This window comes from Rothia uropygioeca (genome assembly GCF_004136585.1).
GTDB lineage: Bacteria > Actinomycetota > Actinomycetes > Actinomycetales > Micrococcaceae > Rothia.
The window spans coordinates 57,672-519,044 of sequence record NZ_NOIR01000001.1 but is presented as its reverse complement, the minus strand read 5'-3'; the positions used below and the strand labels follow the sequence as shown (position 1 = coordinate 519,044).

Below are 461,373 nucleotides of genomic sequence, written 5' to 3'. Positions count from 1 at the left end.
CGACAACGCGATATCCACGTCGGGGTCGGCTAGTCCAACATGATCCACTTCGGAAACGATAGGCGTGTTCAGCCCACGATTCTGACCCATTCCACTGATGGATGTGAGGTCCTCATAAACCTCAGCTCAATTGGTCGACCAGGGGATAAGGATTCGGGGCAGAGAGCATCCGGAGCCTACGCTTCAATTGGCTGGAGGTTGGCCTCAAAGCTCGACGATGCCCCCCGAAGACGTCTCCGGCAAGCCGGCTCCGCGACTGGTTCTCGGAATGATCAATTCGATCGTGGACTGGTAGCAGCCGGAAGGCGGTGCCGAATGCCGCCTTCCGGCTGAACCTCCATCTCCACCGCCCCGGAGGCCTACTCCTTCTCGACCAGCGTCAGCACGTCGTACGTCGCCACGACCTCGTCGTCCTGGTTGGTCAGGCGGGCGTCCCAGGCGACCTCGCCGTAGTCGTCCGTGACGCGCGGGGTGATCCGCTTGGCCGTGAGGGTCACGCGGAACGAGTCGTCATAGGTGACGGGCGTGATGAACCGCAGGTTCTCCAGGCCGTAATTGGCCAGGACCGGCCCCGGTGCGGGCTCCACGAACAGGCCCGCGGCCCACGAGACCAGCAGATATCCGTGGGCGACGCGGCGCGGGAAGAACGGATTGGCGGTCGCGGCCTCCTCATTGGTGTGCGCGTAGAACGTGTCCCCGGTCGACTCCGCGAATTCCGTGATGTCCTCCAAGTTGACCTTGCGCAGGTCGGAGCGGAACTGGTCGCCGATGCGAAGTTCGGCCAGTGACTTGCGGAACGGATGCGTGCCGGTCCCGTTCTCGACGTCCTCGCGGGTCACGGTCTGCGCCGTCGCACCCCAGTGCCACATGCCGGTCACCCCGGTCAGCAGGTCAGGTGAACCCTGCACGGCCGTGCGTTGCATATAGTGCTTGACGCCACGGACACCGCCGAGCTCTTCGCCGCCACCAGCTCGACCCGGCCCGCCGTGGACGAGTTGAGGCATCGGCGAGCCGTGGCCCGTCGAGGTCTTGGCGTCGTCGCGGTCGAGGAAGAGCACGCGGCCGTGATGAGCACCGATCCCGGCAGCGAATTCGCCCGCGGTCAGGGGATCGTGAGTGCACACCGTGGCAACCAACGAGCCGCCCCCGAGGGCAGCGAGCTCCACGGCTTCCTCGATGTCGCCCGAATACCCCAGAACCGAGGTAACGGGACCGAATGCTTCGACGCTGTGCGCCTCGCGTGTGCGTGCATCGTCGAATTCGAGCACCGTGACGGGGAAGAACGCGCCCTCGGCCGGAACTGTATCCAGTGCGTCCGGTCCGCCCACGCGGACGGATCCGCCGGCGTCGACGAGCCTGCGCACGGCCTTGAGCACTTCTTCGCGCTGCTCAGGGGAGGCCAGCGCGCCGACCGTCGTCGCTTTGTCCCGCGGGTCACCGACGACGCCGCGCTCGGCAATGCGGGCCTCGAGCGCGTCCACGACCGGTCTGCGCATCCTGTCCGGAACGATGACCCGGCGGATCGCGGTGCACTTCTGCCCAGCCTTAGCCGTGATCTCGAGGACCACTGACTTGATGAACGCCGTGAACTCCGGGGAATCCTCGGTGACGTCAGGTCCCAGGATGGCCGCGTTGAGCGAGTCGGTCTCTGCCGTGAACCGGACCCCTCCCTCAATCACGTTCGGATGCTGGCGCAGCGAATTCGCGGTCGCCGCCGATCCCGTGAAGGCCACGTGATCACGCATGTCCAGATGATCCAAAAGATCCCGAGCCGAGCCGGAGATCAACTGGATCGACCCTTCAGGCAGCAATCCCGACTCGACCATGAGTCGCACGCATTTTTCCGAGACGTAAGCGGTCGGTGTGGCGGGCTTGACCACGGTGGGCATCCCGGCGATGAACGCCGGGGCGAATTTCTCGAGCATTCCCCACACCGGGAAGTTGAACGCGTTGATCTGCACGGCAACACCCGGCAGACGGGTGTAGATGTGCTCGCCGAGGAAGCTGCCGTCACCGGAGAGCTGTTCGACAGCGCCGTCGACGATCACATTGGCGTTGGGCAGTTCACGGCGGGCCTTGGACGAGAACGTGAAGAGCGTACCGATGCCACCGTCCGTGTCGATCAGATGGTCCTTGGCGGTTGCACCGGTCAGGTAGGAGACCTCGTACAGCTCATCCTTGCGCTCGTTGAGGTACATCGCGAGTTTTTTGACGATCAGTGCTCGTTCATGGATGGTCAGCTCGCCCAGAGACTTCTGGCCGTTCTCACGTCCGTATCGGATGACCTCGGCAGTATCGATACCGTCGGTGCTGACGCGCACCACGGGATCACCCGTCGCCGCATTGACGACGTCGACGGCTCGCTCCGGCTCGTCCGGGCGCCACCATTGCCCTCGCACGTAACTCGGCAATATCTCGGTGGCCTGGGTGGTTGTAGCCTCGTATCGGGTTTGGGTGGTCACGGGTGGATTCACTCCCTGCAATAAATTAGCCGAACGTTCGGTCAGTAATTAGTGTCAGAATAGCCCACGTCACAGTCGCGTGCCACAACGCGGCCCGGCACAAAGTCATGAGGAGGTCTCATTGGAGAACCAATCAGTCAACGCACAAGGCCAGGCAACCGGAACGGAACCGGATTCAACACGGCTGGTGGGCCGCATCGACCCGGGCGAACTCGACCACAAGCTCAACATCGAATTCGAGGAGCAGACGCCGGAACGAGTAGTGGCGACCATGCCGGTCGAGGGAAACCGCCAGGGACACGGAATCCTGCACGGCGGAGCATCAATCGCCCTCGCAGAATCGACGGGCTCCTGGGCGGCCGTGTTGCACGCCGCCCAATTCGGGAAGATCGCAGTCGGAATTGAGGTCAATGCTACACACCACTCCTCGGCAACCGAAGGCACCGTGCGGGCGGTTGCGACGCCGATCAAGCTGGGGCGCTCAATGACCAGCCACGAAGTCGTGATGACGCACGTCGAGACCGGTCGGCGTCTCTGCACCGTCCGGATCAGCAACTACCTCAAGCCAGCACCGGAAGGATTCTTCGACTGAGGCACGCCCAGACGTACCGGGCGTTGCGTGCATATCGGGCCCTGAGATGATCCGATGCGCACGTTACGTCCCGATATACGGGTCGAGGCGCTACTCGTACGAGTAGAAGCCTTTCCCGGTCTTCTTGCCCAGCTCACCGCGTTCGACCATGTCTCGCATGAGTTGCGGCGGACTGAAACGCGACCCCAGCTTGGACTCCAGGTATTCGGCGATGTCGAGACGCACATCCACACCCACGATGTCGGTCAGCGCCAGGGGGCCGACCGGATGCTTGTATCCCAGGGTCATCGCATGATCGATATCCTCGGGCGAGGCCACCCCCTCCTCGACCATGCGGATCGCCTCCAGGGACAGGGCAATTCCAAGTCGCGAGGACGCGAAACCGGGGGCATCGTGCACGGTCACCGGGGTCTTGTTCAGCCCGGCCACCCACTCCTGGGTATGGCCCTGCAATTCCTCCGAAGTTTTCTTCCCGACGACGACCTCTACGAGCTTGGAAGCCGGGACCGGGTTGAAAAAGTGCAGTCCGCAGAACCGTTCGGGACGCTCCAAGGTTTCGGCCAGCCCGTCCACGGACATCGAGGATGTATTGGTCGCGAGCCACGAATTCTCGCCCACATTCGACTCTGCCCTGCGAAGGGATTCGACCTTGAGATCCCAGATCTCCGGAACGGCCTCGATCACCAGCTGGCGGTCGGCAAAGGCGGAAGCATCGGTCGCGGTCTCCAGTTTCTTGGCCCACTCGTCGGCTTCTCCGCTGATCTTGCCGCGCTCGACGGAAGCCCGGATGTCTTTCTCGATGCGAGCTCGAGCGGCTTGAGCGGCTTCGTCATCGACCTCGACGACGGTCACTGCCGCACCTGAGATCAGGAACGCATGCGCGATCCCGGCCCCCATGCGGCCACCGCCAAGTACTCCTACGCGTTCGGGAACTTGCTGCTTGTCATGCGCGCTCACTTAGCTGCGCTCCTTCCTGCGGTCCAAGAAAGACTGCATACGGTCGAATTTGGCGGGAGATTCGAACAAGACCGCCTGGGCGAGCTCGTCAACGTATGGATGCGCCTCCCGAGGCATATGGAAGACGCCTTTGGCGATCCGGACCGCGAGCGGATCTTGCTTGGCGATTCGATCGGCCAGACCGTCGGCGGCTTCGAGCAGATCCTGCGATTCGTGAATTTCGGTAATGAGGCCCGCCCTGAGGGCCTCTTCGGCACTCAGCGTGCGCCCTGCGAACAGAAGCTCCTTGGCCAGCGGTTCTCCGGCGAGTTCCTTGAGCCGCCACATGGCCCCGGCGGCTGCCACGATGCCGAGGCCGGTCTCCGGCTGGCCGACCTTGATCTCGGGTGTCCCGATGCGAAAATCTGCGGCCCAGGCGAGCTCGGCACCGCCACCCAGGGCGTAGCCGTCGAGGGCCGCGATCACGGGCATCGGAAGGCTCCCCAATCTCTCGAAGAGCCGCGAATTGATTCCACGCAGTGCATCGTCCCGGCGCCGTTCACGCAACTGGGCGATATCGGCACCGGATGCGAAGATGCCTTTTCCGTTCACCTCGGTTCCGGAGAGGATCAGGATTTTCGGTTCGGATTCCAGGTGCGCGCAGACCCGGTGCAACTCGTCGATCATGGTCGCGTCGATCGCGTTGCGAACCTCGGGCCTATTGAGGCGAACGTGGAGTCGGTCTTCGCGCTCCTGGATGTCGATCGCCGTGAATTCACCGGTCAATTCCATGGTCTATGCCCTTTCGAGGAGGAGAGCGGCGCCCTGTCCGACGCCGATGCACATGGTCGCGAGGCCCCTGGAAGCACCCTCGCGCTCCATTCGGCCCAACAGCGTGATGGTGATTCGGGAGCCGGAAGAACCGAGAGGGTGTCCCAACGCAATCGCTCCTCCATCCCTGTTCACGAGGTCCGGATCCAGGCCGAGTCTACGGATCGAGGCGAGCGACTGAGTCGCGAAGGCTTCATTGATTTCTATGGCGCCCAGGTCCTCGACGCCCCAGCCGGAACGATCCAGGACCTTCTGACTCGCCGGGACGGGCCCGATGCCCATGATTTCCGGAGGTACACCGGCCGACGCACCATCCACAATCCGGGCGCGGACCTCCAACCCGTATTTTTTCACGGCTTTCTCGCTAGCGACGATAATCGCCGAGGCACCGTCGTTGAGGGCCGAGGAGTTACCGGCCGTGACCACGGATCCGCCTTTGACGACCGGCTTCAGCTTGGCCAGAACCTCGGTAGTGGTACCCGGGCGCGGGCCCTCGTCGGTCTCGACCAGACTCACCTCGCCCTTACGACCGGTAACTTTGACGGGCACGATTTCGTCCGCGAACCTGCCCGCCCGGATCGCCGCGTTGGACTTCTCCTGGGAGCGCGCCGCGAATTCGTCTGCTTCCTCGCGCGTGATTCCGTCCACGCGAGCAACCTCCTCGGCGGTCTCCGGCATCGAATACGTTGCCTTGCCGTTGCGGGACAAAGGACCGTCCACAAATTTCGAATTCACGAACCGCCAGCCGATTGAAGTATCGAAGACCTCACCGGGCTTGGAGAAAGGTTTGGTCGGCTTTTCCATGACCCAGGGCGCGCGAGACATCGATTCAACGCCGCCGGCGACCACGATCTCCGCGGCACCAGCCTTGATCATTTGGGAGGCGATCGTGATCGCGGACATCCCCGAGGCGCATAGCCGATTCACCGTCATCCCCGGCACCGAGTCCGGGTAACCGGCCAGCAACCAGGCCAAACGGGCCACATTCCGGTTCTCCTCACCCGCCCCGTTGGCGTTGCCCAGGATGACTTCATCGACGTCGGCCGGGTCGATTCCCGCTTCCTCGACGACGGTGCTGATGCACAGTGCCGCGAGATCGTCCGGGCGAACCGAGGAGAGGGAACCGCCGTATCGACCCACCGGAGTGCGGGCTCCACCGACGAGGAAGGCTGCGGGCATTTCGGGCATAAGAACTCCTGGTGGGACAGACTTAGAATTACTGACCATTCGTTCACTAATATCGCATCCGGTGTGACATGCGTCAATTCCACTCCATTCGCATCGTGCGCCAGGGTTACGGACTTTGACGGTCCGCAGTTCATCTCCCGCAATAGTCCCTCGCGAGTTGGAGCCCTTGCAGCACACGGGATTAACTGGAGGGGAAAACCATCCAGAGCGACTGAGAGACCTGGCTCGATGACGTCGCAGCAACCCATCTCCACGGTGATCTTTCGCTCTGCCCGCAGGCGGAGAGATCCTCCGCGGACGAGCACGGTGCTAACGCCAGGATTCGATGGAGTGATTGATTGTGACCTCGGCGCACTCGACGGAACGCGCGCAGGAAGCCGGGACGAAAGCGGCTTCGGTTCGGTTCCACGGCGTCGGAAAGTCATTCCCGGGATCCAGGCGCGGCGCTGCCGGGTCCGAAGTTCTCCGTGACGTGAACTTCACCGCGGAACCGGGGGAAATCGTCGCGGTCGTCGGCCCTTCGGGCTGTGGGAAGTCGACTCTTCTGCGTGCAGCGGCCGGACTCGACGCCGCGAGCGCAGGATCCGTCACGATTGACGGAACGCCAGTGCGCAACATCGATTCCCGGTGCGCCGTGGGATTCCAGGAACCACGGCTGCTACCGTGGCGTTCCATCACGGACAACGTTGCTCTCGGATTGCCGAAGAATGCGAGCAAGAACGGCGGACGCAGACGAGTCGCCGAGCTGATCGACCTTGTGGGTCTGGGAGAGCACGCGAGCCATCGCCCCGGGGAAGTCTCCGGGGGCATGGCGCAACGCGCGTCCTTGGCCAGGGCACTGGCACGCAACCCCAGAGTTCTCCTCCTCGATGAGCCCTTCGGGGCCCTGGATGCCTTGACTCGCCTGAAAATGCAGGATCTGTTGCTGGATGTTCATGGTCAGGACCCCACAACGGTTCTCCTCATAACCCACGATGTGGACGAGGCCCTGTACCTATCCGACCGCGTCGTCGTACTCGGCCGCACGGCACCGGGAGTACCGGCGGGGATTGTCGAAAGCGTTGAGGTCGGTTTGCCGCGCCCTCGTTCCCGGGAGGACGCGCAACTAGTCCGAATGCGCGGCCACCTCTTGGGTCTGCTGGGCGTGGACACCACCGCGCATGAGGCGTTTCGGGAAGTGTGACCCGCTGCGCCAACGAGGCCCGCGCCCATGGTTTCCTCGTTCATCCCCTCCTCGACTTCCTCGCAAGGACCCCAACCTCATGATCAACTTTTCCCGCCGAGACGCGGTGCGGGCCACCGGCCTCGGAGTCGTGGCATTCGCCCTGACGGGGTGCATGTCCGGCGAAGGCGCCGGACGCGGCGTCATCAACGCGGACGCGACCAGCAGCATTACCCTCGATTACGCGACGTACAACCCGTTGTCCCTGATTATTCGCAGGAAGGAATGGCTCGAGAAAGCCGCGGCCAATCTGGGGCAATCGGTCACGTGGCTCAAGTCGGCAGGTTCGAACAAAGCCAATCAGAACCTCATCGGTGCAGCTATAGACGTGGGGTCGACGGCGGGATCGGCCGCTCTTCTGGCGCGAGCGAACGGGGCTCCGCTCAAAACCATTGATCTCTTCTCACAACCGGAATGGTCGGCGCTCGTGCGCACGCCGGAATCGCCGATTCGACGGGTTGAGGATCTGGCAGGCCGGTCCGTCGCGGCGACGCTGGGGACGGACCCCTATTTTCTGTTGGTTCAGGCCCTCAAAGCTGCCGGCATGAGCACGGATGACGTCACGATCGTGAACTTGCAGCATGCCGACGGTCGGGCCGCGCTCGATACCCATCAAGTCGATGCGTGGTCAGGGCTCGACCCGATCATGGCGACCGCAGAAGACGAAGGCGGTGACGTCTTGTTCTACCGGAACCTGGAGTTCAACACGTGGGGCTTCCTCAACGCCCGGGAAGAGTTCCTGCAACAGAATCCGGAGGGTGCCCAGCTCGTCGTCGACGTTTATGCGTACGCCAGAGAGTGGGCACTGAAGAATCCGAGCGAGGCAACACGATTATTCGCCGAAGAAGCAGCAGTTTCCGGTGGGGTCGCTGAGAAAGTCTGGCAACGCACGCATTTGGACATCGATCCTGTGCCGGGCGAAGCTCAGCTCAAAGTACTCCGGAATGTTGCACCCATCCTCGTGGATTCCGGAGACGTCTCGGACCGCAAGGACGTCGACGACGCCGTGGCCAACATCATCGACAAGCACTACGCCGAGGCAGCGGACGCGCGTTGCGCGGCCACACGGATTGAGGGGAAGTAGAGCGTGAAATTCCTTCCGAGAAATCGTTGGGCCGTAGGCGCCCTGGGCTTGGTCCTGCCGTTGATCATGTTGCTGGTGTGGCATCTACTCTCCTCGACCGGTGTTTTCTCACCGATTCAGCTTCCGACGCCATCGGCCGTGGTCGATGCCGGGGTCGAGTTGGTTCAGCGCCACGAGCTGTGGCAACACGTGGGGATCTCGACGCAACGGGTAATCCTGGGGTTCCTCATCGGAAGCGCCCTCGGGCTGGTGATTGGTGCGTTGATCGGTCTCTCACACTGGACGAACGTCTTGGCCGGTCCGACCGTGGGAGCGGTGCGAGCCGTGCCGTCTCTTGCCTGGGTCCCCTTGATGCTGCTCTGGGTCGGCGTGGGCGAGAACTCAAAGGTCATTCTCGTCGCGATCGGCGCGTTCTTTCCCGTCTACACCACAGTCGCCGGTTCGCTGAAACACGTCGACCGCCAGCTGATCGAGGCCGCCCGCTCATTCGGGATCACTGGCCTACGACTTTTCACAACGGTTCAGCTTCCGGCGGTCATGCCGTCCGTGGTCTCCGGTCTCCGACTCGCCCTGGCCCAGGCATGGCTTTTCCTGGTGGCTGCAGAACTCGTAGGAGCTTCGATGGGCCTGGGCTTCCTGCTGACCGATTCGCAGAGCAACGGCCGAACCGACCGCCTGATTCTGGCGATCATTCTCTTGGCAATACTGGGCAAAATCACCGACGCCCTGGTAGGAATCTTTGAACGATGGACCCAACGCCGATGGGGCACCGCCCCGGCAGACGCGTAAAGGATCCGCAACGGATAGGAACGATCATGACTCTTCCGACAAATTTTGTCTTCTCGGACCCCCACAATCCGACTCCGAATCCCGCCACGATCTCCGACGCCGCCCGCGTTGATTTCTGGGAAAAACAGGCAGGACGCCTGTCCTGGGCCGAACCCTGGCACACCGCACACCGGTTCGAGAAGCCGCGGCCCATAGGCACTGACCAGGACGGAGCACCGGAGTTCAGCGTGCCCGAGATCGCCTGGTTCGAAGGCGGCAGACTGAACGCGGCCTATAACTGCGTAGACCGGCACGTCGAGGCGGGACGCGGCCAGCACATTGCCCTGTACTTCGAGGGCGAGCCCGGGGACCGGGAGGTCTACACCTACGCTCGGTTGCAGACGGAAGTCTCCCGTGCCGCGAATGCTCTGCTCGATCTCGGAGTCGAGAAAGGCGATCGCGTTGTGATCTATCTTCCGGTCATTCCGGAGACCGTCATCATCACACTCGCCTGTGCTCGGATCGGGGCCGTGCATTCGCTCGTATTCGGCGGCTTCTCCGCCGAAGCACTCAAATTCCGTGTCGAAGACACCGGTGCCAAGGTTCTGGTGACCACGGACGGTCAGAACCGAAGGGGCAAGGTCGTTCCCGTGAAGCAGAACGCCGACGAGGCCTGCGCGGGAGACAACTCCATCGAACACGTCGTGGTGGTCCGTCGGACCTCGCGTCCTGGCCGCAAGACACCCGCGGGTGTTCCGCTCTCCCCGTCCGACAAAGGCTTCCGTTCCAAGGACGAGCAAGCTGTGCCGTGGACGACGGGACGCGATGTGTGGTGGCACGACCTCATCGAGAGCGCATCCGATGTGCACGAGCCGGAATTCTTCGATGCCGAAACCCCTCTGTTCATCATCTACACCTCCGGAACAACCGGCCGCCCGAAGGGACTTGTCCACACGACGGGCGGCTACCTCACCCAGACGGCATACACTCATGCCCTGTTATTCGATCTCCTCCCCGAAACTCTGGACGAGGACGGAGAAGTCCGTCCGGATGAGCTTTCCGCGGAGAATGACGCGGGCAAAGTCGATTCCACGGTTCACTGGTGCACGGCCGATCTCGCCTGGGTCACGGCCCACACTTACGAGATCTATGGTCCGCTCCTCAACGGGGTATCCGAGGTGATCTACGAGGGGACGCCCAATACCCCGCATTTCGGTCGCCACTTCGAAATCATCGAACGATACGGCGTCACGAATTACTACACCGCCCCGACCCTCATCCGTTCCTTGATGGGCGCTTTTCCGCAAGGCCTTCCCGCGAGCTATAACCTCGCGTCCGTGCGGCTTCTGGGATCAGTCGGTGAGTCCATCAATCCGGAAGCCTGGCGATGGCTGCGCGACAACGTGGGCGCCGGTGAGGTTCCGTTCATCGATACATGGTGGCAGTCCGAGACCGGCGCGACCGTGTGTTCTCCGAGACCTCACGATCCGCAGTTCGCACCTGCCGGTTCGTTCTCGGACGATGCACCGCACACGCGGGTCAAACCAGGTTGCGCAACCCGGGCGGTTCCGGGGATTTCGACGCGGGTTGTGGACGAGTCCGGACAGGACATCGAGCCGTCGACCCAGGGATTCATCGTGGTGGACAAAATCGGTCCCTCGATGGCGCGCACCGTGTGGGGCAACCCTCAGCGGTACTTGGATTCGTACTGGAAACACTACGGCGACCGCGGTTGGTTCCTCGCCGGGGACGGCGCCAAGGTCGACGACGAAGGCGACACCTACATCCTCGGCCGGATCGACGACGTCATCAACATCTCCGGGCACAGACTCTCGACCATCGAAATCGAGTCGGCTCTGGTGACCCACGAAGCCGTCGTCGAAGCAGGTGTCTGCCCCGTCGAGGACGAGCTCACGGGGCACGCCGCCATCGCATTCGTGACCGTCGCCGGCAATCGGCCCCCGAATGAGAGTGAGCTCCGGGAGGCCCTGAGGGACCATGTGACCCGGGAGATCGGCCCCATCGCCAAGCCGAAGGACGTCATCGTGGTCAAGGACATCCCCAAGACCAGGTCGGGCAAGATCACCCGGCGCCTTCTCGGGGAGCTGTACCAGGGGCGGAAATTGGGAGATCGGTCTTCGCTTCAGAATGAGGAAGCGTTGGACCACATCGCCGAGGTGCTTACGCGACGCCAAACAGGCGAAGGGCCGCGCAGGTAGCCATCCCGAGGATCACGCAGATGAGAAGGGGAACTTTGACGATTGCGGCGATGATCCCGGCCGAAGTCCCGATGATGCGCGCCGGCCCGGCGACGTCCTGCCCCTCGAAGACCATGGTGGTCGCGGCGACTGCGCAGATCAGGACCACGGTGGCCCGGTCCATCCAGAGGCGAGCGGGCGTGGGTTCTTCGGTGTCCTCCTCCGTTCCGGACATCGAACCGATTCTCACGCCCACATAGCGCAGGATGTAGGTTCCGATGACCAGACCGGCCAAGGCGATCACAAAGGGAAGGGTGCTCATACTTCGCCTCCTTCGGCACTCGTGCGAGATGGGCGGATGTGGCCTTTGGCCCAGATGAATCCGGCCGCCGGAATCAGGATCACGAGCGACGCGACGGCTCCGAGCCCCAGGGGCAACACAGGAGTAGCCGAGATCGCGAGTATCGCTCCTCCGCCAGCGATGATTGCGACAAGCGGATTCTTGAGGTCCTGAACCACGAGGCAGAACAGAATGATGGGAAAGGCAGCGTCCAGGCCGAGGGCATCGGCGTCGACCACGGAACCGAGCAATTGGCCGAGTGCGGCGCCGCCTACCCATGCGGGAAACAGAAGTATGGCCATGACGACGAAATGCTGCCAACGGGCTTGACGGCCCCTCACCGATCGGGCAAAGGCGACGGTTTCGTCGTTGACCATGTGAGATGCCAGGAGTCGGCGCCAACCTCGGGGCACATACTCCCCCGCGCTGAGACCGAATGCGAAATTGCGGGAGTTGACCAAAAGCCCTCCCAATACCGCGAAGATCGGGGCTCCTCCCGCAGCGATCACGCCGACGAAAGTCAGCTCCGCCGCGCCACTGGTTGCCAAAGCCGCCAAGAGAACGGTTTGCCAGATCGCGAATCCCGAGGATTGCGACAGCGCACCGTAGGAAAGCCCCACCGCACCGAGGGTCAGGAAGATCGCCATCGCATTGCGACGCTGGGTCGGCGCCACGGTATCAGAGAATAACCGCGAGACCGTTCTATAAATCGAACGCATGGTTATTATGGTGCATCCTTGCCTAAACGTTCGTCAAGAAATACGAACGTCCAATATATTGATGATATGAACTTCGACGTCGAACTCCCCGACTCACGCGACACCGATGGGCCCGAGGAACCGGATGCGCAAAAACTGCGCATGGCGCAGGCACTCCAACGAGAGAGAGCCAGGCACGGTCTCAGCCTGAGCGAGGCGGCCAAGCGGGCCGGCGTCAGCAAGTCGACGCTCTCTCAGCTAGAGGCCGGATCGGGGAACCCCAGCGTCGAAACCATGTGGGCGCTGGCCACCTCGTACGGGGTGCAGCTGGCACAACTGCTCGACCCTCCCCGCGGCCGCATCTCCCTCGTGAGACTCCAGAATCTGCCTCAACTCCCCTCCTCGAATGCGAGCTATTCGGCCGCGCTTCTTTCCGCAGGCCAAGTGGGAGTGCGGCGCGATGTCTACCTCATCAGCGCCGAACCCGGCCGGGCCCGGGAATCCAGCCCCCACCCCACGGGAACCGTCGAACATATCGTGCTGGCAGCAGGAAGGGCACGGGCGGTTTGCGACGGAGAGGAAGCCGTGCTCAATCCGGGTGACTTCCTGACGTTCGCGGGCGACGTCGAACACAGTTTCGAGGCACTCGAGCCGGGCACGCGTGCGGTTTACGTCATCGACAGTTGATCGCTGTCCCTTCGCCAGTAATGACGTTCGCTACTGTTTGAGGACGGTGCCACTGCAAGCCGACGTCACCGCCGTGAACGGCCGCTGCTCACGTGCGCAACGACGCCCGCCGCACAATAAGCTCATCAACTGAGCCATGCCCCGGCGAGCAAGTTCGAATCTTCCCGGGGCTGAATTCCCGGACAACACAAAGCCCGCATCCGAAACCGGATACGGGCCTTTGGCGGTTCGGGGAACGAATCTCAGAAATCTTCGGAATCGACGAACTGATTGCCGTCCCAATGGTGTTCCCGCTCTTGGCCGTCTTCTGAATACGTCATGGTCGGTTCCCCAGAGGGGTCGATATGCAACGATGCATTTTTGAAAGGGTTGGTCCCGCTGGGCATCGAATCATAGGAGTTGTATCCCTGATCGGTCGGGGTGAGTACCGTTACCCCGCCGTTGTAGCTGAGGTAAACGTTGCCATATTTGTCCACATTGGATCCGTTTTCGAGATTCCACACATCTGAGTTGGCCTGATCAACCGGTCTGGCGCCGAACCACAGAAGCTTTTGATTCGGATCCTCCACGTAGCCGACGGCCTTGTCATGTTGGTACAGGGCATAAGCGGCATTCCCTGCCGGCGAGCCGTTGTCGTCGGCGCGCTTGTTCCAGTACGGGATCACTGTCATCGGGCCGAACGCAGGATGTTGAACCTCAATGGTTCCGCCTTTTATGCAGGAACTCGCGCAAGGATCATCGATGACTTCCAATTGCCGGTGCTGGCCCGTGGATCCACTCGACGGGCTTGCCTCACCCGATGCGGAGCCCTCCGACGGCTCCGGCGAAGAGGTGTTCGTCTCAGCGGGCAGGCTGGCCACGCTGGAATCACTGGTTGCTCCTGTGCAGCCCGAAAGGATCGGCACGGAGAGAGAAACCAACAGCATGCCGACACCAGCGGTCCTGTATTTCGACGGAGCCACTGTCCCACATCCCTAAATCCATAACCGACCAGTGATAACGCTTATATTGAGAATTTCAAGCAGTTACCGGTAAGTCAACGGGTTTACCCCAGATTCGGCAGGAATCCACTGTCTGAGACGCCCCGGAATGGAATTCTAATAACCGAGTTTTGCGTTCTCCAGAACAGGGATCGATTTTTCTGCTTGCTCGACCACGCCCAGATCCAGTTCGAGGACCTGCAATTCTTCTGCCTCGCCGAACGAGGCAATAACGTGACCGAAAGGGTCTGAGACGATGCTGTGTCCGACACCGGTCGGAGCCTTGGGATTGACGTTGACACCGGAGACCTTCGGGTCGGCCTGATCCACCGCGACGACGATCGTGTTGCTGTCCAGGGCGCGGGCACGAGCCAGGGTTTCCCATTGCTCCACCTTGCCGCTTCCGGCGGCCCATGACGCGGCCACCAAGGAAACCTGTGCGCCCTTGCGAGACAATTCGGCAAACAGCTTGGGGAACCGGATGTCGTAGCACAGGGACAAACCCACCGAGACTCCGCCGATGTTGACCACGAGTAAATCATTTCCAGGTGCCACGTCGTTGGACTCCGTGAAGCCGAACGCGTCGTACAGGTGAATCTTGGCGTAATCGAGTCTCTCGCCCGAAGGCGTGTACACGGCCAGGATGTTTTGTACTTTGCCGTCCTCGGCAGGAGCGAATTCGCCAGTCACCAGGGAGATCTCTTGTTCCGCGGCGAGCCACTGCATTTCGGTCTTCCACATCTCGGCATGTTCGGTCGCTGCCGCGAAGAGGTCACTGCCGAAAGCAGTCATGGTAGCTTCCGGGAAGACGACGAGTTCCGCGCCTTCTTCGCGAGCGCGGCGCGTGCAATCCTGCACCTTGCTCAGGTTTTCGCTGACAATCTCGCTGCTGTTGATCTGCGCGATAGCAATTTTCATGCTGGCTCCTTACGGATAACGTCCTGCCTTCGAGCTTACGGCCAACGCCGACGAGGGGGCGCGCCTGGTGTAAGCAGCAATCTGTTTCTGCACCTGCGCACAGGCGGTGACTGCTCCTTAGTCCAACAAGCTGCGCAGGATGTGCGCGGCGCCGTCGTCGTAAACCGACGAGGTGACCTCGGAGGCGACGTCGATGACTTCCTCCGGCGCCTGTCCCATGGCGACGCCGCGAGCGGCCCATTCGAGCATCTCGATGTCATTCCGGCCGTCGCCCATCGCAATGGTATGGGCAGGGTCGACGCCGAGATTCTTACGGATCTGTTCGAGGGCAGATGCCTTGGAAACTCCGTGAGCCGCAATATCCAGCCAGGGAGTCCAGCCCACCGAGTAGGTCACACCGTGCAGGCCTACTTCGTCGATGATTTCGGCGAAGGAGTCGATGTCCGTTTCGGACGAGAAAACCACCACGCGGACGGCTTCCATGTCGAGGATTTCCTCGAGGGAAACGGTCTGCGCCTCCATGCCGAAGCTCCGGTCCTGGAAATGGGCTGTCGAGAAGAACGACCCATCAGCGGCCTCGAGAGCAAATTTTGCGCCGGGCAGTTTTTCGTGGAGAGCGGCGAGCGCCTTGGCCGGCCTGAAGGTCACGGCGTCGACGATTTTATAACCGTCCACGTGTTGCTTGCCGATTTCGAGTGTCACGCCGCCGTTGGAGCTGACCGCGTAGCCGGACTCGATGTCGGCGAGTTCCACGATCGGCAAGGTCGCACCCTTCGAACGGCCGGTCGAGACCACGATGTGGTGCCCTTCCTGGGCAACGGATCGAACGGCTTCCTTGACGTCTTCTGACATGTGACCGTCGTGGTCCACGAGGGTTCCGTCGACGTCGAGGGCCACCAGGTATTTCACCCCTGCTTCTTTGTGCCAGCGCACCTGCACCGGCGGGTGAATTGTTTCTTGAGTCATTATTTCCATACTTTCATCTGATCCACCCGTTATAACGGGTATGCACCGATTCAGCGAATTCGCGATGAATCGGCGGTTAAGAATTCTCGTTAAATTGGGACGCCGCCCGACCTAGCCCAGGTTTCACCCCTGAGGAGCGACACGACGGGCAAGTTCGGACGGCGGCCGATTGCTGGACTATTTCTGCCCAACCACTGGGATGACCTCGAGCCCGCCCATATAGGGGCGCAGCGCTTCGGGGATGCGGACCGATCCGTCCTTCTGCTGGTGAGTTTCCAAGATCGCGACCAACCAACGCGTTGTAGCCAGCGTGCCATTGAGGGTAGCGACCGTCCGGGTTCCGCCCTTTTTCGTCTTGCCGTTGGCGGAGACCACGTCCGGCTTGCGCTCTCGAATGTTCAGCCGCCGGGCCTGGAACGTCGTGCAATTCGAGGTCGAGGTCAATTCACGGTATGTGCCTTGGGTGGGAATCCACGCCTCGCAATCGAACTTCCTCGCTGCCGAAGAACCCAAATCGCCGGCCGCAGTATCGATCACACGATAGGACAGGCCGCACTTGCCCAGCATTTCCTCTTCCCAGGCCAGCATTTTCTCGTGCATGCCTTCCGCTTCTTCTACGGGGCAGTACACAAACATTTCTGCTTTGTTGAACTGGTGTACGCGAATGATGCCGCGGGTATCCTTGCCGGCGGATCCGGCCTCACGTCTGTAACACGTGGACCACCCGAGATATTTCCGGGGTCCGCCGTCGAAATCGATGATCTCGTCCGCGTGGTAACCGGCGATCGCGACCTCGGATGTTCCCACGAGGTAAAGATCGTCCCGCTCGAGCCGGTAGATCTCGTCGTCGTGCTTGACGTTGAAACCAGTCCCAGCCATAGTCTCGGGACGGACGAGGGTCGGGGTAGTCAGCATCGTGAAGCCGGCCTTGGTGGCTTGGTCCAGTGCCATCCACAGCAAAGCCTGTTCGAGGCGAGCGACCGCACCTTTCAAGAAGTAAAAACGCGCACCGGAGACTTTGGCTCCTCTGGCCATATCGATGCCGTCGAGGAGCTCCCCGATCTCAAGATGATCCCGCGGTTCGAAGCCTTCGGAAGCGAAATCCCGGGGCTCGCCAACCGTTTTCAAGGTGACGAAGTCGTCCTCGCCACCGGTGGGGACGCCGTCGATGATGAGGTTCTCCATGCGGGAGAGGAGTTCGTCCTGAGCTGCCTGGGCTTCGTTCAAGGCATTTTCCGCGGCTTTGACCTTCTGTGAGAGCTCTTTGACCTCGGCCAGCAGGGCATTTTTCTCCTCGCCAGTGGCCTGGGAGACCTTTTTGCCGAAAGACTTCTGTTCCGCTCGCAGTGATTCGAAATCACTAATCGACTGCCGACGATTGGCGTCAGCTTCGAGGATGTGGTCCACGAGCTCGACGTCGGATTGGCGGGCACGCTGAGAAGCCCGAAACAGGTCTGGATTTTCGCGCAGAAGATTAATGTCGATCACGCCCCTTAACCTACCGCAACGCTCGCGAGGTTCCCACGTCGGATACATCGCTGTGGATAACGGTGACCCGAATTGGACACCCGATACGGTAGGCCCATGACGGAATTCGACACCATCCCAACGCCTCCAACCGACTTGACCGCGCCTACGCTTACGGGCACGTCGGTCCAGCTTGAACAGCTTTCCCTCGATCATTGCGAGGATCTTCAGGACGCAACCCGCGACGGCGAACTGTGGAACCTTTGGTACACCTCGGTTCCCCGACCGGAAGGCGTCGAATCAGAGATCCGCCGGCGTCTGGAGCTCCAGCGAAACTGGGCCATGATCCCTTTCGCAGCCCGTCGTCTCGCCGACGGCAAAATCACTGGCATGACAAGCTATTACGATCTTGACTGGAGCGCGCCGAGGGTCGATATCGGATACACCTGGAATGCCGCGTCGACGCAACGGACCGGGATGAACATCGAGTCGAAGAAACTCCTGCTCACCTATGCCTTCGAAACCCTCAAGTGCATCAGCGTGCGCTTCGAAACCCATAAACTGAACCGACAGTCCCGACGAGCGATCGAGGATTTGGGAGCGCAACTGGACGGCGTGCTGCGCAACGATCGGCGTATGGAGGATGGTTCGATCCGGGATACCTGCAGTTATTCGATCGTGCGCGACGAGTGGCCCGCGGTCCGTAATCAGTTGGCTCACCGGATGAATCGCGCTCAGGACCGGTAACCTGGAAATTATGCGACCTTCCGGAAAAGCCCTAGGTGTGGTGGGCTTCCTGAGCCTGGCCGCCGCCGCTGCCGCCAGCGTCGTCACGTCGTGGCGAGGGCGGCCCCCTGTACTGACCCAGCCCGTGCCGTGGCGCCCCCGTCTCGAACCGGGGAGCCCACGTCAGGTCGGTGTCGTGTACAACCCGGTGAAGTCGCTCGCACACTTCTCGTGCGATGCTCTGGCACACGCAACTCGTAAAATCGATTGGCCGGAACCGAAGTTCTACGAGACGACGACGGAAGATCCCGGCCGCGGTATGGCCGAACAGGCAGTGGCCGACGGCTGTGATCTCGTCATTGCTATGGGTGGGGACGGCACGGTCCGCCAGGTGGCTGGCGTCCTGGAGGGCACCACGACGGGGATGGGAATCGTCCCGCTGGGCACTGGCAATCTGCTCGCACGCAACCTGGAAATGAGCATCTCGGATCTGCATTCCTGCATCGATACGGCACTCCATGGCAGGCCCCGACGCATCGACATGATCGGTCTCCGAGCGACGCGGCAGGACGGGATCCATGAAGAGCTGTCGTACCTGGTCATGGGCGGGGCGGGCTTCGACGCCCAAATCATGACGGACACCAAGGACGATCTAAAGTCGAGATTGGGGTGGTTGGCCTACGTCGAGGCCGGTCTGCGCAATTTGGTTTCCGTCAGACGTCCGGTTGCCATCCAGATCGACGACGATGAACCGATCCGCAGGAGGATTCGTGCAGTACTCGTCGCCAATTGCGGGGAAATCACGGCCGGTCTTCATCTGGCCGCGGACTCCACGGCGGACGACGGTCTCCTCGAAGTCATCTTGCTGACCCCTCGCAACCTGGTCGGGTGGGTATCCTTGACCAGACAGGTCGTGACGCGGAAAAGAAACGGCCTTCCGGTCATCGAGCATCTTCACGGGAAGAAAGTCGTACTGGACTTCGGAGGCAGTCCGCAACCGGTAGAGGTCGATGGCGACCTGATCGGAACCTATGGTCGCCTGGTGGCCGAGGTCCGGCCGGCAGTCCTTGCCGTCAACACCTACCCGGAGAACATCACACCGTTCCGCAGTTTGGCGAACCTCAGGAAGACAAGCGCTCTGGGACAGTCCCGTTTGAACTGGCGGCGGTTCGTCAACCCGTCGGTGAGTTAGTCACTTTATTCTGGGCGAGACCGAACAGAAGACGCGGCTTCCGCCTCTTGCCTTCGGGCCGACAGCGCTTCGAGGAAAACATGCCTTTCCCAAAAGATGCCGGAGATGGTCATACCGAGGCCGACAACGAGGAGGGGGACGGAGGCAAGCATCATGATGGGCGAAGCAATCTTGGCTCCGCTGTCCGCGTCCGTATCCTGGCCCAGAGCGAGCGCCCAAATGCCGACCCCGTAAGCTCCCACGAAGATGCCCAGGACAAGCATGATGATGCCAGCCTGCAACCAACCGGTAACTCGCATGTGGTTTCCCCTTCTATTCTTCGACCTTAAGTGTTCAGTATCCACCGGAACGGGTCAAACGCCCACGGATTCCCTCGACAGCAACCCTGCGGGCGGCATCACGTCACCGCGGCACTTCAGAGGTTGTCCACCCACTTGTCTGCCCGGGAAAAAGCCTCGTCGGAATGATGCGAGTCGAGAAGGGGTTCCTTCCGATCGGCGCGAGGATAGGAACCCAGAAACTTCACACCCGGTGATACCCGGTGCAGGCCACGCAGGGCGTTGCGCATTCTCAGGTTTTCCAAGTGACCTTCGGCATCGATGGAGAAGAAGTACGAGCCCAATGACTGCCCCGTCGGCCGTGACTCAATGCGTGAAAGATTCACCCCTCGCACCGCGAACTGTTCCAAAAGGTCCATCAGAGCGCCCGCGCGGTCCTCGGGGAGCGGGATGACCAGGGTGGTCTTGTCCGCCCCGGTGGGCTCAGGGGTCGGCAGACCGTCGTGGGCCGAGGTCACCAGAATGAATCGGGTGATCGCATTGGCGTTGTCACCAATATCTGTTGCGAGCAAGTTCAGTTCCGGATGCTGTTCGGCGACGATCGGGGAGCATACCGCCGCCTCATACCCTGGGTTGTCTTCATCGAGGAATGCGACCGCCGCCGCGGCCGTGGAGCTCGCGGGCACGTAATCCGCATTGGGCAGCGCTTCACCCATCCATTTCCGGACCTGTGCCCAAGCATGGGAATGCGTCGACACCACTCGGACCTCGTCGAGCGTCAGTCCTGGGGCACCGACGAGGATGAAACGGATGGGGACCAGCACCTCCCGAACGATGCGCAGGTCTTCCCCGTCCGCAATGGCATCAAGGGTTGCCGTGACACCGCCCTCTACGGAGTTTTCAATCGGAACCATCGCCGCATCGACCTTGCCCTCGCGGACCATGGCCAGGGCGGCCGGAACGGACGTGGCCGGTATGCGTTCGGCGGTGTCCGAACCAGGGACAGAAAGCAGTGCGGCCTCAGAGAACGTGCCCTCGGGGCCGAGATATGTGTACTTCATGTGTGAACGCCTGACTACCGAACCTGCGGTGTCTGGCCGTTCTCGGAGACCATGGGTTTCTCGGCGTCCTGCCATGCACCCATGCCACCGACCACGTTGAACGCATCGAATCCGTACTGATTAAGGTAGGCAGTCGCGCGCAGCGAACGGCCTCCGCTCCGACAGATGACGTAGACGTCCTCGTCCAGGGGAACCTCGCCATATCGTTCCGGAACTTGGTCCAGCGGAAGATGCTGAGCCCCTTGGATGTGTCCTTCTTCCCATTCATAGTCCTCGCGGACATCGAGGATCTTGGCGCCCTCGGGGATTTCCTCGACCTTCACGTTGGGAACGTTCTCGTCCATGGTTTCTCCTCACTCGAGGCGGCATCCGCCCGTATTCGCTTCTTCCTTATCTAACTTACCGTGCACGTCGGAAGGCTCACGAAGAAATCCACAACCGTCCCAGATCGCGGAAACGCGACCAGTTGTCCCAAGATTCGGGACGATATGCGGCATAAGCTTGCCAAGTTCATGACCACGGGTGTTATGTGTGGGATCAAGCTACATAAAATTTCAAAACAGAGGAATTGGTCATGGAGACAACACCTTGGATGGGACGCGACGAGGGTCCGGGAGCAATCCACACCCGTTGGCACCACATGGTGTACGCCGGGAAGGTGCAGAAGGAAGACGATCCCAAAGGTCTGGCGATCTTCGGTTTCGCCTCCCATGAGGGCACCGTACGCAACCAGGGGCGCCCGGGCGCGGCCAAAGGGCCATTCCACATTCGGCATGCGCTGGCTCAGCTGGCCTTTCATGGAGGACAAATCGTCCACGATCGCGGTGACGTCGCCGTGGACGGACACAACATGGAAGAAGCTCAGGCTGAGGCCGGGGAACAGCTCGGCCGCATCATCCCGGAGCACAGCCTGACAGTCGTCCTGGGCGGCGGACACGAGACCACCTATGCGGCATATCAGGGGCTTGTTGCGTCCGGATCTCTCGACGAGGTGAAAAAGTGGGGCGTCATGAGCCTCGATTCCCATTTCGCGATTCGCAATACCCCCCAGCCCACGGCGGTCACTGCGCTGCGCCAAATCATCACGGAGGAGAAGAAGTCCGAGCGCGAGTTCCACTACAGCGTTCTCGGAGTCAGCGAGGCGGATAACGTACGCGCGCAATTCGAGCACGCCCAGGATCTCAACGTCTCCTATCTGAAGGATGACCAGTGCGCGGAATGCCGCCTGCAGAACGTCCTCGATTTCGTCGACCAGCAGCTGGCAGACCTGGATGTGGTCTATCTCAGTGTTGATCTCGACGTTCTTCCCGGATACCAGGCGCCTGGAGTCAGCGCGCCGTCCGCCCTCGGCGTCCCGATGATCGTCGTCCAAGAAGTGGTCCAACGCGTCGCCGCGAGCGGCAAGATGGCCATGATGGACATCGTCGGTCTCAATCCTGAATACGATCTCGATGAACGCACCGCCCGCGCGGCCGCACGCCTGATCGACGGCTCGACCCGCGCTGCCTTCAATCGGCCCGCCGCAGACGCCGCCGATTCACCCGAGCAACGCGAATTCCTGGCTCAACGCCAGCGTGCGCTCCATGCCCAGGGCTTGTCCTAAGGAATCGAGATATCCGCTCGACGCCGGACGCGCATCAGCCGCAACCGGCGTCGGGCAGACGAGGACCGATCAGCTGCCCATGATTGTAGAGACGTAAGAACCAACCGAGTGTGGACGGCGAGGTGATAAGCCCGCCGTAGCCCCCGCTCAGCTTTTTCGGGATAGGTTTAAGTCATGGCTAACCGCGCAGGAACCCCCGCTCAACCACAAGACCTCGTCGATCTCAAGGAATTGACCGACGCCTACTACTCGGTGGTCCCGGACTCGGGAGACCCCGACCAGCGTGTCTCATTCGGCACGTCAGGCCATCGCGGAAGTTCTTTCAAAGCGTCGTTCAATGAGGCTCATATCGCAGCGATCACCCAGGCGATTGTCGAGTATCGAGCCGGTCAGGGCTACAAGGGTCCTCTCTACATGGGTCGTGACACCCATGCGCTGTCCGGTCCCGCCCAAGAGACTGCTTTGGAAGTTCTGGCAGGCAATGAGGTCCACGTCTTAGTGGATTCCAACGACGGCTACGTTCCCACTCCGTCCCTGTCCCACGCGATACTGACGCACAACGCCAAGCCTTCGGCGGAGCGTGCGGACGGCATCGTCATCACCCCGAGCCACAACCCACCCACAGACGGCGGTTTCAAATACAATCCACCGCACGGTGGGCCTGCGGATTCGGACGCGACCTCGTGGATTGCGGACCGCGCGAACGAGCTCCTCGAGAACGATCTCGCGGGCGTCAAGAGGCTGCCGCTGGCCCGGGCCAAAGCTGCGGACACGACCGGGCGCTTCGATTTCATGACCTCCTACGTCTCGGCACTGCCCGAGGTCATCGACCTCGAAGCGATCCGCGATTCGGGGTTGCGCATCGGTGCCGACCCCATGGGCTCGGCCGCCGTCGAGTACTGGATCACCATCTCGGAGCGATTCGGCCTCAACATGACCGTCGTGAATCCCGAGGTCGATCCCAGATGGTCGTTCATGACCTTGGATTGGGACGAGAAAATCCGCATGGACTGCTCGTCGCCCAATGCCATGGCTTCCCTGATTGCCTCGCGGGACAAGTACGACATAGCGACCGGCAACGACGCCGATTCTGACCGGCACGGAATCGTCACCCCGGATGAAGGGCTGATGAACCCCAATCACTACCTCGCGGTCGCCATCGACTATCTGTACAGCCACCGACCGGACTGGCCGGGGGCCGCAGGGGTCGGCAAGACCCTGGTTTCCTCATCCGTCATCGACAAGGTCGCCGCATCCCTGAACCGCCCCTTGGTCGAAGTTCCCGTGGGCTTCAAATTCTTCGTCGCAGGCCTCATGGACGGTTCTCTGGGCTTCGGCGGCGAGGAATCTGCCGGTGCTTCCTTCCTGAGAAAAGACGGCTCGGTCTGGACAACGGACAAGGACGGGATCATCCTGGCCCTGCTGGCGGCGGAGATGACGGCGGTTACCGGCAAGACCCCGTCTCAGCGTTACGCGGAGCTGACGGAGGATTTCGGTTCGCCCAGCTACGCGCGCATCGACGCGCCCGCGAACAGAGAGCAAAAGGCAAAGCTCAAGAAACTTTCCGCCGCGGACGTCACCGCAACCGAGCTCGCAGGAGAGGCCATCACTGCGACTTTGACCGAGGCACCTGGAAATGGAGAACCGATCGGCGGCCTGAAAGTCGTCACGGAAAACGCGTGGTTCGCTGCCCGCCCATCAGGAACCGAGGACGTCTACAAGATCTACGCGGAATCTTTCAAGGGAGACGAGCATTTGGCCGAGGTCCAAAAGGAAGCCAAGGCCCTGGTCGACGGAGCCCTCAGCTAAGGCGGAGACGGCCGGAAGATGGCCACACACCGCTTTGCTCTCGATCAGATCGGGAAAGCATATAGGCTTTCGCCAACACCGCGACCCATGGGTGAGGTCAAGGCCGTACTTTCCCGCCAATAATTCGTCGCGCGTTCCCATCCGAGCTGCCCCTTACCCCGTCCGCGAGCAGGTACCTTCTGCGGTGACTGCGGGGCGGGGCAGTCGGCAGGACCTGACCCGCGTCGATCATCCTCTTCAGGAGACGGTTGGCTGCGGACTGCGAGAGGCACAGAGCGTCCTGAATACGTTGACTCGTGATCGGCGCGCTTCGCCGGGCCATGAGTTCAATGAGCTGCTGCTCATGTGAATCGGCGTTGAGCGCTATCCGGGTGCGCCCCTGTGCTTCCGTGCGCAGCTGCGAGTGGGGTACGGAACTCGCGGAAGGAACCGGCGCCAAGCGCAGTATCACGGTCACGGAGGTTGGTGTCACGCGGAACTCCGGGGATGGCTTGCCAGCTTGTTCCATCGCAAACGCCATGCGGGCGATACCTGACCCACGATTTTCACAGACCGACGTCCCGGTTCGGGGCATCTCGACTTCTTCGAGCAATTTCGCCAGGGCCGCGTTACGCGACGACGATGTGAAAACACGCCCTAGCTCCTCGACTCGAATCCCGCCGTACAAGCCCCCGGGATTGCGGATTTCCAGACGATCCGAATAGAGCTCCATCTGGACCTGTATTCCGCGAGCATACGGGCTGTAATCCCGATGCATGAGGGCGTTGGTCATGGCTTCTCGGACGGCGACGTCGGGAAAGTCGTAAACATCCCTCCGGCCCGCCCCCGTGATGATCGCCGCTCGATTCGAATTTCGCCGCACAGCCTCTACCGAGGCGGTGATCAACGTCGGAATGGGCCCGTTGAACGACTGGTTGTCCGTGAAAGCGACGCCGCCCGCATCCACCTCCCCGAGCGATGTCCCCGGAACCGCCACGAACGTTACATTGAGCTGGGGAAAGAACTCTTGGGGATATACCCCAAGAGCCAAGAGGCCAGCGAGCGTCGGCCGGGCCCGACGTGTGGATTCGTGCGTGACGTTGAGCCTCTTGAGAGCAATCCGGGGTTCGACCCCACTGAAGGCGGCGGGGGTACGCTCGCAGGCTTTCTCGAGAAGGTTGTCGACGGCTTGGGCATTGAGCGTTTCTTGGTTCCCATTTTCCACGGCTTCCCGGTCGTAGCCGGGTTGCACGCGATTGTCGCGCAATTGCGTGACCTCGTACTCCGAGAGCTTGTGGTCGCCTTCGCCGATCCGTATATACGAGCCCCCGTACGCTCCTTTGCTGGCCACGAAACAGGGCTTGTCGAAGTACGGAAGCTCCTCGACATCGGCTCTGACGACTCTGGCGCCCTCGAATTCCTCAACCGAGAGCTCGACGGCTGGATGCGGCGTGAGCTTCGCCCTGACCGCATTGGACACCGCGTCGTGAACGCGTTGCGCGTCGAAGCCTTTGACGGGGCGGAACGTCTTGTCGGTGAGACCGAAGAGAATGGTTCCGCCGGTTCCGTTCGCGAACGAACTCATTGTCTCCACGGCAGACTTGGGAAAGCCATGGAGGCCGGATTTGACCTCGACCTCGGTCGATTCCGAGCCCGATGCCCTGAGTTCCTTGATGAGCTGTCTAGTGCTCTTCATAGTCATGATGCTAGTCACATAGTCGCTCATCGTCATCCAAAATCTTGATGACTATGAGGCAACGAAATGGCGGCGTACGGGCGCAGACGGCCCCTGATCGCCCCGACTCCCATCGGATCCAACACAGGCTCATACCAAAGCTAAGTATGCGCCGCTTCACACTTTGGGGTTAGAGTTGCGGACGGCATACTTAAAATCCTATCTACGAACGGTGCTATCCGATGTCTAGTCACGTCGCTGAAGGCACGGAGGTAGACCCTCGGAATCCGAGCGGCAAGACCTTCTTCGGCCACCCCCGAATGCTCGCCAATCTCTTCTCTGTTGAGATGTGGGAGCGTTTCTCCTTTTACGGGATGCAAGGCATCCTCGTTTACTACCTGTACTACTCGGCCGCCGATGGCGGCCTCGGCCTCGATCAGGCCGCAGCCACAGGGATCATCGGCGCATACGGCGGCATGGTTTACCTCATGGCCATTCTCGGCGGCTATTTGGGCGACCGGGTCTTCGGCCCCGAACGAACCCTGTTCTATTCCGCAATTGCCATTATGTTCGGGCACCTCGCACTGTCCCTGATCCCCAACTTCGCTGGTGTGATCATCGGCCTCGTGCTGATCGCTGTGGGCTCCGGCTGCCTCAAGACAAATGCGTCCGTCCTTGTTGCCTCCCTCTATGACACGAAGGACATGCGCCGCGAAGCAGGGTTCACGGTCTTCTACATGGGCGTCAATATCGGCGCTCTCGTGGGGCCCCTGTTCACCAATACCGGCTGGGGCATCCTCGGTTTCCACTTCGGGTTCCTGCTCGCCGCGATCGGCATGGCCCTGGGCCTTCTGCAGTACATGTTGACCCGCAAGAACCTCCCAGAAACGGTCCACCACGTCAACAATCCGGCGAACGGCCGTCAAAAGGGCATGTTCGTCGGCGGCCTCCTCGTCGCGGTTCTGATCATCCTGGTTCTGTGCCTCACGGGCCTCATCACACCAGGAAACATCTCCAACTGGGTCATCGGCATCACCTTGCTCGGGGCGATTGTTCTGGGCACGATCCTGATTCGCAGCAACAAGACCAGCGAGACCGAACATTCGAGGGTTCTGGCCTTCGTCCCGCTGTGGATCGGCAACGCGGTGTTCTGGGCCCTGTACCAGCAACAGTTCACGGTCATGGCCGTCTACTCGGACAGTCGTCTCGATTGGCACTTGTTCGGGTTGGAGTTCAAGCCGGGCATGTTCCAGTCGATCAACCCGGTCTTCATCATTCTTTTGGGAACAGTGTTCGCGACCATGTGGACCAAGCTCGGCAATCGCCAGCCCTCCACCGTCACCAAGTTCTCCTTGGGCATGATCGGCGTGGGAATCGCATTCCTGATCTTCCTGCTGCCGGCCGGACATCACATCGTGAGCCTGTGGTGGCTCGTGCTGATTCTGTTCGTCTGCACGGTTGCGGAGCTGACGCTTTCCCCCACCGGGACGTCAGCGACCACGCGCTTCGCCCCTGAGGCGCACAAGTCTCAGATGATGGCGTGGTACTGGACATCGGTCGCGATGGGTACCGCCCTTTCCGGCTGGCTCGCTCAGTTCTACTCGGAACAGGCGGAAGTGCCCTACTTCCTGACGATGGGCCTCATCAGCATCGTAGCCGGCGTGATTCTGTGGCTCGTCCGCAAACCGATCCTCAGGATGATGCGCGGCCTCAAGTAGGTTGCCCTCCGCTCACCAAAGGGTGGGACTCTCATTCGAGAGTCCCACCCTTTGCGCATTCCCGCCCGGTTCATCCGGAAGGGCTCAACAGCGCCTGCCTTCATCATTGCCTGGATACTCCACCCACGACCTCGCTCGTCGGGGCAGACGCCGGCTTCCGAGGCCTTCCGCCCGGCAACGTGATCGAGATGGCAAAAACGATCAGGGCCACCAGGGACAATCCTGCCCCTATCCATAATGCGGAGGCGTACCCCAACCCCAGAGAGATTCCGAGCCCGGAAAGCCAGGCGCCCATGGCATTGCCGATATTGAAAGCCGCAATGTTGGCTCCTGACGCGAGAGTGGGGGCGTCACCGGCATGGGAAAGAATTCGATTCTGCAGCCCTGGCACGATCGCGAAACCGAAGAGACCCATCAGCATCAGGAACAGCACCGCTGTGACCTTGAACTGTGCCGTCAGGGCAAAGAGGGACATAACGATCACCAGGGCAACGAGCACGGTCAGGATCGTCATGTGATTGTTGCGATCCGCCGCACGGCCCCCGTAGAGATTGCCGGCAAAGAGCCCCACCCCGAAAGCAACCAATAGCCACGGAACCCAGGTCGACGGGAATCCGGATACGCCGGTCAAAATGTATGAGATGTAGGTGAAGGCGCCGAACATCCCGCCGAATCCGAGAACCGTGACGAGAAGGGAAAGCAGAACCTGTATGCGCGTAAAGGCATACAGTTCTCGACGAATCCGGACGGATGCGGATTCATTGCGCTCTACCGAGTTTGCCTGAGGACTCATTGACTGCATGGCCGGAACGAGCGCCGCAATGGCAACGAATGCACCGATCCCGATCATCGTGATGACCCAAAATGTGGAACGCCACCCGAAGGCCTGCCCGATCAGGGTCCCTAACGGAACTCCGAGGACATTTGCTGTCGTCAACCCGCCGAACATGAGGGCTATTGCCCCGGACTGCTTGGATGGTGCAACCATAGATGCGGCGACCACGGAGCCGATACCGAAGAATGCACCGTGACAAAGGGCCGCCAGAATTCGACCGGTCAGCATCAGACTGTAGGTTCCGGCCAGGGCAGATATGAGATTGCCGGCAATGAACAGAATCAGCAGCCCCAGAAGAGCAACCTTCCGCGGCACCGCATTCAGGAGCAGAGTCAGCACGATCGCTCCCACAGCAACGGCAAGAGCGTAGCCGGAGATAAGGCCCCCAGCCTTTGCTTCGTTGACGCCGAAGGCCTGAGCGACCTCGGGCAGGAGACCAGCGATCACGAATTCGGTCAGGCCGATGCCAAACCCTCCGATCGCCAACGCCAGGAGGCCTAAGGGGATATTTTTCATGGAATACCTCAAGTCGGGAGCAACGAATATCGCGTTGAGTTGTACGAGCGTTTATAACGCGTATGCAAACAACGGCGTATGCAAAACTAGTTGCAGGCGCCCGATATTGCAACCTCTTGGTATCATGATTTCATGTCCATCAGTAACGATGCCCTCGAAATCCGTGCCCAAGGATGGCTCCGACTCGCAGCGCTTCACCATCTGATCGAGGGTGAGTTGGAGAAGGACCTCGACTCCAAGCACCAGCTGTCGGTGGTCGAGTACAACGTCCTGGAAGCCTTGAGCCGCCAAGACGGATGGCATATGCGCATGTCCCAGCTCAGGCGCGCCGCAGCCCTGTCTCCCAGCGCGACCACACGGCTCGTCAACCGCCTCCAAGACCGCGGACTTCTGACCCGGATCTTGTGCGAAGACGACCGACGCGGCATCTACACCGAACTCACGCCGAGCGGCAGAAAAACCCTCAACGAGGCCAAGCCCACGCACGATGCCGCACTGGAACGCGCCGCCCAAAAGGCCCGCGAAACCCCCGAACTGACGGAACTTGCCGAGGAGATCCTCGGCTAGGCCTATTTCATTTCGCCGAGGCACGGAGCGCGGACAGCCGCTCCTACCCTTACGACTACGTAGAATTGATGAAGCCCGGCGTCGCCAGATGCCTTCGCAAGGGCCCGCAAGTCGACAATCGAACCTCATCCAGGAGTCAGCGTGAGCTCTGCACCCCCATCCGACTCGACTACCCAGAAAATGGGGCTCAGATGGACGCTTCACGGCGACGGAAGACATGTCGCTCCAGGTCAGGTGGTGGCACCGCAGGAACGTCTTGTTTGGGGACGCACCATCAGCATCGGCGCCCAGCACGTCGTCGCGATGTTTGGCGCCACTTTTCTGGTGCCGTTGCTCACCGGTTTTCCGCCGGCAACCACGCTGTTCTTCTCCGGGATCGGCACAATACTGTTCCTGCTCCTCACGGCTGGTCGGGTGCCCTCATACTTGGGCTCGTCCTTTGCGTTCATCGCGCCGATCGGAGCAGCCATGAACCAATACGGCCCTGGCGGCGCGCTCGGCGGCGTCGTCATGTCTGGATTGACCCTCTTTGTCATTGGGCTCATCGTCCAAATCGCGGGCACCGGATGGCTGCAGACCTTGATGCCGCCACTCGTGACGGGATCGATCGTCGCATTGATCGGCTTCAACCTCGCGCCGTCTGCCAAAGAGAATTTCATGAAGGCACCCGTGACCGCCTTGGTGACGCTCGGATCGATCATTCTAATCTCGGTGCTTTTCCGAGGAATCCTTGGTCGCCTGTCGATTCTGCTGGGCGTGCTCATCGGATACATCACGGCAATAGTTCGCGGTGAAGTCGACTTCAGTTCTATTCAGAAGGCTTGGGATTCCGAGGGCCTGTTCGGGCTGCCGCAGTTTCATGCTCCGGAGTTCCATCTGGCCCTCGCTGGCCTATTTGTTCCCGTGGTCCTCGTTCTGGTCGCGGAGAACATCGGCCACGTCAAGTCCGTGGCTTTGATGACCGGAACCAATCTGGACCACTACGCCGGTCGCGCAATCATGGCCGACGGATTGGCAACGACCATCGCGGGCACGGGCGGAGGATCCGGCACCACAACCTATGCCGAAAATATCGGCGTCATGGCCGCCACCAAGGTCTATTCCACCGCAGCCTACTGGGTCGCCGCCATATGTGCCCTGCTGCTCTCCGTGATGCCGGTCTTCGGCGCGGCGGTAGCCACCGTGCCGGAAGGCGTACTCGGGGGCGCAGCGACGGTCTTGTACGGAATGATCGGCATGCTCGGCGTACGCATTTGGGTCCAGAACCGCGTGGATTTCTCCAATCAGGTCAACCTCACGACTGCGGCCGTAGCCCTGATCGTGGGTATTGCGGACTACACGTGGGACATCTTCGGATTGCAGTTCGCGGGAATCGCCCTCGGCACAGGAACCACGCTAGTGGTGTATCACCTCATGGCTTTCATCGCCCGACGTCGCCGGTCTGTCGGAAGCGACCCGTTGGATCCGGACGCTGCAGAAAACCCCTCGCCGCTGGGCTAGTTGTTGGTCAGGAGCACACCCGGAAGTGGATACGGTCCCTTGACAGGGTTCTAATTCCCCGAAGCGAGGGAGCGTCGCGCGATCCGGCGTGCTTCGCCTACTCCCCCAGCACGTGCTTTCGCTGCTCCTCGAAGAACTCGCGATCGGCCGGTTCGGGGCGATCCATACCGTTCATAAGTCGGTGCCACAGCGGGTAGTACGCGGGCAGTTGCGACGCCTCGGTGATACGGTCACGCGCTTCATCCGGCAGCGTCAACTCGGCCGCGTCGAGGTCCTCGGTGAATTGGCCGAAATCGCGTGCCGCAATCGCGACGCCGTCAATCCCCGGGCGGCCCATGATCCAGGCGATGACCACCTGGGGCAAGCTCCATCCCAAGTCGCCAGCGATGTCGTCGAAGAGTTCGATGAGGTCGTATGCACGTTCCCAGTCAGTGACGTGAGGTTCCGGCCAGCCGGCGCCCTGCCTCGTGTCCGACGGGGTTTCCTGTCCGCGGCGAACCTTACCGTTCAAGAGACCCTCGCCCAGAGGCGACCAACCCCACGTACCTACCCCTAGGTCGCGAGCGGCCGGGAGAATCTCGTATTCGATCTCCCGCGCTTCAGGCGTGTAATAGACCTGCTGCTCAATCGGCGGGTTCAGCCCCAAGGCCCTGGCTTCATAGACGGTCTTGGTCAGCTGCCACGCGTTGTAATTGGAGACGCCCCAGTACCTTATTTTGCCGGCACGAATCAGTTCGTTGGCGGTCTCGATGGTCTCCCGTATCGGGGTCTGCCCGTCCCACTGGTGCATGTACAGCAAATCCAGATGGTCGGTCCCGAGCCTCGTCAGACTGTCCTCGACGGCCCGAGTCAGATGGTAGCGGCTCGCGCCGGAATCGTTGGGGCCCTCGCCCATCGGGGTGCGGGCCTTGGACGTCAGGATGATGTCGTCGCGCTTCTTGCCCAGGGCCCGTCCCAGAATTTTCTCCGAATCACCGCCATTGTAAATATTCGCGGTATCGAGGAAATTGACGCCACGACCCAACGCTTCGTCCAGCTGCTTCTTGGCTTCTTCGACGCCCAAACCGGAGATCTTCTCGAATCCTCCACCCTGGCCGTAGGGAATGGTTCCAAGTGCCACGCGGGACACGTACAGGCCGGAATTGCCGAGACGAGTGTATTCCATGGCGTTACTCCTTCACGAGGCGTACATCACAGCCATAGTGTGCACGTGCTCGGAGGAAAAGCGACAGTTTGCAACGGTCGGCGAACAAAGGAGATCTCGACGACGAGGCCGCCCGCACCCGGAAAGATCCCTTGTCGATCATTCAGCTGCCGCGGGGCAGCCCAGCCGGAACACAAGCTCCCGGCGTCAGATACCAGCCACAACGTCCATCGCCACGTCGGCTCGATTCGTGACGATCCCGTCAACCCCAAGGGTCACGAGCCTTTTCATCTCCTCCGGATCATCGATGGTCCAAACGTCCACACGCAGGCCGCAAGCGTGCGCGGCCTCGACAAATCGCGGTTCCGCGACCGGAATCCTGAAAGGGCCGATCTTCTGGGAGACCGGGATCTGCACAACCTCGAACCGGGCGACCCACGGGCTTATCGCTCTGCGCACCCAAGGCCAGAATTTCGCACATACCTTGAGCGGCATAAGGGCACTGACCAGCCGAAACACTGCGATTCCGGTATAACCTGCGCTCGAGGGGACGCCATCTGGGACGTGGCGCAGTGCCCTGCGGCGTCGCGATTCGGAGAAGGATGCGATCAGCACCCGATCCCATGCAGCCGTCCGGCTGACGACCTGGGGCAGGGCGAGCACGGAGGCTTCGTCCTTGATGTCGACATTGAATCGTAGCTCTGGAAATCTCTCAAGGGCCGAGGCCATAGTCGGAATATGTTCCCCCGCGCGCAACCGGATCTTCGCGAGATCCTCTGAGTCCATCGCCGTGACGTAATCACCGATCCCAGCGACTCGTTCGAGGTCCGGATCGTGAATAGCCATGACGACACCATCCGACGTGGTGTTGACGTCCGTTTCGATCCATTGGATCCCCAGGTCGGCGGCGGCGCGAAAAGCGTTCAAGGAATTTTCATCCGTATCCAACGCCAAGCCGCGATGAGCAAGGATCCTGACCGGTTCTCCCCGCAGACGGTCAACCACGTTCGAGCAGCTCCTCGATGACCTGGGCGACACCGTCTTCTTCGAAGGCAGGGCAGGTTCGCCCGACCGTTTGGATCACTTCCGGCCACCCGGAGGCCATCGCGTAGCCCCGGCCGGCCCATTGAAGCATGGTTGTGTCATTGGGCATGTCACCGAATGCGACGACTTCGTCCGCGGCGATCCCCTCGGCCGCGCACCATCGGGCCAGCGTACGGCCCTTCGACAGCCCGGCCTGCCCGATTTCCGCGAGAGGCATATTCGCGACTGCGTGGGTTACGGATACCTGATTCTGGGCCTTGTCCTGGACCGTTTCATATAGTGTCCGCGGATCCATGGATTCGTCACGGACCAGGAATTTGATGATCTGAGAGTCCGCGGTCAACAGCTCGTCCAGAGGCCCGATGGTGCGCTGCCCGGTTTCGAGGAGATTCGTTTGCGGCCACCCCGGCTCGGACACAACCCCTGCCAAAGTCTCGACCGAGTAATGAGCACCTGGCAGCGTCTCGCGCAATGTGGCGTGAAGACCCAGAATCATTTCTGTCGGAACCGTTTCGGCATGCAGGACTTGCCCCTGGGAGACGTCGTAAATCACCGCACCATTGGAACAGATAGCCACCGATTCATATTCGAGCTGCTCTCGAACCGGCTCGATCCAGCGGTGCGGCCGCCCGGTGACGTAGACGATTTCGACACCCGCGGACCGGGCCGCACGCAACGCTTCAAGGGTGCGATCACGGAATCTGAAGTCGGGCCCGAGAACGGTCCCGTCCAGGTCCGTTGCGATCAGTTTGATCACTCGGTGACCTCGTACGTGCCGGTCAAGAACGCCCGACCGATGCCGTGGAAGAAGAGATTGAAATTGACCACGGCGGGGCTCGCGCTCTCGTCGATGTCCAGTTGCTCCGTATCCACAGCAGTCACGCAGAAAATGTAGCGGTGGGCGCCGTGTCCTGGAGGCGGTGCCGCACCCGTGAATTCGCGATTCCCGCCGTCGTTGAGATGTTTGATGGCTCCCTCGATCTCCTCCGAAGCCCAGCCGGTCTTCAACTCGGTCACGTTCGCGGGGATGTTGGACACACACAAGTGCCAGAAACCTGAAGGAGTGGGAGCGTCCGGATCGAAACAGGTCACCACGTAGCTCTTGGTACCTTCCGGGGCTCCCGACCAGGCAAGATGCGGGGCGATGTCCTTTCCGCCTTCAATGCCCATCGCGCCGGAGGCTTGAGCGAGGCCCAAGGGTTGGTTGTCGGTAACGTCGGTCGAGGTCAGATTGAATCCTGGCAGCTGCGGCAGAGCAGCGTACGGTTCACGATCCAGCATTTTCATTCTCCTTCTCTCGCTTCTCGTACTCTTCCAAATCCTTGCGGGTGGGCAAATCCGCACCTTCTCGCGAGACGGTGATCGCGGCCGCACGGGCCGCACTGTTCAGCACGCAGCGCAAGTCATCCGCGCCAAGCTCGTCGAGTTTCGCACGGGTTCCTTTGCCGGATATTCCGCGGTCGATCAAGGCAGACAGCAAAGCCGCCATGAGGGAATCTCCTGCACCCACGGTGTCCGCGACCTCCACGCGAGGCGGAACCACCCGGACTCCCTCCGGACCGGAAGCACGGGTGATACCCCACGGGCCCCACTCGCCTCGCGTCACCACGACGAGCCCGACTCCGGCCTCGAGCCACGCCCGCGCGGTGGCTTCCACGGTTCGATTGGGGTACAGCCACAACAGGTCCTCGTCCGAGGCCTTCACGACGTCCGCGTTGGCGACCACGGACTCGGCCCAGCTTCTGGCTTGGGCGGAGTCAGGAATGATCGTGGGACGGCAGTTGGGGTCGTAGGAGATCAGGGCGTGCGGCGCTGCCAGCCGTACAGCGTCCAGGACCGTTGAAGCACCGGGTTCGAGCATGGCCCCGATTGAGCCGACATGCAAAAGGTCGGTTTCCGCCAGGAGATCTTCGATGCGGTCCCGAGCCGCTTCGAGGTTCCACTCCAGCTGGAAATCATACGAGACCGAACCTTCTTCGCCGAGGCTGGATTCCGCGACCGAGGTCGGCGCGTCGTCTGGTTCGACAGGCAGTTCGACACCGGAGTTCCGAAGGTGTTCGTCGATGACGTTGCCATGTTCGTCCCGGCCATACCTGCCGATGAATCGGGTGCGATGGTCGAGCCGGGACAGACCGACGGCGACATTGAGCGGACTGCCTCCAGGGTGGGTCCTGGGGGCGGCACCTTCTTTCTTCACGATGTCTACGAGGGCCTCGCCGATCACAGTTAACATGGGCCCAGTCTACCGAGACCCGGCACCAAACAACCATGACCGACGTCGAGTGCGGATATGTCGATGCGCCAGTGTGTCCGGTACCACGTTGTTTTCCGGTCCCAAACCCCACATTTCGCAAAAATCGACCCCCCTGATCATCTACGCTAGAGAATGCTCAGCACATGCATGCGTTCAAACATCACGCCCGGGTCAGTGAAGCTCCGGAGCGAGAAAGTGAAGGTCAAACAGTGACCAGCCCTGTCACCCCCACCGAGTGGTCCCGCCGCGAAGAACTTGCCGAAGCCATGATTCCGCTGATTGGGCGGTTGCATCGCGAAAACCGCGTGGTCGTCAATATTCATGGCCGTAGCCTGCTCAACCAATCCGTCACGGACATCATCAAAGCCCACCGTTGGGCTCGTCAGATCGATACGGTCGAGTTGAGCCTTGAAGAGACATTCCCCCTCGTGGAGGCTCTGAGCAAACTCGAGCTCGGCCCCGCGTCGGTCGACTTGGCCCGGCTCAATAAACTCCACAAGACCCAAGGGAACGACACTGACGTGGACGGTTGGCTCCGTGAGCAACTGTCCGACGTCGTCGGTCGGCACGGTCAGGAAGAGCACCACGGTCAGGACATCGTGCTCTACGGCTTCGGGCGAATCGGGCGTCTGCTGGCTCGTATTCTCATCGAAAGAGGCCTGGGCTCGGGCTTGAACCTCCGCGCCGTGGTGGTCCGGAAGAACGGAGAGCAGGACCTCTTCAAGAGAGCCTCGCTCCTGCGCCGCGATTCGGTTCACGGTGCTTTCCGCGGGACCATTCAGGTAGATCCGGACACCAACGTCGTGACCGCCAACGGCGTTCCCATCCAGTTCATCTACTCTTCGGACCCGGCCACCGTGGACTACACGGAATACGGAATCGAGGATGCGCTCGTCATCGACAACACCGGTCGCTGGCGCGACGAAGAGGGGCTGTCTCAGCACCTCAACTCCAAGGGGGCCGCGAAGGTCTTGTTGACGGCTCCCGGCAAGGGAAGTCTGAAGAACGTGGTCTGCGGCGTCAACGATGACATCATCTCCGCCGATGACAAGATCATTTCCGCCGCATCCTGCACCACCAACGCGATCACGCCCGTCCTCAAGGTTCTGGACGACGAGTACGGCGTTTCGCACGGTCACGTAGAGACGGTTCACTCCTTCACCAATGACCAGAACCTCATCGACAACTTCCACAAGGGCGATCGACGTGGCCGCTCGGCTGCGCTAAACATGGTTCTGACAGAGACCGGTGCGGCGAAAGCCGTTGCCAAGGCTCTTCCCCAGTTGCAGGGAAAGCTGACCGGCAACGCGATTCGGGTCCCCACCCCGGATGTTTCGATGGCGATCCTGAACCTTCAGCTCGAGAAGGCACCGGAGTCCAAGAGCTCCCTCAACGCATATCTGCGCGATATGTCCTTGAACTCGACGCTCCGTAAGCAGATCGACTACACCGATTCGCACGAAGTCGTCTCGACAGACTTCGTGGGATCACGCCGAGCCGGAATCGTGGATGGCTTGGCCACCATTGTTTCCGGCAATTCCGTGGTCGTGTACGTGTGGTATGACAACGAGTTCGGCTACTCGTGCCAGGTGATTCGCGTGGTGGAGGAAATGGCCGGGGCTCATCCGGCGAGCTTCCCCAAGGACTGACCGGCACACCTAGCTATGACGCCGTGGGGCCCCTCCTGATTTTGAGGGGATCCCCACGGCGTTCGCTTGTAGACGCTTCGCGCAGGCTTACTCGACCCGGTAGAAACTCTCGAGCGCCTGGCCGAGGGCGGCGAGGTCGCCAACGTGGCACATTTCCCGGGCGGAGTGCATCGAAAGCAGTCCCAGACCGACGTCGGTGGTCCGAATTCCCAGACGGGTGGCCGTGATCGGTCCGATGGTCGATCCACAGGGCACATCGTTGCTGGACACGAACTCCTGGTACTCAACGCCTGCGTCCGCACATGCTCGGGCCCAGATCGCGGCGCCGACGGCATCCGTTGCGTAACGCTGGTTCGCGTTGATTTTGAGGAGCGGTCCGGCTCCCGGTTGCGGCTGGTTGTTCGGATCGTGATGCCCGGGATAGTTGGGATGAACGAGATGTCCGGCATCCGAGGAAAGGCACACGGAATTCGCGAGAGCGCAACGATAGTCTTCAGCACCGCCACCCTGACTTCCGGAGATTCGAACCAAGATGTCTTCCAAGATGGGCCCGGCCGCCCCGGAGCGGGAGGTCGAGCCTATTTCCTCGTGGTCGAAGGCGGCCAGCACCAAAGTCTTGTTCCCGCCGACCTCGCCAGCGGAAGCACGGGTCAGGGCTTCGACGCCCGCATGGACCGAGGAGATGTTGTCGAGACGTCCTGACGCGAGAAATTCGCCATTCGCCCCGAAGACCCGAGGAGGCTGCGTGTCTGCGAGGACGATGTCATAACCCAGAATCGTCTCCGGGTCGATGGCCTCACCGTCGACGGCGTGGGAGGCCACATAGGCGAGCACATCGCCGGGCGCCTCCCCCGCGCCCCAAATGGGTTGGACGTGGGTCTGCCGATCCAGCTTGAGACCGTCATTGGCCCCCCGATCGAGATGAATCGCCAATTGCGGGATTCGGGCAACGGGACCGGTGGTCACGAGCCTCTCGTTGATCAGGCCCTCGTCCCGCGTGGTGAGGCGCCCGGCGAGACACAGTTCGCGATCGAGCCACGAGTTCAGCAAGGCACCGCCGTAGACCTCGACACCGATCTGATGCCATCCGAAACGGTCGATCGAGGATTTGGGTTTGAGCTTGAACGAGGGCGAATCCGTGTGCGCTCCCACGATGCGAAATCCGCTGCTCGACGTCGCAGCTTCCGGTGTGTACCAGGCGATGAGCGCGCCGTCCCGAATGATGTAGCGTCCGCCAGAGGCCGGGGTGAAGTCCGCGGTTTCTGCCTGCTCTTGGAATCCTGCCGCGTCCAGACGACGGGCAGCCTCTCGAACCGCATGATATGACGAGGGCGACGCCGCAACGAATGCCGCGAGATCTTCGGCATTTGCGGCGGGATCGAAAGTGGTCAGCGAGTTGCTGTGTTCGGTCATACTGTCCTCCTGGGGATCATTGGTGTCGAGGCGTCGGCATTTCCTGCACCGGCATTGTGCAGTGCCCAGCCTGGCCATGCCCGCCAGCTCGTGCCGGGGTCACGGCGAGTGGTGAGGTGGCGACGGCGCGATACCCAGAGCACGAGAACCGCGTAGAGTCCGTCCACCACAAGAGTCACGACGGCGTCCATCGGCCCTGGGTCGACCGCACCGAAAGGGTCTGCGAAACCGAAAAGTCCCAGCAGAACCGTGGTCATATTGTTGCTGACGTGCAGACCGATAGAGGCCTCCAAACCGCCCGTGGCGATGCACAGGATTCCGGCGATCACGGCCAGGATTCCGACGCTGAGAAGACCCCAGAGCCCGTATCCGTGGCTGAGAACGAAGAATGGCGCAGGCAGGATCACAGCCCAGATCGGATGTTTGAGCCAACGCCCCACCGCCTGCATGAGAAATCCTCGGAACGCCAATTCCTCGGCAGCACATTGCAGCGGGACCACAAGCAGGATGATGGCCAGAATCCACCAGCCCGTGGCCGGGTCGAAACTTGGGGAAACCGGCCCCGCGCCGGATGCCGCCGAGATCCAGACGCTCAGTCCTTGGAAAACGACAAAGAGAGCAATACCAAGTCCCAAACACGTCGCCAACCACTTCCATCGCAGTTTTCCAGCAACCGAGAACAGGAGCCCCAGCGGTTTGGGACCCATGATGAGCCTCGCCAAAAGGACGCAGGGCGCCATGACTGCAATGCTGAGAAACATGAACAGGAAAAGCACCGGGTGGGAAAACATCCCCTCCGGGTAACCGTTCGGGCCCAATGTGAGCGGTTCAGAACCGGTCACAAAAGGCATCAGGAACATAGGTATGGAAATCACTATCGCGAGGATGAAATAAAGAGGGCCCGATATGCAGAACTCGACCAGTGGTTTCCACCACCTGTGAAAAGGATCGGCTCGCCAGAGCCGGTGATACGGCAATGGCGAAAGAGGCACATCATTGAGACGCGGCGCGCCCGCGGCCCTGTATGCGTGAGCAGCCTCGAGGCTCCCGGCTGCGTCGACCGACCGAGCATCAAGCCCTGCGGGATAGGGCCTCGAGCCCCGCGGCCGGTCATTCGGCACATCAGGTATCTCCGGGTTCGTCGAGGATCGCGAGGTGGATGCGGGTTCTTCCATGTTCTCTACCCTATGCGGTCCCGGCAGAGAAGTGACGCGGGGGTTGAACCGATCGACTGACATCAATTCATGGTCTTTTCGACCCAATGGCGCGCTGCCGTCAAACAATTCCGCGTGATTCAACGAAGGCCCACGTTTCGGCGACCGAATTATCAGCAAACTTTGAAACTTCGTGTCACACTTGAATCGTCAATCACATAATTTTACTAAGGAATCGTCCTCATGGCACTTCGATTCAACCCTCCGCCCCATTGGCCGCAGCCTCCGGAAGGTTGGTCCCCGGATCCAGGATGGCGTCCGGATCCCAGTTGGGGACCGGCCCCGCAAGGATGGTTTTTCTGGACCGATGAGAATGGCAACCCTGTCCCTTCGGCGCACCCCGAAGACCCATCGTTCATCCCTGACGAACCGCAGCAGGCACCACAACCGCACGAGGAGCAGCCGGGCGATGAAGCTCCCGATTCCTGGCAGAACGGCTGGGGCTCCTCGCAGGCCAGCCGCGCAGAGAATTCTCAGACTGAGGGACCGGCCCCCACACGTCAGTATCAACAGCAGCAACCCGACGGTTGGGGGCATCAGGGGCAGGAAAATCCGCCTCCGCAAGGAAGCGGATGGAACGGCAATCCGCGGAATCAGCCTCCTCGCAAAAAAAATTTCTTTGCGACCTCGGCCGGTATTCTCTCGATCATCGGCGCTATTCTTCTCATCCTGGTCATAGGTTTGGTTCTCGCGCTGACAGGGGTATTCGGTAACACGCAGGATTCGGGGGATTCGAAAGCGGCGACATCGAGTTCTGCGTCGGAATCCGGCAATGCCTCCGACAGCGCGAACAGCTCTCCGGAAGCTTCCGCTTCGGGCGACGGGCCGTCGGGAATGCGCCCCGAGCAGGCCAACATTCCGGCCAATGACGCCGACCCCGTCGTCGAGTTCACCGGGGAAGGCTCTCAGAAGGTCAAAACGGACAAGCTCGAGGATGGACAGGTCTACTACGTCGAGTACTGGTACCAGGGTGATTCGAACTTCGCCTTGTGGGGACTCGATGACAAGGGCGAGGACGCCGGGCTGTACGCCAATGACATCGACGAGACCTCCGGTTCCAGCTGGATAGATATGGATGGCCTTTACGGAAATCCCAAGGGATTCAACGTCGATGCCACGGACGGAAAATGGGAGATCAAGGTCTACGACGGCAATGCCATCAAGTCGGAAGGTGACAAGACGATGCAGAGCAACGGAACCGTCGCATTCGTGTACCAAGGACCCAAGAAGTCCGCGACCTTCGAGAACCTGGGCGATGATTCCTTCGAGGTGGAAGCATACGATCTCAAGGGGGATTCGGTATTCCACGAAAACGTCACCAAGGGCAACAAGGCCAATGTGAATTTCCCCGACGCGACCAAAGATGAGGCCAATGTTCTGGTCCAGGTCAAGGTGACGGACACGAAAGCACAATGGAAAATGTCTTTCAAATAGTCGGTGAGTAGGGCCTAAGAATTTCTCTTTTACGATCGGCCGCTCCGGATTGATTCTGGGGGGGCGGCGGCCGATCGCCTGTGGACAAGCGTCGGGAAGGTTTTCGGCTTGATTACCATGGGACGAGTGAAGGCGAAGAAACGACAGGAGCCGCGATGCCAGACCACAACCGCCGGCAGGTGCAGCGTGCAGGTCGCTCCGCGCTTTTGATCGATTGCGGTGGGATCGACGACGTCCTGGCCCTCCACACCGCGCTGACGGAGAATCCATTGCCGGATCAACTCGAATTGGTTCCGGCGGCCACGACCCTCCTTGCTCGCTTTCGTTCGCCCCTGCGCCCTGCCACGGCACGCGAGTTGGCAATCGAGTTGTCCACCATGATCGGCCGCCACGGCAGCTCTTCCCAGGCGCGTGAGGTCGAAATACCCGTCCGCTACGACGGAGAGGATCTGGAGGACGTCGCGGCTCACCTCGGCACTTCCACCGATGAAGTCGTCGCTCGCCATACGGCGACGACGTGGACGGCGGCCTTCTCCGGTTTTTCCCCCGGCTTCGCGTACCTCGTCGGGGTCGGCCGTCAGCCAACAACCGATCTTACGGTCCCTAGGCGGGACAACCCACGGACTAAGGTTCCTGCGGGTTCCGTCGCTCTGGCCGGCGAATTTTCCGCGGTATATCCCAGCGCTTCACCCGGCGGTTGGCAACTGATCGGCACGACGAACGCTCCCGTGTGGGACCTCGATCAGGAGGTTCCCGCCTTGATTACGCCGGGAACCGTGGTCCGATTCTTGCCCGCGCGGGATTCGGTGGAATTACAAGAAAAGAAGTCGGCACCCGGGAGAACCGGCCAGCAGGCGAAAGAAGCTTCAGCGGAGAGGACGGACCCTGTTCAGGACACGGTCGAAGCGCTTCGCATCGACGCCCCAGGACTCGCGACCATGGTTCAAGATCGGGGTCGAGAGGGACATACGGACTGGGGCGTGAGCCCTTCCGGCTGGGCCGACGCCGTAGCCGCCCAATCCGCGAATCGGCTCGTGGGCAACGAACCTGAAGCAAGCGTCCTCGAGAACACCGCCGGGGGCCTGGCAGCAACTGCGCTGATGGATACCGTCCTCGCCGTCACCGGCGCAGAAGCCGAGCTGACCGTCCAGACAGACGGCACCAGTTTCCGGGTTCCTCGGAACCGGCCCTTCGCCTTGCTGTCGGGCCAACGGCTCGCCATCGGCCCGGCCGTGCGTGGGCTGCGGATCTACCTGGCTGTACGCGGAGGAATCCGCGTGGATTCAGTCCTCGGGAGTACTGCCACGGATACCCTGGCCAAGTTGGGGCCCGCCCAGATGGTCAAGAACGCCGTCGTCCGCATTGGGCCCGAGCCCCGGCGTGCCGTCGAGTTGACCGGAGGCGGGGCGGAATTACCCCCTCCCCATGAGGTCACGGACATTCGGGTTTCTCCCGGCCCACGAATCGACTGGTTCACTTCTGAGTCCGTGCGCGAGACCTCACGGACCGTTTGGGCGGTCACCGAAGAAAGCAACCGGGTAGGCGTGCGCCTTGCGAGGCCCGCCGAGGAGCCCGATGAGGATCCGCTTCCCTCTCCGCTGACCCGCACGACAAAGGCCCAAGGTCGCGAATTGCCCAGCGAAGGCATCGTCGCCGGAGCCATCCAAGTGCCGCCCAGCGGAAACCCCGTGGTCTTCATGGCCGACCACCCCGTAACCGGTGGTTATCCGGTGATCGGAGTCGTTGAACCGGAATACTTGCGCCTCCTTGCACAGTCGCCGCCAGGCACACTGATCCGCCTCGTTTTCGACGCCGCCGAAGAGCCCATTCCAAACACCACACACCCCGGAGAAACCACATGCGCAAAGTCCTGATTGCCAACCGTTCGGAAATAGCGGTGCGTGTGATCCACGCGTGCGCAGAACGCGGCATCGGCACCGTTGCCGTCTACGCCGCTTCCGACGCAGAATCCCTCCACGTCCACCTCGCCGACGAGGCCTACGCGCTCGAAGGCAACGCTCCCGCAGAAACCTACCTCAATATCGAAAAACTCGTCGACATAGCGCAACGTTCCGGGGCCACGGATGTCCACCCCGGGTACGGCTTTCTGGCCGAGTCTGCAGATTTCGCGCGAGCCGTGGTCAGCGCGGGCTTGACGTGGATAGGCCCCACTGCCGAAACGATTGAGGCCCTCGGCGACAAGATTCAGGCCCGCTCCATCGCGACGACCGCCGGAGCACCGTTGGCTCCCGGGACAGACGGGCCGTTGGCGAACGCCCACGAAGCTCGGGACTTCGCCGAAGAGCACGGGTTGCCAATCATCATCAAAGCCGCACACGGTGGCGGCGGTCGCGGTATGCGCGTGGTCCGAGACCTCGACCAGGTCGAATCGGCCTTCGAAGCCGCCGCTCGCGAAGCCCACAGCGCATTCGGCCGGAGCGAATGCTTCGTCGAGCGCTTCCTCGAGAAGCCTCGCCACGTCGAGGCGCAGGTAATCGCCGATGCGCACGGAGGAGTCGTCGTGGTGGGAACCCGCGATTGTTCTCTGCAGCGCCGCAACCAGAAACTAGTGGAGGAAGCACCGGCGCCGTTCCTGAGCGACGAACAGCTGAAAAATATCGAGGAGGCATCCGCCGCGATCTTTCGTGAGGCCGGTTACGTCAATGCGGGGACGGTGGAGTTCCTGGTCGGCGCGGACGGACTGATCTCTTTTCTCGAGGTCAATACCCGTATCCAGGTCGAGCACCCCGTTACGGAAGAGACGTTCGGCGTCGACCTCGTAGGCATGCAGCTCGACGTCGCCGCCGGCGAACGCCTTCCTTTTGAGAGCGCCCCAAAAGCACATGGACACTCCATCGAGTTCCGCATTAATGCGGAAGATCCCGGACGGGGTTTCCTCCCTGCCGGCGGCACGATAACAGGGATCACGGTTCCCACGGGCCCCGGAATTCGATGGGATGCAGGTGTCATCACGGGTTCCGAGGTTGCCGGGGATTTCGATTCTCTTTTGGCCAAACTCATCGTGACCGGCTCGACTCGCGATGCCGCCCTGGCTCGAGCCCGTCGTGCCCTGGCCGAATTGATGCTCAGTGGAGTCTCGACCACTCTTCCATTCCACCGTGCCGTCCTCGGGCACGAGGACTTCACATCCTCTCCCTTCAGCGTCTACACGACCTGGATCGAGGACGTTCTGACTCCGCTCCTGGAATCCGACGGCGGCTACTGCGCTCCGCGCTATGCGGACAGGACGCTATTCGGTGGGTCCGTTTCCGACGCCACGGCCTCCGTCACGGCGGGGGTCGAAATCGAAGGCCGGCTGACCAAAGTTCGTTTCCCTGCCGAAGCACTCGCGAAAATCGGCGCTGGACTCGCTGATGGTCTCGGAGGCGTCCAGTTCTCAGGAGCCAGCGTCGTCCAGACGGACGCGCCGGAGTCGAGCGACGTCGAGGTCACCGCAACTCTCAGCGGCTCATTGGTTCGATGGGAGGCGGAAGATTCCGCGACCGTAGAGGAAGGGCAGACGTTGGCGATAGTGGAGGCCATGAAAACGGAGATGCCGATGGAATCTCCGGCGGCCGGTGTCTTTCGCCGGGAGCCCGTGGAACCGGGACAGAAGCTATCGGCCGGAATGATCTTGGGTCGAATCGAAACAGCAAACTGACTACCACCGGGCCACGAGGTGCGGTGGTCAGGGACGCGACGTCGCTCCGCGAAGGCCACTCGCGCGCGTGAATCGTTGGGAAGGAGCTGCCCCTCCGCGGCGATTCAAGAGCGTTGAGCACAAGTGCGGCCCTGGTTGATGCCGCATCGTAGACCCTTGGCCACCGGGAGGTTTAAACGTGCTAACCGTTCCACAAGGTTGAAAGCTGACCCACGGCGCTGGCTCCCAAGTACAAGGTCAACAGCCACACCAGCACGCCCACGACGATCAGCCACTTCGGGTATTTGTAACCGCTCAGCAAATCTCGGCGGAAAATCGCGACGATCAAGATCACGGTGAACCCCAGAGGGAGGATCAGACCGTTGATAGTACCGGCGATGACCAACAACGTTCCTGGTGCCTTGCCCAAGGAGAAGAAAACGACCGTGGAGAGCACGATCATGCCGACCGTCAGCACGTTGCGGACCCAAGTCTTGGTGTTCCGTGTGGTCATGAAGGATACGGATGTATAAGCGGCGCCAATCACCGACGAAATCGATGCGGCCCACAGGATCACGCCGAAGAGACGCAGCCCGATTTCGCCCGCTGCGTGCTGAAATGCCTCCGCCGCGAGGTTGGAACTGGTCAGCGTCACGCCTCCGGCGACAACACCGAGGATCGCGAGGAAAAGAAGGTAGCGCATCACGCCGGTGACCACGATCGAGGTGATGGACGCATTGGAGATGGATTTGACGTCGTCGACTCCGGAGACGCCGGCGTCGATCATGCGGTGTGCGCCGGCGTAGGTGATGTAGCCACCCACGGTTCCGCCGATCAAGGTCGTGATCACGGCCAGATCGACGTTGTCCGGGAAAACGGTCTGGCGCAGGGCATCGCCGATGGGCGGTCCCGACACCACCGCGACATATCCGGTAATCAGGATCATCAGGACCCCGAGCACGACCACGATCTTGTCCAAGGCCACTCCGGCTTTCTTCGACAAGAACACGAGGACCGCCAATACGGCCGTAATGATACCTCCCCAGGTGGAGTCCAGCCCCGTCATCGCGTTGATGCCGAGTCCTCCGCCGGCAACGTTGCCGACGTTGAACACGAAGCCGCCGAAAACCACGAAAACGCCCAGAAGAATGCCCACACCCGGCAGAATTCTGTTGCCGAGTTCGCTGGCCCGCAGACCGCTGACGCCGATCACACGCCACACATTCAGTTGAACGGCGATATCAACGAGAATCGACAGGAAGATCGCGAAAGCGAAGGCGGCACCCATCTTGACCGTGAAGGTCGCCGTCTGCGTGATGAATCCCGGGCCGATCGCCGATGTCGCCATGAGAAACAACGCGCCCAGCAAGATGGAACGCTTCGACTCGGCATGGGGCAGCTTGCTTTTGACGACGGCGTCGCCTGCGGCCGTCTCCGGGCGCCCCTCTTCCGCGTGCCCTGAAGAGTTTGCCCAGGGCAGATCGGGCTTTTCCCGGGAAGGGCTGTTGTCTGTCATGTGAGCCTCTCAAGGGCGGAAACGCTGGACCGAGCTGAACCAGCGACGAAATAGTACCAGAGAGTTCGTTAGCTACAGCACATCGATCCGACCTTGGCACCAGGGCCACGAGAAGCTCCCATGCCAGGAGATTCTACGAGGTTCCTCATGGCAATTTTCGGGTCAAGTGGCCTGCTGCGAGCGGGCCTTTCTCAGAGCGATGCGGTAGGAACGGGCAGCACGAATGGCGTCGATGATCAGGACGAGAATCGCGAGCCAGACGATGGCAAACCCGATCCATCGGCCCGTTGACATCTCCTCCCCGAGGAGCAGGTACCCGGCCAGAAACTGCATGATGGGGGTGAAATACTGCACCATTCCCACATATGACAGGGGCAAACGAGTAGCAGCACCCGCGAAAGTCAGGAGCGGGATCAGGGTGATGAATCCGGTGCCCACGAGCAATGCGGTTTTGAGGAGGCCGATCTGGCCGAAAGCAAGACCACCGCCCACCGTTCCGACCAGCGCCAGCACGATGACCGAGGGAATGAACAACCACGCCGTTTCGAAGGTCAGACCCGTCAACGAGTCGACGCGTCCACCGACGTTCTTCTTGACCAAGCCGTACAGCGCAAAACTGCCCGCGATCAACAGGGACATCCACGGAAGCGACCCGTATTCGACCGTGAGGACAACGATGGCGACCAGACTGATTCCCACCGCGATCCATTGAAGTCTGCGCAATTTCTCATGCAGTACAAATACCCCGAGCACGATCGTCGCGACCGGATTGATGAAGTATCCGAGGGAAGCTTCGAGCACGTGCCCGGTCGTCGTCGCAAAAATATAAACCAGCCAGTTGATGGAAACAATGCCCCCGGCCATGCCCAAGGTCAGGTTCACACGCCGGTCCTTGAAAGCAGCTGCCACGCGCCCCCACGATCGCGTCGCGGTTACCAGCAGTACGCACAGGCACAAGGAGAACACGATGCGCCATCCCAAGATTTCGAAGGCGCCTGTGGGCTTGATCGCGGCGAAGTACAGGGGAAGGAAGCCCCAGAGGCCGTACGAGATGAAAGCGAGAATGAAACCGGTCTTGAGGTCTTTTCGCGGGTTCCGACCCGCCGACTCTTCCGGGACGATGACCTCGGGCAAGGCACCCGTGATCGTCGGTGGCTCCTGCCTGGGCACGGCAGAGTTCACGTCCGAACCCTCCGGAGGGCTATCCGATGCTCTGCCGCTGCCGGAGGAGTCATGCGCTGGGGTCAACGATTGGTCCTTCCCAATGTGTGCCGGAGTGCCGGTTCGATTTCTGCGAATCGGAACGAGTACCCGTGGTTTTCCAGAGCCTGGGGTACCAGAGCGGCGGAACTCAGTGCGAGCTCGCGAGCCCCTTGCTTTCCAAGAAGCAGTCCCGGCGCTTGCTTGGGCGTGGGTACGATGCTCGGGCGCCGAAGAATCGAGGCCAAGGTTTTGGCGAATTCCTTCTGCCGAACCGGATGGGGAGCCGCGGCATTGACCGGGCCGGATACCTCGGGGTCGGCTACCGCGAACGCGTATACCTGAGCGAGGTCTTCCAGGCTGATCCACGGTTGCCACTGTTCTCCCCCCGCCAAGGGGACCGCCGGCGCCCGCTAGGTACAGAGGCAGCTGAGCGGCCAGAAGCCCGCCTGACGAGCTGAGCACCAGACCCGTCCGGACGAGGACGACACGCGTTCCGAAGTCTTCGGCTTTCCGCGCGGCGGCTTCCCATTGGGTGCAGACATCGGCCAAGAAATCCTGCCCTGGACCGTCGGTCTCTGTGACGACGTCGGCCTCATGCCCGTAATACCCGCTCGCCGAGGCGTTGATCAGGACCCTGGGTCCGCCGCTTTCGGCGACCTCCCGCATGGCGGCAACGATGGTCTCGGTGCTCTTGAGACGGGATTCGAGCACCGCACGACGATGCTTCTCGGTGAAAGGTCCGGCAATTCCGGTGCCGGCCAGGTTGATGACGGCATCCAGGCCCACGAGATGTTGAGGGTCCAGGGTTTGCTGTTCCGGGTCCCAAGCAATTTGTCCCTCGCCGATGGTTCCGCTGAAGCCCTGACGGCGTTTGAGGTGGATGACCTCATGTCCCGCGGCGCGCAGAAGAGCCGAAACCTGCGTTCCGACGAGCCCGGATGCACCGGCGATCGCGACTTTGAGCTTTTCGGTGCCCGAGCCCTTGCTCTCACGGTGGTCGTCGAGGTAGGAAGCGAAGTCCAAATCCGCCTGCGTCTGATCCGTACGGAATGCGAAGACGCGCTCGAGCTCTTTGTTGAAAACATGGGCGCTGAATTTGAAACGATTCTCCAGCCCACCCGGCAATTCGTAATTCACGGTGTCGGAGACCATCGTCTGGCCCTGCTCCGCGTCCGTGAATTGGTGCCGATGATTCCAGGACTTGAGCGGACCCCTCTTCATCTCGTCCGTGAAGCCCGCACCCGGCACGTACTCGGTATGTTCCGCCGTCCAGCGTGTTCCTGGCCGGATCGGTATGCTGCCGGGAAGCAGCCCTTCGGCCCATTGAACCCCCATGAGCAATTCGGTTTTCGAACCGACCTCGAGTCCGTGGGTCGGTTCGGTCAGGACCTTGGAGTTCCACGGCGGGGTGAGCCTGACTACCGCTCCCGCCCTGCCGTACCACTCGGTCACGGCGGATCGAGGATGAGTGATGTGCGCATTGTGTTCGAATGTGGTCATAGGTCATCTCTCACTTTCTCCCACGGCTCGATATCGCCGGGGATAACCCTGAACAGGGGGTGGTTCTTGAGGGTCGCATTTCGCAGGTCGGATTCGAGGCGTCCAACGAGTTTGGGGGCACGTATGCGCAATTTGAACATCAGCAGCTCGGCCTCATAGTCAAGTTGGCCCTGTGTCACGGGGATCGTCGGAACCGTACGGGAACCGTCGGAAACCGGGGTATTTCCCGGGGCTCGCTGCAAAACCTCCGGTTCGGCCTCTCCGTCGGAATTTCCTCCGGGGCTCGCCTCGGCACTAGGTTCAGACAGCTCGACCCAGTCCGGCCCGGGCTGGGTAAGTTCGGTTTCCCCGGAAAGCAGCGGTCCCTTGACGATTTTTTCGACGTCGAACGTGTAGCCGCGCGACGTAGCCTCTCTATGGATGCCTCTGAGAAACGCGGACAACGCCGCTCGAGGGTCATCGGCCTGCCGGAAGCGGACGAGCTGGGGGTGTTGCCGGTAACCATGGGTGGCCCCCGCCAGGACTTTTTGGGCCAGCAGCGCTTCCCTCCAGGCGGCCACGAGTCCTTTGGCATCCAAGTAGGACGGGTCGAGGGACCAAAGCCTCACGCAGACCTCCTGTGGCGGTTCGAAGACCGGGACCGAAATTGCCCCGGTGTCGCCTGCCCCACATTACTCGTTCCAAGTCCGGGCGTCGCGCTTGTTTTCGGTGGTTTGACGTTATCCTTCGCGGAACTCCATCTCGATCCGCTCGAGCGACTTGTCCTTGGTCTCCGGGGCCTTGAGACGGACCCATACGAGAGCCAGAATTTGCAGGACGACGAACATCGCGATGGTCGGGCCGAATCCGAGCGCCGCGGAGAGCAACGGGAAGAGCAGGGCCACCAAGAAGTTCACGCTCCACTGGACACCCGTACTGATCCCCATCGCCACGCCTCGAACCGTCAGGGGGAAGATTTCGGACATGTACAACCAGGTCATCGTGCCGATGGCGCACTGGGAGATGCCCACGAAGACTACGATCGAGAACAATATGATCCACCGCTTCGCGGACGCATCGTCGCTCATGAGTATCGATGTCGCTGCCAGAATGGAGAGCATGACGATGGTTCCGGTCAGTCCTGAACTCAACATGAGTTTGCGCCGGACGTGCGGCATGATGACCAGAGCCACCCCGACCCCGACGACCCCGGCAAGACCGATCAGAAGGTTCACCACGAAAGCAGTGTTCCCCACGAAACCGGCGTCCGTCAGAATGGTGACGCCGTAGTACTGGACCACGTTGATCCCGGAAATCTGGTTGATGACCGCCATTCCGACGCCGATGAACAGGATCCTCCGGATCCACGGCGTTGCGAACACATCACCGAGGGTCCCCGACGCGGCCTGCTCGTCCTTTGCGGCAAGTTCTTTGACTTCCTCGAGCTCGTCCGAAGAGAACGTGTGCTCGCGAACTTCGCGAAGCACTTCCAGCATTTCGTCAATCCGCCCGCCACGAGCCAACCATCGGGGAGATTCCGGGACGGCGATCATTCCTGCCCACAGAATGATGGCCGGCACAATGCACATCGCAAGCATCCACCGCCACGTATTGGCTTGCCCGGCATCGGCGACACCCGCGATGCCCGCGTTGAACCCGAAAGCCAGGAGCTGACCGAAGACCACCATGAATTCGTTCTGGGAAATGACCCTCCCTCGCAGATGAGTGGGAGCGAGTTCCGCCAGGTAAACGGGAACGGTGACGGATGCACCGCCGACGGCCAGACCCACGACAACCCGGAAGAGGGACAGGATCCACCAGGCCGGAGCCAGGACCGAGCCAATCGCCCCGAAGGTGAAGAGAGCGGCCACCACGACCACCGTCCGGTGCCTCCCCTGGCGGTCGGAGAAGCGCCCGCCGAAAACGGCACCAAAGATCGCGCCGAATTGGAGGGCAGAGGTCACGAAGCCCTCGTACTTCTCGTCCATACCGAAATCGGCAGCCATGGATGGCAGGGCCCCGTTGATGACACCTGTGTCATAACCGAAAAGCAGCCCACCCACCGTGAGGATCATGGCCGCCACCCGCATTTTCCCTGTCAGCTTCGTCTCCGGTGCATCCGGAGCTTTGATTTCGGGGCGAACCTGCGATTCTGAACTGGGTGCCATGACGGCTTACCCTCCTCATTGAAATACGGCGGTGACTTCTCATCTCTAGCCGAAGCCACTATGTCGTGCCTCATCCACCCCGCCTATATGACAGAACAGACCTGGTCAACGCGGGGTTCTTGGATCATTCGGCCCGAAGAGCACCCGCCATGCTACGCTTAAATCCTATTGTCCTTACAAAGAACAACGGTAGGGAACCAACGACGGAGTTACCCATGACAGCCTCAATCGACGTCACGATCGACCGCTCATCACCCGTGCCGCTGTACCATCAGCTGGTCCACGGCATCGAGACGGCCATCGCCGAGGGCGTTCTTCCACCCGGGACCATGCTCGACAACGAGCTTTCCCTGGCCAAGGATCTTCACCTGTCCCGACCCACGGTGCGCAAGGCCATGGACGAGCTCGTCCGCTCGGGGCTCCTGGTTCGCAAACGAGGCGTTGGAACGCAGGTCGTGGCCTCGGAGATTCGACGCTCCGTCGGATTGACCTCGCTATACGAGGACCTGAGTGATGACCATGCCCAGCCCACCACCGAGGTCCTGGAATTCGAGGAAACCAAAGCCCCGGACGACGTCGCCGAGCGGCTCAACCTCGCGCCGGGAGATCCTGTGTATTACTTCAAGCGCGTGCGCAGCCGTTCAGGCACACCACTGGCGATCATGGAAAATTGGGTACCCCTCAAGATCGCGGACCTCAGCCGCGATGGCCTCGAATCTCGCGGGCTGTACACGCTTCTGCGCCAACAAGGGATCAATTTCAGGCTCGCACAGCAGAAGATCGGCGCTGCGGTGGCCACCAATGAGCAGGCCAAACTGCTTAAGACGAGCACCGGATCAGCCCTGGTAACCATGTCCCGGACCGCAACCGACGATATCGGCAGACGAGCTGAAACCGGTCGGCACGTCTATCGCGCGGATTCATATTCCTTCGAGATGACCCTCTCCGCCTGATCACGAGACTTCACCTGTCCGGAAACACTTCTCCGAAAGGATGCAACGATGACAAACTGGGTTTACCCCGCAGGCAAAGCAACCGATGGCCCTTGGGATGTTTCCCTCGGTGCGTATGATTCCACACAGAAGGTCGACGGCTGGGAGCATACCGGTCTCAAGACCGCGACATTCGCAGGTGAGACCATCTCATTGGATGCCGCTCCGGAAGAACGCATCGTCATCCCGCTGACGGGTGATGTCACCGCAGTGGTCGACGGTCAGAACTATGAACTCTCGGGCCGCGAATCCGTTTTCCACGGCCCCACGGATGTCCTGTACACGGGAGCCAACAAGGCCGTAGAGCTCTCCGGGACGCAGGGCGTTCGCTTTGCCGTCGCATCCGCACCGGCCAAGAATGAGTACCCCACTCGTCTGATCACCAAGGACGAGGCCCCGCTCGAATTGCGCGGTGCCGGCAACTGCTCGCGGGAGGTACGGAATTTCGGGACCCCCGCTTCCCTCGAGGCCGACCGATTCATTGTTTGCGAAGTCCTGACCCCTGCGGGCAACTGGTCATCGTATCCTCCTCATAAGCATGACGAAGAAAAGGAGGGCGTCGAGACCCAACTCGAGGAGATCTACTACTTCGAGACGCGAGTGACTCCGGATGCCCCGAAAGAAGCCACCGACTCGATCGGATATCAGCGCGTCTACGCCTCCGATGACCGTCCCATCGACGTCAATGCCGAGGTTCGCACTGGCGACGTGGTGTTGGTCCCCTACGGCTGGCACGGTCCGGCCATGGCCCCTCCTGGCTACGACCTGTACTACCTGAACGTTATGGCCGGCCCCGGCCCGGTCCGCAAGTGGCTCATCAGCGACGACCCCCATCACGGATGGGTACGTCAGCAGTGGGAAGAGCAGGATATTGACTCGCGCTTGCCTTTCGGCGGCTAAGCCTCCGTGCTGCCCGAATTGACGTGGTTCGCTTGGATCGGGCTGGCCCTGGCGGCCGTATTGGTGGGATTCTCCAAGACCGCGCTCCCGGGGATCAACACCCTCGCGGTAGCAATCTTCGCGGCGGTGCTGCCCGCGAAGCCATCCACGGGAGCACTACTGGTCCTCTTACTCGTCGGTGACGCATTCGCTTTGTGGACCTACCGCCGACACGCCGACTGGCCGACCCTGCTCCGCATGATTCCTGCGGTTCTGATCGGTCTGGCCGTCGGTGGCGTCTTCCTGGCTTTCGCAGGCGACGCCGTGGTGCGCCGCGTGATCGGCGTACTGCTGCTGATGTTGATGGGACTGACCTTGTGGCAGCGTCAGAAAAGGGCAAGGATCACGGACGACCCCGTGCCCGCGTCCTGGGGCGCGGCCACCGGGTACGGATCCCTGGGCGGTTTCACGACCATGGTCGCCAATGCCGGCGGACCCGTCATGTCCATGTATTTCCTCGCGGCCCGCTTCCCCGTCAATGCTTTCTTGGGCACGGCCGCGTGGTTCTTTGCGACCATGAACGTGCTCAAGCTCCCGGTGTCAATCGGCTTGGGTCTCATCACCGAGCACACGCTGATCATGGATCTAATTCTGGTTCCCGGTGTGGTCGTAGGCGCCCTCTTCGGACGATGGGCTGCCCAGAAGATTCGACAGAAGACCTTCGACCTCGCTGTGATCGTGGTGACGATCCTGGGCGCCGCCTACCTCTTAATATAATTCCGCTCGCGGCATGACCTTTGGGCCATGCACCATCGAAAGATAGAGTGAGGTAAGCCTAATCAAACCGAGGATTGGAGTCCTATGCCAGCCCCCAAACGCAAACCCCAAACCGTCCTCGAGGTCCTCGAACGCCGCCAACTCACCCCCAATATGGTCCGGCTCATTCTGGGTGGCTCAGGATTCGCTTCATTCCAGAACAACGGATGCACCGATCAATACGTCAAGTTGGTCTTTGCGAAACCCGAACTGAATCTCACCGCGCCCTTCGACATGATGGAAATGCGGGAGAAGCTTCCCCCGGAGGACGTTCCCGTAACCCGCACGTACACCGTGCGGAGCGTGGACGACGAAGCCGGCACGCTGACCATCGATTTCGTGACCCACGGGACCGAAGGGCTCGCCGCCCCGTGGGCCGCTTCCGCATCCCCGGGGGACCAGTTGCTGTTGATGGGCCCGGGCGGCAAGTACAACCCGGATCCGACGGCCGATTGGTATCTCTTCGCCGGAGATGCGTCTGCGCTTCCCGCTATCGGCGCGGCCATCGAGGCCCTGCCCGAGACGGCCCGGGGCTACGCATTCATCGTTCTCGATCATGAAGAGGACCGGCAGGAGCTGTCCGCTCCCGCCGGTCTGGAAGTCGTTTGGAGCGTCAAGGAAGGAGCCGGAGCCGACCCGAACCGCCTGGCGCAATTGATGACCGAGCGACAGTGGCCCAAGGGCAAGGTTGAAGTCTTCGCCCACGGTGAGCGCGAATCGATCAAACAGGTGCGCCGTCTCCTCAAGGAACGTGAGATCCCGCGCGAGCAGATCTCGATCTCCGGTTACTGGGCCTTCGGCCGTACCGAGGACAAGTTCCAGGCCGAAAAGCGCGAACCGATTGGAAAGATCGAGGACTGAGACTTCATCAGGAGTCCAGGTCGACATCGACCTTCCGACCGGTTTCCGCTGATTTCTGAGCGGCGTCGGCGAGGATCAACGCGGCGCGCCCGTCTTCGTACGTGGGGCTTCGCGATTCCTCGCTCTTGATCCATTTCACGAATTCTTCCACTTCAAGAAGGTACGCCGCGGCGTACCGCTCCAGGAAAAACTCCTGATAAGTGGCCTTGGACTCGACCGACACCGCGTTGGACAGGGTGGCCAGCGACGTGGACGAGTTGAGCGCCCCGCCAGATCCGAAGGGGCACGTCCACGAATACCGCGATCAGGTTCTGGAAGTGGCCCTGTCCTTAACGTCCGGTCCCGATCAGACCGATGCGAATTTTCTGCGTCATCGGATTCCCCCTCTCAGATCAGTTCTTTGATGAACTGGGCGGAGTAACGGGCATCCTCGTGGGCTTTGGCGGCGTCTTCTTCAGTGTCCAGAACAGTATCTTGCTCGAGCACATACCACCCCTTGTAACTGGCCTCCTGAAGACCCTTGACGATTTCTGCGATCTTCGCGTCGCCTTTGCCCAATGCCTGGTACATTCCGCGACGGCATCCTTCTCGGTAGTCGAATTCTCCGTCGGCGACTTGCTTGGCCACAGAAAGATCCACGTCCTTCAAGTGGATGTGGGCTACCCGATGAGGGTGCTCACGAACCAGCTCCAGCGGGTCGCCGCCGGCAAGAGTGTAATGCCCGGTGTCCACGCAGAGGCCAATGGTCGACCCGGCGAGAACCCGATCGGTTTCCTCGGGAGTCTGTATCAGGGTGCCCATGTGCGGATGCAGGGTTGCGGTGACACCCGCAGCAGCGGCTACCTCATTGATGGTGTTGAGGTTGCGGAGGAGAGTCTCCCACTCGGCGTCGCTGAGGTCCGGCCGAGTGTCGTACCCGGCCTCTCCGGAGTTCGCAGACAGGACCATGACGTCGGCCCCTGCCGCCGCGTACGCTTCAAGTTCTTTGTGGATCTGCGGCAACGGATCCCGGTCTTCACGGTGTAGAACCGCAGGGAAGAAGCCCCCGACGGCCGAGAGGCCGTGCTGCCTCAAGACCCTCGCACGGCCTTCGGGATCGTCCGGGAGGAAACCTTCTGGTCCGAATTCCGTGGCCGAGAATCCGAGCCTCGTCATGTCCTGGAGGACCTGCTCGGGTTTGAGCTGAATTCCCCAGTCCGGCACCTCGATAACGCCCCAGGTGATGGGGGCGGCGGCCAATTTCGTCATGATGATTCCTCTTCCTTGAGGTACGTTTCAGTCGTGCGTTCCCAGGATCATCTGATCCCAGTCGATGATCGATCCCGTGACGACGCCGCTGCGTTCCGAAAGAAGGAAGACCACAGCGTCCGCGATTTCGTCGGGTTGGCCCAATTTGCCCATGGGTTGCGATGCGGAAGCCTCCTGAAGCCAAGAGTCCGAAGCATCGTGGAAGGTTTTCTGGATGACTTCTTCGCCCGGAGTCTGCGTCCACCCGATGTTCAGCCCATTGATCCGGATCCTGTCCCACCGGTGGGAGTAAGCGGCATTCTTGGTCGCCGCGGCCAATCCGGCCTTGGAGGCTACGTACGGCGCGAGGTAGGGCTGTCCGCCGTGCATCGACATCGTGAGGATGTTGAGGATGGTTCCCGGTTCCCCGCGGCCCTTCATGTCGGACACCGCGGCCTGCATCGTCATGAACGGTGCGACGAGGTTGACCGCGAGGTGCTGGCTGAGGAGCTCACGGCTCGTGTCCTCCAGCGACCCCCGCGTGGTGACCCCCGCGGCGTTGACCAGGGAATCGATCTGGCCGAACCTTTTGACGGTTTCTGCGACAACGCGCTCGGCCTCCCCAGGAACTTCCAGATCCGCGACGATCCCGAAGGTCTCGGCAGCGAATTCGCCGAGGCCTTTCTCCGCGGCGGCCAGTTTTTGCCCGTTGCGCCCGACGATTGCGACGCCACGCGCCCCTTCCCGAGCCGCGGCCTGCGCTATGGCGAGCCCCAGGCCTTGAGAACCGCCCGTGACAAGAACGACTTTGTCCTTCAAAAGATCTTGCATGACTATTTCCTCCCTTGGCCCTGCGCGCTGGTGTTCGAGACCTGGTCGATTTTCTGCCAGCTGCCGCTTTCGGCTGATTTCTCCGCCGCGGAAACCACGCGGTTGGCCGCCAGACCGTCCTTGATGTCTGCGTGCTGCGAGTCCTGTCCCAGGAAGGCGAGCAGGAATTTCTTGGCCTCGATGGTCTTGAGGTCGTCATATCCCATGGGGGTTCCGGCACCCGGTTGGAAGACCGAGAAGTCGCCGAATTCCGCGCCGGCCATGACCGTGGTGTACCCAACGTGGGGTGCGGTGTTGAGCGCGAGCTGGAGCTCATTCATGCGCTCGAAGTCCCAGCGGAAAGACCCTTCGGTTCCGTAGACCTCGATGCCATAGGAGGCACGCGGCCCGTTGGCCACTCGGGAGGCTTCCAGCGTTCCGATGACGGGCGATGCCGAACCCGAGGAATCGGGTTGGGCGTAACGGACGATCATCGAAGCGTAGTCCTCGTTCTCCACGGGCTTCATCTCGCCGTTCTCGACAATCGCGAAATGGGTTCCGCTGCCCATAGGAAGTTCGGGGCGCTCGGAGTAGACCGTCGAGGTCGCGGCCGTAACCTCTTCAACAGGCCCCACCACATAATGCGTCAGATCGATCAGATGTCCCATAAGGTCCCCGAGGACGCCCGAGCCCGCCAGATCGCGGACGAAACGCCATGACAGGGCCCCTCTGGGGTCCGCAGAGTAGTCGGCGAAGAATGCGCCGCGAATGTTGGTGATTCTCCCCAATTTGCCGTCGGCCACGAGCTGCCGCGCGTACTCGATGGCGGGCGCATTGCGGTAGTTGAACCCCACGGCGCTGACCACGCCGGCTCGATCCGCCGCGTCGGAAATGGCTTGCGTCTCCTCCGCCGATCGTCCGGCGGGCTTTTCGAGCCAGAAAGCCTTTCCTGCGGCCGCGGCGTCCTGGGCAATCTGAGCGTGCAAGAAGTTTGGGGCGCAGATCGAGACGACATCCACGTCAGGGTTGTTGAGGACCTCGTGATAGTCCGTGGTTCCCTTCTCGAAGCCTAAGACGTCTACAGCGTATTCGGCACGGTCCTCGGCGGTATCGGCGGCGATCACCAAGCGAGGTTTGATCCCCAGCTCCGGGTAGAAGACAGGAATGTTGGCATAGGCCCGGGAATGGACTTTGCCCATCCAACCAACGCTGATGAGCCCCACTCCGACGGTTTGCTGTTCTGCCATGATTTCTCCTCATTGAGATCGTCCGACCGGAGCATTGGACCGGTCCATATCGATTCAGCTTATTTTTCAAATTGTTCTAACGTCAATACAAATGATCGGAGGGGCGGCTTCCCTGTGGCTAAACACCGCCCTTCTCAGGTCTACGCCACGGCAGCGGGTTGACCGCCGTCCAGAACGGCACGGACCGCTACGGCTGCATCATGGAAGGTCGCGCTAGCGGCATTCTTGCTCAGCCCCATTACGTGCGGAGTCAGCACCGTATTGGGATGGTGATACAGCGGGTGGTCCTGGGTCGGCTCAGGGTCGAAGGCATCCAGTCCGGCACCGGAGATGCGCCCTTCTTCCAGAGCCTCCAAGAGCGCATCCTCATCCACGATCCCACCGCGACTGACGTTGATCAGCACCGCCCCGGGACGCATGATGTTCAAGGCGTCCCGGTCGAGGAGGTTTCTGGTTTGCTCGACCAACGGAAGATGCAGAGAAACGACGTCGGAACCCTTGAGGAGTTCTTCCACGGTTTCTGCGCGGATCTCGGGATCGACCGGGGCCACGGGGTCGTAGGCCAGGATCTCCATCCCGAAGGCCCGAGCGATGTGGGCCACGCGTTGGCCGATACGCCCGTAGCCCATGATGCCCAGGGTCGCGCCTTCGAGGTCACCCACCGGGACTCCGGATCGCTCGGTCCACCGGCCTTCGCGCACCAACCGGGTCAGTGGGTCCAACGACTTGACTAAGTGCAGGATGTGGGCGAAAGCCCCTTCGGCTACGGCATTGGTATTGGTTCCCGGGGTGATGGCAACCGGAATACCGCGCCTCCGGGCAGCGGGAACGTCGACGTCGTCAACGCCAACTCCCGTTCGAGCGATGACCTTGAGCTCGGGCATGCGCTCGAGTTCAGCCTCGCCGACCGTGACCGCGGCGCGGACTATCGCGCCTTCCACGACAGCGAGATCCTGCGGACCAGGCTCGGCGACAAAATCCACGTCAGCTCCGAGCACGGTCTCGACCTCCTCGAGCGGCACCGGACCCAATCCTATGACGACGTGGCGATTCCGCTGCGTGGATTCAGTCATGGCGTGCTCCTCCCAACCGAGCGGCGACGTCGCGCGCCGCATTTGCCAAGAGGGTCGAGTCCGACCCGACCGGGAGGAAGGTGAAGCCTTGCGCGGCACGCTTTTCCGCCACGTCGGTGTTGGCACTGAGAATCCCTGCGGAAATCCCGGCCTTCCGCGCGGCGTTGAGAACACGGTCCACGGCGTCCTTGAATTCCTCCGATTCGAAATTGCGCGGGGTTCCCAAAGCGTAGGAGAGGTCCAGCGGTCCGATGAACAGCACATCGACTCCGTCCAGCGCGGCTATCTCTTCCACCTCATTGAGGGCGCCGAGAGTTTCGATCTGGACGATGCACAGGGCCTCGCTGTTCGCGGTGTCCAACGCACCCGTATCAAGACCCCACCGGACGGAACGGTTGTACGTAGCAACTCCGCGCATCCCCTGGGGTGGGTATCGGAAGTAACACAACGTTTCCTCGACCTGGATGGCATCGTTGATTCGGGGCAGCATGATCCCTGCGGCACCCGCGTCCAGGGCCCGGCCGATACGAATACGCTCCAGGGATTCGACGCGCACCAGTGTCGCCGTACCGTAGCCGCCCGTGGAGGCGACGACCTGACCGATGTGGGATTCGTCCGATCCCCCGTGTTCGAGGTCCAGCAGAACCCAGTCCAGGCCGGAGGCTGCCATGATTTCCGCCGACGCGGGATGTCCCATTCCACAAAAGGCACCATGCGTCAGCTCGCCCGAGCGGATGCGTCGAGCCAGCTTTCCCTGGTCCAATGGAGTCGACCTCATACGTGCCACCTCTGATCCCGCAGTCCCTCTTCGTACTCGGCCCGCAAGGGCGGGACCCACTCCTGTTCGCTGACTTCAGCCGGTGCCACGTCCCAGAAAACTTCCGATCCGGGCAGGTCTACTAGGGGAACGGTGGGCACAACGATCATGACTGGGCCCTCATGGCTTCTGGTGTCGTCCAGAACGGTACGAACCTCCTGGGCGGAGGTCGCCCGAACCACCTTGGCGCCGAGGCCTTCACCGATGTTCTCGAGCCCCACCTGCAGGTATTCGCCCGAGAGCCGCCCTTGCTCGTCGTGGCCGCGATACCGGAAATCATTTCCGAATTGTTCGCCGAACTTCATCATCTGAAGACGGCGGATCACCTGGAAACCGTGATTTTCCGAAACCACGTAGGTCACTTTGAGACCTTCCTGGGCCGCGGTGAGGATCTCCGTGGGGTTCATGAGGAAAGTACCGTCCCCAATGAATACCGAGACGCGCTTTTCTTCCTCGGGATTCGCCAGCCGCACCCCAATACCTGCAGGAATCTCGTACCCCATGCACGAGAAACCGAATTCGAGGTGTGCATGGCGCCCTTCGGTCGCGTCCCAGACCTTGAGGAGGTCACCGGGAGGGCCGCCCGCCGCAGCGATCACGACGTCGCCGCTCTGGGAGTGCTCCTGCATTAGGCCGATCAGTTGCCCCTGGGTCAGCACGGCATCCGTGTCCGGGATGTTGAGGTCAGCGTGTTCGGGTGCGTTCTTGTTGAACATAGTGTCAGGGTCCAGCGCTGCGGCACGCTGCGGACGCCACTCGTCCTTCTGACTACGGATCTCGCTGGACCAGCCCTGGGAGACCCCGTAGCCCTCGAGGTCGGACAGCAGATCCTCGATGCCTCGCCGCGCGTCGGAGACGGCGGCGACGCCGCCCTGTTTGATGGCATCGATTTCCGCGATGTTGATTGCGGCGAACCGCACGTCGGGGTTCTTGAACATGGTCTGGGAACCCGTGGAGAAATCGGTCAGGCGAGTGCCGATCGAAAGGATCAGGTCGGCCTGGGCCGCTAGCCGGTTGGTGGCCGGATTGCCCTCCAAACCGATGCCCCCGAGGAACCAGTCCGCGTCGTGTTGGACGGCGCCCTTGCCTCCGAAAGTCTCGGCGACGGGAATGCCGGTAGCCTCCCCGAGCTGCTGCAGCTTCTCCTGCGCCAACGAGTAGTGGACCCCGCCGCCGGCAATGATCAAGGGTTTCTCCGCACCGCGGATCGCTTCTACGATCGCCTGAATCTCCTCCGGCTGAGGAACGGTGCGTCGAATGGGCCAGTCTCGCTCGCGGAAGAGCTCGACCGGGAAGTCATACGCCATGGACTGCAGGTCCTGCGAGACGGAGAGCACGACGGCGCCGGTCTCGACCGGGTTCGCGAGAACCCGGAAGGCCTGGGGCAGAGAAGTGATGAGCTGCTCGGGTCGGGTGATCCGGTCGAAGAAGCGGGACACCGGCCGGAATGCGTCATTCACGGTCAGACCCGGATCGCTGGGGTCCTCGAGCTGCTGCAAGACCGGACCCTGACGCCTCGTCGCGTAGGTATCGCCCGGCAGAAGCAACAAGGGCAACCGGTTGACGGTGGCCAAGGCTGAGGCCGTCACTAAGTTCATGGCCCCGGGACCGATCGAGGCCGTCACGGCGAGGGTCTGGCGCCGCTGGGTTGCTTTGGCGAGGCCCGAGCCGATATGCCCGAGGGACTGCTCATTGCGCCCCTGGATGAACGGGATCGAGTCCGCGTACTGGGAGAACGCCTGGCTGAAACCGGACACGTTCCCGTGTCCGAAGATCCCTCCGGCGGCCGGGATGAAACGGCGCCGTTCGCCGTCCATGATCGAATACTGATTGCTGATGAATTTGACGATGGTTTGGGCGACGGTGAGTCGAATCGTCTGGTCCTGATGAGTCATGATGCTTCCTTGCATTCAGCGAGTGGTCTGTCAGTAGGGCAGGGGCGGGTTACTGGTCCCAGGGCTGGCCGTGCAGGATCACGGCCTTTTCTTCGGTCATTTCGGCTACGGCGGCCCGGGGGCCTTCTTTGCCGACTCCGGAAGCCTTCAGCCCTCCGTATGGCATGAGGTCCGCACGCCACAAGGGTGTCCAGTTGATGTGCACGACGCCCGCGTCAATCTCACGCGCGGCACGGACCGCATTGTTGTTGTCACGGGTGAACACACCGGCTGCGAGGCCGTAATCGGTCGAGTTCGCGAGATCCAGTGCTTCGCCGATGTCCTGGGCCACGGAGACGGCCACACCGGGACCGAAGAGTTCTTGCTGAGCGATTGAAGACCGCGGGTCGACGTTGGAGAGGATCGTCGGTTGCACGATCGCGCCGTCCCGCTCGCCGCCCTGAGCCAAAGTCGCGCCTTCGTCGACGGCCAGGCGGAAAGCCTGTTCGACACGCTGGGCCTCTCGCTCATCGATGAGCGTGCCCACGGTTGTCGTGCCGTCCGATGGGTCGCCGGTGCGATGCTCTGCAACCTTGACCTTGAGGGCATCCAGGAAGTCGGTCGCGACATCGCGATGAGCCACAACACGCTGGACCGAAATACATACCTGGCCCGCGTTGATGTAGCCGCCCGCCGCAACGGCGGTGGCCGCGAGATCGATGTCGGCGTCCGGCAGAACAACCACGGGTGCGGAGGACCCCAATTCGAGGGATAGCTTTTTCACGCCGGCCGTAGCAGCTATGTGCTGCCCAACCGCCGTGGACCCGGTGAAACTGATCTTCCGAACCCTGGGGTCCGAGGTGAGCGCGTCGCCAATGGTTTTGCCTGATCCAGTCAAAACGGACAGAACGCCTTCGGGCAGGCCCGCATCCACGAAGCACTCCGCGAGCGCGAGCGCCGTCAACGGGGTTGCTCCGGCAGGCTTGAGGATGACGGCGTTGCCCGCAGCCAGAGCGGGGGCAATCTTGTGATTGACCAGGAGAGCCGGGTAGTTGAAGGGACTGATCGCGGCGACCACTCCCACTGGCTGCCGGATGGTGAATCCGAGCTTCTCCAGGCCGGTGCCTCGGTTGGCGTCCAGTGGCAGGGACTGGCCGTAAAGCTGCGTACCTTCGAATGCGGCGAGACGGATGATGTCCCCGGAGCGCTTGGCTTCGCCAATGGCCTCGCCCAGCGTCTTTCCGTTTTCGGCACTCAGTATGCGGCCGATCTCCTCGGCGCGCTGGTCCGCCAGGTCAGCGGCTTTGAGGAGGATGTCCGAGCGCTCGCATGCCGGGGTCCGACGCCATTTCGCGGCACCGTGTTCCGCCACACGGATGGCCCGTTCGACGTCGCCGGGACCGGCAGACTCCACTTGCCCGAGGACTCGTCCATCGAATGGAGACGTGACGTCCCGAGGACCGGAACCGTTACTCGCTTTCTCCCAGATGCCTCCGATCAGGAGTTCCTTGCCGAGCATGGTGTGTGCCTTTCGGTTGACGAAGACGCCGCGCGGATACGTCATTGCAGCTTTTGGACCGGTCCAAAATTTGATGCCAAGACGCCCTTGCTTATCGAGTTGAGGTTATTGTGGACCGGTCCAACACACTTTAGGGTGACCCAACCCACAGGTCAAGACGTGATTTTTCCGATCCCTGAGGCTTACCCCGTCGTCGACCGTCGGACCACCAATTCCGGCATAAGGGTTACGCCTTCGGTGATGCGACCGGGCTGGACGATCGATTCCGCAATCGTATCCGCTGCCAGGCGCCCGATGTCGCGGTTTCTGGGGTCGACCGAGGTCAACGAGATACGTGACATTGCGGCAATCGATGTGTTGTCGAACCCCGCGATGGCAAGGTCTTCTGGAACCCGCAGTCCCATTGAGTCGGCGGCAGACTGCACACCCAGGGCCACCAAATCGCTGACCGCTACGATCGCCGTCGGCCGGGAGCCAGAAGTCAACATCGCAGTCGCGGCCTCGAAACCTTCTTCTTCCGAGAAGGCCGCCTTCACGGCCCGCTCCGGCAGTCCACGCTCGCGAACGAACCTCAGATACGCGGCGTGGCGGCCCCTCGAGACTCCGCCTCCCTCACCGCCGACAAAACCGATGACCCGGTGCCCCTGTTCGACCAGGTGATCCATGACCAGACGGATACCCGCCTCGTCGTCCGCACGGACGGATGGGTGGTTCGACCCGCGCACTGCCGTGGCACTGGCAAAAACCACCGGCATCCCGACCGGCAAGCGCGCATCTTCGACCGATGTTCCAACAATCACGAGGCCGCGCGGACGGAGGTCACGAAACATATCGAGAACCTGTTCGTTGATCTCCCCGTATCTTTCACCCCGATACGCTGCACCGACATCGGTCGCGCTGGCTACCAAGCCGTATTGGCCGTGCTGATGCAACGCCACCCTAGCGGCCTCTGCAATCTCGGTCAGAACGGGATTTTCCAGATCGACAACCAGGATCCCGACAAAGGGGGATCCCTCCGTCGCGAGTGTCCGGGCCAAAAAATTCGGGCGGTAACCGAGACTTTCGGCGGCGGCTCGGATTCTGTCGAGGCGTTCGGAGCTCACGCGCGACGAGTCCTGGAAAGCCAGGGAGACCAAGGACTTGGAGACTCCCGCTTCGGCCGCCACATCGCGGATCGTCGGGCGATCATTCCGGTCAAAGGTCTTTTCCATGCTCCATATCCTGGCACAGGATCCCCCGCGCGACCGGAGCCAAGGTAGGCACCGCACGCTTTTCCGGCGCTTCGCCGAGGTACCCGCGGCGGGCAGACCGACACACGATGTGCGGCTATCGCCCCAGGAGATTCGGGTAGATTCCGCGCATGACGTTCACGATCTCATCCGCTTGCTCGGGTGAGAGCGCGAAGTCGAGGATGGCGAATTCATACCACGTGATCGTCCCGTAGGATGCACCGAACATGGATTCGAGATCCGGCCTGTTCCCCGCGGACAAGTCCCCGAAGGAGCGCTTGCCGTTGACCGTCAGATGGCTGTTCGCTCCGTCGAAACTCGCGATGAGAACGACATCCCTGTCGCGCGATTCGACGTGAATTAGATTCTTGTCATGCTGCAGAGAATAGGTCGCGGTCTTCTGAATTCGGCACGGTCCGAAGTCCGCGAGTGGCCCTGTCTGTCCGGGACATGAGAAGACGGCGATCATCGTGAAAGTCGAGGTCCGCGAGTGCAGGAATGCATACTCCCCCGATTGGTATGACCCTTTGGTGATCTGGAGTGCGTGGCCGTCCGCGCTTTCGATGACTCGTGCATCCGCGGGCTTCGTCCGGACGGCGGCCGTGCGGCTCAGCCCCATGGCATCGGGAATCCGGTTGGGGTCCTGAGGGTTCACGGTGGATGCTGCCCAGCGGGCCGCAACGGGTACTCCAAGATCCGGCAGAAGGTACTCGGCCAGGTCATTGCTGATTTTCGATTGAGTTCGAATGATGGTGGTCATGATTTTCCTCCTAGTCAGAGACCTGGTCGAGGACCCGCCCGTTGCCCAGAACAAAGTTCCGGCCGGTGGCGCCCCCTCTGATGACCTCGCCAGAGGGTCGCTTTTCGGTCAGTGAATGGTGAGACACCGTGATCATGTTTTCGCGCGCTTCGGCCCCGAAGGCGAGTGCATGCTTCTGCCATCCGTAGAACGACCCAGGGGCCTGTTGCGCGGCCGTATTCGACGAAATGTTCAGAACATTTCTCGACCCTTCGATGAAGGCTCCGACGTGCCCGGAGGCAGTTGTGGCCCTCTGCGGGTTATCGGCTCGGGTTCGGCCGTCATCACCATAAACCTGGAGGTCACTATTCTCTTCGTTGGTCAGCCACGGTTCCAGGTCATCGTCGGCCCGCATGGCCCACGGCGGTACGGTGTTATTCGCGTCCACGGACATCTGGATATTCGCGCCTTCCGTTCCCGGGGTAATCCACAGACCGTGCCCGGAATGGTTCTGGGATGAGGACGACGACACGGTGACGTCGGCCCCATTTCCACGGAATTCCCAGCCATTGGCCCACCGCCGCCGATACGCATTTCCGTCCGGCGCCGGGTGTTTGAGAACCGCGGTTCCGGACATCCACGTTTTGACATTCGAATAGTTCACGGATCCGTGCAGAGAACGGACCCCAGTGAATTCCGCTTGTCCCACGGTGCAGTCCGACCAGGAACAATCAGGCGGCGAAATGAAGCCAACACCAGGCCTGATGGCAACCACATTGTGGAAAACGGTACCTCCATTCCCCCTCCACCCGAAGACGGCCGTGCCGTAGGCATCGTTGATTCTCACGTTGACAACCAGGTTGTAAAGATCGAGGCCTTCGTCGTCCTGGTCGGGCTTGGCTTCTGATCGTATAATCCAAATTCCATGGGGCATGGTTGCGGGGTTCTCGAGAGAGTTCCGGGCCCATTTGGCACCTTTGGACCACACCGTTTGGTTGAACCTATTGCCCTCCAACGTCACATCACGTACCTCTGTGCGGTAGTTCTTGTGGCCGGAAGCGGATGGTGTCACGGCGACGATGGGTCTGTTCGCTCCGTTGGGAAGAACTAGCTTCGTGATTCTCTGACCGGATCCTGCCAGTGAGACTCCTGGAGCGAGGGTCACGCTCGCCAGCGTCGCCCCGGGCGGAAGAACCACCGTGCCTCCGCCGTTCTCGGAGACGGAGACCACCAGACGATTCAATGCCTCTGTATCGTCGGTGCCGCTCTTCGGTTCCCAGGCCATACCCATTAACGGGTTGCGCTCGAGCACGGCGTCGGACTTGACGCCACCGGCAGCAGCCGGGATGAGACCGCCGTTGTACTTGGACGAATACCGGAGAAGCCGAGGTGAAAGCGATCCCGAGGAATCGAGAATGTCCACCCTCCGCACGCCATCGGTCACCGCCAGGAGGCTTTCGCCCGGACCTTCGGGATCGAAACCGAACTTCTCATAGGCTTCCGCGGAGGGATGGCCATCCGGTTTCCGGGCCTCGATCCACGTGGGCTCCCCATTCTTTCCGGCTGCGGCAAAAATGAGATCTTCCCGTGGATTTCCCTTGCCCTGTTTGGGATATCCACGGAGCGACCGCTCTTCCTTCATTGTTAGCTGTCCTTCCTCTTCATCTGGAGATAATTTTCAGAGGTGGTCCCCGGCATCACACCAGGTGCAGGCGTTTGAATTCTTCGAACATGCCTGCGGCGCACGCTTTTGCGCCGGCTTCGCTGAGGTGGCCGCGGTCGTCCATGGTCAGAGAAACAGGAATGACTCCGTTGTCCCCTGTGGCTCGGTCATCGTCCGTCATTCTCAGCTCCGCCAAAGCGAATGATTTCTCCCGGTGGTCGATCAGCCACCGGAAGGGCTCAATGAAGGTGTCCCCGAATTGCCATTTGAGCCGCCCGTTCCACGCATCGAGCTCTGCGCGCTTTGGGGTGCCGATTTTCTCGTGCTGCCAGGCCGGAATCTCCGTCACCACGTACCTCAACTGCTCGGCTGGGTGCTTCTCGATCATGGTCCGAATATTCTTCACCAGGTCATCAACGGATCCGCCGGTGTCCATTTCATTGCGCCCGAGGGCGAAGACGACCGAGAAATTGCGATAGAACCCTTTGGTCCCGATGGACTGCTCGTGGCCGGGGTCCGCTGTGATGTCGACATGGCCAGAAGCATCGACTTCTTCGCCGGATCGGGACCGCGTGAACCAAGTCCTCTGCGAGCCCCGTCGACGAATCATCGTTCCCCGAACACCTTTTATTTCAACCAGGTGTTCCACTGACCCGTGCATCCGAAAAGCTGGTGGAACGAAGTCGCGCAGCTCGACGCTGCCCTTTGAAGGAATCTTGCCGCCATCAAGCCGTGCCATCAGAGGCAGGCACCCTGATCTGATCGCCGCGCTCAGCGAATTGTCCCCAATCATGCTCGCGTCCATGTGCTCGTAGCCGGTGAGTTCCGCACATGCTGGAACCATTCGGGAAAGGTTGGTGAAGGAGTCTCCAAGGTGCACCCACTCCCCGTGGGAGGAGCGGCGTCGGGCACCACCACTCCGAGATGCACTGTTTGCCGGGGGACTCGGCGGCGCGATCCTTTTCAACGGTTCCTGTTCGCACCCCGCCGTGGTGAGCACGGCCGCCCTTACTCCTACCGATCGGAGCAGAGAACGTCGGGAGGTCAGGTGCCCCGAGTCATTGCCCGACGCGTCTATCACTGGCTTGTTGCGCACCATTGCTGTTCTTCTCCTCGGGGTGAAAGTCAGTCGATAACGGGGGCCTCGCCCGCCAAAATCCGAATGTCCTCAGAGGTCAGCGTGGCCCGGATCTGGGCGTCGTTACCGTTCTCTGCCACGTTGGTGCTGTGAAGGGAGGACTTCTGCTGGAGGCCGGGGATGGAAATGTAGGTCAGCCCTTCGGGAGAGACGAATCGGGTTCTGACTCCGGCCCGGATCGCCTCAATGTTGATCCAGATGTCATCCGCACGCGGGCAGGTATTCGTGAATTCCGTACCGTCATGCAAGATGCGTTCCTGAAGCGCCAGGGGAAAGACGGCCCCGCCAGCTCCCGTCATGAAATTCGAGAAGCTTACGCTGTCAGCCGCAGGAGCAGACCACGTCGTATACGGTGCAACCGTGGCTCCCCCGTTGGCGAGGGTCCACTGGTGGCAGCGCAAGGCCACCATTTCTTCGGGATTCCGATGATGGGCTTCGTATAAGCGCCCAAGCCAGCCTGAGGGGTACATGATGTCGTCATCGGCAATGACCGGCGGCATTCCCTTCGCTTCCGTCATCTGGATGTATGGGTAAAACTTCTTGTATGGTCCAAGGTCTTCACATCTGAGTATTTCTAGCCCGCGCCGTTGCAGGCGAAGAAGCTGAGGATAGTTCTTGACGTCGAAGGATTCATCATCGACCCACAGGATCATGCATTGCGGTTTCAACCGGCCCTGGGCAATGGACTCAATCGCGAGCCACACGGTCGAGAGGCGGTGACCGTACGAGGTGATATTCACGGCGACAGGCGCCTCGCCGAGAACGCTGGAAGAAGAAAACCTGTTGAACAGGCGAAGTCTCGCCATGGCCGCCGCCTTCCACGGGATACGCAGTAGCCGAGAAACCTGCGGGTCCAAAGGTGTTTCTGTCATCGTGTGACTCCCATTTTCCGAAGGATTTTTCCCGCGGCCTTCGTCAGCAAGATTGCGTCCTCGCGCGAGACCGCGTAGAACGCCCGCAGACTGAAGTCGAAGTGACGCCGCAGATAATAGATATTCAGGTTTCCTGCCACCGCATTCCCCACGAGAGTGGAGAGCGCGGCCCCCATCCCGCCCAGCGCAGGGGTCAGCCCAAAAAGCACGGCCAGGTTGAATACGGCCCCGATGGCCATGGACCGGCTTCGCAAATCCGGTCTTCCGCGGCCCGAGAGCCCCGCGCCCGCGACCGACCCGGGAGAACCCACAACGGCCGCGGCGAGGAGCACCAGGAGCATCGGGATCGACGCGGAGAACTCCGCCCCGAAGACCGGCCCCACCCAGAGGAACGACGTCGCAGCGATCGGCAACGCGGTCAGGACCGTCAGAATCAAGGTAATCCGCGCCATCGTGGTCAGGCGTCGATCGGCATACTCCGAGGCGGCACCGTCCCCCGTATCCGCGGAATCTGCGGCGAAAACCACGTTGCGGAACGCGTTGGAGAGCACAGACGGGATCTCCCCGATGGTCACGGCAACGGCGTACAGCCCCTGCTGCTCCAGGGTGGTCAACTTGATCATGACCGTCTGGTCGATCCGGCTAAGAATGATGCCGGAGAGAGAACCGAGCCAGATCTTCGACCCGTAGGCCCACATCTCCCCCGCCCGCTGGGGTTCTTCCCGTTCGGGCAGCACCCCGCCGTCTCGAACCCCTCGGAGCACGGGCACGTAGGAGAGGGCACCGAGCACGGGAGACGCCAGTGTCACGAGCACGGCGTTGAGCACCGTCAGATGTCCGGTCCAGAGCAGAACCACCAACGCGACCAGTCGGAGCACCGAGAACAACCCTTGTTCCAAGGCCTGGTACTTCCATTGGCCGGTCGCGGCGGCGTATGCCCTCGGGATGAGAATCAGCATGTTCGGGACCAGCGCCAACGCCGTCAGCCAGAGGAGCATCCGGTATTCTTCCCCATGCCCACTCGCAAGGAACGGGCTCATGGCCCAGACCACCAGGGCGCAAAAGGCTCCAAGAGCCAGGAGGGTCCATAGGGCCAGACGGAGCACCGAACACCGTCGTCGGAAGTACCGCGCCGCAAAAAAGGTCAGGGCCTCCGGCATACCGAATGCTCCCGCGGAAGACGCAACAAGCACGATGGAGGTCACTCCGCCGAGTGCCCCGCGTCCGGCCTCGCCGAGCCCGTGGGACAGAATGGGGGCAATGGCCAGGCCGGCGACGGGCGCCAAGAGGTTGCTCAGCAGAGAATAGAAGAGCCCCGTCCCCATGGGGGTCCGTTTCTGTGCTGAGGTGTTCTCGGGAGCTCGCCCCTTCGAGGGCCCGCGAGCTGATTCGGATTCGGACATGATCGGTGCCTGGGCGACGTCAGAGGCCGCTCTTTGCCTTTCCAGTCTTCCGACCTGAACCCTTCTTCCGAGAACGCTTTCCGCTCCGCGAGGACTCGTTCTCGGCCTCGTAGTAGTAGTTCTTTCCGTAGTAGCTGTAGTAGCCGGCCTCGCTGCCCCGCGTGGGCACCTTGTTCAGCACCGTGCCCAACAACTGTGCGTTGATCTGTTCGAGGTTCTGCAACGACTTTCCGAGCTGATCGCGCGTGGTACCGCCGGCCTCGACGACAACCAGGGCTCCGTCGAATTTGGTGGCAATGATTGCCGAGTCGCTGACCGGGAGCAACGGCGGAGCATCCATGATGACCGTGCCCTTCTCGGCCAGCCGATCGATCATGGTTGAGAAGCGTTCCGAAGCGAGGATCTCCGAGGGATTCGGCGGAATGTGCCCCGCCGCCAGGACGAACAGGTTCGGATACGTGTGCACTTCCTGGATGACGTCGTCCATCTCGGCCCGGCCGATGATGACGTCGGTCAGCCCGACATCCGTGATCAGACCGAACCTCTTGGCAACCGTGGGACGCCGCAGATCCGCATCCACGAGGTAGACCGGGTCCCCGCCCTGGGCGAGGGCAATAGCGAGGTTGTCCGCCACGGTCGACTTCCCGTCCTCGGGAAGGCAGGAGGTCACCACGAACCGCCGGGGAGGCCGGTCCGGATTCATGAATTGCAGATTGGTCCGGATCTCTTTGAAAGACTCCACCACGCTGAAGTCACGCCGATGCGCTTGGGCGCCCAAGGACTCAGGTGGGATCAATCGCGATTCGCTCAGCGAATCGGACAACGGCACGGTGCCCAGCAAGGGGGAATTGCCCATGACCTCTCGAAGAATCTCGACCGAACGGATACTCCGGTCCCGGAAAGCCTGCAGCAGGAGCAGAAGCAGAACCACGACAAGCAGAACCAACGCACCCAGCGCAGCGTTCAACTTCACGTTCGGGGACACGGGCGAGGTCGGCGTCTCGGCCTGCACGTATTCGATGAGTTTCAGAACCGAGTCGGCCAGGTCAGACTGGGACTCCTCCGACCCCTCGGAGTCAGGGGACTTTGTGGGCGCGGCCGAGTTGCCCCCGGTCTCGACCCGTTCGACGTTCGTGGACAGGGCCTCGATCCACGCATCCGCGAGTTCCCGAGCGCTGTCAGGGTCCTGGGACCGAACCGTGACCTGGATCTGCGCCGTGTCCAGCGGGACGGCGACCGAAACCATGCCGAGCGCCTGCTGCGGCGTGAGGTCGAATCCGGTGGACCGGATGGCGTCCTCGGCCACACCGCGGGAGGTCGCGAGACTCTTGTACTGGGTAGCCTTCGACTTGGCAAGGGTGTCCGTGGTCGAGGCCAGACCAATGCTGTTGTTGTTGTCGGTAGTGACAATCCCCGTAGCGTCGGCCGCGTAGACGCGCGGCTGGAGGGCCGAAACGCCGACGCCCATCAACGCACCGACGACCACACCGATCACCAGAAAGTACCAGCGGCGGCGAACAGTGCGCACAAACGCCTGAACCAGCCCCGAACTCTTTTCCGACGCGGTTCCATCGATCAATACTGGGTTCTTCTCGCCCATACCTACTTGTCTCTCCAATACGTTTTGTGGTTCCCGCTCTTCGCAGCGCCTCAGCGGAACATCTTTCGCAGGAACTGGTCGATGGCCACGAAAACCTCTTCCCCGGTTTGGCGGTAGACCGCCACGTCCTGGAGATAGGGGTCGACGATGTCCAGGTCGGCCTCCGCGTCCCGACCGACCTGGGAGCGGCGGGAGGAGGCCTCCGCAACGAACGCGGAGCACTTCTGGACGAGGTTCTCCGCGGAACCGAAGGAATCCACGGGTTCCCACTCGACGAGCTCTGCCAACCGCGCGAATTCCTTAAGCGTGAAGGTCTTTTTCAGCGCCCTTGGAGTCGCGGACAGAACCGCGGATCGCTGCTCGGTGGTCGCGGTCAGCACCAGATCTGCCTCGTTGATTCCGTGCACGGTGAAGGCCCGTGGTCGGTGTGCGGACAGGTCGAATCCACGGGAGGAGGCGATGTCCAGGATCTCTTGGGGCACTTCGATCTCCGGGTTGACCCCCGTTCCCCCGGATTCTGCTCGCACGGGAATGTCTCCTGTGACGTCGTTGAAATATCCCATGGCCAGAGCAGACCGGCAGAGATTTCCGGTGCACACGAAGTAGACCCTGAATCCCAATGGAACGGCTTCCGCCTCCGCCCGCGGTTCCGGGGAGCCAGAGGCGGAAGGCGTGGGCACGGCTGCTGCAGGTTCGGTCGGTGCAGGTTCTACCTGGTTGACCTCAGGGGTCGAAAGACCGTCAGGTTTTTTGTGCCAAGGACTAAACATCGAAATTCTCCGTGATTCTGCGAAAGGACGGATGAGGGACGCTAAGCATGTCCCGGCTTCCCCACCGCCAAAGCGCGGTGCGACGGTATCCGCTCCATGACGGCGTCTCCAGGCGCTGATCTGGCTTTTCGACGCCCGGAAAAGAAGCCCGGGCGAGGGCCTGCATACCCGTAGTCGGTGTAGTGTTTACCAATCGTCGCGAAACCCAGCGCGATCCAGGTCAGGTAGGCGCCCACCTGGTTCGAGGTGAATCCGCTGTTGGTCAGGTTATTGGCGATCATGTCCAGCGCGCCGAGCACCATGACCACGCCGGCCGCATTCCGCATATTCCTCACGGCCAGGAAGATCTGGAGCACCAGCAGCACCGCCGCGGTGATGAGGCCATAGTCGGCACCCACGATCAGATACGCGTTCTCAAGGGAGGAACCCAGGACCCCCGATCCACGGAAGTCGCGGTTGCCCGGGTATCCCGTGAACGTGAAGAGGTGCCAGTGGCTTTCGGCCCACACGTAAGCTTGCTTCCGAAGTTCGGAGGACCCACCGTCATCCTCGATCTTCGTGGTCAAGGCCTGGCCGACCTCGGTTCCCAACATCCAGACAAAGGTTCCGACCATAAGGACGAGCCCCACGAGCTTCGTCAGGATCCGGTCCTTCCCTGCAAGGATCACCGCCACGGCCGTAATCACGGCGGCGAGCATGGACGCCCGACCGTTGCCGAGCAGGGCGCCGTACAGATACAGGCCGATGAACGCCCATCGAAGGATGGGATTCCGGATGAAGTAGGTCAGGGCAACCATGAAGGCGCAGAGCGCGGTGAAGTCCAGTCCCGTCTCCACGAATCCCTGGCTGCGACCGATCTCGTCAATTCCTTGCAGTTGCCACAGAGCCGACTTGGCGGTCTCCTCGAAGACGATAATGTGTCCGGTGATGTTCTGCTGAATAGCCAGGTACATCTGCACCAGCATCGCCAGGTGCATGGCCCAGGCGACCTTGCGCAAACCCTCGAATCCCGATCTGAAGATAACCATCTTGAACATCAGGTACAGCACGAAGGGCGGAAGATAGACGACCGCGATGTTGATCAGGCTGCCCGTGAACGAGTTAAAGATCGACAGCACGTTGGCCATGATCAGGGCACAAAACAGGAGGAAGACGGCAATCTCGAGGTACGAAGACCGCAAAACCTTCTTCACCCGGGGCCAGTAGAAAATGGTCTGGACGAGTGCCGATGCCATGACCATGTATCCGGCGGGGTGCAGCCCGTTGAACCATTCGCTGGCCTGGTACGCCGGGAGGAACAGGCGTACCAGGATCGGGGCCGAGAGGAGAATCAGGGGCCGGGAGGCGAACAGCAACGCGAAGACGAGGGAGGCTCCCATAAGGAGCAGGGTGAGCATCATTCAGGCAGCCACGCCCTCGTACAGGTGAGCGAGTTGTTGGGCGATGCGCTCCATGGTCGCGTGATCGGCTACGAATGCTCTTCCCGCGGCCCCCATGCGCCGGCGATCCTCGGGGCTGTCTAGCAGACGGTCGATCACGTCGACGAGCTCGTCCGGACCGTATCCGGCGACCAGACCGCCCCCGGAAAACCGGACCTCGTGTGCCAGCCCGCAGTCCTCTATGACGACGACGGGCAGACCGGCGCTCATTGCTTCCAGAACCGTCATCCCGAAGGGCTCATTGCGGGACGGAAGTACGTAGACCGCCGATTCGGCCATGCGATCGAGGGTCTGGTGGGCGGGAAGGGATCCGACCCATCGGATGCGCCCCGCGGCGTCATCGGACCTGAGCCGGGCCCGGACCGCATCGCCTTCGCCCTCATCCGGTCCGACAAGGGTGAAGGTCGCGTCAGGATGCCGAGGCGCCAAGCGCTGGGCTGCTTCGACGAAAACAAGCGGACGCTTGCGCTCCTGGACACGGGCAAGAAACAGGACATCGGGAGACGGGCGCTCAGGCCGGGCTCTGACAGGAGCCATGGGGACGCCGTTGCGGACCACCTCAACAGAATCGGACGTGAGCCGGGAATCAACAGCACAAAGGTCTTCGGTCTCTGCGTTCGTGAGCGCCAGGATCTTTTTCGCTGAATTGAATGCCGGTCGCGTCATGAAGGCGTCCAAGGGCTTGGCCAGCTTCTGGGAACTCGGATCGATCATCCCGTGGGTCTGCAGGACAGTCGGCACCCGGAGGGTTTGGAGGAGTCTCGCGGCGGGCAACGTCACGAGGTCACGCGCCATATGGATGTGGGCGACGTCGAAGGAGCGGCCGTGCTTCGCGAGCCACAGGAACAACTGGGGAGAGGTCACGCCAGCGAAGCTCTCCCGCATCAGGCGCCGGGCCGGGAACAGCTTCACGGGGATACCGCAGTATTCGTCGGGCATGTCGCCCCGGTAGCCTTCCGCGGTGGCAAGAAGGAGAACGTCATGCCCCTGTTCTTTCAGCTCCGAGAGCTGATTGCAGGACACCCGCAGGGGTCCGCCCAGCGAACCATGAGGGTCAACCATCGTAACCACGTGAAGAATTCTCAAATCGTTCCCCCCAGAACCCGATATTCGCTGTCTCGAATGTTCCCCCAAGTCGGGTCAACGAAATATTCGCCGAAAATTTTATAACAGCTCGATATTGTCAACAAAAGATCTAGTCAGCCCAGAGAATCCTGCCCGGTGACCCTTGATCGAACCACATCCCGGGGAGAAAGCGACTCCGCGTCCTCACCCTTTCCGGCCACAATCCTGCCGAGGGGTGCCAGCACTGTGGAGCCCGCGGGCACCGACTTCGCAACCAGCGCCTGAGCCCCGACCAGTGAGTCGTCGCCGATCTCGACACCGCGCAGTACCGTGGCCCTGGCTGCAATCCAGCAACGGTCGCCAACGGTGATCGGCCCATTGTCGAACTCGAAATTCGGGTGATCGAATTGGTGTGATCCAGTACACAAAAAAGTGTCCTGGCTGAGGCACGTGTTTTCGCCAATCGTGACCGGTTCGAGATTCAGAATCCACGTTCCGACACCGACCCATGAATTCTTCTTGATATGCAGTTTCCACGGCCAATGAATGGTCACCCCGTGACGAATGAGAACGTTCTCCTCGATCCTTGCTCCGAAGGCACGCAGTACGGCGGTGCGGATTTTCGGAGGGCACCACCACCGCTGGAGTAACGCGCCCTGCACGGTCAACCACAAGGCCTGAACTGCTTTGGGCCGCCCCTTGTCGTAGCCGTACCCTTGAAAACCCGTCAGGTCCTTCATCGGTCGGCCTCCTGTTGCAGTTTTCGGGCCAGGTGGTCGGCCAGTCGGATGGACAGGGCCACATCCGTGAGCGTCGGACCCGCCATGCCGGCGGTCGGGAAGGTGCCAGTGGTCGCCAGATAGAGGTTCGGGGAAGACCACACGCGCAGATTCGAGTCCACGACCGAACGCGTGGGATCGGACCCCATGCGCACCAGGCCCATCTGATGGGTCGCGTCCACGAGTGTCATCCCGAGCATGTCTTCGAGGGTCGGCGGGGTATACGCTCCCCACCCGGACTCCTTGATCCCTTGGGCCAGGATCTCCAGGGACCGGTGGTAGTTGCGGCGGTCGGCGTCGGAAACCCGGTGGCGGACATCGAGGCGCGGCACCCCAAAGGCATCCTTTTCCGTCGTGGACAGAACCACGCGCTGTTCCGGGTCGGGCGATTGCTCGGCGTCGAACCGGATACGGTAGACGCCTTGTTTCGAGTAGCGCGAGAACATGGGCAGGGTGCGTGGATCGAGAATCCTGTCCCGAACCCACCGCATACCGAAGGCACCGATCGCAGGAAGCCCTCTGAGGACATTGAGCACGTGCCCGCGAGGATCCTCGAGGTTGGCGTACCTGCGGTGCATACCCGTGCCCTTGAACCCACCGGTCATCGTGAGCAGTTTGCGGACCAGCGCGAACGAAGACAGGAGCGGGTCGCCGTGGTCGGGAGTCCGGGGATCCTGGTACCACACGGCAAACCCCATGTTGAGAAGACCCTGTTCGCGCCGAACCTGCTCCTCGAGCTGCAGCAGGCGGCGGACCCACACACCGTCGTGACTCTTGGTCGGGGTCACCGAGTGTCCGACGGCCTTGGGATCCCTGACCCGGAGCTCACCGACTTCGGCAATCGGGTGGATCATGTAATGACGGCCGATCTGGTCGTGATCGTCCCGAATCCCAGAGTTCAGGAGAATGCGGGCGGTCTCCAGGCCACCCGCGGCGATGACCACGTGCGTGCCCCTCGCAGTGAAATGCCGGCCCGGTTGCGTCTGGCCCTCGACACGATCAATGACGCCGGTTTCAGGATCCTGCACCACGTGGGTCACGTTCGCGTGGTGCATGACGCGAATGTTCGGGTAGGAGGCAAGATCCTTGCTGAGGGCTCCGGCGAAGCGAATGGGCGGCGACCACCGCCACACGGCCTTCGAGTTGATGGTCTTCGAAGGGCCGATCAGGTCCTCGGGGTCCCCGGGGATGGCCTGCGCCCCGGTCCATTCGAAGGATCGCAGATCGAGGGCCTGGGCCGCGCGGCGGTAGTAGGGAAGCATCTGATCCCGGGTGACCGGCCATGCCTCGGTCGAGAAATCTTCGTGGCGCCGCTCCTCGAAATCCAGCTGGTCGAACGGGTAGGTTCGACCGCCCCATTGCATCGATGCTCCACCGAGCCTCTTGGTTCGCGCCTTCTCCAACGGTTCGACGGCTTGGGACGATGCCTCGCCCTTGAGGGTGTCGTCCGCCTCGGCGGATCCGCGCACGTCACCGCCTTCGAGCATCAGAATGTCGACGCCGGTCGGTGCCAGCTCCCGAGCCACGGTCGCTCCGGCGGGACCGGTGCCGACCACCAGGACCGTGGCGGACAGACGGGCTCCCGCGGGCAGGTCCCGTGCGTCCGTCAGCTGATTCTTCGACATTGTTGTTTTCACAGCGTCTCCTCCAGGTGTCTCATGTCTTCCTCCAGCGCTCCCCGCATGATGGCGCCCACGTTGTCCCTGACGTGCCGCGGGTTGCTCATACCGAGCAGAACCGCATCCACGCCGTCCATCCCGTGAACTCCTTCGGCCAGCGCGGCGACAATTCGCGAGCCGTCCATGCCGGCCGCTGCGGCTCGGCGCATGAGCGTTCCGTCACCGAGTACCGCGATCCCGACGGTTGTGACCCGCTCCTGTTCCGGGTGGGACCGCACTGCTTCGAGGGTTGAAGTGTCGCCGAGGTTGACCGGGATCTGGAGCCAGGTAGCACCCGGTGCCTCCAGCAGTGCCCGAGCGGCATCGGCATCCCGCACGGATGCTCCCCATGCCCGGACCATCCCGGACTGCTTCATGCGATTCAGTTCACGGACGACGTCGTCGCGCCGTAGATCTGCAGCACGGGGTTCGTGCAGAAGCAGGACATCCAGTGCGTCCCTGCCCTGTCGCTTCAGACACCGATGGGCCGCCGCGCGCAGGTATTTCGGGGAGAAACAGGTGTCCGCACGACCGGCAGCTCGCAAGCCGCGGAGATCCGGACGGTGTTCCCCGCCGAAGGCCGCGGAGGCCAGACCGATGGGGGTCTTGAGGAGACCGACCTTGGTCATGACCACCGTGCTCGGCCGGGTCCTCACCACGCGTCCGACGATCCTCTCGCTGATCCCCCGTGCGTAGACATCCGCCGTGTCCACCAAACCGATACCCAGGTCGAGTGCCTGGCTCAAGGCGGCCGTGCCCTCCGAGATTCCACGCTTCTGCCAGAAAGCGCCGAGCCGTGCGGTTCCCACGCCGAGAGGCGTACTCTCGAATTCGCCCAGTCGTCCATACTCCAAAAGGTCAGTGCGCATGGCACTCCTCACCAACGGCCTGTTCGACGGCCGCTCCCCAGGCGTTGTAAATGTGTTCAGGTGCCATGCTCGTTCCAAGTACGTCATATCCGGCCCGTCCGATATCGCGTGCTCGTTCGGGATAATCCAGGAGGTCCTCGACTGCGTCGGCCAGGCCGGTCGCCGTGTCCGCGATCAACGCGCTGACGCCGTTCCGCACTGGGATGCCCGCCACGCCCATCGTGGTCGCCACTACGGGTAGGCCGATGCTCAGCGCATCGAGGACCTTGGTCTTGACCCCTGTCCCTGCCTGGATCGGCGAGATGAGCATACGGCTCACCGACATCTCGGTCGGAAGGTCCTCCACATACCCCAAGAACTCGAAGGGTGCGCCGGCGAACTCCTGAATCTGTTCCCGGCTCGCCTTTCCGATGACGCGAATCTGCACCCGCCGGCCCCGCCTCTCCAATTCGGGCACCAGCTCGTCCCTGATGTAGCGCAATGCCGCAATATTGGGTCCGTAATGCAGGACTCCCAGGAACGTCAGGGTTCCGGCAGCAGCCTGATCAGGCGAGCAGAGTCGCCCTTGCTCCACCGCCATGGGGATCCCCAGCACTTCTCGTCCCACCCTGAGCGACAGACGCTGCGCTTCGTCATGGCTGGTCAATGCCACAACGCTGGCTTCACGAGCAATCGCGTCCTCACGCCTGCGAGCCAGTTTCGCTTCAACACCGAGCAGGCACTTGGCCACGGCCTCGACCCCGGGACGCGCGAGGCGAGGAATCCGATCCCCGAAATACCCCAGGACGGAATCGTTGTTGTCGCGGAAGGTTTTGGAGGAATATCGCTCGGAGAGGAGGTCGTCCAGGTGCATGACCACGGGCAGCCCCACGGTTCGTGCCAGATCCCACGCCCTCAGACCGTCCCCGACGACGACATCGCTGTTCAGCTCTCGGGCGATCTCCCGAACCTTGTGAATCAGTGCCCGGCCACTGAACAACGCCTCATTGAGGGACCGGCCCCTGAGAAGAGCGCAAGGCACGAGCGCGGCGAGTGCGCCGAGGCGCGGGGGATGAACCCTACGGACCTCGCATCCCAGCCATGCGGCGGGTCCATCCTCGTGAGTGATGGCGAGGACGTCGACGTGGTGCCCGTGCCGTTGCAGACCGCGGACGGCGGATTCGAGAACCGCGATGCGCCCCGTCCGAACCCCGGTGACATCCCGGACGGCCAGGAGAAGGATTCTGCGTGGCTCAGCCCTATCTGCCACGGCGCGCCTTCCGAGCCGTACGCTCCACGGCGTCATAGAAATTGTCCACGAAAGCGGCGACACTGTACTTCTGCACGTGCGCCGGAACACGAGCCCTGATCGATGCGCGGTATTCATCGTCGGTCATCAACCGCTCGAGCTCATCCGTCAGGGAATCGACATCGTTGGGGCGGAATCGTGCCCCCGCGTCCCCAATGGCTTCTGGCAGACCGCCGTGGTCGGCAACGAGAGTGACGCATCCGGATGCCGCATTCTCGAGCGCGACCGTCCCAAAGGGCTCGGGAAATCTCGAAGGCACAACGGCAATCTCGTGGCGGTTGAGTTCTTCGCAGATTTCCGCACCCTTCATGGCACCAAGGAGAGTGACGTCCTCGCGGAGTCCTAGCTCGCTGACCAGAGTCTCGATCTCCGCTCGGTAGTCACCGTCTCCAATAACGCTGAGCCGGGGAGAAAGTCCCTTGTCTTTGAGGTTCTTGACGGCTTGGAGCAAGAGATCGACCCCCTTGTCCCCGCTCAGCCTTCCCAAGTAGACGAGCGAAGACGGATCCCTGGGATCCGTATTGGTGACACGGAAGATGTCTTCCCGGAAACTGTTGTAGATGACCTCGACGTCGCCGCGAACGTGGCCGGCAAGCGCGTTAGAATTCGACACCAACGTGTCGGCCCTCTCCACGAGCCGATACTTGAGCCAGTACTTGATCGTGTTCAGTGGTCCGAATTTCTCACCGGGGAGTGTTATCCAGGTACGCAGAACCACGAGCCACGGCTTCCGAAGGAACAGCTGGGGCCAGTAGAACTGCATGCACGGGTTGTTGTGGAACACGACGTCCGCTCCGGCGACGGCTTTCCACAGCTGCAACGGAGTGGGCGCACGCAACACGGTGAACGGAAAATCTTTGTGCGGCTCGGTCTCGCGAGTATGCGTGACGACAACGACCTCGGCCTGATGGCGCTCGACGAACCCCCTGGCCAGAAGCTCTGCCGTCACTTCGACCCCGCCGAAGTCCGGATGAAATCGATGGACCATGATGACCACACGCATGGCTATTCTCCCTCCTCGAGCCGCGCAGTTTCGCCGATCTCAGTAGGCAACCCAGCGCCCTGACGGACTTTCCTCCGAAAACCGGCCCAGGAGAGCCTCTCCGAATGATCGAAGACGAGGTCCCGATAGGATCTCCGAGGCTCATAGGTGTCCGCTATCCGTTGAAGTCCCTCAACCAGGGAGTCGACGGATCCGGGCTCGACCACAACCCCAAGATTCTCCGGAAGTTCCATGTCCACTAGTCCGGTATTGAAGCTGGCGAGCAAGCGGCACCCTTGGGACAAAGCCTCACTCAGCACCAGACCGAATCCTTCGGCAATCGACGGGAGCAACAAAGTGTCGGCCGTCCGCATCCGGGCAAGCACTTCCTGTTTGGAATGGCGCCCGACGAAGTTGATATTGGGAACGCCCCGCGCAAAGTCCTCGATCTCCGGATCATGGCGCGATGTGACCAGAGTCAGGGTCGCATTCTTCAGAGCTGCCCTGCGCCACGCCTCGACCAGGATATGAAGCCCTTTGCGAGCGATGCCCTGACCCACGAAAAGCATGGAACAGGTGGGGCCGGCTGCGGCATCCTCCGGGATACGCTCCGGTCGAGGCCCGCCGTAGGGGGCAACCGTAATGTTTTCGGGGTCCAGCCCCTGGGCGATTAGCCCTCTCTTGGTGAAAGACGATGCGCAGACGGCGCTGTCCGCCAGATTTACCTCTGCAACGTGTTGCTCCTGCATCCCCGGGTCCAGCTCTTCTGCCTCGCGCAGCCAGGGGCGCACACCTTGAAGATCATCGACCGTGGAGAGAGTGTCGACGATGAACTGAGGGGAGACCTGATACTGGAACAGAATACGGCGGCCCGTGGAGGGGCCTTGGAATGCTTGGAGTGCCGAGCCGGAGTACAACAAAAGATCCGCCTCGGGCTTCTGCGCGGCCACCCGGGCAATCGTCGCACCCAGACGGGACTCGACCGCGACCGTCGGGAAGTCGACCGACCTCTTGATCCGCCGCTTGACCTCGTACGGCAGCTGAGCAGCGAAGGCACCCCAGGACTGCCGAACCCGGGACGCATCGATGAGCGGGGTGCGGCGATGGCTCAGCGTAGGCACGGAGAATCCGCGGCCCTCGTAGTAGTCGGTGACGAAAGTCTCCAGCGCGGACACTTCGGCAAGCGCGGCCGGAACCTGATACGAATCACGGTCCCGGTTATGCCCGACAATAAAATTCAAGGCCCCCACCTCAAAAAGTATTAACGTCACGGTCACATGGTGACAACAGATTTCCCACCTGCGGCAACACGACGGGAAATCAAATTCCAGGACAATCTTACATACAGCGAGGGCCGCACGAAGGGGCATAGTGACTATGCAGACGGTACCGCGCTTTGACTCCAGGATCCTCAAAGAGAAGCAAAATGGTGCGCTGACTATGTAAAACAAAGATGGTTTCCACAAACTTCGCAGGAACGAATCGAAGTCACACAATGTGTTTTACTTCACCCCAAAGGGGCACCCGATGGAAGGCCCCGCGCGAATCGAAAAACTCCCCCACGATCGAGGGAAGAGGGCGGACGCGACGCCCCCGTTTTTGCCCCCCCCCCGCTGAAAGCGGGAATTCTCGCCATGGTCCCCTCAGCGATCCCGAGGGTTGCCCCTGCCGGAGAGAGCACTCGTGCTACGAACTTCTGACCCATGTCGCGCAGAACGCTGAAGAACGAGTCGTCGCCAGCCAGAGAGGTCAACTCATCCATGACGGCCCTCAAAACTATGCGCCCGACCCCTTGACCTGTGATCTGGAACTCAGAATACTTGTCCTGACAAACTGTCATTAGGCTTAAGGGGAATCCATGAGCGATCAGAAGCTCTCAGTCGCGGTCATCGGTGCAGGAATGGCTGGTCGCGCGCACGCCTACGGATATCGGCAGGCGGGCTCCGTCTTCGACGCCCAGTTCCCGGACATCCACCTTGCGGCGGTGGCAGACATGAACGTCGAGTTGGGCCAGGACACCGCGCGTCGCTATGGATTCGACAAGACCTATTCGGACTGGACCGAGGTCGCCGAGGACCCGGAGATCGACGCCGTGAGCGTCGTCGTCGGGAACGCATTACACCTTCGCATTGCGAAAGGGCTGCTGGAGGCCGGTAAGCACGTGCTCTGCGAGAAACCTCTTGCCGGAACACTCGAAGATGCCGAAGCGATGGTCGAGCTGGAGAAAGAATACGGACAGAAGACCGACCGCTTCGGTCGTCCGCTCGTCACCTCGGTCGGGTACACGGTCCGCCGAATGCCCGCACTGAACGCCGTCAAGCAGAAAGTCGACTCGGGCGAATTCGGCCCGGTCACCAACTTCATCTCCACTTACCTGTGCGATTACTCGTGTGACGAAAAGGCTCCCATGTCGTGGCGCTACAAGGGCGGCCCCGGATCGGGCGCCTTGGGCGATCTCGGATCGCACGTGATCGACACGGGCGAGTACATCAACGGTCCCGTGACGTCCGTCCGTGGCGCCTTCATGAACACGATCTACAAACAGAGGCACCTTCCGCTGGGTGCAGTGGTCGGCCACGGCCACGTAGAGGTCTCGGACGAGGTCGAACCGGTCGAAAACGAAGACTTCCTGACCTTCACCTGCACCTTCGCCAACGGCGCGATAGGCACGTACACCATCTCCCGCGTCGCCTTCGGAACACCGAATTTGCAGACCTACCACGTGGTCGGCCCGCAAGCTCAGGCCTCCTTCGATATCACCAAGCCCGCAGAGTTCATGTATGACGACGCCCAGGCCAGCCCCGACACCCGTGGGCAGCGCCGCGTGATCCTGAACTCTGACACACCCTTGTACGCGAACTCTTGCGCAATGGACGCTCCCGGAGTTGGCTGGAATTACAACGACAACTTCGCGATCCAGGCCCGTGCGTTCCTCGAGCAGGTCTCCGGGACGTCGAGCCGGCTGGCGCCGTGCGGCTCCTTCGCCGAGGGCCTCCACACGTTGCAGATCATCCAGGCCATCGCGGAGTCAGCAGACAAATCCGGCGCGGAAGTGAAGGTCCACTGATATGAGAATCGCAGTGATGGGGGGCCGGGACGATCGGCCAGATGCACGCGGCCAATCTGATGACCACGGAAGGTGTTACCGAAGTCGAGCTGGTGGGACGAGATGCTGCTCGCGTTTCCGAGCACGCGGAGAAGGTGACGGAGCGCGCCAGGGCCGCAGGTGCGGGGGTACGTCTGACCACGACCACCGATGCGGACTCGGCCCTCAACGCTGCTGACGGCGTCGTCATCACCACGCCCGGCTCGACTCATCCGCAATTGGTGGCACATGCCGTGCGGATGGGCCTGCCCGTCTTCGTCGAGAAACCGCTGGCGACTTCGGCACAGGAATACGCCGACCTGCTGGAAGGCATCACGGCGGCCGGTGCGGATGACAAAGTCATGGTGGGTTTCCACCGCCGGCACAGCAAGGAGTACAGAGCCCTCAAGGGCCTGTTGGACGCCGGGCAGGCCGGAAAACTGCGCGCGGTCTTCAGCGTCGATCATGACAAGTACGCAGCCGACCCCGAAGGCCTCGCGGGCTCCGGGGGAATCTTCGCGGACATGATGGCCCACGGATTCGACCTCGTGCCATGGCTCGTGGGCGAACAGGCGACCACCGTGTACGCGACAGGCTCCGCGGTCGCACACGAGTCGTACCGGGATCACGATCAATTCGACACAGCAACCGTCCAGCTTTCGTTCTCGTCCGGCCTCACGGCGACGATTTCCGTGATGCGCGGGCATGCAGTCGGACAAGACGTCAGGGCAGTCGTTCACGGAACCGAGAATTCCTACTCCGTCGGTGAGGTCGACAGGGTGGCGATGACGCGGATCGATACCGACGGGCAGATTCATCCTCCGGAGCACACTTTCGAGGGTTATCAGGACAGATTCTCGTCCGCATTCGTCATGGAGATGCAAGATTTCGTGGCCCTGGTTGCCGGGGAAGGCCTCAACGACAGCCCGCCGTCTTCCGGCGTGCCCGGCATAGAACTTCTCGACGCCGCTCAGCGTTCGCTCCACAGCGGGCGCCCGGAAAAGGTCAAGCCCTTGCGGTAGGGCACCCCTGACTTTTTCCGCCCACCTGATCGTCTTTCCTGGGGCCTGGTCCCACCCCTTGACGTGGTGTGAGTATGGAGGAACGCAAAGGAGGGCATGATGAACACCGACACCAAAGAAATCTATCGCGAGTGGATCGACCGCCTCTGGAACGGGCCCGATTCCGCAGAGCAGCTGAGCGAGGCCGCCAAGCAACTCGTGACCGATGAATTCGTTGGCCATTGGCCCGGGAGGGACGTGCACGGGCCTGAAGGGTTGGCCCAACTCATCGCGGAGACCAAGGCCATGTTCTCCGAACTCAGCTTCAAGATCGAGGTCGCTCCCCTAGCCGATGCGGATATGGTGGCCGCCCGCTGGATCGGGACCGGAACCACGACGGACTGCTCACCTTCACGCTTTTTCGGTAACGACATTCTTCGAATTCGTGATGGCCGCTTCTGCGAGTACTGGGTCGCATCGGCCGAGGGCTGAGCGGACCGCGACCAACCACCGTGATTCCGAAAACTCGTAACTCCACGCGCCTTCATCGCACTCCGCCAAGCTTTTTCTCTGGGCCCCCTCACGGCAATGTTCGCTATGCCGTAGTTATTAACACTGGCATAGCGTATATTTAAGATTCGCCTGCCTTTTACCACGAGATGCTCCACGCCTAACGCCGGCGGGCACATGATCTGGTGGCTGCTGATAGGGCAGGTCGTAGCCGAGAGCAAGGAGGTCCATCGTGTCCTGGAGCAGACCGAAGCCAACCCCGAGAGCACCAACGCCCTGCCCTAGAGCTGACAGGAACCCTGGCTTTGTCTCCGGTCCCTCCCCAACGCCATCAACTGAGGCGAAGACACCCGCTGCTCCGGCCGAGACTTCTGAAGTTCTGTATTCAACCAACTTCTGACGAGCGAAAGGCACCCAGTGACCAAGAACATCTCCGTCCTCATCGGCAGCCTGCGCCGCGGCTCGTTCGCACGCAAGATTGCCCGCGAGGCCATGACGTACTTCCCCGCAGGCTACGACGCGCAGATCGTCGAGATCCGCGACCTGCCCCTCTATGACTTCGACTATGACGACCCCGAGGCCCCCGAGAAGCCCACCCCAGCTGAGTACACACGCTTTCGCGAAACCATCAAAGCTTCCGATGGCGTCTTGTTCGTCACCGCGGAGAACAATCGCACCATCCCCGCCTGCCTGAAGAACGCCATCGATATCGGCTCCAAACCCAACGGCGACGTCGCCTGGAAGGCCCTGCCCGCCGGGATCATCAGCCACTCCGTCGGCCGCATGGGCGGCTACAGTTCCCAGAAGAACCTCCGCCTGGCCCTGTCCTACTTCGATATGCCGATCCCCGGCCAACCCGAAGTCTTCCTCGGGCAGTCACCGACACTCTTCAACGACGAAGGGAAGATCGCTTCCGAGCGAACGGTTGAGTTCCTCCGGGACTACGTGGACCGCCTCGTCCAACTCGTGGAGGCGCACAAATAGGTCCGCGAAGGCCCGCACGAGCCCCCCCCCCCGAGGTAACACCTCTACGCTCCCGCGGCCCAACCCTGCCCGAGGTGGCACTTCTGTGCAGATTCGACCGTGAATCACGCACAAAACCGCCACCTCGACCCTCAAGTCTGGGCCACGGAAAAAACCGGAAAACCTCCGAAGACACTCACCGTGACGGCCAGACGAAAACCATAGCGACACCCCAGCAAACGTGACCCGTGTTACGTTGTATATACAACCGCTTCGTAGCTATGAAGGGTCGCACATGACTGAAAAAACAAGGGCGGAGACGCAAACCGCCGCCATGACCCCGGTCGGCACGCCGGGGGCACGGAAAGATGCCGTCAAACTGATCGTGTTCTCACTGATCGGGATCGTGGTGTTCTTCGTGCCCATCACGATGAAGGGTAAGTCCTCGATACCGCTGGATCATCTGGTCACGCTGGTCCGTGAATACGCCGGGCCCGTCGTCCCCTGGCTGATGCTCGCCTTGATCCTTGTCGGGTCCGCTCGGCCGTTCGTGACGGGGTCCTGGAAACAGACGCCCACGAAGATCGTGTTCTCGGTCCTTAACGTTGTGGGGCTGTTCGCGGCAATCCTGATGGTTACCAGGCCACCGGCATGGCTGGCAGATCCTGATATCGGCCCGTTCCTCTGGAAGACTCTGGTGCAGTCGGTAGGGCTGATCGTTCCGATCGGTGCGATCTTTCTGGGGTTCCTGATCGGGTTCGGCCTGATGGAATTCGTGGGCGTATTCGTCCGCCCCATCATGCGTCCGATCTGGCGCACACCGGGCCGCTCCGCGGTCGACGCCGTTGCGAGCTTCGTGGGCTCCTACTCGCTGGGCCTGCTCATCACCAACCGCGTATACAAGGCCGGTGGGTACACAACACGAGAAGCCGCGATCGTCGCCGTGGGTTTCTCGACGGTCTCCGTGACTTTTATGGTGGTTGTGGCCAACGCCCTGGACCTCATGGACTACTGGCTCATGTACTTCTTCGTCTCTCTCGTGGTGACGTTCTTGGTCACGGCAATTACCGTCCGCATCCCGCCGCTTTCCCGCGTTCCGGACAAGTATTATCCCGGCTCCACTCCTACCCCGGAAGAGGCGGTCACCCACAACCGTTTCGGGGTCGCCTGGAGCCAAGCCTTGGGGACCCTGCGCTCGACCCCAGGCGTGTTCCGGGTGATCTGGGCTAACTTCAAAGACGGAGTCATGATGGCCTCATCCATCCTGCCTTCGATCATGTCGGTAGGACTGATTGGGTTGCTTCTGGCAAAGCACACCCCGATTTTCGACTGGCTCGCCTGGATCTTCTACCCCGTGGCCTGGCTTGTGCGGTTGCCCGAACCGTTGATGGCAGGCAAGGCAGTAGGCCTGGGTCTGGTGGAGATGTTCCTACCCTCCGCAGAGATCAGCCCCGACGAGAGCTTGATCCTGCGATTTGTGATCGCCGTGGTCTCGGTTTCCGGCATTATTTTCCTGTCCGCGATGGTCCCCTCCATCCTGGCCACGGAGATTCCCTTGAAATTCTGGACATTGATCGTGATCTGGTTCGAACGCGTGGTGCTTTCACTGCTCATCACGACCCCGATCGCGTACCTGCTCCTCTGACGCCCTGAAGCATGAGCGGCGAGCCTTCGCTCCCGCGAAGGTTGGCCGAAATGGGTTAAAGTCAGGGCCCCTTCGACTCCGCTGCGGAGTCGAAGGGGCCATGGACTTCCCGTGAACTACCCACCTGTCCTAAGCGGTGGGTTGGGCGAGACTCGAATCGTCCGCATTGTCCGTTGCCAGGTCGGGGAATGCGGCCATGACGCCAGGCTGGACCAGCCGTCCGCTCGCGGTATTGACCCCCTTGGCGATCGCCGCATCGGAAACGATCGCGTACTCAGCGCCGTTACTGGCGATCTTTTTGATGAATGGCATCGTCGCGTTGGTCAACGCCTTGGTCGCGGTCTCGGGGACCGTTCCCGGCATATTCGCGACGCAGTAATGCCGGATCCCGTCCACTTCGAAGATCGGGTCCTGGTACGTCGTCGGGTGCGAAGTCTCGAATGCGCCGCCCTGGTCGATGGCGACGTCAATGAGGAGCGCATCTTCCTTGAGAAGTTTCAAATCGTTTCTCCTGACGACCTTGGGTGCGGCGCGACCGGGAACCAGCACGGCCCCAATCACGACGTCGGCATGGGCCAATTCCTCCTCAACGGTCACCGGATTCGACATCAGCACGCGAGCCCGCCTGTCCAGGATGTTCTCCAATTCCCGAATTCGTTGGGGAGACATATCGAGCACCGTGACTTCCGCCTGCATGCCGAGTGCGAGCAGTGCCGCGTTGGCGCCGACCGCACCTCCACCAATAATGACGACCCTGCCCGGGGCCACGCCTGGGGCGCCGCCGAGCAGCTTCCCGGGGCCGTTGCCGTCACGGGTGAGGTGTTTGGCCGCGGCATGGACAGCCAGGCGTCCGGCGATCTCGCTCATGGGAGTCAGCAGAGGCAGCCCTGTCTCGTCCTGGACCGTCTCGTACGCGATAGCGAGGGTACCGGCGTCGAGAAGAGCCTCGGTCAAGGCGCGGTCCGCGGCCAAGTGCAGATAGGTGAAGAGGGTAAGGTCCGCACGCAGGAAGCGGTACTCGGACTCGATGGGCTCTTTAACCTTGATCAGCAGTTCCGCCTGCGCCCAGGCCTCCTCCTGATCCACCAGCTGGGCACCGGCCTCGTCATAGGCCGTGTCCTGGAATCCTGCGGAGACCCCAGCGTTGGACTCCACGTAGACCGTATGGCCGTTCCGGACCAGTTCGGCAACGTTGGCCGGGGTCAGGCCGACCCGTTCTTCCTGTGGCTTGATCTCCTTGACGACCGAAATGCGCATGGTTTCTCCTCCTGAAAGTTCTGAGCGCGTCCTAGCGGGACGCGATGTTGTAGAAACGAATGTTTTGGTATTCCTCGAGTCCCGCGGCCCCGCCCTCACGGCCGAGACCGGATTGCTTGACACCGCCGAATGGCGCGGCCGCATTGGAAGGGACCCCCTGGTTGATGCCGACCAAACCGGTTTCCAGACGGTCCGAGACCCTGAACGCTCGGTCGAGGTTCTCCGTGAAGACGTACCCGGACAGCCCGAATTCGGTGTCGTTGGCCCTCTCGATTGCGTCGTCCTCGGTGTCAAAACGCTGGATTGCCGCGATGGGTCCGAAGATTTCCGTGGTGGCGACCTCAGCTGTCGGCGGGACCCGGTCCAGGACCGTGGGCTCGAAGTAGTGCCCAGGTCCTTCCGGGGCTTTGCCCCCGCACAGCAGGTCGGCTCCCTTTTCGACTGCGCCATCGACCAGTCGCCCCATCTCGGTCACCGCATCGCCATTGATAAGGGGACCGAGGCCGACGCCGTCGGCCAGCCCATGACCCATCGAGACGGCCTCCATCTTTTCCCGGAAAGCCGCCACGAATTCCTCGGCAATACCGTTCTGGACGTAGAACCGGTTCGCCGCGATGCACGACTGACCGCCGTTGCGCAGTTTGGCCGCCGCGGCTCCCTCGGCGGCACGTTCGACGTCGGCGTCGTCGAAAACGATCAACGGAGCGTTCCCGCCGAGCTCCATGGACGTGCGCAGGACCCGTTCCGAAGCCAGGCCCAAGAGGGTCCGGCCGACCTCAGTGGACCCGGTGAAAGACACCTTTCGGGTGTGCTGGTCTCGAAGTGATGTTTCGCTGAAAGTTCGCGAACTAGATGTCGTCACAACCTGGACGAGGTCTTCCGGGACACCTGCTTCACGCGCCAGCTGAACCGCGAAATATGCCGTCAATGGCGTCGCTGTGGCCGGTTTGATGACTGCAGGGCACCCGGCGGCCAGGGCCGGTGCGATCTTCCGGGTCGCCATCGCGAGCGGGAAGTTCCACGGTGTGATCAGAACGGCAAGTCCGACCGGGCTCCGACGCGTGATAATACGGGATCCTCCATCCGGCGCGTCCTGGTAGTTCCCTCCCGAACGCACCGCTTGCTCCGCATACCACCGGACGAAGTCGTTGCCGTACTTCACCTCGCCCCTGGCCTCAGGGAGAGTCTTCCCCATCTCTCTGGTGATCAGCAAAGCTAGCTGTTCCGCATTATCGGTCAACAGCTCCCACCAACGGTGCAGAATATTCGACCGCTCACGCGGTGTGGTCTGCGCCCAGTCCAAGCCGGCTCGGTGGGCACTGCGCAGGGTCTCCGTAATACGGGACTGGTCTGCATCCGGGACATGGGCAATCGTCTTTTCGGTCCCCGGGTCCTTCACCTCTATTCCGGTCTCGGGCAGACCGAGCCCGCGGACGACGTCGTCCGCACGCTGGAGGCCGCCCTGGCAGGGGGAAGCGATGGTCGCCGTACCCGTTGTGGTTGATGTGTTCACGATGCTGCCTCTTCTCCGATAGCCTCATCCATTGCGGCGAGGAAGGCGTTCAGTTCCTGTTCGGTCACGATGAACGGCGGGCTGACCTGGAGAGTATTGCCTCGAAGCGGCCGGGAGATGAAGCCCTTGTCGATCATTCGATCGCAGACCTTGTCCACGGCGACCGACTCCCGCAGAGTGACGCCGCCGAGCAAACCCGCATAGCGAACCTCCACGACGTCATCGTTGCGCGCCGCAAGATCTTCCAGGGCGGCATCGAACGCGGGCTCAAATTCCCTGACCCGCTCAACCAGGTTCTCGTCTTGAAGGATCTCGAGGTGTTTGATCGCAACGGCCGCGGCGGTCGCGTGACCCGCGTACGTGGAACCGTGGCGGAAGATTGGAGTGTCAGGCGAGTCCTCGTAGAACGGCTCCCAAATACGGGGGCTCACGAAGATCCCACCGAGCGGGGCGTATCCCGAGGTGACGCCTTTGGCAAAGGTCACCAAGTCCGGTTGCAGCCCGTATCGCTCAGAAGCGAACATCGTGCCGACTCGGCCGAAACCGGTGATGACCTCGTCCAGAATCAGAAGAATGTCATTGTCCCGGCACAGCTCCTGGATGGTCTCCAGGTAGCCTTCCGTGGGAGGGTTGACGCCGCCCGTGCCCTGGACGGGCTCGGTCACGATGGCCGCGATGTTCTCCGGCCCGATCTCCTCGACCGTCCGGCGGACCTGCTCAGGGTCGTTGAACGAGATGCGTGCCGTTTCCGGTACCAAGGACTCGGTACCGTAACCCTCACGGTTGAATTCGAGCCCGGCGATACTGGTGCCGTAGGCGTGGAGGCCGTGATAGGCGAACTCGCGACTGAGGATGACCTGCTTCGTCGGCCGACCCTCGCGCTGCCAATGCCTACGGGCCAGTTTGCAGGCAACGTCGATCGCGTCCGAACCGCCGCTGTTCAAAATGATCTTGGGATCGGGAATGGGCGAGACTTCCGCGAGCTTCTCGGACAGGGCCTCGGCCTTGTCATTCGTGAAGCGGGCAAACGTGTGGTAGGTCTCCAACTGCATCATCTGGTCGTACGCGGCTTGGGCGAGCTCGGGCCGTGAATGGCCGATGTTGGCGTGCCACAGGCCCGCCGTCCCGTCGAAGAGCCGCTGACCGTCTCGGGTGACAACATAGGAGCCTTCGCCGCGCTCGATCACGAGTTGGCGTCCCACGACCTGCGGGGCCTGTGCCTGAGCCGGCCAGAGGGCGGGCCCATCGACGGGAGTCCTGCCCGAGTTGGCGGATGCGTTGTTTTCAACAGTGGTAGTCATGATGGTGATCCTTTCTGAATCAACACGGAGTTATTGCGAGATGTAACCGCCCTCGACCGGGATCGTGGTCCCGGTGATGTATGCGGCGCCCGGACTCGCCAGGTAGGAGACCGCGGCTGCGACGTCCGACGGATCGGCGATCCTTCCGAGCGGGATTTTTCCTGCGACGTCCCGCTCGGTAGCTTCCGGATCTTCCTGGTTCGACAGCCACGTCTCGTACAAAGGCGTTTTGGCCATTCCAGGCGCAACGGCATTGACCCGAATATTCAATGGGGCGAGTTCGACGGCCGCTGCCGTCGTCAAAGACTGAATCGCGCCTTTCCCGGCTCCGTAGAGGCTCATCGTCGGCACACCGATCAGGGCAAGACGCGAAGTGATGTTGATGATCGCACCTCCCTCCCCCTGGTCCCGCATGACGCGTCCGGCGGCCTGAAGCGCTGCGATGGTTCCGAAGACGTTGGTCTCGAAATTTGCCCGAAGCTCTTCCTCAGGAACGTCCAGGATCGGACCGACCAGGTCCAGCCCCGCATTGTTGACTAGGACGTCCAGACGGCCGCCACTGTCCACGGTCTCAGTAACCAGACGTTGAATATCCGCAGAATCGGTAAGATCCGCACGAATCCAATGCGCCTCGGGTCCCAATTCAGATGCCACCGCCTGGCCGCGTTCCTCGTTGCGGCCGGAGAGAATCACACGGAAACCGTCCCCGACGAGCCGGCGAGCGATCTCCACGCCGATCCCCGAATTGGCGCCGGTGACCAGAGCCACTGGTTGCTGTGAAGTCAACGTTTACCTTCTTTCGAATCAGAGTTTGATGTAGCGGATTCCCCGACTGCCGGGATCGACCCCGTCTTGGCGCCGATCAGTTCCTCGCCGCGGGCGACGCGCAATTCGTCGTCGGTGCCTGGAACAACGTTTCCACGCAGTGAACGTCCTGCGGTTTCCCTGAAGGTGAGCACTGAGATGAAACCGATGACGCCCGCTATCGCCAGATACCAGCCGGGGATCAGCGCGTTTCCCGTTTTGTTGATGAGCAATTCGTTGAACATGCCCGCTGTGCCCCCGAAGATCGCGGTCGAGATGTTGTATCCGACTGCGAATCCGGAATAGCGGACCTTGGTTGGGAACAGCGCCGGGAGAGTCGCGGAAATCGTGGAGATCAGCATGACCAGGAACAGGCCCAGGATCCCGATTCCGAGGAGTTGAGTGAAGAACGAATCCACCTGGATCAGCATCACGGCGGGAACGGAGAAGAGGACGAATCCGAGGGATGCTGTGATCAGGATAGGTCTCCGCCCGATCTTGTCGCTCAACGCACCGAACGGGACGATCACCGCGATCATGACCAACTGGATGATGACCAAGGAGAAGTTGGCTTCGGCGGTTCCGTGACCGAGCGTCGCCGACAGGTAACTGGGCATGTAGGTCAGCACCAGATAGAACGCGACGTTCAGCAGCGTGACGAAACCGATGAGCTTGAGCACCTGAAGCGGATAGGTCTTCAGCAGATTGCCCAAGGCCTTGATGGCCGAGGGGTGGTCAATTTCTTCCTCGACGTCCTCGGTGAATGTTTCAGGGTCATGCAAGTGACGCCGCATCCAGAGGGCGAGTATGCCCATCAGGATGGTCAGAACGAAGGGAAGTCTCCACCAGCCTGCCAGCATTCCGTCTTCACCGACAATGAGGGTGAGGACCGTACACAGAATCGCCGCGCCGCTGTAGCCGACGAGTGTCCCGAATTCGAGAAAGCACCCGTAAATGCCGCGGCGATTGTCCGGCGCGTGTTCGGCCATGAAGACCGCGGCACCCGCGTACTCTCCGCCAGCGGAAAAGCCTTGGATCGCGCGGAGAAGGATCAGTAGCACGGGGGCCAGGAAACCGATGTGGTCATAGGTCGGCAACAAACCGATGCACGCCGTCGAAGTGCTGATCAACGCGATCGTCAGAACCAAAACCTTCTGGCGCCCGAACCGGTCCCCCAAGGGCCCGAAGATGAAACCGCCCAATGGTCTAACGAGGAACGACACGGCGAATGTGCCCAAGGCCATGACACGGGCCAGGGCGCTTCCGTCCTCGTCGAAGGTGAAGAATAGCTCCGAAATGTAGACGAGAAGGTAGCCGTAGATGCCGTAGTCGAACCACTCGATGGCGTTACCGATGGCCGATCCTGCGACGGACTTGCGAGCGGTCTTCTTCTCGTCGACCGTCATATCTATCTCGGAGGTGATCGGTGGTGGTTCGTAGACGGGTGTCTGGGACATGGCATCCTCCCGAAGGTGCGCGAGTGGTGGGTCCACCCGGTTCGATGGTTTTCGGTCAAGGGGTCGTGGAATTCGAGTGCTGAAGAGCGATCAACGCATAGGTTCTCGAAGCGGTCAAAAGTTCAGAGATCTCGACGCTTTCGTCGGGTTGATGGGCCTGGCAGTTGACGTCGCCCGGGCCCAGAACAACCGTGGGCACGCTATGGGCCTGAGAGATGAATCCCCCTTCGCAAGCGGCGGTCCAGACGCCGGTGTCACCGGTCCCCCCAGCCCGTTGGACCGCGTCCTGGCACGCGGTAACGAAGCCGTCGGTGGGCTCAGTCTTGAATCCGGGCATGATCATCTCCACGGATCCGGTCACCGAAAGTCTGTCCGTCCCGGCGCGGTTCCGGCTGCGAATCGCTCTGCTCGCCCCGGCCAGCAATTCGGAGAGAATCCTCGTGGCTTCTTCTCCTGGCAGAGTTCGGCGATCCAGGGCAAGCTCGCAGTGGTCAGCGACGATCGAGGTTCCGTGTCCGCCGCGAACAGCTCCGATGTTCCAGCAGGCCCGGCCCAGATCAGGATCCGGTTGCGCACGAAGCTTCGCATCATCTTCCTCGACGGTCCGAATCACGTCACCCGCCGCAAGAATTGCACTGGCGCCGTCATCGGGATTTCCTGCGTGGGCACTGGCCCCGGTGATTTCGAGGCGCAAGTTGGTCGCCCCACGGCAGGCCGTGATGATGTGCATCCCGGTCGGCTCGGCGACGACGCACCCCGCATACTCCCCGGCAGGTTCCGTCGCGACATAGTGCTGAGCTCCGGAGGCATCACATTCTTCGTCCACGGTCACGAGCAGCGTCATCGGTATTTCAGGGGCTTCCGCGTGAACCGCGGCCATGGCCACGACCACGGCGGCCAGGCCACCTTTCATGTCTGCGGCGCCCCGCCCCACCAGGCGACCGCCCCAGCGGCGCGGCTCGAAAGGTTCCCCCGTCCAGCCGGATCCGGCCGGGACCACATCGCTGTGGCCGAGGAAGAGCAGCCCGCCCGCGTCGGTGCCGTCTCCGCCGATTCGGGCGATGAGGTTTGAACGGCCAGGAGCGACTTCGTCGACTTCGATCCTCGCGCCTATCGCCACCAGGGCTCCGGAAAGAGCGACGACGGTCGCCTCTTCCGTTCCCCCAGGGTTCTCGCCTCCGGCTCGGATCAGCTCTTCCGCGAGCGCAACGATGCTCTCCTCATCGATCCTCCCGGTCACCCGCTCGAACTGCTGCATGGCAGTGGTAAAGACGTCGGTTTGAATCATGAGAGCGTTCCTCGCCGCTCCGCCGCGAATTCGTCCAGGGCTGCCCCGAGCCGTTCGACGCCCTCCTGAATCCTTTCGGGAGAAGAGGTCGCGAAGCACAGGCGCAGTGAGTGGCGTTGGCTGCCGGAGTCCGTGAATGCCGGTCCCGGTATGTATGCGACTCCGTGGCGCAAGGCCGAGGGGAACAGCTCCTCAGTATCTATACCGGAGTACTTTCCCTGCAGATCGATCCACAAGAAGAACCCGCCGTCGGGATCCGTGGATCGGATGTCGTCCCCGAATCTGTCTCCCAGGGCCCGGGTCATAGCCTGTTTGCGTTCCCGGTACACGGATCGCAGCCAGGAGATGTGCTCGTCCAGCTTCCCTTCGGCCAGGTAGTCCGAGACCACTTTCTGCATCGGAACGCTGGTGCACGTATCCATGGCCGGTTTCGCGTTGACGGCGATATCTCGCAGTGAAGGGTCCAGATCCATCCACCCGACACGCAGCCCCGGCGCGAGGATCTTGGAAAAAGTCCGGACCTGGATGACCCGTGGGTTGCCGGGACTCAGGTCGAGGAATCCCGGAACTTCTTCGCCTTCGAACCGGAGCGCACCGTACGGATCGTCGTCGACGATGTATGCGTCCCATTCTTCGGCCAGTTCCAGGAGCAGTTCTCGGCGCTGGCGGGTCATCGTGGTCCCGCTGGGGTTCTGGAAGTTCGGGATCGTGTAGATGGCTTTGGGGCGTCGTCCTGACGCTTCGACCAGATCGGGCAACGCCTCAACCACGAGCCCGTTCTCGTCCATGGGGGCTTCGATGATAGAGGCCTGATAACTCAGGGCAGTTCCGATTCCATTGGTGTACGTGGGGCATTCGACGATGACGTCGTCGCCCGGGTCCACGATCATTTTGAATGCAATATCGAGCCCTTGCATTCCGCCCGTGGTCACGAGAATCCGGTCCGGGCTCGTCTCGATGCCGTGCTCGGCTTGGTATCGAACGATCTGATCGACCAAATCGGCTTCGCCCTCGCTCGCACCGTAACCGAATCGGCCTTCTGCCTCGGAACCAAGAATCCGTCCGAAGTCCTCGGTCGGGATCAGTTCGTCGTTGGGAGCCCCCATCGCGAAGCGAACGATGTCGTGGGTCTGGCTCGCCAGCAAGGCCGTTGACGCGTCGATCACGGAGCCCTTCAACTGGCTGGCTCTGCCGGCGAGGCGGGTTGTGGGGATTGTTGGGGTGGTCATAAGTACCTCCGTGAATCGAGAGAAATGAGACCGCGCGGTATGTTGCTGAAGGTCTCGCAACCGTTTTCCGTGACTCTGATGGACTCGGAGACTTCGTAGCCCATGCCGGTCAGCCACATCCCGGCAATGAGGTGAAAGGTCATGTTCGTGTGCAGAACCGTGCTGTCTCCTTCTCGGATACTGACGGTTCTCTCTCCCCAGTCCGGCGGGTACCCGACACCTATCGAGTAGCCCAATCGGGAATTCTTTGAGTAGCCGTTGCGCCGCAGGACTGCGGTAAAGGCTTCGGCCACATCGTTGCTGGTGGTGCCTTCGCGGACGACGTCGAGCGCGGCCTGGAGAGCCTCGACCGTGACGTCGCCCAAGCGGGCGAGCTCAGGCTCGGGATCGCCGATGATCGCCGTCCGCGCCAGGGGTGCGTGGTATCGCCGGTGGGCTCCGGCCAATTCGATCGAGATGGGCACTCCCGCCGGGGTGGGTGTATCGGCCCATGTCAGGTGCGGTGTATCCGCGCCCGCACCGGTAGGGAACATCGGGACGATCGAGGCGTAGTCGCCGTCCACGGTTCCGTCCCCCCGGGCCTGAGCCGCCATCACGTCCGCGGCCACCTGGTTCTGCGGTCGGTCGAGTCTCAACCCGTCGAATGCCGCGTTCATAGAGATCTCGCAGATCCGACCCGCTTTGCGCATGTAGTCGATTTCGGTTTCGGACTTGGTGACGCGGACCCAGTTCACAAGGTTGTGGTCTTCCTGGAGATCCCATTCCGGCAGGCCTGCGGCCAAGGCGCGGTAAGTCCGAACGGTGAAGAAGGCGGCGTCGCCCTCGTATCCCACGCGGAGCGGCCGCGCGTACCCCAGATCCCGGATAGATAGGGCAATCCAGTCCCCGGGGTGGATCTCTGCCTGATGGATATACGTTTCCGGGTAACCTAGAATCCGGTCGCGAGGCACTTGAGAGATCGTTCGGTGCGCCCCGTTCGCATCCATTTCTCGGGCGATGAAATAGAGATCCCCATCGACGGGAAAGAACAGGAGCTGCGGCGTGTAGAAGGACCAGGCGTCGTACCCGGTCAGATAGTAGATATTGGCCGGATCGGCGATCAGAAGGGCATCGAAGCCCTTTTCGACGGCCAGATCGCGGACCCGTTGACGGCGGGATTCAAATTCTTGAACGGAAAACGGGGCTTCCCTGGTGCCGTCGATGTTCTGCCGGGACAATTCCCCTCCTCTCGGACTCTGTGAGCCACATCTCGGTTCTTGTAGTTATCGATGCTATGTGGGGCTCAGGGACGGAAGAAGAGGGAACAACTTGCTCATATAGTTAAGTTGTAGTTAAAGATCGCACCTTTCAAGATAAGGAACGGCCATGTTGAACGTCCACCGCTTGATTTTGCTGCGTGAGTTGGATTCGCGAGGAAGCTTGGCTTCGGTGGCTCGAGCGCACGAGATCAGCCCCGCCGCGGTATCCCAGCAGCTCGCCCTGTTGGAAAAAGAGGTCGGCATGGACCTCACTGAGCGAGTCGGTCGTCGAATGCTCCTGACGCCAATGGGCAAGAAGCTGGCACGACGAGCGGATCAGGTTGTAGGAGTCCTCGAGAGCGCAGAAGCCGAGGTGGACGCCGCCCGGAGCGAGGTCCACGGCACGGTACGCCTTGCCTCCTTCGGCTCTTTCGCGGTCTCGTACTTCGCGGAGATCCTCCATCGCATGAAGAGCTCGTATCCGGAGGTCACTGTGGAATTCGCACTCCTCGAACCCGCTGCGGCAATATCCAGTTTGATCGGTCGGCGTATTGACGTGGCCATTACGGACGAATTCTCGGGTCGCCCGCAACCAGTGGACACCGAGATGAAATCGGTCCACTTATTTCGGGATTACATCGTCGCCTACGCCCCGTGGCCCGTATCCACTGTGCAGGAGCTGGCGGAGGTGCCGTGGGTATTCGAGACCGGCGGATCAACGGCCGCCGAGTGGGCGCTCAGCACATGCCGACGGGCAGGATTCGAACCGCGCGTCAGCTACGAGTCCTCCGATCTGCGCTTTCACCACGATCTGGTCCAGGCAGGTATGGCCGCAGCATTTTTACCGGATATGGTCTTCGACAATGGCATCAATCCCATAGCGCGGCCGAGCCACGCGATCGAGTGGCCTGCCGCGGCATCGCCCCAGCTGTATCGCGACGTGCATGCTCTGACCCGGCGGGGTGCCCAACTCAGGCCCGCGACAAAGGCCCTTCTCGACTACACGATCCAAGTGACCGCTCCCTAGAGTCATCCTTGTTTCCCCTGGAACTTCGGGAGATTGAGCAGCCCCAGCAACGTGACCGCGCCGATCACGGCAAAGAACAGAAAACCCGTGGGCGCGAGCCCGAAGCCGGGGATCAAGAGGCCTGCCGCCACGGAGGGCACCGAGATGGACAGATACGCGACCACGAAATAACTGGTTGTCACCTCGGTTCGGCGTTCGGCACGGGTTGCTTTGGTCACGGCGCGCATTCCGGTCATGAAGAGTAGCCCTTGGCCCGAGCCGCTCAGCAGAGCGGCAATCACCAGAAGAAACAAAGATCCGAGCCACAAGGCCAGGATGCTGAAGGCCATGCCTACGGCCAGGAACAACGACCCGACGAGGATGAGGGACCGATCTTCGAGCCCTTTCAGACAGATCTGGGCCACCGCCGATGTCAGGAACACCAACCCTATGATGATTCCGACCGCCGCCGGCGCCTTCACATGCAGGACGCCGGTCAATACGTTGGGCACCACGGAAGAGTAGATTCCCATCGTGGCGAACCCGACGACGGCCGCCACGGAAGCGGCGCCGAATTGCCGCCGCGCTTCCGAAGGTATGCCCGGTGTCTGGAGCCGGAATCCTTTGTGACTGCGGTCCACGGGGTCCCTCACCTTTACCAGGGCCAAACCGGCGATGACCAGCATGATTGCGTGGACCATGTACGGCGATCGCAGAGACCAACCCTCCGGCAGGATGGCCAGGGCCACCTGGGAAACAACCCCGGCCATGAGGACTCCGAGGCCCAACCCTCCCATATTCGCGGCAGTCGCCACGGCTCCCCCGAGCCGTGCGCGGCCCTTGGGCGCATTCTCCATCACACTCACGGTGCCGGTCGAAGTCAGAAGCCCTGCGGCGAAACCCGAGAAGACTCGTCCGGTGAAGAGCATCCACTCGGCGATGCCGGTCCAGAACAAGACCGCAGAAATGACGGAGAGGACCAATCCGGCCATGAGAACCGGTCTTCGTCCCGTCGCTTCGGACAACCGGCCGAAGAGGATCAGGCCCAGGATCACGCCGGCCGCGTATATGGCGAACAACTCGGTGGTGATCATTCCTCCGAAGCCGAATACCTCCTGATACTGCGGGTACAGAGGCGTGGGCATCGTGGTGCCGATCATGACCGTTGTGAAAATGTAGGCCGCGGCGGCAAGCGACCAGCCGGAAGCGGATGAATTTTTCACATTTTCGCTCATGCTTACATCCTGCTCCGGTACGTCATTGGGGTGAAATTCTCGTTCGCCGCCGTCACATGACGACGATGGCCCGTCCGGTGATTTCACCCCGATCGAGCGCCTGGTAGGCCTCGTCGACGTCCGCCAGATCGTATCGGCGAGTCACGGCCTCTTTGAGCCGGTAACCTCCTTCCGCCGCGAGATTCGCGACAGCGGGCAGGTCGACTCGGGTGACTGCGCCGAAAGATCCCGTCACTGTCTGGCCCCGGCGAACCAAGGGGCTGATCTCGACCTCGCCGTAGACACCTCCTGGCGCAATTCCGATCGCAACCATACGCCCGCCTTCTCGGAGGAGGGACGCGGCTTGGGTAAAGGTTTCTGGGCGGCCAAGGGCCTCGAACGCAATGTGTACCCCTTTGCCGTCAGTCATGGCCAGGACCGCTCCCTTGGGATCCCGCTTGGTCGAGTTGATGACCTCATCCGCCCCGAGACGACGAGCGGATTCGAGTTTTTCGTCCGTCACATCGACGGCAATGACCTTGGACGCACCCTCGTGCTTTGCAACCTGAATGAGGCTGGACCCGACTCCGCCTACCGCAACAACGGCAACCGTTTCCCCTTCGACCAGACCAGACTTGCGCACGGCCCCGTACGCCGTGAACGCGGCACAGCCTAGGATGGCACTTTCTTCGGGCGAAACGTTCGCGGGACGCAGCGTGAGCGCGGAGATCGGGACCACCGAGTACTCGGCCATGCCTGCCATCGAATACATCGACAATCGGCGGCCATCGGCGGTGGCCAGCCGTGAGGTGCCGTCGAACAGATTCCCTTTAAGCCGGTTCTCGCCGAAGAACTTCTCGCACAGGTCGTCGCGGCCCCGGAGGCATTGTTCGCATTCGGTGCACGGCATGATGAAGGCGCCGATCACCGGTGCGCCCACCTCGATCTGGCCGGAGTCCTCGGTGCCTTCACCGATGCTGACCACTTCGCCACTGATTTCGTGCCCGACCACGCCCGGACCCGGAAAGGCAACCTCGCCCTTGAGCACGTGCAGGTCCGTATGGCACACGCCGCATGAGGTGATTCTGACGAGAGCTTCGTCTTTCTTGGGCACCGGGACGGGTATGTCCTCGATGTGGAGCCGAGGGCTATCTCCTTCCCATATCGCGGCACGCATGATTTCAGGAATGGTGATTTGGGTCATGTTCCGATACTGCGTCCCTGGTGGTCCGATTGCAAAATGTGCGAGGTCATAGAAGACATCGGCCCCTTTCGTCCCGGAAATCCGGGACGAAAGGGGCCGATCGTCTCAGGCGGTCGTCGCCGCGACCAACCTACTTCTTGCGTCCAACGGTGAAAATGGCGCCGGTGGTCACGTCCTCCTCCACGGACTCGAGGCTACGGCCTCGGGTTTCCGGAAGGAACTTGACCATCACGACGATCGCAATCGCGTTGATGACCGCGAATCCGAAGAACGAACCCGTCAGGCCGACCGCTTCCAAAGCAACCGGGAAGAAGTAGCTCACCAGGGCGTTGGCGATCCACATGCAGAAGACCGAGAATCCCATGCCCACCGCACGCATGTGCAACGGGAAGATTTCCGAGAGCAGAACCCACGTCGCAACATTCAGGAACGTCTGCATCGATCCGACGAAGCAGACGACCAAAATCAGAATGATGAACGGGCGTGCCGCGGAGTCTTCGGGAACAGCAAACGAAGCGATACCGATCAACAGGTGGAAAAGGGTCACGAGCGTGTACCCGGTGATGATGGTGGTGCGTCGATTGATCTTCTCCATCATCCACAGCGCAATGAAAGCGCCGATGACCGCAATGATGCCGGGGGCAATATTCGCTATGAGGGCGGCGTTGACGGCGAAGCCTGACTGCTCAAGAACGATCGACCCGTAGTACATGATCGAGTTGATACCGGTTAGCTGCTGGAATACCGCGATCGCGATTCCCACGAGCAGGATACGGAGCAACCACTTGTTCTTGAAGACGGATTTGAGACCGGTCTCGTGCTCACGCGACTCGAGTTCGTTGACCTGCTTGACGTCGTCGATCTCGGCGACGGCACGCTCTTCCGAGCGAATCGTCTTCAGAACCGTCAGGGCCTCGTCATAACGACCCTTGGAAATCAGCCAACGGGGCGACTCGGGCATGCGGAGCATGCCGAAGAACAGACAGATGGCAGGGACGGCACAGACTGCGAGCATAATGCGCCAGACGTGGTCCATGTGGCCGAGCGTATTGCCCAGAATCGCGTTCACGACGAAAGCGGCGAGCTGACCGACAACGATCATCATTTCGTTGCGCCCGGAGAGGGACCCGCGAATTTCGTAGGGCGCAAGCTCTGCCAGGAACACCGGGACGACGGTCGAGGCACCGCCCACGGCCATACCGAGAAGGAAGCGCCCGATCAGAAGGACAATGAATTCGGGGGCGAAAACGCACACCATGGTGCCGATGAAGAACAATACGGCAAGCATGATGATGGTCTTCCGGCGCCCCCAGGCGTCAGAGAGTTTGCCGATGCTCACTGCGCCGACGGCGGCGCCGACGAGCAAGGAACTCGTGACGAGCCCCTGCGTATCAGCTTTGAGCCCGAGTTCGGCCGACATTGGCTCGAGGGCTCCGTTGATGACACCGGTGTCATAACCGAACAGCAGGCCGCCGAAAGTCGCGACCAGGGCAACCATGCCCAGGCGTCGCTTGTGCGCCCCTTCGGTCAGTGGAGGAAGGGGTTTGGAGGGTCTCTCCGTTGTCGGGCCGCTCATGATGACTCCTTTGATAACAGCCGAGAAGCTACGTTGCCTCTCAGAGCGAATGAATGGTTGGTAATGAGAGTGAAGGGCCTTCAGCCCTGGCGCGCCGCTTCAACCATTTCCTTGATGGTATCCAGTTGATAGCGGGAGACTTTGGTGGCGTCCTCGTTTTCGGCGAAGACGCTTGACACCAGGACGGTGTCCTCGGAGTCGAGAAATCCGATTTCGTTGAGTCCACCGAAGAATTCGCCCCAGTTCACGTCGCCGTCCCCGATTTTGAGGTGCTGGTGGACTCGTGCGGGACTCCCGGGCGGGTTGGTGATGTAACGCAGACCGTTGGAACGATGGTGGTCCATGGAGTCGGCGACGTGGGCGACGCGAATACGGTCGCCCGCGGCGCGCATGATGTCCATCGGCTCGTCTTCCATGTGGAAGGTATGGCAAGCAACGTAGACCATGCCCAGGTTCTTGGAGTTAGCGCCACGAATAACGCGCCACGCGTCAAGACCGCGCTCAACGAAGTCGTCCGGATGCGGGTCGATGGCCACATGGAGATCTTCTCGCTCGATGATCGGCAGCAGTTCCTCCATAGAGCGGTAGAACGCGCGCTCGGACTCCTCCGCGAGTTCCGGTCGGCCCTGGAACTCCGTATTGAGCTGTTGAACACCCAAGTCGACGGCGATTTGGATGATGCGCTTCCAGTTCCGGACAGCGGCCTCACGAGCATCGGGATCCGGGGAGGACCAGCGCATGACGGGCAGGACCGAAGCGATCTCAACGCCGGCGTCCTTGCAGGCCTGGCGCAATTTGCCGACCAGGTCGTCGTCGGCCTTCGGGTGACCGAAGAACGGGATGAAATCAGGATGAGGGGTCATCTGCAGGTAGTCGTACCCGAGATCCTTGACCAGACGGGGGAACTCGAGCAGTGAGTGGGTCTGATGGAACGGTGTGGGATCGAGGGCAAGCTTCACTGTTTCTCCTCATTGAGCCTTGTCGTGTGCGACGCATCGACACTGTGATTCGCGTCGCAATGAAAAATTGGTCCGAAAATGGGGCTTGCCTCGGTTGCCCGCACAAGCCCCCATTTCTCGGGATCGACCCTGATTTGTCCTATCATATGCACAATCAGAGACTATTCAATACCTCAATCACCAAAATTTGAGGTTATTCGTATCTTTAGGGGTGAAATTACCGGTAGAGGTCCGGCTTCTCGTTAAGCTCCACGTTCACCGAGGTTCCCGGGGCCGCGATCGCAGTGAGGCCGGCCTCGCAACACGCGGCAGCCGCATATCCGTCCCATGCATCGGGTCCCGCAATGACGCCCGTCAGACAACCATCGATCCATTCCTGGATTTCGGTGTCGTAGGCATCCACGAAACGCTCCTCGAAGCCCGGAGTCACCTGATCTATACCCTCGTGGAGATGGTTCTTCTCGAAAGAAGCCCTCGTGGTCACGGCATACCCGTACGTGGCGGTGACATGGGTGTTCACCGAGACGCGAATTCCGGCCTCGGTCTCCATGAGAATTTGGGCCGGATCCACGAGCCCCTCCTTGGCAAGGGAAGAGTTCTTGCAGGTTCGGACCTCGACTGACGAAATCTCCTCGCCGGTCAGGTAACGAACGATATCGAATTCGTGGACCACGGTGTCGTCAATCAGATTGCGCCCGGTGTAGTCCTCGGGAACCTCGGGGTTGATATGTTCGCAGTCCAGGGCGAGCAGTTCACCATGCTCTCCTGACTTCACGGCCGACCGGATGTTCCGGTAGCCCTGATCGAACCGGCGCATGAAACCCACTTGAATGAGTCGCTTGCCGACGGCTTGCTCTGCCTCGACCACACGCCACGCCGAATCGGAGTCCGGGGTGAGGGGCTTCTCGCAGAAGACGGGGAACCCTTTGGTCAGAGCGGGAAGCAAAACCTGTTCGTGCAGGAAACCCGGGGTTGCGACCATGACGGCGTCCACCAGGCCGGAGTCAAGAGCCTCGGTGAAATCCGTGAACACCTTGGCTTCTTGGATTCCCTCGATAGCTGCCTGAGCCCTGGATTCGTCGATATCGACGACGGCGGCGACGCGCACATTCTTCATTCGGTCCCGGAGGCGGGTGATGTGGTCGGAGCCCATTCGGCCTGCGCCGACGACGGCGACGCGCAGTTGTTCAGTCATGATGACAATTCCTTTCGGAGAATTCCAGAGTTCGTGGGCCTGGTTCAGGCGACGACGGTGCGTGCACCGCAGCTCAGTAGGTACTTACAGGTACGCGACGCAATCGGAAGGGGAACCTCGAAGTTCGCAACGGGGTACATGTCCTGTTCGACGATTCCGTACAGCGGACGATCCAGCTTCTCGGCCGCTTCGATGACCTCGCGGAGATCGGGAAGCCCGTATGGAGGTTCGCACATGACACCCGCGGCGGTCGCGTCTTTGAAAGTCATGTCCTCGGCGCGCACCTTCGCCAAAGTGTCCGGGTGGACCTGCTTGAGGTGCAGATAGCCGATCCGTTCAGGGTACTTCTCGATGAGCTCGACGGACGACGCACCGCCGTATTCGGCATGGCCGGTATCCAGGCACAGGGTCACGAGCTTGGGATCGGTCATGGCCAGGAACTTCTCGATCTGGTCCATGGTCTCCACATGAGAATCTGCATGTGAATGGAATTGCTGGTAGAGGCCGAATTCCCTCTGGAGCCGCTGACCCAGTTTGTCGTGCCCCGCAGCCAGGTCCTCCCATTGCTGGTCGGTCAGCGTGCGGTCTTCGAGAGCCTTCCCGGTTTTGTCATCCCTCCACAGTGCGGGGATCACGACGACGTGGTGGGCACCCATTGCGGCCGTGAGCTCGGCAACCTGACGTGCAGGCTCCCAGGCGGCGTCCCACTGGTCTGCACCCCGGTGGAATGCCGTGAACACGGTCCCGGCGCTGATGCTGAGATCCCGTTCCTTGAGCTCCTTGGCGAGCGTCTCCGGGTCCGCAGGAAGGTAACCGTACGGGCCCAGCTCAATCCATTTGTATCCCGCCTCCGCCACCTCATCGAGGAAACGTTGCCACGGCGTCTGTTGCTCGTCTTCTGGGAACCAGACACCCCAAGAATCTGGGGCAGTTCCAATGATGAGGTTGTTCTCAGGGGTAGGGACGGTCATCGCGGAATCTCGCTTTCGTCATTGAAAGATAAAAAGTCTGGGAAGCCCGGGCGCCGCGCCGTCCTTGAGATTGACTACGGCGCCCGAGCGGTACGGTGCGCTCGAGGAACTGCACCGGTTTAACCGGGACGTTCCCGGTTCGGATGGTCAGCTGTCGGAGGTCGACGGCATCGCGAACGACGCTCCAGAAACCGACTTGGGCTCAGGCCAACGCTGGGTCACGACCTTGCCGCGGGTGTAGAACTTGATGCCATCCGGTCCATAAATGTGCAGGTCGCCGAACAGTGAATTCTTCCAGCCTCCGAAGGAATGCCAAGCAACCGGTACGGGCAACGGCACATTGATACCGATCATGCCTACACGGACCTTGCGCTGGAACGTACGCGCCACGGCACCGTTGGAGGTGAACACCGCAGTTCCGTTGCCGTAGGGGTTCGAGTTGATGATCTCGATGGCCTCTTCCAAGGATTCGGCACGGATGACCACGAGGACGGGTCCGAAGATCTCCTCCTCGTAAGCGCTCATTTCCTTGTTGACCTTGTCCAAGATGGTCGGGCCGACGAAGAAGCCCTCTTCGTGGTCCTTGACGACCAGGTCGCGACCGTCCAGCACCACGGCTGCGCCGGATTCCTGCGCTTCCCCGACGATGCGGGTGATGCGGTCCTTGGAAGCCGGGGTGATCACGGGACCCATATCGGCCTCCGGATCAGTGCCTTCGGTGACTTTGATCCCGGACGCCAGATCCTTGACGCGGGAGACGACCTCATCTGCGGCATCGCCCACGGCAACGGCCACTGAAATGGCCATGCAGCGCTCACCGGCAGAGCCGAAAGCGGCCGCGTTGAGGTGCTCCGCCGCCATGGTCATGTCGGCATCCGGCATAATCACGGCGTGGTTCTTCGCCCCGCCCAACGCTTGGACGCGCTTGCCGTGTTGAGTGCCCGTCTCGTAGACGTACTTGGCGATCGGGGTCGATCCCACGAACGAGATGCCGTCGACGTCGGGATGGGTCAGCAGTCCGTCGACCATTTCCTTGTCACCGTGTAGCACGTTGAACACACCGTCCGGAAGCCCTGCGTCCTTCCAGAGCTTGGCCAGCAGCAATGAAGCGGAAGGGTCCCGTTCCGAGGGCTTGAGGATGAATGCATTGCCGGTAGCAATGGCCACGGGAGCCATCCACAACGGCACCATGACCGGGAAATTGAAGGGAGTAATACCGGCGACAACGCCCAGCGGCTGGCGGAAAGAGAACACGTCGATTCCGGTGGATACCTGTTCGGAGTACTCGCCCTTGAGATGCTCGGAGATGCCGCATGCGAATTCGACGACCTCGAGGCCGCGAGCCACTTCGCCCTTGGCATCCGAGAGAACCTTGCCGTGTTCGGCGGTGATGATCTGGGCCAACTCGTCCACATGTGCGTGAATGAGTTCGCGGAATTTGAAGAGGATCGCGGACTTCTTGGCAATGGACATGTCTGCCCAGGTTTCGCTGGCCTTCTTCGCGGCGGCGACCGCCGCCTCCAGGTCTTCTTTCGCACCGAGGTGGAGGTTTCCGGTCACGGCGCCGGTGGCCGGGTTGTAGACGTCCTGGCGTCGCTCGCCCGAACCGTCTGTTTCACTTCCATTGATGAAGTGCTTGATCTCTGTAGTCAACTTCTTCTCCTCACGAGAGTTAGAGCCAAATTCTTGCACTCGGCGGGGGTTAGGAAATCCTCTGATCAGCCCAGGAGAGGCTTTTGCGTGGATTTCTTGTTTTCGTACACCTTGTAAGCGTCCTGTGTGGATGACAGCTCGGAAACTGAAGCAACCGGAACATCCCACCAAGACTCGGAATCCGGAGCATCGATCATCGGGTCCGAATCCACGTGAATCAGGATCGGGCCGGAACCTTCAGGGGCCGCCTTCGCCTGCTGGACGGCTGCGCCCAGATCTTGTCCGACGTTCTCGCCAGATTCGACCCGAATGACCTTCACGCCCAACGACTCGGCGTTGGTTGCCAAGTCGATAGGCAAGGTCTCGCCCGAGTCGAAGGACTGACTTTCGTCGTCGTGGTACCGGTATTTAGTGCCGAATCGCTGCGATCCGAGAGACTCCGAGAGCGCTCCGATTGAGGCGTATCCGTGGTTCTGGATCAGGACCACGATCAACTTGATGCCTTCGGCAACTGCGGTCACGAGCTCGGTATGCATCATGAGGTAAGAACCGTCGCCTACCATCACGACGACGTCGCGGCCGTCCCCTTCGTGCAGGCTCGCGCGTTTGACGCCCAACCCGCCGGCGATTTCGTAGCCCATGCAGGAGAACGCGTATTCGACGTGATAGCCGTACGGGTCCTTGACGCGCCACAATTTGTGCAAGTCGCCCGGCAAGGATCCCGCCGCACAGATCACGACGTCGCGGTCGTCCATCGCATCGTTGACGGTACCGATGATTTCGTTCTGCGAAGGCAGCGGCCGGTATCTCTCGGCGAACGCCGAATCCGCGATCTCGTCCCATCGCTTCTTCTCTTCGGTGACCCGCTCAGACAATTCGTCCGAGACGTGGAAGCCGGAGACGGCTTGGTTCATCTTCAGAAGGGCTTTGCGGGCATCCGCGACGACTGGAACCTGAGTTCCGTGCTTATAGGCATCGAAGGATGCGACATTGATGTTGACGAAGGAAACGTCGGCGTTCTGGAAAGCGGTGCGGGAAGCCGTTGTGAAGTCCTCATACCGCGTGCCAATACCGATGATCAGGTCAGCCTCGGCGACCAGAGCATTGGACGCGGTCGACCCGGTCGAGCCCACCGCACCCAGGCACAGGGGATGATCCCAGTCCATCACGCCGACCGCGGCCTGCGTGTAGGCAACCGGGATTCCCGTGGCTTCCGCGAACGTGCGGAGTTCATCTACAGCGAATGCGTAATGAACGCCGCCGCCTGCGATGATGACCGGGTTCTTGGCCGAGCGGATCTTGTCCATCGCTGCACGAATGTCCTCGTCCTCAGCGTCCGGACGGCGAATACGCCATTCGCGCTGGGCCAGGAACTCTTCGGGCACGTCGATGCGCTCGGCCTGGACGTCTTGCGGCAGTGCGATGGTCACGGCACCGGTTTCGACGGGGTCCGTCAGCACTCGCATCCCGTTGAGGAGCGCGGAGAACAGCTGCTCCGGACGCCACACACGATCGAAGTACCGGGAGACCGGACGAAGGGTGTCGTTGACGGTGATGTCGTACGCATCCGGGCGTTCGAGCTGCTGAAGGACCGGATCGGTTGCCCGTGTAGCGAAGACGTCCGAGGGAAACAGAAGCACCGGCAACCGGTTCGTCGTCGCGAGAGCCGCACCCGTCACGAGGTTCGTGGAGCCCGGGCCGATCGATGTTGTCGAACCGTAGGTCGCACGACGACGAGTGTGGCGTGCGTACCCGGTGGCCTGATGAACCATCGCTTGTTCATTGCGACCCTGGTAATAGGGCATGATGCTGGGATCCTGGCCCTGGAACTGACGCAGCGCCTGCCCAACCCCGGCGACGTTTCCGTGCCCGAAGATGCCGAACATACCGGGAATCGTTCGCTCGCGGTATTCCTCGTTGCCGACGCGGTCTACGGTGTACTGCTGTCCCAGGAAGCGAACGAGCGCCTGCCCGACGGTCATTGTCTGAGTAGTCATGATGTCCTCTCTTGCTCCGCGCTATTTCCGCTTGTCCTGCAGGAGTGAGGCCGCGGTTGCGACGGCACCGGCGACGTCGCCGTCCTCCGGATACAAAAGCGTGCGTCCTACGGTCAGTCCCTGGACCCCCGGCAGCGCCAGCGCGTCCTGCCAGGTCGCAAATATTTCATCGGGGGCGGATGTGGGGTCGCCGCCAAGAAGCACGGTGGGCAACGTAGTCGAAGCCATGACCCGTTCCATGTCCTTGACGACCGGCAGCTTCATCCACGTATAGGCGCTCGATGCACCCAATGCGGAGGCGATGCCGACGGATTTGACCACGGCTTCCGTACTGAGATCGTTGACGATCCCACCGTTACTTGTGGTCGAGATGAACGGTTCGACCATGGCGTAAAGACCGTTCTCGGCCAGTTCGTTCACTGCCTCGGCGCAGGCCTGGAGCGTTGCCGTGGTGTTCCGGTCCTCGTAATGAATGCGCGTGAGCATCTTGCCGCCGTCCGCGCCGAGCTTCTTGAGGGCCTCGGCGTTATGGCCAGTGAAGCGATCGTCGATCTCGTTAGTCAGCCCGGAGAGGCCGCCTCGGTTCATCGAGCCGAAGACGAGCTTTCCGTCTAATGCCCCCAGAAGGAGCAGATCGTCCAAGACGTCAGGAGAAGCCAGGACGCCGTCGACCGCGGGGTTCTGCAGAGCAACCCGCAAACGATCCAGGAGATCGCGACGGTCGGCCATGGCTTGGGGGTTTTCCCTCACCTTGAGCGCCCCGCGGGCTGGGTGGTCTGCAGCCACGATGAAATTCTGCTTGCCGTAGACGATGCCGGCGTGACGGGTGCGAGCATCGGCGGCGCGCTGTACGGCATCGGGATCTTCGAGGCGGATCCGAGTCAGCCTCTCGTACCGCGTGGGGTCGGTCGAACCGATCTCCGGTTCCGGGAAGAGAAGCGAGGAACTTTCCGCGTGCTTTTGCGCGTTGCTCATGCTGCGAAGCCCCTTCCGCGCTCGTTCAGCAGTCCCAGGACCTCGGCTGTGGTCGGCATGTCTTCCGAGCAGGCGATACGCGATGCGACGATGGCGCCGGCGGCGTTCGCGAAGTCCAGCACGTGCTGAAGCTCCCACCCGGAAAGGATTCCATGGCAGAAGGCTCCGCCGAAGGAGTCACCGGCCCCGAGACCGTTCTTGGTTTCAACGGCAACGGGTTCGGAGACCACCGTCTGATCTGCGGTCTTCGCCATGACCCCCTTGGATCCCATTTTGACGACGGCGATCTTGACGCCGGCGTCGAGCAGACGGTCGGCCTGCACTTCAGGCGATCCGTCGCCCACGGCCACGGCGCACTCTTCACGGTTTCCGATCGCGATGGTCACGTACTTCAAGTTCTCTTGAACTTGTCGGGTCGCGTCGTCGATCGAGTCCCAAAACATCGGGCGGTAGTCCAGGTCCAGGATCGTGTGCTGGTCTTCCCCAAGCTCCTCACGGGGACGAGCCTGATGTGCATGGAGCTGAGCCGATCGGCTCGGTTCCTGGCAGAGACCGGTCACAGTGGACCAGAAGATTCGCGCGTCCTTGACGGCCTGGGTATCGATGTCCTCGGACTTGATCTGCAGGTCCGGGGCGGTCGGGAAACGACCGTAGAAATACAGGGGGAAGTCCTCGGGCGGCATGATCGCGCAGAAAGTTGCTGGCGTCTGGAGACCTTCCACGGGTGCCACGTGGGCGTCGTCGACGCCGTAACGCTTCAGTTCACGGTGAAGGTACTCGCCGAAGGGGTCGTCGCCGGTCCGGGTGATCACGGCAGGTTTGCGTCCGTGCTTGGCCGCCGCGACCGCAACGTTCGAGGGTGAGCCTCCCAAGTACTTGCCGAATGAGGTCACGTCCCCCAGGCCCACTCCGATGTCATTGGGGTAGATATCCACACTGATTCTTCCCATGGTGAGCAGGTCATAGCTCATGAGCTGGCCGGTCCTTCCCGTGGTTCGTCTTCTGCGAGAGCGCCCTGCCCGCAGCCGGACTGGCTGCCTCGCCTGGCGATGCGCCTCGGACCACCGGAGTGATCCGCCTTACTCCCTATAGAGTGCCCCATCGGACTTTGTCCTGTCAATGTTTTGTACAGACAAACTACGTCATGATGTGTACTCTGGCGTGACGGGAGTTACTTCCACACCCTTTGGTGTCCATCACCCGCTCCCGTCCGACCGCAAAGGAGCTTGCCATGAAGCTGGGCGTGTACAACGCAATCCTCCACGATCTCCCCCTCGACGAAGCACTCGACGAAGTGGCCAATCTCGGTCTGGACGGAATGGAAGTAAACTCGGGAGGCTTCCTCCCACCCGCTCATCTGCCGATCGACACAATTATCGACAGCGATACTGCCGCCCGTGACTACTTGAAACAGTTCGAGGATCGCGGCCTGGAGATTTTGGGTCTGAACTGTAACGGGAATCCGCTCAATCCTGATCCCGCTATCGGTCCGGACGACGCCGATGACATCCGACGCTCAGTCCGGGCGGCGGCAGCCCTAGGCCAGAAGCGGGTCGTCACGATGTCCGGCCTGCCAGGATCGGACCCGGGCGGCCGCTACCCTGCTTGGAACGTCAACACCTGGGGTTCCCACGCGCTGGATTCCCTTGAATGGCAGTGGGACCGAGCGAGCGAGTTCTGGACCGAAATCGACCAGCTCGCCAGGGAGAATGACGTCAAGGTCGCCCTGGAGCTCCACCCTCAGAACCTCGTATTCAATCCACCAACAGCACGGCGTCTGGTGGATCGGATCGGGGCCACCAACATCGGCGTCGAGCTCGACGCATCGCACCTGTTCTGGCAGCAGATGGATCCGGTCGCATGCGTTCGCTGGCTGGGCCCCTTGGTTTTCCATGCCGCGGCCAAGGACATCCGCGTCAATCGTGAGAACGCCGAGATTTACGGGGTACTGGACGAGCGCTTCCGCCGCCTGGGGCCGGACGAGAAGCGCACGCATATGGGTGGCGACGAATACGCGAATGAATGGCCGCAGGATTCGGCATGGGATTTCGTGGCGGTCGGCATCGGACACGACGCCGACTACTGGGCCGAGTTCCTTCGCGCACTGGCAGAAGTCGAGAAAATCACGGGTGAGGAGATGTGCGTGAATATTGAGCACGAGGACACGTCGATGGGCGCGATCGAAGGACTTCGGCTAGCCACCAAGACCCTTTTCGACGCCGCGGACCAAGCGGGAGTCCGCTAGCGCCCCTGGTCAGGAGATGGACACAGCCCCGCCCGCCCAGGCTGAGGCCTGGAGCGGGGACCGTGTCTTGCAGTCACCAGGCAACCGGACCATTGATGTCGGTGAAGGTACCGGTCGGCCCGTCGGCTGCGATCGTGGCCATGGCTACGGCCTGGCGCGCACCGTCCTGTGGGGTTCCTGTGCCGTGGTGATTGTTCAAATCCGTGGCAATGAACCCTGGGCACACGGCGTTGACCAGAATCCCGTCGTCCTGCAGATCACGCGCGTACATGATCGTTACCGCGGTCAGAGCCGTCTTGGACGGCACATACCCCAGTGCAATCGGGTCGGGATTCGAGAAGTCGGAGATGGCCGTCAACGATCCAGCACTGCTGGATACGTTGACGATCCGCGGCGTTTTCGAGTCCTGAAGGAGGGGCAGGAAGGCACCGGTGACGGTGATGACGCCGAACACGTTCGTTTCGAAGACGTAGCGGATGTGATCGACGTCCGCGGTTCTAGGTACCTGACCGGAAAAGTCGGCCCCGGGTTGGTTGCTGATCCCAGCGTTGTTGATCAGCGCATCGAGGTGACCGTGCTGTTCTTTCACCGTCTTCGCCGCCGCTGCCACCGAGGCTGGGTCGGTCACGTCGAGGGCGACGGCGGTGACATCGCCTCCGCGTTCCCGGAGTTCGGCCGCAGCTTCACGACCGCGCTCACGGTCGCGTGCTCCAATGATCACGGTGTGCCCCAGATCTGCGAGCTGGCTCGCGATTTCACGGCCGATTCCTTTGTTTCCGCCCGTCACCAGAGCGATCATGGGGGTACTCATCAGGTTTCCTGCTTTCCGCGGGGGATCTCGTCACTATGAGGGTGCCAACACTAGTCCGGCTATCCGACGACCGTCTATAGACAGAGCCGTCAGCCCGCAGTATCCGTCTTGCGTCGAGGCGTTCAGTCGTCCGCGCGCGGTGCCGCCGTGCTTCCGCGTTCGATGAGGTACGGCGCTTCACGACGAGATTTCCTCGTACTCGCGGGATTGTCCAAGAGCTCGACCATCGCGTCCACGGCGCGCTCCGAGAGCTTGGACGGGACGTACCCCACGGTGATCAGGTCGATGAACGCGAGGCGCGCGACGCTACTGTCATCGAGTCCCGCTACGGATACCTCCGAGGGAACACCCACACCCGCCCGTGCAAGCGTTGCGAGAATACCGGCGGCACAGCGATCATTTCCGCCCAGGATCGCCGTCGGCAAAACGGTGCGCGACAGGATCGAGCGCGCCGCCTGCACCCCACCGGATTCGGTGAAATCCGCCAAGGGTCGGCAGGCAGTCGTCGAGGCCGCGAAGGCGTCTCTCTAGAAAAGCGCGATCTTGTCCGGTGCCGGGAAGATCTCGTCAAGCTTGGCCAAGTCCTGGTCGCTCGGAACCCATGAGGCGGAAGCAGCGTTGGTGCGGACCTGTTCCGGCGATGTCGCTCCGGCAATCACCGAGGAAACCTGCGGACGCGAAGCCAACCAGGAGAAAGCAACCTCCAGCGGTCTGAGGTCCCGCTCTTCGGCGAAGGCTATAAAACGCTCGATCTGTTCCCAATTGGTCGATTCCAGCAAGCCCGGTTTGGAATGGGACAGTCGTGACCCGTCCGGCGCCTTGCCGTTCCGGTATTTGCCCGTCAGGAGCCCATTGGCCAAGGGGAAATACGGCAGTACACCGATTCCGAACCTCTCGGCAGCGGGGAGGACTTCAAGTTCGGCGCGGCGGTCGAGCAAGTTGTAGTGGTTCTCAGCCGCAACATACCGGGTCCCGTTGACTCCGCGCGCCAAATGGTCGGCGTCGGCGATCTGCCACCCGGTGTGATTGGAGGTGCCGATATAACGTACTTTGCCTGCTCGAACGACGTCATCCAGGGCCGCAAGGGTTTCTTCCGGCGGGGTGATGCCGTCCGGTGTGTGGTAGAAGTACAGGTCGATGTGATCGCGGCCCAAGCGTTCCAGGGAAGCGTCCAGAGCCCGGTTGATGTAACGGCGAGCACCACGAGCGCCGTGATCCGCGCCGTTTGTCCCTTGCATGTCCATACCGAATTTCGACACCACCACGACATCATCCGCGGCGCTGCCCAGCCCGCTCAGTGCTCGGCCGAACATCCGCTCAGAGGTTCCGGGCTCCTTGCCGTAGACGTCCGCGACGTCGAACAGAGTGATGCCCGAGTCCACCGCGGTCTTGATGACCGCGTCCGTGCCTTCTTGGGTTTCAGTCGGTGTGCCAACACGACCGAGATTGTTACACCCCAATCCGACGCTGGAGACGACAAGTCCCGAATTGCCCAATGAACGATATTCCGGCGTAGAAGTCATGGTTCAACCCTAGCCGTGAGCGCCCAAGGCCATAACCCTGACGGCAGGAAGAAACGGTCGGTTCTGGAAAATTCCTTCCGAATGAGGCTCGTGAAGCAACTGGGGAAGCACCAAATCAGGACGGTTCCAGGACCGGGACGGTGCGTCTGCGGAACCTCGGCGCCTCTGCGGATGACCGGGAGAGCGCCCCCGCTGGCCCATACCTGGCCTCCCCAACCGGAATTTCACCCTCAGCTCAATGCATTAGACTCACCAGTAGCGGCGTCGCTTCTCCCTCCACTTGGGATAGAAGAGACGCCTCTACCTTTTGAGGCGGCTGAATCGGACCACGTCGTGGCCGACCCCTGTTTTCGAGAACGCGGTCGGCGTCGAGCCCCAGGCACCCCAACCCCATCCATCGAGAGAGTATCTACGGATTTTCACGAATGACTTCTGAGAACACCGCGGCTCCCAGCCGCCCCAACCATCCCCGAAACGGTTTCGACCGCTTCTTCAAGATCACGCAACGCGGTTCGACCGTTGGCACCGAAATTCGGGGCGGTCTGGCCACATTCTTCGCGATGAGCTACATCGTGGTCCTGAATCCACTGGTCCTCGGTATCATTGCCGATGCCAATGGTTCGGAACTCGGCCTGGCCCGCGTGGCAGCGGCAACCGCTCTGATCTCGGGCGTCATGACCATCCTGATGGGGGTGATCGCCAACCACCCATTCGCCATGTCGGCAGGCCTCGGCATCAACGCATTTTTGGCCGCCACCATCGCGACCACGCCCGATCTCACGTGGCCCGACCTCATGGGTCTTGTGGTGTGGGCCGGCATCATCATGTTTCTACTGGTCCTCACCGGTTTCCGAACAGCGGTTTTCAACGCTGTTCCGCAGTCCCTCAAGACCGCCATCGTCGTGGGTATCGGTCTGTTCATTTCGCTCATCGGCTTCGTCAATGCGGGTTTCATTCGACGCATGCCCGACTCCGCCGGCACCACGGTTCCGGTTTCATTCGGCGTCAACGGCGATCTCATCGGTTGGCCGATTCTCGTGTTCATCGTGGGCCTCTTCCTCACGATTGCCCTGATGATCCGCAATGTGCGCGGTGCAATACTGATCGGCGTCATCATCTCGACCATCCTGTCCGTCATCCTTGAGGCCGTGGCACCAGCAGGGTCTTCCACAGATCGACCGACGGGATGGTCGCTCGTGTCCCCCGAGATTCCCCACCAATGGGTGGGACTGCCCGACCTGTCCCTGATCGGCAACTTCGACATGTTCGGCGCGTTCCAGACCCTCGGTGGGATGGCAGCATCCCTGATGGTCTTCGCGATCTTGCTTTCTGTCTTCTTCGACGCGATGGGCACGTCCGTCGGTCTCGCGACCGAGGCCCACAACATCAGCGAAGACGGAAAGATCCCTGACATCAACCGGGTTCTCGCCGTGGACGCAGTCGGTTCCATCGCAGGTGGGGCCGGGTCGGCGTCCTCGTCCCAAATCTTCGTGGAGTCCGCGACCGGCATCGGCGAGGGCGCCCGCACCGGCTTTTCTGTGGTCATTACCGGAATCATGTTCTTGCTGGCGATGTTCGTGTCACCATTGGTCAACATCGTGCCGTTCGAGGCCGTCGCCCCGGCTCTCGTCGTGGTCGGATTCCTGATGGTCCGCCAAGCGGTCCATGTGAAGTGGGACGACTGGGGCCTCGGCATCCCGGCGTTCTTGACCATTGCCATGATGCCGTTCACCTACTCCATTGCGGACGGTATCGGCGCCGGCTTCGTCTCCTACACTTTTATCCGCGTGGTTCAAGGCCGGGCCAAGGATGTTCACCCGCTCATGTACCTGGTTTCCGTGGCTTTCATCGCCTACTTCGGGATGGGCGTGATCCAGGGCTGGACGAGCTGACCTGCCTCACGTCGGTCCTCAGGCGGCCCGCCTCGACGCCGGACCGGTAACCAAACCCTCGTGAAAGCACCGCCCCATCGAAGACCGTGCGTTGAAGCTCGACGATACTTCGGCGAACTGCGCAATCTCTGCCTCGGGACCGGGACCCTTGTTGCTCAACGTGTAATGCAGCAACTTCTCGACACCCCACGCAAGCCAGGACAGATTCACCCATGAGTTGAATTGGCCCGTAATGATCAATCAGCCCACTTCATAGCGTGCCGGTACCCTGGTTCGTATGGCATTGATTTCCGACGATCAGCGATGCCCCTGCGGAACAGGGGAGGTTTTCGGCGCATGTTGCGGCCTGCTCATCACGGGCCGCAACACCGCCCCCACCGCCGAGGCCCTGATGAGGTCCCGATTTACGGCTTTCGCAATTTCCGAGGACGCCTATCTCCTGTCCACATGGCACCCGAGCACCCGGCCGGCGTCCCTGGAGATGGACGAATCGATCCGATGGCAGCGCCTGGACATTCTCCAAACCGCCGGCGGCCCGTTCGATGACACCGCCCGCGTCGCATTCGCGGCCCACTATCGCTCCCAACCCGGGACTCCCGCAGACAAGCGCGTCAAAGGCACCCAGAGGGAAGACAGCCGCTTTGTCCGCGAGAGCGGCCGGTGGTTCTACGTGGATGGAGACCCGCTCCCCGCCGAATAGCGGCCCCCGTCCCGCCAGAGCCCAGAACACAATCTCGGATTCGGTTCCAGCCAAGCCCCTCAGGCCACTCCCTCCGGGCCGGCACCACCCGTCGCAGGCTCGAACCGCACCGACAGCGCCGCGATGTACGAGTTGACTTGCCGAGAAATCTCAACGGCACTCACCCTGGTGCACGGGTCCGTCGAGTAAATCCAGTGACCCATCGTGACCACGATGCCGCCTGCAATGAAGAGCGCTCGCTGACGGGCCTCGGCATCCAGGTCCTCGTATGTCGTGTCGAATACTGACTCGGCTATTCGTTGGGCCACCCAGTGGACGAAGGCCCTCCGTGCTTTGCCGAAGACTTCGTCCCCGCCGAGTATCGGTTCGTAGAACCCCGGCACCTCCCGGAGATCCTCGAAGAACGAAACAAGCTCGCTGTCCCGGGGCACCCCGGCACCTTTGTGCCACATCTCGAGGTGGGCGATGTCTACGAGTCGATCGTGCAGAAGCTCCGCATAGACGTCGTCCACCGTCGTGAAATGCTGATAGAACGTCGGCCGGGAAACCCCTGCCTTCTTGCACAGCTCGGAGACCGAGACTTTCCAATCCCATTGCGGTGAGGCCGCGTCGAGAAGTGCTTGCTTGAAGGCTCGACGCGTATGGAGGATACGGGGATCGGCAACTTCTGCGTTGCTCTCGCTCGTCATGGTGCTGCCCTCATATTTTTCGAAGTGTTGACCTATCTTACACCTGATGCCCAGGTTTACGGGTGTAAAGTGTCCCCCATGTCAGTTCAGCCTCAGCGGTTAACCGCCCAGAAGATCCCGACGAAATTCGTCCTTCTGGCCATGCTCTTCCCCTTGTTCATGGCCCTTGCATACCCCGGCTCATACGTTTCTGCTTTCCACAATCCGCATCCCAGGGACATGAAGATCGAAGTCATTGGGACCTCGCAACAGGCTTCGCAGATCAGCCAAGAAATTACGAGCCAGGCGGATGACGCCACTGACGTCAAAACAGTTCCTGATGTGCAGACCGCCAAGGACGATGTCACGAATTTGAACACTCGTGCCGCCTACGATCCGAGCAACGGCAATGTATACGTCGCCTCCGCGGGCGGCCGCCAAGCGACCCAAGCCGCTGAAGGGATCTTCTCCCAAGTCGCCCAGCAGTCCCAGACCAATCTCAAGGTCCAGGATCTGAGGGCCCCCACCGAGAACGACTCCACCGGAACCTCGTTCCTCTACCTGATCATCGGTGCCGCGATCGCCGGTTACATGACCGCCTCCATGATCAGCGCCTTCGGCGCCCGCCTTCGACTCCGAACCAAGCTCTCGGTTCACGCGGTCATGGCGATCATGGCCGGTGTCATCGAAACCGCGATTTCCTTCGAGATCTTCGGGTCGTTCGACGGCCACATCATGCCCGTGGCCCTCATCGTCGCGGGAACGTTCTTCACGGCGTCGATTGTCCAGCTGGGCTTCGTCGAATTACTCGGGACCGCCGCTGCTTTGATCGGATTGGTGATATTCGTGATCCTGGGAATTCCGGCGACCGGCGTCGCCGTCTCCTTCGACATGATGCCTGGGTTCTTCCGCGTCATGCATCAGCTGTTGCCCACCGGTGCGAGCTCGGAGCTGATGAGACGCTGCCTGTATTTCGACGGTCACGGCATCGGGCCTCAGATCCTGGTACTCGCGGTATGGCTGGTCGTGGGCGCCGGTCTGCTCTGGATGGCCTCCCTCCGCTCTCACCCCGCTTCCGCCATTGGCTCCGAGGAGCCGCGCCGGCCGCGTCGTGCCCCGGATGAACCGCTCCTGACCGCTTATGAGGACGACGCCGTCCCGCCCGAAGGCGACGCCAAGTACGCCTCCCAGCCCACTCGATAGGAATAGAGACTTCTCATGACTGAAAACCGTTCCTCATCGGAGACGCCGCAGCCGGAAGAATCCGGTTCCACATCTGCTCGTCACCGGTCCAGCGCTCACCGGAAAGCGACCCGCAAAGAGACTCTCATGTCGGCACCGCCGGCCTCCGGGATCGGCGTGCACACCGATCCCACCAAGCCACCGCGCAAGGTCAATCAGGCGTTGACCACCAAGCGCATGGTAACCATCGGTATGCTGTTTCCGCTTTTCATCATGGTCATGATGCCTTTGGTCATGACCGGCATGACTCACCACCTCACGCCTCATCATATGAAAGTGGCTGTCATCGGTTCGGAAGAGCAGATGAAGCAAACCGCAGAAGATCTGGACAAGCAGACCGCGAGCTCATTCGACGTTTCCCGAGTGGGCTCCGTGGACCAGGCCGAGAACGACATTAGGGACCACACGCTACGGGCCGCCTACAACCCCGCGAGCGGGGATATGTACTTCGCCGGAGCCAACGGGCCACAGGTCAAGTCGGCAGTAACCAACCTGTTCTCATCAACGGCTCAACAGTCCAAGACGAACCTCACGTCGCACGATATTCAGCCCGCGTCATCGGACGACAATCTGGCGAACATCGCCGTCTACTTGGCGCTAGGAGCGGTGCTGGGCGGATTCATGGCAGGAATGATCCTGGGCATGGTCCCGGTCTCCACCACCCTCCGAGTAATTCTGGGACTGGTCATGCCCGCAATCGTGGCTTTTGGCGAGATCTTCTACGGCTGGGGAATGTTCGGCATCTTCGATTCGTCCGCCGTCGCCCCGTGGTTCATGTTCTACCTGTTGGGGCTCTCGTGTCTGGCGGTGACCACCGGCGGAATGCTTGTCATCGGGCCCGCGATGATGCCGCTGTCGATGTTGCTCATGCCGTTCCTCGGTATGGCCGCGTCCGGCATCAACGGTCCACTGGATATGATCAACGGCTTCTACGGCGGCGTGCACCCGTGGCTGTTCTCGGCTCAGGGGATCGCGGCTGTCCGCGACGCGGTGTACTTCCCCGACGTCTCGCTCGCACAGCCCGTCTGGGTCATGATCGCCTGGACCGTTGGCGGGATCTTGCTTGCAGTTCTGGGCACCTTGCGGCAAAAGCGTCGGCACCTGTTTGCACAGATGAACGAGGTGCAGGAAGCGACCTCACTGATCCCGGCCGTCGCGGTCGCGCCTTAGAACAAAAGAGGGTGGCACCGCCCGGTTCACTTCGGCGACCGGGCGGCGGGCTCACTCCCGGTCGCGCTTCGCGGCAAAACCGGAGGCGAACCGTCTGGTCCACGCCTCGTCTTTGAAGTGCGCAGGAACCGCGCCGCCCAGGAGCTCTCGGGCGAGTCCCGCGGCATCGGGATCCAAGGCATCGGGAAATGGCGTATCCGAAGCCAGGAGAATGATGTTACCGTAACGGCGCCCCTTGAGCATGGGCGGGTCGGCGATGCATGCGACGTGGGCAAATACCTCGGACAGTCCCGCAATTTCCGATCGTGCCCCCGCAAGCTCCCGCGTATCCCCGCAATTGGCCAGGTACAGTCCACCCGGCGAGAGCGAACGGTGCACGTGCTCGAAGAACTCTACAGTCGTGAGTGGAGAAGGCGTCTTCGCGCCGGCAAATACATCCCGAAGGACGACGTCACGCGAACCCTCCACAAACGACTCGGTGACTTCCCGGGCTTCGCCGACTCGTATCTTGACCGTAGGGGCCCGCGGGATATCGAACCACTCGCGCACGGAAGCGGCCAGCTTTCCATCCAATTCGACGACGGTGTGACGGCTCTGCGGGTATACCGATGCGAAATAGCGGGCCATGGAACAGGCACCGCCACCCAGGTGGGTCATGCGGAGCTTGGACGGCTCGAGATGCCGGTCGATGAAATGGTTCGCCGCAGAAGCGATCCAACGCATGTACTCGAAAGCGAGCTCTTGAGGCTCCCCCACGACCACGTGACTCGACTGCACACCGTTGATCTTGAGCATCCAGGCGTTGGGGTGAAAAGTGTCCCGTTCGAGTTCCGCCGTACCCGTGTCTATGGGGTGCTCCCCCTCAACGGGGCCGCTCACGCTCCCCTGAAGGGAGGCCACAGTCTTCTGCGTCTTGTTCTTTCTGCCCACGTCACCAGCCTACCCGCGCCCGAAAACGGTGCCCTGCGGCATCCTCAAGTTGGCTTGGGTGGCCCGCTTCCATGGAGGAAGCGGACCACAAACGTCAACTAGACCGCCTGATACTTACATCGGACCTGTCGTCAAAGTTACCGAATTTGGTGGCCGATAAGCAGTGTCCAGTGGACCGTCTCCACTCCTTCTGGTGGCAAGCCAGAATTACCGTCGATGGTTTGTGCGAACCCGCCGCATTCCTCCCCTGCTCTGAGGTGACGGCGGGCACCCGTTGAACTCAGCGCGTACACAGAATCACGCCAGGCTGGTTATTTCCCACGACCTTCGTGGAATGCGCGTGCATTGTCCGCATACCAGTCCAAAACGGTCTCGTCCTCGGCGCTGGCCCGGTTCAGATTGGTTGTCTCTGCCCCCTGATACAGCTTCTTGACTGGTATTTCCAGAAGTTTGCCGGTGCGAGTTCTCGGCACAGCGGGAGCTTCGATGATCGCATCCGGGACGTACCGGGGAGACAGCTGGCTGCGGATCGCCTGGATGACCCGCTGCTTGAGATCATCGGTGATCCTCTTGCCCGGCCGCGGAACGACGAACAGCGGCATGTAGTAGTCTCCTCCGGCCAGCTCAGCACCGATGACCATGGAAGCCTCCACACCATCCACCTGATCCACCACATCGGTGATGTCGGCAGAGCCCATCCGAATGCCGCCGCGGTTGATGGTTGAGTCCGAACGCCCATGGATGATCATGCGTCCGTCCTCGAACTGGGTGGTCCAGTCACCCTGACGCCAGGTTCCTGGGAACAGGTGGAAGTACGCGTCTTTGTAGCGCGTCCCGTCCTCATCGTTCCAGAAGTAGAGTGGCATGCTCGGCATGGGAGTGGTCAGGACCAGCTCGCCGACCTGGTTCCAAATACGCTTGCCTTCGGGACTCCAGGATTGAGCGTCCACGCCCAGGTATGAGCCCATGATCTCGCCTCGATACACGTCCATGAATGGATTGCTTCCGACGAAAGCGCTGGTCACATCCGTACCGCCAGAATCCGACCCCAACCGGACATCAGCGCTGATGGCCTCATAGACCCACTCCCACGTGGGATCCGGCAGTGGAGATCCCGTGACCAGAATGCCGCGAAGCGCAGAGAAGTCGTACCGAATTTTTGGATAGGTACCTCCACGATGCGCCATGGTGAGAACGCCCGCGCCTGTGCCGAAGAAAGTAATCCCGTGGCGGGCGACTAGTTCGAGGGACTTGTCCGGACCATTGTGCCCGGGTGAGCCATCATATGTCAGGATCGTTGCCCCCATCATCAGGTTGCCCATATGCAGATTCCACATCATCCATGTGGTTGCGACCGCAATATAGGCTCGGTCGCCAGGATGAACGTCGGCGTGGAGCCCGATTGCCTTGAGGAACTCCAAGATCACCCCACCATGGGAATGGACTATGCCCTTGGGCTTGCCCGTGGTTCCTGAGGAATACAGGATCCAGAGCGGATGCTCGAACGGAACCTGCTCATATCGGGGCTCAGCCGAGACCTGGGTGATCTGCGAGAAGCGAAGCGCATCCTCCGCGATATTTCCGACGTCCTCGGGATTGCACTGATCGACCACGATGAACTGTTCAACGGTCGGTAGCACCTCGCGGAGCTGATCGACCGTTCCAGTCATGTCCCGCATTTTGCCCGCGTAGTCATAACCGTCCACAGTGAACAAGACCTTCGGCGCGATCTGTGCAAACCGGTCGGCGACACCGGTTGGACCAAAGTCTGTGTTCACCACGGACCATACGGCACCGACGGCAGCCGTGGCCATCAGCGCGACGACGGTTTGTGGAATATTTGGCAGCACCGCGGCCACGCGATCTCCCGGCTTGACACCGAGATCCCGGAGCTTGTGCGCGAGGGAAGCGACTTGGGCCTCGAGTTCGCCCCAGGTGAGTTCGATGGACTCCGCCGTCTCATGATCACCGATGACGGCGACCTCATCCGGGCTGGTCTTCGCCGTCCGCAATGAGTTCTCGGCGTAGTTGAGTCTGGCACCGGGGAACCACCGGGCCCCGGGCATCTCGCGAGTGGTCAGGACTTCTTCCGCCGTTTGGGTGGCTACAACACCGAAGTAGTCCCAGATGTCCTGCCAGAATTCCTCCAGATTGTCGACGGACCACCGGTGCAGTGACACATAATCAGGGACCTTGATACTGTGCTTCTTCTCCGCCCAGCGGGCGAAGTCGTACATACGGGATTTTTCAACCTGTTCACGGCTCGGCCCCCACAGGAAGACGTGCTCGCGCGGAGTCTGTTCGGTAGCTGTTTGGGTCATCTTCAATCCTTATTCCTTCCAAATCACCTGGGTTCGGTCAGTCTTGAAATGGCCCCTGAATACTGTGCTCAGCGGCCAGACGTTTGACCGCTTCACGATCACGTCGGTCTAGCGCATCAACCAGGTTTGAGTGAAGCTTGTATCGATCGCGTATATAACAGGCCAGCGGTCGGGTTTTGTCGGATTCCACCGCGACGGTATGGCTGCGGATCATATCCAAGAGGCTCACGTAGATTGAGCGCAAAGGCTTGTTCGGCGTCACGCGGGCGATCGCCTCGTGCAGCGACCAGTTTGCACGCAGGAAGTCCAGGTAGTCCCCGGTTTCCATGGTCGTTTCCATCTCCTCAAGAGAGCGGCGCATCCGCGCGATATCGGCTGCCGAGCTATGTTCCAATGCATCTTCGATCAACAGCGGATCCAGCGCGTCACGAATGCGCACGGCATAACCGACATCTGAGGCATCCGCATCAAGCCGCAAAAGCGAGTTCCCGAGACGAGCAAGTGGGCTCGGCGCTACCGAAAACAGCCCTCCACCTGGCCCAGTCCTGGTCGAAACCAGGCCACGAGATTCCAACAACCGCACAGCCTCGTTGAATGTGCCTTTCGATACACCAATCCGCTCTCGGAGCTCTTTCTTGGTCCCCAGGTGGGCTCCCGGCGAAGCGGCTTCTGCCCAACGGCCCAGAACGAGCGCAGCCTGCTCGGCACGGCTCAGCGACGCTTCCGCTCCGGTCAACATCTGTGTCATGAATCTTCTGAACCCCTCTCATGCTCATGGCTTTGCCCCTCATGAGGTGCACTTCCCTCAAAGATTCTTTCACTTCGTGCTTGACAGGTGATCTACCTTACGTCCAGTCTATACCTATTGAGCATGACTAATAAGGCTCAATACAGATCAATCGATGGAGATGGATCATGAACGCTGAAACCCGAGCACCTCAGCACACGGACGTGACGGTTGTGGGCGCCGGCCCGGTGGGGCTCGGGCTTGCGCGGCTCCTTGGCCTTCAAGGCCACTCCGTGGTGGTGATCGAGCGACAAAATGCCCCGTACCCTCTACCCAGAGCGGTCGTTTTCGACGACGAGATCGGGCGAATTTTCCAGAACATGGGCTTGGCCGAGCAAGTGCGCAAAATCTCCGCGCCGGTCCCCGACCACTACGAGTGGCGGAACCGCGATGGTAGGACCCTGCTCTCAATGGACTGGTCGGGGACCGGCAACTGTGGTTGGCCGGTCGAGAGCTTCTTCGCCCAGCCCGAGCTCGAAAGAGTCCTTGCCGAGAGCCTCGAGGAAATGGACACGGTCACGGTTCTCCGGGGGACCGAGCTGGTCTCCCTGGAAGACCAAGGAGACTCCCTCACAGCGGAATGCATCGGCCCCAACGGCGACTTCGAGATCGAGGCGCAATTCCTAATAGGTTGCGATGGCTCCAAGAGCACGGTCCGTGAGGCACTCGGGATCCAGATGAAAGACCTGGGTTTCCGTTACGACTGGCTGATCGTAGATACCTTGCCTCAGGACGATCTCGAGTGGTCGCCGCAGAACTGGCAACTCTGCGACCCCCGACGGCCTACAACGCTTGTTTCCGGCGGCGTAGGGCGTCGCCGTTGGGAGTTCATGCGACTGCCAGGAGAGGATCCTGCCGAGCTCAATACCGAAGAGCGCGCGTGGGAACTGCTCCGCGGCTGGGACAGGACTGCCGAAAACACCGAGATCGAGCGACGGGCCCTCTACACGTTCACGGCCTGCTGGGGTCAAACCTGGAATCGCGGCCGCGCCGCGATCGCAGGTGACGCTGCCCACCAGATGCCGCCTTTCGCCGGCCAGGGCATGTGCTCGGGACTCCGCGATGTCGCAAACCTTGCCTGGAAGCTCGACCTCACACTGACAGGATCCGCAGGGCCAGCCATCCTGGATACCTACACCAGCGAGCGTAGCCTACACATCCGCTACGCGATCGCTATGTCGGTGGCTCTTGGCCAGGTTATCTGCGTCTTGGACGAGGATCAGGCCGAAGACCGAGACCAGCGGATGCTCGCCGGCGGCGGCGATCCCGCCAAGGTCCTACCGCTGACGGAGTCCCCAGTCCTCGGGGACGGAATTACCGACCGAGCGGCGGCCAGCGCTTCAAACAAGGGAACTCTCGCCCCACAGTTCGCGGTGGCCGATGGTCTGCTCGATGAAGTGACCGGGCCCGGGGCCGTACTCCTGACCAAAAACCACCGCTCAGATATACGTCCCCGGTCGTTTTCGATCGAAGAACTAGGCGATCCTACCGGTGCATGGACCAGGTGGTTCGACGAGATCGACGCGGATGCCGTGATGATCCGCCCTGACCACTACATTTTCGGCGTAGCCGATGCCAGCAGAGCAGCGGCCCTTTATGACCGCTATACCGCCGCCTTCACCTCAACCATGGTCCCGACCACTATCTAAGGAGATCACCATGACTAATAACCGACAGTACAACCGCCCGACCACCGCACCGAAGTTCCACCACACAACTTTCACGACCCTTCACTTAGACGAGATGGTCGAGTTCTACGAGAAAGTCGCCGGGCTGCAACCGGTCTACTACGGGGAAGATGCTGCGTGGCTGTCCAATGACGAAGCCAACCATCGCATCGCGCTTCTGGCCTTTCCCGACCTCAAGAAGCCCGAGGACAAGGGACATACGACCGGACTTCACCACACCGCATTCGAATACCCGGATTTCGATTCCTGGATTCTGAACTATAAGCGTCTCAAGCGTCTGGGCATCCACCCGTTCGTCGCGCTGGACCACGGCATGACCATGTCGGCCTACTACCTCGATCCCGAGAGCAACGGTGTGGAGATTCAGGTGGACGCTTTCGGTGATTGGCAGAAATCTCGGACCTGGATGTATTTCTCAACGGAGTTCGGAGAGAACCCGATCGGCGAGCACATCGACATGGAGAAGATCCTCGCTGCTTATGAAGAGGGCCAAAGCATGGAGGAAATTCACCGCAGGGCACGCAATCAGGAGTTCCTGCCCGCTGAGATCCCGGATATCCATCTGCCCGAGGCTTGGTAAACCACTTTCATCCCACCTAAGGAGACTCATGAAAATCGCTAACCTGTCCAACCGTGTCGTGCTGATCGATTCGAAGGGGCGCGCCGTCGACGTTGAAAGGGCCAGTTCCGGAAAGTTCGGACCCGCCGCTCAGGATATCTACACCCACTGGTCCGAATTCTCCGCCTGGGCGGGCCGAACCGACATTTCCTCCATTACAGCTACGGACTACGAGGCCACCGAACTCGGATCACCCACGCCGGAGCCGCGCCAAATCTTCGCAATTGGCCTCAATTACAGTGAGCACGCGAACGAGTCGGGATTCCAAGAGCCCGATAAGCTGCCGCCGATATTTACCAAGTACGTCTCTGCGATGACCGGTCCAGTCAGCTCGGTCGAGTTACCGAGGGATGGCAACACGGACTGGGAAGTCGAGCTGACCGTGGTGATCGGCAAGGAAGCTCACCTGGTGTCCAAGGACCAGGCGTGGGACTATGTGGCCGGCCTCACCGCGGCCCAGGACCTATCAGAAAGAATCACCCAGACTAACGGCCCGGCTCCGCAGTTCGGTTTCGGCAAGTCCTTCCCGGGCTTCCTACCTGTAGGCCCGTACGTGGTCACCCCTGATGAGTTCCCCGACCGAGATGCGATCAGCCTCTCCTGCGAGATCGATGGGGAAACGATGCAGGCCGGCAACACACGGGATCTGATCTTTAGCGTCGCGCAGTTAATCGAGGGAATCTCTCAAGTCGTAACGCTCTACCCTGGCGATTTGATCCTCACCGGAACGCCTGCGGGAATCGGCAACGGACGGAACCCACCGCGCTTCCTCCAAGCCGGTGAAGTGTTGACCTCACGTATTGAAGGAATCGGCGAGCTGCAGCAGTCCTTCACAGGCCCGGTGGCGTAAACATCGAACTGCAGCGTTAGCCCCCCCCGACTAGTCGACCTCCGAGGACGCAATGTGAACACCCCCGACCTCTCCTGGATCTTTGACTTGGAGCCGGCCTGCAAAGCCGGGGAGCTGTCAACTGTGAGCTCCGGCTGGCGGGTCAAAAAGGCGAGCGCCGCACTGGGCAGCGGTCCGGTGACCTGGGCAGTCGAGCTCGGCAGGAGTATGGCCGCAACGATAGCCAGCGAGGTCCCTGGCCATCGATCGGACAACGGCTCGGATATCCTTCGGATGGGCAACGAATCGGTCATACTTCAAGCGCTGCTCGAATTTTCCGGAGTTCCCAGCGGCACCCTCGTAACTGACGACGCACTCGGTGGTGTCCAAGATTTCGTCCAGAGGCAACTGACGATGGAAGACATGCTGAGGGGTATCCGATTTGGGCATTCGTTACTGACCGAAGCCCTTCTGGACGAATGCATACGACGAAGTGATCCTGATTTGGCCCGTCAGCAAATGCGCTTCATCTCAGGGCGCATGTTCGAGCTTTTCGATGACTTCGCCCTGCGCATGGAACAGGAATATCACCAGCAAGAGGCACAGTGGGCCCAGAGCCAAACTGCCAGACAAATTCGAACGATCGAATCCATCGTCCAAGGCCACAGCATCGACGAGTTGGCCGCGGCCCGAATCCTCCGCTACGACCTGAAGCGAACACATGTGGGTCTGGTTGCGTGGAGCACCGAGCGGAACATGGACGCGGAAGATGGCAGTGCCGTCAAAGCCCTCAGGAGGGCCTTGAGTGATGTAGGCGTCGGACAAAGTCTAGTGATCCCCGCACACCTGGGCGTGGCCTGGGCCTGGACCTCAGGCGGGTGCACCACTACTGAACTAGCTGGGCGCCTCCGAGCTTTGCGCCTTCCTTCCGATCTACGGATCTGCATCGGCTCGGCTGGCATGGGCATCCAGGGATTCCGCACCTCCCACGACGACGCCGAGGCGGCTTTTGCTCTAGCTTCCACAACGTCGACGCCCGGTCACGTGATCGAGCACTCTGACGTCGATACTGCCGGACTACTCCTGGAGAATCGCGTTCGCGCCAGGAGATTCGCTGTTAGTGAGCTCGGCAGGCTATCCACCGAGCAAGCAACGGTAGCAGATCTGCGGAAAACTCTGGCCGTCTATCTGGAAACGGGCGGAAGCCCGCAAACCGCATCGGAGAGGCTATCGGTATCCCGAAATACCGTGACTTACCGCGTCCACAAAGCCGAAGAGCTTCTGGGCCGAGATGTGTCCGTTCGCCGCTTTCAGCTACAGGCCGCCCTGGAAATCCTCGCGCGACTCAGCAGTTGAGACCTTCAGAGTTCTCCCCACCAGGTTAATGATTCTGTCGGTAGGTGACGGCCCGATCCGGCGTTGAGCGGAGCGATTCTGCTCTTGCAATAGACAAGGGGCTGTTCGCGGCAAGACGTCGCATCATAGTCCTGGACCCTGCCCAAGAAGCCCAGGTGGTCGCCCGCGGTTACAACACTATCGAGCCGGCAGTCCATCCAGAGCACTGCCCTTCTCAAACGCGGCATGCCGGAGAGCGACTCGCAGAGCTCGATGTCGTCGAAGCGATCCGGAGCTGAGGAAGCGAACCGATAGCACTGAGCCTCGGCTCCTCTCCCGAGCACGTTAACGCCGAACCATCCGGAAGCTTCGATTACGCTAGCAGTTCTAGAGCCCCGCTGGGCAAAAAAGATGATCATCGGTGGATCATAAGAGGCGCAGGTCAGCGAACCCACTGTCATGCCAAAGGGGTCGTGCCGATCGAGTGCCGTAACCACGGATGCTCCGGTGGGGAGGTGGCCTGCGGCCCGTCGGAACCTGGTCGCCGCGTCCGGTCCGGTCAATGGCGTTACCCGTGCGGTCGTCATGATGAGTTCCTCCTGCCTGAGACGCCGGGCCCTTCGCCCAGCGCAGATTCCTTCGGGGTATTGCTGGTTACCATTCAACGCCGGCCCAACCCTCCACCCCAGGGCTGCGGGCCCAAAAATCCCACTTTTCTCGTGCGGCTCGCCCAAAGCTCATTCTGGAAAACCAGGAGCACAAAGGAGGAGGAAAGTCTGTGCCGAGAGCACAAGACAGCTGTGATCCCGGTTGCCACACTGAATGAAAACGTGTTCCAGATCACTGGACGCGGTCTCGATGATGAGAGGAAGCGATCGCAATGACGACCACAACCCGGACACCCGACACCACGAACTTGGCCGGTGTCGAAGAGCTCAAGAAACGCGTCATAGACATCCAGGGTGTGATCAGCAAGCACGCCCGGGAGAGTGAGGAGAACCGCCGCATTGCTCAGCCAGTAATTGACGCTCTGGATGAAGCCGAAGCATTCAAGCTCACGATCCCTAGACGCTACGGCGGGCTCGAACTGTCCATTCGCAACTTCGTAGACATCAATGCGTTGATCGCAGAGGCGGATACTTCCACCGCTTGGGTCACCACTTTGATCAATGTTTGTTGCTGGGTAGGGGGACGGTATTCGCAGCAAGCGCAGGACGAGATCTGGGGAGAGAACCCCGATGCCAAGGTGTGCGGCGTACTTGCGCCCAACGGCACCAGCAAGCGTGTAGACGGCGGTTACGTCATCAACGGCAACTGGGGCTTCGCCTCGGGTAGTCAGCACGCGGATTGGACGCTTCTCGGTATACCAATGGTCGATGAAACGGGCGCGCAGGTCGACCAGGGGGTCGCTATCGTTCCGATAGGCGAGTTGGGCTATAAGGATACTTGGTTCGTGGCAGGAATGTCCGGAACAGGCAGCAACACCCTGATCGCGGAGGATGTATTCGTCCCGGACCATCGAGTACTCTCGGTAAGTGAGGCACTGAAAGGCGAAACGGCTACGGAGTACAAAGACGAGGCCTTGTACCGCACTTCTTTCGCCTCGGTGCTTGCGCTAGTTCTGGCCGGTCCACTTGTCGGCGCAGCCCGCCAAGGCCTGAATCTGGTCCTCGCCTCCATGGCCAAGGGCAAGGGCATTTCCTACACTTTCTTCGACCATGCGGTGGATGCAGGTTCCACGCAGATTGGCATCGCCGAAGCGGCAAGTCTGATCGACACAGCTGAGCTCCACATCCAGCGCTCCGCTAATAATTTGGACGAGCATGCGAGAGCGGGCACTCAACCGTCCATGCTCGAGCGCTCCCGCGTGCGCATGGATACCGGCTATGCTGCTGAAAAGACACGTGAAGCTATGGACAAGCTACTGTCAATCCAAGGCGCTGGCAGCTTCGCGACCGCCAACCCGCTCCAGCGCACGTGGCGTGACCTGAACACGGCATCCCGCCACGCGATCATTGGACCGGGCATCGCCACGGAAATTTACGGTCGTGCGCTTTTGGGAATCAAAGAGCCGGTCAGTCCACTGGTCTAAGAACTCTGCGACGATGCCCCGCGGCGACCTGGCGCGCCCAGGTACGCCCCGCGGGGCCTCTTACCCATACAGCCAGAGCCCCTGACCCAACACTCCGGCGTCACACTGCTTGTTACTCGGAAGACAGGCCTTAGCCGCTGGAAGGTTCCTTTCCGAGCCCTTTTGCCCCTGCCCTGAGCAACGAACCCGGCAAAAGACAGCGATTGACCGGGGGCCGCGACTCCGTGGTCGCTACCAGTGCTGTTGAAGGGCCGAGTGAGGATCCTCGGCAGCGGCCAACCCCTGTGAGTTTGTCACAGGTCACGGCCTCCTCCAGTGGGTGGGGAGACTACCCCAGTCCGCCGGGAGGAGGCAGGCCGCATGCTCGAAAAACACTCACACCGGCGCCTGCAACCCTAATAGGTTTACAGTCGTGAACCGAATAGACGCTCCGCATTCGCGGTAGCCAGCTTTCGCCATGACGAGACCCCGCGGGGGGCGTCGGCCGCGTCAATACTCTCCAGCTGTGCGTCCACACCAGCCGCGGGCGTCCAGCAAGAATCACTGCCGTAAAGAATGTGATCGGAACCGGCCACCTTTTCGAGGACCGGCACGGCAGTTGGGAATGGCGTGCCCGCCATATCAAACCAAAACCTGTTCATGGCATCCTGCCATGCGGTAGTCCCGGTGCCTAACATCCGCTGGAAAAGCGCGATACGGTCTGAAAGAGCAGGCAACACGGCTCCAGCGTGCGGGACGATCACCTTCATGTCCGGATAGCGGTCCAAGACCCCGGAGAAGACCAAATCGACGATACTGCGAGTGTTGTCGAACATGAACTCGAGCATCGGCCGCGGTCTGCCCAACGCTGACTGCTCCCAGCCGACAGGAGAGGTCGGATGCACAAACACTGCGGCCTTCCGAGCGTCAAGCTCTGCCCACAACGGCTCCATTGCAGGGTGTCCGAGATATTGACCGTGAGCGTTCGATTCAAGCGCTACACCGACGGCCCCGAGATTGTCGAGTGAGCGGCGCGTCTCGCGAATGGCCGCATCCATATTGGGAACAGGGACTGATGCGAAGAACCTGAAGCGGTCAGGATAGTGCCGGACGTGACGCGCGGCAGCGTCATTCACGGATTGAGCTAGCGAAGCCGCATCGTCGTCGTCACCGAAGTGCACTCCGGGTGACGAGATCGAAAGCACTGCTTTGCGAATCCTTCGACGATTCATATCCGCAAGCTGTTGGTCAATGGTCCATGATGGCCAGCCAGGCATCCCGTCCGGATACACATGCCCGGCGTCCTGCGCTGCGGCAACGTAGTCCTCCGTGAGGAAATGCGCGTGGACATCTATGAGCTCGGTTTTGTCCGGCATACTGACCATCCTTCTTGCCCGGCAAGACTCAGACATTAATTGACTTTAGTGAACAAAATTGTACACTATTTCTCATGACAACAAGAATTCGAAATGTGCGCCTTGCCTTCGCCGCCAGCGAAAACAGCAACCATCCAGTTGATGTGGTCTTCGATGCGGCTATCACCTCAATTCGCCCTGCGTCAGACAATGCGATGACAGACGGAGACGTCGACGGGACTGGGAAGTTCCTCTTGCCTGGCCTCATCGACACTCATGTGCACCTTGGCTCAAGCAACGCCTTGCAGAACGCTGCGCGGGCCGGTGTCACCACACTGGTCGACCTCGGCACCCACCCTGACTCACTGATAATCGAGCAACGGGAGACCATAGGCGCCCCCGCGATCGTCAGCGCCGGCTCCGCGGCCTCTGCGCCAGGCAGTACCCAAATCACACGTATGGGTTTTCCCTCCGCGAGCGGAGTCACCGGTGCGACGGATGCGGATCGATACCTCGACTGGCGCGTTCAAAATGGATCCGACCTCATCAAGATCATCATTGAAGACCCCGACGCGACCGACGTGCCCGCTCTAGACAACGCAACCCTCGCCGCCTTGGTCCAAGGAGCACATAAGCGGGGTCTGATGACCGTGGCACACGTTGTGACGGCTTCCGCATTCGACCGCGGCCTTGATGCCGGCGTCGACATCCTTACCCACGCGCCGCTCGACCGAGACCTGGCGGACACGACGCTGAAGCAGATGCTGAGGCAGGGGACGATCTCATCCCCGACACTGGTCATGATGCGCGCCATGGCACAGGTTCAACTCGGCGACCGAGCCGATGAAGCATTTCAACATTCCGTCGACAGCGTTCACGCAATGCATGCGGCTGGAGTTCCGATCGTCGCTGGAACGGACGCGAATGAAACGCCGATCGCCCCTGTAGAGCATGGTCCTTCCCTCCACGACGAGATCGCTTATCTGCAAAAATGCGGGCTGACTCCATCCGAGGCACTCACCGCTGCGACGAGTGCAGCTGCGGACGCGTTCGGGCTATCCGATCGGGGCAGGATCGACATTGCCAAACGAGCCGACCTCGTCCTCGTCGACAGCGACCCCACCATTGAGCCCCGGATCCTGCGTCATCCTGCAGCTGTGTGGATCGCCGGCGTGGCCGTAGAGACGAACTGAACAGTACAATAAAACTCCTCACTGCGGGAACGCAGCAGGTCCGCCCTGCGAGCGCATGGGATGGTGATCGGAAACATTCCGGTTAACTTGCGCTCGGCGGAAGCATTTGACTGGAGTCACACCTCCAGCGCCCAGCCCCAATCCGCAATCAGCTAACGGATCTCGGAAGAGTACGGCTGCAATATTATGGACACAAAGGCATCGACACGTGAGCGTAGCCCAGATCATGTTCTCCGGGAGCGAGTTCTTGATCGCCATCGAGGAAACACGAACGAGCCTGAAAGGTACCTACATATCAGCAAAGGGCGAGGTCGCATTGCTTACTAACATGCCGAACAAATCCTGTGTCTGGAAATCAACCCCTGAGCCACACGTCATCCTGCCGCTGTGGCGTAGTTACGACCAATACCAGGTAGCGGCAACTCTCCGCACCACCGTTCCTTGGAGCGTGCGATAGTGAGCGCACGTGCCCGCCGACGAGGCAGCGAGCTCGAACACGCAGTCTTCGAGGCCACACTGGCCGAACTCGCCGAACACGGCATGGCAGGCCTGACGTTCGACCGCATTGCGGCCCGTGCGGGAGCAGGCAAAGCCTCCCTGTATCGGCGGTGGACCAGCCCTGAGCAACTTGTCATGGCAGCGCTGACCCGCGCCGAAGACCAAGCAAGGCGAAGCGAACATCCTAGCGGTACCCGCCTTGACGCTGTCGGCAATCTCCGCTCAGAGCTAATTACTTTCCTGGGGGATCTGGCGACTGGACTCACCACCCCTCTTGGTCGAGCACTAACACCACTACTGCTCGAGCGCGACCGTCGGCCCGAGCTCTGGAACCAGATCACCGTCCTTTTGGTCAATCCACGTCAGCGGCTTGTCTCCGAAGCACTCACACGCGCAGCCGCCGACGGGCAGATTGATGCCAGCGCGGTGACCCCTGCACGAATCAGCGCCGGGCCTGCAATCGTGCTCGCCAGTCACCTCACCACGGGACCCGTTACGTCCGCCGAAGTGACCGATATCGTCGACGAAGTGATTCTCCCTGCCCTCGGATGGATCAGCCGGTGAGACAGCAGATCGTCTGATCAGGCTCTAACTACGGGCGTTATCATCCTCTGACCACTTCTTCGAAGGTACGGCCGCGGAATTGACAAGTTCTTGGTCATCAGTGTTGCTCCTAGCATTCAGTGCTCTTCCGTCTCCTTGGAATCCGTCAGGGTACGCACCCCAATGAAGGACATGACGAGCACAATGCCCGCCAGAATCCAGAAGGAGATCTGCTGGGAGTGCACGAATCCGTTGACGGTCGCGGCATCCCACGCGCCGTGCGGCAGAGTCTTCCCGACGACAGTCGCCATGACCGTTCCGACGACCGCCACGCCCACGGCGTTACCGAGTTCTTGAGCGGTGTCGTTCATCGCGGAACCGATTGAGGTGTGGGTTTCAGGAAGGGCACCCAAGAGGGCGACCGCGCCCGTCGTCATGATGGTTCGCATACCCATGGTCATGACGAGCATCCCGATCGCGCACCAGACATAACTGTGGGAAACCGCATACACCCACAACAGCAGACTCCCCAGAACCAGCACCGAGCCGATCATTGAGGTTCTGCGGTGGCCGAGTTTGACCACCATTCTGTCGACGAAAGGCCCGGCCAGCAGCATTCCGGCGACGAACGGCAGGTTCGCCAACCCGGCCTTGAAAGCGGACCAACCCCATGCGAATTGATACAGCTGGGTCGAACCGAACATCACACCGACCATCGCAATCATCACGGCGGTCTGGATGATGGCCGATCCGCGAACCGTCGGAATCGATAGCAAGGTCAGGTCGAGCATCGGATCTTTGGCCGTTTTCTCTCGCCAGATGAAAGCCACCAGACACACGATCCCTGCAACCAGGATGCCCAGAGTCTTCGGAGAGGACCAACCGTATTCGGTTCCTGCGGTGAACGAATAGAGGATCAAACCGAGAGCTCCGACGGAGAACAGCGCTCCGGGAACGTCGGTTCCGCCGACTCGACGGTCCTCCAGCTTGTCCCTCTCAACACCGAGTCGAACCCCCAGCCACGCGATCAGGGCCATCGGGGCGTTGAGGACGAGGAGCGACTGCCACGGCCAGCTTTCCACGGCGAGTCCGGCCAGTGTCGGCCCAATCGCGAAGCCGATCATGGACACGACCATGATCACACCGATCGCCTTGGTCCGCAGATCTTCTCGGTCGAAGAGGCGGAAAACCAAGGACATGGTCAGCGGGGCCATGAGTGCGGCGAACGCCCCGGACAGGGCACGGACGGCGATCAGCTCTGCCGGGGTCTGCACGAGCAGGACCGCCAGACCTGCCAGACCGAAGAGCGCGAGCCCGGTCAACAAGGTGCGACGCCGCCCGAGCTTGTCACCGAGGGTGCCGCCCACCATGAGCAGCCCTCCGAAAGTGAGGGAGTAGGCTCCGACGATCCACTGAAGGTCCGTCGGACTCGCGTGAAGGTCTCGCCCAACCGTAGGCAAGGCGACGTTGAGGATCGAGTTGTCGACCATCTCCACGAGCATCGCCAGACAAAGGCCGAGGAGTGCGGGCCACGCCGCGCGCAAGCTCTGAGGCTTGTTGGAGGCTTGTGGTGGAGCCTCCATCGTCGAAATTTCTTGGGCAGACATAGGGAAACCTTTCTATCGGATCGAACTGTGTTCGATGAATAGAACACCGTTCGATAAGTCGAACCGTGTTCGAGAATAGAACGTTGTTTGATTCCGCGCAAGAGCCTGCGTAGATTTTTGGGTATGACATCGTCCAGACCCGGGCCGAACAGGCAGAGCCTCACCGCCGCAGAGCGGGCGCAGCAGCGCGAAGTACGCCTCAATGCGCGGCGCAATGCTCAGCGCCAGGCACGCAAGAACGACCGGGTGGCGAATCAGAGATCACGATCCGGCAACGGCCGGGGGACGGCCCGTCAACGAGCTTCTCTTTCTCTCGACTCGATCCTTGAAACAGCCATCGCAACCCTTGATCGTGAGGGCGCCGAAAAGCTGACCCTCCGCGGCCTGGCGGCCGACCTGAACAGTGGGGTCGCCAGCCTGTACTGGTACGCGAGCGGCAAGGAAGAGCTCATGGCGTTAGCGGCTGACGAGTTGCTCGGCAGAGCCCTGCGGGAAAATGAGATCCTGGATTCCTCCGGGACCCCCACGCCCGCCGGCTTTGCGGATTTCTCGACTCCAGCGCCTGACCCTCGTACGAGCGAACAAACCGTCGACGCCCTCATGAGGCTTCGTCGTCTAATCCTGTGCCTCTTCGCACAGATGCTTGGACACCCGTGGCTCGCCGCTCAGCTCATCAAGGCAGGACCCGATGAGCACAATTCCTTCATGTACTGGGAAACGGTAGGGCAACAACTCTTGCGCATGGAGCTGTCCCGTTCCCAGCAATTTCACGCCTCTCTGGCCGTGATCAATTACGCCTCTGGCATGGGCGCAGAGATCGCCGAGGGGGCTAAGGAAATAGCTGACTTGGAGAGCAGGGAAGAAGGCTTCATCGACCAAATCCGCGAATGGGAAGCCTCGGATCCCGAAGAGTTCCCGTTTGTTCACGCGATTCTCGGGGAATTCGGCAAGATGGACGACCGTTCCCAATTCATCGCAGGGCTGGATCTGCTCCTGAGCGGGCTAGAGCGCCAAACCTGGGGGTGAGCGCTCGTCCAAAGGTGCGCATGATCGTCGTCAGACCTGCCCAAAGACAGCCCTCACGGATGTCTTTGTCCCGCAATGCTGTCCGGCCTAAGCCATTCCCCGGACCATGCGGCCCGTCGTCGACGGCGCCCACGACCCCTCTGTTTCGAAAGCCTCGCCCAGCTCCTGGAACCCGTGACGACGATAGAAACGGGCAGCGGCCTCGTTGCCGTTGATGAGCCACAGCAACGCCGGGTCCTCCGAGGGCAAAACCTCCTGCAGCAATTCTTTTCCTAGACCGTCGTTCTGGGCCTCGGGAAGGATGTACAGGTTAATGAGTTTGCGCAGCCGCTGGCCCGCTGGGGCTTCGAGCCGGTGGGCGCCGATCTCGCGTTCCCAGTCCTCGAGCGGACCCGCGTCGGTGGCCAAGGCTATGCCGACGGGTCGAAACCACATGTCCGGGTCCGCACCCACGGAACAGCAACCGTAATCATTGCTCTCACCGAATTGGGGGTTCGCCCAGGCGATGAAAGCCCGGGCACCCGGCTGTGAAAGATACTCAAGGTCCTCGGAAGCGATCTCACCAGCCTGAGCACGCATCCTAGGCCCGAAGTCGGGCCCGATGATTTCCCGGTACGACTTTTCCAGAGCACTCAGGTGCACCTGCGTGTAGGTCGAAGCATCTTCGACGCCAGCGGGAGAAATGACATATTTTCCGTCACAGACGAAGGTCATTCATTTCCTTCGATTGCTTGCTCGAGCCTTTCGAGCTTGCCCGTCAATTCGCCTTCGTACCCTGGTCGAATATCCGCCTTGAGCACGAGGGACACGCGCGTTCCATACTCGCCGACGGCTTCGGTCGCGCGTTTGATGACGTCCATGCATTCGTCCCAGTCGCCTTCGATGGTGGTGAACATCGAATCGGTGCGGTGGGGCAAACCGGATTCGCGGACGATGCGGACTGCCGCCGCAACGGCTTCATGGACCGAAGCGTCGGGGGACTCGCCGCCGGACGGGGCAACTGAGAATGCGAACAACATGGTTCCAGAATGCCACCGACCATGCTCAATGGCCTAGAGAATTCCGCCAACCGTTGAATCTTCCACATGAGACGTACCACGTACCGCCGTGACGACGCCGCGCCTAAAATCGATATCGTCAGCGCGCCGAGCAGGCGAGCCCTCCAGCGAAGGATGAATCATGACCACCGGAATTTTTCTCGATGCAATGACCCCGCGGGCGGGTAAGACTCTGATCGCCTTGGGCCTGACCGATTCCTTGATTCGCAGGGCGGACTCTGTCGGCTATTTCCGGCCGGTCTTCGAGACCGACTCGGTCGAGACCGACCCTCGGATCAGGCTCATGCGCCAGACCTTCGATCTCGACGGTTCTTCGGCACGCGGCGGCGTTTCGCTGGCGCGATGCCGCGAGCTTCTCGCCGCCGGAGATCTCAACGAGCTGGTCAACACGTCCTTGTCAATCTACTCGGAGATGAGTCAACAATTCGACGTCGTCATTGTGGACGGCACCGATCTGCTGGCTCACAATGCGGCAACCGCAGAATTCGACATGAATGCCAGACTCGCCAACAACATGGGTTGCTCCGTCCTGGCAGTGATCTCCGGGGCCGAAGCAGACAGCGTCGAAGACATCGTCAACTCCGTGGAAGTTACACGCGCCGAGCTGCACGCGGCCAAAACGGATCTGCTGGGCATCATTGTCAACAGGGTTGATCCGGAGATGGCCTCCGAGGTCGAGGCCCATGTTCCCGCGGGGCGCCGCGGGGGCCACGTTTACGTTGTTCCGGAGACTCCAGCAATTTCGCACCCCACGGTCGACGAGGTTGTCAACGAACTCGACCTCGAAGCCGAGGGGGTCGGGGCATCCCTGGATCGCGACATCCAAGCGGTCAAAGTCGCGGCGATGACGGTCGGCAATTTCCTCGAACAGATGGCGGACGGAGACTTCGTCATCACGCCGTCGGACCGCTCCGACGTCGTGATGGCGACTTTGGCCTCTGCGCTCTCCCCGACGTTCCCGGTTCCTTCGGGTGTGCTCCTCTCGGGGGATCTGCATATCAATACCGCGACCCAAGCGTTGATCAAGGCTGCTCCCTTTCCGATCCTGCGTACCTCGGTGGATACTTTCTCCGCGGCACAGGCCGTGGGAGCGGTTCACGGCCAATTGCGGGCAGGTGCACCCCGAAAGATCGCAGCGGCCATGGGCGAATGGTCGAAGTCCGTGGATGAGAAGGAACTGCTCGGGCGCCTTGACCTACCTCGCCCCGCCACCATGACCCCATTGCGCTTCCTGCACGAACTGATCGAAACGGCCCGCTCGAATCGGCGCCGCATCGTTCTGACCGAGGGGGAAGACGTCCGAATCCTGCGTGCTGCCGAGATCATTGTCCGGCGCGACTTCTGCGATCTGACCATTCTGGGAAGCGAGTCGACGGTGCGCGAACTGGCCCAGGCCGAAGGCATCGATCTCAGTTTCGCCTCCAGCGGATCCCCCAGCCGGGGCGAAGTCAGATTGATTGACCCCACCGATTCCCCGTTGCGGGAGGAATACGCCGCCGAATACGCCAGGCTCCGGGCGCACAAGGGCGTAGAACTCGAGCAGGCCAAGGAACGCATGCTGGACGGTTCTTACTTCGGAACCATGATGGTTCAACTCGGTCATGTGGACGGGATGGTTTCGGGCGCTGCGCACACCACGGCCAATACCATCCGCCCGGCCCTGGAATTCGTGAAAACCAAAAAGGGAGTCAACATCGTTTCCTCGGTGTTCTTCATGCTCCTCGAGGATCGCGCGCTGGTGTACGGGGACTGCGCGGTGAACCCCAATCCCAATGCCGAGCAGCTCGCCGACATCGCCAAGGCGAGCGCGCGGACCGCAAGGCAGTTCGGCGTCGAACCACGGGTTGCCATGCTTTCCTATTCAACCGGAGGGTCCGGCTCGGGCGAGGACGTCGACCGCGTTCGTGAAGCAACCGAGTTGGTGCGCTCAACACACCCGGATTTCGAGGTCGAGGGACCGATCCAGTATGACGCCGCAACCAATGCTTCAGTTGCGGAGTCGAAGCTCCCGGGCTCTCAGGTTGCCGGTCGGGCCACAGTTTTTGTGTTCCCGGATCTCAACACGGGCAACAACACCTACAAGGCGGTTCAACAGTCCTCGGGCGCCGTGGCAGTCGGCCCGGTCCTCCAGGGGCTTCGCAAACCGGTCAATGACCTTTCTCGCGGCTGCACGGTCGACGACATCGTGAACACTGTGGCCATCACGGCGATTCAGGCGCAGTCGGAGTAGCCCGCACCCAACCAGTGTTCTGCCTCTGTTCTCTCTGCCGGGCATCAGGTTCATTGATTGTCCTAGCGGTTCCGGGCGTCCGACCTTAGACTTCACTCAAGCACCGTGAAGGAGTTCGAGCGCTATGAGTGTCCCGCATCCTGAATACATCGATTTTCCTGGAATGAGAACAGTGGTTGTTCGGTTCCGCGAACTGCCCATGCGTGAAATGCCCACTGCCATGGACGAGGCATTCTCAACCTTGGGGCAGGCGGTTCAACAGGGCCTGTTCAGCCCAGCCGGTCCCGCATTCTCCCGCTACGAGTCCGTTCCCGACCAAACCGCTACGTTCGAGACCGGATTCCCAGTGGACGAACCTTTGAGCGAAACGGTCACCGTCGGCGATGTGAAGATCATTCCGTCTGAGTTGCCGGCCTGCCGCTTGGCCACAGCGAGGCATCGTGGCCCCTATGACGGGCTCCCGGAATCGTGGCAGTCCTTCATGGAAAGGCTCGAAGCGGACGGCAAAACCCCACTCATGCCTTTCTGGGAGGCTTACGAGACCAAGCCGGGCCCCGACGTCGCCCCCGAAACGCTCGTTACTGGGCTGGCGATACCCGTCAAAGACAAGTAGCCGAGCACCCACCTGTTCCGAGCGCAACCCAACGCCAGAGAGGGTCGCCAACCCGGCCGAAACGCCACCGCCGTTGTCGCCCCCCCCCCGCGAGCCTGCGGACCGCATACGCCATGGGCATACACCCCTTCCGCATCCGTCGAGAACGGGAGTAGCGTTTGAAGAGATGGGTGTTGGTTACGCCGAACAGCGTGACAGATGAGACCCGGAACCAGGGCGCACAGAGCGCTCCGGCGACACAACCCTTCTTCAGGAGGTGCAATATGAGTCGCACGAACAAGGCAGAGGACTCTCCGGAAGAAAAAATCGGGATGAGCCCGGAAGAAGAAAAGGCCTATCAAGAGGAATCGGGTTCTCAGGGAGAACCCGGCGACGGCGCAGTCGGTGACATGACCGATTCTCAGGGACGAGCGCCCGCTACGGATAACTAACTCCCGTCCCCTTCACATAGCTATCAGACGAACCACATTCGAGTCCTGAATTCAAGGACCCTCACAGAGGAGTAGCAATGACTGAAACCATTAAGGCCCCGCAGCCCGCAGGCGACACCAAAACCCGCCGCGAGAACGCGGAAAAGGGATTCGTTGCCCCCAAAGAATTGCGTGATGACCTGCAGAAGGTTCTCGTTGACCTGATCGCCCTGCACATGGTCGGGAAACAGGCCCACTGGAACATCGTCGGACCGAACTTCCGCGATCTGCACCTGAATCTGGACGAAGTCGTCGACATCGCCCGCGAGGCCTCCGACGACGTCGCCGAACGCATGCGCGCCCTGCACGCTACGCCGGATGGTCGGCCTGCCGTTGTCGCCGTGGACACCACTCTGCCGGAGATGCCTCAGGGAGAAGTGCTGACCACCGATGCGATCGACGTGGTCGTCCGCTCCCTCGAAGCAACCACGGGCACCATGCGAGAAGTACACGACGCCGTGGACGAGGCCGATCCCACGTCGGCCGATATTCTGCACGGAATCCTCGAGAAACTCGAGCAACAGGCCTGGTTCATCAGCGCAGAAACGCGTACTCCGGCCAAAGCCAAGTAATCTGGCCCATTTCTGAGCATCTCAGCCCGGGAAGTCATCGTTATCGGCCTAGCCGAAACACATGATTTCCCGGGCTTTGTACGTTCGGGTGGCAGTGCTTCCGTCACCCGGGTGTGTTAGACCAGAACCACTACGAATTTCGAACATCGCCACCGCACCAAGGGCTTGTCCAAGCATTCGCGTCATCAGAACGATGCGTATGCCGCTCCAGGCGTAGAATTTCTATAGTTTCCCTATACATCAATCACTCGACACAGGAGATGCGGAAGGTGTACAACCCCCAACGCTTTAAGGACTACTTCGAAAGCGCCTTCACCTATGAAGCCGGCTTCCGACGCAATGTTCGACGGTACGGATCCGACCCAGCGATCATCGACCCGGAAACCAACCGACAGTGGACCTACGCCGAACTCGACGCCGACGTCGCGCGGGCCGCCTCCGCCCTGATCGAGGCCGGGGTAGGCCGCGGCGATGCCGTTGTTTATCAGCTTCCCAACTGCCCCGAATTCGCAATTCTCTATCTTGCAACGCAACGTATCGCCGCGGTCAGCGTGCCGATCAATTACCGTTTGTCGGCAGGGGAAACCTCGCACATTCTCGACGACAGCTCCCCCAAGGTTTTCGTATTCACCGACAAATACCGTGAGACGGCCGACCAGGCCGTCGAACTCGCACAAGGCAACCCGATCGAGTGGGTCCTTGTCGACGAGACACGGGACGGAGCCGTCGAGTTCTGGGACGCTGTGAATTCGGCCCCGGACCACAACCCGCGCGTGCCGGAAGACTTTTCCACGTATGAAGAGGCCACCCGTCTCTACACCTCAGGGACCACGGGGATGCCCAAGGGCGTGCCGCTCCCCTCGCTCGTTGACGTGATGTCCGCCCACGACGTCATCATGCATTTCCCCTTGTCACCAAACGATCGCACGCTCAACACCACACCCTGGTTCCACCGGGGTGGCTTGTATTCCGGTGGCCCGAACCCTGTCTTCTACTCCGGCGGCTCGGTGGTCCCCATGCGCGTATTCGACGCGGACAAGGCGCTGGATCTCACGGAAGAACTGGGAATCAGCTTCCTCATCGGAGCGCCGGTGACCCTCGGCATGCTCGCGGCTGCCCAGGAACGTCACCCGCGAGACCTTTCGACACTTCGAGGCATCGTGACGATGGGCGCTCCCCTCTCCCGTGCGGATGCCATCAGATACCAGGAGGTCCTGACCCCCCGGATCTTCAACGGGTACGGGACGACCGAGACCTTCTGGAATACCTTCCTGCGCCCCGAAGACCTGCCGGACCATGCGGGTACCGCTGGTCGGGCCAGCACGGACGACGACGTCGCTGTCGTCAAAATCTTCGAAGACCGAGTCGCGACCCCTGAAGAAACGGCGGCAACCGACAACACCGAAATCGGTGAGGTCATCATGCGCTCCCCCAAGTCCGGATTCTCCTATTTCAACAATCCGCACCGCGACGAGGAAAAATTCCACTACGGCTGGCTCTACCCAGGCGATTTGGCGACGTGGGACGATCAGGGATTCGTGACCGTCGTCGGACGCAAGGACGACATGATCATCTCGGGTGGAGAGAACATCCACCCGGTCCAGGTCGAGGAAGCCCTCGAGGAGCACCCCGGCGTGAATGCCGCGGTGGTCGTGGGCGTGGCAGACAAGCATTGGGGCCAACGAATTGTCGCCTACATCCTCCCCGAAGGCGATGGCGTCACTGCGGAAGAGCTCGACGCGCTGTGCAGGAACAACCAGCGCTTGGCCGATTTCAAACGCCCTCGCGCTTACCGGTTCGTAGATGAGCTGCCGCTGACGCCAACCGGCAAGAAGATGCACTTCAAGGTCGCGGAACTCGCAGCCGAGGACGACGCCGCCGAGAGGCTCATCACGCCCCAGAAGTGATCCGGAGCTCGAAGCCCAGAAACGCGTCGTGACGGTGAGATACTGGAGCGTGCACCGTCACGACGCGAAGGGAACCCAATGCTCGTCCTCGTCATCAATTCCGGATCTTCGTCGATCAAGTATCAGGTGCGAGAGGTCTCCACGTCTGAGGAGAACATCGCTCCCTACACTTCATCTATGCCGGCCATCAACGAACGCATCACCCTGGAGCGGGCGACACTGGGCGCGGAGGGTGATGAGGTTCTGACGAAAGGCCTCATCGAGAACATCGGCGAAGGCGGGGGGATCGGCGATCACTCCCAGGCATTGGACGTGATGGCTGAACGCCTGGACCGTGAGCTGAACGGTCGCGAGATCGACGCCGTGGGCCACCGCGTCGTCCACGGCGGCGAACGCTTCTCCGCGCCGGTGATCGTCAACAACGAGATCATCCGCGCCATCGAACGCCTCGCGCCGCTTGCACCGCTCCACAATCCGGCCGCGGCCCTGGGCTTGCGCGCCATCCAGAAGAAGTGGCCGAGTTTGCCGCAGGTGGTCGTGTTCGACACCGCGTTCCATCGTTCCCTCCCGGAAAAGGCGTGGCGCTACGCCATTCCGGACGCTTTCTACCGCTTGCACGGCATCCGCCGCTACGGCTTCCACGGAACCAGCCACGACTACGTGACCGGCAAAGCCGCCGAATTCCTCGGAGTGGCTCGTGAGGAATTCAACGCGGTCATTGCACACTTGGGAAATGGCGCCTCGGTCACCGCCATCAGGGGCGGCACATCGATCGACACCTCAATGGGGTACACGCCGTTGGCTGGCCTGGTCATGGGCACCCGCTCGGGCGACGTCGATCCCTCGGTGCTCACGGGAATCCTGACGCGCAACAAAGACGTCGACGCCGAGCGTTTGGACGAAATCCTCAACAAAGAATCGGGCCTTGTGGCCATCGGCGGCACCAATGACATGCGCGAGCTCGCCGAACGTGCCGGCTCCGGTGATCGGAACGCGCAGTTGGCCATGGACATGGCCGCGTATCGCTTGGCGAAGTACATCGGCGGTTATCACGTTGCTGTCGGAGGGATGCGCAGCCTTGTCTTCACCGCTGGCATCGGGGAGAATTCGGCGGTATTCCGCAAACTCGTGGTTGAGGAGCTCGCTGCTCTGGGCATCACGTTGGACGAAGAAGCCAACGAGGCCCGATCCGGTGAGATCCGGGTGATCTCCGCGAAGGACTCGACGATCACGGTTTTGGTCGTCCCTACCGACGAGGAACGCGCCATCGCCGAGGCGACAGCAGGCTTGGTCACGGCCCGGGCCGACCACCGGTAGCCCCTGTTCACGGGCAGCGAGGGCATTGACCCGTCTGTGTCAGCGATACTGCGACGTCCTCGCTCCGTGACGCAGAGCCTGACGGAGATGCGGTGTCCGGGCGTACCACCCTCCCTGAGTCGACCCTGGGAGCATCCCTTTCCGACGCCGGAGCCTCGGACACAGCTTTCCTGTTCGCGCGCCGAAGCACGACGGCTCCCGCTGCGAACCCCGCCACCAGCACCAGCTGGACGATGGAGACGATGCCGAAGGCCTGGGTGGACGTGAACAGAGACTGAAACCATGCGTAGGCCGCGCCGATCGTGGCGACACCGGCCGCAATCCCTGTCTGTTGCATCGTTGAAATCAATCCGCCCGTCAGTCCGCCGACGCGCTCCGGGACTTCCGCCATCACAGTGGATACCAAGGGACCGAATTGCAGGGCCTGACCGACTCCCAGGACGACGGCAGGAACCTGGAACCACCATTCCCAGGCGGTGTCGGAGACCAGGGACACCAACCCCACGCCGATCAGACCGATCCCCTGGAGAGCCGCGCCGAGCAGCATGGTGCCAGGCCCACCCAGCCGGGCGGTGATGCGGTGATACTGCAACGAAGCCATGAGGAAGGCCAGGCAGAACGGAACGAGCACCGTCCCGGACATCCAGGCGGGATCGCCCCGACCGGATTGGGTGAGTACCGCGTAATTGAACGTCCATGCCCCGTACCCGCCGAAGAACACCATCGCCATGCCCCCGCCGATCACGAGGGGCCGAGCACGAAGCACCTCCGGAGGCAACAGAGGATGTCCTCCACCGCGGGCGGCCGCTCTCTGCTGCACAATCAGCCCGATAAGTGCCACGAACGCAAGGACCATCAAGGCCACGCACCAGGTGGACCACCCCGCCTTCGGACCCAATGAGAGTGCGACGATCAAGCCGCCGAGTGTGGTCAGTAACAGAATGGCCCCGGCCGGGTCGGTCCTCAGTCGCGGATTTCCGCCGTCGAAGGGCAAACGGAATGCGTTCAGTCCGGCGAGAACACAGAGTACGGCGAACACGGCGAATGCCAACCGCCACCCGAGCTCAGGCCCACCCGCGGATACCAGGAACCCGCCGATGACCTGACCGGCCACGGTGCCCACCCCGGCAGCGGCGGTGTACATCCCGACCGCCCGAGTCCGAGCCGCTCCGGAGACGGTGGCCTGGATGATCGAGAGGATTTGCGGCATCATCCCGGCGGCGGCAAATCCTTGCGCCACCCGTGCCGTGATGGCAGAACCGGGATTCCATGCGCAGGCCACGGCGACGGAACACACGGCGAGTCCCAGCATGCCAATGATGAACAGGCGACGCCGGCCGAATTTGTCCCCCAACCGGCCGCAGTAAATGATCCCGGAGGCGAACGCGGCGGCGAAGATGCCGACCATGAGCGCGCTCTGACCGTCATCGGCGCCGAGCGATTCCTTCATCTGGGGAGCGGCGATCGAGCCCAAGGAAAAGACGAAAGTGGAAAGAAGGGCCGCCAGGTGCAGCGGCCAGAGGATTGGTTTGTTCATGCCTCTACCGTGCGGCGGGCAAGGAGGAAATGGCAGTGCCGGGCGATGCTGGTAGTGCCACTACCAGGATGAGGGGTTTCTTCCTAGTTCACGGGCTTGCAAGAATGTTCTCATGACAAGGACGAACCCCGGGGAGCTGAGCAACCACGAGTTGGGCGCATTCCTGCGCAGTCGTCGAGATCGGCTGACGCCTCGGGACGTGGGCCTGCCGTGCGGGCCGCGACGGCGTGTGCCGGGACTGCGTCGTGAGGAGGTGGCGGTTCTGGCCCACGTCGGCACCACCTGGTACACGTGGCTCGAGCAGGGACGCGAAGTCCATGCGTCCGTGGATGTCCTGACCGCTATAGCGGACGCACTGTTGCTCGAACCCGAGGAGCGCGCGCACTTATTCAGGCTGGGCGGCTACCCGGCGCAGGCCCAGCGCCCGGGCACAAGCATCATCGACGACAGGCTCCGCGCAATGCTGAACAAAGCAATGCCGTACCCGGCCATGGTTCACGATGAACTCTATCGGTGGCGCGTCTACAATCCCGCCTTCCGCTTTCTGATCGACGACGCCGACGAGGCGGCGGATCGATCCTGCGTCCATCAGCTCCTGGAGAACCGAGCATGGCAGAACGCGTTCCGAAATGATCCTGAACAACTTCGGATTTTCGTGGCCAAACTGCGCGCGTCATTCGGCGAGTCACCCGAGCACCCGGATTGGTCCGAGCATCTGAACAGGCTCCGGACCCACGAGGAATTCCGCAGGCTCTGGGATTCCGGTGACGTGGTCCGCGAGGCCAATCACATCAAGACCGTGGACAATCCCTGGGTGGGAACCTTGCGCCTGAGCAATCTGACGCTCGTGGTGCAGGAGGACCGCAGGCTCGCCCTCTCGATCCACCAGCCCGAGGACTCGACGACTGCCGCCCGTCTGGAACACCTGCAGGAGTTGATCCACACGGGTCAGATCGAACGGGCTCAGGGGCACCGCGTGCCACCCGGACCCGACGAGGACGTCGTGCGTCGGTTGCCCCTGCGCTCGGTCGGGTGAGACTGCCAGGCCTGGCGGATGGGCCACCCTCCTGGTAAATCTGAACGATATGCACGTGTGCAGCACAGACCCCGAAAAACCTCAAGCCTCATGAAATATCCAAGAAAGGTTGACCATGTCGTTCTCTCTTCCCCAGGAACAGTCCACCCGATCCATCGGCCGAAAGGCCGTCTCGAGCGGCGTGAGTCGTCGAACCGTACTGGCGGGCGCCGCCGCCGCGGTCCCTGCGGCGCTGATCGCGACCGCCGCCGGCGCCTCGGCGCCGGGCAAGGGAGAAGCGCCGGACAGCAGGCAACGGCCCGACATGGCATCCAAGATCCGTGAGCTCGAGCACGAACTCGACGGGGAGATCGGCGTCTATGCATTCGATACGTCGACCGGCGCCTGCTTCGGCTACCGGGACCAACAGCGGTTTCTCTTCTGCTCGGTGAGCAAGGTTCTCGTGGCAGCCACGGTACTGAACCGCGCTTCCCAGGATCCGACGTTGCTCGAGCGGCGAGTCAGCATCACTCGGGAGGACATCTTGGCCTACGCGCCGGTGACCAGCCAACATCTGGAGGACGGAATGACCGTCGAGGAACTCTGTGCGGCCGCTCTGACGGTCAGCGACAACACGGCGTCGAACCTACTGATGGAGCAGTGCGGCGGCCCCGAGGCCGTGACCGCTTTCGTCCGGTCCACGGGCGATGTCACGACCAGACTCGACCGGATCGAGCCCGACCTCAACGAGGCCTCCGGTGTCCTCGACACGACGACTCCTGCCGCGTTCTCCGAGACCTTGAACCGACTGACCCTCGGCGACGCACTGACTGCCTCCGGGCGGGACAAACTCGTCGGGTGGATGAAAGAATCGACAACCGGCGCCGAACAGATCCGTGCGGGCCTCCCGGAGGGAACACTCACCGGCGACAAGACGGGGTCGGGCACCCACGGCGAGTCCAACGACGTCGCCGTCATCTGGCCACAGCAGGGGGCGCCAGTCATCATGTCGGTCTTCACCAAGTCACACCGTACGGATGACACCGTCGGCCAGAAGGCCGCCATCGCCGGAACCGCCGAGGCCGTGTTCGAGGGCCTCATCGGCTGAGGACGAAGTGCAACCTCAATCTGTTGTGCCGCCGGTCCCACTTCCGGCCATTGCACCGAGACTTCGGACGCGAAGACACTACTTCTCTGAACACACCCCACGCCGAGTGTGACGTGGGCTATACAAATCGACCCACAGAGTTTATATTTGGCCTAAATAAATTCTCATCGGGGCGAGGCGCCCCACGTCAGGAGTTCTGATGGCGAGTGTCAGCTTCGCAAATGTCACATGCAGGTATCCGGGCGCGATCAGGGATTCAGTCTCACACCTGGACCTCGAGATCCGCGACGGCGAGTTCTTGGTCCTCGTCGGTCCGTCCGGATGCGGGAAGTCCACGGTCCTGAGGATGCTGGCGGGCCTGGAGGAGGTTACCGACGGCCGCATTTGGATCGGCGACCGGGACGCCACCGCACTACACCCGAAGGACCGGGACATTGCCATGGTCTTCCAGAACTACGCGCTCTACCCGCACTTGACTGTCCGCGAAAACATCGGATTCCCGCTCAAGATCGCAAAATGCCCTAAGGACAAGCGAGACCGGCGGATCAAGGAAGCAGCCCGCCTGCTCAACCTCACCGACTACCTGGACCGCAAACCCAAGGCGCTGTCCGGCGGCCAACGCCAGCGCGTAGCCATGGGTCGAGCGATCGTCAGATCGCCCGAGATTTTCCTGATGGACGAACCACTGTCCAACCTCGACGCGAAACTCCGCGTCCAGACGCGCAGCCAAATTTCGGAGCTAACCGATCACCTAGGGGTCACCACAGTCTATGTAACGCACGACCAGACCGAGGCAATGACTATGGGAGACCGCGTCGCCGTTCTGAAGGACGGCCAGCTCCAGCAGGTCGACACTCCCGCCAACCTCTACGACCATCCCGCCAATGAGTTCGTGGCCGGGTTTATCGGTTCGCCGTCCATGAACGTTCTTTCGGGGACCGTCGAGCCCTGCGGCGTACGGCTCGAGAACGCAACCGTCGAATTCCCCGACGACATGCGCGCACGCACCTCGAACCCAACTGTTCACTTGGGGATCAGACCCGAGGACCTCGAGGTCGTCGAACAGTCCCGGGGCTTCGAGGCCCACGTGGAACTCGTGGAGGAGCTAGGCGCCGACGCCTACGTCCACGTCTCGCTCCCGCGCCGTTCCCCTGTCACCATTGTTTCACCGAACACAGAACGGCCGGCCCACATCATCGTCAGGACCTCCGGACGCAGCCCACTCAAACGCTTCGACCGCGTCTGGCTGGCCCCAACCGGTCACGGGCATTTCTTCGACGCCGAGACCGGTCACAACCTCGCCCACGATGATGTCGCGACCGACGCGGGCAATGAAAAGGATGCTCGGGTCGCGACCGACACGGGATCCACCGCCGCTTGAGCGGCTTGGCCTGACACGATCTCGCCCGAACCGGTCCTATAAGTCCGCGGGCCCGCCGCAGACCACAGGTCAGAGTCCCCTGAGCGCCCGCTCCTGTACACTCTCGATGGCTGCAAAGACGGCGCCGTCGCGCACGGCGTCGGCCCCGGAGGCCGAAGCCGAGACCGTGAGCCACGGTGCATACAGGTACCGTTGTACCGACCGCTGAATGGACGCCGTCAGGCCGCTCAGCGCCGGGGCCATGCCACCGGAAATCACCACCCCGTCCAGCCCGAGGGGGCCCGCGAGCAGAGCGCACACACGAGCGATCTGGTCCGCCACCTTCTCGACGATCCCTCGAGCGACATCGTCACCCTGATCCGCCATGGCGAATACGTGCTCGGCGCGAACGCTTTCCTCCGACCACATCGACAGACTCGTGGTCGGGCCGGTCCCGGCCGCCGCTCGCTGGATGGCCTTCACGGCAAGGGTCTGTGCACTGTGCCCAGCACCGTCCGGCGTCCCGACGCCGTCCACCAGGTGCAGAATCTCCAGCTCGCCCGCATTGCCGCGCCGCTGCCGCAGGAGTTGGGAGTTCAGCACGATCCCTGCGCCGTACCTCTGCCCGACCAACAGAGCTGCGAAAGAGGAATCTCGCAGCCCCGGATCACGGTGCAGCTCATTGAATGCCGCCAAGTTGGCGTCGTTTTCGACGCTGGCGAGCCATCCCCTGTCATCCATCAGTCGATTGAGTCCAGGATTCATCGTGCGCCAATACTCGTTCGGCCCTTCGGGAGAGAGTCCGTCGAGGTCCACCGGTGCGGGGACGCCGAAGACTACGGAATCCACGTCGGAGGGCGAGAGGCCGGCGTCGTCGAGGGCCTGGTCGACGGTCCTGACGATGGCGCACCGACGCTGTTCAGGGGTGCCCCATCCGTGCCCCATCGAGATCTGCGCCGTCCCCAGGGCCGTTCCCGCCAGGTCGGCCACGGCCGCTTTGAGACGATGCTGCCCAGCATCGACTCCCACCACAATCTTCTTCCGGGCATTGAAGACGTATCTCAGAGACGGGCGCCCCTTCTTGTACGCGCCTGCGTCCCTGGAGTTCTCGACTTCCAGAAGCCACCCCTCCGCGACCAGGTCCTTGCACAGCGCCAACACGGTAGCCCGAGTCAGGCCGATGCTCTGCATCAGGTCGCTGGCGGTCACGGGTTCGCCTTCCCACATCGTGGACAGCACTGTTCCCGCGTTCATCGACCGCACCACCTGGGATGAGCCCGCCCTGATTGGTCGCTGATTCATCACCCGACCTCCTTCCTTCGGACCCCCGCGTGAGACTTTGCCTTTGTGGGTCTGATTTATTCCAGATTATTGCCTCCCCTTTATTTAGTGTCTATATTTAGTCCCACGAGTAAATGTGTTTCAGAACACTGGAGGCCCATGTGAACGGCGAGGAAACCACGAGTGCGCACACGCTGAGTCGGCGAGCCCTGTTGGGCGCATCCCTAGGAGCTCTCGGCCTCGGTCTCTCAGGATGCGGTTGGACGACTCGCGCCGCCGAGGTAAGGCTCTACCAGTCGAAACCCGAAGCAATCCCGTATTTCAGGAAACTTGTGGCCCGCTTCAACGATAGTCAGGACGGCGCCCTCAAGGCTGTACACGATACGGCCTCGAATCTCTCCTCGGGATTCGCTCGGGCCGCTCCCCCGGACCTCGGCCTGTTGAACTACAACTACGAGATGGCCCGATTCCAGGAACGTGGCGAGCTGTCGGACCTGTCGGACATAGCCAGCGAAGCCAGGATCGCCCCACGCTTCCAGGACCTGGTCGACCAGTACCCCACGTATCCGGGTCGTACCAGCGCCATCCCGTACTCCGTAACCTCGGCCGCGACTCTCTACAACAAGGAGATCTTCGACAAACACGGCCTGGACATTCCTAGGACCCACTCCGAGTTCCTCGACGTCTGTGACACTCTCCAAGAAGCCGGCGAGACCCCCATCTGCTTGACCTCTGCCGCGGCCTGGACCATCGCCCAAGGCATCGTCGATTACAGTATCGGCGGCTCGATCGACGTCGCGCACTTCTTCGAAAGGCTCCGCAATCAGGGCGACCAGGTGACCCCGGAATCGGAGTTCTCTTTCAGCCAGGTTTTCCGCGAGCCACTGAAAAAGGCCCTGACCATCACGAGCAAATACGCGAACAAGAACGCCGACGGGCTCAAATACGGAGACGGAAATGTCGCCTTCGCCCGCGGCAAGGCCGCGATGTACTTCCAAGGCCCCTGGGCGCTGCCAGACATCCTGAAGCTGAACCCCGAGGCCAATCTCGGCGTATTTCCCCTGCCGATGACAGAGAACGCGGAAGACCTCAAGGTCAGAATCAACCTCGACCTTGCCCTCTGGATTCCGGAAAAGGCCAAGAATCCCGAGGCCGCCCGGAAGCTTCTTCGATACCTCATAACCCCGGAGGTGGCCGACGACTACAACGAAAAGAATCTGGGCTACTCCGTGCGGGATGGTGCACCGGCTGCAACCGACCCGCGCCTCGTGGACATGCAGAGTTACGTGGACAGGGCGGCCTTCTACCAAGGGGTCTCCACTGCCGTACCCAAGACGATCCCCTTCGAGAGTTACATGCAGGGCCTATTTACCGGCGATGACCTGGATGAGACTCTCAGGACCCTCGACGGCGACTGGCAACGCCTCGCACGCCGCCAGACGCCGTAGTTTGCTCAGGCGCCCGCCCCACAGGAGGGCACCCAGACCCAAGGACGAAGTCATGACAACCGATACCGCACCAACCCGGACCGATCAACGCCCGAACCGCAGGCTGGCTCCGCTCAGGAGGCGACGCCGCATCGAACCGGTCTTCTACCTTTTCCTGCTGCCCGCTCTGGTTCTGTTCTCCCTGTGCATTACCCTTCCTGCACTGATGGGGATCTTCTACAGCTTCACCGATTCGGTCGGCTTCGGCGGGTTCCACATGGTCGGATTCAAGAACTACGCGGTACTGTTCTCCGATCCCAGTATGCTCAGGGTCTATGGGTTCACGATCGGCATCGCGCTGGCCACGGTCGTCCTCGTCAACGTCGTCGCACTGTTCCTGGCCATCGGGCTGACCAGCAACATCAAGTTCCGTACCCTCTTGCGGACGGTATTCGTGCTTCCCATGGTGGTCTCGGCCATCATCATCGCCTTCGTCTTCCAGTTCATCTTCTCCACCACGCTTCCGGCCTTCGCCGAGAGCATCGGTTTCGGCCCGCTCACGGATTCGATCCTGGCCGATCCTCACCTCGCCTGGATAGCGATCGTGCTGGTTACGGCCTGGCAGGCCACACCCCAGGCGATGCTCATCTACATCGCGGCGCTCGTGACGATTCCCGACGACGTGTACGAAGCGTCTTCATTGGACGGCGCGAGCTCCTGGCAGCAACTGACCCGCATCACCGTGCCCATGATTTCCGGATACGTGCTGATCAACGTGATTCTGGGCTTCAAGAACTTCCTGAGTTCCTACGACATCATCGTGGGTCTGACCGATGGCGGCCCTGGAACTGCAACCCGATCAGTGGCTATGTCGATCTTCAAGGGGTTCGAGACGGGCGATTATGCCTACCAAATGGCCAATTCTGTGGTCTTCTTCCTGATCACCCTGGCAATTGCCCTTTTGCACATGAGGATCTCCCGAGGAAAGGCGAACATCTGATGTCCGCAACCATGATGACTCCGCCCGAGACGGACTTCCCCGAAACCGCATCGTCGGTCCGACCGATGGAAAGAACCACGTCACCGCGGCGTCGCGCGAGCCGCAATGCCAAGGCGTGGGTGCGCACCGCGATCCTGGCCGTGTGTTCGCTGGCGGTACTGCTGCCGTTCTTCGTCGGCATTTCCATGGCCTTCAAGACCACGGACCAGGCCGTCGAGGGACAAGCCTTCGACCTGCCGCGGCCGTGGTCGATGGAGGGGTTCCGCGAAGCGTGGGAACTGACGAATTTTCCCACGGTCTTCACCGTGTCGTTGACGATCACGGCGGTGAGCGTCGTCGGATCGGTGCTGCTCAGTGCGATGGCCTCCTACGCGATCGCACGAAATTGGCACCGTCCGTTCTTCAGATTCTCCTGCTATTACTTGCTGGCCGCGATGTTTCTGCCGTTCCCGGTCCTGGCCCTATCCCAGGTCAAGCTCAGCGGGTACGTCGGACTGGCGAATCCGGCCGGCGTGATCTTGTTGCACATCATGTTCCAGCTATCCTTCAACGTCATGCTGTTCACGGCGTTCATCCGCGGCCTGCCGGAAGAACTCGAGGAGAGCGCCCGGGTGGACGGGGCCTCGGCTTCCCGAATCTTCTGGACCCTGATCTTCCCTCTCATGGGGCCAATGACGGCTACCGTCGCGATCTTCACGCTCCTGGCCTCCTGGAACGACTTCATGATGCCGTCCATGATTATCGCGAACCCGGACATGCAGACCCTCCCCGTGGTCCAGAAGATGTTCCAGGAGCAATTCAGCAACAGCTACAACATCGCCTTCGCCTCGTACCTGCTGGCGATCGGGCCTTCGATCATCGCCTACGTTTTCTGTCAGCGGTGGGTCATGTCCGGCCTGACCCAGGGCGCTCTCAAGTAACCACTGTTTTTCGTTTCCCCCCCCCCTCACGAAAGGACATCCGTTGACTGCATCAACGACCGAACAGCACCTCGCCACGGACTTCTCCCTCCAGGGTACGGACTGGTGGCGACAGGCCACGGTCTACCAGATCTACCCGCGATCCTTCGCCGACCAGGATGGCAACGGGATCGGCGACCTCCGCGGGATCACCTCGCGGGTGCCGTATCTAAAAGACTTGGGCATCGATGCCGTGTGGCTCAGCCCCTTCTACCCGTCGGAGCTGGCCGATGGGGGCTACGACGTCGCCGACTACCGCGGCGTCGACCCCAAAATCGGTTCGTTGCAGGACTTCGACGAGATGTCCGCGGCTCTGCACGAGGCCGGTCTCAGACTCATCGTCGACATCGTGCCGAATCACACCTCCGACCGGCACGAATGGTTCCAGGAGGCACTGGCCTCCGGTCGGGGTTCTGCGGCCCGCGACCGGTACGTGTTCCGTGAGGGATCGGGACCGGACGGCAACGAACCGCCGACGGATTGGGTGTCGATCTTCGGCGGTCCCGCGTGGACCCAGGTCGCGGACGGCCAGTGGTACCTACACAACTTCGCCCCAGAGCAGCCGGACCTGAATTGGAAGAATGAGGAGGTCAAGGAGGACTTCCGCAGGACCCTCCGCTTCTGGTCCGAACGGGGTGTGGATGGCTTCCGGATCGACGTCGCCCACGGACTCGCAAAGGATCTCTCGGAACCTCTGCCGACCCAGGCGCAACTCGATGCCATGCCTCATGACGGCAACCATCCACTGTGGGACCGAGACGAAGTCCACGAGATCTACGCCGACTGGAGGAAAGTCTTCGACGAATTCGATCCGCCGAGGACCGCCGTCGCCGAGGCCTGGGTCGAGTCCGACCGCAGGCCCCAGTACGCGAGTCCCTCCGGACTGGGGCAAGCCTTCAACTTCGATCTCCTGTCCGCAACCTTCGAGGCGGATAGTTTCCGCCAGATCGTGTCCTTCAACCTGGCCCTCGCCGAGGAGTCCGGGTCATCGAGCACGTGGGTCCTGTCCAATCACGACGTCGTCCGCCACGCGACGCGCTACGGGTTGCCGACGCGCGCCGGAAGCACGAACAAGGAGGTCGGCAATGAGTGGTTGCTCTCCGGTGGGCCCGAGAACCAGCTCGACAGGGAAACCGGGATCCTCCGGGCGCGAGCCGCAACGCTGTTCGAGTTGGCCCTTCCCGGAAGCGCATACCTCTTCCAGGGCGAGGAGCTGGGTCTCCACGAAGTCGCCGACATCCCGGAGAGCGAGCGTCAGGATCCGACATACTTCAGAAACCGTGGGGTCGAGATCGGGCGCGACGGATGTCGGGTGCCCCTGCCCTGGTCCTCGAGCGGGACGAGTCTCGGATTCGGTGAGGCCGGTTCCCATCTGTCCCAGCCGGCCTGGTTCAGCCAGTATGCCGTGGACACCGAGGACGCGGATCCGGAGTCTACGCTCAACCTGTACCGGCGGGCCCTGGCCCTCAGACGGGAGTGGCTGACCGCCGAATCGCTCACGTGGGTCGAGCACACCGACCCTGATGTTCTGGTCTTCCGCCGCCCCAACGGGTGGGTGTGTGCAACGAACTTCGGGGATTCGCCGGCCGAGCTTCCTGAGGGTGAGATTATGCTGACCAGCTCACCACTCGAAGACGGCAAGTTGGCTGGAAACTCGAGCGTCTGGTTGCGGGGGTAGCCGCGGAGAGATGACGAAGCCCGCGCATGCCTGGCGCATGCGCGGGCTTCTTTGTGGTGTTTTCAGATGTTAATTCGCTGCGGCGGCAGGCTGGAGCCGGTCCAGGTCCGCCCAAGGAGTACGTGCTGCCACATGCGTTCGCAAGGGTCTCAGAGACCTCGCCATATTGGCGCCGACAGCCGCACAGACCACGCCGTCCTTACCGTAGACCGCGGTGAACTTACCGTCGTCGAGGTTCCCGTCAACGACTTCGAATGAGTCGGCGTCACGCGGAAACCCATAGACCTGAACTTTCACGTCGTATTGGTCCGACCAGACGTACGGCACAGAACGAGCAATAGGTGGCTGACCGAGAATGGACCGCGCAACATTCATACCCTGCTCGGTCGCGTTAGTCCGGTGCTCAAGGCACACAGAACGCCCCATTTCAGGGTGCCACCACGCCGCGACGTCCCCAGCTGCCCAGACCCCGGGAGCCACCTGTCCTCGCTCATCGCATTCCACAGTACGATCCGCGGGAATTCCGCTTCCTTCAAGCCATTCGACGTTCGGGTGGGATCCTATGGTCATCAAGACGTTTTTCCCGGGCAAATGTCGCCCGTCCTCCAGCAGAATTCCGTCGACGGAGCCATCGGGGGTCAAAGAAACTCGCTCTGCCCGCCCTTGCTCTATCCGCACCCCGTGCTGGTGATGACGTGCGGCCAGCACAGTAGCGACCTCCGACCCCAGCGCTCCGGCCAGCGGAGCGTCCTCTGAGCTCAGGAGGGTGACTTCGCATCCGAGAGTTGCCACCGCGGCAGCCGTTTCAGCACCGAGGAAACCTCCACCGACGACCACCAATTCCGGATTGTCGGTCAGTGCCTGACGAAGCTCAATGGCGTCCCCAACGGTTCGCAGGACATGAGCCCCGTCGAGATGCTCAGTGAGCGGCAACCACCGCGGCCGGACACCGGTGGCGATGACCAGCTCATCGTATGAAATGGCGGTGCCGTCATCGAGGAACAAGCGCCGTTGATGAGTATCCAAACCGGAAGCGCGGCACCCCGACATCCAGCCTGCGGACAATTCGCTCAGGGACTCTTCAGAACGAAGATTCAACTGCTCCTGGTTCCACTCGCCGGTCAAGAACCGCTTGGACAACGGGGGCCGGTCGTAGGGCAGAGCAGTCTCGTCTCCGACCATCGTGATCTGCCCGTCGTACCCACCGCGACGGAGAGTTTCCAAGACGCCGAGACCTGTGGCCCCGGTACCGACCACGACGATATGCCGAAGGGTCATTCGTGAACCTCGATCGCCGCCGCGGGGCACAGAGCAGCTGCATTTCGTACGTTCTCGTGCTCCCCCGCGTCCGGCTCCTCCTGCAGCAAGACCACGATGCCGTCTTCGTCCCTCTGGTCGAACACTTCCGGAGCCGCGAGGACGCACTGTCCGGCCGCGCAGCACTTTTGTTCGTCAATTGTGATTTTCATGTGTGTGTTCCTTTTCAATTGCGTTCGTTGTTCTCTCAGTCCGGCCGATGAATGGGCCGGTTACCAAGTAACAGGTAGCGAGCGGACACCGTAGTTCGTGCCGAAAGCGTCCATGGGCACTTCCTGCGCGTCCACGGCGAGTTTCAGGTTGGGGAAGCGTTCAATCAGCTTCGGCAACACCGTTTTGAGTTCTGCGCGCGCCACGTTCTGACCCAGGCATTGGTGGACCCCATAGCCAAATGCCAGGTGCCGGGTTGTTTTGCGGTCGAAGTCAGGCACATCCGGGTCGGAAAAGACTCGGGGATCGCGATTCGCCACCGGCATGGCGACGACGACGAGGTCGTCCTTCTTGATCTGTGTTCCGCCGATTTCGACGTCTTCGAGTGCCACACGACCGAGACCGAATTGGACGATGGTCAGGTACCGAAGCAATTCCTCGATGGCTGGCCCGATCTTTTCCGGATTGTCGCGCAGTTCCTCCCACTTTCCGGGGTGGGTCAGCAAGGTCATGATCGACAGCCCCATCATGGCAGCAGTCGTGTCGTGCCCGGCGAAGAGAAGCAGGACGCAAATGCCCGTCAGGTCCTCATCCTTCAGGATGGTGTCCCCGGCTGCGGCAATCCGGATGAGCTCACTGATGAGGCCTGCGGAATCCGGATCCTCCTTCTTGGCTGCGATCAGAGTGGAGATGTAGTTCATCAGCCATTGGGCGCCCGCGTCTCGTTCCTCCCGGGGCTTGCTCATGTCCATCATGTTTTCGGTCGCCCCATGAAAACCGTCGCGGTCTTCGTATGGCACGCCCAGGATTTCGCAAATCACCAAGCAGGGAATCGGGAGGCAAAGTGCTTCCACGAGGTCCACGGGGCCTGTTTCAGAGGCAATCGCGTCGAGGTGTTCGCCGACAATCTGATCGATATAGGGTTGCAGGTTCTTCTGGACTGACTTTGGCGTGAATTTCCCGGTCAGCAACTTGCGGTATGCGCCGTGGTCGGGCTCGTCCATCATGACGAAAAGCGGCGGCAAACCACTGCCGCTGTCATCTGCGCTTTCTCCAGTCTCGCCCTCAGGGGTGTCGTGGCGAGGCCGATGAGCACTCATGCGAGGGTCTGCGAAAACCTGACTTCCCTCATCGAATCGGGTCACCAGCCAACCTTCGGTTCCGTTAGGGAACCGCACCCAGTGAACAGGCTGCTGCTCTTGTAGGGCTTGGTATTCCGGCGGCGGGTCAAGTGGTGAAGCCGCATCTCGTTCGACGGGCATTTGGGTAGTGGTATCAGTCATGTGGATTCCTTTTTCTCGAGTCGTGGTGCTGGTGCGTGATCAGGAGTCTCGCGAGGGAAGAGCATCTTTCCGATGCTCGACGAGGGCCTCGGAGATGCCTTCTTGTAACCGGGTTGCTCTGCCCCAGCCGACATAAAACGCGAGATGCAGTACAACCTCGTCAAGCTGTTCGGAAGTGAGCTCCTGGTTGGCGAGAGCGCCTCGCACTTGGGTTCGAATCAGATCGACGTCCCCCAATGCGGCCGTAGCGCCCAGAACGAGCAGACGACGGTCGCGTATGGACAGTTCCGGGCGATTCCAGATGTCGCCGAATAAGTGGTCTACGGTCTCCTGCATAAAGGCCCCGCCTTGCTCGGGGACACGTTGGCTGAATCCTGATCCGTAGACTTCATCCATCATCTGTCGACCGTCTCGTTCAGTTTCCTCCGGAGGATCGAGGTGGAGAGTCTCCGAAGCCCCGGCAAGGCTCGCCTCGACCAGCGGCAGCCGTAGGCCAGAATCGGCGGCGAGCTGTTGAGCGGCCGAGAGGTCCTTGGTCATCAAGGGAAGTATTTGATGTCCCACGGCGTCGGCATCACCGTTCTGCTGCATCTGGAGCAATAACAGCAAAGTGTGGCCGTCCGGATCCGCGGTCTGGATAACCTGGATGAGTGTCTGTGGGTCTACCCCGGCGGATTCGGCCAGCGAGGCCGCCTCACTGACCGTGCGCCAGCTGCCGTAGGTGACTATGTTGCGGGCGATTTTGGTCGCCATTCCCGCGCCCAGCGGGCCGCAATGGACCACGGCTTTGGCAAAGTCATCCAGTACCGGACGGACACGATCAACCTCTGAGGTGTCACCGCCTACCATGACGACCATCCCGTTCTCGGCCGCTTTGTCCCCTGGCGTGACGCCGCAATCGAGAAGCGTCACGCCGTGTTCGGCACACAGGTCTGAAAGCTGTCTGACACTGGCCAGGCTGACGGTGCTCAGCAGAACGACTGTGAGACCGTCGTGGGCGGCTGCCAGCACCCCTTGTTCTCCATTGAGAACATCCAAGGCCTGCTCTGCGCTGACGACGGCAACCATCACGACGTCGCTTCGGGCCGCCACATCTGCAGGCGACGAGGCCAACTCAGGACTGCCTGGAAGGTCCGCCGCCTGTGGGCGAATGTCGTAGACCAGTGGGGTACGCCCGCTCCGGGCAAGACTCGTGGCAACTCCCCCTCCGATCATCCCGAGCCCGACTACCCCCGCGCGGAGTCCGGGTTCATCCCGTGTTGATTCGTTCATGAGCCATCCTTTTGTTGCGTGTCTCGCTCCGTCGCGCTAGCGCAAAGGACGAAGAGGGAACCAGAAATTTTCTAACCTAACTTAGTTAAGTTAAGACTGTAGACCCTTGTCCTGTGTCGTCAAAATGATGGGAACGAGGGTCTAGGATCCCTCGAGTAGGGCACGGATTCGCAGTGATGCCTGGCTTTCGCCTTGTCCAGCCCGGTCAACGAACCCAGGTTCTTGAGGAGCGACCATCGAGTCCAGAAGCCCGTCGGCGGTGCCGAGGACTATAGGTTCCAGGGATTCCTCGTAAAAAAGACTATGAGCGAGGGAGAGACTGCCGTGCATCCCTGACCATAGGGTTTGAACTACCTGATCAACCGGCTGGGACAATAGATACCCCGCCTGGTTGCATCTTTCCACTGCGGTCCGCAGACTTCCCGAAACGACTTTGGCCGGATGGTGCCGGACCCGTGAGCTATCAACCTGGGGCTGACGTGTTTCGTACAGTAGCCGGTAATAGCCGGGGTACTCCAGGCCGTATCGGCAGTATGCATGCATTTGGGCACGCAGCCTAGCCAGCGGCTCTTCCGCAGCTTTCTGGTCGGCGACGTGCATGCAGGATGCCAGCTGATCGTACTTCTCGGACAATGCTGCCCACACCAAGTCGGTCTTGTCATTGAAGTGAAGATAGATGCTCGGAGCAGAAACTCCCGCTTCCGCAGCCACAGCTCGCATGGTCAAACGCTCGATGCTGCCCCATTTGTCGAGCAACCTGCTGACGGCCTGGAGAATCTCACCCCGCAACTGACCGCCGTCGCCCCGCCGACGTCGCTCCCGACCCTCTGCCATATTCGCACCTCCCAGACACCTTTCAGCTTACGCAACTTTTTCACGTCTGGGATCAGGCCGTCTCGACGTCTTCGCGGAGCAATTCACCGAAAGTCTCGAACCCGCACGCGCGTGCGACTGGCTCCTGAAACCCGTGCCCTTCGGGGTGCGCACGGTGAGAAGAACCTGGGCTTCTGAGCGGTGACGCTCGCCATCACCGGCCCCTGGTCATTGCCGAATCGAGCAAGAGGGGCAGTGGATGAGGTTGAACAACCGCACCCACCGCCCCTCCCGAACGGTCCCTCCCCGGCTTTCGAACTACGGACAACGAATCGTTGCCGCATCGTCGGGGGGAGCCTGTGAACCGATTACGACTTGCCGTAGATCCGCGATCCCTCGTCGACGCCCTCAAAGCGGAACGGGGACTGGGTCTGCCTCTCGGTCTTGTAATTGTCGAGCGGCCGGACCATGGTCCCCGGGTGCAGGGCTCGGTACTGGTTGTAGTCGACGGGCTCGCGTGCGTCCAGGATCGCCTGATGCTCCTCGGCGCGGAGGTGATCGCGGTAATCGGGCTGGATTACACCCACGAAGAACTCGGAGACCGCGCCGGAACCGTAGGAGAAGAAGCCGACTCGCTGACCGGCAATCTCCTCATCCGAATCCAGCAAAGCCAGGAATCCCAAGAAGATCGAGGCCGTATAGCTGTTGCCGAGTTGCTTGTTGTATCCGAAGGTCGGGGCCAGTGCGGCGGCAGCTTCGGCCTTCTCCAGCGGGGTCCCGGCTTCTTCGGTCAACCGAACGTGCGCCTTGACCGCCATTTTGGTGAAGGGCTGGTGATAGCAGAACCAGTTGATGTCATCGAAGTCGACGCCGCCATGCGCACGGTAGTCATTCCACGCCCCCACCAACGCATCCAAGTACGCCCCCACGGAGAACTTTCCGTCCACGAGGGCGGTGTTGCGATGGTTCGGCCGCCAGAAGTCCTGGACGTCCAGCGTGTACACGCCCTGGGCAGGTTCGATCGCCAAAATATCCGGGTTGGCCTGCACCAGGAACGCGACGGCGGCAGCTCCCTGCGTGGGCTCGCCGGACGTGTCCACGTCGTATCGGGCGACGTCCGACGCGATGACCAGAACCTTTTCCTCGGGGTTCCGGGCCACAATGCCGAGCGCCATCTGGAGCGCGCCGATTCCGCCGTAACAGGCCATCTTGGTTTCGATGGTGCGAACCTCGCGCGGAAGGTTCAACAGCCCGTGCACGTAGACGCCGGCCGACTTGGACTGGTCGATTCCCGACTCGGTCGCAAACAGCAGGGTACGAATCCCATCGGTACCGTTGCGTTCGATGATGCGTTGGGCGGCCGCGGCCCCCATGGTCACGGTGTCCTCGTCCTCGGCGGTCAGACTCATGGTCTCCTGGCCGATTCCGATGTAGTACTTGTTGACGTCGATGTCCTGCTTCTCGGCAAGATGCGCGAGATCGAAGGAGTAGTGACCGGTTGCGAAGGCGATATCTTGGATTCCGCTCGGGACGGCGCCGTGTGCGGCCCCCGCCTGCGGGTTTTCCGTGGTTTCTGTGCTCAACTACTGATTCCTTTCAATCTTCACGTGCGCTGCCATGAGCTCACCGGGATTAGTCTGAGCGGCCATCAGGGAAAGCTCCCCGCACAAGACCGATGCGGCACATAGAACCGCGAGACGGTGGGCATTCGCGCCGGGCTCCCGATCTTCACGGCAACCCAGCTTCTGCAAATTGTCCTCGACAACGGTCAGACCTGCGCCCTTGCCGTTACCGACAGTCCCCACGATCAGGTTGGGGAGGTTGCAGGAGAAGTACAGATCGCCGTCTCGAACTTCGGCGGTCGTCACCCCTTGCGAACCTTCCACAATATTGGCCGCATCCTGCCCCGTGGCAAGGTAAAACGCTAAGAGCATATTGGCATAGTGCGCGTTGGCCGCACGCAGGCCGCCGGCCAGGTTGGTACCGATGAGGTTCTTCCGCACGTTGAGGTCCGCGACCTCTTCGGGCGTGGTCTTGAGATGACGCACAACGACGTCCCGCGGGATCACGATTTCGGTCACGACGTTCTTGCCGCGCCCCAGAATGCCGTTGACCGCCGTGGGCTTCTTGTCCGAGCAGAAGTTCCCGGAGATCGACCCGTACTCGAGCTCGGGGTATTCCTGGAGAATCCAGGGCATGAGGTTGTCGGCCGCGAGGGTGACCATGTTGTGACCGGAAGCATCGCCCGTGGTGAAGTCGAAACGGACGTACAGAAGATTGCCCGCGTACTGGAAGTGCAGGTCGATGAGTTTCGCAAACCGAGATGCCTGGGACACAACGGCCTGGAGGTCACCCCGTCGTGCGTCCAGTTCACGAGCCACGCGATGGGCCGCTCCGGCGTCGGGCGCTTCGAAGTACACCGAGCGGGTCATGCGGTCGTCGACCAAAGTCGCGCGGATCCCGCCTTCGACCAACCGAGAAATCTTGGATCCTCTTTTGACCGAGGGCCACAGGGGCGTTTCGTAGGTTGCAAGGGGAACTTCGACCTCTTCGTTTCCGATCACGTTCCCGGACACACGGATCGGCCCGATCCACTGCGTCGGGATAGGTGTCTGAAACGGCTCGTGCATATTTCCTCCGGTCATCGTCTAAAGCTGCGCCTGTTCGCCAGGAACGCGAGATTCACGCCCCGCAGTCGGGCCGTCTCGGCGAGTTCGCCGCCGATCATCACGTCGGTTTCGCTGAGTTGCCGAGTCGTGGCCGCACCGAACATCGCATACATCTCGATGAGGCGGTCCCGCCAGTCGTTGACCTGCTCTATAAGGCGTTTGGTTCCTGCGGCGTTCGCCTCGACCCCTGACTCCCCCAACACCGTGTGCAAGAAGGTCCCCGCAACTCCTACCGCTCGCGCTCCGAGGGAAAGACCCCGGATCACGTCGTACGGGTTTCGCACTCCGCCCGAAGCCAACAACGCCGGGCGCGGGGTCTCCGCCGGGAGCGTCGTCGCGTCCAGCAACGATGCGGCGGCGGACTGGCCGAAGTCGGCCAGGAAAGCATAATCTTTGCCCGCGCGTCTGTCATTTTCAACCCGTGCAAAGTTGGTTCCACCGTTTCCGGCCGCGTCGGCGATGCTCACGCCCAGTTGCGCGAGGAGGGCGACCGTCTCGCGAGACATTCCGAAGCCGACTTCCTTGACGATCACCGGAACGGGCGTGGACTCGACGACGGACGCAATGTTCTCCGCCCAGGACCCGAAACCGCGCGAACCTTCCGGCATCACGGTCTCCTGAACGGAATTGATGTGGATTTGAAGGGCATTTGCTTCAAGGGCCTCGACGACGCGCCGTGCCTGGTCCGGGGTGGCATCCGCGCTGAGGTTGCCCATCACGAAGCCATGAGGGTTCTTGTCACGGAGCACGCGGAAGGTCGGAAGCACGCTTTCGTCGCGGAGGTAGATACTCATCGAACCGGTCGCCATCGCAATGCCCGTTTCGGCCGCTGCTTCGGCCAGCGCGGCGTTGACCTTACCGGTGGTTTCGGTCCCCCCGGTCATGCCGTTGATGTAAAACGGAAGGGGCCAGCGGATATCGCCTGGCAACGAGGTCGAGATATCGACGTCGCTCGCGTCGATTCCGGCCAGTCCGTGGTGAAGCAGGCGGACCTCGTCCCAGTCCGTCCGCGCGCGCTCCTCACGCTGCTGGGCTGCGGCGAAGTTCAGATGGTCATCCTTGCGGTTACTGATCATGCTGAGTCCCTCGTGTTGGTGGAACGGATGGAATCCGCCAGGATTTTCTGCCCTCGTGACGAGACGCGAAGAGGCAGCGGACGAATATTGGCCTTGATCCAAGCCCTTTCCAACTCGCGGTCGTCACTGCCCGCCGGGCCGATCGCGATTCCGCAGTCTCCGCCGCCTGAGCCTGAGGACTTGGCCGCCCAACCGGATCTCAGCGCGGATTCCACGAGCGCGGTCAATTCAGGAGTTTCGATGACGCTGTCCCGTTGCCTCGCCAATTCTCCCAGAATCGTGCGGGCTTCGGCCACAATTTCGCTCAAATTTTCAATGTTTCCGCTGGTCAAAGCCGTTTCAAGTGCCTCTACCTGCGCATCGGAGCGTCGCAGCAAGTCTGACGGGAGCGCCTTCTTCTTCCGCAAGCGGCCCACGAGTTCCGGGGTGTCCGCCGGCTCACCGGTCCATCCGACCCGCACCGTCAGCGGCGACTCAGCGGGCGATTCGACAGCCGTCGATGACGCGAAGCTCGCGGTGTAGGCGGCCGCGCGGTCGTCACCATCGCGATCCAGCCCGTCCAGACGGTCCAGGCGCAGCCCCGGCCACTCGATGGCGAGGAGGTCCTCGACGTCGCGTTCGCACGAAGCCTCGAACAGCCATTCGCGGTCCGGCGATGCATAGGAGACCCATCCGCCGAGTGAACTCGCTGCGATGTCACCGCCCGAGGTCGTGCGCGTGACCTGCATGGTCGCGATCATGGCAAGGCGGTAGATCTTCTCCGGGCTGAGGTCCAAACCATAGATACACCCGATAGCACCGACCGCAGCCACAGTCACCGCCCCGGAGGAACCAAGCCCGAATTTGGTCCCGGTTGCGGCGTCGTCGAGATGACTGCTGACATGGAGCTCGTAGTGCTTCGCCTCGAGCCCGCGTTCGCGACGAAGTCTCTCGACCGTCTGCAGGGCGGCCACGAGATAACGGTAGAAACCGGCCGTATCCTCATCGAACTCGACCACGTTTCCGGAATGTCTCCACGTCAGGGGCTGGTCGCTGGCGGTCGAGAAGAGAGCCCCGACCTCTTCCGCGGAGCGCGCCTCGACGCTGACGTAACGATCTACCGCAATCAGAATCGCTCGGTGACCGGGCTCGACGACGGCGTACTCGCCCACGACGTAAAGCTTGCCGGGCGCCTCGGACAGGATCATGCATCCTCCACGAGGTGCGCGCCTGGGCCGGAGCGCGCCGGAATGAGTTCTAGATCGGGGAACCGATCCGAAAGTGCCCGATGCGTCTTTTCGAGGTCTTCGTCCCGGCAGAGAACGGCCACGTTGGGCCCGGCGTCCGCGGTCCCGTAGACCTCCAAACCGTCGGCACGAAACTGTGCCACGGCGTCGAACAGCTCGATCGAGGTCGGAGCAAGGTAGCGAATGGGCGGCCGGGCGGCGTTGATCGCGGCGTGCATGCGCAGTGCGTTGGACTCGGTCAGTTCGCCTACTTGCGTGTAGTCGCCGTCAGCGAGCGCGGCCGTCATCGCCGTCAGATCCTGTGCGGTGCCGGATACCCAACCATCGAAGAAGGATGATGTCCGCGCTGTTTCGCGCATCGCGACCCGCGAGGAAATGGACTTCTGCGCAGCTGAGACCACGGCGATGACCATGGCGAGCCGCGGGCCGGGAATCTGTTCCGCATAAGATGCAGCATCGGCCTCGTCGCCGGTTCCTTCGCCGGCGCGCCACACTGCCAGGTCTCCCAAGACGGAGCGGCAAGCCGATCCTGAGCCCCGGCGGGCCAAGCGGGAAAGGGACACGGTGTCGGTGGGCAGCCCGTAGGCCCGACTCGCCGAGGTCGCGAGTGCCGCGAATCCGGAGGCGCTAGAGGCCAGTCCCGCGCCGGTCGGAACGGAATTCCTGGATTCGACACTGGCTCGGGTAGTGCGACCGGACTTCTCCCGAACCAGCTCCAGGAATGTCCGGACACGGGCCAATGGTGTCCCGGAGACTTCCGATCCATTGAGGAAGAACCGGTCCTCTTTCAATGATGGGTCAAGAGTGACCGAGGTCTTCGTCGGAAAAACGTCCAACGTCAATGACAGGCTTCCGGTCCAAGGGAGCACCCGCTCCTCGTCCCGCTTTCCCCAGTATTTGATGAGGGCGAGGTTCGGGTGGGCCACGGCCGTCGCACGGGCAAGGGTCACTGCTCGAACTCCTCTGGGTTCAGGATCCAGGTTTGCAGCGCCCCGGCCTGCCGAAGTTCCTTGGCCAGCTCTTCGCCGTGCTGGAAATCCCGCGCAAGGGCGATGACGCAGCCGCCGCGACCCCCTCCGGTCAGCTTTGCCCCGAGGGCTCCGGCGTCACGAGCGGATCGGACCAGTTGATCCAGATGCGGGCTTGAGACCGATAACTCGCGCAGGGCTTCGTGAACCTCGTTCATACGGCGTCCGAGCGCCTCGCGCTCATCATTCTTGAGATTCTCGCGGGCCGCAACCGTGTGGTCGCGGATCGTTTCGAAGTATCGGGCGACGTCGCCCGGGTTGGTCCGCCGCATTTCAGTGACGGCGCCGACGGCCGAGTGGGTGTCGCCGGGCTGACCCGAATCGGCGACGACGATCGGGGCCCCCAGATTCACCTCAATATTCTCTGCGATGCCGGCCTGGAACCAGATTGGCGAGCGGCTGAGGACGGTATATGCGTCCAACCCCGAGGGGTTTCCGTGGGCCACCCTCTCGCCGGTCTGGACGAGTCCGTGGCGGACGGAACGCGGGAGGTCGTTGCCGGTCAGGTCGAGAATCGCATTTGCGATGCTGGCCGCTCCCGCGGCGCTGGAACCGAGTCCGCGCTCGAGCGGGAAGTCTCCGATGCATGTGATGTGGAGACCTTGCTGGCGATGCCCGATGAGCTCGAGGGTTGCGGTAATGGTCGCTCCCAGCGGGGCGAGCATCGGGGGCGCGCTGGCGAGCGGGCCGTCATAGATGTCAACCGTGAGCCACAGCGGTCCCGGAGACGGGGTTGCGGTGGCCGTCAGGCCGACCTGCGGCAGCGGGAACGCAATTGCGGGATGCCCGTGGACCACCGAGTGCTCCCCGAAAAGAATGACCTTGCCCCACGCCACGGACTGACCGACCGCGGACGACTGAAGGGGGTCGGCCTCTTTCAACTTGTGCAAATCTCTGAACTCCGATGGGCAAGGGTAAATACTTTCCAAGACGGATCAAGCATATTCCGTATACCCCAGGTTTCACGCACCACGCGATTTCGGCTTCAGTTCGCACCAAAGGCACCGCCCAGAAGCGTGGCCCGGAGCTCGCTGCCGTCTTGGCTGGTCTGTCATCCGCGGAGAAGCGACAATCATCGGAGATGACCGGTCCCTACGGCTTCCTCAGGATATCGAACATCACGCATCTGTCAGGTTGGACCCTCCCAGTCCTGTGCTCATTACCATCGGGCGGAGTGGCTGTTATCACCTTCATGTTGCGGCGACGTACGGGCATATTTCGGTTCTTCGCCCCGCTCGGAAGCTTCGACTTGCACCTCGGTTTCGTGCCGCGAGGTTCGCCGTCTCGCCTCCTTACCAACGCCCCATACTGGGATCGAAAGTTGGGTCGTACGTCTGCATATAGCCGGTGTCGTCTCTTTCCAGCATCTCGACCTTCACATACTGCTCGTGCAGACGCGACAGTTTCTCGTGGTCCAGCGAAACGCCGAGTCCGGGACCTGTCGGCACCGAGACGGCTCCGCCTTCAAAAGTGAACGGCGTTCCCGACACGACGTCATCGTCGGGCTTCTTCCAGGGCCAGTGCGTGTCACAGGCGTAATCGATATTGGGTGTCGCACCGGCCACATGCAGCATCGCGGCCAGACTGACTCCCAGATGGGAGTTCGAGTGCATGGAGAGATTCATGCCGAATGTGGACGCTATTCCGGCCAGAAGTTTGGTGTGTTCCAGACCGCCCCAGAAATGTGGGTCGGACAGGATGATGTCGATGGCCTCCCGGCTCACGGATTCCGGGATGTGGTCGAAGGCGACGACGAACATATTCGTCGCGAGCGGCATCGGAACATGGCTCCGGACCTCGGCCATTCCGTCCAGCCCGGGAGCGGGATCTTCGAGATATTCGAGTTTTCCTTCGAGTCGTTTGCCGATTTTGATCGCGGTACCCACGGACCAGGCCGCATTGGGGTCGATCCGAAGGGGCATGTCCGGGAACCTTTCTGCCAATGCCTCCACGGTCTCGGCTTCGTCCTCGGGCCTCAAGACGCCGCCCTTGAGTTTGAGCGCTGTGAAACCGTACTCGGACACCATCTTTTCCGCTTGAGCAACTATTTGGGACGCGTTGAGCGCCTCCCCCCATTGATCCGGCTCCATGCCGGGGTGAGCCGACCACTTGTAGAAGAGATATCCGCTGAACGGGACGCTTTCCCGCGCCAGACCGCCCAGGAGGCTGCTGACGGGAACGCCGAACTGCTGTCCCTGGATGTCCAGGGCGGCGACCTCGAAGGGCGAGTAGACCCGGTCAAGAGTCGAGGACGTTGTGACCATGCCGGCCATGCCGTCGCCGCCGCGGACGGAATCGTCGGCCAGTGCACGCGAAACGGCGCAGCGCATCGCGAGCAGGCTCTCCGCGTCGACCCCGATGAGCGCACGAGCGGCCAGATCAAGTCGTGAGAGGTGAACGGCCGAGCCGTACGACTCACCGATACCCGTGATACCCGACGCCGTTTCGACTTCAATGATGGAACGGAGCGCATATGGCTCGTGAACACCCACCGAGTTCAGGAGGGGCGGGTCCGAAAAGGCAACTGGGGTGATCCTGATGGTTGAAATCGTGGTATCTGCGGCCATGGGCTTCGCCTCCGGATCGGTGTCGAGATGTGTTCGAGGGGCTCTCGGATTGGCAGGGAGGACCCGCCTGAGTCACACGATCAGATTCATGAGCAGCACTCCTCCCAGCCCCAGAACCGAGAGAACGGTCGTGTACGTGGTGCGGGCCTTGAGGGTCTGCACGACCGACAAGTTGAAGTACTCCTTGAACATCCAGAAGCCGGGATCGTTGACGTGACTCACGGCGATCGACCCACAAGCGGTGGCCAGGACCATCAGTTCCGGGGACACTCCGCTCGAAGCAACCAGCGGTGCCGCAATTCCTGCGGCCGTCGTGACGGCAACCGATGCCGAGCCGAGGGCTACTCGTAGGATTACGGCGGTCAACCACACCAGAATGATCGGGTGAACCGGCCAGCCCGAGGTCATGTCCGCAATGTACTGAGCGATGCCCGTGGAGACCAGAACCTCTTTGAATGCACCGCCCGCGGCGATCACCATAATGATCATGGCCATGGCCCGCGCGGACTCGGACATGGAGACGGCCAACTCGGACAACGGCCTCCCGCTCATCGGGCCGAAGACGACGATGGCGACGAGAAGCGAGATCAGCAGGGCGACCGTCGGCGAACCGATGAAGGTCACGAATTGCATCAGGCTCGAGCTTTCCTCCCCGACCATGATGTAGATTTCCGCGCCGGCAATGAGAATCACGGGAAGAAGGGCAACGAGCAACGAGCGGCCCATACTGGGCATCTCTTCGTCCGTGAAGCTCTTTTCCGAGATGAGGCCGCGAGGGATCTCGGGCTGGATCTTCTTCACGAAGGACAAGCGCGGCCACACCATGGCCACCAGCACGCCGGCAGGAACCGCGATGAACAATCCGTAGAGCAGCGCCAAACCCGGAGAGGCCTGATAGATGCTCGCGGCCGCGGTCGGTCCCGGGTGCGGGGGCAAGAAGGAATGCATGGTCGACAACGCAATGGACATCGGGAGCCCGACCCACAGCAAGTTGGTCCGTGTCGCCCTGACGAGCGTGAAAGCGATCGGAACCACGATCACGAAGGCAGCCTCGTAGAACATGGTCACGCCGATCAGCATGGACGTGACCACCATGGCCCACTGCACGCGCTTCTCCCCCAAGAGGTCCACCACGCGCAGGGCAATTCTTTGCGCCGCCCCAGCGTCACCGAGGATTCTGCCTATCATGGCGCCGATTCCGATGACGGCGAGGGTTTCTTCGAGCTGACCACCCATGCCGCTGCCGATGATGTCGGGTATGTCGGCGACCGTGGCGGGTTTGTCGTCGACCGTCAGCACGCCCGACAAAGCACCCCAGCTTGCGACCAATACCGAGACGATCAGCAGCGCCACAAAGCCATTGAGCTTGAACTTGGTCATCAGGATGAGCAACAAAGCCACCGCAACGGCCACGATGAGTAGGGGCATCAAATTCTCCTTCGAATCCCCGCCACCCGGGCGAGAGCCCTGGAGCAGGTCGGATGCGTCAATTCGTGTTCTGGTTCACATTGGGGTCGAGCTTATGAGTTGCGCTTCAATATTGTCTATAACTAGGTTTGCATGAACTAATACCTAAAAGACATGAAACATTCGGAGGCCCATGTTTACCCTCGATCAGCTGAGATGCTTTGTCGCCGTCGCCGAAAACTTGCATTTCGGCCGGGCAGCCGAGGAACTTGCCATGACTCAACCCCCGCTCAGCCGCCAAATCCAGAAATTGGAGAAGAGCGTGGGGGCTCAGTTGATTCTGAGGACACATCGAAGAGTTGAGCTCACGGCGGCGGGTTCTGCTTTCCTCGACCAGGCCCGGTTGATTCTCACATCGGTCACTCGTGCCGGTGAATCGGCCGTTCAGGCCTCCCAAGGGCTTCAGGGGCGCCTGAGCCTGGGGTATACCGCAGCCGCAGGACTCACGACCCTGGGTCCCATCCTGACCCTCATGAAGGAACGCATGCCCGGCGTTGCGATCGATCTGCACCAGATGGTGACATCCCGCCAGCTCGAGGCCCTCGAGGACGGACGGATCAACGCGGGTCTCGGCCGGTTGTCGATGCCGTCGGAAGGCTTCAGAACCGACTCGATCCACACGGAGGGGCTGGTCCTCGCGGCCCCGGATGGCCATGAGCTACTGACCGGGCGGCATCTGCACCGCGAGGACGTCTTAGGGCATCCGCTGATCATGCACTCGGCGGAGGGAGCCCGATATTTCTACGACCTCGTGGTCAGGAACTTCAAGATCGACCACGCGGACGTTTCCCATTCCCTGAGCCAAATCACCACGATGGTCAGTCTGGTGGCCGCCGGACACGGCATCGCCCTCGTTCCGGAATCCGCGACCAAGTTGAATTTCCCGGGTGTCACATACCGCCAATTCGACGATTTGCGGAAGGACATCGTCGAGCTGCAGCTCATCACTTTGGCAGAACGACCCACGCCCACCGCCATACGACTCCGGCAGCTCATGGATTCCCTACCTCCGGACTGGGCGCGGTGATGCGAATCCCCGTGATACTGGAATGGCATTGATATATGCATAATTGCACTTGGACAGGCATGAGACGCAGTTCATAGACTCCGATGAGTTCCAACCATCGACGCACGAAACGTGAAGGAGTCCCCATGGCGCAGTTCTCGCCCCACGAGCTTGCAATCCATCTCAAGGATGGCTTGCTCTCATTCCCCGCGACGGCATTCGGACAGGACGGGGAGCTCGACGAAACCGCTTACCGGCGCCACATCGAGTGGCAGTCCAGCTTCGGCGTCGCAGGCCTTTTCGCGGCCGGCGGCACGGGCGAAGGATTCAGCCTCACTCCCGAGGAGAACGCCAAGGTCACGGATTGGGCGGTTCAATCGACCAGGCCGGAAGTCCCTGTACTCGGCTCGGCGTCCGGATCGACGAAACAAGCGGTCCGTTGCGCCCAGGCCGCCGAAGAGGCCGGCGCCGAAGGCATTCTTCTGTTGCCTCCTTATCTGACCGAATGCGACCAGGACGGTCTGCTCGAACACGCCTCCGCGGTGTGCTCTTCGGTCGACATCGGCGTCATCGTGTACAACCGCGCGAATGCCATTTACTCTGCCGAAACCATTGCCCGTTTAGCCGAAAGGCACCGGAACTTGATCGGGTTCAAGGATGCCGTCGGAAATATCGAGCAGCTCGCGCGGGTCACGGCCCGGAACGGCGACAGGCTCTTCTACCTCGGGGGTCTCCCCACGGCGGAAACTTATGCGCTTCCACTCTTGCAGATGGGCGTCAGCACCTACTCTTCCGCCTTGTTCAATTTCGCGCCGGAATTCGCTCTCGAATTCTACGCCGATGTCCGAAACCTCGATCATTCCTCGGTCCAAGAAAAACTGCGGAACTTCGTTCTGCCGTACCTGGACATCAGGGACCGCGGAAAAGGATATGGAGTCTCGATCATCAAGGCCGGGCTCGAGATCGTCGGCCGCGGATGCGGGCCGGTCCGTCCGCCCTTGCACGACCTCAGACCCCACGATTTCAGCGACCTCGAACATCTGATTCAGACCTCGAACGTCGCGGACGTTCGCACCCCTCAGGAAGGTGAAACACGATGACCAACACCCTCAACGGAAATTCACTGATCAACGGCGAGTGGGTCCCCGGGAGCGAAGGAGAAATCAAAGCTCTCAATCCGGCCACGGAAGAACACCTTGAACCGGTGTTTTCACTGATCGGCGCCGACCAACTCGATGCAGCGGCTCAGGCCGCTCACGAGGCTTTCCCGGGGTACAGCGCCACGGATCCCACGGAGCGAGCCGACTTCTTGGATCTCATCGCCGCCAACCTGGAGGATCGCAGGGAAGCCATCGTCGACCGCGCGAAGCAAGAGACGGGACTCACCGAAGCAAGACTCAACGGTGAGCTGTCCAGGACCTCGAATCAACTTCGGCTCTTCGCGACGGTGGTTCGCTCCGGGTCCTTCCACCGGGTTCGGATCGACCCCGCACTGCCCGAGCGGGAGCCAGCTCCACGGGCGGATATCCGGCAACGCATGGTCCCCCTGGGTCCTGTGGCCGTATTCGGGGCCAGCAACTTCCCGTTGGCCTTTTCAACGGCCGGCGGAGACACTGCTTCGGCGCTGGCCGCCGGTTGCCCCGTGCTCTTCAAAGCACATAACGCGCACCCTGGCACGGCAGAATTGGTAGCCCAGGCGATCCACGAAGCCATCACGGAGCTGGGTCTGCCAGCGGGCACCTTTTCTCTCGTGTACGGCCCCGGCGCAAAGATCGGCCAGCGGCTCGTCGCGGATCCGCGGATCACGGCCGTCGGCTTCACGGGCTCCCGCTCGGGCGGATTGGCCATTGCCCGGACCGCCTTCGAACGCGCTCGCCCCATCCCGGTATATGCGGAAATGAGCTCCATCAATCCCGTGGTTGTCTTGCCGGGTGCACTGGAATCGGCCTCTGATCTGGCCGAGGGATTCGTCGGCTCCGTCACGGGTTCGTCGGGGCAGCTCTGCACCGTGCCCGGTCTGATTTTCGTTCCGGAAGGCCCGGAGGGAGACAAATTCGTCTCTCGGGCGGTCGAACTCGTTGACGCCGCCGTCGGCCAGACCATGTTGACACCCTCGATCGCCAAGTCCTGGGCCGAAGGAGTCGAGCACATGTCGGCTCAGAGCGGCGTCCAGATCGTGGCCCGCGGGCAGGACGGCCAGGGTTCCAACGCCCCCGGACCGGTGCTGTTCGAAACGAATGCGGAAACACTCCTGGTCAACGCCGAGTTGCAGAAGGAAATCTTCGGAGCGGCCTCGTTGATCGTCCGGTACCGGGAACCGGCTCAGCTTCAGGAAGCCGTGGCAAAGGTCGAAGGCCAGTTGACCGTGACGGTCCACGCGACGGAGGCGGATCACGATGACGTCGCCGCTCTGGTGCCTCGGCTGGAGAATTTGGCGGGCCGCATCCTGTACGGAGGGTGGCCAACCGGAGTCGAGGTCGGGCACGCCATGGTGCACGGCGGTCCTTTCCCCGCCACGAGCGATTCCCGCACGACGTCCGTGGGGACCTTGGCCATCGAACGTTTCCTCCGGCCCGTGGCCTACCAGGACTTCCCTCAGGACCTGCTTCCCGCCCCGGCTACGGATGCCAACCCGTGGGATGTCAGCCAGTCGATTGACGGCAAGTGAGCCGCCCGAAAGCGAGGAAATTGCCATGACACCTACTTCCGCACCCGTCGTCCGGCAGGTCGAAGTCATCCCGGTGGCCGGTCACGACTCGATGCTGCTCAACCTCTCCGGAGCCCACGCCCCTTTCTTCACCCGGAACATCGTGGTGATCACGGACAGCGAAGGCCGCACCGGCCTGGGCGAAGTTCCCGGTGGGGAGCCAATCCGGTCCACTATCGAGCAAGCGTCCGAACTCCTGACCGGTCAACCGATCACCCGGTACAAGAGTCTCCTCCGCCAAGTTGCTGCACGCTTCGCGGGCCAGGACGTGGCCGGACGGGGGAATCAGACCTTCGACCAACGCGTCACGATCCACGCCGTCACCGCTCTGGAATCCGCCCTGCTGGACGTGAATGGCCAATTTCTCGGCGTTCCCGTCGCCGAGCTCCTGGGCGACGGTCAGCAGCGGGACAGCGTTCCGATGTTGGGGTATCTCTTCTATGTGGGAGACCCGGACAAGACCGACCTTCCATATCTTCGGGAGCCTACGGCGACCGGTTGGGATAGGTTGCGGCGTGAAGAGGCCGTTTCGCCGGAGTCCGTCGTCGAGCTCGCCAAAGCGGCTCAGCAGAAATACGGATTCAAGGACTTCAAGCTCAAAGGAGGTGCCCTTCCGGGCGACCAAGAGGTCGAGACCATCAAGGCCCTGAGCAAGGAGTTCCCGGAGGCGCGAATCACCCTCGACCCCAATGGTGGTTGGCCGCTTGAGGATGCGATCCGGTACGGACGGGAAATGGCGGGCCACATCGCCTATGCGGAAGACCCGTGCGGGGCCGAGGGCCGTTTTTCGGGTCGAGAGGTCATGGCGGAATTCCGTCGTGCAACGGGACTACGCACCGCGACGAACATGATCGCGACCGATTGGCGAGAGATGGCACATGCGATCCGGGAAGCGTCCGTCGACATCCCTCTCGCGGACCCGCATTTCTGGACCATGTCCGGGTCCACACGCGTTGCACAGCTTTGCCACGATTTCGGACTGACGTGGGGATCTCATTCCAACAACCACTTCGATATTTCACTAGCGATGTTCACCCAGGTCGGCGCTGCCGCACCGGGCGAAATCACGGCCTTGGACACGCACTGGATCTGGCAGGATGGTCAGCACTTGACCACCCGCCCGTTCAAGATTTCCGAAGGACAGATCCGCGTTCCGGATACCCCCGGGCTGGGGGTGGAGATCGACCGCGAGCGACTCGAGGCGGCGCATCAGTTGTACCTCGAACACGGATTGGGCACCCGCGACGACGCTGCCTCGATGCGGTATCTCGTCCCCGGTTGGACCTTCGATGCCAAGCGCCCGGCCCTCGACCGATAGGAACTCATCATGAACTCTTCTCAGGATTCGATCCGGCACGTCGCGCTCTCCAGCGTCAGGTTGCCGCTGGACGTGCCGATTTCCGACGCCAAAGTCTTCACGGGCCGGCAAAAGCCCATGACCGAGGTGATCTTCCTTTTCGCTGAGATCACCTCCGAACAGGGGCTCCAGGGGATCGGCTTCAGCTATTCGAAGCGGGCCGGCGGGCCGGCGCAGTACGCTCACGCGAAAGAGGTCGCTGAAGGACTTCTGGGCGAGGACCCGAGCGATATCGCCAAGATCTACACCAAGTTGCTCTGGGCGGGGGCCTCCGTGGGACGCTCCGGGGTCGCGACCCAGGCCCTGGCCGCGGTCGATATCGCCCTCCACGATCTCAAAGCGAAGAGGGCAGGGCTGCCTCTGGCGAAACTGTTGGGCTCCCACCGGGATGCGGTGCGGACCTACAACACTTCCGGTGGGTTCTTGAACGCCTCGATCGGCGAGGTCAAGGACCGTGCCACTCGTTCCATCGAAGAGGGGATCGGCGGCATCAAGATCAAGGTTGGTCTTCCGGATTCGGCGGAAGACCTGCGCCGGGTTGCCGCGGTGAGAGAGCACATCGGTCCCGATGTGCCGCTGATGGTCGACGCCAACCAGCAATGGGACAGGCCAACGGCCCTGCGCATGGGACGCCGCCTCGAGGAATTCGACCTCACGTGGATCGAGGAACCCTTGGACGCCTACGACGTCGAAGGGCATGCGGAGCTGGCTCGCTCACTGGATACTCCCATTGCGACGGGCGAAATGTTGGCTTCCGTGGCGGAGCACGAGCGCCTCATCGACAACCGCGCGTGCGACATCATCCAACCGGACTGCCCCAGGGTCGGAGGCGTGACGCAATTCCAGAGGCTGCTGACTCTGGCGGACCAGAGAGGCCTGGATTTGGCCCCGCATTTTGCGATGGAGATTCATCTTCATCTGGCTGCGACCTATCCTCGCGAGCCATGGGTCGAACATTTCGATTGGCTCGATCCCCTGTTCAACGAACGATTGGAAACCAGGGACGGAAGGATGATCGTTCCTGATCGTCCCGGTTTGGGGGTCACTTTCAGCGATCAGGCCCGGGCATGGACTACGGATTCCGTCGAATTCGGCGTCAAGTAGCCCGACCCTTTTCACCATTCCGCAACGGCCGCCGTATCCCGACACGGCGGCCGTTGTCTTACGCGGCGAGCGCGTCACAGAAGGACCCAAAAGATCCATCTCTGGCGCGGGAACCTGCGGGGATGGCACTCTGAAAAACCAAGAAATCGCCGCATGTGACCTTTCGCCCGTGGCCCTACGGACCTCGTGCGCTGAGCCGGCCCTAACACCGATGCCATCGTGAGGACCAGCCCTGAAGAACCTCAATAGCACCGCCCTGACCCAACTGACCAAAGTCTCCCGGTACCCGCACCTGATCTCGGGACCGCGCCGTCGCCCCAAATTCGACCGACATCTCGCGTATCTGCTAGTGCTCCAGGCCGGTGCATTGAACGCCATCGGGTTCATGGCCCTGGGCCTTTACACCTCCCACATGAGCGGGATGGTTGCCGATATTGCCCATCACGTCATGCGCGCCGAAATCGGCCTCCTGCTCACGGGCCTACTGGCCGTCGGCTCCTTCACGGCCGGGACCATGGCGTGCACCATTATCTTCACCTGGGCCAAAAGAAGACGGCTGGCTAGCAGGTATGCGAATGTCCTCGTCTTCGAGGCAGTGCTCATCCTGATCGTCGGGATTCTCGCCAGCGATCTGGAGCACTTCAACCAAGAACTCATCATCGTGCCGCCGTTGTGCTTCGCCATGGGTCTGCAAAACGCTCTCATCACCAAAATCCGCGACTTCCCCGTTCGCACCACCCACGTGACGGGAATGATCACCGATCTGGGTGTTGAGGTCGGAACTTGGGTCTACGGACGTTTTTCGCGCAGCGGTCCCCCGGTTCGGCTAGACCCGGAAAAGGCCACGGTTCTGGCCCTTTTGATCATGTTGTTCTTGGTCGGCGGTGGCATCGGAATCGCAGGCTTCTGGCTCTTCGACTTCCGTGCCCTGATCATCGGTGCCCTGGTCGTTCTGCTGCTGTCCCTGCCTCCGAGCATCCGCGATCTCTCCCGGGTTGGGTTGAGGCCCCGCCGTCGGGCACAAGACCAAGCGGTCTGATGCCGACCCCAGAACCATGAAGATCCGACGACGAGGTCTTCGTCATAACGGATGACCTGTTGATCAAGGCACGCCTCATTCCCCGGCCGCACCACGACGTCGCCGCGACCAGACAATTGCAAGGACGATACAGACGGCAATACTGACTATCGAGGCGGCCGCACTCATCAAGGAAACAGCCACGCCCATGGACAGCCAGGACGTCAGAATGCCGACTGCAATCGCCGGCACGCCCGCACCCATGTAGAACACCAGGTACAGCGCCGCGTTCACGCCGCCACGGAACTCGGACGGTGTGATGCCGTCCAGCATCGCTGAGGCACCTCCGTAGGCCAGCCCATGCCCGGCGCCAGCAAATACCGCGGACCCGAGAACGACATCAAGACTCGTTCCGCCGTCGAGAGCCAATACGCCGAGGCTCGCGCCGATCAGACCCAAGCCCATGATCTGCATTCGAATCGGATTGATGCCCACGATCAAAGGTTGGGTTGCCATGGAAAACAACAACATTGCGCCGAGGACCCCGCCCGTCATCGCCGTCGTGGCGTCGGAAACGGCTCGTTCCAAGACTGTGGGAATTGTGGCGAGAAAGATTCCGGCCCCGGTCCAGGCCAAGAACCCGGTCGTCGCCGCCGCCATGAACAGCCGCCGAATCTGACGCGGAACCCGTGGTGCGGTCGGTCGCCACCGGCGCAGGGAAGTCATCCCGACACGTGGCATCCGAAGCACTAGAATCCAGCAACCTGCCAAGAATCCGAAGTGGACGAGATAAGGCAGCGACTCCGGAAGCGGGGCCCATTCGGTCAGGACGCCCGAGAAGAAAGGACCGGCAGCTGTCCCACCCACGAATGCCATGGTGGCAAGAACCGAGGCCCACACTTTGTGCTTGTTCTCACGCCCCGCAGAGCTTTCGATGACGCACGCCGTGGCCGGTCCGGTAACCGCGCCGAGAGCCATACCGTGGAAAGCGCGGCCCAAGAACAGCCAGAAGACGCTCCCGACGTAGAGGAAACAGGCTGAACCTGCCGCCGCCAGCACGATGCTGGCAAGCAGGACCGTGCGTCGCCCCACAACGTCGGATGCCGGGCCGAAGAGCAACAAGGATGGGACGCTGACCAGCGCAGCGCACACGGTCTTGCGCCACGCAGCGGTGATGTTTGCCCAGGAAGAGCGGGCTCGCGCCGAGCTCACTGCGGATCCGGAGCAGGTCACGGGATCTTTCACGATGTGTGGGTTCTCCACGGCTGCAACCCGACTCCTCCCCCAGGCCGCGGCCCAGTTGCGCGGGGATTTTCCGGAAACCACGGTGCGGGTCATCGAGGCCGAACCGGCTCGGTGCTTCGACCTTCTGCTTTCGGCAGACGCGGACCTGGCGTTGTACACGGCGACGTCGATGACACCTTCCTCCTCGGACCCTCGTTTCGATCAGGTTCACCTGGTGGATGACCCCTTGGATCTGGTCGTTCCGCAAGATCACCCGCTGGCTCGGAGAAAATCGGTTGAGCTATCGGACGCTGCCGAGGAGCCGTGGATTGTGGGTCGCCCGGACAGCGCCTATTACCATCTCGTGATCGCAGCATGCATGAACGCGGGCTTCTCACCCAACGTGGCTCATCAGGCCGATGAATGGGAGACCGGCACCGCATTGGTGGCCCACGGTTTCGGGGTCATCCTCGTTCCCAAATTGGCGCGTCTTCATGCGGATTGGCCGGTCACGCGCGTACCCCTCCGCGGGGATCCCGCACCGACCCGCCGCATCTTCAGCGCCACGCGAAGCGGTGCCCGGGGGCACCCTCTGATCACAGCGGCATTGGACGCTCTTCCGGTCTCCCGGCTCCTCTAGTTCGGCGGTCGTCCGGATGGTAGCAGGCGATTACGGGACCCTATGTGTCCATTCCTCGGTTTCGAACTTCTCCTCGACGAGCCGACGACCGGCATCGAGATCTTCCGAAGACAACGTGGCCCACTCGGCGCCTGTGCGCGTCTGGAAAGTCTGCCCCATGGTCTGGATGATTCCTTCGCGGCTCTCGCCGGTCTGGCGGCGCAACGGGTCCACACGTTTCTTGGCACTGCGAATGCCTTTGTCGGAAATCTTCGCTTTGCCGATTCGGAGTACTTCAGTCATCTTGTCGGCATCGATGTCGTAGGACATGGTCACGTGGTGCAGGATCGCACCGCTCACCCGTTTCTGGGCCGCGCCGCCGATCTTTCCGCCCGAGGACGTGATGTCGTTGATGGGCTTGTACCAAGCATTGACGCCCAGTTCCCTGAGGGCTTGAAGGACCCACTGATCGAGAAAGACATAGGATTGCTCATAGCTCAGCCCGGCCACCAGGGAAGCCGGCGCATAGAGCGAGTAGGTCACACAGTTGCCGCCCTCCATGAACATGGCGCCGCCGCCGGATATGCGACGCACGACGTCGATCCCGTGCTTCTCGACGCCTTCCGGATGCAACTCATTCATATACGACTGGAAGGACCCGATGACCGTTGCCCTGTCCTCCCAATCCCAGAAACGAAGAGTCGGGCCCCTTCTCCCCGAGGCCACTTCGTCGAGCAAATACTGGTCCAGAGCGACGTTCAGGCTCGTCGGAAGGGGCCCGGGCCGCAGCATGCTCCACTCGAAGTCGCCGAAGTCCTTCGCTCCGGTAATCGCGCGCCGAACCACCAGGGCGACGTCACCGGTGGAGAATCCGTGAAGATCCAGGTCCTCGCCGAATGGAGCGAGCGCGGCGTCGAGGCGGGCCGTGAGCGTGGCACCGTCGTCGGAAGCAGATGAACCGACCAATGCGGGTGCGAGCTCGAAGAACGCCTCCTCGGGTTCCAAGAAGAAGTCCCCGGAAATCGTGGCGTCAGTAATACGCTCGCCGTCGGTGGTCACATCGGCGACGACGAGCTTGCCGCCGGCAACTTTGTGTTCTGCATGAAAAGTCTGGTCAGCCATGAACTCAGCCTACGCACGCCGCATCCCCACCGCCACAGAGGCGATAGGCCGTAAGATACATCACAGGAATCGACGTCCACCCGATATTGCGAGGCACCCTGTGAGCACATCCAGAAAACCGGCCCAAGGCGATCTTCCAGAGGATCGGACGGAACAATTGGATCTTCATATTCCGCAGACGTCGGATCTTCAGGACCTGCACCGTCTGTATTCGGATCCCCGGGTCTGGAGCCACCTGCCGAGCGGTCGCTTCGCAGACATCGAAACCACGGAAGAAGTCCTCTCCGGGTGGATTTCCGCGTGGGAATCAGGTCTTGGAACGTGGGTGGCCCGCGAAAATGGCACAACGGTCGGCCACGGCGGCTGCGCTCTCCGCCAGAACACTTTCTGGAATCTCGGATACCGGTTCGCTCCGGAAGCCCAAGGGCGGGGATTCGCGACGGAGCTTTCCCTCAGAGCCATAGAAAGGGCACGCAAGTTACGCCCTGATCTGCCGATCGTGGCATATCTGCTCGAACACAACGAGGCCTCAGCGGCCGTCGCCCGGAAGGTTGGACTGACCCTTCAACACCGTGGGCCTGACGCGGGCAATCCGGACCCGACGGCGATTCGGCTGGTTTTCGCAGATCGCACCCTCGACTCGACAGAGCTGGCCGCCACGATGAGATGATCCACCAGGTCTCGCGATCGCTTGCCGGGGCGATGCCTGGAGGTTGGCCCATAGCCTCTTGCCCCATGTTTGAATGTTCGCATGTGCACCGACCTGCCTCTCGTAGAATTCGCATCCCCAGGGCCTTTGCGAGATCAACTCATTGCCGCCATCAGGACCGGCGCAAAAAGCACAACCAGTTCTCTCGTTCGCGAATACGACGTGGGAGGCGAGCCGTTGCCCGTCGCCGGGCAACAAGGCGTCGTCATCGATTCCGAGGGGCACAAGCTGTTCGTCATCGAAACGACCGAGGTCAAAATTGCCCCTTTCCGAGACGTCCCACTGGAACACGCCATCGGCGAGGGCGAGGGATACGAAACGGTTGCCCAATGGCGTGAAGGCCATGCGGCGTACTGGAATTCGGACGAGGTGTCCTCGGTGTTGGGGAAAGACTTCATCATCGACGATTCGACCCCCGTGGTGATGGAACGATTCCACGTTGTCAGGCCATGTGAGACCCACAGACCTACTGATACGTGACGATCCACGGCTTGGGGTCTACCTGGTAAGTCTGTTCCGGCGTGAACGTCGGCGTGTCCTCATCGTAGAAGTTCTTCCAGGACATGTAGATGTTTTGCGGCAGCCCTTCCTGCAACGCTGACCACGTTTGCTCCTTGAGGTCGGGCGTCCCGTGCCCATCCGCATGCAGGGTGATGCCGAGCTCAGGATGGGAAGTATTGAGACTCTCCCGCTGAGTGATCATGGAGCCCGCGAATTGATGAATGACCACGGCCTTCTGCGGCAGGTCTTCCCGGCGGGTCAGATCGGCAACGTAATCCAGCGATTCATTGATCTCCGAAGCGTCTACGGAACCGATTTGCCCCAAAGGCTTCTGACCTGGCTGCAGCCGCCACTCCGGATCGAGACCGACGCCGACGTTCGGATCCTTCAGCAGCTCCTGGTATTCCTTGATTTGGCTCGTGAAGTCTTGTTGTCCGGGCTGAAAATCGAGAATCACGTAGACCCCATTTTTCTTGGCCGCGTCCAGTAACGGTTTGAGTTCGCTGGGAGAAAGCTCATTGGAATAGTCCCCGTCATCCCCGGGGACGGCGTCCGCAACGGAGGCGATGACCTCGAAAGCCGGAATGACCGGTTCCTCGCTGTACGGTTGATACTTCTCAGCAAGGTTCTTGACCCGCTCCACGGACGCGGCAGGATCCTGCTCACCGAGAGCCCCCAGCGCCGGATTTCCGGGAGTTCCGTACAGTGCAACCATACGGCGATCAGGGAATACGGTCTTTCCGCCGCCAATGAGTTCGGGCGGCTTGTCCTTTTCTCCGCCCGCCGGCGATTCCGAAGAACCTTCCGAGGCTCCGGAAGACGAGGATTCGGCGTCGCCCCCGGAAACGGAGGAACACCCTCCGAGGAGGATAGACGACGTGACGAGAAGCGACGCAGAAACGAAGGCAGGCAGAGTAATCCCATTTTTGGACATGATGTGGTTCCCCAGGTGGAGTGCAAAGTGGTTCTGAGCCCAAACTACCGACGAAAACAGAGATGGCAAAACGGGCACCCGGGCAGAAATAACCCAGGACAGCCACCCTCTCAATCCCATCTGACTAGGGAAAACGTTATCGACGAGTGAATTCATTCGCATGAGTGTGACGTAGGAGAAACACTTTAGGGAACCATCGGTTAACTATATTAAAACTTAGATAAGCGCACCACATATACCGGCAGACGGGCGATATTTCAACCTATTAAATCCCGGAGTTGAACTCGAGGAATGACCACACCTTCGCGGCCATCGCACAATAGAGCCACCATGCCATTGACCAACGCAACCTATTACAAATTGATAATTACGAGCGATTCTCCGCAATCAACAAATCTTCGGGCAAACGTTGACGCAGGACGCATTTCATTCGTACCGTCAAAAATGCCCGAAACACCCAAAACAAACGGTAAGGAATTCAAAGATGAATAACTTCAAACGCAGGTTCGTTGCTGGTGCCGCTATCGCTTCATTGGCCACCGGTGCGATGGCCGGAGCCGCAAATGCAACCACAACCGCAGCACCGGAAAGCGCAGGCAACGCCCAGGCCTCGACCCAAGCCCAGCACAAGTTCCAGTACATCAGCCAGGTACAGGGCCAGGCTTCGCAGTACAACGACTGCGGCCCGGCCTCCATCCTGATGGCCCTGCTGCAGAATGACGGAAAATTGCCGAGCAAGTATTCCGACTCGGACCAGAGCGCCGCCATGACCCAGATCCGGGAGGAAGCCGGGCGTGGCAATTCCGAGTTCCTGCAGAGCGATGACGTCGCCACGATTCTCAGTAATCACGGTGTCAAGGGAACGGCACACGTGAACGCCAATGCCACCGACGCAATCGCAAGCATCAAAGACGGCAAACAGGCCATCGTACTGACCCAGACAGGCGTTATTTCCGGTGAGGACGCTGCCCCGGGTTACGGCCACTTCGTCTACGTCTCCGGATACAACAAGGACAAGGGAACCTTCACGGTCAACGACCCGTTGAAGACATCCAAGAAGTCCTACCAGGCCACCGAAACCCAGCTGACCAACATCATCACCCAGGCCGCAGAGGGGAACACCCCCTGGACATACACGGTCTAGATTTGAGCTGAATTCCCCCTCCTCGGCCAAGGGGTGTTGAGCGTCGATGTCCGGTCTTCGGGCATCGACGCTCATTGCTCTCTGCCACCAGAGAGAATTCCACATCCCGCCATGCCCGTTCGTTCTTCCGCATTGCCCCGTCCTCCCAGGTTTTCCTCACTTCGTATCCGCCCATCGACTGACGGCCCTGGGTACAGTTGGAAGTCATACCGTTGCCGCGACGCCTGAAGCACGTCTCGCTGATATGAACCACCGAGAGGACGTTCATGACCCAGAACCCGTTCGGGTCCCAACCGGGCCCTAACTTCGAGAAGGATGCGCATACGTACGGTGCACCCGGCATCCATCCGCCGGAAGCTTCGATCCCCTCCCAACCACTCGCTGACGACGTCAGTAACGGTTGGGTGCCCGAGGACTCACGCCAGAGAGCACACAGTCCTTTTCCCGGACCGTCCTTGTTCTCGCCCCAGTCGCTCCTGGACGAGAGCCTCCGCAAGAAACTTCGGCATCCCGGCGAGATTCCGTGGCTCATCGTGGGGATCTGCTTCACCCTCGCGGCATATACCTTTGCGTTCTGGGTTTTGTTCATCCGCACGTTCATGCCCTTGGTGACGACTCCGACGACGTACGCGGAAGCCGATACGGCGTCGACCTTCGATCAGCTTCTTGCCCTGCTGTGCCTGTTGCCGATCATCATTTTCTTCAGCCGCGGCATGCTGTACGGCCAAATGCGCCTGACGGGCGTGCGCATTACTCCCACGCAATTCCCGGAAGCCTACAAGATGCTCGTCGGCGCGGCGAAAGCCCACGGTCTGCGGCGGGTCCCTGACGCCTATGTGGTCCTCGGCAACGGCACGATCAACGCGTTCGCTTCGGGCCACGGCCATCGGCGCTTCGTCGCGATCTATTCGGACCTTTTCGAGATCGGGGGCCAGGCACGCGATCCCGATGCCCTGCGTTTCATCATCGGTCACGAGGTGGGGCACATCGCCGCAGGCCATACCTCGTATTTCCGGCTCTTGGGCATCTCTGCTTTCCAGAACGTGCCCTTTTTGTCCTCGATTCTTTCCCGCGCGCAGGAGTACACGGCCGATAACTTCGGTTTCCGTTTTTGCCCGCGCGGATCTGAAGGAACCATCCGAACCCTGGCGGCCGGCAAGTACCTGAACAAGGACGTCAATTTCCAAGAGTTCGCGGACCGCGCCGTCTACGAGCGCGGATTGTTTACCTGGCTCGCCAACCTGAATATGTCCCACCCCGCGACGACGTGGCGCGCCCATGCGCTCCGTGACCGGTCCCGCCCGGGAAGGCTCATTTGGCGGCCCCGATTCAACCCGGAGAACAATCCGATCTCTATGGTTCCCGCGGCCGAGCCCGCCGCTTCCTGGCCGGACCCGTTGCAAGGCAACTCCTTCATCGACGGTTATCCGGAGACGCCAGGCAACACCCACTGGGGCGTCAACGTGGTCGAGGACAAGGACATCGCAGATCGGCGCGATCGGCCGATACCCGATCTCCTCGACATTCATTGGGCCGGACCCGGTCGACGTGGTTTCGGAGGCTTCGGAAGTTTTGGAGGACCCAATGGGTCGGGCGGTCCACAAGGCCCACAACCACAGACCCCCTCACCGGTTGAGGGCCCCGGCGGCCCGGGTCCGAAACCGCAGGATACCAACGGCTCTTCGGCTCATGACGGTGGCGACCCGCGTTCCCGTGACGACCGTGGTTACGGTATCGACCCCGGGAACGGCGAGCCCCCATGGCCTCCAAAACCGCCAAAGAATAGCTGACCCGGTATTGCGCCATCCTCTAGCCCCGCCGGGTCACGGCCTCGAGAGACGTTTGGCGTCAGGCGTCGGGGATTAGGCCCCCGACGCCTGACGGTATAAACGCCTCCTGCGTCGATCGACGCTTTCTTGAGAAACGGATTGCATGCTACGCTCTACTCGTTTCTGCCCCCGAGCAAAGGAAATGCATTGGATAGTGCACCTCTCCTCGCAATTCGCTGAGTGAGACCTCGCGTCCGCTCAGCATCATTTCATGCTGAGAGGGATGTTTTATGCCTATCCAACAGAATATTTCCATATCCGGAGTCGACTTCACCTGGCCAGACGGAACCGCCTGTCTGACTGGCATCAACGCAATATACGGTGCAGGGTTCCACGGGCTCATCGGCTCCAACGGCTCCGGAAAATCCACCCTCCTCAGGCTCATCACCGGTGACCTCGAGCCGGCCAGCGGTTCGATCGCCGCGCCGCGCCGGATTTGCGTACTGAGCCAGGACCTGGGTCTCGACACGGCGGCGACGGTCGCAGACTTGTTGGGGATATCCCCAATTCTCAACGCAATCTCCGCGGTAACCGAAGGCGACATAGACCAACGGCACTTCGACCTCATTGGCGACGATTGGGACATCGCCGATCGCGCCCGTGCCGAGATGCACCGTTCCGGGTTGCCGGGAATCGACCTGCGGCGCAACGTGGGGAGCCTCTCCGGCGGACAGGCCGTCAGGACGGCGATTGCCGGAATTCAGGTGGCCAGGCCGGAAGCTCTGATTCTCGACGAACCGACCAACAATCTTGACGCCGACGCCCGCAGTCAGTTGTGGGCTCTCCTGGATCATTTTCGACCCCGGATCCCGATCCTGGTCATCAGCCACGACAGGGCTCTTTTGGAGACCTGCGACTCGATCAGCGAGCTCAGGACCGCAGGCCCTCGGACCGACGCATCAGTCCTCAGACGGTTCGAGGGCGGCCTCTCCACGTGGGAGAGCGCCGTCGCAGGAGAGGAAGCCGCCAAGCACCGCGATATTCGAGATGCCCGCGCCGACGCCTCGCGGGAAAAACGCGACCGTATGAACCACCACATCAAGCAGACGAGAGACGAGCGACGCGGAAAGAAGTTCGCCGAGACCAAACGCAAACCGCCCATCGCGCTGGGCGGTGACAAGGAAAAGTCCGAGAAGTCCTCGGCTCGGGCACGTTCCGTCATGGCGGATCGCGAGCGCGCGGCTCTCGGCAGGCTGGCCGATGCCGAGGATTCGCTGCGGCAGACCGAAGGGGTCTACCTCGACCTGCCAGACACCGCCGTCGGCAATGGCGTCAGGATTGTGGAATTACAACTCACCGAGGACCCGACGGCCGAAGAAACCCAGGACGCACCATTGGGAACCGAGGAGCGTCACGTGATCGTGACGGGTCCGGAACACGTGCGCATCGCAGGTCGCAATGGGTCGGGCAAGAGTAGTCTTTTGCACCGCATCGTCGAAGGTCCAAAGAGCACCTCCTCACGACCAGCTCGTTTGCCTGGCATGGGCCGCGTGTACGAGGTCGAGAACAGGGTGGACCGCGTAGGTTTTTTGCCGCAGCGCATCGAACTCGCACCCGAGAAATCCGTACTCTCGACGGTTGCGGCCACCAACCAACGAGCGAGCGAACAGCAGCTCAGGGATGACCTGGCCCGGTTGCTCTTTCGCAGGGACCGAGTCTTCTCCCCGATCAAGACTCTTTCCGGCGGGGAACGTTTCAGGGTTGCCCTGGCTGGAATCCTCTTGTCCGCGCCGGCCCCGCGGTTGCTGATTCTGGATGAGCCGACCAACAATCTGGACATGGCTACCGTCGACTGGCTCGTCAATGCTCTGGAGGGATTCCGCGGAGCGCTGATCGTAGTGAGCCACGACGAAGACTTCCTGGCACGCATCCGAGTGGACCGAACCATCGACTTGGACGAATGAGGACCACAGGTTCTGGTTCAATCCCACCGAGCCGGTCATGATCCACCGCCTCTGGCCCACGCGCAGACGCGACGTCCCGGCCCGGGACGACGGAATCGGCCTGGCGGGACAGCGGCTAGAGCAGGATCGCGTCTATCGCGGACACCAGCGCAATGTGGGCGAGGGTCTGCGGGAAGTTGCCCGTCATCCGGCCCCGCTTGAGCGAGTATTCGGCCGAGAACAGCCCGACGTCGTTGGCGCGTTCGAGCACGGCATCCAGAATTTCGCGCCCCCGATCGATGTATCCGGACCGAATATGCTGCTCCGCAAGCCACAACGTGGAGGCGAAATGGGGGTTGTCCTGCCCCTCGATTCCGTCCAACCCATCGGAGTTGCGGTAGCGGTAAATCATACCGCCGCCCGCATCGAGTTCACGCTCGATCCGCTCGACGGTTCCGCGCATTTCCGGCGAATCGAAAGAGACGAAGCCGGTGTGAGCGATGTTGAGCAATGACGAGTCGACGTTCGTTCCGCCGTAGTACTGGACGAACGAGTTGAGGTCGCGGTTGAACCCGTGGGCCCAGATCTGCTGGGCGAGCCGGTCCCGGGCGGAGGCCCACTGATCGGCGTCCCCGGACAAACCGTGTGTGCGAACCGCACGGACACCGGCGTCCAACGCCGCCCACAACATGATTTGGGAGTGAGTGTAGACGTGCGTCTCACCGTGCGTTTCCCAGATGCCCTGGTCTTCCTCGCCCACGTGCTCGACGGCGGACCCCAGCAGTGCCTGTTGAAGAGGCCACGAAAGATGGTCTTCCGAGTACCCCAGGCGACGCAATTTTTCGAAGGTCACCATGAGCTGTCCCATGGCGTCTCCCTGCAACTGCATGGCCGCACCGCTGCCGCGCCGCACCGGTTCCGAGTCTTCGTACCCGGGCAGATTGATATGCCGCTCGAAATCATCGCTTTCGCCGGCCAGACCGTACACGTTGTGCAATTTGGTTGGGTCGTTCGCGATGGCGCGCAGAAGCCAGTTGCGTAGCTGGGTCGCTTCGCGATCGTGGTCATGGGCGATCGAGATGCCAACGGACTGGGCGACGTCGCGCAGCCAGCAGAATCGGTGATCCCAATTTCGGGGCCCTCCGATGACCTCGGGCAACGACGTCGTCGGGGCGGCCACCACGCCGCCGGTCTCACGGTTCATGAGAGCGCGAATGACCAGAAGCGACCGCAGGCGGGCTTCGCGGTAGTCGTCGAGCTTCGTATCTTTTTCTTCTGCTTCGGTTTGTCCGCCTGGGACCGCACCCAACGGCATGGCGCCTGAATTCACGTCGACCATCGGCATCGCCGTCGTGGTCGGGACGGGACCGGTGCCGGTGGGGACGGGCTCGCTGGGATCGTTGTACAGGTCGGACCATTCGCTCCATTGATCCACGGTGCGGTGCAGAGATTCGTTGAAGTCCACGGGTGCGGGAGGATTGCGGTGCGAAGCAAAGTAGGTCAGTGAGAAATCACGAACCTGTCCCGCAGAGATGTCGAATTGACCGGCGTGGCATCGGTGAGCGGCTTCGGGAATCGGGTCGCCTCGGTAGACCAGCGCGTCCGGACCGGCCATCGCCACAAGCATCCCATCGGCAGGGTCGGAATAGCCGGTTTGCAGGTCAGGGGCCCCCTCGTACCGAGTCACCCACGGCACGGTCCGCCCGTAGTTGAAGCGCAACGCGAGCTCCTGATGCATCGTCACTTCACCGGTCAGGCCCTCGACACGTCGAATGATCTCGGTGCGATTGCCCAACGGCATGAAATCGGTGACGCGGACCGAACCGGTGCCCGTGGACCAAATGGTGTGCAGAACAAAAGAATTTTCGCCGTAGAACCTCTCGGCCACTCGGGCCGATGAGTCCTCTTCCTGGGAAATCTCAGGGTTTTCCTCGTTTGGGGCCACGGGGAAGACAGCCGCCGCGGGAGCTAGCAGCCAACGCCCGTGGTCTTCGTCCCCCAAGAGCGCCGCGAAGGCGGCTTCGGAGTCGAATCTGGGCGTGCAGAACCAGTCCACGGACCCCTCGCGTGAAACCAGTGCAGCGGTGCTCATATTCGAGAGCAGGGCGTAGTCCTCAATCTTCGAAGCCATGGGTTAACTCTCGCACAAAGATCTCCGGTGGTTGTCTCCTGACCGGTCAAACACCTCAATTCTCACATTCGACCCTCTTGAGGTATACCCCTAGGGGGTATATATTCGAGTGATGAGCGAAACATCGAGCCACCACATCGCGGATCCCACTCGGACGCCACACGGCTACACGCACGACAAGGAGGCCTACCTCAAGCGATTGCGACGCATCGAGGGGCAGGTCCGTGGCATCCAACGGATGATCGAGGAGGACAAGTACTGCATCGATGTCCTCACCCAGATTTCTGCAATCAATAAGGCGCTCCACGCGGTGGCGATCGGACTTCTGGACGAACACCTCAGCCATTGCGTCGTGGGTGCCGTGGAGTCAACCGCCGACGGCGGCGACCCCGAGGCCGTTCAGGAAAAAATAGCCGAGGCCACCGCCGCGGTATCCCGGCTGATCCGCAGCTAGCCATCGGCGGCTCACTCTAGACACTGCATCTCGACGAAAGGAAAAACCTCATGAATACCACCGACATCACGGTCCAGGGCATGACGTGCGAGCACTGCGTCGCCTCCGTGACAGAAGAGCTCCAGGAGATCGGCAACGTCCGCGACGTCCAGGTTTCGCTCAACGCAGGTGGGGACTCCCCTGTCCGGATCACCCACGAGGGGCACCTCGATTCATCCGCGATTCGAGCAGCCGTCACAGAAGCCGGCTACACCCTCATCAGCTGAACACCTCAATTTCTCGTCCAAGGAGGAATCATGGCTACCGCATCTCAGCAGTCGACTGGCGGTTCCGCATCGGATGGCACCCGCGTCGTGGACCTCAGCATTGAGGGGATGACCTGTGCTTCCTGTGTCGGCCGAGTCGAACGCAAACTGGGAAAAATTGAGGGAGTCGAGGCCAGTGTGAATCTCCCGCTCAAGTCGGCGCGGGTGACGGCACCTGAGGACGTTTCTGACGAAACTCTCCTCGAGACGGTTCGTAGCGCAGGGTATACGCCGTCGATCGCCCCCAGCGCCCGTGATTCCTCCAGCACGACCGGGCACTCCGGAGAGCATGAAAGGACGCACAACCACAGCGAGCACGCGGGGCATGACATGGCGATGCCCGCCGAATCCTCCTTGAAGAAGCGAATTTGGGTTTCGGCCGTTTTTACCATCCCGCTGTTCGCGATTTCCATGGTCCCAGTTTTTCAGTTCCCGCACTGGGCTTGGGTGGCTGCGGTCCTCGCCTTACCGGTGGCAACCTGGTCGGCGTGGCCTTTTCATGTGACCGCAGCCCGGGCTGCGCGCCACGGTTCCTCGACCATGGACACCCTGGTCTCGCTCGGCGTGATCATCGCTTACCTCTATTCCCTCGGACGCCTTATCGCAGAGCCGGCAATGACCGCGGGGTCCCATCCCGGCGCCCACCTGGACATGTCTTCGCACCAGGTCTATTTCGAGACCGCCGCGGTAGTTACGTTCTTCCTGCTCATCGGCAGATTCATCGAAACGCGCGCTCAATCCCGCTCGAGCGAAGCCCTGCACAAACTCTTGGACATGGGGGCTCGTGACGTCGAGGTGCTGCGGGACGGCGGCTCACGGTCGGTCCGCGTCCCTGTCGAAGAACTACAGGTGGACGACGAATTCCTGGTTCGCCCTGGCGAAAAAATAGCCACGGACGGAACGGTCATCAGCGGGAACTCCGCAGTCGACGAGTCGATGCTGACCGGGGAGTCCGTACCTGTCGAGGTCTCCGAGGGAAGCACCGTCACGGGTGCGACCCTCAACCAGGGAGGTCGGCTCATTGTCCGGGCCGCCCGTGTCGGCGAGGGCACCACTTTGGCGCAGATGGGGCGGCTCGTCGCCGACGCCCAATCCTCCAAGGCTCCCGTGGCCCGGCTGGCCGACCGAATTTCGGCGGTCTTCGTGCCCATCGTCTTGGCGCTTGCGGCTCTCACATTCATTCTCTGGTGGGTCATCGGTGGAGCATTGGCCCCGGCATTCGTCGCGGGAGTCTCGGTGCTCGTGATCGCGTGCCCCTGTGCGCTCGGACTCGCGACTCCGACCGCTCTCCTGACCGGGACAGGCCGTGGCGCCCAGCTCGGCATTCTGATCAAGTCCGCCCAGGTCCTCGAGGACACACGCCGCGTGGACACGGTTCTGCTCGACAAAACGGGCACCGTAACGAACGGCGAACTCACGCTCGAGTCGACCCGAGTCCTGAACTCTTCTTCCATGAACCTTGACGAACATGAGGTTCTGGCGGTCGCGGGCGGCCTGGAGAACGCTTCCGAGCATCCCATAGCCCGCGCGATTGCAGATGCCGCCCGCGAGGAATTTGGGGACCTGCCGCGCGTCTCAAATTTCCTGAGTTCCCCCGGTGGCGGGGTTCGTGGGCAGGTTGAGCTCGATGGCACTGCACACGACGTCGCGATCGGGCAGCCTTCTTGGCTGCGGGACGTTGGCGTCGAGGTCCCCTCCAGCGATCTCGACGCCATGACCGAATTCCAGGAAGACGGCGCCACTTCGGTCATTCTCGCCGTGGACGGCGCCGTTGTCGGATTGCTGGCCCTCCGCGACAAGCCGAAGGTCGACGCCGCGGACTCCATCGCGGAGCTCAAGGACATGGGGCTGCACCCGATTCTGCTCACGGGCGACGCCGCCCCCGTGGCCCGGGCCGTAGCGGCGGACGTCGGCATCGCCACGTCCGATGTGATCGCGGGTGTCAGCCCGAGCGGCAAGGTGGATCAGGTCGAACGTCTGCAAAACGAGGGGCACGTCGTCGCAATGGTCGGGGACGGGGTCAACGACGCGGCCGCTCTTGCGCGCGCCGACCTCGGCATTGCCATGGGTGCGGGCACCGATGTCGCTCTCGAAGCCTCGGACATCACCCTGGTGCGCGACGAGGTCGGTTCGGTGCCACAGGCCATTCGCCTTTCACAAGCCACGCTCCGGGTCATCACGTCGAGCCTTTTCTGGGCCTTCGGCTACAACGTCGTCGCCATACCCGTGGCCGCCCTCGGCCTTCTCAACCCCATGATCGCCGGTGCCGCGATGGCGTTCTCGTCGGTCTTTGTAATCCTGAACGCGCTGCGATTGCGCCGGTTCGGACGGTAATTCCATTGGCCGTGGGGGCGGCACTCACCTCCTACTCGCTTCTTGCAGCCCGTTTCGGTTCGATAAGGCTTCGGAGAACAGCGTCTTGTGCAGGCAAGAACCCGAAGGGGTCTTCGCGACGTTTTCGTCGCCCGTGAGCGATTTTTCAGATGGTCTTGGAGGTCCAGCCTGTTCTGGGTTCTCGCGAGTGCATTCAGGTGAGCGCTCCGCCCGGTTTCCGAAGACCGTGACCCGGCTCGACGAGATTGCGCGATTTGATCAAGTACTCCGCGGCACGGATCGTGAAGAACCGTTTCCCCACCATGTGACCAGACGCCACAAGCGTTCCAGCGGTCCCTGGGCGAACGCACGTAGCCAGGCCGTCGAATACAGCCATTGGACGATCAGTACTGCGCCGCAACCGGCCAGGCACCACACCCACGAGGCAGGGTCTTCGGATTCGAAGAGACCAGGCACGAGGAATCGTGCCGCCAAAACGATCACTGTCGCGCCGATGTAATTGGTCAGGGCCATCTTTCCGAGGGGTGAGAACGTCGCGATCATGAAGCCACGGACAGGTGTGGTCATGATCGCCAGGACCACGAAGCAGTATGTCAGTGCCCCCAGAAGTCCGAATTGTGCGGCGAAATTGCTGTCGAGGAATCGTGCCTGCTGTGAGGTCATCAGGTAGCCGCAGGCGTCGGCGATCACCAGTATCAGGGTAATCCCCCAGGTCAGTTTCGGATAAGCGGTCATTTTCCGTACCCAGGAGGAACCGCCTAAGGAGAATCCTAGGAGGAACAGGCCCGGGATCACCACGGGACCGCCGCTGAAGACAGTGACGCCCACAGCCGTCAACGCCGTACCGAGCACAAGGCACACCCAGGTGCGTGCCTTCTCGGGTACGAAAGTAGACGGCAACAGGAAGACAAGCCCGGCCACGGCGTAAGGCAGAAGCGCCTCACCAGGCTGGAGGACCTGGTGTATCACGCCGAGCACGGCGAGCATGAGGAACCTCCGGGCCATGGCCCAGCGCGGTGAATCGGTTTTTTCCCGAGCACCCGCCCACATCAGGCCGAATCCGGTACCGAATAGAAGCGAAAAAATAGGGAAGAACCGTTGCTGTACAAAATCATTGAGCCAGTGGCTCGTTTCGTTCGGAAGAGCACCCAGATGCAGAATCTGAGGGGCATTGACGAGAATGATTCCCGCCAGTGCCAACCCGCGCAGAACATCCAGCTCCGGAATGCGACCGGATGCGGAGGATTGCGACGCCGCACGAACAGGGGCCGAGTCGATCTTTATTCCAGGATTCATAATCGAAAAATTATCAGCTGAACAAAACTCGAAGTAGGGGTTTTGTTTGATATCAGTGCTGGCTCACGCGGAACCATGCCTGCCTATGCTGCACGGGGTAGATCGAGCTCTACCTCGCCCCACCTCCGGCGCCGCAACAGACCTCTGTGGGACGGACATGGTCGAATGCGACATTACCGACCTGCGCGAAGAGTGCACTCCATGAAATGTCCACGCAAAGTCCCACTCACAAATCGAAATTCGCATGAAAACAGAAATGAATCCTGGATTGAAGGAAAATTGTGTCCTGAGAATCATCGTCTCCGGTCCAATCCGCATGCCCCGAATCAGCTTCGTCTTCGGTCCCGATCAGGGCATAATCTGCTGGGTGACTACCAGAAATTTGGCGGGTCCCGCCCAATGAACCGGAATTCCGCCCCACAACTGCGCAATTCGCTGACCAACCGGCACGTGACCATGATTGCGCTCGGCGGCGTGATCGGGGCCGGACTTTTCGTCAGTTCGGGGGCGGTGCTCAATACGGTCGGGCCCGCGGCACTGATCAGCTATATCGTCTCCGGGGTCCTGGTCACCCTGATCATGCGTGCCGTCGGCGAAATGGCCGTGATGCTGCCGGAAGCCCGCAGTATCGAAAACTACCCGCGGCTCGGGCTGGGCCGATGGGCAGGGTTTTCGGTCGGGTGGATGTACTGGTACTTCTGGGTCATCGTCGCCGCGGTCGAAGCGGTCGCGGGGGCCGGAATCATCAGCGGGTTCTTCCCGTCCGTGCCGAATTGGGCAGTCTGCCTCGGTCTGATCGTCGCAATGACTCTCCTGAACCTCATCTCGGTTCGGGTCTATGCGGAGACGGAATTCTGGTTGGCTTCGATCAAGATCGTCGCGATCGTTTTTTTCCTCGTCGTCAGCGGCCTCTTTCTGCTTGGCCTCTTCGGACAGTCCCCCGGAACCACTCATCTGACCGAACACGGTGGTTTCTTCCCCCTAGGCTCGGGCGCCGTCGTTGTGGGATCCGTGACGGTGCTGTTTTCCTTCGCAGGCGCAGAGATCGCCACCATTGCCGCAGCCGAGTCCAAAGACCCGGCGAAGTATGCCGCCCGGGCAACGCGCCAAGTCATGTACAGGATTTTGTTCTTTTATCTCTTGTCTATCGCGGCCATCATCTGCGTGGTTCCGTGGAACACGCCGATGTCCGGCTCCGAGGTGCGCAGCCCCTTCGCACTGACGCTGAACGCCGTCGGCATCCCGTATGCAGACGTCATTATGGAGGTTGTGGTTCTCACCGCGGTTCTCAGTTCCCTGAACTCTTGCCTGTACTTGACCTCGCGCGTGCTTTTCTCGCTATCCAAACACGCAGACGCCCCGAAGTTCCTCGTCAGACTGAATTCCCGCAAGGTTCCTGCACGAGCAATCTTCGCCGCGACGATCGTCAGCTACTTATCGGTGATTGCCAACTACTTTTTCCCGGAACAAGTCTTCCTGTTCCTCATCAATTCATCGGGTGCGGTGTGTCTGATCTATTACTTCCTGCTGGTCCTCGCGGAAGTATCAGTGCGACGCCGGCTGGCTGCTCAAGGAATCACACCGGACTTCCGGATGTGGGGGTTTCCGTGGCTGAGCTATCTCACGATGGCGTGGATCGTAGGGGTCCTCGTCTTCATGGCCGTTTATCCGGCCACGCGCTGGCAGCTCGTGCTGTCTGTCCTCAGCTTCGCGATCGTCCTCGGCGCCTACAGGATCGTTCGACGCCGTCCGGTCACGTCAGTGAAAAACCCGGGGTAAGAAGGTTCCCTAGTTGTGCTCTTCCGGGTGGGCGCGCTGACCGTAGTCTGGACCCTGTTCTGAACCGCTCGACTCGGAGTCGTTCGGCGTCGCGTTTCCCTTTTCCCGGGCTTCCCGCTCACGAGCTTCCCGCTCACGGGCGTCTTTACGCGCTCTGGCTTGGGCGTAAAGGTCCGCCGAACGCTTATTGATACCGGTGCCCTGCCCGAGCTCCTCGTCATTCGGCTTCTCAACGATGATCAAGGTCGCACACACAACGAGCGTTCCGACGAATACGCAACCAGCCACGGACAATGCGAGTCGGAATTCGGGTGTGTTGTTCGTCCCGCCCGTGGCGAAAATCAGGATGCACACGAATGCGACGACGGCCAGGACCGCCGCGATGATGAGCGGTCCCTTGATATCGGCCTTGATTCCGCGCTTAGGGCGCTGTGCCACGTGTGTTCCTCCTGGTGTCTTCGCGATGCTTCTCTAGTCTACGTCCCGAAATCTTCTCGCGCGGTCTGGGCACCAGGGTTTCGGAAGCCCGCGGACTAGTCGCCGCTGTTCTGCTGTTCCAAGGCGGCGGCGTCGTGCCGGAACGTCAAAGCGGCAAGGACCATGAAGATTCCGACGATGATGGCTCCCCCGCCCGTCACGCCGAAGGCCGCTTTGGGACCGATCTCCCCGATGAGGAAAAGTGCGGCACCCGTTAGGAATGTCACCAATCCGGCGATCTTCCAGTCCTTGGACATGGCCGAGGTCGCGGAGGTTCGCATGCCTTGAAGCAATTCGGTCACACCGCAGATCGAAAGAATCAACCCGGCGATCAGAACCAGGATCGGGAGGGATTCCGCGAAGGCGACCGTGAGAACGCCGCCCAACAAGTACAGAATCGCGTAGGACTGGATGACCGAGCTGCTGGGTCCGCGCTGGCCGTAGACGTGTTCGTTGAGGCTGCGCTGCATGTAGATCAGTGCGATGCCCTGAGCTATCAGGTAGAGGCCCAAGATCCATCGCACGATCATCAGCGTCGGCTCTTGCCAAAAGACCGTGATCAGGCCGTACACGAGGTAGATGAGCGCGCGTGTGAGCACCGGTCCGAACAGAGCACGAAGCTCACGAACGGTCTGGCGGGTTTCCGGAGCGGACATTCGGCGGTTGGCCTTTCGCAAGTTGGGTTTCGCGACCACGCACGAGCGACGTTTGTGGCGGGATTTCAGCTTAACCGTCCACCGCGGCCACGGGAAATGGACAGTCCCCTAAACACTGTTTTCGAGGGCCTCTCGGAGCAGCACCAGGCCCCTTTCGAATCTGTGTTCGCTGAGTCCCCCAAAACCTACGACCACGCCTGCTCGCCCCCGACCGCCGCTCCAATACGTGCCCAGTCCGGAAACGGCGACGCCCCGGCGCCGGGCCTCTTCAACAACCCTCGATTCCGCTTCCGAGGAGGACAATTGCAGTACGGCGTGCAGCCCCCCGTCCATCGGCAAAACCTGAGCCTTACCGAGGGCTTCTGTCACGTCGAAGACGGAGGCCATCAGGTCCCGTCGGCGACGATAACTTCGGCGCATGCGAGCGGTGTGCCGTTGCAGGCCGCCCTCGGCCATGAATCGGGTCATGGCGTCCTGGAGGATCCCGGAAATCGGCGGCCCGGCGTCGTTCTTGAGACTGACCAGGTCTTCCGCAAGATGGTGAGGCATAAGGAGATAGCCCAGGCCCAGGCCCGGGGTCAGAACCTTGGCGAATGATCCGAGGGTCGCGACGGATTGCTCGGCCCCCGGGCCCGGTTCGTCCAGCGCGGCCAATGCAGGCAAGGGCTCGCCGACATAACGAAGTTCCGAGTCGTAGTCGTCCTCCACGATGATTGCCTGGTTCTCTCTGGCCCAGCGGATGAGTTCGAGACGCCGCGCCACCGGCATGGTAGCGCCCATGGGGTATTGGTGGGACGGAGTCACCAGCACGACGTCGGGACGGTCGCCCCCGGCAGGGAAGCCTGCGGGGTTGAGTCCTTGCTCATCGAGGGGCACGGGCACGATCCGGTGACCGAGAGCGCGGGGAACGCGGTGAAGGGATGGATATCCTGGGTCCTCGACCGCAACGATCAGCGTGCGAGCTTTCCTCTCGTAGAGCGTCGTGAGCAAAACGCGGAGCCCATCGCGGGCACCTGCCGTGACCATCAGATCCTCGGGCCCTCGCACCACGGAACGCATGAGGCGCAGATATTCGCTGAGTTGGTCCCGCAATGCCGGGGACCCCTGGGGCGCGTAACCCAGGGACGGTTCGGCCGCGGCCGCACGCCACGCCGCACGCCACGTCGTATTGGCCAGTGTCGAGGTGTCCGGGGTACCCGGGCGAAGATCGAACGGGCATTTGATCGAAGTCGGATGCCGATCCTTGGTGGGTGCCGCCCCACCCCGGGGACGGCGCGTCTCGAGGTCAGTGCGCCCTCCCCCGCGCGAGGTCTTAGCCCCGTTTCCCGTGAAACTGGACCGCATTACTCCGGGAAGCTCCGGAGTAATGCGTGTATTACCCCGATCGGCTACCACGTACCCCTCGACGGACAGCTGGTCATAGGCAGTGGTAACCGACCCTCGGGAAACGCCGGCTCTGTCGGCGAGCGCGCGTGTCGAGGGAAGCCGGTCGCCTGGCAGAAGGCGCCCGTGGGTCACCATAGCGCGAATCTGCTCGACGATCTGCCCTGGTATCGACCCGGCAGAACGGTCAATCCTCAAGGGAAGCTCCACGTCAGCCCTGTACCGCGCCATGCCATTCACCTCTTTGCTTTCCGGTTGCCATCGCAGCCCCATGCACTCGTTTCCGCGCCGAGGTGGCGGTGTCGGGCGTTGATTCATCCCGCGTCCGCTCCACATTTCCATTTCGACGCACAGGGTCCCCACTGGACCAAAATTTTTCCACGATTCTGGCCCTTACTCTGTACCAGGGGGTCGGAGATGATGGTCTCATGACTGAATCAGCTACTGAAAACTCTGCCCAGACCGGCTCGCCCCTCGTGAAGCGGGGTCTGGCCGACATGTTGAAGGGCGGCGTCATCATGGACGTCGTCACCCCGGAACAAGCCCGCATCGCGGAGGATGCGGGCGCGGTTGCCGTCATGGCTCTGGAACGAGTGCCCGCCGATATTCGGGCTCAGGGTGGAGTCGCCCGTATGTCCGACCCGGATCTGATCGAGCAGATCATTGAGACCGTGTCCATCCCGGTCATGGCCAAGGCTCGCATCGGCCATTTCGTCGAGGCCCAGATCCTCGAGGCGCTCAAGGTCGACTACATCGACGAGTCCGAGGTCCTTTCCCCCGCCGACTACGTGAACCACATCGACAAGCAGAAGTTCACCGTCCCGTTCGTGTGCGGTGCAACCAACCTGGGTGAGGCCCTCCGTCGCATTGCCGAAGGTGCCGCAATGATTCGCTCCAAGGGTGAGGCCGGAACCGGGGACGTCTCCGAAGCAACCAAGCACATCCGGACCATCAAGTCGCAGATCGCCGACCTCCAGGCCGCCTACGCTTCCGCGCCCGATTCTCTGTACGTCAAGGCCAAGGAACTTGCGGCACCGTACGACATCGTTGCGGAAGTCGCACGGACCGGGAAGCTGCCGGTAGTCCTGTTCACCGCCGGCGGCGTCGCAACACCGGCGGATGCCGCGATGATGATGCAGCTCGGTGCCGACGGGGTGTTCGTCGGATCCGGAATCTTCAAGTCCGGCAACCCAGCACAGCGTGCGGCCGCAATCGTCAAGGCAACGGCCTTCTACGAAGACGCCCATGCGGTCGCCGAAGCCTCACGCGGACTCGGCGAAGCCATGGTCGGGATCAACGTGGGTGATCTTGCAGCCCCACACCGCCTGGCCGAACGCGGCTGGTAGGAAGTCCATGAGCAACCCTACTGTTGGGGTCCTCGCGCTTCAGGGTGGGGTGGCCGAGCATGTCCGCATGCTCGGCCAGCTCGGGGCCCAAACCGTGTTGGTCCGGCGCCCGGAAGAGCTGAAGCGGCTTGATGCTTTGGTGCTTCCCGGCGGAGAGTCTTCAACCATTGACCGTCTGACCAGGATTTTCGGACTCCGCGAGCCTCTGATCGAGACGATTCGCGGCGGATTGCCTGTACTGGGCACCTGCGCGGGCCTCATCATGTTGTCGTCTCACATCGACGACCCAGCCCCCGGGCAGCAGTCATTATCGGTGCTCGACGTCGGCGTCTCCCGGAACGCTTTCGGCTCGCAGGTCGCTTCAACGGAGGCCACGCTCGATTGGATGGGATCCGCCTCGCGATCCGTCCGGGCCGCCTTCATCCGAGCGCCGATCGTCACGGCTCTGGGCGAAGGGGTCCGGACGCTGGCCAGACACGAGGACCAGGTGGTTGCGGTGCGTCAAGGAAATATTCTGGGCATTTCTTTCCACCCGGAACTCACCGGGGACTCCACCGTCCACGAGGACCTTCTGGAGATCACACTTTAGCTCTCGAGCCCTTGGCCAGTCGGGGACACCAGAATCTTCACGGCGGTCTCATTGTGGTTGATCAGCGTATCGAAGCCTTTGTCGATCAGGTCATCGAGACCGATCTTGCCGGTGATGAACGGGCGAAGATCCACTAGACCTTCTTCAACGAGCCTGATGGTTGCGGGGTGGTCGTAGGAATACCCTATGGTGCCCCGGAGGTCGATCTCCTTCATCACCAGTTTGTGCAGAGCGACCTTTGGCTCATGCCCCCAGATGGAAACGTTGACGATGACCCCTGCCGGACGAACGGCGTCCAGAAGCATGTCCAGCACGACGTCGACCGAGCTGCACTCGAAGCCGACGTCCGCGCCTTTTCCCCCAGTGAGTCCGCGGATCTCGTCGGCCACGTCGACTTGCCGAGGATCGAAGGCATAGTCGGCTACCCCCGCGTCCAAGGCTTTCTGACGACGCAGTTCCGAGAGTTCGGAGATGACAACAGTCAGTCCTTCCGCCTTGGCCACCGCCGCAGTGAGTACTCCAATGGGACCGGCACCACCGATGACGGCGGTGTCCCCTTTCTTTGCTCCGGATCGTACAAAACCGTGGTGAGCGACGGAAAGGGGCTCGATCAGGGCCGCTTCGTCGAGGTTCACCGAGTCGGCGATGGGGTGTACCCAGTGACGGTTGACGGCGATTTGTTCTCCGAGGCCGCCGCCTCCACCGCCCAAGCCGATAAAGTTCATGTCCGGACTGAGTTGGTAATGATGATCTTCCCAATCTTCCTCACGGATCAGGTAGGGCTCAACGACGACCTTCTGCCCGACTTTGAGGTCGTCAACGCCTTCGCCTAGCGCGGCGACGGTACCGCTCATCTCGTGCCCCAGCGTGATGGGCGCCTCTTCACCAGAAATCGGGTGGGGCTGGCCCTTGGGCGGAACGAAGATCGGCCCGTCCAAGTACTCGTGGAGGTCGGTTCCGCAGATCCCGCACCATGCGACGTTGATGAGAACATCCCCGGCTCCGGCGACCGGCGGTTCGATGTCGTCAATGCGGATGTCGTGGTTCTGGTAATAACGGGCGGCACGCATGATCTCTTCTTCCGTTCGGGGTCGGTACGCTCTCAGTCTAGTGATCGGGGTCACCGCACTGACAGCTGTGGGCCAAGATTTCAAGGGCGGGATCTGGCACCCAGAACCGCCGGGGCGAAGGCAAATATGGGAGTTTCCGAGGCATTTCCGCATGAGTGCATTCGCCGGACCCCGGCGCTGGGGTGGCCCGTGTCAGCGGGCTCGGGACGTCGGCGCTGTTGACCTTTTCAAGGGTCAACCGTGTCACCGGCGAAGCCCACGTCGCGGGAACCGAGAAAAATTTCGCTTGGCAAGGTATCTCGCGACGGGGGTATCCTGGCACCAGACTTGCCCCTGATCGTTCCCGGACCGGTCGGGCATTCGAACCATACACCGGGCGAGGAGAAACCATGACCGTCCATCCGCACATCAAAGGACAGTCCGACGAAACCGCCAGCGCCCCCGGCAAGAACAAAGGGCCTCTCAATAATTCGTATCTCCAGGGCCTTGCAGGTCAGCTCGTCACCGAGTGGAACGTGGAGGGCGGACAGGGACAGGGCGGTTATGGCCCACGCACTCGCCGTCCGTTTTCTCAGAAGGATTATCACCACCCCGCCGCCGGTTACGGCGCCGCACTGTCCGTGACCGAGGTCTTGGCCAAGGAACGTGAACCGGTCCTCGGCGCCCGTTCGGTGTTCACCATGAACCAAACCGACGGCGGTTTCGATTGCCCAGGGTGCGCATGGCCGGACGATCCGAATGTCTCGATGGATATCTGCGAAAACGGCATCAAACACGTCACGTGGGAGATGACGCCGAAGCGGACGACCCGCGAATTCTTTGCCCAGCACTCTGTGACCGAACTCGAGTCCTGGACCGACCATGACCTGGAGAAGGTCGGGCGTTTGACCGAGCCGATGTCCTACGATGCCGAATCCGATCATTACATTCCGATCACGTGGGAGAACGCCTTCGCGATGGTCGGAGACACCCTCCGCGGCCTGGACAGCCCGCACGAAGCCACGTTCTACACCTCAGGCCGGCTAAGCAATGAGGCAACGTTCATGTACCAGCTCTGGGCGCGGGAGTTCGGTACGAACAATCTGCCCGATTGCTCGAACATGTGTCACGAGGCGTCCGGGCGTGCACTGACGGCCTCGCTGGGCACGGGCAAGGGGACCGCCGACCTGAACGACTGGCTCGAGGCGGATCTCCTGTTCGTGATGGGTGTGAATGCTGGCTCCAATGCGCCGCGCATGCTCACGGCACTGGCCCAGGCCGAGCGCAAGGGCACCAAGATCGTTCACATCAATCCGATCATCGAGGGCGCGACCAATGGGACGATCGTGCCGCACGAGATCGATCAGATGATGATGGCCAAGGTCACCCGAACCTCTTCCCTCAACCTCCAGGTCCGACCCGGGGGCGATATGGCACTGATGCGCGGCATCGGCAAGCGCCTGATCGAGTTCACCGCCAACGACCCGGAAGCCATCGATCAAGCATTCCTCGAGAAGTACACCCACGATTTCGAGGCGTACCGCAGACTCGTCGAGCAGACCTCCTGGGAGGAGATCGAAGAGCAGTCGGGTGTTTCCAAGGGCCAGATCATGCAGCTCGCGAACCTGTACCGCGAGTCGGACAAGACGCTGATCTCCTGGTGCCTCGGTGTTTCCCAGCACGAGCACGGGGTGGACACTGTCCGCGAGATCGTCAACCTGCTGATGCTGCGGGGCAACCTGGGTAAGAACGGCGTCGGCCCTTCCCCCGTGCGCGGGCACTCGAACGTCCAGGGAAACCGGACATGCGGCATCGACCATCGCCCGAGCAAAGAGTTCATCGAGAAACTCAACCGTGCTTTCAACCTGGATGCGCCGACCGAGCACGGCCTGGACACGGTCAGCTCGATCGAGGCCATGCATGAGGGATCGGTCAAGGTATTCGTCTCGCTGGGCGGTAACTTCGTTCGCGCGGTTCCAGATCCGGAGTACACCGAGACCGCGATGCGGAAGCTGGATCTGAATGTGCAGGTCAGCACGAAACTGAACCGAAGCCACATTGTCCACGGCAAAAAGTCGTTGATCCTCCCGTGTCTGGGCCGCTCCGAGAAGGATGTCCAGGCCTCGGGTGAACAGTGCGTCTCGGCCGAGGATGCGATGTCGATGGTCCATGCCTCCTTCGGCATGAAGAAGCCCGCGTCTCCGCATCTGCTCTCCGAGATGGCGATTCTGGGCGGCATGGCCCGCGCGACCTTGCCCGAGTCGACAACGCCGTTCGAGAAGTACGTGGACAATTACGACGAGATCCGCGACATGATGACCGAGGTTCTGCCCGGGTTCGAGAATTTCAACGAACGTGTGCGCCAGCCCGCGGGATTCCGTATCTACCAGGCGGCACGCGAACTGGATTTCTCCAAGACCACGAGCGGCAAGGCGAATTTCTCGACCGCCGAATTACCGCAGGTGGATCCGGGCGAAGGGAAACTGGTTTTGCAAACGATGCGCTCCCATGACCAGTGGAACACCACGATCTATTCCAACAATGATCGTTACCGGGGGATCAAGAACATCCGCACCCTGGTGTTCATGAATCCCGACGACATGCGCGCCCGCGGGATCCAGGAGGGGGATTTCGTGTCCATCACGTCCACCTCGAAGCTGGGCATCATGCGCCGACTGAACAAGTACCGGGCCTTCGCGAAGGACATCCCTCAGGGCAGCGCTGCCGGTTACATGCCTGAGATGAACGTCCTGATCGGAATCGAGGACTACAGCACGCAGTCCGAACAGCCCTTAATGAAGAGCATCCGGGTCACGATCGAATTGGAGAAGTAGCCCAGGAATACCGGCCTTCAGATCCTCACCCCGATCCTTGGAACGGCCCGCCAACCCGGCGGGCCGTTTCCACATACTTCAAAAGCGGCCATTCCGTGTCGAATGGCGAGGCATGATGACCAGCGAGGACCACGCCACACATGCACAGGTAATAACAGCGATGCTGGTGCCGACAACAGGCCCCATAGCATCCAGGGCGAGACCGCATCCCCAGGTTCCGGCGGCGATGCCGGAACCGACACCGCTCACAGCCCATGCGTTGGCCTCGTTGAGGACCTTCCGCGGCACTGACCTTTCCGTCAGATGGAAGATCTGCGCCAATGCCATGGGAAAGCCGATACCGGCCAAGAACAAGATGGCCGCATAGGATACCAGCGGCAATTGCGGCGAAAACAGCAAAATAAAAGCGCATCCGAATCCGAAGACGGTCCACCTGAGAGTGGTGACGATCGGCCATTTGAACTTCCATCGACCGATCCACAGACTGCCAGCAAATCCACCCAAACCGTTTATCCCCAACAGCACCCCGGAGACTGCACTCTCATGGCGCAATTCACCAAAGGTATTTACGATCACAGGTAATGCGCCGACAGGAACCCCGATAAGAAACTGGACCGCAACGATCCGTCTCAAAGCCGAGTAGGCCAGTGGCTTCTTGTGAACCTCCTGATCGAGCCGATCCAGAGGTTTCCGCATCACTGGGAAAAGAGCAAAGGCTATGGAACCGGCCACAGTCAAGAAAGCCATGAGCAATACGTTTCCCGACGATCCAAGCACCGCCAAGGACACGACGTTGAGTATCGGGCCCAGGACGAAGAGGAACTGCTGGGCTGCGACGTCGAGACTGAAAGCGGAATTGAGCTGTTTTCCTGGACGCATGATTGCGGTCCAGGTTGAACGGAGACAGGACTCCAGAGGTGGGGTTGCCACCCCCGCCACGGTGGCCGCCACAGTGACGAGGACCGGATGCGCAGGCCCCAGGAAAGTAACGAGACACAACCCTAGGCCACCGCAAAGGGACGTTATCGAAACCACGATGCGCGCGCCATGCCGGTCAACAAGGCGTCCCCAGTACGGCTGTCCCACGGCTCCGCCGAGAATGAAAACGGCAGTAACGACGCCCGCGAGATTGTAAGAACCACCACCGTCCCTGACGAACCTCACCAGGGCCAAGGCCCCCATGGCTTGGGGCAAACGTCCCAGGAACGCCGTGAGGAGAAGATACATTGCTCCGTGCACACGCCACGCGGAATCGGGGCCGACCCCCTCCGTTGGGTGCTTGGCTTTGGTTGTCATCAGTGCATAACCACCCTCGGCGAGACTGGGCCGGACGCCCCAGGCGCCCGGCCCAGTCTCAGGATCTAAATCTTCGGGCCAATCGAGCGACTACACTTTCTGCCATCTCGATTCCCCCAGTTCCGTTTGAATATACGAGGAAAACTGATTACCCGTGTTGGCTCAGTTCGCGGAGGGTCACGGCCGTCTGCAGTGTGGCAGCCGCTACGTCATACCCCTTGTCTTCTTGCGATTCCGCGAGCCCGGCCCTATCCAGTGCCTGCTGTTCGTCATCACACGTCAAAACGCCGAATCCAATGGACTTTCCAGTATCCAACGCAATGCGGCCCAATCCGTCACAAGCCGCCGAACACACGTAGTCGAAGTGGGGGGTTCCCCCTCGAATAACGACACCGAGGGCAACAACCCCATCGTGAGTCCGTGCAAGGGATTGGGATACAACCGGCAATTCGAATGCTCCCGCAACTCGAACCACTGTCGAGGTGTCCAGAAGACCAACCTGTTCCAGGGCTCGCTTGGCACCACCAAGAAGCCCGTCCATTACCTGCTCGTGCCAGGACGCAGCCACCACGGCGATCTTCAAGCCGCTGACATCGAGCTGGGTTACATCAGTTGTTGCAGTTCCAATACTGCTCATAATATTCCTTAGGGTATTGTTGCTATCTTGATTACTGGGCCGGCAACCAGGTTCATTCCTTGCTACGATGCGCCGCCTCAGCTGGCTCCTCATTCAGATTCAATTTGTGATTCATGCGTATTTTTTTGGTCATCATGTACGCAGAGTTCTCTGGGCGCGGGGCCACTTCGTCCGGAACCATGCACTTCACGTGGAACCCGAAACTCGTCAAGGCCTCAACCTTTGCGGGGTTGTTGGTCATAAGACGCAGTTGGCCGATTCCGAGTTTGCTGAGAACCACGGCAGCTTCTTCGTAGTCACGTTCATCCGGCTCGAAGCCCAGGGCAACATTCGCGTCGACGGTATCCAGTCCTTGGTCCTGCAAACGATATGCCTTCAATTTGTTGACAAGACCGATTCCCCTGCCCTCGTGCCCTCGCAGATACACAGCGGTTCCCCCGCACTCGGAGATACGCTCAAGACCCTCGTGCAGCTGTGGGCCGCAGTCGCATCTGTACGATCCGAAGATGTCACCCGTTGCGCATTCAGAATGCAGCCTGACTAGGGGGAATGGATTACTCACATCAACGGGTTGGCCGTCTTCGCGGACTGCGGTGAAGCTCAGTAACTCATGATCGTTGGGGAATAGCCAGCCTCGCACGGAAAACAACCCGAAGGGGGTGGGTATGATTACCGCTTCCGTCGATTCGACGAGGTCATTGTTCTGGATCGACAGTCTGTTCATCGCGCTCGCACACCCTCGGAGCCCAACTCCGTCTTGTCCTCCTTGGCCTCAACCCATTGGATCAGGTCATCTATGGAGATCATTGGGAGGCTATGCCTGTTCGCGAATTCGCGGAGGGCATTGAATCTCATCATCGTCCCATCGTCATGATTGACTTCGGCGATGTAGCCGACTGCCTCGACCCCCGCCCACTTGGACAGCTCTACCGCGGCTTCCGTGTGGCCTGGTCGCTTTCGGACTCCGCCAGCCACCGCTCGCAAAGGAAGGACATGGCCGGGCCGTGTCAGCGAATCCGCCTCAGGTGACGGCACCGCGAGAACGTTGAGCGTCTTTGCTCTGTCGTGACCGCTGATACCGGTAGTCACGCCGTGCGCCGAATCGCAAGTGACGGTGTAGGCAGTTGCCTTCGGGTCCTCATTGTGTTCGACCATGGGAGGCAGACCGAGCTCGTCCGCACGCTCAGCGCTCATGGGAGCACACACCACGCCTGAGGAGTATCGGATCATGAATCCCAGCGTTTCGGGCGTGGCCAAAGCGGCGGCGCCAATCAGGTCACCCTCGTTTTCGCGGTCCTCGTCGTCGACGACCACTGCAAGACCACCACGGGCAATGGCCTGGATTGCGTCCTCTACCGAATCAAGTTCTGATGCTTGACCTGCGGCGTCGTTGACTTTGTCACCATTGGCCGAAACCGTTTGCGGCGACAGATGGCCTATCCTGCCGAATTCACGGGACCGCGCGAGGTACTTGGCTACCGGGTCGGTCTCGAGGTTGACGCTGTCTCCGATCTGAGCATCCCCCAACGTCGTTACTGCAAGCGTGGTGGGGATGGCCCCAACCTCGAACCAGTGGGTTTCGACACTGGGGTCGCTGGTATTGGTGACGGTCAGGGAAACACCATCGACGGCGATGGAACCTTTCTCGGCTACCTGGGGTGCCAGATTTTCCGGGAAAGATACTCGAATCGTGATCCATTCATCGTTATGCCGAGTCATGTCCTCGATACGACCGATGCCATCAACATGTCCCTGAACGATATGCCCATCGAACCGCCCTACTAAAGGTACGCAACGTTCGAGATTCACCTGTTCCCCTGGTTTCAATTCGCCCAAATTGCTGCGCACCAAAGTCTCCCCGACAACGTCGGCCGTGAACACATCGTCTCCACTACCGCCTTTCGTGGCCGTCAGGCAAACTCCATTGACGGCGAGCGATCCTCCTTCGGGAATTTCACCGGCGAAACGTCCCGCTCGAACCGACAAGCGAGCAGATCGGTCCCGACGATCAAAACTCTCTACGACACCTTTGGATTCGACTATTCCAGTAAACAATACAACCTCCATAATGATGATCTAATAATCAGAATTTATAGTGTGTGACAATATCTTCGCCGAGCAATCCGATTCCCTGGTTTGTTCCATCCAGTTCGGAGCCCGCCGCGTCAATGAACAGCGGAATTGCATCTTCCAGCGTGTTCACCATGATCCCGCCCGTGGCCGAAATGCCTTGTCCTGCCAATTTCGGGGCGGAATACCAATAAATTTCATCGACAATTCCCTCGGAAATAAATGATGAAATGACTTTGGGGCCTCCCTCGAGCAAAACGTGGCGGATTCCCCGTTCTGCCAAGGTCTCCAATGCTTGGGTTGGCGACCGCGTCTTCAGCTGAAGTGTCCCCGGCTGTTTGCCGAGTATGGAGGTATCCGGAATCGGAGTCTGACCCAGGACCACCCGAAGGGGCTGACGCTCAGCGAGCGAGTGGTCGGGAAGTCGGGCGGTCAGCTGCGGATCATCGGCCAGCGCCGTTCCGGTTCCGATCACAATGGCATCGACCCGCTGACGCAACTGATGACCGTGCGCCCTGGCCGCCTCCCCCGTGATCCATTTGCTCGTGCCATCCGCCGCGGCAACACAACCATCTATGGTGCTGGCGATTTTCGCGGTGACGAATGGACGACCCTCTTCAACCGCGTTCCACCATCGAGCATTGAGCTCATGGGCCTCTTGGGCGAGACATCCTCCGCGAACCCGAATTCCGGCTGCCTCAAGAGCTGCTCCGCCACCTGCAGCATTCGACGTCGTATCCGATTCTGCGTAAGTCACGGAGCGAATTCCCGAGTTGAGGATTGCATCGGAGCACGGTCCGGTCTTTCCCGTATGGTTGCACGGCTCCAAGGTCACAAACAGATGCGCCCCCCGCATATTCAGGCCGGATTCGTGGGCTCGAGCAAGGAGAGACGCTTCGGCATGAGCAGTTCCGCTTCCCCTGTGATGATCGACCTCAATCACGGCTCCGTCGCCGCCGACGAGAGACGCCCCTACCAGCGGATTGGCCCCGCGTGGCCCCCTTGACGCGGCGGCCAAGGCGGCTCGCATTGCTCGCTCGTCTTCCTGTACAAATCCGTTTTTCATTGAGTCATTGTTCCCTCCGTGTGATACGTAATTGCAAAGCGGGTCAGATTTCTCTTTTCAACCTGGCCTAGAGACAACTGCTGACTGCACTCCGCCTCTCGCGCGGATGTCACTGTTTGAATTATTTATTTCGAATTTTTTCTCCGCACGAAACACGATGGCCATAATTTAAGTGGCGTACACCACACCATCATGTCGGAAACTTTTTATTCAGGATGAGTCTGCCCAGATCTTGAATCTCTCTTGCTGTATTACGTGCAATTTTTGATTTTTCCCGGCGTCAGAAGCTCATCCGCGACCGCCCCAGCCAGTCAACCTATTCTGAAATTCACTCGGACTCCGGATTCTCGCCGACGGAAGAATCGGACGATATGGGACAGATATTTCCTATAAGAAAGTCGGTTTCACGAGGTAAAACTACTCCCGTGAGAACTGAGCGCAGTATCGCGTGATCACCACGGGAGATTTTCAAAGGCCATGTCTACGTGTGTGCAACGTCGTGATTCAGTTGATTCTTTCCCGGGGATGCTGGTGGCCATGGACCCTTATTTCTCGGACGACGGCAGATCCCTCCGGTCAGGGCACATATCCGGACCGGGGGAGGTATACCCCGATGACCGTGGTACAGGAACCGAGCGTGTCCCAGACGTCCCAAGCTGCGCGGCAAGCCCGATCCATCCCGCGGGTCATGACGCTTCCTGGCTCGCGGCCCGTGACCGCGTTGAGGCTCCACGCAGCTTCAGCGAACCGATGAATCCGAGGACGAGGAACACGGTGGCCACGATCAGAGCCCACCGGACCGCGTCGGCGAATCCCGAGGTTAGGGCGTCTACCATAGGCTGGGCGTTTGGACCGAGGTGCCCGGTCTCGGCTTGCTGCCGTAGTTGCGGTATCGTTCCGCCGGCGGATTGGCGCGTGGTCTCCGCAAGTTGTGTCGCACGGTCGTGGCCCAGTCCTGTGCCGTCCAACGAGGCCGGCATCGTGAGGCTCAGGGACACGGACAGTGCCGCACCGGCGAAGGCAGTGCCGAGGGCAGAGCCGATCTGGCGCACCGTGGACTGCGTGGCGGAGGCTTGGCCCGAAACCTCCACGGGTATATCCCGCAGCACGGTTCCGGTCAGTTGCGCCGAAGCGAGACCGAGACCCAGACCGTAGACCACCAGGGGAATCGCCACGATCCACCCCGACGTCGACGGGCCGAGCAACAGCGCGAGGACCAGCACGCCCAGCACCTCCAGTCCCAGGCCGATCAGCACGGTGCCTTCAGCACCGAATCGCGCGGCGAGGTGGCGCGCGGAGGCCCCCGAGAAGAAGGCGCCCACGGCCATTGCCGCAAGGATCAGCCCCGAACCCATGAGACTCAGTCCGAGAGCGTTGGTCAGGTACAGCGGGAGCACGAAGATGATGGCGAACTCGCCCACGGCAACCATGGCCGCTGTGAGGTTTCCCCACGAAAACGTGGAGACCGTGAACAAATCGAGGTTGAGCAGCGCCGAGCGCTGGACCTTGTCACGGTGACGTTCCCACACCCCGAATAAGACGATCGCGACGAGGCCGATCAGCAAGGTCACGGGCACGATCGAGATCGCCGCGGTCTGCGGCCAGACCCACCCGCCGATCGAGAAATCGGTTTGAGGAGTCCACCAACCAAGGTTCGGTCCCTCGATGACCGCGAAAACGAGAGCCCCGAATCCGATGGCGCTGAGCAGGGCGCCGTCGACGTCGGCCCCCTTGCGTCGCTCCGCGTTGCGCGTGTTGGGCACCGTGATGATCGCGGCCGCAGCAATCACGAGCCCGAGCGGAATGTTGATGAGGAAGATCCAGGGCCACGAGGCCCATTGCGTCAACGCGCCGCCGGCAAGGGGACCGACGGCGGCGGCCCCGGACATCACCGCTCCCCACACGCCGAATGCGGGTGCCCGGTACTTGCCTCGGAACACCGCGTTCACGGTGGACAGCGACGACGGCATGATGAATGCCGCCCCCACGGCTTGGATAGCCCGGGCCGCGATGAGTGGTCCAGCGGAGACCGCAAGGGAGGCGTAGAGACTGCCGGCGACAAAGACCAACAGCCCAACGATGAACATCACCTTGCGTCCCCAACGATCCGCTAGCTTACCCGTGGAGAGCAGCAAGGCCGCGAGAAGGACCGCGTAGAGGCTGTTGACCCACTGGGCTTCCGTGAGGTCCAGGTCCAGGTCGGAGATGATCGCTGGCAGGGCAACCCCGACGATCGTGCCGTCCAGGACGATTACTCCCAGCCCGACGGCGAGGACGGCGAGCGCCAACCAGTCCTTGGAGGACGGCTTGGGCACTTCGTCGGTTTCCGGATTCGAAACGGCAACCGGGCTCATGACTAGGCCTGCACGGATTTCGATGAGTCTTTCTGGTCACGGATGACGGCTCGTCGCAGAGCGACGAACAGAACGATCATGCCCGCGGTGATCAGCATATGTCCCAGCCCGGCGATGCCGGAGATCATGGCGTTGGATTCCTGCCCGAGAACGGTGAGCATTCCGTGCCACACCATGGTGCCGGAGGTGACGATAACGCCGGCGTTATACAGCCAGAAGAACCAGGTGAACAATTTGGGGCTGCGGGAAAATCCGAATACCTTTTCCAAGGCCAGCGCCACGAGGAGCACGATGAATCCCAGTGTAAGAACGTGAGTGTGGACGAGACTCAGCTGAGTGAACCCACCTTCCGGGAAATCATGGGATTTGGTGAATTCCCGGTAGAAGAGCCCAGAGAGGACCCCCACCACCATGTAGATGAATGCGGCGTTGAATAGCTTTTTCATAATGCTCCTATGGGCATTGTGTCGGCAAGTGAAGTGGCTCGGTATTGAATCCGAAAACTAGGTTTTTCAATTTCACCAAGTCAGCGCCTAATCGACATCGCCGGAAAGATTGAGTTCGAATCAACCATTCGGATGATGCACTCGCTTCGTCCGACCCATTAGGAACTCGATCGACCTCGTGGTCTGCAGGTTCGCGGGTTCTTCTCCGACCAACCCGCCGGGCGTCATGCGTGCATGAGCGTCTCCACAGGGTCCGTCTTCCCGGCTTTCCACGCGGGGTAGGCGCCCGCGAGCAGCCCCACGGCCAGACCCGCGACGACGCCGCCGAGCACCGTGTCCATCCGGAGGATGGGTCGCCAGTGGTTCACGAGGCTGATGGACGCGACCGCGTCCAGGGCAAGGGCCGTGCCGAGGATCGTACCGACGGCGCTCGTGAGCACGGCTTCGGCGGAGAACTGTGCCGCGATACCCAGGGGTCGCGCCCCCACGGCGAGCCTCAGCCCGATCTCCCGCCGTCGCTCCAGGACGGCGACCAGGAAGGTGTTCATGATACCGATGGTCCCGATCAGCAGGGTCACACCGGAAAGAATCATCAGCAGAGAGCGTTGCTGCTGGTCAACGGCTTGTCGCAGAGTTTCGGGTTCGGGTGGAACGCTCGCGGAGAACAGTCCCGGCTTGCGCGGACTCAGCGCCGTCGGTGCCTCCCGCCCCACTTGGCTCGCCGCACCGGGCGACGTTGCCACGATGATCTTGGTGGCTCCGCCCTCATGACCCTCAAGGGCGATCCCCAACGGCGTGTAGACGGCCCCGTGGTCCTCGGACAAGGAAGGATTTTCCGAGGCCACGCCGATTACGGTCAGCGGTGTGGCCCCAACGTACAAGGTGAGCCCCGGAGTCCACGGGGTTCCGAGCGAGTTCAGGAGGGAACGACCAACGACGGCGACCCGGTCCCTACGGGCGACGTGGCCCTCGTCGAAGCCTCGGCCTTCCTCGATTTTCTGCCCCTGGGCTTCAAAGACTGTCGGGGTCGCGGAGAAGACCTCGGTTTGAACCCGTCCGTCGAACTGATTGTCCTGCTTCGGGACAGTCGTGATGGTCTCCATGCCTTCCGTGGCGGGCCGGACGACGGCGGTCACGTTGACCCCGTTGAGCCGGCTCAAGGAGGCGTACTCCGGCCCCGCCGCCAGCTCCACGGCTTGCTCTCGCGACAGCGGCGTCTTGCTCGTCTGGGTCAGAACGACGTGCTGGGCCTTGAAGACATCGAATGCGTCGGAGATCTGGCCCGCGATGGTCGAGGTGATGCCCGAGGTCAGGACCAGCGTCGCGACGCCGAGCATGACCCCCAAGGTGGTCAGCATGTTTCTTCTGAATCGCAATGACACCGCTTCCGCGGCCTCTTTGAGGCTCGTGAGCAGCCATCTAGACTTTGCGGGGATCGCCGCTTCCTCCGGCGCAGCCCCTCGCCTTTGCACCGGAACCATCTCAAGGACCCGCATCGAGTCCTGATCGGGTGCCGGCGTCGAGCCGATCGCAACGGCCTGATTGGGTTCCCGAGTCGGCGACGTCGTCTCGACCAGCCGACCGTCCTCGAGGGAGAGCACACGGTCGCATTGGGAGGCGACCCACGGATCGTGGGTCACGATCACGGTGGTCTGATGACTTCCGGTCTGTTCGCGGAGGATCTTCAGGACTTCGGCGGAACGGCGCGAATCGAGGGACCCGGTGGGTTCGTCGCAGAGCAGCAATTTCGGGCGGGTGACCAATGCGCGTGCGATCGCGACCCGCTGCTTCTCGCCTCCGGAGAGCACCGCGGGCCGAGCATCGCGGCGATGCGCCATACCCAGCTCGGCGAGCATCCGCTGCGCCGCGGCCCTGCGCTGCCCTTTCCCCACCCCCATGTATTTGAGCGGCAATTCGACGTTGGCTAGCGCGGACTTGTGATCGATCAAATGGAATGACTGGAACACCAGCGCGATCTTTTCCAGACGAGTTCCCGCGCGGTCCCGAGGACCCGTGCCAGTGACCTCCACTCCGTCGAGAACGTATGTCCCCTCTGTCGGAGGCGCGAGAAGGCCGAGGATGTTGAGCAACGTCGACTTGCCGGAACCGGAGGGCCCCACGATCGCGACCATGTCCCCGAATTCGAGCCGGATGTCCACGTTCTCGAGCACGGACGTCCGGGCCTCCCCGTCGCCGAAGACCTGCGTGATCCCTGTGGCCTCGACGCAGGGGCGGGCGTCCGCATTCGGTCTGACCTTCGGAACGACGCCGGCCTCGGCGCTCACCCTTCCCCACCTCGATCGGTGCCGATGCGAATCGTGGTCCCCTCAGAGAGCTCCCCGCTCAGGGGCTCGACCGCGTTCTTCCCGTCGGTGGAGAACAGCACTCGGACCGGCACATCGTGCGTGTCCTGGCCGTCCACCACGGTCACCCGGGTCTCATTGTCTTTGGTCCACAGCCCCGAGCTGGGGACCACGAGTTGCCGAGGCCGCGATTCGTCAAGGATCAGGTGCCCGGTGACCGTCCCGTGGACCTTGTCGATGTCCGGGCCGACGTCGACGAGGATGGCTCGGTCCACGGATCCCTCATCGGCTTTACTTCCTGCCGCCTCCTGGGCCACAGGCTGGGGAGCACCTTGCGCTCCGGCGCCCTCACCGGAAATCGATGTGGGCCTCTGCGCCGCGTTCGGCGCCACACCGGTGCGGCCTTCCCGGCCCGAGTGCCTCGAGCCAGTGTTCTCCACGACCTCCGTGATGGCGTACTCCGTGGTCCCCAGCGATGGCACCGTGACTCGTTTTCCGACCCCGGCTTCCGGGGTCAGCTGGCCGCCGACTCCTGTGCACCGCAGGCGCGCGCCCTCGGCGGACAAGGTTGCGATGGGTCCTCGGGATACGGGCCCGGTCGATCTAGGTTCGTCGATGACTTTTCCGGGGCGTTCGAGATACTGGAATGATGTGGCCGGAATGGCGTCCTTCTTGTCGATGGGCTCGTAGCCGAATTGTTTGTACAGGCGGGCCAGGGCGTCGTAGGTCGCCGCATTGATCAGGTCACGGGCTTCGCCCGAGCGTTTTCCTTGGAGCCCCAAGGCGGAGAGGCTCTCATTGAACTGGTGGGCGTCGGGGCCGCGGTCTCCGTCACGAAGGTCTCTGTACAGGGAGAATCGGCCGATCATCGCGAACGGCGGTTTGCCGTTGACCTCGGCGAGCAACGATCCCTGGTCGATCTCTTCGTGCGGCGCGACCGCGATCTTCGTGTACTGTCCTCCTTCCTCCGAGGGCGGGGCCTGCACCGTGAACGTGGAGCCGTAGCTAGACGTGCATGTCACGGGCACGGTCGTGCGCAATTGGTCCCGCGTGATTGTTGCGGTCAACGTTGAGGGCGGAGGAGCTTCCGCGTCGGCCGCTTTCTGCGCCGAGGTAGTGAAGGACGACGCCGCGATCCAGGTGACCACGACCACGGCCACAAGGATCGCGGAGAACAGAGCGAGACCCTTTCTTTTCATGATCTCCTCCGGACTCACTGCCCCAGGATCGCGAGGACGTTAGACTCAGCGGCCCTTTTCGCGTCGCTGACCTTGGTGATCAGCCCCTGCTTTTCCTTGAGGAACGTGGTCAGGTACGCGTTGAGCTGCTTCCGGAGTTGGTTCTCGAAGTCGACCTTTTCCCGACACTTCGCATCAGCCACGGCGATATCGATACCGGGGTTCTTTATTTTCGCGTGAATAATGTCCGGAGTCTCGAATTCGAGGTTCTCATCGTTTTTCATGCATTCGGACCACTTCTTTTCGAGGCCTCGAGTCTCCTCCGAGTCCATAGCCGCATTGACGTAAGGGAGCGGCAGGTTCCCTGCGGCGCCTTCGAAGACAACACCAGATTCCGCGGAACCGAAAACTTTTTCATAAGCGAAAGCCAGGCAACCATCCTTGGAGATGCCACCAGGCACCCCCTCCACACTCACCGAACCGTTCTCGGGGTCCCCGATAAATACGGAGATCGCCTTCTTTTCCATGTCTGAAGGTAGAGATTCAGGATCTTCCAGCCCGGCGTCAGTCACATATCCCTGAACCCGAGCATCTTCGACGTTGAGTTCCGACGGGCTCGCCAAACTACGCACCGACGGGGTCTTATGTGATCGGGCGACCCACCGCGCCCCATGGTTACTGACACACTGTCCGATTTCTTTCTCGACCGCGTCATGCATCGCCGGGGTCTGACGGAAGAGTTCATCCACTTTTTCGATGGCCTGGGGATCGGGCGACGTCGCGGCAGCGAGGCTTTCGATGGCGAGACTCTCGGAAGACTCGCTCGCATTAGGCTCGCTCTTCGCCCCGCCCTCGGCGGCCCCGCACCCCACAAGGAAAAACACCAGAACAGAGAAAAAAGTAATCTTTTTCATTATTCTCTTTCAGCCCGGCGACGGCGACCGTCAGGCCGCCATCGCCAAAAACTAATACGTCAGACTTGTTTCACGAAATCTGCCATGTCATTAAATCTGATGCTTTTCAAATTGTCCTCATACCAGCCGGGCGGCAGGGTTTGGCCAATAAACTGACGACCCCGACGCCACTCACCAATACCTTCGGAAGCCCTAACGTTCGCGTTGGTCCACGAACTCGCGCGATCGTGAAGGGCTCGACTCAGGTCCGTATACCCGTTGTAACCGTTAATGACCTGCGACGAACCGCCACGGCGAGCATGCTCATAGACGCACACATTGGAGGTGGGGCATCCAAGTACGGTAGCGGAAGCGGGTGGTGCCCCGATCACCAGACTCGATGCCAGACCACAAGCTACTAGCGAGCCAGCCAGAAGTTTCATCGATATTAACGATTTCATGTTTCCCCGTTACGGATGAATCACTAATAATGGCAAGAAGTATCTTAAGTGACTTGGGGCACCCGGGCAAGGGATTCGGCACGAAAAGTCTAGAAATTTTAAGTATAGATATAAAATCTATACTTATTCCCCGTGGCCTGCGGAAATGTCGTCATTTCCGTACATCACCCCCCTGGTTCACCCGCTAGCCAGATGCCCCCGGAGGGTCGCGGCGTCGTAGTCCGTGCGGAAGCGGCCACGTTTCTGGAGTTCCGGAATCACCTGGTCCACGAAGTCCTCGATGCCGCCCGGCAGGGTCGGGGGCATCAGGTTGAAGCCGTCCGCTCCCCCGTGGTCCAGCCAGTGCTCGATCTGATCGGCAAGGGTCTCCGGGGTCCCGACCATGGTGCAGTGTCCGCCACCGGCCGCGAGCCGCCCCAGGAGCTCGCGCACCGTGGGGCGCTCGGCTTCGATGATGCGCAGAATCGTCGCGTACCGCCCTTTGGGTCCGGTGAACTGCTCGAGCGGTTCGAGCTCCGGGACGGGCGCATCGAGCTCCCAGTCGCTGCAGTCGCGCTGCACGAATTTTCCCAGCTGGCGCAGGGAGGCCTCGACGGGCAGGAGCTCGTCCAGCTCCCTTCGCTTCCGTTCGGCTTCCTCGACGGTCGAGCCCACGTAGGTCACGAGCCCAGGCATCACGACGACGTCGTCCGGGTTCCGTCCCGCGGCCGCGGCCCGACGCCGAATGTCGGTGCGGTATTTCTCGCCCTGTTCGAGGTCGTAGGCGACGGCGTAGATGCCTTCCGCGCGACGCGATGCGAGGCTTCGTCCCGGTTCGGAGGCGCCGGCCTGGAACAGCACGGGCCGACCCTGCGGCGGTTCGGGTACGTTGAGCGGGCCAGCGACCGAGAAATGCTCGCCCTCGTGGTCCACCCCGTGGATCATGGTCGAGTCGGCGTAGCGCCCCTCGCGATCGGCCAGAATCGAGGCGCGGGGCCACGAATCCCAGAGCGCCTGGACGGCGTCGACGAACTCTTCAGCCCGGCGATAGCGTTCGTCGTGCCCCGGCAGGGTTGTACCACCGTGGTTGCGGGCCTCGGCATCAAACATGGACGTCACGACATTCCAGCCGATCCTCCCGCCGCTGATGTGGTCGAGGCTCGCCAGAATCCGGGCCGCATGGAAAGGAGTCCAGAATGAGCTGGACACCGTGCTGACCAGGCCGATCTTCGATGTCGCCCGCGCCATGGCGGCCAGGCACGTGAGTGGTTCCAGGAACCACGCCGGAGAGTCCTCGAGGTTGCCGGGGCTCAGCGACTGGCCATCGGCGAAGAACACGGCGTCGAGTTTGCCGCGTTCGGCAGTGCGGGCGAGCTCCTCGTAATAGTCGATCTCGCCGAGCCTCTCGACCGAGGAGCCCGGGGCCCTCCAGGCCGCATTGTGGTGCCCGCAGCCGTAGATGAACAGGTTGATGTGTGCGTGCTTCTTTCCAGCGTTCATCCTTTGACCAGCCCTCCATCGACGATCAGGTTCTGCCCGGTCACCGCGCGGGCCCACGGGGAAGCGAAGAAGAGAATCGCGTCGGCCATTTCGTCCGGGGTGGTCACGGAACGCAGTGGCGTTCCCGCAGCGATCATGTCGAAGACCTCATCCGGAGTTGCGGAGCTCGCATCCGTTTCCCTCAACAGACCACCGGAGACCATATTGACCGTAATTCCTTCCGGGCCGAGATCCTGCGAGAACGTGCGCGTCAAGGAGAGCAGGGCGGCCTTGGCCGCCGTGTAGTCGTGGTACGGGACCACGGGGTTCTGGAACAGGTTCGTGCCGATGTTCACGACGCGCCCGAAGCCCCGTTCGGCCATACCGGGTCGGAGCGCCTGGATCATCGCGAGCGGCCCGTGGAGCGACCCGTCGATCTGTTTCTGGAATTCCTCGGCGGTGATGTCGGCGGCTTTCGACCGGGCCTCGCCGTTGAAGCTGAAGTCCACCAGGGCGTTGTTGACCAGCGTGGTCGGTGCGGTGCCGAAGAATCCGGAGGCTGACGTCGCGAACTCTCGAATGCTCTCCCCGTCCCGAACGTCAAGGGCCGCGCAACGGGCTCGGTCCGGGAATTCGTCGACGATGCGGGCGGCGTCGTCCTTGCTCTGGTGGTACCCAATGACCACCTTTGCCCCTTCGCCGAGGAAAGCGCGGCTGATGCTCTCTCCAAGGCCCCTCGCGCCGCCGGTCACCACCACGATCTGCTCGTCGATGGGCAGAACGCTCGATACGGTGGTGGGATTTTCGGTCATGGTCTTTGCCTCTCCATCGAGGCGAAGGCACCCGAAAGAGCGATTCCCGCAACCGCTGTTGCGGCACGCGGATGTAAGTGCGCTCTGCGGACATTCCCTTCGCCAGTACTAGCTGAATCAGGTTCTACGGGTTTCATCTCAGCCTCCCTTCGGAGGCACCCCGTGTCGCGCGTCTCATGTTAGCACCGCTACTCGAACAGGCCCTGCCCAACCATCTCGTCTCCGTCACGAATGCCCGCGGGCACGGCGAAGAGCGCCGATGCCTGGTGCTGGAGATACTCCGTCAGGGCATCCTGCTCCGTCATTTTCTTGAGAGTCGGGTAGAAACCTTTCCGGGGATCTCGCACGTAGGCGATGAAGAACAGACCCGCATCCAGACGCCCGAGGGAATCGTTGCCGTCCGTATAGTTGTAGCTGCGTCGAAGCATCCGATGACCCCCGTTGTTCTCAGGGGCGACGACGGCCACATGCGAGTCCGTGGGAATCACGGGTTCCCCGTGGTCATCCTGAGCCGTGAAGTCCAGTGCTTCGAACTCGTCCGACGCCCGAGGCGAGGCGATCGACAGTGGCGCACCGTACTGCTTGTCCCGGCCGATCACCTCCTGCTGTTCGGAGAGCCGTACTCGATCCCAGATTTCGAGGTACATGTGAATCTTTCGTGCCACGAAATACGTTCCACCGTTCATCCACTGTGCGTTGGGATCATCCTCGGGCTGAACCCAAACGTTGTCGCCGAAGAGGTCATCGTCGTCTTCCGCTTTGAGGTTGGCCGTACCATCCTTGAATCCGAAGAGATTACGGGGTGTCTGCTGTCCCCTCGACGTCGAGGAACTGCGTCCGTAACCGATCTGACTCCACTTGAGCGTCGCCGAGCCGAAGGCGATGCGGGTCAGGTTTCTGATCGCGTGGACGCAGATCTGAGCGTCATTGGAGCACGTCTGGATCAGGATGTCCCCGTCGCTGGATCCTGCCCGCAGGGCTTCGTTCGCAAATTTCGGAACCCCATCGCTCAGGATCTTGGGCATCTTGTCCTTGAGTCCAAAACGATCATTTCCGTGCTCATCGACGAAGAGCGAACGTCCGAAACCGAAGGTGATGGTCAGTCCGCTCGGCGAGTATCCCCAGGCTTCTCCGGTGTCCTCGGGCGGCATGTGGTGATTGCCCTCAGGAGCGCCGCCAACGAGTTCCCCCGCGCACATATGCTCTGCGGCGACCGTCCACTCGGAAAGCAGTTCTTTGAGTCCTCCGACATCCTGAACAGTCACATTAAAGGCGGCGGTATACATATTGTTTTGCGTGGGAGTCAGAATTCCCTGTTGTTTTTCCCCGCGAAAGGGGTACCTGAGTTCAGCCGGAGTGGCTGCTGCGGCTTCATCGCTACCCATGCGGTGACCGATTGCTCCACCGCCGAAGCCCGCAATGCCCAACAGGCCGGCCGCTCCCGCGGCCCCCACGAGCCGACGACGCGAGAAACCGAGGGTTTTCCCTTGAGTTGCTGCCGCCTCGTCGCCGGCCATGGCATCCGTAGGGTGTGTCTCTGCCCAGTGCGAGTTTTTGGCAGACGACGACGCAGCACGCGGTTCATCACCGAATGATGTGTGAGGTGACATTGATTCTTCCGTGGACTAGTGAAGGATCGTTCCCGCGATCTTGGACAGCGGCTCACCGAGAGCGTTGACCGCGTCGGAGAACTTTCGTTGGAGGTCGGTGTAATCCGAGTCTTTGGGCGCTTCCCCGGCGTCCTTCTGAACGGCAGCGATCTGGGAGTAGTCCTTGAACAGGGTGTTTCCGCCCTCGTCCTTACCGGTCGATTGTTCGTTGATCAGTGACTTCACCGATTCGAATTTTGACTCGATCTTCTCTGCCAGCTTGGGGTATTTGTCTTTCACCAAATCAGCGACATTCCCATAGGCAACCTCAGCTCCTTCGACGTTGGCCTTGAAGTCATAGGTATCCGTGTGCGAGAAAGTCTCTTCTTCACCCACGATCTTGGACGTGGCAACTTCTTCCAGGAGCGAGGAAGCGCCGGTTGCGACGTCGGACAATTCGAGTTTGAACTTGCCCTTGGCGCCGTCGATCTTGCCGTAGACCAGGTCGTAGAGCTTCTGGGTGTTTTCGTTCAGCTCGTCCGCGGCTCGTTTCCGGTCTTCGTCCGTGTCGAACTTGTACCCGGCGGAATCATCTGTGAACAGGTCCGCCTCAATCCGGTGCCAGCCGGTCCAGCCCTTGAGTACCTCCGGGTCCGTGGGTTTCTTGTGCGCATCCGCCGAGAGGTCCTGGACTCGGGCGTCCAACGCAACGTCGAGGTCCCCTCCTTCCTTGATGCCGAAGGATTCGGCGGTCGGCTCGATGCGCTCGTAATGCTGACGAGCCAACGGGTACAGCGTCTTCGCCTTTTGGTCATCGCCTGCGATGTAGGCCTTCGTGAACTCTTGGGTCGCACTCACCAGCTGACCCGTCTGGTCTTTGACGTACGAGGTGTAGTTCGAGATCGCGTGGTCCTCGGCGGCCTGGACATCTTTTGCTACTTCCACGTTCTCGCCTGGGATAACGTCGAGTTGGGCGAGTCCCACGAAGTTGCCGACCATATTCGGCTTGCACCCGGTGTAATACGTTCCTTCCTTGAGCGCCGTTGTCATGTGTGCCGTGGTGCCCGGCCCGATGTTTTCCTTCTCGGAAACGATCTGCAGTTTGTTCTCGGTCAGAACCTCGAATTCATTCGGCGTGGTCCCGTTGTTGGCGATCTCGAAGGCGACTTTGCCGGCCGGGATCTTGGCCGGATCGGTCGTGCACGTGTCGTTGGTGATGTTGGCTTTGACGGTCTGAACGGTTCCCCCGTTTGTGGACTCGTTGGATGAAGCCGACGAATTTGCGGGATTGTCAGTGCATGCCGACAGAGAGATGACCATAGCTATAGCGGCCGGAACAGCAAGAAGGTACCTTGTGTTTTTCATGTTTTCCTCTCGGGTTCGGTGATGGCGCGGACTACGGCGTCCGGCTCGGGGAAGGGATTGAGGGGTCAGTGCGCCTGAACGTGCGGTGCGGCCCGCGTTGCGGCGCGCTTGCCAGAGGAGACTTGGCGCGTGAAGAGAAAGACTGTGGGAACCAAGTAGACGACCCATGCGAGGACTTGCAACACCGTCGGCTGGAGATTGACCTGGAAAACAGCCTGTCCGAGCGTGTAGGTCCAGAAGAGGGGCGATGTGATCGCAGGCAAGCGATTGCTGAGGTCCCAAGCGTGGCTCATGATCCCGGGCAGCACGCCTGCTTCTTGCAGGTCGCCGATTCCGTAAGCGCAGATCCCGGCCGTCACCACTATCAGGAAATAACCGGTCGCGGAGAAGAAGAGGCGCATATTGATCCGACGAGCACCTCGGTAGACGATCCACCCGAGGGCAACCGAAAGTACCAGGCCTGTCAGCACGCCCGTGGTGGTCGCCAGGACGTTGGTTTGGATGGAAGATCGAACCGTTGCCCAGATGAAAAGCGCGGTTTCCACGCCTTCTCGGCCGACCGCCAGCACGGCAAGCCACACCATGCCCCACCCGCCTGAGCCACCCACCAAGGAGCGCTCCACCGAAGATTCAAGATCGTGCTTGAGCTGGCGGGAGTGACGGCCCATCCAGAAGATCATCCAGGTCACGAGGGCAACAGCAACCAGGGAAAGTGTCCCGCCGATGATCTCTTGAACCTGGAACGAAAGTGTCTTAGGCCCCCATGTGAGCAGTGCGCCGATGCCGAGAGGCAACAGAACCGCCACGCCGACGCCCAGCCACATCTTGGGCAGGACATCGCGGCGTCTGGCCTTGATCAGATACGCAACAAGGATCCCAATGATGAGGGAAGCCTCGAACCCCTCCCGGAGAGCGATCAACAAATTGGCAACGAACACACAGCCTCCCAAGACGATCAGCCGCTGGAGGCCCTGTCATGGGCTCGGCGGCTGGGCTCAAGAGAAGTATAACCTCACCACAAACCACGTTAATGCTTTACCGATGATCAAGTAAGCCTTGTTTTTCTCTATGGCTTCCCTGACCTATTCCGCGTCAGGCCCTGATCCATACGTTCGAGCGCGAGCGCCACCCGAGCGTGATTCCACGAAGTCCCATGAAGCCCATCGCATACGCGATCCAGACCCAGACGAAGCCCCTGGGATCGACGTCGCCTCCGCGGTCCGCGCTGAAAGCAAATACTCCCCAGAGCATCGGTGCGTATATCACCAACGAAATGAATGAGGCGAGGGCCAAATATTTCACGTCCTCGGCGCCGATGAGCACGCCGTCGAGAATGAAAACATAGGACGCCAATGGCTGTCCGATCGCAACCACGATCATTGCGGCACCGAAGAGCTGCTGAACGTGCGGGTCGGGGGTGAAGGCCCAGCCGAATCCGTATCCGATGATGGGACAGATCAGGCCGGTGATCACGCCGAAGCCCACGGACCATCGGATCAGGCGGTTCATGAGCCTTCTGACGTGCTCCTTCTCGGAGGGCAGACTCAGGTTCCGACTGCCCATCTCCTTTCCGAGTAAGGCTTGGGCCGCGATAGCGAGCGCGTCGAGCCCAAACGCCATGAACCCGAAGAGGGACATCGTCAGCTGATAGGCCGCCAAGTTGACCGGCCCCTGGTGAGTGACGACCAAAACGGTGAGGAGCATCGCGGCTCGCATCGACGCGGTGCGCAGCATCAGCCATGAACCGACGGAAAGTATCGCACCTACCCGGCTCGGCGACGTCGTCCAGCAGACATCATGGTCTCGGGAGCCTCCGACGATCATGACGAGGTAGACGGCGGCCATGCCCCATTGAACGAGTGAAGTGCCCATGGCGGAGCCTGCGACTCCGAGATGCAACGGGAAGACCAGGATCATATTGAGGATTACGTTGACCGCTGCACCGGTTGCCGCAACGTACAGCGGCGTCTTGGTGTCCTGGAGTCCTCGCAGAATCCCGAGGGCCGCGAGGACGATGAGCATACCCGGCAAACCCGGCATGGACCAGCGCATGTAGGCGACGGCGTGTTCGAGGGTTTCCTTCTGGGCACCCATCATGCCCAGAACGGCGGGGGCAAGAATCCAACCGGCGATGGCCAAGACAAGACCCAAACCGAATGCGACCCATAGGCCATCGCGGCCTTTCTCGTACGCCGCCTTGAGGTTCCTAGCGCCGAAGAATTTGGCAACGGCCGGGGTGGTCGAGTACGAGAGGAAAATCATGAGGCCGATGACCGTCTGAACTACCGTGGAAGCGACCGAAAGGCCCGCCAGCTGGGGCGTGCCGAGGTGGCCGACAATAGCGGTGTCGGCGAGGATGAAAAGCGGTTCCGAGATCAACGCGCCGAAGGCCGGTAGGGCCAGGGCGAGGATCTGCCGGTTGAGACTCTTCGCTGACGCCTCCGATGAGGTGTGTTCAGGTGCGTTATTCACCCGGCCAAGTCTAGGAGGTGAAAGGTTCGTCGAGCCACGGGCGGGCCCCATTACTACCCGAACGCTGTGCCCCAAACCCGTTGACTCCGTTGTTGTCCACAATCTGCTTGATGACCGTTCCGGCGGGCCAGGACTTCTGGTTAGATCGAGTCATGGCCAACACACTCCAGACAGTGCACCCCGCCGACTCCCATGAGCTGATCCGCGTGCACGGAGCTCGGGAGAACAATCTCAAGGACATCAACGTCGAGTTGCCCAAGAGGCGCTTGACCGTATTCACTGGCGTCTCCGGCTCAGGCAAGAGTTCCTTGGTCTTCGGAACCATCGCGGCCGACTCGCAAAGACTCATCAACGAGACTTATAGCGCGTTCGTCCAAGGGTTCTTGCCCACCCAGGCGCGACCGGAAGTGGACTTTCTGGACGGCCTCACCACGGCGATCATCGTGGACCAGGAACGTATCGGGAACAATGCGCGTTCGACCGTCGGGACCGTCACGGATGCCAACGCGCTGCTGCGGACCCTGTTCAGCCGCGTAGCCGAACCCAAGATCGGCGGCCCCAAGGCTTACTCTTTCAACACGCCCTCCGTGACCGCGTCCGGAGCGATGAAGGTCGAGCGAGGCCACCGCAAGGCGGTCAAGACGACATTCTCCGTGACCGGAGGAATGTGCCCCCGCTGTGAAGGCATGGGCTCGGTGACGGATCTGGACCTGGCGGAGGTCTTCGACGAGGCCAAGTCCTTATCCGATGACGCGATCAAAGTCCCCGGATATTCGGGCGGCGGCTGGAACGTCCGGCTGTTCAGCGGTTCGGGCTTCGTTGACCCGGACAAACCCATCAAAAAATTCACAAAGCGTGAGATGCACGATTTCCTGTACAAGGAACCCGTACGCATCAAGGTCGACGGCATCAACATGACCTACGAGGGCCTAATACCTCGCATCCAGAAATCGATGCTTTCCAAGGACAAGGAGTCGATGCAGCCTCACGTCCGAGCGTTCGTGGATCGCGCGGTGACCTACGTGACCTGCCCCGATTGTCACGGCACTCGCCTGACTCAGGGTGCACTGTCTTCCAAGGTCGACGGCAAAAACATTGCCGAGTTGTGCCAAATGCAGATCAGCGATCTGGCCGAGTGGGTCAGAAACCTCGAGATCCCCAGCGTGGGTCCTTTGCTCACGGCGCTACGTCACCTCCTCGATTCATTCGTAGAGATCGGTCTGGGCTATCTGTCCCTGGATCGGTCTTCCGGGACGCTTTCTGGCGGCGAGGCCCAACGGGTCAAGATGATCCGCCACCTGGGCTCCTCGTTGACCGACGTGACCTACGTATTCGATGAGCCGTCTATCGGGCTGCATCCCCACGACATCGAGCGGATGAACCGACTCCTTCTTCAGCTGCGGGACAAAGGCAATACGGTTCTGGTGGTCGAGCACAAACCGGAGATGATCGAGATCGCCGACCACGTGGTGGATCTAGGCCCCGGTGCAGGCAAAGCCGGCGGCGAAGTTTGCTACGAGGGCGACGTCGCCGGCTTGCGTGCTTCCGGTACTGTGACGGGCCAGCATCTTGACGACCGCGTGCATCTCAAAGACTCGGTTCGTCAGGCTTCCGGAAAACTCGAGATTCGCGGTGCCAACCGCAACAACCTGCGGAACGTGGACGTCGACGTCCCTTTGGGGGTCCTGACCGTGGTTACCGGCGTCGCCGGATCCGGGAAGTCCTCGCTGCTCCACGGTTCTTTGCTCAAGGGAACGCGGGGCGCAGAAGAAGGCATCGTTTCCATCGATCAGACTCCCATCAAGGGGTCGCGCCGGAGCAATCCCGCCACGTACACCGGCCTCCTCGAGCCGATTCGCAAGGCATTCGGCAAAACCAACGACGTGAAGCCTGGGCTGTTCAGTTCCAATTCGGAAGGAGCATGCCCAACTTGCAATGGCTCCGGGGTCATATTCACCGACCTGGGGATGATGGCGGGGCTCTCCACCGTGTGCGAGGACTGCGAAGGCAAACGTTTCCAACCCGAGGTCCTGGAATACAAATACGGCGGCAAGGACATCAGCGAAGTTCTGGCCATGTCGGTCGCCCAGGCGGAGAAGTTCTTCGGGCCGGGCGAGAACAAGCTTCCCGCCGCGCACAAGATCCTGAAGCGTTTAGACGACGTCGGACTCGGTTATCTGAGCCTGGGACAGCCCCTGACCACCCTCTCGGGTGGCGAGCGGCAGCGGCTCAAGTTGGCTACCCATATGGGAGAAAAAGGCGGGGTCTATATCCTCGACGAGCCGACCACGGGGCTTCACCTGGCCGACGTGGAACAGCTTCTGGGGCTGCTGGATCAGCTCGTGGAATCGGGCAAGTCGGTGATCGTGATCGAACACCATCAGGCGGTCATGGCACATGCCGACTGGATTGTTGATCTGGGTCCCGGTGCCGGTCACGACGGCGGGCGCGTGGTCTTCGAAGGTTCGCCGGCCGAGCTCGTCAAGTCCCGTTCAACAACGACGGGCCGGTACTTGGCCGACTACGTCCGCGGGGGTTTGCCCTCTTCCGCCGAACAGTAAACACCCCTGGGGAAGGGCCTCAGCCGTGACGTCCGCGGAGTTTCTCCAACTCGCGTCGTTCTTTCTTGGTTGGACGCCCAGCTCCGGGCTCGCGGCGTGGGACCGGGGCGGAAAGCGCCGTAGGACGCGGCGGGGAATGGTCGACGTAGCAGGTGCGGGCCACGGGCGCCCCGACTCGTTTGGTCAGCAACTTGATCACTTCAAAAACTCGCTCCCAGCCTGGCGTCCGAACCTTGACGACGTCGCCCACCCTGAGGGCTTGTGAGGCTTTCACGGGTTGGTCGTTGAGGCGGACGTGTCCTGCACGGCAGGCGGTTGTGGCCGAAGAGCGGGTCTTGTAGAGCCGGACGGCCCAGAGCCATGCATCCAACCGCACACTCTGCGGCCCTTCTTGCGGAGTCTGGTTCTCTGAGCTCATGGTCATCCAGTCTAGTCCGGACGGTGCTGCCCCGGGGCGTTCAGGCGACAACGCTGGTCGGCTCGGCAGGAATGATGCGGGCCACGTTGGGAGGCATTTACCCGATTCAAAGCCCTTTCCCTGCGCCGCGCCCCCACCAGGCGGAGGCCTCGGTTTAAAAAACCACCGGCCGGGAAGTGGAGCTATAGGGAAAACGCTCCACCCCCGGCCGATGGTCCGAGACGGATTCGCGGTCCGCCTCTCATCAATCACTCGCACCTTATGAGGTACTTATTAACCTAACCACCCCGACTGAGCTGCAACCTCACACCAGCTGAGAGCCTCCTGTTAATCAGGTCACGACTTGGACAAGTTCCTGTGTTCGGGCCTCTCCGAACGACCTTAAAGCGAAGCGTCCCGCTCGAGTGCGAGCACGAGCGGGACGTCGGCTTCCGCAAATCCCCCAAACGAGGAGCGCCGATCGACGTCGGCGTCTAGCCTCCATGCGGAAGCAATTTCCGACCCCCATAGCCGGCCGGAAAACCTTGAAGCAGATCCAGTTTGTACAAGATGTTGTATCTGTTGTATGTACCGATAATAACGGATCGGCGCCAAGAATTCAGAGGGATTTGGGTAACAATTTGTGATTTGTGGCACTTTTACTACTCGCCAGTACGGAAGTTGCGCACTCCGCACTCCCATAACGTGCGGTGAAGGCCGTAAAGTGGCTGACATGAACGATTCGACCGTTTCACCGAGCTCCATTTCGGAGTCCCTTGCCGAAATCCGACGCCTCGCCTCCACAGAACCCGATCGCCCGATCGCCGTGGTCACCGGGGCCTCAGGTGGCATCGGCTCACAGGTCGCACGGGATCTTTCGCACGATCACATCGTCGTCGCTATTGGGCGCAACAAAGATCGACTTGAGCAGGTCAAAGCCGACAGCGGCCCCGAGAGCACCATCGTGCCGCTGGTTCTCGACCTCGACGACGTTGAAAACATCGCGGAAACCCTCGGCGGGCTTCCGCGGGTGGATGCATTGATCAACGCTGCCGCCGTCGCTCCCAGGTTCACGCTCGAGGACGCCCGCCCTTCCGACTGGGAAGCGGCCCTTCGCACCAACGTGACCGCACCTGCGGAAGTCACACGCTCAGTTCTCCCTCAGTTGCGCGACTCCAAAGGAACCGTGGTGTTCCTCGGCTCGGGGGCGTCCCGCGCGTCCAACCAGTACAACGTGATTTATTCGGCCACCAAGCACGCGCTGCAAGCGACAGCGGACGGCTTCCGGAAACAAGTCTCCGAGAACGGCATCCGCGTGGCGACCGTCGCGCCCGGGCCGACCGACACGCCCATGGTCCGTTGGGACGACGAATATCCGAAGGCCGAGCCGCCGACATTCATCGACCCCGCGACCGTGGCGCGCTCGATTCGCCACGTCATCGACGCCCCTGACGACACCCAGATCACCGAGGTTTGGGTTAGGCCCCGCATAGAGGCCAAGTGAGGCTGGCTGTGCGGCGAGGCTCACGCCTCCTTCAGCGGATCTTCTGAATCGCAAGGACGTAGATCACCGCGCCGCACGGCAAACTCTTCACACAAGACCCCAATTGCCTGGTAGGGTAGTTAACGTACACGCCGAACAGCGACGCACAACGAGGTCCGTCAGCGACGTCGGCTTCTTCAATTCGAAACACACAGGCCCCCTGATCCATGGCGGGCCAATCATCAAACAAGGCGGCGACATCTACTATCCCGCTTGATCCCCCACCAATTTTTTGAGTTCTTTAAAGCAGTACGCCTGCATTCAGTAGCTCAAGAACCGCGTCGGCAGAATCGATGCGGAGTACATGGTCACCTCAGGTGGCCGACACGAAGGAAAGAATAATAATGGCTACAGGCACCGTAAAATGGTTCAACGTCGAAAAGGGCTACGGCTTCATCGCTCCCGATGACCAGTCCAGCGATCTCTTCGCTCACTACAGCGCCATCGAGGGCTCCGGCTTCCGCGGCCTCGAAGAGGGCCAGGCTGTTGAGTACCAGGCCGAGCAGGGCCCCAAGGGTCTCCAGGCTACGAGCATCCGCGTTCTCTAAACGCGTTGTCCCCGCAATGAGGGGATAGCTGAAAGGGCCGTTGGCGAACATGTGTTCGTCAACGGCTTTTTTGTGCTGCGGCACCCTAGGATTCCGTGTGGAAACCCTCCCCTAAATTTAGCCATTGCATACCTGAAGTTGGTTTGAGGAAAGGCTCCACACGGCTGACAACGCAGGAAATCCGGCTTATTCTCGAAGCTATGAAGATGTCTACAGACCTTGAAAAGAAATTCCAGGACCAAATCACTCTCGAGTTCGAAGCCTCGATCACCTACCGTCAGCTGGCCATCGAGGCCGATGAGCAGGACCTCCCCGGTATTGCCGCGTGGCTTCGCCACCAGGCGGACGAGGAAGTCGTTCACGCCAACAAGTTCATCGAGCACCTCTCGGACCGCGGCAACCACGCCGAGATCGGCCAGATCAGCGCGCCCTCGGTGAAGACCGGGCTGTCCGTGTTGGAGATCTTCGAGGCCGCGCTGGCCCACGAAGAGAAGGTTTCCCAGTCGATTCGCGACCTCTACCGCGAAGCCGACGCCGAGGGCGACTACGATTCTCGTCCTTTGCTCAACTGGTTCGTTGATGAGCAGATCGAAGAAGAGGCCACCGCCTCCGAGATCATCGGCCGCATCAAGCTGACCGACGGCGACGGTTCCGGAATCCTCCGCCTCGACGCAGAACTCGGCAAGCGCCCCGAAGAGGGCACCGAAGACGACTAAGAATCGATCGTCACTTTTACAGCGAAGGGCCCCCGAACCACAACGGTTCGGGGGCCCTTTGTGCCTGCATCTTCTGTGCGGGCACGAGCTGACTCCTCACGAGGCGTCAGAGTATGCGATCAGTCCTTGGAGTTTTTCTTGCCCTTGTCGATGCGCTGTTCCTCGGCCTCTTGGGTCGTTTCGCCTTCTCCGGGCTCTTCTTCGGAGATCTCTTCTTCAGGTCGATGGTTCGGTTCAGTCATGATGCTCTTCCTTTCGATCGGATGTTCCCGTGGCCTTTGGAGCGAGAATTGTCCGCCCGGTAGTCACACGGTGTTTTGCCGCCGCGAGGCAAATTGCCTCTCGCACGGCTTCGGGGTCCTGAGGTGTGCGATGCCAGACGATGCCTGCACTGGGGTCACTGCGATCCTTGGGGGTGATCCTCCACCCCAAGGAAATGAACGTCCTCGTCAGCGACGCGATATCCTCTGCTATGGGCGTACGATCCGGGTCGCGGACCGGGCAGCTGCTTGTTTGAAGCCCCCACCGGTACTTCTCGCAGATCTGCAAAGCCCACTGGGACTCGTCCTGCACGTACTGCGGAGGGATCGTGAGCATAGTAACCGACACCGGCTGGGTATCGTACAAAATGGTGAGCTCCTTTGCCCAGTGCATCAGTAACGATGTCTGACGCGAAATGCCGCGCCAAAACCCCCGGTGTCCGCAACACCCACCTTCCTGCGGGCAAACCGTCCATTGGTGTCGTGATCAGCCATAATCCTTACCTTCTTGTTTTTTACGGCTGTACGCTTCACTGCCCACTCAACCCCGAGTCAGCTCGGAGTTCAAGTACTTTTGCTGTGCCTTGCGGGAGAAATCATCGGCCTAGCTGGTCGTCCAGGTCTCTCAAGTATGCGGAGAACCCTTGGGGTACACGGCCCGTCCTCCGTGCCGAAGTCACGACTCGCATGGAATCGGTGGCCACCCAGCGCGCCCCCGTGTCCTTGAGTCGTGCGACGACGTCAATATCTTCCCCGACCTGTAGGTTGCGGAAGCCGCCGATCCCCTCAAGACAACTCAGGCGAATACCCATATTGGCCCCGTGAATGGCCGAATGTCCTTCGCCCAAGGGGTGCTGTTCGAGCCAGAGTCGGCACGTCGGAGTATGAGGGGGCTCGTCGGGCATGACGCTGCCGATCACGAGGTCCGTCCCCTCATTGGCCAGGGAAATATGCTTGGCGAGCCAATCTTGAGGAACGCGCGAATCGGCGTCGGTGTGCACGGTCCAAACGTTCTCGGAGGGTATTCGCGAAAAGAATTCCGCGAGTCGAAGAGTCCCGGCGGCACGGACGGACCCGACGCTCGCGAAATCTCCTTCAACCAGCGTCAAGACCTCTTCACCAGCACGTCGGGCCGCTTCCGAGGCCACGCGAGCGCTGCCATCCGTGCAACGGTCCAACACGACGACGATATTCGTCGGCACGTTCACCTGCTGAGCGGCAATCCTGATCGAGGCCAAACAATGTTCCAGATAGCCCTCTTCGTTGTGCGCAGGGACGACGACGCCTACGGCCTGAACTGAGCGCCCGTTCACGACATGGCCGTCCTGCTCGACTTGTCCGCGGTCCAGAGTGCGAGCTCGAAATCGGGGTCGGCTATGGTCACCGCCCGCGGAAGGTCAAGCTTTTCGTCGAGGATTCGGTGGACGCCAGCGGCTCGCATCGGCCAGCCCATGATGGGGTGGGTCCAATGGCATGCAAGGACTGTACTCGTTCCGGAGGCAGCGATGAGCTCCCCGAGCCTCGACAACCGCCCCGGGCTGAGAAAATAGCCGATTTCGGAGAGCACCACCAGATCGAAGTGCCGACCGAGCACGGCCTCACCCCATTCTTCGGGAACGGACGCGCGAACCCATTCGATGCGATCGGATACGGTCGCGTCTCGGGCGCGGGCCAGTGCGTCGGCACTCTCGTCGACCGCGAGAACACTGTTGCATCGAGTGAGAAGATCGCGCGCCAAAGTTCCGACGGAGCACCCCAATTCGAGAACCGTTCCGTATTGGGGCCGCGGCAACGCCGCCAGGGTCAAGGCCCTCTTGCGCTGTTCGTACCAGCTGCTCTTGGTCTCCCACGGGTCCTCGGAGAACCGGTGGAGTTCGTCGAAGGGACTCACTTCGCCGCGCTCCGGGGCCAGGAAGAGTTCGAAACCGCGATCAAAATGGGCCAGGACTTCGGCGGACAACAATGCCTCATTGCCTTCTTCGGGGCCGAGCGGTTCGGTTTGGGAACGATGCTTGCTCAGCGCGGCCCGCTTGACCTCACGTACCTCATCGTCGAGGTCGAAACGGACGAGGGGCTGTTGCGCGGCGCAGGCAGCCACATCGGATGGTGTCCCCCAGTGCCACAGCCACAGAGGCGCTTCCAGGTGAGTCGCGTCGGTTCGCCAGGCCGCGATCGAGGCCGCCCGCGCCGCGGCCTCGTGGTCCGTATGCCCGTCCCCACGCCACGTCGAAACGACGAGCGTACGGCTCGCGGAAGGGCCGAGGAGGTCCACAAGCACGTTGACGAGCTCCGTCTGGCTCTTCGCGAGGTGACTGTCCCCCAGATCGAGCAAGTGGACTCTCGCGTGCGGAGCCAGCGTCAACACGGCTTCGCGGATTTCCCCTTCCCGGATACTCCGCAGATCTGCTGGATCATGCGTCGGGGAATTCGGGTGTGATGCTTCGCCGGCCGTCGCGACGACGATGTCAATCTCCATCCCCCGAGCGCTGGCGGTCACAATGAGGCCAGCAGCGGTAAGCGTTTCGTCGTCGGGGTGAGCCGCGACGGCGACAAGCCGGTCAAAAGGCTCGAGGCTCAGTTTCTCTGCGGTTGCCAGCAGTGGCTCGGAACTCCATACGGATTCGGGTGTGCCGGAATCGTCGTGGCGGAACCGGGGCGCCCGTTGCGGGCTCACGCTCGCGCCCAGATGGCCGGGGCACCGTCGAGGATCGCCTGACCGATACCGGCCACGTCCCGTTCGGGCTTATACTGTTGCACATAGACCTGCAGGTCAGAGACCCTTCGGGCGTATTCCTCGTCCTGGGTCAACGGGCCTGGCCCCAGGGTGTGTCCCACTGCCGAGAGCACCGTCTCGCATGCCTTGTGCACCGTGCCACGTACGCGGAGGGCGAGGGGCCATAGGTCCTTCGCCTCGGTACCAAGGGCGTCGTCGCCGTGGACCGCGGCGTGGGCCAGCACGTTCCCCGCGGCTTCGAGTTCCGTCGAGCATTGTCCGAGGTGGTACAGCGCAATTTGGTCGGGCGTACGAGAACGGCACGATGTCTCCAGTTGATGTGCCAGTGCACACGCAGCACCCCACCACACGGCGGCGACACCAATACCTCCGAGTGCGAAACCGGGCCGGGAAAAATACCACTGGTCTGCCCCGACAGGTTCAGCCGGGACGTTCTCGAGCTCGATCGACGAAGTCTGGATTGCGCTCAGCCCTCTGGCGACCCAATGTCCATCCGTGACGACTACGCCGTCGCCTCCCAGGGAGACCGCAAAGAGTCTCCGTTCGGTCTTTGAGGTCCATGCGGTGACGAGCGCGTGAGAAACGTAGTGAGCCAGGGAACACCACGGCTTGCGTCCGGTGATTCTCCATTGGCCGTGCCCCGTTTGCGTCGCTTCTAGCCGGTCGTTGGCAGACTCCGCAGCGTATACGCCCCACGTCGAACCCTGGGGAATCTCGACCCGTGGATCAGCCTCCTGATCCAGGATCGCGAGGGCATCCAGATGAGGCTCAACGGCGCGCGCAACCGTCAGGTCGATCGACCCCAATGCCGCAAGACCTTGCCAGTGAGACAGCGTATTTCCGTTTCCCGGCGACCCCAGTTCCCGCGCTATATCGGGGGCAAGGCGCAAGGCCAGCTCCGGGTCGCCTGCGGCCTTGCGCACCTTCTCCTCGAGCTCATGCGGAAGTCTGGCGCAATACGTCACAGTTTGAAGAGTCATATTCACCTCGGGCGTGGTTCAGTGCTCAGGCTTCGAGCTGTTCAAGAAAAAGATAGCACCGCGAATCCGGGCCTCCACCGTGGATCGCGGGATGGGGATCGAAGGCCCTTCCTCCTCATGCGAGGAGTTCCTCGAACCGTCTTTCTGACCGCCCGCAAAACTCCCCGGGTTCGGAACACCGGACGAAAACTACGTTTTCCCTAGCCAAGTTCAGGTTATCAGCGACTCGCACGTTCTCTGTGGTCAAACCCACGCCGATCGGGAGATCACATCGTTATCGCTCCACCGGCGTCACCACCGAGACTGCGTCGTGGGCCGCCGAATAGCTCAAGAACCCGAGGTGCGCCTCGAAGCGATCCAGGACGTCGTCGATCACTTGCTGCTGGGTCAACCCCATGAGGTCATACCCTTCGGAACCCGTTTGCGTGAAGACTTCGAGTCGGTAGTACACGTCCGTTTCTCGGGACATCCTGCCGCCGAACATGGGCACGGGGGCTTCCACGGCCCCCGTCTGGTACCGGAACGTGCGGTGGTCCGGAATGTCGACCAAGAGCGTACGCTCGTCGACGCCCGTTTCCTCGTTGGGCAACGTATCGAGGGTTGCGACATAACCCTGCTCCACAAATTCCGCGGCCACGGCATCCAGGGCTGGGGCGACGGTCTCGTCCGCGAATTCCTTGATCATTCTCTTGGAAGGGTAGGAACGCATCCGCGCCAGGCGCTGTCTCCACGTCTTCTCCGGTTTGACCCCGCCGTCGGGTGCGAAAGTCGCTCGACTGAGACGCCGCCCTTCCTGCTCGGCACGCTCCATGCGCAGAACCTTGGAGAAGGATGCCATGACAAGATAAGCCACCACGGTCACGGGCAGCGCGAAGATCAGCGTCGCGTACTCCATCGTCGTGACGCCGCCCGCCACCAGCATCGCTATCGTCAACAGGGCTGTGAGAACGGCCCAGAAAATACGCAGCCATTTCGCCCCGTCCTGAGAAGGGTCGGGAATGGTCGAGGAGAAATTCGACATCACCATCGCGCCTGAATTGGCGCTCGTCAGGTAGAACAGAAGACCAGAAAGAGTAGCCAGCCCGATGAGGAAAGCCGCACCCGGGAAACTCTCAATCAGGGCGTACCACCCGGCCTCCGGCGAGTCCATCGCGAGCTGGGCGAATTCATGATCCCCACTCATAACTCGCGACAGGGCACTGTTGCCGAAGATCGTAACGATGAAGAAATCGCACAGCACGGGAGCAGTGATAGCAGCGATAACGAATTCCCGAAGGGTACGCCCGCGGGAGATGCGCGCCAAGAACAGACCCACGAACGGTCCCCACGCGAGCCAAAAGGCCCAGAAGAACAAGGTCCACGTGGACATCCACGCTGACCCGCCGTCTTCGTAGGCCATGGTTTGCATCGTGCGATCCGGCAATGACCAGACGAACCGCCCAATGTTCTCGACCATCGCATTAAGTAGGAAAGCCGTTTTGCCCGTCACGAGGATGTAGATCATCATTGCGGCCGCCGACCACAGGTTCAGCTCCGAAATCAGACGAATACCCTTGTCCACACCCGAGGTGCAGGCGGCGATGGTCATGACCACGGCTACGAGGACCAGAGCAATCTGAAGAGCCAGGCCCTCAGGGAGCCCGAAGAGCCAGGAGAAGCCGACGTTGAGAAGCACGACGCCGATGCCCATCGACGTCGCGACGCCGAATACGGTGCCCACCAAGGCGAAGATGTCGATCACGTCGCCGGTCGCCCCGCGGACGCGTTTTCCGAGCAGAGGGTACAGCACCGCACGAATCGACAAGGGCATGCCCCACCGGTACGCAAAATAGCCCATTGCCATGCCGAGCAAGGAATACATCGCCCACCCTGCGACGCCGTAATGGAACATCGTCCAGACCACGGCCTCGTGCGCGGCCTCGGCGCTCTCCGGGTCGGCATTGATTGGCTGCATGTACTGAGTAACGGGTCCGGTCACGGAGTAGAACAGCATATCGATGCCCACGCCAGCGGCGAAGAGCATCGAGACCCAGGTGAATAACTTGTATTGGGGACGGGAATGATCCGGCCCGAGCCGCACTCCGCCCAGCTTCGAGAAAGCAACCCACAGAACGAAGAGAATCACGCAGGTGACCGTGACGACGTAGAACCACCCGAGGTTCTCCGCGATCCATGCCACGACGTTGCTCATGGTCGATTCCGCGGCATGCGGCACAAGGATGGCCCATACAGAAAATGCGACGACGACTGCCGACGAAATCAGCAGGACTTTCCAGTTGACTTTGGGACCGACGTCCTTGCGCAGCTCGGCGGGGCCGCGGCTCAACTCCGCACTGGAGCTGGGAGGGCGATTCTCCTGGCGTTCCACCACGTCGGCAAGTGACCGTTGCGAGCCGCCGAAGCGCTCGCGCTCGACCCCCGCGGACGTCTGGTTCCTTGGTGAACTGAATTCCTGCGATTCTGACACGCACTCTCCTCGTCTCGACGGCAAACTTCTCGTGCCGGTGGGTCGCACCAGCACATACTGAACCAGGGCACCAATAACGCATTCGCAAACGCCCGGCCGCTACTTGTTGGCTCCTTGAAGACGCAGAGCCACACCGGCGCGGGGGCTCTCAGCGTTAGGGCGGCCTCGTCAGCGGGTGTAGCGCGCCGATTTTTCGCGCGTCGCTGACTCTTCGCTACGCCCAGCGGAATCCATGGGCACCCTATTCAACTTAGTTGGCTGGGATTTTCCTGGCAATTGCGCCGAGCTGATGCGACGGCGAAGTGCGGCGGCAGACCAATATTTGTCACGTAATCCGCAAGAATTACCGGTTCTACTGGAAATCCGGCAATGGACATCTTGACCCTGTTGTTTTTCTGTGAAATCGGAACATAACTCGCCTCTTTTTCACAAAAGCCTTGCGCAGAGCCCAAAAATGCAACAAACCTCGGGGAGTGCCACAGGCCTGACCGCCCACGTCTCCTCCCGTAGGTGCCCCTCGCGCCGGTTGCGCAGGTAATTATTAAGCAAAGAGAGTGTCGCTTCGGTGCGGTGGCGATAATGTGGCACTCGGTGACGCAGCACACGGGTCGCGTTGACACTATTCACGCATTCGCTGTTGCGGCGCTTCTCTCCTGACCGCCTCCAGGACCTCGAGCCCGGACTCCTTCGACCGTCTCTTGCACCTACTTCCCCGAAAGAATTCACCTCATGACCTCAGCCGGACACGCGATCGTTCGATCGCTCGAACATCACAGCATCGACCGGATCTACACCGTGCCCGGAGAGAGCTTTCTCGATGTTCTCGACGGACTCCACGACTCATCCATCGGTACCGTCGTCTGCCGCCACGAAGGCGGAGCGGCCTATATGGCCGAAGCCGAGGGGAAACTTACCGACGTACCCGGCGTCGCGATGGTGACTCGAGGTCCCGGGGCAGCCAACGCACACGTCGGCCTCCACACCGCGTGGCAGGATTCGACCGCAATGGTCTTGTTCGTCGGATTGATCCCTTTCGAGCACAGGGAAAAAGAAGCCTTCCAGGAATTCGACCCCAAGGCTTGGTTCGCGACCGGAGCCAAAAGGGTCATGATTCTGGACCATCCGGACCGCGCGAGCGAGCTCGTGGCCGAGGCGATCTTCGCCGCTCGGTCAGGTCGCCCCGGACCCGTGGTGGTGGGTTTGCCCGAGGACATTATTCAGCGCGAAATCAGCCCCGAGCTGCACCCTCAGATCCCCATCGCGACCGGCGGCATGACGGTCAGCGACTGGAAGGAACTCCACAATGCGCTCCTGGACTCGGAGAAGCCTCTCTTCGTGTTCGGCGGCAACGACTGGACGCAAAAGGCCGCAGCGGACTTCACCTCGTGGTTGGAGGCGCATGAGCTGCCAGCCGGTGCGGAATGGCGCTGTGAGGGCACCGTGCCGTTCTCGTCCCCGAGCTATATAGGCCCTTTGGGGTACGGCAGACCGGACCACTCGCGACAGACCCTGGACGAAGCGGACCTCATCGTGTTCGTCGGAACCGTGCCCGGCGACGTCATCACGGACGGATTCACGTCGCGGCAGGATTGGGACAAGCGAAACTTCCTGGTGACAATCGACCCGGGCCTGCGCGGTCGTTCGGGCCCGGTCACGCACCAAATCGTCGCCAAGCCGGACGTCTTCGTCCGAGACCTGTTGCGGATGGATCTTCCGGTCAAGGACTCCTGGCGCGACTGGCGGGAGAAATTGCGCGGTCAGCAGACCGAGTTCTCGACTCTGCCCGAGGCACGAACCAGTGGTCAGGTCAGCATGGATTCGCTGATGAGTTACCTGGTGCCCCGGCTGCCGGAGGATTGTATGGTCACCTTCGGGGCCGGCGAACACACCAATTGGGCCCATCGCTATTTCCCGACTCACGGTTACGCCCGGATGATTTCGGCCCGTAACGGATCAATGGGCTATTCGGTTCCTTCGGCGGTTGCCGCTTCCTTGCGCCATCCCGAACGTCTGGTCGTCTCAATCGCCGGGGACGGCGAATTCCTGATGAACGGGCAAGAGTTGGCCACGGCCGCTCAATACGGTGCAACACCGCTGGTCATCGTGGCCGACAATCGTGAATACGGGACCATTCGGACGCATCAGGAACGCCAGTACCCGGGTCGGGTCAGCGGAACCCAGCTGCACAATCCCGATTTCGCCGGGCTGGCCCGTGCCTATGGCGGATTCGGCGTGCGGGTCGAGAACAACGAGGAGCTGCCCGGCGCTCTCGACGCCGCATTGCGCACCGTCGAATCGGGACAGTTCGCGGTGATTCACTTGGTCGTACCGCAACGGCAGAAAGCCTACTGACCTGGGGCAGGGAGCGCTCGTCGGAAAGGGATGCCTGCGGTCCGGATGCGCGGGTCAGAGCCCCGCATCCGGACGGCAAGCGCCACAACCCCGAGAAGCTTCCTTCGGATACAAAAACCGGCCCGCCGCCAAGCGTTTCGCCTGGCAACAAGCCGGTTTTACTGGTGCGCGAGGGGGGAGTTGAACCCCCACGCCCTCTCGGGCACACGGACCTGAACCGTGCGCGTCTGCCTATTCCGCCACTCGCGCAAGTGACTCGCCCGCGATCCGAAGGATAACGCGCGAAAAGCAACGCTGACCATCGTACCCAGATCCACGAGTGGCTGTCTAATCGAGGACGAGGTGTCCTTCGCCACGAGCCGCCAGACCCTCGGAAATTGTCCACAGTTCAGAAAACCCGCACTGTGTCGCCATCAAATCCAGGAATTGTCCCAGTGAATTGGTCCGAGACCGACCATTCACGGTCTATTCAGGATAGGTCTCTACTATCCTTGTGTCCGAGGCCGTACGCGGTGGCGGTACCCCGTACCCTAAAGCCAGGGTTGCCGGAGGACCGTAACCGCAGAACCAGGAGGCAACCATGGGACTCATAGAAAATGTTGAGCGGAGTCTCGAAAAGGCTGTGCGAGGGGTTTTCACCGCCGGCTCGAAGAACCGCATCGAACCGGTCGACGTCGCGAGCCGCCTGCGTTCGGAAATGGACAAGAAATCCTACGCAATCGCTGAGGGGCGAACCATCGCCCCGAACGTCTTCACCATCGAATTTTCGGATGCCGACTTCACCCGAGCCCAAGACTGGGGTCATGACCTGGCTGAGGAACTCTGCGACGTCGCCATCCGCCATGCACGGTCACAGGGTTACACATTGCGCGGCGCAGTTCGCGTCACTTTCACGCGCGCTCATACCGAAGAACTTCAAAAAGGCGAATTCCTCGTTCTATCCAGCCAAGAACGCGCCGGGCGTTCGGCATCGCGAGGACGCTCCACCCGAACGGCCCCGAAGACTTCCGCTGCTGCCGCCGGGGAGCGCTACAACGCGAGCCAGACCAATGCCCAGCAAACAGGATCACCCGTCGGGCGTCAGGCGACCAACGTGCCGGCCGAGCCGGAACCGACTTATGCCCCCGGGTACGCGCCGGAGTACGAGGCAGACCCGGCCGACGCGGCCGCTACGGCTGCCCCTGCCGCAACGGCCGCTGCGTCAAGCAGAACCCTGCCCAGCGGCTCATCCCGCATCGCGCCCCGAACTCCCGGCAGGCGGGGCTCTGCGGGCGGCCGCCAGGCCGGTGCGGACCCGAACGCAACGCAAGCCATACCATCTCCGCACAGGTACGAACAGCCCCACCGCGCTGCCCCGAACTACAAGCCTGTCCTGGATATCAACGGTCAACGGTTCTCCATTCAGGCGAGCTCGATCGTACTCGGCCGTTCTTCGGAAGCTGATATAACCATCGAAGATACTGGTGTCTCCCGGCGCCACCTGGAGATTCTCAATCAAGACGGTGTCTTCCTAGCCGTGGACCTAGGCTCGACCAATGGGTCATCGGTGGATGGAACCCGGCTCAACGGTCGACGCGAGCTCGTGGATGGGACTGTCATTACAATGGGTCGGACCAAGATAACTTTCCGCTTGCTCGCCCCGAGGAGTAGTCGATAATGGCCTCAGAGCTGACCGTCACGTTGCTCCGTTTCGGCTTCCTGGCCTTGCTGTGGGTATTCGTCTTCGTGATCCTCGCCGGGCAGCGGCGAGACCTCGGAATAGGGCAGACCCTCCGTTTCACGTCTTTGCCCGGCCGCAAGAAGAACAAGAAAAAAGGCGGCGCCCAAACTGCAATCTCGACCGGTTCCCAAAAGCAACAGACGCCTCAGCGGCCCAGCCAGCTTGCGATCATCGGCGGTCCCGGGTCCGGAAGCATCGCCCGGTTGGGCGACTCTCCGGTGCTCCTCGGGAGGGCGCAGGACTGCACCCTCCCCTTGGACGACGACTACTGCTCCGGGCACCATGCCCGCCTCTTCCCGCAGGGATCCCGCTGGTTCCTCGAGGACCTTGGGTCGACCAACGGGACCTTCGTGAACGATCAACGCCTGACGCGAGCGACGCTCGTCGAACCGGGCGTGCCCTTTACCGTGGGACGCACTGTCATTGAGTTGAGGGCGTAAAACCGATGAATATTGCTTTTCGGTACGCGGCACGCTCAGACACGGGACGCGTACGTAGCAAAAACGACGATTCCGCATATGCGGGCCGATACCTGGCCGTCGTCGCCGACGGCATGGGAGGCCATGTGGGCGGCAACGTCGCATCCGCCTCGACCGTTCTCGACCTGACCCCCCTGGATCACTCAGAATATGACGGCTCAGCGGGCACGATTCTTGCGGATGAAATTCAGACGGCCAACATCATCCTCAACCAATTGGTCGAAATGAATCCTCTGCTGGCCGGCATGGGAACCACGTGCACGGCCCTTCTGGTGGACGGCGACGAACTCGAGCTCGCCCACATCGGTGACTCACGCGCCTACCGATTGCGCGGCAAAAAATTCGAGCAGATGACCACCGACCACACATTCGTCCAGCGTCTGGTCGAAGAAGGCCGGTTGCGCCCCGAGGAAGCAGAGCACCACCCGCACAAGAACGTCATCATGCGTGTTCTCGGGGATACCGACGCATCACCCGAACTTGAACTCAAACGCGTAGACGCGCAAGTTGGCGATCGGTGGCTCTTGTGTTCGGACGGACTCTCCGGCGTGGTCTCGGATCGCATGATCGAATCGATCCTCGGATCGACCAACGATCTACAGGAAATCTGCGAGTCCCTCGTTGAACTGACTCTCGACGGAGGCGCACCGGACAACGTGACCGTCGCCGTGGTCGAGGTCAATGAGGAGGCGAACTTGGCCAACGCCGTCACCAGTCGCCTTGACGCCGTAGGCCGGGACAGCCGGGCCGACGAACATCCCGAGCGCGTTTCCGAGGAACCCCAAGCGGCAGTCGGAACCACGTCGAGTTCCGGACTCATGCCGGCTGATTCATCGTTCGAAAGCTCCTCGCACCGCTCCAACGATCCGGATCAAGAGTGGCCCAAATTCCTGGATATAGAGGACGACTCATCCCTGGCCCCATGGGAAGAAGAATCTCCGGAAACTGGGGCATCGGACGTTGCACCAGAGAATGTCGCAGGCGTTGATGCCGCCTCCTCGACTCGGGACCGTGCCCCAGTGGACGAGGACTCCAACGAGTTGAAGGCTCCATGGCGGCGGCGACTGCCCCGAGAACGTGGCGAAAAGGTCCGCCACACCCTTCGGCACGGCCGGTGGCGCGGTGATTCCTTCTCGGACTCCGTGCTCAATGCGATGATGCAACGGTCCGGAATCGACCTCGAAGAGGCCAGTCAGCAAGAAGAAAGCTCCGCCTCAATCTTGCGTCGAGAGCTGGAGGAACGACCCCACCTGCTGGTAGGAGCGGCCGCCTCCGCCACCCACACCGGCCAGATACCCACGGTGACCGATGCGACCGTTCAGCGCAGGGCGACTCTGGCACGGACCCCGTCGATGGACACCGACGAGGGCGAGGAGATTCCGGACGAACTGCTCGAGGAGATGGACAGCCCCCGACGCCGGAAGCGACGGTGGGGCCTGGCCGCTTTCATCTGGGCATTCATTCTGGTGCTCATCGCGGGTGCTGTTTGGGCCGGGTTGGCGTGGGTCAACAGCCAGTACTACGTCGGTGAGAATAACGGCAAGGTCGCAATTTACCGCGGCGTCGACCAATCACTCGGACCGATACACCTCAACAACCTGGAGAGAGAGACCGACGTGAAGGTCTCCGATCTTCCGGCCTATTCCAAATCGCGCGTCCACGAGGGCATTCACGCATCATCCGTGGCAGATGCCGAGCGCGTGGTGTCGGATCTGGACTTGGGTTCCCAAGGCGGAGGGGAATCCACCTCCCCAGCGCCCCACGGAACAGTATCGAGTGCTCCGCCATCAAGTGATAAATCATCGAATTCCAGCAATGATAGTCAAAAACCCAGCTCAGACGGGCAAGGAGGTGACGACCAGTGACAACCCAGGCTCAACCTGCTCAGGAGCATTCCTATACTCCGGACGAAGAGCAGCACATCCCCAAGCCTCGTCGCTTCTTCGAGCTTTTATTGCTGGCCATCTCGTGGATCATCGCTGTCGGCTCGCTCTGCCTCGTGGATCTGGACAACACGGCCTCCTTCGACCATCGTGTCGTCGCCGCCGCGGCTGTCCTTGTTCTCGGTTCCCTCATCATTCACGTGATTCTCCACCTCAAAGCACGGTACGCGGATCCATTTATCCTCCCGATCGTGGTGGTTCTCAACGGCATTGGCCTGACGATGATCTATCGCATCGATCTCACCACGCCGACGTCCTCGGTCAGTTCCCAGACGGCGTGGACCGCCGTTGCAATGATTGCTTGTGCCGCGGCCCTGTGGTTCCTCACGAATCACAGGGTGCTTTTGCACGTCACGTACATCAGCCTGGCCGCCTCGATCCTATTGCTGCTTCTTCCGCTGGTTCCTGGCCTCGGGACCGAGATCAATGGTGCTCGCATTTGGATCGCGATCGGCGGCAGGACTTTTCAGCCCGGCGAAATCGCAAAGATCACGTTGGCTATATTCTTCGCTGGTTATCTGTCTACCAATCGCGATTTGATCCTGCTCGCGGGCAAGAAGATCGGGAGGATTCGGCTTCCGCGCTTCAAGGACTTCGCCCCGATGTTCGTAGCATGGCTCGTGAGCATCGGCGTCCTCGTCGTTCAGCATGACCTCGGCTCCGCGATCCTGTTCTTCGGTCTGTTCCTGGCGATGCTTTATCTGGCTACGAACCGGTTCACGTGGGTCGCTCTCGGACTGGTGCTGGTCGTCGTCGGCGGCTTCTTCGCGTACAAGACCATCAGCCACGTGACCCTGCGCATAGATTCTTGGGTTCACGCTTTTGATCCTGAGGTCTACAACCAGCAAAGCGGCGGTTCGGGGCAGATCGTCCAGGGGCTCTTCGGCCTCGCATCGGGTGGCCTCTTCGGACGTGGTCTCGGTAACGGCAGACCCGACCTCGTCTCATTCTCGAATTCGGACATGATCATCACGGCCATCGGAGAGGAGCTCGGGCTCTTGGGCCTCGGAGCGATTCTGATGCTGTTCTTGATATTGGTCTCCCGGGGATTCCGCGCGGCGTTGGGGACGCCCGACGCGTTCGGCAAGCTCCTGGCGGCAGGTCTGTCCGCCGCCATGGTCCTGCAACTTTTCGTGGTAGTCGGCGGAGTGACACGCCTGATTCCGCTGACCGGTCTGACGACGCCATTCATGTCCGCGGGAGGCTCGTCCCTCCTCGCAAACTGGTTCATCGTCGGGTTGTTACTCGCAATCTCTCACTCGGCTCGTTCGCCTCGCGTGGTCAATGAGGAGACTGCCGATGCCGAAACCACTGCGGATACAGGTCAGTTGGGGGCTACTGCGGCGATTTCCCGACTCGGCTCGAACTCTCATGAGGAAACTGCTTCTTCCCCACATTCAGCAGGAGGTCACTCGTGAACCAGGCCATCCGAAGAACATGGCTCGCCGCGGCGGGCGTCTTCATTTTGCTCATCGGCTCCCTGACGTACGTTCAATACGTGCATGCCGGTGCGCTGGCGGAAAACCCCTGGAACAGCCGCCAGCTCTACGATCAGTACGGTTCAGCACGCGGGTCCATCCTCGTCGACGGATCCGCGATCGCACAGTCCGTTCCGTCCAACGACAGCTTCGGTTATCAGCGCCAGTATTCACAGACCGACGAGTACGCCGCCCTCACCGGGTACTTCTCGATGGTTTACGGGTCCACCGGCCTCGAATCCGCTATGAGCGATGAGCTCTCCGGAAAATCGGACTCGCAGTTCTACGATCGCATCGCGCAAATCTTCTCCAACCAAGACACTCACGGTGCTTCGGTCGAGCTGACCATCGATCCGACGTTGCAGAAGAAGGCCACGGAGTTGATGGCCGGCCACAAGGGCTCGGTCGTTGCGATGAACCCGAAGACGGGTGAGATCAAAGCCATGGTCTCCACGCCAAGCTACGATCCCAATCAACTCGCGTCACACGACTCGAAATCGGTCATCCAGGCGTACTCCGAACTGAACCAGGACCAGGACCGCCCACTCTACAACCGAGCCATATCCGGCGACCTCTACTCACCGGGTTCCACGTTCAAGATCATGGATGCGGTGGCCGCCTTGGAATCGGGCAAATACAACAAGGATTCGGTTCTGGACAACCCGCAGAACCTGCCTCTTCCAGGCTCCTCTTCGACCTTGCCGAATTATGTCAATGGCAACTGTTCCTCCCAGTCCAAGACGGACTTGCAATGGGCGCTAGCACAATCGTGCAACACTCCCTTCGCACAGATCGCAATGGACCTCGGTGAGGATAAGATTGCCAAGACGGCAAAGAACTTCGGGTACGGCCAGGATCTGGACATCCCGATGAGCGTCACCCCTTCAAACTTCCCCAGTGGCATGTCCAAGAGCGAGCTCGCGTTGTCTTCGATCGGTCAATACGACGTCAAAACCACCCCGTTGCAGGTGGCCATGATGTCTTCCGCAATCGCCAATAACGGCGTCCAGATGAAACCGAACATAGTCAAGACAGTTCGGTCCAACAGTCTGAGCACGCTCTACGATTTTTCGGCGGAGCAATTGCGGGAATCAACCTCGCCCGATGTGGCCCATCAGGTGCGCGACTGGATGGTCAACGACGTCGACGACGGAATCGCGTCCGGCGCGAAGGTCGACGGGACCAAGGTTGCGGGGAAGACCGGAACCGCCGAGACCGGCGTGGACGGAAACAACGAAGCGTGGTTCACCGGTTTCGCACCGGCGGACGACCCGGAACTAGCTGTTGCTATTGTCTATGAAGATGTAGATGCGGTCACAGGAGCCCAGCTCACGAGCCCTGGTGCCAAGCAACTTTTCGAGGCGGTGTTGAATCAGTGAGGCCCTCATCATCGATGACCCTTGGCGGTCGCTACGGCCTGACCGAGCGCATCGCTATCGGCGGTATGGGCGAGGTCTGGAAAGCCAAGGACAAAGTCCTCGGTCGCATCGTCGCCGTCAAGATCTTGAAAGAGGAATACACGGGGGACCCCGGTTTCCTCGAGCGTTTCCGCGCTGAGGCTCGCCATACGGCACTTCTGAACCATCCCGGCGTCGCTAACGTCTTCGACTACGGCGAGGAAGAAGGCTCGGCGTACCTGGTCATGGAGCTCGTGCCCGGCGAGCCTCTGTCGAACATCATCGAGCGCGAGAAGACACTTCCGGCCGATCGAACCCTCAACATCATCGCCCAGACGGCACGGGCATTGGCCGCCGCGCACGCCCAGGGACTGGTGCACCGCGACGTCAAGCCGGGAAACATCATGATCACGCCCGACAACCGCGTGAAGGTGACCGACTTCGGCATTGCCCGTCTGGCGGATCAGGTGCCGCTGACGGCAACCGGCCAGGTAATGGGAACTGCCCAGTACCTTGCGCCCGAGCAGGCCACCGGACAGACCGCAACGGCCTCATCCGACCTCTATTCACTCGGCATCATCGGCTACGAGTGCCTTGCGGGGAAGCGTCCATTCACCGGGGAATCTCAGATCGCAATTGCATTGGCCCAGGTCAATGACCCGCCGCCACCGTTGCCGAAGTCCGTACCGGTGCCCGCGCAGGCCATGATCATGTGTCTGCTGTCCAAGGACCCGGCCCAACGCCCGGCGAATGCGACGACGCTCGCGAGCGCCGTCGACGCTATCCGACGCAATGACCTCAAGGCCGCTGTCAAGGCCGTTCCCGGGCTCTCGACGTACCTGCCGATCAGCACCGACACGAGCCAGACACAGCCCGTCACGACGCCTACCGAGCCCTTGGGCGGGACGGACGCTACCCGCCAGTTCGGTTCGGGGGCCTCGGCCGCCGGATATCAGGCCCACCCCACCACATCGCAGTTGCCTGCCGTGGGCGAACCTCGTTCGTTGAAGTACCAGGGCGATTACTCGGACAACGGCGCGGAGAAATCGTCCAAGGGTGCTGCCGTTTGGAAATGGCTTGTCCCTCTGCTGGTGTTGTTGCTGGCTGTTGGCCTCGGCATCTGGTGGATCGTGCAGTCGGGTTCGGGGACGGACGCCTCCGCATCCCCTGGAGCGAGTGGATCCGTATCTTCGGCGTCTCCCTCCTCGAGTTCCTCGCAACCTTCGGCAAGCTCGAGCTCGGCCAAGATGGTTGATATCGACTCTTCGGCATACAAAGGCAAGAAGTTGGACGACGTCGTTTCCCAGCTGGCGAGCATGGGCCTGACTGTCCGTTCGGAAGGAAAGAATTCCAGCGAGCCCGAGAACAATGTCCTCGAGGTCTCCCCCGAGGGGCAGGTTGCCGCTGGTTCCAATGTGACCGTGGTGTATTCCACCGGGCCCGAGTCGGTTAACCTGCCGAGCAAGATGGTCGGCCAGGATGCCCAGTCCGTCATAGACGAGATCACTCAAATGGGCGTGAACGTGACCCGTCACGATCAGACCTCGAGCGATCAGGCCTCCGGCAAAGTCGTCCGGACCTCTCCCAGTGAGGGAAGCAAGGTGACGGTTGGCTCATATGTTGACGTTTACGTGTCCACTGGATCCGGGAGCAGTTCGAGCCCCGCTCCCGAGAACCCGGCGCCTACGTCATCCGCTCCGTCCCAGCCGAGCTCACCCTCGCCTTCGGCGGCCTCCACAAGACCCGCGACCAACGAGAATCAACAACCGGGTGAATCGTCCGAGGGCGGCACCCAAGGCTCCAACGGATGACTGAGACCCTATGAATCTGCGCGTTCCACGTATTCTCGATAACCGATACGAACTGGGTGGGATCCTGGGTTCAGGCGGCATGGCCACCGTCTATGCGGCCGAAGACAACCGCCTGGGCCGTCAGGTCGCCATCAAAGTTCTGCGCCCTGAGCACGCCGAGAACAGTGTTTTTCGAACCCGTTTTCGCCGCGAGGCCGAGGCCATCGCATCGTTGAACCATCCGACCGTCATCGCGGTTTTTGATACCGGAACGTTCCGTCCGATGACCGAAGAAAATGCGATAGCGGATCCGGATGCCACGGCTCCCATGCCCAAAGTGGAGTTGGAGCACCCCGGTGACGACGACATCGAACCCGACGAAGAGGCAGACGCCGACTCCGTTCCCTACATCGTGATGGAGCGACTGCACGGAGAAACTCTCAAAGACGTCATGGCCGACCGGGGGCAGTTCGCGATCGAAGATGCTCTGAGCTATACCGAGGGCATCCTCGACGCACTGGAGTACAGCCATGAGCGCGGCATCATTCACCGAGACATCAAGCCCGGAAACGTCATGGTGCTCAACCGCACCGAAGAAGACGAGGCTTTGGGTCGGCCAGCCCGGATCAAGGTCATGGACTTCGGTATTGCCCGGGCTATGACCGAAACGGCTCGTCCGTTGACCGAAGCCCAGACGATCATGGGTACCGCCCGTTACATCTCCCCGGAACAAGCCCGGGGCGAAACGGTCGACGCACGCTCCGACCTTTACGCCGTAGGGTGCCTGCTCTACCAGATGCTCGCCGGGAGGCCGCCCTTCGACGGTTCGACGAGCATCGAGGTTGTGGAGCAGCACCTCCGCGAGGCTCCGGAGACGCCCAGTACCTTCAGGTCAGAGATTTCACCCGCCCTGGATGCTTTGGTCCTCCGGGCGCTCGAAAAGAACCGCGTCGACCGGTTTCAATCCGCAGAAGACTTCGCTTTTGCGCTCCAGAATGCCTCCCACGGCATCAGCGTCGGCCATGCAGGGGCCCCGGACGAAGATCCGACGCAGGCCATCGGCGGTGTCACCGGAATCGCAGCGGGTGCCACCGCTGTGGGTGCGGGTGCGGCGGCGTCCCGGGCGGCTGACGGCAAGGCCCACCATGGCGACAACGAAGCGTACGAATCATCACTGAACTCCCCGGAGGCTTCGGACTCAGGAGAGTACAACGCGTATACCACGAATGAGGGCGACCAGCCTCAGATGGAAGACGCGAACGTCTCCGGTTTCTTCCCATCAGCGCAAGACGAGTACTCCGAGGACGAGCTCTACGATTACGAGCGCAACAAGGCCCTCGCTTCCAAGAAACGGCGTCGTAACGCTTGGAAGAACGTGATCCTCGGACTCATCATCTTCCTGCTCGCTGCAACCGCCCTTGGCGCGTGGCTCTACTACCAGAACGAGCTCAACAAGCCCGTCTACGTGAATGTGCCGGCCGTTGCGAACCAGTCGGAGTCGGACGCGGAGGAACATCTGCGCAATGAAGGCCTCAAGGTCAAGGTCGAGGAAGAGTTCTCGGACAATATCCAGCATGGCAATGCGATCAACACGGACCCCGCCGACGGAACCGAGGTCGAAAAGGACTCGACGGTAACCCTTCGAATATCCAAGGGTCCCGCGAATGTACAGCTTCCGGAGGACCTCTCGGGCCAGTCGGAAGCCTATGTGCGCTCCCGTCTCGAGGAACTAGGTCTCAAGGCCGGGCGAGTGGAAACGGCCAACAGTCCGACCGTTCAGGCAGGCCTGGTCGTGGACACCAACCCCAAGTTGGGCGAGCGGGTCAGCGCAGACACCACCGTCAACCTGGTCCTCTCGACCGGCAAGGTCCAGGTTCCCCAGGTCGTCGGGCTCACGCGTGACGAGGCGATTGCGACCTTGACCGGCAAGGACACCCTGCTCTCGACTGAAATCACCAATGAAGAGTCGAGCCAGCCCGCGGGAACAGTTCTGCGCCAGTCCGCACAGGCCGGGACGTCCATTGCCCAAGGCTCCACAGTGACCATCGCTGTCTCCTCCGGACCACGTGCGACGCCCTCTCCTTCGCCCAGCCCATCGAGCAGTCCGAGTGGAAATTCCGGTGACTCGGCCGCGAACGGGGGAAATAACTCCAACGGGAATTCCGGCGGCAACTCCTCACCCAGCAGTAGCCCGTCGCCCTCATCCTCCCCTTCGCCTTCTTCCAGCCCCAGCCCGGGACGGTAAGCGAGACAAAGTGAGCGGGCGGCCTCATGCCCATTGGGCACGAGGCCGCCCGCTCACTTATTTCCTGAGTGTCTCTAAGCCTCAATCAGAGGGGAGAGGTCACGGGCTTTCCTCACCGCCCCGGCGAGACCTAAGGACTCGAGCCAATTGCCGACCATGAGGTAACCGTCCTCGGTCAACACGGACTCCGGATGAAACTGAACCCCGTGCAGCGGCGCAGAACGGTGGCGCACACCCATAATGATCCCCGATTCGGTCCACGCGGTGGCCTCCAGCTCTTCCGGCAGGGTCCCGTCCGCGATCGCCAGGGAGTGGTATCGGGTCGCGGTGAATGGCGTTCGCACGCCGGAAAAAACGGAGAGCGAATTGTGGGTCAGCCGAGAGGTCTTTCCGTGCATCAGCTCGGGAGAGTGAGTCACGGTGCCGCCGAAGGCCTCGGCGATGGCTTGGTGGCCCAGGCACACGCCGAAGAGCGCCTTCTGGTGTTCGGTGGCCCAGTGAATGAGATCGATGCAGACCCCTGCCTCAGCGGGCGCTCCCGGCCCTGGCGAAATCAGCACGCCGTCGTGCTGCTCGGCGAGACGCCTGGCTTCCTCGGTGCTGAGATCATCGTTGCGGATCACGGTGGTCTCCGCGCCGAACTGCTGAACGTACCCGACCAGGGTGAAAACAAAGCTGTCGTAGTTGTCCACCACGAGAATCTTGATAGTCATGAAATTCTCCTACTCGTCCACGGTCACGTCGGGGCTCAATGGGCTGTACTCTTCAAGCCACGGAAACAAGAATTCCATGAGGAGATAAGCAACCGCGACAATCAGAACTATCGCAATGATGATCCGAAGCCACAAGGGGCCCGGGACATGAGCGAAGACCCATCCGTACATCTGTTACTGGTCCTTCCCCACGAGGTCGGCGATGGGCGGGGGCGGCCCCGCCGAATTCGGTTGCCATCCTTCGAAAACTGCGTAGGCGATGATGCGCTCGGTAGACCCGAATCGAGGGTTGCAGCTCGTCAATGTCATGATGCGGTCCTGTGGCTCTTCTCCAGGATATCCGGGGACAGGTGCAATGACATCCGTCTGCGAGGGCAGGACGATCTCGTTATTTCGAAAGACGTAAGTGTAATAGCCCTGAGCAGTGCGAACGTAGATGCGGTCCCCGGTAACTAGCTTGTCGATCTGGTCGAAGACCTTGCCGTTGGTCTGTCGGTGACCCGCTACCGCAAAATTCCCGATGTCTCCCGGCATTGCAGTGGATTCGTAGTGACCGACACCGAGCGTGTCCAGTACGTCGCGGCCCGTACCCTGAATGACCGGGCGCTCATAGGCCTCGCCGAACCGAGGAATATACATGATCCCGATACCCTGACCATGCGCCGGGGCTTCCCCGATAATGGGGTCCTCTGGGCCCTTGCCGGAATCATCGAGGCTTCCGGAGTCCCGGAAATTCTGCTTCATCTGGTCGACGGCGTCGGCCTGCGCTTTGTCGGATTCTAGATTGGTCCACCACAGTTGCCATACGACGAACAAGATCAGAATGAGACCCACAGTGATGAGCAACTCACCCAGGACCTGAATCACACCGTCGACCATGCTGCGGGGCCGTCGGTCAGCCCGTGAAGATGCTCTCCGCGCGGCCAACGGCACCTCCTGACGAAAAAGATACTGCCAATATCATTCGTACGAGCCGTGAATCCACAGGCACATATCGGCAAGAGCTTGGCAGATTGGTTAGACTCGACATTCAGGCGATCGGCCACCGAATACAGGCCGTTCTCGCCCAGAATCATACCTTATGTGGTCACCGCAGAAGTCGGACGCGGAATTCCAGGAGGACCAAGAATGGCCGAGGACAAGAAGACAGGCGGGGGCAACCTCGCCACCGGAACGTCGACCGAAAAGAATCCCCGTCGGGGGCTTTTCGGCTCACGCCGCGCTGGATCTAGCGTTGCGGGCGCTGACTCGAAGGTGACCGCTTCGGAAGGCGGCGGCGCCGTAGGCCAGACGGACCGAACAACCTCCCTCATCGCCGACGAAGACACGAGCAGGACCTCCCCGTCGGATACCAAGGCGAAGCGGGCCCACGAGAGCGCCGAAGACGAGCGCCTGCGCAAAATCGCGGACGAGATGACGTCCAACATTCGTCAATCCTCCCCGACCCCCACGTGGTACATCGCGATCATGCTCGGCTTCATGATCATCGGTCTCCTGTGGATCATGACTTTCTACATCTCCGACCAGGCGCTGCCGATCCCCGATCTCAGTTTCTGGAACATCGCTATCGGCATCGGACTGATGATGGTCGGCTTGATCATGACAACCAGGTGGCGCTAGGTGGCCGAAGCTCGGGACCCTCAGGACCCCCTCAACGGCGAGTCCGGCCAGCATCCCGACTCCGAAGCCGCGGCCGAGGACCAGACTATGGGCCCCTCGGCGGAAAGGTCTGAGGCCCGTCCGACACGGCCCCGCGAGGATCGCCCCGACATCAGGGCCGCGAAGACCGAAACGCGCGTGCGCCGCTGGGCCCTCTTGCTGCTCGTACTGGTCCCGGTGGTCTACTTCGTGGTCCAGAAGCTGATCTCGTAACTGCAACTCGACCGATGCGGGATACGGAGGTCTGACACGGAGCCGATGGCAGTGACCTACGAAGTCATCGCCGTAAAGCCGGCATCGAAGGCCATGAAAAGCGGGATGATCCAGAAGATCGGCACGATAACGGCCAGACTTCTGGGAGCCCCGCCTGCCCGGCGCTGCTCGGGTTCGTCGCGTCTCACACGAGGATCGGACGTCCGACGCGAGGTTCTCACGAGCCTGAGGGTGGAGAGGACGGCTATTGCGAGCACCCCCAAGATCCCGACCGCGGCCAGGAACACGGGCGTCCCAGAGAACACCACGGGCAGGTCCGCTCGGGAGATCAACGCACCGGCCGCCCCCAGGACGATCGCGAGACCGAAAACAACGGTGAAAACCCAAACGTTGTAAATCGCGGTGCTTCCCCAAGCCGTCGTCGCGGTGACGACACCGACAATGGCGACCAGAACCACCCAACAGATCAGAGTCCCCAAGTTGATGACGAGTTCGGTATCCGTGATCCAGTCACGGATCGCATAGGAACCCACCAGGAGCAATAGGACCTGCACGACGACGGGCAAAGCCGTCCGGAGGACATCTCTCTTCTCCGAAGCCTTGGGCTCGAACCCCAGGGATTTCGCGTACTCCGCGGGATCGCCGAATTCCTCCTCCGGAGAGCGATCCATCTCGTCGCACTGGGTGTGCACGGAAGCGAGGCGGTCGGCGATGTCCTCTCCCGTGGCACCGGAGAGCCGGAGAGTCAGAACGAAGTCATCCACCCACATTCGGTGCGCTTGAGTCCAGTCCTTGAGAGTGGTCATGGCGAGCCTCCGTTCGCGGGTCGGAAGGTATTTCCTCCTTTGACCGTAGCGCACGGTGGCCACCGATATTCACGGCACAGGGCCCCTCCGCCTCAATGAGGAGGCAGAGGGGCCCTGGGCCGGAACCTATGGAGTCTGGCGCTGCGCCCTTATGCTTGAGGCGCAATGAAGGAGACGTCGAGCGAGATGTTGACCTTGTCGGAGACCAGGACGCCACCGGTTTCGAGCGCGGCGTTCCAGGTCATGCCGAAATCCTTGCGGGAAATCGCGGTGGAAGCCGAGAACCCTGCGCGGGTGGCACCGAACGGGTCCACGGCAACGCCGCCGAATTCGCCCTTGAATGAAACGGGACGGGTCTCGTCCTTGATGGTGAGGTCACCGTTGAGGGTGAAATCCTCGCCATCGGACTCAATCGAGGTCGAGGTGAAGGTCATGGTCGGGTAGTTCTCTGCATCGAAGAAATCTGCGCCCTTGACGTGACCGTCGCGGTCGGCATTGCCGGAGTCCAAGGAAGCGATATTCGCCGAGGCGGTCACGGATGACTGCTCGCCGATGTTCAGCTCGGCCGAGACTTCCTGGAAAGTGCCGCGCACCTTGGAGATACCGGCGTGACGCACGGTGAACTCGACCTCGGAGTGAGCGGGGTCAAGGGTCCAGATGCCTACGGAGAGTTCGTTGAAGGTGGTCATGGTGAGATCCTTTCGTTGATCTGAGTTCGAGATTTACTTTACGAGTAAACCTTTTCCATCACAACCCCGTGCCCGGTCAATCTATTCCCGGCAAGTGAGGACGCATCCCGAGGCCGACGGCCCAAACCGGATTCGTGAGACTCCGCGCCCCCTCAGCCGCAAGACATGACGGAAATTTGCATTCAATGACGCTCCGGACTCGGATCGGTCTCACACCTGTAACCCCAAGAGATTTCCCTTTACGCTGTTAGGTACACCTAAACCAATGGAGGACATGTGACTACCGCACCCGTGTTTGAGCCCCGAGACGAGTCAGAGCATTACGACGCCGAGCTCGTCGTGCTCGGCGCGGGCGGCACCGGTATAGCAGCAGCACTGGCCGCCGCCGAGCGAGGCGTCAAGGTCGTATTGCTCGAAAAGGGCAACCGCCCTGGCGGCGCAGCAATGTTCGGCGCCACCGGATTCGCCGCCTATGAGTCCGAGGCCCAGAGGGAAGCGGGAGAGACCTTCAGCGTCCAGGACGCATTTCACGCCATCACCGAATACAATCGCCACCGGTGCAACGAGAAGTTGGTGCGCGCGGTCGTCGGCCGTTCCGGGGAGACGGTTTCATGGCTTGCGAGTCACGGTCTCAAAACCACTTTGGCCGAACATGACGACGCGCACTCGGCCCCTGTCCAGGCCCAAACAGGAATTCTGACCGCGCACCGCAACGCACGGACTTACCACCGTTACGCATCCAAATTCGGTGGATTCAAGAAGATGCTGAAGGCCTTTCAAGACATGGACGGTCTTCTGCTGACCGAAACCGCCGCCACGGCGATCGAAACCGGCGCCGAAGGCGAAATCCTGGGCATCCGTGCGGAGAAGACGGACGCGGGCAAGCCCATCTCGACTCCGACCGCCCTCAGCAAGGATGCTTCCGAGGATCTCGAATCGGATGAGAACACGGCCCCGATTCACGTGGACATCAGTGCCAACGCCGTGGTGATCGGAACCGGCGGTTTCGTCGGAAACATGGAGTTGGTGCAACGAGAATTGGGGCCGATCGACGCTTCGACCCTGCACTTCACCGGAGAACGCAAGGCCGTGGGAACCGGCCGGCAGATCGCTGCGGCAGCCGGCGGGGTCTCGGATGCGGAACGCACCCTGGACATCCCGAGCTTCACGGTGCCGGGACGCTTTTCTTCCAGGGCCCTGGCGATGTTGGCCAACTTGCCGCTCCTGTGGGTCAACACTGCAGGGAAACGCTTCATCGACGAAGCCGTGACGTACCGTTTCGGGCAGCGCGGACCCGCCGTTTACCAACAGGGCGGTCACTTCTGGATGATCCTGGATTCTTCCACGGTCGAGAAGCTCTCCGCCGAGGGCCTCGCACTCTCCCCCGGCGAGGACCACAGTGCGCCGCTGCCTCCCGGAACGGTCGGCACTCCCGCGCAACCCCAGCTCGTGGAAGCGCTCGGCGAGGCCGTGGACTGCGGCTCGGCTTACATGGGAACTTCGGTCGAGGAGCTGGCGGGCGCCGTCGGCTTCCAGGCCCAGGAGTTCGCGGACACGGTGGATCGTTACAACCAGGCTGTTCGCGAGGGACACGACGAAGAATTCTTCACTCCCGCTTCTGTGCTCCAGCATCAGGTCAGCGCCGGCCCCTTCTACGCGGTCAAAGTCGTCAACACGGTCCGCGGGACCTTGGGCGGCATCAGCATCGACGAGCGAGCCCGCGTGCTCGACCCGCACAGCGTTCCCATTCCCGGCTTATTTGCTGGGGGCAACGAGACCACGGGATTCTACGGAGGCACGTACCCACAGATTGACGGCCTGACGCTCGCCTTTGCCTTCAACTCCGGACGCATCGCCGGTGAATCCGCCGCGGAATTCCTCGGAAAATAGAGGGTGTGGGGCGGCAACGCCACGGTCGGCTCAGGCATCCTTGATGCGTTGGGGGACCATAATGCAGGCCAGAGAACCAGTACCGCCGTCAGCGGTACGGCCAGCGTGAAACGCTCGCCCCGGAAGAGTACGGCCCGGATGGGAGCGAGAAGCGGAGTCTGGCCCACCTGGCGGAGAGCAACTGAGGCAACGGCACGAATCGGCCGTCGGCGCGATGTACGAGACCCTGGCCCCGAGACTCTGACGTGGATTCCGCACGGCGGACACCTTCCCCGGGTCCAGTTACCCTCCATGACCTCGCCCAGTGCGTCCGCGGAAGGGGCACCGGCGCGCGGCGTCGCGGTGACCCCGGGCGGGAACTATCAACCGACCGAACGCTAGGCGTCCCACATCCGGATCAGCTATGTCACCGCACCGACGGCGGCCGACGTCGCCTCCTCAATCCGCAGGCTGGGCTGACTGAGCGAGATCCTTGAGTGAAGCCGGTTGGTCACTGCCTGAGTCGTTGGCGTGCTGTTGCCCGGATCGCTTCCGTGAGTCTCTGGAGCGCAGGGGAATCGATGGTCCATCGTTGCCAGTAGATCGGGATGTCAATGGGCCGTTCCACGAGCCTGATGAGCTCCCCGGTCCTCAACGCTTCCTCGGCCTGGAGATCCGGCACGGCGCCCCAACCCATTCCCAGGCTGACGGCCCTGTAGTACTGCGTCGACGAGGGGATGTAGACGCGAGGCGCCTGGGTCTGGGGCCTCAGCCCGTGGCTCTCGGCGAGCAGCTGGACCATGTCGTCGAGCATGATGTCCTTACGTTCGAACTGAATCACCGGGGCCTCGCGCAGTTGGTCTTCGGTGAGCCGGGAAGGACTCTTGAAGAAGGCCGGAAAGAAGTAGTTCACGAAATCCGGTGATGCCGCTATGAAGTATCGCGTTGAACCGAGCAACTCGACCGAACATCCCTGAACCGGTTGCGGATCCACGGTCAGTGCCCCCATCACGCCACCGGAACGCAACAGCGCCGAGGAGTGTCTTTCGTCTTCACGGTGAACCTCGCAGTAAAGTCGCTCGTGTCTCGGGATGGACGCCAATGCATCCAGGAGCCAAGTCGCCAGGGAATCCGAATTGGAGGCAATCGCCAGCCGCCGAACTTGGTCTCCTCCGGTGAGTTCACGCTCCGATTCGAGGGTCAGCAATTCGATTTGTTTCGCGAGCCTCAGGACCGCGCGCCCGGGCTCGGTCGGTTCCACAGGGTTGGATCGCCTCAGGAGGATCTGCCCGCAGGCCTCCTCCATGGCCTTGATCCGTTGCGAAATCGCCGAGGCAGAAACCCGGAGGACCGGCGCGGCCTCTTCGAAAGTTTTCTCCTCCACGACGGTCGCGAACGTCCTGAGCTGCTCCGCGGTAAATCTCTTCACGCCATCATCATAAGCTCAGCTTAGGTATACTAAAAAACTTTAGCTGTACTGTTCTGCTTTCTGGTCATAGCTTGGTCTCATGACCATCGATTTCTCCCTGATTCTCCTGGGTGTGGGAACCACCCTCGCTCTGATCACTGCCATCGGTGCCCAGAACGCTTTTATCCTCAAGCAAGGCATTATGGGGCGCCCGATGTTGCCCATCATCGTTTTCTGCATCGTCTCTGATGCCCTGCTGTATACCGCAGGGATCGGCGGAATGGGCTACCTGGTCGAGAGGCTCCCCTGGATCCAGACCGTCCTCCTGTGGGGTGGCGTGATATTCATGGTCAGCTACGGTGCGATGGCCGCCACAAGGGCCATCCGGCCCAGCGGTGAGGCCCTCGTCGTCACCCCGCAGGATGCGGTGGGACCGGGGGCGCACTTCCCGGAGGAAAGCGCCGACGAATCGAGTGAATCGAGCGCCTCCACCCCCGGTGGCGGTGTCAGCCTCAAGACCCGGGGGGCGACGCGCACTCAACGCACGACGACGACCGCATCCCCCGAACCCACGGTCTTCGCCCTGCTCCTGACGTGTGCGGCCATGACTTTCCTCAATCCGCATACGTATCTGGACACCATGGTGCTCATCGGATCGGTCGCCAATCAGCAGGGCGACCCAGGGCGATGGTTATTCTTCGTCGGAGCCGTTGTGGGCTCCACGATCTGGTTCTTCGCCCTGGGATTCGGTGCCCGCCTTCTCCGACCCTTCTTTGCCCGTCCCGGTACATGGCGAATTTTGGACGGCATCATTGCACTGATCATGTTCACCCTCGCAGCCCACCTGATCATCGGATAGGGGATCCGGCAGAGGGAACTCGCTCACGCCTGCGGCCGAATTTGTCCCGCGACCTTTTGCGAGAGGTCACGCGAAGTTCACGTGGGGTTCTTGTGGCCGAGCCTACTGTGAAGCGTCGACAGACCCGATTGCCCATGGCACGGGATTCCCCGCTCAGAGGACGCAGACATGAGAATCGCAATATTTGGGTCAGGGTACGTTGGACTGGTTACCGGCGCGTGCTTGGCCGACGCAGGCCACCACGTCACGTGCATAGACGTGGATCCTCAACGCATCGAGCTGCTTCGATCCGGGACCTGCCCCATCTGGGAACCGGGTCTGGACGGCATGATCCGCACCAACGCAGAACAGGGTCGGCTCGATTTCACGGACGACGCGTCCGAGGGCCTCTTCGAGGCGAAGGTCGCTTTCATCGCAGTGGGAACCCCGCAGAATTCCGACGGCTCCGCGGACCTGCGCTCCATCGACGCCGCCGCCCAAGACATCGGCAATCTCACGGACCACCCGTTGCTGGTAGTCAACAAATCCACGGTTCCGGTTGGCACGGCCGAGAGGATCCAATCACTCATTGACGGGGCCATCGGCGGGCGCGGCGCCCAACACCGGGTTACGGTGTGCTCCAACCCCGAGTTCCTGAAAGAAGGGGCCGCGATCCAGGATTTCAAGCACAGCGAGCGGATCGTCATCGGCACATCCTGCGCTGACGATGAGAGGACGATGCGCGATGTCTACGAGCCCTTCAACCGGCAGCACGAGAAGATTCTGTCCATGGACATCGCTTCGGCGGAAATGACCAAGTACGCAGCCAACGCCATGCTCGCAACCAAAATCAGCTTCATGAACGAGATCGCAGGCATTGCAGAGGCCACCGGAGCCGACGTCGAAAAGATCCGCGTCGGCATCGGTTCGGACTCGCGCATCGGCTATCAATTCCTTTACGCGGGCGCAGGGTACGGTGGTTCATGCTTTCCCAAGGACGTTGCGGCTTTGGCGCACACCGCCCGCACGGTGGGGTGCCAACCCCGGATACTCGAAGCCGTCGATGGCGTCAACACTCATCAGAAGACGTCGATATTCCGCAAGCTGGAGAGCCTTATGCCCTCGATGGATGGTGCGACCGTCGCCGTCTGGGGTCTTTCGTTCAAACCCAAAACGGATGACGTGCGCGAGGCGCCTTCCTTGGTCCTGGTTCGCTCGCTCCTCGATGCCGGCGCGGCTGTTCGCGCCTACGATCCGGTAGCAGTCGGAACATTCCGTGCCGCGCTCGGAACCGACGCAGGCCCAGTGGTCTTCACGGACAACAGTTTCGATGCCCTCGCGGGCGCCGATGCACTCGTCATATGCACGGAATGGGAAGAATTCCGCGTCTTCGATGCCGAACTTCTTGCCTCCAGAATGCGCGGTCGTGTGATCGTGGACGGCCGGAATCTCTACGAGCCCTCCCGCGTCGCCGAGGGGGGGCTTCCGCTACGCATCGATCGGCCGAGGAGTCTCCGAGCCGGCCGAAAACCTCGCCCTTCTCCGAGCCGATCGACCAAAGGCCGTCTCGCGCCCGTGAGGGTCAGACTCTCAGGCGATCCAGCCACGGTCACGCACCTTTTCACACTCCGGTCACATTGGGAGACGGGACGTAAGATTCCGTATTCCCCTGCGCCAGTGGAAGTGCTCGCTCTATCGTGAGGAGAAAGGTAGGCCTAGCGGACATTCGGTATAGTCCGCTGAAAGGATGATCGATGACTGACGCGAGTCCAGAAAACAGGGAATCTATCAGCGAGATCTTCAAGGAGATCTTCGGACACCACCCGGCCGGCGTCGCGATCATCACGAGCACCGACGAGGACGGTCCCGTGGGCCTGACGGCCTCCTCCGTCTCGTCTATCTCGGCGGACCCGGCCATTCTGGGCTTTTCCCTCGCCGCCCGACGCGGTTCAGCGGCGCATATCGCTGACGCCGAAACGTACCTGGTGCACTTACTGGACGCCGAGAATGTCGAGCTCGCCAAGACCTTCGCAACGCACGGCGCACCCCGTTTCGGCGATGTGATGAATTGGGAGACCCTCCCCACCGGCGAGCCGTTGCTGACCGACGTCAGCAGAGTGCTGCGGTGCCGAACCCTGACTCAGGCACAGGCCGGCCCTGCCCTGGTCTTCACGGCCGAAGTCATAGAAGCCGCTCGAAACAATGACCCGGGAACTCCCTTGGTTTATCACCGTCGTGCATTCCATACTCTCGGTGAGCATTCATACATGATTTAGCGCCTATCCAGCATATTTTCAGATCAGAATTTTTGCGTAATATGCGGAAATAATTATTCGTACCCGAAAGTAGCGAGTTAACTTTGGTGGGCTGGGTTGCTGATGTGCACAGTGCGGCAATCCGGTGAGACGCGATCAGACCCCCATAGACCGGTCGCATCATTTAATCACCGGAATTCACTACGGCATCTGATCCCCCAATTTTGATGCCGTTCTGCACGCGGCAACCCAGCACTTCTCACTGTTGAATGAGCCTGCAGGCCCTGAAAGCACTGGCTTCTTCGTGAGCGAAGACCACCGGCTAGGCTGATCCTATGGGCGATATCAAGCAATCCACGGAACAGCACACGCAGGTCAAGAATTCGGCCGACCTTCCTTCTTCGTACGAGTTGATCGACCGCCTCCTCCGGTTCCCGACGATGAGCGAAACCTCGAACCTGGAGTTGATCGAGTTCATCGAGTCCCAATTCCAGCGCCATGGGATCGCCACACATCGCACTTACTCCGATGACGGGCAGCGAGCCAACCTTTTCGCGACGGTCCCGGCCGAGAACGGCGAGACGAGCGGCGGAGTCCTCCTATCGGGCCACACCGACGTCGTGCCCGTAGAGGGGCAGCCGTGGGACACGGATCCCTTCACACCGACGATCAAGGACGGCAAGATCTATGCTCGCGGTGGTGCGGACATGAAGTCGTTCATCGGGGTCGCATTGTGGCTCCTGCCCCAGGTCATCGAGGCCAAACTTGCCGAACCGATCCATTTCGCCTTCACCTACGACGAAGAACTCGGCTGCTTGGGCGCCCCTCGAATGATTGAGGAATTCGGGCAACGGGGCGTCAAGCCGCGGTACGCGATCGTGGGCGAACCGACATTGATGAACATCGTCGTCGCCCACAAGGCTCCGCAACGCGGCCGCTTGACCTTCCGCGGAGTGCCCAAACACTCTTCTCTCGCTCCTTTTGGAATCAACGCCGTCCGCTACGCGGGCGAGTTCATTCACTTCTTCAACGGACTGGTTGACGACCTCCGCGACAACGGGCCCAGGGTCGAGGGTTTCAACATCACGTACACCACCGGCGGCGTCAACTTCGCCCAAGGTGGTTCGGCCTACAACATCGTGGCCGACCAGTGCGTTCTTGAATACGACTTCCGGATTGTCCCCGGAACCGAGCCCGAGGAACTCGCCGAGAGGATCCGCATATTCCTCAGCGAAGAAATCGAACCGGCACTCAAGGACGAGGTGGCCAGGGTTCGGTCCCTCGATGGCGCGGATGAGAAGGCCCTCGGCAAGGTAGGGGTCGACTTCGAGGTTCTGGCACGAGTCCCGGCCCTCAACACATCCACGGACGCACCCATCGTGAAGTTTGCGGAAGAGCTCGGGGCAGTGCTCGACGGCGGCGGCGAGTCGACACACGTCTCCTACGGGACCGAGGGCGGGCAGTACTACGAAGCCGGCATACCGGCCATTGTGTGCGGTCCGGGTTCTATTTCTCAGGCTCATACTGAGAATGAATGGGTTGAACTGTCCCAAATCGAAGCATGTGAACGATTTATGATAGAAATTCTGAACAAATCCAAGGCGTAAACCGACCGGAGCCAACCGTTCAGTGCATGCCGCGCGAGTAGTTTTTATCCAAGAATTATTGGCCGGGGTAGGTGCAAACATCACACGTATTTGAAGGAGATGACATGCCCCGAAAGCGGCGTATGGAACATGAGCAAGCTCGCGAACTCATTCTAGGGACCGCGCTGGCTACCTTTGCTCACAACGGTTTCTACAGCACCACCATGGATGAAATTGCGGAGACCTCGAACCTTTCAAAACCGTTCCTGTACCGGTATTTCAAAAGCAAGGACGACTTGTACCTGGCGGTCGTGGACGACTGCGTCGAGAAGTTCCTGTCCATGATCCATGGCCCCTTGCATGCCGAACTGTCCTCGGAAGAACGCACCGAGAGCTCCATCAAGGTCCTCACGGATTTCGTGATCCGGGAACCGGATCGCTACAAGATTCTGTTCGAGTCGGACATGCTGAATACCTCGGCCGTGGACGAGCGCGTGAGCAGGCTCCGCGAAGGGCTCGTCGACACCTTGACTCAAGTTCTCCTCAAAGAATCCAAGTTCACGGAGGAGGCGGCCTGCCGGCTTTGCGCCGAGGCCATCATCAGCGCCGCGCTGACTTCTTCCAAGGTCATCGCGGGGGCCGAAACCCCCGAGGAACAGAACGAGCTGAGCAAGGTTTTGATTCGCTTCGCATGGGGCGGCATACACCACATGGACGACTGACGAGCTCTCTCAACAGCCGACCCACCCGCGCTGCCCGATGGTCGTGGCCAGATATTCGCCGCACGCCACGGAAACAGCACCGCTGCAACGGAACCACCAGGGAGCACGATCCGTCGGAGCTACGGCACCCAGCCCGAGGCTTGGCGTGATATCAGAGCGAACACCCAGATGGACGTGAACAGAGGGGCTGGGCGCCGCCCGACAGAGACTCGTCCGGCATCCTGAATTCCGGAAGAACGTCGGTGAGATGCAGTTGAGTTCCGTGTTGTCGCGGTCTCGTGCGCCCAACATGTGCCACCCCGGTGAGGTCAGCTATAGCAATGTACTGTGCTTCATCGGTGACTCCGGAGTCACATAGGAGCAGTTTGCTACGCGGATTGTCGACCGTCGTTATGGACACGAAAACCGCCGACGAGTCAGCCGCACATAGAGAAGAGGCCCGTGTTTGGGGGAACCACAACCACAAACACGGGCCTCTTCGACCCCGAGCGTACCTTAAGAAGCTCGAAAACTTCTCAGGCCCTAGGGAGAGGGCTCGGGGCGTTCGGCGTACCGTCCGGTTACCGGACGGTACAAGTTTTATCTACGGTGAACTACTTTATCGCATGAAATCGATCAACGCATCGTTTGCGCCAATGCCTTGTTCCCGCGATTTAAAAACTACACGCTCATGCTCCCACTTGCCCAGAGGTCGGTGGTTCCTCGCCTTGTGCGCCGCCGATGGTCGGGTTTTTCCCGGCGAGAGCAAGAGCCACGGTCGCCATCGTTCTTCTCTTGGACCATTTCGAGGTGTCATTCCCCCGATACTCGTTCCACTCGGAGGCCGGCGATCCCCAGGTCGGCATGTCGGCGTTACTCGTCGATGGATACGTGGTGCGGGACGTGATCCGACCGGTGGGCACGGTGCGTCGGCCAGAGGCGCTGGACCCGGTCCTTCGGTGCATCTCGACGTCCGCTGGCACGAACTGCTGTTTGTCGCCCATTGGGTCGCTGGGTGTCTTCGAAATCATCATTCGTCCTTTCTATCGGCCGGGGAGGCCCCGCCCGGGTTACCGCGATGGCTGGACCAGCCGGTCAACAGCCCGGTACGTCTCGACTCTGGGCGGTCAACTTATGAGCCAGCTGTGACAGGACGAAAGCGTGTCTGTGACATTGAGGTTTTGACGGATTCGACCCACGGATGCACGCTGAAGGCCACTAGTCTGTGAACCATGAGCCATAACCCCGAACCCTCTTCGGCTGCACACATCGCCAAGAATCTACCGGCCCTGGAGCACCCGGACGGAAGCCCCATCCGCGCGCTCGTGGTCGACGACGAGGCGATGCTTGCCGAACTCATCAGCGTCGGCCTCAAGATGATCGGCTGGGACGTCCAGCACGCGGGTGACGGCCCGGCGGCCCTCGACGCGGCACGGAGCTTCCTCCCGGACGTTTTGGTTTTGGACATCATGATGCCCGGCTACGACGGACTCGAGCTGCTCTCCAGGATCAGGCGGGCCCAGCCGGAGGTTCCGTGCCTGTTCCTTACCGCGAAAGACGCCGTGAACGATCGCATCGAGGGCCTGGCGGCGGGCGCCGATGATTACGTGACCAAGCCCTTCTCGATGGAGGAGGTCATGATCCGTCTTCACCGTTTGGTCCAGCGCTCTGGCGTCGCCGCAATCGACGACGCAGAGCTGGTCGTCGGAGACCTCGTCCTGAATCAGGACACTCGGGAGGTGACGCGCGGAGGCGAAGAGATCCAGTTGACCGCGACTCAATTCGAGCTGCTGCGTTACCTCATGGAGAATCCGCGGCGCGTGGTCTCGAAATCCCAGATCTTGGACAACGTGTGGAAATACGACTTCGGCGGCCAGGCCAACATCGTCGAGCTGTATATTTCCTACCTGCGCAAGAAAATAGATCTTGATCGGGAACCCATGATCCACACGGTGCGCGGCGCAGGCTACGTCATCAAACCTGCGGCCCAATGACGGGATCCCACGCTTCCAGCGGTCCGCGGAGGCCCCCTGCTTTCAACCCCGGTTCCTGGCGGTTGCGCACCCGGCTCATTGTGATCCTCATGCTTCTCCTGGGTTTGGCCTGTTTGGTCATCGGGCTCGTCAGCTACGGTGCCATGAACGCGACCCTCACCGGCCAACTGGACTCACAATTGTCCGAGGCCTCGAGCCGCGCGACCAATTTCTCCGGGGCGGGCCCTGATCAGGCGGACGGGGCGCAGCAAGCAGCGCCGAATCCGCTCAACGCGCCCGGCCAGGCGGCGGGCACCCTGAATGCGCGGATCGACGATGGACAATTCGTCGCCGGGGGCTTTCTGGATACGGGTGGATCAGCCGTGAAGCTCACGGAGTCGGACCGGCAGACCTTGAAGAATATCCGGCCGGGGAACGCGTCACAAAAGGTCGATCTTTCCCAGGGCGACTACTTGGTGGTCTCGGAACTGGACCATTCGGGTCAGGTCGTTCTGACCGGCCTGCCCCTCAAAGGGGTCCACCGGACCCTGAGCACGTTGGTAGCCATCATGTTGGGGGTATCCGTCGCCGCTCTGCTCCTCGCGGGTCTGCTCGGGTCCATCGCTGTCCGCCGAACCATGAAGCCCCTCGAACGGGTATCTTCGGTGGCTACGAGTGTCTCGCGGCTTGATCTGGAATCCGGGCAGTTGCCCGCCGCGAGCCGGGTGGCCGCACCGGATGCACATCAGGACACGGAGGTGGGCGCCGTCGGACATGTCTTGAACCGGATGCTCGATAACGTGGGGTCGGCGCTGACGGCCCGCCAGAAGTCCGAGGACAAGATGCGGGCGTTCATTGCGGACGCGTCCCACGAACTGAGGACCCCGCTCGCAGCGATCCGTGGTTATTCCGATCTCCTCAAATGGACTGAGGACTTCACGCCGGAAGGTGAGAAGTCCTTGGGGCGTATCGACTCTCAATCCCAGCGGATGGCCGGATTGGTCGAGGACCTCTTGCTTCTGGCCCGTCTCGACGAGGGCCGGGAGCCGGAACGGGAAAGTGTAGATCTCACGGAACTCGTCATCGAAAACGTTTCCGATCTCCAGGTTGCGGCCCCTGACCACGAATGGGAGCTGAAACTTCCGGAGGATCCCGTGGTAGTACAAGGCGACCCCCGGCAGCTTCAGCGGGTTCTGGTCAACCTTCTCTCCAACGCCCGGAAGCATACCGATCCCGGGACATGGGTCGCCACGCGGCTCGGTACATCGGCCGATCGGCAGGAGGCGGTATTGGCCGTGACCGACAACGGCCCGGGAATCGAACCCGAATTTCAGGAAAAGATTTTCGCCCGCTTCGCACGCGCCGACCAGGCCCGCTCAGGTGAAGTCGGCACGACCGGCTTGGGCCTGGCCATCGTCAAAGCGATCGTCGAAGCCCACAACGGCGGCATTTCACTGACTTCCCGGCCCGGTCACACCGAGTTCGAGGTGAGGTTACCGTTGCTCGCGGCCACCGAGTGATCGACTACTGGAAGACGGACGTGTCCATCCCCGTGATATAGGTGGCCTGCCCTAGGTGCTGAAGGGCGTCTTCGGAAACGCTGACCAAACGAGCGCTCCTGGTCACTGGCGGATCCCAGTTGTCGTCGATGACCGCTCCCAGGTCCTCGTCACTCAAGGTATCGATGTAGTCGAGCTCAGCTTTGACCACGGCATCGAGATGTTCGAAAAGCAGATCCACGTCCTGCACTTGGATGGACCGGGCCCTGTCACCGGACTGGCCGAAACCGAGTTCGTGTGGTTCCAGGTCCAAGCCGAATCGATCGCCAAAGCCCTGGGAAACCCAGACGGTCTCCTGTTGGGAAAGCTCACTGACCTGTTCATCGATCTCCCGCGCGGTGTGCCACAGTAACCAGGCGATCGAGTTGTCGTGGTCGCCGGGGTGAGCGTTGAGCATTTCGGGGCTGACTCTGTCCTTGAGTCGCGCTGCGACTTCGGAAGGACGGCCGGCCAAGTCTTTCAATATTGTGATCGCATCCATAGTCTCGACCATACGCTCCGCCTCGAGACGCCGTAACCCCGTCCCATCTCCGGAGCCCCACGACCTCTCGAACGGCTATTTGCCCAAGTCAGCGCGGTTTGAGTAAGGTTATTGTTGCTCGAGCGGTGTGTTGGCTCAAGAACCGTTCGGGGGTGACCCCGGGCAGCTTTCTTGTACGCTTCACCTGCCCAGGCACCGGGCCGGTACCGGAACTGATGTTCTGGTACCGGCCCCTCATCTGAGCGCTCTTCGCCGTCGACCACCGCTGTCTCGCTGCGCTGCGAGGCCATCGCTTTCTCACGGGCGCTCTTTGCCGCGTGGTGCGGCTTCACGTGCAGACCATCTCTCGTGCGAGAGTTGCCTGGTCACGCACGGCAAAGAAAATCTATTGCGAACATCCGGCCCACTCGTGCGTGGGCACCTCGGCGTATAGGACCACCACTGTGCACACAACGTCAGATTCGACCCCGAAAATCCTTTTGGTCTCCGATCCCGGATTGCCGACCAAAAGAATCGAACATTCACTGTCGAGCATCAAGACCAGATTGGGAGACATCCTCGGGCACCAGACCGAGGTCAACCACATCAAACACCTCATTCCGGTGACTCCCGAGAACGAGGTCACCAGCGAGCTGGATCTTCCGGAGGAAGCCCGCGATGTCGACTACGCCGTCCGCGTGCTGCTCACTGAAATGCCGCTCCGCCACAGCGGACGGCCTGTGGTCGCACAGACGGACTTCTCCCGGGGGATCCTGATCATTTCGTGTCCCACCATGGGCGTCTTGTACCCTAAACGGCGGCTCGTCGACGTCATCGGGCGCGGCGTCGAATCCCTCGTGCAGAACTCCTCATCCGAAGGAAACAACGTTCAGGGCTGGAATGAATGGGGCGGCCAGGATCAGGATCAGATATCCCGGCTCTACTCCCACACGTGGACCGGTGCCCCGCGCACCGTTGCGGGAATGGTCATGTCCAACCAACCGTGGAAGACGGTTCCCCGGCTCTCCAGCGCTCTCACGGCAGCCTCCGCCGCGGGCGCATTCGGCATCTTCTACAGCTCTATCTGGGAAATGGCAGAATCGCTGTCAGGCCTGCGGTTGGCCATCATCACCCTGGTCTCGATCTTGGTGATGACGGCCTGGCTCATCCTGCGCAACCGCTTGTGGGATGCTCCCGTACAAGAACGGCTTGCCCGAGTGGTCGCGTTGTACAACGTTTCGACGGTTGTCACCCTGCTCATTTCCATAGCCAGCCTCTATCTCATGCTATTCGTCCTCATTCTGCTCGGCGGCTTGGTCGTGATCGATCCCGACTTCATGCAAAAGACGCTGGGCATGCCCGCGCACTTGAGCAACTACCTCAATATTGCGTGGCTGAGCGCTTCAATGGGCGTCATCGCCGGCGGCCTGGGCTCCGGATTCGACTCCGAGACAGATCTGCAACGTTTGACCCACGGACAGCGCGAACGCCAACGGGTTTTGAGCAAAGACAAGGACGAGGACTAGTTCCCCTGAGGCCCTCATTGCCCTCTCGGCAAGAGGGAGAGCTTGTCGATGACGGCATACGAAAGCGGGGGCGGACCGTTACCGGTCCGCCCCCGCTTTTGTTGAGTTTATTCGCCGCTATGCGCGGTTCTTGCGGCCGAAGATCAGACCCCAGATGAAGAGCACGATCAACGAGCCGACGAGCGCGAGGAGCCACGTGGTCAACGAGAAGAACCCGTTTCCGTGAACTCCGAAGATCGCTCCGCCGATCCAACCGCCCAAGAGGCCGCCCACGATGCCGAGGATCATCGTGACAATGATTCCTCCGCCCTGGCGCCCCGGCATGATGAGTTTAGCGAGCGCACCGACGATGATTCCGATGACGATCCAGCCAATAAAACCTAGTCCCATGATATTTACCTTTCGCGAGTAATTACGTATGTCCTGGTGTTGGCTCTGATTTCAGGATACCTGCTAAGACCCGGGTTGCCATAGCCAAGTTTTAGAGCTCTTCTTGAAATTTTGGTTCTCGAAACCGAGCCAAGGAGTTTTGCCGAATATCCGAGCGCCTGAATTATTTTTTGAATTTGAAAATACAGCTAATCTACGGTTCAGTAACTTCTGTCAAGCCCTCTGAGATGTGCACAAATCCTTGTAATGTGTGCCCCAGCCACCTTCGCCGCGAATGTACTTCCAAAAGAAACACCGGGTATCGGGCCCAGGCAGAGTTAAATGAGGCCTGCCCGTTTTCAATCGCAGGCCTCACCGTCCGCCCTGCGCAGAGGGCGGCAGCGGACGTGGATCTCCCCCAATGAAATCCGGATTGGCCACCATCACTTGACGGCAGCCAATCCGGACAGCTCCACGACCGAACCTTTTGCGTTACTGCAGCGTGACCTGTCGCTTGGAGCGGGACTGCCGCGAAACCGTGTACACGACTCCCACGCTTCCCAGGGGATTGCCCAACACTCGGGCCACTGAAGGAAGAACCTCTTCTCGGATCTCCCTCGTGACTTCCTTGAGGTCAGCACGCTCGTTCACGGTAACGTCCAGGACGAGTTCGGCATTGGTTCGTTGGCCCTTGAGGCCTGCCTTGGCGTCCGTGACGTACGTGAGATCTTCGATGTGCTCGGCTACGGCCGCGGTGATGACCTTGGGCTCCACAAGCGTGAACCCACGCTTGGGATCCTTCTGGAAACGGAAAGTCGACGATCCCCCACTCCGCGGTATCTGACGGATGAGCCACCAGAGACCGAAGAGCATCAGGATCACACCGACCACGATCAGTGCCGATGCCAGCCATGGGGCGTCGAGGACGGTCGAAGCGTTCTGCAAGGGGCGGCTTGATGACTCCCATTGCTCTCCCGCTCCGGCCAGCAGGCCTCCGGCCGTAACAGCCCAGAGGACCCCGGCCGCGAGAAGGATAAATCCTATGATCGCGAGCCACGTCCGGTTGGTAGATCCAGCGGTTTTCTTCATGACACGTCCTTGCTCTGTGCACTGACCCGCACCTTGGGGAAACGCACAAGGTCAGCAGAAGCCAGTCGTTCCTCGACCGCTGCCCTGACTTCTTCCTCGAGGCTCGTGGTCTCGTGCAGCGGCGTCGTCACGTTGACGAGCACCCGTTTGGCGGTTGCGGAGGATTTGACCCCCGAAACACCGTCGACCTGCGAAGCCGCAGAAGATGCCAAAGTCGCGAGTCCGCGGTTGCTGACGACCGCATCGACGGGACCGCGAGAGTGCCCACTTGCCGCTTGCTGCCTCTTCAGCTGGGCGGCGTTGAAACCGCCCGGCAAGAATGCACACAGCAACAAGATGAGCCCCAGGACCGCGGCAACGATTGCCGCCACCCACCCCCACGGTGAATTCCATGATGCCGATGACGCGGAGTCGGCCGCGCTGCTCAGCTGGGGCCACCATTGACCTGTGGACAGTTTCTGAATACCGGCCCAGATAAAGCCGAGGCCTATGATCAAGGCCAGAAGCAGAACTATCGCGGACGGTATGGCGCGAGAGGGGCGCCGTCGAAGTGACTTCACAGCAATACCCTTTCTTGTCGGCCCTGCTGAGGTACGAGGTACTTGACTCGGATGTCGACTTGGCGGACTTCGACGCCAGCCATGTCGGACACGGTGCGCACGAGAGTCTCACGGACTCGCTCGGTCGTCTCCTCGATGGGAAGCGGATATTCGATACCCAAGTCCACGCTGAGCACTGCGATCGAGCCGGTGAGCTCGACCTTGACCTGCGGGCGGGAATCCAGATCCGCGTGGCCTCCCACGCCGAGGAAACCTCGTTCGCGACCTCCGACCCCGGACAGTTCCGAGGCGCATTGCGCGGCGATTTTCTCTACCACTCGGTCCGCGATAACGAGGCTGCCGCGCTGGGCGGTGGATTCGGAGCCTTCAGGCAGTCCCGATTCCCCGCTTTGCGTCGATTCCAGCCGATGTGCGCTAGCCATCATCGTTACCTCCTGTCAGAGCCGCGGCCCGTCATGGAGCGAAGGTCCAAGCGACCCTCCATGAAGAGTCCGACGGCTGCACCAATGACGGCGAATACCGCTGCAATAAGGAATGCGAAGAATCCGCCGAAGAAGGCGACTACGCCCAGCGCAAGGCCGACGATGAGTCCCAATTGGCTCGGTTTCATGCTGATGTACCTTTCCATAGTGCGAGATCGGGCCCCGAGACTTGTTGCTCGGGGCCCGCGCTCATTACTGGAGTTCGCGGTCGTTCGAGTTATCGTCCTCGTCGTTCTCCTCATTCGGGAGGTGGACGTCAGTGACATCGATGTTGACCTCGATGACCTGCAGGCCGGTGGCCTGCTCAACGGTGCGGATCACGTTGCGGCGAATGCCATTGGCGATCTCGACCACGGAGCTTCCGTATTCGATGACGATGCTCAGGTCGATAGCTGCTTGCTTCTCGCCCTTCTCAACGGACACGCCACCGGAGACGTTGGTCTGCGAACCCGGGATGCGCTCGGAAATGGAGTCGAAAGCACGGCGGGCTGCATTGCCCATCGAGTACACGCCAGGAACCTCACGTGCGGAGATACCGGCAAGCTTCTGCACGACGGTGTCGTTGATGGTGGTGTTGCCCTGTGGTGTCTGGAGAGGGCTGTTGCGCTCGGCGTCACTGCCCTGCTGTGCGTTCTTGACGTTGTTCTCAGTAGCCATGATTTCTACTCCCTTGTTTTGGTCGAAACGGGCTTGTACTAATACTGACGCTCGAGCCGACGATTCGTCACGGAATTTCTCAAAGAATTTTTTGGGGGTGCCTTTTGAGGGCCCTTTCTGCAAGGATGGGCTGTAGTGGATTCCACTCGCCGGAAGGCGAAGAGAATTGAGGGGGCTTATGAGCCAAGGTGAAAACGATTCTTCCGCGCAAATAGCCACACTCGTTCTTCGTGCTCAAGACGGCGACGTCGATTCTTTTGAACGACTGGTGGACAAGTATCAGGCTCCGCTGTTGCGCCTGGCGTTCAGAATGCTCGGAAACAGAGCCGACGCCGAAGATGTGGCTCAAGAATCACTCATGAATGCGTGGCTCAAACTTGAGTACTTGGAAACGCCAGAAGCGTTCTCAACGTGGTTGTACCGTCAAGCGGTGAACCGTTGCAAGGACATCCTGAAGTCGCCCCGGCACGGATTCACGGTCCCGATCGACGAAACGAATGACGGCAACCCGGCGTGGACCGATACGAACGCGTCGGCAGATCCTCAAAGACAGGCAGAGAACCAATCCAGCATGGATACCCTCTCGATCCTGTTGCAGAAACTGCCCCGCGAACAGCGGGAATGCTGGGTGCTTCGGGAGCAGATGGAGCTTTCTTATGCCGAGATCTCTCGAACCCTTGCGCTGCCCGAAGCCACGGTTCGAGGGCGTCTCTCGCGAGCACGCAAGACCTTGGCCAACGAGATGAAGGAATGGCAATGACCGACGACGAGTCCCTTGAATGCGGGCGCACCGTTGAGTCGGTGTGGGAAACCGTAGATTCCGAACCAGATTCCCACCAACGAGACTGCCCCTACTGCGCCGAAGTCCGAGAACGCCTCATTCACCTGAATGAGCTCGCGCGGGAGGCCCAGCAGGCAGACAGCTCCCTCGAGATCGAGGCGCATACCCGAAGTCGGGTCCTCGACTTCGCGCGAACCAATCTCCGGCGCGGTGCTGATATTCCCGTCCACCGGGAACCGACCGCGACCGTGTCCTTCAGCCAGATGCTCATCGCTCGCACCGCCAGGGAAGCCATTGATTCCTTCCCAGGGCTCACGGCGCGCCGATGCGCGGTCAGAAATCTCCAGACGCCTGAGCAAGGGCACCAAACGCTTGCGCTGAGCATCGGCGTGGTCATCACGCCGACCACGAATATCCGAGTTCTCGACGACGCGGTGCGTGAGGCCGTTATCACCGCCGTCTCCCGGAATCTCGGGGCTCGCGTCGAAGAAGTCGATTTCACGGTAGAGGATGTGCACTATGACTAGTCACCGCCCAGAAGCACCCGCCGAGGGAAGCCCTGTCGGATCCTCGCGGGCCGAGCCGAACGATACTGGCACGACCGCATTGATCGCGGACTTAGCAAGAGTCGTCGACGCCGTTCCCGGAGTGACGCGACGGGAACCCAACGTGGGTGACTTTTTGCGAACCCTCTGGAAGAAACCTGTAACGGGGGATCAGGGCAGTCCGGACACCAAAGGAATGCGTCTGGATGTGGAAGAGGAAAAAGCTTCCCTGACCGTCGCGATATGGGTCGGTGGCAGCACCCCGGGTACTGCGTTGGCGATCGCCCAGCAGGTTACGTCACGGATCAACCGGACGATCACCGAACACGGCTTCAAACCGGGAAAGCACCAGGTCAGCGTGCGCGAGGTCGAATAGTTACCCCCCCCGCAGCCCGCACTCGCCGACCTGAGCAACGAAAACGGCCCGAAGAACTCCGCGCGGGGTTCTTCGGGCCGTTCTCGTTGCCAGGATACGGTTCGGGCTCCTCGGCTACTGAAGCTTCCCGGTTACCGTTTGCACGGCATCCAGCAAGTCGCCGGAGGAAACCAGTCGCACAACCGACTCGATTTCCGGGGCAAGGAATCGATCCGGCCCGGGACCTTGCACGCCGGCTTCACGGATCGTCTCGATCACTCGGGCCGTTGCCGGAGCCGGTTCGGGTGTCCGCAATTCGATCCCACGGGCCGCGGTGAGGATCTCGACGGCCAGAACCCGCGTCAATCCATCGATCGCCTTGCGAAGCTTGCGTGCCGCGGACCAGCCCATCGATACGTGGTCCTCCTGCATGGCCGAGGAAGGAATCGAATCAACCGAAGCCGGATTCGCCAGTCGTTTGAGTTCCGAGACGATGGCTGCCTGAGTGTACTGGGCGATCATATGCCCGGAGTCGACGCCGGCGTCATCGGCGAGGAAGGGCGGCAAACCGCGGTTGCGTGCGACATCCAAGAAGCGGTCGGTACGCCGTTCCGAGATGGATGCAGTGTCCGCGACAGCGATCGCGAGGAAATCGAGCACATAGGCAACGGGGGCGCCGTGGAAGTTTCCGTTGGACTCCACACGACCGTCAAGAGTGACCACGGGGTTGTCGACGGCAGAAGCCAACTCGCGCGTCGCGACCGTGCGGGCGTGATCAATGGTGTCTCTCGCTGCCCCGGCAACCTGGGGAGAACACCTCAGCGAATACGCGTCCTGGACGTAGGTGCAGTCTTCCCCCTTGTGACTGAAGACGATTCCGGAATCCGCGAGAATTGAGGTCATGTTGGCGGCCGAAGCCGCCTGCCCCGGATGCGGCCGGAGGGCCTGGAGATCAGGCTGGAAAACCCGATCCGTTCCGAGCTGGCCCTCGACCGACATTGCCGCGGCGAGATCCGCCAACCGCATCAAACGGTCCAAGTCGGAAATCGCGAGAACCAACTGGCCCAGCATTCCGTCGGTGCCATTGATCAGGGCGAGCCCTTCTTTTTCCGCGAGCTCAACGGGCTTCAGCCCAGCAGTGGAAAGGGCTTCCTCCGAGGTCGTCAGTTCACCCTCCCGGGTCCTGACCGGACCTTCACCGATGATCGCGAGCGCGCAGTGGGCCAAAGGCGCCAGGTCTCCGGAGCAGCCCAGGGAACCGTATTCGTGAACCACCGGGGTGATCCCGGCCGAGAGCATATCGGCGTAGGCCTTGGCGACCTCCGGTCGGACACCCGTTCGACCCGTGGCCAATGTGGAGAGGCGCAACAGCATGAGAGCTCGAATGACCTCGCGTTCTACCTCCGGGCCGGAGCCGGCGGCATGTGAACGGATCAGGCTCCTCTGAAGCTGACGGCGCATGTCCTGAGGGATGTGTCGGCTTGCGAGCGCGCCGAACCCGGTCGATACGCCATATACGGGACGTTCGAAATCAGCCAATTCGCGGATTCGGTCGCTCGAATCCTCAATGGCCTCGATCGCCTCGTCGGAAATGCGAACTGTCGCATCGTGCCGAGCTACGTCGATGACGTCTTGGAAACTGACCGGGCCCGTCCCGACGACCACCTCGTGTTGCCCGGCGTCCTGGCTGTTGTCTCGATTCTGACTCATGAATTCTCCTGATTCTGCGAAGTCGTCGCGATACGGTGCACCAGACGCGCGGCAGTGCGCGCGGTGCGGCTATCGACGTCGTACTGGGGGTTGAGTTCGGCCACGTCGCATACCGCGAGCTTTCCGCTCGTGGCGACGAGGTCGCACACCAATTGAACAATGTCGAGCGGCACCCCATACGCGGCGGGCGCGCTGACTCCGGGTGCCGTTGACGCGGGCAAACCGTCGAGATCGATGGTCAGGTAGACCAGATCGACCTCATCGAGGAAGTCGGTGACGAAGGCCCGGACTTTTTCTCGGTCCGCGGCGGAACAGTCCTCGTCCAGCATGTAGGTGACGCCGTACTTTTGTGCGGTGTCGAAGAGCACTTGGGTGTTGCTGGGCTGGCTGATGCCGATCACCGTGTACTGCATCTCGGTCTCGGCTGCCTCTTCGGCCTCGAGCATCTGCCGGAACGGGGTGCCAGAGCTGGGGACGGGATCCGGCCGAAGATCGAAGTGGGCGTCGAGGTTGAGGACGCCGAGTTTCTTGTCTTGTCGAACTGCCGACTGGGCGATGCCTAGGTAGGTTCCGAAGGCTATTTCGTGTCCGCCGCCCAGGACGACGGGGAGATGTCCCGCATCGAGGAGCGCGGACACGGCAGCGCCCAAGCGCGCTTGGCCCTCCTCCATCCGTTCGTCGGTCACGGCTACGGTGCCTGCGTCCCACGCGCGGATACCGGCGTCCCGATCGGAGAGAGCGAGTCCTCCCAAAGCTCCGCGTAGGGCTGCCGGTCCTTCTGCGGCCCCCCGACGCCCCTTGTTCCGTTCGACTCCTTCATCGCTCGAAAAACCCAGGAATACGACGCCGCCCTCGCGGTGATCGGAGTTCTCGGACTCATAAGGACGGACCACCTGGTGCCATCGGAGGTGCTCGCGGCCTGCCCCATCCGTTCTTCCGGTCCATGCGACGGCGGGAACGTCCACGTCGATGTCTCGGTGTTCATTCTTTTCAGTCATGCTTGACCTCCGATGCCGAATACTTGAGCTCGCCCGCCTTCCATACCGAGGAAACCAGCTGGACTCCCGGCCGGTAGGCCAGGTGAAGGTGGTTCGGTGCGTCGAGAGCCATCAGGTCTGCTCTGGCCCCGGGGCGCAGCACGCCGACGTCGTCCCTTCGCAGAGCACGTGCACCACCGGCGGTCGACGCCCACACGGCTTCGTCGGCGGTCATGTGCAGGTCCCGAACGGCTATGGCTATGCAGAACGGCATGCTGGTGGTGTAGCTGGTTCCGGGATTGCAGTCGGCCCCCAGAGCGACGGTGACTCCGGCATCAATCAGGGCGCGTGCATTCGGGTACTCGTTCCGAGTCGAGAAGTCTGCACCTGGAAGAAGGGTAGCGACGGTCTGGCTACCGGCGAGGGCCGCGATGTCTTTCTCGTTGATGTGGACCACATGGTCCACCGACGCCGCGCCGAGTTCAACCGCGAGCTGAACGCCTGGCCCTTGGTGCAATTGGTTCCCATGGACACGCGGAGTGAGTCCATGTTCCATCCCTGCTTTCAGGACGCGACGGGACTGCTCCTCGTCGAATGCGCCTTGTTCGCAGAACACGTCGATCCAGCGGGCCAGCGGAGCACACCGCGGAATGATTTCTTCGCACGCCACCCGGACGTATTCGTCGGTGTTCCCCCCGTATTCCGGTGGGACCACGTGGGCTGCGAGGAGCGTGATTTCGTCGGTGAGCGAGCCGGCTACCTGCAAGCTCCTCAGTTCCGATTCGACGGACTGACCGTAGCCGGATTTGCACTCGACCGTGGTGGTTCCGGACCGCAGGGATTCGTCCAGCAACCGACTCATGTTGCTGCGGAGTTCTTCCTCCGATGCTTCACGAGTGTACTTGACGGTGCCACGAATTCCTCCGGCCGTGTACTTCTGTCCAGCCATCCGCGCGGCGAACTCTTCCGAACGGTCCCCTGAAAAGACCATGTGGGAGTGCGATTCCACGAAGCCCGGCAGGACCGCCCGCCCGTGGAAGTCGTGTTTGGCGTCGGTTGCGGGAGCTTTCCCGGCCGGCCCCACCCAGGAGATGGTGTCGTCCTCGATGACGAGTGCTGCGTCATCGATGAGGCCCAATTTTCCCTGGCCCAGCTCCGGATCATTGGTGACGAGTTCGGTGATTCCTGTCAGCAGGGTCGATCTCATGCATCACCTTCCGTCATCGGCACCCGTACGCCGCGTTCCCGGGCGACGTCGGCCGCGTGGTCGTAACCGGCATCCACGTGACGGATGACGCCCATCCCGGGATCGTTGGTCAGGACGCGCTCAAGCTTCTGTGCCGCCATGTCGCTGCCGTCCGCGATGCAGACCTGGCCCGCGTGTATGGATCGCCCCATACCAACACCACCACCGTGATGAATAGAAACCCACGAAGCACCGGATGAGGTATTGACCAGGGCGTTTAGCAGTGGCCAGTCGGCGACCGCATCCGAACCGTCTTTCATGGACTCCGTCTCACGGTAAGGAGAAGCCACGGAACCGGAGTCGAGGTGGTCGCGTCCGATGGCGATGGGTGCTGACAGCTCACCGTTGGCCACCATCTCGTTGAATTTCAACCCGGCACGGTGGCGTTCTCCGTACCCGAGCCAACAGATGCGGGCCGGGAGGCCCTCGTACGATACTTTCTCCTCGGCCATGGTGATCCAGCGACGAAGATGATCATTGTCAGGGAACAGCTCAAGCAATGCACGGTCCGTGGCTTCGATGTCCTTAGGGTCTCCCGAAAGAGCCGCCCAACGGAACGGCCCCAGCCCTTCTTCGAAAAGCGGACGGATGTAGGCCGGAACGAAGCCGGGGAATTCGAAAGCGCGATCGTAGCCGGCCTTGCGGGCCTCGTCTCGGATAGAGTTTCCGTAGTCGAATACCTCGGCTCCGCGGTCCTTGAACTCGACCATTGCCTGGACCTGGGCGGCCATGGATTCGCGGGACTTCTTGGTGAACAGCTGGGGATCGCGCTGAGCTTCCTGTTTCATTTCTGCGAAGGGCACCTCCACGGGCAGATACGCCAGGGGATCGTGGGCGGAGGTCTGATCGGTCACGATGTCGATGGGGGCGTCACGCCGGAGCATCTCGGGGAAGATCTCAGCCGCGTTGCCCTCAAGACCGATCGACAGGGGTTTCTTGGCGTCTCGGGCCTCGACCGCCAATTCCAGAGCGTGTTCCAGGTTGTCGGCTTTGACGTCCAAGTACCTGTGCTCGATGCGTCGATCGATGCGGGTGACATCGCAATCTACGCAGATTGCCACACCTTCGTTCATGGTCACGGCCAATGGCTGCGCGCCGCCCATTCCGCCCAACCCAGCGGTCAGGGTGATGGTTCCGGCCAGGGTTCCGTCGTAGCGCTTGCGGGCCACGGCACCGAAGGTCTCGAAGGTTCCCTGGAGGATGCCCTGTGTGCCGATGTAGATCCACGATCCGGCCGTCATCTGGCCGTACATCATGAGTCCTTCTGCCTCGAGTTTGCGGAAATCCTCCCAATTAGCCCAGTCGCCCACGAGGTTGGAGTTGGCGATCAGGACGCGGGGCGCCCACTCGTTGGTCCGGAAAACCCCGACCGGCTTGCCTGACTGGACCAACATCGTCTCGTCCGACTTCAAGGTCTTCAAAGTGCGAACGATGGCATCGAAGGATTCCCAGTTCCGGGCGGCTTGTCCCGTCCCTCCGTACACCACGAGTGCATCCGGGTGCTCGGCGACCTCGGGGTCAAGGTTGTTCATGAGCATGCGCAGAGCACCCTCCTGCTGCCAACCTAAGGTGTTGAGCTCGGTTCCTCGTGGTGCGGAAACCGGACGCGGCTGATGCTCCGGTGAAGAAACCTCGTGCATTTCGTTCTCTCCTTCATGGCTAGGATGGAGCATTCCGGGCCCGTGCGCCCCGAATGCCAGTGATCGAAGTGTTCTCGCAAGCCTTATAAAAGCAATGTGGATCACAAAGTCCGATACGTCGTATAATCCTGTATATACAACCTGATGTCAAACAGTCGAGGAGATCTGTGGACACGCAACAGCTCACGAGGTCGTACCTCACTCAAGCCGTCCATAGTGGCCCCGCCTACCGGCGAATCATGCGGGCCATCCTGTCAGGAATCGAATCGGGCGAGTGGACAGCAGGCGAGCAGATCCCCTCCGAAAACGAGCTCGTCGAGGGTCTCGGCCTCTCCCGCATGACCATCAATCGCGCCTACCGCGAACTCGCCACGGAAGGGGTGTTGAAACGCGTTCGCGGAGTCGGAACTTTCATCGCCGACTTCAAGATGCCCACATCCCTGGTCGAAATCCGCAACATCGCCGACGAAATCCATGAACGCGGCCATTCGCATCGGACAAAGGTGCTCTTCGCACGCGAGGAGACAGTGGAAGAAGACGCTCGCTGGCTCACCGCAGAAAGCCTGACCGGTCGAATCTTCCATTCACTGGTGGTTCATTATGACAACGACGTCCCCTTCCAACTCGAAGACCGTTACGTCGCACCCAGCGAAGCGCCTGATTATCTGGGCCAAGATTTCACGACGACGACACCCAACGACTACCTGACCCGCGTCGCCCCGCTGACCCGCGGAAAACACGTCGTGGAGGCAATTCTGGCAACCGACGAGGAGTGTCGTCTGCTGGGCATTCAAACGACCGAACCATGCCTGCTCGTACGACGACATACGTGGTCGCAGAACGGCCTAGTGAGCCTTGCCCGACTCATCCAGCCCGGGTCCCGCGGACGCCTGGAAGGCGAATTCGGACAACCCTAGCCCCCCCGGGACATATCACCGACAGCTCCTCGCTCCTATACGGCAGATCCAAGGGTCACGAAAGGTCCACAGAAGCTACAGTCTGGGATCGCGGGTCTTCTGACGTCGTGGTTCGTCACCGTGCCCGCTTCCTCGAGCTCCACTGCCTTTGTCACCGGAATGAAGAAGCAGGCAAAGGGCAGACCCGTCAACGCCTACCGCCGAGCATCGGGCGGGGTGAGTAACACCGTTTCCCCACCTGCATCTACACCGTTCACGGTAAAGGAGGCTCTACCAAGAAATACACTCAATTCTATCGTTCCGATTCTCGTCCCGTGACAAAATTTTGCTCGAACTTCAAACCACCGGGAATCGAGACAGAGAGCTCCATGAAAAAATTAGTCATTCCGACCGTGCTGTTTTCCATAATTGTTGTTGCGTTGGCGACGGCAGCTCTTTTCTGGGACAAAGAAGCTAGGCACGCTCGAGAGGAATCAGCAAGAACTGCAATTTCAACCTTGACGCATCAGAACAGAGCAGAGGAAATAGACGTTCATGGCAGACCGTACGTCATGTACCAGGCCATGAACCTGAAATCGACGGTATACGTGAAAATGAAACCCGCCGAAGGAGCGTCCAAGGAAACCCTCATTCTCAACAACATTACGGACAATGATCACGACGAGATTGAAGACTTGGTTTCACTCCCGTATCCCGAATCGGACGCGACTCCGATCACCAACGATGACGGATCATTCACGGACCGAGCAAAGGTCGGCGGTGCGGAACGGACCTACAAAGCGGAGTCTTCGGAGCTTGCCCCGGGACAGAACCTGCGGATCACGGATGACACAGGCAGGGTCGTCGCTGAGGCGAAGTTGGATGCAAAGAAACAAGGCCATGTTTCCGCGGTATCGGCCATGGACGACGGCATAACGGCCAGCGTTATCTACGAGAAATAGAAACAGTAAAAGGGCCGGCAATAGGCCATCCCTCTCGGATTAACGCACCCAACCACGGGCCTTGCGGGCGCGGAGAACATCACGTCGAAAAGATATCCGACATATAAGTGCACCGTCACCCGCAAAACCCGTGGTCGTCGCCGTGAGAAATGATCAAGAATAGATCACCAAGCTCTCACATTCGGCCACGGGACTAGAGACCCAGCGCAGTCAAAAGATCGAGGATCGGGCCCGTGATACCGGAAACAGAGTCGAGCAGGAATTCTACGGTGTGGGACAGCATGTGTTTTCCTCTTTCGTTCTTATCGCATTGACCGCCTGTCAAAACGGCCTGAGAACAACTCTGGACGACTCAAGATCGCTCGTGGCTACAGCCGGGTAAACATTCGGTATCCACCATGTTTCAGGCCGGGCGGTACCATTCCGTCCTGTTCTGATGGCTTTCGGCGCCCCGTACATCTTGCTCAGGACAACCAAACTTCCTCCTGACTAGGCGCGCCATGGCAGGGAAAAAGTGTCTTCAGGGTGGTTCGAATGTGTAGTGTGGAGCACACTTCTGGAAGGAGAGCCATGGCCAATTTCCGCGAGCCGAACAAGAAAAAGAAGAAGTCCGCGACCACGGCAGATCAGACGAATCAGCAGCGTCCGACCTCGCCTGGTCCTCGGAGCTCCGCGAGCCCCGGTTCCGACGGCGAAGACAAGCCCCAGCAGTCTCGCCAGGGCCGCCCGTCCCAGACGGCCAAGGAGCAGGCCAACGCTGGCGACACGACGACCAATAAGAGTCCGCATAGCCCCGGCCCCTCAACGGGATCCCCTTCGTCCGACGTCGGTACTCGTCCGGCCAAGGGAAGACCTGCCTCTCCGGGAAGAGGGTCCAGTCAGCGGCCGTCGCAGAGTCGGCCCTCAGGTCCCAAAGGCCCTGGTACGTCTCCGAGCGCCGCGGCCACGGCTGCCGAAGAAACCGAACACGCCGGGGCCGAGCCCCGCAAAACCGCCCCCAAGACGCCAAGTCCGAACCCCAAGACGCAGCCCGAGCGTCCCAAATACCCCGGAAGCCTGGGCAATAAAATCGTGTTGACCGGCCTGATCGTGATCGGGTTTGCACTGCTCATTACCGTCTTGGTGGCCTTGATCGGCTTCCCGATACTCGAGCTCTAGATCATCTGGACCCGCCGTAAGATGTTCCTAAGAGTTGGCGGGGCCACCTCACCCTCAACCACGTTGCCGGGAGGAAGGACAAGCAGACATGCGCATCCTCCGTATCTTCAATAACAATGTGGTACTCGCATCCGGTGATTCCGGTGAGCAAATGGTCATGATCGGCCGGGGGCTCGCCTTCGGCAAGAAGAAGGGCCAACAGCTCGATCCCGACAAGGTGGAACAGACCTTCGTACCGGAAAGCCAGGGCGAAGAGCAGCTCACGGCCATGTTGTCCGAGATACCGGCGGAGGTTTTGGCCCTCGCGACAGAGTTGGAGGCCATAGCCCGTGACGAATTGGGCGCCAGCATTTCGCATTCCTTCATTGTTCCCCTTGCGGATCACATCAATTACGCATTGATCCGCGCCCAGGAGAAGCTCCGTATCGAATACCCCCTCAGCATCGAGGTCGGACAGCTGTATCCCAAGGAAGTCGCCTTCGGCCGTCGGGCAATATCACTGATCAATGAACGTTTTGACGCCGATCTACCCGAAGACGAGGCGACGCCTCTCGCACTGCACCTCGTCAACTCGCAATTTGCCACCGAGGACCTCGTCAAGACCTTCAAAATGACCGAGGTCTTCTCGCAGATCTTCGACGTCATTTCCTCGGCCTACGGGCAGGAGATCAACCAATCCAATATGTCCGTGGCGCGATTCGTGACCCATCTCCGGTATCTCTTCGTTCGTGCCGAGCACGGCAAGAACCCGACGAGCCAGGACCCGGCCTTCCCGGCTATTCACGACGCGGTCCGGGCCAGCTACCCCCGCGCCTACGATTGCGCGTACAAAGTCGTACTGCTCCTGCAAATGCATTTGCACCAGGACATGTCGGAAGACGAACACACGTACCTGACGATGCACATCGCCCGGCTCGCGACGGATCTCTGGGGCGAGAGCTCAACGGTGTCTGCGATTCAGTGAATGCTTATCAAGGCGGCAATCCACCCGGGCACCACTGGGAAACATTCAATATGATGGCAACTTCGGATATGTATTGCTTCCACAACGAAAGAAGATTGTGACTCTTAGCCAGGGCCCCCGAACATCAATCATCATGCCGGTCTACAACACGGCAGAACGTGTTGTCTCGTCGATCCGATCCGTCTTGGAACAGACTGATCCGGATTTCGAGTTGCTGGTCATGATCGACGCTTCGCCCGACGACTCGTCCCGCGTTATCCATGAGTTCTTGCGGAACCACCCGGACGAGCGAGTGCGGGTCTTCGACAACACAACCAATGTCGGGGTGTCCGGGGTACGCAATCAAGCCCTGGACGAAGCGAAAGGGCGTTGGGTCTCTTTCATCGATTCGGATGACAGGTATCGACCCAATTTTCTCTCGACGATGCATTCTTTTGCGGCCTCCGAGGAAGCCGACTTGGTCGTGTGTAGCCACACGCTAGTGAGCACGGACGGCTCGCATCGTGACCGCTCCATTGGCGCCCCGGGGGGCCGATCCGGGAAAGAGGCGGGTCTCGAGCTCTTGAAGGACAACCTCACCCCTTATGTTTGGGACAAACTGATCTCCGTGGAATCCATTGGTGAGATTCGATTCCCGATGGACATTCACCGGGCTGAGGACGCAGTCTTCTGCTTGGGGGCCTATGCGGGGTCCAAGCGAGTCGCCGTGATCGATCCCTCGTTGTACGAATACACCGTGGACGCAAACTCCGCGACATGGGGGAAGGTCGTTTCGGTCGAAGAAAGTGATCGACTCCTGGACCATATGAGCCAGGAAGCTGGATCCCTGCTCGATACGTCCGAAGGCCTACGGGCGTTCAAGATCTCGTGCATCTTGACCTATCTGAATAATGCTCAGCAGGCCATCGGTCTCGACAATGAGCGCGGCCGAGAAATCATATCCCAGTGCCGACGCAGAATTTCGTGGAACCAAATTATTACCGCGCTGCGGATCAAGCCCGTATTCGGTATGGCCGGTGTACTTCTGAAAGCCTCGCCGACGATTTATCGCCGCCTGTACGGAATGTACGTCCGGCGGATGTACGGAATCTAGAACCGGCCCCGAATTCCGAGGGAAAACATCCTCGTCGTCGCACGAATCCAGGATACGGCGCCGACCTCCCACCGGTTTCACCGCGAAACATCACATGTATGGAATAGTTCATTCGAAATATTCTTGACAAATAGGGCGACCTAGAAGAGGATTTCGCGAGAGACAATGTTCACGTTTTGAAGGTGAGCAGCGTCATCCAGGCTCCAATCACCGCTCGCTTTCTCGCACCTTTAGTTAAGGTTACCCATGCGTATATCTCGTACCCTCATCGGAATCTGTCTCGTGGCAGGGACCGTTATATCGGCGACGCCCCCGGCCGTTGCCGCTCCTCCGAGCGGGCCGACCGGCCAGCAGCAGTCGCAGAACAAGGTGTTCGGTGACTCTTCACTCGCCGAGGCCACGGGGCAAGCCCCGGAAACACCGTCCTCCGTCGAACCCGCGACCGACCGCCTGGTGGTGAAATTCAAGGAGAGCACCCCTGCAGAGACTAAATCTCAGGTTCTTCAGAAAGCCGACGCCGCCGCCCCCTCCGACGAGTCCAAGGTCCTGAAGTCCACGACCAACGATTCGGATGTCGTTCAGACATCGGAAAAACTGGATAACGCCGAACAGGCTGAGGTCGTGAAGCAGCTCGAGGCCGATCCCTCCGTGGAATATGCGGAGGCGGACAAAATCGTCAAGAACGCGACGGCGGCTTACCCGACCACGCCCAATGATTCCCTGTACTCGAGCAGACAGTGGAACATGCGAACCATCAACGCGTCTGGGGCCTGGCAATACGCCACGGGCGCCGGGCAGACCATCGGCGTCGTCGACACCGGAATCACAAACCATCCGGATCTCAACTCCAAGGTCACCGGCGGGCACGACTTCGTCTCCCCCGACTACGACAGAGATGGCACCCCCGGGCGCGATTCCGACCCGACCGACCCCGGGGTGCTCAACCCTTCGGAGAATTGGCACGGAACGCATGTTGCGGGCATAGCGGCGGCGTCGACCAATAACGGAATTGGTGTCGCCGGGGTCGCCCCGGATGCTGCCATCGAACCCGTCCGCGCCTTCGGCATCGGGGCGTCCGGGTACGTATCGGACTTTGCCGACGCAATAACCTGGGCTTCAGGCGGTCAGGTAGCCGGGGCCCCGGTGAATCCGCGGCCTTCAACGGTCATCAATTTCTCTGCCGCCTGGAACGACCAGTGCTCGGCAACCATCAAGTCGGCGATCGACGGCGCATATTCCCGAAATGTACCTGTAGTCGTTGCCGCCGGTAATGCTGGCGTCAATGCCAACGACGTGACCCCTGCCAATTGTCTCGGTGCAATGGTTGTTGGCGCGTCGGCTTCTTCCGATGTCATGACCGGATATTCGAATTACGGCCCGATGCTGGACGTCCTGGCCCCCGGCGGAACGACCGGAGCGGACGTCTACTCGACGTACAACACCGGGTACGAGTCTCCGGCCCAGGCCAACTACGGTCCGCTCAACGGGACCTCGATGGCGGCGCCTCACGTGGCGGGCGTCATCGCGCTCATGAAGCAACGGAACCCGAACATCAGCATTGAACAGATCCGAAATATTCTGGTGAGCACCGGCGCCAATGTGAACGGTTACTCCCGCATCGATGCTCGCGCAGCGGTCGCTGCGGTCGCCCCGGTCGACAACGGACCGGTCGTGGTCAACGGGATCAAGAATCTTTACGATTCCCAGGGCGGAGCCTCCAAGTTCGGCACCCCTAGGAATAATGAAAGTGGCGGTCTGGTCAACGGCGGCGTTTTCCAAGAGTTCAGTAAGAACTACACCATCTATTGGACGCCCTTTACTGGTACTCATTCCGTGAATTTCTCGGGAGCAATCGGTGCCAAGTTCAAGGCAGCCGGATATGAAAATGCCTACGGGTACCCGAGTTCGGAAGAAATCAGTGGCAACGGTTATGCGTACCAATGGTTCAAGACGGCCTCGGGACGATCAACCCTCATGATGTGGACGCCGCAAACCGGAGCAAACGCCATCGTGGAGAACAACGCCATCGGCCAGAAATGGATCGCGAACGGACGCGAACGGGGCGCCGGATTCCCGAGCTCGGACGAATTCAGCGCCAACGGTTATGCATACCAATGGTTCAAGACGGCCTCGGGACGATCAACCCTCATGATGTGGACGCCGCAAACCGGAGCAAACGCCATCGTGGAGAACAACGCCATCGGCCAGAAATGGATCGCCGATGGCCGGGAGCAAGGTTCTGGCTTCCCGGTCGGCGACGAGGTGACGTCGGCGCAGAACAATTTTGCCTACCAGACCTTCAAACGCGGAGCCGTGGTGAAGCTCTACATGTGGACCCCGTCTTCGGGAGCGCATACCGTCATCGAGTCCGGTGCAATCGGGAATGCTTGGACTCAGAACGGCCGGGAATCCGGCTGGGGCGTACCCACCACGGATGAATTCCGCGGTTCTGATGCCAAGGTTCATCAGAAGTTCAGCAAAGGGGTCGAAGTGACATGGACGGCCTCAGAAGGAATCCGCGTGCTTCGTTAGAGGTGTCCTAGCCCCGCCCAAGACTTCGATCTCTGAAGACACGTCGCCCGGCCATACCTCGACGGTATGGCCGGGCGACGTGCTTCATCTCGGAGATTCCTCACGGTTCCGGTTCTCACAACTCATATCCGGGAGGTCTTAGGAAGAAACGGAGTCTTCGTTACTTGCTTGAAGAAGATGAATCAGCTCGACGACGAGTTCGGCTCCGATGGCGTCATTGGCCTCGATCTTCTGAATGAACTCTTCGAACATGTCGGCGTGAGCGTCGAAGTCGAAGAGTTTGTCGATCGTCGCGACGCGCAGCTTGAATGCTAGGCCGTCGATGGTTTGCTCGCAGAGGCTGAGCAGAAGCGGGTTACCGCACTCGCTCATCAGGCTCCTCCAGAGCTTGACGGCAGCATCATTGGTGCTCTCGCCGTCGTCGGCCCTCAGATGCGCGACGACGACCTTGGCCTGCTTGATGACCTTTTTCCTCGCGCCATCGTCCAACCTGGGCACGGCAAGACGGACGACACCGCCCATGATGACCCCTAAGGTTTGAAGAGCCGCGAGCGCTTCCTCTTCCCGCGGAACGGCAACCCTCGTGTACCGGTTGGGCGACATCTCGACTAGTCCCACGTGACTCAACTCGTTGAGGGCGTCTCGGACGGGAGTCCTTGAGACGCCGAGCCACTTCTGGATCTCGTCGTCATTGAGTCTTTCGCCGGGCTGAAGCGTGCCGTCGAGAATAGCCTCTCGCAGACGTTGGAACACGGTATCCCGCAGTAGTGTGCGTTTTACTGGTCCGCCCTTCGAGCCCCCCGGAATCGGCATGAATTCCCCCATACTTCTGTTCATGCTGTGATACTTCAGATTATACCGGAGGAAACTCATCCCACCGTCGGTGAAAGCCCGAAGGCGGTCGGGCCAGATAGCTCAGTCGCTCATGAAATGACACCTAAGACAGCTCATGCGTGCTGTCCGGCCTCAACGCCCCTTGCTTGCCCGAGGGCCCAGATGTTGGGACCTCGGGTCAGGCGTGGGGCATGCACCGATCGATGTCAGTCGATCTTCTTCCACAAAGAGAGGGCATTGATCCACGTCGGATCTCCGTGCCCCTGGTAATCCTGGACGGCCTCGAAAACGGATCCGTTGTGCAAGACGCGGTCGCCCTTCTTGTAGGCGGCAGTGGATGACCACTGTTCGGTCTCCGGCGTGCTGTCATCGCGGGTGCGGACAGTGAATACCTCGCTGGACGGCGATTCGTTGCCCGCGGCATCGACAGCGACAACTCGGTAGTCGTAGCTCGTCGAAGCGTTCAGCCCTTCGTCCATGTGCGAGGTCTTGTCCGTGGTTCCGATCGCTGCAAATTCTCCCCCGCTGATGGCGCGCTGGATCTCGTAGTGGTCGATGCCGACGTTGTCATCAGCTTTGCTCCACATCAGATCGACGCTGTTGGCCGTGGTGCCCATCGAATGCACGTGCGAAGGCGCCGAAGGTGCTTCTGTATCCGGGCCAGGGTTGACGTCTTCATTCTTCGTGGTCACGGACAGGGTGCCGGGATCGGAGGCATTGCCCGCAGCGTCGAAGGCTACAACGCGGTAGTCATAGGCCGTCGAGGCGGTCAGGTCCTTATCTTTGAATGAGGTGCCGGCGGTTGAACCGACTTTCTTGAAGTCTCCGCCCTTGGTGCGGCGTTGGATCTCGTAATGGTCGACGTCGACATTATCCGTGGACTCCTTCCACGTGAGCTGGACGCCCGTGGAGGTCACGTTGTTCGCGGTGAGGCTGGATGGGGCGGACGGAGCTTCAGTATCCGGTTTCTCCGGTTCGGCGTCGCCGTTGATGTGGACGTCCACCGTGTTGTAGAACGCATTGGAGGTGTCGGCGACATCCCACACGGCATAGATCACGTGATCGCCAGTGTGATCAGCGGGAAGCTTCATTTGGTGGACTGTGCCCTCGGTGGGCGGCGTTCCATCGTGCTGGACCGTTGCAAGCGGCTGCAGCTCAGAGCGTTTGAGGGGAGAGTTCTGGTCCCAACCGTTCTTGGTGATGTAGTAGTGCCACTTCGACGTCGGGTGCATGGCCGTGTACTCCCAGCCCATACTAATGGTCTGCCCCGCGTTGACTTCGTTTTCCTTCCAACGATCCGGGGACTGCTCGTCCAGGTTCTTGGCGATGTCCGTCCCGGCGGAAGCAAGCTTTCCGTCTGCGGGCCCTCCCGTGGAGGCATCAAGGCTGAACCCCTTGGGCGCCTCAATGGACTGCGGCTCGTACTGGACTGGACCGAGGTTGGTGTTTGACTTCATGGCCGCTCGAGCGGTGACGTCGGACTTCGAGTTGCCGATGTAGCCGTGAGCGTTGGCGGCTGCTGCTCCGCCAAAGGCTAAGGCACCGACCAGCGTGGCGACGGTGCAGAATTTCGCGGACTTTTTCACGGTGTGTTCCTGACTATGAGGTGAGTGGAATGCTGACGCACAGTCAGCAGGCCGATCACGCGGAGGTTACGAGGTCTCGGACAATCGCCTGAAGACCTCCGAACCACCAGGAGCACACGAGGAGTGTCCCGCGGGTCGGCAAAATCCATAGTACCTCAAAATTTAAGGATCCGAAATTTCAGTTTGTCCCCAACGCTGAAAAAACCCGTGATTTCGGGGTAAAATTCATCTTAAATACTAATATTTTGGCTTTCTTGACCGGACGATCAGGACTGGTTGGGTCCCTTTCTCAAGGTCAGAATCTGTTCCGATCTCCCGAAGGGCCCTTGCTCGTCGTGAAGGATCGAGGACGTCAGACCAATTCCGTCCGCACCGAAGGTCACGGAATTGTCGATGCCCAGCCACTCGCCCCTGGGCTCGCGATACATGTGGATTTGCAGGTCGACGTTCGGGAACAACCAGCTCGCGGCGCCGGCCGGAACCCGGGTTGCGATCCCGTTGGTGGCGTCGACGACGCCGAGCAGTCTCACCCAGTCTGGGGAATCAACGCCGTCGACCAAGGGAACCGTGGGGCGAATCCAGGCCTTCCCCCTGCCTGGCCGATGCCCCGGGGCCTGCACTGCCTCGATCGAACGAATGAATCCTCCAGGCCATTCCTCGTAGCCATTCCACCTCGCACATTCTGCTCGCAGGGGGAGGCTCGGATCTTCGGTCGCGGCAATAGCAGAGGTGTCGGAGGTGGTGAGCCTCCACGCCGTGGCTCGAATGGCCACGCGACCGCCGGCGGCCAACTCCGCCTGAACGAGTTCAATGGTCTTGCCGGGGCGAACAGTCGATGTCACGATCTCGAAGTCACCGCCCGGGATGAGGCCGAGAATCTCGAAACTGATGCGGGCAATGCGCATATCTTCTCGCGGCTCATGTCGTGCGAGACAGTGGGCTATGATCCCGGACGCCGGAGCCATGTGCTGCTCGTGCTCGTTCCATGCCCCTTGGGCGTGAATCGAGGAACGGAAGTTTCCATCTCCTCGGTCCTCGTAATAGGCCTCCGCAGTTGCCAATTCGGGAAGTTCCGTCCGACCCGCGCTCTTGTCCATAGTGTCTCCCTCGTCGATTCCCTGACATCCGATATCGTCATCGTGTGTCCGTGCCGATTGCCACGCCTTGGCAGAGGCCTCGGTGTGGAGCTTACCGGCCGACAGAACATCATGTGTTGTATTTCACCTGGTCATCCGAGGGAGCGCACGAAGCCTGAGGATGGGCGGGAGCGCACCGCGGAGCCGTAGAGTGGTGAGAGGCATTTTCGGACCCACCCCACTAAGGAGTCTTCATGGCGCCGAAGCTCATGGCTTTCGACTTGGACGGCACGCTCGTCTTTGACGGAAAAATCGCCCAGAACAGCATCGACGCGATCCACGACTGGCAAGAGGTGGGCAATCTTGCGGTGTGCGCCACGGGAAAATCGATTGCTGCAACCCGGCACGCACTGAACGGCACCGGCCTCCGGTTCGACTACTACGTCTTGTACACGGGTGGTGCGGTCACGGATGCCGACTTCACCGTGCTCATGAGCCACACCTTGCCCAACGAGACGGTGCAACGGATCGTCGAGACTATGACGACGGAAGAGGGCGTTGCCGTCTACGGGACGACGTTAGACTCCCCCGATGACGTGCAATTCCCCTCGACCACCGGCGAGAAATCGAGTTCTATCCTCGCCTATTTCCAGCCCATGAAACTCTCTGAAATTCCAGATCATGAGTTCGTGGGCATCCCCTTGTGGATAGAGAACGACGACGCCGCAATCGAACGAATCCAAGCGTGGATCCGGAACAACTTCCGGGGTCAGGTCGATTGCCACAGAAATCAGGACTTCCTGGATATCGTGCCGCCGGACTGCACCAAAGGCACAGGTCTCAAATGGCTCGACGATGCGCATTTGGGTGATCGGTACGAGACCTTTTCCGTCGGGGATTCGTGGAACGACCTGGCCATGCACGAGTGGGCCCGACACTCGGCCTCATTCGGCTACTCTCCGCAAGAGGTCAAGGACGCCACAGACGTCATCGTCGAGACCACGGCGGAGTACATCCGCACGATTCTCGACCAAAATTCCTGAGATCGTCCAAGGCCCCTGGGGTCGGAACGGTGATTGTATGACGGCCGGTGAAATGTGTTGATGCCAGTCGCAATGCGGTGTCACCTAGGTACACGCCACGACGCATCCTTTGAGGGGTCCCGCAACCGCTCCATAGAGTGATCGAACTTGAATACCTCGATCTCTGGAGCGGACCATGCGTACGTTGATCCTTTTGGGTTTAATCGGACTTGCCGCGCAGCTCGTGGACGGCTCGCTGGGGATGGCCTATGGCGTGACATCCTCGACGTTGCTCCTGACCGCAGGGCTTGCGCCGGCGTCGGTCTCGGCTACCGTCCACCTCGCGGAAATTGGTACGACGCTCGCTTCGGGAGCGTCGCACTGGCGGTTCGGCAATATTGACTGGCGCGTCGTCGGCTTCATGGCCGTTCCGGGTGGAATTGCCGCATTCTTCGGCGCCAACGTTCTCACGGCTTCGGGCGATGGCGCCGAGCCCGTCATGTCAGCCCTCTTGTTGCTTCTCGGGATCTACGTGGTGTGGCGGTTCTTGCGCATACCAAACCGTCGCCCGAGTTTCTCCGGCAAGGTCCCAGGCTTTTTGCTCGTTCCGCTCGCGATGGTCGCAGGGTTCATGGATGCGATCGGCGGAGGCGGTTGGGGCCCCGTGGGAACCCCAACGCTCCTCGCATCCGGCAAAATTCAGCCGCGCAAAGTCATCGGCTCGATCGATGCCTCCGAGTTCGTGGTGAGTCTGGGCGCTTCGGCAGGATTCCTCATGGCCATGGGGCATCAAGGCATCAACCTGCCGTTTGTCCTCGCGCTGTTGATCGGGGGCGTGATCGCCGCGCCCATAGCAGCATGGCTGGTCCGTTTGCTGGCTCCTCGACTCTTGGCCGTTGGTGCGGGCGGACTCATCATCTTCACCAACGCCCGCACCCTGCTGAAGGTCGACGCCGTCAATGCGGTTCTGCCGGGCGCAGCCTACGCGGTCATCCTGCTGACCATCGCGGCCCTGTGGGCCGTCGCCTTGGTATGGGTGGTCCGCAAAGAACTCTCCGACAAACGCGAAGAACCTTCGAACACCAAGGAAAGCGTCGAGGCCTGACAGCCCGGCCGGCGACTGTTGCAGTTTCGCGGAGAGTCTTCATCGTGGTTTCTCATGACCTTGGATCGTCCCTCCATGAACCTGCTGTTGATTCCGATACCGTGACGAGGACCGATCCGGCTGCTTACCATGGGGGCCAATCGGGATCTGTCACGAAAGGGGCGATGAAGATGCGGTGGACCATCGGCAAGCTTGCACACGATTTCCCTTGGTTCCACCGTTGGATCGGCCTGATCGGTAATACGCTCTTCGTTCTCGGGAGTATCTTCTTTCTCTCGCCGGGGCTTATGGATGCAGGGACCTGGATCTTCATCGCCGCATCCGCTGGAATGATGTTCGACAGCATCGGTGAGAAGCTCGTACGCCGCGAGAACGAGACGCGAAACGCGGAGCCGGGAACAATACGCGACACGCCCTGACGTGAGCGGCCGCAGCGGCGTTTGGATTGCGTGCGGCCCGGCTCATTCGGGGAACTCACCGGAGACGAACGCCCCCTTGATGGCCTCGGCGTCGCCACCGAGGAGGCCCAAGGTCGATGCCGTGCGTCCCGCAAGTTCCCAATCGCGGCCGCAGAGAACCTGACTGATGTGTACGAAAGAGTCGGTGAGGGGCATGGCGATGCCTATCTGCGACGCGATCGAACTCCATGTGAGAAGACCGAAGGGAATGTCCTCGACGAAGTAGCGGTGCTCGAGGGAGTCCGGTTCCGGGAAAGCCTGACGCCCGTATCCACCGATCACCCTCTCGACGAAGCTACCCTCATTGACCCCATACGATGTTTCGAGGAAATTCCAGAAGGTTGGCAGCTGCACGCCCAGAGCACGGCCGAATGCAATGCGTTCCTCGTCGAGCTCGTTGATTACCTCTCCGATCCGAGGGGTGACGAGTGTGTGCTGCGGCAGGCGCGCAGCATCCTCGACCGTCTTGAAGTTCAAGATTGCGGGAGGTACGTGGTAGACGGGATTGATATTCGTGAGACCGACAGCAAGGGTGTCCCCGCCGTCGACGTAGCGCCGGCCGAAGAACGGCTCCAGTCGGGCGAGTACAGTGGCCGTCTGGCGATTGGGAATGGCAGACATCGGTACCGCGTTCTTGATGGCACCGACGTATACCTGGGCCGGCCCGCGGAGTCTACAGGTGTACAGGCTGGTCGAGGTCTCGGCGACGATTCCGGGCTCTCGTTCGGCCAACCTTGTCTTCCTCATGAGCTCGAGCGCGCTGCCGAGCACCCCCGGCTGGAAGATGACCAGTTGGTCGGGTTCCAGCACGTCGGCGAGTGATTCGGACAGGTATGGGTGCGCGAATGCGGGTGCGGCCACGACGACCACGTCCACTCCGTCGATCGCGAGCGCGAGGTCCGTCGTCAACAGATCCGGTACCGCCGTACCCTCTATCTCGCCGGAAAGGGTAATGCCTCCGCGCTGCTCAATCGCAGCGTAGTCCCGTTCGAAGCGTGAATAGACACGGACATCGTGGCCGTTCAGTTTCATATGGCCGGCCATCGCCTGGCCGACGTTGCCTGCTCCGATTACTGCAATGCTTCCCATGGGAAATCCTTACGGTGGTGGTGCGAACGGCGATCTGCCGTCCCTGACATGAATGGGGTGATCAGCGGATGGGTACGCCCGGACCGAGGGGGATGCCGAGCAAGTACCACAGGACAAAGAGCACGATCCATACGATCAACACGACGCCCGCGATCGGAATCGTGAACGAGAGCTGGGTTCCGATACCTGCCCCCTTGCGAAATTGCTGGACAAAGCCGAGAGCGAGCACGAAATAGCCGTTGAGCGGTGTGATGCAGTTGGTGACCGAGTCGCCGATCATGAATGCGACCGTCGCGGCTTCCGGGGTCATCCCGACGTACATGACCAGCGGAACAACCACGGGGGCAAGGATCGACCACATTGCCGATCCGCTCGTGATCAGCATGTTGAGGATGCAGATCGAGAAGATGATGGTCAGCAGAATAACCAGGTGCGGCGCCTGGAGCGAGCGGAGCAGGTCTGCGCCATTGACGCTGATGACGGAGCCGATATTCGTCCAAGTGAAGTAGCTCAGGAACTGGGCGACGACGAAGAAGAGCACGAGCACGGGCGCCAGAGAACGCACGCCCTCGGCCATAGCAGGCGGCACGTCGCCCAGCCGGGGGATCGTGCCTGTGATCCTGCCGTAGGTGATACCCATGAGCGCAAAGATGATCGAGATGAATATCGCTATGTACTCGACGACGTACGAGTCGAGTAGCCCACCGTTCTCGCCGCGGAAAGGCGATCCGGGCAGCAGCATCAGGACGATCACGACGACGCAGACCGCGAAGACCACCGCCGTGGCCGCGATGGCGCGCATCTCGGTCTTCGAGAGCTTGATCGTGCCGATCGAGGCCGTGGTGCTGTCCGCAGTATCGGTGTTGAACAATTTGTCGGCTACTTCGAAATCCCCATCCAGCTGAGAAGAGGAGAATTCGGGTCTGCGAGCGAGGACGCGATCCACGACTATGGCAATCGCGGCCGCGAGAACGACCGATGACGTGGCGGTGAAGAAGTAGGTCGCGACCGGAGTCATCACGTAGTCCGGATCGACGATCTGAGCCGCCGCCGTCGACAGAGACGACCGAATGGCATCCTGTGGCGTAACCAATGGGCTCGCATTGAAGCCGACGGCCGTGGCCGCATAAGCGACCATGAGACCCAGGACCGGGCTACGTCCGGCTGCGCGGAAGGCGAGGGCTCCCAGCGGAATCATGACCAAATACGCAGAATCGCTCATGATGTGCGCGGTCATGGAGCTGAAGGCGATCGCGAACGTCAGCAGGCGTTTGGGAAGGCGGCCAACGGTACTTCGAAGAAGCGCGGTCAGGAGCCCACTACGTTCGGCGACACTGACGCCCAGGAGAACGACGACGACCATCGCCAACGGCGGGAACGTCGCATAATTCCTCAACGCATTCTTGATCGCGTACTGGGCGCCTTCCACAGAAAATAGGCTCTTCACGGCAGCCGTGTCTCCCGAGGAGGGAAGCGTGACCTTCACGTCCAAAGAGGCAAGGACGGCACTCACCGCCCCCAAGGCAACGATGAGAATGACGAATAGCCAAAAAGGATGCGGAAGCCTGTTGCCTGCCCTTTCAATGGCGCTCAGAGCACGGTAGAAGCGGTTGAGCGGAACGCTCTCGATCACATCGTCTGACGTCTTCGTCATCCTCATCGCCTTGCCTTGGGGCCTGCACTGCCGAATGAATCGGCCGCGGGTGGAGGTGAACCACCTGAGATCACGGTGACATTCCCGTGATATTTCTGATAGACGCTAGACTAGGGCCCTAAGGAAGTCAATAGTCAACAAAGGCGGAACGGAGGCCGGCATGGAGCGTCAGATGTCGATGGCGGATCGGGCCTATGAGGCGATCAAGCGAGACATTATCCAGTGCAACTTGCGTCCGGGCGCGGTCATCGTGGACGCATGGCTCGCCGAGAAATACGACATGAGCAAGACGCCAATCCGCCAGGCCATCAATCTCCTTGAGCGTGAAGCCTTGGTAGTGGTCATTCCCCGCCGAGGTACTTTCGTCAAGAGCGTGGATTTCACAGAGGCACAGGATACGTACCGTTTACGGGCACTGCTCGAACCAGAGGCTGCAATCCTGGCGTCCCGCCGCGCAACCACCGAGGAACTCGATGATCTCGAGACGTTGAGCGAAGCAACGGTGAGTGCCGGTTCCGACAGCACGGCCAGGAACGAAGCAAACCGGATCTTTCATGTCCGCATCGCAGAGTTGGCCCGCGTACCCGTCCTCTTGCGAACCGTCACCGCCCTCAATGAGGAAATCGAGCGATTCCTGAACCTGCGCAAGGAACTCGGCAAGCCGTATACCGCGGTCAACCACGGGCGGCTCATCGACGCCATACGCAGTGGCGACGAGTCAGAGATAAGGGACGTCGTGACCGCGGGCATCGAAAGGGCTCGGGTGCATATGCTCGAAACCATGTTGGACGGCGGAGCCTTCTCCGCCACACGACCGTCCTGAATGCAAACGAACGCCACCCCGAGGGCCGATACCCGGATGCGAGAGTCTCGCTATCGGGTTCTGGTCGCCTCGAGGCCCGCCTCAAAGGTAGTGGCCTTGAGACCGTGTTCTTCGGCGAGAACCCCCGACCGGAGAATCGCGGGGCGGTTCCAGAGATATGCCTGATTCTTCAATTCCGCCATCATTGGACTGACCAACCCTGCAGTCCTCAGCAACACGTTCGGTACGGGAAGGAGCCTTTTGTACCGCACGCCGGAACGCAGGGAAACCAGCTCGTTGAGATCCTCCAAAGATCCCGTTTCCGGTGAAGGAGTGTGAAGAATTCGGTCGCCGGCGGGAGCGAGTGCCCCTGCGTGCATCGCCGAATAAATCATCGCGGAGGTGAGGTCCGGGATGTACGTCAGCGTGTGCGGGAGGCTCGGATTCCCCAAGGCATAACCCCGCTTGCCCTGAGGACGCGGGACAAGCACGGCCAGATGGGCCACCGACGTCGCAGGCAAGGCGGTCGGCCCCCAGAGATCCGACGCCACAACACTGACGGTACGGGCCCGATGCTGTTCTCGGGCGGTCAACAATAATGCCCTGACCTCGCCCAACGGACTGCGCGGACTCAGCTTGGCCCCTTCCGGCAGATCGACCGACTGGTCTCCGAAGCCGTAGACCGATTCGGGGAAAATCACGGGAATGCCCGCATCTGCCGCAGCGTCCATGACCGCCCGTTCGCGACTCGGCAGGAATTCCTTCCACTTTTTCGCGTCGTAGGCCGTGTGGACGCAGTGGAAGACCGCCGCGACTCCGGCCATCGCCTTCCGGAGCAATCGGCCGTCCAATACGTCCCCGCTGAGGACGTCAGCTCCCTCCACCGGCGAATCCCGACGCCTCAATACAACGACGTCGTGACCGCCCGCAACCAGATCCGAGACCAGTTGCGAACCGATTTGCCCCGCGCCGGTGACGAGAAATTTCATGATGACCACCCTTCCGAGAGCACTGCTCTCTGTTTGATGACACCAGACTATTCTCAAGGCCGACACTAAACAAGAGCGGTGCTCTCGGTTATTGAAAATGGCACACTGAAACCATGAACACCCCACATCAATCCAGGGCAGAGTCCAGAGCCCAGATGGAGTCGGCCATCATCGCAGCAGGTCGAGAACAGCTCGTTTCCCGAGGAGCAGCAAACCTCTCTTTGCGCGAAGTGGCGCGGACAATCGGCGTCGTCTCGTCCGCGGTGTACAGATATGTAGCCAGCCGGGACGAACTGCTCACACTGCTCGTGATCGACTCCTATTCTTCCCTGGCCGACCACGTGGAGGGGAAGATCGAAGCATCGGAAGCGCCCGCACAACAGTTTCGGGCTCTGGCTCTCGGGATGCGTGAATGGGCAGTGGAACACCGTGAACAATGGGCTCTGATCTATGGCTCCCCCGTTCCCGGGTACGCGGCACCGGCCGAGAGGACAACAGGTCCGGGCACGCGAGTGATCGGGATGTTCCTCAGTATCTTTTCAGCAGCCGAACTCCGCTATCCCGAGCCCAGCAGGAAATTCGCGGAGCGTCTCGATTTCGAGCTCGCCGGACTGGGAATCGATGCGTCTGCAACTCACGCCGCATTCGGAATAGAAGCGTGGGGAAGCATCGTGGGATGCATCAGTATGGAAGTTTTTGGGCAATTGGGCCCGGGACTGGACGGCCACGGGACGGAGATCATGGGCCGAATGATCGACTCGCTCACCGAAAAACTCGGTGCCGCCTAAGACCAGGGCACCTTGCTCAGCTGGCGTTGCCCTTGAGCCTGTCCACTACCTCCAGAAGATCTTCGAGGCCTCGCGAACTGACCAACGAAACCCCGAGGGCGGTTTCCGGGGCGGGGGCCAGCACGCCATCGACCGATCCGCCGGCGAGCGCAGCGTTGTAGTACAGGCCATCGCCGATCAGAAGTATCGCGGAGGCAATCACAGGCTCCCCCACCTCTTCCAGAATGATGTTGTACCAGTCCGAGTGGATGCGACTCATCGCTTCACGCGCCTTGGGCTGGGCCTCTTGCCCCAAACTCAAAACCGCGACAAACGTGCGATCAATGGGTGCACCATGGCTCGATTCGTTGCCGAGATAAAAGGCCGAGGAACGCACGTAATATCTGGAGGGGCCCTCCGGGGACGCCCGCATTGCCGCGTTGTCGTCCGCGGCATATTCCAGGAGCCGCTCGATCAACCCGTCGGCGAGGGAATTCTTGTCCTTGAAGTGATAAAGCAGTCCCCCTTTGGAAACCTCGGCACGAGCGGCAACTGCGTCCATCGTCGCCGCGCGCTCCCCCTCGGAAATCAGGATCGATTCATAGGCATCCAGGACACGACTTTTGGCACTCATGATGTCGACCATACTGTCTTGGCACTAAACCGTCCAGACGGTACAGTAATCGTCATCTACTGCCGTGCCGTGAAGGGAAAAGTCATGTCCACCGCCTCAAAGCGCCGTGCCGGGCCTCCGCCGCTGCACGACCGCCGTTGGATCGCGCTCGTCGTCCTGATGCTGCCGGTTCTTCTGGTTGCGGTGGACAACACAGTCTTGGCATTCGCATTACCGCCCATTTCGGCAGCCCTGAACCCAACTGGAACGCAGTTGTTGTGGATCGTCGACGTATATTCTCTGGTTCTGGCGGGTCTTCTGGTTCCGATGGGGAGTTTGGGCGACCGCATAGGTAGGCGTCGTCTCTTGCTGATAGGCAGCACCGGGTTCACTATCATCTCGGTCGCCGCGGCCTTCGCCCCGAGCCCGGGCTGGTTGATCGCAGCACGGGCCGCCATGGGGCTCTTCGGCTCGGTGCTTATGCCGGCCACCCTGTCGCTGATCCGCAATATCTTCGTGGAACCGAATGAACGCCGGAAAGCCATCGCCATTTGGGCGGCAGGATTCTCCGGCGGCGCTGCCCTCGGCCCCATTCTGGGTGGTTTCCTCTTGGAACATTTCTACTGGGGTTCAATCTTCCTCTTGGCCGTACCGATGCTTGTACCGCTCCTCGTCTTCGGTCCGCTTCTGGTTCCCGAGTCCAAGGACCCGAACCCAGGCCGCATCGATATTCCGAGCATTTTCCTGGTCATGGCGACCATGACGCCCCTGGTTTACGGCATCAAGGCGTTCGCGAGCGACGGCTTCGGGATCGACGCCTTGCTGTGCCTCGTCGTGGCGGTGGGTTCGGGCATTTGGTTCGTCCGCCGCCAACTGGGTCGGCACGACCCCATGTTGGACGTCCGCCTCTTCACCAACTCCGTTTTCTCAGGTGCGGTCAGTGCAAACCTGCTGAGCGTGTTTTCCCTCGTCGGATTCTTGTATTTCGTCTCCCAGCATCTACAGCTCATCAGCGGAATGACACCGATGCAGGCCGGCGTCGTCTTGATCCCGGGCCTCGCGGCCACGATCGTCGCGGGACTGGCCGTGGTACCGATAGTTCGTCGTTTCAAGCCGTCGCACGTGGTCGCCGGCGGGCTGACCCTGAATGCCGTGGGGTTCGGAATCATGGCCGTCGCGGGTCCGGCGGGATCGGATTTGGGTCTGATCCTGGCCTTTGTGGTCCTTGGCGCCGGAATCGGGGCCGCGGAAACCATTTCGAACGACCTCATTCTGGCCGCGGTCCCGGCGCACAAAGCCGGTGCGGCCTCCGCGATCTCGGAAACTGCCTACGAAACCGGCGCCGTCCTCGGCACCGCGGTATTGGGGTCGATACTCAATGCCGCCTACCGAACCAACGTCACGGTGCCCTCAGAGGTTCCCGAATCCGCTAGGAGCACCGCGAGGGAAACCCTCGGGGGTGCGACCGAAGTCGCCTCCCAGATCGGGGGCCCCGCAGGGGACGCACTGTTGAGGTCCGCTCGCTCTGCTTTCGACTCAGGTGTGGCGCTGACCTCGGGCATCGGCGTCGTGCTGATGATCGCTGCGGCGATCATCGCCCTGCGGACTCTCCGCGACGCGAAGTCCTAGGAGCACTTCGGGCGACACAAGCGTCAGCGTTTCATCCATTGCCACTCAGATACTCACGTGCTGCGTCTTGTCCCTACTCTTCATTGTCAACGGCGGGTCCTTTGAGGATCTTCTCCGCCATACGGCCCTGAAACGCCTTTCGGACTCATTGAAGTCATGATTTCCCTCGGTCTCATCATGCTGGCGTTGCATTTCTGGATAGACGACATGCTCTGGCGGGCTTTGGTTTCCGCGTGCTCAGTACTTCGCGCTCGTGGCATATTCCGCGCTCATGAACTCCGTATTTGCCGTTCTGAGCAAGCGGGAGAACGGAAAATAGGATGAGTCACCTCGGGTCAAGCCGAACAGGCATCGTCCACTTCTCGAGTTGGGTTTTCGCCGCCGAACGGATGGCGGAGGTGGACACCTCGGCGTCGTATTCGACCTATACGTCCTCTCGACGCCGCATCAGCACGCGGGCCAGAATCACCGCCAGTACCAATACGACGGCAAGGTAGAGCACGCTGCCGGAATCGATATCCTGCCCCTCGATCCAGAACGGAGCCAGTGCTTCCGTGAGGCGATAACCAGGAAGCCACGCGGCGATTTCCCGCAGTATTTGGGGGAATGAGGTGGTTGGGAAGAGGACCCCGGAGAGGAACAAGAACGGGAAGAAAATCACCGAGCAGATCGCCTGGGATCCGCGCGGGGTACCGGCCAATGCGGCGATGCACACGCCAAGGGCAAGAAACAGGGCGACGCCGAGCGCAGCCACTCCCAACGCCGCCAATGGAGCCACCGGGAGCTTGACCTGCCAACCCAACTTCAGCGCAAGATATGAGACCGTCCAACCCAAAAGGACCATAAGCAACAAAACTGCGGCGTAGGCACCCATCATCAGCCCCGGACCACCGGGGCGAAGACTGGAGCCGGCAAGCACACGAGATTCGATCATCGAGGCCAGCCCGACACCCATACCGAAGAGCCCGACAATCATCGTGAATATAACCCCCGCGTTCACGCCCAAGGTGTCCACGACTCGGTATCCGGGAAGCTCGTCCCCGATGATTTCATCCCCGAAAGCGAGTGCCTGCACCATGACGATGACGAACGGGACCACGAGATTGAATACCGAAGCCACCGGTTCTCTCACGAAACCGAGAGATTGATTCCGAAATTGCAAAAGAAACGGCTTCATTGTTTCTCCTCTAGTCCATTCGGGCATCGATAAGTATGCAAGTACACGTCGGAAAGGCGCGGCGACCGCTCACGCACCTCGGCCCCATGCGCGGCATCCAAGGCCTGGATCTCGCGCCGCAAGACGTCGACGTCGGTGTACCCCACCAGGGCAGTCCCTCGATCACGACTCAATATTGAGCGGGCCGAGGCGCCCTCGTCGGGCAGTAGGCCCAGAACGGAGGCCGGCATCGAGACCACACCCACCAACCCAGCGGAATGAATAAGGTTGGTGACCGAACCATCCGCCACGATCCTGCCGTCCCTCATGATGATGACGTTGTCCGCGTAATCCTCGGCTTCGGACAAGTCGTGAGTGGTTGCAAGAAGCGTCGTCGAGGTTCCCTGCATAGCCCTCGACAACGACTCCCACAGGGAAAGACGACTTTCCAGGTCGACACCGCTCGTTGGCTCGTCAAGCACGATCAGGTCCGCATCCCCGAACAGACACCCGGCTACCAAAACGCGTTTCTGCTGACCGCCACTGAGCCTCCCGTATCGCCGTTTCAGGAGATCCTGAATGACGAATTGCTCGGCAATGGTCTCAACCGAGTCAGTTCCCTGACCATAGAGGGCAGCAAGGTAGTCGAAGTGCTCACGCACAGTGACCTGCGGGTGAATTGCGCCACCTTGAAGACACACTCGGATGCGCGGACGAAGGGAGGGGTCGCCCGGGGCTTTGCCGAGCACTGTGATCTTTCCTCTGGTCGGTGTCCTAAGCCCCACGAGGGACTCGACGGTCGTGGTCTTTCCGCAGCCGTTCGGGCCTACCAGAAAGTACGTGCTCCCTGCGGTCACCGACAAATCCACACCGTGCAGAACCTCGCGCCCTTGATACGTTTTGGTGACGCCGGAGAGTTCGATGACGTTATTCATGGTCGTTTCTTCCATCACGGATACGGGAGGGGCAGGACCTGGCCGTCCTCCTGACGGAGGTCGGCGCGAACGTTGGACAACCTGGGGTGCCCCAGCATCGGACGCGACTGGAGAAATGGCGTCGTCAATTCCGGAACGAAAACCTTAACTACGCTCAGGCTCTTCCAGTCAGGATGCGAGTAATCAAGAATGATCGGGTCAATTCCCGATTGGCTGAGTTCGTCGGTCAGGATCTCCAACCGCTCCGCCGTTGATAGCTTGCTTCTGTGCCGTTGCTCGATGTCGAAGAGTTCTTCACCCGCTATTTCCTCGCCTTTGAAATAGTGGTCCAGATGACGGGCGTTTTGCTCCAAACCGTAGAACCCGATCGCTTGGAAAAATAGCGTCATCTCGCTGAGATGACGGTCTTCGTCCCAGTCGAACATCGTGCGCACGCTGCGCCCGACGGAGGAGCCTGGGGCCACGTTGGCTAGGCTCAGGGTGCTACGCGTCTGTCCGAATTCAGCTGCGGCCTTCCTGACGCCAGTGAAAGCGCTGAGGTCGCATCCCCCACCCGCGCAATAGCGCCGTCTGGACAACCAGTTCTGGAGCCCAACGAAGCTGAATGTGCTCGCACTGCACACGTCAGACGGGTGTCGTAGCAAGAAGGCATGCGAGTGATCGTGTTCAAGGCGATCCGCAAATCCGCCCAAGAGGCCCCGAGTCGTTGCATCGAGAGTTACGACATCAGGTGGATTCGAGGTGTACCACGACACGTTGACTGCGTCCCGTTCGATGACCTCGGTGAGGCCGTGATAGATCGCGTCCCTGTAGGAGACGTGACACGACAACCCTCCCGAGACCGGGTACCCCACCAACTCTTCACCGGGGTCGAAAATGTGCACCATGTCGACCAGCTGCGCTGGGACCCAAATGTCTTCGCGAGAGACCAATCGTCTGCCTCGGACCCACTGGACAGGCACTTCTCGAGTGAAAGGGGCATAAAGAAACCCTTCCGTAGCGTACTGCCACTCGCTGAACAGCGAGACCGCCTCAGGGTCCAGGGCCGGAAGTCCCATATCCTCCAGGTCATTCCAGGAGCCAACGATACGGCGGCTCGGCATTTCCGGAGCCGTCGCCACCAGTCCAGCGACCACACGTTCGAGCGATTCTCCAAGCGTCGACAAAGTAACGTCCGCGATGGCAAACCCCTTGCCTCCGCCGAAGAGGGTATCGTTGACGCCCGGTTCCATGGACGGCTGCCCGTACACGTCTTGCAAAAGGCCGTCGATATCTATTAGCTCCGCGTGTCCGGCATATCCACCTCCTGCTGGTTCTCCAGACCCCAAAAACGAACTCGCTCTCAGAATGGGTCCATACTGTGGAGTGACGTGGCGCAACATGTCACGCAAGGATGCCACCGAGTTCCCTTCGACGACTCCCGGGAAAGTCGCACCGGGGTTTTCGGGGATGGCCGTGATCCTCATACTTTCCTTTCGTCTGATAGCTGCGTCCTTCGCTGCACATCCTCTTGAACTTCGTTCATTGAACGCCGACATCCGCCCACGACAATCTCCTGCACATGGTGTCGAGCATTGGAAATTGACCAGGTAGGTGCTTCAACCAACAGAGCGTCGAACCGAGATCCGGGGGTTAGCTTCCCCGCGTTTAGCTCAGGGAATGCACGGTATGCGTTTCCTGTGGCTGCGCAGAGAGCGGTATCCGCACCATAGGCCATTTCAAGCAGACCCATTTCCTCCCACAAGGACCGCCCAGGTATCACCCCGGGCCACCCTGCCGCTGAGGACGCTAAAATTCCTTGCTCGCACGGAAGCATTCCCTCAGGCTCATTCACGGCATCCAATGCAGGGCGTGAACCATACATTCGGTTCAGGACATGTCGAGCCGCGCGCTTAGCAATAAAATTTTGTTCTCCAGCAAAGTTTTCAAGGTAAGGCAGAAAAGCTCGTGCCTCCGTGCAGTCCCCTCGCGCGGCTAGCCCTTCAACCGACCAGAGCTGTCTAGCCAGTAATTGAGGAGCCCACCACGTCCCCCCTCTCCGCTCGATCTCCAGTCCAGGGAGAGTCACTCCGTCACGGTCACGGCTAACTGCACGGGGCACGGTTTCCCCCAATGTAGAGTTGACTTCCCGTTCAAGCGAGATAAAACCCGATCCAGCGCTGACTAACCATTCAGCAACATCGTTGACCTCATTGTCCGATACCTCAATATCGCTACGAGACGCAGCACGGCGACAAATCCTCGGCCCACCGGCCAGATAGTTGATTCCGCCGTGACGTTGGAACCACTGACTGGTTTCCCAGGATGATCCCACATCGACAACCGAAGTTACGCCATAGGCGAGACACAAGGAGACAAAGGCTTCCTCAGGAGATCGAACTGTTGTTCCCGTCACCGGTCCCGCAACGTAGCCTTCCGGTCGAACCCCACAATCTACAAGCCCCGGAAGGACCAACGGAACCGACATCGCACCGGGTGATCTCCCCTGTCGAATGTGGTGAATCCGCTCGTCCCCTATCACTGTGACGTCCTCGTGCCATGCGTCTCCATCAAACAGACGTCTAGCGTGAATCGTTATAGGTTCCGGCACTCTGACCGCCTTGACGCGATGATGGACAGGGTGACATTCAGAGCGAGATGCGCAAGAGCAGCGGCTATCCATCCCCCAAAGAGTGCAGCCCAGACGAGAGCTGAGCCTACTATCAGCTTGATAGCGATTTGCCTGAATCCGTAATACCAGTGTGAGATACCGAAGACTACAGCGACCAGGCCAGCAGCGACACTCTTAGGAAGGCCCCAAATATGCCACATGGAGCCCAGGGCCAAAGAACGAAATATGTACTCTTCAAGAACTGCCACGAGGGCTAGGAGGGCAATCTGGTTCACGCCTTGTCGCGCCCACACAGGAAGGGCACCCTCATATTTTTCAGCAGCTTTCCTTCGGGCAAGGTCGTCACGACGTCCAAAGAATAGCCTCTCAGCCACAAGCTCAATGAGAACACTGACCACAAACGCCGACGCGGCCCCACCTAGGATTCGCACTATGGATGGCTCATGGAGAGAGGGGAAGTGAAATGCACGGCTTTCACCCTGTGCTATCGATCCTACGACGGCGATGACCGCCAGTGTCCCGATCCACCATATGAATCCGGAGCTCTTGAATTTCTCCATCCCCCCGGGCCGGCGACGGGCTACCGGGTATCCGATGAACCCCATCGCAGCGATCTGAATAACTGGTGCGGCAAGCGCAATAATACCAATGAAGTGCTCCGTCATCATGTACGGGATCCAATCGCAATACTTACCAAGGGAACCTGTTCTGGTTCCAAAACAAGAGTCTCGGACAGCAGGGCTACAGGCAATGAACCGAGAATGCAGGCACGGGTCTCCAACGCCGTAGCCACCAACTCAAGATGACCGGCCGCGACACCCGCGTCGGTCAAGCAGAGTTTTGAAGCCATAACACCGTATTTTCGGTCCACCCGTTCCGGGTTGCCGACCAGCACAACTATCGCGGCGGCTTTCTCCAGCCAAGTCATCGAAGGCAACGCGGCCGCGATTTTTTCAGTTACTGCCCCGATAAATGTCTGGACTAACCCCCGCTGATAGTCGTAGTAATAACTGCCTTCTGCGAGACCGTCCACGTTAAGCGCAAGACAGTAACCGTCTACCGAGGCCAGCCCTCCGGCAGAGGCACAATATCGGAGCGGAGCACCACGCCAGTCGTAAGCTATCGTTTCTTCACGTTGCCCCAGAGTCCAGGCCAGTATCGAAGTCATAATATCCAGGGAGAGCGGAGAATCCCCGAAATCTCGCCGCGAAGCCCGCGCCTTCACCACGTCGAAGAATCCGTGGCTCGACTGCATTTTGGGACCGGGTCCTGCAACGGATTCGCCCTCAATGACCCGGCGATAGGTGGGTGGTGTCGGAAACGATGACTTCGGCTCTGAGACCAAACCGGTGACCATATGCAGGATCTTTCCTGTCATGGTCTCGTGGTCAATGTCGTTTTCACGAGCAATGATCTCTAGTGACTCGGCCAGGCGAGCGGACCGGTCAAACGCATCATTCTCATGCATTGACGGTTCCTTCCGTCTTGCACATGCCTGAATCCCGTTGATAAGCCAGACACATCGGGGCCCGCTCCACACCATCGAGGGAAAGGACTGAGCAGAGCGCATCGTCGTAGAACTCAGTGGTCCAATCCCACCAGACGGAGTTTGAGCGCGACAACCGAGTCTTAAGCCATTCCTGAGCAACACCTGCTTCGAGAAGTGCTCGTCGAAAACCTCGCAAACCACCGAAAGCGGCAAGGCGCCCCGGGACACTGGAGACGATCAAAATCGCACCAGTTGTCCCCTCGTCGAAAGTACCGAAAGGCGCCACTCTCTGCGAGAACAGCTGTCCGAGGTCATCTGAGCTCAAGGCACGGTACCGGACGAACTGCTGATTCATGAGGACGTAACAGATCCTGCCAACGACCAGATATATCTCGGTCGACATTCGCCATTCCTCGTAAGGCAAAGGAAATTGTTTAACGGAGAAACCGAGAATCCGTGCCACGTCGTCTTCACTCAGAGCGCCATGCCCTTCCGGACCTCCTGGGCCTGAACCCGCGAAAGGTTTATGCAAGGTATCCGCCAGCCACTGTCCGATCTCCCGAACCGATTCAGCCGGAATCAGTCGCGTTGATCGCACCGGCTGATCAGTGACCTGGGCGTTCTGAAGTAAAGTGTCTCCCAGGCGTGCGACGGGATCCCAATCGTTCATCCTCTCAAGCCATACCGCATCGGGGGTTTTCCGGGCGCAGAGGGAAACCTGTTCATTGAGGACTCTCTCATCTTCATGCATGATAAGTCTCCACTTAGTACAACGGGTTTCGTGCCATGGGTTGCATTGGCATGCAGATCGGACACCGTGGTAGACGCATCACTGAGTGGTTCGAAAGCTCTGACGTGGTTGCTCGACCATGAAGGACCACGCCCCCGCGACTACTCGTACCCCTCAGGGAAAGTTCAAGCAATGCGGGTGCGAGGGTGGCCGCAAACGCCTCTGCTGCGACATGCTTATGCTCGCGGGACGGTGATACCGCATCTGAATTCCCACGCTGTCTTACACGCAACAGAGTCTCGTACTGTTCCCGATCTGCGCTTGAACGAGCCCACTGTCGTTCTGTTTCCCACATACACGCTGTTTTTCCAGGGACAACGTAAGGGCCGACGGTGTAGTCCGACCCATCGATGCTGGCGTAAAACACAGGAAGTCGGTTCCTTATTGCGTCCCGATTGAAGATCATCAACCCAGTACGTGCATAGGACTCACCGATGAACACTATGCCCTGGCGAGGTGCATCAGGGCTGTGCGGGGGAGTGTCGGCGACCGGTTCAATGTCACCCAAACCCACGTCCTCGGGGTTCGTGAGACGCAACGGTATGCCCCACGAACTTGCAACCTGAAGAAATGGGCTCGCATCTATTTCAGCGGCGACGGTTAATTCGGACAGGAGCCTCGGATCCGGCAGCTCACCGTAACGAACGAAGGTTGTCCAAGCTCCGTCGCTCTCCGGCAGAGATTCGTCATCAAGTCGCTCAATAGCGCCACCCGACTCCATCTCGAGAAGCATTGATTTCAGGTCATCGACCCCTATTTCTTCTCGAAGATCCTTGGATAATTCTTCAGCGCTCCGCGCCGAATGGCGCAGTTCTGCAACAATCCGCGCAGTCAATCCTCGTCGCAGAGGATCGTTAATCAACAAACTGAACCCCTCGAGGGCTCCCCCTTTGACAAGAACCTCATGGGGTGACTGGGGTATGTAGGTTGCTGAAGGAATGAGGGAATACCGATGACCCACTTTTTCCTGCTTCTCTCAATGGCCGTGCCGCAAGGCCACCACCGACGAGTTGTCGATGTGACCCTTACGAATGAAAGACAAGACCGAATGCGCCCGCAGTACGCAATGGCAGCGGGCGCACTGGCACTACGCGACAGCTAGGAGTCCACCGGTCAGTTCCGCGGCGTCTAGCGTGGAACATGCCGCTTCTGCGCCACCAACCGCAGAACAACAGCAGCAACTACATGTCCAGCAGTGACAGCACGAGCTACAGCAGGCAGCAGCCGGTATGAGGCTAGAAGCAGAACGGAGGGCATCGGATCCAATGATTGAAACCTGCACAAGCTATCCTTCCCTTAGTATTGGCCGGGTGTTACCTAAGTACTTCAGGTAAGCCGTATGTTAATAGCTGGTTCTTCAAAATCTGTACATTACGCATCGTTACGCTCTGCGGCCGGGCGGCCAGGCTCGCGTTCATCCGCGCGGTAAGCCTGGTCGCCGTTGTCACCTTGCCGCTCAGGGAATGGTCTCGGAGGGGAGCGGCGTCGCCGTCTTCTCCGAGATCTGCGCCGCATTCAACCCGGAAACGCACAGAACCCCGACGGCCGAACTAGGGGCCCGGAAGGAATCGGCGTAGGGCGATCAGCTCAGATGAGGGAAGGCTTCACCCACGAACAGGCATCGTCCACGTTTTGAGTTGGGTTTTCGCCGCCGAACGGATGGCGAAGGCGGACACTTCGGCATCGCACTCGAAGTTCTCGATCTCCACGGCCCCTGCTTTCGCCCGTGCCGCGACCCGGCCGACCAGCCGGCGCCCCGCCAGGATGGGCATCGAAAAATACCTGAACTCCCGCGCCGTAGACGGCTTGTAGGCTTCCAAAAGACAATGCTTTCCGAACACGTCACGCAGCCTCGCCCGCGTCCTGATCAGGGAGTCAAAGGGAGACAACACCGTCACGCCCAGCGACGGCCCGGAAGACTGACCTTCCGTCACCTCAGCAAGCGCTTCCGGGTCAACGAACCAAACACCCTTGGATCCTTCAACCCGTATGCGCTCGTATCCGGCGTCGTCGGCTACGGCCGCAACGTCCACGTCGCCAGGGATGCGGAAATAGTCCCCGACGTCATTGACCGCGGCTCTCCCCAGCCCGCCCCCCCCGGTTGGATCACGGTCACAGAGGCACGGCACTGCTCCCCCGGGCGCCGCCCCCCACCCGATGAAATAGGCTCGTGACAGGCCAACATCCTCCGTAAAACGTTGAACCCGCACCGATCCCGAAAGGAACCCTTGGAGTCACCCGTACGTAAGTACCTGCACCAGCTCTACAAAGAGACGACCGACATGGACGGGGGTGAACTCGCCGATTACATTCCAGAACTGGCCAAAGCCGATCCGGACGTTTTCGCGATCGCCCTCACGACGATCGACGGTCGCACCTATTCCGTGGGCGAGGACGAACGAGAGTTCACCATCCAGTCGATTTCCAAGCCCTTCTCCTACGCCGCCGCGCTCACGGACCGTGGCCTGGAGGCCATCGCCGCCAAGGTCGGCGTGGAGCCCACGGGCGAGGCCTTCAATGAGCTGTCTCTTGAAAAAGGCACGAACCGGCCGAAGAATCCCATGATCAATGCTGGTGCCATCACGATTCACAGTATGCTCGCCGACGCCGGATCCTCGCTCGAGGAACGGGCCGACCACACCGTCGAGTTTTTCTCTCGTCTCGCAGGGCGCAAGCTGGAGATGGATCATTCCGTCTTCCGGTCCGAGCTGGAAACGGCCGACCGGAACTTCGCCCTGGCGCACATGCTCAGGAATTTAGGCGTCTTCGAGGAGCACGCCCACCAAGCGGTCGCCGGATACGTCGCGCAGTGCGCTATCAAGGTCAATGTGCGGGACCTGGCTGTCATGGGCGCCACTCTGGCCAACCGCGGCTTGCACCCCTTCACCGGCGAGCGCGTAGCGAGTCGCGAAGTCGCACGGCAGGTCCTAGCCGTCATGGTCTCCGCCGGAATGTACGACGCCTCCGGAACCTGGTTCTCGGATGTCGGCATCCCTGCCAAATCCGGGGTCTCCGGCGGGATCCTCGGCGTCCTGCCTGGCCAGGTCGGCATCGGAGTCTTCTCCCCACGACTGGATTCCAAGGGGAACAGCGTCCGCGGAGTCAATGTCTTCAATAAACTCTCCCAGGACATGGGCCTCCACTTGCTCGACGCCGGAATTTTCGGTTCGAACACAATCCGTTCGGTCAGCGAAGGCGAGGATGAGACCGTAGTCCGTCTCCAGGGGGTCATCCAGTTCTCGGGGGCCGAGGCCATCCTCCACCGCATGGCAAACTTGGAATGCGATCCGGGGACCATGGTCTTTGACCTGACCAAAGTCACTCGACTGGACGAGATGGCCCGGCGCATGTTCCTCGAGGGCCTGCGGCGCCTCACGGCAGACGGGCACCGCGTCGAACTCATCGACCCCGACGATGTCCTCCCCGACCCGGACTTGGGCGGAAATACCTATCCGATTCAGCGGGAGACGACGTAGCCTCGGGACCGGTCTTTCTGGGACCGCACCGACGACCTTCGAGTAGCCCCTCACGAGAAAGGCTGTTCATGAGCGAGAAAACACGCAAGAAGACCCTCGGGTTCTTCACTCGACTCCTCGAAGACGTGAGCCCGCAAGAGCGGTACACATCCGCCTTGGAGCAGATCGACGCCGCGGAACGTCTGGGATTCCACAGCGCATGGGTTGCCCAACATCATTTCCACGAGAACGAAGGCGGGTTGCCCTCGCCGTTAGTCCTGCTTTCTGCCGCGGCGGAACGGACCGCCCGCATTCACCTGGCTACGGGCGTCATCACACTGCCCATGGAAGATCCCGTTCGGGTCGCGGAAGACGCCGCCGTGGTGGACGCTCTGTCCGGCGGAAGGCTCCAGATCGGCCTGGGCTCGGGCGGAAATCCGCGTTCCTTCCCGGCGTTCGGACGGTCCTTCGAAGACAGAGGCGAGATCTTCGCTTCCCATCTCGAGACTTTGGAAACCTTGTGGCGAGGGGGAGAGATCGACGGCGGAAACAGGCTGTACCCCGCCGCGCCCGGACTTCTCGACCGTTTGTGGCAGGCGAGTTTCGGCTCTTTCGGGGCGGGTATCGCAGGTTCCCGAGGGGACGGGCTCATGCTCTCCCGAACTCAGCCCCGGCCAGGCAGAACGGATGCGCCGCTGAGTGAGATTCAGGTGCCGGTGGTCGAGACGTACCTCGCCGAACTTCCCCAAGGCACGGCTCCTCGCGTCATGGCTTCTCGGACGGCCATCGCGGTGGACAAGGAAAACCGTTCGGATTTGGTCCGCCGAACGGCAGAAAAACTTCGCCGCGGGGAAGCCGATCGCCTGGTGGGGTATGACACCTCGGGCCTTTCCGATGAGGAACTCCTGATTGCCACGGACACTTACCTCGGCACTCCGGATGAGATCGTGGCACGCCTTCGGGACGACGTCGTCGTCCGGGATTACGCAACCCAGGTCGCCTTCCAGGTCCATTCCGCGCCGGCGACTCACAAGGAGACCCTGCGCTCACTCGAGCTGCTGGCAACCGAAGTCGCGCCCGCCCTCGGAATCTGAAGTCCTCGGGACGGGCACGGCGTCACTCACCGGATCGGTTCAAGGCCCGCTCCAGGTCGGAAATCAGGTCCTCGACATCCTCGATGCCTACCGAGAGCCGCACGACGTCGCTCGGTGGGGCCTCCGGCGTGCCCCTCGTGGAGCCGTGGGTCATCGTCACCGGATGGGAGATCAGCGATTCAACACCGCCCAGGCTGACGGACAGACCGAAGACGTCCGTGGACTCCGCGACCTTCCGCGCCGCGGTCTCTCCACCTTTGACGCGGAACGATACGATCCCTCCGAACCCTGACATCTGCCGTTTGGCTACAGCGTGACCCGGGTGATCGGCGAGGCCAGGATAATACACGCGCTCCACGCCTTCATGCTCCCGCAGCCACTCGGCGACCGTCTGGGCGTTCTCGCAATGTTGCCGGATCCGAACCCCCAGGGTCTTGAGACCGCGCGCGGTAAGGAACGCATCTTGGGGACCTGCCACCGCACCCCCAGCGAATTGCTGGAATTGCAGGAGATCGGCCAGGGGTTGATCTTCCCACAGTGCATCGCCGACCACGAGGGCTCCGCCCAGCACGTCCGAGTGACCACCGATGTATTTGGTGGTCGAATGCACCACGACGTCGGCGCCCAGCGTCAGCGGATTCTGCAACGCGGGTGAAGCGAAGGTGTTGTCCACAACCAACAACGCGCCTCCGGCATGGGCTGCTTCCGCCCATTCCTGGATATCCACGATGGTCAGCAATGGGTTCGTCGGCGTCTCCAACCAAACAACCCGTGCTTCCGGATCGCACAGAATCCGGTCCCGCACATCGGTCTGTTGAGGCGACACGAAGGTCGTTTCGACTCCCCATCGGGCATACAACTGGCTGAGGAGTCGGTGCGTTCCTCCGTAGGTCTCCGCCCCGGCCACAACTTTGTTCCCCGGTCGCAAGGTCGCACGCAACAGGGCGTCCTCGGCAGCAATCCCTGAAGCGAAAGCGAAGGCGTGTGTACCGTTTTCGACGGCCGCGAGCTGGACCTCCAAAGCACTCCGAGTGGGGTTTCCCCCTCGCGAGTACTCATATCCGCTCTTGAGCGTCTCCACTCCGTCTTGGGTGAAGGTCGACGTCTGGTAAATGGGAGGAATCACGGCGCCGGTGTGAGGGTCCGGTTCCTGGCCCGCGTGAACGGCTGCCGTTCTGAACCCCGGACGGGTCGAATTCACTCGATCGGTTGCGGGTCCCGGCTTGAACTCGGTGGATTCTTCGACTGCAGTCATACCTGAGCAGCCTCCTTCTCTCGCGTGAGAGCCGTCGCCCGGCTCAGGGTCTGGCTGGATGTGGACAAGGAACCGAGCGCTGCGGAGAGATCATCCCAGAGATCGTCGACCTCTTCACGACCCAGCGCCAGCCGAACGGTCTGTTCGGTGATGTCCCCGGCCTCTCTGAGCTCGGGGGTAAGACGACAATGGGTGGTCCACGCGGGATGCGTTGCCATGGATCGAGCGTCGCCCAGGTTGGCAGCGAGCTTGAACAGCTTCAAATTGTCGAAGAATTCCTCCACCTGCGATGTGTTGCCCGCGATGTCGAAGGACAAGACCGCTCCGGTGCCGCGCGGAAAGTCTCGTTCGGCGATGGCCGCATCCGGCGACCCAGGAAGGCTCGGATGCCGGACACGGCACACGCGAGGATGAGTCGCCAGTCGACGCGCGATCTCCTCGGCCACACGGCAATGGCGCTCAACCCGGATGTCGAGGGTCTCGATGCCTTCAAGGGCTTGTTGCGCATTCCACGGAGCCAGGCTCGGGCCCAAGTCGTTGAGCAATTGTGCGCGAACGAGGTGGAGGAACGCTCCGTGATCGCCGTGCCCCTCGACCAGGGATCTGTTCCCGAATCTCCTCCGCGGAGCCGTAAGCTGCGGCCATCGGATGGCGTCCTCGCTCGGGGTCAGCCGGCCGGTGTCGACGATGATTCCCGCAAGCGCCGTTCCATTTCCGGTCAGGTATTTCGTGACGGAATGGACTACGACGTCGGCACCCAATTTCCCGGGCTGCAGGAGATATGGCGTCGCGAGAGTGTTGTCGACGATCAGGGCGGCGCCCGCGGTATGCGCAATGTCCGCGAGCGCGGGGATATCGGGAAGGTCAGCATGCGGGTTTCCGATGGACTCCACGACGAACGCGCGAGTGCGCGCCGTGACGGCATTTTCCCATTCCTCGGGTCGATGCGGGTTGACCCACGTGACCTCGATGCCCGCCTCGGCGAGAGTGTCGTTGAGCAAATCGGCAGTGCCACCGTAAATTCGGTTGGATGCCACCACATGGCCGGCGGGGATCTCCGGGTGGGGCTCGCCGTCCTCGCTCTGACCTGATCGACCGGCCAGGGCAAGAAGGGTGAGCGTTGTTGCCGCTTGGCCGGAAGCGGTGGCGACGGCACCGACGCCCCCTTCGAGTTCCGCGAGCCGACGCTCGAGCAAACCCACCGTAGGACTGCCGGTGCGTGAGTACGTGAATCCGGGTTCTCTCTGGCCGAAGCATTCACGTGCGTCGCGCAACGTCTCGAATTCGTAAGAGGCCGTCAGGTACAAAGGCGGATGCACAGGTCGGGCAGCCGGCGGATTGGCCGTACCCCCGTGCACTTGCACCGTACCGATTCCGGGTGCCGGGTTGTTATCAGCTGACATCGTGATCCCCTCGAAGGCGGGGCGCCGAGTTCGCCTCGTAACGCCGTGCTTGCCGGGGAGCGGTATGCTCCCGACCGGATCTTCATCTGGGGCACCCCATCACAGCGGAAAGGGTTGCCGACCGGCCAGCCAGAGCTTCACAACCGGTACTCGTGATCCTGATTCAGAAACCTACAGCCTTCCCACCAACCTCGAAAGGACATGACGCACGGTTCAGACAGATCGTCATATGAAGGTAATCCACCTGCCGGGAAACGTCATATGACCTGGCGAGACTCCCGTATGATCAGTGCGGACTCCGTGGAATCCGTTCGCGTGCGGACCGAGTTCAGGTCTAGGCGCTCAGCGCGGGGCCGAACACATCGGTAGCGTAACGAGATCCCGGAACGGCCTTGATCAGGGTCCGCGTCGCCTCCTCGCGCGGATTCTCGAAGACCTGCGCCGCGGGGCCCGACTCGATCACCCGGCCATGAGCCATAACCAGCACGTCGTCGGAGATCTGTCGGATCACCGCCAGATCGTGACTGATGAACACGTAGGAGAGCCCCAGACGATCCTGGAGATCGGCAAGTAGGTCAAGAATCTGGGCTTGAACCGAAACGTCCAGTGCCGAGACCGGTTCGTCCAGAATCACCAGTTCGGGGTCAACAGCGAGTGCCCGAGCTATGGAAACACGTTGGCGTTGCCCTCCGGACAGTTCTACCGGCCGACGACTGGCCAATTCCCGAGGCAGGGCCACGAGATCGAGGAGCTCGTTGATTCGTCGTTCGCGCTGTGCACGTGTGCCGATACGGAATCCCCGCAGGGGCTCCCCGATCGACGCGGCCACGGAATACCGGGGGTCGAGCGATGCGCTGGGGTCCTGGTGAACGAACCGGGCGCGCGTCGAGAGCTCTCGGATGTTGCGCTTCGTGCCATCGAACGGCCGACCGAATATCTCCAACCGGCCGGCGTCATACGATTCCAGACCGAGCAGGATCCGGGCCGTCGTCGATTTTCCGGATCCCGATTCCCCGACGATCCCGAGTGTTCGCCCCGGTTCGAGCTCCAGGTCGAGATCGGCCACAGCCTGGACCTTCCTCGCTCCGGAACCGAAGGTCTTGCTCAGCCCCTGAGCTCGTACCACGCTCGAGCTCTCGCCGCGCGGGGCAGGCCCAGTACGCTTCCGCGGCACATCGTGCAATGCCGGCGATGCCTTGAGCAGGCGCCGGGTGTAATCATGCTGAGGTTCGGCGAAAACGCTGGCTGCCGAGCCTTCCTCGACAACACGGCCCTTTTCCATCACCAGGATTCGATCGGCCCGGTCCCGAGCGATTCCGAGATCGTGGGTGATGAGAAGGAGGCCTGCTCCGGCGTCGGAAACTCGCGCCTCCAGCAAGTCCAGGACGTTCTTCTGCGCGGACACGTCGAGGGCGGAGGTCGGCTCGTCGGCGATCACCAGTTGCGGCCCACGCGCTAGTGCGAGTGCGATCAGGACCCGCTGGCGCTGGCCACCGGATAGTTCGTGCGGATAGCGGGAGCCGTGGACCTCGATCTCGAGGCCGACGTCCTCGAGCGCCTTCGCCATCTGTTCCTTGGCCCGATGACGCGAAAGACCGGCTTCGCGCAAGGATTCCGATAGCTGCGAAGTGATCGTGCGTACGGGGTTCAGTCCCGTCCCCGCGTCCTGAGGAACGTAGCCCAGGAGGTCTCCCCGAACACGCTTCCATTGGTTCTCCGAGGCAGACCGCATATCCGAGCCGTGCAGGGATTGCTCAGCGATATCCACGTGGGCGGAGGAAGTCAGCAGTCCGGCCGCTACTGCGGCCGTGGTTGACTTCCCCGAACCGGATTCACCAACCACCGCAAGGGTTTCACCAACAGGGACAGTCAGCGAAACCCCCTCGACCGCGGGGGCCGCGCCGTCGGAGTACCGGACGGTGAGGTCTCGCAGGCTGAGAGCCACGGGGGAATCCGCCGAATCGGTGGCCTCGACGAGGCGTGGATGCACATTCTCTCGATGGGGCAGGGTCATGATGGTCTCCTGGTCTGCAGGGCGTGAGAGATACGGTTGACGGAAACGACGACGGCGGCGATCACCAGTCCCGGAATGACGGTCAACCACCAGGCGCTCGCGAGGTAATCTCTTCCTTCGGAGACCAGTAGCCCCCACTCCGGATTGGGCGGCTGGGTTCCGAATCCCAAGAAGCTCAAGGCGGAAATCGCGAGAATCGCGGCTCCGAATTCGATTGCGGCCAGTGCAAATACCGGGCCGATCGCGTGCGGAAGGATATGGCGGGCCAGGATCTCCGGCGTGCGGATACCGGACATCGATGCCGCCTCGATGAACAAAGAACTCCTCCATCGAAGGACTTCGCCTCGCATAAGTCGCGCGAAAGACGGTATGGACGCCAGCGCCACGGCCACGGCAATGTTGACGGACCCGGCCCCCAGCGCGGCCACGACCGCGAGGGAAAGCAAGAGCGAAGGCACCGACTGCAGGACATCCACGACGCGCATGAGTATGGTGTCGACGACGCTTCCCGCGGTTCCTGCCAACAACCCGAGAAGGGTCCCGACGAAAAAGGCTATGAGGACCGCGATGGCGGTCGTCCCCAAGGACGCCCCGGCTCCTTGGACGACTCGGGAAAACACGTCCCTCCCGAGGTGATCGGTACCGAACCAGTGCTGCATTCCGGGCGGCGACAAGCGAATATCGGGGTCGCCCAGCAACGGGTTCTCGGTGACGAAGACGCTGGGCAGAACCGCCCATGCGAGTGCGACGAGAACGATGAGTCCGGAAACGATGAGTCCGTACGGCGCACGAACCATCGTGGCGGCGAATCGACGATGACGAGTCGCAGGGTTTCCGGGGCGTCGTACCGAACGCGCGGATCCGGAGGGAAGCTCGCTCGTGCTCATGGTCGCGCCTCCTGAATCGATTGGGTCGTGTTGTCGGTTCCCGGCGGACTTGTAACGGATGTGGCGTCCGCGGCGTCGGGATGGGGACCCTTGTGCGAGTCCAGGCTTTGCGAGCCATCGCGTCCTCGTTTGGGTGGATGCCCCGTGGGACGTGTTCGGGGGTCGACCACCGGGTACAACAGGTCGACCACCAGATTCACCACCACGAACACGAGCGCGGAGAAAGCCACAACCCCCAGTACCACGGGCATGTCCTGGCCGGTGACCGATGTTTCCGCGAGACGACCGATGCCGTTGCGCGTGAAGACGGTCTCGACGATCACGGCACCACCCAGAACATTGCCGAGAACGACTCCCGCGATCGACAAAAGGGACACCCCGGCCGGGGGCAGGGCATGCGAGAGAAGAAGACGAAGCCGGCCCAGACCCGCGGCACGATAAGTCGTCATGAATTGCCTGCTCCACGCCTGAGTGAGCGATCGCAGCAATACCTGAGCGATCATCGCCCCAAGGGGCAAAGACAAAGTCACCGCCGGGAGAATCACACCCGCGATACCCTGCGCGCCGATTGCGGGGATTACGCCCAAGCGGAACGAGAACAGTTGAAGCAGGAGCAGTCCGACCCAGAACGTCGGGAGGGACACCCCCAGACTGGGCAGCCCGGACAACAGATTCCGCAACCAGGGGCTCCGGACCCCCACGGCCGCGAGCGCCAGAACGACTCCGCCTGGGATCGCAATAGCCAAGGTCCACGCCGCGAGCTCGACCGTGACCGGAAGTGCCTGGGCGATGGCCGCAGCAACCGGTTGGCCCGTGGTGTAGGACGTTCCGAGATCGCCTCGTACGGCATTGCCGAGCGCTGACAGATATTGAACGACCAGTGGTTGGTCGAACCCGTATTGATGCCGGAGTTCGTCGATTTCCTCCGGGGACGCCGTCGAAAGATCACCTCCCAGAACCGCAGCCACCGAGTCGCCCGGCAAGGCATACAACAGGAGGAAAGCCAGGGTATAGGCCGCCCACAGCACCAGAATGCCGAATCCCAGGCGGCGGAGGATCATCGCGAGCAAGGGGTTCATCGGTCGCCTCCCTGAGACCCGGAGCCCGCGTTGCCGCCGGCGTCATTCAGCCAGGTGTCATACAGGTCGATGCGCGAGGAAGCATCGTATTTGAAGTCCTTGACCCGGGGCCCTGTCGCGATCACACCGGACAGTTCGACGAGCGGAACCGAGTGGGCATCACGTATCAGGGAGGTAACTGCTTGGTCGACGAGCTTCTTCCGTTGCTTCGGGTCCTGGACTCCGACGCTCTGATCGAGGGCCTGGTCCAGCTGTGCCGGATCCCGCTTGTTCCGGTTGGCTCCGTTCGCGTCAAAGACGGTTCGGAGCACGTCCGGGTCGGAGCGCGTGAGGTTCATGAATTCGACGTCGGCTTCCCCGGACTGCGAGGCGGCCTCGGTGTTGGCCACCGTCGTCTGTTCAAGTTTCATTTCGATACCGGTTTCCCTCAGCTGTTGCTGAACGAGCTCCAGGAACGGTGCGGATTGCCAATATTTGACGGTGAAACTGAGGGTTTTCCCGTCCTTCTCCCGCAGTCCGGTCTTGGAGTTCATCGTCCAACCGGCTTCGTCCAGCAGTTTGGCGGCACCGTCCGGATCGTGCTTGAGCAGTCCGGAGAAATCCTGGTAATCAGGCGTTGATCCTGCGAGCACCGAAGTCGCTGGTTCCTGATAGCGCGAAAGCAACGCACGCAGTTGATCGCGGTTGATCGATTTGGTGACGGCCTGGCGCACTCGTTCGTCGGAGAACAACGGCCGGGATTCGTTCATGATGAAGTTGTAGACCACGCCCGGATTAGGCCGGTCGACGATGGTGAAGTTCGAAGCCTGCAGCAGCTCTTCGTCCTGCGGCTGGACAACGGTGTCGACGTCGATCTGACCGGAGGCCAGGCTCCCGTTCCGGACGGTCGATTCCGGAACGATCGACATGTCTATTGCGTCGAGGTAGGCCGGCCCCCTGTGATTCGCCTGCTTCGGAGCCCATCCGTAGTCGTCGAACCGGTCGAGGCGAATGCTCTGTCGCGGGGTGTAGCTCTTCAGCTGGAAGGGACCGGTCCCCACGACCTCGCCCCCGCACCTTTGGTCCGGCGATTTGCCCAGAGTGGAATCCGAGTAGAAGCCCAGGGTCATCGTGGACGTCGCCTGGAGGAACTGCGCGTTCGGCTTATCGAATTTCACGGTGACCGTTCGCTCGTCCGGAGCCTGTACGTCCGAAAGACCGGTGAGATACGTGGAACCCAGACTTGCTTTGGCTCCCAGATCCTGAATCGCCCGAAGATTGTGTTCCACGGACGTGGAGGTGAAATCCGTTCCGTCCTGGAATTTCACACCATCCCGGAGATGGAACGTGAATTCGGTGGAGTCCGGGTTCACGTCCCACGATTCCGCGAGCCATGGTTCCAGTTCTCCGGATTCGGGGTCCTGATAGGTCAGGGAGTCCGTGACCTGTCTCGTCACGTTGAGTGCGACGTTCTGACCGGCTTGTTGCCCGTCCACGCATCCGGGGTCGGCGTCGAAAGCCAATTTCAGCGTCCCACCGGAGACCGGGTTCTTGGCCTGGCCCCCGCCGGTGGTCTCGGATGAGCCGCAACCGGCCAGTACGAATACCGCGCTGATTCCGACGGCAACGGCTCGTGCCAACCGGGCATTCTTCAGCGGGCGGCGGTGAAATGGCGGCATGGAATTCTTCCTGGGTGTCTGCATCGGGAACATCGCTCGAGCGGCGGTGAACGCAATGACCCTTCGAATGTCCAGTGCTCTCCGACGCCGCTCAACAGATACGACAGTCCAGGGCCTCGAAGCGCGAGGCCAGCGCCCAGCTCTGCGAATTTCTGAAAGCAGTCACGATTCAAATCCCTAGTCGTCTCAGGGGGGTCACCGGATAGGCCGGTGCGCCTGAGCCCAGGCTATCGACCCGCATCGCGAGAGTCAGAGGAAAAGAAAGAAACCTTCATCTGAGGTCAGAAAACGCAGTGTTGAAGGTTGCAGGGGCCGCAGGTTCCGCGGCACTTATGTCCGCTTCTGACTATTCCGTCAGCCTGAGCTCTGGTTCAGGCGCAGTTTCCCCTCGAACGGCCGCCTGGAAGGCTTGTCTGCAAGCAAGGATTGCTGGGTGGCCCGCGCGCCCGGTCCTGATGGAGGTGTAGACCATCCGGTGTGCATCCCCGGGAAGTCCGATCAATCGCGTGCCTGCAAGATATTGGCCGCTGAGAAGCGCCGGAATCAACGCGACCGCGTGGCCGGTGCGAACGAGGTGTGCTTGGATCAACGGGTTTCGGGTGTCGAACCGGACCTTGGGTTCGAATCCGGCACTGCGGCAGATCCCGCGGGCCCACTGCCCCGTCGGCTGGTCCGAGGGATCCATGGCCCACGGAGCGTCTTCGAGGTCCCGCACGGTTCGCGGCATCCTGGCCCACGGGCCCGTTCCGGGGATGACAAGGTTCAATGGGTCCCTGATCATGTTGATCCGGTCGATGCCTTCTCGAACCGGCTCGGCGAGGCCTGGATATTCCTCCCCAATGATCACGTCGAATTCGTGGGACATGAGGCCTTCGTACGCCTCGCCCACTTCCCTCTGGGTGATTTCGACCGTCAGCCGGGGGTGCCGTTCATTGAGAATGTCCAGAGCCGCCGAAGCAACCGTCATCACCGCCGTTTGGAACGAACCGATACGCAGTGTTCCGCGCACCTCGGAGTGAGTTCCGGCGAGCTCGGATTCGGCGAGTTCCATCTGCGCGAGGATTTCATCGGCGTGCCTCACCAGGTTCTCCGCCTCGGCGGTCAGTCGGACCCCGCGCCCCACATGCTCCAGGAGTACGACGCCGGCTTCCCGCTCGAGCAGAGACAACTGCTGGGACACGGCCGAAGGCGTGTACGACATGGACTTCGCAACATGCGCGAGAGTGCCCCTCCGGTGCAATTCGCGAAGCATGCGAAGTCGTTGGAGATTCAGCACTGCCTTCTCTTCCTGAATTTACGGAGGCCGTCGGCCCTGCTGTCGTTCACGGTTCCGAGACCGGCAATGAGTTTATTTATTCTTACCGGTTCTGGTTAGATACATTCGCTAGACTACCCATTCCCTGAGGCCTCATGCTTGTAACGGCCCATTCCGCGAAAAATTCAGCGGTGTGGGCGTCGTGATGAGACTCGAGCCTTCAGGAGGTGACCCGTGAGCACCATGAACAATGGACCCGTAACCGGCGTGACGCCGGCCGTCGTGGCGACCGGTTCCATGCCCACTGTGAATCCAGGACCGGACACTACGCGCGGCATGGCCCCAGGGATTCTGTTCGTCATTGGTTCGTGCACATCCCTCCAGCTCGGGGCTGCGATTGCAACGCAGCTGTTCCCTCGGTTGGGCCCGTGGGGCCTGACATCGCTGCGCATGCTTTTCGCCGCGGTCATCCTGTTGCTCATCACCCGACCACGAATTGCAGGATGGACTGGTAAGCAGTGGCGATCGGTCATGTTTTTCGGGCTCGCCCTGGCTGGGATGAACGGTTTCTTCTACGCAGGGATCGCACGCATTCCTTTGGGAGCAGGAGTTGCGATCGAATTCCTCGGACCTTTGGCCCTGGCCGCCGTCCTCTCGCGCAAGGTCGTCGATTTCCTGTGGGTTCTTCTGGCACTGGCCGGCATGGCCGTACTGGGTATCGAGAGTGTGACGAGCGCGAACGCTGCCCTGGATCCACTTGGCGTCCTGTTCGTTCTCATCGCGGGCGCATTCTGGGCCGTCTACGTTTTGACGAGCGCCCAGGTGGGGCGGACTGTTCCGGGAACGGGCGGCCTCGCCGTTGCGATTGCCGTAGCCGCTGTTGTTCTGGCGCCAGTCGGGGGCCCCTCCGCTGTGCTGGCCTTCGGAGATCTCCCTTTGCTGGCTCTGGCGGCATTGGTGGCGTTGCTGTCTTCGGTCATCCCGTATTCACTCGAGCTCAAGGCTCTTCGTCGTCTCCCGAACGCGACCTTCAGTATCCTCTTGAGCCTGGAACCCGCGTTCGCTGCCCTCTTCGGTTTTCTTCTTCTTCACCAGATCGTGGGACCTCTCCGACTTCTCGCGATTGTCCTGGTCATCCTCGCCTCGATGGGCACCACATTGTCTTCCACGAAAATTCGCATTCCTGGATCCAAACGCCGCCGTGAGAGGAAAGTCGAACGAGTGACCGCGAGCTGACACCACAATTGACCTAGAGGTCTAGCCTCGAGATATGAGGACTTTTGTCTACGACGATGATTGCGGCCCCTGCGTTCCGGCTGCCCGATTCCTGGATGCCCGCACGCGGGACCGTCTCGACGTGGTGCCTTTTTCTCGGGTTCAATCAGAGCTGACGGATGCCGAGGCCGAGAGGTTCCTCGCAGAAGCGGTTTATCTCGAGGGCCCCGACCCCTCGGATAGCGCCTTTCTCCCACAGGGCCGGAAATTCTGGGGCCACGAAGCCGTCGGCAAAGCTATGCTCGCTTCCGCTCATGGAATCGATCGACTGGCGGGGCGCATAATCCTTGCTCCCGGGTTCTCGATTCCGGCTCGTTGGTTCTACGCCTGGTTTTCGGCGAACCGGTGGCGTTTCGGGGGAAATTCGTGCAGCATCGACGGGCACACCACGAGCTCACGGAAACGGCAGTGATCACGAAGCCCGCGGACGAGCCCGAACAATGCTCCTCCATGGGGAGATTTTTTTCTGATGCGCAGGGTCCCGCTTCTGCAGGTAAAGGTCTTGGCGCCGGGCCTCACTCCGTGAACCAGCCATCGTCACGATCATGGTTGTTGCGTCCGTCCACCGAATAATCCGCAGTCACCGGCTTTAGGGGCAGTTTCTTGATTGCCGCGCCCTCATGAGGCGAATACGCAAATCTTCGTCTGTTGCGGCTATGCCCATTGCCATGGCAAGCCCGTACGCGGCGTCGAGAACAGCTCGGTCCGCAGAAGCCGTTGCACCGTAGGCGGCGAACGCCTTGTTGTGATTGACCGCGCCGTGGACTTCGTACCCGATCTGGGGATGAATGCTCGGCAGAACTTGGGAAACATTGCCCATATCCGTTGATGCGATTGCTTTGTCGAGTATCGGGACATCGCGGCCCCGATCCAGAAGCGCAGAAACATAGGCTTGGGATAGATCCGGATCTTGTCTGAGGTCTGCGAAGGTGTTGCCTTGCGGTTCGATGTTGATCTCACAATCGGTAGCAATAGCTCCGGCTCGGAGACACTTCTCGACGCGGTCTTTGATGATCTCGAGATCCTGGCTGAGTGGCGAACGCATTTCGACTGAGATCTGGGCGCACTCGGGGATGATATTGACGGCATCGCCACCCTTTTCGACAATCAAAGAAACGACGGAATCAGGGGGAAGTTGCTGACGGGCTACAGCGATAGCTGTTTGCGCTATATGTACAGCATCCAGGGCATTGACGCCCGACGACGGTGCGCTGGCAGCATGGGCGGCTACACCTCGGTAGGAAACGACCCAGGCGGACAGCGCCATCGACGAGCAACCAGCCGCATCTTGAGCGGATGCATGTGCCATTGCCGCGGCATGCGCATTCTCAAAGAATCCCTGTTCAATGAGGTCGATCTTGCCCCCGTGCGTCTCTTCGGCTGGCGTGCCAAGGACCTGGACGGTGAGGTCCAACTCCTCTGCCAGTCGCGACAAGGCGATGGCCGCGCCCAGAGCTGATGCTGCATTGACGTTGTGCCCACAAGCGTGACCGATGTGAGGAAGCGCGTCGTATTCGATACATAGAGCGACTGTGAAATCACCGGACCCGGACGTAGCACTCAGTGCAGTCGGAGCGTCAGGTTGCCTTCCGTCCACATCGAATCCTGCATCACGCAAAATGACTCTGGTCCGTTCTGCCGCACGGTACTCCTCACCGCTGAGTTCCGGGTCGGCATGCAGAGCATGACTATAAGCAAGCAATGTATCGCGCCAGACTTCGAGAGTATGCGATACCGATTCAGCAAGAGTGCGTCGTTGAGAACGGACTGGTGTATTAGCGTCGCTCATGACATGACCTCCGAGACTGTCCGATGTTGTAGGGGATAGCGAGACCCTGCGACTGCCGCGATGAGAGACGCCAAGCAGAGGGAGAGCCAAATAAGGGTCAACCCGGTCGATGAGATGGTGCCACTACCGGTGACAGTGGCAGAGGAAATCATCTTGATGACAGCCGCTCCTACAGCGATACCTACGGAAAGTGCCAGCTCATTGAGTCCTGCAGCGGCCGCGGTCTGGTCGGCCGGAACACCCTCGACGGATAACGACCGCGTTGCAGCCTGATACACGCCCAGCGCGACGTTGAACAGGCAAAATCCGACGATGTAGACGATAAGGCTATGTACCCCGACCATCATCACCACGAAACTGGAAGCCAGAATCATTCCGGCCAAGGTCAATACACTACGTTCGGACCGTCGATTCATGAGCGGAGCCGATGCAACAGAAGCGACAAAAGAAAGCAGCGAAGTAGCGGCCAACAGAACAGCAATGAGCATAGGAGAGAAGCTAAATCCGTACCCGGCAACAGAATATTCCGAACTGAGAAAAATTCCATTCGTACCGAAGTAGCTGATGGAGGCAAACCCGAAGAAAAAGGTTGCCACCGATACGCTGCGCAGAGAGCGTCTGCGAATTAGCCGCAGGTCAATGAAACGTTGTTTTCTTTCACTGGGCCGTGAATCGAGATAACCCCAGAAGGTTAACAATCCTATTCCGGCCACAAGAAGGGAAAGAGTCCTCCAATCCATCCACCCGAAGTCAGGCCCCAGGGAGAGGCCAGCAATAGTCATTACAAGGCCCAATAGACAGCTACTCATCGACGTTGCGGCGATGGACTCACGCGTTGCCGTTCCTGCGTCCGGGACAAAGAATGAGCAGACAAGGGTAGCCAACGCGAATGGAACCCCTACCCAGAAACCATGCAAAGGGTTGGCCATCCCCAGGACTCCCGCGATAAGGCCTCCGACACCGATCATGATCATGAGTGTCCCGACGAGATAGCTCACCCCAGTGCGAACCACATCGGGGTAAGTACTCCGAAGGATACCCATCATGAGCGGAATAAAACCGACCACTCCGGCAATGAGGATGATGCCGATGATGACGGTAAGCAACGAGGGGATCAAAGCCATGAGTAGAACCCCGACCGCAACCATGAGCGAACTGGCCCGCAGCACGGAACGGTAACCGTAGCTGTCACCAAGCCGTGAGATAAGTGGGGTGAGGACCGCGAAGGAGACATTGGAGAGGAGGAACAGGCCATTCACCTCAGGGGCGTTAACGTCAAATACCGACCCGAGCGCTGGAAGAATGGGATTCAAATAACCCTGAACAACCCCGCTCGTCGATTCGACGATGACCATGAGTGCAAGCACTCCGACAACTCCGCGTTGGGCAGAGGATGTTGCCATCTGTGGGGACCGTTGCGGCTGTACGCAGCTGCGTGGGCCGGCTTCGCGAGGTATTGAGTCCATGTCTGACTACTTTCGAGGGTCAATTTTTGATCGCTCATTGCAGGCTATATCCCAGATCACAGTAGGGTTGAAAATGGCGGGAATCTTCCAAAAATGCACGCTCGATTAAGGAAAACGCCCATGATGGATGAAACCGATCTAGCGATCGTCAGCGCCCTCGAAGTCCAACCACGGGCAGATTTTGAGACCTTGGCAGAGGTGCTCGGTTACTCCCCGGCCACGATTGCGCGACGCTGGGAAGGGCTGACTCAAACAGGAGAAGCGTGGGTCACGGTCTCTCCCGGATACAGGCACCACGAAGAAGGGTGGTCTGCATTTATCAGTATCGAGGCAGATGCGGGAGACCAGGAGGAGCTGGCTGAGCGTCTATGTGCCGAGCCGAGCTTCGCATCCGTGCTTCTGCTATCCGGGGAAGGTCAGTTTCTTCTTGATTGCTTTGCGGCCTCAGCCCATGACCTCATGCATCTGCTCACTCGTGATCTCCCTTCGATGCCGGGAGTGGTTCGCCGCAAGATCGATCCCATCACCAAAATATATCGTTTTGGTAGCCAATGGCGTTCGGGCGTACTTGATGAGCCCGAACAACAAGCTCTTATGCGAACGCATGCGCGGGCTCCAACCGGTCGGCAACCGGACGGTATCGATATAAAGATTCTTGAAGAACTCTCCGCTGACGGCCGGCTCGCTTGGCAAAAGATCGCGGATAGCGTGGGAATATCTGCTCAGACAGCGAAGCGACGCGTTACACAGATGATGAGTACGGGGTCGATGGAGTTCCGATGCGATACCTCAACACGGGAGAACCTAGGGTTACAAGAAGTCATCGTCAACTGGTCGGTCCCTAGCGACGCGGTCGATGCGGTAGGCGCGCACTTAGCTGCTGACCCCATGTGCCGCGTTTCAGCGCAAGTGTTCGGGGCCGCGAATCTTACTGCAACACTGTGGATTCATAGCTACGACCAAGTGCAAGATCATGAGGCAAAAGTGGTAGCCATAGCCCCTCGGGCAACTGTTGCCGATCGTCACGTTGTGTTGCGTTCCTACAAGCGGATGGGTCAAATTCTCAATGAAGACGGAAGCCGCAATAGCACGGTCCCCATTACGTGGTGGTCAACGAAGTAGCTGGCAAGCACACTGCCGTTTCTTCTGACCCCCCCCCCCCCCGGACAAGGCCATGCATGGACTCACACCCACTCAGGCTCGGGCACCAGGAGCGGTGCTCCATTCCCAACCGCAATTGAGATTCCATCTCCGCGTTGAAGGGAGCAAAGAGGCCTTCGTTCTAGTCGGTTTCAGGACCCGCGTCCCGCTGATATACGAAGGTCCGAACCAGTCCATCGAGCAGTTCGAGCAGAACCTGGACAAGGCGGCAACCCATCGATTGCTTGCTATCTCCAATGTCGACCCGGCGGGAGCGTTGTCGGTAACCGGCAACATCTCTGAGCACCGTACCGAAGGGAGCGAATTGGACTACTGGCATGCTGTAGCCACATCGCAACCAGCGCCAGAAGGATTCGACCGCCTGGACGTCCCCGCCGGATTGTGGGTCGTATTCGAGACTCAGGGAACATCCCCCAAGGTTCTCCAATATCTGTAGTCCGACGCGGCCACGGAATGGTTCCCGGCCAACCCGTACCGGTGGGCACAAGGGCCTGAGATGCTCAGCGTCCAGATGAGCGCCGACGGGTCGCAGGTCAGCGGGCAGCTGTGGGTGCCTATAGAACAGGAGTGACGGGATAGTCGCGTAGCCCACAAACGGGCTACGCGAACTCCTCCGCAAACCTCGCTCCGGGAGCTTTTACCCTGCGGCACCCGTCCGTGACCACTTGTTCCGTACTCCGAAGAATTTCTGAGAGGGGGAGTCGAAGAGCCGTAGCGGTACAGGCCTCAGCTCCGGACCGACGTCGCGGCGTGCACACACCTTCCTGCTACGTAGGTGCTCACCACTGATTGCTTCAGCAGCGCAGACGGATCGGGCGCAAAAGGATCCACGTCCAGGACTACGAAGTTCGCCGGGAGTCCGGGGCGCAGCCGTCCCCCTTCGATGCCTGAAGCGTCTGCACTTCCCGCGGTGAGAGCGGTCAGAGCCTGCTCCGGTGTGAAGACGCGCTCCGGGTGGTATGGCGGCAGGGACGGGTCGATCGCGGACCCGCCCGTCAGGGCGATGTACAGGTTCGATAGGGGTTGATGCGGAGCGGTTGGTGCATCTGTTCCCAGCGCCATGGGCACCCCTGCCTCGCGTAACTTCTGCCACGGGAAGCCCGTCTCGGCGCGAGAGTCCCCGAGCACTGCCTTCCAATTCCTCAGCACAGCCGGATCACAGTGCACAGGCTGCATCGAAGCTGTCACACCCAGAGCGGCCATTCGAGAGATGGTCTCGTCCGCGACCGATTCCAGGTGCTCTATCCGATGCCGTCGAGCAGGTGGCCCGTTCACCGCGGCGCAGTGCTCCACTACATCCAGTGCGATCTGACTGGTGCGGTCGCCAATGGCGTGCATTGCCAATTGCAGCCCTTCCGCGTCAGCCTCTTCCGCGACGGGCAGTAACTCTTCAAGACCCCAGATCGGATCGGCGTTGGTACCGTCTGCGTAAGGCCAGCGCATGGGCGCTGTGCAGGCATCGATCACGCCGTCCAGGATGAATTTCACCCCTGAGATGCGCAACCAGCCGTCCTCGCCCGAACCCGCAACATCCTCACGTACTGCCGCAACATGCGACACGGCAGCCAGGTCCTGTTCCAATGACCCCGAAGGCTCCAACAGGTAATGCGCCGAGACCGGGAACGGCAATCGACCGTCCCTGTCGATGATCGCGCGCAGTGCCGACAGTTGGGCGTCGTTCATCGACATGTCCGTAGCACCCGTGACACCGGACCCGAGATATGACGTGAACGCCCGGTCCAGAGAACGGATACGATCTTCCGGCGTGACCACGGAGGCCAGGAAGCTCCAGACATAGCGCGTGCAAGCAGTCTCATAGAGCATGCCGGTCGCGCGCCCGAATTCGTCCCGAGCGATCTCGCCACCGACAGGATCCGGAGTGGAATCGTCGATGCCCATCTCTGCCAGTGCAGCAGAGTTGACCCACGCGGAGTGCAAGTCATTCGCGTCGAGGTAGACCGGCACATCCGGGAGAACGGCGTCGAGCATCGCGGCGGTGGGTCGCTCAGCGCCCACCGCATCGAAAAGCCAGCCGATGCCCAGTACGCGTGACGCCCTGGGATCGGCGGCGCGCGCCGCGACGAGCGCCTGCAGGATCTGCTTCAGACTGGAGCAGTCTCGCAGTTGGACCTTTGCCAATGACTCCCCGAAGCTGTCCAGGTGTGTATGGGCATCGATGATGCCGGGGGCCACAAAACGGCCGTCCAGGTCCACTTCCTCGGCACCTGGACCTGCCACTGCGCGCACGGCGTCCGACGGCCCGACCGCGAGGATCAATCCGTCCCGCACGGCCAGTGCATCGGGGGTTTCCTGATCAGGAGATTTTTCGGGACCCTCTGCGGTGAAGACGGTCGCGTGGTGGTAAATGGTGGTCGTCACGGTGCTCCTGGGGATGTGAGGCGGTTGGTCTGGCACAGTCTGATTCATCGGTGGTGTTTGAGCGGCTGGCCGATGCCGAGCTCGTCGATCATCTGGGTGTCTGGGATGGGCTCGGAGAACTTCAGCGCGGGGACGGGGCGACGAAAACCATGGGTCTTGGCAACCAGGATGCCAAAGCCCACAAGGATCCAGATCCCGCCGATGGCCCAGGTCAACGAATTGAGCGAAACCCAAAGCCACACGCTCAAGCCGAACCCTATGAGCGGGACGAGGCCGAAGCGCAGCAGTTCCAATGCGGTCGCGCGTCGTGGTCGACCGCCGCGGGGGAAGAGATAAGTCCGGATGACACAGAGATTCACGAGGGCGAATGCAGCTATCGCACCGAAGCTGATCATGTACGCGGCTTGGTCCAGGGAGAGAACCAGCGACAACAGAGCGACGACGGAGACGGCTGCGGCGGCGACCACCGGAGTGCCGCGGCGTTTGGAAAGGAAGCCGAGTGGCCTGGGCAGGATGCCGTCCCGGCCCATGGCGTAGAGAATACGGGAGACCGCGACTTGGCCGGCTAGGCCGGAACCGAAACAGCCTGCCACGGTGATGATGAGAAAGACTACGGTGAGAGGTTCTCCGCCTACGTGGCTGAAGAGCACCATGCCTGCGGCATCGAGCAGCTCCTGGGAGGCCTGGGACCAGTCGTCCAGGTGGTATGCGCGGGCGCCGCACCAGGCGACGAGGAGGAAGATCAGCCCGCCGAGAATCGTAGTGAGCATGATGGCACGCGGTATGTCCCTGCGAGCGTTTTTTGCCTCCTCGGAGAGCGTGGATACGGCGTCGAAGCCGAGGAAGGACAGGGCAAGCACGCCGGCGCCGGTGAAGACCGGGTTGTAGTCCGAGCTACTGGGGATGAACGGATCCATCAGAGCCGGTGCGGTCGGGTCCGCCAGGGCAGTCTTGATGGCCAGAACCGCGAAGACCATCACGGCAGCCAGCGAGACCACCACGATGACGGAGTTGAGCTTGCCCACAATGGAGATGCCGAGGACGTTGAATACAAATACGAGGATCAGTGCGACCAGGATGAAGACCCAATGCGGTACCGAGGGGAACTGCGTGCCGATGTACAGCCCAAGTATGAGGAAGTTGATCATCGGTATGAAGAGGTAGTCCAGCATCAGGGTCCAGCCCGCGAGGAAGCCCAGTCCTCCGCCGAAGGACTGCTGGACGTAGGTGTACGCCGAACCCGCGACGGGGTATCGGCGCACCATGGCCGCGTAGGAACTGGCCGTGAAGAGCATGACGATGACGGCGACCAGATAGGAGGCCACAAGGTGGCCCTCCGTGAGTTGATTGACGATGCCATACGTTGTGAACACGGTTCCGACGGCCATGTAGGACAGCCCAAACAAAGTCAGGCTCATGGTGCCGAGGGTGCGCTTCAAGTGGGGAGGCTGCGGCTGTTTCACGGGGCTCCTGATGGGGCGGGTCGCGACGCCAATTGGTCATCGCCGCAAACGAACTAAGTTCGTTTAATTCCCCAACAATATAGCATCACCGTGTTTCACGTCACTGCTTTGTGCTGATGAGTTAGGGACTCACCATCACCAACCCCTGAGGCCTTGACTGCCAATGTGGCAGCGGATTCAAGGCCGCACGCGGCCTGGCCGGCCCCACTCGAATCCCTGGCCGTAGGATTCCATGCACTGTGTTGCATCACGAAACCCTTGGGACACTTTGTCTGAGGCCGTCGAGCCCCAGCGTCCACTGCTTTTCCAGCTACGGACAGGTACTAGCGGTGAAGCTCATTTTGCTGAGGAATATTTGTTGGCTTCCTGCGCCCGTTTTGCTCCAGAATTCGAGGGTCACCGACGTAGTGGGTTGCGTGTACTGAACCAAGCTTCGCGAGTTCGTGTTGTCAGACCTGAGATCACCGCGGTTGCGGTTCGGCCCCAGAGGCGACGTTGGGGTTCCGGAGCCGCTGACGCCGGAAGCATTGGTGATGATGGGAGAACCGGAGACGGCTACCTGGTCCAGGTAATTCGACTGATCGAAGTCCGCGAGAGTGAACTTCAAATTGCTGACGGGGCGATCGAATGTGATGTTTAGGATCTGCCGGGCTGCATAGCCAATCGGCCCCCTCTGGATGAGTTCTATACCGTCGGTTGCGAGGTCACCTGCACCGTTGTATCCCAGTTGGTTCTGCTGCCCGGCCACCGCGAGGTTCTGCACCGCGCTGATGATCTTGCCGCCGGTCGCCGACGCTGTGAACGAGACATTGACCGTTGGTTTTACCGGCCCGGTAGGCGAAGAGGGCGTGATCGTGGGATTGAATTTTCCCGTAGCGGAGGTCGAGCTGGAACGTGTGATGGTGCTGGTGCTGAGCACTGGCTGGTAAGCGACATCCTGGCATATGGATGCGGCATAAGCTGGCACGGTACTCGCGGCAGCGATGACCGGCGCAGACCACGCAGCGCCTCGGACGATAGTTCTCCGGGAGATATTGTTTGCAGGCATGGTTCCCCTGAATGGTTCGTAAGGCTAAAAATAGCGACGGAAAGATAGTACCCTACTGACAAGTACAGATCCGGTAACTTTGATTCATGGGCGAACCTACTGGACCGTCGGGCGGAATCGTCAGGCGAATCTGACGGCGACAATGACAGACTCATATTCGCCCGCGACCGCGGCTGCGTTCCGGTATACGACTCAGAAGGTCTCCGCCAGCAACGGTCGCATCTCGTCTGCGCGGGGAACGGAGAGAACCCAGAGCGCAGGACCATCTGCGGTGGAGCTGTCGTCACCGGAGAACTGTACGTTCCACCGGCCTCGGAGGCTGGAGCAATCCCGAGCATGACCACAGACCTGGTCATACCGGCCTAGGCAACGGTTTTCATCGCTTCGCGGGTTGTTTCCATCCTTGCATAGGGCAAAGTCCCGAAATCAGCTCCTCGAAGAGAGATGATTCAGGAGTCCATTGCCTCCGGAGGAATCATCAACAAACGTGGATCCTGGTCGACCAATACCTGAGGGGAGCGGATATGGGCTCGCACCCTAACCACGGCTCCGGGTTTCTCCGACGCCCAGGGACCTGACCATATTCTTGCTGCCTCAGTTCGAGTAAGTGAAGCCGTCCATGATGATTCTGGCGGTACGGGCGATGCCGGCGGATTTCAGATGATCCTGGTGTGTATGGGCCGTGGTTGTGACAAGACCCTGGGGCTGTTGGATCACAAGATCGCCGCTGGGAGCCCGCGCCACGAATTCATCGAGCAGGGTGCCTCCAAGTGCTGCTGCCGCGCCCAACGCCAGCGCCCCGGTTACGGGAATCGCGTGGTGTAGGACCCCCATGGATGTCGTTCGCGTTTGAACTTCATGCGTCCCGGCAGCTGGGAACAGACACGTTACACGGGGGATCGCAGTGCTTTGGGGCAGGCCCATGAGCTTGCCGGCCTCCCGACGGATGGATTCGAGGCGTTCCAGTAGGGCTGGTTCCTTATTGAGTTCCTCTGGCATCCCGCAGGATTTAAGACCAACATCTGCCGCGCGGATTAGCACCAACGGATTGGTGACATCGACCAGAGACGCTTCGATACCAGCTTCAGGGAGAAACGTCATCGGGCCGCAGGGCAGTACTGATCCCGTCTTTTCGCCTCCCGGTGCCAGAAACCTCAAGTCGATTCGAGGGCCGGGGGTTGGCACGCCGGGAATCGTGAAATCACCGCTCTGGGGCAGGACGCCGCCGTCGAGGTCGTGCTCCAGCTCGAAAATCGAATTGGTGTTCATATTCCAGACTCGCACGACCGCCCGCTGCCCGCTTCGTGCAAGCAGTTGCTGGTCCAGCGCATATGCGCTCACCGCGGCGCTGAGGTTTCCGCAGTTGCCACTCCAGTCAACGCTGGGAGATCGTGGATCCACTTGGGCGAATAAGGTAACCAGGTCGATGCCGTCGGGACATTTGTCAGCTCCGGGTATAGCGGTGATCCTGTCCGGGAGGTCGACGGCCATAATCTTGCTGTTTGACGATGCCCCTCCCCCAAGTCCATCGACTGCCAGTGGATCAGGACTGCCGATCAAGGAAACACATAGGGCCTCCCGCTCGGAGAGCTCCCGGGGTAGGTCACGTATTCTGAGGAATACACCGCGGCTGGTGCCACCGCGCACGATCGATACTGGAATTTTGTTGTTCATGTCTTGCCCGAATTCTCTTTCAAATACTCAGGGCCAGTGGAATAAGGGATAACAACCCGGGGACCACTACCGTCATGCCCAGGGATGTAAAGAGGAAGATCCTAAACACGTCATTCTGTCGATCTTGCTGCGCGTTGGCGACAACCAACGTTCCGGCAATATGAATCGGATTCATGACCATCAGGCCTGAGGGGATGGCAACCGCCGCCACGATCCAGAAAATGTGAGGCGAATCGGAGAAGAATCCATAGGCCAACGGCATGGTAAGGCTCAACACGCCCAGGGCAGAGGATTCCACATTGCACAGCACCGCGGTCAGATAGGCCAGGACAAGCAAGAGGACCGCACCTGAAGCAACCCCGTTCATTGAGTTCTGAATCGAGTCGATCGTCCCCACGGACTCCAGCAGACCCAGGTAGGTCAGAAGCCCGCCGATCAGCAGCGTGGCACCCCAGGGGACGCGACTGAGCATGTCTTTCTGAGCCGGATGAAAAATCAACTGCAAAATTGCGGTAATCGCCATGGCGGTCAGACCCACGTCGGTGCCGAAGGCAATCACGCACAGCACAAACAGGAACAGTCCGATGATCGAGCCCACCGCATAGGGCGTATTGATGGCTTCTGAACTGGATTCGGCTCCTTCGTCAACCTGCGATGCACGCGGTTCAATCAGCGCTTTGCCGCGTTTGGTCATGATGGCGAAAATGATCTGGAGTACCGCCAGAGCGGCAGCCGTCACCACAAGGGCCACAAGCCATAGGGCCCATACAGGGTAATCGGCGCCTGCTTTCGTCGCCAAGTGATGGACGGTCGCGCCCGTGGGATTCAATGGGGACATTCCCAATCCGATGGATCCCATGATCACGCCCAGCGCGTTAATGAGGTAGGTGCCCGGATATTTGACGGAGATGAATGCGATGATCGGTACCAGAATGGCCACCGGGCCAGTACCGAAAATGCCCACTGTAGAAAGGAAACCGCCGAGGAGGAAGCCCACCCACGGAATCAGCGCATGGCGGTCTCCGACAACACGGAAGACACCGTTGATAATCCAGCGAATAGCCCCACTGAGCTCCAAGTGACTGAACATCAGGGATACGCCGATAATCAGAATCACCAGGTCGGCAGGGAAGCTACTGTAAACTTCATCAACCGAAGCGCCAGCGATGATCAGGAGGATGAACGTAGCGCACAACGACAGCGTGCCAATGTTGATTTTCTTCCACACCGCCCCTATCAAGATCAAAACCAACAAAATGAGGGATATGGTCTGCGGCGCGCTCAAAAAATCTCTCTCCAAAAATCAGTGCCAGAGTAGGCGAGGATTGGTCCGATTCAGAAGTCCGCACCTGGAGAAAGCTCAGTTAATTGGCCGCCCGCCGGCGGACACCGACCCCCTGGGGGACACGATGGTTATCGGAATCACAGAGGTCACCGTATCAGCAGGCAACCCCAGCGCAGCAAAGCGTTAAGTCCGCCGCTCCCCTGTTACCCAACGCCGCGTGAGGCATCGTGTACCTAGTCGAGCACACACACGCAAGTCCACGGACAAGTCACCGGCAAGCTCGGAACCTACCCGGGACATGGTGTACATGCACGGCTGTACCGTGGGCCACCGCCGCCTTACGCGCCGCATCAATCAGTAGCTACAACAGGCCTGCGTCTATTTCGGAATGTTCCTCCCGCGGCCCGTTGGAAAAATTCCTGCACCTGCTGGATGGACGGCCCTTGATCGGTGGCCATATTTGCTGGCATTTCGATTTTCGTTGTGTTTCCGCAGTAAGGTCTCAAGGACTTTATCCGTTTCAGCGTTAGCCGTTCATTTGACGCCAACGCAATACCCTCGCCCTCAATCTCGCCGCCGTTATTGCCTTACGAGCTTTGCCATGAGGTGCATTATCCGTTCCTGATTTATCAACCCGCACAGGGCGAGGGGTGACGGGCAACCAGTTCCAACCGATTGCCCGGACAATGCTCTTCGAGCAATTGATACTTCTGATACTTCTCGTCAGGTGTGCGGGGCCCTCACGTTGACTCATATCGGTCGTATTGCCCTGGGGGACGTCTCGATTGCAGGTGCCCAGACACCCTCTGAGACGAGTGGGAAGAGTTCGGTGGCATCGCAGAAGAAGACCCGCGGCACCCGCCGTGCCTGATCGGGCCACCGTCCTGACACGACCTTGATGTCAAACAAGATGTGCGCCCAGGTCGCATCGGCATCCGCTCTACAACCCCGTTTGTCGGGAAAGCACTTATGGAGGAGTAGGTGGGCTGCACCCGATGTGCATATCGCACGAATGTTCAAAATCGTTGAGACCTGCTGAACACGGCCACTAGCTTGAGAAAACCGTTACAGACGGTGGACCAGTCTTTGACAATTGGAGGATAAACGCATCATGGTCACAATGCACTACGAGAAGAAAATCTCGATTGCGCCGGAAACCGACGTACTGGTGGTCGGCAGTGGACCTTCTGGGTTGGCGGCAGCAATAGCCGCGGGAAGATCTGGCAACAGCACCCGAATCGTGGAACAGTACGGCTTTCTAGGCGGGAACCTGACGGCGGGGATGGTGAACCCGTGCATGACATCATTCTCTCTGGACGGCTCTGTCCAACTGGTACGGGGGATCTTCGACGAGTTCATTACGCGACTAGAACAACAGGGTGCGGCTGTGCACCCTTCCAAGACTAAGTCAGGGACGCCATACGCTGGGTTCATGAAGTTCGGCCACGAGGCCGTCACACCATTCGACCCGGAGGCCGCCAAACTCGAGGCCCTGGATATGTGCCAAGAGGCCGGCGTCGACATCGTGCTTCACAGCTTTGTTGTCGACACCGTTGTCGAGCATGAGAACGTCAAGGGAGTCATCGTCGGGAACAAAGACGGCCTGACGTTCTTCCCGGCCAAAATCACCATCGACTGCAGCGGGGACGGTGACGTCGTCGCGCATGGTGGTGGAAAGTTCGACCTCGGACGCACCGAGGACGGACTGACTCAGCCGATGACAGTGTTCTTCCGCATAGCAGATGTAGACGACGAGTCCGTAGAAGAGTACAAACGGCAAAATCCCGATGAGCACTTCCCCTACCAGCACTTGGTGGAACAGGCACAGGCAGAGGGCACCTATGATCTTCCCCGCCGCGGAGTCCAGCTATTCAAAACCATGCAGCCCGGTGTCTGGAGTATCAACACAACGCGAGTCTTGGGCAAGGACGGCACGAAATCGGCAGATCTCACCGCTGCAGAAATCATCACACGCCACCAGATCCCCGAACTCATGCGGTTCTTTCACGACCGGCTTCCCGGCCTGGAACGGGCACGCGTCACCGAGACCGCCGCAACCGTAGGCGTGCGCGAGTCGCGGCGAATCACCGGGCAGTACACGTTGACCCTAAGCGATCTGGTCGACGGGCGACATTTCAACGACGTCATCGCCGTTGCCGGATATCCCGCGGACATCCACAGCCCTTCAAGCACGCAGGGCCCCTTCGACGATGAGTTGCCGGCCACCGCAAATATCTACGAGATCCCCTATAGCTCCCTTGTCCCCATCTCGCTGACTGGTGTGATCGCCGCCGGTCGGTGCATATCGGCAACACACGAGGCTCTGGCGGCTGTGCGCGTCATGCCACCGGCCTTTGCGATCGGCCAGGCCGCCGGCGAGGCCGCCGGATTGGCAATCGACCATGGTGTCAATCCGGTCGAGGTAGACGTCACAGAATTGCAGCGTCGGCTCACTGAGGAGGGCGCTTACCTCGGACCCAGCTACAAGGTGCCGATGGAGGCGTGACATGAAAGTTGACAAGACAGACACCTCACGATCGATGCGCAATCGCGTCGTAGCTGCCAGTGTGATCGGAACTGCGTTGGAGTGGTACGACTTCTTGCTATTAGGAACCGCGGCGGCCGTAGTATTTGGCCACGTATTCTTTCCATCGGGCGATCCGGCCGCCGGGGTGCTCCAGTCGTTGGCGACTTTTGCGGTCGGCTTTTTCGCCCGGCCATTTGGCGGGATAATCTTCAGCCACCTCGGCGACAAGGTCGGGCGCAAGCCCGTGCTTACCGCAACGGTGATCCTCATGGGTGCAGCCTCCACGCTCATGGGCCTCATTCCCTCCTATGCCACAATCGGAGTGGCAGCGCCGATCCTCTTGGTCATCCTCCGCGTCCTTCAGGGTCTGGGCGCCGGAGCCGAGCTCGCCGGCGCCTCCCTGATGGCCGCAGAATATGCACCCAAGTCGCGGCGAGGCTTCTTCACGGCATTGCCGAATGCAGGCAACGGGCTGGGAGCTGCCGGCGCGGCGATCGTACTGACTCCGTTCACCTTTCTACCGCAGGAGGCGTTCCTGGCGTGGGGCTGGCGGGTTCCATTCTTGCTCAGTAGTGTGCTCGTCGTAGTCGGTCTGTACTTCCGAGCCAAGCTCACGGAGACCCCGGCCTACGTGCACAACGTGGAGGAACAGGAATCACAGGCCAGAGCGCCCATTGTAGAAGTGTTCAAGAGGGAACCGAAGACCGTGATTCGGGGATTGCTGTTGAGCATTGGGCCAAACGTGGCCACCTACGTGCCAAGCGTCTATCTGCTGACCTACATCACGGACAACCTAGGGCTCGCCGCCTCCATAGGGACAATCGGACTGCTCATTGCCAATGTCATCAAACTCGCGACAATACCGCTGGCTGGCTATCTGTCCGACAGATTCGGCAGACAAAGAATCTTCATCGCGGGCGCAACCCTGACGATCCTGGCTGCCTTCCCGATGTTCTGGCTACTCGACACCAAAAATACGATCGCGATCTGGTTCGCCATAGTTTTGGTGCTGACCTTTGCTCTGGACCTCATGCTGGGCTCGCAGCAGTCCATGTTGGCGGAGATGTTTCAGACGAACGTCCGGTACACGGGAATGGCGTTCAGTCGCGAAGTCGCATCCGCTGCGATCGGCGGTACGTTGCCCTTTATCTTCGCCTGGCTCAGTAACCTGACATCCGGCACCTGGGCTTTGTCAGTGGTCATGATCGTACTGTGTGTCATAGCAATCGCCGGGGTCGTCGGTACACCCGATCGACGTGACATGGACTTTGTCGACCCCCAGAAGTACAAGGCGGATGGAGCACTTGAGACTAGCTGAACTAGCTCCAACAATGGCTAGTAAGACCCCTGGATGTGGGATTGCTTTTCACCCAGGAACACTCAAAGATCGATGACGAAGTGGGTGGAAACACCACGTGACACTTTCCCAGACCGGTGAAAATTGGGACCCGTATCTCCACGACAAGCGGGCCAAAGCCCTCGAAGTCGCATCGCGGTATTACGCCCAGGGACAAACAATGCAGGCGATAGCGCGGGCTCTTGGTATGTCGCGTTCAACGGTCTCCCGACTGCTCAGCTGGGCTAAAGAGGTCGGACTCATCGAAGTCCGAGTCCGTCCAGGACGATCCAATGACTTGGTCATCGAGAATAGGCTAAAGGACGAATACGGCTTAGAAAGCTGTACGGTGGTTCCCACTGGATCGTCAGACGTGGGCGAAAGCCTTGAGGCGGTTGCTCTGCGCGGTGCGCATCTCGTTCATGAGCTGCTGGAGTCCGACATGGTCATGGCTATTTCTTGGGGCACCATGATCGATTCGGTGAGCAGATGCCTGACCCCCAAATCGACCGTCAATTGCCAAGTCGTTCAACTCAACGGATTCGGCAACTCCATCACCAGCGGGATCCACTACTCCAATCTGATCATGGAAAGGTTCGGTACTGCTTTCAACGCGTACGTCCAACAGTTCCCTGTGCCGCTTTTCTTCGACTCGCCCGTGACGCGTGACGCGCTGTTTTCCGAACGCAGCATTGCACGAATCCGGCGCCTGCAACAGACGGCGGACCTTGTCCTTTTCAACGTCGGCACGCTAGACGACAACCTGCCCAACGGCCCCTATCTGGCCGGCTACTACGTCGGCACGGACGACTCTCGAGAACTCGAATCCGAGCAATGTGTCGGTGAGATCTCGGCAACGTACTTCCGAAAGGACGGATCGTCGCATGACATTGAATTCAACCGCAGAACAAGCGGTCCCGACCTGGAGGGCCTCCGGTCCAGTCGCTACCGCGTATGCGTGACCTGTGGGGCCAGGAAGGTGACAGCCCTGTACGGTGCGTTGAACGGAGGCCTTATAACGCATCTGGTCACCGACGTTACAACGGCGCAGCAACTGATCGACCAAGCGAAGCCCTCAGCGCGGTAGCAGGCCTATTGTCGGTAACGATCTTGTCGATTGGGTTGATGTCGTGAGCGGCGAACCACTCCCGTGCCCTATGTGTAGGACAGACCAAGACCGTGGTGAGGATTGGCCTAGTAGGGCATACGTGCGGTCGGCTAGCGAATCCGATGAGCCGAGCCAAAGCCAAGCACGTTCGCAGTTTTAAAACTCCATCAAATAGAAGCAGAAGAATGATCGGTCAGCCGAGGCCGTGCGGCCCCTCCGTAACGTGCGGCCGTTTTATCAACCAGTGTTGAGCCCCCCTTTCTGCCAATCCACGCAGACAGACCTACCTTGCACTGCTACGATCGTGGTCACCAGAACGAACATCCGCGGGCTAATGCCCTTGCCAGCCCCTTCTGCCGCATCGAGGCGGCCACCGAGAGCTCCTTCTCCAGCTCGATCTTCTGTCGCCCTCCGCCCAGCGTTTGCGCGCCGACGCCGATTTCCACGGGAACAATGGCGCCTGTGCGAGCAGGCTCGATCATCGGCATCACAGATCCTGCTGATACTCCGGGGTGAAACTCAGACGCTTCCTCATCACACTTGTCATCGTTGCACTCGCCTAACAACAGCAGTAGCCACTACCTAAATTCGGTGTCCACTCAACGATGGTAGGGCCAAGCCGAATTCGTTCTTTATGGTGTTTAACGTCTGCGACGTTGCAGGGAAAGCAACGATTGCAGATCGCTGGAGGCCTGCTTGCATTGTGCAATCAGTGTGGAATCGACGACCAGATCGCCTCGCGTGGCAACAGAAATGGCGCCGAGCGGGTCGTCTTTCACCAGCACAGGAACCGCCAGAGCCGAGACCGCTTCATCATATTCCCCATGAGTCGAGCAATACCCGACCCTCGCGATCTTTCGAAACTCTTGCTCGAGCTGTAATGGATCGGTTGTAGTTGTAGCGGTGAACTTGGCCATCGGCCGACCCGTGACAAACCTGGCCCGTGCCTTCTCGGGCAACTGTGCGTAGTAGACCTTAGAAATCGCCCCGGCGTGAGCGGGGAACAACTCTCCTCCCATCGGGTACCCCCGCAGTGCGCCTTCCTTACCGTCGCAAGCGACGAGGGAGCGCATGTGGGCATGATCAGGCACAGCAAACGTCGCTACTAACCCCGTGGTTGCGGCCAGATCGATGATGATGGGTTCAGCGAACCTCTTGAGAGAACTTGCCCGATTCCAGGCCTTGGTGAGCTGGAGTACGGCTGTTCCCAGGTAGTAACGCCTGGTCTGGTCGTCACGACGCAGGAATTGGAGCTCGCACAGTGTGTTAACGGCACGCTGCGCTGTCGATGTGCTGCAACCGAGACGTCTGGCGAGTTCCGAAACCCCCAGACTGTCACGTTCTGCATCGAAGGCCAGCAAGGCATCCAAAGCATGTGCCGCTCCGTGAACACGTTCCACCATGATCTTTTATCCCTCTCTCCGGGAAACTCTGGCATGGCCAGTGTTGCCCAGATCATACTTTTGTTCAAGAACTAAAGAACCGCAGACAAAGGTGGATCCGTGAAGTGGCAACGCGTGAGGGATGAGACCCCAGTAACCCATCGATACGCATATTTCGATACGGCAGCCGCTGCACCGCCTGTCAGAAGTGCCGTACAAGCAATGACCGACTACCTCGCCAAGACGGTGGACTCAGGTCCGTACCTGCCGTCACTGCGAGCAGAGATTTACCGAAAAATCGAAGACATACGGGGCAAAACCGCACGGTTTATCGGCGCAGAACCAGAGGAAATCGCCTTCACCCGCAACGGTACGGAATCGATTTCCTTGATAGGCCGAGGGATTGTGTGGAGGGCAGGCGATGAGCTGATCCTGCCCGATACTGAGATGCTCAGCAACGTTGCCATCTGGCGCCAGTTGGAGTCGGAAATAGGCATTCGAATCGTTACCGTCAGGGCAGATGAACACGGTCTGATCGATCCCACGTCGGTTGCAAACGCCATCTCCGAACGCACCAGGCTTATCAGTTTTGTGTCCCTGTCCAACGTGACTGGAGCTGTGCAACCAGTTGCCCAGATATGTCAGGTGGCCCGAAAAGCTGGAGTTCTCACTCACGTGGATGCGGCGCAATCTTTGGGAATGATCCCCACCGACATCAACCAAATCGGTTGTGATTTCCTCTCGGCGTGCACCAGGAAGGGCCTTCGGTCCGTCGAAGGGTCCGGCATCTTATACGTCAGGCAAGAACATATTTCGAATCTCTCTCCCGTACTGGCTGGCTGGTGGAACGCTTCAATAGGCGAGGACGGCGGAATCGGATTCCCGGACACCGCTCGCCGTTTCGAGGCAGGATCCCCCAACGTGCCTGTCATCCTGGCCCTCGAAAAGGCCATTGACTACGCAGAGAACATCGGTGTCGCGGACATCGAGGCTCACGTGCGGGAACTGACCGAATATGCCGTGACGAAAATTCGATCCATCGACGGGGCATCTGTTTATGGGCCCCCGGATTCCACCCATCGCTTGGGCATCATTCCATTCAACGTTGCTGGAATCGACCCGGCTGAACTGGTAGCCGCCCTCGCGGAACAGGGCATCATCATCGAGTCTGGGCACTTCATGGCCACGCCGATTCTGAAGGCTTATGGGATCGAAACGATGGCGCGAGCATCCTTGCATTACTTCAATTCCCAGACCGAGATCGACCGCATGACCTCGATTATCAAATCATTTCTCGAGAAGGAACGAGGTAGGCACTGATGGTAAATGCAATGTTAATGAGCAGCTCTAAGAAAGACGACTTGGGCTACCTCGAACATGCCTCCAGCCAGCTAAGAACCCTGCTGGGTAGCGGACCAAGAGATGTCCTCTATATTCCGTATGCGGCGATTACCCCGACCTACGACGAATACGAAGCACTTGCTGCCGAACCGTTCTCACGGCTTGGCTACACCATTCGCTCTATTCATCACGAACCGGATCCTCTCCGCGCAGTAGCTGAAGCGGGGGCAATCGCGGTGGCCGGCGGTAATACCTTTGCCTTGCTGAATCGTCTCTATCACGGAGGTCTCGTCGACCCAATCCGTCGCCGAGTAATGGACGAGGGCATCCCATACGTCGGTTGGAGCGCGGGAACAAATGTAGCTACGGCGAGCATCCGAACGTCCAATGACATGCCGATCGTGCAACCGCCCTCCTTCGTGGGCCTGGGCTTAGTTCCCTTCCAGATCAATCCTCATTTCGTATCCGGCAAACCGGCCGGTCACAACGGTGAAAGCCGTGAAGAACGGCTGACCGAGTTCGTAACCCTGAACTGTAATGAGGAAGTCCTGGCCCTATACGAAGGTTGCGCCCTCCACGTCCAGGGGGATACCGGAACTATTCTCGGTGACCGCGACGGGCTTGTGTTCAGCAACAACGTCCAGCCCAGAACGATCGCTGCCGGGGAAATGTTTAGTCTTGGCGAAATCAAGGGGAAGAAATGAGCATTAAAGAAGTTTCAGAAGTCATCAACCTCATCGACAACCCGAGCCTTAGCGGAGCAGAGGCGAAAAAACTCTTGGACTCTGCTAACGCCAAAGGGTGCACCATATCGGTTGATTCCATCCCCTACGATGATCCGAATCTGCCATTCAAGTGCGACTTCATCAAAGTCGTTATTCCGGGAAACAACGGTAAAACCCATGGCGGGAAACAACGAACACTGGGCATCATCGGTCGTTTGGGAGCCCAGCAAGCTCAGCCTGAGCGCATAGGCATGGTCTCCGACTCCGACGGATCCATTGTCGCCTTGGCGCTTGCGCTGAAGCTCCTTCGCATGCACGAGGCCGGAGCCATCCTTCAGGGTGACGTCATTATCACCACTCACGTCGCCACGCATGTGTCGATCAAGGAACACAAGCCGGTAGATTTCATGGGCTCGCCCATCAGCTCCGCGAAAATGAACGATCACGAGGTCGACAAGACCATGGACGCGATCCTTTCCGTGGACACCTCCAAAGGCAACAAAATCATCAATCACCGCGGGATTGCCATCTCTGCGACGGCGAAGCAAGGCTACATTCTGCCGGTCGCCCCCGATCTGGTGAGCATCCTGGAGAACGCGACAGGAGAACCCGCATTCACTTTCCCCGTATCGCTCCAGGACATCACTCCCTATGAGAACGGGTTCTACCACTTCAACTCGATCATGCAGCCACACGTTGCGACAGTTGCCCCGGTCATTGGACTCGCGCTGACAGCCAAGGCCGCAGTTCCCGGAAGCGTGACGGGAGCAAGCTATCCGGACGCGATTCTGGACGCGGTTCGATTCGGACTCGAAACCGCAGTTCAGTTCACGTGGGGCCGTGCTGAGTTCTACGATTCTTCCGAATTTGAAAACCTCCAAACGCAGTACGGGTCGTTGAAGCAATTCCAAACCTCAGGCAAGAAATAGCCCCGGACACAGGAGTGAGCGACGTGGCTGAGAACAAGGTTGCCCCGGAAGGCAACGAAACGCGGCACCCCGGAGCCTTCGAGCCCGTGGTGCTTATACCCACGATTATTCTGAGTGTTCTTGGCGCCATCGTTGGGTTGAACCTGATTACTACACTGGGAATCTCCGCAAATACCAGCATCATCGGCGCAGTGATCGCCATGCTGTTGGGGAGGATTTCCTTCTTCGGGTTATCCAAGCTCCGCAGTGAAAATCGACAGAACCTGGTGCAATCGGCGGTTTCGGCCTCGACGTTCGCGGCAGCAAACGGTCTTTTGGCGCCCATCGCTATTCCATTCGCACTGGGGATGCCTGAGCTCGTTTGGCCCATGTTGCTCGGAGCCTCGATAGGTGTACTGGTAGACGTCTTTGTCCTTTTCAAGGTCTACGGGTCGAAGCTTTTTCCGGCATCCAACGCTTGGCCGCCAGGAACTGCTGCGGCCGAGACCATTAAGGCGGGCTCACGCGGAGGCAGACGCGCGCTTATCCTCGCCGCTGGCACCGCGGTAGGTATCGGAGGGTCATTCCTTTCTCTGCCCATGTCCGCTGCAGGTGTGGCCCTTATCGGCAATATGTGGTCCCTGACGATGTTCGGAATCGGCCTGCTGATTGCCCAGTACGCACCTACCCTGTTCCAAGTGGATCTGACGGCGCTGTACATACCGCACGGGCTGATGATCGGGGCCGGCATCGTCGCTCTGTTTCAGGTGCTGTGGATCATCTTTGGCTCGCGAAGCAAGTCGGCGCAAAAGCGCGAGGCAGAAGTCTCAAAAGCTGCCAAGACGGATCCGTCCATGAAGTACACGGTGAATCCCCAACAGTTAGCTCGAGCTTTTGGGTTTGGGTACTTGGCGTTCGTGGCGGGAGCGGTAATTCTCACCGGCTTCGCAGGCGTCCTAGAAGGACTGCCGTGGTGGGAAATTCTGGGTCTGGTTCTGTTTGCCGGTTTGGCCGCAATCATCCACGAACTGATCGTGGGTTTGGCCGCAATGCACGCGGGCTGGTTCCCGGCTTTTGCGGTTACGCTGATCTTCCTGGTTATTGGCTTGTTGATTCACATTCCAGCCGCGCCCCTGGTCTTGTTGGTGGCCTATTGTTCAGCGACCGGACCGGCCTTTGCTGATATGGGTTATGACTACAAGGCCGGGTGGATCCTGCGGAGAGAACATCGTCCGTACACTGCATTCGAAATGGACGGCCGCAAGCAACAGCTGCAAGCGTCTGTGGTAGCAATCCTGATCTCCATCGGCATCGTCGCAATTTCGTGGGACAACTTGTTGAACAGCGGCGCCATCCCGCCGACCTCCCAAGTCTTCGCCGACACCATCACAGCTGGTGTCAGTGACCCGTCCATTGGCAAGACAATGGCCCTGTGGGCCATACCGGGAGCGATCATTCAGCTCGTGGGCGGCCCTCAGCGACAGCTGGGCGTATTGTTCGCAACGGGTTTGCTGGTGGCCTCGCCAAACGCTGGATGGCTGGTCCTCATCGGGTTGCTTGCGCGAAAGCTCTGGACCAAATGGCGCGGTGAAGAAGGTGAACGAGAGGTCGGTCTGGTTGGCGCTGGACTGATTGCTGGTGACTCGCTGTTCAACCTCGGCAAGATCATTCGGATTTGATGTCTCACTGACGATGCGATGTAGGCTCCGACGTCAAAATTCATGCCGAAATCATCTCGTAGCACCATACCGGTATAGCCATTATTGCTACCGAGAATGCCGCGAATCATGGGGACGCTCAAGATGGTGTCGTCCACGCGATGGGTGCCACCACTAGTTGGTGACAGGATCCGGTGAACCGCGGGTTACCGGTTTACCTGTCCCCTGGTTTGTGCATCGGACCATCAACCGCCGATGGATTGCTAGAAGTTGTGAGCCACCAGTGACCACGACACGACGTCGTTAGTTTCCACGTCATCTCCCTCCAGGAAGAGCCGCGAGATCGACGCCTGAAGGAGCTGGATCGCAGACACAACCGATGAACGGTGGTCACTGTATGAACCGATGGTGCCGGTGAATATTTGCGCAGCTGTCTGAGGCCATTCAGTGCCATAGAGGATCAGTAACCCCTTAAGTTTCGGCCTCGGCGCACTCTTTACCTTCAGCGTTTCAGGCCTCGGTCAGCGCGGCCATCGTGTCCTGCTGCCCCTCTGGAAGCCGAGTCTCCACAATCGCGACACGGCAACGACCTCACGCGTCGCCAAGTTGCACTCGTCAGCCTTCGAACAACACGAAAGCGAACCCACCGAGACCGAAGATAGAGGTAGCGCCCGCGAGGACGGCCAAGGAACATCCACTCTGCTGAAGGGCAGCCTGAGAACCAGTGAGGGACCGATGAACCCCGCGGTATCGATGAATCGTCCCCAACCAGGAGAACGTCAGCAATGCGAGGCTGATAGTGCCCAGCACCACGATCGGTGCTCCAAGGACCGGCATAGCCAAGCGAGTACCGCCGGCAATTACAACGGCCAGCGCCAAGCATGTTCGCTGCCAAGCGAGTAGGGTACGCTCCGGCTGCAGCCCCGGATCGAAGAGCGCATTAGGCTCGTTCACAGAAGGAGCCCTACGAGGATTCCGAGAATGCCGAGGATGACTCCTGAAGTCAGAAGCGCACCCGCCCCCAACCCTGTTAAGGGCCGTCGCTCCCGCAGGGCTCGTTCCGTGCGTGCCCATCGTACGAAAGATAAACACGCAGCAAGTAGACCAAGTAGGACGAGGATCAGCGAAGCGATCTGGCGCAAGTCGGGATGGATCGGCAAGTCCAGAGCCTCCAGGGCGACGCCCGCGGCCACGAGAGCGAGAGAAGTGCGAATCCATGCAAGGAAGGTACGTTCATTGGCTAGGCTGAATCGTGCGTCGGGCTCAGTCCCACGGTTATAAACCTTGCGGGGGAACCGGCTTTGAACCATGCGAACTCCTCCTTGAGCTTGTTCGTCCTAGGCGCGTCGGACACGCTCAGGTCCGACGGACTCGGCCTCGATTTCGACGTTCTTCGGGTCCCAGCGCGCCACCAGCACAGTTACGAAGATGATCAGCGGAACAGCCGCGAGGATGAGCATCGTCTGAGACAGGCCCACCGCGGCTATTACCAGCGGGAACACGTAGAAGCCCACGATGGACCCCAAACGGCTGCAAGCCTCGGCCCATCCGGTGCCCGTGCCACGCAGATCGGTAGGGTACGACAGCGTCGCCATCGTCTTGCCCTGCGATCCCGGGCCGAAGGAGTGGCCGAAAATAAACGCCCCCACGAGAGTCGCAGCAAGGTACGGTGTGGATTCCAACTTGACCAGGCCGACCGCGATCAGCGCGACGACGCAGATCGCGCTGCCGACCAACGTGAGCATGCGCCCGCCGAATCGATGTGTAAGGAACGGCTGGATACCGCCGCCTAAAAGACCGAACAAGTTCAGCAGAATGGTGCCGGTTACGATGGAAATGACGTCCAGCCCGAAGATCAACCCTACGATCACGGGCAGATAAAATCCGACAGCAAAGTATTGGACCGCTTGGAAGCCGCTGACCACCGCGACGACAAGGGATCGGACACGGTATCTGCGCTCGAAGATGCGACTGATACGAGTATCGGCTTCCTTCTCCACTTCACCCTCTTCGACCACGAATTCTGTGGATGGGAAGTTCTTATGGAGGATCTTCACGGCCTCTTCCATGCCCAGGTTGTGGGCCGCCCACATAGGGCTCTCGTCAGCGAAAAGGAAGCGTAGGGCCAAGACAATCAAGGCCGGGACAGCGCCGAATCCCACGGCCCAGCGCCACATGTGTTCCTCCAGACCAAGGAACACCAGTGGCAGTACCAGGGCCGCGGAGGTGATCGTCGCCGCGTACCACATGGGCTGCCAGAGGTTGACGAACTTGCCCTTATCTTTGTTGCGAGTGAACTCCGCAACCAGGCTCAGCGCTGCAGGCATGTCCAGGCCTACCCCTAGGCCCAGCAGGAAGCGCCAAATGATCAACACCTCGATGGAAGGAGACAACGCAGCGCCGATCGCCGCGACCACGAAAAGTATCAGGTCGAGGATCAGCAGCTTATAGCGACCAAGCTTGTCGACGAGGTATCCGCCGAAGATTGCGCCCAGGAGAGCGCCGACCGCCATCGCTGAGGTGGTGGTTCCCACCTGGAACGGGGTGGGGCTAAGCTCCGCCTTCATCGAATCCAAGCCGATCGCGAGAGACGTGAAGTCGTAGGCGTCGATGAAGATAGAGCCCAGGGCGATCAGAGCGATGACCTTTCCTCGGGAGCTGCCGGTGGGGTGGTTGTTGACAAAAGTGATCACATCACGCTTGGTGCGCAGGGCTACTGTGTTCATGATGGCCTCATTCTTGGGAAGGGAGCGGTCAGCGTGCGTTCGAGATCGATTGCTGCTCGGTGAACTCGTCATATCCGGCCATGCCGCCCTCGCGGCCAATTCCGGAGGCGCCGAAGCCACCGAAGGGGACTTCCGGTGTGTTCGGGGCACCATTGTTGATACCGACGATGCCGATCCGCAGGCGCTCGGCGAGATTCTGTGCCGCGGCGAGGTCCCGGCCGCATACATAGCCGGCCAGTCCAACGCCCCACCCGTTGATTTCCTCGACGACAGCGGACTCATCGTCGTAGGTGACCAGTGCGATCACGGGGCCGAAGATCTCCTGCTCATACAGCTCGGTGCCACGGGCGTCCTCAACGAGAGCGGCGGCCATGAATGCACCGTTATCGGGACCCGTCTGGCCGCGCACCACACGTCTTCCGCTCTGCTCAGCCTGTTCTACGAGATCGGTCAGACGCGTGACCGCGTCCTGGTCAATGAGCGGGCCGAAGTCGGCCTCGGCATCGGTCTGGGCCCCAGGCCGTGTGGCCTCGATGCGCGCGGCAAGGACTGTCCGGAAATCTTCGGCCAAAGTCGAGGGCACGAAGACGGTGTTCGCCGCGATGCAGGATTCGCCGTTGTTTCGCAGCTTCGCGATCAGCAGGTGTTCGACGGCGTCGGCCACGTCGGCGTCTTCGCGCACGATAAAGGGGGCTCGACCGCCCAGTTCGAGGCAGACCCGAGTTAAGCTACGCCCCGCACGCTCAGCGATGATTTTTCCAATGGGAGTAGACCCGGTGAAGGTCACCGCAGCCACGCGCGGGTCGTCGATCAACGCATTCGAAATCTCAAGGCCATCACCAATGACCTGGCCGATGACGCCGACAGGGAGGTGACGCTCGCAGATGCGCACCAACGCGTCAGAAGAGACTGGAGTGCGTTCACTGGGCTTGAGGACTGTTGGGCAACCAGCGGCGATCGAGGCCGCGATCTTACGGGCGGGGATTGACAGCGGGAAGTTCCAGGTGCCGATCGCGGCGACGACTCCCACAGGATGGCGGCGCACACGGAAGCGACGAAGCGGCGTGACGCGGCCGGCCTCCTCCTCAGCGATCGCGGGAGCCTCAGCGAACCAGTCGAAGTACTTCGCGGAGAATTCGACCTCGGCGGTGGCTTCGGCAAGGAGCTTGCCCGATTCGGCGGCGATCACGGGCGCAATCTCGGCGGCCTCGGAACGCAGGTCCGCGGCAATGGCGCGCAGAGCAGCGGCGCGGGTCCTGGCCGGGGCGGAGGACCAGTCGGCGAAGGCATCGGCGGCCACGCCCACTGCATGGTCGACGTCTGCGGCGCTGGCCCAGCCGACGCTCCCGAGGGCAGCGCCGGTAGCGGGGTCGATCACGTCATGGGCGATGCCCTCGAGGGTTTGGCAGCCGATGCGGGCTGCGGGGGTGCAAGTAGTACTCATCAAAAACTCCGTTCTTCGGAGTGAACCTGGAATCGGTTCACGGCTTCGGCGTCGATATCACCGACGAGACCGAGCGCGGTGGGAGCGAGGGCATTGCCGTCGCGAAGGGGAAAACCGCCGGTGACGAGGTCGTCACGTAGTGGGTTGGCGCGCACGTCGAGCTCGATCCATCCGGCGTGGGCAACGGCAGTGGCGAGTGTCAGGGAGGCGCGCAGACCGATGGCGCCGGAGTACCAGTGCGGGCTCAGCCCGCAACCAGTGCCGTCGAGTCGCTCGTCCAGTCGTAGTAGGACGGTCAGCCCGCCTGATTTGGCGACGTCGGGCTGAGCCTGGACAACACCCTCAGTGGTAACGAGACGAACTAAATTCTCCAGTCCATACACGTTCTCGCCGCTGGTCAGCGGCATACCGGTGGTCTCGTGCAGCGTGGCGAGATCCCGGGTGTCGTCTCCAGAGACGGGCTCCTCAAGCCATTCGACGCCCTGCTCTTGCAGCCATTTCGTGTTCGCGATGGCCTCCTCAAGGGTCCACGCTTGATTGGCATCCGCGAAGATACGGATCTCCGGGGCCACCTCGCGAACCGCCGCGATGGTGGCGCGGTCAGTCTCCTGGCCGAAGCCAACCTTGGTCTTGACCGCGGTCAGGCCCAGCTCGAGTGCGCGCTCGGTGAGATCATGGACCTTGGTGGGCCCGACGCCGCTGGCATAGACCGGTACGCTATCGCGGAGCAAGCCGAGCGTCTGTGCGGTGGAGGTACCGGCGAGACGACCTCGTAGGTCCCACAGGGCAATGTCGACGCCGCTGATCGCTTGCCAGATTGGGCCGTGCGCACCCCACTGTCGTCCTACTCCACCAAGGGCCGCGACGAGGGAATCCAGCAATGAGCCGGGGTCGAGCGCGTCGCGCCCCAGGGCGAGCGGGGCTACCCCCTCGAACAGGGTCGCCAGACGTTCAGTGGCAGCCCAATCGGGGTAGTTGATCCAGCTCTCGCCGATCCCAACCTCGCCACCCGCGTGGACCTCGATCAGGAAGGTACGTCGGGCGTTTAGCTGAGAGAAGGACATCGGCACGTGTTCCTCGAGGGGGTTTTCAAGGACCCGCGCGACGATGCGTTCGATGGGCAGGCTGCTCATCGACTGGCTCCGGATTGTGAGCGGTAGAGCTCTTGGACGGCTCCCGTGTCGCGATCGGCCAACCCCTGTTCCATGGCTCCGGTGTTCACACGGTCAATGATCTCGGCGAGGTGTGTCGGAGCGCCGACAGAGCGGGCAAGATCGATGGCCAGCTTGTTGTCTTTTGCCAGTAGCTCTAGGGCGAAGGCCGGCTCGAAATCACTCGCGATCATCTTCGGGGCAATCTCGCGGAATAGGTTTGAAACGGTCGCGGCGCCAGAGTCAGCAACGGTGGTGACAAAGACTTCGGGATCGACGCCCGCGGCCTCGCAGATGGTGAGCACTTCTGCGGTGATCGCATTGATCGCGCCGAACATGAGGTTGTTGAGGACCTTCACAGCATGGCCGGCACCGACATCGCCCACGCGAACGACCTGTTTGGCGACCGTGCCCTCGAGCACGGAGCGTACCAGTGCGGTCGCAGCCTCGGGCCCACCAGTCGGAAGCGTCCAGCTGCCAATCTTGTCCGGTCGGCCCAACACCGGGGCATCGACGTAGGTGACGTCGTGCTTGGCGAGGATCTCCGCGGCTTCCTTGGCACTGCCTGGGTCGATCGTCGACATATCGGCAACGACGGCTCCCTTAGCCGTGGACAGTGGCCCGCGCGCAGAGGCAAGAACGTGCTCGGGACGCGGTACGGAGATAACGACGAGCTCCGCCCCCTGCAGGGCCTCTTCGGCGGTTTCGAAGACGGTGATGCCTGAAGCGGAGGCAGCCTCTCGAGCGCCCCTGAAGGGGTCGAAGCCCCGAACCTCATGGCCACCGGCGCCGATCGAGCGGGCGATACGGCCTCCCATGGTCCCTAGTCCGATTACAGCGGTCAATGTCATGGCTTGTGCCTTTCGTCGATGTGGTGATGGTCCGCGAGAGCCGCATCATGGAGGCTCTCGCGCAAACGAGTGATATGTTCGCGAGCGACGTTTTCCGCCACTGCGGGGTCGCCACCTTGGATGGCGTCAATGAGAGTGCGGTGCTCGGCGAGGGCTGCATGCATACCGCCACGACGGGCAACGGTGGTCGTCATGGCCACCCTGATCTGTCCTTGCAGTTGTCGCAGGTTCTCCGAGAGTCGGTGGTTGCCGCTGGCGTCGCGGATGCGACGGTGAAATGCGGCGTCGAGCTTCATGTGCTGTTCCACATCGTCGCTCTCGACGGCATTGTGGTGGGCCTGCCAGTTCCGTTCCAGGTCATCGATCAGTGCAGCATCTGCGGTTCGGGTTGCGAGGCGAGCTGCGAGTCCTTCGAGGACCTCGCGCACGTCATAGATGGCGATGAGTTCGTCAAGGCCGATCTCAACGACGACGGCCCCGCGGTGGGAGATGCTCTCCGCAAGACCTTCGTACTCGATGCGAGCAATGGCCTCCCGCACAGGACTTCGACTGATATCAAGTTGCCGAGATATCTCGGGGATGGACAGCCGGCTCCCTGGTGCCAGACGCCGGCTGAGGATCGCGTCGCGGATTACCTTGTAGGCCTGATCCGTGAGGCCATCGCCTCTACTGATGGAACTGGTATCCAATGTGAGCTGAGTCATTGTTGCCCTCCTTGTTGGCCAAATTACATGCAATATGTAATCTTAGCAACAGGTGGGCTGAGGCACCCAGCACACGCGAGGCAAGATGCAGGCGTCTCCGTCAGAGACATGTCCCCTCACTGGGACACTCGGATGAGGTCACTCGATGAGTTGGGTCGCCGCTGAATACGCAGTTCTTGAATTCATATATAGCCCGACCACGTAAAGGCCCGGTCGTCACACGCCAACGGGCACAGTCGTTGACAGGTTGTTTCGCGACACCCGGGTCTCGAAGACCGAACAAGACCTCGATACCCAAAGGGACAGCCTGTCCCAACTCGGTGTTGCCGAAGCGCAGATGTATGTTGACCACGGGTTAGCCGGGGCCAACGGGTCCCGGGCCCGATCTGTGGGGATCAATGGCCGCAGTCCGCACCGGGGAGGTCCTAGTAGTCGCCAAACTAGATCGGCTCGCTCGGTCGTTACCGTGTGCCCGGGAAATTGCTCCTGAATTGACGCCCCTGGGCGTGACTCCAAATATTGGACGAAGTGTCCATGACCCGGTCGGCCGGTTGCTGTTCCGAGTGCTTAGCATGGGCGCCGATTCCGAGGCCCACCGGCTAAGCACCCGCGAAGGAATGGCCGCAGCCAAGGAAAATGGCCGGTTGGGGGACAAAAAGCCGAAATTTTCTCCGTCTCAGAAGAAACATCTGGTGTCGCTGCCTCGCGGTAGGGAGATTACGATCGCAGACATCGCGGAGCGGTTCGGCGCGTCCCGGTCTACGGTTTGCAGAGCAATTCAACGGGCCAGGGCCAGTAGCCCACGTGGACTGCCTGAAGGCAAGAGACAGCTCGCTCAACCCAGATTCGCATGGAGGAAAATCGCGAATGGTTCAAGGTTCATGACTGGCGACCACTTGCCGGGGGTAAGGGGCCATCACGTTATTCAACGAGGCCGTTAGCGTTTTTTCACGATGCTGATACCCACAGTGTCCCGGCTTGCCCGTTTGTCGTGCCGCGTGACCGCCAAGCTGACAAGAGCCAGAACCAGACCCAGCACGGCGAGTCCTATGCCGATCCAACCGGGCGAGAGGTATCCAAAGCCTGCGGCAATCGAAGCGCCACCCAGCGCGGCACCAAGGGCATTGCCGATGTTGAACGCCGAGTGGTTCACCGCCGCACCGAGGAGCGCAGCCTTGCCCGCGATGCGGATCAAACGCGCCTGGATGGACGGAATCAGAATCGACTGGGTGACGCCGATGAGGAACACCGTAATAAAAAGACCGGGCTTGGACGGGGCGAGCAGTGTGTACAGCACCAGCGAAATGATGAACGCGGTGAAGCCGAAGAGCACTGTCTTGGTGAGATTGCGGTCGCTGGCCCAGCCACCGATCATATTGCCGATCGTCATGCCGATGCCCATGACCGCCAGGACCCAAGGGACCACCGACGAAGAGAGGTCCGCGACCTGAGTCGAGACCTCGGTGATGTACGAGTACACCGCGAAAAATCCACCGAACCCGATGGAGCCCACGGCGATCATGATCCAGATACGTATGTTCTTAAAGGCCCGGAGCTCGGATCCCGCTGTGCGCGTGGGGTCCCCTGCGTAACGCGGAAGCGAAAAGAACGCGAGAACAAGTGCAAGGGCGAAAATCGCCGCGACCATCAAATAGGCCGAACGCCAGCCGAAATTCTGGCCGAGCCAGGTCGCGAGGGGAACGCCCACGACGTTCGCGATCGTGAGTCCGGAAAGGGCCAGGGCAATTCCCTTCCCCTGGTTCCCCGGACCCATGATCCGGGCCGCGAGCAGGGAGGCCACCGCAAAGTACGCACCGTGAGGCAGGGCGGCAATGAACCGGAAGGTCGAGAGCAGCCCGAAGGTCGGGGCGAATGCGGACGCCAATGTCCCGACGATGAACAGGCACAAGAGCAGCAACGCCAGTCGCGTATACGAGGCTTTGGCGCCGAGGGCTGCGATTGTCGGGGCTCCTACGACGACGCCTAGCGCGTACATCGTGATGAGCGTGCCTGCCTTGGCGATCTCGGTTTCGGGGGATTGATCGAATTTCGGCAGGAGGTCCCGCGCAATATCAGGAAGGAGACCCATGGAGGCGAATTCGGTGACCCCGATGCCAAAACCGCCGAGAGCGATGGCCAAAAGGGCAATACTCCGACGAGCGGGTGTGAGAGTGGTCAAGGCTGACCTTCCTGGGTGGAGGGGATTCGCTTCGATGGCAATCGCCCCATTGCGCGCAGACTAGGCTAGTCCGTCCTGTGCCAGGGTGTCGACCGCGAAGCTTTCCGTTGCTATATGTGACCCGTCGAGTGCTCTCGCCGGCCCCTGGATACGCATCACCAGGACATCGATGGGTTGAGCTATAGCCTAGGTTTGCCAAGTCGACTTAACTCAAGTTGGCAACGGCCCCTAAACCTTACTCACGATCGCGCACATTCGCCCGGTTGAGTACCGTGCGGATGTGTACCCTCATCATATTTGTCCATGTATGGAGCAGATTTAGTACATCACGACTCCAGGTCATCCGGACTTTTGTGCCGCAGACATTGACGCACGGTCAGCGGCCTTTATTGAACAGCGTAGAGACATGATTGCTTCCGGTCTTGACGGTCTGACTGAAGCCGAAGCCCGTAAGACGGCTCGTGTCTTCGAAAGCGACGCTGCTGGGCCTGGTCAAACATGCCACTTTCGTTGTACGGGTGTGGTTCGAGGAGGCACGTACCCGCGCCAGCCCAGAACGATGAGACCATGAGCAATCTGTCCAAGGCTCAAGGCAAGACAAAGTCGGAACTAATTCGGACTGGGCCGAAGAAGGTCTGTGCCGGGGTCTCTCGGCCCATGAGCCGTCTCCGAATCTGCTGTATTACGGCCTTCACGAGCATGACGGGAACGGCACCAAGCCTCTCCCCGCCCAACATCTTGAGCTCACCCCGACGTCACGCACTTGCTTTACGGTTCAAATAATTTTCACCGGGAATAAGCGGAACTATTATCATGTTGACCTTGGTGATTCGCCTTTGACAGACCATCAGGAGGTCACCATGCAGCTCGGAATCATGACGATCGGGGATGTCACCCAGGACCCCACCAATGGCACCACACCGACCGAAAATGAACGTATCAAAGCGACCGTCGAGATCGCCAAGAAGGCCGACGATATCGGCCTGGACGTTTTCGCGACGGGTCAGCACCACAACCCACCGTTCGTGGCTCCGGGTAACCCTCCCACGCTCATGGCGTATCTCGCCGCCGTAACCAAGAACATCATTCTGTCGACCTCGACCACCCTCATCACCACGATGGATCCGGTTCGTCTGGCGGAGGACTACTCCTACGTCCAGCACCTGTCCGAAGGCCGCGTGGATCTGATGCTCGGTCGCGGCAATACCGGGCCGGTCTACCCGTGGTTCGGTAAGGACATTCGCCAAGGCGTGAACCTTGCGGTGGAAAACTACAACCTGTTGCATCGCCTCTGGAATGAGGACGTCGTGAACTGGCAAGGCAAGTTCCGTACCCCCTTGCAGTCCTTCACCTCGACGCCGCGGCCGTTGGACGGCGTCGCGCCCTTCGTATGGCACGGTTCCATCCGCACCCCGGAGATCGCCGAACAGGCGGCATATTACGGAGACGGCTTCTTCCACAACAACATCTTCTGGAACAAGGAGCACACCGAGCAGATGATCAATCTGTACCGCGAGCGCTACGAACACTACGGTCACGGAAAGGCCGAGCAGGCGATCGTCGGCTTGGGCGGACAGTTCTTCATGCGGCAGAACAGCCAGGACGCATGGCGGGAATTCCGTCCCTACTTCGACAACGCTCCCGTCTACGGGCACGGCCCCACGCTGGAAGAGTTCACGGACCAAACCCCGTTGACGGTCGGCTCTCCTCAAGAAGTCCTTGAAAAGACCCTTTCGTTCCGGGAGTACGCAGGCAATTACCAACGCCAGCTGTTCCTCGTGGACCACGCGGGCCTGCCCCTCAAGACCGTTTTGGAGCAGCTCGACATGTTCGGCGAGCAGGTCCTGCCCGAGCTTCGGAAGGAGTACGCGGCCTCGCACAACCCCGAGGTGCAGGAAGCTCCGGTTCACCCGCGCGTCGCCAAATCTCGGGAGTTTCAGGAAGGAGCAAACCATGCGTAATCCCAAGATCGTCGTGATCACTGCGGGACTGTCCGAACCGTCCTCGACGGCTCTTCTGGGCGAACGCCTCGCGGATTCCACGCTTGCCCGCCTCGGCGGTACTGGTCTGACCGCTCAGGTCGAGACCATCAGTCTCCGAGGCTTGGCCCACGGTATCGCTGATTACATAACCATGGGCTTTCCTTCGGGCGAAGTCGGCAGAGCGCTGGACACGGTACGTTCCGCGGATGCGATCATAGCGGTAACACCCACCTTCAAGGCCGGATACACCGGGCTGTTCAAATCCTTCTGGGATCTGACGGACGACGACGATCTTGTGGGAACCCCCACGATCGTCGCCGCTACCGGCGGCACAGCTCGTCACTCGCTCATGATCGAGTCTTCCCTGCGCCCGCTGTTCGCGTACCTTCACGCCGACGTCGTACCGACCGGAGTATTCGCGGCAACGGACGATTTTGGGGCAGACTCCTCGCTTCAGCACCGTATCGATCGGGCAGGCCTCGAGCTGGCTGATCGCATCGCCTGGCAGGCCGGGACCAACCGGGCCGAGAGGGCGCCATCCGTGGAGAAGAAGTCCGAGCCGAAAGCGCCGTCGCTCGCCGGCGGTGGGGGGCTTCCTCCGCTCAGGGTCACCCCTTTCGATCAGCTGTTGAACGGCGAGGCGTGATCCCTCGCCGCCTCAACGGAATTCGATGACGGCACCGTCGAGCCGCAACGGACCGGAACGGGGCGGTGCGGTGTCCTATCGCACCGGACCCAAGGCTATGTAGTCTCGAGGTGAAAGCCTCCGGCTTCCACACCCGACCATTCCGCGACGGTCAAGATGGCAAGGATGCGATCTGAGAGCCTCGCCCCTGGTGCGAGTCGTAGCCGTCCGGCCGGTGACGCCTCAACCTACGGAGCAATGAACATGGCCATCCCATCCCTGTCAGGCATCCACCATGTGAAGATCCCCGTCAGCGACATCGATCAGAGCCGACGGTGGTATGAGGCAGTGCTCGGGCTGCAAGTCAATCACAACTTCCAGGACGACGACGGCGTGGTGCGCGGCGTCGCAGGGACTCTGACCTCGCCCGAGGGCGACGCGTTCCTCTCCATCGCCCTCCGGCAGGATCCAAAGGTTGCTGAAGGGATTCACGGCTTCGATCCCCTCTCGCTGTTCGTCCCCCACCATGACGAATTGGCCGCGTGGAAAGAGCATCTCGTTCAACTCGGTTACGGTTCTCCCGAATCGACCCCCAATGGCAACGTGCTGCTCCTCCACGATCCCGACGGCATCGAGATCAGAATCTTCGGCACACAGCCATAGCCATCTCGGTCTCCTCGGGCCATCGAATGTCCGTACGGCTTGGCATGACGTGTGCTCTGCCTGGTGCCCGTTTCTTCCGGGGATCTCTGCACGTCGGCCCCTGGTCTTCGGTGCTTAGGATGATCGGGTGAACGATTGCCTGACTGCGTCCCAGAAGTCCCTGACCGTCCAGGGCCGCGAGCGCACCCTGACGTTGGTCGTGCCGAAAAATCTCCCGTCGGACCCGCCGCTCGTGATTGTTTTCCACGGTTCTCAGCAGAGTTCTCGCGTATTCCGAAAATTCACCGCGGGAACCTTCGACGCCGCCGCGCGCAACGGCGCCGTCCTCGCCTACATCGATGGCTTCGATCGGCACTTCAACGATTCCCGCGTGGGGGCGAACTTCCGATGCCGCGAGCTCGGGATCGACGACGTCGCTTTCACGGCCGCCACGATCAAAAGGCTGAGCAGGACTCACGGAATCGATGAGTCCAGGGTCTTCGTGGTCGGGTATTCGAATGGCGGTCACATGGTTATCCGTTTGATTCACGAAGCCCCGAAACTCCTGGCCGGGGCGGCCACGATTGCGGCGACACAACCGACCCCGGAGAATTTCCTGCTTGCCGGCAGACTCCCCACGTTGCCGAGACCCGTACGCCTTCTCGCAATCCACGGGACCGAGGATCAGCTGGCTCCCTACGATGGTGGGCAAGCATCCCTGTGGGGAAAGCAGTCTCGAGGTGCGGTCCTTTCTGCACCCGATTCCGCCCGATACTTTGCCGAGCGCAATGGCATTCGTACACCACCCACCGAGACCCAATGGCATGAAGACGTCGTCGTCACCGAATGGGCCGGACAAGATCTGGAGCCGGTTCACCTGTGGACGGTGCACGGTATGGGCCATGTGGTCCCGGTCCCCCACGAGCTGCCTGCGAGCCTTGGCCCGGGAACACGAGCATTTACCGCGGCGGACGTGATCACCGATTTCTTCGGCTTGTCCGAGGTATAGCCTGCTCTACCCATGAATCACACCTTCCCCCACTGCCGTGCCCCCCTCTCGCTCATGAAATATGGAGACATAGCGTTCGGCTGATCCAGGAACGGTTTCCTCCCACCCGGCAGAACGAGCCCGTCTCGACCACAGCACCCTTGTTCTCCGGGCGACCGGTCGTTTCCTGGGTCGGCCCACACGTTGCTGGGAAACCTGTAACGTCGCCAGCAGAAAAACGCTACGCGTATCGATGAGAGGAACCATGAACGTTTCGATGTGGCGCAAGCTGGCGAGTCCCTGGTACCTCGTATCCGCCGGTCCCTGGGTCGCCCTCATCGCCATCGTCATCCAGCCGATGATGTTTTTCGTAGCGTTTTTCGCCGTATTTCTCGTCATGGCGCTCATATCCAGCAACGACTATGCGCTGAGCTTCTTTTTCTTCGGGATCCCATTGCTGGGGGTCATTTTTCTGCCCGTAGTAGGCCTGTGGTTCGGTTACATCGAGCGTGGCCGGCTGTGGATGATGGGCTTTCAGAACGTTCCCTCGGCCCACGTCAATCTGCCCCTCAAGCCTTTCTTGGTATGGCTCAAGACCAGATATCGTGAACCCGCCTCTTGGCGCAACGTCCTTGCTCTCGTAGTCACGGGTGTCTTCGGAATCGTCAATACGGTACTGCTCGCACTCGAAACCCTGACTCTGGCAACCATGGGGTTTCTGGGGATCTTGACCGGACAATTCCACAGGACCATTCCGGCCAATGAGCTCCCCGGATTGTTCAAGTTCATCCGTCTGATGACGGACGGGGACGTCACCCCGGATGATTGGTGGAAGTTCCCGCTCGTTGCGCTCGCTTCGCTCGTCGTCTTCGCCTATTTCAACGGACTGCTGGCCGCCATTACAGGCTCGGCGTCGAAGGCACTCCTGAGCCCGCGTCCGGAGGAGATCGAGCGTCAGGTTCAACAGTTGACGTCGTCACGCGCCCGGATCATGGACTCATTCGAGTCCGAGCGGCGCCGTATAGAGCGGGATCTGCACGATGGGGTTCAACAAGAGCTCGTGAACCTCACACTGAGGCTGGGCATGGCCGAATACGAACTCCAAGCCCTGGAGAACCAGGGGATCGACGTCGCCGCCGCACGGCAAGAAGTATCCCGCGCTCAAGAACAGATGGACCATGCTCTCCAAACGTTGCGCAATACGGTCCGGGGAATCTACCCTGCGGTCCTCGAAGACCACGGTCTGCGAGCGGCGCTCGAAGAACTCGCGAACAACTGCATGCTGCCTGTCCACCTGGTCTACACCGCAGCTGACCAGCTCCCCCAGGACATCCAACGCAGCGCGTACTACATCGCGAGCGAGGCAGTGACCAACACCCTCAAACATTCGACCGCCAGCACCATTTGGATCACTGCGTATACAGAGGACAATGTTCTGCATATCGAAATCACCGATAACGGCCAGGGCGGTGCCGACTCTCGTGGCGGAACAGGCGTTTCGGGCCTGAACGAACGTGTTCAAACCATGAACGGCAAGGTCTGGTTGGTTTCGCCCCCTGGCGGGCCCACGACGCTCTTCGGCTCGATACCCTTGGAGGAGAAGCAGACTTCACCTGCATTGTCCGCCGAATAGCCCGATGCACTGTCGGAAACGTACTGAGCACGCACCATCGACATCTGGCATCGACACTTCCATAACCCGATCCGTATTTTCGTTTCTCAGAAAGGGTCCCGTGCGTATCATTCTCGCCGAAGATTCCACCCTCCTCAGAGAGGGCCTCGTGATGGTTCTCAAACGCCTCGGCCATGAGGTCTCCCGTGAGGTCGGGGATGCCCCTGGGCTTCTGGCCGCCGTGGACCAAGCGCAAGGACAGGAAGGGGTCGACGTCGTGGTCACGGACGTGCGTATGCCTCCGACCAATACCTCGGACGGCCTGCAGGCCGCACACACCCTCCGTGAGCGGTATCCCAGGCTCCCCGTCCTGGTTCTCTCCCAGTACATTGCTTCTGCATATGCCCGGGAGTTGTTCTCAGAAGACTCGTCCGGCCTGGGCTACCTCCTCAAGGACCGTGTCGGCAAAATCGAGGACTTCGCGCGGGCCCTGGAAACGGTGGCCGGCGGAGGGACCGTCATCGACCCCGACGTCGTCAAGCACCTCATGGGAAATGCCGCGTCGGACAACAGGTCGGCGGCCTTGGAACGGCTGACCCCGCGAGAACTCGAGATCCTGAAGCTGATGGCGCAGGGCAAGGCGAATTCGGAGATCGAGCAGGAGCTCTACGTTTCTTCCGCGACGGTGGCCAAACACATCGGCAATATTTTCGACAAGCTGGGGTTGGACAGCGACGCCGGGAATCGACGCGTCCGCGCGGTCCTTGCATTCCTGGACCACTAATCCTGGGCGCGTGTGCCACGCCTCCCCCAAGTTACTCCGAAGAACCATTCTCAATACGGCACTCGCAAGGCAGTCTATTAAGTTGAAGCTTTGACAACCGGAAATACTAGTACCCTTTGAATCTGTGACGGATGTTTTCGCCGCCTTGGACCAAGGATCCGGCGAACTGCCGTCGCGGACTAAGTGACCACCAAGGGAGAGAACAAGTGACAGAGCTGCAACAGGAACCAGTTGACGCTGATGCACAGATCAAAGCCGCTTCATGGCGCCAGTTTTTTGAGACGTCGCAGATGCTCACAAATCGTCTCGAACAATTATTGCGCAAAGACACAGCGCTCCGGCTGGCCGATTACGATGTCTGCCAGCTCCTCTACAACGCCCCGGATCACCGATTGCGCCTGGGAGACATCGCGCACATCATGGTTTTCTCACCGTCACGTCTGAGTTACCAGGTGGGGGTCCTGTGCGACAAAGGCGTGCTGCGTCGCATTGAAGACGCTTCCGACGGTCGTGCCGCATTCGCGGAACTGACCAGCCACGGCGTGGACGTTTTCCTCCAAGCGCGCGAAACTCATCGACAGCACGTCAATGAGATCCTTAACGACCTCGTCAGCGTCGAGGAGGCCGAGTCGATCGAGCGGCTTTTCGCTCAAGTTCGCCAGCGGCTCTTACAGGGCTGAGACACCCGGGCGACAAAACTAAGTGAAGACCCGTGGCTCGCGACGCGCATCGCGAGCCACGGGCTTTTCTGTTCAACGCTTGGGCGACGTTGTGGAACCGGATCGTTTGGACTGGCCGGCTTCTTCGGCGCGGCGCAGTTCCTCGCGATTGTGGCTCACCATGGAAGCAACGACATTGAGAGCGATACCGGCAAGCACCAGGATCCAGCCGAGGATTCCCAGGTGGGCCGTGATGAGGATGGCACCCACGAACAGCACGAGCAACGAGGTCAAGTACGCAGGGGTGAGGAAGACGCGATAGTTCATATACCTATTTCATCACGTCCGTCTTGGACTCGCGTATGAGGCATGGTTGCTAGCTCTGTTTTGGTGGCCGGGGCGGTTTTTGGGGCTTGCCCGCCGGTGGAGATGAGAGGCCTGATTGAAGCCCCGGGAGCAGATTTGCCATATCGGGGTTCTGAACGGCGGCCATCTGGTCGAGCTTCCGAAGCACGTGGTCGACGGTGGCCGGGTCCACTCCGCGATCAGAGCGCGCACTGATGATTTCGTCCTGGGCAGCGTTCAGGGCGGTGTCTCTCATTTTGGCGAAGAGCTTACGGCGTTTGTTGCGCTCCGCCAGCTGCGCCTCGTAGAACTCCTGGTTCTCCACTTCCTGGGGGCTCTTCGGGACCATCCGTCGGTACAGGTCCGAGACCATGGACACGAGTTCAGGTGGGGCGTCCTGAGCGTAGCGGCCAACCGCTTCCATCGCCGCGTTCTGCGCCCTCTTCAGAAGTTCGCGCTCTTGTCGATCCTGTTGATCCTCTTGATCGAGACCGAGCATTTTGACGAGGAACGGAAGTGTCAGCCCGGGGAAAACCATGGTGAAGAGCAAGACCATGGTTGCGATCACCAGAACTTCGGACCGGAATCCGAATCCTTCGGCCGGCAGGGACAGCGCGAGGGCCAACGTGACGAGACCTCGCATCCCTGACCATGTCATCACGAGCGCCTCGCCCATGGTCCGTGGCGTCATGGGTCGGCGTGCCTTGGAATGGTTGAAACCGACAATGATGCTCATCCACGCGAGGCGAATGAAGATGACGACGGCCGCGATGATGCATCCGTGGAGAAGCATCTCTCCGATGCGATCTCCTGCATCCTCAACGACTTGCCGAACTTGCAACCCGATCAGCCCGAAGGCGACGCCGGTGATGAGCATCTCGATGACTTCCCAGAACGCCGTTCCGGTCAATCGATCCTCCGGTTCCAGGTCTCCCATCGTGCTGGACATTTGGACGGCAGCAACGACCACGGCAATGACTCCGGAGGCGCGAACCTCTTCGGAGGCGATATATACGGCGAACGGAATAATGAGTGTCAGGCCGGATCGTGCGACATGCGAGTTGAGGTGACGCCGCGCGATTCCGCCCAGCCAGCCGAAGAGCAGACCGATGACCACCGCAGCAAAAGCCGTATACAGGAATTCGAGGACGAGAACAGGTGCAGACAGATGGCTATTGACGGTAATGGCTGCGAGAGCCGCCTGGAACGCCACCAAGGAGACGGCGTCGTTGAAGAGGCCCTCGGTTTGCAAGGTCGAAACGATGCGTCGAGGTATTCCGACGGGTTCCGCGACGGCTTCGACCGCCACGGGGTCCGGAGGGGCTACGGCCGCACCGATCGCGACGGCAGCAGCCACGGTCATTCCGGGGATGAAAACCATGGAGGTCCACATGACCGCCAGGATAGTGATGGCCACGAGGACCACCGATTAGATCACGATCGCTCGCCAGTTGGTCCGGAACATCTGCCAGCTGGCTCTCTGCCCCAGTGCCCACAGAAGTGGAGGCAAGAATATCGGGAGGATGAGCTCAGGCTGAATGGTCACATTCGGCACGCCGGGAATGAAAATCATGGCGGCGGTCGCCAGTGTCAGAAGAACCGGCCAGGGCAGGTTGAATCTGTCGCCGACCCCCACGAGGACGAGGGTCGCCAACAAGATCACAATGACGACGATCAAGAAGTCCACGTTTCGACTTTATCCGACCGAGCCCGGCAGAAATAACATTTTTCGGAGGCGGACTGACCGTCTATTCCGATTCAGGCATTTGGGGCGACCGAAGTACCCACGCCGCGCCGCCTGATCGTGACCGGAACCGGCGCACCTTCTCCGCCGGCGGAACAATGAGGGCTTTGACCACAAGGCGGCGTGCTGACCGGTGTTTCCGGCTCCGCACCGTCTGCGTGGTGAGCTTCCAGATATGCTTCGTGTTCCGCGACGAGGTCTCTGTCCTCGGCGCCCAACACTACAAATCCTGCGTCCTGGATCATGCGCAGATCGTCCAGAGCCGATTGACCTTCGCTGGTGAGGTAGTCGCCCAAGAAGAGCGAGTTGACGACGTGGAGGGCCACGGATTGAAGAGATCTCAGATGCATTTCGCGGCCACCGGCCATGCGAATCTCCGCTTCCGGCGCGGCAAAGCGAACCATCGAAAGGATCCTCAGGCACTTCAGTGGGGTAAGTTCCCAGGTGCCTTCCAAGGGGGTTCCTTCGAAGGGCATGAGGAAGTTGACCGGAATCGACTCGGAGTCCAGGTCAATGAGGGAGAATACCGCCTCGACCAGTTGCTCGGGACTTTCCCCCATCCCGACGATCAGACCCGAGCAAGCTTGGAGTCCGGCGTCGTGCGCTTGTTCAACCGTGGCAACTCGTTCGGAATACGAGTGTGTCGAGCAGATCTCCGCGTAGTGGTCCTCGGAAGTATTCAGATTGTGGTTGTACGCATCCGCGCCGGCACATTTGAGGCGTTCGGCCTGCCCTTCTTTCAGGATTCCGAGACACGCGCAGACCTCGATGTCCGGATTGCTTTTCTTAAGGCCTTCGATCATGCGAGAAACCCGTTCGACGTCCCGGTCCGTGGGGCCTTTTCCGCTGGCGACCATGCACACGCGTGAAGCCCCGCCGATCACGCCCATGCTGGCCTGACGGACGGCTTCCTCCGGTTTGATCCACGTGTACTTCAGGATCTCCGCGGCCGATCCCAAGCGTTGGGAACAATACGAACAATCCTCCGGACACAGGCCGGACTTGAGGTTGACCAGGTAGTTGACCTTGACCGTGTTGCCATAGTTCGCGCGTCGGAGGATGGATGCGGCGTTGACGATCTCGAAGGTTTCGGCGTCACTGGCCGATAAGAGGGTTAGAGCTTCGTCTCGGGTTAGGTGGCGGCCAGCAGCCACCTCGTGAGCGAGTTCCGTGTATGAAATGTGCATGGATGCATTGAAGCCCGTTTTTGAACAGTGTTCAAGTATGTACTCGGCCATGGCTGGTCATATGACGTGCGAAGCAGGGATTGGCTCTCAGCGCACATCTATTCCCATCCATGCCGCGTCGCAATAGGTTTGAGATAAGAACATCACATAGAAGGGTGCAGATCATGGCAGATCTTTCCGGCAAGAAAATCGCTTTCCTCCTGACCAACGGTGTGGAGGAGGTCGAGCTGACTCGTCCGCGCAAGGCTCTCGACGACGCAGGTGCCGAGACCGTCATCGTCTCGCCCGCCGAAGGCAAACTGACGGCGATGAATGGCGACTGGGATCATGGAGATTCCTTCGATGTGGACCTCCCTCTCTCCGAGGCCAAACCAGATGCATTCGACGCTTTGGTCCTGCCCGGTGGCACCATCAACTCGGACACCTTGCGCATTGCCGAGGGCGCAACCGAATTCGTGAGGGCCTTCTTCGACCAGGAGAAGACCGTCGCCGCGATCTGCCACGCTCCGTGGATCCTGGCCCAGGCGGAACTCGCTCGTGGACGTCGGCTCACCTCGTTCGTCTCGACCAAGACCGATCTGATCAACGCCGGTGCGCTTTGGGAAGACTCACAGGTCGTGGTGGACGGAAACCTCATCACGAGTCGCAACCCCGGCGACATCGACGCTTTCAACGCCGCAATTTCCGAGGCACTCTCCTCATAAACCGCGCGGGCAGGGACTCGGGATGGAATCGGTAGACTCTTCCCGTGGCCCTCACCCGTGAACGCATCCTGGAAACAGCCCTGTCGCTCTTGAGCGAGTACGGGCTGGGTGATCTGTCCATGCGCAGGGTAGCTGGTGAACTCGGGGTTGCCCCCGGCGCTTTGTACTATCACGTCAAGAACAAACAGGAATTGCTTACGCAGCTGGCGAGCAAAATGCTCGACCCGGAGCCGTTGTTGTCCCCGGGCGGCGCCGAAGCTTCGCAGCCTGAGGCGATGACCGAGCGGGAGCTGATCGAGGCCGTAGTCGGACAGGCTCGAGCCGTCAGAGATTCCGTTCTGCGTTTTCAAGACGGCGCAGACGTCATCGGAATCGCCCTGGCCGCCGATCCCGATTCCGTTTCTGCGTTCGTGTCGATCCGCAACTGCCTGGAATTCGGCGGTGTGTGCGAGCGACGAGCCGATTGGGGAGCCCGTTCCGTGCTGTACACGGTCCTCGGTTTTGTCTCGACGGCACATAACCGAATCCGGCTTGAATCGCCATCCGCCCCGACCGGCGAGCGCCCCGTTATGGCCTCGGACGACGCCGAAGCATGCGATTTCGGAGTCAGTTCCATCGTTCTGGGCATTGTGGAAGGATCACATACCTCCTAGTCGAGGGGGTAGCCTCCCGCGCTTTACAATAAATGGGGCGCGTTGTGAGCCGAGAGTTCCGCGACCTGTATCGCGGTGCCCGAAATCCGAATCCGCGCCGAATCACACCATCAACGAGAAGAATTCAGGTACAACTCCATGACCGAGGCCTCGATCGTGGCCCAGTGGGCCTCCCTGCCGGACCACACTGCGCAGGTGGAATCATTGCGCGAGGCCTTCATCGACAGGTACGGCTCGGAACCCGATGGCATCTGGTCGGCTCCGGGGCGCCTGAATCTCCTCGGAGAGTACGTCGACTTCAATGGGGGCTCGTGTTTTCCCACGCCCCTTCCCTACCGGACCCTGATCGCAGGACGGCTTCGACGGGATGGAATCCTCCACGCGGAGTCCCGGCAGATGTCGAATCCCGTTGAATTTCCAGTCCCGGAGATCGCTCCCGGAACCATTTCCGGATGGTTCGCATACGTCGGTGGCGTTGCGTGGTCCATGAACCAAGAGGGCGGCCAAGACATCGCCTTGCCGCCGGATTTCGGAGCGGACTTACTCATCGATTCCACGGTTCCGGTCGGCGGCGGACTGTCCTCTTCGGCCGCTCTGGAATGTTCCACGGCCCTCGCTCTGCTGGAACTGTCCTGCCCGCTCCGCACGGAGGCGGCCATGGAGCCGTTGCCGGTCGGCGGCTGCGGCCCCGACAACGACGACCTTCGGGCACGACTTGCCCGGGTGTGCATGCGGGCCGAAAACGAGGTGGCTGGCGCCGTGACCGGCGGCCTCGATCAGACGACGTCGCTCCGGTCTCTTCCCGGGCAGGCAATGGTCGTGGATTTCCGGGATTTCTCGATCGAACCCGTCGACGTGAACGTGACCGAGGCCGGCCTGGCATTCCTGGTAATCGATACCCGCGCGCCCCACGACCTGGCTGATGGGCAGTACTCCAGCCGGAGAGACGTGTGCGAGGAGCTCAGGCAGTTGGCGGGCGTCGACAAACTTCGCGATCTCCTGCCGGAGGAGCTCGGCTTCCCCGAACTCGCGGCCGACGACGCGCGTCGAGCTCGCGAGCTGACCGTCAATGAGACTCTGGATCGCTGCGCGCGCCTATCGGGGGTCCCGGAGCGGATCGGCGCGGAAAAGCTGCATAGTTGGTTGAAGCACGTCTTCACGGACATGATGCTCGTCGAGCGTGCTCGCACTCTTTTCACGGATCGGACTCCGACCTCTCGAGAAACATGGGAGGAACTGGGTCGGCTCTTCACAACCTCCCACACCTCGATGCGTGACGATCTCGGCGCATCGCGGGCAGAGCTCGACATCGCCGTGGAGACGTGCCTGGAACACGGTGCCTTGGGTGCCCGACTCGTGGGCGGCGGATTCGGTGGAGCCGTACTGGCTCTGACGACCCGCGAAGCAGTTGCGGAGACTGCACAGGCCGTAGCCGCTGCCTTCGCAGCACAAGGTTTTGAGGTCCCCGTTTTCCTTCCCTTGGCGCCGGGGCGCCCGGCTAACCGTGATATCTAAAGCGCTCAAAAAGAACAGAATTTAATTAAAATTCATTATTTGTCTACGGGGGCGGAACGCTTTTCTTGCGTTCCGCCCCGTGCCTGACTCACGTGGTTCATTCCCTTAAAACCGCCTCACTGCAGGCCCATGAGGCGGAATTTCCGATGTGCTGGAGCATCGATCGATATCGATAGGTACCAATAAAACACTCGCGAGTACGTTTCACAACAAGGCGCGCACATCGTTATCAAATCTTTATGTCGAAGCCATCGAAGCAGATGCTTGGAAGGCAAGTCTTTGTGAGCTTCGAAACGTTCAGAGGGCGCGGCCGCCCGCAGGGGAATAACGACCCGGCCACTCAAGTTGAGATGAGCACGCCCATCACAATTCCCCCCCGCGAAAGGCGGCTTTGTGGCTTTTTCATACCTATTCCAGCCGTTGACCCTCCGAGGCCTTGACCTCAAGAACCGAGCTTTTGTCGCACCGATGTGCCAGTACAGCGCAGCCGACGACGGCGTTCCCACCGACTGGCATTTGATGCACTTGGGTTCGTTCGCGACCGGCGGCTTCGCCCTCGTCACAGCGGAAGCAACCGGGGTCGTGCCTGAGGGACGAATCTCGCCAGGAGATTTGGGACTGTGGAATGACGACCAGGCCCAACAGTTTGCTCGTATCGCAGACTTCGTCCATGAACATGGCCAAGGCGCCAAGTTCGGCATCCAGCTGGCCCACGCAGGCCGGAAAGCTTCCACGCATCATGCCCTGCCCGGCTACCCCGAAGGTTCACTGGAGAAGAATGAGGGCGGCTGGACGACTCTGGCTCCCACGGATCAGGCGTTCGGCCCCTTCGATGCCCCACAGGCCATGACCGAACAGGACATCCTGGACACGGCTCGAGCTTTCGGCAAGGCAGCGACCCGCGCCGTCGACGCCGGAGTGGACACGGTTCAGATTCACGCCGCTCATGGATACCTGCTTCACGAGTTCCTGCAAAAGGACGTCAACACCCGCGAGGACAAGTGGGGTGGCGATGACCTGGAGAACAGAATGCGGTTCCCGCTCGAGGTTGTCCGCCAGGTTCGTGCCGCGATACCGGAAAACATGCCGTTGATGATCCGGGTTTCTGCGGTCGATTGGAAGGAAGAGGCAGGCTCCGAGGCAGCCCGCCGCGCCAACGACGCGGATCTCGCCGACATCACGGAATTCGTCCGGCAGGCAGGGACACTCGGTGTCGACATGGTGGATGTGTCCAGTGGTGGCAATCTGCCCCAGCCGCATGTTGTTCCCGTACCGGGGTACCAGACCGAATTCGCGGCACATATCCGGCGCGAAACAGGGATCACGACAAGCGCCGTCGGAATCATTACGGACCCGGTTCAGGCCGAGCACACCATTGCGACGGGTCAGGCCGATGCGGTCAGCATTGGCCGCGAAGCATTGCGCGACCCTCGATGGGTTCTCAGGGCCGCTCAGGAATTGCGCCAGGATACGGATTGGCCGGATCAGTTCTATCGAGCCAAGCGATAGATCTCGTTTAGTAAAAAACCAAACTAACTATCTCCGTCCTCAAAATTCCCTGGATGTTTGGTGGAGTTTTGGTAACGACGTTTTGCCAGGGGTGAACAATTCGATCTGATACGCGAAAGCGGTTCACATCACCCCTTGTTTGCCCTAGTCTCGAACACAAGTGGCGGTCCGCACCACTGAAAATAGCAAGGATCGCCGAGACGAAAGGAGCCAACTATGGGTTTCGATATTGGTGACAAGGCGGGCGACGCTCTGAACAAGGGCAAGGACACCGTCAATGACAAGACTGGCAAAGACACCGTCAAGGACGAACATGTCGACAAGGCCAAGGATGCGCTGAACGATAAGTTCGGCAACAACTAATCTGTCGTTGTTCGTTCTTGCTTGTCCCTCGGACATTTCCTAGGGGCACCCCAATGAAAGGAGTCCCATATGGGTATCGAGGATAAGGCCAATAACGCATTTCAGGATGCCTCCGGCAACGCCAAGGAAAAAGTCGGCGAAGCAGTAGGCAATGATGATTTGAAGAATGAAGGCAAGGGCGACCAGCTCGGCGCAGCCGTCAAGGACGGCGCCGAGAAGGTCAAGGATGCCGCCCGCAACATCGGGAACAAGCTCAAGGGCTAATACCCGGCATTCACATTTGCCTGCCTGTGGCGGGCCACCTGTACGGGTGGCCCGCCACAGGTCTTTAAAGCCGGAAAACTCGACATCTCGTTATCCAGTCCGGGCGAATTCACCCTTTTGAGGTGGAGACGACGGCAGGGGTTGCGGACAGTTGTCCGCAACCCCTGTTTTTGGAATGGGGAGTGCTATCGGATATCAGAGTCCGGGAGCGGCGTAGTAACCGTCCACCGTCATCATTCCGCCGCCGTCGACTGCGGTGATCTGCGTTCCCTGTTCCGGGTTGAGCGCGGATACCATCTGCCCGTCACCGAGATAAATGCCTACGTGGGCATAGTTGTTCGTAAAAACGACGTCCCCGGCTTGGGGTGCAGACGTCGGCACGAGCTGGTCCTTCATGCTGTACGTATACGCATCCAGATTGATCCCCGATTGAGCGTAGACGTAGGAGACGAATCCGGAGCAATCCCAGGCCATATAGTCCTGACCGCCCCACACATAGGATCCCCCGACCCCGGCCAGGGCGTCCTGGACGATCTGGGCACGACTACCGGTTACGGCATCGGTGGACGCCACGGGCTGGACATCGGTTGCCTGCGCCGACAATGTGTCAGTCGACTGGGACTGATCCACAGGTGCCAACTGTGCCTGGTCGGCAACCTCGGAGCCGAGATCCTGCTGCGGGGTGGTCTCTGCCGCAGGAACGGTCTCGATCGGTGCGTCGGCAGCATCGTTGGCTGCTTCCGCTCCGTTGTCGAGATCGTCGGCAACCAGATCGTCTTGAACACCCTCATCGACGGGGTCAGATACCGGAGTCGTCTCAGCGGCCGGGACAGCCGCGGGGGCCGGGGCCTGGGCCGTCGTATCAGCTACAGGGGTAGCTGCCGGTTCAGAGGCTTGAACATTAGTCGACGTGTCAGCGCCATCGTCAACGGGCTGCTGAGCCCAGGGCGCTTGAGGAACACTGGCTGCCGGCTGGGCGGCAGGAGCAGGTGTGGGCGCAGGGGCAGGAGCAGGCTGCTGAACCGCGGGGGCGGCGCCGGTCGGCGCAGATGCTTGGGAGTCCACAAAAGTGTGAGCAACCGGGGAGGAAGTTGCAAGTGCCAAGCTGGGTCGAGTCTGAGGTGTGGTCGAGGTTGATGACGGAGTTGCGGATGCGAAAGCGTTCGCTGAAGTCATGGAACCGGCGACGATTCCGACGGTCGCTAACCCGATTCCGGTGTTGCGAAAGAAGTGTGACTGGGTAACTGGGCGAACACGAGTGATTTGTTGAGCCATGGGAAATGGTTTCCTCCTCTTTGCCTACGCGGTTGGTGCAAGATCCATCAAGGAACCCCAGTCAGCAAAACCACTTACCCTCGGAGTCTTGTGAGGAAGAGAACCCCATCCAACACCTCGCCCCTGCCAAAGGTTGTCCTGAGTTCAGGTTCTCTGGGCGGCGGCAGGGTACGGCAAGCCTCCCAGAGAAGCAGATCTATGTATCGATCGGCAGGCTCAATATAGCACAGGGACAATTCCTGGGGTATCCCACGTCACGTGTTGTTTTACTAACGTTAAACAAACCGCGGCAGTAAGCCTGAGTTTTCGAGTTAGATCTATTCTCGGACGCATCCGAAGAGTCATCAGTAAGGCCGATTGCCCTCCTGAATTGAATTTATTGTAATTACGCCTATATGCCATGGGAGCGCACCATCGGAAATGATGAGACAAGCGCTGCGGCGCGGACAAATTGGGGGCACCTTCCGCCAGGCGCCCCGGTCTCCGGCCATAGGGTCTCCATGTGACTGATGGAGGCAACATCGTCGCGTGCATGTGGAACTCGGCGCCTGAAATTACAATGATGCGCGGCAGTAGCCGGCGTCCGCATCCCCACCCCGTGCACAGAGTTATCCACAGGCGTGGATAAGTTAAGGTTCAAAAAGGTTCCTCGAGCCACGAAACGCCCGAAAACTCAGGGAAGACGGACATCCACAGAGTTATTAACACGTGTGGAGTTACAGGCCTGTAGTTATTAACAGCTGTGGGTAACCCTTGTGGATAACTTTTCCGGCGACTGACTTCTTGTAATCACAAGTCTTGTCGGACGTCATCGTCTCTGCCGACGCCGGTGCGATGTCACGTCGAAGATCAGGGCCATAACGGCACCCACAACGAGCCCGCCCACGTGCGCCTGCCAGGCAATTCCGGGAACCACGAACCCGAAGACCAGGTTGATTGCAACTAGAATGAGCAATCCTCGGGTCTCACCACCGCGGAACCTGGTCCACGCAAACAAAGCCCCGAACAGCCCGAAGACCCCTCCGGAAGCACCAACGACCAATGTGTACGGACTGGCAAGAAGGTACACCGCCACGGATCCACCGATGATCGAAAGCAGATAGACCGCAAGGAAACGCCATCGCCCCATTCGCGGCTCGAGCGCTGCACCGAAGATGTACAACGTGTACATGTTCAAACCGATATGCAGCAGATTTCCCGGGGAATGTACGAATCCGCTGGTCAGCATGCGCCAGGGTTCTACGGTGGTGAGTACCGGAGCGTACGCGAACGTATTGAGGACCATCTGTCGAGGGATGACCCACTGCAGAACGAAGACCACGACCGTCACCGCGATCAGAGTCCACGTCACTCCCAGTCCGGACGCGCCCGGGAAGATCGAATTCCTGTTGTGGACAGAAGCACCGCGGCGGCGAGCCTCCTGATTCGCCTCGTGGACACAGTCGACGCATTGAACTCCCACAGGAGCCTGAACCTGGCACGTCGGGCAGACCGGACGGTGACATCGATTGCACGTCACGTACGAAACGGTGTCCGGGTGACGCGGACAAACGGGGCGCTCACCCCCGGAGGCGGCTGCGTCGTCGCGTTGTCCGTATTGGGGCGGTCCTTGATTCATGAAACTGTGTTCCTCGCTTACGTGCTTGTACGGCATAGACAAAACGAGGCCCATCCGCGGTGTCGCGGAAGGGCCTCGATCAATCGGGCACCGAGAGGTCCCCGTGCTGAAGTCGTTGGTTCTAGAGCTGTTCGATCTCGATGTTCTTGATGACAACGTCTTCGACCGGACGATCCATCATTCCGGTTGCGACACCCTCGATCTCGTCCACAACCTTCTTGGAATCGTCGTCGGCAACTTCACCGAAGATCGTGTGCTTGCCCTGAAGCCAGGTGGTCGGAACGGTGGTGATGAAGAACTGGGATCCATTGGTCCCCTTGCCGTTCTGGATACCGGCGTTCGCCATGGCCAGCTTGTAGGGGTCGTTGAAGTCGAGGTCCGGGCTGATCTCGTCATCGAACTGGTACCCGGGGCCACCGATGCCCTGGCCGAGGGGGTCACCACCCTGAATCATGAAATCACGAATGATGCGGTGGAAAATCACTCCGTCGTACAACGGGGTGGTCTTCTTTTCACCCGTCTTGGGGTCGGTCCACTCCTGGGAACCATCGGCCAGACCGACAAAGTTCTTGACGGTCTTGGGGGCTTGATGACCGAACAGGTTAACCACGATGTCACCGTGGTTGGTATGAAGGGTCGCTTTGGCAGTGGGAATCGCAGTCATGACAGTTATTTTCCCATGAGGCGAGCTAGCTCCCAATAGTGTTCCGCCTACAGTGAAAACAACGCGGCGGAACCCCCTGGGGGTGGGGACACTTCACCCTCTATTACATATCCTGAGAGTGGACTAAAACTGACTCGGTAAAACAGCCCGTCTCTCGACGGGTGGCGCTGGCAGAGATTCTGTCTGCGCACCGGATCCACGAGGAGGTAACCCATGGGATGCCAGAAGAAGGCTGAAAAGAAGGCTCAGAAGGCTGCGAAGCAGGCCAGGAAAACGGCCAATGCCCGCTACGCCGAGGGCGTCGACAAGGTCAACGACCTCACCAACAAGCTCCAGCAACGTGCCGACCAGGCCAACGACTGGGCACAGAAGGAGGTCGCGCCTCGTATCCAGGAGCAAATCGATCGTGCGACTCCCGCGGTGGAGAACGCCGTCTCCAATGCCCGCGAGCGCGCCGGAGAGGCTGCCACGGCACTGGCGGGCAAGCTGAACAGCACCGAAGCTCACCCGCAGGTCGAGGCCCTCGCCGCCAAGGTCACGGGTAACAAGAAGTCTCTGAAGAAGGCTCAAAAGGCCGCTGCGAAGCGAGCCGAAGAGTTCGCCAAGCAGCAGAAGAAGGCCAACAAGAAGTCCCACAAGGGTCTCGTGTTCTTCGGTCTGCTCGCTGCGGGAGCGACTGCCGGCGTTGCCGCGTGGCGTGCTTCCCGTCCGGTTGAGGATCCTTGGAAGACACCCGCGGATGCCAACCAGAAGCCCTCCGAGAGCAAGGGCGGCGACCAGTCCTCTTCAACGGCCAAGGCTGACCCGTCCGAGCAGAAAGTCACCAAACCTGCTTCGTCGGCTGCCCCCTCCAACCAGGAGGTCAAGTCGTTGAACGATCCCAAGAACACCAGCCATCCGGGCCCCGGTGCCCCGATGGACAAGCCCGCCACGTCGGTCCAGGGGACCCCGGCAGCGGACAAGGACAAGGAATCCGACGCCAAGAGCGCTGATGATTCCCAGTCCTCGATCCCGCGTCCCGGCGATGCGCCTCAGAACACCGAGGCGGAGAAGCGTGCCGGCAAGCACCAGGCACCCAAGTCCGACCAGGGCGACAAATAAAATCGGAGTCCAGGTTCGCCTGAACTTTTAGACAACGACGCCGCCGCGCTCAACCAGCGTGGCGGCGTCGTTTTTTTGTGACCAAGTGGCTTGGCGGAACTCGGATGTGCTCTCGAGGTCAGAGGTCCCATCCGCCGTGGCGCAGGTGTTCTTCCACCCGGGCAACATCTTCCGGCAACGGCATCTCGTCGGTTATTTTGGTGATTTCGACGCCGATGTCGACGCTTCCGGCAGGCATAACGCCTTCAGCGATGAGCTGCCGACAGATCTCGAGGACTTCTTCGTCTCCCAGCCGCCGCCGTAATACGGCGACGAGGGGAATGTAGTCCTGGCTGGGCAGACCGTCCGGGTAACCGGCGCGGAGCCATCTGATCACGGAGGCAGCGATATTTCGCATGTCGCCCCCTTTCCTAGAGCTCCGTGGCGGGCCCTATTTTTTGGCGAGACCCAAGAAATTGAATCCGGTTAGGTGAAACAGAAAATCTTTGGCGATCCAGAGAATCCCCATGGCGATGGCCGCGAGGATGATGGCGAAGACGATTCCTCCGAGAAGCCGCATCGCTGTGGAAGGAGGCCGCACCTGGATGACGCTTCCGTCTTCCTGATGCTGAGTCTGACCGGCGGAGAGGCGCATTCCAACCGCAAACAGAGCGGGAAGGCCTGCCCCGAGGATCAACCCGGCGATCGTCACGGGGACAAGGTTTGAGATGAGTTGTAGAAAGTTCATGCTCAGACTCCGTGGTTACTTGTGAGAGAAGTGCTTGCGGGCACCACCGCGTGACTCGTGACCAATCATCTCGCCCACTTTGACATGAACCATGGTCCCGGTCAGGGTGCTCTCCGAGTTGATGGCTTCCGTTGCCGCTCCGTCGGCAGCCGGCGTCTCCCCCTGCCATTCGTCGTTGACGTTGTCGTGGGTTACGGGCGACTGACGGGACCGGTGCCACATGTATCCGGACAGGCCAAGGAGCAATGCGAAAATCACGAGCGCGCCCACGAGGTCGTTCGTCATCATCGCCACCATGTGACCGAGGAACCAGGTGACGGCTCCGACGATCGCCGCCGCGGGGATCGTGATAATCCACGCGACGACCATTCGTCCGGCTACTGACCAACGAACTTCGGCACCTTTCCGCCCGAGGCCGGTTCCCAGAATCGAACCGGTCGCCACGTGGGTTGTGGACAAGGCCATACCGAAGTGGGAGGACGTCAGAATGATGGCTGCGGAAGCGCCTTCGGCAGCCATGCCCTGAGGCGAATCGATTTCAACCAAACCTTTGCCCAAAGTCCGGATGATCCGCCAGCCACCCAGGTAAGTTCCCAGGGCAATGGCTGCGGCGCACGTCAGTTTGACCCAGAAGGGAATGTCGGCGTTCGGATCGATGGCCGAGGAAGCCACCAACGCCAGGAAGATCACGCCCATCGTTTTCTGGGCATCATTGGTTCCGTGGGCGAGGGAGACCAGCGACGCTGTTCCCACCTGTCCCCACCGGAAACCACGCTCTTTTTGTTCGTCTCCCACGCTGCGGGTCAGACGGTAGATCAAGGCGGTGCCCACCGTAGAAATAATGCCAGCGACAAGGGGGGCCGCAACGGCCGGGACGATGACTTTCGCGACGATGCTGGTCCACAGGACACCGCTGAGGCCAAGACCAGCGATGGTCGCGCCGATCAGACCACCGAAGAGCGCATGGGATGAGCTGGACGGCAACCCCAAAAGCCAGGTTAAAAGGTTCCAGGTGATACCACCGACGAGCCCCGTGAACACAATGATCATCAGGTCACTGCCGGAGGTCAGTTCGAGGTTCACGACCTCTTTGCCCACCGTTTTGGCGACCTCGATGGATAGGAAAGCACCTACGAGATTCAGAATCGCAGAGAGAGCGACCGCAACCTTCGGCTTGAGAGCGCCCGTCGCGATCGACGTGGCCATGGCGTTGCCGGTGTCGTGGAAGCCATTCGTGAAGTCAAAGACCAATGCCGTGACGATGACAATTGCGAGGATGATGAGTTCAGGTGCCACATAAGAATTATGCCGACGCGTATCTGAAGTCCCGGAGGTGAATACGTGAACAGAAGGTTAACATCGCGGCCGAAAGCTGTGAGATTAACTATGGTGCTGGGTAGGCTGGACAGCTGACGTTTTCTGCTTCAGACTGCGTCCTGCACGTCTTGAATCGTACGACGACGTCGATCCGCGGATACCGGTGACATGTCAGCCCAACGAGTGCTGGTACTTGCCCGGAGTCTGACCCACCAGCGAGTCAAAAGCGTCGATGAACGCGCTCGGATTGGACCATCCGCAGGCCGTCGCCGTGTCCACGACCGAGACCCCTTCCGTCAGCATCAGAAGAGATCTGTGGATCCGCAACTGAGTGCGCCACTGCCGAAAACTCATGCCGGTTTCCCGTTGGAACAAGCGACTCAGGGTTCTTTCGCTCGCGCCCACTCGTCGCCCCAGACTCGCCAAGGCGGCGGGGCTTGCCAGGTCGCGCTCGACGAGGTGGGTCACCGCCAGCAGGCGATCGTCATGCGGTTCGGGAAGGTGAAGGGGCTGTTCGGGTGCGGCACTGACATCGTCGATGATTATTCGCCTCAACCGATCCCGGCTCTCGGTCGATCGCGTGAAAGGTTCCGTCAGTGCAAGAACGGCCTCCCTGGCCAGTGCGGTCAGGGCCAATACCGCCGGTCGTTCGGGAAGAAGGCCGGCCAACTCCGGGGACATGAAAACGATCCTCATGTCGGTAGCCCCGTGTGCGCGGTGCTGATGAGTGAAACCTGCGGGGATCCATACCGCCCGATTCGGTGGTGCGATCCAGGAGCCGTCTTCGGTGACCATCGATAGGACTCCAGTCGAAGGGTAGACGATGTGTCCCCTTCCGTGGACGTGAGCCGGGGTGTGCTCGTCGTGGCCCAGGAGATGGATCTGCTCAGGGCTGAGCATCGTATGGCGGGATTCAGGCATCAGGCGTCAGTTTATCGGTTGCCTGCCGAGGTGCACGAGCGTGGAATGGGTTGAAGCTGCATCACTGCGATGTCTCCGACCGTTGAGCCGGAGTCGTCCATGGAGCTACCCATGAGCACCTCGCCCGAAAGGAACCTATGTCAGTCAGTACTCACCAGGCGGAGGACACCGCTGAGTCCCCGATCCCCGGCGGAGAACCACCGAATTCTTGGGAAGTGGAAGATCCGCCCGAGTCCGCCCGAGGCGCGTGGAGTCTGGTTGTCCTCGGGGTCGGTTTGATTCTCATCGGGTTGAATCTCCGTATCGGAGTCGCCTCGATCGGTCCGGTGCTTGGGGAGATCCGGTCCTCTCTGGGCTTGTCCGCGACGTCGGCGAGTTTACTGACGACGATCCCCGTGTTTGCGTTCGGTGTGTTCGCTTTCCTGACGCCGAGCCTGACACGACGCTTGGGAATGCATCGATTGCTCGGTGTCACGATGATTGCGTTGGCTTTGGGGATTGCGCTGCGCCTGCACCCAAGTTTGGTCAGCCTCTTCCTCGGCACCACGATCATCGGAGCCGCTATCGCAATCGGAAACGTCGCGATGCCACCGGCTATCAAACAGGATTTCTCCCATCGCGCTGGCCTCATGATGGGCCTGTACTCGACGGCTCTGTTCGTCGGGGCTGCAGTGGCTTCGGGCCTCACCGTGCCGATGTTGCCTCTCACAGGCGGTAATTGGCGCCTGGCCTTGGCCTTGTGGGCCGTCCCGGCGCTTCTCGCGGCCCTGATCTGGATTCCTCAGATGCTTCGTTCGCCGGGGCACATGAAGCAGGGCCACGACGTCGCAGATGCCCCTTCCGAACACGGGGAACCAAAGTTCCGGTCAATCCTCACGAGCCCTGTTGCCATCGCGGTCACGGCGCTCATGGGCCTCCAGAGCGTCAGCTACTACACAACCCTCACCTGGGTCCCGACGATGTTTCAGGATGCAGGCATGAATGCCGGATCGGCCGGATGGATGTTGTCTTATTCCGCGTTCCCGGGCATCGTTGCATCTCTGGTGACACCGACGATCGCAAAACGTATACGCCCCAGCTGGTTGCCTGTGGCGGTCGCCGTGTTCCTGACTGGTAGCGCGTATCTCGGAATCGGTCTGGCACCGCTGTCCAGCCCTTACGTTTGGATGACATTGCTCGGGTTGGGCCAAGGTGCTTCCATCAGCTTGTCGCTGACGTACATCGTGTGGCGATCACCGGATACTCACCACACGGGGCATCTTTCGACGATGTCGCAAGGCTTCGGCTACCTCCTGGCGGGCCTGGGGCCGCTGGGAATCGGCGCGGTGCATTCCCTGACCGGAACGTGGACCGTTCCGTTGATTGTTCTGGGCCTGCTCTTGATCGCCCAGTTGCTAGCTGGTGCGATGGCCAGCCGGCCGGTCCACATCGGCCGGTATTAGACCGTCTGCGGTTTACTGCGCAACGTCGGTGCGTGGTTGCTGTTCCGGAGGTTGGCGTTGCGCCTGAGGCCGGAACAGCAACCAGGTCCGCGGCTCCGCCGCGGCGTTGAGACAAAAATGAGGACCCGGCTCAATGCCGGGTCCTCATTCATTCGGTGGAGGCGAGGGGACTCGAACCCCTAACCCTCTGCTTGCAAAGCAGATGCGCTACCAATTGCGCCACGCCCCCGCAGGTCAGTCAACCTTGTCGGTGGAAGTACTCCACGTTCTCTTGGTTTCCTGAGAATCCTTCACACGTTTGGTTACCACGAAAGCTACCGTACCAGCCGCGAGGGCTGCCAGGATCTTCCTCATGGGAACCTCCTCCTTGGAAAGGATTCTGTGGGCGTACCAGGAATTGAACCTGGGACCTCTTCGTTATCAGCGAAGCGCTCTAACCGTCTGAGCTATACGCCCCTTTGGCCTTGGGCCGAGATAAAACACTACATGACTACCCCGCCCGGGCCAAATTCACCTTCGGTGACCTCCCCCACAGGAGAAGACACCATGTCTGTCAGTCGTCGGTGAGGGTCACTCCGATACCGCCCACCAGTCTAGCCGCAATGTTGTACAGGAACGCCGAGATGACACCCAGGAGCGTCATGAGAACAACGTTCACGATCGAAAGGATTGTCGCATAGAGAGCCACCTGGCCCAAGGACAGGTAATCCGTGATCGATACCGCATTGCCCTGACTGGAAAGCATCGATAGGACCGAGTCCACTCCACCGAAGATACCGGTGATGTCGAATACCAGCCACAGAATCACGGTTGCCACCACGACGACGATGCCTACGGCAACGGAGAGAAGAAAAACCAGCTTGGCAATCGACCAAAGATCCACTTTGGCCACTGTCAAGTGGGCACGGCGGACTTTGGAACGCGGCGCTGGCCGAACCAAAGGCCGACCTCCCGAAGACGCCGGTCGTTTCTTTCCGTTGGCGGGTCCGTTGGATGGTGCAGACTTGGTCGCTGTCACCGAGTCACCACGATTGGAGTTGGCGGCTGGCTTGCGGCGATTATCCGCGGGCTTTCGCGCAGAGGAGCTGGCGGACGTGGAGGGTCTTCCTGCCGCGTTACCAGGGTTATTGGTGCTCACTCACTACCTCCGTGTGATGAAGATTCCGACTCGGCCGGGGTATCAGTCTGTTCACTACCGTTGTCCAACGGTACTTCATTTTCGGCGTCGAGCACCTCAACCGTTCCGTCTTCGGCGATCTCTTGGCCCTCGTCAATACCCTTGTCCTGGTTTCGAGCGATGGAAAGAATCCTGTCGTTCTTGCCGGGCTTGGCAAATATTACGCCCATCGTGTCACGACCCTTTGCGGGCACCTCCGACACGAGCGACCGAGCTACCTTGCCCGACTGCATGACTACCAGGACTTCGTCGTCGGCACCAACGATCAGGCCTCCGACCAGGTCGCCACGGTCCTCGACGAGTTTGGCAACCTTGATACCGAGTCCACCACGCCCTTGGACGCGGTATTCCTCGACCTTGGTCCGTTTGGCGTAGCCGCCCTCGGTGACCACGAACACGTACGAATCATCGCTCACGACATTTGCAGCGAGGAGCTCATCACCGTCCCGGAACTTCATGCCGGTCACACCGCTCGTCGCGCGGCCCATGGGGCGAAGCGCTTCGTCGGTCGCGGTGAAACGCAGGGACTGGCCCTTGCGCGAGATGAGCATGAGGTCGTCGTCGGAATGCGCGAGCTGAGCCGAAATCAGCTCGTCCTCGTCCCGCAGATTGATCGCGATGACGCCGGCGGTACGGTTGGTGTCGTAATCGCTCAGACGAGATTTCTTGACCAAGCCGTGTTTTGTTGCCAAGACCAGGTATGGCGCGTCCTCGTACGTCCGGAGAGCCATCACACGGGCGATCGTCTCTCCTGGCTGGAAGGCCAGAAGGTTGGCCACGTGCTGACCCTTGGCGTCGCGACCCGCTTCGATGAGTTCATAGGCCTTCGTGCGGTACACGCGACCGAAGTTCGTGAAGAACAGAATCCAGTTGTGCGTCGTGGTGACGACGAGGTGTTCAACGACGTCGTCGCCGCGCAACTGCGCCCCCCGGATGCCCTTACCGCCGCGATGCTGCGAACGGTATTGGTCGATCCTGGTCCGCTTGACGTAACCACCCCGGGTAATCGTGACGACCATGTCTTCTTCGGGAATGAGATCCTCGATCGACATGTCTCCGTCGTAGCCCATCAGGATCTGGGTCCGTCGGTCATCGCCGTAACGGTTAACAACGTCCCGCATTTCCTCCGAGATCAAGTCGCGCTGACGCTGCTCGGAAGCGATGATTTCCTTGTATCCCTCGATCAGACGCATGAGCTCGTCGTGACGGTCCTGGATTTTTTTGCGTTCCAGGGCCGCGAGACGACGCAACTGCATGTTCAGAATCGCCTGCGCCTGCGCCTCGTCGATGTCCAGGTACTCCATGAGTCCCGTGCGGGCATCATCGGCCGTCGAGGAGTTGCGGATCAGCTGAATGACTTCGTCCAGGGCGTCCAAGGCCTTGAGGAGGCCGCGGAGGATGTGCGCTTCTTCTTCCGCCTGGCGCAGTCGGAACTGCGTGCGGCGGACGATGACGTCCATCTGGTGCTGTACCCAGTGGCGGATGAATGCGTCCAGCGACAGCGTGCGCGGAACGCCGTCAACGATCGCGAGCATGTTCGCCGAGAAATTCTCCTGCAGCTGGGTGTGCTTGTACAGGTTATTGAGAACAACCTTGGCCACGGCGTCACGCTTGAGCACGATGACGAGGCGTTGACCCGTGCGACCGGAGGTTTCATCCCGCAGATCCGCAATTCCGCTGATCTTGCCGTCGCGGATCAGGTCGGCGATCTTGATGGCGAGGTTGTCGGGATTGGCCTGGTAAGGCAATTCCGTGACCACGAGGCAAGTACGCCCGTGAAGCTCCTCGACATTGACGACGGCCCGCATGGTGATCGATCCACGGCCCGTCCGGTAGGCCTCTTCGATCCCCTTGTGCCCGAGGATCTGCGCGCCCGTCGGGAAGTCCGGCCCCTTGACACGCGCAATCAGGGCATTGAGCAGCTCTTCGTCGGATGCCTCGGGATTCTCGAGGTACCACTGAACGCCTTCCGCTACCTCTCGGAGGTTATGCGGTGGGATGTTGGTTGCCATACCAACGGCGATACCGGAGGAACCATTGACCAGGAGGTTGGGGAATCGAGCCGGAAGGACGACCGGTTCTTGATTCTTTCCGTCGTAGTTGTCCTGGAAATCGACGGTGTTCTCTTGGATGTCCCGCACCATTTCCATGGCGAGCGGTGCCATCTTGCACTCGGTGTAACGAGGCGCTGCGGCGCCGTCGTTACCGGGGGAGCCGAAGTTCCCCTGTCCCAGCGCAAGCGGGTAACGCATGATCCAGTTCTGGATCAGACGTACGAGAGTGTCGTAGATCGCGGAGTCGCCGTGCGGGTGGTACTGCCCCATGACTTCACCGACGACGCGGGCACATTTGTTGAAAGAACGATCAGGCCGGTACCCACCGTCGTACATCGCGTAGATGACGCGTCGGTGAACCGGCTTGAGGCCGTCGCGGACGTCAGGCAGTGCACGACCGACGATGACGGCCATGGCGTAATCGAGGTAAGACCGTTGCATCTCGGTCTGGAGGTCGATGTGCTCGATGCGATCCGCGATTTTGGGGGTCGCCTCCGCGTCGCTGTCTACGATCTCACCCTCGATGGGTTCGCCCTCTTGAGGATTCTGATTCGAACCGTTGTCTTCGGTACTCATGTTTCTTGTGTTCCGTCCTGATGAAAGTCTTCAGTCGCTCGATACCGGGCCTTTGATCCGCAATATTCCCTAGTTGAAATATTTGGATTCGGTCAGATATCGAGGAACCGGATGTCCTTGGCGTTCTTCTGAATGAATTCGCGGCGGGACTCGACATCCTCGCCCATGAGCACCGAGAAGACCTGATCGGCCGCGGCGGCGTCGTCCATGGTCACCTGCAACAGAGTCCGGTGTTCGGGATCCATGGTCGTGTCCCAGAGCTCGGTGTAATCCATCTCGCCCAGACCCTTGTAGCGCTGAATGCCGTTGTCCTTGGGCAGTCGCTGATTGTTCGCCAATCCGCGGGCCACAACCTCGTCACGTTCCGCATCCGAGAAGACGTAGTCATCGGGGGCGTTCGACCATTTGATCCGGTACAGCGGAGGCTGCGCAAGGTAAACGTAACCGGCCTCAATCAGCGGGCGCATGAAGCGGAACAACAGCGTCAGTAGAAGTGTGGTGATGTGCTGGCCGTCGACGTCGGCGTCGGCCATGAGGACGATCTTGTGGTACCGAGCCTTCTCGATCTTGAATTCCTCTCCGATGCCCGCGCCGAATGCGGTGATCATCGACTGGACCTCGGCGTTGGACAGTGCCCGGTCCAGGCGCGCGCGCTCGACGTTGAGGATTTTTCCTCGCAACGGAAGAATCGCCTGACGCTCGGGGTCACGCCCCTGAACGGCGGAACCACCCGCGGAGTCACCCTCTACGAGGTAGATTTCTGAGATCTCCGGGTTCTTGGACGAGCAATCCTTGAGCTTTCCCGGCATTCCGCCGGATTCCAGCAGGCCTTTGCGGCGAGTGGTCTCGCGCGCCTTACGAGCGGCCATGCGAGCCTGAGCGGCGGTGATGGACCGACGGACGATGTCCTTCGCTTCATTGGGATTGCGCTCCAGCCAGTCCCCCATTTGGTCCCATACCTCGCGCTGAACGAAGGTCTTGACCTCCGAGTTGCCGAGTTTGGTCTTGGTCTGGCCCTCGAACTGAGGCTCGGCGATCTTGACCGATATCACCGCGGTCAATCCCTCGCGGACATCTTCTCCGGTGAGGTTCTCATCCTTCTCACGGAGGAGTTTGTTGTCTCGCGCGTACCGATTGATCAGAGAGGTCAGTGCCGTACGGAAGCCCTCTTCGTGGGTTCCGCCCTCATGAGTATTGATCGTGTTGGCGTAAGTATGGACCGATTCCTTATAGGACTCGGTCCACTGCATCGCCAATTCGAGCGAGAGCTTTTTCTCGCTGTCCTCAACTTCCAGGGAGATGACGTCCTCGTGGATCACGTTGGTGTGCTGGCTGGCGTTCAGGAATTTGACGTAGTCGAGGAGGCCATCGTCGTACTGGTACACGACGACGCGATACCCCTCGGCCGTGGTGCCCTCTTGATTGATCTTGGGCTCGGCAGATTTTTTTTCCTCGGCGACCTCGTTTTCGAAGTTAGCGGCCTCTCGCTCATCCGTCAGGGTGATGCGGAGCCCCTTGTTGAGGAAAGCCATCTGCTGGAAACGCGCCCGAAGGGTCTCGTAATCGAATTCAACGGATTCGAAGATTTCCGGGTCAGGGTAGAAGACCTGTTGCGTACCGGTCTCGGTGGTTTCTTCCCCGCGGGTCAGAGGCTCATCGATGATGCCACCGTCATGGAAACTCGTGGTCCAGACGTAGCCTTGGTTTCGCACCGTGGTAACCACTCGAGTGGAAAGCGCGTTAACCACGGAAATGCCGACGCCGTGCAGACCGCCCGAAACGGCGTAGCCGCCACCACCGAATTTGCCGCCGGCGTGGAGAACCGTCATCACGACCTCGACGGTCGGCTTGCCCTCCGTGGGGTGCATGTCCACGGGGATTCCGCGCCCGTTGTCCACGACCTTGACGCCGCCGTCGGCCAACAAAGTGATCTCGATATGATCGCAATACCCGGCGAGCGCCTCATCGACGGAGTTGTCTACGACTTCATATACAAGGTGGTGCAATCCGCGTTCACCGGTGGAACCGATGTACATGCCGGGACGTTTGCGCACCGCTTCCAGGCCTTTGAGGACCGTAATGTCGCTCGCGCCATATTCGTGCTTTTCTTCGGCTGCCACTTTGAGGTTTCAGCTCCTAGTTTCCAGGCGCCTCGAAGGGCCCGGTCCGGGGATGGCGGGCCGGTGCGCGAAGTCGATAACATAGTGATGTGATCGGGACGCTGCGCTGGCCACCTTTTTGATCTACTGAACATTCTACCGGACTTCGCCCTTCACAGGGCCCATATCGCTCAGCTCAGAGCATGCTCCGAGAAGGGCTATGGCTTTCACAGGCCCGCGATGGGCCTTTGGCGCGGTTTGCCCCTCGCGCATGTGGGTCCACACTCTCGGAAGGCTGGACCCAAGAGAGGCCGATTGAGGCGGTTGATCCGGCCGGGCACGGCTGATTCCTGGACTCCGCCCCTCCCATCAGGATGTTTGCAGGGTTAAAGTGGCCATCAAGGACGAAGAAAGGCTCGATATGACCGACCAAGAATTGCCTGACCTTGTGGAATGGCTCGAGATGGTTGCCGACGAGCTCGATTTGCCGCGCGACGTCGTGGTTCCGGGACCGATTCTCAAGATGACCAAGGACGTGGCTCACGGAATCGTTCGACCGGGCGCACCCACGAGCTCGTACCTTGTGGGGGTGGCTCTCGGGTTGCGTTTGGCTGCTCAATCCAACTCCGCCGAGGCCGCCGTTCCGGCAGAAGAGCAACTCAAAGAATTGTCCGAGCAGATCAGAGAGCTCGTCGCCCGGACCCAGCGCCAAGCTGGGATCGATCCGGATGCAGGTGAATAGAGTTTCATGAGTCGTAGTGAATCCCGCACCAGGGTCATTCGAGTGGATCAAGACGGCCGCAGAGAAGCGCGTGCCGATATGGTCGCTGCCGAAGAGCCGCTCGAGATCCGCGTCAACGGCCGTCGCCTCGCGGTGACCATGCGTACTCCGACCGAAGATTTCTCTCTCGCCGCGGGTTTTCTGCTGAGCGAAGGTGTGATTACCGACGGCGAGCAGGTCTCGTCGATCAGGTACTGCCGCAAGGACTTCGGCCCGGGTGCCGAAGACGGGGACAACACCGTCGACGTCGTCCTCCAACCTTGGGTCTTGCCCCCTTTCCATTACCAGGAACGCAACGTCGTGATGTCGAGCGCGTGTGGAATGTGCGGTAGAACGAGCATCGATCAGGTGCATCAGAAATCCTTGTTCCCGGTTGACGAGGATCCTCTGCGCTTGTCCGAGGAATTCGTGCTCGAAATGCCGGAAATCCTGCGGGCCAAACAAAAAGTCTTCGACCGCACGGGCGGCCTGCACGCCGCTGGCCTTTTCAACGGTGAGACCGGGGAATTGGTCGCTATTCGAGAGGACGTAGGACGCCACAACGCCGTCGACAAAGTCTTGGGCTGGGCTCTCCTGCATGGGAAACTTCCGCTCAGTCAGCACGTTCTGATGGTTTCGGGAAGAGCCAGCTTCGAGCTGACTCAGAAAGCGGCCATGGCAGGCATACCGATGTTGGCTTCGGTTTCTGCGCCGTCCTCTCTGGCCGTTGACCTCGCCAAGGATGCGGGCATGACCTTGGCCGGTTTCGTCCGGGGCAATCGGTTTGTGCTGTACAGCGGGGATCACCGGGTCCTGCCCGTCTCGGAGCTCGCCTACCCGTAGGTATCTCGTGGCCCTCGGCCGCCAGGGGCCACTCGCCGTCCTTTGCGCCATGTGGGAACGTTCGGGCCGAAAACGCTGATCTTCGTCACGATTCCGGGGCCCAATTCTGATTCAAAGGTATGCATCAGTTGCGGCGTCATGGTGCGCAGAATAGTGGCATAGTTCGTCGAGTCGCACCGAATCACGACCTCCGAGTTCTCATAGTTCTCAGGTGTCGAATGGGCCGCGATGGAAGGCCCCACAATGTCCGACCATCTGGCGAGAACACTGCTGACCGCGACCGGTTCTTTCCATCCACGTGAAGCGATCATGTGGTTGATCACCGACCCCAGACCCTGCGGATCGCGCGAGGATTTCCCGGGACCCGTATATCCTCCCAGCGTCCGGGGGTCCCAGCCTTCTTCGCGCCACCGCCTCTTGGTGGACTGCCCTGGTTCGGCAGAGACGATCTCACCAAAATCGCGTATAACCTTCTTCGCGGCATTACCCGTGAGTCGGCCTTCACCCCGTTCTTTGGCTGCGGTGCGCAGTCGTTGCAATAGCGACGCCGGAGCGTCGATTTGGTTCTGTTCAAGGGACCGACGGGTGGCCTCCTCCGGAACATCGTCCGAACGGGAAGGTGTCATTCTTCGGGGTCACCGCCTTGAGACACGTCCTCCTCGACATGCACGTCTTCGGCAACGACCGCCTGACCAGGGCTGACCCTGACAATACGGCGAGCGGCATCGAGCTCTTTCGGGAGGTCTTGTTCGACAGCGCAGGTCACGAGCACTTGTTCGGCGCCGGATACGATCGTCGCGAGTCGGGCACGACGTGTGGCGTCGAGTTCAGCAAAGACGTCGTCCAGGATCAGAATGGGGCATGCAGATGGATCGTCATGATCCGCTTGATGCATGTACCAGGAGCCAAGCCGCAAGGCCAGAGCGTAGGACCATGTCTCCCCGTGGGAAGCATATCCTCGCGCAGGAATATTTCCGAGCATGAGCGTGATTTCATCGCGATGCGGACCGACAAGGCTCATCCCGCGTTCGATTTCCTCCGGGGCTCGCTCCTCGAGCGCGGATTCGATCATTGCGCCTAATTCAAGCAACGGGATTCGTGCCAAAGACACGATGTCAGACCCGTCCCGGGGGCCTAGAGACGAAGATTCGTAGACGAAACCGAGGTTCTTGCCGCCGTCCGTGAGCTGCTCGTACGCCCGGTCGGCTTGGGGTAACAGTCCCGCAAGGACTTGGAAGCGTGCCTGCATGATGCGTGCCCCGAGGTTGACGAGCTGGCCGTTCCATACATCGAGCGTTGCCTGCTCGTCCTCGCCCAAAGCCCTGCCCGGCCCTCGTTTGCGGAGGGACTTGAGAAGGGCATTTCTTTGACGAAGAACTTTTTCGTAGTCGGCACGGTATCCGCCCAGAACCGGGCGAAGTGAAACGGCAAGATCATCGACAAAACGACGACGACCGGCAGGTTCTGCCTTGATGAGTCCAAGGTCTTCCGGAGAGAACAGAACCGTCTGGCAAATCCCGAGGGCTTCTCGGACGCGAACCGGAGCTGCGCGGTTGATACGAACCCGGTTGGCTTTGCCCGGGGTGATCTCGAGTTCCATGACTGTCTGCTGATGGCCCCGGATCACTCGGGAACGGATGTAGGACCGGTCGGCTCCGACCCTGATGAGCGGAGAATCGTTGCTGACACGGTGCGAGGCCAAATTTGCGCTGTAATCGACAGCCTCGACGATGTTGGTTTTTCCCACACCGTTGGGACCGACCATGACAGTCAGTCCGGTAGTCAATGGCAGATCCAAGAACCCGTAGGTTCTGAAGTCCATGAGCGAGAGGTGATCTATATACACCTCGCGGCTCCTTTATTGGTTCGGTAGGCGCACGGGCATCAACAGGTAGCGGTAGTCCTTACCGTCTTCACCCTCGGGGTCCTCTTGAGCGGATAAAACGGCCGGTTTGGGCGGCGTCGTGAAGGAAAATCGTACGTACTCGCTTCCGAATGCGTGCAGGCCTTCACTCAAGTAGACCGGGTTGAAAGCAACTGTGATGTCGTCGCCGTCGAGTCGGGCATCGAGTATTTCATTGGCTTGGGCGTCTTCTCCCGTACCCGCATCCAACGCAAGCTGACCCTGTGAAAAGGCAAGACGAACGGGTGTGTTTCGTTCGGCCACCAAAGACACGCGACGAACTGCTTCCACCAATTCCGAGGTCTTGACGACGGCATGAATCGGCGTCTGCTCCGGGAAAAGAGAACGGATTTTGGGGTATTCGCCATCGACCAGAAGACTCGTGGTGCGGCGTCCACCCGATTCGAAGCCCACCAATTCGTGAGAATCGGACAACGCAAGGTTCATCTGGCCAGCATTGCCCAGGGTCTTGGCGACCTCGTTCAACGTTTTGGCCTTGATAAGAGCAGCCGTGGAAATCTCCGGGTCAGTGGGTTCCCACGTGAGTTCTCTCATCGCAAGGCGGTATCGATCCGTGGCCAGAAGGGTCATGGTTGAACCTTCGATTTCCACACGTACGCCCGTGAGGATCGGAAGAGTGTCGTCTTTGCTAGCTGCCACGATGGTCTGAGAAATTGCGTGTGCGAAAGCTGCGCCATCGACGGTTCCGGAGATCTCAGGAAGTGCGGGGAGATCCGGGTATTCGGAGACTGGCATGGCTGCCAGGTTGAACTTCGAGGAACGACAGCTCAGATAGACCTTGGAATCGCGGGTTTCCAACTCCACGGGTGCCGAGGGCAGTGAACGGCAGATATCCGCGAGCAGACGACCAGAAACAAGCGTTTCGCCTTCTTCAATGACTTCGGCTGCAATGTTCAGTTTGGCCGAGGTCTCGTAATCGAAGCTCGCGATGGAGACTTCGTTACCCGAAGCCTTAATCAGAAGGCCTGAGAGAACCGGTACGGGCGGACGAGGCGAGAGAGAACGTGCCGTCCATGTGACGGCTTCGGCCAGTACGTCCCGGGCAACTGAGAATTTCACGTGCGCGAAGTCCCTCTCTGGAAGATGGTGGGTCTTTGTATAGAGCCTACCGGAGACGGAGTCTCCATAGGATTCTTGTAATTACGGATTTCGGTGGGCGACTCATCCGGTTCCGCCGGCAGGACTCGGAGCAGAGTTTTGTTATTTGGAATGATCTCTTTAAACGATGGGTAGTGTTAATAACCCGTGTGGATACTGTGGATAAGTGCCTTAAGCGGTGCCGGCACAGGGTTCAGGCTGTAGACAGGATGTGGGTTAAATCGATCACCCTGGTGGACGGGATGTGCAGAGATTTGAGGGCTCGCGAGCCGACTCCACAGGTTCTGCCTCTGCGTCCCCTTAAGGTCCACAGATTTTGGGGTTTATTCCACAAACTTATCCACAGGTGTTAATAAACAGCTCTTGCCGCGTGATCCCGCGGAAGTGTGGATAAAGGTCAGCCTTCGCGCTGCTGCTGTTTGATCCTGTTGGTGAGCTCGGTGACTTGGTTGAAGATCTGACGACGCTCCCCCATGAGCTTTCGAATCTTCCGATCCGCGTGCATCACGGTGGTGTGGTCACGGCCGCCGAATTCCTGTCCGATCTTGGGCAAGGACATGTCAGTCAGCTCCCGAAGCAGATACATCGCGATCTGGCGGGCCGTCACGAGAGTACGGTTACGTGATTTGCTGCGGAGCTCTTCCAAGGAAATTTCGAAATAGTTCGCGGTCTGTCCCAGGATCGCAGAAGAAGTGATTTCGGGGACGCCGTCATCGGTGATCAGATCCTTGAGCACCAACTCGGCCAGAGGCAGATCGACCCGTTGCTTGTTCAGCGACGCGAACGCCGTCACACGGATCAAAGCACCCTCGAGTTCACGGATGTTCGTGGTGATGTTGGATGCGATGTACTCCATGACGTCCCCGGGAGCATCAAGGTTTTCGTTCTGAGCCTTCTTCCGGAGGATCGCAATACGTGTCTCCAGCTCGGGAGGCTGTACGTCAGTGATCAATCCCCATTCGAAACGGGAACGCATGCGCTCTGCGAATCCGGACAGTTGCTTGGGCGGCAGATCGGAGGTGATCACGATCTGCTTCTTGTGGTTGTGCAACGCATTGAAAGTGTGGAAGAACTCTTCCTGCGTGTGCTCTTTGCCCGCCAAGAACTGGATGTCGTCAATGAGAAGCAGATCCACGTTCCGATAGATCTGCTTGAAACTGGACCCCTCGTCATCGCGAATCGAGTTGATGAAATCGTTGGTGAATTCCTCGGAGTTCACGTACCGCACGCGGTGATTCGGGTAAAAGCGTTTGGCATAGTGACCGATTGCGTGGAGCAAGTGTGTCTTGCCCAACCCGGAGTCTCCATATATGAACAACGGGTTATACGCGCTGGCCGGGTTCTCGGCCACGGCTAGCGCCGCCGCATGAGCGAAACGGTTGGACTGCCCGATCACGAAAGTATCGAACATGTACTTGTCGTTGAGGCGTGCTGAGCTGTCCCATTCGATGTCATCCTGAGTCCGGTCATATGAGTCGCGCGGAATATTGCGTTCCTGGCGGGGAGGGTCAACTCGAGGCGCCGGCAATTCGACGTCGTCCCTCTTGATACGAGGGGCGCTGGCTTCGTCCGTGTGCTGGACGTCGACGGGCGAAGTATGGGACGTGGCGTGGCCTCGTTCGGCTTCGAGCTCATTGATCGGCGGAATCGAAACGCCGGATACGGTCACTGAATTCTCGTGGTTGAGAGACGGTTCAGGCTGGGACCGGGAAGCAGGCGAGCTCGTTGTCTGGTTTTCCTGGGGTGCGGACTGTTCTGAGGGTTGGGGTTTCTGATCTTGCGTCTTCGCGGGGGCAGCCGACGTGGACTCGGAGACATCCATCTCAGGGTCGATGACGAATGCTTCGGTGATGTCCTCGCCGAAGGTCTTGGAGATGGCCTCTTTAAACGCCTGATGAATATCTGATTGGAAGATTCCGCGGGTGTATTCGTTGGGGACAGCAACGATCAACGTGGTGCCGAAGAGCCCCTGTGGCTTGGCCAGGGGAAGAAAAGCACGCAAGCGGCGGGCGATGGCGGCATTTGCCTGAAGATCCGTAATGCACGCGTCCCACTGGGACTGGATCTCGTTGTTGCCCTGAATGCTCACTGTTCTCCTTGTATTGAGGGGACGTCCGGCACAGCCTCGGTCCCTTCCGATTCCACTCGAACTTGTCACCGCGAGACGGGCAAATCGGGCTGGAATAAGAAGGTCCGCCGAGGGCTCATCCACGGGTTGTACCCAAGTTCTCCACAACCTTGTACACAGTTGTGGATAATGTGGATAACCGTGGATGGCTCTAGCTAGCTTAGGCCATTCAGGAAGCCTTCTGAGGCCCAAATTCGCGGGAATCTGTAATCACAGCTTTGTAGTTTCCCGGCATACCGCGGGCTGTGGGCCGGCAAAAAAATTTGGGATTATCCACAGCTGTGAATCGTGGCGAGTGCACAGCATGTTGAGAGGGGCGACCTTGGGGGAAGAGAGCCCCTCAAGTGTGTGTCCTTGGTCTAGTTCACCGTTTCTCCACGGAAGTGACTTGACCAGGGTGTTGATCTGCTCGTAGAGTTTGTTAGTCGTCTGCGCGTTGGACTATGCCCATATGCCGGAATCCGCCGTCTTGGGATGATCCGGAATTGGAAATGGATGTCCGACGGCGCAGGAGAACCGAAAGCGCCAATCCTCTGCCTCTTTGCATGAACATCGCCCGCAAGGACCCAGACCAGGGGTAGGCCCGAACAAACAGTCTTGGAGTTACCACAGTGAGCAAGCGGACTTTTCAGCCGAATAACCGCCGTCGTGCCAAGAAGCACGGCTTCCGTCTTCGTATGCGCACCCGCGCCGGTCGCGCCATCTTGGCTAACCGCCGGTCCAAGGGTCGCTCTTCCGTTTCGGCATAGCTGACTCCCCTGTTCAGGGGCGTCAACTGGTGCAGGTCTCCGAGGGGACCAAAATACCAAGCGCCAACCCGGTCTGCGTTGAAGGAGCCTTGACGTGCTGGCACAACAGCACAGGATGAGGACTTCTGTACAGTTCTCAATGACTACACGTTCCGGCGTCCGTAGCGGACGCCGGAACTTAGTTCTATATGTGCTCCTTACACATAACTCCTCCCCCAGCATCAGCGGATTCGTTGTATCGAAGGCCGTAGGCAACGCCGTCATGCGGAATCTCGTCAAGAGAAGACTGCGTGAGCTGGTGGCAGAAACCATCAAATGGAACCCATGCGGCATGAGTATCGTCGTCAGGGCGCTGCCGGCGTCGGCCAACGCGTCCTGGGATGATCTGGTAGGTGACTACCGGAGTGCTTGGAGCAGCATTCAGCGAAAACTTGAGGTGCCGGAATCGGGCTCGGTTCAAGCATGTGAACCAAGGCAAGCCGGTACACCGCAATGACGTGCAATCATGGCAGGGACGTCTCTATCGATCAGGTGGCTTCCGAAGAGCGTCTGTCGAACGCACCGGCGGAATACGTGCGTCCTAACGGGGCCGGTCAAGCGGTCTGGACACTTCCGCAGAATATTGCGATCGCGTTCCTTCGTTTGTATCGACGGATTATCTCGCCTTTGTATGGAGACGTCTGCCGGTATTTTCCGACCTGCTCCGCGTACGGGCTGGAAGCGATCACCGTTCACGGACTCGTCAAAGGAATGACGTTAACCGTGAGACGATTATTGAGGTGTCACCCCTGGGCAACCGGAGGGGTGGACCCCGTGCCTCCCGGGCGGCGGAGCTTCGCGCCGGGTACTGAGCCCAAGATTTTGCTGTTGAACCATCCGCCTGCGGCGGAGAACACGATGCCCCACGAGCCTCGGGGCTAGGAGTCAATTCCTGATGAACCCAATCGACATCATTCTGTGGCCCTTCAAATGGATCGTTTCCGCGGTCCTGTGGGTCTTCCACAGTTTGTTTACTGCCATTGGCATGGACCCGGCCTCCGGTTGGACATGGGTCCTCGCCATTGTGTTCATGACTTTCGTCATGCGTCTGCTGACCGTTCCGCTGTTCATGAAGCAGATCAAGTCCATGCGCGGCATGCAGGAACTGCAGCCCGAAATGGCCAAGATCCAGGCCAAGTACAAGGGCAAGAAGGATCAGCTCTCGCGTCAGGCGATGGCCCAGGAACAGATGGCCCTGTACAAGAGCAGGGGCGCCAATCCGTTGTCCTCGTGCTTCCCGATCATCGTGCAGATGCCTGTCTTCTTCGGCTTGCTACAGGTTCTGCGTGGCGTGCCCCCGGCCTCGGGCAACCATGAAGGCATTCTGGTGCTCTCGGCTGAGATGGTGCATCAATTCAACGATGCGTACATTCTCGGGGCACCCCTCTTCTCGACCCTGACGCATCCCGGTGATGGCAACCACACGTCCACCGTCATTCTCGCGATCATCATGATCGTCGCGATGTCTCTCACCCAGTTCTTCACCCAGCGCCAACTTACTGCCAAGAACATGAGTGCGCAGGCCAAAGAATCACCGATGTACCGGCAACAGCAGATGCTCATGTATCTGTTCCCCGTCATCTTTGCCGTCGGCGGTATCAACTTCCCCCTCGGTGTTCTGGTGTACTGGACCGTCTCGAACTTCTGGGCCATGGGCCAGCAGTGGTGGGTTATCCGCAATAACCCGACTGCCGGTTCACAGGCTGAGAAGGAGCTCAACGAACGTCGCGCCGCCAAAGGACTGCCTCCCGTAGGCAAGAGTCGTGAGGAGCACGAGGCCGAACTCGAGGCCCAGCGTGAGCGTGCCCAGGGTGGCCAGCGACAGCAACCGGTGAGCAAGAACCGCCAAAAGAAGAAAAAGAAGAATTAGCGCGGCCGTGCCGGGCCTGGGAAATCTTCCGGGCCCGGCACGCTGAATTCAGGTCACGTGCGGTGCATAGGGCACCCGAACCGATGACTGCGCCGGATCCACGGTGCGGAGCAGGAGAATTCCATGGTCGAACAGAATGAGGAACGTTCCGACAAGGCAGCGGTTCCGGCTGAGGACGAGCTTCACGATCACAGCGGGCATACGGAAGATCAAGATCAGAATGGCCACGAGCCAAGCTCAGAGGCTGTGAGCGATTCCGCCGCAGGCTCCCCCGAACCCAAAGCGACCGAGGACGAGAGCGAGATCGCCGCCGACTACCTCGAAGAACTGCTGGACATCGCCGATCTGGACGGGGACATCGACATCGAAGTCCGTCAGAACCGTGCGTACCTGTCCGTGGTCACTGAGGAGAACGAGGACGACCTGGAATTGTTGGTCGGTCGCCGGGGCGAGGTTCTGGATGCGTTACAGGAGCTCGTTCGATTATCGGTGCTGGCATCAACGGGTCAACGTTCACGACTGATTCTTGACATCGCAGGATACCGCGACCGCCGCGGAGACGAGCTGGAAACAATGGCCAAGCAAGCTATTTCTTCGGTCAAGGAAACCGGCGATGCCTACCACCTCAAGCCCCTGAGCGCGTATGAACGCAAGATCGTCCACGACCTTGTCGCCGAGAACGGACTTCACTCCGAGTCGGAAGGTGAAGGCTCCAAACGACATATCGTGGTGTCGATGAAGTCCGAGGCTCAGGATGACACCGAGGCCGCAAATTGAATTCTTCGGAGATTCAGCTTTCAAGTTCGGAACGTGAAGCCGCCCAGGCGGTTTTCGGGGAACGCATCGAATTGGCCGAGCGCTATGTCGAGCATTTGGCGACCAGCGGGATCGAGCGAGGTCTGATCGGCCCCCGTGAGATCCCCCGCCTGTGGTCCAGGCACGTGCTCAATTGTGCGGTCGTCGAAGCCCTTATCGGACGCAATTCACGCGTTGCAGACGTGGGCTCTGGTGCAGGCCTCCCCGGCCTTTGTCTGGCCATCGCACGGCCAGATCTGGAAGTTGTGCTCATCGAACCTCTCGAGCGGCGCGTCATCTGGCTGGACGAAGTCATCGAGGACTTGGGCCTGGATAACGTTGATCTGCGGCGTGGCCGGGCGGAACATTTCGTCGGAGAGATCGACGTCGATGTCGTGACTGCACGCGCGGTTTCAGCGCTCGTGGGCCTTCTGGACATGACCGTGCCCCTCCTGAGAGGAACCGGACAGCTCCTGGCGTTGAAAGGCAAGTCTGCGGAAGAGGAAATCCAAAAGGCGCAGAAGAAGCTCAACAAATATGGCGCTCGGTCGACGGAGATCCTGACGGTTGGGGAACCGATCTTGGAGCAGCCAACCACCGTAGTACAGGTCGAACTGTAACGCCCATTGATTTAGGGACTGGTTGAGTATCCACAATGACCGACAGTTCTGCTTTCGGAGAGCCTTTCCGGGTACCCTGGTGTGATGTGGAATCATGCAGCGGATTGTGAAAGGGACAATTGGTGGTAGGAAGACATAGGGCTCCCGACTCCGGGATGCCACCTAATCCGCAAGATCAATCCGAACCGGTTGTTCCCGACCAAGGTCGCCATGTTTCACATGAAACGATGGATTCCATGACGTCGCGGATCAAAATCACGGACCGCCTCAAATCCCCCGTTGCGAGAGAGCTCATGAACGAAAAGAAGCGCTGGAAGCAGCTAGCCAAGCAACCGGTCCCCCGCCCTGACCAGACTCGCGTCCTGACCATCAGTAACCAGAAGGGCGGCGTCGGGAAGACCAGCACGGCAGTGAATCTCGCGGCCGCGATGGCCGATCGTGGATTCGAAACCCTCGTTGTGGACATCGATCCCCAGGGGAACGCATCTACTGCGCTCAACATTGAGCACGGAATTGAAGTCGATTCGACCTATGACGTGCTTATTGAAGGCACAGCCATGGGCGATGTCGTTCAACAATGCCCTGACTACTCGAACCTCTATTGCCTACCGTCCAACATTGATTTGGCTGGTGCGGAAATTGAACTGGTATCTCTCGTGGCTCGAGAACAGCGGCTTGACCGCGCGCTACGTGAATACGGAACATATCGAGAGGAGCAAGGGCTCCCCCGTCTGGATTACGTATTTATCGACTGCCCACCCTCCTTGGGGTTGTTGACGATTAATGCATTCGTCGCGGCCAGGGAGGTCCTCATTCCTATCCAGTGCGAGTACTACGCCTTGGAGGGATTAAGCCAGTTGCTCAAGAACATTGAACTCGTTCAAAAGCATCTGAACCCCACACTGAGTGTGAGTACTATTCTCCTCACAATGTATGATGGACGCACCAATTTGGCCTCTCAGGTGGCTGACGAGGTGCGACAGCATTTCCCCAATGAAGTATTGGATGCCGTCATTCCCCCGTTCCGTCCGAATATCCGAGGCGCCTAGCTACCAGCAGACTGTTCTCACCTACGATCCTCATTCCACAGGTGCGTTATCCTATCTGGAAGCGGCTGTGGAGATTGCCCAACGAGGTAAGAAATAGAAGATAATCAGCAGTGAAGGCCCCGATACCTGGAGGTATCGGGGCCTTCTTTGTGTTGCTCAGGGCCGTTGACATATAGACCACAGAGCTAGTGTATTTACATGGCAGCCGGATATCGTTTCCAGTCGTGTGCATCCGGGTCGTCATAAACAGGTTTCACGTGAAACTACATATTCCTCCGAATGGATTCGGACAGAGTCGCTGTCCCTCTCCCCCGGACTGACGCCCTGTTTCAGTCACCTTGAGGGTACCTAGTCCTTGCTGCATCGTTCCAGCAGAGTCGGCGTGGGCAGGAAATGGGGCCACCTCCTGGATGTGCGTAATCGGACTACGGCGGCAGAGGATTGTCGTCTAACGGAGTCAGCGTTTCACGTGAAACGGTCAAATAAGCCTGGCTGAGCAAAACCTAGGACTTGCGGACAGGCTCACGGGCTGACCGTTTCTTCAGTCTGGCACGCAGGTCAGAAATCGCCATTTCTGCAACAGATACAATTCCCATCGAAGGCAGGCGGATTGACATTCGGATCAGTATGGAAATTATGTATGGTCCCTCCGCCGACGGAGAACTATGACAGAGTTTCACGTGAAACAGTAGTCAAAGTAGCTGTTTGTCGAAGAGCTCGAGTCTTACCCCACAGGACCTTCGTTCATACGATCGCCCCCGTTCAACAAACTGCCGTGCGTCATTGATAGACGTAGGGTCCCGAGGTTCGTAATCAGCAGGGCCTGTTTCACGTGAAACATCCAGTGGGTCAGTCCGCAAAAGGGCAGGTTGAGGAAAGGACCGAGAGGTGTATCCACGGTGCAGTACAGCACCGGCATCCGATGACCTTGAGGCCGCGAGGTAAGTGAGGAGCCTGCAACATCTATTTTTGTGCTCCACAATTATGCGCAATATCAGCCCTGGAGTCCGAGAATCGAGAGACGGGGCTATAGAATGATGTGACTACCAACAGCATCATTAAGGAGCACCGTGGCTGAGCGACGTCGTGGACTAGGTCGTGGACTGGGGTCTTTGATCCCAACGACATCTACAGAAAATTCGAGCGATGCGGTGGATATCGAACAGCCGGGAGAATCTTCTGTTGCTAAATCTGTTTCACGTGAAACATCCGCCCCTGGCGCAAGCCGGGAGGCCAGCGTTTCTGAAGACGCGCCCTTGAAAGGCGAGGACACGAAGAAGACATCAAGCCGACCTCCCCGGAGTGAGCCCAAGAATAAAGACGGGGCTTCGAATGGCGTGAACCAAACGAAGAAGACGGGAACTGGCTCGCCGAAATCCGCCAAAGATGAACCTACAAAGGCGTCTCAAAACGAAGCAAACGGGACGGCAAAGAAGGCGCCAACTAAAAAGACAACGTCTGAGGGGCGCCGGTCCGCCGCCTCGGGGGAATCTGGGGCACCCTCTTCCGGAAAGGGAAAAAATCCCTCCTCTGATGCGAAAGCGAACGGGGAAAAGGAAGGCGGCAACGGTGCACCGAATCGCAAGTCTGGTGGACCTCGGGCCGACATGGGTGCGGCCCTGAGGAAGAGCTCAGGAGGCCGGCGGCCGGTCGATTTCTTTTTTCAACCCTCGGAGAGTAATTCCAGCAGTAGCGAGGCGACTAACGAAGGTTCGAGGACACAGGACAACGATGGTGACGCCCCGTGGACACAATCTGAGGATAAGGTTTCACGTGAAACAAGGAAGCCGCAGACTGCGCCGGGTCTTGTCGAAGACCATGCCCAGCCCAGCCGTGAGGCCAATGAAGCGGACTCAAGCCTGATTCCGGTGCCGGGAGCCTATTTTGGCGAAATTCCAGTCAAGGACATTCATCCAAATAGGAAACAGCCCAGACAGGAGTTTGATGAGGACGAGATGGAAGAGCTCGTCCACTCGATTCGCGAAATTGGCTTGCTACAACCAATCGTCATCCGACCAAGCAACGAAGCGGGCGATGAAAAATACGAATTGGTGATGGGGGAGCGGCGTTGGCGAGCTACACAGCGAGCGGGTCTTGAAAAAATTCCGGCCATCGTGCGCGAGACCCAGGACGTAGATCTACTCCGCGACGCCCTGCTGGAAAACCTACATCGCAGCCAGTTGAACCCCTTGGAAGAGGCGGCAGCTTACCAGCAGCTGCTGAATGAATTCGGCACCACCCAGGATGAATTGGCTGCACGCATTGGTCGATCCCGTCCCCAGATCTCCAACACCATTCGTCTTTTGAGGCTACCTGCACTGGTTCAAAGACGAGTGGCTGCCGGCATCCTGTCCGCCGGACATGCGCGGGCACTATTGTCCCTCAGCGACCCAGCAGCCATGGAAAGGTTGGCCCAACGCATCGTGGCAGAAGGCCTCTCAGTTCGATCGGTGGAGGAGATTATTCAGTCGGGTGGGGCAGAGAAGGGCACCCAAAAGCCTCGAAAAGCCGCTACGCCCAGCCGCCACCATGAACGACTTGATTACATTGCTGACGCATTTTCGGACAAGCTGGATACGAGTGTGAAGATCAACCTTGGTGCTCGGAAGGGCAAGATGACCATCGAATTCGCTTCGGTTGACGACCTCAATCGTATTATCTCAGTGCTTGATCCGGAGATCGAGAGGGACTGAACGAACTCGGACGTCCACGACTCATTGCTTATCTGACGGCGTAATCACAAAAAATGCCCGCTTCGTTTCACGTGAAACGAAGCGGGCATTTACGTAGGTAGATCCTAGGAGAGGAAATCGGCGAATTCCTTCTCCAGTACTCCCTTAGGTTTGGCTCCGACTGAGGTCTTGGCCAGCTCTCCATCTTTGAAGACGTAGATGGCCGGGATGGAAGTAATTCCGTATTTGGCCGCGGTTTCGCCGTTCTCATCGACGTTCAACTTCACGACATCGACTTTTTCGGCATACTCCTCGGCAATTTGGTCCAGTACGGGGCCTACCTGACGGCAGGGCCCGCACCATTCGGCCCAGAAATCGACGATGACAGGGCGGTCGTTCTTGAGGACGTCCTCTTCGAATGTAGCGTCAGTAACGGCCTTGGCGTTGCTCATATCTGATCCTTTCGAGGTGGGTGGAAACTACTCGGACAACCGAGAGAATATGTAGTTACAGGGACTCCAGGTAGTGCTGGGCGTCGATGGCGGCAACGCACCCTGATCCGGCGGCAGTAATGGCCTGCCGGTACGTCGGGTCGATGACGTCGCCGGCGGCAAAGACACCTGGAACGTTGGTTTTGGAAGAACGGCCCTCCACAGCGATGGTGCCCTCGGAAGTCAATTCCAGTTGGCCCTTCACCAAATCCGTTCGCGGGTCGGAGCCGATGGCGACGAACAAGCCGTCTACCTCAAGACGTTGTGTGAGACCAGACTTCAGGTTCTCGACCTGGAGTGCCTCGGTCTTGTGCTCCCCTTCGATTCCGACCACTGCAGAGTCCCAAATAAATGTGATTTTGGGGTTGTTGAGCGCACGTTCCTGCATGATGTCGGAAGCACGGAGAGTGTCCCGCCGGTGAATCACGGTCACGCTCGAGGCGAAGTTGGTGAGGAACAGAGCCTCTTCCAACGCGGAGTCTCCACCGCCGACGACCGCAATCGGTTTTTCTTTGAAGAAGAACCCATCACACGTTGCGCACCAGCTGACACCGTGGCCCGAAAGACGGGCTTCGTCGTCGAGGCCCAATTTGCGGTATTCAGAACCGGTCGAAATGATGATGGCTTTCGCCCGGTGGACAGTGCCGTCCTGGAGAGTGATCTTCTTGACTTCTCCATCCAGCTCGACGGAGTCGACGTCTTCATACTGGATGTCTGCGCCGAACCGTTCCGCCTGCTGTTGCATGTTAGCCATGAGCTCGGGCCCTTGAATACCCTCGATGAACCCAGGGTAGTTCTCCACATCTGTGGTGGTCATGAGGTCACCTCCGGCCGCGACAGAGCTTGCGAAGACGACCGGATCCAGGTTGGCACGCGCAGCGTAGACGGCCGCCGTATATCCGGCAGGCCCGGAACCGATAATCACCACATCATGGACCTTCTCGGAGCCATGACCTTGAGGTTGTGACGTCTCGGCTTCCTGACCTTTGAGATTGATCAGAGGAGCCGCCCCCTGTGAAAAGACGCTGTCGGTCACTTATTTCCTTCCATGCGGGCCAGGCGCTGGCCAATGCGGGAGCCTCACCTCAAAGGACACTGAGGCTCTATGTTGATCTGTTGGATGAAACCTAGGGAGCCCTCAGAATATTCCGCAGGGCTATTGGGCACGGAGAATGACTCACAACCCGACCAACCCATGCCCGGAAAGCCGAACCCGGTCTACTTGACGCTGATTTCGCCCACGTGGAGGCCATAGTTGTAGCCGCCGATGGGGGAGCTGACCTGGGGAAGCTGGGTGACATAGACAATCACATACTGTGCCGACTTCGACTTGGCCTCGTCGGAGAGATCAACCGAGGTAGGACCGTTCTTGAATGAACCTTGGCCGGCCTTGGTGGCGCCATCGAGGCTGGGGGAGTCATTCGTGTAGACCGAGAACTGACCACCGGTACTCTTGGGCGCATCCACCGTTACCTGATTGACCTTGGCCGGTTCTTGCATCTGAGCGGCAAGGCCGATTCCCTTGATCAGCTGACCGAAGTTGGCATTCGAAAAACCATAACTGGTCCAGTACGTTCCCGGATTGCCGTCATTGGCTTGGCTCAAGGTGCCGTCCTGATCAGACATGAAATTCGGGTTATCGGGAATGACACGGGAAAGGTTGGCGACCTGCGGCGTTGCCGAAGAATCCGACGGAGAAGATGACTCACCGGAGGATTCCGAATTGGACTGGCCCTCCGCGGAGCTCACGGTACCGCTGGGGACCGATCCCGAGCTCGAAACGAGAGATCCGAGCTTGTTGAATCCGAAGACGACGAGGACGACCAACAGGATGACGACGATCGCCGCTGTGATCCACAAACCCGCCGAGCTTCTACGACGAGGCTCCTCGTCGTAGTACTCCTCATCCTCGTCGTAATACGGTTCCTCAGGGTCTTCTTCGTCCTCGTAATCCTCGTATTCACCGGCAGGGACGAATTCTTCTTCATCGCTGTAGTGGTACCGGTTGTCGCCGTCGTATGAACTGTCTTCCTCCCGCAACGAAGCCGCGGCGGCAGCGGAAGAACCACCCGCGACGTCGGTTGCCGCGCGATCGAACAGTGTTCCCCCGCGCTGGGAAGGACTGGAGGAACGCCGAGCGGGAGGTTCCTCTCCAAAGGCCTCATAATCGGCGTCAGTCCATTCCGTCACGGGAGCAGCGGAGTCCTCTTCATCCTGAGCAACTTCCTCCTGAGGTGACGTCTCTGTCCCCACCTGTTCGTAATCCGACGAAGGAGCCACGGGAGCGTTGCCACCCCCGAAGATCTCCCCACCGAGTTCTTCATTTTCGGAGGAAACGTCTTCCTGATTCTCCGTGAGCAGCAGATCGAGCAGATCATTCGCCTGAGCGTGAGAGGTAATCAGGTAAGTGACATCATCGGATTGGCCGAGGTCGAGCACCTGAAGGCTGCCCGAGCGGGACCCCGTCGCAATGTCACGGGCATTTTCAATGAGCAGATCACTGTGGCTCGGACTGGCCACAAGGATCGAAACCTTGCGTTCGAGGACCTGGTCTTTGCCATCCAGAACGTGGTCCTGTGCCGCGGTGGTAACAATCTGAGCGGTCACCTTGTACCGGCCACCAAGAACGGTGCCGAGTTGAATCGCCTGCGTCAAAAGTACCCCCGCGCTAATTTGGGTCGAAGTAACAGTTCGATGATACCGGCGTTCAGGCCCTTGTGGTCCGAACTACCTGCCTAGACGTGCCTTCAGAGGTTTGAGAACGCTGTCCAGCTCCCGAACGTGGAAAACTCGTAGGGCCCCGAAGTAGACCACACCCATGATCAAACCGCCGATCAGAATCGTGACAAAAGCCGTGATCTGACTGTGCCAGGCGAAGCCGCCAAAGGCTCCGCCGCCCATCAGGTGAAGAACGACGAAGCCGACGACTCCGGCGACAATCGCAGAAACGGTAACCCGAAGGTGAGTCTTGACGATGCTGGCCAGATCGTAATCGCCGAGCCATCGGCGTAACCCCCGGTGGAAGAGCAACGTTGCCAATATATTCTGCATCGCGTATAGACCGGCCAGACAGAAAACAATGTATTGAGGCGGCAATTTGCCGACCGTGAATCCCAGGATGATCACGATCACCGCAGAAATCGCTTGGTTGATCAATGGTGTCTTGGCGTCTTCGTGCGCGTAGAAGGCGCGTCCCATCATGAAAGCGATGGTCAGGAACGGACCGCCGAGAGCAATCACGGAAATCACCTGGCCGATCACAGCACCTTGGGCGGGATCGCCACCACCGAAGAGCATCCCGATCGGTCCGGCATAAACGATCAGCGCCACGGCGCAGAAGATGGTCGCGACCGAAGCGACCCGAAGGCCGCGTGAAAGGGTTTCCACGAGTGAGGCGTTGTCGTTGTTGTCCGCGTAGCGGGACATTTCGTTGAAGAGCACGGTTGCGATCGACAAGCCGATGACGCCGTGGGGAAGCTGGTACAACATGGTCGACTGATCGAGCACATTGTTGCCCGCGATCGGGTGGCTGAAATCCTGTTGGGACCCCTCAGGCCTGGTGGCAATACGGGCCAAGAAGAGGAAAGAAAGATTCGCAACGACGCCCGTTGCTAGGGTCCAGCTGCCGATACGAGCCGCCGTTCCCAGTCCGATGCCCCGCCAGCCGAGTTTGATACCGAGGCCGAGTTTCAATGCCTTGAGCGGAATAAACAGAATCAGGGCTTGTGCCATGACGCCGATCGTCGCCATTCCCGCAAGCCAAAATGTTTTCTCCCCGCTCCAGTTGGAGGGATCATGATGCGCTGTACCCCAGGATCCGAACAAGCCTATGAACACCAGCAGCGAGGCGATCGCGACCACGTTGTTGAGGACAGGAGCCCACATGTAGGCGCCGAAAGCGCCGCGAGCGTTGAGGATCTGGCCGACTACCGTATACAGGCCGTAGAAGAAGATCTGCGGGAAGCACCACAGGGCGAATGTCGTCCCGAAGTCGATCTTTTCCTGGGACCAGTCGTTGGCCATGATGCTGATGATCGGGCGCGCGCAGAGGACGACGATTGCCGTAATGACAAACAAGCCGATGATGGCCAGGGACAGCAATCGGGAAATGTAGTCGGCGCCGCCGTCCGGCTTCTTGGACGCCTTGATGATCTGGGGAACCAGGACCGCGTTGAATACGCCTGCGGCGACGAGCACGTAGATCAAGTTCGGCAGTGTATTGGCGAGGGCGAAGACGTTACCGGTCGTCGTCGAGGCGCCAATAGCGATGGCCAAGAGCATGGTCTTGACGAAGCCCAGGAGGCGAGAAACCATCGTTCCCGCGGCCATAATGGCGCTAGATCGAGCACCAGTTCGTGCCATATTTGCTAAGCCCTATCGATGAAGTTTGGGATCGGCACCGGCCCGGAACCCAGCCCACACGGTTCTAGATCTGGTGGATGATGTATTCCCGAGCGATATCCGCAATCCTACGTTCGTTCGGAAACGAGAGTTTACGCCCCAAGTCGTCGATGTTGGACCAGGCGACGTCGATGGCCTCGTGATCCGGGTCCTTCTCCGTAGTCAGATACCCGCCCGTAGCTTCCAACAAGAAGTGGTGCACGGTCTTGTGGACGCGGTGCCCGGAAACCGTGAACCAATAATCAATGGAGCCCAAGGGTGCCAGCACATTTCCCGCGATGCCCGTCTCCTCTTCGATCTCTCGACAGGCGGCCTCCTCATTGGTCTCCTGACCCTCGGGATGGCCTTTGGGGAGGCACCATTCCAGACGTCCGCCACGGTTGATGCGGGCAATGATCGCTACGGGTTGCCCAGAGGTCTTCAGATCGACGACTATGCCCCCGGCAGAGACTTCTTCCACCGTGGGCAAGGGGGAAGGCGGGGTGAAAGCCCGCTTCTTCGGTGCCCGGGGTACTGGAAAAGTCATATGTCCACCTTACAGAGTTACTCCTTGACACGTGCTGAGAGCACGAGTGTGTGACCTAGACTCCGGGGTCATGTCCGCGCTTCGACCCCACTGATGCCGCGGTTTTCTGGCACGCTTTAAGGACTATGGTTAACCTCTTTGACAGCTCCTCAATTCACCCCGCAGCTCTGGACCTCGGAAAACTCTTCGAGGATCGGGGTTTTGAGCTGTCCCTGGTGGGTGGCCCCGTGAGGGATCTGTTCCTTGGATCGGCCGCGCTGGACCTGGACTTCACAACCAACGCGACACCGGATGAGACGCTCGACGTCGCCCGAGAATGGGCCGATGCCCACTGGGAGATCGGCAGGGCCTTTGGAACCATCGGGTTGCGCAAAGGTGACGCGATGATCGAGGTGACAACCTACAGGGCCGAGGCATACGACCCCGATTCCCGGAAACCGACGGTGGCATTCGCCAGGAGACTCGAGGACGACCTCTTCCGGCGAGACTTCACCATCAACTCCATGGCCTTGCGACTGCCAAGTCTTGAACTCGTGGACCCGTACGGCGGCATTCAGGACCTTTCGGCCAATATTCTGCGGACGCCGGGTACTCCCGAGGACTCTTTCTCCGATGACCCTCTTCGCATGATGAGAGCCGCGAGATTCGTTTCCCGGCTCGACATCGACCCGGCGCCGGAATTGGTTGCGGCGATGACGGATATGGCTGCTCGCATCGACATCATTTCCGCCGAGCGTGTGCGGGATGAACTGATCAAGTTGATCGTTGGCAAGAACCCGCGGCGCGGAGTCGAACTGCTGGTGAGCACCGGCCTTGCTGACTATGTTCTTCCCGAAGTGCCTGCCCTGCAGCTGGAGACTGACGCCCAACACCACCACAAGGATGTCTACGAACACTCCCTCACAGTGCTGATGCAGGCGAAGGATTTGGAGACTGACGATGACGGCCCGGTTCCGTCACCAGACTTCACTTTGCGTTTCGCCGCGCTCATGCATGACATCGGCAAACCGGGTACCCGGAAGCTCGAAGACAATGGCACGGTCAGTTTCCGACACCACGACGTCGTCGGCTCCAAACTGGTCAAGAAAAGGATGCGCGCTCTGCGTTTCGACAACGAGACGATCAAGAACGTTGCCCGCCTGATCGAACTCCACATGCGCTTTTACGGATACGGGGACGCCGGATGGAGCGATTCCGCAGTTCGACGCTACGTTCGCGATGCGGGCGACCAGCTGGAGAGGCTCCATAGGCTGACCCGCTCCGATGTGACGACCCGGAACAAGAAGAAGGCCCAACGGCTCGGCCGCGCGTACAACGACCTGGAACGGCGGATTTCCGAATTGGCCGAACAGGAAGAACTGGAAGCCATGCGACCGGACCTGGATGGTCAGCAGATCATGGATATTCTGGGCATTGCACCGGGACCTATGGTCGGCAAGGCATATAATTTTCTTCTGAATGTGCGGCTGGATGAGGGGAAGCTCGGTGAGGACGAGGCTGCGCGTCGCCTGAAGAAATGGTGGGCGGAACAGAACCGCGGCGGCCAGGAAATGGCTTAGCGCTCTACAGCTTGATCGCCTGAAACGGCAGAGAGTTTTCTCGGGATGGGGGCGTGTTCGGTCTTTTCGGGGTTTCCTCAGGAGTACAGCCAGCTCTACCCACATTCATACTCTGGTATGAAATCGCCCTCGTTGCTTGAGTTTTCAGGGAACGAGGAGGAATTTGCTTATAGGGTGGGGTGAGACGACGTTAGACCCGGGCTCTCCGGGTTAGGAAGGAGCCACCATGATCGAGGTCTCTGGCCTCTCCAAGCAGTATGGGTCCAAGCGCGCCGTTGACAACGTTTCTTTCACGGTTCAGCCGGGAAAAGTCACAGGGTTCCTCGGGCCGAACGGCGCCGGTAAATCCACAACGATGCGTATGATCCTCGGGCTTGAGAAACCCACAACGGGCAGTGCCCTTGTGGACGGTAAAAAGTACAGTCATTTGTCTTCGCCGCTGACCTCGGTCGGTGCGCTGCTCGAGGCACGTGCAGTCCATCCCCGGCGCAGCGGTGTCAACCATCTCCGTGCTTTGGCCCGCACTCACGGCATTCCGAATTCCCGTGTGGACGAAGTCATCGAAATCACCGGGTTGAGCAGCGCCGCGAAGAAGAAGGTTGGCGGCTATTCACTCGGTATGGGCCAGCGTCTCGGAATTGCCACGGCGATTCTCGGCGATCCCAGCACCGTCATTTTGGACGAACCGGTCAATGGTCTCGACCCCGAGGGTGTCATTTGGGTGCGCCAGATGGCGCGGTTCCTCGCTTCCGAGGGAAAGACCGTCTTCCTGTCCTCCCACTTGATGTCGGAAATGTCCCAGACTGCGGACCACCTGATCGTGATCGGGCAGGGCAAAGTCCTCGCGGACCAGCCGTTGAAGGAATTCCTCAATCAAACCGGCGAGGATCACGTTCTGGTTCGCACCGACAATCCGGAAAGTTTCGCGGAGGCCCTTCGACAGGATCAGGTAGCAGTCCAGAAGCAGGACGACGACGCCCTCCTCGTGAGCGCCAACGGCCGTGAGGTCGCTCAGCGTGCTCAGTCCCAGGGTGTCTTGCTGTGGGAGATCACTCCCCAGAAGGCCAGCCTGGAGCAGGTGTACATGTCCATGACCAGCGATTCGGTCGAGTACCGCTCTTCCGATCCGAATGCGGGTCTTGGCTCGGCGGCGGCCGGTTCGGTCGCAGACTCCGGCTCCGAAAGTGACCGGGCATCGGGCGGTGCACACACCGCGTCCAACCCGACGGTCGCTCCCGCCACCCAGGATGACGGCTACGAACCTGCCCACTCCACCGAACAGGCGACCCCCTGGAATCAGGAGGAGAAGTAAGCAATGAGCTCCACTGTAGAAACACATAATGCGCGGGCCGCTGAGCCCGCGCGCTCAAAAACTCCTAAGTACAAGTTGTCCTTCCTCGGTGTTCTGAGATCAGAGGCGCTCAAATTCCGTACCTTGGTATCCAGCTGGGTGCTGATGATCATTACGGCGCTGATCATGATCGGTTTCGCCGCGCTGACCGCGGTCCAGGCCATGGACTATGCGGACTCGTTGCATGACGCCATGACCAAGGGCAAAGAGATCCCCCAGTACTATCTGCAACTAGGTGACCCGGCCGAATTCGCACGCCAGGCAGTGGATTCGGGATACGTCTTCGGTTACATCATTCTTGCGTCGATGGCCGTGGTCTTCATTGCCTCAGAATTCGGCACGAAGTCGGTCATTTCGACCCTGACTGCGGCGCCCAAACGCGGAATGGTCTATGTGGCCAAGACCGTCCAGATCACACTCATCGCAGCGATCACAGCGATCGTCTCCGGTGTCCTGGCATGGGCGGTGAGCCAGTGGGTGCTCTCGACGTCGGACATGAATATCACGTTCGGTCTCTTCGAGGAACAGACCCTGATGAATATCCTCGGCCTGATCCTCGTGTTCGTGCTGACTGCATGGATGGGCATCGGCATCGGTGCGATTATTCGGAATAACGCGGGAGCAATCGTCATTCTGGTTGTTCTACTGTTCATCCTTCCGCTCCTTCTGATGCCGTTCCAGTGGGAATGGGTTCGGGACTTCCAGAGCTACATTCCGTCTGCGCTGACGGCCAACCTGACCAACCCCCTCGAACCGATGCAGGACCCGAAGTACGTTGCTTCCGGTGCCTGGTACGCGGTCTGGTGCGTCGTCCCGCTGATTCTGGGGTATTTCTCCTTCACCCAGCGCGACCCGAAGTAAACCGAGGTACCGGCGAAAGCGTCGGAATCTCACGAGCAATGGCGATGGGACCAACCCGTCGCCATTGCTGTATCTCTGTACACATGCGGACAGTGAACGACCGATCCAGGTTCAATTTTCAAGCGATACGCTGGTGACGCGACCAAAATCTTTACGGAGGAGGGCTATGAGCCACCCGAGGCCCGAACACCACACGCCGCAATACATGAGCGGAGGGCACAATCCAGGACCGGTCTACGTGGTGAGGAAAAGCGTGATCCTCTCCTACGTCCTGTGGTTTTTCCTGGGGATTTTCGGAATCCACAAGTTCTACCTCCGGGCGCCGTTCATGGGGATCTTCTACCTGATCCTCCACGGCCTGGGCTGGTTGCTGGCCCCGGTCATCGTCGGATACTTCTTCTTCATCCTTTTGGGATTGTTGATGTTCATCGACTTGTTCACGATCCCTTTCAGGGTCGGGATCATCAATGCGAGTGAGACGGCACGGATCAACAACAACCGACGGTTCTAGCCGGACGGGAGCGGCCTTCTCCGAAGCGGTACCGCTTTACGGCGCGGCGTCGTGAATTGGGTCCCACCATGGGTGCCAGGGAACGGCACGTGCTGTAAACTTGGTCAAGCCTGTGCCGACTCGGACAATCCCCGAGCGCGTAGGCAACGCACAAGCGAACCTCCTGCTACGGAAATACCGTAGCCGCCAAAGACCAAAGGAGGTGGGTTCAAACATGCGTGAATACGAACTCATGGCCATCATCAACCCCGAGGTTGACGATCGCGCCGTTGAGCCGACCCTCAACAAGTTCCTTGAAGTTGTCCGCAATGGCAACGGCACCATCGAGAACATCGACATCTGGGGTCGTCGCCGACTGGCCTACGAGATCCAGAAGAAGTCCGAAGGCATCTACGCCGTCGTCAACTTCACTGCTGAGCCCGATGTTGCCAAGGAACTGGACCGCGTTCTGAACTTGAACGAGTCCATCATGCGCACCAAGATCATCCGCCCGGAAGAGCAGAAGATCTCCTAAAGTTTCCACAAATTCGCCGGATTCGGCCCTTCCGGGTCGTCACCGGTGCTTGACTGGAAACAATATTCAATACGACTCAGGAGGTCATGATGGCTGGAGAAACCATCATCACGGTTGTCGGAAACCTCACCGCCGACCCTGAACTGCGGTTCACCCCCTCGGGTGCTGCAGTCGCGAACTTCACGATCGCCTCGACTCCGCGCGTTTTCGATCGTCAGAGCGGCGAGTGGAAGGACCAGGAAGCCCTGTTCCTTCGTTGCTCGATCTGGCGTGAGGCTGCGGAAAATGTTGCCGAATCCCTGACCAAGGGACAACGTGTCATCGCACAGGGTCGACTCAAAGCTCGGTCGTATGAAACCAAGGAGGGCGAACGCCGCACCTCAATGGAGCTGGACGTCGATGACATCGGCCCCTCGCTCCGTTTCGCCACAGCGTCGGTCAATCGCAACCAGCGCTCCGGAGGAGGAAACTTCGGAGGCAGCCAGGGCGGGCCCGGTGGAAATAACTTCAACCAGGGCAACGACGCGGGCGGTAACCAGGGAGGTTTCGGAGGCAACTCCGGAGGCTCCAATGGGTACGGCGGCAATGGATTCAACCAGGGCAATTCGCGAGGCGGCCAGCAGGCGCCCGCAGCGGATCCTTGGGGCCAGAACTCCGGAGGAAATTACGACTGGAGTGCTGGTCAGGACGACGAACCGCCGTTCTAAACCGGAGCGCACCCTCCGCATCATTTATTAACCCATCCCGCGGTGTGAAACCTGCGGGCTCCACAACAATTAAGGAGCACCACGATGGCTAAGGCTGAAATTCGCAAGCCCAAACCAAAGCAGAACCCGCTCAAGGCTGCTGAAGTCACCGAGATCGATTACAAAGACGTCGCTCTCCTGCGCAAGTTCATCTCCGACCGCGGCAAGATCCGTGCGCGTCGCGTCACCGGCGTGACCGTGCAGGAACAGCGCAAAATCGCACAAGCTATCAAGAACGCCCGCGAAGTTGCTCTGTTGCCCTACTCCGGCGCTGGCCGCTAAAGAGAAGGAGAGTAGAAGAACATGGCAAAGATCATTCTGACTCAGGAAGTCAACGGCCTCGGTGCCGCTGGCGACGTTGTTGAGGTCAAGGACGGCTACGCGCGTAACTACCTTCTGCCCCGCGGCTTCGCCGTGGTGTGGAGCAAGGGAGGCGAGCGCCAGATCGAGTCGATCCGTCAGGCTCGTTCCGCACGTGCGCAGCACAACCTCGAGGACGCACAGGCTCAAGCGGAGAAGCTCTCCGCAGCAACCGTGAGCGTTCCGGTCAAGGCTGGTGCAGAGGGTCGCCTCTTCGGCACCGTCAAGCCCGCCGCAATTGCGGACGCGATCGAGGCCGCTGGTCTCGGCTCCGTCGACAAGCGCGCCGTGACCATCGAGAACAACATCAAGAGGACCGGCCGCCACGTTGTGGCCGTTCGTCTTCATGAAGACGTTGTTGCAAGCGTCGAGCTGGACGTCGTCGCGTCCTAGTTCCATGAGCGGGGGTCGCGGGCGCCTGCATTAAAGCGCCGCAAACCCCGCATCATGTGATGCCCGGCATCTCCCCGCGGGGAGATGCCGGGCATCGTTGTATAACCGGTCCGCAAGGGCAAAGCTCGCCCTAAGAATCCCGTGAAAAGATGAGGTTATGGCGCATAGTGAGAATCAGACCGACTGGGACACGATGTGGGACGAGGCGAGCGACGACGCCCGTGCGGAGGGGGCCCGAGGTCGTTTCGCGTGGAACGGCCGAAAGAGGAAACGCTTGGACTGGTTGCCGAGCACCAAGCTGCTGGTCATAGCCACTGCGTTTTGGATCGGCGCGATCCTGTTGATTGTCCTCGGATTCGTTGCCGGTAACACCGGAACCAACTCATTCGTTCTCGGGTTCTTTCTGGTATGCCTGGTCGTTTCCTCGATTGCAGGAGCGTTCGCAAGTTTTCTCTCCCTCTTTGGGCTGTTCAAGTACAGACGCCGCAAGATCCTCAACCTGTTGCTTCTGATCATCTCGATCGTGACCAACCCGCTCATCCTGATCATGGTCGCCACGACCGGGGTCGCCTGAGGACTGGGCGAGAGGAAATAGCCATGACACGTATCGTGATCGCTTGCGACAAGTTCAAAGGATCGGCCACGGCATCCGATATCTCCGGTGCATTAAGCCGCGGGATTGTTGGTGATCTGGGTCCGGGTGTAGACATCGTGCCGGTTCCCGTGGCAGACGGGGGAGACGGAACCATAGATGCCGCATTGTCTATATCCTATAAAAAGCATATATGTTGCGTTTCCGGCCCGTATGGCGTCCCCACGGAGGCTGCATACGCTTTCGACCCCGTCAGCCGGACCGCGGTCCTCGAGGTGGCCGAAGCCTGCGGGCTTCGACTGGTGGATGCTCACGGGGTCGACTCCGGGGCCATTGATGGCACCACCGCCAGGACGGACGGCGTAGGCCAGCTCATCTCAGCCGCTTTGGACCAAGGCGCTCGTAAGATCATTCTGGGGCTGGGCGGAAGTGCCACCTCCGATGGCGGCGCAGGCATGCTGGCCGCTCTGGGCGCACGGTTGCTCACCCGAGAGGGAGCAACCGTTGATCCGAGTGGTGCCGGCCTGGCCGAGATCGCGTCCGTCACGTTGGAGGGCTTGGACGATCGGATAGCAGAGACCGAATTCATCATCGCCTCTGACGTCACCAATCCGCTCTGCGGAGCCGAAGGGGCCGCGGCGGTCTACGGGCCGCAGAAGGGTGTAGGAGAGGACCAGGTTCCGGCCCTGGATGCTGCCCTAGGTCGGTATGCCGAGCTCATCGAGGAAGCGATGGGGGCACAGCCCGGGGCCTTCTCTTCGATTTCGGGAGCAGGAGCTGCAGGCGGTCTTGGTTTCGCCTCGACTGCCGTCCTCGGCGGCGCGATGCAGTCTGGTGCCGATCTGGTCCTTGACCTGGTGGGGTTCGACGACGCTCTCAAGGGTGCGGATCTCGTGATTACTGGGGAGGGACGGTTCGATTCTCAGACCCTCCAAGGAAAGGCGCCCGCCCGAGTATCCGAGCGGGCTCGCGAGGCCGGGGTGAGAACCGTCGCAGTGTGCGGAACATCGGACCTATCCGATCAGCAAGTTCGTTCCGTCGGGATCGAAGAGCTCTTCGCGCTGACCGATGTGGACCCGGATGTCCGGCGCTGCATTGCCGACCCGCTTCCGCTCATGGAGGACCTGGGACGGAAAATAGCCACAAGGCTCTAGGGCGCGAACGGTAGACTACTTGTGGATAACTTGGGTGCAACGGGTTGATTTCGAACCTTCAACCCTCAAGTGAGAGGTGAGGCTAGGGAAGGATGTCGATAGTTATACACAGGCTGTGGGCGTCTATTTCCGCGAGATTCCGGGCTTCGAGTCTTGCTATCTTGAATTACCCACAGGGTTGTCCCCAATACCTCCACAACACGAAGAGCTTTATGCACAAGTTATCCACAGGGCTAAGATTCCTTGGGGGAGAAGAGGGATTTCGAAGCCTCGACCGTATCCATATTTTCTGGCGGATGGGACGGGTTCTCGTCCCGGAACACCTGAGAATCCGGCGAACAACGCCCCAGCACTGCACAGAGATTCCGGAAGCATGAAGACCAACCGAGTACGTAGTCTTGGCCGTCCCGGCCGAGAAGAGGAGACCAACATCGATGTCTGAAGCGGTCCAGGAACAGGATTTCGGGCGCACCCCGCCCCAGGACAATGTCGCTGAGCAGTCTGTGCTCGGTGGCATGATGCTTTCCAAGGACGCCATCGCCGACGTCGTCGAAGTACTACGCGGCGTGGATTTCTATCGCCCGGCGCACGAGTCCATATACGACGCGATTATCGACCTTTACGGCAAGGGGGAGCCCGCCGACGCCATCACGGTCGCTGACGAACTGACCAAGCGCAGTGAATTAAGTCGTGTGGGCGGGGCCGCCTATCTCCACACCCTGATTTCTTCGGTGCCCACCGCCGCAAACGCCGGATTCTATGCCGATATCGTTCGAGAACGGGCTGTACTGCGGCGGCTCGTCGAAGCCGGTACCAAAATCGTCCAATTGGGCTATTCGCAAGATGGCGAGGTCGACGACGTCGTCAACCAGGCCCAGGCCGAGGTCTATCAGGTTGCCGAGAGAAGAACTTCCGAGGACTACGTGATCCTCAAGGACATCATCGGTGAGACGGTCGAAGAGATCGAAGCCAATGGGGACAAGACCGACGGCATGCAGGGCGTGCCGACGGGATTCTACGAGCTGGATGAACTCACACACGGTTTGATGGGCGGCCAGATGATCGTCGTCGCGGCACGACCCGCCGTGGGCAAGTCAACGCTCGCCTTGGACATTGCGCGGTCGGCCTCCATCCACCACAGCATGGCCAGCGTGATTTTCTCTTTGGAGATGTCCCGCAACGAGATTGCAATGCGTCTCTTGTCCGCCGAGGCGTCCTTGAATCTTTCCGACCTGCGACGAGGTTCTCTGGAAGACAGCCAGTGGTCGAAGATTGCCGAGGTCATGGGGCGAATGGACAAGTCCCCGCTGTTCATCGACGATTCGCCGAATATGTCCATGATGGAGATCCGTGCCAAGTGCCGCCGTCTGAAGCAGAAGAACAATCTTCAGTTGGTGGTCCTGGACTACTTGCAGCTCATGTCCTCGGGCAAACGCGTTGAATCCCGTCAGCAGGAGGTCTCGGAGTTCTCGCGTTCGCTGAAACTCCTTGCGAAAGAACTCGAGGTTCCGGTGATTGCGCTGTCGCAGCTTAACCGTGGTTCGGAACAGCGCAATGACAAGAAACCCATGATTTCGGATCTTCGTGAGTCCGGTTCGATCGAGCAGGACGCCGACATGGTCATCCTCCTGCACCGTGAGGACATCTACGACAAAGAGTCACCGCGTGCCGGCGAGGCCGACGTGATCGTGGCGAAGCACCGTAACGGTCCGACCAAGACCATTACCGTCGCCTTCCAGGGCCACTACTCCAGGTTCGCGAATATGGCCAACGATGGGAGCGGGTTCTAGGTAAATGACCTGCACTGTATGACCCAGCCACACGGTTGCATACGACGACCGCGACGCGTCGAATAGACAGATTTCCCAGACTATTGGTCTGGCTCCCAATCGCAGGCTGGAAGCGAGGTGCAGAACGTCGAAGCAACGAAGTTCCCGGGGAGATCGGCCAACTCAGATCGCACCGCCGCAATCGGCACACTCGTCAAGAGGTGTTCTCACGAGCCCACCGGGCGTCGGCACAGAGACATGGTTCTTGTGCCCGGTCGGAAGGTGGATGACGGTGGGCCTCCCCAGTATTTCGGTTCGCTGGCCTTACGATGTGTAACTATCTCAACGAGTTTCAGGTCGCACGGAGGGACAACCCCATGACTAGCCAGGATCCCGGTTCAAAGACCGTGGTGGAAGACATCAACCGGTACAGCAATGACACTCGACGCTGGACCGCCGAGGCCATCAAGGCGGTCCAGGCCGATGCTCAGCGTTCGGCCGACACGCACATGATCCGTGTACCGTTGCCCGAAGAGTGGGGCGTTGACCTGTACCTCAAGGACGAATCCAGCCACCCGACGGGGTCCCTCAAACACAGGCTGGCACGGTCCTTATTCCTGCATGCCCTGTGCAACGGCTGGATCCGCCCAAACAAGCCCGTGGTCGAAGCATCCAGCGGATCGACCGCGGTCTCGGAGGCCCACTTTTCCCGCCTGATCGGCGTCCCCTTCATTGCCGTGATGTCGAAGACGACGAGCGTTCGTAAGGTAGAGCTGATCGAGTCCTACGGTGGAAAATGCCACTTTGTGGACAGCCCGGACCAGGTCTATGCCAGGGCCACGGAGCTGGCCCGCGAGACGGACGGGCACTACATGGATCAATTCACCTACGCCGAGAGGGCCACCGACTGGCGGGGGAACAACAACATCGCCGAATCGATTTTCAACCAGCTACGGCTGGAGCCGCATCCCGAGCCCGCATGGATCGTGGCTACTGCGGGTACCGGCGGTACGTCGGCCACACTGGCCAGGTACGTTCGATACACCGGGCGCTCGACGGGTATCTGTGTGGCGGATCCGGACAACTCGGCCTTCTTCGCAGGATGGCGGGACCAGAACCCGGATGCGACCACGGACAAGGGCTCGCGGATCGAGGGAATCGGTCGTCAACGTGTTGAGGCCAGCTTCATGCCCGCGAGTATCGACCGCATGATGCACATCCCGGACGCCGCCAGTGTTGCGGCGATCCTTCTGCTCGAACGGCTCATCGGCCGCAAGGCGGGTGGCTCAACGGGTACCGGGCTCTATGCCGCCCTGAAGATCGTCTCGGACATGGTGGCCGCGGGGGAGCGCGGCAGCGTCGTCTCCCTCATATGCGATTCCGGCGACCGCTACCTCGACAAGTACTACAACCTCGATTGGCTGAGTGACGCGGGATTCGACGTTGAGGTCCATAGTGCGCGGCTCGAGGAATTCATGCGTACGGGCCGGCTCTAACTCTATTTGGCCTTGGGCGCCCGCGGGGTCAGTCCTGATCGGCCACCGTCTCGTGGGGCGCGGGTAATCGCCCCCATGCAGCCAGTGCGGCTCGAGGCGTGGGAAGTGCGGGCGCCGGTTCGCAGAGCAGTCCCGCAGGATCAGGCGAAGGGTGCCGAGACCTCATCGAGATGCGACACTTCGGCGTCGTCCAGATCGAGAGACGCCGCCGCCATCACGGCCGGAAGTTGGTCGGTATTGCGGGCGGAAGCGATTGGAGCCGTGATTCCCTTTGCGAGCAGGTATGCCAGGGCTACGCTCGTGACCTCGGCGTCGTGATCCGCCGCTACCTCCTCCAGTGCGGATACGACCTCGACTCCGCTGTCGAGGCTCGCGTTCGCAAAATAGTCGTCGATCATGCCTTTGCGGGCTGCGCCTTCGAGGTCGCTCTTGCTGTGATACTTACCGCTGAGGAATCCCGAAGCCAATGCGAAGTACGGGAACACCGCAGTCTCGTACTTGCGAGCGATCGGGGCATACTCCTGTTCGAAGCCCTTGCGCTTGAGCAAGTTGTAGTGAGGCTGAATTGCTACGGGCACGGTCAGTCCCTCAGCCGTCGCGTATTCGAACCAGCGGTTCATTCGTTCAGGGCTGTAATTCGACAGACCGATGTTCTTGGCCTTACCCGACTCCACGATCTCGTGGTATGTCCTGGCCTGGTCCTCGATCGAGACGGATTCGTCGTCGAAGTGCGCGTAGAACAAGTCCACGTAGTCGGTGCGGAGCCGCTTCAACGAGTCATCGATAGCCGCGAAAACTGTTTCACGAGCCTGACCGGAATGCTCAGGGTGGCTGCCTGCCTTGGTCGCGATGACGACGTTGCCCCTGTTGTCCCGAGCCTTCAACCACTCGCCGAGTACCGTCTCTGATTCGCCGCCAGAGTGACCTTCGGCCCATGCGGAGTAGACGTCGGCCGTATCAATGAAATTGCCGCCTGCGGTCACGAAGGCGTCCAGGACATCGAATGACTGCTGCCGGTCCGAAGTCCAGCCGAAGGTGTTGCCACCCAGATTGATGGGGAAGACGGAAAGGTCGGTACGGGGGATGCGCTTGAACTCAGCCATGGATACTCCTTTTAACCAGAAACTAGGTCCTTCACGGGAACAACGATGTGGTGCGCGACAAATATTCCGGAGCCTCCCGGAAACTACGCCTCGTCGAAGAGGATGATTTGGCGGACGGCCTGGCCGTTGGCCAGTGTATCCATGGCTTCGTTGATATCCTCCAGCTTGATCCGGTCGGAAATCAGCTCGTTCACGGGCAGCTCGCCTTTTCTCCACAGCTCCTCGTATTTGGGGATATCGCGGGACGGCACCGCGGATCCGAGGTAACTGCCGACTACGGTGCGCGCTTCCGAAGTTAGCAATAGGGGATGGATGACAGATTCTGCCTCAGGGTGAGGCAACCCCACCGTGACCGTGCGCCCGCCCAACGCCGTGGAGTTGAAAGCGGTCTCGAAAGCTTTGGGATGACCGGCCGCTTCGATCACGAGGTCGGCCTTGATCGACTGTTCCATGATTTCCTCGGGGGTATAGGCGGCATCGACCCCCAGCTGGCGGGCTCGGGTCAATTTGTCCGGATTGGCGTCCACCCCGATGACACTGCCCTTCTTGAGGCCGATAGCGGTCAACAGTGCGGCAATCCCGACACCACCGAGTCCTACGACCATGATCGAGTCGCCGTCCCGAGGTTCGCCCGCATTGATGACGGCGCCTCCGCCGGTCAGGACCGCGCACCCGAGAGGAGCGGCCGCTTCCGGCGGAAGGTCCGAACCGACCTTGACTACGCTCGCCTGATTGACGACGGCATGTGTGGCGAAAGCCGAAACGCCGATGTGATGGAAGACATCGCCGCCCTCGGGATCGTGGAGGCGAATCTGTGGGCCGCCTCCGGGAAGATATCCGGCATTATTCGATTCCAGGCCCCGGCTGCACGGCAACTTGCCGTTGGTTTGGCAGTTCTTGCACTCTCCGCATCGAGGCAGGAACACGGTGACGACATGATCGCCGGGCTCCAGTTCGGTGACTCCTTCGCCGATTTCCTCCACGATCCCCGCGCCCTCGTGACCCAGCAGCATCGGTACGGGTCGGGGGCGGTTTCCGTCCACGACGGACAGATCGGAATGGCAGACGCCCGCTGCGGTCATGCGGAGCAGCACTTCGCCTTCTTGGGGCGGATCCAATTCGAGCTCGCGGATGTGCAGAGGGCGGGACTGGGCGAATGGTCCTTGGGCATCCGACGTCGTGAGTACGGCTCCGCGGATTTTCATGCTGATTCCTCCATTGGCTATGTTGTTCCAGATCACACGCTACTCCCGTGAAACCGAGGTGCTCGGCACACATTGACGGGCCGGGCGAATTGGTAGAGCCCCTTATGGCTCCGATATTCTGCAAGCCCAGTACTCATCAATCACAGAGGTCAGTATGTCGAGTCCCGTCATTCGTTCAGCCGTTCCGGAGGACATCGCGGAAATCCGTCAGCTCATCGTGGAGCTTGCGGTGTACGAAAAAGAGCCGGATGCCGTGAAACTTACCGAGGAAAAGCTGGCGAACGATGTTTTTGCTGAACATCCGGCCGTTTTTGTGTACGTCGCCGAAGCGCCTGCAGGTTCGGGTCATCGAATCGACGGCTTCGCCCTGTGGTTCCTGAACTACTCGACCTGGGAAGGAGTCCACGGAATCTACTTGGAGGATCTCTTCGTTCGTGAAGATTCCCGGGGCTCCGGCGCTGGTAAGGCGCTATTGCGCAGCCTGGCACAGACGGCCATCGATCGAGGATACAAGCGCGTCGAATGGTGTGTCCTGAAATGGAACGAACCGTCGATTGGCTTCTACAAGAGCTTGGGTGCCTTCCCTCAGGACGAATGGGATACGTACAGGTTGACCGGGGACGCGCTGGAGCAGTTCGCCCAGTCGTGACGATCCCCGCGGGTCGTGCGTCTATCCCGCCTGGATGACGACGTTCTCCGCTTCCGTGGCCTCTTTGGTCTTTCCTCCGTGGGTTCGCAGGACCAGATAGATCAGGAGCATCATGACTCCTGAAGTGACCCCGAAAATACCGAAGGCGACGAAGCCCCACTTTTCCAATCCGAGAGCGAAGAGCTGCCCACCCATCCACGGCCCGAACACTGCACCGAATCGACCCATGCCTGTCGTCAGTCCAAGCGCAGTGGCGCGGGACTCCGTCGGGAACACGTGAGAGACGGCCGCATAGATCATGATCTGCGCGCTGAACAAGAAGATTCCGGTGACGAAGACAAGGACGTAAGTGACCAGCATGCTCGACTTGATACCCATGGCGCAGACACCGACCGCAGTGAGGAAAAACCACAGCATCGAGACTCGAACCGGGCCCCACTTGTCCGATATCTTGCCAGCGACGAGCGTACCCACAATTCCACCCGCGTTAATGAGGCACAACAGCACCAGAGAGTTTCCGAGATCGAACCCCAGGGACTCCATGAGCGAAGGCAGCCACGTGCTCATGCCGTAAACCAGAAGAAGTCCGCCGAAAGATCCGAGCCAGAACAAGAGCGTCACGACGGCGTTGCGGCCACGGAACAACTTGGCGAAGTTCTGGCCGAAAGTCCCCCCGCGTTTCTTGATGGTCGTTTTTTCGAGCGGGACGATCAGATCGAAGCGTTCTGCGAGGGCTCGCGCCTTGTCCATGCGGCCCTTGGCGACGAGAAATGTGGGCGATTCGGGCAACATTGCAAGAACCAGGGGGACCAGCACAATCAAAGGGAGGACGCCAACCCAGTAGATCGAACGCCACCCCAATGTGGGCAACATGTACAGGCACAGCAAGGGTGCGACGATTCCGCCGGCTTGGTGCGCGGTCATCACGAGGCCCACGGAGAAATTTCGTACGCGATCGGGGGCAAATTCGGAGACCATCGCGATGGCCGTCGGAAGCAAGCCGCCGAGCCCGAAACCGGCGATCGTGCGCCATACCCCGAATGTCGTGGCGGTCGCGGCAAGGGCACACCCCGCTGAAGAAACCGAAAAGATCGTCGAGCACAGAATGATGCTCCAGCGGCGCCCGATCGTATCCGCAATGACGCCGATGGCTAGGGCGCCAACTAGCATGCCGAAGGTCGCGAAGGAACCGATATTTCCGGCGTGCGCCGCCGTCATGTGGAATCCATCGTCGGCCGTCATGGTCGGGATGGTCGACCCGTACATGAATGTGTCGATGCCGTCGAAGAAGATGGCTACCCAACACAGGGACAGAACTATGGTGAAGGCCCTGTTATTGGTAATCCGCTGTGTGCGCGGTGCAAGGTCGTGAGTCGTCATGAGATCCCCTTCAATACATGAGCCTCCTCCTTGAGGCCCTGGGGATACGAGTCCTCTCACGTGGCTCGCCAGAGGTTCGCATCGAGGATCAGTGAATCAGGACACATACATATTGTCAACAATTTAGTTAACTATGCGAACACCCGTGGGCGAGTTCAGATATCGGTGGCCCTGATGGCCTCCGCGACGCTGTCGAGATGACGACTCATCGCCAGTGAGGCGGCGTCGGGGTCATGGCTGCATATGCCCTCGATGATCGCAAGGTGCTGAGGCAAGGATGTGCTCGGGCGGCCCGGGTGGTTCGAGAGTCTGAATTGGTATCTCACAGCTTGGCCGCGTAGCCGTTTGATGGTCTCGGCGGCGGTCCGCTGCCCACTCATGTCCATGATCAGCGCGTGGAGTTCTTTATTGCACTGAGAATATTCGTTGAGATGTCCCGTCTCGACCGCCTGGGTCATCCGTTCCGCAATGGAGCGCAGTTCGCAGATGTTCTCACTGGTCGCCTTTTCGGCGGCCTTCCTGGCGCACATGGCCTCGATCGCGCCGCGAACCTCGGTGATTTCGACGGCTTCGTTGACTGACACGGCTCGTACTCGGGCCCCTCGATTCTGAACACGCTCGATCAAGCCCTCCACGCTCAGCTCGGACAGGGCGATGCGAACATTGCCGCGTGAAGCACCATATTCTTCGGACAAATCGGCTTCGACAAGCCGCTGGTTGGGAACCAGCTGGCCGGAGATGATCGCCTCTCGTAGCAGGCTGACCAGCTGTGGGGCTGAGGTGGACGGGGTGCGTCCTGTGCTTCCTGGGGCATATTTCGTTTTTGTCACAGCTGAGCTGTCCTCCGGCAAGGCGGCTCTCCTTCTGGTCACACAATCTCTCAGATCGTTCCAGTCTACCGCGTGCATCGCGCAATCGTTTGCAGAATTGTAAACAATAAGGTTTACGATGTACGCTCATGTAATCCACATCGCATCTGCGGGGTAATCCCCATGACAAGGAGGTCAGCTCAGATGCCTGAAACCTTTACCAAAACTCCGGGCTGGCTTGACTGGGAACCCAACCCCAGCAATCCGACCTTCGTGATGCCGCCCGGCGCGGTGGACGCTCATTGTCACGTATTCGGCCCAGCGGCAGAGTTCCCCTATGCACCCGAACGGAAGTACACGCCGTGCGATGCGGGGAAGCGGGACCTTCAACGACTGCGGGAGAAACTCGAGCTTTCGCGGAACGTGATCGTCCAAGCGACCTGCCACGGCCGTGACAACTCGGCGTTGCTCGATGCGCTCGAATTCTTCGGAGACACTGCCCGTGGCGTAGCCACGGTGGGGCCCGAAATCACTCAGCAGAACCTCGCAATGATGCATGAACGCGGAATCCGCGGTGTGAGGTTCAATTTCCTCAAGCGACTGGTCGCCAAGGATCCATCCGATGACCTGGTGACTGTCGCCTCGAAGATCAAAGAATTCGGCTGGCATATCGTGGTGTACTTTGAGCCGGATTCGCTGCCGGATATCGAGTCGCTGCTGGAGAAGATCGACGTACCTCTGGTCATCGACCACATGGGAAGGCCCGAGGTCTCCGCAGGAGACAAGTCTTCCGAATTCGAAAAATTCTTGAGTTTCGTCGACAGAACCGGTTCCTGGGTCAAGGTGAGTTGTCCCGAACGCCTATCCGCGGAGGGGCCTTTCGCCCGAGACGGTGCAGAGCAGATCTACACCGACGTCGTGCCCTTCGCGCGACGAGTCATTGACGAGTTCCCACAGAGAGCCCTGTGGGGGACCGATTGGCCCCATCCCAACCTGAAAACGCACATGCCGGACGACGCCGTGCTCCTCAATTACATTCCTCTGATTGCAGGAACGGGTCGATCCCAGCAAGCCTTGTTGGTCGACAACCCGAGAAACCTCTACTGGGCGGACAATGTCCTCGGAAACGAGGACTGATGCAGACAGCAAATTCGATCCACCGGATCAACCGACTGCCCGTCTCCCGGTTCCACAAGACCATGATCGCTTTGATCGCGGTTGCATACTTTTTCGAGTTCGCCGACATCAATACCTTCGCTGCCACGGCACCTGAGCTCAGACGGGTTTGGGGGCTGTCGGTGCCCCAGGTCGGCTATATAACCTCAATCGCCTTCGTCGGCATGTTCCTGGGATCGCTGGTCGGCGGTTGGTTGGCTGACAAATGGGGACGCAAGTTTGCGTTGATCAGTACTACGGTGTGGTTCTCGGTGTTTTCCCTGTTGACGGCTGCGGCTTGGGACTTCACTTCAATGGCCGTCCTCAGGTTCCTCACCTCGGCCGGATTGTCAGCCATGACGGTCATCGCCGTCATCTACGTCAACGAGGTATTCCCGGCCAAAGTCCGCGGGCGGTACCTGGCATACGCGATGGTCATCGGAATCTGTGGAACGCCAGTGACCACATTTATTGCGAGCTTCGTGGTTCCGTTGAGCGATTCCAGCTGGCGGTTGGTTTATCTGTGGGGTTCACTCGGTGCCATTCTCATTTTCGGCTTCAAGGCTCTCGTGGAATCCCCGACCTGGCTCGAGAGCAAAGGCAAGCTGACAAAAGCAGAAGACGTCCTGCGGCGCATGGAGGAACAGGTAGCGGCAACCGGCGTATCCATACCTGATCCGGCCCCGCCGCAAGAGGAAGTGAGGCGCTCGGAGAACACCCCTCTTCGAACGCTGTTCCGTAAGCGATACATCGGGCCCCTGCTCGTTTTGTCCATCCTGTGGATCACGCAGACCGTTGGGTTCTTCGGCTATTCCAGTTGGGCCCCGACTTTGCTTGCAGACCAAGGATTCCGGGTCGAAAAGTCAATATTCTACGTCGCGCTGACGACTATCGGCGCTCCCCTCGGCTCCCTGCTGGCGGCACTGATCACCGACAAATTCGAGCGCAAATGGTTGCTTGTGATCTTCGGCGTCGTCATCGGTCTGTGCGGGCTGCTGTACGGCTTGACCTTCAACCCAATCATGATCGTCGTCTTCGGATTCCTGGTGAATATGTTCGAACGCGGATACACATCATTTGCGTACGCCTACTCTCCCGAACTCTTCGATACCCGGACTCGTTCGTTGGGAACTGGCATCTCATATGGGATAGGGCGACTCTCGAACGCACTCGGGCCTTTGATCATTGCAGCAATCTACGGGTCCTCGGGGTACTCCTCCGTTTTCTTCTTCATCGCCGGAACATGGATTTTCGGAGCGATTGTTTTGGCCCTGTTCGGCCGAAAGACTCGGGTTCGACCTACTGACCAACCGGAAACGACTAGTGAGGAGTTATCACTGTGACCATTGCCAACGTGTCCAAGCCGGTCTCCGGTTCCCAGACGGTCATCCCCACACTGTTCATGCGTGGTGGCACGTCACGCGGACCGTTCTTCTATGCACCCGATCTCCCTACCGAGCGAGAACTTAGGGACCGGGTACTCGCAGCCGTGATGGGCAGCCCCCATCCCCTTCAAGTGGACGGTATCGGCGGGGGACACCCCCTGACGAGCAAGGTCGGGATCGTGAGCGCCTCTCACGAGGATGGGGTGGACCTCGACTTCACCTTCGCGCAGCTCCAACCAGGCAATACGGGGGTTCAGACCACCGCGAACTGCGGAAATATGCTCTCGGCTGTGGTTCCCTATGCGCTGGAAACTGGCCTCATCACACCCGCGGACGAGACGACGACCGCGGTAGTTCGAACCCTCAATACCGGATTGGTCGCCGAGATCACCGTCCATACCCCACGGACCGAGGACGAAAACCGTCAGAACTTCGAGGTCGCGTACGAAGGCGATACCGCGATCGACGGAGTCGGTGGAACTGCCTCCCCGATCGAGATCATGTTCCGCGACACCGAAGGTTCGGTGGCATCGGCGCTCCTGCCCACGGGGAACGAGCGCGACACCGTCGTTTTGGACTCCGGACAGGAACTCGAGACGACCATGATCGACAACGGCCAACCCATGGTCCTCATCCGTGCAGGCGACGTGGCGCGGTCAGGTTACGAGGACCCGACTGAGCTCAATGAGGACGCCGCCTTGAAAGCCCTCCTTGAAGAGCTGCGATTGAAGAGCGCAGAGCGCATGGGTTTGGGAGACGTGCGGGACAAGAGCTACCCCAAGATGACACTCATCGCGGAACCCCGCAATGGAGGTGCGTTGTCCACGAGGTGCTTCATACCTCACGTGGCTCATGAGTCCATAGGCGTTCTGGCAGCGGTGACCGTTGCGACGGCCGCATGCATGGACGGAAGTGTGGTCAGCGGACTGGCGACACCCGGTGATGGGCTTGAACGCGTTTTATCGATCGAGCATCCCAGCGGCGAATTCCTCGTTGACTTGGAGCTTTCCGAAAACGGCCATGTGCAGCGTGCAGGCATTACCCGGACAGCTCGCCTGCTGATGTCCGGGCACGTATACGTACCCCAGGCTGTGTGGAATCCCGCAGACGGACAATCGCAAACGGAAGAGAGAACATCATGATCATCGATTGCCACGGTCACTACACGACAGCCCCCGCGGCTCTGGGGCAGTGGAGAGAACAACAGATCGCCGCGCTCGACGGCGGTCCGGAGCCCGATCCGGGTGGCCCTTCGATCTCTGACGAAGAGATCCGCGAAAGCATCGAGGGCAACCAACTTCGCCTCATGAACGAGCGGGGAATCGATCTGACGGTCTTCTCGCCCAGGGCCTCCTTCATGGCGCATCACATCGGAGACTTCGAGACCTCCTCCGTCTGGGCGCGCATCTGCAACGACCTCTGCGCGCGAGTCGCAAGACTCTACCCCGAGCGTTTCGCTCCTGCTGCGATGCTGCCCCAATCGCCCGGAGTCGACCCCACAACATGTGTGGAGGAAATCGATCGATGCGTGGAAGAGCACGACATCGTCGCGGTTAACCTCAGCCCGGACCCGTCGGGTGGACATTGGACCTCACCGCCGCTCACGGACGAATCATGGTTCCCGATCTACGAGAAATTGATCGAACACGAACTGCCCGCAATGATTCACGTCTCGACGTCGATCAATCCTGCGTTCCACACCACGGGCGCCCACTACCTCAACGCTGACACCACGGCCGTGATGCAACTGATCCAGGGCGATCTGTTTTCTCGATTCCCCGAACTGAAACTCGTTATTCCTCACGGCGGTGGAGCGGCCCCTTACCACTGGGGTCGTTTCCGAGGGTTGGCGCAATCACTCGAAAAACCGACTGTGAACGAGCACTTGCTGAACAACGTCTTCTTTGACACCTGTGTCTATCACCAGCCCGGTATCGATGAGCTTCTCTCCGTTATCCCGCGTCAGAATGTCCTGTTCGCCTCGGAAATGATCGGAGCCGTACGAGGCGTGGATCCCGAAACGGGTCATTACTTCGACGATACGGCTCGCTACATTGCAGCGGCACCGTTGAACGATGAGGAACGTGCAGACATCTACGAACGCAATGTTCGGAAGGTCTACAAGAGGTTGGACCGCCGCATCGGTCAGAACACCGCAATGGAAGAGAAAGGGAAAGTGCCCCATGTTTGATCTCGGAGTTGTCCACACCGCTATTGAGCGTCCCGACGCGAAGGATGTCGAAGCGCTCAGCGCGTTCGAAGTACCCACGATCCACGAGGCCATGGGGCGCGTGGGACTCCTGCGCCCTTATATTCGGCCCATTTACCCCTCGGCGAAGTTGTGCGGACCGGCAGTGACGGTCCTGCTTCAGCCGGGCGACAACTGGATGCTGCACGTTGCCGCGGAACAGGTGCAGGAAGGGGATATTGTCGTCGCCGGTTGCACGACCGAGAGCGAAGACGGATTCTTCGGTGAGCTGCTGGCGACGTCGATGCGCGCCCAGGGTGCCAAGGGCCTCGTCATCGACGGCGGCTGCCGGGACACCAGAGAACTCGAAGAGATGGACTTCCCGGTCTTTGCCCGAGCGATCCACTCCAAAGGAACCATCAAGGCGACACTCGGCTCCGTCAACGTTCCCGTCGTGTGCGCGAATGCGCTCATTCATCCGGGAGACGTGGTGGCTGCCGACCACGACGGCGTGGTCGTTGTCCCGAAGGACCGTGTGAAACAGGTGGTCCGTGCAGCCCAAGAGCGAGAAGACCGGGAAGAGGCCAAGCGCCAGAAGTTCCGGGAAGGAACACTGGGACTTGACCTCTATTCCATGCGCGAGCCGCTAGAGGCGGCCGGGCTGACGTACCTGGACTGACTGCCGGCAAGAGGAAGGACATCTCATGGCCGAGATGGAGAACTTCGACCTCTCACACGTGGGAGCCGTCGAACTGTTGACACCCAAATTTGAGGAGAGCCTCTGGTTCTTCCGGGATCTGCTGGCGATGCGCGTGATCGCCCGCATCGGTGACTCCGCGTATCTGAGATGTTGGGACGAATACGAGAACTACACGATCAAGCTCACCTCGTCCAGCACGAACGGTGTCGGCAGAACCCTCTACAGGGCAACGAGCCCGGAAGCCCTCGAACGCCGCGTCGCGGCGATCGAAGCCACAGGTTTGGGGCACGGATGGAAGGAGCCTGAGGCCGGGGTGGGGCCTTCTTACGAATTCGAGGATCCGGACGGACACCTCATGGCCATCTACTACGAGACCGAGCATTACGTCCCGGACATCGAGGACCAGCCTGCGCTCAAGAACCAGGCTTCCGCCTTCCCAGGTCGAGGAGTCAACGCACGGCGCCTGGACCACATCAACTATCTCGCCAAGGACGTCAACGCCGCCGGGGAATTCTGGCGCGACGTCATGAAGGCCCGCGAATCAGAACGAGTCCGGCTGGATTCCGGCGGATACGGTGCCTGGTGGTTCAGATTCCATCAGAAGTCCTACGACGTGGTCTATTCCGAAGACTGGACGGGCGAGCGCGGTCGATTCCACCACCTTGCCTTCGCTCCGGATACCCGCGAGGACATCCTGAAAGCCGCGGATATCTTCCTGGAGAACGGTATCTTCATCGAATACGGCCCGTACAAGCACGCCATCAACCAGACGTTCTTCCTGTACGTGTGGGAGCCCGGCGGCAACCGCATCGAATTGGCCAACGCCGGAGCGCGTCTGATTCTCGACCCCGACTGGCCGGTTGTCGAGTGGACGGAAACCGAACGGGCCAAGGGTCAAGCATGGGGTATGAAGACCGTGCCTACTTTCCACACCCACGGAACCCCTGATGTCGAGAATCAGGAACAGATCGACCGCGAAGCGATGGACGGCATCAAGCATGAAGAGGTCAAGGAGGTCTATACGGACTGACCACGGTACGGTGCCGAGGAAGAAAAGCCGTGGCGGGCCTGGCTTGCGCCCTGTTAAGCGGTTCGATGACAGTTGGAAACGCGGCGGGAGTAGCCTGGAACACGACCATATGAGTCGCCGATCACAAAAACCGGCGGCTCATATGGTGTTCCTCCACCGACGAAAGGAATTTCGCCACATCATGTCTTCCTTGTCCGAACAGATCGCCGCCATCATCGCGAGTAACGAAGCGGAGATCATCTCTCTGCGCAGGGAACTGCACCAGATCCCCGAGCCCGGTCTCCACTTGCCGCAGACCAACGCCCGGGTTCGCCAGGAATTCGAGTCGCTGGGAATGGAAATCACGGATGCCCGCCAGGTTTCCGGTTTCACGGCGGTTCTGCGGGGAGGGGCGGGAGCGAAAACGCCGCTCGAGAAACGACCGACCGTGTTGCTGCGCGCCGACATGGATGCTCTTCCCGTAACGGAGGAGACGGGTCTGACCTGGGCTTCGACCAATGGAGCCATGCACGGTTGCGGGCACGATATGCATATGGCCGGCATCATCGGTGCTGCCCGGGCATTGCACGCCGTCCGGCAGGAGCTTGCCGGCGACGTCGTCTTCTTCCTTCAACCCGGCGAAGAAGGCTGGGACGGCGCGCAACATCTGATCGACGAAGGGCTCCTCGAATCGGCAGGGCGCCTGCCGGATCACGCATATGGCTTGCACGTGTGGTCCGCGCAATATGCCCAAGGAACCATCACCTCCAAACAGGGAGCCCTGATGGCTTCCTCGGACACGATCATCGTTCGCGTGCACGGAGTGGGCGGTCACGGCTCCGCACCTCACAAAGCATTGGACCCGGTCCCGGTGGCCGCGGAGATGGTGACTCAGTCCCACGTTCTGGTCACCCGGGAGTTCGATGTTTTCAATCCGGTGGTCGTGACCTGCGGAAGCCTGGTCGGAGGTTCGGCGGCCAACGTGATTCCCGATCACGCAACCGCGAAATTCACGTTGCGAGCCTTCGACACCACAACTCGTGAGCGCCTCATCCAGAATCTCGTCCGGCTCTTCGAGGGCATCGCCTCCGCCCACGGAACCACGTGCGAGATCGAGACCAAGAAGCTGTACCCGGTCACAACCAACCACGACGAAGAGACGGACTTTCTCTCGAAGGTCACCGAGGACGCCTTCCCCGGCCGGTGGTCAGAACTGGCGAAACCGGTCGGCGCCGCGGAGGATTTCTCCAAGATCCTCGAACGCATCCCGGGCGCTTTTGCTTTCGTCGCTGCCGTGGATCCGGACAAAGACCCGGAAACCGCCGCGTTCAATCACTCACCCCACGCAACCTATGACGATTCGGTACTGGACGACTGCTCGCGCTTGCTCGCGGAGTTGGCCATCCGGCGTCTGAACTCCTGAGCACGCGAACCCCGCACGTCAGACACCGCGAAAGGACGACCATGAGTTCTCCGAGCACAGCGACTGCACCCCCTCCGAGTCAGCAGTCGCACGCAAAAACCCTGTTGGGCACCGGAATCGGCAATGCCCTGGAATGGTTCGACTGGAATATTTACGCGAGCTTCGCGGTATATTTCTCGACCCAAGTTTTCAACGACGAAAATCCTCAATCCGCTTTCCTCGAAACCATGGCCGTGTTCGCGGTCGGGTTCGTTGCCCGTCCGTTCGGCGGGTTTCTCTTCGGGTTCTTGGGGGATAGATGGGGGCGAAAGCGCTCGCTGACTCTGGCCGTGGTGAGCGCGTCAGTCGGTTCCCTGATCGTGGCCGTCTGTCCCACCTATGATCAGGTGGGTTGGCTCGCTTCCGCTCTGTTGCTCATCGGCCGTCTCATCCAAGGACTCTCACACGGCGGCGAGTTGCCCGCCGCCCAAACTTACCTTTCAGAACATGCACCGCGCGAAAAGCGCGGACTGTTCGCCAGCTCGATATACGTGACTGGAACCCTAGGTCTGATCTGCGGTCTGGTGCTCGGCCTTATCCTTCAGGGTCTCTTGACCGAAGACCAGATGGGGTCATGGGGGTGGCGCGTGCCTTTCCTTGTCGGCGCGTTGCTCGGCGTCGTCGCCATTTGGATCCGCTCCTCGATGGAGGAGTCTGAGCTATTCACTGAGCATATGGAAGCCGTGAAACAGCACGAGGTCAAGAAGGAGAACATCCTGATTGCGGTGCTGAAGAATTGGCGAACCGGGCTACAGGTGATCCTGATGACCGGTGGGCTGACGATTGCCTACTACGTATGGTCGGTCTCGATGGCTTCCCTGGCCACCACGACCTTCAACTACGACTCGAAAACTGCGTTCACCGCGTCCCTGATCGGAAACGTGGTGTTCATTATTGTTCTGCCGATATGGGGCGCGTTGTCGGACAGGATCGGACGGAAACCGTGCATTCTGATCGCAATGATCGGAAGCATGGTTCTGTGCATTCCGATGATCGCCCTGGCTTCCGGAGGTGAAGCCTGGCAGCTGGTTCTCGCCATCAGTATCCAGCTGATTCTGTTGGCTGGGTTCCTGAGCCATGCGCCTGCGACGTACGCGGAAATGTTCTCCACAGACCAGCGTACGGCCGGGTTCGGCGTACCGTACTCGATTGCGATCGCGGTCTTCGGGGGCACTGCCGGTTACGTGCTCACCTGGTTGGGGGACCCGTACAAGTTCGCGATCTACTCGATGATCTTTCTCCTCATTTCCGCGCTGACGGTGCTGACCCTGCCCGAAACCAAAGGCAAGGACCTGCGGTAAGAGTGTTTGCGGGCGACGTCCTGTCCATACGCCGGTGAGAGCCTGCGGATATTGAAATGTTCTGCGGACCCTATTCGCGCCGGTCGTCGGCGGTGACCCAGACCGGGAACGGATCCGGCATGAACCTCCAGGTCTCTGGGGCGCTCAGCAGCTCGCGGTCATTGAGGGTCGCCTCGTCCAGTGCCCGCGTAAGGGCTGCGGGCCGAAGGTCAATGCCAGTCAGGACGATGTCTTGCCCGAAACTCAGCGGTTCCGTGAGGGTATCGGTGTCACGGGCGAGCGGTTCGATGGACATGACTTCGCCGGTCTGGCTCCAGTGAGCCGTGATTCCTTGGCGCGTTGCGAGACGGCAGAATCCGCATGAGCGGACCACATTCCCGCTCTCCCCTGGCTCGATGTGCTCGTCCAGAACCCGCTTCAGGCGCAGCGGGTGGAACGGACGCGGGTTGCTGTAGCGCATCGACGCGACTCTCGGATCACGATGAGGGGAGGCGTGCTGGCCGTTCAGGTGGGCGACCCAGCCCGGCCGAATATGGATCTCCGATTGCTGATCAGGGAGCGAGTTTTCTCCCTCGGTATCGGTGCCGGCAAGTTCTCGCATCCACTGTTCGTCGCCCTCGAGTACGACGCCGGCGAGCGGGCTCAATTCACCGATGACGGCCTTGATCAGAGAAAGCTCTTCCGGGGGAAGAGTCTGCCAATTCACGATGAGTGCCGTGGAACAATACTCGATGTGCTGCGAAGCGAGGAGTGCTCTGGCGGTCATGGCCGTGAATGCCGTGCCGTGGTGCATCTCGAGATGTTCAACGTGGTCGGAACGATTGAGTTCACTGAAGAAATGAGTCGCGTCGAGAACGCACACCACGCCGCCCAATCGCGTGGGCTCCTCGGGATCGACGAGTGAACCGATGATGTCCTGAATCGGAGCCTGGATCGGGTATTCCACCACGACTTCGCTCGAAAGCGTCCATGGGATCAAAGAAGTGGCTTCCCGGACGGGGTCCATCGCAACACCCAAGCGTTCGGCATGGATGAGCTCCTGCCCAGTCTCGCGGGCGAGGTTTTGCGCATGGAGACGCCGTTCTGGCTCGCACGCCCCGATAACGGCGATCACGGTGACCGTATCCATGTGTTGCTCCTTCTGTCCGGTGGTGCCGAAACGCAATCTTTGGTCCTCCCAGGTTTTCCTACTGTACTCTCTTCATGAGAATCATTTGCACAAAGGAGAAACATGAAAGTCAGGGCATCGTTACGGTCGTTGAAGAATCAGCCGGGAGCGCAGGTCGTCAAGCGCAAGGGGAGGATCTACGTCATCAACAAGCAGAATCCCCGGATGAAGGGCCGCCAAAAATAGGTCCGGCTCCCGTACCCACACGCCGAAAGGGCTCTGGTTCAAACTCAGAACCGGGGCCCTTTCGGCATACGGAGTATGGAGAGCCTCTCCAGTGGTGGGACTCAGCCGACGTGTGTGCGAAGCTCGCCTAAGGCAGACAGCCCTGAATTGCAGATCGGGGCTGAGGATTCCAGGAGGAGCAGCAATGGCCAACACCTTGATCACCGGGGCCTCATCGGGCATCGGCGCGGAACTTGCCGAACGATTCGCTCACCGGGGCGATGACCTCATCTTGGTTGCCCGACGTCGCGACCGTCTTCGAGCGCTCGCGGATGAGATCCAGCATAAGCACGGGGTCGGCGTCGACGTTCTCGATATGGATCTCTCCGAGCCCTATGCCGCCCATGAGCTCTGGGAAAAACTCGAATCTCGTGAGATCGATACCGTGGTCAACAATGCGGGGTTCGGTCTCAACGGCAACATCGCCGACGTCGACGCCGAGGTCCTGGACCAGATGGTCCGGCTGAACTGCCTCGCCGTAGTGGGTCTCACCTCCCGATTCGTGAAGCCAATGGTTGCCCGGGGGCGTGGCACGATCATCAATATCGCGTCGACCGCCTCATACCAGCCGGTTCCTCACTTGGCGGTTTATGCGGCGTCGAAAGCGCTCGTCCTTTCCCTGACCGAAGCGCTGTGGGCCGAGGTGAAGTCCAGCGGCGTTCGCGTCCTGGCCGCATGCCCTGGGCCAACCGAGACGGAATTCTTCGACCACGCGGGCCGGGCGGCTTCCGTCGGACGGATGAGGACCACTCAGCAACTTGCCGATGGCCTCATGTCCGCCCTGGACCGGGACACCCCGAGCTTCATCGATGGACTGACCAACCGAGTGATAGCCAAAGGAGCCTCGTTCCTGCCGAAAAAGCTGGTCCTCAGAATTGCCGGTGCCGCTATCACATAGCGGGCATGGGGCGGACTGATGGAGAATTCCTGGACAATTCTCGGGCGAGAAGAGCAGTCTGGGGGCCATGGACGAAGAACGTGGCGACTGCAGTGCAACGGCCTTGGGCATGTCCGCCGCGGACGCTCAACTCGATCAGGAGAAATCCCCATGAAAACTCTCATCACATCCGTCAGCGTGTTCAATGGCGAAATTCTCCTGGAGGGTCGGCACGACGTTGTTTTCGACCAATCCGGGATTTTGTCCATTGAGCCCGCCGGGTCGATGGACCAGATTTCGTCGGATACCACTGTGGATGGAACCGGGCGTACCCTCGTGCCGGGTTTCATCGACTCCCACGTGCACATCACCGACCCGAATCAGCTCGACGACCTTCTCAAATCCGGAATTACCACGGCAATGGACATGGCCATGTGGCCGTATGAATTCCAGCAGCAGATCCGCCGCGAAGGTCACGGGACCAACATCCTCACCGCGGGTGCGCCTCTCGTGTCTCATCACGGAACGCATGCGCGCATCCCGAATTTCCCCGAAGAATCAATGACGGATGACGCGCACCGGGCACGCGGCCTCGTGAAAGAGCGTGTGGATCAGGGAAGCGACTACATCAAGCTGATTCTCGAGAGTCCGGGAAATGGTGGGTTGGACCTCGACGTCGCTCAGGCAGCCGTCGACGAGGCCCACAGGGCCGGAAAACTCGTGGTCGCCCATGCCATCGCGGTGGGCGCGTATGAGACCGGTGTCAGAATCGGCGTCGATATCCTGACCCATGCGCCTCTCGATCGGGGATTACCCCCGACCCTGATCGCTGAAATGGTGCAGAAGGGCATCGTCTCTTCGCCGACCCTGACCATGATGAAGGGAACCGCAGAATTCTTCGCGGACCAGGGCTCCGATTACAGGCGGGCGGCCGGCGCTGTATCCGATATGCACGAGGCGGGGGCGATCCTTGTGGCGGGGACGGATGCGAACCAAGCGCCAGGTGTGCCCGCGAACGTCGTTCACGGAGTCTCACTTCACGAGGAGTTTCATCTCTTGAACCAGGCCGGGCTCTCTCCCGTGGAAGTACTCCAGAGCGCGACGAGTCTCAACGCCCGCACGTTCCGGCTCGACGACCGAGGCGTCGTCGAACCAGGAAAGCGGGCCGATCTGGTGCTCGTGGCGGGAGATCCGACACACGATGTCATGGCGACCAGAGAAATCCAAGCAGTCTGGCTCGGAGGTCGGAACGTGGAAGGAACGAAGTGACCATGCGGCTTGTAACTGTCGAAGAGCACTACATCGACCCGGACATTGCTCGGGCGACCGGGCCGGAGATCGCCAAAATCAGTCCTGGTTTCCAGGAAGCCTTCGCGAGTGAGGATGGGTTACCCGGTTCCCCTGACCCGGCCGCGCTTGCCGATCTGGGGGACAAACGGCTGGCCGATATGGATGCGTGCGGCGTTGATGTCCAGGTTCTGTCCGGGCTGAACGCACAGCTCCTGCCGCCCGACGTCGCTGCCGAGATGACAAGGACGACGAACGACAACCTGGCCCTCGCCATGAAAGAGCATCCGGACCGTTTCGCCGGGTTCGCATCGATACCGACCTCGACACCTGACCAAGCCGGCGATGAATTGCGCCGAGCGGTCAACGAACTGGGTATGTCGGGGTCACTGGTCTTCGGGCGTACCGAGGGGAGGTTCCTCTCCGATGCCAGATTTCAAGATTTTCTGACGGCTGCGGAACAAACCGGCGCGCCCATATACTTGCACCCCTCACCTGCGCCCGTCGACACGACTCGAGAGAACTACGCTGGCTTCAGCAGTGTTGTCTCGACCCGGCTCCAAACGGCCGCTTGGGGTTGGCATCAGGAAACAGCGGTTCACTTCTTGCACCTCGTTCTCTCGGGAACCCTTGATCGTCATCCTGGGTTGAAGATTGTCCTGGGGCACTGGGGAGAAATGATTCCGTTCTTCCTGGAGCGGCTTGATGAGATGCTTCCCACCCGCGTCACCGGAGTGGAGCGGACCTTTGCTCAGTACATGCGCCAGAATGTCTGGATCACGCCGAGCGGAATGTTCACCCAAGCCAACCTCCAGTACTGCGTGGAAATGATCGGGGCAGATCGAATCATGTTCTCCGTCGATTACCCTTTCGTGAGAATGGATGGTGCACAAGATTTCCTCCACGAGGCGCGGCTGACCGATGCCGAGAAAAAGGCGATTGCTCACGGTACGGCGGAGCGGGTACTGCCGAACCTCGCGAGGTGAATCGGGCGTTGAGTTTCCGCGGCAGAGGGGGCAAGGCCCCAAGGCGAAATGATCGCCTTGGGGCCTTGTCCTGCCGAGAGGGACGGATTCAGGGTCAGACTCCGGCACGTACCAGATCATGGTGATCGACGGCGCTGTGGGGCCGCGACCCGTCGGCCGATTCAGTCGATCCTTCGTCGATCTCCTCCGGTAAAACGGTCGATTCAACCGGTGGTTCACCGAGGTTCTCCTTGGCTGCCTCCCTCGCCCGTTCGCGCTCCAAATTGCCGAAGTCGTGTTCGGTGCGCGGTGGTTTGAGGCTGTCGATGAGGAATACCAAGGCCAGGGAGACCAACCCCCAGATGCCCAGTACTTGCAGATGTTGGCCCACGACGTCGCCGTCGAAGTAGAGGATCGACCGGATCATCTCCACCGCCGCGGGCATCGGCAAGAAGTCGTGGAGGGTTGCGAAGAACTTCGGGATCATGAACTCGGAGATCGCGCCGTTGGACGACGGAACGCCGGCAAACATGAGGGTTCCGATCACGGGAATGATGGCAAACATTCCGATGAGCCTCTCGAAGACCATGGCGAACATGGCGATGCAGAATATCGAGATGATTCCCGATCCCCATAGTTGCGCGAAGTGCCCTTGGACTGCGCCCGTGATCGGCCCCGCGATGAGGGAGACCACGAAGCCCATGAAGGCTGCGTAGACGATGGTCAGCGGGATCATCCTCTTGAGCGGTCGACTCCAGGGGTTCGCGTTCGCTCCGACGATGACGACCATGAACCCGGCAAGGATCCAACCCATGGCGATGTACAAGACGGACACACCGTTCTTGTCACGATCTGGCAAGGGGGCGACGTCGTCGACGTTGAGTTTCATGTCTTGGGCCGAAGCGACCCGGCTGAACGTTTGGTTCACGACTTGGAAGGCACTGTTGTTGGCCGATTGATTGCCGATCAGTTTGAATTCCGGATCTTGCTGCGAAGGCAGCACGAGGGCCGCGACCTCGTCGCGATCCTGTACGAGGGCACGCGCGTCGTCGCTGTCGGTCATCGCCGTGAAGTCGAACATGTCCCCCGTGTTCTGTTTGAGGCTGGATGCGGTCTGCTCCGCCTGTTGGGTAGTCGAGCCGACGACGGCGACCGGCATGTCCTTGGGCGTCGGTGAATGCATGGCTCCGAGCATGAAGGTGATCATCATGGTCACCATGGCGAGAGGGAAGATCGCAAGCGAGACGTAGCGGATGAATTTCGAGTCAGGGCGTCGGCCGCCGTGGATCGACGGGATATTTACGCTGAGAGGCTCGGGATTCGGGTTCTTCTTGTGCTGAAGGTAGTCGTATCCCTTGGTCAGGAGCAGGCCGACGACCGCGCCGATCGCCAACACGAGAAGGTGGCCGGCCACTGAATTGCCCTCGAAGTAGAGCACCGAGCGCAAGGATTCGCCGATGGCCGGCATCGGTAAGAACTCGTGTGTAAACCGGAAGAACCTCGGCATCGTATATACCGGCATCGCCATATTCGACGAGGGCATGCCGAGGACCATGAGGAACAGGATTCCGAAGATCACGCCCATGGCCCCGACGATTCTCGTGATGAACAACTGCACGGATGCGATCGCGAAAACGCCCAACCAAGCTATGCCCAGTATCGCGGCCGTATGTTCCGGAGCGATGATGTCGAGGATCGGGCCGGTCACAAGCCAAACCAAGCCGGCGATCACAGCGGCCCAGGCTCCGAGGATCGGGACCACTCGCCTGAATTTCAACAATTCCGGCGAGTTGGACCTCAGTACGCTGAACGGAAGGTATCCGGCCATCACGATCGCGGTCATGAGGAACATAGCCGCGAGACCGGCGGGGTCGTTATTCGGCAGAGGCGCGAGGTCTTCGGTCTTGAGACTCAGGCCCGCGCTGTCAATGGCGGGAGTGACCAGGCTGGTGGTGAGCGTGGCTTGTTGGGCACCCGCGCCACCGGCCGTGTACAAGGTCGCTTGGTTGCCGTCGACGACGACCGCGGCCGAAGCATCGCGTTCGTAAACCTGCTTGCGTGCGTCGTGGGCGCTGTTCGCGGTTTCGACGTCGAGGGCGTCCGACTCCGAAGAGTCCAGGGCGGACTTGAGGTCTTCGGTTTGCGACGAGGAACCCGCCACGACGACGGGCATGTCCTTGGGCGTAGGGGAATGCATGGTGCCGAGATAGCTCGTGATCATCATGCCCACGAAGATGAGCGGCATGACGAAAATTGCAACGGTGCGCCCGATCAGCTCCGCTTTGGTTCGCTTGGCCTCGGCCGCGGCTTGCTCCTCGGCCGATTCGGGTTCTGATTCCGTGTCCTTGGAATTTCTGATCTTCTGTACCTCTCGATGCTTCGGTGGATACGAGGTGCTCACTTTTCTGCCTCCTGATGGTTCGGAAGTCGAGCGATCTCCGTTGACCACTGAATCTCAACTGACTCAATCTAAGACACTTGACTTACTATTGTGAAATCGGCCCCGATTTGCCATGGTGATGAGGTCGGTTGCGAAGGGGAGTTGAGGGGCATGGCAAGGTACAGCGATCGGGCGAGGCAGTCTCTGCTCGATTCCGCGGAAGAGCTCTTTGCGATTCATGGGATCGACGCGGTTTCGAACCGTCGCATCGTCGAGCACGCCGGGGCCGCCAATCACTCGGCAATTTCCTACCACTTCGGCGGCAGAGACGGTCTGTTGCGTGCCCTTTTGGAGCGACATGCCGAAGCCATGGGGCGACGTCGCAAGGAGCTTCTCGCAGCCCTGGAGCCTTCACCGAGCGTTCATGACATTATCCGTGCGCGCCTGGTGCCACTCTTCGAATTGCTGGACAGTCTTCCCCGGCCGAGTTGGCGCGCTCAATTCCTGTCCCAGGTGCAGTCCGTTCCTTCGGCGGTGGACATTGTGACGAAGGTGGCCAGAGACACCGGCGTCCCTGAGGACGTGAAATTTGTGCAACGGAAAGTCGAGGGCATCTCCGACGGCGTGCTGCAGGGGCGGTCGTACCTCATGGCACATCTTGTGATCCGCGTTTGCGCGGAACAAGAGGAACTCATGAACAAAGGTGAGCACCGAGGGAACTGGATGCAGGTCGGCCGATTTCTGATCGATGCTGCGGCCGGAATGCTTGCGGCCCCGGTCTCGGATCCCGAAGGAGAGCTCGGCGCCGGGACCGTGCCGTTTCTCTGACCGAGGAGGTATTTGATGTGATCAGTTGTGCCTGCGGCCGGTTCCCTCTCGGGCTCGTTTCCGGTTCGGTATTCTGCGATGCCGGGTGACGTAATATAGATCACCTGTGATCGAAGCGACCATCCAGAAAGACGGAGCATGAGCGAGAACTCAACGACAGTGTCATCCGCCAACGGTTCGGGCGAAACTCTTGCCCGAGGGCTCAAGAATCGGCACCTCCAGCTCATCGCAATCGGCGGCGCCATCGGAACCGGCCTGTTCTACGGTTCGGGCAAGCTGACCAATCTTGTCGGCCCCGGTTTGCTCGTGGTCTACGCGCTCATCGGCTTCGTTCTGTTTTTCGTCATGCGTGCCCTCGGCGAGTTGCTGCTGTCGAACCTCAACTACAAGACCTTCGGAGACATCGCCAAAGACAACATCGGGCCGTGGGCGGGGTTCATGGTTTCGTGGAATTACTGGTTTTCCTGGGTCGTCGGCTGCGTCGCGGACTTGGTCGCCATCACCGCGTACGTCCAGTACTTCTGGCCCGACGTTCCCGTGTGGTTGCCTGCTCTGATGACGGCCATCGGACTGATCGTCTTGAATCTCCAACCGGTCAAAGCTTTCGGGGAAACCGAGTTCTGGTTCGCCATCATCAAGATCGTTGCGATTCTGGCGCTGATCTTTGTGGGGATCGTCCTGGTTCTGACCGGCTACGAGAACGGCGACGGAACTCGAGCCGCCGTGTCCAACCTGTGGACGCACGGCGGATTCTTCCCGACGGGCCTCACCGGATTCTTCTTGGGTTTCCAACTGGCCATTTTCTCGTTCATCGGCTTGGAGCTGGTGGGCACCACCGCGGCGGAGACCGAGAACCCGCACCGCAATCTTCCCAGAGCCATCAACTCGATCCTCTTGCGCATCCTGATCTTCTACATCGGATCTCTTGCCGTGATCATGATGGTCACGCCGTGGGATCACATCGATCCCGAGCAGAGCCCTTTCACCACGATGTTCGGCAACGCCGGTTTTGCCGGAGCAGCTCTGGTCGTCAACCTGGTCGTGTTGACCTCAGCGGCGTCGAGCGCCAATTCCGGTGTCTATTCCGCAACCCGCATGGCCTTCGGCCTGTCCAAGGACGGCCATGCTCCCCAGGCGCTGAACTACACGACGCGGCGAGGCGTACCCATGAAGGCGGTCTTCTTCACCACGGTCTTCCTGTTCGCCGCCGTCCCGCTCCTGATGGGTGGTGATGCCCTGACGCAGGCCTTCACGGTTGTCAGTTCGATTTGTTCGGCAGACATCCTGTTCACGTGGGGATCCATTGTGGTCAGTTACATTCTGTACTACCGCAGGCACCCCGATCGGCACGATGCGTCGGGTTTCCGAATGCCTCTGCCCAGACTCGCCCCCTGGGTGGTGCTCGCGTTCTTCGTTTTCATCGCCGTGACTTTGACGCTGAGCGAGGATACCCGCATTGCCGCGATTCTCAGCCCATTCTGGTTCCTGTTGCTCGCGCTGTTGTGGCAGGTGGTCAAGCGCCGCCTGCAGAAGCAACATCGGCCGCTGACCTCGGAGATTCCCCTGGTCTCGCCCCGTCAGATCCGCCAACAGTTCGACGATGCAGGCGAGAAATAGGCGCCGGTTCGGAGGCCACGCTCACGCGGTTGCCCATGGGGCGTCAGTATCGCTCGGCATCGGTCCGAAGCCGACTCGCGTAATCCGACCAATCAAGGTCAGGAAGATTGGAGTTGTTTGGGTTCAGCCCCGTTGACCCGTCCAATTGCTCGCGCAGAATGTCTGCGTGTCCCACGTGACGGGACAGGTCGTTGAGCACATGGACAGCGGCTCGATGAAGTGTGAGTTGCGAGCGTTCCTCAGGCCACCACGGAACCGTGCCGATGGTGTCCAACGGAAGCTCCAAAATGACCGAGTCGGCGAAGTCGCCCACGCGTCGATACAGATCGATGATTCCGGCGACACTCTCGCCTTCTGTGAGGTGCCAGTCTTCCTGTGGGTCCTGCTCCAGAGCCTCCGGTGAGACTATTTCGGAACCGTTCGGCCATGGACGACCGAAAACCTCACCGAAATAGCCGACCTCGACGTTGGCCATGTGCTTGACGATCCCGACAAGGCTCGTGCCCGTGGGCGTGCGCGGCATGCGAGCCTCACGTTCAGTGACCCCTTCGAGCTTCCAGAGCAGGGCCTCGCGATCGCTGCGGAGGTAGAGCAGTATTTCCTCTTTGCTGTCCATGCCCACATTATTCAGCCCCGAGGATGGAAAGAACAGGGTCAGGCCCGGCACGTCAGCGAGACTCAAATGCACCCCTGAACGGGGCAGGAGAAGCACGACCGATAACGTTCCATGACGACGGCACGTGAACCGCTTCGAAGACCCGGCCGACATGGCTAAACTGGGGCCTGACCGCCACCTGCCCCAGAATCCGCCCAGGAGCCAAGGACCGCATGACCCTTCACCGCATCGGACGCCGGGTATTCGACTTCGAACGACAGGTCGCGGTGATGGCGGTGGTGAATCGAACTCCGGATTCCTTCTACGATCACGGCGCAACCTACGAGGTCGATGCGGCTGTGTCCTCGGCATTGCAGGCCGCGGAAACGGGTGCCGATTGGGTAGACATCGGTGGCGTCCCGTTCGGGAGGGGGCCGGTGGTCGACGCAGCTGAGGAGCTTGACCGTATTTTGCCGGTGGTCCACAGTGTTGTGGCCGCGAGCGACGTCGTCGTCTCGGTCGACACATATCGCGCCGACGTGGCAAGGGCTGCCGTCGACGCCGGGGCCTCGGTGATCAACGACACCAGCGGATTTGCCGACCCCGGGATGGCGTCGGCCATTGCGGATACCGGTGCGCACGTCGTCGTGACCCACAGCGCCGGGAAGCCTCGTGAAGAAAAGCCTGCGGCGGCCTACTCCGACGTCGTGCGGGAGGTCCGCGAATTCCTCGCCGAACGCGTGGATCGGGCGGTGGACGCTGGGGTGCCGCGTGAGAAGATCATCATCGATCCGGGGCACGACTTGGATAAAAACACTCTTCATACGCTCGAGATCACCCGGAGGCTGGACGAGCTCGCCTCGCTGGGTCTGCCGTTGCTGGCCGCGGTGTCCAATAAGGACTTCATCGGCGAGAGCCTCGATCGGGCGCAGGGCGAGCGAGTGTCCGGTTCGATCGCAGCAATGATGGCTTGTCTCGAACGCGGAGCCCGGATCGTCCGGATGCACGACGTCGCCGCGGCCGTGGACGCGGCCCGCATGTACGAGGCGATTCGCGGTTGGCGGGCACCCGTGCGCGTCGAGCACAACGCCCGGCCAGAAGGAAATGTATGAGTATAGACCCGGTCTTCCCGACCCCGCTCGAGTCCCTGACCGACGAGCAGATCCTTTCCGTCTACTCACCCGGAAACGGGCATGACGGCGGGTGGTTGCGCATGAACTTCGTCGCCAGCTTGGACGGCGCGGTCGCGGTCAACGGGGTTTCGGGAAGCCTCGGAGGCCCTGGTGATTCCCGCGTCTTCGATCTTCTGCGGTACCTCGCGGACGTGGTGCTGGTGGGTGCGGGAACCGTCCGTACCGAAGGTTATGGTGCGATGGTTCTGCCGGAGGAAGCCACAGCCTGGCGCACGGCTCACGGGCTCCCCGCACAACCCGTATTCGCCCTGGTCAGCGGTTCGGCGGCATTATCGCCGGACTCCGCAGTATTCACCGAAGCACCGGTGCGCCCCGTCGTCTACGTTTCTGCGCAAGCTGACGCAGCCCACCGCTACGCGCTGGCGGAAGTGGCGGACGTCGTCATCGCCTCCGCCGACGGTGGATTCTCTGTGGACCCGAATGCAGTACGGGCTGATCTGGTTGCGCGAGGTCTGCGTCGTATTCACAGTGAAGGCGGACCCGAACTGTTCGGATCCTTTCTTCACGCTGGCGCGGTCGACGAATTGTGCCTGACGATGGCCCCGAAGCTCCTCGCCGGAACGGCCAGGCGAATGGCCACGTCCGCGGAATTCGCGCCGACCCAACTTTCACTGGCGTCGATCCTGCGTTCGGGGGATGAACTGCTGCTGAGATATATACGTGCCGACGGCAATCCGCATCGAATCCCCGGAAGCTGACTCAGCCCTCGCCTCTCATCCACCGACCCGTTGCGGACTCGTCGCACGCCGCGACGTCGGCCGGCGGACCCGCGACGAGTATCTGACCACCTCGCTCACCTGCACCGGGGCCAAGGTCAATGACCCAGTCAGCGCCCGCAACAACTCGCAGGTCATGTTCCGCCACGACGACCGTGTTCCCCTGGTCGACGAGGCGGTTGAGCTCGGCAACCAGAAGGTCCACGTCCGAAGGGTGAAGCCCCGTCGTCGGCTCGTCCAGAAGATAAACGGTGTGACCGCGTGGGGCTCTCTGAAGCTCGGTCGCGAGTTTGATTCTCTGAGCCTCACCGCCGGAAAGCTCCGTAGCCGGTTGACCAAGGGTCAGGTAGCCAAGTCCGATGGCGTCGAGCGCTCGCAGGGATCGGCAGACGTGCTCCTCGTCGGCGAAGAAGTCCAGGGCATCCCGCACGGAAAGGCTCAGGACCTCAGAGACATTCTTGCCGTTCCAGGAAACTTCGAGAGTTTCCGGATTGTATCGAGCACCGTGACATTCGGGGCAGGGTGAGTAGCTGCCCGGCAGGAAGACGAGTTCGACCTCGATCTGCCCTTCGCCTTGGCACGTGGGGCAGCGCCCTTCAGTCACGTTGAAGGAGAATCTTCCGATACCCCATCCGCGAGCTTGTGCGTCCAGGGTTGAGGCGAAGAGCTTGCGGACTCTGTCGAAAAGACCGGTATAGGTTGCCAAGCATGACCGTGGGCTCCGACCGATGGGTTTCTGCGTGATCTGTACCAGACGATCCACTGCGTCGGTGCCGGATACTTTTCCGATGGTGAGGTTCTTGCCGGCCTCCTCGTCCTGCTCAAGGACGCTCGAGCGAACGCTTTTGCGGAGAATCGGTGCGAGAACTTCACCCAGGAGAGTAGATTTGCCGGCGCCGGACACCCCGGTCAGGGCCACAAAGGTGCCCAGTGGGAAGGAGACGGACACGTCCCGCACATTCCGTGCTGTCACGCCGTCCATGCTCAGGTGGCTCGTGGCTGTCCGGACCGCATCGGCGGTTCTGGGGTCGGGCAATGGCTGATACAGATAGGGTGCCGTCTTGGACTCCTTGACCTGAGCGAGGTCGGCCACGGGACCCGAGTGCAAGATGTGCCCTCCATCGACGCCGGCCGCAGGGCCGACGTCGACGGCCCAATCCGCGCGTTCGACCAGACGCATATCGTGTTCGACCAGAAGCACCGAATTGCCGTCCTCGATGAACCGTTCGAAGAGATCCAGAAGCACGCCTTTCTCGCTGGGGTGCAGGCCTGCGGACGGCTCGTCCAGAACGTAGGCGACCCCGAACAACCCCGATCTCAGTTGGGCCGAAAGACGAAGTCGTTGCATTTCACCCGTGGACAGGGTGCGGGCGGGACGGTCAAGACTGAGATGCCCCAACCCCAAGCCGACCATCGTCTCGAGAACCGGCACTACGTTTGGAAGAAGCAGACGCTCCGCCTCCGTCTCGGGAGTTTCATCAAGTTCGGAGACTTTCTGCCAACGTTCTTGGAACAGCTCCAAAATCTCTTTGGCCGAGCGAGAGTTGAGCTCGTAGATCTTCTGGTCGAGGTACTCCACACGCAGGGCATCGGGATTGAGCCGGTGGCCGTGGCAGGTCGGGCACTCGAAGGTGTCCAGGTATTTCAGGGCACGAGCGCGGGTCTTCTCCGATTTGGCCTGGTCCACGGTCTGAAGGAGATAGCGATTCACTGACCGCCAACGGCCCTGGTACGTGCGTTGCGTCTGATCCACGCCGCGTTCCGGATGGACCTCGATCACCGGCTGATCTTCCGTGAATAAGATCCAATCCCGGATCTCTTGGGGGATTTCCCGCCACGGCAGATCCATGTCCACGATGTCGAGAGTGAACAAGATGTCGTGGAAATTCTTGCCGAGCCACGCCCCCGGCCATGCTTGTATCGCGCCGTCGTTGATCGAAAGGTTCGGGTCCGGGACCATCGAACGTTCGGTGGGTTCGTGAAGCACGCCTGCACCATGGCACTGCGGGCACATGCCCTCGGGCGTATTGGGGCTGAACGCCTCGGCCAACAGCCTTCCGCCGTGCAGTGCGGAACCTCGCTGAAGCGATTCGGCAGGATGATTGCCGGCGCGCGAGTAGAGGAGACGAATCCCATTGGACAGGGTCGTGATGGTGCCGACGGTCGACCGAGCACCGCCTGCGCTGTTCCTCTGTTCGAGGGCCACCGTGGGCGGCAGGCCCGTCAGGGATTCGACGCGAGGATCCATGGTGCTCCCGATCAGCCGCCGGGCGAAAGGCGCAATGGACTCCAGGTAGCGCCGCTGTGACTCACCGTGAATGGTCCCGAACGCGAGGGATGACTTTCCGGATCCCGAAACCCCGGTGAACGCAACCAGCGCACCCCGCGGGAATTCTGTACTGACGTGTTGGAGATTATGCAGGTGGGCGTCGTGCACGGCGACGACGCCGTCGGGTCGGCGCTGGTCAGGGTGAATTTCGGGAACGGGCATGTACTCGAGGCTAGCAAGGGGAACCGCTGGGATATGCGGGTACAGGACGAGGGCGGTGGGAACCAGCGGCGTGCGGGCTCGTCATAGCGCTACGTGAAAAATCGCTATGAGGTTGAGTCCCGACAAAACACGTTGGCTTGCCTAAGAACTTTTGAGGAAAAGCTGGTTCCATAATGAGCTCATGAATGCGATTGTGCCGATATCACTGAGCTTTACCCGGTTCGATGTCAGGGAGATGGCTTCGGTAGCACCGATATTCAGGGGGTGTTCGGCCTTGACCGGGATATACATCCTCGAATTCGAAAACGGTCAGAGGTATGTGGGGCAGTCGACGAACGTAGTTACCCGGGTCGGGACACACCGTCGTCGTTACCCCGACTTGCAGTTCTTGCATTTCGCGCCTTGTTCGGCGGAAGAACTTGATGAAGCCGAGAGGCAAGTGATCGCTCAACAAGAGATTCAGTTCGGCTTGCGGAATAAGCTCCTCACTAAACTTCCTCACGGTGAGCATGAAGCCAGTTTCACTGTCCGCGAGGAGGAAACTTTTTTCCTCCCGGAGGAACGAGAGCGACGACGCCGGATTGTAGACAGTGCCGAACCGAAGCGTACCAAGTATTGGGAACTCGGCCGACTTGAAGAATTTGGCGTGATCGTCACCCTGATGGCCGAATATGTCGACCAAACCATCCCGGATGCTCTTGCTACGAGCGGTCTCCTGTGGACGGTTTCAGCCTTGCCCTCGACGAACCGAAGGAAGGGGTATCGGCGACTCCTGACCCTCAACTGCGGGAACATGGAGTCGTTGGTCATCGACGAGGAGCGGAACGAAGGTGGCTCCTTCGTGGGTGGGTTCCTTAATTTACCTGAGGAGCAGTTGGCCTCTGAAAAGATCAAAGAGATCGAGGCCATGGACGGAGTCTTGGCTATCAACCGTCCTTCATACCGACAGAGGCGGGACATCATCGCACCGTATTTTGGTGACCTGGACGCCCTGAGCCAATTGTTATCCGATACTGATGTTCTCGAGGCCGCGTATCGACTCAATGTCGGGTTGATGAGACAAGGTTCGACCATGTACCGGCGGTTCCATAACTCGTACCTGGCTGAAGCGATCGTCAATACACTGGGGGCCTACGGTGGGCTTGAACCCAGAATCGTCGACGGGGCACAGGACGGGCGAACCGGCGGCCACGGCCTCCGCGATGTGTCCTAACGGGTGGCCCGGCCGGTCTTGCGCTTGTGGACGCCCTTCGGCAGATCCATGGTCCGGGCGAATGTCGCCGTCCAAGCCGCTCCGACAATGGTCAGGACGCCTGTAGTGACAAGGGCCAACGGGAGGGTGGCGATGCTCAGAAGGAGTGCCACAATAGCCGGTCCGCCCAACTTGCCCGAGTTGTTGAAGATCGCCCAGATTCCGAGGAACTTTGCGCGACCGACTTTGGGGCTCAGGTCGGCGCCGATCGTCATGTTCACGCCCGCGCCCAGTCCGTTGCCGACGGCCATAACCGCGACGGCCATGATGGTCCACGCCAGAGTGGGCTGAACCGCCATGACGAGGAAACCTGCCCCGAATATGGCGAGGCACAGGATGAGAACCACTGATCGGCCCAAACGATCCTTGATGTAGCCGCCGGGGAACATCAGAATCAGCTCGAGCGCCGCGCCCAAAGCCACCAGCAAGGAAATGCCTGATTCGTGCAGATCAATGTGCACGCCCCAAAGCTGAATCATGGTGGGTTGGGCCGCTCGAGCGATAGCCAGAATCGTGATCGCAACACCGGCGAGCATCACGGCCTTCCACCGGACCTTGAGCTTCTGAGCGGCAGGCTCGTTCGGATCCGCGACTGCGGCGGTCGGCGTCGTCTGAGTGGAGGCTCCCATGGAGTCGAAGCCACGGTTCAGCGCAGGAATACAAAGCACAACGACGGCCAGCACGGCACACGCCGCGCTGAAAATATAGACGGACCACAAGGGAAACCACAGGAGAAGCAGTGCGCTGATCATGGGTCCCACCAAATTCCCGACCCGTTGCGTCCCGCCGAGTGCCGTCATAGCGCGGCCCATGTGCATCGCGGGCATTCGGTCGGCGACGACGGCCTGCCGAGCCAGCCCCCAAATATCCTGGACCGGCGCCAGAAGCATGAGCAACACCACGTACATGACAAGGGCAAAGGGCGTGGGCAGAGAGCCAGCCAAGGACAGAACGAGCAATGCCGTGATCACCACGGCCGCACTGGTCCCCAAGATCATGGCCCTGCGGTCTCCAACCTTGTCGATCAGAATCCCGACCGGGACGGTCAAGAGGAGGCTGGCAGCGCCCATCAAAGAGACGACCGCACTAGCCAAAGCTCCACTAGCCCCCAAACTCAATGCGGAGAGAATGAGGACCGGGACCGTGGAGCCGACTCCGATAGCAAAGAGCAGAGACGGCACGATAACCGGCCAGAAAATAGGGCGGAGCATACAGTCCACCCTACGCGCGGGTTCTCAGGACGTCGCGGAAGCGGGACATGACGGGGGACGACGTAGTCCGCTCGGGCATACGCGAGTGAGTTCGTCAGTGTTACCGAACACAATGGCGGAATTCACATCCATGATTCTTTCGAAACGGAAATAAAAGTCGCGCATACCCAGTTGTTCTCCGGAGTTGCCAAATTTGGGCGACTGCGCAATCTGCTCAGAAAGGAGGGATCATGTCGGCAAGTCGGCTGTTCACTTTAAATCGGAATTCATCCAATACAGGACTCGTCACGCTCTTGCTAGCGGTCGGAACCTTCGCCTTCGGAGCCGGAGAGTTTGCCTCAATGAGCCTCTTGCCCTCGATCTCCTCCGATATGGGGGTCGATGAGGGTTCGGCCGGCCACATCATTACCGCATACGCACTCGGCGTTGTACTCGGTGCCCCGGTGATTTCCGCGGTTGGCGCCAAATGGCCCAGAAAGCCCCTACTCCTTGGACTGCTCCTGCTTCTGACGGTGGGAAATCTGTTCGTCGCGGCTGCGCCGTCCATGGAATGGCTCGTGATCGGCAGGTTCGCTTCCGGTATTCCGCACGGAGCATTCATCGGCCTGGCCATGGTCACGGCGGCCGGTATCAACCTTCCGACCAAGCAGGCCCGCGCGGTAAGCATCGTCCAGATGGGGATCACCGTCGCGACCATCGTCGGTGTCCCGCTGTTCACGCTGGTGGGACAGGTCGGCGGATGGCGACTGAGTTTCGTGCTGATGAGCGTGATCTCCGCGATCGCCCTGGTCATGCTGTGGAACACCGTACCCAACCACGCGGGGAACAAGGCCACGAGCTCGCGGGTCGAGCTGACCGCGCTCACCAACCCCAAGGTATTGCTGACTCTGGTCACCGGTGCGATCGGCTTCGGCGGCATCTTCGCCGTGTACTCGTACTTCAGCTCGGCATTCGAGGGGTCCCACGCCGGACCGGGCTGGGCGATGTCCTTGATCCTGATGCTCTACGGCGTCGGGTCCACGCTTGGCAGTTACGTTGCAGGCTACGTCAACTCCAAGATCCTGTTGCCTGCCGCTATGGGTTTTCAGGTTCTCCTGGGCTTCTCGGCCGTTCTCTACGCCGTGGGTGTGGGCAACGCGTGGGTCACCGGCATCGCGATGGTCCTGATCGGAGCCAGTGGCGGAATGGTCGTCCCACTCCAGACTCGCCTGATGATGGCAGCGGGCGACGCCCAGACCATGGCTGCGGCCATGAACAACGTGGCATTCAACCTGGCCAATGCGCTCGGTCCGCTCCTTGCGGGCTCGGCCATGAAAGCCGGCGGCAGCTGGTCCTCCACGGGCTGGATCGCTGCGGCCCTCGCGCTTGGCGGGCTCGTCCTGCTCGGCGCCAACGTGCTCTCCGACCGCCGCACCCCGGTCACCCGCTACGCCGTCCGCTTCGAACCCACGACCATGACCATTCCTATCACCGGGGTCGTGCCGGTCGCTAAGTGACGTTCGGTTACTGAGCTCTCGACGCCGTAGCCCGAGCGCGAGTAGCTTCAACGTGATCAATCCACGCAGCTTATGAAAGCGGGCACTTCATCATGATCTTCACAGGTCTCATCGTCGGCGCCTTACTCGGCGTCGTCATGCAACGCGGACGCTTCTGCGTGACCGGTATGCTCCGTGACATTTTCCTGCAGCGCTCGTGGCGAACGTTCACGGCGCTCATGGTCGTGATCGCGGTGCACGCGGTGGGCATTGCCGTGCTGACCTCCACAGGCGTGATCTCGCCCGAGTATTCCGGTTTCGCTCCGATCGCCGTGGTCGTCGGGAGTCTTCTGTTCGGTCTGGGGATCATCCTGGCCGGTGGTTGCGCGTCCGGGACGTGGTACCGCTCGGCCGAAGGACTGGTCGGCTCGTGGATCGCGCTCGCGATGTATGCTCTGTCTTCTGCGGCCATGAAAAAGGGTGCACTCGGCGGCTTCGCGGTGTGGATGAAGCAGTGGGATACCGGACTGACCACCATCCCCGAGGCCCTCGGCATCTCTCCGTGGGTTTTCGTGATCTTGGTTTCCGCGGTGACAGTGGTTATGGTGCGCCATTTCCTGCGTAAGGAACGGCGAATCCCCAAGCCCGCAACCCTGGGAAACCGTCCGGCCTGGAAACGTCCACTCCACTTCTACACGGCGGGCGTCCTGGTAGGTCTGATCGGGGTCATCGCGTGGCCGCTGTCCGCGGCTGCGGGCCGCAATGATGGCTTAGGGATTACCACGCCTTCTTCCAACCTGGTCAAGTTCATGGTTACAGGCAATGACTCCAATATTGACTGGGGCGTCATGCTGGTTCTCGGGTTGTTCGTCGGTGCGTTCATCGCGGCCAAAGCGAGCGGAGAATTCCGAATCCGCGTCCCCGACGCCCGGACGGCTACCCGCTCGGTCGCGGGCGGACTGATGATGGGCGTGGGTGCCTCGCTCGCGGGCGGGTGCACCGTGGGCAACGGCATGGTCCAGACCAGCCTGTTCAGCTTCCAAGGGTGGGTATCCTTGGTCTTTATCGCGCTCGGAGTGGGGCTGGGCGCCAAGTTGTGGCTCCGCCCGACGACGTCGCGCCCCACCTCGGGCGGTGGAACCTACACGACCAGCGAAAGCCTCGACAATACTCTGGCGGTGGCCTCGGACGGGCGGACGGTCGAACCCGCACCCGTGGGGACAGGATCGGTGACGTCGGGTGCCGAGGAAGTGACGACCTCCGCTTCGGTGAATACCGCCCCAGCGGCCCCGCCCTCCAGCGTCCAAGGGTTTGGCGGCTTTCCCGCTGCTCTTGGTGCAGTGGGACTCAAAGAAAAAACAGGAGCATCCTCCACATTGCGGGAGCTTGGGGAGGGCTATTACGCCTTGGACTCCCTCGGCGCGGTGTGCCCGTTCCCGCTGATCGACGCCAAGGACGTCATGGCCACTCTGGACCCGGGGGATCACCTGGTCATCGATTTCGATTGCACCCAAGCCACCGAGGCGATTCCGCATTGGGCGGCCGAGGACGGCCACGAAATCACGGACTTCCGGGAGCAGGGGGAAGCCAGCTGGCAGATCACCCTTCGGAAGGGCTGATCGATCCCAACGTGGAACGTGGAGCGGGGAAACGCACCGATTGATGACGCGGAGTGGCTCCGGACCATGGGGACAGGGGCCCGGCCCGTTGTAGAGGAAATAGGCGGGGTGAAGACGACGAGCCACTTCTCAGCCGTGCGCTGACCGATCTCGGAGACCTTGCCCAGCCGGGCGGCTCATCCCAGGCGGTACAGAGCATGAAAGAGGGCCGACGGCAGAACAATGTTCCCCGCCGACCCTCAGTGTGGTTCTAGCTTGTGGGTTCAGACCTCAGAACTCAGCCCATCCAGTCGACGATGACATAAGGCTCGAACTCCGAGGTGTTGAGGATGTGGGAATCCTTCAGGTCGAAGCGACCGTCCTTGGCCTCAACGGTGAAGTGCTCGGTCTGGTCGCCAATCACAATGTCGACGCTGTACATTCCGTCAGGAGCCGGAGCCTCGCCGATGCCGTGGGGGCTGGGGACCTTGAGGTAGTAGACCGTCGGATCGGTCACGGACTTGACCAAAACGGCCTGGTCCAGAGATGCGGGGGCGCTATGCTGCGTTTCCTCGGCCTGCGGCGTGGCTGCGGAGTCCGAGGCGGAGGGCGTTTCCGCTTGGGCCGGACCCATCCCAAGGACTCCCGCGCCGAGAGCTAATGCAACACCAGCGGCGGTCATTGAGGCCTTGCGGGTGATTACCTGAGTGCGGGTCATGGTGATTTCTCCTTTTTCGATGGCGTCCAAAAACCTTGCGGGTTATCAAGACGTTTTCACGCTATCGCAGGTTTTTCGGGGGTACACGAGACCGTTACCAGGGCAGAAAAGCGGTAACGAATTGATAACCCACCTCCCGCAAGGGCAGGGAGGCAGTATTGCGGGCCGGAAGCCGATGGCACACGTCCGGGCGTAATGGGATCGTTACCGAACCCCGAGGGAATTCACAGCCAGACCTGAGGCGCAAGGTGGGCACGTTGCCCGGCCGCCCCGAATGCCGGAAGCGCACCTCTGTCCGTTGCAAAGAGGCCATAACGCCCTGGTCCAGGGTTGCACCCGATGCGCGTTCAACCTCCCGGTGAAGGCCCGGAGGCGCATAGCATGGTGTTCGAGAGGACGAACGAGAGGATTCACATGACTACTGATCAGCGCCAAGCAATCATGGACGGCCTGAAGAACATGACCACTGCGATCGACCCGGAGCAGGAACCACCGAACATTGACAGGATGCGGGCGGAATTCGCTCGCATGGTGTCGACCATGCAGATACCCGCTGGGATCAAGCAGAGCCCAACAAGACTCGCCGGACGTCCAGCAGTCCTCGTCGAACCCGAAGACCAAGAACCGAAACCGGGCACTATCCTGTATTTCCACGGCGGATCCTTCATGATCGGATCCCCGGCGACGGCGATGTCCTTGACAGCGAGTCTGGTCAAAGAAACGGGCGTTTCTGCGTTGTCACTCGATTACCGCTTGGCGCCCGAGCACCCTTTTCCCGCAGGCATCGAAGATGCACTGGCGGCCTACCGTGAACTTCTGGACCGGGGCTCGGACCCGACGTCCATTGTTTTCGCGGGTGACTCCGCCGGAGGCGGCATAGCAGTCGGAGCCTGTCTTGCGGCCAAACAAGCAGGTTTGCCTATGCCGGCAGGATTGGTCGGGTTCTCGGCGAGTCTCGACGCCAGTAGGACCGGAGCCAGCTTGGAGACCAAGAGCGGACGGGATCCCTTTTTCACGGCAGACAGTTTGCGGTGGAACGCGAGCATCTATCTCGACGGCCAGGATCCGCATCAAGCCTGGGCCTCGCCAGCGACGTGCGGCGACCTGGCCGGGCTCCCACCAGTGCTATTGCAAGTCGGGACCGAGGAATTGCTGCTGGACGATTCGACTCGCTTCGCAGAGCGAGCCAGGGAAGCCGGAGTGGATGTGATCCTGGACGTCACCGGCAACGTTGCTCATGTCTTCCAGACTTTCGCAGGGCAGCTGGATGCCGCCGATGAGGCCCTCGCCAGGGCCGGATTCTTTATTCGTCAGCGTGTTTCCGGAGCCGATATCACATGAGCCGGAAACTGTGGCGTGAAAACGCGTGAGCCTTTCGCACGGAGAGGTGAAAGTGCGGTGAATACATAAGTTCCTATAGTTTCCTTGGCGGAAATCCTCACTGGATAGCGTGATCGGGTTCGTCACCCCAGCAATCACACATCAGTGAGGTACAAGCCGTGCACAATGCATCGCATTCAGAAGCCAAAGGTCTCAGCCGAAGGAGTCTCCTTCACCTCAGTGGCGTCTCCGCCACCGCCATCGCTTTGGGAATCAACATCCCCAGTGCCGAAGCCTCCGCAACAACCGGTACCACGATCAACGAGCCCTTCGGTTTGGGCGTGGCCAGTGGGGCACCGCGGCCGGACGGCGTCGTTCTCTGGACCCGTTTGACCCCGCAACCGCTCGCCGAGGACGGACATGGCGGAATGCCCCAGCGTCCTATCGCCGTGAACTGGCAGGTCTCCAGAAACGCGAACTTCGTCGGAATCGAGAAGGAAGGCGACGCCCTTGCCCAGCCGGAGCTGGCGCACTCCGTCCACCCTCGGGTCGAAGGACTGCGCGCGGGGACGGAATACTTCTACCGGTTCCGCGTGGGTGAACAGTTCAGCCGCGTGGGTCGTTTCCGAACTCTGCCCGCCGCTGGCGCATCTGTCTCCACATTCTCTTTCGGGTTCGTATCCTGCCAGGCCTGGTATCACGGGCATTACACCGCACATAAGCATCTTGCGGCGGAAAAGAACCTTGACCTGGTCCTCTTCCTCGGCGATTACATCTACGAATACGGCATCACGGAAGACAACCTGTGGCGGCAAGGGGCCGAGGTCGGGCCGGCACATGCTGTTGAGTGCAGGACCTTGGAGCAGTACCGGCTGCGGTACTCGCTGTTCAAAACCGACCAGCACCTTCAGGACGTCCACGCCCGCGTGGCAACGGCCGCGATCTGGGACGACCACGAGGTCCAGAACAATTACACCGGAAAGATTCCAGCGGCCACGACCCCGGATCCCTCTTTCCGGGAGCGGATCGCCGTAGCATACCGGGCTTTCTACGAGAACATGCCCCTCGACATCGAGGCTCTGCCTCAAGGGGACACCAGCGACATCACGACGTCGATCGACGTCGGCAACCTGATCCGCTTCTCGTTGTTGGACAGCCGCCAATTCCGCGACCCGGCGCCCAAGGACGAGGCAGACCGTACCGATCCGAACCGTACGATCCTGGGGGGCAACCAGGAAGCTTGGGTCGCCCATCAACTCAGGACCAGTCCGGCGACCTGGAACATCTTGGCCAACGGCGTGGTGCTGACGCCGATCACGGACGACCGCGTGGACATGTGGGACGGTTATCCGGCCGCGCGCAATCGGATGCTCGATGCCATGAGCCGCGCGTCCAACCCAGTTATGTTGGCGGGCGATATTCACAAGCACGCGGCCACGGAGCTCAAGGCAGACTTCAAGGACCCGGCAAGTCGCACGACCGGCGTCGAGCTCGTGTGTACATCGGTCTCTTCGGACGGCGATGGTGCGAAGGCCGACAAGAACACGTCGGACTGGATCCAGCACCCCTACGTCAAGCACTACGACGGCCGCCGGGGTTACGTGCACGTGACGGTCACACCCAACGACATGGTGTCGAACTTCTATTCGGTCGACTGGATCGAGAAGGACGATCAAGCGCCCAAGCAGCTCTCCGCCCGTTTCTACACCCGAGCCGGACAGATGGGACTGACGCCGATGTAGCCAGAACCCCACAGGGAGGCGTGGTGCAATAAAGTATGCAATTTCGTCAGCTCGAATACTTCGTCACTCTGGCCCGCGAAGGGCACTTCGCTCGTGCGGCGAAAGCTTGTTTTGTCTCCCAACCCGCGCTGTCCGAGTCGATTCACAAGCTGGAGAAAGAACTGGGAGTTCCGCTGGTTAAGCGGCGACAGAACTACCAAGGCTTGACTCCAGAGGGGGACCGGGTGCTGGTGTGGGCCCAACGCATCCTCAAGGACCATTCCTCCCTGGGCGAGGAGATCGAGGCCATGCGCTCGGGGCTTTCGGGGACGTTGAAGATCGGCGTCATCCCGGCGGCCTCGAGCACCATCTCGCTTCTGGTGGACCCCTTCCGATCCAAGCACCCGCGAGTCAAGATCAACCTCGAATCGAGTCTGCGTTCCTCGGAGATCATCCAGCGGATAGGGGCTTTTGAACTGGATGCAGGCGTGATCTACCTCGACGAATATGACGACGCCGACCTGTCGGTGCTCCCGCTCTATACCGAAAGACACGTCCTGGTGGCTCACGAAGACCTCCTGGGCCACGTGAGGGATGAGGAGTTCGGCTGGGACGACGTCGTCGATTATCCGCTGTGCCTGATCAACAGGGGTATGCGAGGTCGGCAACTCGTGGACGAGGCCCTGAGCTCACGCGGCCTCGTCGCGGACCCCGGCGTGGAGACAGACTCTCTGGCGTCACTGTTTGCCCTGGTGCGCACTGGACGATGGACCAGCGTGGTCGCACAACAATGGCTCCTCGGATTCGACCTTCCACCGGAGATCCGCGTGATACCGCTCGAACAACTTGTACACCCACGGGTGGGACTCGTGGCCCATGGCGTGACCCCGGGTTCGGTTCTGGTCGAGGCGCTCTTCGCCCAGACCCGGCCGGATCGGATCGAGAAAAGACTGAGACTGGGGTTGGCGGGGGGATCTTTCCCGGGCTGACGTGAACCAATAAGCGTTGCCTATGGGTTGGTCGACATAAAGTCTTGGACACCTTCTTGGGAGGGCGAGAAGACTCAAGGGTGAAGTCGATAACGAAGCGGCGAGCGCTTCGTCTTTCTAAGGAGAGCTCATGGCAACAGTGCTTTGCGTCCTGTACCCCGACCCCATCACCGGATATCCCCCGAAATACGCGCGGGACTCGATTCCTCAACTGCCCACTCAGTACGACGGTCGGCAGGGTCTTCCCAGCCCCGAGGCCATCGACTTCAAGCCCGGGGCATTGTTGTGATGCGTCTCCGGTGAGCTGGGTCTCCGCGAATACCTCGAGTCCCAGGGGCACAAACTGATCGTCACTTCCGATAAGGACGGAGAGGATTCGGAGTTCGAGAAATACCTTCCGGAATCCGATGTCGTCATTTCTCAGCCCTTCTGGCCTGCGTACCTGTCGGCCGATCGCATCGCCAAGGCTCCGAAGCTCAAGCTGGCACTGACCGCGGGTATCGGTTCGGATCACACGGACCTCGATGCGGCGATGAAGGCTGGGATCACGGTTGCCGAGGTGACCTACTCGAACAGCATCTCCGTTGCCGAACACGCGGTCATGCAGATCCTGAACCTCGTCCGTAACTTCGTTCCTTCCCATGAGTGGGCCGTGAATGGCGGCTGGAACATCGCCGACTGTGTTTCACGGGCTTACGACGTCGAGGGCTTTGACGTGGGCATCATTGCTGCGGGACGTATCGGCCGCGCTTTGGCCAAACGGCTCAAACCCTTTGGCGTGCATCTGCATTATTTCGATACTCATCGACTCCCGGAAGAAGTCGAGAATGAACTGGGTATGACCTTCCACGATTCGGTCGAGAATCTCGCCGAGAACGTGGACATCATCTCCGTGCATTCGCCGCTTGTGCCGGCGACGTACCACCTCTTTGACGAGAAGCTCATCAACTCGATGCGTCGCGGTTCCTACATCGTCAACACCGCGCGAGCAGAGATTATGGTGCGCGACGACGTCGTGAAGGCTCTTGAATCCGGTCAGCTGGCCGGTTGCGCAGGCGATGTGTGGTACCCGCAGCCTCCGGCCGTGGACCACCCCTGGCGGACCATGCCGAATAACGCGATGACACCGCACGTATCCGGTACCACGCTTTCGGCGCAGGCCCGTTATGCAGCGGGAACCCGCGAGGTTCTGGAGGACTTCTTCGCGAGCCGTCCGTTGCGCGATGAGTACAAGATCGTCGACGGCGGCAAGCTCGCTGGAACTGGAGCAGCCTCCTATTCCACGGATGGCAACTCCAGTCCCGGGAGCACTGGCAACTAAAACGGCACCAAGGGCCTAACCGATCGGATTCTTCAGGCTCCCTGTGTAGATCAGGGAGCCTGAGGCGTCCTGCAGGTCCACCATCTCCAGGGTGTTGCGGAGTTGGAGCCGGTTGAGGCAAGAGTGCCGGAACTCGGGGACCTCCAGATCCAGGTGTCGTCGCCGCGGCAGCCCTCGAGCCCGGTAGGCATCGACGTTTTCTCTCACCAGCGTCCAGAACTCCACCTGGTCGATCATGCCTTCCTGGTGCAGGATCCCGGCGATATGCCGGAGAACCCCCACGAACACGTCGGTGAAGATGAGCTGCGACGCCTCGGCGTCGTCGATCACGTGACGCATGCGCGATATCTCCTCGGGCAGCGCACGCTCGCCGATGATGGCCGCTTCCTCGCCGATGTCCTTCATGAAAGCCCCAATGACACGGCCCCCCTTCATCCGCAGGATCAGATTTTCTCCGTGCGGCATGAAGGCCAGATCGTGGGCTTCCAAGCAGTGCAGGACCGGGGTCAGATAAGCGGTCAGGTACTCGCGGAGCCAGGTCTTCGCGTCGGTTCCCGAGGCCTTGATCAGCTCGGCGATGACGGACCGCCCGTGGACATCCCGATGAAGCAGCGATGCCATCGTGAGGATGCGCTCGCCCTCGTCCAACTTGGGAAGGGGGCTCTCGCGCCACAGGGCAGCGAGCATCTTCTGCTGATCCGACTTGGTCTGGGTCGCATGGTAAGCGTCCCCGGTGTAGCCGATGGAGGCATGTTCACGGAGGACATCGAAGTTGACCTCTCGCAAGAGCTCATCGCCGCGAACCAGGTCGGCGACCCAATCGTTGATCGCGGGCGTCGCTCGCATGTATGCAGGAGAGAGCCCACGCAGGAAGCCCATGTTTTGGATCGAGAGCGCCGTCTTGATGTAGGACTTCGAAGGAGTGCTCCGGTTGAATGCCGTCCGAATAGACTGCTGTGGCTGGTACTCGTCCGAGGCCTCACCGAGAACCACCAGGCGACGGGAGGCGATATCCGGTGCGAAGCTGATCGAGATGCGGTGCTGGAACTGCCACGGGTGGACTGGGATCCACACGTAGTCCTCCGGGTCGAGCCCCAAGTGGGTGAGCCTGGACGTGAAGGACTGTCGAGTTTCGAGGGACAGCTCCGAGGCCCAGTGCTGATCCTCGGTGCTCGACCTCGAAACCTCGAGGACGGCGTCTTCCCTGTGCGCGGCAACCCACACGTAGCGGAACCGTGAGCCCGCCTCGGGTGCGTAGCGTCGGAATTCTTCCAGCCCGAACCCGATTCGACCGTTGGTCGCCACGAAGCACGGGTGGCCTTCGGTCATCGCGGCCTCGGTCTGCTGGAAGTCACCAGCTACGTCGATATCCGATCTGCCGTGTGCGAGCTGGCCGGCAGTGGGCCCGCCGCGGAAATTCTTGAACGCGGCGCTGGCCAGGGTGGACGCGAGCTCTTCGAGGTAGGTCCCCAAGAGCTTTTCCGGGATGCCCAGGCTCTGGTGCATCTCCGCCACGAACTCCTGCGCGTTGAGAGGCAGACCTTCCGGACTGCCTACCGCGTGGCGGGTGATCGAAGCTTCGTCGATGGACCAGTGGTTGAGGTACAGGACCTCGCCGCAGAAGCGGTATACGGAGCCGCCCGGAACAGAGAGTTCCCAAAGATCCTCTTCAAGATGTTCGGGGTGAATCAGGTGTTCGTGGCTGAACTCGGCGAGCGCCTTGGCGATCACATGACGCTGTGCCGGTTCCATGTACTCGGGGTGTAGATGGGGTGCGAGATCATCCGGGGCCGGGTGTCCAGCCTGTTCTGCTTCGACGATGCTCAGCGCCGCGGTCTTACCGGGGAGATCGATTTCGCGGATGAACCGGAAACCGACTTCCCTGTTCTTGGCTTCGACCGCCCGGTTGCGCACGTCGGGCTCCACCACGAGGCGGCGGGCCCCTAACTCATGGACGCAATGGTCGACGACGGCACGCATCACGCGACTCGTCAGGCCGCTGCGGCGCTGAGCCGGATCCTGCGGAGGGGGAGCGACCAGCAGGTGCATTCCGACGTCTGACTGCCGAGCGTCGAAGACCTCCGCCAGGAGCACGCGCGCCGGATCATAGGTTTCGGCGTAGCCGATCGGTTGCCCGTTATCGCAAATCATCCAGGCGTTCTGCGCATCGTCTGCGGCGATGTCCGCGAGGTACTTCCGCGTCGTTTCTTCGGTGGCATCCTGCATCTGCCAGAAGTACGATGCCGGATGCCTCAGCCACTCAGTGAGGACGAATGAATCGGTTGCGGGGTCGACCGGACGGACGGTCCAGGAGCTGGGGTCCGCGGAGTGTTGGTTCGGGGTCGTTTGGACAGTGGTCGTCACTTGATGTCCTCCTTGGCCTGGGAGGTACCGAAGTCCTGGAACGCGATGTTCCGCTCGATCGGGTAGACCTCTCGGCCGGTGATCTGTTTGAGAATGGTGGCATTGCGCCAGGCGCCCATGCCCAGGTCGGGTGCGGTCAATCCGTGAGTGTGCTCTTCGGCGTTCTGAACGAAGATGCGGCCGCCCAAGGTATCGACGTGGAATTCGAGGTCGACGTCGAACCGGCCCGCCTGGTCCCGCTTGATGAGGCCTTCCACAGGCCTCAGGAAGACGGGATCGCGAGGGGAATAACCGGTTGCGAGAATGAGCTGCTGGGCAGATCTTTCCGTCGTCTCTCCAGTCTCTTCGTGCCGCAGGGACAGAGAGATTACGTCTTCTCCCGGGAGCCATTCGGAGCCGACGACGGCGGTGTTGGTCAGCAACGTCGTCGGAACAGAGCGTTCGAAGGATTCCCTGTAGAGCGCTTCGTAGACATCATCGATCGT

At 60.6% G+C, this 461,373-nt stretch carries 404 protein-coding genes, 3 tRNA genes, 4 pseudogenes and 3 riboswitches (1 of these 414 cut by a window edge); of the genes and pseudogenes, 187 read left to right on the top strand and 224 right to left on the bottom strand.

Features of this window, described 5'->3' with window-relative positions; translation table 11 throughout:
• Positions 1–359: 359 nt before the first annotated feature.
• On the bottom strand, positions 360–2,462 hold the full coding sequence (paaZ, locus tag EWR20_RS02255) for a phenylacetic acid degradation bifunctional protein PaaZ (protein ID WP_129358585.1): 2,103 nt from the start codon (positions 2,460–2,462) through the stop codon (positions 360–362).
• A gap of 187 nt (positions 2,463–2,649) precedes the next feature.
• On the opposite strand from paaZ, the gene EWR20_RS02250 reads away from it, so the two are divergent.
• Positions 2,650–3,054 carry a PaaI family thioesterase gene (locus tag EWR20_RS02250; RefSeq protein WP_129359402.1) on the top strand — a complete coding sequence of 135 codons (405 nt, stop codon included), beginning with the start codon at positions 2,650–2,652 and terminating at the stop codon, positions 3,052–3,054.
• A 90-nt stretch (positions 3,055–3,144) separates the two neighbouring features.
• On the opposite strand, the gene EWR20_RS02245 is transcribed toward EWR20_RS02250, so the two are convergent.
• From EWR20_RS02245 to EWR20_RS02235, 3 genes are read right to left on the bottom strand one after another with little or no spacing between them, the layout of a single operon-like run.
• The gene (locus tag EWR20_RS02245; RefSeq protein WP_255411234.1) at positions 3,145–4,011 is read right to left on the bottom strand and encodes a 3-hydroxyacyl-CoA dehydrogenase family protein; all 867 of its coding nucleotides are present in this window, start codon (positions 4,009–4,011) and stop codon (positions 3,145–3,147) included.
• Positions 4,012–4,782, bottom strand: coding sequence for an enoyl-CoA hydratase/isomerase family protein (locus EWR20_RS02240; protein WP_129358583.1), 771 nt, complete (start codon positions 4,780–4,782; stop codon positions 4,012–4,014).
• A 3-nt stretch (positions 4,783–4,785) separates the two neighbouring features.
• Positions 4,786–6,000, bottom strand: a complete 1,215-nt coding sequence (locus EWR20_RS02235) for a thiolase family protein (RefSeq protein WP_178946252.1) — start codon at positions 5,998–6,000, stop codon at positions 4,786–4,788.
• Positions 6,001–6,204: 204 nt separating this feature from the next.
• A riboswitch (SAM riboswitch) is annotated at positions 6,205–6,341 on the top strand.
• A gap of 8 nt (positions 6,342–6,349) precedes the next feature.
• Here EWR20_RS02235 and EWR20_RS02230 point away from each other — a divergent pair.
• The 4 genes from EWR20_RS02230 (at position 6,350) to EWR20_RS02215 (ending at position 11,302) form a co-directional block, all read left to right on the top strand.
• Entirely contained in the window at positions 6,350–7,192 is an 843-nt protein-coding gene (locus EWR20_RS02230; RefSeq protein WP_129358579.1) for an ABC transporter ATP-binding protein, read from the top strand.
• Positions 7,193–7,271: 79 nt separating this feature from the next.
• Positions 7,272–8,315, top strand: a complete 1,044-nt coding sequence (locus EWR20_RS02225) for an aliphatic sulfonate ABC transporter substrate-binding protein (RefSeq protein ID WP_129358577.1) — start codon at positions 7,272–7,274, stop codon at positions 8,313–8,315.
• Positions 8,316–8,318: 3 nt separating this feature from the next.
• Positions 8,319–9,104 (top strand): ABC transporter permease, encoded by a 786-nt coding sequence (locus EWR20_RS02220; protein WP_178945328.1) that lies wholly within the window; start codon positions 8,319–8,321, stop codon positions 9,102–9,104.
• 26 nt (positions 9,105–9,130) lie between these two features.
• On the top strand, positions 9,131–11,302 hold the full coding sequence (locus EWR20_RS02215; RefSeq protein WP_129358575.1) for an AMP-binding protein: 2,172 nt from the start codon (positions 9,131–9,133) through the stop codon (positions 11,300–11,302).
• Here EWR20_RS02215 and EWR20_RS02210 read toward each other — a convergent pair.
• Both EWR20_RS02210 and EWR20_RS02205 read right to left on the bottom strand, forming a co-directional pair.
• Complete coding sequence (locus tag EWR20_RS02210) at positions 11,265–11,603, bottom strand: AzlD domain-containing protein (RefSeq protein WP_129358573.1); 339 nt, start codon at positions 11,601–11,603, stop codon at positions 11,265–11,267. The genes EWR20_RS02215 and EWR20_RS02210 overlap by 38 nt on opposite strands.
• A complete protein-coding gene (locus EWR20_RS02205) occupies positions 11,600–12,340 on the bottom strand; it encodes an AzlC family ABC transporter permease (RefSeq protein WP_129358571.1) in 741 nt (246 codons plus the stop codon). Before EWR20_RS02205 ends, EWR20_RS02210 begins: the two co-directional genes overlap by 4 nt.
• A 66-nt stretch (positions 12,341–12,406) precedes the next feature.
• On the opposite strand from EWR20_RS02205, the gene EWR20_RS02200 reads away from it, so the two are divergent.
• Positions 12,407–13,006 carry a helix-turn-helix domain-containing protein gene (locus tag EWR20_RS02200; protein WP_197964447.1) on the top strand — a complete coding sequence of 200 codons (600 nt, stop codon included), beginning with the start codon at positions 12,407–12,409 and terminating at the stop codon, positions 13,004–13,006.
• A 242-nt stretch (positions 13,007–13,248) separates the two neighbouring features.
• On the opposite strand, the gene EWR20_RS02195 is transcribed toward EWR20_RS02200, so the two are convergent.
• The 4 genes from EWR20_RS02195 to serS form a co-directional block, all read right to left on the bottom strand.
• A complete protein-coding gene (locus EWR20_RS02195) occupies positions 13,249–13,968 on the bottom strand; it encodes a hypothetical protein (protein WP_129358569.1) in 720 nt (239 codons plus the stop codon).
• Between the two features lie 135 nt (positions 13,969–14,103).
• Positions 14,104–14,904 carry a carbon-nitrogen hydrolase family protein gene (locus tag EWR20_RS02190; protein WP_129358568.1) on the bottom strand — a complete coding sequence of 267 codons (801 nt, stop codon included), beginning with the start codon at positions 14,902–14,904 and terminating at the stop codon, positions 14,104–14,106.
• Positions 14,905–15,021: 117 nt separating this feature from the next.
• Positions 15,022–15,870, bottom strand: coding sequence for an HAD family hydrolase (locus EWR20_RS02185; RefSeq protein ID WP_129358566.1), 849 nt, complete (start codon positions 15,868–15,870; stop codon positions 15,022–15,024).
• A gap of 177 nt (positions 15,871–16,047) precedes the next feature.
• Positions 16,048–17,358, bottom strand: coding sequence for a serine--tRNA ligase (serS, locus tag EWR20_RS02180; RefSeq protein ID WP_129358565.1), 1,311 nt, complete (start codon positions 17,356–17,358; stop codon positions 16,048–16,050).
• 96 nt (positions 17,359–17,454) lie between these two features.
• Here serS and EWR20_RS02175 point away from each other — a divergent pair, with 96 nt between their 5' ends.
• Positions 17,455–18,084, top strand: a complete 630-nt coding sequence (locus tag EWR20_RS02175; RefSeq protein WP_129358564.1) for a GNAT family N-acetyltransferase — start codon at positions 17,455–17,457, stop codon at positions 18,082–18,084.
• A gap of 10 nt (positions 18,085–18,094) precedes the next feature.
• Positions 18,095–19,255, top strand: coding sequence for a diacylglycerol/lipid kinase family protein (locus tag EWR20_RS02170; RefSeq protein ID WP_129358563.1), 1,161 nt, complete (start codon positions 18,095–18,097; stop codon positions 19,253–19,255).
• Positions 19,256–19,260: 5 nt separating this feature from the next.
• On the opposite strand, the gene EWR20_RS02165 is transcribed toward EWR20_RS02170, so the two are convergent.
• The 3 genes from EWR20_RS02165 to EWR20_RS02155 form a co-directional block, all read right to left on the bottom strand.
• On the bottom strand, positions 19,261–19,554 hold the full coding sequence (locus EWR20_RS02165; protein WP_129358562.1) for a hypothetical protein: 294 nt from the start codon (positions 19,552–19,554) through the stop codon (positions 19,261–19,263).
• A gap of 116 nt (positions 19,555–19,670) precedes the next feature.
• Positions 19,671–20,594, bottom strand: a complete 924-nt coding sequence (gene pheA / locus EWR20_RS02160; RefSeq protein WP_129358561.1) for a prephenate dehydratase — start codon at positions 20,592–20,594, stop codon at positions 19,671–19,673.
• 14 nt (positions 20,595–20,608) lie between these two features.
• Entirely contained in the window at positions 20,609–20,938 is a 330-nt protein-coding gene (locus EWR20_RS02155) for a rhodanese-like domain-containing protein (protein WP_129358560.1), read from the bottom strand.
• Positions 20,939–21,168: 230 nt separating this feature from the next.
• On the opposite strand from EWR20_RS02155, the gene hutG (EWR20_RS02150) reads away from it, so the two are divergent.
• Together hutG (EWR20_RS02150) and pgm are read left to right on the top strand one after the other, a co-directional pair.
• Complete coding sequence (gene hutG, locus EWR20_RS02150) at positions 21,169–22,197, top strand: formimidoylglutamase (protein ID WP_129358559.1); 1,029 nt, start codon at positions 21,169–21,171, stop codon at positions 22,195–22,197.
• Positions 22,198–22,371: 174 nt separating this feature from the next.
• The gene (pgm, locus tag EWR20_RS02145; RefSeq protein ID WP_129358558.1) at positions 22,372–24,006 is read left to right on the top strand and encodes a phosphoglucomutase (alpha-D-glucose-1,6-bisphosphate-dependent); all 1,635 of its coding nucleotides are present in this window, start codon (positions 22,372–22,374) and stop codon (positions 24,004–24,006) included.
• Between the two features lie 97 nt (positions 24,007–24,103).
• Here the strand turns inward: pgm and EWR20_RS02140 are convergent, their stop codons facing one another.
• On the bottom strand, positions 24,104–25,681 hold the full coding sequence (locus tag EWR20_RS02140; RefSeq protein ID WP_165000928.1) for an ATP-binding protein: 1,578 nt from the start codon (positions 25,679–25,681) through the stop codon (positions 24,104–24,106).
• 221 nt (positions 25,682–25,902) lie between these two features.
• On the opposite strand from EWR20_RS02140, the gene EWR20_RS02135 reads away from it, so the two are divergent.
• Complete coding sequence (locus EWR20_RS02135) at positions 25,903–27,378, top strand: peptide MFS transporter (RefSeq protein WP_129358555.1); 1,476 nt, start codon at positions 25,903–25,905, stop codon at positions 27,376–27,378.
• Between the two features lie 103 nt (positions 27,379–27,481).
• Here EWR20_RS02135 and EWR20_RS02130 read toward each other — a convergent pair whose 3' ends face one another.
• Entirely contained in the window at positions 27,482–28,720 is a 1,239-nt protein-coding gene (locus EWR20_RS02130; RefSeq protein WP_129359398.1) for an MFS transporter, read from the bottom strand.
• A gap of 141 nt (positions 28,721–28,861) precedes the next feature.
• Here EWR20_RS02130 and EWR20_RS02125 point away from each other — a divergent pair, with 141 nt between their 5' ends.
• Together EWR20_RS02125 and EWR20_RS02120 are read left to right on the top strand one after the other, a co-directional pair.
• Positions 28,862–29,296 (top strand): MarR family winged helix-turn-helix transcriptional regulator, encoded by a 435-nt coding sequence (locus EWR20_RS02125; RefSeq protein WP_129358554.1) that lies wholly within the window; start codon positions 28,862–28,864, stop codon positions 29,294–29,296.
• Positions 29,297–29,476: 180 nt separating this feature from the next.
• Positions 29,477–30,796, top strand: coding sequence for a uracil-xanthine permease family protein (locus tag EWR20_RS02120; RefSeq protein ID WP_129359397.1), 1,320 nt, complete (start codon positions 29,477–29,479; stop codon positions 30,794–30,796).
• Positions 30,797–30,893: 97 nt separating this feature from the next.
• On the opposite strand, the gene EWR20_RS02115 is transcribed toward EWR20_RS02120, so the two are convergent.
• The 5 genes from EWR20_RS02115 to EWR20_RS02095 all read right to left on the bottom strand — a co-directional run bounded on the left by EWR20_RS02115 (position 30,894) and on the right by EWR20_RS02095 (position 35,217).
• Positions 30,894–31,961: an aldo/keto reductase gene (locus tag EWR20_RS02115; protein ID WP_129358553.1), complete on the bottom strand. Its 1,068-nt coding sequence runs from the start codon at positions 31,959–31,961 to the stop codon at positions 30,894–30,896.
• 186 nt (positions 31,962–32,147) lie between these two features.
• The gene (locus EWR20_RS02110) at positions 32,148–32,945 is read right to left on the bottom strand and encodes a glycerophosphodiester phosphodiesterase family protein (protein ID WP_129358552.1); all 798 of its coding nucleotides are present in this window, start codon (positions 32,943–32,945) and stop codon (positions 32,148–32,150) included.
• The gene (locus EWR20_RS02105) at positions 32,938–33,741 is read right to left on the bottom strand and encodes an HAD family hydrolase (protein ID WP_129358551.1); all 804 of its coding nucleotides are present in this window, start codon (positions 33,739–33,741) and stop codon (positions 32,938–32,940) included. The genes EWR20_RS02110 and EWR20_RS02105 overlap by 8 nt, the downstream gene beginning before the upstream one ends.
• Positions 33,738–34,265: a YbhB/YbcL family Raf kinase inhibitor-like protein gene (locus EWR20_RS02100; RefSeq protein ID WP_129358550.1), complete on the bottom strand. Its 528-nt coding sequence runs from the start codon at positions 34,263–34,265 to the stop codon at positions 33,738–33,740. The genes EWR20_RS02105 and EWR20_RS02100 overlap by 4 nt, the downstream gene beginning before the upstream one ends.
• Entirely contained in the window at positions 34,252–35,217 is a 966-nt protein-coding gene (locus tag EWR20_RS02095) for a carbohydrate kinase family protein (protein WP_129358549.1), read from the bottom strand. Before EWR20_RS02095 ends, EWR20_RS02100 begins: the two co-directional genes overlap by 14 nt.
• Before the next feature lie 230 nt (positions 35,218–35,447).
• Here EWR20_RS02095 and EWR20_RS02090 point away from each other — a divergent pair, with 230 nt between their 5' ends.
• Positions 35,448–36,887, top strand: a complete 1,440-nt coding sequence (locus EWR20_RS02090; protein WP_255411233.1) for a glyceraldehyde-3-phosphate dehydrogenase — start codon at positions 35,448–35,450, stop codon at positions 36,885–36,887.
• 87 nt (positions 36,888–36,974) lie between these two features.
• Here the strand turns inward: EWR20_RS02090 and EWR20_RS02085 are convergent, their stop codons facing one another.
• Positions 36,975–38,300: a M18 family aminopeptidase gene (locus EWR20_RS02085; RefSeq protein WP_129358547.1), complete on the bottom strand. Its 1,326-nt coding sequence runs from the start codon at positions 38,298–38,300 to the stop codon at positions 36,975–36,977.
• Positions 38,297–39,475: a CPBP family intramembrane glutamic endopeptidase gene (locus tag EWR20_RS02080; RefSeq protein ID WP_165000927.1), complete on the bottom strand. Its 1,179-nt coding sequence runs from the start codon at positions 39,473–39,475 to the stop codon at positions 38,297–38,299. Before EWR20_RS02080 ends, EWR20_RS02085 begins: the two co-directional genes overlap by 4 nt.
• 222 nt (positions 39,476–39,697) lie before the next feature.
• Between EWR20_RS02080 and EWR20_RS12735 the strand changes: the two genes are divergently transcribed.
• The 3 genes from EWR20_RS12735 to EWR20_RS02065 all read left to right on the top strand — a co-directional run bounded on the left by EWR20_RS12735 (position 39,698) and on the right by EWR20_RS02065 (position 44,609).
• Positions 39,698–40,948 carry a hypothetical protein gene (locus EWR20_RS12735; protein ID WP_129358545.1) on the top strand — a complete coding sequence of 417 codons (1,251 nt, stop codon included), beginning with the start codon at positions 39,698–39,700 and terminating at the stop codon, positions 40,946–40,948.
• Between the two features lie 155 nt (positions 40,949–41,103).
• Positions 41,104–42,822 (top strand): 5-oxoprolinase subunit B/C family protein, encoded by a 1,719-nt coding sequence (locus EWR20_RS02070; protein WP_129358544.1) that lies wholly within the window; start codon positions 41,104–41,106, stop codon positions 42,820–42,822.
• Positions 42,807–44,609, top strand: a complete 1,803-nt coding sequence (locus EWR20_RS02065) for an acetyl/propionyl/methylcrotonyl-CoA carboxylase subunit alpha (RefSeq protein ID WP_129358543.1) — start codon at positions 42,807–42,809, stop codon at positions 44,607–44,609. Before EWR20_RS02070 ends, EWR20_RS02065 begins: the two co-directional genes overlap by 16 nt.
• 181 nt (positions 44,610–44,790) lie before the next feature.
• Here EWR20_RS02065 and EWR20_RS02060 read toward each other — a convergent pair whose 3' ends face one another.
• The 4 genes from EWR20_RS02060 to EWR20_RS02045 form a co-directional block, all read right to left on the bottom strand.
• Positions 44,791–46,104, bottom strand: a complete 1,314-nt coding sequence (locus EWR20_RS02060) for an NRAMP family divalent metal transporter (RefSeq protein ID WP_129358542.1) — start codon at positions 46,102–46,104, stop codon at positions 44,791–44,793.
• Between the two features lie 162 nt (positions 46,105–46,266).
• Positions 46,267–48,807, bottom strand: coding sequence for an EamA family transporter RarD (rarD, locus tag EWR20_RS13185; RefSeq protein ID WP_129358541.1), 2,541 nt, complete (start codon positions 48,805–48,807; stop codon positions 46,267–46,269).
• Positions 48,804–49,415 carry a pyrimidine dimer DNA glycosylase/endonuclease V gene (locus EWR20_RS12730; protein ID WP_193553874.1) on the bottom strand — a complete coding sequence of 204 codons (612 nt, stop codon included), beginning with the start codon at positions 49,413–49,415 and terminating at the stop codon, positions 48,804–48,806. Before EWR20_RS12730 ends, rarD begins: the two co-directional genes overlap by 4 nt.
• A gap of 111 nt (positions 49,416–49,526) precedes the next feature.
• A complete protein-coding gene (locus tag EWR20_RS02045) occupies positions 49,527–50,954 on the bottom strand; it encodes a sugar porter family MFS transporter (protein WP_238147521.1) in 1,428 nt (475 codons plus the stop codon).
• A 215-nt stretch (positions 50,955–51,169) separates the two neighbouring features.
• On the opposite strand from EWR20_RS02045, the gene EWR20_RS02040 reads away from it, so the two are divergent.
• The 4 genes from EWR20_RS02040 (at position 51,170) to EWR20_RS02025 (ending at position 54,502) form a co-directional block, all read left to right on the top strand.
• On the top strand, positions 51,170–51,907 hold the full coding sequence (locus EWR20_RS02040) for a GntR family transcriptional regulator (RefSeq protein WP_129358540.1): 738 nt from the start codon (positions 51,170–51,172) through the stop codon (positions 51,905–51,907).
• Between the two features lie 48 nt (positions 51,908–51,955).
• Positions 51,956–52,846 carry a 5-deoxy-glucuronate isomerase gene (gene iolB, locus EWR20_RS02035; protein WP_129358539.1) on the top strand — a complete coding sequence of 297 codons (891 nt, stop codon included), beginning with the start codon at positions 51,956–51,958 and terminating at the stop codon, positions 52,844–52,846.
• A gap of 9 nt (positions 52,847–52,855) precedes the next feature.
• On the top strand, positions 52,856–53,602 hold the full coding sequence (locus EWR20_RS02030; protein WP_238147567.1) for a sulfite exporter TauE/SafE family protein: 747 nt from the start codon (positions 52,856–52,858) through the stop codon (positions 53,600–53,602).
• Positions 53,603–53,686: 84 nt separating this feature from the next.
• A complete protein-coding gene (locus EWR20_RS02025) occupies positions 53,687–54,502 on the top strand; it encodes a siderophore-interacting protein (RefSeq protein ID WP_129358537.1) in 816 nt (271 codons plus the stop codon).
• A gap of 7 nt (positions 54,503–54,509) precedes the next feature.
• Here the strand turns inward: EWR20_RS02025 and EWR20_RS02020 are convergent, their stop codons facing one another.
• From EWR20_RS02020 to EWR20_RS01905, 24 genes are all read right to left on the bottom strand, one after another.
• Positions 54,510–54,725: a Gfo/Idh/MocA family oxidoreductase gene (locus EWR20_RS02020; protein WP_129358536.1), complete on the bottom strand. Its 216-nt coding sequence runs from the start codon at positions 54,723–54,725 to the stop codon at positions 54,510–54,512.
• Positions 54,726–54,889: 164 nt separating this feature from the next.
• Positions 54,890–55,750: a TIM barrel protein gene (locus tag EWR20_RS02015; protein ID WP_238147520.1), complete on the bottom strand. Its 861-nt coding sequence runs from the start codon at positions 55,748–55,750 to the stop codon at positions 54,890–54,892.
• A gap of 27 nt (positions 55,751–55,777) precedes the next feature.
• Positions 55,778–56,560 carry an SDR family oxidoreductase gene (locus tag EWR20_RS02010; protein WP_129358534.1) on the bottom strand — a complete coding sequence of 261 codons (783 nt, stop codon included), beginning with the start codon at positions 56,558–56,560 and terminating at the stop codon, positions 55,778–55,780.
• A 2-nt stretch (positions 56,561–56,562) separates the two neighbouring features.
• Positions 56,563–57,786 carry a Gfo/Idh/MocA family protein gene (locus tag EWR20_RS02005; protein ID WP_129358533.1) on the bottom strand — a complete coding sequence of 408 codons (1,224 nt, stop codon included), beginning with the start codon at positions 57,784–57,786 and terminating at the stop codon, positions 56,563–56,565.
• Between the two features lie 140 nt (positions 57,787–57,926).
• Positions 57,927–58,859, bottom strand: a complete 933-nt coding sequence (locus EWR20_RS02000) for a hydroxyacid dehydrogenase (RefSeq protein ID WP_129358532.1) — start codon at positions 58,857–58,859, stop codon at positions 57,927–57,929.
• Positions 58,852–59,637, bottom strand: coding sequence for an HpcH/HpaI aldolase family protein (locus EWR20_RS01995; RefSeq protein ID WP_129358531.1), 786 nt, complete (start codon positions 59,635–59,637; stop codon positions 58,852–58,854). The genes EWR20_RS02000 and EWR20_RS01995 overlap by 8 nt, the downstream gene beginning before the upstream one ends.
• Positions 59,634–61,571, bottom strand: coding sequence for a 3D-(3,5/4)-trihydroxycyclohexane-1,2-dione acylhydrolase (decyclizing) (gene iolD / locus EWR20_RS01990; RefSeq protein ID WP_129358530.1), 1,938 nt, complete (start codon positions 61,569–61,571; stop codon positions 59,634–59,636). The genes EWR20_RS01995 and iolD (EWR20_RS01990) overlap by 4 nt, the downstream gene beginning before the upstream one ends.
• A 49-nt stretch (positions 61,572–61,620) precedes the next feature.
• Complete coding sequence (locus tag EWR20_RS01985) at positions 61,621–63,114, bottom strand: aldehyde dehydrogenase family protein (RefSeq protein WP_238147519.1); 1,494 nt, start codon at positions 63,112–63,114, stop codon at positions 61,621–61,623.
• Between the two features lie 137 nt (positions 63,115–63,251).
• Positions 63,252–64,280 carry a LacI family DNA-binding transcriptional regulator gene (locus EWR20_RS01980; RefSeq protein WP_129358529.1) on the bottom strand — a complete coding sequence of 343 codons (1,029 nt, stop codon included), beginning with the start codon at positions 64,278–64,280 and terminating at the stop codon, positions 63,252–63,254.
• Between the two features lie 115 nt (positions 64,281–64,395).
• A complete protein-coding gene (locus EWR20_RS01975) occupies positions 64,396–65,058 on the bottom strand; it encodes a hypothetical protein (protein ID WP_129358528.1) in 663 nt (220 codons plus the stop codon).
• Between the two features lie 10 nt (positions 65,059–65,068).
• Positions 65,069–66,679, bottom strand: a complete 1,611-nt coding sequence (locus tag EWR20_RS01970) for a glycoside hydrolase family protein (RefSeq protein ID WP_129358527.1) — start codon at positions 66,677–66,679, stop codon at positions 65,069–65,071.
• 55 nt (positions 66,680–66,734) lie between these two features.
• The gene (locus tag EWR20_RS01965) at positions 66,735–67,544 is read right to left on the bottom strand and encodes a hypothetical protein (RefSeq protein WP_129358526.1); all 810 of its coding nucleotides are present in this window, start codon (positions 67,542–67,544) and stop codon (positions 66,735–66,737) included.
• A 281-nt stretch (positions 67,545–67,825) separates the two neighbouring features.
• On the bottom strand, positions 67,826–68,710 hold the full coding sequence (locus tag EWR20_RS01960; protein WP_129358525.1) for a hypothetical protein: 885 nt from the start codon (positions 68,708–68,710) through the stop codon (positions 67,826–67,828).
• Entirely contained in the window at positions 68,707–70,113 is a 1,407-nt protein-coding gene (locus EWR20_RS01955) for a lipopolysaccharide biosynthesis protein (protein WP_129358524.1), read from the bottom strand. The genes EWR20_RS01960 and EWR20_RS01955 overlap by 4 nt, the downstream gene beginning before the upstream one ends.
• 19 nt (positions 70,114–70,132) lie before the next feature.
• On the bottom strand, positions 70,133–71,713 hold the full coding sequence (locus EWR20_RS01950; RefSeq protein WP_129358523.1) for a polysaccharide biosynthesis tyrosine autokinase: 1,581 nt from the start codon (positions 71,711–71,713) through the stop codon (positions 70,133–70,135).
• A 50-nt stretch (positions 71,714–71,763) separates the two neighbouring features.
• Positions 71,764–72,483 (bottom strand): arsenate reductase/protein-tyrosine-phosphatase family protein, encoded by a 720-nt coding sequence (locus EWR20_RS01945; RefSeq protein ID WP_129358522.1) that lies wholly within the window; start codon positions 72,481–72,483, stop codon positions 71,764–71,766.
• Between the two features lie 41 nt (positions 72,484–72,524).
• Positions 72,525–73,883: a hypothetical protein gene (locus EWR20_RS01940; protein WP_129358521.1), complete on the bottom strand. Its 1,359-nt coding sequence runs from the start codon at positions 73,881–73,883 to the stop codon at positions 72,525–72,527.
• Positions 73,884–74,984: a glycosyltransferase gene (locus EWR20_RS01935; protein ID WP_238147566.1), complete on the bottom strand. Its 1,101-nt coding sequence runs from the start codon at positions 74,982–74,984 to the stop codon at positions 73,884–73,886.
• Between the two features lie 137 nt (positions 74,985–75,121).
• Entirely contained in the window at positions 75,122–75,727 is a 606-nt protein-coding gene (locus EWR20_RS01930) for a DapH/DapD/GlmU-related protein (protein WP_129358519.1), read from the bottom strand.
• Positions 75,724–77,403, bottom strand: coding sequence for a GMC oxidoreductase (locus EWR20_RS01925; RefSeq protein WP_238147518.1), 1,680 nt, complete (start codon positions 77,401–77,403; stop codon positions 75,724–75,726). Before EWR20_RS01925 ends, EWR20_RS01930 begins: the two co-directional genes overlap by 4 nt.
• Positions 77,400–78,293, bottom strand: coding sequence for an aldo/keto reductase (locus EWR20_RS01920; protein WP_165000926.1), 894 nt, complete (start codon positions 78,291–78,293; stop codon positions 77,400–77,402). The genes EWR20_RS01925 and EWR20_RS01920 overlap by 4 nt, the downstream gene beginning before the upstream one ends.
• Positions 78,283–79,542, bottom strand: coding sequence for a glycosyltransferase (locus EWR20_RS01915; protein ID WP_165000925.1), 1,260 nt, complete (start codon positions 79,540–79,542; stop codon positions 78,283–78,285). Before EWR20_RS01915 ends, EWR20_RS01920 begins: the two co-directional genes overlap by 11 nt.
• Positions 79,532–80,584 (bottom strand): glycosyltransferase family 4 protein, encoded by a 1,053-nt coding sequence (locus tag EWR20_RS01910; RefSeq protein WP_129358516.1) that lies wholly within the window; start codon positions 80,582–80,584, stop codon positions 79,532–79,534. The genes EWR20_RS01915 and EWR20_RS01910 overlap by 11 nt, the downstream gene beginning before the upstream one ends.
• Positions 80,585–80,586: 2 nt before the next feature.
• A complete protein-coding gene (locus EWR20_RS01905; RefSeq protein ID WP_238147517.1) occupies positions 80,587–81,804 on the bottom strand; it encodes a glycosyltransferase family 4 protein in 1,218 nt (405 codons plus the stop codon).
• A 617-nt stretch (positions 81,805–82,421) separates the two neighbouring features.
• On the opposite strand from EWR20_RS01905, the gene EWR20_RS01900 reads away from it, so the two are divergent.
• The 5 genes from EWR20_RS01900 (at position 82,422) to EWR20_RS01880 (ending at position 87,767) form a co-directional block, all read left to right on the top strand.
• Complete coding sequence (locus EWR20_RS01900; protein WP_129358514.1) at positions 82,422–83,630, top strand: Gfo/Idh/MocA family protein; 1,209 nt, start codon at positions 82,422–82,424, stop codon at positions 83,628–83,630.
• 32 nt (positions 83,631–83,662) lie between these two features.
• Positions 83,663–84,670 carry a Gfo/Idh/MocA family protein gene (locus EWR20_RS01895; protein WP_255411242.1) on the top strand — a complete coding sequence of 336 codons (1,008 nt, stop codon included), beginning with the start codon at positions 83,663–83,665 and terminating at the stop codon, positions 84,668–84,670.
• Positions 84,671–84,766: 96 nt separating this feature from the next.
• On the top strand, positions 84,767–85,141 hold the full coding sequence (locus EWR20_RS01890; RefSeq protein ID WP_197964446.1) for an ester cyclase: 375 nt from the start codon (positions 84,767–84,769) through the stop codon (positions 85,139–85,141).
• A gap of 435 nt (positions 85,142–85,576) precedes the next feature.
• Positions 85,577–86,143 carry an NADPH-dependent FMN reductase gene (locus EWR20_RS01885; RefSeq protein ID WP_129358512.1) on the top strand — a complete coding sequence of 189 codons (567 nt, stop codon included), beginning with the start codon at positions 85,577–85,579 and terminating at the stop codon, positions 86,141–86,143.
• A gap of 274 nt (positions 86,144–86,417) precedes the next feature.
• Positions 86,418–87,767 carry a YjiH family protein gene (locus EWR20_RS01880; protein ID WP_238147516.1) on the top strand — a complete coding sequence of 450 codons (1,350 nt, stop codon included), beginning with the start codon at positions 86,418–86,420 and terminating at the stop codon, positions 87,765–87,767.
• Between the two features lie 129 nt (positions 87,768–87,896).
• Here EWR20_RS01880 and ald read toward each other — a convergent pair whose 3' ends face one another.
• Genes ald through EWR20_RS01840 form a run of 8 tightly spaced genes read right to left on the bottom strand, consistent with a single transcriptional unit; the run spans position 87,897 to position 97,833 of the window.
• Positions 87,897–89,024 (bottom strand): alanine dehydrogenase, encoded by a 1,128-nt coding sequence (gene ald / locus EWR20_RS01875; RefSeq protein ID WP_129358511.1) that lies wholly within the window; start codon positions 89,022–89,024, stop codon positions 87,897–87,899.
• Between the two features lie 31 nt (positions 89,025–89,055).
• Complete coding sequence (locus EWR20_RS01870) at positions 89,056–90,537, bottom strand: NAD-dependent succinate-semialdehyde dehydrogenase (protein ID WP_202864766.1); 1,482 nt, start codon at positions 90,535–90,537, stop codon at positions 89,056–89,058.
• The gene (locus EWR20_RS01865) at positions 90,534–91,838 is read right to left on the bottom strand and encodes an aminotransferase family protein (protein ID WP_129358510.1); all 1,305 of its coding nucleotides are present in this window, start codon (positions 91,836–91,838) and stop codon (positions 90,534–90,536) included. The genes EWR20_RS01870 and EWR20_RS01865 overlap by 4 nt, the downstream gene beginning before the upstream one ends.
• A gap of 30 nt (positions 91,839–91,868) precedes the next feature.
• Positions 91,869–92,624 carry an SDR family NAD(P)-dependent oxidoreductase gene (locus EWR20_RS01860; RefSeq protein ID WP_129358509.1) on the bottom strand — a complete coding sequence of 252 codons (756 nt, stop codon included), beginning with the start codon at positions 92,622–92,624 and terminating at the stop codon, positions 91,869–91,871.
• Complete coding sequence (locus EWR20_RS01855) at positions 92,621–94,099, bottom strand: MFS transporter (RefSeq protein WP_178945295.1); 1,479 nt, start codon at positions 94,097–94,099, stop codon at positions 92,621–92,623. Before EWR20_RS01855 ends, EWR20_RS01860 begins: the two co-directional genes overlap by 4 nt.
• Before the next feature lie 55 nt (positions 94,100–94,154).
• Entirely contained in the window at positions 94,155–95,387 is a 1,233-nt protein-coding gene (locus EWR20_RS01850) for a M20 family metallopeptidase (RefSeq protein ID WP_238147515.1), read from the bottom strand.
• Entirely contained in the window at positions 95,384–96,616 is a 1,233-nt protein-coding gene (locus EWR20_RS01845) for an aminotransferase-like domain-containing protein (RefSeq protein ID WP_129358508.1), read from the bottom strand. Before EWR20_RS01845 ends, EWR20_RS01850 begins: the two co-directional genes overlap by 4 nt.
• On the bottom strand, positions 96,613–97,833 hold the full coding sequence (locus tag EWR20_RS01840) for a M24 family metallopeptidase (protein WP_129358507.1): 1,221 nt from the start codon (positions 97,831–97,833) through the stop codon (positions 96,613–96,615). Before EWR20_RS01840 ends, EWR20_RS01845 begins: the two co-directional genes overlap by 4 nt.
• A gap of 148 nt (positions 97,834–97,981) precedes the next feature.
• On the opposite strand from EWR20_RS01840, the gene EWR20_RS01835 reads away from it, so the two are divergent.
• On the top strand, positions 97,982–98,881 hold the full coding sequence (locus EWR20_RS01835) for a LysR family transcriptional regulator (RefSeq protein ID WP_129358506.1): 900 nt from the start codon (positions 97,982–97,984) through the stop codon (positions 98,879–98,881).
• A 2-nt stretch (positions 98,882–98,883) separates the two neighbouring features.
• On the opposite strand, the gene EWR20_RS01830 is transcribed toward EWR20_RS01835, so the two are convergent.
• The 10 genes from EWR20_RS01830 to iolC all read right to left on the bottom strand — a co-directional run bounded on the left by EWR20_RS01830 (position 98,884) and on the right by iolC (position 111,575).
• Positions 98,884–100,182, bottom strand: a complete 1,299-nt coding sequence (locus EWR20_RS01830) for an MFS transporter (protein WP_255411231.1) — start codon at positions 100,180–100,182, stop codon at positions 98,884–98,886.
• Positions 100,148–101,278: a zinc-binding dehydrogenase gene (locus EWR20_RS01825; protein WP_197964444.1), complete on the bottom strand. Its 1,131-nt coding sequence runs from the start codon at positions 101,276–101,278 to the stop codon at positions 100,148–100,150. Before EWR20_RS01825 ends, EWR20_RS01830 begins: the two co-directional genes overlap by 35 nt.
• Positions 101,279–101,408: 130 nt before the next feature.
• Positions 101,409–102,854: a sugar porter family MFS transporter gene (locus tag EWR20_RS01820; protein ID WP_129358504.1), complete on the bottom strand. Its 1,446-nt coding sequence runs from the start codon at positions 102,852–102,854 to the stop codon at positions 101,409–101,411.
• Positions 102,855–102,934: 80 nt separating this feature from the next.
• Positions 102,935–103,813 (bottom strand): sugar phosphate isomerase/epimerase family protein, encoded by an 879-nt coding sequence (locus EWR20_RS01815; RefSeq protein WP_129358503.1) that lies wholly within the window; start codon positions 103,811–103,813, stop codon positions 102,935–102,937.
• Positions 103,814–104,030: 217 nt separating this feature from the next.
• Positions 104,031–105,008 (bottom strand): Gfo/Idh/MocA family protein, encoded by a 978-nt coding sequence (locus tag EWR20_RS01810; protein ID WP_129358502.1) that lies wholly within the window; start codon positions 105,006–105,008, stop codon positions 104,031–104,033.
• A gap of 44 nt (positions 105,009–105,052) precedes the next feature.
• A complete protein-coding gene (locus tag EWR20_RS01805) occupies positions 105,053–105,979 on the bottom strand; it encodes a sugar phosphate isomerase/epimerase family protein (protein ID WP_129358501.1) in 927 nt (308 codons plus the stop codon).
• 147 nt (positions 105,980–106,126) lie between these two features.
• Complete coding sequence (locus EWR20_RS01800) at positions 106,127–107,632, bottom strand: CoA-acylating methylmalonate-semialdehyde dehydrogenase (protein ID WP_129358500.1); 1,506 nt, start codon at positions 107,630–107,632, stop codon at positions 106,127–106,129.
• 65 nt (positions 107,633–107,697) lie between these two features.
• A complete protein-coding gene (iolD, locus tag EWR20_RS01795) occupies positions 107,698–109,614 on the bottom strand; it encodes a 3D-(3,5/4)-trihydroxycyclohexane-1,2-dione acylhydrolase (decyclizing) (protein WP_129359387.1) in 1,917 nt (638 codons plus the stop codon).
• A gap of 36 nt (positions 109,615–109,650) precedes the next feature.
• Entirely contained in the window at positions 109,651–110,604 is a 954-nt protein-coding gene (locus EWR20_RS01790) for a Cgl0159 family (beta/alpha)8-fold protein (protein WP_238147514.1), read from the bottom strand.
• Complete coding sequence (iolC, locus tag EWR20_RS01785; RefSeq protein WP_129358499.1) at positions 110,601–111,575, bottom strand: 5-dehydro-2-deoxygluconokinase; 975 nt, start codon at positions 111,573–111,575, stop codon at positions 110,601–110,603. Before iolC ends, EWR20_RS01790 begins: the two co-directional genes overlap by 4 nt.
• Before the next feature lie 260 nt (positions 111,576–111,835).
• Between iolC and EWR20_RS01780 the strand changes: the two genes are divergently transcribed.
• Complete coding sequence (locus tag EWR20_RS01780; protein ID WP_129358498.1) at positions 111,836–112,849, top strand: sugar phosphate isomerase/epimerase family protein; 1,014 nt, start codon at positions 111,836–111,838, stop codon at positions 112,847–112,849.
• 73 nt (positions 112,850–112,922) lie between these two features.
• Here the strand turns inward: EWR20_RS01780 and EWR20_RS01775 are convergent, their stop codons facing one another.
• The 3 genes from EWR20_RS01775 to EWR20_RS01765 form a co-directional block, all read right to left on the bottom strand.
• The gene (locus tag EWR20_RS01775; RefSeq protein ID WP_129358497.1) at positions 112,923–113,660 is read right to left on the bottom strand and encodes an SDR family oxidoreductase; all 738 of its coding nucleotides are present in this window, start codon (positions 113,658–113,660) and stop codon (positions 112,923–112,925) included.
• 122 nt (positions 113,661–113,782) lie between these two features.
• Entirely contained in the window at positions 113,783–114,148 is a 366-nt protein-coding gene (locus EWR20_RS01770) for a substrate-binding domain-containing protein (RefSeq protein WP_129358496.1), read from the bottom strand.
• 39 nt (positions 114,149–114,187) lie between these two features.
• Positions 114,188–115,183, bottom strand: coding sequence for an aldo/keto reductase (locus EWR20_RS01765; protein WP_129358495.1), 996 nt, complete (start codon positions 115,181–115,183; stop codon positions 114,188–114,190).
• Between the two features lie 425 nt (positions 115,184–115,608).
• Here EWR20_RS01765 and EWR20_RS01760 point away from each other — a divergent pair, with 425 nt between their 5' ends.
• Together EWR20_RS01760 and EWR20_RS01755 are read left to right on the top strand one after the other, a co-directional pair.
• Positions 115,609–117,075, top strand: a complete 1,467-nt coding sequence (locus EWR20_RS01760; RefSeq protein WP_129358494.1) for an NCS2 family permease — start codon at positions 115,609–115,611, stop codon at positions 117,073–117,075.
• A gap of 277 nt (positions 117,076–117,352) precedes the next feature.
• Entirely contained in the window at positions 117,353–117,775 is a 423-nt protein-coding gene (locus tag EWR20_RS01755; protein WP_129358493.1) for a YchJ family protein, read from the top strand.
• Positions 117,776–117,834: 59 nt separating this feature from the next.
• Here EWR20_RS01755 and EWR20_RS01750 read toward each other — a convergent pair whose 3' ends face one another.
• Entirely contained in the window at positions 117,835–118,464 is a 630-nt protein-coding gene (locus EWR20_RS01750; protein ID WP_129358492.1) for a TetR/AcrR family transcriptional regulator, read from the bottom strand.
• Between the two features lie 78 nt (positions 118,465–118,542).
• Between EWR20_RS01750 and EWR20_RS01745 the strand changes: the two genes are divergently transcribed.
• A complete protein-coding gene (locus tag EWR20_RS01745; RefSeq protein ID WP_129358491.1) occupies positions 118,543–119,646 on the top strand; it encodes an ABC transporter permease in 1,104 nt (367 codons plus the stop codon).
• 15 nt (positions 119,647–119,661) lie between these two features.
• Complete coding sequence (locus EWR20_RS01740; RefSeq protein ID WP_129358490.1) at positions 119,662–120,855, top strand: ABC transporter permease; 1,194 nt, start codon at positions 119,662–119,664, stop codon at positions 120,853–120,855.
• Between the two features lie 51 nt (positions 120,856–120,906).
• Here the strand turns inward: EWR20_RS01740 and EWR20_RS01735 are convergent, their stop codons facing one another.
• The 3 genes from EWR20_RS01735 to EWR20_RS01725 form a co-directional block, all read right to left on the bottom strand.
• Entirely contained in the window at positions 120,907–121,785 is an 879-nt protein-coding gene (locus EWR20_RS01735) for a spermidine synthase (RefSeq protein ID WP_129358489.1), read from the bottom strand.
• A gap of 311 nt (positions 121,786–122,096) precedes the next feature.
• Entirely contained in the window at positions 122,097–124,106 is a 2,010-nt protein-coding gene (locus tag EWR20_RS01730) for an acetoacetate--CoA ligase (RefSeq protein WP_129358488.1), read from the bottom strand.
• A gap of 37 nt (positions 124,107–124,143) precedes the next feature.
• Positions 124,144–124,854: a FadR/GntR family transcriptional regulator gene (locus EWR20_RS01725; RefSeq protein ID WP_129358487.1), complete on the bottom strand. Its 711-nt coding sequence runs from the start codon at positions 124,852–124,854 to the stop codon at positions 124,144–124,146.
• A 167-nt stretch (positions 124,855–125,021) separates the two neighbouring features.
• Here EWR20_RS01725 and mhpA point away from each other — a divergent pair, with 167 nt between their 5' ends.
• Genes mhpA through EWR20_RS01705 form a run of 4 tightly spaced genes read left to right on the top strand, consistent with a single transcriptional unit; the run spans position 125,022 to position 129,385 of the window.
• Positions 125,022–126,542, top strand: a complete 1,521-nt coding sequence (mhpA, locus tag EWR20_RS01720; protein WP_129358486.1) for a bifunctional 3-(3-hydroxy-phenyl)propionate/3-hydroxycinnamic acid hydroxylase MhpA — start codon at positions 125,022–125,024, stop codon at positions 126,540–126,542.
• 10 nt (positions 126,543–126,552) lie between these two features.
• Positions 126,553–127,161, top strand: a complete 609-nt coding sequence (locus EWR20_RS01715; protein ID WP_129358485.1) for a VOC family protein — start codon at positions 126,553–126,555, stop codon at positions 127,159–127,161.
• Between the two features lie 28 nt (positions 127,162–127,189).
• Positions 127,190–128,050 carry a fumarylacetoacetate hydrolase family protein gene (locus tag EWR20_RS01710; RefSeq protein ID WP_129358484.1) on the top strand — a complete coding sequence of 287 codons (861 nt, stop codon included), beginning with the start codon at positions 127,190–127,192 and terminating at the stop codon, positions 128,048–128,050.
• Positions 128,051–128,104: 54 nt separating this feature from the next.
• Entirely contained in the window at positions 128,105–129,385 is a 1,281-nt protein-coding gene (locus tag EWR20_RS01705) for a PucR family transcriptional regulator (RefSeq protein ID WP_129358483.1), read from the top strand.
• A 5-nt stretch (positions 129,386–129,390) separates the two neighbouring features.
• On the opposite strand, the gene EWR20_RS01700 is transcribed toward EWR20_RS01705, so the two are convergent.
• The gene (locus tag EWR20_RS01700) at positions 129,391–129,951 is read right to left on the bottom strand and encodes a flavin reductase family protein (RefSeq protein ID WP_129358482.1); all 561 of its coding nucleotides are present in this window, start codon (positions 129,949–129,951) and stop codon (positions 129,391–129,393) included.
• Between the two features lie 293 nt (positions 129,952–130,244).
• On the opposite strand from EWR20_RS01700, the gene EWR20_RS01695 reads away from it, so the two are divergent.
• Complete coding sequence (locus tag EWR20_RS01695; protein ID WP_129358481.1) at positions 130,245–131,456, top strand: acyl-CoA dehydrogenase family protein; 1,212 nt, start codon at positions 130,245–130,247, stop codon at positions 131,454–131,456.
• A gap of 404 nt (positions 131,457–131,860) precedes the next feature.
• Here EWR20_RS01695 and EWR20_RS01690 read toward each other — a convergent pair whose 3' ends face one another.
• Positions 131,861–132,811, bottom strand: coding sequence for an amidohydrolase family protein (locus EWR20_RS01690; RefSeq protein WP_129358480.1), 951 nt, complete (start codon positions 132,809–132,811; stop codon positions 131,861–131,863).
• 74 nt (positions 132,812–132,885) lie between these two features.
• Here EWR20_RS01690 and EWR20_RS01685 point away from each other — a divergent pair, with 74 nt between their 5' ends.
• Both EWR20_RS01685 and EWR20_RS01680 read left to right on the top strand, forming a co-directional pair.
• A complete protein-coding gene (locus tag EWR20_RS01685) occupies positions 132,886–133,983 on the top strand; it encodes an amidohydrolase family protein (RefSeq protein ID WP_129358479.1) in 1,098 nt (365 codons plus the stop codon).
• A 456-nt stretch (positions 133,984–134,439) separates the two neighbouring features.
• Complete coding sequence (locus tag EWR20_RS01680; protein ID WP_202864765.1) at positions 134,440–135,045, top strand: TetR/AcrR family transcriptional regulator; 606 nt, start codon at positions 134,440–134,442, stop codon at positions 135,043–135,045.
• 116 nt (positions 135,046–135,161) lie between these two features.
• Here EWR20_RS01680 and EWR20_RS01675 read toward each other — a convergent pair whose 3' ends face one another.
• Entirely contained in the window at positions 135,162–136,631 is a 1,470-nt protein-coding gene (locus EWR20_RS01675; protein ID WP_238147513.1) for an MFS transporter, read from the bottom strand.
• A gap of 123 nt (positions 136,632–136,754) precedes the next feature.
• On the opposite strand from EWR20_RS01675, the gene EWR20_RS01670 reads away from it, so the two are divergent.
• Positions 136,755–137,657, top strand: coding sequence for a TetR/AcrR family transcriptional regulator (locus tag EWR20_RS01670; RefSeq protein WP_129358477.1), 903 nt, complete (start codon positions 136,755–136,757; stop codon positions 137,655–137,657).
• An 87-nt stretch (positions 137,658–137,744) separates the two neighbouring features.
• On the opposite strand, the gene EWR20_RS01665 is transcribed toward EWR20_RS01670, so the two are convergent.
• Together EWR20_RS01665 and EWR20_RS01660 are read right to left on the bottom strand one after the other, a co-directional pair.
• The gene (locus EWR20_RS01665; RefSeq protein WP_129358476.1) at positions 137,745–138,371 is read right to left on the bottom strand and encodes a GNAT family N-acetyltransferase; all 627 of its coding nucleotides are present in this window, start codon (positions 138,369–138,371) and stop codon (positions 137,745–137,747) included.
• The gene (locus EWR20_RS01660; protein ID WP_129358475.1) at positions 138,368–138,676 is read right to left on the bottom strand and encodes a thiamine-binding protein; all 309 of its coding nucleotides are present in this window, start codon (positions 138,674–138,676) and stop codon (positions 138,368–138,370) included. Before EWR20_RS01660 ends, EWR20_RS01665 begins: the two co-directional genes overlap by 4 nt.
• A gap of 160 nt (positions 138,677–138,836) precedes the next feature.
• Here EWR20_RS01660 and pta point away from each other — a divergent pair, with 160 nt between their 5' ends.
• The 6 genes from pta (at position 138,837) to EWR20_RS01635 (ending at position 145,824) form a co-directional block, all read left to right on the top strand.
• Complete coding sequence (pta, locus tag EWR20_RS01655; protein WP_129358474.1) at positions 138,837–140,945, top strand: phosphate acetyltransferase; 2,109 nt, start codon at positions 138,837–138,839, stop codon at positions 140,943–140,945.
• A 124-nt stretch (positions 140,946–141,069) separates the two neighbouring features.
• The gene (locus EWR20_RS01650) at positions 141,070–141,558 is read left to right on the top strand and encodes a GyrI-like domain-containing protein (RefSeq protein WP_129358473.1); all 489 of its coding nucleotides are present in this window, start codon (positions 141,070–141,072) and stop codon (positions 141,556–141,558) included.
• 263 nt (positions 141,559–141,821) lie between these two features.
• Positions 141,822–141,989, top strand: coding sequence for a hypothetical protein (locus EWR20_RS12635; protein WP_165000924.1), 168 nt, complete (start codon positions 141,822–141,824; stop codon positions 141,987–141,989).
• Between the two features lie 77 nt (positions 141,990–142,066).
• On the top strand, positions 142,067–142,600 hold the full coding sequence (locus EWR20_RS01645) for a Dps family protein (protein ID WP_129358472.1): 534 nt from the start codon (positions 142,067–142,069) through the stop codon (positions 142,598–142,600).
• 260 nt (positions 142,601–142,860) lie between these two features.
• Complete coding sequence (locus EWR20_RS01640; protein ID WP_129358471.1) at positions 142,861–144,507, top strand: class I adenylate-forming enzyme family protein; 1,647 nt, start codon at positions 142,861–142,863, stop codon at positions 144,505–144,507.
• A 78-nt stretch (positions 144,508–144,585) separates the two neighbouring features.
• On the top strand, positions 144,586–145,824 hold the full coding sequence (locus EWR20_RS01635) for an acetate/propionate family kinase (RefSeq protein WP_129358470.1): 1,239 nt from the start codon (positions 144,586–144,588) through the stop codon (positions 145,822–145,824).
• Positions 145,825–145,831: 7 nt separating this feature from the next.
• On the opposite strand, the gene EWR20_RS01630 is transcribed toward EWR20_RS01635, so the two are convergent.
• The gene (locus EWR20_RS01630; RefSeq protein WP_129358469.1) at positions 145,832–147,361 is read right to left on the bottom strand and encodes an MFS transporter; all 1,530 of its coding nucleotides are present in this window, start codon (positions 147,359–147,361) and stop codon (positions 145,832–145,834) included.
• A 112-nt stretch (positions 147,362–147,473) separates the two neighbouring features.
• Here EWR20_RS01630 and EWR20_RS01625 point away from each other — a divergent pair, with 112 nt between their 5' ends.
• The 3 genes from EWR20_RS01625 (at position 147,474) to EWR20_RS01615 (ending at position 150,865) form a co-directional block, all read left to right on the top strand.
• Entirely contained in the window at positions 147,474–148,397 is a 924-nt protein-coding gene (locus EWR20_RS01625; RefSeq protein ID WP_129358468.1) for a helix-turn-helix transcriptional regulator, read from the top strand.
• Positions 148,398–148,512: 115 nt separating this feature from the next.
• Complete coding sequence (bla, locus tag EWR20_RS01620) at positions 148,513–149,484, top strand: class A beta-lactamase (RefSeq protein ID WP_129358467.1); 972 nt, start codon at positions 148,513–148,515, stop codon at positions 149,482–149,484.
• A 199-nt stretch (positions 149,485–149,683) separates the two neighbouring features.
• On the top strand, positions 149,684–150,865 hold the full coding sequence (locus EWR20_RS01615) for an ABC transporter ATP-binding protein (protein WP_129358466.1): 1,182 nt from the start codon (positions 149,684–149,686) through the stop codon (positions 150,863–150,865).
• A gap of 69 nt (positions 150,866–150,934) precedes the next feature.
• Here the strand turns inward: EWR20_RS01615 and EWR20_RS01610 are convergent, their stop codons facing one another.
• Positions 150,935–152,146, bottom strand: a complete 1,212-nt coding sequence (locus EWR20_RS01610) for an ROK family transcriptional regulator (RefSeq protein ID WP_129358465.1) — start codon at positions 152,144–152,146, stop codon at positions 150,935–150,937.
• Between the two features lie 140 nt (positions 152,147–152,286).
• On the opposite strand from EWR20_RS01610, the gene EWR20_RS01605 reads away from it, so the two are divergent.
• The 4 genes from EWR20_RS01605 to EWR20_RS01590 all read left to right on the top strand — a co-directional run bounded on the left by EWR20_RS01605 (position 152,287) and on the right by EWR20_RS01590 (position 157,189).
• Entirely contained in the window at positions 152,287–153,573 is a 1,287-nt protein-coding gene (locus tag EWR20_RS01605) for an ABC transporter substrate-binding protein (RefSeq protein WP_238147511.1), read from the top strand.
• A 52-nt stretch (positions 153,574–153,625) separates the two neighbouring features.
• A complete protein-coding gene (locus EWR20_RS01600) occupies positions 153,626–154,552 on the top strand; it encodes a carbohydrate ABC transporter permease (protein WP_129358463.1) in 927 nt (308 codons plus the stop codon).
• Positions 154,553–154,617: 65 nt separating this feature from the next.
• Positions 154,618–155,472: a carbohydrate ABC transporter permease gene (locus EWR20_RS01595; protein ID WP_129359384.1), complete on the top strand. Its 855-nt coding sequence runs from the start codon at positions 154,618–154,620 to the stop codon at positions 155,470–155,472.
• A 43-nt stretch (positions 155,473–155,515) separates the two neighbouring features.
• Positions 155,516–157,189, top strand: coding sequence for a glycoside hydrolase family 13 protein (locus tag EWR20_RS01590; protein ID WP_129358462.1), 1,674 nt, complete (start codon positions 155,516–155,518; stop codon positions 157,187–157,189).
• Between the two features lie 69 nt (positions 157,190–157,258).
• On the opposite strand, the gene EWR20_RS01585 is transcribed toward EWR20_RS01590, so the two are convergent.
• The 13 genes from EWR20_RS01585 to EWR20_RS01525 form a co-directional block, all read right to left on the bottom strand.
• The gene (locus EWR20_RS01585; RefSeq protein WP_129358461.1) at positions 157,259–158,467 is read right to left on the bottom strand and encodes an NAD(P)/FAD-dependent oxidoreductase; all 1,209 of its coding nucleotides are present in this window, start codon (positions 158,465–158,467) and stop codon (positions 157,259–157,261) included.
• Positions 158,464–158,658: a ferredoxin gene (locus EWR20_RS01580; protein WP_129358460.1), complete on the bottom strand. Its 195-nt coding sequence runs from the start codon at positions 158,656–158,658 to the stop codon at positions 158,464–158,466. The genes EWR20_RS01585 and EWR20_RS01580 overlap by 4 nt, the downstream gene beginning before the upstream one ends.
• Positions 158,659–158,718: 60 nt before the next feature.
• Positions 158,719–159,939, bottom strand: coding sequence for a cytochrome P450 (locus EWR20_RS01575; RefSeq protein WP_197964441.1), 1,221 nt, complete (start codon positions 159,937–159,939; stop codon positions 158,719–158,721).
• A 39-nt stretch (positions 159,940–159,978) separates the two neighbouring features.
• Positions 159,979–161,211: an NAD(P)-binding domain-containing protein gene (locus EWR20_RS01570; protein ID WP_129358459.1), complete on the bottom strand. Its 1,233-nt coding sequence runs from the start codon at positions 161,209–161,211 to the stop codon at positions 159,979–159,981.
• Between the two features lie 141 nt (positions 161,212–161,352).
• Positions 161,353–162,045, bottom strand: a complete 693-nt coding sequence (locus tag EWR20_RS01565) for a TetR/AcrR family transcriptional regulator (RefSeq protein ID WP_129358458.1) — start codon at positions 162,043–162,045, stop codon at positions 161,353–161,355.
• 347 nt (positions 162,046–162,392) lie between these two features.
• Positions 162,393–163,607 (bottom strand): hydroxymethylglutaryl-CoA synthase, encoded by a 1,215-nt coding sequence (locus tag EWR20_RS01560; protein WP_129358457.1) that lies wholly within the window; start codon positions 163,605–163,607, stop codon positions 162,393–162,395.
• Positions 163,608–164,654, bottom strand: coding sequence for a hydroxymethylglutaryl-CoA reductase (locus EWR20_RS01555; RefSeq protein ID WP_129358456.1), 1,047 nt, complete (start codon positions 164,652–164,654; stop codon positions 163,608–163,610).
• A gap of 11 nt (positions 164,655–164,665) precedes the next feature.
• A complete protein-coding gene (gene fni / locus EWR20_RS01550) occupies positions 164,666–165,769 on the bottom strand; it encodes a type 2 isopentenyl-diphosphate Delta-isomerase (RefSeq protein ID WP_129358455.1) in 1,104 nt (367 codons plus the stop codon).
• Positions 165,766–166,956, bottom strand: a complete 1,191-nt coding sequence (locus EWR20_RS01545; RefSeq protein WP_129358454.1) for a phosphomevalonate kinase — start codon at positions 166,954–166,956, stop codon at positions 165,766–165,768. The genes fni and EWR20_RS01545 overlap by 4 nt, the downstream gene beginning before the upstream one ends.
• Positions 166,953–167,945 carry a diphosphomevalonate decarboxylase gene (mvaD, locus tag EWR20_RS01540; RefSeq protein WP_129358453.1) on the bottom strand — a complete coding sequence of 331 codons (993 nt, stop codon included), beginning with the start codon at positions 167,943–167,945 and terminating at the stop codon, positions 166,953–166,955. Before mvaD ends, EWR20_RS01545 begins: the two co-directional genes overlap by 4 nt.
• Entirely contained in the window at positions 167,942–168,913 is a 972-nt protein-coding gene (gene mvk, locus EWR20_RS01535) for a mevalonate kinase (RefSeq protein WP_165000923.1), read from the bottom strand. Before mvk ends, mvaD begins: the two co-directional genes overlap by 4 nt.
• Before the next feature lie 402 nt (positions 168,914–169,315).
• Positions 169,316–170,590, bottom strand: a complete 1,275-nt coding sequence (locus tag EWR20_RS01530) for a glucarate dehydratase family protein (RefSeq protein WP_129358451.1) — start codon at positions 170,588–170,590, stop codon at positions 169,316–169,318.
• Positions 170,591–170,662: 72 nt separating this feature from the next.
• The gene (locus EWR20_RS01525; protein ID WP_129358450.1) at positions 170,663–172,018 is read right to left on the bottom strand and encodes a gluconate:H+ symporter; all 1,356 of its coding nucleotides are present in this window, start codon (positions 172,016–172,018) and stop codon (positions 170,663–170,665) included.
• A gap of 172 nt (positions 172,019–172,190) precedes the next feature.
• Here EWR20_RS01525 and EWR20_RS01520 point away from each other — a divergent pair, with 172 nt between their 5' ends.
• The 6 genes from EWR20_RS01520 to EWR20_RS01495 all read left to right on the top strand — a co-directional run bounded on the left by EWR20_RS01520 (position 172,191) and on the right by EWR20_RS01495 (position 179,270).
• Positions 172,191–173,084 (top strand): LysR family transcriptional regulator, encoded by an 894-nt coding sequence (locus EWR20_RS01520; protein ID WP_129358449.1) that lies wholly within the window; start codon positions 172,191–172,193, stop codon positions 173,082–173,084.
• A 125-nt stretch (positions 173,085–173,209) separates the two neighbouring features.
• Positions 173,210–174,163 carry a 5-dehydro-4-deoxyglucarate dehydratase gene (kdgD, locus tag EWR20_RS01515; protein ID WP_129358448.1) on the top strand — a complete coding sequence of 318 codons (954 nt, stop codon included), beginning with the start codon at positions 173,210–173,212 and terminating at the stop codon, positions 174,161–174,163.
• Positions 174,160–175,731, top strand: a complete 1,572-nt coding sequence (locus EWR20_RS01510; RefSeq protein WP_129358447.1) for an aldehyde dehydrogenase (NADP(+)) — start codon at positions 174,160–174,162, stop codon at positions 175,729–175,731. The genes kdgD and EWR20_RS01510 overlap by 4 nt, the downstream gene beginning before the upstream one ends.
• Positions 175,732–175,756: 25 nt before the next feature.
• Complete coding sequence (locus tag EWR20_RS01505; protein WP_129358446.1) at positions 175,757–177,088, top strand: enolase C-terminal domain-like protein; 1,332 nt, start codon at positions 175,757–175,759, stop codon at positions 177,086–177,088.
• 9 nt (positions 177,089–177,097) lie between these two features.
• On the top strand, positions 177,098–178,231 hold the full coding sequence (locus tag EWR20_RS01500) for an L-talarate/galactarate dehydratase (RefSeq protein ID WP_129358445.1): 1,134 nt from the start codon (positions 177,098–177,100) through the stop codon (positions 178,229–178,231).
• A 232-nt stretch (positions 178,232–178,463) separates the two neighbouring features.
• Positions 178,464–179,270, top strand: coding sequence for a YoaK family protein (locus EWR20_RS01495; protein WP_366150732.1), 807 nt, complete (start codon positions 178,464–178,466; stop codon positions 179,268–179,270).
• Between the two features lie 75 nt (positions 179,271–179,345).
• Here EWR20_RS01495 and EWR20_RS01490 read toward each other — a convergent pair whose 3' ends face one another.
• Positions 179,346–180,461, bottom strand: a complete 1,116-nt coding sequence (locus tag EWR20_RS01490; RefSeq protein ID WP_129358443.1) for an MFS transporter — start codon at positions 180,459–180,461, stop codon at positions 179,346–179,348.
• Here EWR20_RS01490 and EWR20_RS01485 point away from each other — a divergent pair.
• Complete coding sequence (locus EWR20_RS01485; RefSeq protein WP_202864764.1) at positions 180,424–181,113, top strand: LysR substrate-binding domain-containing protein; 690 nt, start codon at positions 180,424–180,426, stop codon at positions 181,111–181,113. The two genes, EWR20_RS01490 and EWR20_RS01485, sit on opposite strands and share 38 nt — an antisense overlap.
• Positions 181,114–181,143: 30 nt before the next feature.
• On the opposite strand, the gene EWR20_RS01480 is transcribed toward EWR20_RS01485, so the two are convergent.
• Positions 181,144–182,214 (bottom strand): lipoate--protein ligase family protein, encoded by a 1,071-nt coding sequence (locus EWR20_RS01480; protein ID WP_129358441.1) that lies wholly within the window; start codon positions 182,212–182,214, stop codon positions 181,144–181,146.
• Between the two features lie 100 nt (positions 182,215–182,314).
• On the opposite strand from EWR20_RS01480, the gene EWR20_RS01475 reads away from it, so the two are divergent.
• Positions 182,315–182,884 carry a GNAT family N-acetyltransferase gene (locus tag EWR20_RS01475; protein ID WP_238147509.1) on the top strand — a complete coding sequence of 190 codons (570 nt, stop codon included), beginning with the start codon at positions 182,315–182,317 and terminating at the stop codon, positions 182,882–182,884.
• 81 nt (positions 182,885–182,965) lie between these two features.
• Complete coding sequence (locus tag EWR20_RS01470; RefSeq protein WP_129358439.1) at positions 182,966–183,403, top strand: ASCH domain-containing protein; 438 nt, start codon at positions 182,966–182,968, stop codon at positions 183,401–183,403.
• Here the strand turns inward: EWR20_RS01470 and EWR20_RS01465 are convergent.
• Positions 183,390–184,358, bottom strand: a complete 969-nt coding sequence (locus EWR20_RS01465) for a hypothetical protein (RefSeq protein WP_129358438.1) — start codon at positions 184,356–184,358, stop codon at positions 183,390–183,392. The two genes, EWR20_RS01470 and EWR20_RS01465, sit on opposite strands and share 14 nt — an antisense overlap.
• 484 nt (positions 184,359–184,842) lie before the next feature.
• On the opposite strand from EWR20_RS01465, the gene EWR20_RS01460 reads away from it, so the two are divergent.
• The 3 genes from EWR20_RS01460 to EWR20_RS01450 all read left to right on the top strand — a co-directional run bounded on the left by EWR20_RS01460 (position 184,843) and on the right by EWR20_RS01450 (position 189,235).
• Positions 184,843–185,502, top strand: coding sequence for a C39 family peptidase (locus EWR20_RS01460; protein ID WP_129358437.1), 660 nt, complete (start codon positions 184,843–184,845; stop codon positions 185,500–185,502).
• A 266-nt stretch (positions 185,503–185,768) separates the two neighbouring features.
• Complete coding sequence (locus tag EWR20_RS01455) at positions 185,769–187,292, top strand: M48 family metallopeptidase (RefSeq protein ID WP_129358436.1); 1,524 nt, start codon at positions 185,769–185,771, stop codon at positions 187,290–187,292.
• 269 nt (positions 187,293–187,561) lie between these two features.
• Positions 187,562–189,235, top strand: a complete 1,674-nt coding sequence (locus tag EWR20_RS01450) for an ATP-binding cassette domain-containing protein (protein WP_129358435.1) — start codon at positions 187,562–187,564, stop codon at positions 189,233–189,235.
• A 115-nt stretch (positions 189,236–189,350) separates the two neighbouring features.
• Here the strand turns inward: EWR20_RS01450 and EWR20_RS01445 are convergent, their stop codons facing one another.
• The gene (locus EWR20_RS01445) at positions 189,351–191,345 is read right to left on the bottom strand and encodes a glycoside hydrolase family 15 protein (protein ID WP_129358434.1); all 1,995 of its coding nucleotides are present in this window, start codon (positions 191,343–191,345) and stop codon (positions 189,351–189,353) included.
• Positions 191,346–191,457: 112 nt separating this feature from the next.
• Between EWR20_RS01445 and EWR20_RS01440 the strand changes: the two genes are divergently transcribed.
• Genes EWR20_RS01440 through EWR20_RS01430 form a run of 3 tightly spaced genes read left to right on the top strand, consistent with a single transcriptional unit; the run spans position 191,458 to position 194,438 of the window.
• Complete coding sequence (locus EWR20_RS01440; protein WP_129358433.1) at positions 191,458–191,799, top strand: metal-sensitive transcriptional regulator; 342 nt, start codon at positions 191,458–191,460, stop codon at positions 191,797–191,799.
• 50 nt (positions 191,800–191,849) lie between these two features.
• Positions 191,850–192,065: a heavy-metal-associated domain-containing protein gene (locus EWR20_RS01435; RefSeq protein ID WP_129358432.1), complete on the top strand. Its 216-nt coding sequence runs from the start codon at positions 191,850–191,852 to the stop codon at positions 192,063–192,065.
• Positions 192,066–192,095: 30 nt separating this feature from the next.
• Entirely contained in the window at positions 192,096–194,438 is a 2,343-nt protein-coding gene (locus EWR20_RS01430; protein WP_129358431.1) for a heavy metal translocating P-type ATPase, read from the top strand.
• Positions 194,439–194,696: 258 nt separating this feature from the next.
• Here EWR20_RS01430 and EWR20_RS01425 read toward each other — a convergent pair whose 3' ends face one another.
• Positions 194,697–195,734: a DUF418 domain-containing protein gene (locus EWR20_RS01425; RefSeq protein WP_129358430.1), complete on the bottom strand. Its 1,038-nt coding sequence runs from the start codon at positions 195,732–195,734 to the stop codon at positions 194,697–194,699.
• Between the two features lie 399 nt (positions 195,735–196,133).
• On the opposite strand from EWR20_RS01425, the gene EWR20_RS01420 reads away from it, so the two are divergent.
• Entirely contained in the window at positions 196,134–197,513 is a 1,380-nt protein-coding gene (locus EWR20_RS01420) for an amino acid permease (protein ID WP_129358429.1), read from the top strand.
• Positions 197,514–197,522: 9 nt separating this feature from the next.
• Here EWR20_RS01420 and EWR20_RS01415 read toward each other — a convergent pair whose 3' ends face one another.
• The 3 genes from EWR20_RS01415 to pdxR all read right to left on the bottom strand — a co-directional run bounded on the left by EWR20_RS01415 (position 197,523) and on the right by pdxR (position 200,260).
• Entirely contained in the window at positions 197,523–197,951 is a 429-nt protein-coding gene (locus EWR20_RS01415; protein WP_129358428.1) for a hypothetical protein, read from the bottom strand.
• Between the two features lie 95 nt (positions 197,952–198,046).
• Positions 198,047–198,646: a DUF308 domain-containing protein gene (locus tag EWR20_RS01410; RefSeq protein ID WP_129358427.1), complete on the bottom strand. Its 600-nt coding sequence runs from the start codon at positions 198,644–198,646 to the stop codon at positions 198,047–198,049.
• A gap of 108 nt (positions 198,647–198,754) precedes the next feature.
• On the bottom strand, positions 198,755–200,260 hold the full coding sequence (gene pdxR / locus EWR20_RS01405) for a MocR-like pyridoxine biosynthesis transcription factor PdxR (RefSeq protein WP_129358426.1): 1,506 nt from the start codon (positions 200,258–200,260) through the stop codon (positions 198,755–198,757).
• Between the two features lie 197 nt (positions 200,261–200,457).
• On the opposite strand from pdxR, the gene pdxS reads away from it, so the two are divergent.
• Both pdxS and pdxT read left to right on the top strand, forming a co-directional pair.
• A complete protein-coding gene (gene pdxS / locus EWR20_RS01400; protein ID WP_129358425.1) occupies positions 200,458–201,375 on the top strand; it encodes a pyridoxal 5'-phosphate synthase lyase subunit PdxS in 918 nt (305 codons plus the stop codon).
• 7 nt (positions 201,376–201,382) lie between these two features.
• Positions 201,383–201,964, top strand: a complete 582-nt coding sequence (pdxT, locus tag EWR20_RS01395) for a pyridoxal 5'-phosphate synthase glutaminase subunit PdxT (protein WP_129358424.1) — start codon at positions 201,383–201,385, stop codon at positions 201,962–201,964.
• On the opposite strand, the gene EWR20_RS01390 is transcribed toward pdxT, so the two are convergent.
• Entirely contained in the window at positions 201,961–203,034 is a 1,074-nt protein-coding gene (locus EWR20_RS01390) for a 2,3-butanediol dehydrogenase (RefSeq protein WP_129358423.1), read from the bottom strand. The genes pdxT and EWR20_RS01390 overlap by 4 nt on opposite strands.
• Before the next feature lie 389 nt (positions 203,035–203,423).
• On the opposite strand from EWR20_RS01390, the gene EWR20_RS01385 reads away from it, so the two are divergent.
• The gene (locus EWR20_RS01385; protein WP_129358422.1) at positions 203,424–205,847 is read left to right on the top strand and encodes an FdhF/YdeP family oxidoreductase; all 2,424 of its coding nucleotides are present in this window, start codon (positions 203,424–203,426) and stop codon (positions 205,845–205,847) included.
• Positions 205,848–205,925: 78 nt separating this feature from the next.
• Here EWR20_RS01385 and EWR20_RS01380 read toward each other — a convergent pair whose 3' ends face one another.
• The 18 genes from EWR20_RS01380 to EWR20_RS12630 all read right to left on the bottom strand — a co-directional run bounded on the left by EWR20_RS01380 (position 205,926) and on the right by EWR20_RS12630 (position 226,401).
• On the bottom strand, positions 205,926–207,143 hold the full coding sequence (locus EWR20_RS01380) for an MFS transporter (RefSeq protein WP_129358421.1): 1,218 nt from the start codon (positions 207,141–207,143) through the stop codon (positions 205,926–205,928).
• A 148-nt stretch (positions 207,144–207,291) separates the two neighbouring features.
• Complete coding sequence (ribH, locus tag EWR20_RS01375) at positions 207,292–207,780, bottom strand: 6,7-dimethyl-8-ribityllumazine synthase (protein ID WP_129358420.1); 489 nt, start codon at positions 207,778–207,780, stop codon at positions 207,292–207,294.
• Between the two features lie 52 nt (positions 207,781–207,832).
• The gene (locus EWR20_RS01370) at positions 207,833–208,504 is read right to left on the bottom strand and encodes a GTP cyclohydrolase II (RefSeq protein WP_129358419.1); all 672 of its coding nucleotides are present in this window, start codon (positions 208,502–208,504) and stop codon (positions 207,833–207,835) included.
• Positions 208,501–209,847, bottom strand: coding sequence for a 3,4-dihydroxy-2-butanone-4-phosphate synthase (gene ribB / locus EWR20_RS01365; protein WP_238147508.1), 1,347 nt, complete (start codon positions 209,845–209,847; stop codon positions 208,501–208,503). Before ribB ends, EWR20_RS01370 begins: the two co-directional genes overlap by 4 nt.
• Before the next feature lie 16 nt (positions 209,848–209,863).
• The gene (gene ribD / locus EWR20_RS01360; RefSeq protein WP_129358418.1) at positions 209,864–210,916 is read right to left on the bottom strand and encodes a bifunctional diaminohydroxyphosphoribosylaminopyrimidine deaminase/5-amino-6-(5-phosphoribosylamino)uracil reductase RibD; all 1,053 of its coding nucleotides are present in this window, start codon (positions 210,914–210,916) and stop codon (positions 209,864–209,866) included.
• Between the two features lie 686 nt (positions 210,917–211,602).
• Entirely contained in the window at positions 211,603–213,270 is a 1,668-nt protein-coding gene (locus EWR20_RS01355; RefSeq protein ID WP_129358417.1) for an MFS transporter, read from the bottom strand.
• A gap of 2 nt (positions 213,271–213,272) precedes the next feature.
• Positions 213,273–213,716 carry a DUF2871 domain-containing protein gene (locus EWR20_RS01350; RefSeq protein ID WP_129358416.1) on the bottom strand — a complete coding sequence of 148 codons (444 nt, stop codon included), beginning with the start codon at positions 213,714–213,716 and terminating at the stop codon, positions 213,273–213,275.
• Between the two features lie 224 nt (positions 213,717–213,940).
• On the bottom strand, positions 213,941–216,001 hold the full coding sequence (locus tag EWR20_RS01345; protein ID WP_129358415.1) for an ABC transporter ATP-binding protein/permease: 2,061 nt from the start codon (positions 215,999–216,001) through the stop codon (positions 213,941–213,943).
• The gene (locus EWR20_RS01340) at positions 215,998–217,218 is read right to left on the bottom strand and encodes a hypothetical protein (protein WP_129358414.1); all 1,221 of its coding nucleotides are present in this window, start codon (positions 217,216–217,218) and stop codon (positions 215,998–216,000) included. Before EWR20_RS01340 ends, EWR20_RS01345 begins: the two co-directional genes overlap by 4 nt.
• A 14-nt stretch (positions 217,219–217,232) precedes the next feature.
• Positions 217,233–218,111 carry a hypothetical protein gene (locus EWR20_RS01335; RefSeq protein ID WP_129358413.1) on the bottom strand — a complete coding sequence of 293 codons (879 nt, stop codon included), beginning with the start codon at positions 218,109–218,111 and terminating at the stop codon, positions 217,233–217,235.
• Between the two features lie 59 nt (positions 218,112–218,170).
• The gene (locus tag EWR20_RS13080; RefSeq protein ID WP_366150731.1) at positions 218,171–218,533 is read right to left on the bottom strand and encodes a peptidase inhibitor family I36 protein; all 363 of its coding nucleotides are present in this window, start codon (positions 218,531–218,533) and stop codon (positions 218,171–218,173) included.
• A 195-nt stretch (positions 218,534–218,728) separates the two neighbouring features.
• Positions 218,729–220,030, bottom strand: coding sequence for an LLM class flavin-dependent oxidoreductase (locus EWR20_RS01330; protein WP_129358412.1), 1,302 nt, complete (start codon positions 220,028–220,030; stop codon positions 218,729–218,731).
• Complete coding sequence (locus tag EWR20_RS01325; protein ID WP_129358411.1) at positions 220,027–220,821, bottom strand: 3-oxoacyl-ACP reductase; 795 nt, start codon at positions 220,819–220,821, stop codon at positions 220,027–220,029. The genes EWR20_RS01330 and EWR20_RS01325 overlap by 4 nt, the downstream gene beginning before the upstream one ends.
• Before the next feature lie 76 nt (positions 220,822–220,897).
• Positions 220,898–220,994, bottom strand: a riboswitch (TPP riboswitch).
• Between the two features lie 15 nt (positions 220,995–221,009).
• Positions 221,010–222,431: an iron uptake transporter deferrochelatase/peroxidase subunit gene (gene efeB, locus EWR20_RS01320; RefSeq protein ID WP_129358410.1), complete on the bottom strand. Its 1,422-nt coding sequence runs from the start codon at positions 222,429–222,431 to the stop codon at positions 221,010–221,012.
• Between the two features lie 15 nt (positions 222,432–222,446).
• Positions 222,447–223,775 (bottom strand): iron uptake system protein EfeO, encoded by a 1,329-nt coding sequence (gene efeO / locus EWR20_RS01315; protein ID WP_129358409.1) that lies wholly within the window; start codon positions 223,773–223,775, stop codon positions 222,447–222,449.
• Positions 223,776–223,840: 65 nt separating this feature from the next.
• On the bottom strand, positions 223,841–224,713 hold the full coding sequence (gene efeU, locus EWR20_RS01310) for an iron uptake transporter permease EfeU (protein WP_129358408.1): 873 nt from the start codon (positions 224,711–224,713) through the stop codon (positions 223,841–223,843).
• 154 nt (positions 224,714–224,867) lie between these two features.
• Entirely contained in the window at positions 224,868–226,298 is a 1,431-nt protein-coding gene (locus tag EWR20_RS01305; protein ID WP_129358407.1) for an MATE family efflux transporter, read from the bottom strand.
• A complete protein-coding gene (locus tag EWR20_RS12630; protein ID WP_165000921.1) occupies positions 226,258–226,401 on the bottom strand; it encodes a hypothetical protein in 144 nt (47 codons plus the stop codon). The genes EWR20_RS01305 and EWR20_RS12630 overlap by 41 nt, the downstream gene beginning before the upstream one ends.
• Between EWR20_RS12630 and EWR20_RS01300 the strand changes: the two genes are divergently transcribed.
• Positions 226,400–228,808, top strand: coding sequence for an ATP-binding cassette domain-containing protein (locus tag EWR20_RS01300; RefSeq protein WP_129358406.1), 2,409 nt, complete (start codon positions 226,400–226,402; stop codon positions 228,806–228,808). The two genes, EWR20_RS12630 and EWR20_RS01300, sit on opposite strands and share 2 nt — an antisense overlap.
• 19 nt (positions 228,809–228,827) lie before the next feature.
• Here the strand turns inward: EWR20_RS01300 and EWR20_RS01295 are convergent, their stop codons facing one another.
• Entirely contained in the window at positions 228,828–229,226 is a 399-nt protein-coding gene (locus tag EWR20_RS01295; RefSeq protein WP_129358405.1) for an RNA-binding S4 domain-containing protein, read from the bottom strand.
• 712 nt (positions 229,227–229,938) lie between these two features.
• Here EWR20_RS01295 and EWR20_RS01290 point away from each other — a divergent pair.
• From EWR20_RS01290 to EWR20_RS01280, 3 genes are all read left to right on the top strand, one after another.
• Positions 229,939–230,709, top strand: coding sequence for an SDR family NAD(P)-dependent oxidoreductase (locus EWR20_RS01290; protein WP_129358404.1), 771 nt, complete (start codon positions 229,939–229,941; stop codon positions 230,707–230,709).
• Positions 230,710–231,092: 383 nt separating this feature from the next.
• A complete protein-coding gene (locus tag EWR20_RS01285; RefSeq protein WP_129358403.1) occupies positions 231,093–231,296 on the top strand; it encodes a cold-shock protein in 204 nt (67 codons plus the stop codon).
• 200 nt (positions 231,297–231,496) lie between these two features.
• Positions 231,497–232,012, top strand: a complete 516-nt coding sequence (locus EWR20_RS01280; RefSeq protein ID WP_129358402.1) for a ferritin — start codon at positions 231,497–231,499, stop codon at positions 232,010–232,012.
• Between the two features lie 119 nt (positions 232,013–232,131).
• Here the strand turns inward: EWR20_RS01280 and EWR20_RS13015 are convergent, their stop codons facing one another.
• The 6 genes from EWR20_RS13015 to betT form a co-directional block, all read right to left on the bottom strand.
• A complete protein-coding gene (locus EWR20_RS13015; RefSeq protein WP_255411230.1) occupies positions 232,132–232,254 on the bottom strand; it encodes a hypothetical protein in 123 nt (40 codons plus the stop codon).
• Positions 232,247–232,639: a hypothetical protein gene (locus EWR20_RS01275; RefSeq protein WP_129358401.1), complete on the bottom strand. Its 393-nt coding sequence runs from the start codon at positions 232,637–232,639 to the stop codon at positions 232,247–232,249. Before EWR20_RS01275 ends, EWR20_RS13015 begins: the two co-directional genes overlap by 8 nt.
• Before the next feature lie 229 nt (positions 232,640–232,868).
• Complete coding sequence (locus EWR20_RS01270; RefSeq protein ID WP_165000920.1) at positions 232,869–233,585, bottom strand: glycosyltransferase; 717 nt, start codon at positions 233,583–233,585, stop codon at positions 232,869–232,871.
• The gene (locus EWR20_RS01265) at positions 233,582–234,946 is read right to left on the bottom strand and encodes a bifunctional PIG-L family deacetylase/class I SAM-dependent methyltransferase (protein WP_129358399.1); all 1,365 of its coding nucleotides are present in this window, start codon (positions 234,944–234,946) and stop codon (positions 233,582–233,584) included. The genes EWR20_RS01270 and EWR20_RS01265 overlap by 4 nt, the downstream gene beginning before the upstream one ends.
• Positions 234,943–235,986: an acyl-CoA dehydrogenase family protein gene (locus EWR20_RS01260; RefSeq protein WP_129358398.1), complete on the bottom strand. Its 1,044-nt coding sequence runs from the start codon at positions 235,984–235,986 to the stop codon at positions 234,943–234,945. The genes EWR20_RS01265 and EWR20_RS01260 overlap by 4 nt, the downstream gene beginning before the upstream one ends.
• A gap of 274 nt (positions 235,987–236,260) precedes the next feature.
• Positions 236,261–238,453: a choline BCCT transporter BetT gene (gene betT / locus EWR20_RS01255; protein WP_129358397.1), complete on the bottom strand. Its 2,193-nt coding sequence runs from the start codon at positions 238,451–238,453 to the stop codon at positions 236,261–236,263.
• A gap of 729 nt (positions 238,454–239,182) precedes the next feature.
• Here betT and EWR20_RS01250 point away from each other — a divergent pair.
• Positions 239,183–240,805 (top strand): thiamine pyrophosphate-dependent enzyme, encoded by a 1,623-nt coding sequence (locus EWR20_RS01250; protein ID WP_129358396.1) that lies wholly within the window; start codon positions 239,183–239,185, stop codon positions 240,803–240,805.
• A gap of 162 nt (positions 240,806–240,967) precedes the next feature.
• On the opposite strand, the gene EWR20_RS01245 is transcribed toward EWR20_RS01250, so the two are convergent.
• Positions 240,968–241,054: transfer RNA gene (locus tag EWR20_RS01245), tRNA-Leu, on the bottom strand.
• Between the two features lie 331 nt (positions 241,055–241,385).
• Here EWR20_RS01245 and EWR20_RS01240 point away from each other — a divergent pair.
• From EWR20_RS01240 to pknB, 7 genes are read left to right on the top strand one after another with little or no spacing between them, the layout of a single operon-like run.
• The gene (locus tag EWR20_RS01240) at positions 241,386–242,462 is read left to right on the top strand and encodes an FhaA domain-containing protein (RefSeq protein WP_129358395.1); all 1,077 of its coding nucleotides are present in this window, start codon (positions 241,386–241,388) and stop codon (positions 242,460–242,462) included.
• On the top strand, positions 242,462–242,965 hold the full coding sequence (locus tag EWR20_RS01235; protein WP_129358394.1) for an FHA domain-containing protein FhaB/FipA: 504 nt from the start codon (positions 242,462–242,464) through the stop codon (positions 242,963–242,965). Before EWR20_RS01240 ends, EWR20_RS01235 begins: the two co-directional genes overlap by 1 nt.
• Positions 242,966–242,970: 5 nt before the next feature.
• On the top strand, positions 242,971–244,869 hold the full coding sequence (locus EWR20_RS01230; RefSeq protein ID WP_129358393.1) for a PP2C family protein-serine/threonine phosphatase: 1,899 nt from the start codon (positions 242,971–242,973) through the stop codon (positions 244,867–244,869).
• Positions 244,866–246,365, top strand: coding sequence for an FtsW/RodA/SpoVE family cell cycle protein (locus EWR20_RS01225; protein ID WP_193553872.1), 1,500 nt, complete (start codon positions 244,866–244,868; stop codon positions 246,363–246,365). Before EWR20_RS01230 ends, EWR20_RS01225 begins: the two co-directional genes overlap by 4 nt.
• A complete protein-coding gene (locus tag EWR20_RS01220; RefSeq protein WP_129358392.1) occupies positions 246,362–247,804 on the top strand; it encodes a peptidoglycan D,D-transpeptidase FtsI family protein in 1,443 nt (480 codons plus the stop codon). Before EWR20_RS01225 ends, EWR20_RS01220 begins: the two co-directional genes overlap by 4 nt.
• The gene (locus EWR20_RS01215) at positions 247,801–249,633 is read left to right on the top strand and encodes a protein kinase domain-containing protein (RefSeq protein ID WP_129358391.1); all 1,833 of its coding nucleotides are present in this window, start codon (positions 247,801–247,803) and stop codon (positions 249,631–249,633) included. Before EWR20_RS01220 ends, EWR20_RS01215 begins: the two co-directional genes overlap by 4 nt.
• 10 nt (positions 249,634–249,643) lie before the next feature.
• On the top strand, positions 249,644–251,857 hold the full coding sequence (pknB, locus tag EWR20_RS01210; protein ID WP_129358390.1) for a Stk1 family PASTA domain-containing Ser/Thr kinase: 2,214 nt from the start codon (positions 249,644–249,646) through the stop codon (positions 251,855–251,857).
• Between the two features lie 74 nt (positions 251,858–251,931).
• Here the strand turns inward: pknB and EWR20_RS01205 are convergent, their stop codons facing one another.
• From EWR20_RS01205 to EWR20_RS01200, 3 genes are read right to left on the bottom strand one after another with little or no spacing between them, the layout of a single operon-like run.
• A complete protein-coding gene (locus EWR20_RS01205) occupies positions 251,932–252,570 on the bottom strand; it encodes an anthranilate synthase component II (protein ID WP_129358389.1) in 639 nt (212 codons plus the stop codon).
• A 9-nt stretch (positions 252,571–252,579) separates the two neighbouring features.
• Entirely contained in the window at positions 252,580–252,741 is a 162-nt protein-coding gene (locus tag EWR20_RS12625; RefSeq protein ID WP_165000919.1) for a hypothetical protein, read from the bottom strand.
• Positions 252,742–252,744: 3 nt separating this feature from the next.
• Positions 252,745–253,449 (bottom strand): class E sortase, encoded by a 705-nt coding sequence (locus EWR20_RS01200; RefSeq protein WP_129358388.1) that lies wholly within the window; start codon positions 253,447–253,449, stop codon positions 252,745–252,747.
• 249 nt (positions 253,450–253,698) lie between these two features.
• Between EWR20_RS01200 and EWR20_RS01195 the strand changes: the two genes are divergently transcribed.
• Positions 253,699–254,190, top strand: coding sequence for a cell division protein CrgA (locus EWR20_RS01195; protein ID WP_129358387.1), 492 nt, complete (start codon positions 253,699–253,701; stop codon positions 254,188–254,190).
• Positions 254,191–254,442, top strand: coding sequence for a hypothetical protein (locus EWR20_RS01190; RefSeq protein WP_129358386.1), 252 nt, complete (start codon positions 254,191–254,193; stop codon positions 254,440–254,442). It abuts the gene before it with no gap.
• A 56-nt stretch (positions 254,443–254,498) separates the two neighbouring features.
• On the opposite strand, the gene EWR20_RS01185 is transcribed toward EWR20_RS01190, so the two are convergent.
• Entirely contained in the window at positions 254,499–255,248 is a 750-nt protein-coding gene (locus EWR20_RS01185; RefSeq protein ID WP_129358385.1) for a hypothetical protein, read from the bottom strand.
• 149 nt (positions 255,249–255,397) lie between these two features.
• Positions 255,398–255,937 carry a YceI family protein gene (locus tag EWR20_RS01180; RefSeq protein ID WP_129358384.1) on the bottom strand — a complete coding sequence of 180 codons (540 nt, stop codon included), beginning with the start codon at positions 255,935–255,937 and terminating at the stop codon, positions 255,398–255,400.
• Positions 255,938–256,213: 276 nt separating this feature from the next.
• Here EWR20_RS01180 and EWR20_RS01175 point away from each other — a divergent pair, with 276 nt between their 5' ends.
• Positions 256,214–257,827 carry an FAD-dependent oxidoreductase gene (locus tag EWR20_RS01175; protein ID WP_129358383.1) on the top strand — a complete coding sequence of 538 codons (1,614 nt, stop codon included), beginning with the start codon at positions 256,214–256,216 and terminating at the stop codon, positions 257,825–257,827.
• 490 nt (positions 257,828–258,317) lie between these two features.
• On the opposite strand, the gene EWR20_RS01170 is transcribed toward EWR20_RS01175, so the two are convergent.
• Positions 258,318–259,235: an ArgP/LysG family DNA-binding transcriptional regulator gene (locus tag EWR20_RS01170; protein ID WP_129358382.1), complete on the bottom strand. Its 918-nt coding sequence runs from the start codon at positions 259,233–259,235 to the stop codon at positions 258,318–258,320.
• 79 nt (positions 259,236–259,314) lie between these two features.
• Between EWR20_RS01170 and EWR20_RS01165 the strand changes: the two genes are divergently transcribed.
• From EWR20_RS01165 to EWR20_RS01145, 5 genes are all read left to right on the top strand, one after another.
• Complete coding sequence (locus EWR20_RS01165; protein WP_129358381.1) at positions 259,315–260,073, top strand: LysE/ArgO family amino acid transporter; 759 nt, start codon at positions 259,315–259,317, stop codon at positions 260,071–260,073.
• 168 nt (positions 260,074–260,241) lie between these two features.
• Positions 260,242–261,753 (top strand): UDP-glucose dehydrogenase family protein, encoded by a 1,512-nt coding sequence (locus EWR20_RS01160; protein ID WP_129358380.1) that lies wholly within the window; start codon positions 260,242–260,244, stop codon positions 261,751–261,753.
• Positions 261,754–261,806: 53 nt separating this feature from the next.
• A complete protein-coding gene (locus EWR20_RS01155; protein WP_129358379.1) occupies positions 261,807–262,328 on the top strand; it encodes a flavin reductase family protein in 522 nt (173 codons plus the stop codon).
• Positions 262,329–262,642: 314 nt separating this feature from the next.
• On the top strand, positions 262,643–263,914 hold the full coding sequence (gene argE, locus EWR20_RS01150; protein ID WP_129358378.1) for an acetylornithine deacetylase: 1,272 nt from the start codon (positions 262,643–262,645) through the stop codon (positions 263,912–263,914).
• A gap of 104 nt (positions 263,915–264,018) precedes the next feature.
• Positions 264,019–264,615, top strand: coding sequence for a TetR/AcrR family transcriptional regulator (locus EWR20_RS01145; protein WP_129358377.1), 597 nt, complete (start codon positions 264,019–264,021; stop codon positions 264,613–264,615).
• Between the two features lie 668 nt (positions 264,616–265,283).
• Here EWR20_RS01145 and EWR20_RS01140 read toward each other — a convergent pair.
• Positions 265,284–265,628 carry a hypothetical protein gene (locus EWR20_RS01140; RefSeq protein ID WP_129358376.1) on the bottom strand — a complete coding sequence of 115 codons (345 nt, stop codon included), beginning with the start codon at positions 265,626–265,628 and terminating at the stop codon, positions 265,284–265,286.
• Positions 265,629–265,826: 198 nt separating this feature from the next.
• Between EWR20_RS01140 and EWR20_RS01135 the strand changes: the two genes are divergently transcribed.
• Positions 265,827–266,588: a response regulator transcription factor gene (locus EWR20_RS01135; protein WP_129358375.1), complete on the top strand. Its 762-nt coding sequence runs from the start codon at positions 265,827–265,829 to the stop codon at positions 266,586–266,588.
• Positions 266,585–268,087, top strand: a complete 1,503-nt coding sequence (locus EWR20_RS01130) for a sensor histidine kinase (protein ID WP_129358374.1) — start codon at positions 266,585–266,587, stop codon at positions 268,085–268,087. The genes EWR20_RS01135 and EWR20_RS01130 overlap by 4 nt, the downstream gene beginning before the upstream one ends.
• A 4-nt stretch (positions 268,088–268,091) precedes the next feature.
• On the opposite strand, the gene EWR20_RS01125 is transcribed toward EWR20_RS01130, so the two are convergent.
• A complete protein-coding gene (locus tag EWR20_RS01125) occupies positions 268,092–268,619 on the bottom strand; it encodes a mycothiol transferase (RefSeq protein WP_238147506.1) in 528 nt (175 codons plus the stop codon).
• Positions 268,620–269,050: 431 nt separating this feature from the next.
• Here EWR20_RS01125 and EWR20_RS01120 point away from each other — a divergent pair, with 431 nt between their 5' ends.
• Positions 269,051–270,112: a hypothetical protein gene (locus tag EWR20_RS01120; RefSeq protein ID WP_238147505.1), complete on the top strand. Its 1,062-nt coding sequence runs from the start codon at positions 269,051–269,053 to the stop codon at positions 270,110–270,112.
• A 117-nt stretch (positions 270,113–270,229) separates the two neighbouring features.
• On the opposite strand, the gene EWR20_RS01115 is transcribed toward EWR20_RS01120, so the two are convergent.
• The 6 genes from EWR20_RS01115 to EWR20_RS01090 form a co-directional block, all read right to left on the bottom strand.
• The gene (locus EWR20_RS01115; protein WP_129358373.1) at positions 270,230–270,502 is read right to left on the bottom strand and encodes a GlsB/YeaQ/YmgE family stress response membrane protein; all 273 of its coding nucleotides are present in this window, start codon (positions 270,500–270,502) and stop codon (positions 270,230–270,232) included.
• A gap of 471 nt (positions 270,503–270,973) precedes the next feature.
• On the bottom strand, positions 270,974–271,570 hold the full coding sequence (amaP, locus tag EWR20_RS01110) for an alkaline shock response membrane anchor protein AmaP (RefSeq protein WP_129358372.1): 597 nt from the start codon (positions 271,568–271,570) through the stop codon (positions 270,974–270,976).
• Positions 271,567–272,130, bottom strand: coding sequence for a DUF6286 domain-containing protein (locus EWR20_RS01105; RefSeq protein ID WP_129358371.1), 564 nt, complete (start codon positions 272,128–272,130; stop codon positions 271,567–271,569). The genes amaP and EWR20_RS01105 overlap by 4 nt, the downstream gene beginning before the upstream one ends.
• Positions 272,127–272,555: an Asp23/Gls24 family envelope stress response protein gene (locus EWR20_RS01100; RefSeq protein WP_238147504.1), complete on the bottom strand. Its 429-nt coding sequence runs from the start codon at positions 272,553–272,555 to the stop codon at positions 272,127–272,129. Before EWR20_RS01100 ends, EWR20_RS01105 begins: the two co-directional genes overlap by 4 nt.
• A 2-nt stretch (positions 272,556–272,557) precedes the next feature.
• Positions 272,558–272,740: a hypothetical protein gene (locus tag EWR20_RS01095; protein WP_129358370.1), complete on the bottom strand. Its 183-nt coding sequence runs from the start codon at positions 272,738–272,740 to the stop codon at positions 272,558–272,560.
• 64 nt (positions 272,741–272,804) lie between these two features.
• Positions 272,805–273,269 (bottom strand): Asp23/Gls24 family envelope stress response protein, encoded by a 465-nt coding sequence (locus EWR20_RS01090; protein ID WP_129358369.1) that lies wholly within the window; start codon positions 273,267–273,269, stop codon positions 272,805–272,807.
• A 178-nt stretch (positions 273,270–273,447) separates the two neighbouring features.
• Between EWR20_RS01090 and EWR20_RS01085 the strand changes: the two genes are divergently transcribed.
• From EWR20_RS01085 to EWR20_RS01075, 3 genes are read left to right on the top strand one after another with little or no spacing between them, the layout of a single operon-like run.
• Positions 273,448–274,029, top strand: coding sequence for an RNA polymerase sigma factor (locus EWR20_RS01085; protein ID WP_129358368.1), 582 nt, complete (start codon positions 273,448–273,450; stop codon positions 274,027–274,029).
• The gene (locus tag EWR20_RS01080; protein ID WP_129358367.1) at positions 274,026–274,577 is read left to right on the top strand and encodes an Asp23/Gls24 family envelope stress response protein; all 552 of its coding nucleotides are present in this window, start codon (positions 274,026–274,028) and stop codon (positions 274,575–274,577) included. The genes EWR20_RS01085 and EWR20_RS01080 overlap by 4 nt, the downstream gene beginning before the upstream one ends.
• Positions 274,570–274,971, top strand: coding sequence for a hypothetical protein (locus EWR20_RS01075; protein ID WP_129358366.1), 402 nt, complete (start codon positions 274,570–274,572; stop codon positions 274,969–274,971). Before EWR20_RS01080 ends, EWR20_RS01075 begins: the two co-directional genes overlap by 8 nt.
• 114 nt (positions 274,972–275,085) lie before the next feature.
• Here EWR20_RS01075 and hutH read toward each other — a convergent pair whose 3' ends face one another.
• The 4 genes from hutH to hutU are packed head-to-tail and all read right to left on the bottom strand — an operon-like array spanning position 275,086 to position 280,523.
• A complete protein-coding gene (gene hutH / locus EWR20_RS01070; RefSeq protein ID WP_129358365.1) occupies positions 275,086–276,660 on the bottom strand; it encodes a histidine ammonia-lyase in 1,575 nt (524 codons plus the stop codon).
• Positions 276,657–277,658 (bottom strand): formimidoylglutamase, encoded by a 1,002-nt coding sequence (gene hutG / locus EWR20_RS01065; protein ID WP_129358364.1) that lies wholly within the window; start codon positions 277,656–277,658, stop codon positions 276,657–276,659. Before hutG (EWR20_RS01065) ends, hutH begins: the two co-directional genes overlap by 4 nt.
• Entirely contained in the window at positions 277,651–278,844 is a 1,194-nt protein-coding gene (gene hutI / locus EWR20_RS01060) for an imidazolonepropionase (RefSeq protein WP_129358363.1), read from the bottom strand. The genes hutG (EWR20_RS01065) and hutI overlap by 8 nt, the downstream gene beginning before the upstream one ends.
• A complete protein-coding gene (hutU, locus tag EWR20_RS01055; RefSeq protein WP_129358362.1) occupies positions 278,841–280,523 on the bottom strand; it encodes a urocanate hydratase in 1,683 nt (560 codons plus the stop codon). Before hutU ends, hutI begins: the two co-directional genes overlap by 4 nt.
• Before the next feature lie 167 nt (positions 280,524–280,690).
• Between hutU and hutC the strand changes: the two genes are divergently transcribed.
• The 6 genes from hutC to EWR20_RS01025 all read left to right on the top strand — a co-directional run bounded on the left by hutC (position 280,691) and on the right by EWR20_RS01025 (position 288,128).
• Positions 280,691–281,440 carry a histidine utilization repressor gene (hutC, locus tag EWR20_RS01050; protein WP_238147503.1) on the top strand — a complete coding sequence of 250 codons (750 nt, stop codon included), beginning with the start codon at positions 280,691–280,693 and terminating at the stop codon, positions 281,438–281,440.
• Positions 281,441–281,808: 368 nt separating this feature from the next.
• Positions 281,809–282,381, top strand: a complete 573-nt coding sequence (locus EWR20_RS01045; RefSeq protein WP_165000918.1) for a hypothetical protein — start codon at positions 281,809–281,811, stop codon at positions 282,379–282,381.
• Between the two features lie 570 nt (positions 282,382–282,951).
• Complete coding sequence (locus tag EWR20_RS01040) at positions 282,952–283,539, top strand: hypothetical protein (protein WP_129358360.1); 588 nt, start codon at positions 282,952–282,954, stop codon at positions 283,537–283,539.
• A gap of 88 nt (positions 283,540–283,627) precedes the next feature.
• Positions 283,628–284,503, top strand: a complete 876-nt coding sequence (locus tag EWR20_RS01035) for a PRD domain-containing protein (protein ID WP_129358359.1) — start codon at positions 283,628–283,630, stop codon at positions 284,501–284,503.
• A gap of 97 nt (positions 284,504–284,600) precedes the next feature.
• The gene (locus EWR20_RS01030) at positions 284,601–285,596 is read left to right on the top strand and encodes a glycosyltransferase family 2 protein (protein ID WP_238147502.1); all 996 of its coding nucleotides are present in this window, start codon (positions 284,601–284,603) and stop codon (positions 285,594–285,596) included.
• Positions 285,597–285,842: 246 nt separating this feature from the next.
• A complete protein-coding gene (locus EWR20_RS01025) occupies positions 285,843–288,128 on the top strand; it encodes a S8 family serine peptidase (RefSeq protein WP_129358358.1) in 2,286 nt (761 codons plus the stop codon).
• 138 nt (positions 288,129–288,266) lie between these two features.
• Here EWR20_RS01025 and EWR20_RS01020 read toward each other — a convergent pair whose 3' ends face one another.
• From EWR20_RS01020 to EWR20_RS01010, 3 genes are all read right to left on the bottom strand, one after another.
• Positions 288,267–288,965, bottom strand: a complete 699-nt coding sequence (locus EWR20_RS01020) for a GntR family transcriptional regulator (protein ID WP_238147501.1) — start codon at positions 288,963–288,965, stop codon at positions 288,267–288,269.
• A 203-nt stretch (positions 288,966–289,168) separates the two neighbouring features.
• Positions 289,169–290,548 carry a lytic polysaccharide monooxygenase gene (locus tag EWR20_RS01015; RefSeq protein ID WP_129358357.1) on the bottom strand — a complete coding sequence of 460 codons (1,380 nt, stop codon included), beginning with the start codon at positions 290,546–290,548 and terminating at the stop codon, positions 289,169–289,171.
• A gap of 266 nt (positions 290,549–290,814) precedes the next feature.
• Entirely contained in the window at positions 290,815–291,645 is an 831-nt protein-coding gene (locus tag EWR20_RS01010) for a thioesterase family protein (RefSeq protein ID WP_129358356.1), read from the bottom strand.
• Positions 291,646–291,878: 233 nt separating this feature from the next.
• On the opposite strand from EWR20_RS01010, the gene EWR20_RS01005 reads away from it, so the two are divergent.
• From EWR20_RS01005 to EWR20_RS00995, 3 genes are all read left to right on the top strand, one after another.
• The gene (locus EWR20_RS01005) at positions 291,879–292,667 is read left to right on the top strand and encodes an HAD-IIB family hydrolase (protein WP_129358355.1); all 789 of its coding nucleotides are present in this window, start codon (positions 291,879–291,881) and stop codon (positions 292,665–292,667) included.
• Positions 292,668–292,842: 175 nt separating this feature from the next.
• Positions 292,843–293,751 (top strand): sulfite exporter TauE/SafE family protein, encoded by a 909-nt coding sequence (locus tag EWR20_RS01000; protein ID WP_129358354.1) that lies wholly within the window; start codon positions 292,843–292,845, stop codon positions 293,749–293,751.
• 44 nt (positions 293,752–293,795) lie between these two features.
• Complete coding sequence (locus EWR20_RS00995) at positions 293,796–294,170, top strand: YrhK family protein (protein ID WP_165000917.1); 375 nt, start codon at positions 293,796–293,798, stop codon at positions 294,168–294,170.
• Between the two features lie 42 nt (positions 294,171–294,212).
• Here EWR20_RS00995 and EWR20_RS00990 read toward each other — a convergent pair whose 3' ends face one another.
• Together EWR20_RS00990 and EWR20_RS00985 are read right to left on the bottom strand one after the other, a co-directional pair.
• Positions 294,213–295,298 (bottom strand): NAD/NADP octopine/nopaline dehydrogenase family protein, encoded by a 1,086-nt coding sequence (locus EWR20_RS00990; RefSeq protein WP_129358352.1) that lies wholly within the window; start codon positions 295,296–295,298, stop codon positions 294,213–294,215.
• Positions 295,299–295,359: 61 nt separating this feature from the next.
• Entirely contained in the window at positions 295,360–296,952 is a 1,593-nt protein-coding gene (locus EWR20_RS00985; RefSeq protein WP_129358351.1) for an AbgT family transporter, read from the bottom strand.
• Positions 296,953–297,112: 160 nt separating this feature from the next.
• Here EWR20_RS00985 and EWR20_RS00980 point away from each other — a divergent pair, with 160 nt between their 5' ends.
• Entirely contained in the window at positions 297,113–297,775 is a 663-nt protein-coding gene (locus tag EWR20_RS00980; protein ID WP_129358350.1) for a GntR family transcriptional regulator, read from the top strand.
• A 50-nt stretch (positions 297,776–297,825) separates the two neighbouring features.
• Here EWR20_RS00980 and EWR20_RS00975 read toward each other — a convergent pair whose 3' ends face one another.
• Positions 297,826–298,743, bottom strand: a complete 918-nt coding sequence (locus EWR20_RS00975; RefSeq protein WP_129358349.1) for an NAD-dependent epimerase/dehydratase family protein — start codon at positions 298,741–298,743, stop codon at positions 297,826–297,828.
• A gap of 113 nt (positions 298,744–298,856) precedes the next feature.
• Here EWR20_RS00975 and EWR20_RS00970 point away from each other — a divergent pair, with 113 nt between their 5' ends.
• Positions 298,857–299,531 carry a TetR/AcrR family transcriptional regulator gene (locus tag EWR20_RS00970; protein ID WP_129358348.1) on the top strand — a complete coding sequence of 225 codons (675 nt, stop codon included), beginning with the start codon at positions 298,857–298,859 and terminating at the stop codon, positions 299,529–299,531.
• A gap of 16 nt (positions 299,532–299,547) precedes the next feature.
• On the opposite strand, the gene EWR20_RS00965 is transcribed toward EWR20_RS00970, so the two are convergent.
• A complete protein-coding gene (locus tag EWR20_RS00965; protein ID WP_129358347.1) occupies positions 299,548–300,144 on the bottom strand; it encodes a TetR/AcrR family transcriptional regulator in 597 nt (198 codons plus the stop codon).
• An 84-nt stretch (positions 300,145–300,228) separates the two neighbouring features.
• Between EWR20_RS00965 and EWR20_RS00960 the strand changes: the two genes are divergently transcribed.
• Positions 300,229–301,752: an MFS transporter gene (locus tag EWR20_RS00960; RefSeq protein ID WP_129358346.1), complete on the top strand. Its 1,524-nt coding sequence runs from the start codon at positions 300,229–300,231 to the stop codon at positions 301,750–301,752.
• A gap of 424 nt (positions 301,753–302,176) precedes the next feature.
• On the opposite strand, the gene EWR20_RS00955 is transcribed toward EWR20_RS00960, so the two are convergent.
• From EWR20_RS00955 to EWR20_RS00920, 8 genes are all read right to left on the bottom strand, one after another.
• On the bottom strand, positions 302,177–302,929 hold the full coding sequence (locus EWR20_RS00955) for an ABC transporter permease (protein WP_165000916.1): 753 nt from the start codon (positions 302,927–302,929) through the stop codon (positions 302,177–302,179).
• Positions 302,926–303,843, bottom strand: a complete 918-nt coding sequence (locus tag EWR20_RS00950; RefSeq protein WP_165000915.1) for an ABC transporter ATP-binding protein — start codon at positions 303,841–303,843, stop codon at positions 302,926–302,928. The genes EWR20_RS00955 and EWR20_RS00950 overlap by 4 nt, the downstream gene beginning before the upstream one ends.
• 14 nt (positions 303,844–303,857) lie before the next feature.
• Positions 303,858–305,309, bottom strand: coding sequence for a YcaO-like family protein (locus EWR20_RS00945; RefSeq protein ID WP_165000914.1), 1,452 nt, complete (start codon positions 305,307–305,309; stop codon positions 303,858–303,860).
• A 1,108-nt stretch (positions 305,310–306,417) separates the two neighbouring features.
• Positions 306,418–307,122, bottom strand: a complete 705-nt coding sequence (locus EWR20_RS00940) for a CPBP family intramembrane glutamic endopeptidase (RefSeq protein WP_129358342.1) — start codon at positions 307,120–307,122, stop codon at positions 306,418–306,420.
• Positions 307,119–307,922: a SagB/ThcOx family dehydrogenase gene (locus EWR20_RS00935; protein WP_165000913.1), complete on the bottom strand. Its 804-nt coding sequence runs from the start codon at positions 307,920–307,922 to the stop codon at positions 307,119–307,121. Before EWR20_RS00935 ends, EWR20_RS00940 begins: the two co-directional genes overlap by 4 nt.
• Positions 307,915–308,694, bottom strand: coding sequence for a nitroreductase family protein (locus EWR20_RS00930; protein WP_129358340.1), 780 nt, complete (start codon positions 308,692–308,694; stop codon positions 307,915–307,917). The genes EWR20_RS00935 and EWR20_RS00930 overlap by 8 nt, the downstream gene beginning before the upstream one ends.
• 13 nt (positions 308,695–308,707) lie before the next feature.
• Positions 308,708–309,139, bottom strand: coding sequence for a TOMM precursor leader peptide-binding protein (locus EWR20_RS13075; protein WP_366150730.1), 432 nt, complete (start codon positions 309,137–309,139; stop codon positions 308,708–308,710).
• A gap of 1,198 nt (positions 309,140–310,337) precedes the next feature.
• The gene (locus tag EWR20_RS00920; protein ID WP_165000912.1) at positions 310,338–310,862 is read right to left on the bottom strand and encodes a DNA glycosylase AlkZ-like family protein; all 525 of its coding nucleotides are present in this window, start codon (positions 310,860–310,862) and stop codon (positions 310,338–310,340) included.
• A gap of 99 nt (positions 310,863–310,961) precedes the next feature.
• Between EWR20_RS00920 and EWR20_RS00915 the strand changes: the two genes are divergently transcribed.
• Positions 310,962–312,209, top strand: coding sequence for a glutaminase (locus EWR20_RS00915; protein WP_129358337.1), 1,248 nt, complete (start codon positions 310,962–310,964; stop codon positions 312,207–312,209).
• A 68-nt stretch (positions 312,210–312,277) separates the two neighbouring features.
• Positions 312,278–313,282: a putative FMN-dependent luciferase-like monooxygenase gene (locus EWR20_RS00910; protein ID WP_129358336.1), complete on the top strand. Its 1,005-nt coding sequence runs from the start codon at positions 312,278–312,280 to the stop codon at positions 313,280–313,282.
• 22 nt (positions 313,283–313,304) lie between these two features.
• Here EWR20_RS00910 and EWR20_RS00905 read toward each other — a convergent pair whose 3' ends face one another.
• From EWR20_RS00905 to EWR20_RS00875, 7 genes are all read right to left on the bottom strand, one after another.
• The gene (locus tag EWR20_RS00905) at positions 313,305–314,537 is read right to left on the bottom strand and encodes a cystathionine gamma-synthase (protein WP_129358335.1); all 1,233 of its coding nucleotides are present in this window, start codon (positions 314,535–314,537) and stop codon (positions 313,305–313,307) included.
• Positions 314,534–315,940, bottom strand: coding sequence for an O-acetylhomoserine aminocarboxypropyltransferase/cysteine synthase family protein (locus EWR20_RS00900; RefSeq protein WP_129358334.1), 1,407 nt, complete (start codon positions 315,938–315,940; stop codon positions 314,534–314,536). Before EWR20_RS00900 ends, EWR20_RS00905 begins: the two co-directional genes overlap by 4 nt.
• 40 nt (positions 315,941–315,980) lie before the next feature.
• Positions 315,981–316,098, bottom strand: a riboswitch (SAM riboswitch).
• Positions 316,099–316,274: 176 nt separating this feature from the next.
• Positions 316,275–317,954, bottom strand: a complete 1,680-nt coding sequence (locus EWR20_RS00895) for a dipeptide ABC transporter ATP-binding protein (RefSeq protein ID WP_129358333.1) — start codon at positions 317,952–317,954, stop codon at positions 316,275–316,277.
• Positions 317,951–318,841, bottom strand: a complete 891-nt coding sequence (locus tag EWR20_RS00890) for an ABC transporter permease (protein WP_129358332.1) — start codon at positions 318,839–318,841, stop codon at positions 317,951–317,953. Before EWR20_RS00890 ends, EWR20_RS00895 begins: the two co-directional genes overlap by 4 nt.
• Positions 318,838–319,920: an ABC transporter permease gene (locus EWR20_RS00885; RefSeq protein WP_129358331.1), complete on the bottom strand. Its 1,083-nt coding sequence runs from the start codon at positions 319,918–319,920 to the stop codon at positions 318,838–318,840. Before EWR20_RS00885 ends, EWR20_RS00890 begins: the two co-directional genes overlap by 4 nt.
• Positions 319,917–321,578 (bottom strand): ABC transporter substrate-binding protein, encoded by a 1,662-nt coding sequence (locus EWR20_RS00880; protein ID WP_129358330.1) that lies wholly within the window; start codon positions 321,576–321,578, stop codon positions 319,917–319,919. The genes EWR20_RS00885 and EWR20_RS00880 overlap by 4 nt, the downstream gene beginning before the upstream one ends.
• 346 nt (positions 321,579–321,924) lie before the next feature.
• On the bottom strand, positions 321,925–322,854 hold the full coding sequence (locus EWR20_RS00875; protein WP_129358329.1) for a LysR family transcriptional regulator: 930 nt from the start codon (positions 322,852–322,854) through the stop codon (positions 321,925–321,927).
• Between the two features lie 222 nt (positions 322,855–323,076).
• Here EWR20_RS00875 and EWR20_RS00870 point away from each other — a divergent pair, with 222 nt between their 5' ends.
• Positions 323,077–324,069, top strand: coding sequence for an EamA family transporter (locus tag EWR20_RS00870; protein WP_238147564.1), 993 nt, complete (start codon positions 323,077–323,079; stop codon positions 324,067–324,069).
• A gap of 34 nt (positions 324,070–324,103) precedes the next feature.
• Entirely contained in the window at positions 324,104–324,520 is a 417-nt protein-coding gene (locus EWR20_RS00865) for a DCC1-like thiol-disulfide oxidoreductase family protein (RefSeq protein ID WP_129358328.1), read from the top strand.
• Between the two features lie 177 nt (positions 324,521–324,697).
• Here the strand turns inward: EWR20_RS00865 and EWR20_RS00860 are convergent, their stop codons facing one another.
• Complete coding sequence (locus EWR20_RS00860; protein ID WP_129358327.1) at positions 324,698–325,897, bottom strand: amidohydrolase; 1,200 nt, start codon at positions 325,895–325,897, stop codon at positions 324,698–324,700.
• Positions 325,894–327,300, bottom strand: a complete 1,407-nt coding sequence (locus EWR20_RS00855; protein ID WP_165000911.1) for an MFS transporter — start codon at positions 327,298–327,300, stop codon at positions 325,894–325,896. The genes EWR20_RS00860 and EWR20_RS00855 overlap by 4 nt, the downstream gene beginning before the upstream one ends.
• Before the next feature lie 183 nt (positions 327,301–327,483).
• On the opposite strand from EWR20_RS00855, the gene EWR20_RS00850 reads away from it, so the two are divergent.
• Positions 327,484–328,485: an Lrp/AsnC family transcriptional regulator gene (locus EWR20_RS00850; protein ID WP_165000949.1), complete on the top strand. Its 1,002-nt coding sequence runs from the start codon at positions 327,484–327,486 to the stop codon at positions 328,483–328,485.
• A 94-nt stretch (positions 328,486–328,579) separates the two neighbouring features.
• A complete protein-coding gene (locus EWR20_RS00845) occupies positions 328,580–328,960 on the top strand; it encodes a GyrI-like domain-containing protein (RefSeq protein ID WP_238147499.1) in 381 nt (126 codons plus the stop codon).
• 290 nt (positions 328,961–329,250) lie between these two features.
• Here the strand turns inward: EWR20_RS00845 and EWR20_RS00840 are convergent, their stop codons facing one another.
• The 5 genes from EWR20_RS00840 to EWR20_RS00820 all read right to left on the bottom strand — a co-directional run bounded on the left by EWR20_RS00840 (position 329,251) and on the right by EWR20_RS00820 (position 336,373).
• Positions 329,251–330,903: an amidohydrolase gene (locus EWR20_RS00840; RefSeq protein WP_238147498.1), complete on the bottom strand. Its 1,653-nt coding sequence runs from the start codon at positions 330,901–330,903 to the stop codon at positions 329,251–329,253.
• A 44-nt stretch (positions 330,904–330,947) separates the two neighbouring features.
• Complete coding sequence (locus tag EWR20_RS00835; protein WP_366150729.1) at positions 330,948–332,366, bottom strand: APC family permease; 1,419 nt, start codon at positions 332,364–332,366, stop codon at positions 330,948–330,950.
• Positions 332,367–332,676: 310 nt separating this feature from the next.
• A complete protein-coding gene (locus EWR20_RS00830; RefSeq protein ID WP_129358323.1) occupies positions 332,677–333,414 on the bottom strand; it encodes a hypothetical protein in 738 nt (245 codons plus the stop codon).
• Between the two features lie 594 nt (positions 333,415–334,008).
• Positions 334,009–335,088 carry a PrpF domain-containing protein gene (locus EWR20_RS00825; RefSeq protein WP_129358322.1) on the bottom strand — a complete coding sequence of 360 codons (1,080 nt, stop codon included), beginning with the start codon at positions 335,086–335,088 and terminating at the stop codon, positions 334,009–334,011.
• 19 nt (positions 335,089–335,107) lie between these two features.
• Positions 335,108–336,373: an SLC13 family permease gene (locus EWR20_RS00820; RefSeq protein ID WP_165000910.1), complete on the bottom strand. Its 1,266-nt coding sequence runs from the start codon at positions 336,371–336,373 to the stop codon at positions 335,108–335,110.
• A gap of 1,111 nt (positions 336,374–337,484) precedes the next feature.
• Here EWR20_RS00820 and EWR20_RS00815 point away from each other — a divergent pair.
• From EWR20_RS00815 to EWR20_RS00805, 3 genes are all read left to right on the top strand, one after another.
• Positions 337,485–338,879 (top strand): FAD-dependent oxidoreductase, encoded by a 1,395-nt coding sequence (locus EWR20_RS00815; RefSeq protein WP_129358320.1) that lies wholly within the window; start codon positions 337,485–337,487, stop codon positions 338,877–338,879.
• A gap of 1 nt (position 338,880) precedes the next feature.
• Positions 338,881–340,218, top strand: coding sequence for an MFS transporter (locus EWR20_RS00810; protein ID WP_238147497.1), 1,338 nt, complete (start codon positions 338,881–338,883; stop codon positions 340,216–340,218).
• A 97-nt stretch (positions 340,219–340,315) separates the two neighbouring features.
• Positions 340,316–341,323, top strand: a complete 1,008-nt coding sequence (locus tag EWR20_RS00805; RefSeq protein WP_129358319.1) for a sugar-binding transcriptional regulator — start codon at positions 340,316–340,318, stop codon at positions 341,321–341,323.
• 329 nt (positions 341,324–341,652) lie between these two features.
• Here EWR20_RS00805 and EWR20_RS12620 read toward each other — a convergent pair whose 3' ends face one another.
• Positions 341,653–341,826, bottom strand: a complete 174-nt coding sequence (locus EWR20_RS12620) for a hypothetical protein (protein WP_165000909.1) — start codon at positions 341,824–341,826, stop codon at positions 341,653–341,655.
• 159 nt (positions 341,827–341,985) lie between these two features.
• Positions 341,986–342,747, bottom strand: coding sequence for an IclR family transcriptional regulator (locus EWR20_RS00800; RefSeq protein ID WP_129358318.1), 762 nt, complete (start codon positions 342,745–342,747; stop codon positions 341,986–341,988).
• Positions 342,748–342,846: 99 nt separating this feature from the next.
• Here EWR20_RS00800 and EWR20_RS00795 point away from each other — a divergent pair, with 99 nt between their 5' ends.
• From EWR20_RS00795 to EWR20_RS00780, 4 genes are read left to right on the top strand one after another with little or no spacing between them, the layout of a single operon-like run.
• Positions 342,847–344,046: an aminotransferase class V-fold PLP-dependent enzyme gene (locus tag EWR20_RS00795; RefSeq protein ID WP_129358317.1), complete on the top strand. Its 1,200-nt coding sequence runs from the start codon at positions 342,847–342,849 to the stop codon at positions 344,044–344,046.
• Positions 344,047–344,063: 17 nt separating this feature from the next.
• Positions 344,064–344,771, top strand: a complete 708-nt coding sequence (pepE, locus tag EWR20_RS00790; protein ID WP_197964440.1) for a dipeptidase PepE — start codon at positions 344,064–344,066, stop codon at positions 344,769–344,771.
• A complete protein-coding gene (locus tag EWR20_RS00785) occupies positions 344,768–345,721 on the top strand; it encodes a DUF1177 domain-containing protein (protein ID WP_129358315.1) in 954 nt (317 codons plus the stop codon). Before pepE ends, EWR20_RS00785 begins: the two co-directional genes overlap by 4 nt.
• Before the next feature lie 23 nt (positions 345,722–345,744).
• On the top strand, positions 345,745–347,379 hold the full coding sequence (locus EWR20_RS00780; RefSeq protein ID WP_178945189.1) for an OPT/YSL family transporter: 1,635 nt from the start codon (positions 345,745–345,747) through the stop codon (positions 347,377–347,379).
• Between the two features lie 594 nt (positions 347,380–347,973).
• On the opposite strand, the gene EWR20_RS00775 is transcribed toward EWR20_RS00780, so the two are convergent.
• The 7 genes from EWR20_RS00775 to EWR20_RS00745 are packed head-to-tail and all read right to left on the bottom strand — an operon-like array spanning position 347,974 to position 354,234.
• Positions 347,974–348,312 (bottom strand): DUF202 domain-containing protein, encoded by a 339-nt coding sequence (locus EWR20_RS00775; RefSeq protein WP_129358314.1) that lies wholly within the window; start codon positions 348,310–348,312, stop codon positions 347,974–347,976.
• On the bottom strand, positions 348,309–348,668 hold the full coding sequence (locus EWR20_RS00770) for a YidH family protein (protein ID WP_129358313.1): 360 nt from the start codon (positions 348,666–348,668) through the stop codon (positions 348,309–348,311). Before EWR20_RS00770 ends, EWR20_RS00775 begins: the two co-directional genes overlap by 4 nt.
• Positions 348,669–348,695: 27 nt before the next feature.
• Positions 348,696–350,084, bottom strand: coding sequence for an MFS transporter (locus EWR20_RS00765; protein ID WP_165000908.1), 1,389 nt, complete (start codon positions 350,082–350,084; stop codon positions 348,696–348,698).
• 28 nt (positions 350,085–350,112) lie between these two features.
• Positions 350,113–351,528, bottom strand: coding sequence for an aldehyde dehydrogenase family protein (locus EWR20_RS00760; protein WP_129358311.1), 1,416 nt, complete (start codon positions 351,526–351,528; stop codon positions 350,113–350,115).
• Positions 351,528–352,661 (bottom strand): mandelate racemase/muconate lactonizing enzyme family protein, encoded by a 1,134-nt coding sequence (locus EWR20_RS00755; protein WP_129358310.1) that lies wholly within the window; start codon positions 352,659–352,661, stop codon positions 351,528–351,530. The genes EWR20_RS00760 and EWR20_RS00755 overlap by 1 nt, the downstream gene beginning before the upstream one ends.
• The gene (locus EWR20_RS00750) at positions 352,658–353,530 is read right to left on the bottom strand and encodes an NAD(P)-dependent oxidoreductase (RefSeq protein WP_129358309.1); all 873 of its coding nucleotides are present in this window, start codon (positions 353,528–353,530) and stop codon (positions 352,658–352,660) included. Before EWR20_RS00750 ends, EWR20_RS00755 begins: the two co-directional genes overlap by 4 nt.
• Complete coding sequence (locus tag EWR20_RS00745; protein WP_129358308.1) at positions 353,527–354,234, bottom strand: GntR family transcriptional regulator; 708 nt, start codon at positions 354,232–354,234, stop codon at positions 353,527–353,529. The genes EWR20_RS00750 and EWR20_RS00745 overlap by 4 nt, the downstream gene beginning before the upstream one ends.
• A gap of 398 nt (positions 354,235–354,632) precedes the next feature.
• Here EWR20_RS00745 and EWR20_RS00740 point away from each other — a divergent pair, with 398 nt between their 5' ends.
• Positions 354,633–355,175, top strand: a complete 543-nt coding sequence (locus EWR20_RS00740) for a recombinase family protein (RefSeq protein WP_394342268.1) — start codon at positions 354,633–354,635, stop codon at positions 355,173–355,175.
• Here the strand turns inward: EWR20_RS00740 and EWR20_RS00735 are convergent.
• Positions 355,172–356,413 (bottom strand): MFS transporter, encoded by a 1,242-nt coding sequence (locus EWR20_RS00735; RefSeq protein WP_129358307.1) that lies wholly within the window; start codon positions 356,411–356,413, stop codon positions 355,172–355,174. The two genes, EWR20_RS00740 and EWR20_RS00735, sit on opposite strands and share 4 nt — an antisense overlap.
• A 364-nt stretch (positions 356,414–356,777) precedes the next feature.
• Here EWR20_RS00735 and EWR20_RS13170 point away from each other — a divergent pair.
• The 8 genes and pseudogenes from EWR20_RS13170 to EWR20_RS00695 all read left to right on the top strand — a co-directional run.
• Positions 356,778–356,958, top strand: a pseudogene (locus tag EWR20_RS13170) (mycothiol transferase); the annotation flags it as partial.
• 315 nt (positions 356,959–357,273) lie between these two features.
• Positions 357,274–358,374 carry an LLM class flavin-dependent oxidoreductase gene (locus tag EWR20_RS00725; protein ID WP_129358306.1) on the top strand — a complete coding sequence of 367 codons (1,101 nt, stop codon included), beginning with the start codon at positions 357,274–357,276 and terminating at the stop codon, positions 358,372–358,374.
• On the top strand, positions 358,367–359,041 hold the full coding sequence (locus EWR20_RS00720; RefSeq protein WP_129358305.1) for a CE1759 family FMN reductase: 675 nt from the start codon (positions 358,367–358,369) through the stop codon (positions 359,039–359,041). Before EWR20_RS00725 ends, EWR20_RS00720 begins: the two co-directional genes overlap by 8 nt.
• A gap of 243 nt (positions 359,042–359,284) precedes the next feature.
• The gene (locus EWR20_RS00715) at positions 359,285–359,683 is read left to right on the top strand and encodes a VOC family protein (protein WP_197964439.1); all 399 of its coding nucleotides are present in this window, start codon (positions 359,285–359,287) and stop codon (positions 359,681–359,683) included.
• Between the two features lie 127 nt (positions 359,684–359,810).
• Complete coding sequence (locus EWR20_RS00710; protein ID WP_129358304.1) at positions 359,811–360,671, top strand: alpha/beta hydrolase family esterase; 861 nt, start codon at positions 359,811–359,813, stop codon at positions 360,669–360,671.
• 244 nt (positions 360,672–360,915) lie between these two features.
• Entirely contained in the window at positions 360,916–362,283 is a 1,368-nt protein-coding gene (locus EWR20_RS00705; protein ID WP_165000907.1) for a sensor histidine kinase, read from the top strand.
• A gap of 100 nt (positions 362,284–362,383) precedes the next feature.
• Entirely contained in the window at positions 362,384–363,046 is a 663-nt protein-coding gene (locus EWR20_RS00700) for a response regulator transcription factor (protein ID WP_197964438.1), read from the top strand.
• 206 nt (positions 363,047–363,252) lie between these two features.
• Positions 363,253–363,726: a MarR family winged helix-turn-helix transcriptional regulator gene (locus EWR20_RS00695; protein WP_129358301.1), complete on the top strand. Its 474-nt coding sequence runs from the start codon at positions 363,253–363,255 to the stop codon at positions 363,724–363,726.
• Positions 363,727–363,798: 72 nt separating this feature from the next.
• Here the strand turns inward: EWR20_RS00695 and EWR20_RS00690 are convergent, their stop codons facing one another.
• The 3 genes and pseudogenes from EWR20_RS00690 to bioB all read right to left on the bottom strand — a co-directional run bounded on the left by EWR20_RS00690 (position 363,799) and on the right by bioB (position 366,981).
• On the bottom strand, positions 363,799–364,032 hold the full coding sequence (locus EWR20_RS00690) for a hypothetical protein (protein ID WP_129358300.1): 234 nt from the start codon (positions 364,030–364,032) through the stop codon (positions 363,799–363,801).
• Positions 364,033–364,081: 49 nt separating this feature from the next.
• Positions 364,082–365,713, bottom strand: a pseudogene (locus tag EWR20_RS00685) (cation:proton antiporter).
• Positions 365,714–365,808: 95 nt separating this feature from the next.
• Complete coding sequence (bioB, locus tag EWR20_RS00675; protein WP_129358297.1) at positions 365,809–366,981, bottom strand: biotin synthase BioB; 1,173 nt, start codon at positions 366,979–366,981, stop codon at positions 365,809–365,811.
• A 164-nt stretch (positions 366,982–367,145) separates the two neighbouring features.
• On the opposite strand from bioB, the gene EWR20_RS00670 reads away from it, so the two are divergent.
• From EWR20_RS00670 to EWR20_RS00645, 6 genes are all read left to right on the top strand, one after another.
• Complete coding sequence (locus EWR20_RS00670; protein ID WP_129358296.1) at positions 367,146–367,685, top strand: type 1 glutamine amidotransferase domain-containing protein; 540 nt, start codon at positions 367,146–367,148, stop codon at positions 367,683–367,685.
• A gap of 44 nt (positions 367,686–367,729) precedes the next feature.
• Positions 367,730–368,338: a TetR family transcriptional regulator gene (locus tag EWR20_RS00665; protein ID WP_129358295.1), complete on the top strand. Its 609-nt coding sequence runs from the start codon at positions 367,730–367,732 to the stop codon at positions 368,336–368,338.
• A gap of 138 nt (positions 368,339–368,476) precedes the next feature.
• Entirely contained in the window at positions 368,477–369,853 is a 1,377-nt protein-coding gene (locus tag EWR20_RS00660) for a galactokinase (RefSeq protein ID WP_129358294.1), read from the top strand.
• Positions 369,854–370,246: 393 nt separating this feature from the next.
• The gene (locus EWR20_RS00655) at positions 370,247–371,362 is read left to right on the top strand and encodes an NADH:flavin oxidoreductase/NADH oxidase (protein WP_129358293.1); all 1,116 of its coding nucleotides are present in this window, start codon (positions 370,247–370,249) and stop codon (positions 371,360–371,362) included.
• 216 nt (positions 371,363–371,578) lie between these two features.
• Positions 371,579–371,725, top strand: coding sequence for a ribosome recycling factor (locus EWR20_RS00650; RefSeq protein ID WP_129358292.1), 147 nt, complete (start codon positions 371,579–371,581; stop codon positions 371,723–371,725).
• 69 nt (positions 371,726–371,794) lie between these two features.
• Positions 371,795–371,989 carry a CsbD family protein gene (locus tag EWR20_RS00645; protein ID WP_129358291.1) on the top strand — a complete coding sequence of 65 codons (195 nt, stop codon included), beginning with the start codon at positions 371,795–371,797 and terminating at the stop codon, positions 371,987–371,989.
• Between the two features lie 195 nt (positions 371,990–372,184).
• On the opposite strand, the gene EWR20_RS00640 is transcribed toward EWR20_RS00645, so the two are convergent.
• From EWR20_RS00640 to EWR20_RS00630, 3 genes are all read right to left on the bottom strand, one after another.
• Entirely contained in the window at positions 372,185–373,093 is a 909-nt protein-coding gene (locus EWR20_RS00640; RefSeq protein WP_238147496.1) for a C40 family peptidase, read from the bottom strand.
• Between the two features lie 979 nt (positions 373,094–374,072).
• The gene (locus tag EWR20_RS00635) at positions 374,073–374,615 is read right to left on the bottom strand and encodes a rhomboid family intramembrane serine protease (RefSeq protein ID WP_238147495.1); all 543 of its coding nucleotides are present in this window, start codon (positions 374,613–374,615) and stop codon (positions 374,073–374,075) included.
• Positions 374,616–375,003: 388 nt separating this feature from the next.
• Positions 375,004–375,546: a peptidylprolyl isomerase gene (locus tag EWR20_RS00630; RefSeq protein WP_129358289.1), complete on the bottom strand. Its 543-nt coding sequence runs from the start codon at positions 375,544–375,546 to the stop codon at positions 375,004–375,006.
• A 213-nt stretch (positions 375,547–375,759) separates the two neighbouring features.
• On the opposite strand from EWR20_RS00630, the gene EWR20_RS00625 reads away from it, so the two are divergent.
• On the top strand, positions 375,760–376,647 hold the full coding sequence (locus EWR20_RS00625) for a hypothetical protein (RefSeq protein WP_129358288.1): 888 nt from the start codon (positions 375,760–375,762) through the stop codon (positions 376,645–376,647).
• 118 nt (positions 376,648–376,765) lie between these two features.
• Here EWR20_RS00625 and EWR20_RS00620 read toward each other — a convergent pair whose 3' ends face one another.
• The 4 genes from EWR20_RS00620 to EWR20_RS00605 form a co-directional block, all read right to left on the bottom strand.
• Positions 376,766–377,044, bottom strand: a complete 279-nt coding sequence (locus EWR20_RS00620) for a DUF3349 domain-containing protein (protein WP_129358287.1) — start codon at positions 377,042–377,044, stop codon at positions 376,766–376,768.
• 33 nt (positions 377,045–377,077) lie between these two features.
• Positions 377,078–377,374, bottom strand: coding sequence for a hypothetical protein (locus EWR20_RS00615; protein WP_129358286.1), 297 nt, complete (start codon positions 377,372–377,374; stop codon positions 377,078–377,080).
• A 15-nt stretch (positions 377,375–377,389) separates the two neighbouring features.
• Positions 377,390–378,670, bottom strand: a complete 1,281-nt coding sequence (locus tag EWR20_RS00610) for an inorganic phosphate transporter (RefSeq protein WP_129358285.1) — start codon at positions 378,668–378,670, stop codon at positions 377,390–377,392.
• A gap of 192 nt (positions 378,671–378,862) precedes the next feature.
• Positions 378,863–379,612: an AraC family transcriptional regulator gene (locus EWR20_RS00605; protein ID WP_129358284.1), complete on the bottom strand. Its 750-nt coding sequence runs from the start codon at positions 379,610–379,612 to the stop codon at positions 378,863–378,865.
• Between the two features lie 137 nt (positions 379,613–379,749).
• Between EWR20_RS00605 and EWR20_RS00600 the strand changes: the two genes are divergently transcribed.
• Positions 379,750–381,054 carry a CynX/NimT family MFS transporter gene (locus EWR20_RS00600; protein ID WP_129358283.1) on the top strand — a complete coding sequence of 435 codons (1,305 nt, stop codon included), beginning with the start codon at positions 379,750–379,752 and terminating at the stop codon, positions 381,052–381,054.
• Positions 381,055–381,210: 156 nt separating this feature from the next.
• On the opposite strand, the gene EWR20_RS00595 is transcribed toward EWR20_RS00600, so the two are convergent.
• The 6 genes from EWR20_RS00595 to gyrB all read right to left on the bottom strand — a co-directional run bounded on the left by EWR20_RS00595 (position 381,211) and on the right by gyrB (position 386,981).
• Positions 381,211–381,283: transfer RNA gene (locus EWR20_RS00595), tRNA-Ala, on the bottom strand.
• A gap of 5 nt (positions 381,284–381,288) precedes the next feature.
• Complete coding sequence (locus EWR20_RS12845; RefSeq protein WP_238147494.1) at positions 381,289–381,408, bottom strand: DLW-39 family protein; 120 nt, start codon at positions 381,406–381,408, stop codon at positions 381,289–381,291.
• Between the two features lie 28 nt (positions 381,409–381,436).
• A tRNA-Ile gene (locus EWR20_RS00590) sits at positions 381,437–381,510 on the bottom strand.
• 97 nt (positions 381,511–381,607) lie between these two features.
• Entirely contained in the window at positions 381,608–382,072 is a 465-nt protein-coding gene (locus EWR20_RS12840; protein ID WP_255411240.1) for a DUF3566 domain-containing protein, read from the bottom strand.
• Positions 382,073–382,188: 116 nt separating this feature from the next.
• The gene (gene gyrA / locus EWR20_RS00580; RefSeq protein ID WP_129358281.1) at positions 382,189–384,861 is read right to left on the bottom strand and encodes a DNA gyrase subunit A; all 2,673 of its coding nucleotides are present in this window, start codon (positions 384,859–384,861) and stop codon (positions 382,189–382,191) included.
• 92 nt (positions 384,862–384,953) lie between these two features.
• Positions 384,954–386,981 carry a DNA topoisomerase (ATP-hydrolyzing) subunit B gene (gyrB, locus tag EWR20_RS00575; RefSeq protein WP_129358280.1) on the bottom strand — a complete coding sequence of 676 codons (2,028 nt, stop codon included), beginning with the start codon at positions 386,979–386,981 and terminating at the stop codon, positions 384,954–384,956.
• Positions 386,982–387,381: 400 nt separating this feature from the next.
• On the opposite strand from gyrB, the gene EWR20_RS00570 reads away from it, so the two are divergent.
• Together EWR20_RS00570 and fdhD are read left to right on the top strand one after the other, a co-directional pair.
• Positions 387,382–387,702 (top strand): DUF6457 domain-containing protein, encoded by a 321-nt coding sequence (locus EWR20_RS00570; protein WP_129358279.1) that lies wholly within the window; start codon positions 387,382–387,384, stop codon positions 387,700–387,702.
• Between the two features lie 6 nt (positions 387,703–387,708).
• The gene (fdhD, locus tag EWR20_RS00565; RefSeq protein WP_129358278.1) at positions 387,709–388,563 is read left to right on the top strand and encodes a formate dehydrogenase accessory sulfurtransferase FdhD; all 855 of its coding nucleotides are present in this window, start codon (positions 387,709–387,711) and stop codon (positions 388,561–388,563) included.
• Here fdhD and EWR20_RS00560 read toward each other — a convergent pair.
• The 4 genes from EWR20_RS00560 to dnaA all read right to left on the bottom strand — a co-directional run bounded on the left by EWR20_RS00560 (position 388,554) and on the right by dnaA (position 393,674).
• Positions 388,554–389,189, bottom strand: coding sequence for a DUF721 domain-containing protein (locus EWR20_RS00560; protein ID WP_129358277.1), 636 nt, complete (start codon positions 389,187–389,189; stop codon positions 388,554–388,556). The genes fdhD and EWR20_RS00560 overlap by 10 nt on opposite strands.
• Entirely contained in the window at positions 389,186–390,409 is a 1,224-nt protein-coding gene (recF, locus tag EWR20_RS00555; protein WP_129358276.1) for a DNA replication/repair protein RecF, read from the bottom strand. Before recF ends, EWR20_RS00560 begins: the two co-directional genes overlap by 4 nt.
• 12 nt (positions 390,410–390,421) lie before the next feature.
• On the bottom strand, positions 390,422–391,546 hold the full coding sequence (gene dnaN / locus EWR20_RS00550) for a DNA polymerase III subunit beta (protein WP_129358275.1): 1,125 nt from the start codon (positions 391,544–391,546) through the stop codon (positions 390,422–390,424).
• A 436-nt stretch (positions 391,547–391,982) separates the two neighbouring features.
• On the bottom strand, positions 391,983–393,674 hold the full coding sequence (dnaA, locus tag EWR20_RS00545; RefSeq protein ID WP_129358274.1) for a chromosomal replication initiator protein DnaA: 1,692 nt from the start codon (positions 393,672–393,674) through the stop codon (positions 391,983–391,985).
• A gap of 650 nt (positions 393,675–394,324) precedes the next feature.
• Here dnaA and rpmH point away from each other — a divergent pair.
• The 8 genes and pseudogenes from rpmH (at position 394,325) to EWR20_RS00505 (ending at position 401,528) form a co-directional block, all read left to right on the top strand.
• Positions 394,325–394,462 carry a 50S ribosomal protein L34 gene (gene rpmH, locus EWR20_RS00540; protein WP_129358273.1) on the top strand — a complete coding sequence of 46 codons (138 nt, stop codon included), beginning with the start codon at positions 394,325–394,327 and terminating at the stop codon, positions 394,460–394,462.
• A 94-nt stretch (positions 394,463–394,556) separates the two neighbouring features.
• Positions 394,557–394,958: a ribonuclease P protein component gene (rnpA, locus tag EWR20_RS00535; protein ID WP_129358272.1), complete on the top strand. Its 402-nt coding sequence runs from the start codon at positions 394,557–394,559 to the stop codon at positions 394,956–394,958.
• Positions 394,955–395,383 carry a membrane protein insertion efficiency factor YidD gene (yidD, locus tag EWR20_RS00530; RefSeq protein WP_129358271.1) on the top strand — a complete coding sequence of 143 codons (429 nt, stop codon included), beginning with the start codon at positions 394,955–394,957 and terminating at the stop codon, positions 395,381–395,383. Before rnpA ends, yidD begins: the two co-directional genes overlap by 4 nt.
• A gap of 13 nt (positions 395,384–395,396) precedes the next feature.
• Positions 395,397–396,371 carry a membrane protein insertase YidC gene (gene yidC / locus EWR20_RS00525; protein ID WP_129358270.1) on the top strand — a complete coding sequence of 325 codons (975 nt, stop codon included), beginning with the start codon at positions 395,397–395,399 and terminating at the stop codon, positions 396,369–396,371.
• Positions 396,372–396,494: 123 nt separating this feature from the next.
• Positions 396,495–397,148, top strand: coding sequence for a Jag family protein (locus EWR20_RS00520; protein ID WP_129358269.1), 654 nt, complete (start codon positions 396,495–396,497; stop codon positions 397,146–397,148).
• Positions 397,145–397,786 (top strand): 16S rRNA (guanine(527)-N(7))-methyltransferase RsmG, encoded by a 642-nt coding sequence (gene rsmG / locus EWR20_RS00515; protein ID WP_129358268.1) that lies wholly within the window; start codon positions 397,145–397,147, stop codon positions 397,784–397,786. Before EWR20_RS00520 ends, rsmG begins: the two co-directional genes overlap by 4 nt.
• Positions 397,787–398,013: 227 nt before the next feature.
• Positions 398,014–398,932: pseudogene (locus EWR20_RS00510) on the top strand (ParA family protein).
• 1,510 nt (positions 398,933–400,442) lie between these two features.
• Complete coding sequence (locus EWR20_RS00505) at positions 400,443–401,528, top strand: ParB/RepB/Spo0J family partition protein (protein ID WP_129359353.1); 1,086 nt, start codon at positions 400,443–400,445, stop codon at positions 401,526–401,528.
• A gap of 104 nt (positions 401,529–401,632) precedes the next feature.
• Here the strand turns inward: EWR20_RS00505 and trxA are convergent, their stop codons facing one another.
• From trxA to EWR20_RS00480, 5 genes are all read right to left on the bottom strand, one after another.
• Positions 401,633–401,959 carry a thioredoxin gene (gene trxA, locus EWR20_RS00500; RefSeq protein ID WP_129358267.1) on the bottom strand — a complete coding sequence of 109 codons (327 nt, stop codon included), beginning with the start codon at positions 401,957–401,959 and terminating at the stop codon, positions 401,633–401,635.
• 55 nt (positions 401,960–402,014) lie between these two features.
• Positions 402,015–402,998: a thioredoxin-disulfide reductase gene (gene trxB / locus EWR20_RS00495; RefSeq protein ID WP_371811988.1), complete on the bottom strand. Its 984-nt coding sequence runs from the start codon at positions 402,996–402,998 to the stop codon at positions 402,015–402,017.
• 218 nt (positions 402,999–403,216) lie between these two features.
• Entirely contained in the window at positions 403,217–404,605 is a 1,389-nt protein-coding gene (locus tag EWR20_RS00490) for a hypothetical protein (protein WP_129358265.1), read from the bottom strand.
• Between the two features lie 120 nt (positions 404,606–404,725).
• Entirely contained in the window at positions 404,726–406,360 is a 1,635-nt protein-coding gene (gene murJ, locus EWR20_RS00485; RefSeq protein WP_129358264.1) for a murein biosynthesis integral membrane protein MurJ, read from the bottom strand.
• Positions 406,361–406,424: 64 nt separating this feature from the next.
• Positions 406,425–406,925, bottom strand: coding sequence for an NUDIX hydrolase (locus tag EWR20_RS00480; RefSeq protein WP_129358263.1), 501 nt, complete (start codon positions 406,923–406,925; stop codon positions 406,425–406,427).
• A gap of 125 nt (positions 406,926–407,050) precedes the next feature.
• Between EWR20_RS00480 and EWR20_RS00475 the strand changes: the two genes are divergently transcribed.
• From EWR20_RS00475 to EWR20_RS00420, 12 genes are all read left to right on the top strand, one after another.
• Positions 407,051–408,484, top strand: a complete 1,434-nt coding sequence (locus EWR20_RS00475; protein ID WP_129358262.1) for a CCA tRNA nucleotidyltransferase — start codon at positions 407,051–407,053, stop codon at positions 408,482–408,484.
• A gap of 226 nt (positions 408,485–408,710) precedes the next feature.
• The gene (locus EWR20_RS00470; protein ID WP_129358261.1) at positions 408,711–409,796 is read left to right on the top strand and encodes an ABC transporter ATP-binding protein; all 1,086 of its coding nucleotides are present in this window, start codon (positions 408,711–408,713) and stop codon (positions 409,794–409,796) included.
• Between the two features lie 3 nt (positions 409,797–409,799).
• Positions 409,800–410,696 (top strand): ABC transporter permease subunit, encoded by an 897-nt coding sequence (locus tag EWR20_RS00465; RefSeq protein WP_129358260.1) that lies wholly within the window; start codon positions 409,800–409,802, stop codon positions 410,694–410,696.
• A 166-nt stretch (positions 410,697–410,862) separates the two neighbouring features.
• Positions 410,863–411,207: a TM2 domain-containing protein gene (locus tag EWR20_RS00460; RefSeq protein ID WP_129358259.1), complete on the top strand. Its 345-nt coding sequence runs from the start codon at positions 410,863–410,865 to the stop codon at positions 411,205–411,207.
• A gap of 214 nt (positions 411,208–411,421) precedes the next feature.
• Positions 411,422–411,721, top strand: coding sequence for a 30S ribosomal protein S6 (rpsF, locus tag EWR20_RS00455; RefSeq protein ID WP_129358258.1), 300 nt, complete (start codon positions 411,422–411,424; stop codon positions 411,719–411,721).
• Between the two features lie 89 nt (positions 411,722–411,810).
• The gene (locus tag EWR20_RS00450; protein WP_129359351.1) at positions 411,811–412,428 is read left to right on the top strand and encodes a single-stranded DNA-binding protein; all 618 of its coding nucleotides are present in this window, start codon (positions 411,811–411,813) and stop codon (positions 412,426–412,428) included.
• Between the two features lie 84 nt (positions 412,429–412,512).
• On the top strand, positions 412,513–412,749 hold the full coding sequence (gene rpsR / locus EWR20_RS00445) for a 30S ribosomal protein S18 (RefSeq protein WP_048680746.1): 237 nt from the start codon (positions 412,513–412,515) through the stop codon (positions 412,747–412,749).
• A 21-nt stretch (positions 412,750–412,770) separates the two neighbouring features.
• Positions 412,771–413,220: a 50S ribosomal protein L9 gene (gene rplI, locus EWR20_RS00440; RefSeq protein WP_129358257.1), complete on the top strand. Its 450-nt coding sequence runs from the start codon at positions 412,771–412,773 to the stop codon at positions 413,218–413,220.
• A 157-nt stretch (positions 413,221–413,377) separates the two neighbouring features.
• Positions 413,378–413,794 (top strand): hypothetical protein, encoded by a 417-nt coding sequence (locus tag EWR20_RS00435; RefSeq protein WP_129358256.1) that lies wholly within the window; start codon positions 413,378–413,380, stop codon positions 413,792–413,794.
• Positions 413,795–413,817: 23 nt separating this feature from the next.
• The gene (locus EWR20_RS00430) at positions 413,818–414,966 is read left to right on the top strand and encodes a glycerate kinase (RefSeq protein WP_238147492.1); all 1,149 of its coding nucleotides are present in this window, start codon (positions 413,818–413,820) and stop codon (positions 414,964–414,966) included.
• Positions 414,967–415,400: 434 nt separating this feature from the next.
• Positions 415,401–416,756, top strand: a complete 1,356-nt coding sequence (gene dnaB / locus EWR20_RS00425) for a replicative DNA helicase (protein WP_129358255.1) — start codon at positions 415,401–415,403, stop codon at positions 416,754–416,756.
• A gap of 356 nt (positions 416,757–417,112) precedes the next feature.
• On the top strand, positions 417,113–418,231 hold the full coding sequence (locus EWR20_RS00420) for a PLP-dependent cysteine synthase family protein (protein ID WP_129358254.1): 1,119 nt from the start codon (positions 417,113–417,115) through the stop codon (positions 418,229–418,231).
• Between the two features lie 140 nt (positions 418,232–418,371).
• Here EWR20_RS00420 and EWR20_RS00415 read toward each other — a convergent pair whose 3' ends face one another.
• A complete protein-coding gene (locus tag EWR20_RS00415; protein ID WP_129358253.1) occupies positions 418,372–419,334 on the bottom strand; it encodes an aldo/keto reductase in 963 nt (320 codons plus the stop codon).
• A gap of 83 nt (positions 419,335–419,417) precedes the next feature.
• Complete coding sequence (locus EWR20_RS00410) at positions 419,418–420,539, bottom strand: alcohol dehydrogenase catalytic domain-containing protein (protein ID WP_129358252.1); 1,122 nt, start codon at positions 420,537–420,539, stop codon at positions 419,418–419,420.
• A gap of 154 nt (positions 420,540–420,693) precedes the next feature.
• On the opposite strand from EWR20_RS00410, the gene EWR20_RS00405 reads away from it, so the two are divergent.
• Positions 420,694–421,188, top strand: a complete 495-nt coding sequence (locus tag EWR20_RS00405) for a GNAT family N-acetyltransferase (RefSeq protein WP_129358251.1) — start codon at positions 420,694–420,696, stop codon at positions 421,186–421,188.
• Between the two features lie 21 nt (positions 421,189–421,209).
• Here the strand turns inward: EWR20_RS00405 and EWR20_RS00400 are convergent, their stop codons facing one another.
• Both EWR20_RS00400 and EWR20_RS00395 read right to left on the bottom strand, forming a co-directional pair.
• Positions 421,210–422,568: an MFS transporter gene (locus EWR20_RS00400; protein ID WP_129358250.1), complete on the bottom strand. Its 1,359-nt coding sequence runs from the start codon at positions 422,566–422,568 to the stop codon at positions 421,210–421,212.
• Positions 422,569–422,723: 155 nt separating this feature from the next.
• Positions 422,724–423,398, bottom strand: a complete 675-nt coding sequence (locus tag EWR20_RS00395; RefSeq protein WP_238147491.1) for a GntR family transcriptional regulator — start codon at positions 423,396–423,398, stop codon at positions 422,724–422,726.
• Positions 423,399–423,581: 183 nt separating this feature from the next.
• Between EWR20_RS00395 and EWR20_RS00390 the strand changes: the two genes are divergently transcribed.
• The 8 genes from EWR20_RS00390 (at position 423,582) to EWR20_RS00355 (ending at position 432,577) form a co-directional block, all read left to right on the top strand.
• A complete protein-coding gene (locus EWR20_RS00390) occupies positions 423,582–424,514 on the top strand; it encodes an amidohydrolase family protein (RefSeq protein WP_129358248.1) in 933 nt (310 codons plus the stop codon).
• A complete protein-coding gene (locus EWR20_RS00385; protein WP_129358247.1) occupies positions 424,514–425,875 on the top strand; it encodes an MFS transporter in 1,362 nt (453 codons plus the stop codon). The genes EWR20_RS00390 and EWR20_RS00385 overlap by 1 nt, the downstream gene beginning before the upstream one ends.
• Positions 425,872–427,059: a 4-oxalomesaconate tautomerase gene (locus tag EWR20_RS00380; protein WP_238147490.1), complete on the top strand. Its 1,188-nt coding sequence runs from the start codon at positions 425,872–425,874 to the stop codon at positions 427,057–427,059. Before EWR20_RS00385 ends, EWR20_RS00380 begins: the two co-directional genes overlap by 4 nt.
• Positions 427,056–428,108 carry an amidohydrolase family protein gene (locus EWR20_RS00375; RefSeq protein ID WP_129358246.1) on the top strand — a complete coding sequence of 351 codons (1,053 nt, stop codon included), beginning with the start codon at positions 427,056–427,058 and terminating at the stop codon, positions 428,106–428,108. Before EWR20_RS00380 ends, EWR20_RS00375 begins: the two co-directional genes overlap by 4 nt.
• Positions 428,101–428,784, top strand: coding sequence for a 4-carboxy-4-hydroxy-2-oxoadipate aldolase/oxaloacetate decarboxylase (gene ligK, locus EWR20_RS00370; protein ID WP_129358245.1), 684 nt, complete (start codon positions 428,101–428,103; stop codon positions 428,782–428,784). Before EWR20_RS00375 ends, ligK begins: the two co-directional genes overlap by 8 nt.
• A gap of 25 nt (positions 428,785–428,809) precedes the next feature.
• Positions 428,810–429,835: a VOC family protein gene (locus EWR20_RS00365; RefSeq protein WP_129358244.1), complete on the top strand. Its 1,026-nt coding sequence runs from the start codon at positions 428,810–428,812 to the stop codon at positions 429,833–429,835.
• Positions 429,836–430,016: 181 nt separating this feature from the next.
• Positions 430,017–431,237 carry a M20 metallopeptidase family protein gene (locus EWR20_RS00360; protein ID WP_129358243.1) on the top strand — a complete coding sequence of 407 codons (1,221 nt, stop codon included), beginning with the start codon at positions 430,017–430,019 and terminating at the stop codon, positions 431,235–431,237.
• A 41-nt stretch (positions 431,238–431,278) separates the two neighbouring features.
• Positions 431,279–432,577 (top strand): MFS transporter, encoded by a 1,299-nt coding sequence (locus EWR20_RS00355; protein WP_129358242.1) that lies wholly within the window; start codon positions 431,279–431,281, stop codon positions 432,575–432,577.
• Positions 432,578–432,647: 70 nt separating this feature from the next.
• On the opposite strand, the gene EWR20_RS00350 is transcribed toward EWR20_RS00355, so the two are convergent.
• Positions 432,648–433,706: a GTP-binding protein gene (locus EWR20_RS00350; protein ID WP_129358241.1), complete on the bottom strand. Its 1,059-nt coding sequence runs from the start codon at positions 433,704–433,706 to the stop codon at positions 432,648–432,650.
• A gap of 102 nt (positions 433,707–433,808) precedes the next feature.
• On the opposite strand from EWR20_RS00350, the gene ykgO reads away from it, so the two are divergent.
• From ykgO to EWR20_RS00330, 4 genes are all read left to right on the top strand, one after another.
• Positions 433,809–433,931, top strand: a complete 123-nt coding sequence (gene ykgO, locus EWR20_RS00345) for a type B 50S ribosomal protein L36 (RefSeq protein ID WP_129316372.1) — start codon at positions 433,809–433,811, stop codon at positions 433,929–433,931.
• Positions 433,932–434,115: 184 nt separating this feature from the next.
• On the top strand, positions 434,116–434,868 hold the full coding sequence (locus EWR20_RS00340; RefSeq protein ID WP_129358240.1) for an SDR family NAD(P)-dependent oxidoreductase: 753 nt from the start codon (positions 434,116–434,118) through the stop codon (positions 434,866–434,868).
• A 150-nt stretch (positions 434,869–435,018) separates the two neighbouring features.
• Positions 435,019–436,116: an amidohydrolase family protein gene (locus tag EWR20_RS00335; protein ID WP_165000906.1), complete on the top strand. Its 1,098-nt coding sequence runs from the start codon at positions 435,019–435,021 to the stop codon at positions 436,114–436,116.
• Positions 436,117–436,118: 2 nt separating this feature from the next.
• Positions 436,119–437,120: an amidohydrolase family protein gene (locus EWR20_RS00330; RefSeq protein ID WP_129358238.1), complete on the top strand. Its 1,002-nt coding sequence runs from the start codon at positions 436,119–436,121 to the stop codon at positions 437,118–437,120.
• A 94-nt stretch (positions 437,121–437,214) separates the two neighbouring features.
• Here the strand turns inward: EWR20_RS00330 and EWR20_RS00325 are convergent, their stop codons facing one another.
• A complete protein-coding gene (locus EWR20_RS00325; RefSeq protein WP_238147489.1) occupies positions 437,215–439,500 on the bottom strand; it encodes an ABC transporter permease in 2,286 nt (761 codons plus the stop codon).
• A 150-nt stretch (positions 439,501–439,650) separates the two neighbouring features.
• Here EWR20_RS00325 and EWR20_RS00320 point away from each other — a divergent pair, with 150 nt between their 5' ends.
• Both EWR20_RS00320 and EWR20_RS00315 read left to right on the top strand, forming a co-directional pair.
• A complete protein-coding gene (locus tag EWR20_RS00320) occupies positions 439,651–440,307 on the top strand; it encodes a TetR/AcrR family transcriptional regulator (protein ID WP_129358237.1) in 657 nt (218 codons plus the stop codon).
• A 138-nt stretch (positions 440,308–440,445) separates the two neighbouring features.
• Positions 440,446–441,924, top strand: coding sequence for an amino acid permease (locus EWR20_RS00315; protein WP_129358236.1), 1,479 nt, complete (start codon positions 440,446–440,448; stop codon positions 441,922–441,924).
• A 43-nt stretch (positions 441,925–441,967) separates the two neighbouring features.
• On the opposite strand, the gene EWR20_RS00310 is transcribed toward EWR20_RS00315, so the two are convergent.
• Positions 441,968–442,540: a DinB family protein gene (locus EWR20_RS00310; RefSeq protein WP_202864763.1), complete on the bottom strand. Its 573-nt coding sequence runs from the start codon at positions 442,538–442,540 to the stop codon at positions 441,968–441,970.
• 212 nt (positions 442,541–442,752) lie between these two features.
• On the opposite strand from EWR20_RS00310, the gene folP reads away from it, so the two are divergent.
• Both folP and EWR20_RS00300 read left to right on the top strand, forming a co-directional pair.
• Positions 442,753–443,631 carry a dihydropteroate synthase gene (gene folP, locus EWR20_RS00305; RefSeq protein WP_129358235.1) on the top strand — a complete coding sequence of 293 codons (879 nt, stop codon included), beginning with the start codon at positions 442,753–442,755 and terminating at the stop codon, positions 443,629–443,631.
• Positions 443,628–444,410, top strand: a complete 783-nt coding sequence (locus EWR20_RS00300) for a pyrimidine reductase family protein (protein ID WP_129358234.1) — start codon at positions 443,628–443,630, stop codon at positions 444,408–444,410. Before folP ends, EWR20_RS00300 begins: the two co-directional genes overlap by 4 nt.
• Position 444,411: 1 nt before the next feature.
• Here EWR20_RS00300 and EWR20_RS00295 read toward each other — a convergent pair whose 3' ends face one another.
• Positions 444,412–446,919, bottom strand: coding sequence for an excinuclease ABC subunit UvrA (locus EWR20_RS00295; RefSeq protein ID WP_129358233.1), 2,508 nt, complete (start codon positions 446,917–446,919; stop codon positions 444,412–444,414).
• Between the two features lie 181 nt (positions 446,920–447,100).
• Between EWR20_RS00295 and EWR20_RS00290 the strand changes: the two genes are divergently transcribed.
• Positions 447,101–448,132: a GIY-YIG nuclease family protein gene (locus EWR20_RS00290; protein WP_129358232.1), complete on the top strand. Its 1,032-nt coding sequence runs from the start codon at positions 447,101–447,103 to the stop codon at positions 448,130–448,132.
• On the opposite strand, the gene EWR20_RS00285 is transcribed toward EWR20_RS00290, so the two are convergent.
• The gene (locus EWR20_RS00285; RefSeq protein WP_129358231.1) at positions 448,129–449,382 is read right to left on the bottom strand and encodes an MFS transporter; all 1,254 of its coding nucleotides are present in this window, start codon (positions 449,380–449,382) and stop codon (positions 448,129–448,131) included. The two genes, EWR20_RS00290 and EWR20_RS00285, sit on opposite strands and share 4 nt — an antisense overlap.
• A 230-nt stretch (positions 449,383–449,612) precedes the next feature.
• Here EWR20_RS00285 and EWR20_RS00280 point away from each other — a divergent pair, with 230 nt between their 5' ends.
• Together EWR20_RS00280 and EWR20_RS13065 are read left to right on the top strand one after the other, a co-directional pair.
• A complete protein-coding gene (locus EWR20_RS00280; RefSeq protein ID WP_129358230.1) occupies positions 449,613–450,878 on the top strand; it encodes an MFS transporter in 1,266 nt (421 codons plus the stop codon).
• A gap of 92 nt (positions 450,879–450,970) precedes the next feature.
• On the top strand, positions 450,971–452,476 hold the full coding sequence (locus tag EWR20_RS13065; RefSeq protein WP_129358229.1) for a YeeE/YedE thiosulfate transporter family protein: 1,506 nt from the start codon (positions 450,971–450,973) through the stop codon (positions 452,474–452,476).
• A gap of 277 nt (positions 452,477–452,753) precedes the next feature.
• On the opposite strand, the gene EWR20_RS00270 is transcribed toward EWR20_RS13065, so the two are convergent.
• A complete protein-coding gene (locus EWR20_RS00270) occupies positions 452,754–453,173 on the bottom strand; it encodes a hypothetical protein (protein WP_129358228.1) in 420 nt (139 codons plus the stop codon).
• A 414-nt stretch (positions 453,174–453,587) separates the two neighbouring features.
• Between EWR20_RS00270 and EWR20_RS00265 the strand changes: the two genes are divergently transcribed.
• From EWR20_RS00265 to EWR20_RS00250, 5 genes and pseudogenes are all read left to right on the top strand, one after another.
• Complete coding sequence (locus EWR20_RS00265) at positions 453,588–454,514, top strand: alpha/beta hydrolase (RefSeq protein ID WP_129358227.1); 927 nt, start codon at positions 453,588–453,590, stop codon at positions 454,512–454,514.
• Between the two features lie 158 nt (positions 454,515–454,672).
• A complete protein-coding gene (locus EWR20_RS00260; protein ID WP_129358226.1) occupies positions 454,673–456,235 on the top strand; it encodes an alkaline phosphatase D family protein in 1,563 nt (520 codons plus the stop codon).
• A 35-nt stretch (positions 456,236–456,270) separates the two neighbouring features.
• Positions 456,271–457,203: a LysR family transcriptional regulator gene (locus tag EWR20_RS00255; RefSeq protein ID WP_129358225.1), complete on the top strand. Its 933-nt coding sequence runs from the start codon at positions 456,271–456,273 to the stop codon at positions 457,201–457,203.
• 130 nt (positions 457,204–457,333) lie between these two features.
• Entirely contained in the window at positions 457,334–457,492 is a 159-nt protein-coding gene (locus tag EWR20_RS12825; protein ID WP_238147488.1) for a hypothetical protein, read from the top strand.
• Positions 457,493–457,504: 12 nt separating this feature from the next.
• Positions 457,505–458,524: pseudogene (locus EWR20_RS00250) on the top strand (NAD-dependent formate dehydrogenase); the annotation flags it as partial.
• A gap of 15 nt (positions 458,525–458,539) precedes the next feature.
• Here EWR20_RS00250 and EWR20_RS00245 read toward each other — a convergent pair.
• Complete coding sequence (locus EWR20_RS00245; RefSeq protein WP_129358224.1) at positions 458,540–460,888, bottom strand: GNAT family N-acetyltransferase; 2,349 nt, start codon at positions 460,886–460,888, stop codon at positions 458,540–458,542.
• Positions 460,885–461,373 carry the 3' end of a lysine N(6)-hydroxylase/L-ornithine N(5)-oxygenase family protein gene (locus EWR20_RS00240; protein ID WP_129358223.1) on the bottom strand. It continues 831 nt past the right edge of the window, so 489 of the gene's 1,320 nt are visible here — the last part of the coding sequence; its start codon lies off the right edge, out of view; the stop codon is at positions 460,885–460,887. The genes EWR20_RS00245 and EWR20_RS00240 overlap by 4 nt, the downstream gene beginning before the upstream one ends.

Coding starts and splice junctions, on each gene's coding strand:
- EWR20_RS02240 (WP_129358583.1), bottom strand. CDS start 4,782: ATGGAATTGACCGGTGAATTCACGGCGATCGACATCCAGGAGCGCGAA.
- EWR20_RS02235 (WP_178946252.1), bottom strand. CDS start 6,000: ATGCCCGCAGCCTTCCTCGTCGGTGGAGCCCGCACTCCGGTGGGTCGA.
- EWR20_RS02225 (WP_129358577.1), top strand. CDS start 7,272: ATGATCAACTTTTCCCGCCGAGACGCGGTGCGGGCCACCGGCCTCGGA.
- EWR20_RS02215 (WP_129358575.1), top strand. CDS start 9,131: ATGACTCTTCCGACAAATTTTGTCTTCTCGGACCCCCACAATCCGACT.
- EWR20_RS02210 (WP_129358573.1), bottom strand. CDS start 11,603: ATGAGCACCCTTCCCTTTGTGATCGCCTTGGCCGGTCTGGTCATCGGA.
- EWR20_RS02205 (WP_129358571.1), bottom strand. CDS start 12,340: ATGCGTTCGATTTATAGAACGGTCTCGCGGTTATTCTCTGATACCGTG.
- EWR20_RS02200 (WP_197964447.1), top strand. CDS start 12,407: ATGAACTTCGACGTCGAACTCCCCGACTCACGCGACACCGATGGGCCC.
- EWR20_RS02190 (WP_129358568.1), bottom strand. CDS start 14,904: ATGAAAATTGCTATCGCGCAGATCAACAGCAGCGAGATTGTCAGCGAA.
- EWR20_RS02185 (WP_129358566.1), bottom strand. CDS start 15,870: ATGACTCAAGAAACAATTCACCCGCCGGTGCAGGTGCGCTGGCACAAA.
- EWR20_RS02175 (WP_129358564.1), top strand. CDS start 17,455: ATGACGGAATTCGACACCATCCCAACGCCTCCAACCGACTTGACCGCG.
- EWR20_RS02170 (WP_129358563.1), top strand. CDS start 18,095: ATGCGACCTTCCGGAAAAGCCCTAGGTGTGGTGGGCTTCCTGAGCCTG.
- EWR20_RS02165 (WP_129358562.1), bottom strand. CDS start 19,554: ATGCGAGTTACCGGTTGGTTGCAGGCTGGCATCATCATGCTTGTCCTG.
- pheA (WP_129358561.1), bottom strand. CDS start 20,594: ATGAAGTACACATATCTCGGCCCCGAGGGCACGTTCTCTGAGGCCGCA.
- EWR20_RS02155 (WP_129358560.1), bottom strand. CDS start 20,938: ATGGACGAGAACGTTCCCAACGTGAAGGTCGAGGAAATCCCCGAGGGC.
- hutG (WP_129358559.1), top strand. CDS start 21,169: ATGGAGACAACACCTTGGATGGGACGCGACGAGGGTCCGGGAGCAATC.
- pgm (WP_129358558.1), top strand. CDS start 22,372: ATGGCTAACCGCGCAGGAACCCCCGCTCAACCACAAGACCTCGTCGAT.
- EWR20_RS02140 (WP_165000928.1), bottom strand. CDS start 25,681: ATGAAGAGCACTAGACAGCTCATCAAGGAACTCAGGGCATCGGGCTCG.
- EWR20_RS02135 (WP_129358555.1), top strand. CDS start 25,903: ATGTCTAGTCACGTCGCTGAAGGCACGGAGGTAGACCCTCGGAATCCG.
- EWR20_RS02125 (WP_129358554.1), top strand. CDS start 28,862: ATGTCCATCAGTAACGATGCCCTCGAAATCCGTGCCCAAGGATGGCTC.
- EWR20_RS02120 (WP_129359397.1), top strand. CDS start 29,477: ATGGGGCTCAGATGGACGCTTCACGGCGACGGAAGACATGTCGCTCCA.
- EWR20_RS02115 (WP_129358553.1), bottom strand. CDS start 31,961: ATGGAATACACTCGTCTCGGCAATTCCGGCCTGTACGTGTCCCGCGTG.
- EWR20_RS02100 (WP_129358550.1), bottom strand. CDS start 34,265: ATGCTGGATCGTGAACCGTACGCTGCTCTGCCGCAGCTGCCAGGATTC.
- EWR20_RS02095 (WP_129358549.1), bottom strand. CDS start 35,217: ATGTTAACTGTGATCGGCGAGGCCCTCGTAGACATCGTGAAGAAAGAA.
- EWR20_RS02085 (WP_129358547.1), bottom strand. CDS start 38,300: ATGACCGAACACAGCAACTCGCTGACCACTTTCGATCCCGCCGCAAAT.
- EWR20_RS02080 (WP_165000927.1), bottom strand. CDS start 39,475: ATGGAAGAACCCGCATCCACCTCGCGATCCTCGACGAACCCGGAGATA.
- EWR20_RS12735 (WP_129358545.1), top strand. CDS start 39,698: ATGGCACTTCGATTCAACCCTCCGCCCCATTGGCCGCAGCCTCCGGAA.
- EWR20_RS02070 (WP_129358544.1), top strand. CDS start 41,104: ATGCCAGACCACAACCGCCGGCAGGTGCAGCGTGCAGGTCGCTCCGCG.
- EWR20_RS02065 (WP_129358543.1), top strand. CDS start 42,807: ATGCGCAAAGTCCTGATTGCCAACCGTTCGGAAATAGCGGTGCGTGTG.
- EWR20_RS02060 (WP_129358542.1), bottom strand. CDS start 46,104: ATGACAGACAACAGCCCTTCCCGGGAAAAGCCCGATCTGCCCTGGGCA.
- rarD (WP_129358541.1), bottom strand. CDS start 48,807: ATGACCACATTCGAACACAATGCGCACATCACTCATCCTCGATCCGCC.
- EWR20_RS02045 (WP_238147521.1), bottom strand. CDS start 50,954: ATGGCACCCAGTTCAGAATCGCAGGTTCGCCCCGAAATCAAAGCTCCG.
- EWR20_RS02040 (WP_129358540.1), top strand. CDS start 51,170: ATGACAGCCTCAATCGACGTCACGATCGACCGCTCATCACCCGTGCCG.
- iolB (WP_129358539.1), top strand. CDS start 51,956: ATGACAAACTGGGTTTACCCCGCAGGCAAAGCAACCGATGGCCCTTGG.
- EWR20_RS02025 (WP_129358537.1), top strand. CDS start 53,687: ATGCCAGCCCCCAAACGCAAACCCCAAACCGTCCTCGAGGTCCTCGAA.
- EWR20_RS02015 (WP_238147520.1), bottom strand. CDS start 55,750: ATGACGAAATTGGCCGCCGCCCCCATCACCTGGGGCGTTATCGAGGTG.
- EWR20_RS02010 (WP_129358534.1), bottom strand. CDS start 56,560: ATGCAAGATCTTTTGAAGGACAAAGTCGTTCTTGTCACGGGCGGTTCT.
- EWR20_RS02005 (WP_129358533.1), bottom strand. CDS start 57,786: ATGGCAGAACAGCAAACCGTCGGAGTGGGGCTCATCAGCGTTGGTTGG.
- EWR20_RS02000 (WP_129358532.1), bottom strand. CDS start 58,859: ATGACTGAATCCACGCAGCGGAATCGCCACGTCGTCATAGGATTGGGT.
- EWR20_RS01995 (WP_129358531.1), bottom strand. CDS start 59,637: ATGAGGTCGACTCCATTGGACCAGGGAAAGCTGGCTCGACGCATCCGC.
- iolD (WP_129358530.1), bottom strand. CDS start 61,571: ATGACTCATCAGGACCAGACGATTCGACTCACCGTCGCCCAAACCATC.
- EWR20_RS01985 (WP_238147519.1), bottom strand. CDS start 63,114: ATGACGTATCCGCGCGGCGTCTTCGTCAACCGAAAGGCACACACCATG.
- EWR20_RS01980 (WP_129358529.1), bottom strand. CDS start 64,280: ATGGAAAAGACCTTTGACCGGAATGATCGCCCGACGATCCGCGATGTG.
- EWR20_RS01975 (WP_129358528.1), bottom strand. CDS start 65,058: ATGACCACCATCATTCGAACTCAATCGAAAATCAGCAATGACCTGGCC.
- EWR20_RS01970 (WP_129358527.1), bottom strand. CDS start 66,679: ATGAAGGAAGAGCGGTCGCTCCGTGGATATCCCAAACAGGGCAAGGGA.
- EWR20_RS01965 (WP_129358526.1), bottom strand. CDS start 67,544: ATGGTTCCAGCATGTGCGGAACTCACCGGCTACGAGCACATGGACGCG.
- EWR20_RS01960 (WP_129358525.1), bottom strand. CDS start 68,710: ATGACAGAAACACCTTTGGACCCGCAGGTTTCTCGGCTACTGCGTATC.
- EWR20_RS01955 (WP_129358524.1), bottom strand. CDS start 70,113: ATGTCCGAATCCGAATCAGCTCGCGGGCCCTCGAAGGGGCGAGCTCCC.
- EWR20_RS01950 (WP_129358523.1), bottom strand. CDS start 71,713: ATGGGCGAGAAGAACCCAGTATTGATCGATGGAACCGCGTCGGAAAAG.
- EWR20_RS01945 (WP_129358522.1), bottom strand. CDS start 72,483: ATGTTTAGTCCTTGGCACAAAAAACCTGACGGTCTTTCGACCCCTGAG.
- EWR20_RS01940 (WP_129358521.1), bottom strand. CDS start 73,883: ATGATGCTCACCCTGCTCCTTATGGGAGCCTCCCTCGTCTTCGCGTTG.
- EWR20_RS01935 (WP_238147566.1), bottom strand. CDS start 74,984: ATGGTTGACCCTCATGGTTCGCTGGGCGGACCCCTGCGGGTGTCCTGC.
- EWR20_RS01930 (WP_129358519.1), bottom strand. CDS start 75,727: ATGAAGGACCTGACGGGTTTTCAAGGGTACGGCTACGACAAGGGGCGG.
- EWR20_RS01920 (WP_165000926.1), bottom strand. CDS start 78,293: ATGCGCACTGACCTTTTGGAGTATGGACGACTGGGCGAATTCGAGAGT.
- EWR20_RS01910 (WP_129358516.1), bottom strand. CDS start 80,584: ATGCGTGTGGTCATCATGGTCCATCGATTTCATCCGGACTTCGGCGGG.
- EWR20_RS01900 (WP_129358514.1), top strand. CDS start 82,422: ATGAGCGATCAGAAGCTCTCAGTCGCGGTCATCGGTGCAGGAATGGCT.
- EWR20_RS01890 (WP_197964446.1), top strand. CDS start 84,767: ATGATGAACACCGACACCAAAGAAATCTATCGCGAGTGGATCGACCGC.
- EWR20_RS01880 (WP_238147516.1), top strand. CDS start 86,418: ATGACTGAAAAAACAAGGGCGGAGACGCAAACCGCCGCCATGACCCCG.
- ald (WP_129358511.1), bottom strand. CDS start 89,024: ATGCGCATTTCGGTCGTCAAGGAGATCAAGCCACAGGAAGAACGGGTC.
- EWR20_RS01865 (WP_129358510.1), bottom strand. CDS start 91,838: ATGACTACCACTGTTGAAAACAACGCATCCGCCAACTCGGGCAGGACT.
- EWR20_RS01855 (WP_178945295.1), bottom strand. CDS start 94,099: ATGTCCCAGACACCCGTCTACGAACCACCACCGATCACCTCCGAGATA.
- EWR20_RS01850 (WP_238147515.1), bottom strand. CDS start 95,387: ATGATTCAAACCGACGTCTTTACCACTGCCATGCAGCAGTTCGAGCGG.
- EWR20_RS01845 (WP_129358508.1), bottom strand. CDS start 96,616: ATGACCACCCCAACAATCCCCACAACCCGCCTCGCCGGCAGAGCCAGC.
- EWR20_RS01835 (WP_129358506.1), top strand. CDS start 97,982: ATGTTGAACGTCCACCGCTTGATTTTGCTGCGTGAGTTGGATTCGCGA.
- EWR20_RS01825 (WP_197964444.1), bottom strand. CDS start 101,278: ATGACCCAAATCACCATTCCTGAAATCATGCGTGCCGCGATATGGGAA.
- EWR20_RS01820 (WP_129358504.1), bottom strand. CDS start 102,854: ATGAGCGGCCCGACAACGGAGAGACCCTCCAAACCCCTTCCTCCACTG.
- EWR20_RS01810 (WP_129358502.1), bottom strand. CDS start 105,008: ATGACTGAACAACTGCGCGTCGCCGTCGTCGGCGCAGGCCGAATGGGC.
- EWR20_RS01805 (WP_129358501.1), bottom strand. CDS start 105,979: ATGACCGTCCCTACCCCTGAGAACAACCTCATCATTGGAACTGCCCCA.
- iolD (WP_129359387.1), bottom strand. CDS start 109,614: ATGACCGTCGGGCAGGCGCTCGTTCGCTTCCTGGGACAGCAGTACACC.
- EWR20_RS01790 (WP_238147514.1), bottom strand. CDS start 110,604: ATGAGCAACGCGCAAAAGCACGCGGAAAGTTCCTCGCTTCTCTTCCCG.
- iolC (WP_129358499.1), bottom strand. CDS start 111,575: ATGAGCTATGACCTGCTCACCATGGGAAGAATCAGTGTGGATATCTAC.
- EWR20_RS01780 (WP_129358498.1), top strand. CDS start 111,836: ATGAAGCTGGGCGTGTACAACGCAATCCTCCACGATCTCCCCCTCGAC.
- EWR20_RS01775 (WP_129358497.1), bottom strand. CDS start 113,660: ATGAGTACCCCCATGATCGCTCTGGTGACGGGCGGAAACAAAGGAATC.
- EWR20_RS01765 (WP_129358495.1), bottom strand. CDS start 115,183: ATGACTTCTACGCCGGAATATCGTTCATTGGGCAATTCGGGACTTGTC.
- EWR20_RS01760 (WP_129358494.1), top strand. CDS start 115,609: ATGACTTCTGAGAACACCGCGGCTCCCAGCCGCCCCAACCATCCCCGA.
- EWR20_RS01755 (WP_129358493.1), top strand. CDS start 117,353: ATGGCATTGATTTCCGACGATCAGCGATGCCCCTGCGGAACAGGGGAG.
- EWR20_RS01750 (WP_129358492.1), bottom strand. CDS start 118,464: ATGACGAGCGAGAGCAACGCAGAAGTTGCCGATCCCCGTATCCTCCAT.
- EWR20_RS01745 (WP_129358491.1), top strand. CDS start 118,543: ATGTCAGTTCAGCCTCAGCGGTTAACCGCCCAGAAGATCCCGACGAAA.
- EWR20_RS01740 (WP_129358490.1), top strand. CDS start 119,662: ATGACTGAAAACCGTTCCTCATCGGAGACGCCGCAGCCGGAAGAATCC.
- EWR20_RS01730 (WP_129358488.1), bottom strand. CDS start 124,106: ATGACCCAAACAGCTACCGAACAGACTCCGCGCGAGCACGTCTTCCTG.
- EWR20_RS01725 (WP_129358487.1), bottom strand. CDS start 124,854: ATGACACAGATGTTGACCGGAGCGGAAGCGTCGCTGAGCCGTGCCGAG.
- mhpA (WP_129358486.1), top strand. CDS start 125,022: ATGAACGCTGAAACCCGAGCACCTCAGCACACGGACGTGACGGTTGTG.
- EWR20_RS01715 (WP_129358485.1), top strand. CDS start 126,553: ATGACTAATAACCGACAGTACAACCGCCCGACCACCGCACCGAAGTTC.
- EWR20_RS01710 (WP_129358484.1), top strand. CDS start 127,190: ATGAAAATCGCTAACCTGTCCAACCGTGTCGTGCTGATCGATTCGAAG.
- EWR20_RS01700 (WP_129358482.1), bottom strand. CDS start 129,951: ATGACGACCGCACGGGTAACGCCATTGACCGGACCGGACGCGGCGACC.
- EWR20_RS01695 (WP_129358481.1), top strand. CDS start 130,245: ATGACGACCACAACCCGGACACCCGACACCACGAACTTGGCCGGTGTC.
- EWR20_RS01690 (WP_129358480.1), bottom strand. CDS start 132,811: ATGCCGGACAAAACCGAGCTCATAGATGTCCACGCGCATTTCCTCACG.
- EWR20_RS01685 (WP_129358479.1), top strand. CDS start 132,886: ATGACAACAAGAATTCGAAATGTGCGCCTTGCCTTCGCCGCCAGCGAA.
- EWR20_RS01675 (WP_238147513.1), bottom strand. CDS start 136,631: ATGTCTGCCCAAGAAATTTCGACGATGGAGGCTCCACCACAAGCCTCC.
- EWR20_RS01670 (WP_129358477.1), top strand. CDS start 136,755: ATGACATCGTCCAGACCCGGGCCGAACAGGCAGAGCCTCACCGCCGCA.
- EWR20_RS01665 (WP_129358476.1), bottom strand. CDS start 138,371: ATGACCTTCGTCTGTGACGGAAAATATGTCATTTCTCCCGCTGGCGTC.
- EWR20_RS01660 (WP_129358475.1), bottom strand. CDS start 138,676: ATGTTGTTCGCATTCTCAGTTGCCCCGTCCGGCGGCGAGTCCCCCGAC.
- pta (WP_129358474.1), top strand. CDS start 138,837: ATGACCACCGGAATTTTTCTCGATGCAATGACCCCGCGGGCGGGTAAG.
- EWR20_RS01650 (WP_129358473.1), top strand. CDS start 141,070: ATGAGTGTCCCGCATCCTGAATACATCGATTTTCCTGGAATGAGAACA.
- EWR20_RS12635 (WP_165000924.1), top strand. CDS start 141,822: ATGAGTCGCACGAACAAGGCAGAGGACTCTCCGGAAGAAAAAATCGGG.
- EWR20_RS01645 (WP_129358472.1), top strand. CDS start 142,067: ATGACTGAAACCATTAAGGCCCCGCAGCCCGCAGGCGACACCAAAACC.
- EWR20_RS01640 (WP_129358471.1), top strand. CDS start 142,861: ATGCGGAAGGTGTACAACCCCCAACGCTTTAAGGACTACTTCGAAAGC.
- EWR20_RS01635 (WP_129358470.1), top strand. CDS start 144,586: ATGCTCGTCCTCGTCATCAATTCCGGATCTTCGTCGATCAAGTATCAG.
- EWR20_RS01630 (WP_129358469.1), bottom strand. CDS start 147,361: ATGAACAAACCAATCCTCTGGCCGCTGCACCTGGCGGCCCTTCTTTCC.
- EWR20_RS01625 (WP_129358468.1), top strand. CDS start 147,474: ATGACAAGGACGAACCCCGGGGAGCTGAGCAACCACGAGTTGGGCGCA.
- bla (WP_129358467.1), top strand. CDS start 148,513: ATGTCGTTCTCTCTTCCCCAGGAACAGTCCACCCGATCCATCGGCCGA.
- EWR20_RS01615 (WP_129358466.1), top strand. CDS start 149,684: ATGGCGAGTGTCAGCTTCGCAAATGTCACATGCAGGTATCCGGGCGCG.
- EWR20_RS01610 (WP_129358465.1), bottom strand. CDS start 152,146: ATGAATCAGCGACCAATCAGGGCGGGCTCATCCCAGGTGGTGCGGTCG.
- EWR20_RS01600 (WP_129358463.1), top strand. CDS start 153,626: ATGACAACCGATACCGCACCAACCCGGACCGATCAACGCCCGAACCGC.
- EWR20_RS01595 (WP_129359384.1), top strand. CDS start 154,618: ATGGAAAGAACCACGTCACCGCGGCGTCGCGCGAGCCGCAATGCCAAG.
- EWR20_RS01585 (WP_129358461.1), bottom strand. CDS start 158,467: ATGACCCTTCGGCATATCGTCGTGGTCGGTACCGGGGCCACAGGTCTC.
- EWR20_RS01580 (WP_129358460.1), bottom strand. CDS start 158,658: ATGAAAATCACAATTGACGAACAAAAGTGCTGCGCGGCCGGACAGTGC.
- EWR20_RS01575 (WP_197964441.1), bottom strand. CDS start 159,939: ATGACTGATACCACTACCCAAATGCCCGTCGAACGAGATGCGGCTTCA.
- EWR20_RS01570 (WP_129358459.1), bottom strand. CDS start 161,211: ATGAACGAATCAACACGGGATGAACCCGGACTCCGCGCGGGGGTAGTC.
- EWR20_RS01565 (WP_129358458.1), bottom strand. CDS start 162,045: ATGGCAGAGGGTCGGGAGCGACGTCGGCGGGGCGACGGCGGTCAGTTG.
- EWR20_RS01555 (WP_129358456.1), bottom strand. CDS start 164,654: ATGCACGAGCCGTTTCAGACACCTATCCCGACGCAGTGGATCGGGCCG.
- fni (WP_129358455.1), bottom strand. CDS start 165,769: ATGATCAGTAACCGCAAGGATGACCATCTGAACTTCGCCGCAGCCCAG.
- EWR20_RS01545 (WP_129358454.1), bottom strand. CDS start 166,956: ATGATCCTGTCCGAGGCGCCCGGCAAGCTTTACGTCGTGGGCGAGTAC.
- EWR20_RS01530 (WP_129358451.1), bottom strand. CDS start 170,590: ATGGCCGCAGATACCACGATTTCAACCATCAGGATCACCCCAGTTGCC.
- EWR20_RS01525 (WP_129358450.1), bottom strand. CDS start 172,018: ATGCCCCTACTCATCGTGGCCGTTGCGGTGGCTTTGTTGCTCATCCTG.
- EWR20_RS01520 (WP_129358449.1), top strand. CDS start 172,191: ATGTTTACCCTCGATCAGCTGAGATGCTTTGTCGCCGTCGCCGAAAAC.
- kdgD (WP_129358448.1), top strand. CDS start 173,210: ATGGCGCAGTTCTCGCCCCACGAGCTTGCAATCCATCTCAAGGATGGC.
- EWR20_RS01510 (WP_129358447.1), top strand. CDS start 174,160: ATGACCAACACCCTCAACGGAAATTCACTGATCAACGGCGAGTGGGTC.
- EWR20_RS01505 (WP_129358446.1), top strand. CDS start 175,757: ATGACACCTACTTCCGCACCCGTCGTCCGGCAGGTCGAAGTCATCCCG.
- EWR20_RS01500 (WP_129358445.1), top strand. CDS start 177,098: ATGAACTCTTCTCAGGATTCGATCCGGCACGTCGCGCTCTCCAGCGTC.
- EWR20_RS01485 (WP_202864764.1), top strand. CDS start 180,424: ATGTTTGCCCAGGAAGAGCGGGCTCGCGCCGAGCTCACTGCGGATCCG.
- EWR20_RS01480 (WP_129358441.1), bottom strand. CDS start 182,214: ATGGCTGACCAGACTTTTCATGCAGAACACAAAGTTGCCGGCGGCAAG.
- EWR20_RS01470 (WP_129358439.1), top strand. CDS start 182,966: ATGTGCACCGACCTGCCTCTCGTAGAATTCGCATCCCCAGGGCCTTTG.
- EWR20_RS01465 (WP_129358438.1), bottom strand. CDS start 184,358: ATGTCCAAAAATGGGATTACTCTGCCTGCCTTCGTTTCTGCGTCGCTT.
- EWR20_RS01460 (WP_129358437.1), top strand. CDS start 184,843: ATGAATAACTTCAAACGCAGGTTCGTTGCTGGTGCCGCTATCGCTTCA.
- EWR20_RS01455 (WP_129358436.1), top strand. CDS start 185,769: ATGACCCAGAACCCGTTCGGGTCCCAACCGGGCCCTAACTTCGAGAAG.
- EWR20_RS01450 (WP_129358435.1), top strand. CDS start 187,562: ATGCCTATCCAACAGAATATTTCCATATCCGGAGTCGACTTCACCTGG.
- EWR20_RS01445 (WP_129358434.1), bottom strand. CDS start 191,345: ATGGCTTCGAAGATTGAGGACTACGCCCTGCTCTCGAATATGAGCACC.
- EWR20_RS01440 (WP_129358433.1), top strand. CDS start 191,458: ATGAGCGAAACATCGAGCCACCACATCGCGGATCCCACTCGGACGCCA.
- EWR20_RS01435 (WP_129358432.1), top strand. CDS start 191,850: ATGAATACCACCGACATCACGGTCCAGGGCATGACGTGCGAGCACTGC.
- EWR20_RS01430 (WP_129358431.1), top strand. CDS start 192,096: ATGGCTACCGCATCTCAGCAGTCGACTGGCGGTTCCGCATCGGATGGC.
- EWR20_RS01425 (WP_129358430.1), bottom strand. CDS start 195,734: ATGAATCCTGGAATAAAGATCGACTCGGCCCCTGTTCGTGCGGCGTCG.
- EWR20_RS01420 (WP_129358429.1), top strand. CDS start 196,134: ATGAACCGGAATTCCGCCCCACAACTGCGCAATTCGCTGACCAACCGG.
- EWR20_RS01410 (WP_129358427.1), bottom strand. CDS start 198,646: ATGTCCGCTCCGGAAACCCGCCAGACCGTTCGTGAGCTTCGTGCTCTG.
- pdxR (WP_129358426.1), bottom strand. CDS start 200,260: ATGGCGCGGTACAGGGCTGACGTGGAGCTTCCCTTGAGGATTGACCGT.
- pdxS (WP_129358425.1), top strand. CDS start 200,458: ATGACTGAATCAGCTACTGAAAACTCTGCCCAGACCGGCTCGCCCCTC.
- pdxT (WP_129358424.1), top strand. CDS start 201,383: ATGAGCAACCCTACTGTTGGGGTCCTCGCGCTTCAGGGTGGGGTGGCC.
- EWR20_RS01390 (WP_129358423.1), bottom strand. CDS start 203,034: ATGCGTGCCGCCCGTTATTACCAGAACCACGACATCCGCATTGACGAC.
- EWR20_RS01385 (WP_129358422.1), top strand. CDS start 203,424: ATGACCGTCCATCCGCACATCAAAGGACAGTCCGACGAAACCGCCAGC.
- EWR20_RS01380 (WP_129358421.1), bottom strand. CDS start 207,143: ATGACAACCAAAGCCAAGCACCCAACGGAGGGGGTCGGCCCCGATTCC.
- ribH (WP_129358420.1), bottom strand. CDS start 207,780: ATGAGCAGTATTGGAACTGCAACAACTGATGTAACCCAGCTCGATGTC.
- EWR20_RS01370 (WP_129358419.1), bottom strand. CDS start 208,504: ATGAACAGACTGTCGATCCAGAACAATGACCTCGTCGAATCGACGGAA.
- ribB (WP_238147508.1), bottom strand. CDS start 209,847: ATGGAGGTTGTATTGTTTACTGGAATAGTCGAATCCAAAGGTGTCGTA.
- ribD (WP_129358418.1), bottom strand. CDS start 210,916: ATGAAAAACGGATTTGTACAGGAAGACGAGCGAGCAATGCGAGCCGCC.
- EWR20_RS01355 (WP_129358417.1), bottom strand. CDS start 213,270: ATGAGCCCGGTTGCCGTTTCGAATCCGGAAACCGACGAAGTGCCCAAG.
- EWR20_RS01350 (WP_129358416.1), bottom strand. CDS start 213,716: ATGAAAAAGCTATTCAACGCCGCATTCATCTACATGGTGGTGGGGGTC.
- EWR20_RS01340 (WP_129358414.1), bottom strand. CDS start 217,218: ATGAAAAGAAAGGGTCTCGCTCTGTTCTCCGCGATCCTTGTGGCCGTG.
- EWR20_RS01335 (WP_129358413.1), bottom strand. CDS start 218,111: ATGAAAAAGATTACTTTTTTCTCTGTTCTGGTGTTTTTCCTTGTGGGG.
- EWR20_RS13080 (WP_366150731.1), bottom strand. CDS start 218,533: ATGAAACTTCTGGCTGGCTCGCTAGTAGCTTGTGGTCTGGCATCGAGT.
- EWR20_RS01330 (WP_129358412.1), bottom strand. CDS start 220,030: ATGAACGCTGGAAAGAAGCACGCACACATCAACCTGTTCATCTACGGC.
- EWR20_RS01325 (WP_129358411.1), bottom strand. CDS start 220,821: ATGACCGAAAATCCCACCACCGTATCGAGCGTTCTGCCCATCGACGAG.
- efeB (WP_129358410.1), bottom strand. CDS start 222,431: ATGTCACCTCACACATCATTCGGTGATGAACCGCGTGCTGCGTCGTCG.
- efeO (WP_129358409.1), bottom strand. CDS start 223,775: ATGAAAAACACAAGGTACCTTCTTGCTGTTCCGGCCGCTATAGCTATG.
- EWR20_RS01305 (WP_129358407.1), bottom strand. CDS start 226,298: ATGGGGCCCGCCCGTGGCTCGACGAACCTTTCACCTCCTAGACTTGGC.
- EWR20_RS01300 (WP_129358406.1), top strand. CDS start 226,400: ATGGCCAACACACTCCAGACAGTGCACCCCGCCGACTCCCATGAGCTG.
- EWR20_RS12630 (WP_165000921.1), bottom strand. CDS start 226,401: ATGACTCGATCTAACCAGAAGTCCTGGCCCGCCGGAACGGTCATCAAG.
- EWR20_RS01295 (WP_129358405.1), bottom strand. CDS start 229,226: ATGAGCTCAGAGAACCAGACTCCGCAAGAAGGGCCGCAGAGTGTGCGG.
- EWR20_RS01290 (WP_129358404.1), top strand. CDS start 229,939: ATGAACGATTCGACCGTTTCACCGAGCTCCATTTCGGAGTCCCTTGCC.
- EWR20_RS01285 (WP_129358403.1), top strand. CDS start 231,093: ATGGCTACAGGCACCGTAAAATGGTTCAACGTCGAAAAGGGCTACGGC.
- EWR20_RS01280 (WP_129358402.1), top strand. CDS start 231,497: ATGAAGATGTCTACAGACCTTGAAAAGAAATTCCAGGACCAAATCACT.
- EWR20_RS13015 (WP_255411230.1), bottom strand. CDS start 232,254: ATGACTGAACCGAACCATCGACCTGAAGAAGAGATCTCCGAAGAAGAG.
- EWR20_RS01260 (WP_129358398.1), bottom strand. CDS start 235,986: ATGACTCTTCAAACTGTGACGTATTGCGCCAGACTTCCGCATGAGCTC.
- EWR20_RS01250 (WP_129358396.1), top strand. CDS start 239,183: ATGACCTCAGCCGGACACGCGATCGTTCGATCGCTCGAACATCACAGC.
- EWR20_RS01240 (WP_129358395.1), top strand. CDS start 241,386: ATGGGACTCATAGAAAATGTTGAGCGGAGTCTCGAAAAGGCTGTGCGA.
- EWR20_RS01235 (WP_129358394.1), top strand. CDS start 242,462: ATGGCCTCAGAGCTGACCGTCACGTTGCTCCGTTTCGGCTTCCTGGCC.
- EWR20_RS01230 (WP_129358393.1), top strand. CDS start 242,971: ATGAATATTGCTTTTCGGTACGCGGCACGCTCAGACACGGGACGCGTA.
- pknB (WP_129358390.1), top strand. CDS start 249,644: ATGAATCTGCGCGTTCCACGTATTCTCGATAACCGATACGAACTGGGT.
- EWR20_RS01205 (WP_129358389.1), bottom strand. CDS start 252,570: ATGACTATCAAGATTCTCGTGGTGGACAACTACGACAGCTTTGTTTTC.
- EWR20_RS12625 (WP_165000919.1), bottom strand. CDS start 252,741: ATGTACGGATGGGTCTTCGCTCATGTCCCGGGCCCCTTGTGGCTTCGG.
- EWR20_RS01200 (WP_129358388.1), bottom strand. CDS start 253,449: ATGGTCGACGGTGTGATTCAGGTCCTGGGTGAGTTGCTCATCACTGTG.
- EWR20_RS01195 (WP_129358387.1), top strand. CDS start 253,699: ATGGCCGAGGACAAGAAGACAGGCGGGGGCAACCTCGCCACCGGAACG.
- EWR20_RS01185 (WP_129358385.1), bottom strand. CDS start 255,248: ATGACCACTCTCAAGGACTGGACTCAAGCGCACCGAATGTGGGTGGAT.
- EWR20_RS01180 (WP_129358384.1), bottom strand. CDS start 255,937: ATGACCACCTTCAACGAACTCTCCGTAGGCATCTGGACCCTTGACCCC.
- EWR20_RS01165 (WP_129358381.1), top strand. CDS start 259,315: ATGACCATCGATTTCTCCCTGATTCTCCTGGGTGTGGGAACCACCCTC.
- EWR20_RS01160 (WP_129358380.1), top strand. CDS start 260,242: ATGAGAATCGCAATATTTGGGTCAGGGTACGTTGGACTGGTTACCGGC.
- EWR20_RS01155 (WP_129358379.1), top strand. CDS start 261,807: ATGACTGACGCGAGTCCAGAAAACAGGGAATCTATCAGCGAGATCTTC.
- argE (WP_129358378.1), top strand. CDS start 262,643: ATGGGCGATATCAAGCAATCCACGGAACAGCACACGCAGGTCAAGAAT.
- EWR20_RS01145 (WP_129358377.1), top strand. CDS start 264,019: ATGCCCCGAAAGCGGCGTATGGAACATGAGCAAGCTCGCGAACTCATT.
- EWR20_RS01140 (WP_129358376.1), bottom strand. CDS start 265,628: ATGATGATTTCGAAGACACCCAGCGACCCAATGGGCGACAAACAGCAG.
- EWR20_RS01135 (WP_129358375.1), top strand. CDS start 265,827: ATGAGCCATAACCCCGAACCCTCTTCGGCTGCACACATCGCCAAGAAT.
- EWR20_RS01130 (WP_129358374.1), top strand. CDS start 266,585: ATGACGGGATCCCACGCTTCCAGCGGTCCGCGGAGGCCCCCTGCTTTC.
- EWR20_RS01125 (WP_238147506.1), bottom strand. CDS start 268,619: ATGGTCGAGACTATGGATGCGATCACAATATTGAAAGACTTGGCCGGC.
- EWR20_RS01115 (WP_129358373.1), bottom strand. CDS start 270,502: ATGGGACTAGGTTTTATTGGCTGGATCGTCATCGGAATCATCGTCGGT.
- amaP (WP_129358372.1), bottom strand. CDS start 271,570: ATGAAGAAAACCGCTGGATCTACCAACCGGACGTGGCTCGCGATCATA.
- EWR20_RS01100 (WP_238147504.1), bottom strand. CDS start 272,555: ATGATGGCTAGCGCACATCGGCTGGAATCGACGCAAAGCGGGGAATCG.
- EWR20_RS01095 (WP_129358370.1), bottom strand. CDS start 272,740: ATGAAACCGAGCCAATTGGGACTCATCGTCGGCCTTGCGCTGGGCGTA.
- EWR20_RS01090 (WP_129358369.1), bottom strand. CDS start 273,269: ATGGCTACTGAGAACAACGTCAAGAACGCACAGCAGGGCAGTGACGCC.
- EWR20_RS01085 (WP_129358368.1), top strand. CDS start 273,448: ATGAGCCAAGGTGAAAACGATTCTTCCGCGCAAATAGCCACACTCGTT.
- EWR20_RS01080 (WP_129358367.1), top strand. CDS start 274,026: ATGACCGACGACGAGTCCCTTGAATGCGGGCGCACCGTTGAGTCGGTG.
- EWR20_RS01075 (WP_129358366.1), top strand. CDS start 274,570: ATGACTAGTCACCGCCCAGAAGCACCCGCCGAGGGAAGCCCTGTCGGA.
- hutH (WP_129358365.1), bottom strand. CDS start 276,660: ATGAGTCAGAATCGAGACAACAGCCAGGACGCCGGGCAACACGAGGTG.
- hutG (WP_129358364.1), bottom strand. CDS start 277,658: ATGACTGAAAAGAATGAACACCGAGACATCGACGTGGACGTTCCCGCC.
- hutI (WP_129358363.1), bottom strand. CDS start 278,844: ATGAGATCGACCCTGCTGACAGGAATCACCGAACTCGTCACCAATGAT.
- hutU (WP_129358362.1), bottom strand. CDS start 280,523: ATGCACGAGGTTTCTTCACCGGAGCATCAGCCGCGTCCGGTTTCCGCA.
- EWR20_RS01045 (WP_165000918.1), top strand. CDS start 281,809: ATGAAAAAATTAGTCATTCCGACCGTGCTGTTTTCCATAATTGTTGTT.
- EWR20_RS01040 (WP_129358360.1), top strand. CDS start 282,952: ATGGCCAATTTCCGCGAGCCGAACAAGAAAAAGAAGAAGTCCGCGACC.
- EWR20_RS01035 (WP_129358359.1), top strand. CDS start 283,628: ATGCGCATCCTCCGTATCTTCAATAACAATGTGGTACTCGCATCCGGT.
- EWR20_RS01025 (WP_129358358.1), top strand. CDS start 285,843: ATGCGTATATCTCGTACCCTCATCGGAATCTGTCTCGTGGCAGGGACC.
- EWR20_RS01020 (WP_238147501.1), bottom strand. CDS start 288,965: ATGAACAGAAGTATGGGGGAATTCATGCCGATTCCGGGGGGCTCGAAG.
- EWR20_RS01010 (WP_129358356.1), bottom strand. CDS start 291,645: ATGGACAAGAGCGCGGGTCGGACGGAACTTCCCGAATTGGCAACTGCG.
- EWR20_RS01005 (WP_129358355.1), top strand. CDS start 291,879: ATGGCGCCGAAGCTCATGGCTTTCGACTTGGACGGCACGCTCGTCTTT.
- EWR20_RS01000 (WP_129358354.1), top strand. CDS start 292,843: ATGCGTACGTTGATCCTTTTGGGTTTAATCGGACTTGCCGCGCAGCTC.
- EWR20_RS00990 (WP_129358352.1), bottom strand. CDS start 295,298: ATGGGAAGCATTGCAGTAATCGGAGCAGGCAACGTCGGCCAGGCGATG.
- EWR20_RS00985 (WP_129358351.1), bottom strand. CDS start 296,952: ATGACGAAGACGTCAGACGATGTGATCGAGAGCGTTCCGCTCAACCGC.
- EWR20_RS00980 (WP_129358350.1), top strand. CDS start 297,113: ATGGAGCGTCAGATGTCGATGGCGGATCGGGCCTATGAGGCGATCAAG.
- EWR20_RS00975 (WP_129358349.1), bottom strand. CDS start 298,743: ATGAAATTTCTCGTCACCGGCGCGGGGCAAATCGGTTCGCAACTGGTC.
- EWR20_RS00970 (WP_129358348.1), top strand. CDS start 298,857: ATGAACACCCCACATCAATCCAGGGCAGAGTCCAGAGCCCAGATGGAG.
- EWR20_RS00965 (WP_129358347.1), bottom strand. CDS start 300,144: ATGAGTGCCAAAAGTCGTGTCCTGGATGCCTATGAATCGATCCTGATT.
- EWR20_RS00960 (WP_129358346.1), top strand. CDS start 300,229: ATGTCCACCGCCTCAAAGCGCCGTGCCGGGCCTCCGCCGCTGCACGAC.
- EWR20_RS00955 (WP_165000916.1), bottom strand. CDS start 302,929: ATGAAGCCGTTTCTTTTGCAATTTCGGAATCAATCTCTCGGTTTCGTG.
- EWR20_RS00950 (WP_165000915.1), bottom strand. CDS start 303,843: ATGAATAACGTCATCGAACTCTCCGGCGTCACCAAAACGTATCAAGGG.
- EWR20_RS00945 (WP_165000914.1), bottom strand. CDS start 305,309: ATGAGGATCACGGCCATCCCCGAAAACCCCGGTGCGACTTTCCCGGGA.
- EWR20_RS00940 (WP_129358342.1), bottom strand. CDS start 307,122: ATGATGACGGAGCACTTCATTGGTATTATTGCGCTTGCCGCACCAGTT.
- EWR20_RS00935 (WP_165000913.1), bottom strand. CDS start 307,922: ATGCATGAGAATGATGCGTTTGACCGGTCCGCTCGCCTGGCCGAGTCA.
- EWR20_RS00930 (WP_129358340.1), bottom strand. CDS start 308,694: ATGCATGAAGATGAGAGAGTCCTCAATGAACAGGTTTCCCTCTGCGCC.
- EWR20_RS13075 (WP_366150730.1), bottom strand. CDS start 309,139: ATGATCTTCAATCGGGACGCAATAAGGAACCGACTTCCTGTGTTTTAC.
- EWR20_RS00910 (WP_129358336.1), top strand. CDS start 312,278: ATGAGCGAGAAAACACGCAAGAAGACCCTCGGGTTCTTCACTCGACTC.
- EWR20_RS00905 (WP_129358335.1), bottom strand. CDS start 314,537: ATGACTGCAGTCGAAGAATCCACCGAGTTCAAGCCGGGACCCGCAACC.
- EWR20_RS00900 (WP_129358334.1), bottom strand. CDS start 315,940: ATGTCAGCTGATAACAACCCGGCACCCGGAATCGGTACGGTGCAAGTG.
- EWR20_RS00895 (WP_129358333.1), bottom strand. CDS start 317,954: ATGACCCTGCCCCATCGAGAGAATGTGCATCCACGCCTCGTCGAGGCC.
- EWR20_RS00890 (WP_129358332.1), bottom strand. CDS start 318,841: ATGAGCACGAGCGAGCTTCCCTCCGGATCCGCGCGTTCGGTACGACGC.
- EWR20_RS00885 (WP_129358331.1), bottom strand. CDS start 319,920: ATGAACCCCTTGCTCGCGATGATCCTCCGCCGCCTGGGATTCGGCATT.
- EWR20_RS00880 (WP_129358330.1), bottom strand. CDS start 321,578: ATGCCGCCATTTCACCGCCGCCCGCTGAAGAATGCCCGGTTGGCACGA.
- EWR20_RS00870 (WP_238147564.1), top strand. CDS start 323,077: ATGAACAATGGACCCGTAACCGGCGTGACGCCGGCCGTCGTGGCGACC.
- EWR20_RS00865 (WP_129358328.1), top strand. CDS start 324,104: ATGAGGACTTTTGTCTACGACGATGATTGCGGCCCCTGCGTTCCGGCT.
- EWR20_RS00860 (WP_129358327.1), bottom strand. CDS start 325,897: ATGAGCGACGCTAATACACCAGTCCGTTCTCAACGACGCACTCTTGCT.
- EWR20_RS00855 (WP_165000911.1), bottom strand. CDS start 327,300: ATGGCAACATCCTCTGCCCAACGCGGAGTTGTCGGAGTGCTTGCACTC.
- EWR20_RS00850 (WP_165000949.1), top strand. CDS start 327,484: ATGATGGATGAAACCGATCTAGCGATCGTCAGCGCCCTCGAAGTCCAA.
- EWR20_RS00830 (WP_129358323.1), bottom strand. CDS start 333,414: ATGCCTGCAAACAATATCTCCCGGAGAACTATCGTCCGAGGCGCTGCG.
- EWR20_RS00825 (WP_129358322.1), bottom strand. CDS start 335,088: ATGAACAACAAAATTCCAGTATCGATCGTGCGCGGTGGCACCAGCCGC.
- EWR20_RS00815 (WP_129358320.1), top strand. CDS start 337,485: ATGGTCACAATGCACTACGAGAAGAAAATCTCGATTGCGCCGGAAACC.
- EWR20_RS00810 (WP_238147497.1), top strand. CDS start 338,881: ATGAAAGTTGACAAGACAGACACCTCACGATCGATGCGCAATCGCGTC.
- EWR20_RS12620 (WP_165000909.1), bottom strand. CDS start 341,826: ATGATCGAGCCTGCTCGCACAGGCGCCATTGTTCCCGTGGAAATCGGC.
- EWR20_RS00800 (WP_129358318.1), bottom strand. CDS start 342,747: ATGGTGGAACGTGTTCACGGAGCGGCACATGCTTTGGATGCCTTGCTG.
- pepE (WP_197964440.1), top strand. CDS start 344,064: ATGAGCAGCTCTAAGAAAGACGACTTGGGCTACCTCGAACATGCCTCC.
- EWR20_RS00785 (WP_129358315.1), top strand. CDS start 344,768: ATGAGCATTAAAGAAGTTTCAGAAGTCATCAACCTCATCGACAACCCG.
- EWR20_RS00770 (WP_129358313.1), bottom strand. CDS start 348,668: ATGGTTCAAAGCCGGTTCCCCCGCAAGGTTTATAACCGTGGGACTGAG.
- EWR20_RS00765 (WP_165000908.1), bottom strand. CDS start 350,084: ATGAACACAGTAGCCCTGCGCACCAAGCGTGATGTGATCACTTTTGTC.
- EWR20_RS00760 (WP_129358311.1), bottom strand. CDS start 351,528: ATGAGTACTACTTGCACCCCCGCAGCCCGCATCGGCTGCCAAACCCTC.
- EWR20_RS00755 (WP_129358310.1), bottom strand. CDS start 352,661: ATGAGCAGCCTGCCCATCGAACGCATCGTCGCGCGGGTCCTTGAAAAC.
- EWR20_RS00750 (WP_129358309.1), bottom strand. CDS start 353,530: ATGACATTGACCGCTGTAATCGGACTAGGGACCATGGGAGGCCGTATC.
- EWR20_RS00745 (WP_129358308.1), bottom strand. CDS start 354,234: ATGACTCAGCTCACATTGGATACCAGTTCCATCAGTAGAGGCGATGGC.
- EWR20_RS00740 (WP_394342268.1), top strand. CDS start 354,633: ATGGCCGCAGTCCGCACCGGGGAGGTCCTAGTAGTCGCCAAACTAGAT.
- EWR20_RS00725 (WP_129358306.1), top strand. CDS start 357,274: ATGCAGCTCGGAATCATGACGATCGGGGATGTCACCCAGGACCCCACC.
- EWR20_RS00720 (WP_129358305.1), top strand. CDS start 358,367: ATGCGTAATCCCAAGATCGTCGTGATCACTGCGGGACTGTCCGAACCG.
- EWR20_RS00715 (WP_197964439.1), top strand. CDS start 359,285: ATGGCCATCCCATCCCTGTCAGGCATCCACCATGTGAAGATCCCCGTC.
- EWR20_RS00705 (WP_165000907.1), top strand. CDS start 360,916: ATGAACGTTTCGATGTGGCGCAAGCTGGCGAGTCCCTGGTACCTCGTA.
- EWR20_RS00690 (WP_129358300.1), bottom strand. CDS start 364,032: ATGAACTATCGCGTCTTCCTCACCCCTGCGTACTTGACCTCGTTGCTC.
- bioB (WP_129358297.1), bottom strand. CDS start 366,981: ATGCACATTTCATACACGGAACTCGCTCACGAGGTGGCTGCTGGCCGC.
- EWR20_RS00670 (WP_129358296.1), top strand. CDS start 367,146: ATGGCAGATCTTTCCGGCAAGAAAATCGCTTTCCTCCTGACCAACGGT.
- EWR20_RS00660 (WP_129358294.1), top strand. CDS start 368,477: ATGACCGAGGCCTCGATCGTGGCCCAGTGGGCCTCCCTGCCGGACCAC.
- EWR20_RS00650 (WP_129358292.1), top strand. CDS start 371,579: ATGGGTTTCGATATTGGTGACAAGGCGGGCGACGCTCTGAACAAGGGC.
- EWR20_RS00645 (WP_129358291.1), top strand. CDS start 371,795: ATGGGTATCGAGGATAAGGCCAATAACGCATTTCAGGATGCCTCCGGC.
- EWR20_RS00630 (WP_129358289.1), bottom strand. CDS start 375,546: ATGACTGCGATTCCCACTGCCAAAGCGACCCTTCATACCAACCACGGT.
- EWR20_RS00625 (WP_129358288.1), top strand. CDS start 375,760: ATGGGATGCCAGAAGAAGGCTGAAAAGAAGGCTCAGAAGGCTGCGAAG.
- EWR20_RS00620 (WP_129358287.1), bottom strand. CDS start 377,044: ATGCGAAATATCGCTGCCTCCGTGATCAGATGGCTCCGCGCCGGTTAC.
- EWR20_RS00615 (WP_129358286.1), bottom strand. CDS start 377,374: ATGAACTTTCTACAACTCATCTCAAACCTTGTCCCCGTGACGATCGCC.
- EWR20_RS00605 (WP_129358284.1), bottom strand. CDS start 379,612: ATGCCTGAATCCCGCCATACGATGCTCAGCCCTGAGCAGATCCATCTC.
- EWR20_RS00600 (WP_129358283.1), top strand. CDS start 379,750: ATGTCAGTCAGTACTCACCAGGCGGAGGACACCGCTGAGTCCCCGATC.
- EWR20_RS12845 (WP_238147494.1), bottom strand. CDS start 381,408: ATGAGGAAGATCCTGGCAGCCCTCGCGGCTGGTACGGTAGCTTTCGTG.
- gyrA (WP_129358281.1), bottom strand. CDS start 384,861: ATGAGTACCGAAGACAACGGTTCGAATCAGAATCCTCAAGAGGGCGAA.
- EWR20_RS00570 (WP_129358279.1), top strand. CDS start 387,382: ATGACCGACCAAGAATTGCCTGACCTTGTGGAATGGCTCGAGATGGTT.
- fdhD (WP_129358278.1), top strand. CDS start 387,709: ATGAGTCGTAGTGAATCCCGCACCAGGGTCATTCGAGTGGATCAAGAC.
- EWR20_RS00560 (WP_129358277.1), bottom strand. CDS start 389,189: ATGACACCTTCCCGTTCGGACGATGTTCCGGAGGAGGCCACCCGTCGG.
- yidD (WP_129358271.1), top strand. CDS start 394,955: ATGACGTGCAATCATGGCAGGGACGTCTCTATCGATCAGGTGGCTTCC.
- yidC (WP_129358270.1), top strand. CDS start 395,397: ATGAACCCAATCGACATCATTCTGTGGCCCTTCAAATGGATCGTTTCC.
- EWR20_RS00520 (WP_129358269.1), top strand. CDS start 396,495: ATGGTCGAACAGAATGAGGAACGTTCCGACAAGGCAGCGGTTCCGGCT.
- EWR20_RS00505 (WP_129359353.1), top strand. CDS start 400,443: ATGGGTGCGGCCCTGAGGAAGAGCTCAGGAGGCCGGCGGCCGGTCGAT.
- trxA (WP_129358267.1), bottom strand. CDS start 401,959: ATGAGCAACGCCAAGGCCGTTACTGACGCTACATTCGAAGAGGACGTC.
- murJ (WP_129358264.1), bottom strand. CDS start 406,360: ATGGCACGAACTGGTGCTCGATCTAGCGCCATTATGGCCGCGGGAACG.
- EWR20_RS00480 (WP_129358263.1), bottom strand. CDS start 406,925: ATGACTTTTCCAGTACCCCGGGCACCGAAGAAGCGGGCTTTCACCCCG.
- EWR20_RS00475 (WP_129358262.1), top strand. CDS start 407,051: ATGGTTAACCTCTTTGACAGCTCCTCAATTCACCCCGCAGCTCTGGAC.
- EWR20_RS00470 (WP_129358261.1), top strand. CDS start 408,711: ATGATCGAGGTCTCTGGCCTCTCCAAGCAGTATGGGTCCAAGCGCGCC.
- EWR20_RS00465 (WP_129358260.1), top strand. CDS start 409,800: ATGAGCTCCACTGTAGAAACACATAATGCGCGGGCCGCTGAGCCCGCG.
- EWR20_RS00460 (WP_129358259.1), top strand. CDS start 410,863: ATGAGCCACCCGAGGCCCGAACACCACACGCCGCAATACATGAGCGGA.
- rpsF (WP_129358258.1), top strand. CDS start 411,422: ATGCGTGAATACGAACTCATGGCCATCATCAACCCCGAGGTTGACGAT.
- EWR20_RS00450 (WP_129359351.1), top strand. CDS start 411,811: ATGGCTGGAGAAACCATCATCACGGTTGTCGGAAACCTCACCGCCGAC.
- rpsR (WP_048680746.1), top strand. CDS start 412,513: ATGGCTAAGGCTGAAATTCGCAAGCCCAAACCAAAGCAGAACCCGCTC.
- rplI (WP_129358257.1), top strand. CDS start 412,771: ATGGCAAAGATCATTCTGACTCAGGAAGTCAACGGCCTCGGTGCCGCT.
- EWR20_RS00435 (WP_129358256.1), top strand. CDS start 413,378: ATGGCGCATAGTGAGAATCAGACCGACTGGGACACGATGTGGGACGAG.
- EWR20_RS00430 (WP_238147492.1), top strand. CDS start 413,818: ATGACACGTATCGTGATCGCTTGCGACAAGTTCAAAGGATCGGCCACG.
- dnaB (WP_129358255.1), top strand. CDS start 415,401: ATGTCTGAAGCGGTCCAGGAACAGGATTTCGGGCGCACCCCGCCCCAG.
- EWR20_RS00420 (WP_129358254.1), top strand. CDS start 417,113: ATGACTAGCCAGGATCCCGGTTCAAAGACCGTGGTGGAAGACATCAAC.
- EWR20_RS00415 (WP_129358253.1), bottom strand. CDS start 419,334: ATGGCTGAGTTCAAGCGCATCCCCCGTACCGACCTTTCCGTCTTCCCC.
- EWR20_RS00410 (WP_129358252.1), bottom strand. CDS start 420,539: ATGAAAATCCGCGGAGCCGTACTCACGACGTCGGATGCCCAAGGACCA.
- EWR20_RS00405 (WP_129358251.1), top strand. CDS start 420,694: ATGTCGAGTCCCGTCATTCGTTCAGCCGTTCCGGAGGACATCGCGGAA.
- EWR20_RS00400 (WP_129358250.1), bottom strand. CDS start 422,568: ATGACGACTCACGACCTTGCACCGCGCACACAGCGGATTACCAATAAC.
- EWR20_RS00390 (WP_129358248.1), top strand. CDS start 423,582: ATGCCTGAAACCTTTACCAAAACTCCGGGCTGGCTTGACTGGGAACCC.
- EWR20_RS00385 (WP_129358247.1), top strand. CDS start 424,514: ATGCAGACAGCAAATTCGATCCACCGGATCAACCGACTGCCCGTCTCC.
- EWR20_RS00375 (WP_129358246.1), top strand. CDS start 427,056: ATGATCATCGATTGCCACGGTCACTACACGACAGCCCCCGCGGCTCTG.
- ligK (WP_129358245.1), top strand. CDS start 428,101: ATGTTTGATCTCGGAGTTGTCCACACCGCTATTGAGCGTCCCGACGCG.
- EWR20_RS00365 (WP_129358244.1), top strand. CDS start 428,810: ATGGCCGAGATGGAGAACTTCGACCTCTCACACGTGGGAGCCGTCGAA.
- EWR20_RS00360 (WP_129358243.1), top strand. CDS start 430,017: ATGTCTTCCTTGTCCGAACAGATCGCCGCCATCATCGCGAGTAACGAA.
- EWR20_RS00355 (WP_129358242.1), top strand. CDS start 431,279: ATGAGTTCTCCGAGCACAGCGACTGCACCCCCTCCGAGTCAGCAGTCG.
- EWR20_RS00350 (WP_129358241.1), bottom strand. CDS start 433,706: ATGGATACGGTCACCGTGATCGCCGTTATCGGGGCGTGCGAGCCAGAA.
- ykgO (WP_129316372.1), top strand. CDS start 433,809: ATGAAAGTCAGGGCATCGTTACGGTCGTTGAAGAATCAGCCGGGAGCG.
- EWR20_RS00340 (WP_129358240.1), top strand. CDS start 434,116: ATGGCCAACACCTTGATCACCGGGGCCTCATCGGGCATCGGCGCGGAA.
- EWR20_RS00335 (WP_165000906.1), top strand. CDS start 435,019: ATGAAAACTCTCATCACATCCGTCAGCGTGTTCAATGGCGAAATTCTC.
- EWR20_RS00330 (WP_129358238.1), top strand. CDS start 436,119: ATGCGGCTTGTAACTGTCGAAGAGCACTACATCGACCCGGACATTGCT.
- EWR20_RS00320 (WP_129358237.1), top strand. CDS start 439,651: ATGGCAAGGTACAGCGATCGGGCGAGGCAGTCTCTGCTCGATTCCGCG.
- EWR20_RS00315 (WP_129358236.1), top strand. CDS start 440,446: ATGAGCGAGAACTCAACGACAGTGTCATCCGCCAACGGTTCGGGCGAA.
- EWR20_RS00310 (WP_202864763.1), bottom strand. CDS start 442,540: ATGGACAGCAAAGAGGAAATACTGCTCTACCTCCGCAGCGATCGCGAG.
- folP (WP_129358235.1), top strand. CDS start 442,753: ATGACCCTTCACCGCATCGGACGCCGGGTATTCGACTTCGAACGACAG.
- EWR20_RS00300 (WP_129358234.1), top strand. CDS start 443,628: ATGAGTATAGACCCGGTCTTCCCGACCCCGCTCGAGTCCCTGACCGAC.
- EWR20_RS00295 (WP_129358233.1), bottom strand. CDS start 446,919: ATGCCCGTTCCCGAAATTCACCCTGACCAGCGCCGACCCGACGGCGTC.
- EWR20_RS00290 (WP_129358232.1), top strand. CDS start 447,101: ATGAATGCGATTGTGCCGATATCACTGAGCTTTACCCGGTTCGATGTC.
- EWR20_RS00285 (WP_129358231.1), bottom strand. CDS start 449,382: ATGCTCCGCCCTATTTTCTGGCCGGTTATCGTGCCGTCTCTGCTCTTT.
- EWR20_RS00280 (WP_129358230.1), top strand. CDS start 449,613: ATGTCGGCAAGTCGGCTGTTCACTTTAAATCGGAATTCATCCAATACA.
- EWR20_RS13065 (WP_129358229.1), top strand. CDS start 450,971: ATGATCTTCACAGGTCTCATCGTCGGCGCCTTACTCGGCGTCGTCATG.
- EWR20_RS00270 (WP_129358228.1), bottom strand. CDS start 453,173: ATGACCCGCACTCAGGTAATCACCCGCAAGGCCTCAATGACCGCCGCT.
- EWR20_RS00265 (WP_129358227.1), top strand. CDS start 453,588: ATGACTACTGATCAGCGCCAAGCAATCATGGACGGCCTGAAGAACATG.
- EWR20_RS00255 (WP_129358225.1), top strand. CDS start 456,271: ATGCAATTTCGTCAGCTCGAATACTTCGTCACTCTGGCCCGCGAAGGG.
- EWR20_RS12825 (WP_238147488.1), top strand. CDS start 457,334: ATGGCAACAGTGCTTTGCGTCCTGTACCCCGACCCCATCACCGGATAT.